The sequence below is a fragment of the Pseudomonas sp. MPDS genome (assembly GCF_013283895.1).
GTDB lineage: Bacteria > Pseudomonadota > Gammaproteobacteria > Pseudomonadales > Pseudomonadaceae > Aquipseudomonas > Aquipseudomonas rhizophila.
Map to the genome: position 1 here is coordinate 1,568,083 of NZ_CP054128.1, position 461,373 is coordinate 2,029,455.

The 461,373-nt window shown below is 60.2% G+C and carries 409 protein-coding genes, 9 tRNA genes, 1 pseudogene and 2 riboswitches (2 of these 421 cut by a window edge); of the genes and pseudogenes, 218 read left to right on the plus strand and 201 right to left on the minus strand.

Annotated features, from left to right (window positions below):
* Both HQ912_RS06810 and HQ912_RS06815 read right to left on the minus strand, forming a co-directional pair.
* Window positions 1–146, minus strand: partial view of a CS1 type fimbrial major subunit gene (locus tag HQ912_RS06810; RefSeq protein ID WP_047227118.1) — the 5' end (the start) only. Its footprint begins 352 nt before the window's first position; 146 of the gene's 498 nt are visible here — the first part of the coding sequence; its start codon is at window positions 144–146; the stop codon falls past the left edge of the window.
* 88 nt (window positions 147–234) lie between these two features.
* Window positions 235–990: a fimbrial protein TcfA gene (locus HQ912_RS06815; protein WP_076383662.1), complete on the minus strand. Its 756-nt coding sequence runs from the start codon at window positions 988–990 to the stop codon at window positions 235–237.
* A 334-nt stretch (window positions 991–1,324) separates the two neighbouring features.
* On the opposite strand from HQ912_RS06815, the gene HQ912_RS06820 reads away from it, so the two are divergent.
* Entirely contained in the window at window positions 1,325–1,654 is a 330-nt protein-coding gene (locus tag HQ912_RS06820; protein ID WP_155417167.1) for a hypothetical protein, read from the plus strand.
* Between the two features lie 118 nt (window positions 1,655–1,772).
* Here HQ912_RS06820 and HQ912_RS06825 read toward each other — a convergent pair whose 3' ends face one another.
* The 6 genes from HQ912_RS06825 to HQ912_RS06850 all read right to left on the minus strand — a co-directional run bounded on the left by HQ912_RS06825 (window position 1,773) and on the right by HQ912_RS06850 (window position 17,185).
* A complete protein-coding gene (locus HQ912_RS06825) occupies window positions 1,773–3,113 on the minus strand; it encodes a sigma-54-dependent transcriptional regulator (RefSeq protein WP_076383663.1) in 1,341 nt (446 codons plus the stop codon).
* Window positions 3,106–4,872, minus strand: a complete 1,767-nt coding sequence (locus HQ912_RS06830) for an ATP-binding protein (RefSeq protein WP_076383664.1) — start codon at window positions 4,870–4,872, stop codon at window positions 3,106–3,108. Before HQ912_RS06830 ends, HQ912_RS06825 begins: the two co-directional genes overlap by 8 nt.
* A gap of 77 nt (window positions 4,873–4,949) precedes the next feature.
* The gene (locus HQ912_RS06835; RefSeq protein WP_173406601.1) at window positions 4,950–7,763 is read right to left on the minus strand and encodes an RHS repeat-associated core domain-containing protein; all 2,814 of its coding nucleotides are present in this window, start codon (window positions 7,761–7,763) and stop codon (window positions 4,950–4,952) included.
* A 66-nt stretch (window positions 7,764–7,829) separates the two neighbouring features.
* Entirely contained in the window at window positions 7,830–10,637 is a 2,808-nt protein-coding gene (locus tag HQ912_RS06840; protein ID WP_173406602.1) for an RHS repeat domain-containing protein, read from the minus strand.
* A 3-nt stretch (window positions 10,638–10,640) separates the two neighbouring features.
* A complete protein-coding gene (locus tag HQ912_RS06845; RefSeq protein ID WP_173406603.1) occupies window positions 10,641–15,098 on the minus strand; it encodes a SpvB/TcaC N-terminal domain-containing protein in 4,458 nt (1,485 codons plus the stop codon).
* A 563-nt stretch (window positions 15,099–15,661) separates the two neighbouring features.
* The gene (locus HQ912_RS06850) at window positions 15,662–17,185 is read right to left on the minus strand and encodes a fumarate hydratase (RefSeq protein WP_047227110.1); all 1,524 of its coding nucleotides are present in this window, start codon (window positions 17,183–17,185) and stop codon (window positions 15,662–15,664) included.
* Window positions 17,186–17,652: 467 nt separating this feature from the next.
* On the opposite strand from HQ912_RS06850, the gene HQ912_RS06855 reads away from it, so the two are divergent.
* The 3 genes from HQ912_RS06855 to HQ912_RS06865 are packed head-to-tail and all read left to right on the plus strand — an operon-like array spanning window position 17,653 to window position 20,465.
* Window positions 17,653–18,759 carry a sensor domain-containing diguanylate cyclase gene (locus HQ912_RS06855; protein WP_047227128.1) on the plus strand — a complete coding sequence of 369 codons (1,107 nt, stop codon included), beginning with the start codon at window positions 17,653–17,655 and terminating at the stop codon, window positions 18,757–18,759.
* Window positions 18,752–19,687 (plus strand): iron-sulfur-binding ferredoxin reductase, encoded by a 936-nt coding sequence (locus tag HQ912_RS06860; RefSeq protein ID WP_173406604.1) that lies wholly within the window; start codon window positions 18,752–18,754, stop codon window positions 19,685–19,687. Before HQ912_RS06855 ends, HQ912_RS06860 begins: the two co-directional genes overlap by 8 nt.
* Before the next feature lie 28 nt (window positions 19,688–19,715).
* Window positions 19,716–20,465: an enoyl-CoA hydratase-related protein gene (locus HQ912_RS06865; protein ID WP_173406605.1), complete on the plus strand. Its 750-nt coding sequence runs from the start codon at window positions 19,716–19,718 to the stop codon at window positions 20,463–20,465.
* Window positions 20,466–20,676: 211 nt separating this feature from the next.
* Here the strand turns inward: HQ912_RS06865 and pyk (HQ912_RS06870) are convergent, their stop codons facing one another.
* Complete coding sequence (gene pyk / locus HQ912_RS06870; RefSeq protein WP_047227107.1) at window positions 20,677–22,128, minus strand: pyruvate kinase; 1,452 nt, start codon at window positions 22,126–22,128, stop codon at window positions 20,677–20,679.
* 355 nt (window positions 22,129–22,483) lie between these two features.
* On the opposite strand from pyk (HQ912_RS06870), the gene HQ912_RS06875 reads away from it, so the two are divergent.
* On the plus strand, window positions 22,484–22,858 hold the full coding sequence (locus HQ912_RS06875) for a tol-pal system YbgF family protein (RefSeq protein WP_173406606.1): 375 nt from the start codon (window positions 22,484–22,486) through the stop codon (window positions 22,856–22,858).
* Window positions 22,859–23,152: 294 nt separating this feature from the next.
* Window positions 23,153–23,512 (plus strand): PilZ domain-containing protein, encoded by a 360-nt coding sequence (locus HQ912_RS06880; protein ID WP_173406607.1) that lies wholly within the window; start codon window positions 23,153–23,155, stop codon window positions 23,510–23,512.
* A 233-nt stretch (window positions 23,513–23,745) separates the two neighbouring features.
* On the opposite strand, the gene HQ912_RS06885 is transcribed toward HQ912_RS06880, so the two are convergent.
* A complete protein-coding gene (locus HQ912_RS06885) occupies window positions 23,746–24,111 on the minus strand; it encodes a DUF6124 family protein (RefSeq protein ID WP_173406608.1) in 366 nt (121 codons plus the stop codon).
* A 383-nt stretch (window positions 24,112–24,494) separates the two neighbouring features.
* Here HQ912_RS06885 and HQ912_RS27725 point away from each other — a divergent pair, with 383 nt between their 5' ends.
* A complete protein-coding gene (locus HQ912_RS27725; RefSeq protein ID WP_260990066.1) occupies window positions 24,495–27,761 on the plus strand; it encodes a hypothetical protein in 3,267 nt (1,088 codons plus the stop codon).
* 52 nt (window positions 27,762–27,813) lie between these two features.
* Here the strand turns inward: HQ912_RS27725 and HQ912_RS27730 are convergent, their stop codons facing one another.
* The 3 genes from HQ912_RS27730 to HQ912_RS06900 all read right to left on the minus strand — a co-directional run bounded on the left by HQ912_RS27730 (window position 27,814) and on the right by HQ912_RS06900 (window position 29,665).
* Entirely contained in the window at window positions 27,814–28,167 is a 354-nt protein-coding gene (locus HQ912_RS27730; RefSeq protein WP_260990067.1) for a hypothetical protein, read from the minus strand.
* Window positions 28,131–29,000: a Fic family protein gene (locus HQ912_RS06895; protein ID WP_260990068.1), complete on the minus strand. Its 870-nt coding sequence runs from the start codon at window positions 28,998–29,000 to the stop codon at window positions 28,131–28,133. Before HQ912_RS06895 ends, HQ912_RS27730 begins: the two co-directional genes overlap by 37 nt.
* A 305-nt stretch (window positions 29,001–29,305) precedes the next feature.
* Window positions 29,306–29,665: a DUF6124 family protein gene (locus HQ912_RS06900; RefSeq protein WP_173406609.1), complete on the minus strand. Its 360-nt coding sequence runs from the start codon at window positions 29,663–29,665 to the stop codon at window positions 29,306–29,308.
* A 978-nt stretch (window positions 29,666–30,643) separates the two neighbouring features.
* On the opposite strand from HQ912_RS06900, the gene HQ912_RS06905 reads away from it, so the two are divergent.
* From HQ912_RS06905 to HQ912_RS06920, 4 genes are all read left to right on the plus strand, one after another.
* The gene (locus tag HQ912_RS06905; protein ID WP_260990069.1) at window positions 30,644–32,926 is read left to right on the plus strand and encodes a hypothetical protein; all 2,283 of its coding nucleotides are present in this window, start codon (window positions 30,644–30,646) and stop codon (window positions 32,924–32,926) included.
* A 132-nt stretch (window positions 32,927–33,058) separates the two neighbouring features.
* Entirely contained in the window at window positions 33,059–36,670 is a 3,612-nt protein-coding gene (locus tag HQ912_RS06910) for a Tc toxin subunit A (protein WP_173406611.1), read from the plus strand.
* Entirely contained in the window at window positions 36,667–40,752 is a 4,086-nt protein-coding gene (locus HQ912_RS06915) for a neuraminidase-like domain-containing protein (RefSeq protein ID WP_107321960.1), read from the plus strand. The genes HQ912_RS06910 and HQ912_RS06915 overlap by 4 nt, the downstream gene beginning before the upstream one ends.
* A complete protein-coding gene (locus tag HQ912_RS06920) occupies window positions 40,745–45,451 on the plus strand; it encodes an Ig-like domain-containing protein (RefSeq protein ID WP_173406612.1) in 4,707 nt (1,568 codons plus the stop codon). Before HQ912_RS06915 ends, HQ912_RS06920 begins: the two co-directional genes overlap by 8 nt.
* A gap of 16 nt (window positions 45,452–45,467) precedes the next feature.
* On the opposite strand, the gene HQ912_RS06925 is transcribed toward HQ912_RS06920, so the two are convergent.
* The 6 genes from HQ912_RS06925 to HQ912_RS06950 all read right to left on the minus strand — a co-directional run bounded on the left by HQ912_RS06925 (window position 45,468) and on the right by HQ912_RS06950 (window position 52,399).
* On the minus strand, window positions 45,468–46,799 hold the full coding sequence (locus HQ912_RS06925) for a DUF58 domain-containing protein (protein WP_173406613.1): 1,332 nt from the start codon (window positions 46,797–46,799) through the stop codon (window positions 45,468–45,470).
* 217 nt (window positions 46,800–47,016) lie between these two features.
* A complete protein-coding gene (locus HQ912_RS06930; RefSeq protein WP_047227100.1) occupies window positions 47,017–48,021 on the minus strand; it encodes an AAA family ATPase in 1,005 nt (334 codons plus the stop codon).
* Entirely contained in the window at window positions 48,018–49,181 is a 1,164-nt protein-coding gene (locus HQ912_RS06935) for a DUF4350 domain-containing protein (RefSeq protein ID WP_047227099.1), read from the minus strand. The genes HQ912_RS06930 and HQ912_RS06935 overlap by 4 nt, the downstream gene beginning before the upstream one ends.
* Entirely contained in the window at window positions 49,178–50,716 is a 1,539-nt protein-coding gene (locus HQ912_RS06940) for a DUF4129 domain-containing protein (RefSeq protein WP_173406614.1), read from the minus strand. The genes HQ912_RS06935 and HQ912_RS06940 overlap by 4 nt, the downstream gene beginning before the upstream one ends.
* A complete protein-coding gene (locus HQ912_RS06945) occupies window positions 50,703–51,677 on the minus strand; it encodes a stage II sporulation protein M (RefSeq protein ID WP_047227097.1) in 975 nt (324 codons plus the stop codon). Before HQ912_RS06945 ends, HQ912_RS06940 begins: the two co-directional genes overlap by 14 nt.
* The gene (locus tag HQ912_RS06950; protein WP_173406615.1) at window positions 51,674–52,399 is read right to left on the minus strand and encodes an RDD family protein; all 726 of its coding nucleotides are present in this window, start codon (window positions 52,397–52,399) and stop codon (window positions 51,674–51,676) included. The genes HQ912_RS06945 and HQ912_RS06950 overlap by 4 nt, the downstream gene beginning before the upstream one ends.
* 907 nt (window positions 52,400–53,306) lie before the next feature.
* Here HQ912_RS06950 and sbcB point away from each other — a divergent pair.
* Window positions 53,307–54,734 (plus strand): exodeoxyribonuclease I, encoded by a 1,428-nt coding sequence (gene sbcB / locus HQ912_RS06955; RefSeq protein ID WP_047227095.1) that lies wholly within the window; start codon window positions 53,307–53,309, stop codon window positions 54,732–54,734.
* A 93-nt stretch (window positions 54,735–54,827) separates the two neighbouring features.
* On the opposite strand, the gene mvaT is transcribed toward sbcB, so the two are convergent.
* Window positions 54,828–55,205 (minus strand): histone-like nucleoid-structuring protein MvaT, encoded by a 378-nt coding sequence (mvaT, locus tag HQ912_RS06960; protein ID WP_047227094.1) that lies wholly within the window; start codon window positions 55,203–55,205, stop codon window positions 54,828–54,830.
* Between the two features lie 303 nt (window positions 55,206–55,508).
* On the opposite strand from mvaT, the gene purU reads away from it, so the two are divergent.
* Both purU and HQ912_RS06970 read left to right on the plus strand, forming a co-directional pair.
* Complete coding sequence (purU, locus tag HQ912_RS06965) at window positions 55,509–56,357, plus strand: formyltetrahydrofolate deformylase (RefSeq protein WP_092393378.1); 849 nt, start codon at window positions 55,509–55,511, stop codon at window positions 56,355–56,357.
* Between the two features lie 58 nt (window positions 56,358–56,415).
* Window positions 56,416–56,607 (plus strand): hypothetical protein, encoded by a 192-nt coding sequence (locus HQ912_RS06970; protein WP_047227092.1) that lies wholly within the window; start codon window positions 56,416–56,418, stop codon window positions 56,605–56,607.
* Between the two features lie 7 nt (window positions 56,608–56,614).
* On the opposite strand, the gene HQ912_RS06975 is transcribed toward HQ912_RS06970, so the two are convergent.
* The 5 genes and pseudogenes from HQ912_RS06975 to HQ912_RS28065 form a co-directional block, all read right to left on the minus strand.
* A complete protein-coding gene (locus HQ912_RS06975) occupies window positions 56,615–57,610 on the minus strand; it encodes a lysylphosphatidylglycerol synthase transmembrane domain-containing protein (RefSeq protein WP_047227091.1) in 996 nt (331 codons plus the stop codon).
* Window positions 57,607–58,374, minus strand: coding sequence for a DUF2334 domain-containing protein (locus HQ912_RS06980; RefSeq protein WP_173407516.1), 768 nt, complete (start codon window positions 58,372–58,374; stop codon window positions 57,607–57,609). Before HQ912_RS06980 ends, HQ912_RS06975 begins: the two co-directional genes overlap by 4 nt.
* Before the next feature lie 16 nt (window positions 58,375–58,390).
* Complete coding sequence (locus HQ912_RS06985) at window positions 58,391–59,512, minus strand: glycosyltransferase family 4 protein (protein WP_047227089.1); 1,122 nt, start codon at window positions 59,510–59,512, stop codon at window positions 58,391–58,393.
* Between the two features lie 185 nt (window positions 59,513–59,697).
* Window positions 59,698–60,462, minus strand: a complete 765-nt coding sequence (locus HQ912_RS28060) for a methyl-accepting chemotaxis protein (RefSeq protein ID WP_370695207.1) — start codon at window positions 60,460–60,462, stop codon at window positions 59,698–59,700.
* Between the two features lie 93 nt (window positions 60,463–60,555).
* Window positions 60,556–61,587 (minus strand): annotated as a pseudogene (locus tag HQ912_RS28065) (cache and HAMP domain-containing protein); the annotation flags it as partial.
* A gap of 187 nt (window positions 61,588–61,774) precedes the next feature.
* On the opposite strand from HQ912_RS28065, the gene HQ912_RS06995 reads away from it, so the two are divergent.
* The gene (locus HQ912_RS06995; RefSeq protein ID WP_173406616.1) at window positions 61,775–63,262 is read left to right on the plus strand and encodes a helicase HerA-like domain-containing protein; all 1,488 of its coding nucleotides are present in this window, start codon (window positions 61,775–61,777) and stop codon (window positions 63,260–63,262) included.
* A 206-nt stretch (window positions 63,263–63,468) separates the two neighbouring features.
* On the opposite strand, the gene HQ912_RS07000 is transcribed toward HQ912_RS06995, so the two are convergent.
* Window positions 63,469–63,924: a DUF721 domain-containing protein gene (locus HQ912_RS07000; RefSeq protein WP_047227086.1), complete on the minus strand. Its 456-nt coding sequence runs from the start codon at window positions 63,922–63,924 to the stop codon at window positions 63,469–63,471.
* Window positions 63,925–64,231: 307 nt separating this feature from the next.
* Here HQ912_RS07000 and secA point away from each other — a divergent pair, with 307 nt between their 5' ends.
* The 4 genes from secA (at window position 64,232) to HQ912_RS07020 (ending at window position 70,040) form a co-directional block, all read left to right on the plus strand.
* On the plus strand, window positions 64,232–66,967 hold the full coding sequence (secA, locus tag HQ912_RS07005; protein ID WP_047227085.1) for a preprotein translocase subunit SecA: 2,736 nt from the start codon (window positions 64,232–64,234) through the stop codon (window positions 66,965–66,967).
* 121 nt (window positions 66,968–67,088) lie between these two features.
* Complete coding sequence (gene argJ, locus HQ912_RS07010; protein ID WP_047227084.1) at window positions 67,089–68,306, plus strand: bifunctional glutamate N-acetyltransferase/amino-acid acetyltransferase ArgJ; 1,218 nt, start codon at window positions 67,089–67,091, stop codon at window positions 68,304–68,306.
* A 160-nt stretch (window positions 68,307–68,466) separates the two neighbouring features.
* Window positions 68,467–69,099 carry a glutathione S-transferase family protein gene (locus tag HQ912_RS07015; protein ID WP_173406617.1) on the plus strand — a complete coding sequence of 211 codons (633 nt, stop codon included), beginning with the start codon at window positions 68,467–68,469 and terminating at the stop codon, window positions 69,097–69,099.
* The gene (locus HQ912_RS07020; RefSeq protein ID WP_047227082.1) at window positions 69,096–70,040 is read left to right on the plus strand and encodes a Nudix family hydrolase; all 945 of its coding nucleotides are present in this window, start codon (window positions 69,096–69,098) and stop codon (window positions 70,038–70,040) included. The genes HQ912_RS07015 and HQ912_RS07020 overlap by 4 nt, the downstream gene beginning before the upstream one ends.
* Before the next feature lie 136 nt (window positions 70,041–70,176).
* Here HQ912_RS07020 and HQ912_RS07025 read toward each other — a convergent pair whose 3' ends face one another.
* Genes HQ912_RS07025 through HQ912_RS07035 form a run of 3 tightly spaced genes read right to left on the minus strand, consistent with a single transcriptional unit; the run spans window position 70,177 to window position 73,761 of the window.
* Complete coding sequence (locus tag HQ912_RS07025; protein ID WP_047227081.1) at window positions 70,177–70,758, minus strand: cob(I)yrinic acid a,c-diamide adenosyltransferase; 582 nt, start codon at window positions 70,756–70,758, stop codon at window positions 70,177–70,179.
* A 2-nt stretch (window positions 70,759–70,760) separates the two neighbouring features.
* On the minus strand, window positions 70,761–72,797 hold the full coding sequence (locus HQ912_RS07030; protein WP_173406618.1) for a HAMP domain-containing sensor histidine kinase: 2,037 nt from the start codon (window positions 72,795–72,797) through the stop codon (window positions 70,761–70,763).
* 46 nt (window positions 72,798–72,843) lie between these two features.
* Entirely contained in the window at window positions 72,844–73,761 is a 918-nt protein-coding gene (locus tag HQ912_RS07035) for a putative 2-dehydropantoate 2-reductase (protein WP_173406619.1), read from the minus strand.
* Between the two features lie 142 nt (window positions 73,762–73,903).
* Here HQ912_RS07035 and HQ912_RS07040 point away from each other — a divergent pair, with 142 nt between their 5' ends.
* Window positions 73,904–74,389 carry a YajQ family cyclic di-GMP-binding protein gene (locus HQ912_RS07040; protein ID WP_003205057.1) on the plus strand — a complete coding sequence of 162 codons (486 nt, stop codon included), beginning with the start codon at window positions 73,904–73,906 and terminating at the stop codon, window positions 74,387–74,389.
* Window positions 74,390–74,485: 96 nt separating this feature from the next.
* Window positions 74,486–75,328: a mechanosensitive ion channel family protein gene (locus HQ912_RS07045; RefSeq protein ID WP_047227078.1), complete on the plus strand. Its 843-nt coding sequence runs from the start codon at window positions 74,486–74,488 to the stop codon at window positions 75,326–75,328.
* A 151-nt stretch (window positions 75,329–75,479) separates the two neighbouring features.
* On the opposite strand, the gene HQ912_RS07050 is transcribed toward HQ912_RS07045, so the two are convergent.
* Complete coding sequence (locus HQ912_RS07050) at window positions 75,480–76,733, minus strand: OprD family porin (protein WP_047227077.1); 1,254 nt, start codon at window positions 76,731–76,733, stop codon at window positions 75,480–75,482.
* An 855-nt stretch (window positions 76,734–77,588) separates the two neighbouring features.
* On the opposite strand from HQ912_RS07050, the gene HQ912_RS07055 reads away from it, so the two are divergent.
* Both HQ912_RS07055 and HQ912_RS07060 read left to right on the plus strand, forming a co-directional pair.
* On the plus strand, window positions 77,589–78,014 hold the full coding sequence (locus tag HQ912_RS07055) for an HIT family protein (RefSeq protein WP_076383691.1): 426 nt from the start codon (window positions 77,589–77,591) through the stop codon (window positions 78,012–78,014).
* Between the two features lie 4 nt (window positions 78,015–78,018).
* The gene (locus HQ912_RS07060; protein ID WP_047227075.1) at window positions 78,019–78,225 is read left to right on the plus strand and encodes a SlyX family protein; all 207 of its coding nucleotides are present in this window, start codon (window positions 78,019–78,021) and stop codon (window positions 78,223–78,225) included.
* A 70-nt stretch (window positions 78,226–78,295) separates the two neighbouring features.
* Here HQ912_RS07060 and HQ912_RS27995 read toward each other — a convergent pair whose 3' ends face one another.
* Window positions 78,296–78,901 carry a cold-shock protein gene (locus HQ912_RS27995; RefSeq protein WP_047227074.1) on the minus strand — a complete coding sequence of 202 codons (606 nt, stop codon included), beginning with the start codon at window positions 78,899–78,901 and terminating at the stop codon, window positions 78,296–78,298.
* A gap of 374 nt (window positions 78,902–79,275) precedes the next feature.
* Here HQ912_RS27995 and HQ912_RS07070 point away from each other — a divergent pair, with 374 nt between their 5' ends.
* The 18 genes from HQ912_RS07070 to HQ912_RS07155 all read left to right on the plus strand — a co-directional run bounded on the left by HQ912_RS07070 (window position 79,276) and on the right by HQ912_RS07155 (window position 93,008).
* Entirely contained in the window at window positions 79,276–79,749 is a 474-nt protein-coding gene (locus HQ912_RS07070) for a Dps family protein (RefSeq protein ID WP_047227073.1), read from the plus strand.
* A gap of 206 nt (window positions 79,750–79,955) precedes the next feature.
* Window positions 79,956–80,333 (plus strand): ribbon-helix-helix domain-containing protein, encoded by a 378-nt coding sequence (locus HQ912_RS07075; RefSeq protein ID WP_107321974.1) that lies wholly within the window; start codon window positions 79,956–79,958, stop codon window positions 80,331–80,333.
* Between the two features lie 123 nt (window positions 80,334–80,456).
* Window positions 80,457–80,678 carry an FmdB family zinc ribbon protein gene (locus tag HQ912_RS07080; protein ID WP_003178589.1) on the plus strand — a complete coding sequence of 74 codons (222 nt, stop codon included), beginning with the start codon at window positions 80,457–80,459 and terminating at the stop codon, window positions 80,676–80,678.
* A gap of 75 nt (window positions 80,679–80,753) precedes the next feature.
* Window positions 80,754–82,529, plus strand: coding sequence for an aspartate--tRNA ligase (gene aspS, locus HQ912_RS07085; protein WP_092393309.1), 1,776 nt, complete (start codon window positions 80,754–80,756; stop codon window positions 82,527–82,529).
* Between the two features lie 119 nt (window positions 82,530–82,648).
* Window positions 82,649–83,395: a YebC/PmpR family DNA-binding transcriptional regulator gene (locus HQ912_RS07090; RefSeq protein ID WP_076383693.1), complete on the plus strand. Its 747-nt coding sequence runs from the start codon at window positions 82,649–82,651 to the stop codon at window positions 83,393–83,395.
* 171 nt (window positions 83,396–83,566) lie between these two features.
* Window positions 83,567–84,091 carry a crossover junction endodeoxyribonuclease RuvC gene (gene ruvC, locus HQ912_RS07095; RefSeq protein WP_030140802.1) on the plus strand — a complete coding sequence of 175 codons (525 nt, stop codon included), beginning with the start codon at window positions 83,567–83,569 and terminating at the stop codon, window positions 84,089–84,091.
* Between the two features lie 114 nt (window positions 84,092–84,205).
* Window positions 84,206–84,814, plus strand: a complete 609-nt coding sequence (gene ruvA, locus HQ912_RS07100; RefSeq protein ID WP_058542614.1) for a Holliday junction branch migration protein RuvA — start codon at window positions 84,206–84,208, stop codon at window positions 84,812–84,814.
* A complete protein-coding gene (ruvB, locus tag HQ912_RS07105) occupies window positions 84,815–85,876 on the plus strand; it encodes a Holliday junction branch migration DNA helicase RuvB (protein WP_047227069.1) in 1,062 nt (353 codons plus the stop codon).
* 128 nt (window positions 85,877–86,004) lie between these two features.
* Complete coding sequence (gene ybgC, locus HQ912_RS07110; protein WP_047227068.1) at window positions 86,005–86,472, plus strand: tol-pal system-associated acyl-CoA thioesterase; 468 nt, start codon at window positions 86,005–86,007, stop codon at window positions 86,470–86,472.
* Window positions 86,462–87,157 (plus strand): protein TolQ, encoded by a 696-nt coding sequence (tolQ, locus tag HQ912_RS07115; protein WP_047227067.1) that lies wholly within the window; start codon window positions 86,462–86,464, stop codon window positions 87,155–87,157. Before ybgC ends, tolQ begins: the two co-directional genes overlap by 11 nt.
* A gap of 23 nt (window positions 87,158–87,180) precedes the next feature.
* Window positions 87,181–87,633, plus strand: coding sequence for a protein TolR (tolR, locus tag HQ912_RS07120; protein WP_160893274.1), 453 nt, complete (start codon window positions 87,181–87,183; stop codon window positions 87,631–87,633).
* Window positions 87,633–88,676 (plus strand): cell envelope integrity protein TolA, encoded by a 1,044-nt coding sequence (gene tolA, locus HQ912_RS07125; protein WP_173406620.1) that lies wholly within the window; start codon window positions 87,633–87,635, stop codon window positions 88,674–88,676. Before tolR ends, tolA begins: the two co-directional genes overlap by 1 nt.
* A complete protein-coding gene (gene tolB, locus HQ912_RS07130) occupies window positions 88,673–89,974 on the plus strand; it encodes a Tol-Pal system beta propeller repeat protein TolB (protein ID WP_076383695.1) in 1,302 nt (433 codons plus the stop codon). Before tolA ends, tolB begins: the two co-directional genes overlap by 4 nt.
* Window positions 89,975–90,026: 52 nt before the next feature.
* On the plus strand, window positions 90,027–90,524 hold the full coding sequence (gene pal / locus HQ912_RS07135; protein WP_047227063.1) for a peptidoglycan-associated lipoprotein Pal: 498 nt from the start codon (window positions 90,027–90,029) through the stop codon (window positions 90,522–90,524).
* A 6-nt stretch (window positions 90,525–90,530) separates the two neighbouring features.
* Window positions 90,531–91,361, plus strand: coding sequence for a tol-pal system protein YbgF (gene ybgF / locus HQ912_RS07140; protein ID WP_173406621.1), 831 nt, complete (start codon window positions 90,531–90,533; stop codon window positions 91,359–91,361).
* 166 nt (window positions 91,362–91,527) lie between these two features.
* Entirely contained in the window at window positions 91,528–92,175 is a 648-nt protein-coding gene (queE, locus tag HQ912_RS07145) for a 7-carboxy-7-deazaguanine synthase QueE (protein WP_047227061.1), read from the plus strand.
* Window positions 92,176–92,194: 19 nt separating this feature from the next.
* Entirely contained in the window at window positions 92,195–92,869 is a 675-nt protein-coding gene (gene queC, locus HQ912_RS07150; RefSeq protein WP_171061329.1) for a 7-cyano-7-deazaguanine synthase QueC, read from the plus strand.
* 63 nt (window positions 92,870–92,932) lie between these two features.
* Window positions 92,933–93,008 (plus strand) — tRNA-Lys (locus HQ912_RS07155).
* 126 nt (window positions 93,009–93,134) lie between these two features.
* On the opposite strand, the gene HQ912_RS07160 is transcribed toward HQ912_RS07155, so the two are convergent.
* Window positions 93,135–94,070, minus strand: coding sequence for a LysR family transcriptional regulator (locus HQ912_RS07160; protein WP_047227126.1), 936 nt, complete (start codon window positions 94,068–94,070; stop codon window positions 93,135–93,137).
* A 171-nt stretch (window positions 94,071–94,241) separates the two neighbouring features.
* Here HQ912_RS07160 and HQ912_RS07165 point away from each other — a divergent pair, with 171 nt between their 5' ends.
* The 6 genes from HQ912_RS07165 to HQ912_RS07190 are packed head-to-tail and all read left to right on the plus strand — an operon-like array spanning window position 94,242 to window position 101,149.
* Entirely contained in the window at window positions 94,242–94,859 is a 618-nt protein-coding gene (locus tag HQ912_RS07165) for a thermostable hemolysin (protein ID WP_047227059.1), read from the plus strand.
* Window positions 94,856–96,421 (plus strand): AMP-binding protein, encoded by a 1,566-nt coding sequence (locus HQ912_RS07170; RefSeq protein ID WP_173406622.1) that lies wholly within the window; start codon window positions 94,856–94,858, stop codon window positions 96,419–96,421. The genes HQ912_RS07165 and HQ912_RS07170 overlap by 4 nt, the downstream gene beginning before the upstream one ends.
* On the plus strand, window positions 96,396–97,277 hold the full coding sequence (locus tag HQ912_RS07175) for a TauD/TfdA family dioxygenase (protein WP_173406623.1): 882 nt from the start codon (window positions 96,396–96,398) through the stop codon (window positions 97,275–97,277). The genes HQ912_RS07170 and HQ912_RS07175 overlap by 26 nt, the downstream gene beginning before the upstream one ends.
* Before the next feature lie 8 nt (window positions 97,278–97,285).
* Complete coding sequence (locus HQ912_RS07180) at window positions 97,286–98,413, plus strand: aminotransferase class III-fold pyridoxal phosphate-dependent enzyme (protein ID WP_173406624.1); 1,128 nt, start codon at window positions 97,286–97,288, stop codon at window positions 98,411–98,413.
* Window positions 98,391–99,731, plus strand: coding sequence for an aspartate aminotransferase family protein (locus tag HQ912_RS07185; RefSeq protein WP_173406625.1), 1,341 nt, complete (start codon window positions 98,391–98,393; stop codon window positions 99,729–99,731). The genes HQ912_RS07180 and HQ912_RS07185 overlap by 23 nt, the downstream gene beginning before the upstream one ends.
* On the plus strand, window positions 99,728–101,149 hold the full coding sequence (locus HQ912_RS07190) for an amidase (protein WP_173406626.1): 1,422 nt from the start codon (window positions 99,728–99,730) through the stop codon (window positions 101,147–101,149). The genes HQ912_RS07185 and HQ912_RS07190 overlap by 4 nt, the downstream gene beginning before the upstream one ends.
* Before the next feature lie 6 nt (window positions 101,150–101,155).
* Here the strand turns inward: HQ912_RS07190 and HQ912_RS07195 are convergent, their stop codons facing one another.
* From HQ912_RS07195 to HQ912_RS07220, 6 genes are all read right to left on the minus strand, one after another.
* Entirely contained in the window at window positions 101,156–102,067 is a 912-nt protein-coding gene (locus tag HQ912_RS07195) for a DMT family transporter (RefSeq protein ID WP_047227054.1), read from the minus strand.
* A 112-nt stretch (window positions 102,068–102,179) separates the two neighbouring features.
* Complete coding sequence (locus HQ912_RS07200; protein ID WP_160893244.1) at window positions 102,180–103,367, minus strand: cyanate transporter; 1,188 nt, start codon at window positions 103,365–103,367, stop codon at window positions 102,180–102,182.
* A 126-nt stretch (window positions 103,368–103,493) separates the two neighbouring features.
* Window positions 103,494–104,420, minus strand: a complete 927-nt coding sequence (copD, locus tag HQ912_RS07205; protein ID WP_260990070.1) for a copper homeostasis membrane protein CopD — start codon at window positions 104,418–104,420, stop codon at window positions 103,494–103,496.
* A gap of 1 nt (window position 104,421) precedes the next feature.
* Window positions 104,422–104,808: a copper homeostasis periplasmic binding protein CopC gene (gene copC / locus HQ912_RS07210; RefSeq protein WP_047227052.1), complete on the minus strand. Its 387-nt coding sequence runs from the start codon at window positions 104,806–104,808 to the stop codon at window positions 104,422–104,424.
* Between the two features lie 59 nt (window positions 104,809–104,867).
* Complete coding sequence (locus HQ912_RS07215) at window positions 104,868–105,770, minus strand: copper resistance protein B (protein WP_173406627.1); 903 nt, start codon at window positions 105,768–105,770, stop codon at window positions 104,868–104,870.
* Between the two features lie 10 nt (window positions 105,771–105,780).
* Window positions 105,781–107,514: a copper resistance system multicopper oxidase gene (locus HQ912_RS07220; RefSeq protein WP_173406628.1), complete on the minus strand. Its 1,734-nt coding sequence runs from the start codon at window positions 107,512–107,514 to the stop codon at window positions 105,781–105,783.
* 393 nt (window positions 107,515–107,907) lie between these two features.
* On the opposite strand from HQ912_RS07220, the gene nadA reads away from it, so the two are divergent.
* The gene (gene nadA, locus HQ912_RS07225; RefSeq protein ID WP_047227049.1) at window positions 107,908–108,966 is read left to right on the plus strand and encodes a quinolinate synthase NadA; all 1,059 of its coding nucleotides are present in this window, start codon (window positions 107,908–107,910) and stop codon (window positions 108,964–108,966) included.
* Window positions 108,967–109,015: 49 nt separating this feature from the next.
* Here nadA and HQ912_RS07230 read toward each other — a convergent pair whose 3' ends face one another.
* From HQ912_RS07230 to HQ912_RS07265, 8 genes are all read right to left on the minus strand, one after another.
* Window positions 109,016–109,504 (minus strand): RDD family protein, encoded by a 489-nt coding sequence (locus HQ912_RS07230; RefSeq protein WP_047227123.1) that lies wholly within the window; start codon window positions 109,502–109,504, stop codon window positions 109,016–109,018.
* A 93-nt stretch (window positions 109,505–109,597) separates the two neighbouring features.
* Entirely contained in the window at window positions 109,598–109,810 is a 213-nt protein-coding gene (locus tag HQ912_RS07235; RefSeq protein WP_047227048.1) for a cold-shock protein, read from the minus strand.
* A gap of 394 nt (window positions 109,811–110,204) precedes the next feature.
* A complete protein-coding gene (gene gcvT, locus HQ912_RS07240) occupies window positions 110,205–111,329 on the minus strand; it encodes a glycine cleavage system aminomethyltransferase GcvT (RefSeq protein ID WP_173406629.1) in 1,125 nt (374 codons plus the stop codon).
* A 39-nt stretch (window positions 111,330–111,368) separates the two neighbouring features.
* Complete coding sequence (locus tag HQ912_RS07245; protein WP_107321979.1) at window positions 111,369–112,745, minus strand: L-serine ammonia-lyase; 1,377 nt, start codon at window positions 112,743–112,745, stop codon at window positions 111,369–111,371.
* A gap of 186 nt (window positions 112,746–112,931) precedes the next feature.
* Window positions 112,932–115,781, minus strand: coding sequence for an aminomethyl-transferring glycine dehydrogenase (gene gcvP / locus HQ912_RS07250; RefSeq protein ID WP_047227045.1), 2,850 nt, complete (start codon window positions 115,779–115,781; stop codon window positions 112,932–112,934).
* Between the two features lie 10 nt (window positions 115,782–115,791).
* Entirely contained in the window at window positions 115,792–116,175 is a 384-nt protein-coding gene (gcvH, locus tag HQ912_RS07255; RefSeq protein ID WP_047227044.1) for a glycine cleavage system protein GcvH, read from the minus strand.
* Window positions 116,176–116,606: 431 nt separating this feature from the next.
* On the minus strand, window positions 116,607–118,115 hold the full coding sequence (locus HQ912_RS07260) for a sigma-54-dependent transcriptional regulator (protein ID WP_047227043.1): 1,509 nt from the start codon (window positions 118,113–118,115) through the stop codon (window positions 116,607–116,609).
* A gap of 220 nt (window positions 118,116–118,335) precedes the next feature.
* A complete protein-coding gene (locus tag HQ912_RS07265; protein ID WP_107321983.1) occupies window positions 118,336–119,241 on the minus strand; it encodes a LysR family transcriptional regulator in 906 nt (301 codons plus the stop codon).
* 112 nt (window positions 119,242–119,353) lie between these two features.
* Between HQ912_RS07265 and HQ912_RS07270 the strand changes: the two genes are divergently transcribed.
* Both HQ912_RS07270 and HQ912_RS07275 read left to right on the plus strand, forming a co-directional pair.
* Entirely contained in the window at window positions 119,354–120,232 is an 879-nt protein-coding gene (locus HQ912_RS07270; RefSeq protein WP_107321984.1) for an MBL fold metallo-hydrolase, read from the plus strand.
* A 197-nt stretch (window positions 120,233–120,429) separates the two neighbouring features.
* The gene (locus HQ912_RS07275; protein ID WP_047227040.1) at window positions 120,430–121,044 is read left to right on the plus strand and encodes an NAD(P)-dependent oxidoreductase; all 615 of its coding nucleotides are present in this window, start codon (window positions 120,430–120,432) and stop codon (window positions 121,042–121,044) included.
* A gap of 31 nt (window positions 121,045–121,075) precedes the next feature.
* Here HQ912_RS07275 and HQ912_RS07280 read toward each other — a convergent pair whose 3' ends face one another.
* The 11 genes from HQ912_RS07280 to HQ912_RS07330 form a co-directional block, all read right to left on the minus strand.
* A complete protein-coding gene (locus tag HQ912_RS07280; RefSeq protein WP_173407518.1) occupies window positions 121,076–121,405 on the minus strand; it encodes a GlpM family protein in 330 nt (109 codons plus the stop codon).
* A gap of 26 nt (window positions 121,406–121,431) precedes the next feature.
* Complete coding sequence (locus HQ912_RS07285) at window positions 121,432–122,760, minus strand: sigma-54-dependent transcriptional regulator (RefSeq protein WP_047227038.1); 1,329 nt, start codon at window positions 122,758–122,760, stop codon at window positions 121,432–121,434.
* A complete protein-coding gene (locus HQ912_RS07290) occupies window positions 122,757–124,658 on the minus strand; it encodes a sensor histidine kinase (protein ID WP_047227037.1) in 1,902 nt (633 codons plus the stop codon). Before HQ912_RS07290 ends, HQ912_RS07285 begins: the two co-directional genes overlap by 4 nt.
* Before the next feature lie 160 nt (window positions 124,659–124,818).
* Window positions 124,819–125,553, minus strand: a complete 735-nt coding sequence (locus HQ912_RS07295; protein ID WP_047227036.1) for an amino acid ABC transporter ATP-binding protein — start codon at window positions 125,551–125,553, stop codon at window positions 124,819–124,821.
* Window positions 125,550–126,221, minus strand: a complete 672-nt coding sequence (locus HQ912_RS07300; protein WP_047227035.1) for an amino acid ABC transporter permease — start codon at window positions 126,219–126,221, stop codon at window positions 125,550–125,552. Before HQ912_RS07300 ends, HQ912_RS07295 begins: the two co-directional genes overlap by 4 nt.
* The gene (locus HQ912_RS07305) at window positions 126,221–126,967 is read right to left on the minus strand and encodes an amino acid ABC transporter permease (protein ID WP_047227034.1); all 747 of its coding nucleotides are present in this window, start codon (window positions 126,965–126,967) and stop codon (window positions 126,221–126,223) included. Before HQ912_RS07305 ends, HQ912_RS07300 begins: the two co-directional genes overlap by 1 nt.
* A gap of 193 nt (window positions 126,968–127,160) precedes the next feature.
* Window positions 127,161–128,075, minus strand: a complete 915-nt coding sequence (locus HQ912_RS07310) for a glutamate/aspartate ABC transporter substrate-binding protein (RefSeq protein ID WP_047227033.1) — start codon at window positions 128,073–128,075, stop codon at window positions 127,161–127,163.
* A 446-nt stretch (window positions 128,076–128,521) separates the two neighbouring features.
* Complete coding sequence (gene glpD, locus HQ912_RS07315; RefSeq protein WP_173406630.1) at window positions 128,522–130,060, minus strand: glycerol-3-phosphate dehydrogenase; 1,539 nt, start codon at window positions 130,058–130,060, stop codon at window positions 128,522–128,524.
* Between the two features lie 329 nt (window positions 130,061–130,389).
* Complete coding sequence (locus HQ912_RS07320) at window positions 130,390–131,145, minus strand: DeoR/GlpR family transcriptional regulator (protein ID WP_047227030.1); 756 nt, start codon at window positions 131,143–131,145, stop codon at window positions 130,390–130,392.
* A gap of 96 nt (window positions 131,146–131,241) precedes the next feature.
* Window positions 131,242–132,747: a glycerol kinase GlpK gene (gene glpK, locus HQ912_RS07325; RefSeq protein ID WP_047227029.1), complete on the minus strand. Its 1,506-nt coding sequence runs from the start codon at window positions 132,745–132,747 to the stop codon at window positions 131,242–131,244.
* Between the two features lie 75 nt (window positions 132,748–132,822).
* Window positions 132,823–133,674: an MIP/aquaporin family protein gene (locus tag HQ912_RS07330; protein ID WP_047227028.1), complete on the minus strand. Its 852-nt coding sequence runs from the start codon at window positions 133,672–133,674 to the stop codon at window positions 132,823–132,825.
* A gap of 320 nt (window positions 133,675–133,994) precedes the next feature.
* On the opposite strand from HQ912_RS07330, the gene ybaK reads away from it, so the two are divergent.
* Both ybaK and HQ912_RS07340 read left to right on the plus strand, forming a co-directional pair.
* Entirely contained in the window at window positions 133,995–134,465 is a 471-nt protein-coding gene (ybaK, locus tag HQ912_RS07335) for a Cys-tRNA(Pro) deacylase (protein WP_076383708.1), read from the plus strand.
* 171 nt (window positions 134,466–134,636) lie between these two features.
* A complete protein-coding gene (locus tag HQ912_RS07340; protein WP_047227026.1) occupies window positions 134,637–135,446 on the plus strand; it encodes a PhzF family phenazine biosynthesis protein in 810 nt (269 codons plus the stop codon).
* A 105-nt stretch (window positions 135,447–135,551) separates the two neighbouring features.
* On the opposite strand, the gene HQ912_RS07345 is transcribed toward HQ912_RS07340, so the two are convergent.
* Both HQ912_RS07345 and argF read right to left on the minus strand, forming a co-directional pair.
* Window positions 135,552–136,661: an ABC transporter ATP-binding protein gene (locus HQ912_RS07345; protein WP_047227025.1), complete on the minus strand. Its 1,110-nt coding sequence runs from the start codon at window positions 136,659–136,661 to the stop codon at window positions 135,552–135,554.
* The gene (gene argF, locus HQ912_RS07350; RefSeq protein ID WP_047227024.1) at window positions 136,658–137,578 is read right to left on the minus strand and encodes an ornithine carbamoyltransferase; all 921 of its coding nucleotides are present in this window, start codon (window positions 137,576–137,578) and stop codon (window positions 136,658–136,660) included. The genes HQ912_RS07345 and argF overlap by 4 nt, the downstream gene beginning before the upstream one ends.
* 194 nt (window positions 137,579–137,772) lie before the next feature.
* Here argF and HQ912_RS27740 point away from each other — a divergent pair, with 194 nt between their 5' ends.
* From HQ912_RS27740 to grxD, 4 genes are all read left to right on the plus strand, one after another.
* Window positions 137,773–137,898 (plus strand): hypothetical protein, encoded by a 126-nt coding sequence (locus tag HQ912_RS27740; protein ID WP_257220644.1) that lies wholly within the window; start codon window positions 137,773–137,775, stop codon window positions 137,896–137,898.
* A gap of 47 nt (window positions 137,899–137,945) precedes the next feature.
* The gene (locus tag HQ912_RS07355) at window positions 137,946–138,233 is read left to right on the plus strand and encodes a hypothetical protein (RefSeq protein ID WP_047227023.1); all 288 of its coding nucleotides are present in this window, start codon (window positions 137,946–137,948) and stop codon (window positions 138,231–138,233) included.
* 131 nt (window positions 138,234–138,364) lie between these two features.
* Window positions 138,365–140,473 carry a molybdopterin oxidoreductase family protein gene (locus tag HQ912_RS07360; protein ID WP_076383710.1) on the plus strand — a complete coding sequence of 703 codons (2,109 nt, stop codon included), beginning with the start codon at window positions 138,365–138,367 and terminating at the stop codon, window positions 140,471–140,473.
* Between the two features lie 99 nt (window positions 140,474–140,572).
* The gene (gene grxD / locus HQ912_RS07365; RefSeq protein WP_047227021.1) at window positions 140,573–140,914 is read left to right on the plus strand and encodes a Grx4 family monothiol glutaredoxin; all 342 of its coding nucleotides are present in this window, start codon (window positions 140,573–140,575) and stop codon (window positions 140,912–140,914) included.
* A gap of 196 nt (window positions 140,915–141,110) precedes the next feature.
* Here the strand turns inward: grxD and bfr are convergent, their stop codons facing one another.
* Together bfr and HQ912_RS07375 are read right to left on the minus strand one after the other, a co-directional pair.
* Window positions 141,111–141,584, minus strand: a complete 474-nt coding sequence (gene bfr / locus HQ912_RS07370) for a bacterioferritin (RefSeq protein ID WP_047227020.1) — start codon at window positions 141,582–141,584, stop codon at window positions 141,111–141,113.
* 199 nt (window positions 141,585–141,783) lie between these two features.
* The gene (locus tag HQ912_RS07375; protein ID WP_173406631.1) at window positions 141,784–142,002 is read right to left on the minus strand and encodes a bacterioferritin-associated ferredoxin; all 219 of its coding nucleotides are present in this window, start codon (window positions 142,000–142,002) and stop codon (window positions 141,784–141,786) included.
* A 303-nt stretch (window positions 142,003–142,305) separates the two neighbouring features.
* Here HQ912_RS07375 and HQ912_RS07380 point away from each other — a divergent pair, with 303 nt between their 5' ends.
* Window positions 142,306–142,908, plus strand: coding sequence for a peroxiredoxin (locus HQ912_RS07380; RefSeq protein WP_047227018.1), 603 nt, complete (start codon window positions 142,306–142,308; stop codon window positions 142,906–142,908).
* 202 nt (window positions 142,909–143,110) lie between these two features.
* Here HQ912_RS07380 and rnt read toward each other — a convergent pair whose 3' ends face one another.
* Window positions 143,111–143,788, minus strand: coding sequence for a ribonuclease T (gene rnt / locus HQ912_RS07385; RefSeq protein ID WP_047227017.1), 678 nt, complete (start codon window positions 143,786–143,788; stop codon window positions 143,111–143,113).
* On the minus strand, window positions 143,785–144,831 hold the full coding sequence (pyrC, locus tag HQ912_RS07390) for a dihydroorotase (protein WP_047227016.1): 1,047 nt from the start codon (window positions 144,829–144,831) through the stop codon (window positions 143,785–143,787). Before pyrC ends, rnt begins: the two co-directional genes overlap by 4 nt.
* 191 nt (window positions 144,832–145,022) lie before the next feature.
* Here pyrC and HQ912_RS07395 point away from each other — a divergent pair, with 191 nt between their 5' ends.
* Together HQ912_RS07395 and HQ912_RS07400 are read left to right on the plus strand one after the other, a co-directional pair.
* Window positions 145,023–145,985 carry a flagellar protein MotY gene (locus tag HQ912_RS07395; RefSeq protein ID WP_047227015.1) on the plus strand — a complete coding sequence of 321 codons (963 nt, stop codon included), beginning with the start codon at window positions 145,023–145,025 and terminating at the stop codon, window positions 145,983–145,985.
* Between the two features lie 127 nt (window positions 145,986–146,112).
* Complete coding sequence (locus HQ912_RS07400) at window positions 146,113–147,330, plus strand: argininosuccinate synthase (RefSeq protein ID WP_024779511.1); 1,218 nt, start codon at window positions 146,113–146,115, stop codon at window positions 147,328–147,330.
* Here HQ912_RS07400 and HQ912_RS27745 read toward each other — a convergent pair.
* Window positions 147,278–147,832 carry a hypothetical protein gene (locus HQ912_RS27745; protein WP_240539595.1) on the minus strand — a complete coding sequence of 185 codons (555 nt, stop codon included), beginning with the start codon at window positions 147,830–147,832 and terminating at the stop codon, window positions 147,278–147,280. The genes HQ912_RS07400 and HQ912_RS27745 overlap by 53 nt on opposite strands.
* A 469-nt stretch (window positions 147,833–148,301) precedes the next feature.
* Here HQ912_RS27745 and HQ912_RS07410 point away from each other — a divergent pair, with 469 nt between their 5' ends.
* Window positions 148,302–148,928, plus strand: a complete 627-nt coding sequence (locus HQ912_RS07410; RefSeq protein WP_047227014.1) for a response regulator transcription factor — start codon at window positions 148,302–148,304, stop codon at window positions 148,926–148,928.
* 56 nt (window positions 148,929–148,984) lie between these two features.
* On the opposite strand, the gene HQ912_RS07415 is transcribed toward HQ912_RS07410, so the two are convergent.
* From HQ912_RS07415 to metG, 8 genes are all read right to left on the minus strand, one after another.
* Window positions 148,985–149,167: a PA3496 family putative envelope integrity protein gene (locus tag HQ912_RS07415; protein WP_047227013.1), complete on the minus strand. Its 183-nt coding sequence runs from the start codon at window positions 149,165–149,167 to the stop codon at window positions 148,985–148,987.
* 107 nt (window positions 149,168–149,274) lie between these two features.
* Window positions 149,275–149,913, minus strand: coding sequence for an endonuclease III (nth, locus tag HQ912_RS07420; RefSeq protein WP_047227012.1), 639 nt, complete (start codon window positions 149,911–149,913; stop codon window positions 149,275–149,277).
* A complete protein-coding gene (locus HQ912_RS07425; protein ID WP_047227011.1) occupies window positions 149,910–150,443 on the minus strand; it encodes an Rnf-Nqr domain containing protein in 534 nt (177 codons plus the stop codon). Before HQ912_RS07425 ends, nth begins: the two co-directional genes overlap by 4 nt.
* Entirely contained in the window at window positions 150,436–151,047 is a 612-nt protein-coding gene (locus HQ912_RS07430; protein WP_173406632.1) for an RnfABCDGE type electron transport complex subunit G, read from the minus strand. Before HQ912_RS07430 ends, HQ912_RS07425 begins: the two co-directional genes overlap by 8 nt.
* Window positions 151,044–152,030, minus strand: coding sequence for an RnfABCDGE type electron transport complex subunit D (locus tag HQ912_RS07435; RefSeq protein ID WP_173406633.1), 987 nt, complete (start codon window positions 152,028–152,030; stop codon window positions 151,044–151,046). Before HQ912_RS07435 ends, HQ912_RS07430 begins: the two co-directional genes overlap by 4 nt.
* Window positions 152,017–153,024: an electron transport complex subunit RsxB gene (gene rsxB, locus HQ912_RS07440; protein ID WP_076383712.1), complete on the minus strand. Its 1,008-nt coding sequence runs from the start codon at window positions 153,022–153,024 to the stop codon at window positions 152,017–152,019. Before rsxB ends, HQ912_RS07435 begins: the two co-directional genes overlap by 14 nt.
* Complete coding sequence (locus HQ912_RS07445; RefSeq protein WP_076383713.1) at window positions 153,021–153,593, minus strand: Rnf-Nqr domain containing protein; 573 nt, start codon at window positions 153,591–153,593, stop codon at window positions 153,021–153,023. The genes rsxB and HQ912_RS07445 overlap by 4 nt, the downstream gene beginning before the upstream one ends.
* Window positions 153,594–153,722: 129 nt before the next feature.
* Window positions 153,723–155,768 (minus strand): methionine--tRNA ligase, encoded by a 2,046-nt coding sequence (gene metG / locus HQ912_RS07450; RefSeq protein WP_047227006.1) that lies wholly within the window; start codon window positions 155,766–155,768, stop codon window positions 153,723–153,725.
* A gap of 329 nt (window positions 155,769–156,097) precedes the next feature.
* Between metG and apbC the strand changes: the two genes are divergently transcribed.
* Window positions 156,098–157,192, plus strand: coding sequence for an iron-sulfur cluster carrier protein ApbC (gene apbC, locus HQ912_RS07455; protein ID WP_047227005.1), 1,095 nt, complete (start codon window positions 156,098–156,100; stop codon window positions 157,190–157,192).
* A gap of 128 nt (window positions 157,193–157,320) precedes the next feature.
* Here apbC and HQ912_RS07460 read toward each other — a convergent pair whose 3' ends face one another.
* A complete protein-coding gene (locus HQ912_RS07460) occupies window positions 157,321–158,079 on the minus strand; it encodes an SDR family oxidoreductase (protein ID WP_047227004.1) in 759 nt (252 codons plus the stop codon).
* Between the two features lie 163 nt (window positions 158,080–158,242).
* Here HQ912_RS07460 and HQ912_RS07465 point away from each other — a divergent pair, with 163 nt between their 5' ends.
* The 4 genes from HQ912_RS07465 (at window position 158,243) to groL (ending at window position 161,749) form a co-directional block, all read left to right on the plus strand.
* Window positions 158,243–158,974 (plus strand): HugZ family protein, encoded by a 732-nt coding sequence (locus HQ912_RS07465; RefSeq protein WP_047227003.1) that lies wholly within the window; start codon window positions 158,243–158,245, stop codon window positions 158,972–158,974.
* A 66-nt stretch (window positions 158,975–159,040) separates the two neighbouring features.
* The gene (locus HQ912_RS07470; RefSeq protein ID WP_047227002.1) at window positions 159,041–159,517 is read left to right on the plus strand and encodes an FxsA family protein; all 477 of its coding nucleotides are present in this window, start codon (window positions 159,041–159,043) and stop codon (window positions 159,515–159,517) included.
* Window positions 159,518–159,761: 244 nt separating this feature from the next.
* Window positions 159,762–160,055 (plus strand): co-chaperone GroES, encoded by a 294-nt coding sequence (locus HQ912_RS07475; protein ID WP_047227001.1) that lies wholly within the window; start codon window positions 159,762–159,764, stop codon window positions 160,053–160,055.
* 50 nt (window positions 160,056–160,105) lie between these two features.
* Entirely contained in the window at window positions 160,106–161,749 is a 1,644-nt protein-coding gene (gene groL / locus HQ912_RS07480; protein ID WP_047227000.1) for a chaperonin GroEL, read from the plus strand.
* A gap of 201 nt (window positions 161,750–161,950) precedes the next feature.
* On the opposite strand, the gene HQ912_RS07485 is transcribed toward groL, so the two are convergent.
* Window positions 161,951–162,691, minus strand: coding sequence for a phosphatase PAP2 family protein (locus tag HQ912_RS07485; RefSeq protein WP_173406634.1), 741 nt, complete (start codon window positions 162,689–162,691; stop codon window positions 161,951–161,953).
* Between the two features lie 238 nt (window positions 162,692–162,929).
* Between HQ912_RS07485 and colR the strand changes: the two genes are divergently transcribed.
* The 5 genes from colR to HQ912_RS07510 all read left to right on the plus strand — a co-directional run bounded on the left by colR (window position 162,930) and on the right by HQ912_RS07510 (window position 166,629).
* Window positions 162,930–163,613, plus strand: a complete 684-nt coding sequence (gene colR / locus HQ912_RS07490) for a two-component system response regulator ColR (protein WP_047226998.1) — start codon at window positions 162,930–162,932, stop codon at window positions 163,611–163,613.
* The gene (locus tag HQ912_RS07495) at window positions 163,603–164,880 is read left to right on the plus strand and encodes a sensor histidine kinase (protein ID WP_047226997.1); all 1,278 of its coding nucleotides are present in this window, start codon (window positions 163,603–163,605) and stop codon (window positions 164,878–164,880) included. The genes colR and HQ912_RS07495 overlap by 11 nt, the downstream gene beginning before the upstream one ends.
* 141 nt (window positions 164,881–165,021) lie before the next feature.
* Window positions 165,022–165,690: a class I SAM-dependent methyltransferase gene (locus HQ912_RS07500; protein WP_076383716.1), complete on the plus strand. Its 669-nt coding sequence runs from the start codon at window positions 165,022–165,024 to the stop codon at window positions 165,688–165,690.
* A 4-nt stretch (window positions 165,691–165,694) separates the two neighbouring features.
* Entirely contained in the window at window positions 165,695–166,399 is a 705-nt protein-coding gene (locus tag HQ912_RS07505) for a lipopolysaccharide kinase InaA family protein (protein WP_047226995.1), read from the plus strand.
* 2 nt (window positions 166,400–166,401) lie between these two features.
* On the plus strand, window positions 166,402–166,629 hold the full coding sequence (locus tag HQ912_RS07510) for a hypothetical protein (RefSeq protein ID WP_076383717.1): 228 nt from the start codon (window positions 166,402–166,404) through the stop codon (window positions 166,627–166,629).
* Window positions 166,630–166,724: 95 nt separating this feature from the next.
* On the opposite strand, the gene HQ912_RS07515 is transcribed toward HQ912_RS07510, so the two are convergent.
* From HQ912_RS07515 to HQ912_RS07535, 5 genes are all read right to left on the minus strand, one after another.
* On the minus strand, window positions 166,725–169,751 hold the full coding sequence (locus HQ912_RS07515) for a multidrug efflux RND transporter permease subunit (protein WP_047226993.1): 3,027 nt from the start codon (window positions 169,749–169,751) through the stop codon (window positions 166,725–166,727).
* Window positions 169,752–169,764: 13 nt separating this feature from the next.
* Window positions 169,765–170,913 (minus strand): efflux RND transporter periplasmic adaptor subunit, encoded by a 1,149-nt coding sequence (locus tag HQ912_RS07520; protein ID WP_173406635.1) that lies wholly within the window; start codon window positions 170,911–170,913, stop codon window positions 169,765–169,767.
* 133 nt (window positions 170,914–171,046) lie between these two features.
* Window positions 171,047–172,144 (minus strand): DUF1513 domain-containing protein, encoded by a 1,098-nt coding sequence (locus tag HQ912_RS07525; RefSeq protein ID WP_173406636.1) that lies wholly within the window; start codon window positions 172,142–172,144, stop codon window positions 171,047–171,049.
* Window positions 172,145–172,146: 2 nt separating this feature from the next.
* Window positions 172,147–173,211: an imelysin family protein gene (locus HQ912_RS07530; protein WP_047226990.1), complete on the minus strand. Its 1,065-nt coding sequence runs from the start codon at window positions 173,209–173,211 to the stop codon at window positions 172,147–172,149.
* A gap of 29 nt (window positions 173,212–173,240) precedes the next feature.
* On the minus strand, window positions 173,241–174,668 hold the full coding sequence (locus HQ912_RS07535; protein ID WP_047226989.1) for a di-heme oxidoredictase family protein: 1,428 nt from the start codon (window positions 174,666–174,668) through the stop codon (window positions 173,241–173,243).
* A gap of 277 nt (window positions 174,669–174,945) precedes the next feature.
* Here HQ912_RS07535 and HQ912_RS07540 point away from each other — a divergent pair, with 277 nt between their 5' ends.
* Window positions 174,946–176,550 carry a hypothetical protein gene (locus tag HQ912_RS07540; RefSeq protein ID WP_173406637.1) on the plus strand — a complete coding sequence of 535 codons (1,605 nt, stop codon included), beginning with the start codon at window positions 174,946–174,948 and terminating at the stop codon, window positions 176,548–176,550.
* 267 nt (window positions 176,551–176,817) lie between these two features.
* On the opposite strand, the gene HQ912_RS07545 is transcribed toward HQ912_RS07540, so the two are convergent.
* The 6 genes from HQ912_RS07545 to HQ912_RS07570 all read right to left on the minus strand — a co-directional run bounded on the left by HQ912_RS07545 (window position 176,818) and on the right by HQ912_RS07570 (window position 181,024).
* Window positions 176,818–178,158, minus strand: coding sequence for a sensor histidine kinase (locus tag HQ912_RS07545; RefSeq protein ID WP_047226987.1), 1,341 nt, complete (start codon window positions 178,156–178,158; stop codon window positions 176,818–176,820).
* Between the two features lie 66 nt (window positions 178,159–178,224).
* Window positions 178,225–178,671 carry a Spy/CpxP family protein refolding chaperone gene (locus HQ912_RS07550; protein WP_047226986.1) on the minus strand — a complete coding sequence of 149 codons (447 nt, stop codon included), beginning with the start codon at window positions 178,669–178,671 and terminating at the stop codon, window positions 178,225–178,227.
* Window positions 178,672–178,923: 252 nt separating this feature from the next.
* Window positions 178,924–179,601 (minus strand): response regulator transcription factor, encoded by a 678-nt coding sequence (locus HQ912_RS07555; protein ID WP_047226985.1) that lies wholly within the window; start codon window positions 179,599–179,601, stop codon window positions 178,924–178,926.
* Window positions 179,602–179,608: 7 nt separating this feature from the next.
* Window positions 179,609–180,019, minus strand: a complete 411-nt coding sequence (locus HQ912_RS07560; RefSeq protein ID WP_047226984.1) for a translation initiation factor 2 — start codon at window positions 180,017–180,019, stop codon at window positions 179,609–179,611.
* A 107-nt stretch (window positions 180,020–180,126) separates the two neighbouring features.
* Complete coding sequence (locus tag HQ912_RS07565) at window positions 180,127–180,426, minus strand: YciI family protein (protein ID WP_107321994.1); 300 nt, start codon at window positions 180,424–180,426, stop codon at window positions 180,127–180,129.
* 1 nt (window position 180,427) lies between these two features.
* Window positions 180,428–181,024, minus strand: coding sequence for a septation protein A (locus tag HQ912_RS07570; protein WP_076383722.1), 597 nt, complete (start codon window positions 181,022–181,024; stop codon window positions 180,428–180,430).
* A gap of 87 nt (window positions 181,025–181,111) precedes the next feature.
* Between HQ912_RS07570 and HQ912_RS07575 the strand changes: the two genes are divergently transcribed.
* The 6 genes from HQ912_RS07575 (at window position 181,112) to rluB (ending at window position 186,125) form a co-directional block, all read left to right on the plus strand.
* Complete coding sequence (locus HQ912_RS07575; protein WP_139049332.1) at window positions 181,112–181,975, plus strand: PHP domain-containing protein; 864 nt, start codon at window positions 181,112–181,114, stop codon at window positions 181,973–181,975.
* 13 nt (window positions 181,976–181,988) lie between these two features.
* Complete coding sequence (locus HQ912_RS07580; protein WP_160893213.1) at window positions 181,989–182,618, plus strand: L-threonylcarbamoyladenylate synthase; 630 nt, start codon at window positions 181,989–181,991, stop codon at window positions 182,616–182,618.
* A gap of 132 nt (window positions 182,619–182,750) precedes the next feature.
* Complete coding sequence (locus tag HQ912_RS07585; RefSeq protein ID WP_160893268.1) at window positions 182,751–183,449, plus strand: segregation and condensation protein A; 699 nt, start codon at window positions 182,751–182,753, stop codon at window positions 183,447–183,449.
* 11 nt (window positions 183,450–183,460) lie between these two features.
* Window positions 183,461–184,420 carry an SMC-Scp complex subunit ScpB gene (scpB, locus tag HQ912_RS07590; RefSeq protein ID WP_173406638.1) on the plus strand — a complete coding sequence of 320 codons (960 nt, stop codon included), beginning with the start codon at window positions 183,461–183,463 and terminating at the stop codon, window positions 184,418–184,420.
* A gap of 135 nt (window positions 184,421–184,555) precedes the next feature.
* Window positions 184,556–184,747 (plus strand): DUF1289 domain-containing protein, encoded by a 192-nt coding sequence (locus HQ912_RS07595; RefSeq protein ID WP_047226978.1) that lies wholly within the window; start codon window positions 184,556–184,558, stop codon window positions 184,745–184,747.
* 142 nt (window positions 184,748–184,889) lie between these two features.
* On the plus strand, window positions 184,890–186,125 hold the full coding sequence (gene rluB / locus HQ912_RS07600) for a 23S rRNA pseudouridine(2605) synthase RluB (RefSeq protein WP_173406639.1): 1,236 nt from the start codon (window positions 184,890–184,892) through the stop codon (window positions 186,123–186,125).
* A 398-nt stretch (window positions 186,126–186,523) separates the two neighbouring features.
* On the opposite strand, the gene HQ912_RS07605 is transcribed toward rluB, so the two are convergent.
* Together HQ912_RS07605 and HQ912_RS07610 are read right to left on the minus strand one after the other, a co-directional pair.
* Window positions 186,524–187,489 (minus strand): leucyl aminopeptidase, encoded by a 966-nt coding sequence (locus tag HQ912_RS07605; RefSeq protein WP_076383726.1) that lies wholly within the window; start codon window positions 187,487–187,489, stop codon window positions 186,524–186,526.
* Window positions 187,490–187,579: 90 nt separating this feature from the next.
* Window positions 187,580–187,717, minus strand: coding sequence for a hypothetical protein (locus tag HQ912_RS07610; RefSeq protein ID WP_003178782.1), 138 nt, complete (start codon window positions 187,715–187,717; stop codon window positions 187,580–187,582).
* Window positions 187,718–188,365: 648 nt separating this feature from the next.
* On the opposite strand from HQ912_RS07610, the gene HQ912_RS07615 reads away from it, so the two are divergent.
* Window positions 188,366–189,787: an amino acid permease gene (locus HQ912_RS07615; protein WP_047226975.1), complete on the plus strand. Its 1,422-nt coding sequence runs from the start codon at window positions 188,366–188,368 to the stop codon at window positions 189,785–189,787.
* 222 nt (window positions 189,788–190,009) lie between these two features.
* Window positions 190,010–190,423 carry an alternative ribosome rescue aminoacyl-tRNA hydrolase ArfB gene (gene arfB / locus HQ912_RS07620; protein ID WP_047226974.1) on the plus strand — a complete coding sequence of 138 codons (414 nt, stop codon included), beginning with the start codon at window positions 190,010–190,012 and terminating at the stop codon, window positions 190,421–190,423.
* Here the strand turns inward: arfB and HQ912_RS07625 are convergent.
* From HQ912_RS07625 to HQ912_RS07635, 3 genes are all read right to left on the minus strand, one after another.
* Window positions 190,420–191,619, minus strand: a complete 1,200-nt coding sequence (locus HQ912_RS07625) for an MFS transporter (RefSeq protein ID WP_047226973.1) — start codon at window positions 191,617–191,619, stop codon at window positions 190,420–190,422. The two genes, arfB and HQ912_RS07625, sit on opposite strands and share 4 nt — an antisense overlap.
* 83 nt (window positions 191,620–191,702) lie before the next feature.
* Window positions 191,703–191,948: a hypothetical protein gene (locus HQ912_RS07630; protein ID WP_076383727.1), complete on the minus strand. Its 246-nt coding sequence runs from the start codon at window positions 191,946–191,948 to the stop codon at window positions 191,703–191,705.
* A gap of 37 nt (window positions 191,949–191,985) precedes the next feature.
* The gene (locus HQ912_RS07635) at window positions 191,986–192,129 is read right to left on the minus strand and encodes a hypothetical protein (protein ID WP_172833788.1); all 144 of its coding nucleotides are present in this window, start codon (window positions 192,127–192,129) and stop codon (window positions 191,986–191,988) included.
* 315 nt (window positions 192,130–192,444) lie between these two features.
* Between HQ912_RS07635 and HQ912_RS07640 the strand changes: the two genes are divergently transcribed.
* Window positions 192,445–194,070 (plus strand): methyl-accepting chemotaxis protein, encoded by a 1,626-nt coding sequence (locus HQ912_RS07640; protein WP_173406640.1) that lies wholly within the window; start codon window positions 192,445–192,447, stop codon window positions 194,068–194,070.
* 85 nt (window positions 194,071–194,155) lie between these two features.
* On the opposite strand, the gene HQ912_RS07645 is transcribed toward HQ912_RS07640, so the two are convergent.
* Window positions 194,156–194,461 carry a PepSY domain-containing protein gene (locus HQ912_RS07645; RefSeq protein ID WP_047226970.1) on the minus strand — a complete coding sequence of 102 codons (306 nt, stop codon included), beginning with the start codon at window positions 194,459–194,461 and terminating at the stop codon, window positions 194,156–194,158.
* A gap of 81 nt (window positions 194,462–194,542) precedes the next feature.
* Window positions 194,543–195,670 (minus strand): glycerophosphodiester phosphodiesterase, encoded by a 1,128-nt coding sequence (locus tag HQ912_RS07650; RefSeq protein ID WP_047226969.1) that lies wholly within the window; start codon window positions 195,668–195,670, stop codon window positions 194,543–194,545.
* A 244-nt stretch (window positions 195,671–195,914) separates the two neighbouring features.
* Here HQ912_RS07650 and HQ912_RS07655 point away from each other — a divergent pair, with 244 nt between their 5' ends.
* Window positions 195,915–196,241 (plus strand): DUF2025 family protein, encoded by a 327-nt coding sequence (locus HQ912_RS07655; protein ID WP_076383729.1) that lies wholly within the window; start codon window positions 195,915–195,917, stop codon window positions 196,239–196,241.
* 943 nt (window positions 196,242–197,184) lie between these two features.
* Here HQ912_RS07655 and HQ912_RS07660 read toward each other — a convergent pair.
* Window positions 197,185–197,499: an antibiotic biosynthesis monooxygenase family protein gene (locus HQ912_RS07660; RefSeq protein ID WP_076383730.1), complete on the minus strand. Its 315-nt coding sequence runs from the start codon at window positions 197,497–197,499 to the stop codon at window positions 197,185–197,187.
* A complete protein-coding gene (locus HQ912_RS07665; protein WP_173406641.1) occupies window positions 197,496–198,206 on the minus strand; it encodes a CTP synthase in 711 nt (236 codons plus the stop codon). Before HQ912_RS07665 ends, HQ912_RS07660 begins: the two co-directional genes overlap by 4 nt.
* Before the next feature lie 14 nt (window positions 198,207–198,220).
* Between HQ912_RS07665 and HQ912_RS07670 the strand changes: the two genes are divergently transcribed.
* Both HQ912_RS07670 and HQ912_RS07675 read left to right on the plus strand, forming a co-directional pair.
* A complete protein-coding gene (locus HQ912_RS07670; RefSeq protein WP_173406642.1) occupies window positions 198,221–199,168 on the plus strand; it encodes a LysR family transcriptional regulator in 948 nt (315 codons plus the stop codon).
* A gap of 92 nt (window positions 199,169–199,260) precedes the next feature.
* On the plus strand, window positions 199,261–199,794 hold the full coding sequence (locus HQ912_RS07675; protein ID WP_047228806.1) for a DUF1003 domain-containing protein: 534 nt from the start codon (window positions 199,261–199,263) through the stop codon (window positions 199,792–199,794).
* Between the two features lie 25 nt (window positions 199,795–199,819).
* Here the strand turns inward: HQ912_RS07675 and HQ912_RS07680 are convergent, their stop codons facing one another.
* A complete protein-coding gene (locus HQ912_RS07680) occupies window positions 199,820–200,431 on the minus strand; it encodes a TetR/AcrR family transcriptional regulator (protein WP_047228799.1) in 612 nt (203 codons plus the stop codon).
* A 186-nt stretch (window positions 200,432–200,617) separates the two neighbouring features.
* On the opposite strand from HQ912_RS07680, the gene HQ912_RS07685 reads away from it, so the two are divergent.
* A complete protein-coding gene (locus HQ912_RS07685) occupies window positions 200,618–201,673 on the plus strand; it encodes an MBL fold metallo-hydrolase (RefSeq protein WP_139049342.1) in 1,056 nt (351 codons plus the stop codon).
* 15 nt (window positions 201,674–201,688) lie between these two features.
* On the opposite strand, the gene HQ912_RS07690 is transcribed toward HQ912_RS07685, so the two are convergent.
* Together HQ912_RS07690 and HQ912_RS07695 are read right to left on the minus strand one after the other, a co-directional pair.
* Window positions 201,689–202,006 (minus strand): helix-turn-helix domain-containing protein, encoded by a 318-nt coding sequence (locus HQ912_RS07690; protein WP_047228797.1) that lies wholly within the window; start codon window positions 202,004–202,006, stop codon window positions 201,689–201,691.
* 83 nt (window positions 202,007–202,089) lie between these two features.
* Window positions 202,090–202,866, minus strand: a complete 777-nt coding sequence (locus HQ912_RS07695; protein WP_047228796.1) for an AraC family transcriptional regulator — start codon at window positions 202,864–202,866, stop codon at window positions 202,090–202,092.
* Window positions 202,867–202,979: 113 nt separating this feature from the next.
* Here HQ912_RS07695 and HQ912_RS07700 point away from each other — a divergent pair, with 113 nt between their 5' ends.
* Window positions 202,980–203,792 carry a sulfite exporter TauE/SafE family protein gene (locus tag HQ912_RS07700; protein WP_107321998.1) on the plus strand — a complete coding sequence of 271 codons (813 nt, stop codon included), beginning with the start codon at window positions 202,980–202,982 and terminating at the stop codon, window positions 203,790–203,792.
* Window positions 203,793–203,797: 5 nt separating this feature from the next.
* Here the strand turns inward: HQ912_RS07700 and HQ912_RS07705 are convergent, their stop codons facing one another.
* The 4 genes from HQ912_RS07705 to HQ912_RS07720 all read right to left on the minus strand — a co-directional run bounded on the left by HQ912_RS07705 (window position 203,798) and on the right by HQ912_RS07720 (window position 207,491).
* Window positions 203,798–204,784, minus strand: a complete 987-nt coding sequence (locus tag HQ912_RS07705; RefSeq protein WP_173406643.1) for a hypothetical protein — start codon at window positions 204,782–204,784, stop codon at window positions 203,798–203,800.
* A gap of 460 nt (window positions 204,785–205,244) precedes the next feature.
* A complete protein-coding gene (locus HQ912_RS07710; protein ID WP_025215114.1) occupies window positions 205,245–206,492 on the minus strand; it encodes a ribonucleotide-diphosphate reductase subunit beta in 1,248 nt (415 codons plus the stop codon).
* Window positions 206,493–206,982: 490 nt separating this feature from the next.
* The gene (locus HQ912_RS07715) at window positions 206,983–207,198 is read right to left on the minus strand and encodes a hypothetical protein (protein WP_047228793.1); all 216 of its coding nucleotides are present in this window, start codon (window positions 207,196–207,198) and stop codon (window positions 206,983–206,985) included.
* A 29-nt stretch (window positions 207,199–207,227) separates the two neighbouring features.
* Window positions 207,228–207,491, minus strand: coding sequence for a DUF2790 domain-containing protein (locus tag HQ912_RS07720; protein ID WP_173406644.1), 264 nt, complete (start codon window positions 207,489–207,491; stop codon window positions 207,228–207,230).
* 565 nt (window positions 207,492–208,056) lie between these two features.
* On the opposite strand from HQ912_RS07720, the gene acs reads away from it, so the two are divergent.
* The 13 genes from acs (at window position 208,057) to astE (ending at window position 223,142) form a co-directional block, all read left to right on the plus strand.
* The gene (acs, locus tag HQ912_RS07725; RefSeq protein ID WP_047228791.1) at window positions 208,057–210,012 is read left to right on the plus strand and encodes an acetate--CoA ligase; all 1,956 of its coding nucleotides are present in this window, start codon (window positions 208,057–208,059) and stop codon (window positions 210,010–210,012) included.
* Between the two features lie 711 nt (window positions 210,013–210,723).
* On the plus strand, window positions 210,724–211,497 hold the full coding sequence (locus tag HQ912_RS07730; RefSeq protein WP_047228790.1) for an ABC transporter substrate-binding protein: 774 nt from the start codon (window positions 210,724–210,726) through the stop codon (window positions 211,495–211,497).
* Between the two features lie 90 nt (window positions 211,498–211,587).
* Window positions 211,588–212,277 carry an ABC transporter permease gene (locus HQ912_RS07735; RefSeq protein WP_047228789.1) on the plus strand — a complete coding sequence of 230 codons (690 nt, stop codon included), beginning with the start codon at window positions 211,588–211,590 and terminating at the stop codon, window positions 212,275–212,277.
* Window positions 212,274–212,972 (plus strand): ABC transporter permease, encoded by a 699-nt coding sequence (locus tag HQ912_RS07740; protein WP_047228788.1) that lies wholly within the window; start codon window positions 212,274–212,276, stop codon window positions 212,970–212,972. Before HQ912_RS07735 ends, HQ912_RS07740 begins: the two co-directional genes overlap by 4 nt.
* Before the next feature lie 56 nt (window positions 212,973–213,028).
* A complete protein-coding gene (locus tag HQ912_RS07745) occupies window positions 213,029–213,793 on the plus strand; it encodes an ABC transporter ATP-binding protein (protein ID WP_047228787.1) in 765 nt (254 codons plus the stop codon).
* Between the two features lie 113 nt (window positions 213,794–213,906).
* Window positions 213,907–214,887, plus strand: a complete 981-nt coding sequence (argR, locus tag HQ912_RS07750) for a transcriptional regulator ArgR (protein WP_173406645.1) — start codon at window positions 213,907–213,909, stop codon at window positions 214,885–214,887.
* Window positions 214,888–215,285: 398 nt separating this feature from the next.
* Window positions 215,286–216,506, plus strand: coding sequence for an aspartate aminotransferase family protein (locus tag HQ912_RS07755; RefSeq protein ID WP_047228785.1), 1,221 nt, complete (start codon window positions 215,286–215,288; stop codon window positions 216,504–216,506).
* A 217-nt stretch (window positions 216,507–216,723) separates the two neighbouring features.
* Window positions 216,724–217,743: an arginine/ornithine succinyltransferase subunit alpha gene (aruF, locus tag HQ912_RS07760; RefSeq protein WP_047228784.1), complete on the plus strand. Its 1,020-nt coding sequence runs from the start codon at window positions 216,724–216,726 to the stop codon at window positions 217,741–217,743.
* Between the two features lie 54 nt (window positions 217,744–217,797).
* Entirely contained in the window at window positions 217,798–218,823 is a 1,026-nt protein-coding gene (astA, locus tag HQ912_RS07765; protein WP_047228783.1) for an arginine N-succinyltransferase, read from the plus strand.
* Window positions 218,820–220,289 (plus strand): succinylglutamate-semialdehyde dehydrogenase, encoded by a 1,470-nt coding sequence (astD, locus tag HQ912_RS07770; protein WP_173407519.1) that lies wholly within the window; start codon window positions 218,820–218,822, stop codon window positions 220,287–220,289. Before astA ends, astD begins: the two co-directional genes overlap by 4 nt.
* Window positions 220,290–220,418: 129 nt before the next feature.
* A complete protein-coding gene (astB, locus tag HQ912_RS07775; RefSeq protein WP_076383739.1) occupies window positions 220,419–221,765 on the plus strand; it encodes an N-succinylarginine dihydrolase in 1,347 nt (448 codons plus the stop codon).
* Window positions 221,766–221,835: 70 nt separating this feature from the next.
* The gene (locus tag HQ912_RS07780; RefSeq protein WP_047228780.1) at window positions 221,836–222,123 is read left to right on the plus strand and encodes a hypothetical protein; all 288 of its coding nucleotides are present in this window, start codon (window positions 221,836–221,838) and stop codon (window positions 222,121–222,123) included.
* Window positions 222,124–222,134: 11 nt separating this feature from the next.
* A complete protein-coding gene (astE, locus tag HQ912_RS07785) occupies window positions 222,135–223,142 on the plus strand; it encodes a succinylglutamate desuccinylase (RefSeq protein WP_173406646.1) in 1,008 nt (335 codons plus the stop codon).
* Window positions 223,143–223,264: 122 nt separating this feature from the next.
* Here the strand turns inward: astE and HQ912_RS07790 are convergent, their stop codons facing one another.
* Complete coding sequence (locus tag HQ912_RS07790) at window positions 223,265–223,774, minus strand: 6,7-dimethyl-8-ribityllumazine synthase (protein WP_173406647.1); 510 nt, start codon at window positions 223,772–223,774, stop codon at window positions 223,265–223,267.
* Window positions 223,775–223,874: 100 nt separating this feature from the next.
* Window positions 223,875–224,042: riboswitch (FMN riboswitch) on the minus strand.
* A gap of 262 nt (window positions 224,043–224,304) precedes the next feature.
* Here HQ912_RS07790 and ltaE point away from each other — a divergent pair.
* From ltaE to HQ912_RS07825, 7 genes are all read left to right on the plus strand, one after another.
* Complete coding sequence (gene ltaE / locus HQ912_RS07795; protein WP_173406648.1) at window positions 224,305–225,309, plus strand: low-specificity L-threonine aldolase; 1,005 nt, start codon at window positions 224,305–224,307, stop codon at window positions 225,307–225,309.
* A 146-nt stretch (window positions 225,310–225,455) separates the two neighbouring features.
* Entirely contained in the window at window positions 225,456–228,080 is a 2,625-nt protein-coding gene (gene alaS, locus HQ912_RS07800) for an alanine--tRNA ligase (protein WP_173406649.1), read from the plus strand.
* Between the two features lie 89 nt (window positions 228,081–228,169).
* Window positions 228,170–229,411 carry an aspartate kinase gene (locus HQ912_RS07805; protein WP_047228775.1) on the plus strand — a complete coding sequence of 414 codons (1,242 nt, stop codon included), beginning with the start codon at window positions 228,170–228,172 and terminating at the stop codon, window positions 229,409–229,411.
* A gap of 182 nt (window positions 229,412–229,593) precedes the next feature.
* Entirely contained in the window at window positions 229,594–229,782 is a 189-nt protein-coding gene (csrA, locus tag HQ912_RS07810) for a carbon storage regulator CsrA (RefSeq protein ID WP_003178872.1), read from the plus strand.
* A gap of 62 nt (window positions 229,783–229,844) precedes the next feature.
* Window positions 229,845–229,935: transfer RNA gene (locus HQ912_RS07815), tRNA-Ser, on the plus strand.
* Window positions 229,936–230,043: 108 nt separating this feature from the next.
* Window positions 230,044–230,120: transfer RNA gene (locus tag HQ912_RS07820), tRNA-Arg, on the plus strand.
* 72 nt (window positions 230,121–230,192) lie between these two features.
* Window positions 230,193–230,269 (plus strand) — tRNA-Arg (locus HQ912_RS07825).
* Window positions 230,270–230,309: 40 nt separating this feature from the next.
* Here HQ912_RS07825 and HQ912_RS07830 read toward each other — a convergent pair.
* Window positions 230,310–230,813 carry a cell envelope protein SmpA gene (locus HQ912_RS07830; protein ID WP_107321726.1) on the minus strand — a complete coding sequence of 168 codons (504 nt, stop codon included), beginning with the start codon at window positions 230,811–230,813 and terminating at the stop codon, window positions 230,310–230,312.
* Window positions 230,814–231,135: 322 nt separating this feature from the next.
* On the opposite strand from HQ912_RS07830, the gene mgtE reads away from it, so the two are divergent.
* A complete protein-coding gene (gene mgtE, locus HQ912_RS07835) occupies window positions 231,136–232,578 on the plus strand; it encodes a magnesium transporter (RefSeq protein ID WP_047228773.1) in 1,443 nt (480 codons plus the stop codon).
* Window positions 232,579–232,699: 121 nt separating this feature from the next.
* Here mgtE and HQ912_RS07840 read toward each other — a convergent pair whose 3' ends face one another.
* Window positions 232,700–233,026: an Arc family DNA-binding protein gene (locus HQ912_RS07840; protein ID WP_047228772.1), complete on the minus strand. Its 327-nt coding sequence runs from the start codon at window positions 233,024–233,026 to the stop codon at window positions 232,700–232,702.
* Window positions 233,027–233,550: 524 nt separating this feature from the next.
* On the opposite strand from HQ912_RS07840, the gene HQ912_RS07845 reads away from it, so the two are divergent.
* From HQ912_RS07845 to HQ912_RS07860, 4 genes are all read left to right on the plus strand, one after another.
* A tRNA-Arg gene (locus HQ912_RS07845) sits at window positions 233,551–233,627 on the plus strand.
* 356 nt (window positions 233,628–233,983) lie between these two features.
* Window positions 233,984–235,690, plus strand: coding sequence for a ShlB/FhaC/HecB family hemolysin secretion/activation protein (locus tag HQ912_RS07850; protein WP_047228771.1), 1,707 nt, complete (start codon window positions 233,984–233,986; stop codon window positions 235,688–235,690).
* Window positions 235,691–235,729: 39 nt separating this feature from the next.
* On the plus strand, window positions 235,730–243,496 hold the full coding sequence (locus HQ912_RS07855; RefSeq protein WP_107321727.1) for a DUF637 domain-containing protein: 7,767 nt from the start codon (window positions 235,730–235,732) through the stop codon (window positions 243,494–243,496).
* Between the two features lie 8 nt (window positions 243,497–243,504).
* Window positions 243,505–244,143 (plus strand): hypothetical protein, encoded by a 639-nt coding sequence (locus HQ912_RS07860; RefSeq protein ID WP_047228770.1) that lies wholly within the window; start codon window positions 243,505–243,507, stop codon window positions 244,141–244,143.
* A gap of 155 nt (window positions 244,144–244,298) precedes the next feature.
* Here the strand turns inward: HQ912_RS07860 and HQ912_RS07865 are convergent, their stop codons facing one another.
* Window positions 244,299–244,736 (minus strand): hypothetical protein, encoded by a 438-nt coding sequence (locus HQ912_RS07865; protein ID WP_047228769.1) that lies wholly within the window; start codon window positions 244,734–244,736, stop codon window positions 244,299–244,301.
* Window positions 244,737–245,171: 435 nt separating this feature from the next.
* Here HQ912_RS07865 and HQ912_RS07870 point away from each other — a divergent pair, with 435 nt between their 5' ends.
* The 5 genes from HQ912_RS07870 to HQ912_RS07890 all read left to right on the plus strand — a co-directional run bounded on the left by HQ912_RS07870 (window position 245,172) and on the right by HQ912_RS07890 (window position 250,982).
* Complete coding sequence (locus tag HQ912_RS07870; protein WP_223194580.1) at window positions 245,172–245,381, plus strand: hypothetical protein; 210 nt, start codon at window positions 245,172–245,174, stop codon at window positions 245,379–245,381.
* A 284-nt stretch (window positions 245,382–245,665) separates the two neighbouring features.
* Window positions 245,666–247,273 (plus strand): tetratricopeptide repeat-containing response regulator, encoded by a 1,608-nt coding sequence (locus HQ912_RS07875; RefSeq protein WP_047228768.1) that lies wholly within the window; start codon window positions 245,666–245,668, stop codon window positions 247,271–247,273.
* The gene (locus HQ912_RS07880; RefSeq protein ID WP_047228767.1) at window positions 247,266–247,958 is read left to right on the plus strand and encodes a sensor histidine kinase; all 693 of its coding nucleotides are present in this window, start codon (window positions 247,266–247,268) and stop codon (window positions 247,956–247,958) included. The genes HQ912_RS07875 and HQ912_RS07880 overlap by 8 nt, the downstream gene beginning before the upstream one ends.
* 343 nt (window positions 247,959–248,301) lie before the next feature.
* On the plus strand, window positions 248,302–249,543 hold the full coding sequence (locus HQ912_RS07885) for a glutamine synthetase family protein (RefSeq protein WP_160893199.1): 1,242 nt from the start codon (window positions 248,302–248,304) through the stop codon (window positions 249,541–249,543).
* A gap of 68 nt (window positions 249,544–249,611) precedes the next feature.
* Window positions 249,612–250,982 (plus strand): MFS transporter, encoded by a 1,371-nt coding sequence (locus tag HQ912_RS07890; protein WP_173406650.1) that lies wholly within the window; start codon window positions 249,612–249,614, stop codon window positions 250,980–250,982.
* A 63-nt stretch (window positions 250,983–251,045) separates the two neighbouring features.
* Here the strand turns inward: HQ912_RS07890 and HQ912_RS07895 are convergent, their stop codons facing one another.
* From HQ912_RS07895 to flgA, 4 genes are all read right to left on the minus strand, one after another.
* Window positions 251,046–251,792: a flagellar brake protein gene (locus HQ912_RS07895; RefSeq protein WP_047228764.1), complete on the minus strand. Its 747-nt coding sequence runs from the start codon at window positions 251,790–251,792 to the stop codon at window positions 251,046–251,048.
* Window positions 251,793–251,881: 89 nt separating this feature from the next.
* A complete protein-coding gene (locus HQ912_RS07900; protein ID WP_047228763.1) occupies window positions 251,882–252,349 on the minus strand; it encodes a flagella synthesis protein FlgN in 468 nt (155 codons plus the stop codon).
* A gap of 48 nt (window positions 252,350–252,397) precedes the next feature.
* On the minus strand, window positions 252,398–252,712 hold the full coding sequence (flgM, locus tag HQ912_RS07905) for a flagellar biosynthesis anti-sigma factor FlgM (RefSeq protein ID WP_076383745.1): 315 nt from the start codon (window positions 252,710–252,712) through the stop codon (window positions 252,398–252,400).
* A gap of 173 nt (window positions 252,713–252,885) precedes the next feature.
* Window positions 252,886–253,650 (minus strand): flagellar basal body P-ring formation chaperone FlgA, encoded by a 765-nt coding sequence (flgA, locus tag HQ912_RS07910; protein WP_047228761.1) that lies wholly within the window; start codon window positions 253,648–253,650, stop codon window positions 252,886–252,888.
* 78 nt (window positions 253,651–253,728) lie between these two features.
* On the opposite strand from flgA, the gene HQ912_RS07915 reads away from it, so the two are divergent.
* From HQ912_RS07915 to flgE, 6 genes are all read left to right on the plus strand, one after another.
* Window positions 253,729–254,655: a chemotaxis protein CheV gene (locus HQ912_RS07915; RefSeq protein WP_047228760.1), complete on the plus strand. Its 927-nt coding sequence runs from the start codon at window positions 253,729–253,731 to the stop codon at window positions 254,653–254,655.
* A 53-nt stretch (window positions 254,656–254,708) separates the two neighbouring features.
* Window positions 254,709–255,536, plus strand: coding sequence for a protein-glutamate O-methyltransferase CheR (cheR, locus tag HQ912_RS07920; RefSeq protein WP_047228759.1), 828 nt, complete (start codon window positions 254,709–254,711; stop codon window positions 255,534–255,536).
* 355 nt (window positions 255,537–255,891) lie between these two features.
* On the plus strand, window positions 255,892–256,299 hold the full coding sequence (flgB, locus tag HQ912_RS07925) for a flagellar basal body rod protein FlgB (RefSeq protein ID WP_047228758.1): 408 nt from the start codon (window positions 255,892–255,894) through the stop codon (window positions 256,297–256,299).
* 3 nt (window positions 256,300–256,302) lie between these two features.
* Complete coding sequence (flgC, locus tag HQ912_RS07930; RefSeq protein WP_014339780.1) at window positions 256,303–256,746, plus strand: flagellar basal body rod protein FlgC; 444 nt, start codon at window positions 256,303–256,305, stop codon at window positions 256,744–256,746.
* Between the two features lie 15 nt (window positions 256,747–256,761).
* Window positions 256,762–257,484 carry a flagellar hook assembly protein FlgD gene (gene flgD, locus HQ912_RS07935; protein WP_047228757.1) on the plus strand — a complete coding sequence of 241 codons (723 nt, stop codon included), beginning with the start codon at window positions 256,762–256,764 and terminating at the stop codon, window positions 257,482–257,484.
* 30 nt (window positions 257,485–257,514) lie between these two features.
* Window positions 257,515–258,816, plus strand: coding sequence for a flagellar hook protein FlgE (flgE, locus tag HQ912_RS07940; RefSeq protein ID WP_047228756.1), 1,302 nt, complete (start codon window positions 257,515–257,517; stop codon window positions 258,814–258,816).
* 342 nt (window positions 258,817–259,158) lie between these two features.
* Here the strand turns inward: flgE and HQ912_RS07945 are convergent, their stop codons facing one another.
* Complete coding sequence (locus HQ912_RS07945) at window positions 259,159–262,050, minus strand: ribonucleoside-diphosphate reductase subunit alpha (protein WP_047228755.1); 2,892 nt, start codon at window positions 262,048–262,050, stop codon at window positions 259,159–259,161.
* 903 nt (window positions 262,051–262,953) lie between these two features.
* On the opposite strand from HQ912_RS07945, the gene HQ912_RS07950 reads away from it, so the two are divergent.
* Both HQ912_RS07950 and HQ912_RS07955 read left to right on the plus strand, forming a co-directional pair.
* On the plus strand, window positions 262,954–263,676 hold the full coding sequence (locus tag HQ912_RS07950; protein WP_173406651.1) for a response regulator: 723 nt from the start codon (window positions 262,954–262,956) through the stop codon (window positions 263,674–263,676).
* Complete coding sequence (locus HQ912_RS07955; RefSeq protein ID WP_047228753.1) at window positions 263,673–265,283, plus strand: ATP-binding protein; 1,611 nt, start codon at window positions 263,673–263,675, stop codon at window positions 265,281–265,283. Before HQ912_RS07950 ends, HQ912_RS07955 begins: the two co-directional genes overlap by 4 nt.
* A gap of 113 nt (window positions 265,284–265,396) precedes the next feature.
* On the opposite strand, the gene HQ912_RS07960 is transcribed toward HQ912_RS07955, so the two are convergent.
* Both HQ912_RS07960 and HQ912_RS07965 read right to left on the minus strand, forming a co-directional pair.
* Window positions 265,397–266,122, minus strand: coding sequence for a 4'-phosphopantetheinyl transferase (locus tag HQ912_RS07960; protein WP_222129871.1), 726 nt, complete (start codon window positions 266,120–266,122; stop codon window positions 265,397–265,399).
* A 126-nt stretch (window positions 266,123–266,248) separates the two neighbouring features.
* Entirely contained in the window at window positions 266,249–267,040 is a 792-nt protein-coding gene (locus HQ912_RS07965; RefSeq protein WP_047228751.1) for a dienelactone hydrolase family protein, read from the minus strand.
* Between the two features lie 152 nt (window positions 267,041–267,192).
* Between HQ912_RS07965 and HQ912_RS07970 the strand changes: the two genes are divergently transcribed.
* The 3 genes from HQ912_RS07970 (at window position 267,193) to HQ912_RS07980 (ending at window position 269,920) form a co-directional block, all read left to right on the plus strand.
* Window positions 267,193–267,792, plus strand: a complete 600-nt coding sequence (locus HQ912_RS07970) for a hypothetical protein (protein ID WP_160893171.1) — start codon at window positions 267,193–267,195, stop codon at window positions 267,790–267,792.
* A 107-nt stretch (window positions 267,793–267,899) separates the two neighbouring features.
* Window positions 267,900–268,577 carry a response regulator gene (locus tag HQ912_RS07975; RefSeq protein ID WP_047228749.1) on the plus strand — a complete coding sequence of 226 codons (678 nt, stop codon included), beginning with the start codon at window positions 267,900–267,902 and terminating at the stop codon, window positions 268,575–268,577.
* Complete coding sequence (locus HQ912_RS07980; RefSeq protein WP_047228748.1) at window positions 268,574–269,920, plus strand: ATP-binding protein; 1,347 nt, start codon at window positions 268,574–268,576, stop codon at window positions 269,918–269,920. Before HQ912_RS07975 ends, HQ912_RS07980 begins: the two co-directional genes overlap by 4 nt.
* Before the next feature lie 154 nt (window positions 269,921–270,074).
* Here HQ912_RS07980 and HQ912_RS07985 read toward each other — a convergent pair whose 3' ends face one another.
* Window positions 270,075–271,073: an AraC family transcriptional regulator gene (locus tag HQ912_RS07985; protein WP_047228747.1), complete on the minus strand. Its 999-nt coding sequence runs from the start codon at window positions 271,071–271,073 to the stop codon at window positions 270,075–270,077.
* 333 nt (window positions 271,074–271,406) lie between these two features.
* Between HQ912_RS07985 and HQ912_RS07990 the strand changes: the two genes are divergently transcribed.
* Together HQ912_RS07990 and HQ912_RS07995 are read left to right on the plus strand one after the other, a co-directional pair.
* The gene (locus HQ912_RS07990; protein ID WP_047228746.1) at window positions 271,407–272,741 is read left to right on the plus strand and encodes a dicarboxylate/amino acid:cation symporter; all 1,335 of its coding nucleotides are present in this window, start codon (window positions 271,407–271,409) and stop codon (window positions 272,739–272,741) included.
* Between the two features lie 169 nt (window positions 272,742–272,910).
* A complete protein-coding gene (locus HQ912_RS07995) occupies window positions 272,911–274,092 on the plus strand; it encodes a CaiB/BaiF CoA-transferase family protein (protein ID WP_173406652.1) in 1,182 nt (393 codons plus the stop codon).
* A gap of 120 nt (window positions 274,093–274,212) precedes the next feature.
* Here HQ912_RS07995 and HQ912_RS08000 read toward each other — a convergent pair whose 3' ends face one another.
* Together HQ912_RS08000 and HQ912_RS08005 are read right to left on the minus strand one after the other, a co-directional pair.
* Window positions 274,213–274,707, minus strand: a complete 495-nt coding sequence (locus tag HQ912_RS08000) for a SprT family zinc-dependent metalloprotease (RefSeq protein WP_047228744.1) — start codon at window positions 274,705–274,707, stop codon at window positions 274,213–274,215.
* Window positions 274,708–274,881: 174 nt separating this feature from the next.
* Window positions 274,882–275,484 carry a Yip1 family protein gene (locus tag HQ912_RS08005; RefSeq protein WP_047228743.1) on the minus strand — a complete coding sequence of 201 codons (603 nt, stop codon included), beginning with the start codon at window positions 275,482–275,484 and terminating at the stop codon, window positions 274,882–274,884.
* A gap of 429 nt (window positions 275,485–275,913) precedes the next feature.
* On the opposite strand from HQ912_RS08005, the gene ttcA reads away from it, so the two are divergent.
* Window positions 275,914–276,738, plus strand: coding sequence for a tRNA 2-thiocytidine(32) synthetase TtcA (gene ttcA / locus HQ912_RS08010; protein WP_076383752.1), 825 nt, complete (start codon window positions 275,914–275,916; stop codon window positions 276,736–276,738).
* 81 nt (window positions 276,739–276,819) lie between these two features.
* Entirely contained in the window at window positions 276,820–277,494 is a 675-nt protein-coding gene (locus HQ912_RS08015) for a DNA-3-methyladenine glycosylase I (protein WP_076383753.1), read from the plus strand.
* A 90-nt stretch (window positions 277,495–277,584) separates the two neighbouring features.
* Here HQ912_RS08015 and HQ912_RS08020 read toward each other — a convergent pair whose 3' ends face one another.
* From HQ912_RS08020 to arsC, 3 genes are read right to left on the minus strand one after another with little or no spacing between them, the layout of a single operon-like run.
* Complete coding sequence (locus HQ912_RS08020; protein WP_076383754.1) at window positions 277,585–278,010, minus strand: DUF2069 domain-containing protein; 426 nt, start codon at window positions 278,008–278,010, stop codon at window positions 277,585–277,587.
* On the minus strand, window positions 278,003–278,608 hold the full coding sequence (gene wrbA, locus HQ912_RS08025; RefSeq protein WP_047228739.1) for an NAD(P)H:quinone oxidoreductase: 606 nt from the start codon (window positions 278,606–278,608) through the stop codon (window positions 278,003–278,005). The genes HQ912_RS08020 and wrbA overlap by 8 nt, the downstream gene beginning before the upstream one ends.
* Window positions 278,605–278,958 carry an arsenate reductase (glutaredoxin) gene (arsC, locus tag HQ912_RS08030; RefSeq protein WP_107321733.1) on the minus strand — a complete coding sequence of 118 codons (354 nt, stop codon included), beginning with the start codon at window positions 278,956–278,958 and terminating at the stop codon, window positions 278,605–278,607. Before arsC ends, wrbA begins: the two co-directional genes overlap by 4 nt.
* Before the next feature lie 127 nt (window positions 278,959–279,085).
* Between arsC and HQ912_RS08035 the strand changes: the two genes are divergently transcribed.
* The gene (locus tag HQ912_RS08035) at window positions 279,086–279,553 is read left to right on the plus strand and encodes a TlpA family protein disulfide reductase (RefSeq protein WP_047228737.1); all 468 of its coding nucleotides are present in this window, start codon (window positions 279,086–279,088) and stop codon (window positions 279,551–279,553) included.
* Between the two features lie 198 nt (window positions 279,554–279,751).
* On the opposite strand, the gene HQ912_RS08040 is transcribed toward HQ912_RS08035, so the two are convergent.
* From HQ912_RS08040 to HQ912_RS08055, 4 genes are all read right to left on the minus strand, one after another.
* Window positions 279,752–280,156, minus strand: coding sequence for an META domain-containing protein (locus HQ912_RS08040; protein WP_047228736.1), 405 nt, complete (start codon window positions 280,154–280,156; stop codon window positions 279,752–279,754).
* Window positions 280,156–280,590 (minus strand): hypothetical protein, encoded by a 435-nt coding sequence (locus HQ912_RS08045; RefSeq protein WP_047228735.1) that lies wholly within the window; start codon window positions 280,588–280,590, stop codon window positions 280,156–280,158. Before HQ912_RS08045 ends, HQ912_RS08040 begins: the two co-directional genes overlap by 1 nt.
* Before the next feature lie 169 nt (window positions 280,591–280,759).
* On the minus strand, window positions 280,760–281,749 hold the full coding sequence (locus HQ912_RS08050; RefSeq protein ID WP_107321736.1) for a 2-hydroxyacid dehydrogenase: 990 nt from the start codon (window positions 281,747–281,749) through the stop codon (window positions 280,760–280,762).
* A gap of 79 nt (window positions 281,750–281,828) precedes the next feature.
* Window positions 281,829–284,579: a response regulator gene (locus tag HQ912_RS08055; protein WP_076386570.1), complete on the minus strand. Its 2,751-nt coding sequence runs from the start codon at window positions 284,577–284,579 to the stop codon at window positions 281,829–281,831.
* 295 nt (window positions 284,580–284,874) lie between these two features.
* On the opposite strand from HQ912_RS08055, the gene cysM reads away from it, so the two are divergent.
* From cysM to HQ912_RS08080, 5 genes are all read left to right on the plus strand, one after another.
* Entirely contained in the window at window positions 284,875–285,777 is a 903-nt protein-coding gene (gene cysM / locus HQ912_RS08060) for a cysteine synthase CysM (RefSeq protein ID WP_047228733.1), read from the plus strand.
* Window positions 285,777–287,147: a 23S rRNA (uracil(1939)-C(5))-methyltransferase RlmD gene (rlmD, locus tag HQ912_RS08065; protein WP_173406653.1), complete on the plus strand. Its 1,371-nt coding sequence runs from the start codon at window positions 285,777–285,779 to the stop codon at window positions 287,145–287,147. The genes cysM and rlmD overlap by 1 nt, the downstream gene beginning before the upstream one ends.
* A gap of 100 nt (window positions 287,148–287,247) precedes the next feature.
* A complete protein-coding gene (gene relA / locus HQ912_RS08070; RefSeq protein WP_047228731.1) occupies window positions 287,248–289,494 on the plus strand; it encodes a GTP diphosphokinase in 2,247 nt (748 codons plus the stop codon).
* A gap of 170 nt (window positions 289,495–289,664) precedes the next feature.
* Entirely contained in the window at window positions 289,665–290,498 is an 834-nt protein-coding gene (mazG, locus tag HQ912_RS08075; RefSeq protein ID WP_047228730.1) for a nucleoside triphosphate pyrophosphohydrolase, read from the plus strand.
* Window positions 290,499–290,524: 26 nt separating this feature from the next.
* Window positions 290,525–291,064, plus strand: coding sequence for a DUF2058 domain-containing protein (locus tag HQ912_RS08080; RefSeq protein WP_030142404.1), 540 nt, complete (start codon window positions 290,525–290,527; stop codon window positions 291,062–291,064).
* A gap of 123 nt (window positions 291,065–291,187) precedes the next feature.
* Here HQ912_RS08080 and HQ912_RS08085 read toward each other — a convergent pair whose 3' ends face one another.
* The 4 genes from HQ912_RS08085 to purM all read right to left on the minus strand — a co-directional run bounded on the left by HQ912_RS08085 (window position 291,188) and on the right by purM (window position 294,241).
* The gene (locus HQ912_RS08085; protein WP_047228729.1) at window positions 291,188–291,382 is read right to left on the minus strand and encodes a hypothetical protein; all 195 of its coding nucleotides are present in this window, start codon (window positions 291,380–291,382) and stop codon (window positions 291,188–291,190) included.
* A 416-nt stretch (window positions 291,383–291,798) separates the two neighbouring features.
* Complete coding sequence (locus tag HQ912_RS08090; protein ID WP_047228728.1) at window positions 291,799–292,512, minus strand: DUF3108 domain-containing protein; 714 nt, start codon at window positions 292,510–292,512, stop codon at window positions 291,799–291,801.
* Window positions 292,513–292,520: 8 nt separating this feature from the next.
* The gene (purN, locus tag HQ912_RS08095; RefSeq protein WP_173406654.1) at window positions 292,521–293,171 is read right to left on the minus strand and encodes a phosphoribosylglycinamide formyltransferase; all 651 of its coding nucleotides are present in this window, start codon (window positions 293,169–293,171) and stop codon (window positions 292,521–292,523) included.
* An 11-nt stretch (window positions 293,172–293,182) separates the two neighbouring features.
* A complete protein-coding gene (gene purM / locus HQ912_RS08100; RefSeq protein WP_173406655.1) occupies window positions 293,183–294,241 on the minus strand; it encodes a phosphoribosylformylglycinamidine cyclo-ligase in 1,059 nt (352 codons plus the stop codon).
* A 365-nt stretch (window positions 294,242–294,606) separates the two neighbouring features.
* Here purM and HQ912_RS08105 point away from each other — a divergent pair, with 365 nt between their 5' ends.
* The 5 genes from HQ912_RS08105 (at window position 294,607) to HQ912_RS08125 (ending at window position 299,193) form a co-directional block, all read left to right on the plus strand.
* Window positions 294,607–295,665: a DUF2066 domain-containing protein gene (locus tag HQ912_RS08105; protein ID WP_047228725.1), complete on the plus strand. Its 1,059-nt coding sequence runs from the start codon at window positions 294,607–294,609 to the stop codon at window positions 295,663–295,665.
* Between the two features lie 31 nt (window positions 295,666–295,696).
* Window positions 295,697–296,770 carry an AI-2E family transporter gene (locus HQ912_RS08110; RefSeq protein WP_047228724.1) on the plus strand — a complete coding sequence of 358 codons (1,074 nt, stop codon included), beginning with the start codon at window positions 295,697–295,699 and terminating at the stop codon, window positions 296,768–296,770.
* Window positions 296,771–296,951: 181 nt separating this feature from the next.
* Window positions 296,952–297,656 (plus strand): DnaA regulatory inactivator Hda, encoded by a 705-nt coding sequence (gene hda, locus HQ912_RS08115; protein WP_003178999.1) that lies wholly within the window; start codon window positions 296,952–296,954, stop codon window positions 297,654–297,656.
* A gap of 211 nt (window positions 297,657–297,867) precedes the next feature.
* A complete protein-coding gene (locus tag HQ912_RS08120; RefSeq protein WP_047228723.1) occupies window positions 297,868–298,494 on the plus strand; it encodes a C40 family peptidase in 627 nt (208 codons plus the stop codon).
* 165 nt (window positions 298,495–298,659) lie between these two features.
* Entirely contained in the window at window positions 298,660–299,193 is a 534-nt protein-coding gene (locus HQ912_RS08125) for a C40 family peptidase (protein ID WP_047228722.1), read from the plus strand.
* Between the two features lie 100 nt (window positions 299,194–299,293).
* Here HQ912_RS08125 and HQ912_RS08130 read toward each other — a convergent pair whose 3' ends face one another.
* Together HQ912_RS08130 and HQ912_RS08135 are read right to left on the minus strand one after the other, a co-directional pair.
* Window positions 299,294–300,604 (minus strand): PQQ-dependent sugar dehydrogenase, encoded by a 1,311-nt coding sequence (locus tag HQ912_RS08130; RefSeq protein ID WP_047228721.1) that lies wholly within the window; start codon window positions 300,602–300,604, stop codon window positions 299,294–299,296.
* Window positions 300,605–300,671: 67 nt separating this feature from the next.
* Entirely contained in the window at window positions 300,672–301,256 is a 585-nt protein-coding gene (locus HQ912_RS08135; RefSeq protein ID WP_047228720.1) for a hypothetical protein, read from the minus strand.
* A 159-nt stretch (window positions 301,257–301,415) separates the two neighbouring features.
* A riboswitch (cobalamin riboswitch) is annotated at window positions 301,416–301,653 on the plus strand.
* A 77-nt stretch (window positions 301,654–301,730) separates the two neighbouring features.
* On the opposite strand from HQ912_RS08135, the gene cobO reads away from it, so the two are divergent.
* From cobO to HQ912_RS08200, 13 genes are all read left to right on the plus strand, one after another.
* The gene (gene cobO, locus HQ912_RS08140) at window positions 301,731–302,342 is read left to right on the plus strand and encodes a cob(I)yrinic acid a,c-diamide adenosyltransferase (RefSeq protein WP_047228719.1); all 612 of its coding nucleotides are present in this window, start codon (window positions 301,731–301,733) and stop codon (window positions 302,340–302,342) included.
* Window positions 302,339–303,733 (plus strand): cobyrinate a,c-diamide synthase, encoded by a 1,395-nt coding sequence (locus tag HQ912_RS08145; protein WP_047228718.1) that lies wholly within the window; start codon window positions 302,339–302,341, stop codon window positions 303,731–303,733. Before cobO ends, HQ912_RS08145 begins: the two co-directional genes overlap by 4 nt.
* Window positions 303,730–304,380, plus strand: a complete 651-nt coding sequence (bluB, locus tag HQ912_RS08150) for a 5,6-dimethylbenzimidazole synthase (RefSeq protein WP_047228717.1) — start codon at window positions 303,730–303,732, stop codon at window positions 304,378–304,380. The genes HQ912_RS08145 and bluB overlap by 4 nt, the downstream gene beginning before the upstream one ends.
* On the plus strand, window positions 304,377–305,285 hold the full coding sequence (cbiB, locus tag HQ912_RS08155) for an adenosylcobinamide-phosphate synthase CbiB (RefSeq protein ID WP_076383759.1): 909 nt from the start codon (window positions 304,377–304,379) through the stop codon (window positions 305,283–305,285). Before bluB ends, cbiB begins: the two co-directional genes overlap by 4 nt.
* Window positions 305,278–306,270, plus strand: coding sequence for a threonine-phosphate decarboxylase CobD (gene cobD / locus HQ912_RS08160; protein ID WP_160894107.1), 993 nt, complete (start codon window positions 305,278–305,280; stop codon window positions 306,268–306,270). The genes cbiB and cobD overlap by 8 nt, the downstream gene beginning before the upstream one ends.
* Entirely contained in the window at window positions 306,267–307,718 is a 1,452-nt protein-coding gene (locus HQ912_RS08165) for a cobyric acid synthase (RefSeq protein WP_076383761.1), read from the plus strand. Before cobD ends, HQ912_RS08165 begins: the two co-directional genes overlap by 4 nt.
* Before the next feature lie 133 nt (window positions 307,719–307,851).
* On the plus strand, window positions 307,852–308,373 hold the full coding sequence (gene cobU / locus HQ912_RS08170) for a bifunctional adenosylcobinamide kinase/adenosylcobinamide-phosphate guanylyltransferase (RefSeq protein ID WP_047228713.1): 522 nt from the start codon (window positions 307,852–307,854) through the stop codon (window positions 308,371–308,373).
* Window positions 308,370–309,425: a nicotinate-nucleotide--dimethylbenzimidazole phosphoribosyltransferase gene (gene cobT / locus HQ912_RS08175; RefSeq protein ID WP_107321742.1), complete on the plus strand. Its 1,056-nt coding sequence runs from the start codon at window positions 308,370–308,372 to the stop codon at window positions 309,423–309,425. The genes cobU and cobT overlap by 4 nt, the downstream gene beginning before the upstream one ends.
* Window positions 309,422–309,997: an alpha-ribazole phosphatase family protein gene (gene cobC, locus HQ912_RS08180; RefSeq protein ID WP_173406656.1), complete on the plus strand. Its 576-nt coding sequence runs from the start codon at window positions 309,422–309,424 to the stop codon at window positions 309,995–309,997. Before cobT ends, cobC begins: the two co-directional genes overlap by 4 nt.
* Before the next feature lie 2 nt (window positions 309,998–309,999).
* Window positions 310,000–310,737 carry an adenosylcobinamide-GDP ribazoletransferase gene (locus HQ912_RS08185; protein ID WP_139049377.1) on the plus strand — a complete coding sequence of 246 codons (738 nt, stop codon included), beginning with the start codon at window positions 310,000–310,002 and terminating at the stop codon, window positions 310,735–310,737.
* 85 nt (window positions 310,738–310,822) lie between these two features.
* A complete protein-coding gene (locus HQ912_RS08190) occupies window positions 310,823–311,227 on the plus strand; it encodes a MarR family winged helix-turn-helix transcriptional regulator (protein ID WP_047228709.1) in 405 nt (134 codons plus the stop codon).
* 51 nt (window positions 311,228–311,278) lie between these two features.
* A complete protein-coding gene (locus HQ912_RS08195) occupies window positions 311,279–312,487 on the plus strand; it encodes an MFS transporter (protein WP_173406657.1) in 1,209 nt (402 codons plus the stop codon).
* A 183-nt stretch (window positions 312,488–312,670) separates the two neighbouring features.
* Complete coding sequence (locus HQ912_RS08200; protein WP_076383766.1) at window positions 312,671–313,222, plus strand: glutathione peroxidase; 552 nt, start codon at window positions 312,671–312,673, stop codon at window positions 313,220–313,222.
* Window positions 313,223–313,311: 89 nt separating this feature from the next.
* Here HQ912_RS08200 and HQ912_RS08205 read toward each other — a convergent pair whose 3' ends face one another.
* From HQ912_RS08205 to HQ912_RS08215, 3 genes are all read right to left on the minus strand, one after another.
* A complete protein-coding gene (locus HQ912_RS08205) occupies window positions 313,312–314,595 on the minus strand; it encodes an OmpP1/FadL family transporter (RefSeq protein ID WP_173406658.1) in 1,284 nt (427 codons plus the stop codon).
* A 144-nt stretch (window positions 314,596–314,739) separates the two neighbouring features.
* Window positions 314,740–315,222: a hypothetical protein gene (locus HQ912_RS08210; protein WP_173406659.1), complete on the minus strand. Its 483-nt coding sequence runs from the start codon at window positions 315,220–315,222 to the stop codon at window positions 314,740–314,742.
* 277 nt (window positions 315,223–315,499) lie between these two features.
* A complete protein-coding gene (locus tag HQ912_RS08215; protein WP_007898912.1) occupies window positions 315,500–315,724 on the minus strand; it encodes a hypothetical protein in 225 nt (74 codons plus the stop codon).
* Between the two features lie 966 nt (window positions 315,725–316,690).
* Here HQ912_RS08215 and HQ912_RS08220 point away from each other — a divergent pair.
* Together HQ912_RS08220 and rmuC are read left to right on the plus strand one after the other, a co-directional pair.
* Window positions 316,691–317,014, plus strand: coding sequence for a hypothetical protein (locus HQ912_RS08220; RefSeq protein WP_076383767.1), 324 nt, complete (start codon window positions 316,691–316,693; stop codon window positions 317,012–317,014).
* Window positions 317,015–317,192: 178 nt separating this feature from the next.
* The gene (gene rmuC, locus HQ912_RS08225) at window positions 317,193–318,575 is read left to right on the plus strand and encodes a DNA recombination protein RmuC (RefSeq protein ID WP_173407521.1); all 1,383 of its coding nucleotides are present in this window, start codon (window positions 317,193–317,195) and stop codon (window positions 318,573–318,575) included.
* A gap of 58 nt (window positions 318,576–318,633) precedes the next feature.
* Here the strand turns inward: rmuC and HQ912_RS08230 are convergent, their stop codons facing one another.
* Together HQ912_RS08230 and HQ912_RS08235 are read right to left on the minus strand one after the other, a co-directional pair.
* Window positions 318,634–322,104, minus strand: a complete 3,471-nt coding sequence (locus HQ912_RS08230; RefSeq protein ID WP_047228702.1) for a PAS domain-containing hybrid sensor histidine kinase/response regulator — start codon at window positions 322,102–322,104, stop codon at window positions 318,634–318,636.
* Window positions 322,105–322,356: 252 nt separating this feature from the next.
* Entirely contained in the window at window positions 322,357–322,896 is a 540-nt protein-coding gene (locus tag HQ912_RS08235; RefSeq protein WP_076383769.1) for a TetR/AcrR family transcriptional regulator, read from the minus strand.
* Window positions 322,897–322,999: 103 nt separating this feature from the next.
* Here HQ912_RS08235 and HQ912_RS08240 point away from each other — a divergent pair, with 103 nt between their 5' ends.
* The 4 genes from HQ912_RS08240 (at window position 323,000) to HQ912_RS08255 (ending at window position 327,740) form a co-directional block, all read left to right on the plus strand.
* Window positions 323,000–324,184, plus strand: a complete 1,185-nt coding sequence (locus tag HQ912_RS08240) for an MFS transporter (protein ID WP_047228700.1) — start codon at window positions 323,000–323,002, stop codon at window positions 324,182–324,184.
* Between the two features lie 37 nt (window positions 324,185–324,221).
* Complete coding sequence (locus HQ912_RS08245; protein ID WP_047228699.1) at window positions 324,222–324,533, plus strand: cupin domain-containing protein; 312 nt, start codon at window positions 324,222–324,224, stop codon at window positions 324,531–324,533.
* Between the two features lie 103 nt (window positions 324,534–324,636).
* Complete coding sequence (locus HQ912_RS08250; RefSeq protein WP_047228698.1) at window positions 324,637–325,785, plus strand: TDT family transporter; 1,149 nt, start codon at window positions 324,637–324,639, stop codon at window positions 325,783–325,785.
* Between the two features lie 80 nt (window positions 325,786–325,865).
* On the plus strand, window positions 325,866–327,740 hold the full coding sequence (locus tag HQ912_RS08255) for an MFS transporter (RefSeq protein WP_076383773.1): 1,875 nt from the start codon (window positions 325,866–325,868) through the stop codon (window positions 327,738–327,740).
* A gap of 145 nt (window positions 327,741–327,885) precedes the next feature.
* On the opposite strand, the gene sugE is transcribed toward HQ912_RS08255, so the two are convergent.
* From sugE to rdgC, 3 genes are all read right to left on the minus strand, one after another.
* The gene (gene sugE / locus HQ912_RS08260; protein ID WP_047228696.1) at window positions 327,886–328,200 is read right to left on the minus strand and encodes a quaternary ammonium compound efflux SMR transporter SugE; all 315 of its coding nucleotides are present in this window, start codon (window positions 328,198–328,200) and stop codon (window positions 327,886–327,888) included.
* A 118-nt stretch (window positions 328,201–328,318) separates the two neighbouring features.
* The gene (locus HQ912_RS08265) at window positions 328,319–329,284 is read right to left on the minus strand and encodes a bile acid:sodium symporter family protein (protein ID WP_047228695.1); all 966 of its coding nucleotides are present in this window, start codon (window positions 329,282–329,284) and stop codon (window positions 328,319–328,321) included.
* 145 nt (window positions 329,285–329,429) lie between these two features.
* The gene (gene rdgC / locus HQ912_RS08270) at window positions 329,430–330,350 is read right to left on the minus strand and encodes a recombination-associated protein RdgC (RefSeq protein ID WP_047228694.1); all 921 of its coding nucleotides are present in this window, start codon (window positions 330,348–330,350) and stop codon (window positions 329,430–329,432) included.
* A 160-nt stretch (window positions 330,351–330,510) separates the two neighbouring features.
* Between rdgC and HQ912_RS08275 the strand changes: the two genes are divergently transcribed.
* The 4 genes from HQ912_RS08275 to HQ912_RS08290 all read left to right on the plus strand — a co-directional run bounded on the left by HQ912_RS08275 (window position 330,511) and on the right by HQ912_RS08290 (window position 331,027).
* Window positions 330,511–330,586, plus strand: a tRNA-Val gene (locus tag HQ912_RS08275).
* A gap of 20 nt (window positions 330,587–330,606) precedes the next feature.
* Window positions 330,607–330,683: transfer RNA gene (locus tag HQ912_RS08280), tRNA-Asp, on the plus strand.
* Between the two features lie 174 nt (window positions 330,684–330,857).
* Window positions 330,858–330,933: transfer RNA gene (locus tag HQ912_RS08285), tRNA-Val, on the plus strand.
* A 17-nt stretch (window positions 330,934–330,950) separates the two neighbouring features.
* A tRNA-Asp gene (locus HQ912_RS08290) sits at window positions 330,951–331,027 on the plus strand.
* A 159-nt stretch (window positions 331,028–331,186) separates the two neighbouring features.
* Here HQ912_RS08290 and HQ912_RS08295 read toward each other — a convergent pair.
* On the minus strand, window positions 331,187–331,696 hold the full coding sequence (locus HQ912_RS08295; RefSeq protein ID WP_047230462.1) for an Lrp/AsnC family transcriptional regulator: 510 nt from the start codon (window positions 331,694–331,696) through the stop codon (window positions 331,187–331,189).
* Window positions 331,697–331,895: 199 nt separating this feature from the next.
* Between HQ912_RS08295 and HQ912_RS08300 the strand changes: the two genes are divergently transcribed.
* Window positions 331,896–332,912 carry a 1-aminocyclopropane-1-carboxylate deaminase gene (locus tag HQ912_RS08300; protein ID WP_047230463.1) on the plus strand — a complete coding sequence of 339 codons (1,017 nt, stop codon included), beginning with the start codon at window positions 331,896–331,898 and terminating at the stop codon, window positions 332,910–332,912.
* 117 nt (window positions 332,913–333,029) lie between these two features.
* Here the strand turns inward: HQ912_RS08300 and HQ912_RS08305 are convergent, their stop codons facing one another.
* The 8 genes from HQ912_RS08305 to HQ912_RS08340 all read right to left on the minus strand — a co-directional run bounded on the left by HQ912_RS08305 (window position 333,030) and on the right by HQ912_RS08340 (window position 341,580).
* Window positions 333,030–333,494, minus strand: a complete 465-nt coding sequence (locus HQ912_RS08305) for a transketolase (protein ID WP_076383774.1) — start codon at window positions 333,492–333,494, stop codon at window positions 333,030–333,032.
* Between the two features lie 36 nt (window positions 333,495–333,530).
* The gene (locus HQ912_RS08310) at window positions 333,531–334,685 is read right to left on the minus strand and encodes a M20 family metallopeptidase (protein ID WP_076383775.1); all 1,155 of its coding nucleotides are present in this window, start codon (window positions 334,683–334,685) and stop codon (window positions 333,531–333,533) included.
* A complete protein-coding gene (locus HQ912_RS08315; RefSeq protein WP_173406660.1) occupies window positions 334,682–336,106 on the minus strand; it encodes a M20 family metallopeptidase in 1,425 nt (474 codons plus the stop codon). Before HQ912_RS08315 ends, HQ912_RS08310 begins: the two co-directional genes overlap by 4 nt.
* Window positions 336,103–337,092 carry an ABC transporter ATP-binding protein gene (locus tag HQ912_RS08320; protein WP_076383777.1) on the minus strand — a complete coding sequence of 330 codons (990 nt, stop codon included), beginning with the start codon at window positions 337,090–337,092 and terminating at the stop codon, window positions 336,103–336,105. The genes HQ912_RS08315 and HQ912_RS08320 overlap by 4 nt, the downstream gene beginning before the upstream one ends.
* A complete protein-coding gene (locus HQ912_RS08325; RefSeq protein WP_107321749.1) occupies window positions 337,089–338,105 on the minus strand; it encodes an ABC transporter ATP-binding protein in 1,017 nt (338 codons plus the stop codon). The genes HQ912_RS08320 and HQ912_RS08325 overlap by 4 nt, the downstream gene beginning before the upstream one ends.
* A gap of 22 nt (window positions 338,106–338,127) precedes the next feature.
* Window positions 338,128–339,030, minus strand: a complete 903-nt coding sequence (locus tag HQ912_RS08330; RefSeq protein WP_047230469.1) for an ABC transporter permease — start codon at window positions 339,028–339,030, stop codon at window positions 338,128–338,130.
* A gap of 9 nt (window positions 339,031–339,039) precedes the next feature.
* Window positions 339,040–339,957 carry an ABC transporter permease gene (locus HQ912_RS08335; RefSeq protein WP_047230470.1) on the minus strand — a complete coding sequence of 306 codons (918 nt, stop codon included), beginning with the start codon at window positions 339,955–339,957 and terminating at the stop codon, window positions 339,040–339,042.
* A 102-nt stretch (window positions 339,958–340,059) separates the two neighbouring features.
* Window positions 340,060–341,580 (minus strand): ABC transporter substrate-binding protein, encoded by a 1,521-nt coding sequence (locus tag HQ912_RS08340; protein ID WP_173406661.1) that lies wholly within the window; start codon window positions 341,578–341,580, stop codon window positions 340,060–340,062.
* Window positions 341,581–341,767: 187 nt separating this feature from the next.
* On the opposite strand from HQ912_RS08340, the gene HQ912_RS08345 reads away from it, so the two are divergent.
* Window positions 341,768–342,685: a LysR substrate-binding domain-containing protein gene (locus tag HQ912_RS08345; RefSeq protein WP_173406662.1), complete on the plus strand. Its 918-nt coding sequence runs from the start codon at window positions 341,768–341,770 to the stop codon at window positions 342,683–342,685.
* 92 nt (window positions 342,686–342,777) lie between these two features.
* Here HQ912_RS08345 and HQ912_RS08350 read toward each other — a convergent pair whose 3' ends face one another.
* Both HQ912_RS08350 and HQ912_RS08355 read right to left on the minus strand, forming a co-directional pair.
* The gene (locus HQ912_RS08350; protein ID WP_173406663.1) at window positions 342,778–343,914 is read right to left on the minus strand and encodes a catalase family protein; all 1,137 of its coding nucleotides are present in this window, start codon (window positions 343,912–343,914) and stop codon (window positions 342,778–342,780) included.
* Between the two features lie 31 nt (window positions 343,915–343,945).
* On the minus strand, window positions 343,946–345,751 hold the full coding sequence (locus HQ912_RS08355; RefSeq protein ID WP_160894126.1) for a di-heme-cytochrome C peroxidase: 1,806 nt from the start codon (window positions 345,749–345,751) through the stop codon (window positions 343,946–343,948).
* A gap of 271 nt (window positions 345,752–346,022) precedes the next feature.
* Between HQ912_RS08355 and HQ912_RS08360 the strand changes: the two genes are divergently transcribed.
* From HQ912_RS08360 to HQ912_RS08390, 7 genes are all read left to right on the plus strand, one after another.
* Window positions 346,023–346,736: an FKBP-type peptidyl-prolyl cis-trans isomerase gene (locus HQ912_RS08360; protein ID WP_076383781.1), complete on the plus strand. Its 714-nt coding sequence runs from the start codon at window positions 346,023–346,025 to the stop codon at window positions 346,734–346,736.
* Window positions 346,737–347,028: 292 nt separating this feature from the next.
* Window positions 347,029–347,484 carry a YkvA family protein gene (locus tag HQ912_RS08365; RefSeq protein ID WP_076383782.1) on the plus strand — a complete coding sequence of 152 codons (456 nt, stop codon included), beginning with the start codon at window positions 347,029–347,031 and terminating at the stop codon, window positions 347,482–347,484.
* A gap of 113 nt (window positions 347,485–347,597) precedes the next feature.
* Window positions 347,598–347,939 (plus strand): helix-turn-helix domain-containing protein, encoded by a 342-nt coding sequence (locus tag HQ912_RS08370; protein ID WP_076386572.1) that lies wholly within the window; start codon window positions 347,598–347,600, stop codon window positions 347,937–347,939.
* Window positions 347,936–348,307, plus strand: coding sequence for a hypothetical protein (locus tag HQ912_RS08375; protein WP_003179080.1), 372 nt, complete (start codon window positions 347,936–347,938; stop codon window positions 348,305–348,307). Before HQ912_RS08370 ends, HQ912_RS08375 begins: the two co-directional genes overlap by 4 nt.
* Complete coding sequence (locus HQ912_RS08380) at window positions 348,308–348,709, plus strand: hypothetical protein (protein ID WP_047230478.1); 402 nt, start codon at window positions 348,308–348,310, stop codon at window positions 348,707–348,709. It begins immediately after the preceding gene.
* Between the two features lie 213 nt (window positions 348,710–348,922).
* Complete coding sequence (locus tag HQ912_RS08385) at window positions 348,923–353,722, plus strand: RHS repeat-associated core domain-containing protein (protein WP_173406664.1); 4,800 nt, start codon at window positions 348,923–348,925, stop codon at window positions 353,720–353,722.
* A complete protein-coding gene (locus HQ912_RS08390) occupies window positions 353,719–354,138 on the plus strand; it encodes a hypothetical protein (protein WP_173406665.1) in 420 nt (139 codons plus the stop codon). The genes HQ912_RS08385 and HQ912_RS08390 overlap by 4 nt, the downstream gene beginning before the upstream one ends.
* Before the next feature lie 50 nt (window positions 354,139–354,188).
* On the opposite strand, the gene HQ912_RS08395 is transcribed toward HQ912_RS08390, so the two are convergent.
* Window positions 354,189–355,970 (minus strand): bifunctional diguanylate cyclase/phosphodiesterase, encoded by a 1,782-nt coding sequence (locus HQ912_RS08395; RefSeq protein ID WP_076383785.1) that lies wholly within the window; start codon window positions 355,968–355,970, stop codon window positions 354,189–354,191.
* Between the two features lie 130 nt (window positions 355,971–356,100).
* Entirely contained in the window at window positions 356,101–358,179 is a 2,079-nt protein-coding gene (locus tag HQ912_RS08400; RefSeq protein ID WP_173407522.1) for a carboxy terminal-processing peptidase, read from the minus strand.
* 139 nt (window positions 358,180–358,318) lie between these two features.
* On the opposite strand from HQ912_RS08400, the gene HQ912_RS08405 reads away from it, so the two are divergent.
* Window positions 358,319–359,281, plus strand: coding sequence for a zinc-binding dehydrogenase (locus HQ912_RS08405; protein WP_173406666.1), 963 nt, complete (start codon window positions 358,319–358,321; stop codon window positions 359,279–359,281).
* A 72-nt stretch (window positions 359,282–359,353) separates the two neighbouring features.
* On the opposite strand, the gene HQ912_RS08410 is transcribed toward HQ912_RS08405, so the two are convergent.
* Complete coding sequence (locus tag HQ912_RS08410) at window positions 359,354–360,937, minus strand: hypothetical protein (protein ID WP_155417192.1); 1,584 nt, start codon at window positions 360,935–360,937, stop codon at window positions 359,354–359,356.
* A 487-nt stretch (window positions 360,938–361,424) separates the two neighbouring features.
* Here HQ912_RS08410 and HQ912_RS08415 point away from each other — a divergent pair, with 487 nt between their 5' ends.
* Together HQ912_RS08415 and HQ912_RS08420 are read left to right on the plus strand one after the other, a co-directional pair.
* The gene (locus HQ912_RS08415; RefSeq protein ID WP_047229653.1) at window positions 361,425–362,060 is read left to right on the plus strand and encodes a DUF1326 domain-containing protein; all 636 of its coding nucleotides are present in this window, start codon (window positions 361,425–361,427) and stop codon (window positions 362,058–362,060) included.
* 2 nt (window positions 362,061–362,062) lie between these two features.
* Window positions 362,063–362,851 (plus strand): DUF2182 domain-containing protein, encoded by a 789-nt coding sequence (locus HQ912_RS08420; protein ID WP_047229652.1) that lies wholly within the window; start codon window positions 362,063–362,065, stop codon window positions 362,849–362,851.
* 104 nt (window positions 362,852–362,955) lie between these two features.
* On the opposite strand, the gene HQ912_RS08425 is transcribed toward HQ912_RS08420, so the two are convergent.
* The 6 genes from HQ912_RS08425 to HQ912_RS08450 all read right to left on the minus strand — a co-directional run bounded on the left by HQ912_RS08425 (window position 362,956) and on the right by HQ912_RS08450 (window position 368,358).
* Window positions 362,956–363,609, minus strand: coding sequence for an HAD family hydrolase (locus tag HQ912_RS08425; protein WP_047229651.1), 654 nt, complete (start codon window positions 363,607–363,609; stop codon window positions 362,956–362,958).
* Window positions 363,610–363,655: 46 nt separating this feature from the next.
* Window positions 363,656–364,645 carry an ABC transporter ATP-binding protein gene (locus HQ912_RS08430; protein WP_076383788.1) on the minus strand — a complete coding sequence of 330 codons (990 nt, stop codon included), beginning with the start codon at window positions 364,643–364,645 and terminating at the stop codon, window positions 363,656–363,658.
* Entirely contained in the window at window positions 364,642–365,442 is an 801-nt protein-coding gene (locus HQ912_RS08435) for an ABC transporter permease (RefSeq protein WP_047229649.1), read from the minus strand. The genes HQ912_RS08430 and HQ912_RS08435 overlap by 4 nt, the downstream gene beginning before the upstream one ends.
* Window positions 365,429–366,265: an ABC transporter permease gene (locus HQ912_RS08440; protein ID WP_160893164.1), complete on the minus strand. Its 837-nt coding sequence runs from the start codon at window positions 366,263–366,265 to the stop codon at window positions 365,429–365,431. Before HQ912_RS08440 ends, HQ912_RS08435 begins: the two co-directional genes overlap by 14 nt.
* 5 nt (window positions 366,266–366,270) lie before the next feature.
* Complete coding sequence (locus HQ912_RS08445; protein ID WP_047229647.1) at window positions 366,271–367,077, minus strand: alkaline phosphatase family protein; 807 nt, start codon at window positions 367,075–367,077, stop codon at window positions 366,271–366,273.
* A 213-nt stretch (window positions 367,078–367,290) separates the two neighbouring features.
* Window positions 367,291–368,358, minus strand: a complete 1,068-nt coding sequence (locus HQ912_RS08450) for an ABC transporter substrate-binding protein (protein ID WP_173406667.1) — start codon at window positions 368,356–368,358, stop codon at window positions 367,291–367,293.
* Window positions 368,359–368,707: 349 nt separating this feature from the next.
* Between HQ912_RS08450 and HQ912_RS08455 the strand changes: the two genes are divergently transcribed.
* Window positions 368,708–369,439, plus strand: coding sequence for a UTRA domain-containing protein (locus HQ912_RS08455; RefSeq protein WP_107321758.1), 732 nt, complete (start codon window positions 368,708–368,710; stop codon window positions 369,437–369,439).
* 7 nt (window positions 369,440–369,446) lie between these two features.
* Here the strand turns inward: HQ912_RS08455 and HQ912_RS08460 are convergent, their stop codons facing one another.
* The 6 genes from HQ912_RS08460 to minC all read right to left on the minus strand — a co-directional run bounded on the left by HQ912_RS08460 (window position 369,447) and on the right by minC (window position 374,144).
* Window positions 369,447–369,629, minus strand: coding sequence for a hypothetical protein (locus HQ912_RS08460; RefSeq protein WP_047229644.1), 183 nt, complete (start codon window positions 369,627–369,629; stop codon window positions 369,447–369,449).
* Window positions 369,630–369,901: 272 nt separating this feature from the next.
* Window positions 369,902–371,191: a M18 family aminopeptidase gene (locus HQ912_RS08465; RefSeq protein ID WP_047229643.1), complete on the minus strand. Its 1,290-nt coding sequence runs from the start codon at window positions 371,189–371,191 to the stop codon at window positions 369,902–369,904.
* 207 nt (window positions 371,192–371,398) lie between these two features.
* On the minus strand, window positions 371,399–372,034 hold the full coding sequence (locus tag HQ912_RS08470; RefSeq protein ID WP_018612476.1) for an RluA family pseudouridine synthase: 636 nt from the start codon (window positions 372,032–372,034) through the stop codon (window positions 371,399–371,401).
* A 105-nt stretch (window positions 372,035–372,139) separates the two neighbouring features.
* On the minus strand, window positions 372,140–372,394 hold the full coding sequence (gene minE / locus HQ912_RS08475) for a cell division topological specificity factor MinE (RefSeq protein WP_003179111.1): 255 nt from the start codon (window positions 372,392–372,394) through the stop codon (window positions 372,140–372,142).
* Window positions 372,394–373,206 carry a septum site-determining protein MinD gene (gene minD / locus HQ912_RS08480; protein WP_042728954.1) on the minus strand — a complete coding sequence of 271 codons (813 nt, stop codon included), beginning with the start codon at window positions 373,204–373,206 and terminating at the stop codon, window positions 372,394–372,396. Before minD ends, minE begins: the two co-directional genes overlap by 1 nt.
* Before the next feature lie 200 nt (window positions 373,207–373,406).
* Window positions 373,407–374,144 carry a septum site-determining protein MinC gene (gene minC, locus HQ912_RS08485; RefSeq protein WP_047229642.1) on the minus strand — a complete coding sequence of 246 codons (738 nt, stop codon included), beginning with the start codon at window positions 374,142–374,144 and terminating at the stop codon, window positions 373,407–373,409.
* 118 nt (window positions 374,145–374,262) lie between these two features.
* Between minC and HQ912_RS08490 the strand changes: the two genes are divergently transcribed.
* On the plus strand, window positions 374,263–375,195 hold the full coding sequence (locus tag HQ912_RS08490; RefSeq protein ID WP_076383790.1) for a lipid A biosynthesis lauroyl acyltransferase: 933 nt from the start codon (window positions 374,263–374,265) through the stop codon (window positions 375,193–375,195).
* Window positions 375,196–375,230: 35 nt separating this feature from the next.
* Window positions 375,231–376,391: a patatin-like phospholipase family protein gene (locus tag HQ912_RS08495; RefSeq protein ID WP_173406668.1), complete on the plus strand. Its 1,161-nt coding sequence runs from the start codon at window positions 375,231–375,233 to the stop codon at window positions 376,389–376,391.
* A gap of 74 nt (window positions 376,392–376,465) precedes the next feature.
* Here HQ912_RS08495 and HQ912_RS08500 read toward each other — a convergent pair whose 3' ends face one another.
* The 6 genes from HQ912_RS08500 to puuE all read right to left on the minus strand — a co-directional run bounded on the left by HQ912_RS08500 (window position 376,466) and on the right by puuE (window position 382,253).
* Window positions 376,466–377,251: an outer membrane protein OmpK gene (locus HQ912_RS08500; protein ID WP_107321760.1), complete on the minus strand. Its 786-nt coding sequence runs from the start codon at window positions 377,249–377,251 to the stop codon at window positions 376,466–376,468.
* A 507-nt stretch (window positions 377,252–377,758) separates the two neighbouring features.
* A complete protein-coding gene (locus HQ912_RS08505) occupies window positions 377,759–379,060 on the minus strand; it encodes a urate hydroxylase PuuD (RefSeq protein ID WP_047229638.1) in 1,302 nt (433 codons plus the stop codon).
* Between the two features lie 52 nt (window positions 379,061–379,112).
* Window positions 379,113–379,616, minus strand: coding sequence for an ureidoglycolate lyase (locus HQ912_RS08510; protein WP_047229637.1), 504 nt, complete (start codon window positions 379,614–379,616; stop codon window positions 379,113–379,115).
* Between the two features lie 120 nt (window positions 379,617–379,736).
* A complete protein-coding gene (alc, locus tag HQ912_RS08515) occupies window positions 379,737–380,732 on the minus strand; it encodes an allantoicase (protein WP_047229636.1) in 996 nt (331 codons plus the stop codon).
* Window positions 380,733–380,799: 67 nt separating this feature from the next.
* Complete coding sequence (uraD, locus tag HQ912_RS08520) at window positions 380,800–381,315, minus strand: 2-oxo-4-hydroxy-4-carboxy-5-ureidoimidazoline decarboxylase (RefSeq protein ID WP_173406669.1); 516 nt, start codon at window positions 381,313–381,315, stop codon at window positions 380,800–380,802.
* Window positions 381,312–382,253, minus strand: coding sequence for an allantoinase PuuE (puuE, locus tag HQ912_RS08525; RefSeq protein ID WP_076383794.1), 942 nt, complete (start codon window positions 382,251–382,253; stop codon window positions 381,312–381,314). The genes uraD and puuE overlap by 4 nt, the downstream gene beginning before the upstream one ends.
* Window positions 382,254–382,665: 412 nt before the next feature.
* Here puuE and uraH point away from each other — a divergent pair, with 412 nt between their 5' ends.
* Window positions 382,666–383,019, plus strand: a complete 354-nt coding sequence (gene uraH, locus HQ912_RS08530) for a hydroxyisourate hydrolase (protein WP_047229633.1) — start codon at window positions 382,666–382,668, stop codon at window positions 383,017–383,019.
* A 97-nt stretch (window positions 383,020–383,116) separates the two neighbouring features.
* Here uraH and HQ912_RS08535 read toward each other — a convergent pair whose 3' ends face one another.
* From HQ912_RS08535 to HQ912_RS08555, 5 genes are all read right to left on the minus strand, one after another.
* Window positions 383,117–384,523, minus strand: a complete 1,407-nt coding sequence (locus HQ912_RS08535; protein WP_076383796.1) for a hypothetical protein — start codon at window positions 384,521–384,523, stop codon at window positions 383,117–383,119.
* A gap of 266 nt (window positions 384,524–384,789) precedes the next feature.
* The gene (locus tag HQ912_RS08540; protein ID WP_173406670.1) at window positions 384,790–388,506 is read right to left on the minus strand and encodes a calcium-binding protein; all 3,717 of its coding nucleotides are present in this window, start codon (window positions 388,504–388,506) and stop codon (window positions 384,790–384,792) included.
* A 138-nt stretch (window positions 388,507–388,644) separates the two neighbouring features.
* Window positions 388,645–389,274 (minus strand): LysE family translocator, encoded by a 630-nt coding sequence (locus tag HQ912_RS08545; protein WP_047229631.1) that lies wholly within the window; start codon window positions 389,272–389,274, stop codon window positions 388,645–388,647.
* 63 nt (window positions 389,275–389,337) lie between these two features.
* Window positions 389,338–390,687, minus strand: coding sequence for an NCS2 family permease (locus tag HQ912_RS08550; protein ID WP_047229630.1), 1,350 nt, complete (start codon window positions 390,685–390,687; stop codon window positions 389,338–389,340).
* A 342-nt stretch (window positions 390,688–391,029) separates the two neighbouring features.
* Window positions 391,030–391,470, minus strand: a complete 441-nt coding sequence (locus tag HQ912_RS08555) for a MarR family winged helix-turn-helix transcriptional regulator (protein WP_173406671.1) — start codon at window positions 391,468–391,470, stop codon at window positions 391,030–391,032.
* 82 nt (window positions 391,471–391,552) lie between these two features.
* Between HQ912_RS08555 and HQ912_RS08560 the strand changes: the two genes are divergently transcribed.
* Window positions 391,553–392,719: a PLP-dependent aminotransferase family protein gene (locus HQ912_RS08560; RefSeq protein ID WP_173406672.1), complete on the plus strand. Its 1,167-nt coding sequence runs from the start codon at window positions 391,553–391,555 to the stop codon at window positions 392,717–392,719.
* A gap of 143 nt (window positions 392,720–392,862) precedes the next feature.
* Here HQ912_RS08560 and HQ912_RS08565 read toward each other — a convergent pair whose 3' ends face one another.
* From HQ912_RS08565 to HQ912_RS08585, 5 genes are all read right to left on the minus strand, one after another.
* Window positions 392,863–393,234 (minus strand): glutathione S-transferase N-terminal domain-containing protein, encoded by a 372-nt coding sequence (locus HQ912_RS08565; protein ID WP_173407524.1) that lies wholly within the window; start codon window positions 393,232–393,234, stop codon window positions 392,863–392,865.
* A gap of 104 nt (window positions 393,235–393,338) precedes the next feature.
* Window positions 393,339–393,884 carry a GTP cyclohydrolase I FolE gene (gene folE, locus HQ912_RS08570; RefSeq protein ID WP_003204506.1) on the minus strand — a complete coding sequence of 182 codons (546 nt, stop codon included), beginning with the start codon at window positions 393,882–393,884 and terminating at the stop codon, window positions 393,339–393,341.
* A gap of 77 nt (window positions 393,885–393,961) precedes the next feature.
* Window positions 393,962–394,519 (minus strand): Smr/MutS family protein, encoded by a 558-nt coding sequence (locus HQ912_RS08575; protein WP_025214971.1) that lies wholly within the window; start codon window positions 394,517–394,519, stop codon window positions 393,962–393,964.
* A gap of 74 nt (window positions 394,520–394,593) precedes the next feature.
* Entirely contained in the window at window positions 394,594–394,914 is a 321-nt protein-coding gene (locus HQ912_RS08580) for a hypothetical protein (protein WP_047229627.1), read from the minus strand.
* Between the two features lie 131 nt (window positions 394,915–395,045).
* On the minus strand, window positions 395,046–395,636 hold the full coding sequence (locus tag HQ912_RS08585; protein ID WP_047229626.1) for a cysteine hydrolase family protein: 591 nt from the start codon (window positions 395,634–395,636) through the stop codon (window positions 395,046–395,048).
* Window positions 395,637–395,902: 266 nt separating this feature from the next.
* Here HQ912_RS08585 and prmB point away from each other — a divergent pair, with 266 nt between their 5' ends.
* The gene (gene prmB, locus HQ912_RS08590; protein ID WP_107321766.1) at window positions 395,903–396,811 is read left to right on the plus strand and encodes a 50S ribosomal protein L3 N(5)-glutamine methyltransferase; all 909 of its coding nucleotides are present in this window, start codon (window positions 395,903–395,905) and stop codon (window positions 396,809–396,811) included.
* 161 nt (window positions 396,812–396,972) lie between these two features.
* Here prmB and HQ912_RS08595 read toward each other — a convergent pair whose 3' ends face one another.
* Both HQ912_RS08595 and HQ912_RS08600 read right to left on the minus strand, forming a co-directional pair.
* On the minus strand, window positions 396,973–397,761 hold the full coding sequence (locus tag HQ912_RS08595) for a hypothetical protein (protein ID WP_173406673.1): 789 nt from the start codon (window positions 397,759–397,761) through the stop codon (window positions 396,973–396,975).
* A gap of 99 nt (window positions 397,762–397,860) precedes the next feature.
* On the minus strand, window positions 397,861–398,826 hold the full coding sequence (locus HQ912_RS08600; RefSeq protein WP_173407525.1) for an alpha/beta hydrolase: 966 nt from the start codon (window positions 398,824–398,826) through the stop codon (window positions 397,861–397,863).
* Window positions 398,827–398,969: 143 nt separating this feature from the next.
* On the opposite strand from HQ912_RS08600, the gene aroC reads away from it, so the two are divergent.
* Genes aroC through mtnC form a run of 5 tightly spaced genes read left to right on the plus strand, consistent with a single transcriptional unit; the run spans window position 398,970 to window position 403,110 of the window.
* Complete coding sequence (aroC, locus tag HQ912_RS08605) at window positions 398,970–400,061, plus strand: chorismate synthase (RefSeq protein WP_139049418.1); 1,092 nt, start codon at window positions 398,970–398,972, stop codon at window positions 400,059–400,061.
* Between the two features lie 34 nt (window positions 400,062–400,095).
* A complete protein-coding gene (locus HQ912_RS08610) occupies window positions 400,096–401,241 on the plus strand; it encodes an MFS transporter (protein ID WP_047229622.1) in 1,146 nt (381 codons plus the stop codon).
* Window positions 401,238–401,858: a methylthioribulose 1-phosphate dehydratase gene (locus tag HQ912_RS08615; RefSeq protein ID WP_173406674.1), complete on the plus strand. Its 621-nt coding sequence runs from the start codon at window positions 401,238–401,240 to the stop codon at window positions 401,856–401,858. Before HQ912_RS08610 ends, HQ912_RS08615 begins: the two co-directional genes overlap by 4 nt.
* Before the next feature lie 18 nt (window positions 401,859–401,876).
* Window positions 401,877–402,422: a 1,2-dihydroxy-3-keto-5-methylthiopentene dioxygenase gene (locus HQ912_RS08620; RefSeq protein ID WP_047229620.1), complete on the plus strand. Its 546-nt coding sequence runs from the start codon at window positions 401,877–401,879 to the stop codon at window positions 402,420–402,422.
* A gap of 4 nt (window positions 402,423–402,426) precedes the next feature.
* Window positions 402,427–403,110 (plus strand): acireductone synthase, encoded by a 684-nt coding sequence (gene mtnC, locus HQ912_RS08625; RefSeq protein WP_173406675.1) that lies wholly within the window; start codon window positions 402,427–402,429, stop codon window positions 403,108–403,110.
* Between the two features lie 42 nt (window positions 403,111–403,152).
* On the opposite strand, the gene HQ912_RS08630 is transcribed toward mtnC, so the two are convergent.
* Window positions 403,153–403,431, minus strand: coding sequence for a DUF3509 domain-containing protein (locus HQ912_RS08630; RefSeq protein ID WP_042732342.1), 279 nt, complete (start codon window positions 403,429–403,431; stop codon window positions 403,153–403,155).
* Between the two features lie 354 nt (window positions 403,432–403,785).
* On the opposite strand from HQ912_RS08630, the gene HQ912_RS08635 reads away from it, so the two are divergent.
* The 4 genes from HQ912_RS08635 (at window position 403,786) to HQ912_RS08650 (ending at window position 407,163) form a co-directional block, all read left to right on the plus strand.
* On the plus strand, window positions 403,786–405,612 hold the full coding sequence (locus HQ912_RS08635; protein WP_173406676.1) for a long-chain-acyl-CoA synthetase: 1,827 nt from the start codon (window positions 403,786–403,788) through the stop codon (window positions 405,610–405,612).
* 94 nt (window positions 405,613–405,706) lie between these two features.
* The gene (locus tag HQ912_RS08640; RefSeq protein ID WP_047229617.1) at window positions 405,707–406,225 is read left to right on the plus strand and encodes an ankyrin repeat domain-containing protein; all 519 of its coding nucleotides are present in this window, start codon (window positions 405,707–405,709) and stop codon (window positions 406,223–406,225) included.
* A gap of 144 nt (window positions 406,226–406,369) precedes the next feature.
* A complete protein-coding gene (locus tag HQ912_RS08645) occupies window positions 406,370–406,900 on the plus strand; it encodes a hypothetical protein (protein WP_076383801.1) in 531 nt (176 codons plus the stop codon).
* Window positions 406,901–406,971: 71 nt separating this feature from the next.
* Window positions 406,972–407,163: a PLDc N-terminal domain-containing protein gene (locus HQ912_RS08650; RefSeq protein ID WP_047229615.1), complete on the plus strand. Its 192-nt coding sequence runs from the start codon at window positions 406,972–406,974 to the stop codon at window positions 407,161–407,163.
* Between the two features lie 63 nt (window positions 407,164–407,226).
* Here the strand turns inward: HQ912_RS08650 and HQ912_RS08655 are convergent, their stop codons facing one another.
* From HQ912_RS08655 to gcl, 9 genes are all read right to left on the minus strand, one after another.
* Window positions 407,227–408,432 carry an MFS transporter gene (locus tag HQ912_RS08655; RefSeq protein ID WP_076383802.1) on the minus strand — a complete coding sequence of 402 codons (1,206 nt, stop codon included), beginning with the start codon at window positions 408,430–408,432 and terminating at the stop codon, window positions 407,227–407,229.
* Window positions 408,433–408,593: 161 nt separating this feature from the next.
* Window positions 408,594–409,592 (minus strand): sulfate ABC transporter substrate-binding protein, encoded by a 999-nt coding sequence (locus HQ912_RS08660; RefSeq protein WP_047229613.1) that lies wholly within the window; start codon window positions 409,590–409,592, stop codon window positions 408,594–408,596.
* 94 nt (window positions 409,593–409,686) lie between these two features.
* Window positions 409,687–410,508, minus strand: a complete 822-nt coding sequence (locus HQ912_RS08665; RefSeq protein WP_047229612.1) for an ion transporter — start codon at window positions 410,506–410,508, stop codon at window positions 409,687–409,689.
* Between the two features lie 21 nt (window positions 410,509–410,529).
* A complete protein-coding gene (locus HQ912_RS08670; protein ID WP_173406677.1) occupies window positions 410,530–411,432 on the minus strand; it encodes an urea transporter in 903 nt (300 codons plus the stop codon).
* A 123-nt stretch (window positions 411,433–411,555) separates the two neighbouring features.
* The gene (gene pyk / locus HQ912_RS08675; RefSeq protein ID WP_076383804.1) at window positions 411,556–412,971 is read right to left on the minus strand and encodes a pyruvate kinase; all 1,416 of its coding nucleotides are present in this window, start codon (window positions 412,969–412,971) and stop codon (window positions 411,556–411,558) included.
* Window positions 412,961–414,241 carry a glycerate kinase gene (locus tag HQ912_RS08680; protein WP_047229609.1) on the minus strand — a complete coding sequence of 427 codons (1,281 nt, stop codon included), beginning with the start codon at window positions 414,239–414,241 and terminating at the stop codon, window positions 412,961–412,963. The genes pyk (HQ912_RS08675) and HQ912_RS08680 overlap by 11 nt, the downstream gene beginning before the upstream one ends.
* 150 nt (window positions 414,242–414,391) lie before the next feature.
* Complete coding sequence (locus HQ912_RS08685; RefSeq protein ID WP_047229608.1) at window positions 414,392–415,282, minus strand: 2-hydroxy-3-oxopropionate reductase; 891 nt, start codon at window positions 415,280–415,282, stop codon at window positions 414,392–414,394.
* Window positions 415,283–415,437: 155 nt separating this feature from the next.
* Window positions 415,438–416,220, minus strand: coding sequence for a hydroxypyruvate isomerase (gene hyi / locus HQ912_RS08690; RefSeq protein ID WP_047229607.1), 783 nt, complete (start codon window positions 416,218–416,220; stop codon window positions 415,438–415,440).
* Between the two features lie 137 nt (window positions 416,221–416,357).
* On the minus strand, window positions 416,358–418,133 hold the full coding sequence (gene gcl, locus HQ912_RS08695) for a glyoxylate carboligase (RefSeq protein WP_047229606.1): 1,776 nt from the start codon (window positions 418,131–418,133) through the stop codon (window positions 416,358–416,360).
* A gap of 266 nt (window positions 418,134–418,399) precedes the next feature.
* Between gcl and HQ912_RS08700 the strand changes: the two genes are divergently transcribed.
* Together HQ912_RS08700 and HQ912_RS08705 are read left to right on the plus strand one after the other, a co-directional pair.
* Complete coding sequence (locus HQ912_RS08700; RefSeq protein ID WP_173406678.1) at window positions 418,400–418,837, plus strand: GlcG/HbpS family heme-binding protein; 438 nt, start codon at window positions 418,400–418,402, stop codon at window positions 418,835–418,837.
* A gap of 214 nt (window positions 418,838–419,051) precedes the next feature.
* Window positions 419,052–419,510 carry an REP-associated tyrosine transposase gene (locus HQ912_RS08705; RefSeq protein ID WP_047229658.1) on the plus strand — a complete coding sequence of 153 codons (459 nt, stop codon included), beginning with the start codon at window positions 419,052–419,054 and terminating at the stop codon, window positions 419,508–419,510.
* A gap of 215 nt (window positions 419,511–419,725) precedes the next feature.
* Here the strand turns inward: HQ912_RS08705 and HQ912_RS08710 are convergent, their stop codons facing one another.
* Complete coding sequence (locus HQ912_RS08710; protein WP_047229604.1) at window positions 419,726–420,334, minus strand: TetR/AcrR family transcriptional regulator; 609 nt, start codon at window positions 420,332–420,334, stop codon at window positions 419,726–419,728.
* A 131-nt stretch (window positions 420,335–420,465) separates the two neighbouring features.
* Here HQ912_RS08710 and HQ912_RS08715 point away from each other — a divergent pair, with 131 nt between their 5' ends.
* A complete protein-coding gene (locus tag HQ912_RS08715; RefSeq protein ID WP_047229603.1) occupies window positions 420,466–421,380 on the plus strand; it encodes a DUF808 domain-containing protein in 915 nt (304 codons plus the stop codon).
* Window positions 421,381–421,513: 133 nt separating this feature from the next.
* On the opposite strand, the gene HQ912_RS08720 is transcribed toward HQ912_RS08715, so the two are convergent.
* Together HQ912_RS08720 and HQ912_RS08725 are read right to left on the minus strand one after the other, a co-directional pair.
* The gene (locus tag HQ912_RS08720) at window positions 421,514–422,302 is read right to left on the minus strand and encodes a VacJ family lipoprotein (protein ID WP_076383809.1); all 789 of its coding nucleotides are present in this window, start codon (window positions 422,300–422,302) and stop codon (window positions 421,514–421,516) included.
* Window positions 422,295–423,593, minus strand: coding sequence for a serine/threonine protein kinase (locus HQ912_RS08725; RefSeq protein ID WP_160893106.1), 1,299 nt, complete (start codon window positions 423,591–423,593; stop codon window positions 422,295–422,297). Before HQ912_RS08725 ends, HQ912_RS08720 begins: the two co-directional genes overlap by 8 nt.
* A gap of 440 nt (window positions 423,594–424,033) precedes the next feature.
* On the opposite strand from HQ912_RS08725, the gene HQ912_RS08730 reads away from it, so the two are divergent.
* From HQ912_RS08730 to HQ912_RS08745, 4 genes are all read left to right on the plus strand, one after another.
* Window positions 424,034–424,888 carry a glycine betaine ABC transporter substrate-binding protein gene (locus HQ912_RS08730; RefSeq protein WP_076383810.1) on the plus strand — a complete coding sequence of 285 codons (855 nt, stop codon included), beginning with the start codon at window positions 424,034–424,036 and terminating at the stop codon, window positions 424,886–424,888.
* A 307-nt stretch (window positions 424,889–425,195) separates the two neighbouring features.
* The gene (locus tag HQ912_RS08735) at window positions 425,196–425,507 is read left to right on the plus strand and encodes a DUF485 domain-containing protein (protein ID WP_173406679.1); all 312 of its coding nucleotides are present in this window, start codon (window positions 425,196–425,198) and stop codon (window positions 425,505–425,507) included.
* The gene (locus HQ912_RS08740) at window positions 425,504–427,162 is read left to right on the plus strand and encodes a cation acetate symporter (protein ID WP_047229598.1); all 1,659 of its coding nucleotides are present in this window, start codon (window positions 425,504–425,506) and stop codon (window positions 427,160–427,162) included. Before HQ912_RS08735 ends, HQ912_RS08740 begins: the two co-directional genes overlap by 4 nt.
* Before the next feature lie 123 nt (window positions 427,163–427,285).
* Window positions 427,286–428,311 (plus strand): IS110 family transposase, encoded by a 1,026-nt coding sequence (locus HQ912_RS08745; protein WP_047230568.1) that lies wholly within the window; start codon window positions 427,286–427,288, stop codon window positions 428,309–428,311.
* A 473-nt stretch (window positions 428,312–428,784) separates the two neighbouring features.
* On the opposite strand, the gene gltA is transcribed toward HQ912_RS08745, so the two are convergent.
* Window positions 428,785–430,074 carry a citrate synthase gene (gltA, locus tag HQ912_RS08750; RefSeq protein WP_003204440.1) on the minus strand — a complete coding sequence of 430 codons (1,290 nt, stop codon included), beginning with the start codon at window positions 430,072–430,074 and terminating at the stop codon, window positions 428,785–428,787.
* Between the two features lie 364 nt (window positions 430,075–430,438).
* On the opposite strand from gltA, the gene sdhC reads away from it, so the two are divergent.
* The 12 genes from sdhC (at window position 430,439) to HQ912_RS08810 (ending at window position 445,760) form a co-directional block, all read left to right on the plus strand.
* A complete protein-coding gene (gene sdhC / locus HQ912_RS08755; protein WP_024780620.1) occupies window positions 430,439–430,813 on the plus strand; it encodes a succinate dehydrogenase, cytochrome b556 subunit in 375 nt (124 codons plus the stop codon).
* On the plus strand, window positions 430,807–431,175 hold the full coding sequence (gene sdhD, locus HQ912_RS08760) for a succinate dehydrogenase, hydrophobic membrane anchor protein (RefSeq protein WP_047230490.1): 369 nt from the start codon (window positions 430,807–430,809) through the stop codon (window positions 431,173–431,175). The genes sdhC and sdhD overlap by 7 nt, the downstream gene beginning before the upstream one ends.
* A gap of 3 nt (window positions 431,176–431,178) precedes the next feature.
* Window positions 431,179–432,951, plus strand: a complete 1,773-nt coding sequence (gene sdhA / locus HQ912_RS08765; RefSeq protein WP_047230489.1) for a succinate dehydrogenase flavoprotein subunit — start codon at window positions 431,179–431,181, stop codon at window positions 432,949–432,951.
* An 11-nt stretch (window positions 432,952–432,962) separates the two neighbouring features.
* Complete coding sequence (locus HQ912_RS08770) at window positions 432,963–433,667, plus strand: succinate dehydrogenase iron-sulfur subunit (protein WP_047230491.1); 705 nt, start codon at window positions 432,963–432,965, stop codon at window positions 433,665–433,667.
* Between the two features lie 262 nt (window positions 433,668–433,929).
* Entirely contained in the window at window positions 433,930–436,761 is a 2,832-nt protein-coding gene (locus tag HQ912_RS08775) for a 2-oxoglutarate dehydrogenase E1 component (protein WP_047230488.1), read from the plus strand.
* Between the two features lie 42 nt (window positions 436,762–436,803).
* Complete coding sequence (gene odhB / locus HQ912_RS08780; RefSeq protein ID WP_076383811.1) at window positions 436,804–438,027, plus strand: 2-oxoglutarate dehydrogenase complex dihydrolipoyllysine-residue succinyltransferase; 1,224 nt, start codon at window positions 436,804–436,806, stop codon at window positions 438,025–438,027.
* A 109-nt stretch (window positions 438,028–438,136) separates the two neighbouring features.
* The gene (gene lpdA / locus HQ912_RS08785; protein ID WP_047230486.1) at window positions 438,137–439,582 is read left to right on the plus strand and encodes a dihydrolipoyl dehydrogenase; all 1,446 of its coding nucleotides are present in this window, start codon (window positions 438,137–438,139) and stop codon (window positions 439,580–439,582) included.
* Window positions 439,583–439,778: 196 nt separating this feature from the next.
* Window positions 439,779–440,945 (plus strand): ADP-forming succinate--CoA ligase subunit beta, encoded by a 1,167-nt coding sequence (gene sucC, locus HQ912_RS08790; protein WP_003179235.1) that lies wholly within the window; start codon window positions 439,779–439,781, stop codon window positions 440,943–440,945.
* The gene (gene sucD, locus HQ912_RS08795) at window positions 440,945–441,829 is read left to right on the plus strand and encodes a succinate--CoA ligase subunit alpha (RefSeq protein WP_014339581.1); all 885 of its coding nucleotides are present in this window, start codon (window positions 440,945–440,947) and stop codon (window positions 441,827–441,829) included. The genes sucC and sucD overlap by 1 nt, the downstream gene beginning before the upstream one ends.
* Window positions 441,830–442,145: 316 nt before the next feature.
* Entirely contained in the window at window positions 442,146–443,459 is a 1,314-nt protein-coding gene (gene brnQ / locus HQ912_RS08800) for a branched-chain amino acid transport system II carrier protein (RefSeq protein WP_047230485.1), read from the plus strand.
* A gap of 145 nt (window positions 443,460–443,604) precedes the next feature.
* Window positions 443,605–444,630, plus strand: coding sequence for an IS110 family transposase (locus HQ912_RS08805; protein WP_047230568.1), 1,026 nt, complete (start codon window positions 443,605–443,607; stop codon window positions 444,628–444,630).
* A gap of 392 nt (window positions 444,631–445,022) precedes the next feature.
* Window positions 445,023–445,760 carry a DUF599 domain-containing protein gene (locus tag HQ912_RS08810; RefSeq protein ID WP_160893104.1) on the plus strand — a complete coding sequence of 246 codons (738 nt, stop codon included), beginning with the start codon at window positions 445,023–445,025 and terminating at the stop codon, window positions 445,758–445,760.
* Between the two features lie 74 nt (window positions 445,761–445,834).
* Here the strand turns inward: HQ912_RS08810 and HQ912_RS08815 are convergent, their stop codons facing one another.
* The gene (locus HQ912_RS08815) at window positions 445,835–446,098 is read right to left on the minus strand and encodes a hypothetical protein (protein WP_047230330.1); all 264 of its coding nucleotides are present in this window, start codon (window positions 446,096–446,098) and stop codon (window positions 445,835–445,837) included.
* 158 nt (window positions 446,099–446,256) lie between these two features.
* On the opposite strand from HQ912_RS08815, the gene HQ912_RS08820 reads away from it, so the two are divergent.
* The 4 genes from HQ912_RS08820 (at window position 446,257) to HQ912_RS08835 (ending at window position 449,982) form a co-directional block, all read left to right on the plus strand.
* Window positions 446,257–446,733, plus strand: coding sequence for a PaaI family thioesterase (locus HQ912_RS08820; protein ID WP_047230331.1), 477 nt, complete (start codon window positions 446,257–446,259; stop codon window positions 446,731–446,733).
* Window positions 446,730–447,191 (plus strand): PaaI family thioesterase, encoded by a 462-nt coding sequence (locus HQ912_RS08825; RefSeq protein WP_107322000.1) that lies wholly within the window; start codon window positions 446,730–446,732, stop codon window positions 447,189–447,191. The genes HQ912_RS08820 and HQ912_RS08825 overlap by 4 nt, the downstream gene beginning before the upstream one ends.
* An 87-nt stretch (window positions 447,192–447,278) precedes the next feature.
* Window positions 447,279–449,183, plus strand: a complete 1,905-nt coding sequence (htpG, locus tag HQ912_RS08830) for a molecular chaperone HtpG (RefSeq protein WP_047230356.1) — start codon at window positions 447,279–447,281, stop codon at window positions 449,181–449,183.
* Window positions 449,184–449,253: 70 nt separating this feature from the next.
* A complete protein-coding gene (locus tag HQ912_RS08835; protein WP_047230333.1) occupies window positions 449,254–449,982 on the plus strand; it encodes a dienelactone hydrolase family protein in 729 nt (242 codons plus the stop codon).
* A gap of 160 nt (window positions 449,983–450,142) precedes the next feature.
* Here HQ912_RS08835 and HQ912_RS08840 read toward each other — a convergent pair whose 3' ends face one another.
* Entirely contained in the window at window positions 450,143–451,003 is an 861-nt protein-coding gene (locus tag HQ912_RS08840; protein WP_047230334.1) for a pirin family protein, read from the minus strand.
* Window positions 451,004–451,136: 133 nt separating this feature from the next.
* Between HQ912_RS08840 and HQ912_RS08845 the strand changes: the two genes are divergently transcribed.
* Together HQ912_RS08845 and HQ912_RS08850 are read left to right on the plus strand one after the other, a co-directional pair.
* A complete protein-coding gene (locus tag HQ912_RS08845; RefSeq protein WP_047230335.1) occupies window positions 451,137–452,147 on the plus strand; it encodes an amidohydrolase family protein in 1,011 nt (336 codons plus the stop codon).
* A gap of 151 nt (window positions 452,148–452,298) precedes the next feature.
* Window positions 452,299–452,763 (plus strand): DUF3859 domain-containing protein, encoded by a 465-nt coding sequence (locus HQ912_RS08850; RefSeq protein ID WP_047230336.1) that lies wholly within the window; start codon window positions 452,299–452,301, stop codon window positions 452,761–452,763.
* Window positions 452,764–452,950: 187 nt separating this feature from the next.
* On the opposite strand, the gene fabB is transcribed toward HQ912_RS08850, so the two are convergent.
* From fabB to HQ912_RS08875, 5 genes are all read right to left on the minus strand, one after another.
* Window positions 452,951–454,171: a beta-ketoacyl-ACP synthase I gene (gene fabB, locus HQ912_RS08855; protein ID WP_047230337.1), complete on the minus strand. Its 1,221-nt coding sequence runs from the start codon at window positions 454,169–454,171 to the stop codon at window positions 452,951–452,953.
* Window positions 454,172–454,182: 11 nt separating this feature from the next.
* The gene (fabA, locus tag HQ912_RS08860) at window positions 454,183–454,698 is read right to left on the minus strand and encodes a 3-hydroxyacyl-[acyl-carrier-protein] dehydratase FabA (protein WP_047230338.1); all 516 of its coding nucleotides are present in this window, start codon (window positions 454,696–454,698) and stop codon (window positions 454,183–454,185) included.
* A 248-nt stretch (window positions 454,699–454,946) separates the two neighbouring features.
* Complete coding sequence (locus HQ912_RS08865) at window positions 454,947–456,854, minus strand: ATP-binding protein (protein WP_173406680.1); 1,908 nt, start codon at window positions 456,852–456,854, stop codon at window positions 454,947–454,949.
* Window positions 456,851–457,783 (minus strand): ABC transporter substrate-binding protein, encoded by a 933-nt coding sequence (locus HQ912_RS08870; RefSeq protein WP_047230340.1) that lies wholly within the window; start codon window positions 457,781–457,783, stop codon window positions 456,851–456,853. Before HQ912_RS08870 ends, HQ912_RS08865 begins: the two co-directional genes overlap by 4 nt.
* Window positions 457,784–459,943 carry a TonB-dependent receptor plug domain-containing protein gene (locus tag HQ912_RS08875; RefSeq protein ID WP_260990085.1) on the minus strand — a complete coding sequence of 720 codons (2,160 nt, stop codon included), beginning with the start codon at window positions 459,941–459,943 and terminating at the stop codon, window positions 457,784–457,786. It abuts the gene before it with no gap.
* Between the two features lie 164 nt (window positions 459,944–460,107).
* Between HQ912_RS08875 and HQ912_RS08880 the strand changes: the two genes are divergently transcribed.
* Complete coding sequence (locus HQ912_RS08880) at window positions 460,108–461,133, plus strand: NAD(P)H-dependent glycerol-3-phosphate dehydrogenase (RefSeq protein WP_047230341.1); 1,026 nt, start codon at window positions 460,108–460,110, stop codon at window positions 461,131–461,133.
* A 30-nt stretch (window positions 461,134–461,163) separates the two neighbouring features.
* Window positions 461,164–461,373, plus strand: the 5' portion of a protein-coding gene (locus HQ912_RS08885; RefSeq protein ID WP_047230342.1) for a DUF4389 domain-containing protein. Its footprint extends 138 nt past the window's final position; the window shows 210 of its 348 coding nt (coding positions 1–210); its start codon is at window positions 461,164–461,166; its stop codon lies beyond the right edge, outside the window.

The following is a 461,373-nucleotide window of genomic DNA, read 5'->3' on the forward strand; positions in this document are numbered from 1 at the left end:
GAGGGCGGCAGGGCACTGCCATCGGATTGGAGCAACTCCAGCGTCGGATCGACATCGGCATAGACCAGGATGCTTTTCTCAACCGCCAGGGCGGGCATCGAGACCAGTGCGGCCAGTGCCAACGGGGCGAATTTGAGCAGTTTCATGGGGTGTTTCCTCTTTTCTATGGGTGAACAGGAGCCCAGCCATGTGCAGGCACATGGCTCAGATTGAAAAATGTGAGGGGGGAGTGGGTTACGGCAGCACGGCCAAAGTGCGTGGCCGTTTGTCGTCGCTGGTCACAAAGCGCATGAGCAGGTTGCCGCTTGTGCCGGATGCCTGGACAGGGAGCGTGCTGCCCGGATACAAGCTGCGATTGACATCGTTCCAGAGGCAGTCTTTTTCGCCCTTGACGTCGGTGCAGCGTCCGACCTGCAATACACCGATGCGCACGTTGCCGTCATTGCGTAGCGCGTCACCGCTTTGTTGCAAGCCGACGCTCATTTGACGGTCATCGGGCAGCAGCCGCACCAGCGCGCCCCAGATCAGGTTTACGCCGATTCTGGGTTGCGTGCCTTGCGGGTCGTCGTCTTCTGCCGCCAGATCCTGTGGAGCGGCCACTGGCTCGAAATAAACCCGGTAGACGGTTTCCTCGCTGGGCATCGCCTGCGCGATAATCCGTACCGTGCGGCTGGCGCCGGGAGCGAGTACCGTGCGTTGTGGCGACACGACGATACCCTTCGTATCGGCCGCAGACACTGGGCTTTCGTGTTCATCCGGCGTGCCCGGGCGCTGGATCTGGACCACACTGACCTTGATGTACTGCACCTTGTCCGACTTGGAGTGCAGCTGGATCTGTCCAATGCCATCCTGCTCGGCGCCGATCGTGCTGGTCATCGGATAAACCACCAGATTGGCGGTCGCCGGCGACGATAAGCCGAACGCCAGCATCAAAAGCGCCAGCTTGCCCAAGGCAGCCCAACGGTGGGTAAACGTTTGATTCAAATCCATGTCAGACCTCAAGTAAAAAAGCTAAAAACTCAACGTTATTCAATGCGTCTGCTGAAGCGCTCTTGCCTTCGATGAAGGTCGGTGACGAGAGGGAAGAGTCTCACGACTAGAGGCGAGCTATATTTACGACACTTCCTTTTGTGCTACAGATGCTTCTCTGTTCCATGTAGGAAATTTCCAGAGTAGATTCCAGCCCTGACGCTCCGACACGCTTGCTCCCGTGATTTGAGGTTACTTCCCGGGTGTACAGCGTCGGTACGGGCCATGGTGGTGACTCCTGTGAGGCGAAGATGATTGCTGTTTGTCCGAATTATTTTGGTGGGATAGTTACACCATGTCAATAGATTTGGTGGGATATATCCACGTTCGTCTGCGCGAGGAGATTGACCGTTGTGGGTTGTCATTGGCCGCGGCATCCCGTGCCGCTGGTGAATCCAGCCCGCAGCGTTTGAAAGAAGTGGTATCGGGGCGGCAGAAATGCCCGGCCGATCTGGTGGCCAAACTGGTGGTTATCGGCGTGGACGCGCAGTACGTCCTGGTCGGTGAGCGCGCCCAAATCGCCAAACCGCCATTGACGCCTGATGAGGAAATGCTACTGGAGGCCTACCGGGCACTGGACGTGGCCGACCGGAAACGAATGCTCGCCGGCTTGATTTCGGGCTAGCGGGCAGCCTTATCGCGAGCAGGCTCGCTCCCACATTTCGACCTGTGTACACATCACTTCTGTGGGAGCGAGCCTGCTCGCGATGAGGCCAGTTCAGCCGCCACAAAAAACGCCAACCCTACAAAAACATCTCCCGACTCAACCCATGCCGCTGCATCTTTTCATTGAAGGTGCGACGCGGCAGCTGCAATTCCTCGAGCACTGCTTTCACATCGCCCTTGTGCCGCGTCAAGGCGGCGCGCAGGCATTGAGCTTCGAAGGCTTCCTGCTGGGCGGCTAGGGATTGGCCTGGCTCCGTGTCGAGGACGCGGGGTTGATCCAGTCCCAGCAGGTGACGCTCGGCGACGTTGGCCAGTTCACGCACATTGCCGGGCCAGTCGTGGCCGAGCAAATGGCTCAACTGCGCACCGCTCAAGGGCACGGCGGGGCGACCCAGGCGTTCGGCGGCGTTGTGGGTGAAATGATCGAACAACAAAGGAATGTCCTCGCGCCGTTCACGCAATGGCGGCAGGCGTAGCTCGGCGACGTTCAGGCGATAGGCCAGGTCTTCGCGAAAACGTCCGGCGCGGGCTTCGTCGAGCAGGTCGGGCTTGGTGGCGGCGATGATGCGCAGGTCCACATGGATGCTCTGGTTCGAGCCCAGGCGTTCGAGCTTCTGTTCCTGTAGCACCCGCAGCAACTTGACCTGTTGAGCCAGGGGCATGCTCTCGATTTCATCGAGAAACAGCGTGCCGCCGTCGGCGTATTCGAGCTTGCCGATGCGCTTGCCCTGGGCGCCAGTGAAGGCGCCGCTTTCATGGCCGAACAGTTCAGCCTCGAACAGCGGTTCGGGAATGGCCGCACAGTTCAATGCCACGAAGGGTTTGTCTGCCCTGGGACCGAAGTCGTGCAGGCAACGGGCGACCAGCTCCTTGCCGCTGCCGGTTTCGCCGCGGATCAACACGTTGACCGGCAGTGTCGCCAGGTCCAGCACCTGGCGACGCAGGTTTTGCAGCGCCCGTGAAACCCCAAGCAGTGTCCCATCGAGCTTGTCCTTGACGTCGGCCTGCTCGTGCAGACGACGGTTCTCCAATACCAGCGTGCGCTTGTCCAACGCCCGGCGCAGGCTGCCGAGCAGGGTTTCGGGCGTGAAGGGTTTCTCCAGGAAATCGTAGGCGCCGTCGCGCATGGCTTCCACGGCCATCGGCACGTCGCCGTGGCCGGTCAACAGGATCACCGGCAGGTCCGGGTCGCGTCGGCGCACTTCGGCCAGCAGCTCCAGGCCGCTGAGCCCGGGCATGCGCACATCGCTGACAATCACCCCCGGGAAATGTCCTGGCAATTGCGCCAGGCATTCTTCGGCGCGACTGAACAACTGCACTTCAAAACCCGACAGGCTCAACCATTGCTCCACGGCGCTGCGAATGCTGGCCTCGTCGTCGACGACGATGACCTTTTTCAATGTGCAAGGGTTAAGCATGCAACTGCGCCTCCTGATCGATCGGCAAGGTCACGCAGAACTGTGCGCCGTTTTCATGGTTGTCCGCCGTCAGTCGTCCACCCGATTCATGAATGATTGCAAAGGAAACCGCCAGGCCCAAACCCAGGCCGTCGCCCACTGCCTTGGTGGTGAAGAACGGATCGAACACCTGGCTCAGGTGTTCCTCGGCGATCCCGGTGCCGCTGTCACTGACCGTCAGGCGCCACAATTGCTCATCGGCTTCCAGGCGCACTTCCAGGCGTTTGAGCGGCTGGCCGGCCATGGCATCGAGCGCGTTGCGCAGCAGGTTGATCAGCACCTGTTCCAGACGGATTGCATCGCCACTCACCCACGCCGGGCGGGTCAGGTGCAGCACCGTACTGACCTGTTCGTCCCGCAGGCGTGTGTCCAGCAGTTGCAGTGCCTGATCCACCACCACCGCCAGGTCGAGGCGTTCGCGCAGGCCGCTGGGGCTTTTGCGGGCGAAGGTTTTCAGGTGGCCGGTGAGTGCAGCCATGCGGGTCAGCATGTCGTCCAGGGGTTTGATGGCTTTGTAGGCATCATCGACCCGGCCATGGTCCAGCAACAGGCGCAGGGTTGCCAGTTGCATGCGCTGGGCCGTCAGCGGCTGGTTGATTTCATGGGCCAGGGCCGCCGACATCTGTCCCAGGGCTGCGAGTTTGGCCGATTGCACCAGTCCGTCCTGGGCGGTGCGCAAATCCCGGGTACGTTCTTCTACCAGCCGTTCGAGTTCTTCACGACTGCGCTGGCGCAGCTTTGCCAGGCGCCAGCGCTGGTTGAGAAACAGCAACAGAAACACCAGGGCCAGCCATAGCCCGGCGGCGGCGAGCCCGGCGTTGCGACGGTCTTCGAAGGCGATCTGCGGGCGGCGCAGCAAGTGCAGCGTCCAGCCTTCGGTGGTCAATGGCAGGGACTCCCACAGGTAATCCACGGCACCGTCGGGGGCCTCGACCCGGGCCAGATGACTGTTGTCGTCAAAGCGTCGCAGCGGCTTGACGGCCAAGGGTTGCAGCGGTTGCTTGTCGTATTGGCGAGTGGCCTTGAGCTCGGCGTGGTCGCTGTCGGTCAACGGCTGCAAGTGGCGATAACGCCAGCCCTCTCGGTTGGCGATGAAAATGATGCCCCGGGCATCGCTGACCAGCAGGGTGTCGCTGCCCTGCCGCCATTCGCGTTCCAGCTCGGGAAACTCCAGCTTCACGACCATCGCCCCCAGGAACTCACCGTTGTCGTCGGTCACTGCGCTGGACAGGAAGTAGCCCGGAATGCCACTGGTCACACCCACCGCATAAAACCGTCCGGTGCCCTGGGTGCGGGTCTGGAGGAAATACGGCCGAAAGCCATAATTGTGTCCGACATAACTGCTGGGCAGACGCCAGTTGCTGGCCGCGACGGCCAGGCCGGTGTGGTCGAGCAATTCCAGTGTGGAAGACTTTGCGGCGCCGTTGATCTGTTCCAGTTTGCGATTCAGCGCGTCCTGTTGCGCGGTGCTGACCGGCCCCTTGAGGGCCGAGCGCAACTCGGGGTCCAGCGCCAGCACGGCGGGCAGGGCGCGGTAGCGCTCGATCAGGGTATGCAGGGAGTTGGCGTACAACGCCAGTTGCTGGTTCGCACGGCTGGCATCCTCTTCCAGTGCCTGGCGTTCGGCGTGCCGCACGGCCAGGGTTGCGGCAATGATGGCGCCGCTGAGGATCAGCAGGGTGTACAACGACAGACGCAAGGGACGAGGCATTGCCGGCATGTGACTGTTTCAAGGACTGGGCAGGGACAGGCACGATAGCATGCCGTCTGCCCGCGGTGATGCGCCTCGCTCCGGCGTTATCGGAGCATGCTTTGTGTCTTCCTCAAGCGGCCGATGGTTGCTTCCATCTCCCTTCTCAGGCTTTGAGGCGTGTCGCCACTGGACTGGCCGATTACTTTGCTGAGCGGTCGGTAGGTATTGACTGCGTCAAGTTCCGCCTCGGCAAACAGCGTCTCGATGTGGGCCATTTGTGCGTTCAATATTTCCACCATGCCGTTGATGTGCGCATCTGCCCGAGCGATTTTCTCCTCGGTCAGTTCATGGCTTGCGGCGCCAATTTCATGAATGATCTCAATGGTTCCCAAAACAATGCTGGTCACGGCTCCTATTTCGCTGGAGGCCACGGTTCCTGTCGCTTTCAGCGCGATCTTGGTGCCAGTGCTGGTCACTTCCTTTCCCGCTTTCAGGACGTTTTTCTGGGTGGGCGCGCTGACGGCGTGGGCCAGATCCCGGGCTTTTGCCTTGGCATAGTGAAAGAGGTCAAGATTCTTGTATTCGCCTTTCTTGACGATTTTTTCAGGGTCCAGTTTCCGGCTCTTGAAGTTGACCGCTGCGCTCAGGCTCAATCGTTCCAGCGCATAATCCAGGCCAACGCTCACCGCTTTGCTGGTGACGAACCCCAGCGCGGCGCCCATGACGATGCCGGGTGGTCCCGCCACGCTGCCCAGCGCCGCGGCGCCGAAGCCTACCGCGAGTCCCGTTCCGTAGCTGACAACCTGTGCACCGACGTGACTACCCACACGTACCGCAGAGGCCTGGGCGTGCGCTGTTGCCGAGCGATGGCTGGCCAGTTGAGTTTGCGCTTCGCTGGCTCTGCGTGAAGTCAGCTTCATGATGTCCGTGAACTTTTTGATCTCCCTGTCCAGCCGGTTATAGTTTTTCCAGCGTTGCCAATAGGCTGCGCTCTGCGCTTTTCTAGCGTCTCTCTGCGCCGGGGTCTCTAGTATCAACCCTTGGTAGTCGGTCAACGTCATCGGGTTATTGCCGACAAATCCATACAGATTCAACCCATCCACATCCCCCGCCGGGTCCGCACTGACCCAGCGCTGCAACCACGGGGCGTAGTAACGTGCGCCGTAGTAATACAGCCCGCTGCTGTCCATTTCCTTGCCTGAATAACGAAGGGTCTTGTAGTCGACTTCAATTCTGGAACGAGCGGCGTGCCAGGCGGTGCCGCCAAAGGGGTAGTAGTGCTCGAGGCTGATCAAGGCGCCGTGACGGTCCAGCTCCAAGGTGCTGGAACCCAAATGATCGTCGAGGGTGTAGCGCAATTGGTCGGCTTCGATGTCGCTTGGCTGGCCGGCTTCCCAATGCAGGCAACGAACACTGCCATGGGCCAATGCACAGGTGACCACGTGCAGTTGTTCGCCGTGGCTGCTGGTGCGGATTTCAAGGCCTGGCAAATATCGCGTTTCGTGGCGAGTGCTGGCGGTGGTGTGGGTCTTGCTGACCCGTTCGCCCTGGCTGTAGAGGCAGGTTTCGTCATCGTTCAGCAACCCGTTGTCGCGTTTGAGCAACGTGACTTTAGTGAGCTGGTCGCGGGCGTCCCACACCAGCGACTGCGTGCCGCGTTGCAGGTACAGCTGGTTGCCATGGGCATCGAACAGCGCGTCGAAATCCGGCTCCGGATCGCCTTCGGTCCACTGCACGCCTCGGTTGCTGTGAGGGTCGATGCGCAGTGTCCGGGTGTGATTGTTGCCGTCGCGAACATGGCGCAGTCGGGTCAGGTTGTGGCTGGTGTCGTAGTCATACAGCTGGGTGTAGTTGAAACGGTGGCCGGGGTCGATGGGGACGATCGGCTCGGGTAAGCCGGGATGCAGCTGAGGTGTCTCGCCCTCGAAACCGCTGGCGCTGATCAAACGGTAGAGCGAGTCGTAGGTGAAGTCGCGATGACCGTCTACGCGCTGGTTGGCAAAGTACAGGGGGGCGACGGTATGGTCTTCGATACGCAGCACATTACCCATGGGGTCATGGAAGTACGTCAGGTTCTGGAGCAGGGCTTGTCCGGGTTTTCCGGTCTTGAGGGTGCTCAGTTGATCGTTGGCCGGGTCATAGGTCCAGCGGCTGGTCAAGCCGTTGGCCGTATCCTGGCGCTCGATCTGGCCGGCGGCGTTGTAGCGGGCGTCCAGCAGAATGGGTTGTGGCGTGTCCTGGTCCCTGAGTTGCAGGTCCACCTGTTTGAGTTGCCCGCCGATGTCCAGCCGCAAGTAATGTCGGTGGCCAGCGGCGTCGGTCCTGCTCACGGGCGTGCCAAGGGCGTCGAGGGTCTGCTCGCAGATGTGGGGGATGGCATCGGCAAAACGGCGGACCTGGCGTAACGGCTCGCCCGTCAACCCGTAACTGTCCAGCTGCACGGTGCCGGAGGGATCGCTCTGCTCAATCAACTGCCCGCGCAGGTTGTAATCGGCATCGGCCGTGGCATCGGCGTAGGTGAAGGCGTCGACCTCGGCCCGGCCGTTTTCCTCCAGGGCTATCGGGCGCAACTGATGGTCATAAGTCACGCGCCAATGATGGGCGCGTTGATCCCAGCGCTCGCGGGACTCACCCGCCAGGCCCGGTAATATCAGGCGCCATCCGGCATCGACGCTGTCGGTATGCAGCGGCTGACCGGTGAGGCTATGCAGCGTTGTCAGGTTGGGTTTGGGCGCGTGACCGAAGAGGCGAGGGTCCCACTGCTCGACGATATGGCCGATGCTCTTGTGGTGCTTGCGCGATATCAGCGCGACGGCGGGGGGCGATGCCTGGTTGCGCAAGTAAGTGGTTTGCCGCACAGGCAAGCCACGGCCATCCACGGCAACGACGTCCGGAGTGCGCAAATGCACGGTACTCATGGGGCTCTGGCCTCCAGAGGGGTGTCAGTCTGAACCTTGATGCAACGAGGAACGGAGCTGCCTGGATCACGTGGTCATCCATTTCGGGCGGCCCTTGCCATGGCCGACAGGATGCGCATGCCAACTCGCCCACAAATTGTCCGTCGTGCCCATTTCCTTGTAAGCGGTGATTCCCTGCTGTGCGGCCTTGATGTTGGCCTGGGTGGCTTGGGTTCTTTTGCGCAAGGCGGCGCGACTGATCGGTGCCAGGGCTTCCTTGGACGTCATGAAGTTAACGTTGGGCAGCAGGTCTGCGGGGGAGATGACATCGGAGCCTAACGCATCGAAAGCATTTTCGGCCCAGGCAGCGCGTTGCTCCACAGCCGTTTTCCAGTCGGCGAGCAGCGTTTCGATTTTGCCGATCTTGACGGGGTCGAGGCGGTTTTTGATGTCTTCGCCCTCGATGGCCCGGGCGAACATATTGAGTGTGCCGCCGATGATCGGGATCCACGAACCCATCACCCGGTTCATCACAAAACTGGGGTTGAGGACTGAGTTGAGCGCCGGGTGGATCACCTCATCTTTCATCTGCCGCCAGTTCTTGATGTCTTTAACCGCACCCTCGATACCGAGTCTGCGATCGATCGCCTCAACGGATATTTTTGAGGTCTGTGGTATGAGCGCGCCCACCAACCCTGCGCTATTCACGAACGGATCGGCGATCTCGCCGGCCACATCGCCGCCGACGTTGCCACCGATCAGTCCACCCGTGGTGGTGTAGGGGGTTGTGAAAGGGGCATCAGGCAGCACCAGGTCGACCACCTCGCCGCCCAGCACGCCTGTCTCATAGCCGAAGACGCCTTTGACCAGCTCTCCCCCCAGATTCCCCATCAGGCTTCTAAACACGCCTTTTTGCTGGATGATGTTGTGAAGCTGCCCGAGCAGTTGGCTGGACTCTCCACTGAGTTCGGAGAGAAAGCCTGAATAAAGCACGATCACGCTCTCGGCTTTTGCCTGCCCGTCCGTATCCACATAACGCAGTGGATTGTTGGCCACGAACGCATACCTGTTCAGCCCGTCCACATCCCCTGCCGGGTCGGCACTGACCCAACGCTGCAGCCACGGCGCGTAGTAACGTGCGCCGTAGTAATACAGCCCGCTGATGTCCATTTCCTTGCCCGAATAGCGCACGGTCTTGTAACTGACCTCTACGCCGGGACGGGCTATCAGCCACGCCGTGGCGCCGAACGGGTAATAGCCTTCGTGACTGATCAGTTGCGCATGCTGATCGAGCTCCATCATGTTTGAGCCTGAGTGGTCCTCCAGGCTGTAGCGCAACTGATCGGTGTCGATATCTGCCGGCTTGCCCATTACCCAATGCAAGCAGCGGACGTTGATCAAGCCCGTGTCGAGGATGATGATGTGCAGTTCTTCGCCATTGTCCCGGGTGCGGATCTCCAGGCCCGGGAGATAGCGCACGTCCTGAAAATGGTCGCGCTTGGCGGTATGGGTTTCGTGACGTTTGTAGACCCGGGTCCCTTGGCTATAGCGGTAATGTTCCTGGTCATTGGCGGCGTTTTCGCGGTCGATCAGGGTGACCATTTCCAGTTGGTCCCGAGCGTTCCATTGCAGGTTCTGCCCAGGCTGCAATGCCAGGAGATTGCCATGGCGATCGAACAGTGTGTCGAATGACGGGGCAGGATCTCCAGGCTGGTATCGCACCCCTCGATTGCTGCCCGGGTCGATGAACATCTGCCGGGTGTAGCCGGCACCCTCACGCACATGGGTGAGCTTGGTCAGATTGCCGCCCTCGTCATATTCATAGGTTTGCAGGTAGTTGAGCCGGTTGTTGGGGTCGGTTGGCTGGGGCAGGCCAGGTATATCCGAGGGCGGGCCATCGTCGTAACCGCTGGCACTGGTCAACCGATAGAGCGAGTCGTAGCTGAAGGCACGATGGCCATCGACTCGTTGGTTGGCGAAATGGGTAGGCGTATAGGTATGGTCCAGAATGCGGGTGATGTTGCCCATCGGGTCGTGGACATATTCGAAGTCCACCAGTGCGGTGGCCGGGGCTTTTTGTGAACGTTGTCTGAGCAGGCGAGCGGTGGCCGGGTCATAGCTCCAGTGGCTGATGACGCTGTTGCCTGCGTGCTGTTCGATGATTTGCCCGGCGGCATTGTATTGGGCATCGTGCAACACCGTCTGCCAGTCGGTTTGCCCCTTGAGTCGCAACTGCACCTGCTTGAGCTGCCCGGCCAGATCGTAGCGCGACTGTTGCTGGTGTTCACCGGCATCGGTCTGCTCAAGCACAGCCCCCGAAGGCCCGAAGAGACGACGGCTGGTAAACGCCTTGCTGTCGTGAAAAATACGCGTCTCACAGAGCGGCAGGCCGACCAGGCTATAACTGTCCAGAAGCAACGTACCCGAGGGGTCGACCTGCTCGAGCAACCGACCGCGAAGGTTGTGATCGGCATCGGCCGTGGCATCGGCGTAGATGAAGGTATCGACTGCGACCTGACTGTTTTCCTCCAGAGCCACCGGACGCAGTTGGGGGTCATAGGCAATACGCCAATGACTGCCGCGTTCATCCCAGCGTTGCAAGGTTTCACCCGCCAGGCCCGGTAATGCCAGGCGCCATCCGCCATCGACGCTGCGGGTACGCAGCGGCTGACCGGTGAGGTTGTAGTCGTTGCGCAGGTTGGCCGTGTCCGTACCGTAGAAACGTGGGTCCCATCGGGCGATAAGGCGCCCGGCGACGTCATACGCCTGGGCCGTGACCAGAGTTTGGGTGTCGTCGTTCGGCGATCGGCGCCAGTAGTCCACTCGCCTGACCGAGCCTGCTCGTGCGTCAAGTACCGACAGGACCGGTGTACCGCCATGAGTTAGCCTGCTCACTCGTCAGCTTCCCGGGTCCGTGTCGTTGTAGTCGTGGTCGCACAAGTACCAGGGATGATGCACATGCCAGGCTTCATAGCCCTTGGCATTGATGACCTTGACCAGGCGTCCTGGTGGATCGTAGAACTGCTGGTCGTGGTAGCCGTGCAGACGCAGCGAGGCGTCGTTGATGTAGCGCCAGGCGTCGGCGAAATACGGCCGATAGACCCGCGTGACCAGACCCTTGTTGTTGTACTCGACCCGTTCGCTGACGCGCCAGCGCGGGTCGGCCAGGTGCTGCAACGGTTGCCCGTTCTGTAGCTCCAGCGAGCCGTCCTCGGCCACGGCATAGGCCTCCCCGGGTTCGACCCGCTGCTTGGTTTGCAAGGTGCGGCCGAATCCGTCGATGGCGCTGAGGGTGATGCGGACCTGTTGCAATGGATCGTCCGGGTAGCGATCGGCGCTCAGCACGACGCTGTGAACCGGCTCCCGGGCCGTGGCCTGGATCAGCGTCCACAACTGTTCTTCGGCGGCGCTGCGTTCGGCCAGCCGCGCCAGGTGAATGCGTGCCCTGGCGCGGACATGGCCGCTGGGCATCAAGTAGCGGGCGCTGATCCACTCGTTGCGCTGCGCAAGGGAGACTTGGGCGAGGTCAAGCGCGCCCATCCAGCTGAACTCGTCGGTGCGCACGGCACTGGCGATTCTGCCCAGGGTGGCTTCGGGGTGTTCGATGGCATAAGCCGGTGTCAGGTCGTCGGGCAGCTCGTAGGTGTCGATGGCATCGAAGCCTGCCGGCAGGCCATTTTCGCTGCCGAAAAACGTAATGCCCAAAGGCACGCCGTCGGGGCCATACAGCGCTTGCTGCACGTTGTCGTTGGCGTCGATGATGCTCTGCGGCAACAGCGAGTGATAGTCGTATTCGATCTGGGTCGTACAGCCGTCCGGCAGGGTAATGGCGGTGGTCATCAGGTGATAGGCATCGTACGTCAGGGTCGTAACACCATGACTCTGGGTTTCTTGCAGGGCGTGGATCTGGAAGAAGCCATCAAGCGAGTGGTAGGTGGCAAAACCGCTCTTTTTCGACCAGAGGTTTTCGGCGGTGTCTTCGTCCGGATCTTCAGGCAGAAACAGCGGCATGGGCTCAAAGCCGATTTCTTCCAGTTGCCCGCGGATGTCGAACGGCGGTGGCACGGCGTCGTAGGCGTCCAGTGCCTGCTTGTCGAACTCGGCCGTCTCCAGCGGGCCGAGCAACGCCTGGAAGGCAATATCGCCTTGGTCGTCACGCAGGTAGTTCTGTTCCTCAAGCGCAACCAATTGCCGTGCGGCTTGCCATTGCGGGGAGTCGTGATGTGCGAGGAAGGTTTCATAGCTGATCTGGCGAGGGTTGAGGCCTTGCGGCAGTTCGCCCTTGGGGCGTTGCAAAGCGTTGGCTCGACTGCGCCAGGGCAGGCCCAGGCGCTGACGCCACCCGGTTTCGTCGAACAGGTGCAGGTGCTCGGCCCGGCTCTCGGCAAGGTGGAACACCTGCTGCTGCTCATCATGGGCGTCGAGCCACCAGGTGTTCTCGTCTTCATCGTCGAAGGGGGGCGGATCGAGCGGCGTAAGGCGTCGGGCGTAATGGACGATGAAGCCGTGAACAAGCTGGCCGTAGAGATTCCATTTCAGATTGATGCCGTGCTGGCTTTGCGGGTCATTGGTAAAACCGTCGTATTGATGGCTGAGCGCCTCCAGTTCCAGTACCAGCAGGCTTTTGTGATGGGGATGGTGCTGGCGCAGCAGATAGCGTTGTTGCGTCACGGTGTAAGGCCGGGCCGTATCGCCCGATTCGGCGGGATGGGTTTCTGTGCGCAACACCTGGCCGCCCAAGGCATAAGCCATTTCCCGGGCGGTCTCGGGGTCGGGCACGATAATCTCGTCGGCCTCGTCGCCTTCATGAAAACAGCTCAACAGCGCCGGGCCAAGCGGCACGGCGTCATCGTCGCCGTCGAAACAGTCCTTCAGAGGCTGGTTGACGGTTCGGCCGGTGTGGAACCAGGTCTTGACCAGTACCGGCGCGGTAAAGCCGCTTTGCACTTCAGCGTCGGGCAACTCGCTGTCCACCTGGTACAACCGAGCGAAGCCCCGGAACTCACGGTGATAACCGTCGTAGTCGCCCTCGAAATAGGTGAAGCGCTGGGTCAGGCAATTGCCGGTGATTTCATCCAGCTGTTGCTGACGTGCCAACAACGGCAGGGCCATGGGCAGATAACAGGCCAATTGCTCGCCCTGCGCTCGGCGCTGTTGTTTTTCATCCAGCCAGTATTGCGCACTGCTGCGATAGGTCAGGGTGGTGCTACAGCCCATGTTGTTGTGGGTGGCGTTGAGCAGATAGGGCCGCGCCGTGACGAAGTCGTAACGCCAATGCTTGGGCTTCATATCGGGGGACATGTGAGGCACGCTCAGAATCAGGCTGGCGCAACCCAGCCCCTGCAGATCGGCCAGGCTGACCTGGCACAGATTGTCGTACCGCACGCCCTCCGGCCATGGCACCTTGACGGGTGTTTGCTCAAGGCCGTTGCCGCCGTGGTTGAGGTAGATATCGAAACAGTCGCTGTTAAGGTAGATCAGCGCGGGCGCTCCGGCGCCGTCCAGATCGGCGATCCGCACCCGGTCAGCGTCGAATTGGCCGTAGCTGAAGGGCAGGGCGCTCATGACAAAACCTTCGCCGAAACGCCCGTGACCCAGGTTCGGCCAGCACTTGATTTCATCGAAGCGAATCCGGCACAGCTCGGTGCTGTCGCTGCCCAGCAAATTGCCGAACAACACCAGCTCGCTGCGCGAGTCGCTGAACAATGGCAGGGGGCTGTCCGGTTCATGGGGCACATTCACCCCTGGGGCGAACCCCTGCTCGCGGAGATTGGGGTACAACCGAACGCTTTTGGGGCCGACCATGGCCAGTGAGCGTAAACCGTCGCCGGTCAAATCGCCCAGTTGCGCGGCGGGGTGCAGGAACTCCGTCGGAAAACGATCAAACGGGGTGAAGGTCGACCAGCTACGGTCCGGGTTGAGGGTATGGAAGCCGCTCATGCCGGGTTGGGCAATGACCCAATTGAGGCGGCCGCTGCCGGTCAGGTCAGTCAGCACCTGCATCACGGCCGGGTTTTGGCTGGCGACCGGGATACTGTCCAGGCGAGACCACGGGCCATAACCGATGGCATCGTCATCGGGCCCGGCGCGCTCAGGCTCGCGGTAGTACCAGGCATCGGTGTAACGGCACAGAAACCCCGGCAGACCTTCGCCATACAGGTCCACGCATTGGTACTGCCGGTTGCCTTCGAGGGCGGGCATTGTCTCCAGGTCGAAGAATTTTTCGGGTGTCAGGTTGAGGTCGAAATCGGTGTACTGCAATTCCACCGGAGGGCTGTAATTGACACCGCCTTCAGCGTCCCAGTCCTGATAGTGGGCGGCTGTCAGCAGGCTGTAACCTAGCGCAGTGGCGGTGTATTCCAGCACCAGTCGCCGGACCAGGGCAGGTTCAGTATCGGCCACGGCGGGGAAGTGGTGGAACATCAACACCTGATGACACAAGCGCCGGGTGCCGACCTCAAAACCGTATCGATAGGTGTGAAACGGGTCGCTGCGTAGCAGCCAGGGCGCCTCTTCGGGGGCTTGCCAGGAAGGTTGTTGCGCAAGATCGAGGGTGCGTTGCCCGTAGTCGAACAGCAGGTGAAAGTGCCAGTTGTGCTGGGCCGGGTCGGGCTCTTCGAAGCAGTACAGGGTGTCACTGGCGCTGGCGTTGCCATAGCACACCCGCCGCAGGTAGCGCTGGGCGCGATAGTCGTGGGGGCCGTCCAGCGCGCCGGGGTCGGCCTGGTACTCATAATAGATGTGCTCGCCTGCCGGGCTGACTTCTTCGAGCAACAACCATTCGGCGATGCGTGGTGGTTTTGGGGGATCGGGCTCGGGTTCGGCTTCAGGTTCGGCAATGCGCGACGCTTCGGTTTTACCGTAGCAATACACATGGCCGTTGCTGCCCTGGACACGCCAGAAGGGTGCCTGGCCGTCGGTGGGTGTCCACAGCTCATAAATATCGAAGCTGCTTTCAGTCCTGGGGTAATAACGCACCACCGAGCACGTTGCACTGCCGGGGCCCGCCAGGGGGCGAATGAGCGGTTCGGCGTTGAATTCGGGCCAGCGGTCAACCCCATCGGCGTCGACCATGACATCCTCATCAGCGTAGTGCGGCACACCTCTGCTGGTTTTGCGCGTGATGCTGGCGATGGAAAGCTGCATGCCGATGCCGAAGATGCCGTTGCCGCCCTGGCTGCTGTAATTCAAGGTCAGCGCCGGCGTCAGGTGGCGGGCGGCGGACAGGGGTAACGGCAGTTCAAAAGAACTTGCCCCTCGCGTACCGACAGGGCCGAGGCTGTTACCGAGGGTGGCGATAGAAGCACTGCCGGCGATGGTCGGGGTCACGATCTGGAGGGGCGCTTGTTCTGCCATCGGGATCATCTCTGTTAGCCGACGCCAGGGCGAATACCCGGCATGACTTCAGGATGCCAAGAGATGGTCATTGGGTAACCTGTCAGATCTGACAGGTCGACGGGCCTGCCGATGAACGGCTCTACTCACGCCCGGCGGGGAGCATTGTGTGGGAGGCTTGGCTGAACATAGGTCGGGGTCCACTGAAGATCCAGTGTGGGAGCAAAGCTTGCTCGCGATGACTGAGGCACATCCAACATGGATCAAGCTGACCCACCGCTATCGCGAGCAAGCTTTGCTCCCACAGAGGAGGCTTGGCTTGACATAGGCTTGGTCCCCCAATAGAGGCCTGGCTGAACATAGGTTTGGCCCCCCAGAAGAGGTTTGGCTGAACATAGGTTGGGGTCCACTGAAGATCCAGTGTGGGAGCAAAGCTTGCTCGCGATGACTGAGGCACATTCAACATGGATGCAAGCTGACCCACCGCCATCGCGAGCAGGCTCGCTCCCACAGGTTTTTTGCTGATAAAAAAAGGCCGGTGGGTTTGTCGCCCACCGGCCTTTTTTACGGCGTCAACGTGCGTGTTACTGTACTTCTACCGCCAGGCTGTCGCTGATTTTCTTCTGCCAGATCGCCGGGCCGGTGATGTGTACCGACTCGCCTTTGCTATCGACCGCAACGGTCACGGGCATGTCCTTGACCTCGAACTCGTAGATCGCTTCCATCCCCAGTTCGGCGAACGCCAGAACCTTGGACTTTTTGATCGCCTGAGCCACCAGGTAAGCGGCGCCGCCGACGGCCATCAGGTAGACCGCCTTGTTGTCCCTGATCGCTTCGATAGCGGTCGGGCCGCGTTCGGACTTGCCGATCATACCCAGCAGGCCGGTCTGCTCGAGGATCTGGCGGGTGAACTTGTCCATCCGCGTGGCGGTGGTCGGGCCGGCTGGGCCTACCACTTCGTCGCCTACCGGATCGACCGGGCCGACGTAGTAGATGAAGCGGCCCTTGAGGTCCACCGGCAAGGTTTCACCCTTGTTCAGCATCTCGACCATGCGCTTGTGCGCCGCGTCGCGACCGGTGAGCATCTTGCCGTTGAGCAGGACGGTTTCGCCCGGCTTCCAGCTCTGCACGTCTTCAGGTGTCAGGGTGTCGAGATTCACGCGGCGCGCCGACGGACCAGCTTCCCAGACGATTTCCGGGTAAGCGTCCAACGGTGGTGCCTCCAGCGACGCCGGGCCGGTGCCGTCCAGCACGAAGTGGGCGTGGCGGGTGGCGGCGCAGTTGGGGATCATGCACACCGGCAGGGACGCGGCGTGGGTCGGGTAGTCCATGATCTTCACGTCGAGCACGGTGGTCAGGCCACCCAGGCCCTGGGCGCCGATGCCCAGTTGGTTGACCTTCTCGAACAGCTCCAGGCGCATCTCTTCGATGCGGTTCTGCGGGCCGCGGGCCTTGAGTTCGTGAATGTCGATGGACTCCATCAACACTTCCTTGGCCATGACGGCGGCTTTTTCCGCAGTGCCGCCGATGCCGATACCCAGCATGCCCGGTGGGCACCAGCCGGCGCCCATGGTCGGTACGGTTTTCAGTACCCAGTCCACGATGGAGTCGGACGGGTTGAGCATGGCCATCTTGGACTTGTTCTCGGAACCGCCGCCCTTGGCCGCCACGTCCACTTCCACGGTGTTACCCGGAACGATGGAGTAGTGGATCACCGCAGGGGTGTTGTCCTTGGTGTTTTTACGCGCACCAGCCGGGTCGGCGAGGATCGACGCGCGCAGGACGTTTTCCGGCAGGTTGTAGGCGCGACGCACGCCCTCGTTGATCATGTCGTCCAGGCTCATGGTCGCGCCATCCCAACGCACGTCCATGCCCACGCGCACGAACACGGTCACGATGCCGGTGTCCTGGCAGATCGGCCGATGGCCGGTGGCGCACATGCGCGAGTTGATCAGGATCTGCGCCATGGAGTCACGGGCCGCTGGCGATTCTTCGCGCAGGTAGGCTTCGTGCATCGCCTGGATGAAATCCACGGGGTGGTAGTAGGAAATGAACTGCAGGGCGTCGGCAACGCTCTGAATCAGGTCATCTTGCTTGATCACGGTCATGAGTCGCGCTCCTCTCTAAAGACGGGAACATTCAATAAGGTGCCGTCCGTTTGGGTGCATCGGTCGACGGACGGCACCTCTTAAGGCACGCCGGGCATGCTGGCGCGACACTAAAAAGGCGCGGCAGTATATCGCAGGCGAGCACCCTGTGGGAGCGAGCTGCCTTTGTGGCGAGGGGATTTATCCCCGCTGGGCTGCGCAGCAGCCCTGAAAGTCAGTCACCTCGGTGTGTCAGGTTGTTTGCCTTCAGTCATTTTGGGGCTGCTTCGCAGCCCAACGGGGATAAATCCCCTCACCACAAGAGGACCAGCCAGTCTCGAACAACTGCGTCAATTTAGGCCATTGCTTTGACGCCATTTTTCTGCTCCAGAATTGAATGGTCATTTGCACTGCACGCCACTAAAGTGGCGTCTGGCCTGTAGCGTAGGACGCCTCCTGTCAGTTCCTTTCCCATGGTGAGTCAACGATTGACCCATAACGCCATTCAACGTCTTTTGCTGAAACGCTTCGCCTTGGCGGCCGCGACTTACGCGCTGGCACTGGTGTTGTTGTGGTTGGCATATTTCAGTGGTCATTACCTCGATTCGTTGCGCGATGTCATCATCGGCAGCGTGTTGGTGGTGTTGTGCCAGGCAGGGCTGTTCGCGCTGTTTATCACCGACCGCAATCTGCGGTTCGCCGACCCCAGTCTTACTGAAATACAGGTACTGATCGGCCTGGGCTGGCAGACCTGGATGATGGCGCATCTGGACCAGGCTCGGGGCGTGTTCCTGGTGTTCTATGTGCTGATCCTGCTGTTCGGGCTGTTCCACTTGTCCCGTCGGGCTTTCGTGCGCTGCGCGATGCTGGTGTTTTTCAGTTTCACCGCCATTACCCTCTGGGACGGTTACTTCTTCAGGCTTCCTGACCCCACGCTGGCCGCGTTACAGGTGTGCGTGCTATTTATCGTGCTGGTGTGGCTGGTGCTCTATGCCAGTTACGTACAGAACTCGCGCCAACGCATGCGTCAGCGGCGGTTTGCCTTGCAGGCACATCAGGACACCCTGCGCGGCATGATGCGTCAGCTCGAAGACCTGGTGGCCACGGATGAACTGACCGGCTTATTCAACCGCCGGCACTTCCTGCGCCTGGCGTCCCGTGAGCTCAACACACTCCGGCCCAATGTTGCCCATGGCCTGGCCCTGATCGACCTCGACCATTTCAAACGCATCAATGACCTGCACGGCCACGCCGCCGGTGATCAGGTGCTTCAGGCGTTCGCCAGCATCGCCACGGCCTGCCTGCGCGAAGGTGATGTGCTGGCCCGTTACGGTGGCGAAGAGTTCGTCATGCTGCTGCCGGCCTGCGACCCCTCGCGGCTGACGGCCTGTTGCGAGCGGCTGCGCCTGGCATTTACTGAAGTCGAGTTGATCGGCTTGCAGATCGGCTCCCTCAGCCTGTCGGTGGGCATGACGATGCTGGAGACCGGCGACGATCTGGACAACGCATTGCAGCGTGCCGACCAGGCCTTGTACCGTGCCAAGCGAGACGGCCGCAATCAGTGCGCCGCCGCCTGGGAGAACGTCGATGCCTGAAGTAAAAGTCGCCGACCGGCAGTGGACGGTGGCGGCGGGCAGCAATCTGCTGGACACGTTGAATCAGGGCGGCGTGGCCGTGCCCTACAGTTGTCGCGCCGGCAGCTGCCATGCGTGCCTGGTGCAGTGCGTGAGCGGTGACGTGCGCGACAGTCGGCCCGACGCCTTGAGCCCCGCGCAGCGCGAGCAAGGCTGGCGGCTGGCGTGTCAGTGCCAGGTGATCGAGGATGTGCAGATCCACACCTTTGACCCGCAACGCGACGGCCGTGCCGCCCAGGTGACCGCCGCGGATTGGCTGAGCCCCGACGTGCTGCGCTTGCGCATTATTCCTGAGCGGGCGCTGCGTTATCGGGCGGGCCAGCACCTGGTGTTGTGGGCCGGCGATGTCGCCCGTCCGTATTCCCTGGCGAGCCTGCCCGAAGAAGACCGCTTCCTGGAGTTTCACCTCGATTGCCGCGAGCCCGGCCAGTTCATCAATGCGGCGCGACAGATGAAAGCGGGCGACCCGATTTTTCTCGGTGAATTGCGCGGCGGCGCCCTGCATTACGATCCCGAGTGGCACGATAAGCCGCTGTGGCTACTGGCGGCCGGCACCGGCCTGGCACCGTTGTTCGGTCTTTTGCGCTCAGCCCTGCATCAGCATCACCAAGGCACGATTCGTCTTATTCACGTAGCCCATGATGCCGCCGGGCACTATCTGGCCAAACCCCTGGCAGCGCTGGCGGCCAAGCATCAACACCTCACCGTGGAGCTGCTGACCACGGCCGAGGCGCCGTCTGCGTTGGCGCAACTGCGGCTTGTTTCCCGGCAAACCCAGGCCTTACTCTGCGGCCATCCCGACCGGGTCGAGGCCTTTGCCAAGCGCCTCTACCTGGCTGGCCTGCCGCGTAATCAACTGCTGGCCGATGTCTTCCTGACCCGTGGTTGAGCGCTGATCTTCAGACGCGAGACCGACCATGACCGACACCCTGCTACTTGAGCGCGAACGCGGCCTGTTGACCCTGCGCCTCAATCGCCCGGAAAAGAAAAACGCCCTGACCCGGGCCATGTACAGCCAATTGGCCCAAGCCCTGGCGATGGCTGACGCCGACCCGCAGATCAGTGCGGTGCTGATCTGCGGGTCCCATGACTGCTTCACCGCCGGCAACGATATTGTCGACTTTCTCGAACAGCCGCCGGCCGATCTCGACAACCCGGTATTCGAATTCATGCTCAGCCTGCTCGATTGCCGCAAACCGGTGATCGCCGCCGTGGCCGGGCCGGCGGTAGGCATCGGCACCACGTTGCTGTTGCATTGCGACCTGGTCTACGTCAGCCGGGACGCGCGGCTGCGAACGCCGTTCGTCAACCTGGGGTTGTGCCCGGAATTCGGCTCCAGCTTGATTCTGCCGAGGCTGCTCGGCCAGGCCAGGGCTGCGCAGTTGCTGCTGTTGGGCGAGGGCTTGAGCGGCGAACAGGCGGCAGCCGGGGGCATCGCCACCGAGGCGCTGGACAGTGGCGAGGCGGCGTTGGCCAAGGCGCGGGACGTGGCACTGCGTTTCGAATCGCTGCCGGCTGAAGCGGTGCGCATCAGCAAACAACTGATGAAGGCCCCGGATCGGGAGCAACTGCGCGCCGTGATCGAAGAGGAGGGCAGGCTGTTCACCCAGCGACTGCGCTCGCCAGAGGCGGTGGCGGCGCTGTCGGGGTTTATCAACAGGCATTAGTTTTGTAGCGCATGGGCTGGCGCTATCGCGAGCAGGCTCGCTCCCACATGGAGTTTTGTGTTGGACGCATGATTCATTCACACCACCGATCCCCTGTGGGAGCGAGCTTGCTCGCGATAGCGTCAGCCCAGGCAACACCTTTTTCAGACGGCAAAAACCAAAAAGCCCCGCCATTCACATGGCGGGGCTTTTGTTTTCAGCAACCGGTCACTCAGACCATCGGGTCGCCAACGTGCAGGATTTTCATCCCGTTGGTGCCGCCGATGGTGTGGTAGCTGTCGCCCTTGGTCAGGATGACCCAGTCGCCGGTTTGCACCACGCCGCGCTTGACCAGTTCATCCACCGCCGCCTGGCTGACTTCGCCCGGTTGCAGGGCGGCCGGGTCGAATGGCACGGTGTAGACACCACGGAACATGGCCGCGCGAGCCTGGGTTTCGCGGTGCGGGGAGAACGCGTAGATCGGCACCGAGGAGCGGATGCGCGACATGATCAGCGGCGTGTAGCCACTTTCGGTCAGGGCGATGATCGCCTTCACGCCCGGGAAGTGGTTGGCGGTGTACATCGTCGCCAGGGCGATACTCTCGTCGCAGCGCTCGAAGGTCTTGCCGATGCGGTGGCTGGAGGTCTTGCTGGTGGGGTGCTTTTCAGCGCCGATGCAGATGCGTGCCATGGCCTGCACCGCTTCAAGCGGGTAGAGGCCGGCGGCGCTTTCGGCCGAGAGCATCACGGCGTCGGTGTAGTCGAGCACGGCGTTGGCTACGTCGGACACTTCGGCGCGGGTCGGCATCGGGTTCTGGATCATCGACTCCATCATCTGGGTCGCGACGATCACCGCTTTGTTGTGACGGCGTGCATGCAGAATGATCTTCTTCTGGATGCCCACCAGCTCCGCGTCACCGATTTCCACGCCCAGGTCGCCACGGGCCACCATCACGGCATCGGAAGCCTTGATCAGGCCGTCGAGGGTTTCGTCATCGGCCACGGCTTCGGCGCGTTCGATCTTGGCCACCAGCCAGGCGGTGCCGCCGGCTTCGTCGCGCAGTTGACGGGCGTATTCCATGTCAGCAGCGTCACGGGGGAAGGACACGGCCAGGTAGTCGACTTCCATTTCCGCGGCCAGCTTGATGTCGGCCTTGTCTTTTTCGGTCAGGGCCGGCGCCGTCAGGCCACCGCCACGACGGTTGATGCCTTTGTGGTCCGACAGCGGGCCGCCGATGGTCACGGTGCAGTTCAGTTCGGTGGCCGTGGCGGTGTCGACGCGCATCACCACGCGACCGTCGTCGAGCAGCAGCTCGTCGCCCACGCCGCAATCCTTGACCAGGTCCGGGTAGTCGATACCGACCACCTGCTGGTTGCCTTCGGTCAGCGGATGGCTGGTGGAGAAGGTGAAAGTGTCACCAATCTTCAACTCGATGCGCTTGTTGGCGAATTTGGCGATACGGATCTTCGGGCCTTGCAGGTCACCCAGCAGGGCGACAAAACGGCCATGCTTGGCAGCAAGGTCACGCACCAGCTTGGCACGAGCCTTGTGCTCGTCGGGGGTGCCGTGGGAGAAATTCAGACGGGCAACGTCCAGGCCAGCCAGAATCAGCTGTTCGAGAACTTCCGGCGAGTTACTGGCCGGGCCAAGGGTAGCGACGATTTTGGTGCGACGGACGGACATGCAAGACTCCTCAGGTTCAAGCGCCAGCGAAGGCTACTATGCTCTTTGGGTGTAGTCATTGTTCATATGCACTACTTTTTCGTTTCTTTTCGAAATGAACATTCCTGAAAATTTTTGCGCCTCTACGGCTTCACATTCCTTCTGTGGCGAGGGGATTTATCCCCGCTGGGCTGCGAAGCAGCCCCAAGATGGCAGATGCACATTAACCTGACACACCCAGGTGGCTGGCTTGGGGGCTGCTGCGCAGCCCAGCGGGGATAAATCCCCTCGCCACAAGAGCACTGCCAAGCTGCGTTTTCGGGTTGAAGATTTCCCCACCCAGGTCGATACAGAGCTCAAGACAGGAGAACCTCCCATGCGATTCGTGCTTTTTGTTGCCCTGGCCCTGAGCATCACGGGCTGCACCCGTTGGTCGATGAACCACCACATGAACCTGGCCTACAAGGCTTACGAGCGGGGCAATTGCGAGCAGGTGATGCTCGAGTTGTCCAAGGTCGACCGCGCCAGCCGTGCCCGGCGCTACATGCAGCCGGAAGTCTCGATGATGCGCGGCCAGTGCCTGGAACGACAGAAGCTGTTTGTCGATGCGGCGCAGACCTACCAGTTCATCATGACCCAATACCCTAACAGCGAATACGCCTTCCGCGCCCGGGCTCGGCTGGAAACCTTGCAGAGCCTGGGCCATTACCCGCTCCGCAGCGCCCCGGCGATCCGCCCCACCGCGCTCTGATACCGTCCGTCAATATCATGGCCAGGGGCAATGCCTGGCCACCTCCACCTTGTACGATTGCACAGGATGAAACTATCGCCCTTGGGCTGGCCGTCGCCAAACCTTGAGCTATATTTTGTACAAGAAGTGATTAGAGCCAGGTCTCTAATTCAAGAGGCACCTGTGACCGGCAGAAGTAGAGCCAAGGCGCTTGCAAGCGTCTGGCACCGGGATCGGGGAGAGCGGGCCTGTTCGTGCCCGTTCCGAAGTATCGATAGCCCCTGGTAGAGGGGCGTTCAAAAAGCGATACAGGACATGTACAAAAAGAGGCGAATAGAGCGGCATCAGCTGCCGTATTTCCTGCGCGTGTTCAACGGTATGAACGACAAGCCCATCGGCTTTCTGGGCAACGTCTCTGAGGATGGCCTGATGCTGATCAGCCATTTGCCGCTGATGGTCGGCGCGGACTTTAATCTGCACCTCAAGATCCCTAGCGATGACGGACCGCAGATGGACATCGAATTGAGGGCCAGTTGCCTGTGGTGCCACGAAGATGTGACGCCGCAGCATTTCGACGCCGGTTTCAGCCTCAAGTGGGCGCCGCCGGAGTACGGGCAATTGGTGAGTGCGTTGCAGCAGTATTTCAGTTTTCATCCGTTGCCGGAGTCGGCTTGAAACCGCCTCTGCAGGAATCGGCCTGACTTTTGCGGGGTTGCCTCAATCCAACTTGTGGGAGCGGGCTCGTTCACGAAAACGGTGGATCAGCTTGCATCAATGCTGAATGTGCCGACTGGCCCAGTGTGGGAGCGAGCCTGCTCGCGATAGCGATTTCAAGTACGCCATCGCGAGCAGGCTCGCTCCCACAGGTTCTTCATCGCATCTACGACATTATTCAGTCGGCTTAACCTTCAGCGTTGAACCTTCGCCTCGTTATCCAGCAACTTCTCCAGCAACAACACCCCCATCTCGCCCATCTGGTGAATCGCCAGGGCCAGGTTGCGCGGGGCGCCTTCCAGGTCTTCCGATAAATCCAGAATCAGTGTGCTCACCGAGCAGAAGGTTTCGTAGGTGTGGGCGAGCATGCCTTCGGGGTCGGCGTCGGGGGCGACGATGAAGTAGTCGAGTTGTCGTTCGGGTTTGTCCGGTTTGTCCGCGTTGGGCTTGAGGTAGTGGTCCAGGGCTTTTTGCGCGGCTTCGTCGAGCTTTTTGGTGTCGAGGGTTTTGTGAGCGGGTTGTGAATCGGTTTTTGGGGGATTGGGAGTTGGCTTGATCATATTCACTTCTCTTTGATAGCGCTGCCACCCGGTTCGCGACTAAACGATGGGTGGCGGCTGGACGCAGGTTAGTCGACCGGTGAGAAGTGAAACCGGCGCGCCCGAGAGCGCCCTGCGAACAGCCACCATCAAGTGCGGGGATAGGGGAGCCCGACTGGATGACGCTTGTGCACATCACTTCATTACCGGGCGACTAAACCCGATCGCTGGTTGTCAGCGACGCGAATCAAATTACGGGGCAAGGCCAAGGCGCACAAGCCGGCGGATTCTGGCGGATCTGTAGTCCGTTGCGCAAGGCGCTGTAGTCACCCGAATTTTCTTGCACCGGGGCCCCCGCCACTCGTCGGTACTGTCAGAACTAACAGGTGTTTAGGTAACCTGATTTGGCATTTACTGCGCTTAAGAAGGCTCTTGGCGTTTCTAACCAGTGCCTTTTTTTGCTTCAGTTAATAGTTGAGGAGTTAGTCATGGGCGCTGGCGACGACTTAGAAGAAAGCGAGCCAAAAGATGCTTCGCAGGGAGATGATAACGAGGGGGCGGTCAGTCACATTGACGATGCTCCTTATTCCGAGGATGTGTCATTTCCTGGTTCCTTAACGGGAGAAGTGTTTCTAGAGGCGATTGGTGGTTCTCTTTGGGCGAATTTTACTGCCTTGTATGCATGGTCGGCAGACGGCAGGTCTTTTCAATTGACGAGGCCGAAATACAGCGCGAAAGATAACGGTCGTAACAAGGGTAATGTTTACATCAAACTTAAGTCGGCAGCCGATACGGGTTGGCGCGAGCTAACTAGCGATAACGGGATTCAAGACGGGAAATGGCATGAAATAAACGCGACTTTAGAGGTGCAGGGAAATGCCCGTTTAGTAGAGGTATGGTTTGAGTACGTGTATGACATATACCTCGGGGACGATCCTCATATCTATGCTGATAAAACCTATAGGTTTGTGCCCAGCGCTCCTACCATCACAGGCCCGTCGGGTGAGATCGCCACGGCATCAATCACTGTTACAGGGTACGGTGGCATACATGGTGCCGGCTGGATCACTGTTCATAATGCTGACGGCGATGGTCTTTTGCGTGCTGCCGAAATCAAGATCGATGGTAGCTGGACCGCCATATTCGACATGCCGAGCGGGTTGGATACTCTGACCTATTACGCGATACAAAAAGTAGATACCGCGACATCCGCTAAATCGAATCAGAAGACCATTTACCGGGCCTCGACGACACTGACAGAGCCCGCAGCGAACGCCATCGTGCGCGCCGACGAGCTTGTCTTCAAGGGGCGAGGAGCTCCAGGCAATCAAATTTGGGCGGTTTTCCCTAACGCCGGCACTGAGCTGTCTGAAAGAGTCTCCGTCAACACCGAGAAAACGTGGGAGGCCCGGGGCAAGCTCCTGGCCAATGGACCCTGGTTAGCACAGGCTGCCTATCAGTCGGGGAGCGGACCCATTAGATATACCGAGGAACACCGTTCTTTCACTGTTTTGGGTAAACCGAGCATCACCCGGTCCACAGCCAATAAGGAGATGAGTTTCACGGTATATGGAAGAGATGGAATGGAGGGCGCCAGCGTCGAAGTGAGGCTCGATGTTATCGGTAGACCGGTCGGCCAAGGCACAGTAGCGTCGAATGGCTCCTGGAATGCCAGGGTTGAAGTACCGCCAGGGACGATTTCGTTGGTGGCGGAACAAACCTATCAAACCGTCCCGTCGGGACTGAGCACTGCCCAGGCGTTTAAAGTGCGCCCCCCCAAGTTGACCGACGTCACCGTCACCACGCCGACGGACACCTTGGTGAAGTTCGAAGGCAGCGGCTACACCGGTTCAACCGTCCAGATCACGGTCGTCAGCGGGCCCGATGCCCCTGCGCCGGGCCCTGTGCCGGTGAACGGAGGCAGCTGGAACACAACCGCAACAAATTGGCCATTTGGTTCTTACAGCGTGAAGGCTGTCCAGCGGTTTCCCGACGGTGACAATGGCTGGATTGACTCGCAGCCGTACACGTTCCCGGTCAACCTGAGACTTCCAGACCCGACCGATATCACCTACACACCGGTCTACCGGCCCGTGTTCTCGGGTAAAGGTTTCAACGGTGCGACGGTGAAGATTCTGAATCCCGACGACTCACCAGCGGCCCCCGAAAGGACGGTGTCCGGCGGTGTGTGGTCGAGCCCCGCCTCAGCGGAGTGGGGGCCGACGTTCGAGCGCCAGGTTAAAATCAGACAATTCAAGGATGGTCAGGAATCGCCAACCTGGCAGGAAATCGAGGTCACCATCCCACCGCTGGCACCGGTCATGCACGTGCCGGTGGAAAATGGTCTCTCGCCCAACCTCAGTGGCACCTGCTGGCCGGAGGCGGTGCTGACACTCACATTCAGTGACAGCGCCACCGAACACCCCGTCGAGAACAACAACGGCACCTGGAGTTTCCGGCGCACCGAGCCGTTTGCCCCCGAGGTCACCCACACCGCGACCCTGATCCAGACCGCCGCCCAGCAACCCTCACCGCCAGCGCAAAGGACCTTCACGGTTGCCACACCCATGCGCAAACCGGTGATCACGTATCCCGCTCCCAGTGCCGAGGTCGGTCGCGTGCTGACCGTCCGTGGGCGTGACGGTATGGCCGAGGCGTCGATGCAAGTGCGTGACGCGCAATTTCAAACGGAGCTGGGCGAACCCAAAGTGCTGACCGCCGACGGCGAATGGTCCGTCGAGCTGCCCGTGCTGGAGTTTCGTCCCTACACCATCGACGCGCAACAGACCCTGCGTGGGGAGCCGTCCGAGCGCAGTGAAACCCTGAGGTTCGAGGTGGTGGTGTTGCCACCGGAGTTTGACGTGCCGCAGCCGGGCGGCAACCTGCCGCGCAGCATGACGTTGTCTGGCAAAGGCATGCAGGGCGGTCGGGTTGATATCTGGCTCCAGGGCGCAAGTGAGCCGTTGATCGAAGATGTTTTTGTGGGCGCCGACGGCTGGAGCGCTGACGTGACCCTGCCGGTAGGCGAAACCACGATTGTGGCCCGGCAACGCTTCGAAGGTCGGCCCTCCAAGGACACTGCGCCGCTGACCTTCAACGTCGTGCCTGCAGCCCCGTTCATTGAAACCCCGGCCACCGACGAGCCCATCGGCCGGCGTGTGGTGGTGTCGGGTTTCGGTGTGCCGGGCGATACCGTGACGGTAAAACTGGGTGACGCCACGCATGCGGTGCTGGGCAGTAGCCCGGTGCTGGAGGATCGCACCTGGTCGGTGACGGTGGAGTTCGATCTACCCGGCGGCCTCTACGGCCTGATGGCCGTGGCGTCGAGCGAGGGTTTTGATTCCGCCGATTCGCCGGCGCGGTCGGTGGTGCTGGGCACCTATCAACCTTCCATCGACGTGCCCGTGACTGGAGGTTGGGTCGACAACCCGGTTCGCTTCGAAGGCGAGGGAAGACCGGGTGTTGGGCGAGTGGTGAGCTGGTTCAATCCGGATCAAGTCTGGGCTTCGGATCTCAACGTCGAAGCGGGTGGTTGGCAGGGAGGGGCATCGCAATCGCTGGCCGCTGGCGGCCACTGGTGCCGGTTCAGGCAGATCATCACCGACACGGCAGACGGCGCGACGGCCTCCGATTGGGTCGAGAGCGGGCGCTTTGAGGTTCGGCCTCATTAGTTGCCAGGCGGTCTCGTTATCCAGCAGCAACACATTGAGTCACCGCCACAACTCAACCCATTTGGAAATGCAGGTTCGCAAAGATCAATCCGGCGAAGCGTGCAGGCAGACCCACTTCTACCGTGCGGGATTTGGGGGTACTGCTGACCACTATCCCCGCTTCGATCAAGCGGCCCAGTTCTTCCGTTGCAAGCCGATCCTTCAAACCCGTGAACACCTTGAACTCTGCACGCGGCATCGCACCTTGGGTGAGAAGAGCCAACACCGCAGCTGCACTGGTGGGTCTGATACCGGCACGGCGAAGGTCGGGATCGGTTGAAAACACATGAACAACCTGCTCGCGCAGCCTGGCTGGGTTTAGCGACGTCGTCATGTATTCAATCTGGTCGTGGCAGACATCGAGCATGAACTCGATGAAGTTGAAGTAGTGACGCTGTGAGAGTTGTCCGCGCCCGTCATAGTCACCCTCGCGAGGGCGATCAGCCAAGGCCAGGAAGCGATAGTATCATCTTGCCGGCGAGCCAGGCCACGAGACAGTGACCAGAGGAAAGGTTTTAGCCCAAGGTGAACAAGTTGCAGATGGGTGAGCATCCGAATCACTCGACCATTACCATCAAGGAAGGGGTGGACAAGCGCCACTCGGTGATGGGCTGCCAGGGCAGCGATCAATTGGCGCCGCGGATCCTTTATTCGTCCGTAATGCTGTTGCAGATGCTCAAGCATGGGCAATACAGCTGCGGCAGCTGGAGCGACATGTGCGCCAACCTGGACTTGCTCATTCTCTTCTGCCCGCAATCTGCCTGCTTCCATCATACGACCATCGCCTAAGGTCAGTTCCTCGATTGAAGCGTCCTTGAACAGCCGACGATGGATGGTCGCGATCAACTTGGGATCGAACATAGCGCAGAAGCTATCTGTTGGGCGCATTCGAAGCACCCGCTCCATCACCTCCTGCTGCGTCATGTGTTGCACGGCAAGCTCTTTGAGCTCCTTTCTTTCTCGTTTCGGTATTGTGCGCGCAGCCTGCAGGTCAGCGATCTCAGTTCGATGCCCTTCGATCAGATTCGAGTAGTAGGTATTGGTGATGCGCAACAGGCCCGCCAATTGCTTCGATGTCTCATCGGCGAGCCGTCCGGCAAGAAATTCTGCCTTACGCGGCAACTGATCGGCGGCCTGAATGATCGAGTCGGGCAGGTTTTCTGGCAGTACTGGGTCAAGGTACGTTTTCGAGATAATCATTTTTTTTGCTTCCAGAGAACACAAACGGCTATTTGTTTGGTGATTTCTGCGGAAATTTCTGCGGAAAATAAAACGGCTGATAGCGCCCGTATTTGCTTGGTTTAGTGATGTCGTACGATAGATGATTTCCGGTGCTTTTGCGGATTTTTATGCGGAAACCCAAGATTGTTTAATCAGCACGTTCCCCAATTGGGACACTTGGAGCTGCCGAGTGCAACGAGGCTGCGATCTTTTTCCAGACGATTGAGTCCTGAACGAAAGATCGTCCGAACGCGGCCCGAGCCTTCGGCAGCTTCAGAGCTGCCTTAGCGCTGAACCTTCGTCTCGTTATCCAGCAACTTCTCCAGCAACAACACGCCCATCTCGCCCATCTGGTGAATCGCCAGGGCCAGGTTGCGTGGGGCGCCTTCCAGGTCTTCCGATAAATCCAGAATCAGCGTGCTTACCGAGCAGAAGGTTTCGTAGGTGTGGGCGAGCATGCCTTCGGGGTCGGCGTCGGGGGCGACGATGAAGTAGTCGAGTTGTCGTTCGGGTTTGTCCGGTTTGTCCGCGTTGGGCTTGAGGTAGTGGTCCAGGGCTTTTTGCGCGGCTTTGTCGAGCTTTTTGGTGTCGAGGGTTTTGTGGGCAGGATCGGTTTTCGGTGGGTTAGGTGTTGCCTTGAACATGCTCGTAATCCTCTGAATGGGCTGCCACCGACTCGCGACTAAACGAAGGGTGGCGGCTGAACGCAGGTTAGTCGACCGGGAGGAAAACGAAAAAAACCGGCGCGCCCGAGGGCGCCCTGCGCACAGCCACCATTAAGTACGGGGATAGGGATACCCGACTGGATGACGCTTGTGCGTTTCGTATTACCTCCGGGCGACTAAACCCGATCGCTGGTTATCAGCGACACGAATCAAATTACGGGGCAAGGCCAAGGCGCACAAGCCGGCGGATTCTGGCGGATCTGTAGTCCGTTGCGCAAGGCGCTGTAGTCACCCGAATTTTCCTGCACCGGGGCCCCCGCCACTCGTCGGCACTGTCAGAACTAACAGGTGTTTAGATTCGCGAGATGGATATTCAATGAGCCCATGACCGAACTAGTCATATCGCCAGCCTGTTAACCAGAAACTACGGAGTGCGTCATGGACACTGACGACGATACTGAAAACGACGAGTCTGGCGAAAACACACAGGACATGGAGACTCATGATCCTGCGTTTCAAATCTTGTCTCCGTCGGGTTATATCCCAGAATCAACATTTCTTGTTTCAGGTGTCGGCGCCAGACCCGGCATTGGCGTAATGATTCTGGATGCCAGCACGGCCGAGAGCCTGGGCGCGGGTTACGATGTCAATAGTGACGGTAGCTGGACGGTGCACGCCGCCATGCGAAACGAGTCGGACTTAAGGTACGTCGCCGCCCAAACTGCACATGGAATAACGCGGCCAAAGACCGTTGTCAGGCGTCCAACCACCCTAACCAAGCCCCAATCGGCCGGTTTTTTGAATCCCGCTCAGGTTGTTTTCGGAGGGGTTTGCTTTCCGGGTGAAACTCCGATTGATCCCGGCATGGGCATCAGAGTACTCGACGGCACAACTGAATTGGCTTCGATGACTGCCGTAGGGCCAGGGACAACATGGGAAGTCAGGCCATCGGTGCCATTGTCCAGTAAAACTTATACTGTGCGGGCCGAATACAAAGTGCAGAGCAGCCCGGTTCTCAGTTACACCAATTACTTATCTTTCGAAGTGATGGGGCCACCGGTCATCACCGCGTCCACCGCCATTCAAGAGATGGGTTTCACTGTATACGGAACACACGGGAGGCCGGGCGCCAGCGTCGAAGTACGGCTCGATGTCATCGGTGATCCGGTCGGTCCTCCAGGCAGGGTAGAGGCGAACGGTTCCTGGAATGTCGACGTGCAAATGCGGCCAGGGACGATTTCGTTGGTGGCGGAGCAAACCTATCAGACCATCCCGTCGGGACTGAGTACTGCCCAGGCGTTTAAAGTGCGCCCCCCCAAGTTGACCGACGTCACCGTCACCACGCCGACGGACACCTCGGTGAAGTTCGAAGGCAGCGGCTACACCGGTTCAACCGTCCAGATCACGGTCGTCAGCGGGCCCGATGCCCCTGCGCCGGGCCCTGTACCGGTGAATGGAGGCAGCTGGAACACAACCGCAACAAATTGGCCATTTGGTTCTTACAGCGTGAAGGCTGTCCAGCGGTTTCCCGACGGTGACAATGGCTGGATTGACTCGCAGCCGTACACGTTCCCGGTCAACCTGAGACTTCCAGACCCGACCGATATCACCTACACACCGGTCTACCGGCCCGTGTTCTCGGGTAAAGGTTTCAACGGTGCGACGGTAAAGATTCTGAATCCCGACGACTCACCAGCGGCCCCCGAAAGAACGGTGTCCGGCGGTGTGTGGTCGAGCCCCGCCTCAGCGGAGTGGGGGCCGACGTTCAAGCGCCAGGTTAAAATCAGACAATTCAAGGATGGTCAGGAATCGCCAACCTGGCAGGAAATCGAGGTCACCATCCCACCGCTGGCACCGGTCATGAACGTGCCCGTGGAAAATGGTCTCTCGCCCAACCTCAGTGGCACTTGCTGGCCGGAGGCGGTGCTGACACTCACATTCAGTGACAGCGCCACCGAACACCCCGTCGAGAACAACAATGGCACCTGGAGTTTCCGGCGCACCGAGCCGTTTGCCCCCGAGGTCACCCACACCGCGACCCTGATCCAGACCGCCGCCCAGCAACCCTCACCGCCAGCGCAAAGGACCTTCACGGTTGCCACACCCATGCGCAAACCGGTGATCACCTACCCCAGCCCCAGCGCCGAGGTCGGTCGCGTGCTGACCGTCCGTGGGCGTGACGGCATGGCCGAAGCGTTGATGCAAGTGCGTGACGCGCAATTTCAAACGGAGCTGGGCGAACCCAAAGTGCTGACCGCCGACGGCGAATGGTCCGTCGAGTTGCCCGTGCTGGAGTTTCGTCCCTACACCATCGACGCGCAACAGACCCTGCGTGGGGAGCCGTCCGAGCGCAGTGAAACCCTGAGGTTCGAGGTGGTGGTGTTGCCACCGGAGTTTGACGTGCCGCAGCCGGGCGGCAACCTGCCGCGCAGCATGACGTTGTCTGGCACAGGCATGCAGGGCGGGCGGGTTGATATCTGGCTCCAGGGCGCAAGTGAGCCGTTGATCGAAGATGTTTTTGTGGGCGCCGACGGCTGGAGCGCTGACGTGACCCTGCCGGTAGGCGAAACCACGATTGTGGCCCGGCAACGCTTCGAAGGTCGGCCCTCCAGGGACACTGCGCCGCTGACCTTCAACGTCGTGCCTGCTGCCCCGTTCATTGAAACCCCGGCCACCGACGAGCCCATCGGCCGGCGTGTGGTGGTGTCGGGTTTCGGTGTGCCGGGCGATACCGTGACGGTAAAACTGGGTGACGCCACGCATGCGGTGCTGGGCAGTAGCCCGGTGCTGGAGGATCGCACCTGGTCGGTGACGGTGGAGTTCGATCTACCCGGCGGCCTCTACGGCCTGATGGCCGTGGCGTCGAGCGAGGGTTTTGATTCCGCCGATTCGCCGGCGCGGTCGGTGGTGCTGGGCACCTATCAACCTTCCATCGACGTGCCCGTGACTGGAGGTTGGGTCGACAACCCGGTTCGCTTCGAAGGCGAGGGAAGACCGGGTGTTGGGCGAGTGGTGAGCTGGTTCAATCCGGATCAAGTCTGGGCTTCGGATCTCAACGTCGAAGCGGGTGGTTGGCAGGGAGGGGCGTCGCAATCGTTGGCCGCTGGCGGCCACTGGTGCCGGTTCAGGCAAACCATCACCGACACGGCGGACGGCGCGACGGCCTCCGATTGGGTTGAGAGCGGGCGCTTTGAAGTCCAGCCGCCCAGCAGCCCGACCCAGGCGCCCAACTCCCGATAGACGGTCATGGAACCTGTCGGTTCTGACAGTAGACGGCTTGGGCTCTCAAGCGCCAAATCACGTTAAGCAAACGCTCGGCCTGACGGCTTCGTCGGGCCGCTTCGGGCCGTTATCGAATTCGAGGACTCGTCCATGGCTGACTCCCGCCCCGCTTTACAGCTGCTAAATCAGGTGTTCAGTGACCAACAACTCACCCACTACGCAACGCTGCACACGTACCTCGAAGAGGGCGGTTCGATCTTTACGTTGGTGGAAAAGGGCGTGCAGGGATTGGTGAGGGACTTTGGCGTGAGCGCCGATGACGCTCGTCAGCTGTTACGGCGCCTCAACAGCATGGCCATTTACCTGCGGCGTCAGTTCATCGAGCACACCCTGTACGGTTCGGCAAAAGAGCAGCGGCGGGCAAGCAGTGGTTTGCTGTCGATGGTTCAAGGCCCCAGTTTCGAGCTCTTGTTCAATCCTCAGTTCGACAGCTTGTGCCCACCCCAGGCCCTGGAGTCTTTCGCATCACCCGTGGCGTATTTGATTGAGTTGATGCGGTGGATCGAGCAACGCATCGAAGCGGTTTCAAGCGACGCAAGCAAGTTGCCCTTGCATGACCGGCGCAAAGACCTGAAGCCGCTGAGCATCGATTTCAACGCAGTGCATCAATCGGTGTCGTCGGTGGACATCATCGTCCCGGTGCTGGAAAAGTTTATCGGTTTGCTTCCGGAGGAACTGGAACAGGCCATGATCGAGGCGCGTTATCCCAACGGGCTGCCGTACTTCCAACATTGGGTCACGGTGGACACCGTTGCCCGCCACCATGGCCTGTCGGTGGGCAGTTTTGCCCAAAGCGTGAGCCCGTCCTTTCCGTATTTTTTCCAGACCCAGGCCTGGTACAGCGATGTGGGCCCGGCCCTGGCCCATGCGTCGCGGCTGGGGCCTTATCAGCGGCGGTTGCTCACTGAACCGCCCGTTGCCAGCGCGAACCGCACAGCTTTTTATTTGGAGAACTTCGGGGCTGGGGAGGGGGCGTGGGACGACCTTGATCAGGTGCCTTTCTTCGGTGAGCGAACCAAGCTCGACACCCTGGGGCTTGAGGCGTTGTTGTCAGTACGGGGCTTTGCGCCTGCGCGTTCGGCCAATGTGACCTACCCGTCGCAAACGGTGCCTGAAGAACCGGAAAGCGGGCGCTCCGGTTCGGTTTATCTCAATGCCAATACCCACCCCGCTGTCCATATTACCGGTAGCGAAGAGGGCGATTCGTTTAGTCATGAACTCTCCGTGAGCCCAGGCGACGCCGTGGGGCTTGCGCGTTTCGACCGGATGAATCGCAAGTTGCGCCTGGATCAATGGCTGGCACTGCCCAGCGAACAGGTGGATGCGCTGCTGGTGGCGGCCATCAAGGCTGAAGTGCGCGGTGGTGCGCCGGCCGATAATTGGTGGATCACCGAACAGGTCGTGCATGCCCTCGGGCTGTTTCAGTCCTTGCGCGAGCGCTGTGAATGCCCGGTGAACGACTTTGCCGTGTTTATCGACGAGTTGTCGATTTACGGTCGCGGTGAAGCACTGTCCCAATTCGATCAGCTCTTCAATGGCCAGGGCGATTACCGTGACCCCTTGAAGCTCGACGGCGGAACGTTTCCGATCGTGCCGGCACCTGAGGTGCCCGACCTGACCGTCAGCCAATTGTGCAGCGCGTTGGGCATCGACCTGCAGACCTACAACTACCTGGCCCTGGCGATTGCCAATGCCCATGGCATCGACGGCGACAGTCTGCCGCGTAACCTGGCGATCGTGTCCAGTTTCTACCGCATGGTGAAGCTGCCCCGGCTGTTGGGCATTACCCCGGTCGAAGGCGTGTTGTTGCTGACGGTGTTGGGTGGGGAGCTTTGGCTCGACGGTTTGGCGGGTGTGCCCCGGATCAACTCCACCACAAGCGATAGCCCGGATGTGCTGAACCTCATCCAGGCCATGCAATTGTGTGTGGACTGGTGTGCCGATCACGACCTGCCGGTGCTTTGGATGGTGCAGCAGGTCTCGCCGCCTTCTGCGCTGGACGCTTCCCGGGACGCTGAGGGTCGGCTTTTTGAGCAGTTGCTCAATCTGTTGCCCGGCGCAATGCTCACCCACTCGGCGATCCTGATGGGCGGTGTGCCGGCGATGGCGGGCGCCAGTTGGCTGGAGCTGCTGGGGATGCAAACGACATTGGTCGAGTCCGATGGACTGGTGATGTCGCGCACGGGAACCGAGGCTCAATACCTGGACTTTGCGCGAAGAGAGCTTGATTACGCCGTGACCATCGGCCTCGGTGAACAATATGAACTGGAGCGCCCCGCCATCGTCGAGAGGCTGCTCGCGGTGGTGTTGGAGGCCAGGGACGCCCAGGTCTCGGTGGTCAAGGAATGCCTGGCGGTTTACACGGGTATCGGTTCCGAGCAAGCGCTCGAGGTGCTGGCGTGGGCCAATTCAACGGTGAGCCGGTTGCTGCGTCTGGTGCTCGAACGTGACCTTTCGCATCTTGAAGGCTCGGTGAAGCGACGCAACGCCTTGGCTGACCCATTGCTTGCGCTGCTGGCCGATGTGCGCCGTCGCAGTGCGGTGGTGGCGAAACTTGAGCTGAGCGCCGAGGTGTTGCGCGATTATCTGGATTACGGCCATAAAGCCTGGCTGGATCAGGACGACAAGCACGCGTTCACGGTGCGCACGCTTTATTACCTGACCACCCTCAACCGTGCGTTCGAGCTGAGCGACCAGCCGGCGCAGACGCTGCTCGACTACCTGCGCGAGGTCAATGCGCTGCCTTCTCCGATAGGGGGGCAAGCACTGCGTCTGGCCGAACAAGCGGCGTCCATCCGGCTGGCCGGTTTTTTTGACTGGAGTGTGCAGGAGGTGCGCGAGTGCGTCAGCCGCTTCCAATCTGCGCAAAAAATCCTGAAAAACCTGCCCCAGCTCGATCTGTTGATGCGGGTCAGGGTGCTGGCGGCGCGCACCAGCATGGATGCCTTGACGATTTTCCTGATGGGCGGGCTGCCAGAAGAGATCAACAAACCTGCCTACAAGGCGGCCGCCGAACATGCCTTGCTGAGCCTGTCCGAATCCGATAGGCCGTTGGTGACCTTCACCGGGGATCTGAAGCAGCTCGTTACTGTGACGTGCAATCCGGACAAGTCCACGGTGGTGGCTGGGACTGATGAAACAATCACCTTCACCGTCACCCTTATGGACAGCGACGGGAACCCGTTGAGCGGCGTCAACGTTTACTGGAGCGCTGAACTGGGGACCGTTGAAACCAAGGCTACGGAAACCGACGGCGTGGTTAAGGCCGAATACAAACCGGGCAAGGTGACGGGGTGGGACACGCCGCAATTCTGGCTCGATCTGTTTGAGCGCGAGTATGCCCCGACCGTCGAGGTCACTATCGATGCTGAACACATAGTCATCCCACTACGGTCCATGTCACCGGTACCTCTGGAAGCGGTACCTGCCGGTCAGGAAGTCGAACTCTACGCCACCATCAAGGACATCCATAGAAACATTGCGAAAAACCATCTGACGCGCTGGTTAAGCAAGGACATGAACGACGGGGGAGGCACGGTGGTTTATCGACCGGATCAGAGCTACACCAACCAGGAGGGCGTGGCCCGAACATTTGTTTCCAGCCCTACTGGCGGAAAGTTCCAGATCAGCGTTGCCCCTGAAGGTGGCGTGTTAGCTAATTTCCCGCCCATCATCTTTGAACGCGAGGAGCAAGTACCATGACTCTGAACACGTTGAGTGACTTGCTCGAAAAACGCCGGACCGCCCTGATCGAATACAGCCTCGGGCACGTTGAAAAAAGTGGTCAGAATCCTCCGTACAACTTCCTGCGGACCCCGGCGGACCTGTTCGAACTGCTGCGCCTGGATCCCCTGGACAGTTACCCGGTGCAAAGCTCCTGGGTCGCCGAAGCGACCAGTTGCGCCCAGCAGTTCATCCACGCCGCCTACCGCAAACTGGAACCCGGCTATGCCGACACCGAGTTCGACAAGCGGGACCTGGCCACCTGGGAGCTCTACAACAACTACCCGGATTGGTCGGCGCTGCAAATGATCGCGCTGTACCCGGAAAACTTCATCAACCCCTTCGTGCGGCAGCGCAAGACCAGCCTGTTCAAGACCCTTGAAAACAACCTCAACCAGGCACACTTGAACAGTGATTCGGTGCAGGTTGCCTTGCAGGAGTACCTGCAAACGTTCGAGCAAACCTGCAACCTGGACGTGCTCAGCAGCTACATGGACAGCGTCTCGCCGGCCCGGGCCGACTACTACTTTGTCGGTCGCCAGCGGGTGCCGCCTTACCAATACTTCTGGCGCAAGGCCGAGGTCGAGCTCTCTCCCACTTGCCCGGCCATCAACCCGGCGGCCTGGAGTGAATGGCTGCCGGTGGACACGCCCACGGGCGTGACGATACTGGATATCCGCCCGGTGTTCTGGAGCGGACGGCTGTGCCTGGTGTGGGCCGAATGGCAGTACAAGGTCGAAAGCGTGGACGAGGACGACGTAAGCCTGCCGCACCGGCTGGACATCAAAGTGGCGTTCATGGCCCAGAATGGCCGATGGTCGGCGCCGCTGAGCCTGCACAGCAGCGTGCATGACGACGACCTTTCCCAAGGCGCCCGGTTGATTGCGACGGTGTGGGCCGACCCCTACAACCCCAAGGGCAAGCTGGGCGTTTTTTTGACCAGCGCTGAGGACTCCCTCAAGGTGTTTGCGGTGCGTGACGTGCTGTTCCGCCCCGTGTCCTGGGACGATGGCGGCTGGCTGGAACACGCGGCGCTCAAGCGATTTGTCACGGCTGAGACGGTGCAACATCCGCTGATGAATCAGCCGACCATGGTCACCTCCGTGGAGAGGACGGGCAGTTTGACACCGTACCTGAGCCTGCAGGCGGTGGTGTTTCGCGACGCCAGCACCGACATGGACAAGCTGTTTGTGCAGGGCTATTGCAGGCCAACGGGTTTGACCGGAGAGGCCACCTTTGACCTGACGTTGCAAAATTCGGCCGACGACCCTCCACCCATTTCGGGAAGTTTTCCCTTGGCCGGTGGCTGGAGTACCGAATGGCAGGAGTTTCAGCGTGAGAGTGGCTCATGGCCGGAGCCAACAACGTTTTCGTTCGGGCATACCGCAACCACGGGTGGATATGGCCGAAATAAATTCGAACTGACCATCATCAACGTCACGAAGTTTGCCCCTGTCTCACTGCTCAAGAACAGCCTCGATGCAGCGCAGTTTCTCTCCCTCAACCAACCCGAGCTGACCCTTAAGTACGCCCGCCTGAATTCGCTGTTCGGCCCCGAGCTGGTGCAGCGCTCGAATATCTCCGTCGAGGCGGTGCTGGATTGGGACACGCAGTTTCTGCCGGAGCCGCCCCCGGAAAGCCAAACGATCAGCGAGCCGAACGGAGCCTTCGACGGCGCTAACGGTCTGTTTTTCTGGGAGCTGTTTTTCCACCTGCCGCATCTGGTGGCCACACGTTTGCGCACCGAGGACCGCTTCCTGGAAGCGCAGAAATGGTTGCATTACCTGTTCGACCCGCAAGCGCCGGCCGACCCGGCCAACGACCCTCAGTACCCGAATCCCAAACCGAAGTATTGGCGCTGCCGCCCTTTGAATAGCAACGGCAACCTGGGCTGTGAAACCCAGGCGCCCACCGACCCTGACGCCATCGGCTATTCGGCGCCCCGGCACTTTCAGATTCTGGTGTTCTCGGAGTACGTCAAGAACTTGCTGGCCTGGGGCGACTGGTATTACCGCCAGCTCACCCGTGACAGCCTGGTGGCGGCCAAGCTGTGTTACGTGCAGGCCGAATTTCTGATGGGCAAGGCACCGGCGGTGCGCACGGTCAACCGCTGGGAAACCGACACGGTAGACAGCTTGATGAACAAAAGCAGGTCGCGACCGGCACTTGAGCAGTTCGAGCAAAGCCTGGCGTTCAGCCTCGCGGATTTCCCCGCGGCCGCCGAAGCGCCGCCGCTGCTGGGGCTGTTGGCCAACGAGCCTTTCAAGGCTCCGATCAATGAGCAGTTGCTCGCGCTGTACGACTTGCCCGGCCAGCGCCTGCATAACCTGCGCAACAACCTCACCCTGGACGGCAAGCCACTGGACACACCGCTATTCAGCCCACCCACCGATCCCAACGCGTTGTTGCGCGACCTGGCGGCCGGTGGTGTCGGTGCGCCAAGGCCCATGGGCGGTCGGTTGGTGGTGGGGGCTTTCCGCTGGCGCACGACGTTCGAGGTGGCATTGCGCGCCGTGCAGGCGCTCCAGGATCACGGCGCCCAGGTGCTGCGTCTGCTTGAACAACGGGACCAGGCCGAGCAGCAGGAACTGCAACAGAACCATCTGGTGGAACTGGGCAGCTACGCCCAGACGGTGCAGGAACAGAACATCACTCAGCTCCAGGCGAGCAGGACTGCGCTGCAGCAAAGCCGGGCGGTGGCAGAGGAACGGGCAACCGCTTATGAGCATCTCTACAACGAAAACGTGTCGAAGGTCGAATACGAGGTCATGGAGAGCTTGCAGCTTTCCAAAATCCTGGCATTGACCTCGGCAAGCATCAAACCCGCGGGCGCCGTGATTGCCTCGATGCCCAATATTTTTGGTTTGGCCGCCGGTGGGCATCGTCTCGAGAAAATAGCCGACGCGGTTTGTTTCGGTCTGGATGTTGCTTCGTCGGTGTTGCAAATGGACGCGGACAAACAGGCCACCACCGAAAGTTACCGGCGTCGCCGTGAAGAATGGCTACTGCAACGTAATCAGGCGCAGGCGGAGGTGCGTGCGCTCGATGCGCAAATCACCGCTCAGACCCACGCGGTGAGCGCCGCTCAAACCACGCTGGATCAAACCCTGCTGGCCAACAACCAGGCCTTGACGGTGTACAACTTCATCAAAAAGCGCGCGTCCAATGCCGAGCTGTATGGCTGGCTGCTGGGTCAGTTCAAGGCGTTGCATTACCAGGCCTACGATGCCGTCGTCAGTCTGTGCCTCAGCGCCCAGGCCTCGCTGAGTGCCGAAACCGGTGACTATGATTCGCAGATCCCCTTGCCCCAGGTCTGGCTGGACAACCGCCACGGTCTGACGGCAGGCGAACACCTGCGCGGGCATTTGATGCGCATGGAGCGCGAGTACCTGCAACGCTTTGAACGGCGGTTGGAGCTGGTCAAGACCATTTCCTTGCGCCAGTTGTTCGATGATGCGAGCGACCCGCAGGCCCCCAACAGCAGTTGGGCGAGCGCCCTGGATCAGTTGCGCACCAAGGGAACGCTGGAGTTCAAACTCTCTCAATTGCTGTTCGACCGCGACCACCCGGGGCATTACTGCCGGCAAATCAGCTCGGTCGAGGTCGACCTGCCTGTGCTGATCGGGCCCTATGAACATGTACGTGCCACCTTGCTTCAGATCAGCAGCATGACGGCTACCAAGGCATCCCTTCCAGCGGTGAAGTACTTGCATGATCCCGTGGGTAACGTGGCGCCTTCCGATGTGCAGATCAACCTGCGCAGCGGTCAGCAGATCGCCTTGTCGATGGGGCTTGGCGACCACGGCATGGTGGCGATGAAACCCGATGACAGCATGCTCAACCCCTTCGAAAACACCGGGGTGGTTTCACGCTGGCTGTTGAGTTTTCCAAGGGCGGTCCATGAGCCGCAGAAGAGCACGCTGCTGTCGTTGACGGACATCATCGTGCGCATCCGTTACATGGCCAGGGCCGGCGAGCCACCGTTCGTGCGAGCCGTCGAAGATCAGATCAGCCTGACTCCCCCCTACTCAACCGCCGAAGGAGCAGCTCGCCATGAATAAGCCGATTATCCTGGCCAATGAAAATCTGGTGCTCAATGGCGACTTCGAAAACTGGATCGAGCACTGGACACGGGGACCGATTCCGGGCGACCTGGGCACTGGGAAGGAGTGGTATGAGGGGGAGGAGGAGTTCGTTAGTTTTCTGACCATCGGCGATGAGGCTTCGGTCAGTCAGGCGCTGACGGCGCCCAAGGATCCAGGCGCTCCAGCGCGCTACGTCCTCACCTTTCTGTGCGAGACGAGGCATACCGAACCGGGCAGGCTGGTCATTAGCAGCGATAAACATCCGCAGGAGCAGGAAATCCTGTTGCCGAGAGGAGCAGCCCGGGATGTGGAGGAGGATCAGGCACGGCTGAGGGACGGTCAGCCGCTGGATTACAGACCTATTGCCTACAACGTACCCTTGGACCTGCCGTTCAACGCTCAAGACACCCTCACGCTGAATATTCAAAGCCCGCGAAACGCCCCCGAAGACGACATCGGGGCCATCCGCATTACGCGCATCAACCTCCAAGTGTACCTTGAGCCAGTGCTGATGCAAGCGTTCAAGCTTGACGAGCAGACACTGCCGGCAACCGGGCCTTTGTACGTGTGCCTGGGGGCCTCGGGTGACTTGGCTCATCAGCTTGAATTCAGGCCCGATCCGGACAATGCATGGGCCGGCACCCAAGCTGCGTTGACCAGCGATGACAACCCCCAGGGCGCGGTGCTCGCGACCCCGGCCTGGGGTGTGGATCACCCGTTGGATTCGGCCTGGGCCCTGGACTGTCCGGCGATCGGTGAAGACGGTCCCTATCTGTTTTCGATGGACCTGGTTAACCAGTACGCCGCCGATGCTTATCCGGTGCAGGTGTCCCTGGGGCATCATCGGCTGGCCTTTCGTGGCGTGCTCGAGGCGGCGTATTACCCGGTGCTTGAATACGACCAAAGTGTGCGTTTGGGGGTGCAGGTCACTTCCTATTACACCGGGCAACCCTTGAGCGACCGCACCGTGAACTGGACCTCCACGACCGGGCAGGTCACCGGCGTTGCCGTCAGCCGAACTGACGGCTGGGCCTACTTCGATTTTCAACCGACGCAGGCCGGTGATGTCGAGATCCAGGCGTCGGTCGAGAGCCTGTACTACGCCTCTGGCACGCTGACTCAAACCCTGACGGTGCGGGTGCTGGCCACGGATCCGTGGAAGGATGTGCTGACGGTGGTCGAGGGGGTTGAGTCGCGTTGGGAGGAAAAAACCGGTTACCCCAACCGCGGCTCGGAGTATCCCCTCGACGTGAAACTGCCCGCCGCCAGCCCCTTGCAGGGGACGCAGCTGTCGTTGCATTGGAGTGGTGATTCCCACGAGCAACTGGGGGTGGCCGTCAGCCCGGCCCTTGAAGCTCCGGTGCCGGTCACCGGCGCCGAACTGGCCTGGACCTTGACCAGCGAAGATCGGTCTGACGGTCGGTTCGACCTGCAACTGACCTGCTCGAAACTGTTGCTGCCTTCACCGAAAAAAAACATGTCGCTGGCGCGCAATCTGGTTCGGGTGGGTGAAGTCCGAGAGGCCAACAAGTTTCCCGTGGTGGACGAAAACGAAAGCGTGCTGTTGCGGGTGCAGGTGGTGCACTTCGTGGCCAGCGGCGACGGCGATCCGGTCATCAATGCCCAGGTCGAATGGAAAACCGGGGGCGAGACGCTATCCACCGTTACCACCGGCATCGGCGGTTGGGCCAGTGTGTTGTACACGCCGCAGAGTGCGGGGGACAAAGTGGTCATCGCCAGTATCAAGGCCCATGGCGAGGCCGTGGCGGTGGAGCGCCCGTTTGAGGTGAAGGCGATTGCCACCAGCTCCTGGAAAAACGAGGTCAGTATTCTGCTCGATGGCGAGGTGGTCGAGCGCAATGCGCTCGGTGTGCTCTGCCGGCGCGGGCAGACGCACACACTCAAAGTGCTGCCCAATTCCGGCAGCTCGTGGATCGGTAAGAACATCAGTCTGCATTGGCGCGGGACGGCGCCGGATATCGGGCTGGTGCCCAGTGACCTTGGAACGCCCAAAGCGCTGGTGGCAGCCGGTACGGAGTGGAATCTCGCCTCACAAGCGAATACGAGCACCAGCAGCCTGTTTGAGCTGGAGTTGCGCCTGGAGAGCGTTTCAATCGTTCGCGAGCTGACGGGGCGATTGGTGTCTGAGAATCTGACGGAAGAAGTCAGCCTAAGACTCGACCAGATAGCCGCCGCACTGGACACCCAGGCGCTTTATCCGTGTCTGGGCGCGCTTCATCGCTTTAGCGTTTTACCCAATGCGCTGAGCCCGCTGGTGGGGTTGGAATCAACGTTGGCGTGGTCGGGGGCACCCGCCGAGGAACTGGGGGCAACGGTGCGCCCTGCGTTGAATCTTGCGCAACCGATCAACGACGGCGGCGCGATCTGGACGCTGGACTTTACCGCCAGTGAACAACCGGGCGAGTTTGCCCTGGCGTGGGCAGTGCCTGCGCTGGACTTCGTCGCCACGGCCAAGCCGATGACGCTGGCCCATAACAAAGTCAGGATCCAGGGCTGGCGCGAATCGCCGGTCGACCCAGTGGTCGGGCAGGATCCTGCGTGGCTGTGGGTCCAGGTGGTTTCCCACTTCACCGGGCGTGCCGTGGAGCAGGTGCCGGTGACCTGGACAGCGGGCAGTTCAAGCGCGCAACCCACCGACGCCGATGGTTGGTCGGGTTTTGCCTTGGCGCCGGCCGCCGCCGGCACCCAGGCGGTGAAGGCCTCGGTGAGCAGTCGTTACGACGGCTACGAAGAGGAGCGCAACTTTGAGGTCATGGCGCTGGCAAGTGATCCGTGGGCGGGGCTGACGGTCCGGTTTGATGGCGCGCCCGCGCGACCCTGGGGTGAAAAAACCTACTTTCCGCGCCGCAAGGGCGAACATGTTTTTGAGCTGATGGCCTCCGAGAACAGCCCTTTGTTCGAGCGTGAGCTGACGCTTGGCATGACCGGAACCGGGCCCACCGAACTGGGCATCAGCTTTTTGCCTGACCCCTTGGGAATGCCTCGCGAGTTTCCCAGCGAGGGCTTGCGTTTCACGCTCAAGGCCGGCGATCTGAAGGACGGCAGCTTTGCCTTGCGCCTGGCGTCCCAGCGTCTGGCCAGCCTGTCCCCGGCGAACGCGATGTCGTTGGGCGAGGGCGAGCAAGTGCTGGAGATCCGCTGGGACAGCGGGGTTCAGCAAATACTGGAGTGGGAGCAGGAACTGGTCGAACAGGTCACCGTGATCTCCTCCATCAGTGGCAGGCCGATTGCCGGGGTGATCGTGACCTGGCGCGGTGATGACCTGGGGGAAGTGACCACCGTGACCGATTATTACGGGGTGGCGCGCGTGCGTTATGTGCCCACCACGCCCGGCGCGGCACAGTTGACTGCGACGGTGGGGGAAGGGCCGTACGCGGCATCGGTGGCGCTGTCGTACTTCTTGCACCAGCCCCGGGAAATCCAGTCGCTCACCAGCGACCAAGCCAATGGTCATATCGGCGAGCTGGTTTCAGCGCTCGTGACCGTGGTGTCGGCCATGACCGGCGAGCCCTTGGAAGACGTCGAGGTGCGGTGGGAGTACCCCCACATCACGATTGCGCCGACCCGGACAAATGCCGACGGGCAAGCCCCGGTGCAGTTCAGGTTGCCTGGCGTGCGGAAGGGGGTGCTATACGCCATTGTCACGGGGGGCTATGCGGGATGGGAGGTGGCAGGTCTGACCTTTGAGCTGCTGCCCAATGACATGACCTGGCTTCAGGAATTCAACCCCTACATCAATGGCCAACCCGTAAGGTGGCCTGACGTGGAACTGAATCTGGTCCCCGGAGAGGTTTGCACGCTGACGCTGGATTATGAGTACAGCTGGTTGATCGGCGATCCTGATGCGCAAGTCCTTCTGGAATATAAGCCGGGCGAACAAGCACAGGGTTTGATATTCGATCCGCCGTTGGGGCAGTTGGTGGCGATGGAGGCGGGGAGTACTGCGTTGAGCTGGTCTATCTCCACCCAGGAGACCCAGATTGACCCGTTTGTACTGCAATTCGATATGCCGCTGATGAGCGGGATGCCGAAGTCTCCGCCATTGCCGGGGCAAATAAGTCAGCCGGAGTTTGAGAACACATTTGACGAAATTCCAGTGAGTTTCGGAGGCAGTGCCTATCCCTGCCATGGCGCAAGGCACACTTTTACCGTGCGACCACACTCCTCCAGCCAGTTTCTGAATAAAAATGTAAAACTGGTATGGAGCGGGGAGCCCGCCACAGATCTCGGTGTGGTGATCACCCCCCCATTGCACACTCCCCAGTTGCTGGGCCCGGAGGGCGTGACGTGGCAGTTGAATTTCTTGAATACGACCCAGGATGCGGACTTTTCCTTGCACATGGAAGCCGTGGAGTCAGGGGAGACGACTGAGGTATTGGCCATGTCATTGGGCAATAACCTGGTAAAGGTTGAACGTTGGACGACGAGACTGAATATGGACAGCTCAACGACGAGTCCGCCACCTGATCGTATAAAGAGCATTCGTGCCCGTTCTCGATATTCGAATAAAGTCGCCGCCGGGATTGAGGTACTCGTCAACGGCGGGCCTTCCGGCATTCGCACCGATGAACGCGGTGAGGCTTCAATAGACGAATTTGGAGACGATAATTTTCATTTGTCGATCCGTAACCGTTACGATGGAAGTACGGTCTGACAACGCTTCTGAGGGTCTACAAATTCCCCGCCTTCTTCCACCCCAGATACAACGTCACCAGCTCGGCCCCCAATTCGCTGGGCCGGGCTTGCAGCACCGCCACCCCATGGGCACTCAAGCGCTCATGCAGTTCGGCCCGGGCGTTCAAATAATCCACTGTCCCGCAATAGGTCAGGGCTTCGGGCAGGGTTTGCACCGGTGCCTGGCGTAAGCGGTCGAGTGCCTCTTCCCGCAGGCTCGCCACCAGAACCCGATGCTGTTGGCCCAGGCGTTTGACGGCGGCCAGCAGCTCCTCATCGTCTTCATCGCGAAGGTTGGTCACCAGCACCACCAGGGCTCGGCGCTTTTGCCGGGTCAGCAGTTGGGTGACGGCGGCCTGGTAGTCGGCCGGGCGTTGGCTGCTGTCCAGGTCATACACGGTGTTGAGCAACACGTTGAGTTGACCGGTGCCTTTGACCGGTGCGAGGTAGCGTGGCTGTTCGCTGGCGAAGGTGCTCAGGCCCACGGCGTCACCCTGGCGCAGCGCGGTGTAGCTGAGCAGCAGGCAGGCGTTGAGGGCGTGGTCGAAGTGCGCCAGCTCGCCGTCCTGGCTGCGCATGCGCCGGCCGCAATCGAGCATGAAGATGATCTGCTGGTCGCGCTCGTCTTCGTACTCCCGGGCAATCGGTGTGCGATGGCGGGCAGTGGCCTTCCAGTCGATCTGGCGCAGGCTGTCGCCTTCGCGAAATTCGCGCAGTTGATGAAACTCCTGCCCCTGGCCGCGCCGTTGGCGCTGGCGGATACCCAATTGGCTGAGCCAGTTGTCCACCGCCAGCAGTTGACCGTCGTAGAGCCTGGCGAAATCCGGGTAGACGCGAGTGTGGTCGAGGGCGTCCAGCAGACGTTTGCCGGCCCACAGGCCCAATGGGCTGGGCAGGCTGATTTCGCAGTGTTCAAAGCTGAAGTGACCGCGTTTGAGCGGGCGCAGGCGGTAGCCAACCTGGCTGTGTTGACCGGGGTGCAGCTCGACCGACAAGGGGAGGCATTCGAAGTCCAGGCCGTCGGGGACGTGATCGAAGACTTGAACATTCAGCGGCTGCGCAAAGTCATGGCTGATCTGTAGCCGCACTTCGCTCCAGCGACCCAGTGCCAGGCTGCCGGGCATCTGCCGTTGTACCTGGGGCGAGGGCAAGCGCTTGAGGCGTACGGCATCAAGTATTGCCAGGGCCAGCAGGGCCAGCAGCAACCCCCAGTGGATCGACAGCAACATCGATGGAACCGCAACGCCCAGCGCCCGCAACGCGCCCAGCACGATGCCGAGGGCCAGCAGAATGGCGAGCCAGGTCAGCAGTAGGCGCGCGGGTTTCATGGGGGCGTTCCCTTGGAGAAGGTATTTGCTTTGGTAAAAGAGTTTGCCGCCAAGAGGTTTCCTGTGGCGAGGGAGCTTGCTCCCGCTGGACGCGTAGCGTCCCCTTGCGGTGTGCCAGGCAAAACCAGGGGGCTGCTTCGCAGCCCCGCGGGAGCAAGCTCCCTCGCCACAGAAAGCGGTCTTGCCTCAAGAAGTGCTCTTGGCACAGGCCGCCTCCTCACAACCGCGGCGCCGGCACTTGATCGAGCAGTTGCCCCAGCACCTGATCCACCGAAAGCCCTTCGATGTCCAGCTCCGGTGCCAGCCGCACCCGGTGGCGCAGCACGGCCAGGGCGCAGCCCTTGATGTCATCCGGCACCACGAACTCGCCGCCGCGCAACAATGCCCTGGCCCGGGCGCAGCGCACCAGGGCAATCGAGGCACGCGGCCCGGCGCCCAAGGTCAGGCCCGGCCAACTGCGGGTGGTGCGGGCCAGGCGCACGGCGTAGTCGAGCACCTGATCGTCCATCGGCAGGTCACTGGCGATGCGTTGCAGCGCTTGCACGTCCTTGGCCTGCAACACCGTGCGCAACGGTTGTACATCGAGCATGTCGGCCCGGGTCGAACGGCTGACCTGACGGACCATGTTCAATTCCTGGTCGGCGTCGGGATAGTCCATGCGCACTTTGAGCATGAAACGGTCGAGCTCGGCTTCCGGCAGCGGGTAGGTGCCTTCCTGTTCGATCGGGTTCTGGGTGGCGAGCACCATGAACGGTTGGGCGATGGGCAAGGCGCGACCTTCGAGGGTGACCTGGCGTTCCTGCATGGCTTCGAGCAGCGCCGCCTGGGTCTTGGCCGGGGCGCGGTTGATTTCGTCGGCCAGCAGCAGGTTGGTAAACACCGGCCCCTTGCGCAGCTTGAACTGCTCGGTCTGCAAGTCGTACACCGCGTGCCCGGTGACGTCGCTGGGCATCAGATCGGGGGTGAACTGGATGCGCGCGAATTCGCCGCCGAAACAGCGGGCCAGGGCGCGCACCAGCAGCGTCTTGCCCAATCCTGGAACCCCTTCGAGCAAGACGTGCCCGCCAGCGATCAGGGCCGTGAGCACATCGTCGATCACCGCGGCCTGGCCGACCACCGCCTTGTGCAGCTCGGTGCGAATAGCCTGGGCCAGTTGACTGGCGCGCTGGCGCTGTTGGGCGGCGTGGGTCTGGCCGCCGGCAGGTTCGTTCTCTTCAGTCATAAGGCATTCCTGAGGGTTTGCAGATGGGCGACCTGACGGCAGAACTCAGCGCTGGACATGCGCTGTTGCGGTCGGGGGCTTAAGGCCTGGCTGATGGCCCGCGTGGGTTGGCGGGTCAGGCGGGCGAGCACTTGCCACTGTTCGGCCACGGCCAGTTGTTCGAAACCGGGATGCAGATGGCGTGCCCGGCGCAGCACGTCCTGTTGCAAGCTGTGCAGCAGATGCTGACGGCCATTGTGTCGTAGATGAAAACCGGCGCTGGCCTGCACATGCTCCTCCAACTGGCGCCGCGCCTTGGGAGCCGGTTGTTGCAGCGGGCCCTGACGCACCGCCGAACGCCAGAGCCAGAGGGCGATCAAGGCCAGCAGCGCCACCAAGGCCTGGGGGAAATAACGCAGCAACAGGGCCAGCAAGTTGTCGTGGTCGATGTCATACAGCAGCGTCACATGGGTGTCGGCGCTCAAATACCAGAGCAGCCAGGCGTTGTCGTATTGGTCGATGTGGTCGTTCTTCCACAGCTCGGCGTCGGTGAGCACGGTGATCGAGCCCAGGCCGTGGTTGAGCTGCATCATGTGGGTCGCCAACGCGCTGTTGGCCCAGGCCTGGGCGAGGTTTTGCGGGTCTTCGAGGTGGAAATCGGTGTCGAAGCCGACGTACGCGGGCGCTTCTTCGTCCTCCAGGTACAGCTTGGTCAGCTTGGGGTAGCGATCCTTGATGAGTTCGGGCTCCGGCGCCTTGAGGTCCTTGCTCAGGAATTGACGCAGGCGCACACGGTCCAGCAATAAGTCGCCGCTGCTGGCGGTACTGTTATCCCACAAGGCTTCGGCGACAAACAGCAATCGTCCACCGGCCTGGGCCCAGTTCATCAACTGGTCGACTTCCCGTGGGGTCATGTGGGTGCGTTCACCCAGCAACAGCAGGCTGCGCTGATCAGGCTCAAGGTTGGGCAGGATGTCCAGATTATTGGCGTGCTCGACGTTTATGCCCTGCCGGCGCAGGAAATGTTCGGCGGCCAGGTAGGGATTGGCCTGGGCCTCGGGGGAGGGGCCGTGATCGATGGTTTCCTGATAGGGCACGGCCTTCAGGAACAGATAGAGGGCCATGACGCAGAGCAGCGCGGCCACCCCGGCGCCGACCAACAACCCTGCGCGGCGATTCATCGAGACGCCTCCGACCCGAACAACCCGCGCCAGTCATCGCACAGTTGCTGTTGCAGATGGGGTGGCGGCGGGCGATGGCCGTATGCAATGTTTTGCCAGTGCTGAGTCAGGTGTTGGCTGAACGTCAGCAGGCGTTCATGCTCAAGCTGTTCGATGCGTTGCAGCACCTGGCCTTCGGTGTCGGCCGGTTTCAAGGGAAGCGCAAAGTCATGATGCAACCGGCTGAGCAAGGCCCGATACAGCAGCCCCAGGGCCTGGCGAGGGTCAGCGGCCCATAGTTGTTCCACGCTGGTGGCCACGTCGTCCGGCAGGCTTTCTTCGCGAATATCCAGACCGAACATCTGCGCCGGCACCGCTCGTGCCACGGGTGGGCGTTTTGTCGGTCGCAGATTCACCAAGGCCCTGAGCCTTTCCCGGTAGCGCCAGGCCAGCCAGGCAATCGCCGCCACCAGGCAGGCCCACAGTACGATCTGGATCAGTGCGGCGGCGATGTCGAAGCGTTGGCCGCTGATCCATTTGAACCATGCCTTGAGCCAGCCCGGCGCTTCGTCGGTCTCGGCCGATTCGGCGGTTTCTTCACCCAGGCGGTAGCGGGTGACCGTTTCCGGGTTCTTGAACGGCGGAGCCTGGAGGATCGCCTTGATGCTGTCCTTGGAGGCTTCGCTGGTAAGAGGTTGGTTGAGCAGCCGCGGGCTGTCGGGGCCGGTGTTGTCTTCGGCGGCCCAGGCCGGCGGTGCCAGCGGCACCAGCAGCAGTGCCAGCAGCATCAGCGCGGGGGCGGTGCTGCTCAGGCGTTGGCGCAGGCGCCGGAACACCAGCTCAATGTCCCAGGCTTCGAGTATCGTGCGCCGGTTCAGGTAGAGGCTGAAACCGCAGGCGACATACACCGGCTCCCAGACGATCAGCAGCAGGGGATACAACAAGTTGATCAGGTGTTCGAGCCACAACCAGTCGTGCTCGGCGACGGCGATCAGCGTCTGCCAGTTCCATTGCAGCTCTACCTGCTGCGGCACGAGCAGGTAGAACAGGGCCATGAGGCCGAACCACAAGGCGATCTCCAGGTGGACACCGATCACGGTCAGCCATTGCGCTGCGCCACGGTTGCGTTGCAGCAGCACCCGCAAGCGCTGTTCACGCGCCTCGCCGTCGAGTCCTTCGAGTTGCACCACGGGCATCAGGAAGCTGCGACTCAGGCTCAGCCGTCGCCAGGTCAGGCTTGCCAGCAACTGGGGCTTGAGCAGCGCGGGCCACTGGCGCAAGGCCTGTTTCAGCGTCGGTGTTTCGCCGAACAGCGCCTTGGACAAAATGTACAGGGGCAAACGGTCAAAGGCCGGTTTCAACCACCAGAACAGGAACATCGCCAGAGACGGCGAATCCCACAGCAGCAGGGACAACAGCGCAAACACCGGCAGCGTGATGACGGCCCAGCTGGTCATCAGCAAACGTCGATGCTGCTGGCTCATCAACACGCCCAGGTCCATGGCTTCCCAGGTGGTGCGCGGGCGGATGACCACGGTGGCATCACTCAGACGCATGGCGGGTCCGTCCGGCAAACACCAGATAACTGATCACCAGAAGCCACAACAAGGCGCCGACCGTGTATTTGGTCGCGGCTGTCACGGCGCTGGAGGACCAGTACGCTTCGATGAACGCGGCAATCAGCAGCAACAGCATCACGCCGCCGATCATCAGCACGCTTTTGCCGGCGGCGATCCGCAAGGCCTCGCCTCGGGTGAGGCGCCCCGGCGCGATCAACGCCCAGCCCAGTTGCAGGCCGGCGGCGCCGGCCAACGTGATGGCAGTGAGTTCGAAGGCGCCGTGGCCGATGACGAACGACCAGAACGTCCCACCCGAGCCGATCTGGGTCAGATGCCCGGCCACCGCACCAATGGTCAGGCCGTTGAAAAACAGGAAGAACGCGCTACCCAGGCCAAACATCAAGCCACTGGCGAATGTCTGAAAGGCGATGCCGATGTTGTGCATGATGTAGTAGCCGAACATGACCCAGTCCTGGCTGGCGGCCCGCTCGATCGAACGCCCCAGGTGCCCGCTGGCGGGGTCGTACATGCCACGTATCTGGCTGACTTCCTCGACGCTCAACAGGCTGTAGACCAGCTCGGGAAACAGATAGACCAGCAGCCCGATGCCGATCAGGCTGCCCATGAACATCGCTCCGGCGGCCAGTACGAAACGCCATTGTTCCCGCACGAGTCGGGGGAAACCGGCCAGGATGAAAGTCGAAAGGCTGGTCGATGGCCGGCTGCGATCCCGATAGAGTTGCTGGTGCCCACGCAACGCCAACTGCTGCAGCGTGTCGACCAGCAGGCTGCTGTAACCCCGTGCCTGGGCCAGCGCCAGATGCTGACAAAGCCTGCGGTAGGCAGGAGGAAAGTCACTGCTTTGGGGCACGTTACGGCTGCGCTCCAGTTGATCGAGTTGTCGGGACAGTCGGTCCCATTCGCCTTGGTGGCGGCTTTCGAACAGACTTTGTTTCATGTCGGCCCCAGCAGGCCACGGGCGATGCCATTGAGTTCGACCACGGCTCTGGGGGCCTGGACGTTCAGTGGCGCGGCCAGGATGCTCGCCAGTTCGTTGACCCGCGCTTCGGACAGTTCAGCCTGGCGTTCAGCGAAACCCAGCACGGCGCGTTGCTCGTTCAGGCTCAGGGTAAAGGGCGGTCGTATCGACTGCGCCAGGGGCAGCGCGGGACGTTTGACCGGTTGCTCGCGATACACCACCAGGGTGCCGGCGGCCAGGTCTCCCAGGCGTTTGAAGGCAGGATGTTGCAGGCAACTGATTGCCCCGAAGGTGTAGCCGAAGGGTAGCATGTCGACAAAACGCAGCAGGTTGCGGATCAGTGAAGCGGACCAGCCGATAGGCCTGCCGTCGTCCTGCACCACTCGCAACCCCATGATCTGCTTGCCGGGGGAGCGCCCCTGGTTCAGCACCTCGAACAGCACCATGTACCACCAACTGACAACGAACAGCAGGATGGAGCCCAGGCCAATGCCCAGCTCACCAAAAAACGCCAGGATGATGAACACCAGCCCTAGGACCAGCCCGCGTATGCCCAGGTCGATGGCAAAGGCCAGCGCACGAGGCATCAACCCCGCCGGGCGCAGCGGCAGGTCGATGCCTTCGGGCGTTTCAACCTGATACCGCGTATCGAGTGGCGGGGGCAGCTTCGCGTTCCTTTGCAGTGCTGGTCTCTCGAGCATGGGCAACCTGAGTGATGGGCCGGTTCGAACGTTCAGTCTCGGTCCCGATGCTAGCAGTCTTCGTGCGGGCAAACGACATAACTATGTATGTCATTTCATGGCTTGCCACAGGATTCAGGGCCCGAACACAAAAGCAGAACCCCTGTGGGAGCGAGCCTGCTCGCGATGACCGCGGCACATTCAGCATTGCCGTTTCAGGCAGACCGCTATCGCGAGCAGGCTCGCTCCCACAGTTTTGATTGACGGTGTTCACGCATTTTGCACCCGCCACACATCCCTTGTGGGAGCGAGCCTGCTCGCGATGACCGCGGCACATTCAGCATTGCCGTTTCAGGCAGACCGCTATCGCGAGCAGGCTCGCTCCCACAGTTCTGATTGACGGTGTTCACGCATTTTGCACCCGCCACACATCCCCTGTGGGAGCGAGCCTGCTCGCGATGACCACGGCACATTCAGCATTACCGCTTCAGGCAGACCGCTATCGCGAGCAGGCTCGTTCCCACAGTTCTGATTGACGATGTTCACGCATTTTGCACCCGCCACACATCCCCTGTGGGAGCGAGCCTGCTCGCGATGACCACGGCACATTCAGCATTGCCGCTTCAGGCAGACCGCTATCGCGAGCAGGCTCGTTCCCACAGTTCTGATTGACGATGTTCACGTATTTTGCACCCGCCACACATCCCCTGTGGGAGCGAGCCTGCTCGCGATGACCGCGGCACATTCAGCATTGCCGTTTCAGGCAGACCGCTATCGCGAGCAGGCTCGCTCCCACAGTTTTGATCGGGGTGTTCACTGATCCGGTGTCCGCCTCAGATCCCCCTTTGGATTTCAAAACTCAGGCAGCGCTGGCCGCAGGTGGGCTCGAAGGCCTAGACTTCGCCAGTCTTCAACCCAGGAACGCCCCGTGACTTCTATCTTCTGGTACGACTACGAAACCACCGGCATCAACCCGCGTTGTGACCGGCCCTTGCAAGTGGCGGGGATCCGTACCGATTTCGAACTCAATGAAATCGACGAGCCGGTGAACCTGTATTGCCAGCCCAGCGAGGACATCCTGCCGCATCCGGCGGCTTGTGCGATCACCGGCATTACCCCGCAATGCCTGGCCGACAAAGGCTTGACTGAAGCCGACTTCATGACCCGTATCCACGGGCAACTGGCCGCGCCCGGCACCTGTGGCGCCGGTTACAACACCCTGCGCTTCGACGACGAAATGACCCGCTATAGCCTCTATCGGAATTTTTTCGACCCGTACGCGCGCGAGTGGCAGGGCGGCAATAGCCGCTGGGACCTGATCGACCTGGTGCGCGCCGCCTATGCGCTGCGCCCCGAAGGCATTGTCTGGCCGCAAGAGGAGGGCCGCGTGACCCTCAAGCTGGAGCGCCTGACCGCCGCCAATGGTATTGACCACGGCCAGGCTCACGATGCGTTGTCGGACGTGCGCGCGACGATCGCCTTGGCCCGTCTGATCCGCCAGAAACAACCCAGGCTTTACGAGTGGCTGTTCCAACTGCGCAGCAAACAGAAAGTCATGGATCAGATCCGCCTGTTGCAGCCTATGGTGCATGTTTCCGGGCGTTTCTCGGCCGCGCGCAACTACATCGGGGTAGTTTTACCATTGGCCTGGCACCCGAAAAATCGCAATGCCCTGATTGTCTGTGACTTGCACCTGGACCCGCTGGGTTTGCTGGACCACGATGCTGAAACCCTGAGGCAACGTTTGTATACCCGCCGTGAAGAACTGCTCGAAGGCGAGTTGCCGGTGCCTCTCAAACTCATTCATATCAACAAGTGCCCGGTGGTCGCGCCGCTCTCGGTGCTGCGTGCCGAGGACCAGCAGCGGCTGCAACTGGACATGGACGTTTATCAGGAGCGTGCGCTGCGGCTAACTGACGCACAGCAAGTTTGGCAGGACAAACTTCAGGCCATTTATGGTCGCGAGGATTTCACGGCCAGTGAGGATCCCGAGCAGCAGTTATACGCAGGCTTCATCGGCGACCGCGATCGTCGATTGTGCGAGCAAGTCCGCATGGCTGACCCTGCTCAATTGGCTTCAGAACACTGGCCTTTTGATGATGAGCGTTTACCGGAGTTATTGTTCAGATATCGCGCGCGCAACTTCCCTGAGACCTTGACCGGCGAAGAGCAGGAGCGTTGGAGACTTTTCTGTCAGCAGCGTTTGTCCTCCCCGGAATGGGGGGCGCCTAATACCTTGCAAAGTTTTGATGAGGCGATGGAGGAATGGATGGCCGTTTCCACGCCATTGCAGCGCGAGGTACTCATAGAGTGGCAGGGCTACAGCCAGCAATTGCGTAAACGTTTAAGCCTTTGAGTGGCGATGAAGTGGGTAAATCGCAGGCATAAAAAAACGCCAGCAATCGCTGGCGTTATTCTGTTCGCATAAAGCGGCGCGAACCGGTGAGGCTTAGCCCAGCAGGGTTGCCCAACCTTCAACCACGTCACCGCCCCACTTGGCTTTCCACTCTTTCAGAGTCTTGTGGTTGCCACCTTTGGTTTCGATGACTTCGCCGTTGTGCGGGTTTTTGTATTGCTTAACTTTGCGAGCGCGTTTGGTGCCGGTAGTTTTTACGGCGCCACGGGTTGCCTTGCTCGATTTGGCTTCTGGATCCAGCATGGCAATGATGTCACGCAGCGATTTCTGGTATTCGCCCATCAGCGTGCGCAGTTTGCCTTCGAATTCCAGTTCTTTCTGCAGCTTGTCGTCTTTGGACAGAGCTTTCAGGCGTTCTTGCAGTTCTTTGATTGCTTCTTCGGTGCTGCGGTATTCATTGATCAAGGACATGAGGACTACCTTATGTAGGACGCGGGTGACAAGGAGACAGTGAGGCAATAGTAATCAGACAGTTTCATCAAGTAAACATTTAACCGATGTTTTATTTAATTAATTAGTGCAGCCTCGCAAAAACGGCGTTGCAGTTAAATACTGAAACACAGTCTTCACATCTGCTCACAAATATAGCGTGTTGCCAAAGGTCCGGCCCATTGCTGCCCGGGCAGACAAATGTGCGCGGCTTGTCATCGATACTGCAGTTTTGCCGCGCAATGGCTAGAATGGCCGCCTTTGTGAAGTTCTGGAGTTCCCCTAATGCGCACTTTTCGGCTGGTGATCGCTTGCCCGGACCGCGTCGGCATCGTTGCTAAGGTCAGTAATTTTCTGGCGTCCCATAATGGTTGGATCACTGAAGCGAGCCATCACTCGGACACTCACAGTGGCTGGTTTTTCATGCGTCACGAAATTCGTGCCGACTCGCTTCCCTTCGGCATCGAAGCCTTTCGTGAGGCATTCGCACCGATTGCCGAAGAGTTTTCGATGGACTGGCGAATCACCGATACCGCGCAAAAAAAACGCGTGGTGCTGATGGCCAGCAAAGAATCTCACTGCCTGGCAGATTTGCTGCACCGCTGGCACAGCGATGAGCTCGATTGCGACATTGCCTGTGTCATTTCCAACCATGACGCCTTGCGCAGCATGGTGGAGTGGCACGGTATCCCTTATTACCACGTTCCGGTCGACCCACAGGACAAGCAGCCGGCGTTTGCCGAAGTTTCGCGGCTGGTCAAACAGCACGACGCCGAGGTGGTGGTGCTGGCCCGCTACATGCAAATCCTGCCGCCTTCCTTGTGCAGCGAATACGCGCACAAGGTCATCAATATCCACCACAGCTTCCTGCCGTCGTTTGTCGGTGCCAAGCCGTATCACCAGGCCTCGATGCGGGGTGTGAAGCTGATTGGCGCCACCTGCCACTACGTGACCGAAGAGCTGGACGCAGGGCCGATCATCGAGCAGGACGTTGTGCGCGTCAGCCACAGCGACAGCATCGAAGACATGGTGCGTTTCGGCCGTGACGTGGAAAAAATGGTACTGGCGCGCGGCTTGCGTTATCACCTGGAAGACCGAGTGCTGGTGCACGGCAACAAGACCGTGGTGTTCTGACTACACTGCAAAGGGCCTGGGCGAGTGATCACCAGGCCCTTTTTTCATGAGGTTCGCCATGACCGATCCATTGGACAAAGCCACCTCCCGAGCCCCGGCGACCCTGGGCGAGGGGTGCCTGAGCCGTTACGATCCTGAAGCGTTGAGCCCGGAGGATGGCACGGAGTTTCCCGACGCTGCGCAACTGTGGAAACAAATGCACCCCGAGGACGAACCAGCGCCTGCAAAGCCTGAAAGCGGTGAAGTCTAAATAGGAGTCACGCCTGTCGCAGCTTGATCAGTTTCTTGATCAATGGTCGCCCGACCATCAAAAAGAACACGGGGCCACCGGCGACCAGATAAAAGTAATAGGTCACCGCCCGCCAGATCAGAATCGCCGCTGCGGCCGTGGATTTGCCCACCATGGGCGCCAGCAGCGCCGCCGAGGTCAACTCTGCCGCCCCGGCGCCACCGGGCAGCAGGCTGAACTGCCCTGCGCTCAAGGAGAGCATCTGGATCAGAAAGCTCCAGGCCCACTGCAAATCCGCCCCCAGTCCTCTCAACGCCAGATACAACACGCTGTAGCGCAGGGCCCAGTGAAGGCAGGTCAGGCCGAAGACCTGGAACAGGGTCTGACGGGGCAATTTCAGGGTGTCGGTAAATGCCGCCAGAAAGTGCAGGATCTTGCGTCCCCAGCGTTGGCGAGTGGCGGTCTTTACCCGCAGATGTCGCAATAACCGAGCGCCCAGCAGAATCAGTTTGCGGTGGTAGCGGGCCACCAGCACGCAGCCGAACAGTCCGCCAAACAACGAGAAGGCACTCAATGCCAGCATCCATTCGATGCTCTGGCTGAGGTTCTGGAACAAGGCATAAAACAGGATGCCGACCAAGGCGCAGAGGAAAAACAGCAGATCGCTCAACTGATCCATGGCAAACACCGCGCTGCCATGGGCCGGACGCACGCCGTTGCGCGCCAGCAACGCCATCAGCGTCAGCGGCCCGCCACTGCCGCCGGGCGTGGCACACATGGCGAACTCGGTAGACATGACGACGCCAATGCTTTTCAGCCGGCCGATGCGCCCGCGGTGTTCACCCAGCAGCAAACGCAGGCGCACGGAGTTCAAGCCCCAGCACAGGACAATCATGCCGAGCATGGTCAGCAGCAGTGACAAGGGAAAGCGCTGCACCCGCGACCACATCTCCCCGCCACCCATCAACCACGGCACCAGTAGCGCCAAGAGCAAGGCGGCGCCCAGCCATATCAGCCGTTTCATGCCGCGTCGCTGACCCGCAGGCCCTGGGTCGCCAGCCATTGGACCTTGGTCATCGGCACGCGGCCGTCGTTGAGCAGACGTTCGAGGGTGCGCAACCAATAATCCCGGGAGAACCCATGGCGCATGTCGACGGGATGCAGGCCAAGGCGAATGACTGGCGCCTGACGCCAGCGCTGTTCACGTTGATCATTGATGACTTTGGAAAGGCCACGGCGCCAGGCGCTGCGGGCGCTCCATACCAGTCCCGGAGCGTCGATCGGGGTGAAGTCCGGCAAGCGATAGAGATGCTGGGGATCGCTGGTGTAACTCAGTGGCAACTGGCGCAGTGCCTGGCGCGTGCCTTCGCTCATGAGCCAGGCCGGAGCGACGAAACCCTCCAGTGGCCACTGGTAGCGCTGGAAGGTTTCGACACCCGCACGCAGGCGGGCGAGGGCTGCCTCCTCGGACAGGCTGTAAAACTCGCCTTCGTGGGTATATACCCGGCGCATGAACCAGTCCTTGGGATGAGTCGCCGGCGGGCCATCGTCGCAATGGTAGTAGCCGTGCAGCACCAATTCGTCGCCGCGCTCGACCCGGTTGTCGAGCAGGCGCCGAAAACCTGGGTGATTCTCCAGCGCATTGGCGTGGTGGAAGTCCGGCACCACCAGCCAGGTCATTGGCACCTGGCCGAGGGCGTCGACAGCTTCGACGAAGGGCTGGTAGTCGGGCCAGGTTTGCGGCGCCACGTCATGCAGCACCAACAGTAGGCTGGGCGATTGATTCATCGACACGGACTTCACCTCAACCATTGGCCAACAGGGGCAGTTGTTCACCCAGGACGCTGTGGTAGTGGCCCAACAGGCTGTTGACCACCGAGTCCCAGGCGTAGTGACGCTCAACGTGCTGGCGCGCCAGCACACCGCGTCGCTGACAGCCTTCGGCAAACAGCTGCCGCACGGCGTTGGCCATGGCCTGTGGATTGTCGGGCGTGCATAGCAGGCCGCAGTCTTCGTGGACGATTTCGGTGAAGGCCCCGGCCGCCACCGCCACCACGGGGATACCGCTGGCCATGGCTTCGAGGATCACCAGGCCGAAGGTTTCCTGGTCACCGGCATGCACCAGGGCATCGGCGCTGGCCATGAGCCGGGCAACTTGCGGCGCCGGACAGAACTCATCGACCACCGTAACGTTGTCCGGCACCACGGCGGGCATGGACGAACCCACCAGCAGCAGGTGGTAACGTTCACCCAGGCGTTTCATGCACTTGAGCAGCACCGGCAGGTTTTTTTCCCTGGAACCGCGACCGGCGAAAATCAGCAGGCGCGTGTCTTCGGCAATTCCCAGTTCGGCACGCAGTTCAGGGTCGCGGGCGGCGGGGTTGAAGGTTTGCAGATCCACGCCCAAAGGCTGCACGTAGACGTTCTTGACCCCCAGCCCGATCAACTTGTCGGCCATGACCTGGCTCGGCGCCAGGACCCGGTCGAAATTGCCGTACAACTTGCTGACATAGGCTTCGATGTTGGGCGTGAACCAGTTGCCCATGCGGTTGCTGACCAGCAGCGGCAGGTCGGAGTGATAGAAACCGATCACCGGCACATCGAGCTGGCGCCGGGCATCCAGGGCAGCCCATGCGGTGAGGTAGGGATCGCCGACTTCAATCAGGTCCGGTTGTAAATCACGCAGGACATTGCGCCAGGGCGCCAGGCGAAGCGGGAAGCGGTAGCCCTTGCCGAAAGGCAGGGCGGGGGCCGGAACCTTATAGATCCCGTCGTGCTCGCTCAGATGCGCGCCAGGGATCAACAGACTGTGACGAATTCCGGGCCGATCACTCAGGCGCCGGTGCTTGGCATCCAGATAAGTGCGCACGCCGCCGCTGGCGGGGGCGTAGAACATGGTTATGTCCGCTATGTGCACGATGAACATCCCTCCGGTCTGTATTCTCCTTTGTTGACCTTTAGTAAGAATAGATGTTCGGTTGGGGTTGTGGGCGGCGGAATGTCTGTCAGCAGTGTGTCGTTTGAGAGGGGCCTATCGCGAGCAGGCTCGCTCCCACCATGGATCTGTGTTGTGCACAAAACCCCGTGGAAGCGAGCCTGCTGGCGATGACGTCAGATGCGGAAACTGCCCACCAGTTGCTTCAATCGCGCCGCTTGCTGCTCAAGGTCTGAGCAGGCGCGCAATGTCGATTGCAGGTTCTCCACGCCTTCCTGGTTCAGCGTGTTGATCTCGGTGATGTCCACGTTGATGGATTCCACCACGGCCGTCTGCTCCTCGGTGGCGGTGGCCACTGACTGGTTCATGCCATCGATTTCACCGATGCGCTGGGTCACGCTGTTCAGGCGCTCGCCGGCCAGGTTGGCGATTTCCACGCTTTCCTGGCTGTGGCGCTGGCTGTCGTTCATGGTCGTGACCGAATCCCGGGCGCCGACCTGCAACTCCTCGATCATGGTCTGCACCTGTTGCGCCGATTCCTGGGTGCGGTGGGCCAGGTTGCGCACTTCATCGGCCACCACGGCAAACCCGCGCCCGGCCTCCCCGGCCCGGGCTGCCTCAATTGCAGCATTGAGGGCCAGCAGGTTGGTTTGCTGGGAAATGCTGGTGATCACCTCCAGGATCTGGCCAATGTTCACGGTTTTGCTGTTCAGCGATTCAACGTTGCTGCTTGAGGCACTCAGCAAGTCGGACAAGCGATTCATCGCGGCAATGCTGCGATCCACCACTTGTTGACCATCCTCGGCCAGGCCACGGGCGTCGCTGGCCTGATGGGAAGCTTGCGCTGCATTGCGGGCGATTTCCTGAGCAGCGGCGCCTAATTGATTGATGGCCGCGGCCACGCTGTTGGTGCGGCTGGCCTGCTCGTCGGAATTGACCATCGAGGAGTTCGACGCGCTCACCACCCGCAAGGCGACTTCGTTGACGTGTTCGGTGGCGGAGGACACTTCGCGGATCGAATTATGGATACGCTCCACGAAACGGTTGAACGCCGTGCCCAGAATGCCGAACTCGTCCTGATTCTGGATCGTCAGACGTTTGGTCAGGTCGCCGTCGCCATCGGCAATGTCTTCCATCGCCCGGGTCATCACATGCAGCGGTTGGATCAGCAAGCGGATCAACATGCTCAGCAGTGCAATGATGAACGCCACGGCAATGACCGTCGCCACGACGGCCGAGGTGCGGAAATCGCTGAGCATCGAGTAGGCCTTGTCTTTATCCACCGACACGCCGACGTACCAGTTCACCGAGGGCAGGCCTTTGATCGGCGTGAAGGTCACGATGCGCGTTTGACCATCGACTTCGACTTCGCTGATCTGGTCGCTGATCTTCGGGGTGTTCGTCGGGTAGGCTTCGGCCAGGGTTTTCATGACCAGGGCTTTATCCGGGTGTACCAGGATCTTGCCGTCGGCGCTGATCAGGTAGGCATACCCCATGCCGTCGAAATTCACGGTCTTGAGGTTGTCCACAATGGTCTGCAGGCTCAGGTCGCCGCCCACGACACCGACATTTTGCGTGGCGTTTTTCGAGGCGCTGGCGATGGAAATGATCAGCCCGCCGCTGGCAGCGTCGATGTAGGGTTCGGTCAGGGTCGAGGTGCTGCTGCTTTGTGCGCCTTTGTACCAAGGACGTACACGCGGATCGAAACCGTCAGGCATCTTCGCATCGGGGCGAATGATGAAACTGCCCTGGGCATCGCCAAGGTAGGACGCCATGAAGGTCGAGGTCAGCGCTTTCTGTTCCAGCAGGTGGGTGACGCTGCTCGGGTCGGGGGTGACGGCGATGTTCTGGGCCAGGTTCTCGATAAGCAGGATGCGGCCGGTCAGCCAGGTCTGAATGTTATTTGCCGTGACAGCACCCATTTCATGCAGGTAGCTGTCCAGATCGTCACGGATGGCATTGCGTTGCAGGTAATCGTTGTAGGTCGTGAAGGAAGCGAAGGCTGCAATCACGATGAGCGCGGCGGCTATTAGAATTTTATGGCTAAAGCGCAGGTTTTTATTCATGGCAGGGGGTCCGCTAAGGTCTTGATACGCTAAGCGTGCTTATATATAAGCGCGCAAAAATGGCTTCATAGTGAAAAAAAGCTGATATTTCCTCCTCTCCTTAGGGAATTATCCGACCTTGTTTCAGTAGGGTCTGTCGCTTTAGATATCGGCCATGCAAGGCCATAGATTAACCACAGGTGACGAAATGCCTGACTCATCGCAACTTGTTATTGGCGCCGACCTTACCGGCCAACCCATCGCCCAGGCCATGTGCCTGGCCAACCGGCATGGTCTGGTGGCAGGTGCCACCGGCACCGGCAAGACCGTCACCTTGCAACGCCTGGCCGAGACGTTCAGCGATGCCGGCGTTGCGGTATTCGCCGCAGACATCAAGGGCGACCTGTGCGGCCTCGGCGCCGCCGGCAACCCCCAAGGCAAAGTCGCCGAGCGTATCGCCGGCATGTCCTGGCTCGGCCACAAACCCCAGGCTTATCCGGTGACCTTGTGGGACATTCACGGCAAATCCGGTCATCCGCTGCGCACCACCCTGAGTGAAATGGGCCCGCTGTTGCTCGGCAGCCTGTTGGAACTCACCGACAGTCAGCAATCGGCGCTGTACGCGGCCTTCAAGGTTGCCGACCGCGAAGGCCTGTTGCTGCTGGATCTCAAGGACTTGAAGGCACTGCTCAATCATCTCAGGGACAACCCTGAGCTGCTGGGGGACGACGCCGCTTTGATGACCACCGGTTCCAGCCAGGCTTTGCTGCGGCGCTTGGCCACATTGGAGCAACAAGGCGCGGATGCGCTGTTCGGTGAGCCGGCCTTGCAGCTTGAAGACATCCTGCAACCGGCCAGCGACGGCCGCGGCCCTATCCATTTGCTGGACGCCAGCCGTCTGGTGCATGAAGCACCAAAAGTCTACGCAACGTTCCTGCTCTGGCTGCTGGCCGAGTTGTTCGAGCAATTGCCCGAGCGCGGCGACGCGGACAAACCGCTGCTGGCGCTGTTCTTCGATGAGGCCCATCTGCTCTTTGCCGATACCCCCAAGGCGTTGCAAGAGCGGTTGGAGCAAGTGGTGCGGCTGATTCGCTCCAAGGGCGTGGGGGTGTACTTCGTGACCCAGTCGCCAGGAGACTTGCCGGACGACGTGCTGGCGCAGTTGGGCCTGCGCATCCAGCACGGCTTGCGGGCCTTCACCACCAAGGAGCAGAAATCCCTGCGGGCGGTGGCGGACGGTTTCCGGCCCAACCCGCAATTCGATGCGCTGACGGTGCTGACCGAGCTGGGTATTGGCGAAGCCTTGGTGGGCACTTTGCAGGAAAAGGGCACGCCGCAAATGGTCCAGCGTGTGCTCGTGGCGCCGCCACAATCGCGGATTGGGCCGTTGACCGACGCTGAACGCGCCGGGCTGATCGCCCGTTCCCCTTTGCAAGGGCGTTATGACAAACCCATTGATCGCGAGTCGGCCTATGAAGTGCTGATGGGGCGCAAGGGCTTGGAGCCGCAAGCCGAAGAGGCACAGGGCAAGGCGAGCGCTGAAGAACCGAGCTTCACCGACAAGGCCGGGGAATTTCTCGGTACGGCGGCCGGCCAGGCATTGAAATCGGCGATGCGCCAGGCCGCCAATCAGTTGGGACGGCAACTGGTACGTGGGTTGATGGGGTCGTTGCTGGGGAGCAAAAAGCGCCGGTAACCGGCTCGGCACAGTTCAACATTGTGGGAGTGAGCCTGCTCGCGATGGCGATTCAACGGGCGCCAAATGTACCGACTGATCTGCCGCTACCGCGAGCAGGCTCGCTCCCATAATTGATCTGTGTCGTACACAAAGTCTGTGTTCACTGAAGATCCCCTGTGGGAGCGAGCCTGCTCGCGATAGCGATTCAACTGGCGACCTGGATGTCAGTCCTTGGGCCGCGCATGTGCCGCCAACCGCTCCAGCGCCGCCCGCAGGTTGGGGTCGGTGATGCCATCGGCGGTGGCCTGGATGGTGGCGGCTGCGTCGGTGGACAAGTCCAGCGTGTGCCCCTTGACGGCGACTTGCACCGTGGGCGGTTGTACCTTGAACAGAATCCGCGTCAGGCCGGCAAATTCCTCGAACGCCTGCAATTGCCTCAGCAGGCGCTTTTGCTGATAGCGCAAGCGCGTGGCCCAGTGACCGTCCGTGACGATCAGCAGCAGGCTGCCTTCGCGCCAGGAGGCCACGTGGCAGTGCTCGCGAGCGGCGGGCTGTAGTTGGCTGTCCAGCAGGCGCTGCAAGTGACCCAGTCGTTTGGCGTGGCCGAAGATGGCTTTCAGCGGTTTGGCTTCGCGCAGCAGAACGGCGGGAACCTTGGCTGGAAGAGGGCGAAAGGCCATGAACGAATACCGCAAGTGACAGAGGCGCCATGGTAGCAGAAAGCGCCGAGTGCGCCGCGACCGCTCGCCGCGGGCGCCCTTGTCCGCGCAATCAATGAATAACTTCTCTCGTTTGTGGGTTGAAGTTCGCGCAAAAGCCCTTATTTTAGGGAGGCCCCGTCACAGCGCTGTGCCAGCATCGTGGAATAACGCCACTTTCCTCACCATCGTTTCCGGGTAGAATGCTCGTTCGCATGCGGCCATGAGGGCTGCACGGGCGACTCACGGGGCCGCCCTCCATCCCTTTAGTGTGGAAGATCCTGCCGATATGTTTGCGCCTTTGTTAAAGAAACTTTTTGGAAGCAAGAACGAGCGTGAAGTCAAACGCATGCTCAAGACGGTACAGATCGTCAATGCCTTCGAAGAGCAAATGGTGGCCCTTTCGGACGATCAGTTACGCGCCAAGACTGCCGAATTCAAGGACCGCATCGCCAAGGGGGAAACCCTTGACCAGCTCCTGCCCGAAGCCTTCGCGGTTGCCCGTGAAGCCGGCAAGCGGGTGATGGGCATGCGTCACTTCGACGTTCAGTTGATCGGCGGCATGACCTTGCACGAAGGCAAGATCGCTGAAATGCGTACCGGTGAGGGCAAGACCCTGGTGGCGACACTGGCGGTATACCTCAATGCACTGTCCGGCAAGGGCGTGCACGTGGTGACGGTCAACGACTACCTGGCCCGTCGTGATGCCAACTGGATGCGTCCGCTGTATGAATTCCTCGGCCTGACGGTCGGCGTGGTCACGCCGTTCCAGCCGCCGGAAGAAAAACGCACCGCCTACGCTTGCGATATCACCTACGGCACCAACAACGAATTCGGTTTCGATTACCTGCGCGACAACATGGCGTTCAGCATGGATGAAAAATTCCAGCGTGAACTCAACTTTGCCGTGATCGACGAAGTCGACTCCATTCTCATCGACGAAGCCCGTACCCCGCTGATCATTTCCGGTCAGGCCGAGGACAGCTCCAAGCTGTACATCGAGATCAACAAGTTGATCCCGCAGCTGGAACTTCACGTCGAAGAAGTCGAGGGTGAAGTGACCAAGGCCGGCCATTACACGGTCGACGAGAAGACCCGTCAGGTCGAGCTCAATGAAGCCGGTCACCAGTTCATCGAGGAAATGCTCACCCGCGTCGGCCTGCTGGCCGAGGGCGAGAGCCTGTACTCGGCCCATAACCTGGGCCTGCTGACCCACGTCTATGCCGGCCTGCGTGCGCACAAGCTGTTCCATCGCAACGTCGAGTACATCGTCCAGGACGGCCAGGTCGTGCTGGTGGATGAGCATACCGGCCGGACCATGCCGGGCCGTCGTCTGTCCGAAGGCCTGCACCAGGCCATCGAAGCCAAGGAAGGTCTGAACATCCAGGCCGAAAGCCAGACCCTGGCCTCGACCACTTTCCAGAACTACTTCCGCCTGTACAACAAGCTGTCCGGCATGACCGGTACCGCCGACACCGAAGCGTTCGAATTCCATCAGATCTACGGCCTGCAAGTGATGGTGATCCCGCCTAACAAGCCGCTGGCCCGTAAAGACTACAACGACCTGGTGTTCCTCACCGCCGATGAGAAATACGCGGCGATCATCGCCGACATCAAGGAATGCATGGCCCAGGGCCGTCCTATCCTGGTGGGTACCGCCACGATCGAAACCTCCGAGCACATGTCCGCATTGCTCACCAAGGAAGGTATCGAGCACAAGGTCCTCAACGCCAAGTTCCACGAAAAAGAAGCCGAGATCATCGCCCAGGCCGGTCGCCCGGGTGCCCTGACCATTGCCACCAACATGGCCGGCCGTGGTACCGACATCCTGTTGGGCGGCAACTGGGAAGTGGAAGTGGCCTCCCTGGAAAACCCGACGCCCGAGCAGATTGCGCAGATCAAGGCCGACTGGCAGAAGCGTCATCAACAGGTGCTCGAGTCCGGCGGTTTGCAGGTGATCGCTTCCGAGCGTCACGAATCGCGTCGTATCGACAACCAGCTGCGTGGCCGTGCCGGTCGCCAGGGCGATGCCGGTTCCAGCCGCTTCTATCTGTCGTTGGAAGACAGCCTGATGCGTATCTTCGCCTCTGATCGGGTGAAGAACTTCATGAAGGCCCTGGGCATGCAGCCGGGCGAAGCGATCGAACACCGGATGGTCACCAACGCCATCGAGAAAGCCCAGCGCAAGGTCGAGGGCCGCAACTTCGATATCCGCAAGCAATTGCTGGAGTTCGACGACGTTAACAACGAACAGCGTAAAGTGATTTATCACATGCGTAACAGTTTGTTGGCCGCCGACAACATTGGCGAAACCATCGCAGATTTCCGCCAGGACGTGCTCAACGCAACCGTCAGCGCCCACATTCCGCCGCAGTCGCTGCCTGAGCAGTGGGATGTCGCCGGTCTGGAAGCTGCCTTGCAGAGCGACTTCGGCGTGGCGTTGCCGATCCAGCAATGGCTGGACGAAGACGATCACCTGTACGAAGAAACCCTGCGCGAGAAGCTGCTGGCCGAACTGATCGCCGCGTACAACGAGAAAGAAGACCAGGCCGGCGAAGAAGCGCTGCGCTCCTTCGAGAAGCAGATCGTACTGCGGGTGCTGGACGACTTGTGGAAAGACCACCTGTCGACCATGGATCACTTGCGCCATGGTATCCACCTGCGTGGTTATGCCCAGAAGAACCCCAAGCAGGAGTACAAGCGCGAGTCGTTCACGCTGTTCTCCGAGTTGCTGGATTCGATCAAGCGCGACTCGATCCGCGTGTTGTCCCACGTTCAGGTTCGCCGCGAAGACCCGGCCGAAGAAGAAGCCCGTTTGCGTCAGGAAGCCGAAGCCTTGGCCGCGCGCATGCAGTTCGAGCACGCCCCGGCCCCAGGCCTGGAAGTTGCCCAGGAGGAGGGCGCCGAGGTGGATGTTGCCTTGGCGACCGCGCCGGTACGTAACGAGCAGAAGCTGGGCCGCAACGAGCTGTGCTATTGCGGTTCGGGCAAGAAATACAAGCATTGTCACGGGCAGATTCAGTAACACCCGTTTCAAGCGCTGAACGACCCGCGCCGCGACCGGCTTTCAGCCGTCGCGGCGTTTTGCCATTTTGATTCGCCGTCTCGATTAGGCGGTGTCGATTTATCTATTTAGGAGCGCATTCATGGCTGTTGGTCTTGGTCCGTTGCCAACGTTGCACCCGGTTGCCGGTTTTGAACTCGGTATCGCCTCGGCGGGCATCAAGCGCCCAGGGCGCAAGGATGTCGTGGTCATGCGTTGCGCCGAAGGCTCGACGGTTGCCGGCGTGTTCACCCTCAACGCCTTTTGCGCCGCGCCGGTCATCCTGGCCAAGCAACGCGTGCAGGGGCCGGTGCGTTACCTGCTGACCAACACCGGTAACGCCAACGCCGGCACCGGCGCGCCAGGCCTGGCCGCCGCCGAACGCACCTGCGCCAAGCTGGCCGAACTGACCGGCGTCGACGCCAGCCAGGTGCTGCCGTACTCCACCGGGGTGATCGGCGAACCGCTGCCGGTCGAGAAGATCGAAGGCGCGTTGCAGGCCGCTCTGGATGACCTGTCGGAAAACAACTGGGCCGCTGCCGCCACCGGCATCATGACCACCGACACGCTGCCCAAAGGGGCCAGTCGTCAATTCCAGCACGATGGCGTGACCGTGACCGTCACCGGCATCAGCAAAGGCGCCGGCATGATCCGCCCGAACATGGCGACCATGCTTGGCTACATCGCCACTGACGCCAAAGTCTCCCGGCAGGTGCTGCAAGACCTGATGCTCGACGGCGCCAACAAGTCGTTCAACCGCATCACCATCGACGGCGACACCTCCACCAACGACTGCTGCATGCTGATCGCCACCGGCAAGGCCGACCTGCCGGAAATTACCGAAGCCAGCGGTGCGCTGTTTGCCGCCCTGAAGCAGGCGGTATTCGAAGTCTGCATGGAAGTGGCCCAGGCCATCGTCCGTGACGGCGAAGGCGCGACCAAGTTCGTGACCGTGCAAGTCAACGGTGGCGGCAACCATCAGGAATGCCTGGATGTTGGCTACACCGTGGCGCACTCGCCGCTGATCAAGACCGCGCTGTTCGCCTCCGACCCGAACTGGGGCCGGATCCTCGCCGCCGTCGGCCGTGCCGGTGTGCCGGACCTGGACGTGAGCAAGATCGACGTGTTCCTCGGTGAAGTCTGCATCGCCAGCCAGGGCGCACGCGCCGCCACCTACACCGAAGCCCAGGGCGCGGCGGTGATGCAGCAGGAAGAAATCACCATTCGTATCGAGCTGGGACGTGGTGATTGCAGCGAAACGATCTGGACGACTGATTTGTCCCACGAGTATGTGAAAATTAACGCGGAATATCGGACTTAACAGTTCGGGACCGAGTTGCTGCCATTGCGAGCAGGCTCGCTCCCACAGGGATTGGTTGGGTGACCTGGACCTGTTCACACCACCGATCCACTGTGGGAGCGAGCCTGCTCGCGATGGCGCCAGTACAGCCTCCACAACACCCCAAGAAAGGATTCCAGACTTGAGCCTGCACCTGATCATCGGCGACAAACACCTTTCCTCCTGGTCCTTGCGCGGTGCGCTGGCCCTGGAGTTGACCGGCGCAAAGTACACCGAAGAGCTGGTCAGGCTCGACCAACCGGACACCCGTGAGAAACTGCTCAAGTATTCAGCCACCGCCAAAGTCCCGTTGCTCAAGACCGAATTCGGTGTGATCGCCGACTCCCTGGCGATTGCCGAATACCTGGCTGAACAGTTTCCCGATGCGGGCCTCTGGCCCAGGGACGTCGCGGCCCGGGCTCAGGCACGTTCGGCCTGTGCACAAATGCACAGCGGTTTTTTTGCTATCCGCAGCCACATGCCGTTTGACCTGCTGCGCGATGCGCCGCTAGTGCCCATGCCGGCGGAAGTTCAAGCGGAAATCCAGCGGATGCTGGCACTGTGGGCCGAATGCCGTGCGGCGGCTACTGAAGCCGGGCCCTACCTGTTTGGCCGCTTGAGCCTGGCCGATGTGTTCTTCGCGCCGGTGGCCGTGCGCTTGCGCACCTATCAGGTGGCGTTGCCCGAGGTCGATGCGGCCTATGTCGAAACTATCTATCAATGGCCGGCGTTCAAGGCGTGGCAACAGGCCGGCCTGGAGGAAACAGCGCGGTGAAACGAGTCCATGTAGCGGCGGCGGTCATTCGTGACGCTGCCGGCAAAATCCTGATCGCCCGACGGGCCGACACCCAGCACCAGGGTGGCCTTTGGGAGTTTCCCGGTGGCAAGGTTGAGGCGGATGAGTCCGTCGAAACCGCCCTGGCCCGCGAACTTCATGAGGAGCTGGGCATTGTCGTCGCCGCCGCCCGGCCGTTGATCAAGGTGCGTCACGATTACCCGGATAAACAGGTGTTGCTGGATGTCTGGGAAGTCTCGGCGTTCACCGGCGAGCCCCACGGTGCCGAAGGGCAGCCGTTGGCCTGGGTCACGGCCCGGGAGCTTTTGAACCATGAGTTCCCGGCGGCCAACCAGCCGATCATCGCGGCGGCTCGTTTGCCCGGCGAATATTTGATCACCCCTGAAGGCCTCGAAACGCCGCAGTTGCTGCGCGGCATGCAAAAGGCTATCGCCGGCGGGATCAAACTGGTCCAGCTGCGCGCGCCCAACGGCTACGACCCGAAGTACCGCGATCTGGCGGTGGATGCGGCAGGTTTGTGCGCCGGCAAGGCCCAGTTGATGCTCAAGGGGCCTTTCGAATGGCTGGGGGATTTCCCGTCCGCCGGCTGGCACATTACCGCCGCGCAATTGCGCAAGCATGCTGCGGCCGGTCGTCCTTTCGGCAAAGACCGTTGGCTGGCGGCGTCCTGCCACAACGCCGAGGAGCTGTCTCTGGCGCAGCAGATGGACGTGGACTTCGTGACGCTCTCGCCGGTGCAACCGACCCAGACCCATCCCGAGGCCCAACCGCTGGGGTGGGAAGAGGCTTCGCGGTTGATTGAGGGCTTCAACAGGCCGGTGTATCTGTTGGGCGGGGTGGGGCCTGACGAACGGCAGCAAGCCTGGGCCGCTGGGGCGCAGGGTGTGGCGGGGATTCGGGCGTTTTGGCCTGGGCCTTGATTGGTTGGGATGACTGATCGTTCCCACGCTCTGCGTGGGAACGCCTCAACGGACGCTCCGCGTTCGGCTCTGGAGGGACGCGGAGCGTCCCGGGCTGCGTTCCCACGCAGAGCGTGGGGAACGATCATGCAGGTCATCAACTCTCGGGCTTGGCAGCCGCCACCCACAACACCTCAGCCACCCCTTGCCGCCGGGCAATGACCCGCGCCGCGACGAATAACAGATCCGACAACCGATTGATATACGCCAGCCCCGGCCCGGCCAGTGGCTCCACGGCGTTCAACTGCTGACAACGGCGTTCGGCGCTACGGGCCAGGCTGCGGCAGACGTGGGCCTGGGCGATCAGTGTCGAGCCACCGGGCAGGATGAAGTTCTCCAACGGTCCCACTTCTTCGTTCCATGCATCGATGGCTGCTTCCAGGCGCTCGACTTCCAGCATGTTCAAGGCCTGATAAGCCGGCATCGCCAGTTCACCGCCCAGGTCGAACAGCCGATGCTGACAAGGCGCCAAGACCTCGATCAGCTCCTGTAGCGCCGGATATTCAGCAGCCTCTACCGCGAGGCTGGCGAGCAACAATCCCAACTGACTGTTGAGCGTGTCCACCTCGCCAATGGCCTCGACCCGTGGATGGTCCTTGGCTACACGGCGACCATCCCCCAACCCGGTCTCACCTTTGTCGCCGGTGCGGGTGTAAATCTTCGACAGGCGAAAACCCATGTTCAGCGCTCCAGTTGTTTGTGTTCCTGCGGCGCCATTGAGGTGCCGGTCAATGGCAGGCGCAAGGTGAAGCAGGTGCCCTGGCCCGGCGCCGACTGCACTTCCATCTGGCCCTTGTGATTATTGGTGATGATGAAATACGACACCGACAGCCCCAGCCCGGTCCCTTGGCCGATTTCCTTGGTGGTGAAGAACGGCTCGAAGGTGCGTTTGCGTACGTTCTCGCTCATGCCGATGCCGTTGTCCTCCACCTGGATCTCTGCCCACGGTGGGTTCAGCCGCGTGCGCAGGATAATGCGCCCGGGTTCGCTGTCGTCCTGGCGTTGATGGATCGCCTGGGCGGCGTTTTTCAGCAGGTTGAGCAGCACCTGCTCCAGCTCGTTGGCGGTGCCGGGCACCGGGCCCAGGTTGGGGTCGAACTGCCGGATGATCGCCTGGCCCTTGAAATCGAAACCGATTGCCAGGTCGAAGTCGTTGCCGGCGATCTCCACCGCCTGGTCGATCAGTGCCGGCAGGTCGCAGGGGGCCATCTGCCGGGTGCTGCGCCGGCTGAAGCTGAGCATGTGGGTGACGATTTTCGCCGCCCGGGCGCCGGCCTGCTGGATGCCGTCGAGCAACTGCGGGATTTCCCGGCTTTGCAGGTAAAGGTTCACCCTTTGCAGTTCGATATTCAGTTGTTCGGCCTGTTCGATGTTCTTCGGCAGCTCCGGCGACAGGCGTCGGCGGATGTTTTGCACGTTGTGCAGGATGGCTCCCAGCGGGTTGTTGATTTCATGGGCCATGCCCGCCGCAAGACCGCCGACCGAGAGCATCTTTTCTGATTGCACCATCATTTCTTCCAGCGACAGGCGTTGGGTGATGTCATCGATGCGGATCACCACGCCGCGTCCGGCGCCGCCCATCAGTGGATAGAAAGTGAGGGCGTAGTGCCGGGCCTCGTCGTCCTTGGTCCAGGTGACGCGTTCGATCTTCGCCACCGTGTGCTGTTCGACCGTTTGCTTGAGCTGCGGCAGGTAAGGCTTCAGCGGTTCGAAGGCGAGGAAGATCGGCTGGTTCAGCGCTTCGTCCAGGCGTGTGCCGGAGAGGGCGCTGGCTTCTTGGTTCCATTGGGTGACGTAGAGCTGTTCGTCGAGGGCGATCAGGGCCGAGGGCATGGAGTCGATAATGCTGTTGAGGTAGTTCTGGAAACCGGTGAGCTTTTTCTCGATCTTGCTGCGCACCTGGACTTCCAGCTCCAGTTTGCGATTGGTGTGGCGGGTTTCTTCCGCCAGGCCCTGGGCCTGGTCGTAGGCGGCCTGGGAGTCGTCACGCGCGCGCTTGAGTTGCTGCTCCCGGGCTTCGATCCGCGAGAGCATGGTGTTGAACGCCTCGGCCAGGCTGCCGATTTCGTCGTGGTTGCCGCGGGCGGCGCGCAGGGAATAGTTCTCCTCGCGGGTGACCTGGCGCGACAGTTCCTCGAGCTGATGAATCGGCTGGGTGATCAGGCGTTTGATCTGCTGGGCAATGACCAGCCAGAGCAACACGCTGAAAATCAGGATGCCGAGGCTGGCGGTCAGGGTGCCGGTGTAGAACGCCGTCGGCAGTTCGCTGCTGGCCACCAGCAACAGATGACCCGGCGCCGTCCCCGGGCGGGGCAGGGTGATGACCTGATTGCTGCGAAACTCACTGGCTTGCCACGCCTGCATGTGGCGGTAATGGTCCGGCAGCTTGAGCTTTTCGCCCTGTTGCAGTTGCGCCAGGCGTGCGCCCTCGCCGTCATACAACGCAGCGGCCCGCAACGGCGCGTAGCTGTTGAGTTCATCCAGCAGGCGCTGGGCGGTCTGGGGCGACTGCAGGGCATCGGCGATCAGGCTCGGGTTGGCCACCAGCCGACCGATGGTCTGCAGGGCCTGGGGCGCCATGCTTTCCTGGGAAATGTAATAGGCGGCGCTGATAAAGGTCAGGTTGGCCACCAGCAGGACGGTGGTCAACAACACCAGCAGGGCGGCCAGCAGTTTCTGGCCGACCGGGAGGTTTTCAAGGCGCTGGCGCAATGGCATCGGACTCTTCGTTTAAAAGGAACACGAGGGCCAGCGTAGCCGCTGCTCAGTCGCCGGGCAATCCGAGGTTGTTCAAGTGGGTAATCAGTCGCTGCCGCAATTGTTCCAGGTGTGGCACCGGTAACCGGTGGCGCTCGGCAACCTTGCAAGCGTGGCCGAGCAGGTAGCTGATTTCGGTGCGGCGGCCATGGGCGACGTCCTGGTACATCGAGGAGTAGTTGGCGGCGGTGGCCTGGATGACCCGTTCGACTTCCGGCTGCAAGTCTTCGGCCGCCATGGGCTGGCCGCAGCGTTCCAGCAGGTCCGTGAGTTCCGCGCAGAGGGTCGCCACTTCGCAGTGATGCGCCTGCAGGCCGCCGTTCTTGCAGTGGTGCAGGACGGTCAGAGGGTTGATGGCACAGTTGAGCGCCAGTTTGCGCCAGAGCCGGGTGAGGATGTCAGCCGTCCATTCGTGGGGTATGGCGGCGGCGGTGAGGTCGTCCAGCCAGATCGGTGCCACCGGGTGCGCGGGGTCACCCAGCCAGGTGTAGCCGTGGCCGGCAAACACCACGCGCCAGTCACCGTCGCGGAATGCCCCTTCGGTACTGGAGGCACTGATGCAACGGGCCAGGGGTATACGATTGGCGACCGCGTCCTGACTGCCCAGGCCGTTCTGCAGCAGGATCAGTTCCGCGTCGGCGCTCAGGCGATGGGCCACAGAAGCCACGGCCGCTTCGGCGTCATAGGCTTTGCAGGCCAGGAGCAGGCGTTTGATCGGCTCGGGGGCGTCGGCTGTTTGCCCGGGGACCGGGTAATGTTGGGCCTGGCCCTGTTCCACTAGCGTCAGACCGCCGGCGGCCCGATAGGCCTGCAAGCGTTGTTCATTGCGCAGTACCAGCCGAACCGGCAAACCGGCCCGGGCCAGGCGCGTCGCCCACAACGTACCGAGGCTGCCGGCCCCCAGGACATGCCAGGTAGTAGGCATCAGTTTTTTACTCGGTTTGGCGCAGGCATCTGGGGGCTCGCAGTGTCGACAGGAAAAGACCCGTTATAATGAGCCCGATTTTAACCACAAGCCAAGCACGCGCCTTTGTTACGGGCGCGTCTTTTTTATTGGAGAACACTACATGCCGTCATTCGACGTGGTATCCGAACTGGACAAACACGAAGTCACCAACGCCGTTGAAAACGCCGTCAAGGAACTCGACCGTCGTTATGACCTCAAGGGCAAGGGCAGTTTCGAGTTCAAGGAGAAGGACCTGACCGTCAACCTGACCGCCGAGGCCGACTTTCAGCTTGAGGCAATGATCGAGATCCTCAAGCTGGCCCTGGTCAAGCGCAAGATCGACGTTCAGTGCCTTGAGGTCAAGGATGCCTATGCCTCGGGCAAGCTGATGAAGCAGGAAGCCGTGCTCAAGGAAGGCATCGACAAGGAACTGGCGAAGAAAATCGTTGCTCATATCAAGGACGCCAAGCTCAAGGTGCAAGCCGCCATCCAGGGCGAGCAAGTACGCGTCACTGGCAAAAAGCGTGATGACTTGCAGGAAGCCATCGCGGCACTGCGGGGCAAGGAATTCGGCATGCCTTTGCAGTTCAATAACTTCCGCGACTGATACCCGGTGCACAGAGGCATTGTGGGGAGCGGGCAAACGCTCTTTCACAATGCTTCGCCCGGTCTTTCGTGGTTATGGCAATAGAAGGAGAGGTAGATGGACTTGAACGCTGAAGTGGACAACTTGATCAAGGCGTCCGAGGCCTGGATCCCCATGATCATGGAGTATGGCAGCCGGGTGCTGCTGGCGGTGGTGACGCTGGCCATTGGCTGGTGGCTGATCAACAAGGTAACCCGCAAACTCGGCGGGCTGTTGGCACTGCGCAATGCCGACCTGGCGCTGCAAGGGTTCATCAGCAATCTGGCGAACATCATCCTCAAGATCCTGCTGATCGTCAGCGTGGCGTCGATGATCGGCATTGAAACCACCTCGTTCATCGCGGCCATCGGTGCGGCAGGCCTGGCGATCGGCCTGGCATTGCAGGGCAGTCTGGCGAACTTCGCCGGTGGTGTGTTGATTCTGTTGTTCCGCCCGTTCCGCATCGGTGACTGGATCGAAGCTCAAGGCGTGGCTGGTACGGTCGACAGCATCCAGATCTTTCACACCGTGATTCGCACTGGTGACAACAAAACTGTCATCGTGCCCAACGGCAACCTGTCGAACGGCATCATCACCAACACCAATCGCCAGCCGACCCGCAAAGTCGTGTTCGATGTCGGCGTGGATTACCAGGCCGACCTGCAAAAGGCTCGCGAAGTATTGTTGGAGCTGGCCAAGGACGAGCGTGTACTGGCCGATCCAGCGCCTGAGGCGGTGATTTCCACCCTGGGCGACAGTTCGATCACGGTGTCGTTGCGGGTATGGGTCAAAACGGCCGATTACTGGAGCGTGATGTTCATGTTCAATGAACAGGCCCGGGATCGTTTGAAGGACGCGGGAATTGATATTCCGTTTCCGCAGCGGGTTATTCGTATGGTCCACGAAGGGGCTGCGCAGTAACGCTTTGAATGCATGAGCTGATTGTTAGTTAGCTTGCTAATTACGAAGTTGCTTTTAAGCTGACCTGTAATGGGCACAAAAAAACCGCTCACCTGAATCAGGTGAGCGGTTTTTTATTTGTTGCCGGTGTAACTATCGAATGACCGCTGAATTACAAGATGCTCAGAGGGTATTCGACGATGAAGCGGAAGTCGTTGTTGTCGTTGCCAACACCGGTGCTTCCACGATAGAACGCGCTACGAACGCGGAAAGACAGGTCTTTGGCTGGACCGCTTTGCATAACGTACTTGGTTTCGATGTCGAGCTCGTGTTCTTTTGCGTCATCGTTAGTGCCGGTGTCAATGTTGTCACCGGTGATGTAACGAGTCATGAAGCTCAGGCCAGGAACGCCGTAGGTTTTCATGTTCAGGTCGTAGCGAGCCTGCCAGGAGCGTTCGTCTTTATTGTTGAAGTCGGAGTACTGGACGGAGTTGGCGAGGAAAATAGTGCCGTTGCCGTCAGCGCCATATTTGTAGCCTGCGTCGCCGGTTGAGCGTTGGTGAGCGAGGGTGAATTTGTGGGCGCCAAGGCTGTAAGCCGCTGCGAGGGACCAGATGCGGTTGTCAGCCTCACCGGCGAGCTCTTGACCTTCGCCCTTCGTGTCGTAGCCGTTGAAGTCGAAGTTCAACGACTGATCTTCGTTGATTGGAAGGGTGTAGTTGAGGTTGAGGTATTTCTTTTTGTAGAAATCTTCAATATCGGAAGCAGCTACACCACCTACAAAATTGTCGGTGAACTGATAGGTTGCACCAGCAATGTTAGCGGATTTAAGGCCGGTGCCGTTGATGGTGTCGCGGCCCATGGCAGTCTGATCGCTCAGGGAGGTGAAGCGACCTGCGCTCAGTTCCAGGCCCTTGATTTCGTTGCTGGTGATCAAGGTGCCGGTGGCAACTTCCGGCAGCAGGCGGCTGTCGTCGGTGGCGAACACTGGGCTGCTGGTGAACTGGTTACCGTATTTCAGGACTGTGTCGGACAGACGGAATTTAACCGCGCCGCCAGCCTTCGATTGAGTCTTTTCCAGATTGTCACTGCTGTCCTGGGCGAACAAGCCGTTACCAGCACGACCAGTGCCGCCGTCGAAGCGGACGGAGCCCAATGCGAAAGCGTCAACGCCTACGCCGACGGTACCTTGGGTAAAGCCCGACTCGTAGATAGCGCGTACGCCGAGGCCGGCTTCTTCACGATAACTTTGTTCGTCGCTATCGTTGTTCTTCCAATCACGATTCATGTACAGCATACGGCTCAGAACGTTCAGGCTCTGATCTTCAAAAAAGCCCTTGGATTCTTCCTGGGAAGAGGCCATTGCGAACTGCGAGGTACTGGCCGAAACAGCCAGTGCGATCATGCTCCACTTCATCACGCGCATCGTGATTTGCTCCTTTGGTTTTTAGAAGAGTCTTGCCGTCCCACCTGTTTTTTTATCTGGGCGGCTCTTTCTTTTTGTGTCGGCGCGAACTTATATCACGACGACATTCATTGGCGATACTTGCCCATCCAATCTTTCAGCTTCTTTACGACCCTGTCGCCAATGGCTCGATCCATGTCGTATTTGGGCTGTTCCGGCGCAATCGGACTCACAACTCGAAGTTGCTTCTTTTTTTCCGGCGTCGGTGTAAAGAGTCCTTTGTTACTGCGCTTGAAGCTCCCTGTGGGCAACCTTGCCACTTTATTTATAGGCCCGCAGGTTTTCGCTTCCGGCGATGCCCTGCAGGCGATATGGGGATGAATGCAACAAGCATGCTCAAACCCGGATTTTGTTCACGTTTTTTTCACATTCTCCATTTTTGCATGGTGAAACCTCATGAAACCGGGCTCCAAAGGCCTTGTTTTAAATGAGGTTGACTGCTGTGGCGCTCTCGTGTTTAGAACCGCTAAACGCTGCGAGACAACCAAAAACGTTACCGGTTCACCCTCTCAGTGAGTAGATCACGGATGCTTCGTGCACTGAGCGTAGACGCGTTGTGCTGTTTTGGTGCAAAAAATCTCTACCTTGTACGAAAATTTTACAGGCTCAGTGCAAGAGGCAGTGCTCGCAGCGCCCGTCTCAGGCCTATGTGTTACCGGCCGCGCTGAGTTGGTGCGCGTACTGGAAAAAAAGCCTCGGACAGGGTCATGACAGTACGCAGTGAACCCTTCGACGTTCAAGGGTATGCTGCGGCTCTATGTCCCCCTCAGGCCCGCTGAGTCGGGCAAAATCGATAACCAGCGAGGAGTGCGCGCGGTGTTTGCTTTAGATCCACAACTGCAACAAGACACGTTAGTCATGGGTGACTTCCCGCTGTGCCGGTTGCTCTTGTCCAACGATTCCAATTACCCGTGGTTCATCCTCGTGCCGCGACGGGAAAATATCAGCGAATTGTTTCAATTGGATGACGCCGACCAGCGGCAGCTGTGGAAGGAAACCACGGCCCTGGCCGAAACCCTCAAGGACTCCTTCAATGCTGACAAGCTGAACGTTGCAACCTTGGGTAACGTCGTCAGTCAGTTGCACATGCACGTCATCGTGCGCAAGCGTGATGACGCGGCCTGGCCAGCGCCGGTCTGGGGCAAACACCCGGCCAGGTCGTATACTGCTGAACAGGTGAAGGTCATTCGCGACCGATTGCGAGCGGCCCTGACCGATGATTTCAAGTTTCTGGAGGGTTGAAACCATGAACCTTGAAGAGCGTGTAACGGATCTGGAAAGTCGCCTGGCGTTTCAGGATGACACTATCCAGGCATTAAATGACGTGCTGGTGGAGCAGCAGCGAGTGGTCGAGCGTCTGCAGCTGCAAATGGCCGCGTTGCTCAAGCGCCAGGAAGAGATGGCCGGGCAATTCGAAACCTTCGAAGAAGAAGCGCCTCCGCCTCACTACTGACCGACCGGAACGACAGGCAATAAAAAACCGCGAGCAGCCAGGCTGCATCGCGGTTTTTTTACGCTTGGGATCAGCGGCGCGGTAGCGCGGCGATCACATCTTCGGCCTGCAGGCCCTTGTCGCGGTTCATCACGGAGAACTCCACGCGCTGGCCTTCGACCAGAACGCGGTGGCCTTCACCACGAATGGCTCGGAAATGCACAAAGATGTCATCGCCGGAGTCGCGGGAGATGAAACCGAACCCCTTGGAAGTGTTGAACCACTTCACGGTGCCGGTATCGCGGTTGGACATGTCGTAGTTTTGCGGTGCGGCGGCCGGTGACGACTTCTTGTAGAAGCTGACAGCCAGGTGCAATGCCACGGCGAGCAGTGATGCGGCCAGGCTGAACAGCACGGCCGGTTGACCGGCGATTTGCGGCATGGGTGCCAGCAGGGTCAGGGTTTGCAGGGCAACGGCCAACACCAGCAAGGCGCTGACCAGGTTTTGCAGTTGATGACGTGGGCCTTTGTTCCAGTAGGGGATAACAGGTGCAAGGGTCAGGTTGAGCAGGCCGAAAAAGGCCAGGTAAAGCGCATCGGGATGTTGCAGGTAAGGCGTGGCTTCGGAACCCAGGCTAGGGATGAAGGACAGCAGCAGGGCAGCTGCGCCCATTAGCAAGTGGACGATTTTCAACATTTTGATTGACTCACGGTTAAGACGGATCACAAGGAAGAGCTGATCGGGGCGGTTCGCTTCGGAACAATAGAGAGGCGTTGGACACATTCCCGAATCAGCCTATGCGCCATGCCCGGAAAAATAGGCGTAGCGACACACTGCCTATTTAACAGCAAAGCCCCGACCTTCTCAAACCCGTTACGGGGGGCGGACCGCGCTGTTCGTCGGCGCAAGGTATCAGGCAAGGGCGTGAAATCTCCCGCCTCGTCGGAACCGTCCGGTGTTGCGGCTTGTCGGTTCAGGAGGGCTGGCGATTTGTCGCAGGCTGGCGGCGGTAACACCGGCTAGAGTGCAAGGGCCGCTGTCGAATTCATCACCGCAGGAGATCAACCAACATGGCAATTGATATCGGGATCAGTGAAGAAGATCGCAAATCCATCGTCGAGGGGCTTTCACGGCTGCTGTCGGACACTTACGTTCTGTACCTCAAGACCCATAATTTTCACTGGAACGTCACGGGGCCGATGTTTCGCACCCTGCACCTGATGTTCGAGGAGCAATACAACGAACTGGCGCTGGCGGTGGACCTGATTGCCGAACGCATTCGTGCCCTCGGCTTTCCTGCGCCGGGCGCTTACGCCGTGTATGCACGCTTGTCTTCTATCAAGGAAGAAGAAGGCGTGCCTGGCGCCGAAGACATGATCCGCCAGTTGGTCGAGGGGCAGGAAGCCGTGACGCGTACGGCCCGTAGCATCCTTCCTTTATCGGACAAGGTCAGTGACGAACCGACCACCGATCTGCTGACCCAGCGCATGCAGGTCCATGAAAAAACCGCATGGATGTTGCGCTCGCTGCTGGAAGACCGGTAAGCGCCGGGCCGGGCGATGACGGAGGGGCTGGCATTATCGCTGGCTCTTTGTGTAGGACGTCGTAATTCGTCGCCTGCCTGCTGCTGGCTTGTCCTACGCCGATGGTCATAAAGTCATCTGGATCTGGCGATGCCGTTGAGCTTCCATAGAGCCACAGATTGGTTGTTCCAATTGAGAGGTTCGTATGGCAAAGGAGTGTCAACGGTATGATTCAAGGAAAGGAACCCGGGGAGGGTGTGCATGGGCGCTTTCAGCCCATTACCATCGACCCGTTCGTCCGGGGGTTCGACATGCAACTGGCCCGGCCCCTGTCCCGATCGATCCGCCTGAACGGGTTCGCCACCTGTCTTCGGCTCGAGCAGGTCTATTGGGATATTCTCGGTGACATGGCCCAGCTCAACAGCTGTTCCATCAGTACTCTGCTGTCCCATGTGGACCGGGAAGTGCACCTGCGCCATGGCGGGGTACGCAACTTCAGCGGTTTAGTGCGCGTGGTTTGCGTGGTGCACAGTTTGAAAGAGGCTGGGACAGCGGTCGTGGGGCGACATTGGCGTGATGAATGCGTGGCGCCTGTCAGTGGCTGAGACCGACCGGTAACGGCCTGTGCCGTCTTACGGCTGCACAGGCCGCATTTAATGGATATAATCCCGCTCTTTGCCGCAAAGCCCAGCCTTTGCGCGAGTAACCTGATCGCCGAGACAACCCCCATGCCGATGTACGACTATCAATGTGCTTCCTGTGGTCATCAGATGGAAGCCATTCAAAAGATCAGCGCGGCACCGCTGGTCGACTGCCCTGCCTGTCAGGCGCCGGAACTGAAAAAGATGCTGTCCATGCCAGGTTTCCGCCTCGGTGGCACCGGCTGGTATGAAACCGACTTCAAGACCGGCGCCAAGAAGAACCTGGCCGGTGGCGACAAAGCTGACTGAGTTGAACACGCGCGAGCTCTTGCACGGGCAGGGCCTCCAACCGAATTTCGAATTACGAGAAGTGAAACCACTACCATGATGCGCAGCCATTATTGCGGCCAACTGAACGAAAGCCTGGAAGGTCAGGAAGTTACTCTTTGCGGATGGGTCCATCGTCGCCGTGACCATGGCGGGGTGATTTTCCTCGATATCCGTGATCGTGAAGGCCTGGCCCAAGTGGTGTTCGACCCGGACCGCGCTGAAACCTTCGCCGCCGCCGACCGCGTGCGCAGCGAATACGTGGTCAAGATCACCGGCAAGGTACGCCTGCGTCCGGCCGGTGCCGGCAACGCCAACATGGCCTCGGGCATGATCGAAGTGCTGGGCTACGAGCTGGAAGTGCTCAACGAAGCGGAAACCCCGCCGTTCCCGCTCAACGAATACTCCGACGTGGGCGAAGAAACCCGCCTGCGCTATCGCTTCATTGACCTGCGTCGCCCGGAAATGGCCGAGAAGCTGCGTCTGCGTTCGCGCATGACCACCAGCATCCGTCGTTACCTGGACGAGAACGGCTTCCTCGACGTCGAGACGCCGATCCTGACCCGTGCAACGCCGGAAGGTGCTCGCGACTACCTGGTGCCAAGCCGTACCCACCCCGGCAGCTTCTTCGCCTTGCCGCAATCGCCGCAGCTGTTCAAGCAACTGCTGATGGTGGCCGGCTTCGACCGCTACTACCAGATCGCCAAGTGCTTCCGCGACGAAGACCTGCGTGCCGACCGTCAGCCTGAGTTCACTCAGATCGACATCGAGACCAGCTTCCTCGACGAAAAAGACATCATGGGCCTGACCGAAGGCATGATCCGCAACCTGTTCAAGGAAGTGCTGGGTCTGGAATTCGGCGAGTTCCCGCACATGACCTTCGAAGAAGCCATGCGCCGCTACGGTTCCGACAAGCCGGACCTGCGCAACCCGCTGGAACTGGTGGACGTGGCCGATCAGCTCAAGGAAGTCGATTTCAAGGTGTTCAGCGGCCCGGCCAACGACCCGAAATGCCGGATCGCGGCCCTGCGTGTGCCAGGCGGGGCAAGCATGCCGCGCAAGCAGATCGACGACTACACCAAGTTCGTCGGCATCTACGGTGCCAAGGGGTTGGCGTACATCAAGGTCAACGAGCGCGCGGCGGGTGTTGACGGCCTGCAATCGCCGATCGTGAAAAACATCCCTGAAGCCAACCTGAACGTGATCCTCGATCGCGTGGGCGCGGTTGATGGCGACATCGTGTTCTTCGGCGCTGACAAGGCCAAGATCGTCAGCGAAGCCTTGGGCGCGCTGCGCATCAAGCTGGGTCACGATCTCAAGCTGCTGACCTGCGAATGGGCGCCGATGTGGGTCGTCGACTTCCCGATGTTCGAAGAGAACGACGACGGCAGTTTCTCCGCGCTGCACCACCCGTTCACCGCGCCGAAGTGCTCACCTGAGGAGTTGGAGGCCAACCCGGCCACCGCTCTGTCACGTGCTTACGACATGGTTTTGAACGGCACCGAGCTGGGTGGCGGTTCGATCCGTATCCATCGCAAGGAAATGCAACAGGCGGTCTTCCGTCTGCTGGGCATCAGTGAAGCGGAACAGGAAGAGAAATTCGGCTTCCTGCTCGATGCTCTGAAGTACGGTGCACCGCCCCACGGTGGCCTGGCCTTTGGCCTGGACCGCCTGGTGATGCTGATGACCGGCGCCCAGTCGATTCGTGAAGTGATCGCGTTCCCGAAAACCCAGAGCGCGGCCGATGTCATGACCCAGGCTCCGGGTGTAGTGGATGCCAAGGCACTGCGCGAGTTGCACATCCGTCTGCGTGAACAGCCAAAGGCTGAGTAAGGCCGACACCTGAAGGCGCATCTTCGGATGCGCCTTTTCATTGGGGTCGATATTTCTGGTTGCCGGCTACTGTGCGAGCGCAGGGCGGGCAATGTTGCAAAGAGAAACCGGAGCGAGTTATGGCAGGTCATTCCAAGTGGGCGAACATCAAGCACCGCAAAGAACGTCAGGATGCCAAGAGGGGCAAGATATTCACCAAGTGGATCCGTGAGCTGACGGTCGCTGCCCGCCAGGGTGGCGGTGATCCAGGTTCCAACCCGCGCTTGCGCCTGGCCCTGGACAAGGCGCTGGGGGCGAACATGAGTCGCGACATCATCGACCGCGCTATCGCCCGCGGCGCGGGTGCGACCGAAGCCGATAATGTGGAAGAGCTGACCTACGAGGGTTACGGCCCCGGTGGCGTAGCGGTGATGGTCGAGTGCATGACCGACAACCGCAACCGCACCGCCGCCGCCGTGCGTCACGCCTTCAGCAAATGCGGGGGTAACCTGGGCACCGACGGTTCGGTGGCGTACCTGTTCGAGCGCAAGGGGCAGATCAGCTTCGCGCCGGGCCTCGATGAAGATGCCCTGACGGAGGCGGCCCTGGAAGCCGACGCCGATGACGTGGTCAGTCATGAAGACGGTTCCTTCGACGTGTTCACCTCGTTCGCCAGCTTCTACGCCGTGCGCAATGCCCTGGAGGCTGCCGGTTTCAAGCCGGCCGACGCGGAAATCGTCATGCAGCCGACCACCAGCGCCGAACTGGACCTGGAGGGTGCCGAGAAGGTGCTCAAGCTGATCGACATGCTCGAAGACCTGGACGATGTGCAGAATGTCTACTCTAACGCGGACATTCCTGAAGCGGTCGCTGAACAGCTTGGCTGATAGCGTTGTTGGTACAGCGATCTTGTTCAGTTATGCGTAGGTGCTTTATGTGGGAGCGAGCCTGCTCGCGATAGCGAGGGTCCAGCTTGCAAAGATGTTGCAGTGATACCCCTATCGCGAGCAGGCTCGCTCCCACAGATTCAAACACTTCATCTCCAAACCGTAGGCGTTATGACTTTAATCCTTGGTATCGACCCCGGTTCGCGCATCACCGGCTACGGCGTGGTTCGTGATACCGGGCGCGGCTGCGTGTACGTCGCGTCAGGCTGTATCCGCACCGGTGCCGGTGAGTTGCACGAGCGCTTGCAGATCGTTTATCGCGGCGTGCGTGAAGTCATCCAGACCTACGGCCCGGTCACCATGGGCATTGAAAAGGTCTTCATGGCGCGTAACGCCGATTCTGCCCTGAAGCTGGGGCAGGCTCGTGGGGCGGCCATTGTGGCCGGTGCCGAGGAGAACCTGGAAATCGCCGAATACACCGCGACCCAGGTCAAGCAGGCAGTCGTTGGAACGGGTGCGGCGAACAAGGAACAGGTGCAAATGATGGTGATGCATCTGCTGAAACTGGTCAGCAAGCCGCAGATCGATGCCTCCGACGCCCTGGCCATCGCCATTTGCCATGCCCATACCCGTTCCAGCCTGTTGCCGCATGGCCTGGGAGCCGCACGCAGTCGTGGCGGGCGCCTGCGTCTCTGATAGCATCAGCGCAATCTTTCGTGAGCCCGAGCATTTTGCGCCTGTGTCGTCGGCCTCCATGCTCTGGCCGTTACTCGCCAGCCCACGGCTGGCCTACGCCCAAGGATCTGAAACGTGATTGGACGCTTGCGCGGCACCCTGGCTGAAAAACAGCCGCCGCACCTGATTCTGGATGTAAATGGCCTGGGTTATGAGCTGGAAGTGCCCATGACCACCTTGTATCGCTTGCCGTCGGTCGGTGAACCGCTGACGCTGCACACCCATTTGGTCGTGCGCGAGGATGCGCAGTTACTCTATGGTTTCGTCGGCAAGCGCGAGCGGGATTTTTTCCGCGAGCTGATTCGTCTCAACGGCGTCGGTCCGAAACTGGCCCTGGCCTTGATGTCGAGCCTGGAAGTCGACGAACTGGTGCGCTGCGTGCAGTCCCAGGACACTTCGGCCCTGACCAAGGTGCCAGGTGTCGGCAAGAAAACCGCCGAGCGCCTGTTGGTTGAGCTCAAGGACCGTTTCAAGGCCTGGGAAGCGGTGCCGGCCATGTTCGCGCTGGTGCCTAACCAGCCGGACGCGCCAGCGCCCGCCGTCAGCGCGGAAAACGATGCGGTCACCGCACTGATCTCCCTGGGTTACAAGCCGCAGGAGGCCAGCAAGGCGATTTCCGCTATCAAGGAAAAAGGCTTGAGCACCGAAGACATGATTCGTCGTGCCCTGAAGGGAATGATTTAAGTGATTGAAGCCGATCGTCTGATCGCCGCCACGGGTGCCCCCCGTGACCGTGAAGAAGTACAAGACCGTGCGATTCGTCCCGTCAGTCTGGCCGATTACATCGGTCAGCCGGCGGTTCGCGAGCAAATGGAACTGTTTATCCAGGCGGCCCGTGGGCGCAGCGAGTCCCTGGACCATACCTTGATCTTCGGCCCACCCGGTTTGGGCAAGACCACCCTGGCCAACATCATCGCCCAGGAGATGGGCGTGTCGATCAAGAGCACGTCCGGGCCGGTCCTCGAGCGTCCGGGTGACCTGGCGGCGCTGCTGACCAATCTTGAGCCCCATGATGTGCTGTTCATCGACGAAATCCACCGGCTATCGCCGATCGTCGAGGAAGTGCTGTACCCGGCGATGGAGGATTTCCAGCTCGACATCATGATTGGCGAGGGGCCGGCGGCCCGTTCCATCAAGCTCGATCTGCCGCCGTTCACCCTGGTGGGCGCCACGACCCGCGCCGGCATGTTGACCAACCCGCTGCGGGACCGCTTCGGGATCGTCCAGCGCCTGGAGTTCTACAACAACGCCGATCTGGCGACGATCGTCGGCCGCTCGGCCGGCATTCTCGGGTTGCCGCTGGACCCGGATGGCGCTTATGAGATCGCCCGGCGGGCGCGGGGTACACCGCGGATCGCCAACCGGCTGTTGCGTCGGGTCCGGGATTTTGCCGAAGTTCGCGCCAAGGGCCACATCACCAAACCGATTGCCGACCTGGCGTTGAACCTGCTGGACATCGACGAGCGTGGTTTCGACCACCAGGACCGGCGCCTGCTGCTGACCATGATCGAGAAGTTCGACGGCGGTCCGGTGGGCGTGGACAGCCTGGCGGCGGCCATCAGCGAAGAGCGCCATACCATCGAAGATGTGCTGGAACCGTACCTGATCCAGCAGGGCTACATCATGCGCACCCCTCGCGGGCGTGTGGTGACGCGTCACGCCTATCTGCATTTCGGCTTAAACATCCCGACACGAATGGGTGAGATGCCGGTGGTAGACGAATTCCTCGATGCCGTGGACGATTGAACGACCTCTGTGCAGCGACTTTTTTCAGGTTCGTGCTGTCCCAGACGACACCCGGAGCGTCATTGCATTTCGAGAATGAAAAAACAGTTGCCTGGCCGATTGGCAACCTGAGGAGTAAGCACTAGAGTATGCGCGCGCAAAACGGGCTGGAGTCGTTCGCACATCGCTGTCGCGTTTATTACGAGGACACCGATGCCGGCGGCATCGTTTACTACGTCAATTACCTCAAGTTTATGGAACGGGCTCGAACCGAACGGCTGCGGGAACTGGGTTTTGCCCAATCCGCGCTGGTGGGAGAGGACCTGTTATTCGTCGTGCATTCCAGCGAAGCGCGCTACCACGCGCCGGCGCGACTGGACGACGAGCTTCTGGTAAGTGCCGATGTCATCGAATTGAACCGTGTCAGCCTGCGCTTCAAGCAGCAGGTCAGGCGGGCTACGGATAATGCGCTGCTCTGTGAAGGGCAGTTTCTGGTGGCCTGTGTGCGCACCCATAGTTTGAAACCCCGGGCCATTCCCGAAGCTCTACGTGCGGCCTTTGCCGGCGTGAGCGGCGCCGGTACATACTCAGAGCAGGAGATAAAGCGTGGAAGCTAACGTCGTCGACCATTCCTCCATGTGGAGCCTGGTCAGCAATGCCAGCGTTGTGGTGCAGTTGGTAATGCTGATCCTGGTAGCCGCATCGGTGACCTCATGGATCATGATCTTTCAGCGCAGCAATATGCTGCGCGCCGGTCGTCGAGCCTTGGAGAGCTTCGAGGAGCGCTTCTGGTCCGGTATCGACCTGTCCAAACTCTACCGCCAGGCCGGCAGCAACCCGGATCCGGACTCGGGGGTCGAGCAGATCTTCCGTGCCGGCTTCAAGGAGTTCTCCCGTCTGCGCCAGCAACCAGGCGTGGACCCTGAGGCGGTGATGGAAGGCGTGGCCCGTGCCATGCGCGTCGCCATCTCCCGCGAGGAAGAAAAACTCGAGCAGGGCCTGCCATTCCTGGCCACCGTTGGTTCGGTCAGCCCGTATATCGGCCTGTTCGGTACCGTCTGGGGGATCATGAACTCCTTCCGTGGCCTGGCCACTGCCCAGCAAGCGACCCTGGCCACCGTGGCCCCGGGTATCGCCGAGGCACTGATTGCCACCGCCATCGGTCTGTTCGCGGCCATCCCGGCTGTTATCGCCTACAACCGCTTTGCTGCCCGCAGCGAAACGCTGACCAGCCGTTACTACACCTTCGCCGATGAATTCCAGGCGATCCTGCACCGCAAAGTGCACACCAGCGAAGAATAAGCAGGTATTTCCCAATGGCTTTAATCGCTCGAGCCCGAAAAAAGCGCAAGCCGGTTGCCGAGATGAACGTGGTGCCCTACATCGACGTGATGTTGGTGCTGCTGGTCATCTTCATGGTGACCGCGCCGATGCTCAATCAGGGCGTGAAGGTTGATCTGCCCAAGGTTTCCAGTGAAGCCTTGCCGCAGGACAACGACACCCAGGTCCTGACCATTTCGATCAAGGCTGACAAGACCTACTACTGGAACCTTGGCAGCGAAGTCGACACCGAGAAGCAGCAGGACCGGGCCATGACCTTGCCGCAGATGACCGATGCGGTGACCAAGATCATCAACGCCGGCAACAGCAACGGCAAACGCACCCAGGTCTTCATTCGCGGCGACAAGACCGTCGACTACGGTGCGGTGATGGGCGCCATGGGCGGCCTGCAGAAAGCCGGGGTCGGTAATGTTGGCTTAATCACTGAGGCGCCCTGATGCAGCAACAGCGAGAGCCGTCCGCCTCGGAAAGCTACTTCTGGCCTAGTGTCTGGGCAATTGGCCTGCATGTGCTGGTGTTTGGCATGCTGTTCGTCAGTTTTGCCATGACTCCGGAGCTGCCGCCGGCCAAGCCGATCGTGCAGGCGACCCTGTATCAGCTCAAGTCCAAGAGCCAGGCCACCACGCAGACCAACCAGAAGCTTGCCGGTGAGGCGAAGAAATCCGCCGCGCGCCAGACCGAAGTCGAGCAGATGGAGCAAAAGAAGGTCGAGCAGGAAGAGATAAAAGCTGCGGAACAAAAGAAAGAGCAAGCGGCTCAAAAGGCCGAAGAAGCCAAGAAGGCTGACGAAGCCAAGAAGGCCGACGAGGCGAAGAAAACCGCCGAGGCCAAAAAGGCCGAAGAAAAGAAACTGGCTGATATAGCCAAGAAAAAATCCGAAGAAGAAGCCAAGAAAGCCGCTGAAGAAGAGGCCAAGAAAGCGGCCGCTGAAGAAGCGAAGAAAAAGATTGTCGAGGACGCGAAGAAAAAAGCGGCCGAAGACGCCAAGAAGAAAGCTGAAGCTGACGAGGCGAAAAAGAAAATCGCCGAAGACGCGAAGAAGAAAGCCGCCGCCGACGCCGCCAAGAAAAAGGCTCAGGACGCAGCGCGTAAATCCGCCGAAGAGAAAAAGGCCCAGGCCTTGGCAGATTTGCTTTCCGACACGCCGCAGCGCCAGCAGGCATTGGCTGATGAGCAGGGCGATGAAGTCGCCGGCAGTTTCGATGATTTGATTCGCGCCCGAGCGGCAGAAGGCTGGGCTCGTCCACCTTCGGCACGCAAAGGCATGACTGTAGTATTGCAAATCGGCATGTTGCCCGACGGTACGGTTACCTCGGTCAGCGTGGCCAAGTCCAGCGGTGATGGCCCGTTCGACGCTTCGGCGGTCGCAGCGGTCAAGAACATTGGGCGATTGACGGAAATGCAAGGAATGAAACCGAGCGATTTTGCTCCCTATCGTTCATTCAAGATGACATTCACACCTGAGGATCTAGCCTTGTGAGAAACCTTCTTCGATCAATGCTGGTCGTTATCTGCTGCCTGGCAGGGATAGCGGTAGCAGAGGAAAAGAACATTCTGGTCACCAGCGGCAGCGATCGGGCGACCCCGATCGCCGTCGTACCGTTCGGCTGGCAGGGCGGTAGCGTCCTGCCGGACGACATGTCGGAAATCATCGGTAATGACCTGCGCAACTCGGGTTATTACGCGCCGATTCCGAAGCAGAACATGATCAGCCTGCCGACCCAGGCCAGCGAAGTCATCTATCGCGACTGGAAAGCTCTGGGCGCCCAGTACCTCATGGTCGGCAACATTGTGCCGGCCGGTGGTCGCCTGCAGGTGCAGTACACCCTGTTCAACGTCGCCACCGAGCAGCAAGTGCTGACCGGTAGTGTGTCGGGCAGCGTCGATCAACTGCGTGACATGGCGCACTACATCTCCGACCAATCGTTCGAGAAACTCACCGGCATCAAGGGTGCGTTCTCTACCCGCATGCTCTATGTGACGGCCGAACGCTTCTCTGAGAAAAACACCCGCTATACCTTGCAGCGTTCAGACTATGACGGTGCTCGTGCAGTGACCCTGCTGCAATCGCGCGAGCCGATCCTGTCGCCGCGTTTCGCCCCCGATGGCAAGCGCATCGCCTATGTTTCGTTCGAACAGAAGCGCCCGCGTATTTTCATGCAACACATTGACACCGGTCGCCGTGAGCAAATCACCAACTTCGAAGGCCTGAACGGTGCGCCAGCCTGGTCGCCGGACGGTACGCGCCTGGCATTCGTGCTGTCCAAGGACGGTAACCCGGACATCTATGTGATGAACCTGGCTTCGCGGGCGATTTCTCGCGTGACCAACGGTCCCGGCATCAACACCGAACCGTTCTGGGGCAAGGATGGCTCGACCATCTACTTCACCTCCGACCGTGGCGGCAAGCCGCAGATCTACAAGACCAGCGCCAGTGGTGGTGGTGCCGAACGCGTGACGTTCGTCGGTAACTACAACGCCAACCCTAAACTGTCGGCGGACGAAAAGACCCTGGTGATGATCCATCGCCAGGATGGCTTTACCAATTTCAAGGTGGCGGCTCAGGATCTGCAGCGCGGTAGTGTAAAGATCCTCACTGATAGCACTCTGGACGAGTCGCCTACTGTTGCGCCCAACGGCACCATGGTAATCTACGCCACCCGCCAGCAGGGCCGGGGAGTCTTGATGCTCGTGTCCATTAATGGACGCGTGAGGCTCCCGCTTCCTACCGCACAAGGCGAAGTCAGAGAACCGTCCTGGTCCCCTTACCTGAACTGACGCGGCGCAATACGTTTTACTTAACACACTGGGGTTCATTAGGAGTTTCACGATGGAAATGCTGAAGTTTGGTAAATTTGCTGCGCTGGCTCTGGCCATGGCTGTAGCTGTAGGTTGCTCGTCCAAAGGCGGCGACAACGCCGGTGAAGGCGCTGTTGATCCAAACGCTGGTTACGGCGCTAACACTGGTGCAGTTGACGGCTCCCTGAGCGAAGAAGCTGCTCTGCGCGCAATCACCACCTTCTACTTCGAATACGACAGCTCGGACCTGAAGCCAGAAGCCATGCGCGCTCTGGACGTTCACGCCAAAGACCTGAAGTCGAACGGTGCTCGCATCGTTCTGGAAGGCAACACCGACGAACGTGGTACTCGTGAGTACAACATGGCACTGGGCGAGCGTCGTGCGAAAGCCGTTCAACGCTACCTGGTACTGCAAGGTGTTTCCCCAGCTCAGCTGGAACTGGTTTCCTACGGCGAAGAGCGTCCAGTTGCTACCGGCAACGACGAGCAGTCCTGGGCTCAAAACCGTCGCGTCGAACTGCGTAAGTAATTCGTCATGCGAACGTGCCGCCGTGCTGTAACTGTTCTGGCTCTCAGCCTCGCGCCGCTTGCGGTGTGGGCTGCGGTTCCCGTGGTCGATAATGATTCCGGCTATAACAATAGCGCAAGCAATTATCCGCCTGCAGGTTACGGTACGAGCGGCGCCTATGCCGGGGGAGGGGTTTCGGCCCCTGTCTCGGCACAGGGCCAGCTGTTCAACCAACTGCAGCAAATGCAAGACCAGATTTCACGCCAGCAAGGCGCGATTGAAGTTCTGCAAAATGAAGTTTCGCGCATGAAGCAGGAAAGCCTGGAGCGATACCAGGATCTTGATCGGCGCATAGGAACCGGCGTTGCACCTGCCGCGACTCCTGAGAATTCTCCAGCCGGTGGCGACTTGAACGCCCCTGGCGCAGCCGCAGGCGCGGGAGCAACTGCTCCGGCACCTGCAGCCGGCGGTGAGCCGGCTGATCCGGCGAAGGAAAAGCTCTATTACGATGCGGCCTTCGATCTGATCAAAGCCAAGGATTTTGACAAGGCCAGCCTGGCCTTTGCCGCTTTCCTTCGCAAATACCCTAACAGCCAGTATGCGGGCAACGCCCAATATTGGCTGGGTGAAGTGAACCTGGCCAAGGGCGACCTGCAAGGTGCCGGTCAGGCCTTCGCCAAGGTCTCGCAGCTCTATCCCAAGCACGCCAAGGTGCCGGACTCGCTCTACAAGCTCGCTGACGTGGAGCGTCGCCTGGGCCACACCGACAAGGTCAAGGGCATTCTGGAGCAGGTGGTGGCCCAATACCCGGGTACCTCAGCTGCCCAATTGGCTCAGCGTGACTTGCAGCGTATGTGAGGCTGTTTGATCCGTTTCGAAGAAACCCGCGCTTGTCGCGGGTTTTTTCGTTAGAATTCACGCCCTTTTTATGAAACACGCTTCTTGGGATCTGCGCGTTGGCGGGGTTGCTGGAAGTGCCTGACGGAGGCGGACAGCCTGTTTAGCTGTTACGCCCGTGGCGACTATGCAAGACACATTGAGAATTACCGAAGTTTTTTACTCGTTGCAGGGTGAAACGCGAACGGCCGGGCTGCCCACAGTATTTGTGCGCCTCACCGGTTGCCCGTTGCGTTGCCAATACTGCGACAGTGCCTACGCCTTCAGTGGCGGCACCCTGCGCAGCCTCGACGACATCCTTGAGCAGGTGGCCGGTTTTCGCCCGCGCTACGTCTGCGTTACGGGCGGCGAACCACTGGCGCAACCCAACGCGATCCCCTTGCTCAAGCGGTTGTGCGATGCCGGTTACGAGGTATCGCTGGAAACCAGCGGCGCCTTGGACATCGCACCCGTTGATCCGCGAGTCAGCCGCGTCGTCGATCTGAAGACCCCAGGGTCCAAGGAAGCCCATCGCAATCGCTATGAGAACATCGAACTGTTGACGCCCAACGATCAGGTCAAGTTCGTTATCTGCTCGCGGGAAGATTATGACTGGGCCGTGTCCAAGCTGATTCAATACGGGCTCGACCAGCGGGCTGGCGAAGTGTTGTTTTCGCCAAGTCATCATGACTTGAACGCCCGGGAGCTGGCGGACTGGGTGGTGGCGGACAATTTGCCGGTGCGCCTGCAATTGCAGCTGCATAAATATCTTTGGAACGACGAGCCGGGGCGCTGATATGACTGAACACTCGAACATTGCAGAAAAACGTGCCGTCATCCTGTTGTCCGGCGGCCTCGATTCCGCGACGGTCGTGGCCATGGCGCGTGCCGAGGGCTACCGCTGCTACACCATGAGTTTCGATTACGGCCAGCGCCACCGCGCCGAACTGCACGCCGCCGAGCGGGTGGCCCGGGACCTGGGTGTCGTCGAACACAAGGTGATCGGCCTGAACCTCAATGGCATCGGCGGCTCGGCCTTGACCGACAGCTCCATCGACGTGCCTGAAACTCCCAGCGAAGGCATCCCGGTGACCTACGTGCCGGCACGCAACACGGTGTTCCTGTCCCTGGCCCTGGGCTGGGCGGAGGTGCTGGGTGCCCGTGATATCTTCATCGGCGTCAACGCCGTGGATTATTCCGGCTACCCGGACTGCCGTCCGGAGTTCGTCGAAGCGTTCGAGCGTATGGCCAACCTGGCGACCAAGGCCGGTGTAGAAGGGCAGGGCTTCCGTATTCAGGCACCACTGCAGAATCTCAGCAAGGCCGACATCGTTCGGGCGGGGGTGAAGCTTGGCGTGGACTACGGGCTCACCGTTTCCTGCTATCAGGCTGACGATCAGGGGCGTGCCTGCGGCAAATGCGACAGCTGTCGCCTGCGTGCCGAAGGCTTCGCGGCGGCGGGTGTGAGCGATCCAACCCCTTATTTTTGATTTATTTCAAATTAGGTGTTGAATAGTCCTTAGAAATCAGTATTATACGCGCCACCACACAGCGGGTCGTTAGCTCAGTTGGTAGAGCAGTTGGCTTTTAACCAATTGGTCGTAGGTTCGAATCCCACACGACCCACCATTTTTAGCAGTTTTAAAAGTCTGGAAGGCCCACGAAAGTGAGGATTTCCGGATTTTTTTTTGCCTGTAGAAAACTCGCCGCTTGAAAACCGGAACCACCCGACGATTCGAGTGGTTCCCTGGGTTGTTAAAGCAAGCCGTCCTCGGCGCATACCTTCACGATCTGTTCGCGAAACCAGATGTTGGCGTTGTCCTGGCCGGGTTTCTCGCTCCACATCATATCCAGCGTAAAGTTCGGTAAGCCCACTGGTGGCCTGCGATGGCTGTATTTGCCTTCATCGCAGGTCAACGCCTGGATACGCCGAGGCAACGTCAGGATGAAGTCGGTTCCCGGAATCATATTCAGTGCTGCCACGTAGCTGTTGGCCCGAGCGACAATCTGTCGGTTGTAGCCTTGCCGGGCGAGCCAGCCGTCCACCATGTTGGTGTCGGAGGTCCAGGGCGTCGGAAAAACATGCTGGCAGGCGACGAACGCCTCCAGATCAAATTCCTCCCTGGGCAGTGAAAAGTCTTTATCGACCACGCAGACCAGTTCATCTTCCAGTAATACTTGCGAGCGCAACCCCTTCGCGCCGCGATGAAAGTTGGGGCCAAAACAAACAACCAGGTCGAATCGACCCTCCATCAATTCGTCAACCGGAATGTCTTTGTGAAATTTCGTGATGTTAATGATGACGGGGAAACGGCTGCCAATGAATCGTTTCACTAGCTGGGGAAGTATAAGAAGTTCGAAATACTCCGGGGCGCAAATATTGAATGTTATTTCTTTCTGCGTGGGGTCGAATGTTTGAATGCCGGAGTGGCATATATTTATGGTCTTGAGGATGTTGAGTACATGGCTGTACATGGCCGTGGCTTTGTTCGTGGGCCGCATGCCACTACGGGTATTGATGAATAACTCATCTTCGAAACTTGTGCGCAGCTTCTTCAGGCAGTAGCTCACGGTTGACTGGCTCACACAAAGGGTCTCGGACACCTCGGTGACGCTGCTTTGCTCATACACCGCGACAAACACCATCAGGTCCTGCATGTCCAGCTTTCTAAGCAAATTACTATTGAGCATAAGATCCTTCTCGGCGCAATCCATCAGCTAGCGTCCCTTGTTTTTATGACAAAGGGGTTTATTTATATATTAGCGGAAGGCATTTATTTTTTAAATGGCTTGTGGGAATTTTCTTAAATATGCTCGCCTCGCTTTTTATAGAAATCCTGCACAAGGACGGAGGAGGACGATATGCAAATTCGCGTCGCAGAAACTAAGACACCGTTATGGGTGCAAGCCACTGAAGTAGTGAAAGAGAAATTTCGCCGTTCTTATTCGGCGTCGGTTGAACCGAATCCACAATACTTTGCGGTCACCCAGGATCCGTCAGACCGTATTCTTGCCTGTGCCGGTATTACATTCGCGGACCACCGCACACTGTTTTCCGAGCAATACCTGGCGCAACCGATAGAAGTGATTTTGTCCCAGCGCCTGGAGAAAACCATCGACCGCTCAAACATTGTCGAGATCGGCAACCTGATCTCCCATCACCTGACGGCCGGCATGATTCTGGTCAACATGATTCCCCTGTTGTCCTGGTGCATGGGTGGGCATTACTTGTTGTGTACGGTGACACCCCGCGTTCGGCAAATGATGGAAAGTTGCCAAATCGATTTCGAGCCGCTGCTGACAGCAGACCCTGCGCGCCTGGGCGAGGAGGGTGGCAAGAACTGGGGGACTTATTACTCCAAATTGCCTGTCACCGGGTTCATCCGGGTAGACCCGCAGCGCTCGCGTTTCGCGGCCATGACGCTCAATACCTCGTTCACCCAACTGCCTGGCGATTCACTGGCGAGGGCGCAGCCATGAGCGGCGGATTTATCCATCACTTGCAAAGCGCGTTGCAAGACAATCGCCAGGCTGTCTGCGCGGTGGATTGGTCGGCGTCGGGCGGCGAGCCGGTGGCATTGACCTATGGCGAGCTGGAACATCGTGCCCTCAATCTGGCCGCCGAACTGCAACGGCGTTTTCCCAGCCCGGCCCATGGCGATCATGTGGTTTTGGGAATTGCCACGCGTAACAGCAGCGACTGGCTGGTGGCCGATCTTGCTTGCCTGTTTGCCGGGATTACCGCGTTACCGTTGCCATTGGCTTTCAGCCAGGCTCAGGCGGAGCATCTGGCCGAGCGTTGCGACGGGTTTGTAGTGGATGCCGCCGGGCAGCGGACACTGGCGCAGCGATGGAAGTTGAATTTCCCTGAAAGCCGTTTGCGCCACATCAGCGAGCCGGTCATCGAACAGCCTTTGTTGCATACGCCCGACGGTGATGAAGACTGGATCTGCAAAATCATTCACACCTCGGGCACGACCAGTCGCCCGAAGGGCGTGCAGTTGAGTACCCAGGCGGTCGGCGCCGTGCTGGCATCGCTGCGTCAACGTATGCCCGCCGATGCTCATCGCCGTTACCTGTCGCTGGTGCCCTTGAGTTTGCTGCTCGAACAGGTGACTGCCGCCTATCTACCGTTGCTGGCGGGCGGAACCGTGCATTTCTTGCCACCGAACGAAGCATTGCTCGGCGAGCCTGGAGCTTCGCCACAGCGTCTGGTCGAGTGGATCCTGCAGGTCCAGCCAACGGCCCTGACAGTGCCGCCGGTGATGGTCAACCGCTTCCTGGAACAAATGGACGAGGGCGGCGAGCAGGGCGAGAGACTGGCGCGCTATCTGCAATCGGGTGCGCATATTACCTGTGGCGGTGCGGCGGTCAGCATCGATGTACTGCGCGGACTGGAAGAACGGGGCATTGCTGTGTACCAAGGCTACGGCCTGTCCGAGAACGCCTCGGTGGTCAGCATGAACACCTTCGAACAGCAGCGCCTGGGCAGCGTGGGCAAACCCTTGCCCCATGTCCAGGTGCGTATCGGCGCCGACCAGACCATTGAGGTCAAGAGCAGCTCACTGTTCAGCGGCTATTCCGGCACTGACCCCAGTGCCTGCTCCATGTCCGCCGATGGCTGGATGGACACTGGAGACCTGGGCATGCTGGACGACGATGGCTACCTCTATGTGCACGGGCGCAAGAAGAACGTGATCTGCCTGCCCAACGGGCGCAACGTCAGCCCCGAACAGGTTGAGCTGGAGTATCGCAAATACCCCGGCGTCAACGATGCAGCAGTGTTTTTCGATGAGCGCCATGGCCTGGTGGCGTTGCTGTGTGTCGAGTCGGCCCCCGCGCGCGATGAGCTGGTGGCCTGGTCCGCCCGGCGTTTTTCCGACATCGAAAGACCCAGCCGACTCTGGTTGTTGACCCAGGACGACCCGTTGATCGAGCAGCTTTACACCGTTACCGGCCGGCCAAAACGCGCCGACATCGCCACTGTTTTTTCCACTCTGCAAGGGATTGCATCCAATGACCACGCCTGCTTTTCACTTTGAAACCGCGGACATCTCCATCGTCGAGTCGCACCACTTCGCCAGCCTGGGCAAGAGCGAGCTGTATGAGCTGCTGGGCCATTACGGGGTCGTGCTGTTTCGTAACTGTATCCACAGCGCCGAAGATTTCAGCGCCTACGTCAAACAAAACAGTTCGCGGCTGAGCCTGGATCCGGCCCGCGTCATGGTGGGCGGCGCGGCACAGTTGGTGGACGCGGGACATCAGGCGGTTGGCCTGCACTGCGAAAACGGTAACTCGCCGTTCTGGCCGGACATGACCTGGTTCTATTGTCAGGAAGCACCACGCAAGGGGTCGCAAACGACGTTGTGTGACGGTGAGAAGGTGTTGGCGAAACTGTCTCCAGCCTGCCGCAGTTTTTTTGAACAAAACCCTATCCGCTACAGCCGTACCGTTGCGGGGGAAAAGTGGCGTCGTTTGGTTTGCCACTATTCGCCAGCGTTGTCGGACCCGGCGGCCGTCGAAATCGAGGACCTGTGGCAAATCATCGGGGAGGACCCGCAGACGGTTATTTCCTTCAACCCGGCCGATGACTCCATTCACTACGCCTTCAGCACCCCGGCGATCCTCACGTCCGCGTTCAGCCAGCGTCCGGCCTTTGCCAACAGCATCCTGGGACCTTCCTTCAACTACGAAGCTCCGGTGATCGACACCGTGGGGGGGCAGCCGATTCCTGCCGGGTTTCTGCGGGAAATTGCCGAAGTGTCCGCCCAGTACACCTACCCGGTTGGCTGGCGCGATCACGACGTGGTGATGATCGACAACCGTCGGGTCATGCACGGTCGTGAAACCATCGTCGACGAACGTCGACGCATCTTCAACGCCTTGAGCTATCGCTGAGACTCATCATGACGAACAACAACAAATACATTGTCAGCGGACAGTACGAGAGTTATCTCGATGGCGATGGCCGGCAGATTATCGACCTGAGCGGCGGGTTCGGTTTCCAGGTGCCGTCGGTGATCGAGGCGGTCAGTCGCCAAGCGGACATCATGGGGTTATCCAACCGGGTGCTGATGTCCCAACCGCTTATTGCCTTGTGCCGACGCCTGGCCGAGCTGCTGCCTGCGCCGCTCGTCAACTCTTATGTGTGCAGCTCCGGGGATGAGGCGTTCGAGGGCGCATTGAAGTTGTGCAAGGGCCTCAAGCCCAAGGGCAACACCATCGTGTTCATCCAGGGGGGGGATTATGGCGCGCTGACCTACGGACGTTGCCTCAGCGCCGCGCAAGATGATCTGGCCGTGCAGAGTTTTCTAGGGTTCAAGCGAGTGGCGATTCGGCATCTGGCTGACCTGGACACGGTGGACTGGAGCGATTGTTTCGCGGTGTGCCACAGCAACACCCGCGTGGATGCCAGCGGCCGATTGCAACTGCTCGATGCTGCACTGCTCGAGCAATTGCATGCCCGCGCAGCACAGGCTGGCGCGCCGGTCATCGCGGTCGACACCCACAGTTGCCTCGGTAGCCTGGGGACGCTGTTCGGTTTCCAGCGTTATCGTCCTGTCCCGGACATTGTCGTGCTTGGGGGCCCCTTGGGGGGCAGCGCGATTCCCATCGGCACCTATACCTGCAGCGAGCGCATGGCCTGGCAGGTCTATGGGCGCAGCAGTCCGGCCAAACACGGCAGCACCACCGCTGGTAATCCGATGGCGTGTGTAGCGGCCCTGGCAGCCCTGGATTATGTGCAGGCCCACGACTCGCCTCTGCATTGTCTGGAGAACGGTCAGCGGCTGGTGCAAACCCTGGCGCCATTCGGAGCGGTGGCCGTGGGTGGCTGGGTCAGCCTGCCGCTGGCCGATGATCTGCAGCCGTCCCTGCTGTGCGAAGCGCTTTACCAGCAAGGCGTTTATATCAGCCCACCCCGGGGCCGCGAATTGATCTTGCGCTGCCCGATCACTGCACGCCCCGAACAGATTCAATGTGCCGCCCACCTCATCAAGGAGACGCTAAGCCATGTCCTTACTCAGGCCGCATGAACAACTGCTGGATGATTGCCAGCGGCACTGGAGCGCCTCGGCGGCCAAGCTGTATCGCCTGGGCAAGACCAGCGTAGAACAGCAGACCGATGGCATCCATGTCACCGATCACACCGGCAAGCGCTTCATTGACTGCGCGTGCAGCTACGGGGTGTTTATCGTCGGGCATCGCAACCCGACGGTGCGTGAGCAGGTGCAGGCGCAATTGAATCAGTTGGCCTGGGTCCCGGAAGGCCGGCGCCATCCGCTTCAAGACAAGCTGTCCGAGCGGCTTTGCCAACTGGTGCCGGGAGAATGGGGCGACGTGCAATTCATGGTCTCGGGTGCCGAGGCCGTCGAGCAGAGTCTGCGTTATGTGCTGCGGATCCAGCCTCAGCGGCGCAGGATCGTCGTGATGAGCGGCTCTTATCATGGCAAGACTTTGGCGGCGATGAGCATTCTGGGCCAGCAACAGCACCACAGCAGTTATGGCATCGCTTGCCCCGAAGTGACCTGTGTCCCCTACGGCGATTTCGCCGCCCTGCAAAAGGCCGTGGGCGAGGGTGTCTGTGCGGTGTACGTCGAGCCGATTCTGGGCGGCGCTCATCTGCAGGTGCCCCCGGTGGGCTACATGGCCAACCTTCGAGCCTTGTGCGACGCCACGGGCACGCTGCTGGTGGCGGATGAAATCCAGACCGGTTTCGGCCGTTGCGGCAAATGGTTCGCCGTGCAATATGACGACGTGGTGCCTGACATCATGATCCTCTCCAAGGGCCTGACCGGCGGCTACACCTCGTTCGCTTGCGCCATGTACAGCCGGCGCCTGGCCACCCAGTATCCACTCAGCGAAATCGAGCCCGACACGCGAACCAATGGCGGGCATCCGCTAGCGTGTGCCTCGGCGCTCGCGGCCATCGACTACATCGAGCAACACAAACTGGTGGAGCTGTCGCGGGTCAACGGTGGGTTGCTGCGCCACGGTCTGCAACGACTGGCCTTGCGTTATCCGCACATCATCGAGGATGTGCCGGGCGTCGGCCTGATGACGGGCCTGCGCCTGCGTGGTTCGGTCTATGAGGCGCTGATGAGCATGGAGCTGGGCAAGCGTGGCGTCCACGCCGGGCATTCCATGAATGAAAAGGCCGAACGCCCGGTGTTGCGTTTCTATCCGCCGCTGAATATCACGCCCGAAGCCTTGCAGCATGTCCTGGCGATGATCGAAGAGTCCCTGCAAGCCATCGATCGGCGCCCGGCGCTGGCGGTGAAAGCGTTTTCCCTGGTGGTGCGCAACATGTATCTGTTGCCCAACAAGTGGCTGCGCAGCAAGGAGGCGTCATGAGCCTGTTCAACCCCGATACGCTGACCCTGCGGGAAATGGCCGGTCTGCTGCGCCGTGGCGTGCTGACCAGTGTCACGTTGCTGGAGTTTTACCTGCAACGCATCGCTGAGCGTAACCGGCACATCAACGCACTGATCCAGCTGGCGCCAGTCGAGGAACTGCGGCGCCAGGCTCGCGAGGCTGACGAGATGGCGCGCGTTGGCCAGATCAGTGGCCCGCTGCATGGCATTCCCATCACCATCAAGGATGTCCTGCATGTGCGTGGTTTCAAGATGTCCCGAGGGCTGGGGGAGCTGTTGGGCGAACCCAGCGAGCAGGACGCAACGGCCGTTGCCCGGCTTCGACAGGCCGGGGCGATCATTCTGGGCATCAGCAATGTGCCTGAGCTGTGCATGGCCTTCGAAACCGAAAACCTGGTCTACGGCCGGACCCTGAACCCCCACGACTTGCAACGCTCCGCCGGCGGCAGCAGCGGCGGTGAGGCAGCGGCGATCGCTGCCGGGTGTTCCCCGGCCGGGCTGGCGTCCGATGCATGTGGCAGTGTGCGGATACCGGCGCACTTCAATGGCATCTGCGGCTTGAAACTGACCCAGGGGCGGGTGCCGCTGACCGGCCAGTTTCCCAATGACCGTTCCGGGCTGTTCCACATGACCTCGGCCTTTGGCGTGATGGGCCGCTATGTCGATGACCTGGCGCTGCTCGGCCAATTGATCAGCGGTGCCGACGGGCAGGATCCGGACACCGTCGATGTACCGTTCACCGCCAGCGAGCCGCTGGCCAACCTGCGGGTGGCGCTGTTCTCGGCGTCGAGCCGCCCGCCGGTCAGCGCGGCGGTGAGCCAGGTATTGCAGCACGTCGAACGATGCCTGGGGCCGGTGGTGGCCGAGGTGAGCACGGTCGCGCCGCCGATGCTCGATGAGGCCTGTGATGTGCTGTGGCGGGTGTTCATCACCGGCGCTGACGCCGGTCGCGGTTGGCGGCAATTGTTCGAGTCCATGAACAAGCGACGTTTTACCCCGGCCATCGCTCAATTGCTGGACATGAGCGAGGCGGTGGAGTTGACCGTGGATGAGGTCAAACGCGACTGGATCATGATCGATACGTTTCGCTATGAGTTGGCGAAATTCTTCAAGCAGCATGACCTGTTCATCTGCCCGGTATTTCCGGACGTGGCGTTCCGTCACGGGGAGTCCCTGGAGGATCGCGACCGGTATGCCTTCGTGTTCCCGTTCAGCCTCAGCGGTTCCCCGGCAGTAGTGATCCGCGCCGGAACGGACCCGGCTACCGGGATGCCCATCGGCATCCAGATTGTCGGGCCTCATTGGCAGGAAGAACGGTTGTTGGCGGTGGCTGCTTTTCTGGAGCGTGAGCTGGAGCGCTGGAGTCCGGTTACGCCCCGTCCGGCATCGACGTACTGACCGCCCTCAAGCCGTGACGGTTCTGGTGTTTCGGCTGCTGAGCACCAGTGCCAGCATGCCGATACCCACCAGGGCAGCACCGAGGATCTCGATCATCAGCGGTTGCTGCCTGAGCCAGAACCAGTGCAGTACGGTCACGAACAGGGTGCTGAGGTAGACATAGGAAACCACCGTGGACGGCGCGATTACCCCAATTGCCCGGTGCAACAGCCAGAAAGTGGCGAGGGTGCCGAACACGGCCAGGTACATCAGCCAGCCGATGTCCAGCGTCGACAACTGCAGAGCGCTGCGCCAGCCGCCGCTGAACAGGCAAAACACCAGCAGAAACAGCGCCCCGAACAGCATGTTCCAGAACGTCATCGTCACCGGGTCGCGGCCTTTCAGCGCGCGGACCTTGAACCGTTGGCTGAGGGGGGAATACAGCGCCATCGCCAGGCAACCGGCGCCGAAAACCAGCACGGGATAGAGCGCCGGCAATTGTCCCGGAGCCGACCCCTTGAGGGTCAGCAACACTGCGCCGATCGCTGCGGTCGACATCGGCAGCAGGCGGGTCTTGAGGCTTGGGTTGGGCAGCAGAAATACCTCGAACAACAAGGTCATCAACGGCACCAGCGTGTACAGCGTCGCGGTATTGACCGCCGAGGTGTAGCGCAACGCTTCGAACAACGAACCGAAGTACGTTGCCAGCAACAGGCCAAGTACGGCATGGGCCAGCAGGCCTTTGCCGGAGACCGGCGAGGTGTTTTTCAGCAGTAACAGCGGCAGGAACATCAGGGCGGAAAACAGCAGTCGCAAGCCGGTGAGCAGGATCGGATCGATTGACTGACTGACCTGCGCCGCGGCAAAGAACGACGCTGCGATCAGGATTGCCCAGATGAGCATGCCCCAGTGAGCGGCTGCGAAACCGACGTTTTTCATCAAGGTTCTATTCCTGCTTTCAAATACCGGAACGTCATGAGGGACAAATCGGCCGGCTGTCATGGTGAGTGTGAAAAACAGGGCCGCAGTCAACTGCAGCCCTTTGACGCCACTAGCTGATGTGTCGCGCGTAGTGTTTGGGATTGAAGCGCAGGACCATCACGATCATCAGCGCCATGACCGCGGTGAGCGACCACCAGGCCCATTCGAAGCTGCCCAACTGATCGCGGATCATCCCGGCAATCAACGGCGAGAGGCCGGCGATCAGGTAGCCGATACCTTGCACGAACGCCGTCAGACCACCGGCCCGACGTGGGTTGTCCAAGTGATCGAGGGACACGATCAGGCTCATTGGGAACAGACCGCCAATGCCCAGCCCCAGCAGGCAAGGCCACAACAGGCTGAAGCGGTCCGGGCTGAGGATCAGGCCGCAGAACCCCGCGATGATCAGGGCCAGCAAAACCGCCAGGACCAGGCGCTTATCCTGGCTGCGGTTGGCAATCGCCGGGGTGACGAGGCCGGACAATACTTCCATCGCGGTGAGGAACCCCAGCAGCAGGCCGGCGTGCTGTTCGCTCCAGCCTTTCTCCACGTAATACGGCGCCAGCCACGCCAGCACGCAGGTGTAGGAGGCGGTGCCGAGGCCGAAGAAGATCGCCAGCAGCCAGGCCCGCGAATTGCTGAAAAACGATTCCTGGCGCTGCGCCGGGGCTGCGGGCAAAGGCGTGACGGCCGCGCGCTGGGCGTACCAGCAGCCCAGGGCGATCAGCGCCAGCAGTGCCCAGATCGCCAGGCCGATACGCCAGCTGCCGGTCTGCGCCAGGACGAACGGTGAAAACGACGCCGCAAGCGCCGCGCCGCCCATGATGGACGTGACGTACAGGCCCATGAACAACGAGACATTGTCGGCGAAGCGCGATTTGATCAGCGCCGGCATCACGGCCTGGATCAGGGCGATACCGATCCCCGCCAGCACCGCGCTGATAATCAGCTCGACGGCGCTGTCCAGGTACAGGCGCGATGCCGTGGCGATGCCGATGATCAGCAGCGACAGCACGATGGTGCGGTGCTCACCGATGCGCAGGGCAATGCGCATGCCCAAGAACATCGCCAGACCCATGGCCATGACCGGCAACATGGTCAGTAACGAAGCGGTGCTGAAACTCAGCGGCACCTCGCCGCGAATGGCTGATAACAATGGCCCGACAGCCGCCATAGAGGGGCGCAGGTTCAGTGCCACCAACACCACGCTGACCATCAGCCAGACGGCGTGGGTGCTTGAAGTTCGAACGTTTTCCATAACAGAGCCTTGCTGGATAAAGCTCCATTTAGGCTGGGATGTGAGGGGTGGGGCAAACTGAAATCTGGTGGGGGGTATTTAAAAATCAGGTGCACTCCAAACCCCTGTTCAGTGGAGTCAGTCGTGCTATTCCATCGCCGGACTCAACGTCCCGAGCCATGCCACCAACGCCAGTATTACCACCGCCACGGACAACTCCAGAGCCATGCTGCGCCGCAGGGCATTGACCGCCACGCTGTGCTCCCCGGTCTGCCGAGCCTGTTCCAGCAACGGGCTCAGATGAAAACGATTCAGCGCGGCAAACACCAGCATCGCCGCGAACAACACGACTTTAAGCGCCAGCAATTGACCATAGGTGCTATCCAGCAGCCCGTCGACGCGAGGACCGACGATGAACAGATAGTTCACCACCCCTGTCACACTGATCACCACCACAATCACCGCCCCGGCTGTTTCAAACCCGGTCAGGGTTCGCGCCAGGATCGGCAGCCGGTGTTCAGCACGGCGAAGTAGCAGGGCAAACGCAGTCAGGGCGCCCACCCAGCCGCCCGCCGCCCACAGGTGCAGAAAATCGGTGATGAAGTGCCAGTTACGGCGCAGGCCTTCGTCCATGGCGCCATGCCCGGCCCAGGCCAGTGTCGCCAGGGCCACGGCACCGCTGAGGGTGACCAGCCACAAGCTGACGGTCGGAGCCGTGTGGTTCAGGGCCACCGCTATTGCCGCCAGCAACAGCGCCGCGATCCGAACACTCCAGCTCACACCCACGTCGGTCTCGAACACCATCATTTCAATGTGCGGCAACAGCTCGTTCCAGTCGGTGACGCCGCTCATGGCCCAGGCCATGCACAGCATGGCGGCCACCGACAACAGCACGCCAAACAGCGCTGTGGTCAGCACAAGTGCTTTGAAATGCACCACCACGCCCGAGATCCGCTCTGGGCCGCGCAAGCTATACAGACCGAACGCGGCCAGGCCGAACAACACCATCAGATCCAGGTACAGGGCCAAGCGCAGAACAATGTTGAGCAGGTCAATGTTGATCGAGGCGCTCAAGTCACTTCACCTTGAACGTGACATTGCCGGTGATCGGGTGAGTATCGGACGACACCGCGCGCCACTGGACCTGGTAGGTGCCGGTGGTGAGCGGAGCGTTCGGGGTAATGACCATGGTTTTGGGGTCATCGCTGCCGGAGACCTTGGCCTTCATGGGCATGGGCGAGTGCGCCGACATGCCGGGCATCCCGGTCATGACCAGCTTGGCGCCGGAGAACTTGGTCATCAGGTTCTCGGAAAAATGCAGTTCGATCTTTGCCGGCGCCGCACCTTCAGCACCTTCGGCGGGCGTGGAGGAAAGCAGCTTTGGGTGCGCTTGGGCCAGGCCACTGATTAACAGGCCTGTGGACAGCGCGACGGTGACTACAGCGGTTCTGATAAATGACATGCAAGGACTCCTACAGCTCAGGTTTCTAGTTTTTTAGTTGACTGCGATTACAAACACCCTCAGAACCACATGCGCACGCCCAGCACCAGGCGTGCCTCGCTGCGGTCTTCGTTCTCTTCCCGGGCGTAGTCGGCAGTGTTGCCGTAGACGCGGTTCCAGGTGACGCCGATATAAGGGGCGAACTCACGGCGGATTTCGTAGCGCAGCCGCACACCCACTTCAGTGTCCGACAGCCCGGAGCCGACACCGCGATCGGGATCGTTCTTGCCGTAAAAGTTGGCTTCGGCGGTGGGTTGCAAGATCAGACGATTGGTCAGCAGGATGTCGTAGTCGCCTTCCAGGCGCACCGCACTCTGACCGCCTTCGCCGATGAACGCGGTGGCCTCGGCTTCAAAGTTATACAGCGCCATGCCCTGTACACCGAAGGCGGCCCAGGTTTGCGGGTCGCCCGGCTTGAAATCCTGGCGCACGCCGGCGACCACGTCCCACCAGGGGCTGACGGCATGCCCCCACAGGGCCTGGAGTTCGGCTTCCTCGGTCTTGCCGTTGGTGCGTTCGCCTTCGGAGCGCAGCCACAAGCGATCGATGTCGCCGCCGATCCAGCCCGAGGCGTCCCAGCTCAGGGCACTGCCCTCATCGGCGTCTTGCCATTCCAATTGGTCGATGAGCAAGAATGAATGGATGGCGCTGTCATGCACGGCATGGCCGCCATGGTCTTCGTAGACGGCGGCGCGGTCGGCGTCGGTCAGCTCGGGAATCGGCGTGCGGCTGCTGGTGGGGGCCGATTGCATCGGTTCCATACCCTGCATCGAGTCCATGCCTTGCATCTGGCTATGGTCCATCCCCTGCATCTGACTGTGATCCATGCCTTGCATGGCATCGCTCGCGGCCCAGGCCGAGCCAGTGGCGCCCAGGGTGAGGCTCGCAAAAAGTGCCAGGGGGTAGTGAAAAATAGTGGTCATGGTCGGCTCCTCATTCCTGCACCCGAACTTCACGGAACATCCCCATCTCCATGTGGAACAGCAAGTGGCAGTGATATGCCCAGCGTCCGAGGGCGTCGGCGGTGACCCGGTAACTGCGTTTGGAGCCCGGCGGCACATCAATGGTGTGTTTACGCACCATGAACTGGCCATTCTCGTCCTCCAGATCGCTCCACATACCGTGCAGGTGGATGGGGTGAGTCATCATGGTGTCGTTGATCAGCACGATGCGCAGGCGCTCGCCGTACTTGAGCAGCAGCGGTGCGGCATCGGAGAACTTCACGCCGTTGAACGACCAGCTGAATTTCTCCATTTGGCCGGTCAGGTGCAGTTCGAGGGTGCGGCCCGGTTCACGCCCGTCGGGGTCGGGGAACGTGCTGCGCAGGTCCGAGTAGGTGAGGACCTTGCGACCGTTGTTGCGCAGGCCCATGCCCGGGTCGTCGAGCTTGGGGCTGACGCTCATGGCCTGCATGTCCACCAGCGGATTGTCTTTTTCGGAGTCTGGATGGGACAGCCCGGCGTCCATGCCTTGCATGGAACCGTGGTCCATCCCCGCCATCTGGCTGTGATCCATGCCCGCCATGCCTTGCATCGATCCGTGATCCATACCACCCATGCCCATGTCGTCCATGGTGACCAGTGGCCGTGGATCCAGCGGCGGCACCGTTGCCGAAAGACCGGAACGGGTCGCCAGGGTGCCGCAGGCGTAGCCGGTACGATCCATCGATTGGGCAAACAGCGTATAGGCTTCTTCGCTTGGCTCGACGATAACGTCATAGGTTTCGGCCACGGCGATGCGCAGCTCATCAACGCTCACCGGTTTGACGTACTGTCCGTCGGACGCCACCACGGTCATTTTCAGGCCGGGGATGCGCACGTCGAAATAGGTCATGGAGGAGCCATTGATCAAGCGCAGGCGAAGGCGTTCGCCGGGTTTGAACAGACCGGTCCAGTTCATGTCCGGCGTCTGGCCGTTCATGAGGTAGGTGTAGGTGGCGCCACTGACGTCGGCCAGGTCGGTGGGGTTCATCTTCATTTCGGCCCACATCTTGCGATCGGCCACGGTGGCGGCCCAGCCGTTCTTGCCCACATCGTCAATGAAATCACCGACGGTGCGTTTGTTGTAGTTGTAGTAGTCCGATTGCTTCTTGAGCTTGCGGATGACATCGGCGGGGTCTTCGTCGGTCCAGTCGGTGAGCATCACCACGTAGTCGCGCTCGTACTGGAAGGGCTCGGGCTCCTTGGCGTCGATCACCAGTGGGCCGTAGACCCCGGACTGTTCCTGGAAGCCGGAATGACTGTGGTACCAGTAAGTACCGTTTTGCCGGACCTTGAATTGATAGACGTACATGCCATCGGGCTCGATGCCCTTGAAGCTCAACCCCGGCACGCCGTCCATGTTGGCCGGCAGCAGAATGCCGTGCCAGTGGATGGAGGTTGGATCTTTCAAACGGTTGCGCACCCGCAGAGTCACGATGTCACCCTCACGCCAGCGCAGCAGCGGGCCGGGGATGCCGCCGTTGATGGTCTGGGCGGTGCGCGGATTGCCGGTGAAGTTGACCGGGCTTTCGCCGATGAACAGGTCGAACTCGGTGCCCGTCAGTACATTGGGTTGGCCGGGGCTGGTGACCGCCCAGACGGGCGCGCGCCACAAGCCCAGGCCAGCCAGGATGCCGCCGGCAGTCAGGCCTTTTACGAAGGTTCGCCGGGAAGTATTTGATTGCATGCCGTTTGAAGTCCGTCAGTCGATTTGCAGCGAGCACAGGGGCGTCCGTGTGCAGGGTTGAAAGAAAGATGACACAGGCGGGAACGCGAAGTGATTACATTTCAGTCAGGTTGACGCGGCTGTGAGAGCAAGGCTTGCTCGCGATGAAGGCCATGCGGTTTTTCAGAAATCGAGGCGCCAGCTTCGCGGGCAAGCCTTGCTCCCACAGATAGAGCGCTGGCCACAGGGCACAGGTCAGAATGATCTTTTGCAACGGCGGGTTATTCTGTAGCCTTGCCGGCTTCACGCTATACCGTGCCTGATTGATACCCACTTTCCCGGCGGTACCCGAGTGGTCCGGAGCCGGGTGTATACTCGACTTTCGCGCAAAACGCGCCTGCAGGTCTTGCGAACATGACGCAAATTTCCGAACGCCTTCTGGTTCAAGCCCATCTCGACGCCAAACAGCCCAAGCCGCTGACCGCCGAGCAAGAGGCCTGGTACCGCGCCGCCATCGCCGCCGAGCTCAAGGCTCAGGATGCGGTGCTGGTCGCGCACTTCTACTGTGACCCGATCATCCAGGCCCTGGCCGAAGAGACCGGGGGCTGTGTGTCCGACTCCCTGGAAATGGCCCGCTTCGGTAACGCCCATCCGGCCAAGACCGTGGTGGTGGCCGGGGTCAAGTTCATGGGCGAGACCGCCAAGATCCTCAACCCCGAAAAACGCGTATTGATGCCGACCCTGGAAGCCACGTGCTCCCTGGACCTGGGTTGCCCGGTGGAGGAGTTCTCGGCGTTCTGCGACCAGCATCCGGAACGCACCGTGGTGGTGTACGCCAACACGTCGGCAGCGGTCAAAGCCCGGGCCGACTGGGTGGTGACGTCCAGTTGCGCACTGGAAATCGTCGAGAGCCTGATGGACAACGGCGAGACGATCATCTGGGGCCCCGACAAGCACCTGGGCACTTATATCCAGCGCAAGACCGGCGCCGACATGCTGCTCTGGGACGGCGCCTGCATCGTTCACGAAGAGTTCAAGTCCAAGCAGTTGGAGGACATGAAGGCGCTGTACCCGGACGCCGCAATCCTCGTGCACCCCGAGTCGCCAACTTCGGTGATTGAACTGGCCGATGCGGTGGGCTCCACCAGCCAGTTGATCGCCGCGGCCCAAAGCCTGCCGAACAAAACGCTGATTGTCGCCACTGACCGTGGCATCTTCTACAAGATGCAGCAGTTGTGCCCCGACAAGGTCTTCATCGAAGCCCCCACCGCCGGCAACGGCGCGGCATGCCGCAGTTGCGCGCACTGCCCGTGGATGGCGATGAACACCCTGGAGCGCACGCTCAAGAGCCTGCAGGAAGGCACCAACGAGATATTCGTCGACCCGGCGCTGATCCCCCAGGCCATTCGCCCGCTCAAGCGCATGCTGGACTTCACTCAGGCGGCGCGGATGAAGCTGGCGGGCAATGCCTGAAGGTAGCTTCAAGTTGCAAGCTGCAAGTCCAAAGCTTGCAGCTTGCGACCTATTTCTTTTTCTTGGGAATTCGCACCAGTTGCGTATCCGAGTAGATGTCATGCCAGGTGCGCTTGCGCTTGTCGAACAGCGACCAGATGAAGCCCAGTCCCACCAGCAGCAATGAGGCGATCGACACGACAAATCGCAACAGGGCCTGCCACAGGCTGATCGCCGTGCCATCGGCGTTCTGCACGCGAATGCACCACACCTGCATGCCCAGGGTCTGGCCGTTATGGGTCCAGAACTTGGCGAAGAAGCCGAACAGCACGAAAAGCAGCACGGTGGACAGTAGCGGGTCGCCGTCCAGTGCGCCGGCGTCGGTGAGGGCGCGCATTTTTTCTTCGCCGATGATCGCCATCTGAATCATCTTGTAGACGCCGCCAGTGACGATCAGTAGGGCCGTGCACAGTAAAAAGTCATAGAACATCGCGGCCAGGCGACGGCCCAGGGTGGCGGGAGGGAACTCGCCTTGAGGGATGAGCAGGTGTTTGGGCATGACGGCCTCGGACGAAAAAGAGGCCATTTTACGGATTTACGCCCATAAAAAAGCCCCTGATATCAATCAGGGGCTTTTTTGTTTCTCGAAAGCTTAGCCTTCGGCTTGAACCTCGTCAGCCTGCATGCCTTTCTGGCCTTGCACAGCAACGAAAGTGACTTTCTGGCCTTCTTTCAGGCTCTTGAAGCCGCTGCCCTGAATGGCGCGGAAATGCACGAACAGATCCGGACCGCTGTCAGGAGTGATAAAACCAAAACCTTTCTCGTCGTTGAACCACTTGACGATACCGTTCTGACGCTCAGCCATTTTCTTATTTCCTTTGATGCTAAATTAATGACAGCCTCTTCCACATGAAAGAGTACTGGGGCTGGGTTGCAGGAAAGTAAGAGACGTCGAGCGGGATGTAGCGAACTTCATAAGCTACTGCCCAGGTCACGGTTCCAAGCGACCCATGCAAACACAGTGATCAAACTCTACGCCAACTATGAACAAAAAAACAACCCCCTCTGAAGGCCCCGTATTTACTCAGCATTCTCGCATTTACAGGGGCTGCGGGCTGGGGCTTATTCGATAGGCTAGTTCAATTGTTTTCAACGTTATAGGTGCAATTTCAATATCGAGTAGATGCACCTTTTTATGGCGGTTGCGTTACACATTAGTGCACGTATAACGCAACCGCGTTACGTATAGAAACAGTCAATCAACCGCGGTAGTAGCGTTGTGGAACAAATGGCATTTTGCTTACAAGCAAAGGCACTTTTTTCCCACGCACGATGGCCCAGACTGGCGTATCCAGTGCGACATAGGTGCTGTCCAGGTAACCCATCGCCAACGGAGCGCCCAGGGTCGGGCCGAAACCGCCGCTGCACACCGTACCGATAATCTCGCCCGCTTCGTCGACGATCTCTGCACCTTCGCGCACGGGTGTGCGTTCCTGGGGCAGCAGGCCGACGCGTTTGCGCTTCACGCCGCCCTGTTGCTGGGCGAACACGGTTTCAGCGCCCGGGAAACCACCGGCCCTGACGCCATCGGCGCGGCGGGCTTTAGAGATCGCCCACAGCAGGCTGGCTTCGATCGGGGTCGTTTCGGTGTTCATGTCGTGGCCATAAAGGCACAGGCCGGCTTCCAGGCGCAGGGAGTCGCGAGCGCCCAGACCGATGGCGGCCACTTCCGGCTCTGCCAGTAGGGCGCGGGCCAGCTTTTCGGCCTCGGCGGCGGGCACCGAGATCTCGAAACCGTCTTCACCGGTGTAGCCCGAACGGCTGACAAAGCAGTCCATGCCCAGCAGCGTGACGCGCTGGAACTGCATGAAGGTCATCTTTGCCACGTCTGGCGCCAGTCGTGCAAGCACGGTGACGGCGGCCGGGCCTTGCAGGGCGAGCAGGGCGCGGGCTTCGAACAGTGGCTCGATGCTGCACTGGTCGCCGATATGGGCGCGCAGGTGGGCCAGGTCCTGCTCCTTGCAGGCCGCGTTGACCACCAGGAACAGCTCGTCGTTGCCCAGGTTGGCGACCATCAGATCGTCGAGGATGCCGCCGTTTTCGTTGGTGAACATGGCATAGCGCTGCATGCCCACCGGCAGGTCGATGATGTCCACCGGCACCAGGGTTTCCAAGGCTTTGGCGGCGTTTGCGCCGCTCAGGCGGATCTGGCCCATGTGGGACACGTCGAACAGCCCGGCCTGATCGCGGGTGTGCTGATGTTCTTTCATCACGCCCAATGGGTATTGCACCGGCATGTCATAGCCGGCGAACGGCACCATGCGGGCGCCGAGTTCGAGGTGCAGGGCGTGCAACGGGGTCTTCAGCAATGGTTCGGTGGACATATCAGCTCCTGGGAAAAATGTAGAAGTGAGGCAAGCGCATCAGCATTCGATGATGTTGACCGCCAGACCGCCGCGGGCGGTCTCCTTGTATTTGCTTTTCATGTCGGCGCCGGTCTGGCGCATGGTGCGGATGACTTTGTCGAGGGAAACGAAGTGATGCCCGTCGCCGCGCATGGCCATGCGCACCGCATTGATGGCTTTCACGGAGCCCATGGCGTTGCGCTCGATGCACGGCACTTGCACCAGGCCGCCGATGGGGTCGCAGGTCAGGCCGAGGTTGTGTTCCATGCCGATCTCGGCGGCGTTTTCCACTTGCTGCACGGTGCCGCCGAGCACTTCGCACAGGGCGCCGGCGGCCATGGAACAGGCCACGCCGACTTCACCCTGGCAACCGACTTCGGCGCCGGAGATGGAGGCGTTTTCCTTGTACAGGATGCCGATGGCGGCGGCGGTCAGCAGGAACCGCACGACGCCGTCTTCATTGGCCCCAGGGATGAAGCGCATGTAGTAATGCAGCACGGCCGGGATGATTCCCGCCGCACCGTTGGTCGGCGCGGTGACGACGCGGCCACCGTAGGCGTTTTCTTCGTTGACGGCCAGGGCATACAGGTTGACCCAGTCCAGCACCGACAGCGGGTCGCGCAGGGCAGCCTCCGGGTTCTTGCACAACTGACGGTGCAGCGCCGCCGCCCGGCGCTTGACCTTCAGCCCGCCCGGCAGGATGCCTTCGTTGCGGCAGCCGGCCGCCACGCAATCCTGCATCACCTGCCAGATCTTCAGCAGGCCGGCGCGGGTTTCGGCTTCGGGGCGCCAGGCACTTTCGTTGGTCAGCATCACCTGGCTGATGGACAAGCCATAGGTGGTGCAGTGGCTCAACAAGTCCTTGGCGCTTTTGAACGGGAAGGTCAGGGGGGTGGCATCTTCGACGATACGGTCGGCGCCGGCAGCGCTTTCGTCGACGACAAAACCACCGCCTACCGAGTAATACTCGCGGCTGCGCACCTGCAGGCCCGCCGCATCAAAAGCGCGGAAGATCATGCCGTTGGGATGAAAAGGCAGCGGCTTGCGAATCATCGCCAGGTGCAGTTTTTCGTTGAATTCAATGCAGTGTTCACCCAGCAGGTTCAGGCGCCCGTTGCTGCGAATCTCTCGCAAGCGGGCGTCGACCGTTTCAGTGTCCACGGTATCCGGGTGTTCGCCTTCCAGACCCAGCAGCACGGCCTTGTCACTGCCGTGGCCTTTGCCGGTGGCGCCGAGTGAGCCGTAGAGCTCGACCTTGACGCTGGCGGTGGTGTTGAGCAGGTCATCACGACGCAGCCCTTCGACGAAACGGGCAGCGGCACGCATCGGGCCGACCGTGTGGGAACTGGAGGGGCCGATGCCGATTTTGAACAGGTCGAACACGCTTAACGACATGGTGTTTCTCCGGTTTCTTTTTATGAGGATCGACGGTTTAAGGTCTGGCATAGATCCTTGTGGGAGCGAGCCTGCTCGCGATAGCGGAGTGTCAGGCAACATCTCTATTGGCTGTTACGCCGCTATCGCGAGCAGGCTCGCTCCCACAGAGGATGCGGAGGGCTGGTAGATCGCCCTCCGCTCAGGTCAAGCGTAGCTTTCGATCGACGGGCAGGCGCAGACCAGGTTGCGGTCGCCGAACACGTTGTCGACCCGGCCCACCGGCGGCCAGTATTTGCCGTCGATCAACGACGCCACCGGGTACACCGCTTGTTCGCGGCTATAGGGGTGGGTCCACTCGCCGACGATTTCCGCGGCGGTGTGTGGGGCGTTTTTCAGCGGGTTGTCGTCTTTGTCCAGGCTGCCGTTTTCCACCGCACGGATTTCTTCGCGGATGCAGATCATGGCGTCGCAGAAGCGGTCCAGTTCTTCCTTGGATTCGCTTTCGGTCGGCTCGATCATCAGCGTACCGGCCACTGGGAACGACATGGTCGGGGCGTGGAAGCCGAAGTCGATCAGGCGCTTGGCCACGTCATCGACGCTGATGCCGCTGCTGTCCTTGAGCGGGCGCAGGTCGAGGATGCATTCGTGGGCCACCAGGCCGTTGCTGCCGGAGTAGAGCACTGGGTAGTGTTCTTCCAGACGGCGGGCAATGTAGTTGGCGTTGAGGATTGCCAACTGCGAGGCACGCTTGAGGCCCGCACCGCCCATCATGCGGATGTACATCCAGGTGATCGGCAGGATGCTTGCGCTGCCAAATGGCGCCGCGCACACCGCGCCTTCCTTGCGCGCCATGTTGGCGTGGCCCGGCAGGAACGGTGCCAGGTGGGACTTGACGCCGATCGGGCCGACACCCGGGCCGCCACCGCCGTGAGGAATGCAAAAGGTCTTGTGCAGGTTCAGGTGCGACACGTCGCCACCGAACTTGCCCGGGGCGCAGAGGCCGACCATGGCGTTCATGTTGGCGCCGTCGATGTACACCTGGCCGCCGTTGTCATGAATGATCCCGCAGATTTCGCGGATGCCTTCCTCGAACACACCGTGGGTGGACGGGTAGGTGATCATCAGCGCCGCGAGGTGTTCGCGGTGCTCGGTGGCCTTGGCCCGCAGGTCTTCGATGTCGACGTTGCCGCGAGCATCGCAGGCGGTCACGACCACACGCATGCCGGCCATGTTGGCGGTGGCCGGGTTGGTGCCGTGGGCCGACGATGGGATCAGGCAGATATCGCGACGGTCTTCGCCACGGCTCTGGTGATAGGCGCGGATCGCCAGCAGACCGGCGTATTCACCCTGGGAACCGGCGTTTGGTTGCAACGACACCGCGTCGTAACCGGTGGCAGCGCAGAGCATGGCTTCCAGTTCGTCGGTCAGTTGCTGGTAGCCGGCGCTCTGTTCGGCGGGGGCGAATGGGTGCAGGGCGCCGAACTCGGCCCAGGTCACCGGGATCATTTCGCTGGCGGCGTTGAGTTTCATGGTGCAGGAACCCAGCGGGATCATGGTGCGATCCAGGGCCAAGTCCTTGTCGGCGAGCTTGCGCAGGTAGCGCATCAGCTCGGTTTCGGAGTGATAGCGGTTGAACACCGGGTGGCTGAGGACCGCCGACTGGCGCACCAGCTCGGCCGGGATACGGCTTTGCACGGTGGCGGCCAGGGCGGCGAAGTCCGGCAGGGCCTTGCCGTCGGCCAACAGGCTCCACAACGTTTCGACGTCAGCCTGGCAGGTGGTTTCGTCCAGGGACAGGCCCAGGCGTTCAGCGTCCACCACGCGCAGGTTGATGCGCTGGGCACGCGCCTTGTCGTGCAGGGCGGTGGTTTGCGCGCCGGTGTGCAGGGTCAGGGTGTCGAAAAAGCTGTCCTGCTCGACAGCCAGGCCCAACGCGCCCAGGCCCTTGGCGAGGATCGCGGTGAGGTGGTGGATGCGGTTGGCGATTTGAGTCAGGCCTTTAGGGCCGTGATACACGGCGTACATGCTGGCGATGTTGGCCAGCAAGACCTGGGCGGTGCAAATGTTGCTCGTGGCTTTCTCGCGACGGATGTGTTGTTCGCGGGTCTGCATCGCCAGGCGCAAGGCCGGCTTGCCGAAACGGTCCACGGAAACACCCACAAGGCGGCCCGGCATATCGCGCTTGAAGGCATCCTTGGTAGAGAAATACGCCGCGTGTGGGCCGCCAAAGCCCAATGGCACGCCGAAGCGCTGGGCGCTGCCGATGGCCACGTCGGCGCCGAACTCACCCGGTGCCGTCAGCAGGGTCAGGGCCAGCAGGTCTGCGGCGACAGCGACCAGGGCGTTGGCGGCATGGAAGCGTTCGGTCAGTTCACGGTAATCGAACAGGTCACCGTTGCTGGCTGGGTATTGCAACAGCGCGCCGAAGAAACTGCCGACATCGGTCAGTTCGCGTTCGTCGCCCACGACCACGTCGATGCCCAAGGGCTCGGCACGGGTGCGCAGCACATCAAGGGTTTGCGGGTGGCAATGGCGGGAAGCGAAGAAGGCATTGCTGCCCTTGTTCTTGCTCAGGCGCTTGCAGAAGGTCATGGCCTCCGCGGCGGCGGTGGCTTCGTCCAGCAAGGATGCGTTGGCGATCGGCAGGCCGGTCAGGTCGCTGATCAAGGTCTGGAAGTTCAGCAGTGCCTCGAGACGGCCCTGGGAAATTTCCGGCTGGTAAGGGGTGTAGGCGGTGTACCAGGCCGGGTTTTCCAGCAGGTTGCGCAGGATCGGCGCTGGCGTGTGGCAGTTGTAGTAGCCCTGGCCGATGTAGGTCTTGAACAGTTGGTTCTTGCCAGCGATGGCCTTGATCGAGGCCAGTGCATCGGCTTCGCTCTGGCCGTCGCCCATGTCCAGCACGCTGGTGCCCTTGATGCTTTCCGGAATGACGCTGGCGCTCAACGCTTCCAGGGAGTCGTAGCCCAGGCGCTCGAGCATGGCTTGCTCGTCGCTGGCTCGCGGGCCGATGTGGCGGGCGATGAATTCGTTGGCGGTGCCGAGATTAACGGTCATGTTGCGCTCCTCAGGCTTCGGCGTTGGCTTTGATCAGGCGGTCATAGGCGTCCTGATTCAGCAGTTGGTCAACTTGGGTGGCGTCGGCGGGCTTGAATCGGAAAAACCAGCCTTCGCCCAGCGGATCTTCGTTGACCAGTTCCGGATTGCTTTCCAGGGCCGGGTTCACTTCCAGCACTTCTCCGTCCAGCGGCATGTACACACCGCTGGCGGCTTTCACCGATTCCACGGTAGAGGCTTCGTCACCCTTGGCGTAGCTTTGCAGTTCCGGTAACTGAACATAGACCACATCGCCCAAGGCGTTCTGGGCAAACGCGGTAATACCGACGGTAACGCTGCCGTCGGCTTCAGTGCGCAGCCATTCGTGATCTTCAGTGAAACGCAACTCGCTCATGGAAACTCCTGGGGCCAGATTCGTCTGGTGGACGCGAAGAAAGGCGCGGGGCTTGGCCCGGCCGAATGGTTATATCCTTAGCAAGAATGCGGCCAATGATAATAAATACTTATATATCAATGGCTTACTTGGTTCTGTCGAGCGCAGGTTGTATTGAGCTGTAGCGAAATCGCTACAGCTATACGCCTGGAAAAAATCGTTGTGGGATCAAAGCCTTGCGCGGCGCAGCTTAGCGCCAGGTGTATCGATATCGTTCCGCTGTAGCGCTTTCAGTACAGGTGGAGGTCGTTTTTGAGCCAGGTTCCAGGTACGCCGCAGGTCCCAATGTGGGAGCGAGCCTGCTCGCGATAGCGGTGGGTCAGCCAGCACGGATATTGACTGATACATCGCTATCGCGAGCAGGCTCGCTCCCACAGAGGGCAGCAGCGTGCTTACGGCTTGCCGGAAATCCCGTATTTACGCAACCGATGGGCAATCGCTGTATGGGAGGTTTGCAGGCGGCTGGCGAGCTGGCGGGTCGAGGGGTAGTTGACGTAGAGGCTTTCGAGCAGATGTTTTTCGAAGGCTTCCACCGCTTGCTCAAGGCTTTCGACTTCCACGTCACCCTGGCGCGCCACAGACGTGCCGGCAATGTCCAGGTCGCCAATGTCCACCAGGCTGCTTTCACAGATGGCCGCGGCGCGGAAGATCACGTTCTGCAATTGCCGCACATTGCCCGGCCAGCGGTTGCCCAGCAGCGCCGGGTAGGTGCCGGGGGCCAAGCGGCAGACCGGGCGCTGGATTTGCGCACAGGCCTGCTGCATGAAGTAGCGCGCCAGCAGCAAGATGTCCTGGCCGCGTTCACGTAGCGGCGGCACTTCGACGTTGAGCACGTTCAGGCGATAGAACAGGTCTTCGCGGAACGAACCTTCGCTGACCATTTTTTCCAGGTTGCGGTGGGTCGCGCTGAGGATTCGCACGTTGACCTTGATTTCCCGGTCGCCGCCGACCCGACGGAAGCTGCCATCGTTCAAGAACCGCAGCAGCTTGGCTTGCAGGTAGGGCGACATCTCGCCGATTTCATCGAGAAATACCGTGCCCTGGTTCGCCAGTTCCATCAGCCCCGGCTTGCCACCCCGTTGCGCGCCGGTGAAGGCGCCGGGGGCGTAGCCGAACAGTTCACTTTCGGCCAGATTCTCCGGCAGCGCCGCACAGTTCAGGGCCAGGAACGGCGCGCCGTGGCGGGCACTGATGGCATGGCAGGCCCGGGCCACCAGCTCTTTGCCCGTGCCGGTTTCGCCCTGGATCAGCAACGGTGCATCCAACGCCGCTACCCGCTGGGCCCGGGCCTTGAGGGTGCGGATCGCCGGGGATTCGCCCAGCAACGCGTCAAACCCTTCGGCGTGGTCGTGGTGCAGCGCCGATAGGCGTTCGCCGATGCGGTTTGGCTGATAGAGGGTCAGCAACGCACCGGCGTTTGTAATGGGCGTGGCGTCCAGCAGTAAGGTCTGGCCGTTGAGGGTGATTTCCCGAAGCGGCAGGCGGAAACCATTCTCCAGCAGAGCGACCAACAGGGCTTCGTCACCGAACAGCTCGGCAACGCTTTCCCCGGCCGGTTCACGCCCGTACAGGGCGATCAACGCCGGGTTGGCCAGCAATACGTGGCCGGCGCTGTCGAGGGCCAGTACCGGGTCGGTCATGGCCGCGAGCAGGGCGTCGAGCTGCAAATGCCGACGCTGGCCGGGCAGGATGTCCACCACGGTGACCGCCTGCACGCCCCGCACGCTGAACAGCGCCTCGCGTAATTCGTCCAGCACCTGCGGGCTGAGGGTCGGGGCATCGATGTAGACGTTGGGCGGCACCATCTCCACCGCATCCAGATTGAGATTGCGCCCACCGAGCAGCGCCAGGACTTCCTGGGTAATGCCGACGCGGTCGATGAAACTGACGTGGATACGCATGGGGCGGTTCTGGGTTCTGGAATACGGAGGGTGGCAAGTATGCCTTGGGGCGGGCTATTGGTGAAATCCTGGTGCAGGGTCAAGGATATACACCGATCTCTATTGTGGGAGCGAGCCTGCTCGCGATAGCGCAGGGTCAGTCCACATCTCCATTGGCTGTTGCACCGCTATCGCGAGCAGGCTCGCTCCCACAGGAGGTTGGCGGTGGGGCGGCTATCGTTTACAACCCAATATCCCACTCCGGCCTCTCGGGAAACTTCAGCACCAAAAAATCCAGCAGGCTGCGCAGCGCCGACGGCATGTGTTTGCGTGAGGCATACACCGCGTACATGTTCATCCGGCGGGGTTCGGCGTGGGGCAACAGGCGGATCAGTTCGCCGTTCTTGATGTGCGTGCCGGCCTGGTAGCTGGGCAGCATCGCCACGCCCGCACCGGCTATCGTGGCCTGCAGCAATGTGCTGGCCTCGTTGGCGCTGATGTTGCCCTGCACCGGCACCGAGACCTGCTCGCCGTCCTGCTCGAAATGCCACAGGCTCTTGCCGACGTAGGAGTGGGTCAGGCAGTTGTGCCGGCTCAAATCCTCGACCCGTTGGGGCGTTGGGTGTTCACGCAGGTAGCCGGGCGAGGCGCAGATCACCGAGCGACAGACTGTGAGGCGCCGGGCGATCAGGTTCGGGTCCAGGTCGTTGCTCATGCGGATCGCCAGGTCGATGCGCTCGTCCACCAGGTTCACGGTGCGGTCGAGCATTTGCAGGTCGACGCTGACCCCTGGGTAGCGCACGACGAACTCGGTCATGGCTGCCGCCAATTGGGCTTGGCCGAACGAGGTGCTGGCGCTGATGCGCAGCATACCCCGTGGCGCATCGTCCGACGTACTGACGGCGGCCTGCATGTCGCCGGACAGATCCAGCATCTGCCGACAGCGCGGCAGGATCTCCAAACCCGCGGCCGTCAGGCTCAATTTGCGAGTGGTGCGGTGCATCAGTCGGGCACCAACCCAGTCTTCCAGTTCCGCCAGATACCGTGACACCACCGGTCGTGACAGGTCCAGGTGTTCGGCTGCTGCCGACTGACTGCCCAGTTCCACCACGGCGACGAACACTTGCATTGCTTGTAGACGATCCATGATTTGCCCGATTTCAGAAACAAACTATGTCCAAGCATCGCATTTTTTGAAACGAGTCAGGTCCCTAAGCTGCGCTCATTCCCAATCGGGCTTATGCACAACGGAGCACAACATGACCGGATCCACCTTATTCAAGCGTCTGCTGCTGACCAGCGCTTCGATGATTTTTGCGGCCAACACCTGGGCAGCCGACCTTGCCCTGGAGGTCTACAACCCTGGCGCGACGGCCGTTTTCCCGGTGACCTCGGTATTGGTCAGTGGGGAAAAAGAAGTGGTGTTGGTGGACGCCCAGTTCGGCAAGTCCCAGGCCGAACAGGTGGTGCAGAAAATCCGCGCCAGCGGCAAGCAATTGACCACGATCTACATCAGCCACGGCGATCCCGACTACTATTTTGGTCTGGAGACCCTGACCGCCGCGTTCCCGGATGCCAAGGTGCTGGCCTCTGCGCCGACCGTCGAACACATCAAGCACACCATGGACGGCAAGTTGAAATATTGGGGGCCGATCCTCAAGGGCGATGCGCCGAGCAAAGCGATCGTACCCCAGGTACTCAAGGGAGACAGCCTGACCCTGGAGGGCAAGCGCTTGCAGATCATCGGTCTTGATGGCCCGCAACCGGACCGTAGCTTCGTGTGGATCCCGTCGATCAAGGCGGTGGTCGGCGGCGTCGTGGTGGCCGAGAACATTCACGTCTGGATGGCCGACACGCAGACGCCGCAGTCCCACAAGGATTGGCTGGCGACGCTGGAGGGCATTGAAAAACTGCAACCGAACACTGTGATTCCCGGCCATTACCTGGGTGATAGTGCCCGGTCCCTGGCTCCGGTGAAATTTACCGCCGAGTACATCAAGGCCTTCGACGAAGAAACCGCCAAAGCCAAGGACTCCGCCGCCCTGATCGCCGCCATGAAGCAGCGCTACCCCGATCTGGGGGAAGACAGCTCCCTGGAGCTCAGTGCCAAGGTGGCCAAGGGTGAGATGAAGTGGTGAATACCGATCTTTGATCAGAGCACCGTTGTGGCGAGGGGATTTATCCCCGCTGGGTTGCGCAGCAACCCCAAAACAGGCGAAGCGCTCCGTCTGATAAACCTCAATGTCAGCTATAGGGCTGCTACGCAGCCCAGCGGGGATAAATCCCCTCGCCACAAGAGCCTGTATTTCAACATCGCTAACCAATGGAGAACATCATGAGCAAAATCGCAATCATCGGCGCCACCGGTCGGGCCGGCAGCCAGTTGTTGGAAGAAGCCCTGCGTCGTGGCCACAGCGTGACGGCCATTGCCCGTAACACGGCCAAGATCGGTAAGAGGGCCGGTGTGGTCAGCCAGCAGTTGGATGTATTGGACAGCGAGGCCTTAATCGCAGCGGTAGCCGGTCATGATGTGGTGATCTGCGCCGCCCATTTCGCCACCGTGCCGGCCGACAAGGTCATCGCCCCAATCAAGGCTGCCGGGGTCAAGCGCTTGCTGGTGGTGGGCGGGGCCGGTTCGTTGCTGCTGCCGGACAATAGCCGTGTGATCGACAGCGAAGGCTTCCCTGAGGAATACCTCGCCGAAGCCAGCGCCGGAGCATTATTCCTGGACGTGCTGCTCAAGGAACAGGACCTGGACTGGACCTTCCTCTCGCCCTCGGCGGAGTTCGTCGAGACCGAGCGCACCGGTCAGTTCCGTATCGGCAAGGATCACCTGCTGTTCGACGCCGCCGGGCGCAGTTGGATCAGCTTTGCCGATTACGCCATTGCAATGATCGATGAAGTGGAGACGCCGCAGTTTTCGCGGCAGCGCTTTACCGTCGGTTATTGAACCACTGGTTTGGACAGGCGCTCCTGCGGGGTCAGCTGTGGAGTCTCATCCACACGCTGACCAGCACCGTCGCCGCCATCAGCCAAGCCACCGCCGCCACGGCCAGAGAAGCCTCCAGACGCATCCGGTCGACCATCACATACAGCGTCGCCAGGTAGACGAAGTAGGGGATGATCGACCACATGCCAAACACGATGGTGGTTTTCAGATCGTCCACCGAGCGGCCCTTGCCAACAATGTAGTGGGCGATCAGGGCGAAGGTGGGAAACAGTGGCACCAGCCCGGCGATGTAATAGTTCTTGGTCTTGGCGAGCATCGCCAGGATGACCACCACGGCGGCACCGAGCGCTGCTTTGAAAATCAGGTCCACAGGTTTACTGCCCCAGGTTAATGGCTCAGGCCATATTTTTTGACTTTGTCGAACAGCGTGGTCTTGGCCATGCCCAGTTCGAGACTGGCCTGGGTCAGATTGCCACCGCTGCGTTGCAGAGCGTCCACCAGCAGGTTGCGTTCGAAGGCTTCCACCGCTTCGGCGAAGGCCAGGCCCTGGCTGGCGCCGCTGGCCCCCGACTTCTTGAAGGCCGGCAGGCCGAGTGCATAGCGCTCGGCGACGTTGCGCAGTTCCCGCACGTTGCCCGGCCAGTCGTGGCTCATCAGGTTGGAAAGCGTCTGGTTGTCCAGCTCCGGCACCGTGCGGTCGAAGCGCAGGGACGACTGCTGCAGAAAATGCTCGAACAGTTGCAGAATGTCTTCGCGGCGCTCGCGCAGGGGCGGCAGTTCCAGGGTCACCACGTTGAGGCGGTAATACAAGTCGCTGCGAAACTGCCCGGCCCGGCCCAGTTCGTCCAGGTCGGACTTGGTGGCGGCGATGACCCGGCAATCCACGGCCACACTCTGGTTCGAACCCAGCCGCTCGAGGGTGCGTTCCTGCAACACCCGCAGCAACTTGATCTGCAAGGGCAGGGGCATGCTTTCCACTTCATCGAGAAACAGCGTGCCGCCGTCGGCGTGCTCGATCTTGCCGATCCGTCGTTTACCGGCGCCGGTAAAGGCGTTGGCTTCGTGGCCGAAAATCTCGCTTTCGAACAGGTTCTCCGGCAGGCCGCCGCAGTTGAGCGCGACGAATTGTTTGCTGTGACGTCGGCTGAAATCGTGCAGGCAGCGCGCGACCAGTTCCTTGCCGGTGCCGGTTTCACCCTCGATCAGCACGTTGGCCGAGGTGTCGGCTACGTTGGCGATCAGTTCTCGCAGGTGCTGCATGGCCGGTGAACGGCCGATGATCCGGCCTTCCAGGGAGTCGCGTTCGGCCAGTTGCCGGCGCAGCGATGAAACCTCCCGGGCCAGGCTGCGTTGCTCCAGGGCGCGGCGGGCGACGTCCACCAGGCGTTCGGGGGAGAAGGGTTTCTCCATGAAGTCATAGGCGCCTTTTTGCATGGCGCCGACGGCCATGGAGATGTCGCCGTGGCCGGTGATCAGCACCACCGGCAGGCTGCGGTCCCGGGCCTTGAGGCGGGTCAGCAGCTCCAGGCCATCGATGCCCGGCAGGCGAATGTCGCTGATGACGATGCCGGCAAAGTCATCGCCGACCCGCTCCAGGGCCTCTTCGGCGCTGCCCACGCCGATGCAGGGAATGTCTTCCAGGGACAGGGCCTGCTGGCAACCCAGCAGGACATGGGGGTCGTCTTCGACGATCAGTACGCTCAGGTCGTTATTCATGGCTGCTCGGCAGGTAAAGGGCTTACCAACGGTAAACTGAGGGCAAACGTGGTTCCACCTTCGGCCGGGTGTTCGACCTCCAGATGCCCGCCCGCGGCGGCGGCCAGGCTCGCCGAAAGAGTCAGGCCCAGGCCCAGGCCCTGTTCGCCGGGTTTGGTGGTGAAGAAGGGTTCGAACAAATGCTTGCGCGCCTCGGGATCGATGCCATGGCCGTTGTCCCGCACCCGCAGGCGATATTTGCCATCCGAGGCAGTGCCTTCAAGCCACAGCCGCGGCTCGGGTTGGCTCTGCATGGCGTCCAGGGCGTTGCCGATCAGGTTCACCAGGATTTGTTCAAGACGCGTCTGGTCGATCTGTACCTGCACGTCATCGTAACCGGCATGCACCTGGATCTTCAGGCTTTCGAGGCGGCCGCCCAGCAGTTGCAGCGCGGCTTCGACCGCCTTGCCGAGGCTGGCCCGGCCCTGATCGTCCCCGCGCCGGGCGAAGGAGCGCAGGCTGGCGGTGATCCGGCCCATGCGGTCGATCAGGTCGTTGATGGTCTTGAGGTTGGCGCTGGCGATATCCAACTGGCCCCGCTCAAGAAAGCGTACGGTGTTGCCGGACAGGGTACGCAGCGCGGCCAGCGGCTGGTTGAGTTCATGGGCGATGCTGGTGGACATCTGGCCAATGGCGGCGAGTTTGCCAGCCTGCACCAGTTCGTCCTGGGCCCGGCGCAACGTCTCTTCGGCCTGCCGCCGTTCGCGGATCTGGCCCTTGAGCCGTTCATTGCTGGCCCGCAGGTCGGTGGTGCGTTCGGTAATCCGACGTTCGAGCTGGTTGTTGGCTTCCTGCAAGGCCTCCCGGGCAGCGAGGCGAGTGGCGATGACCTTGCGCCGCTCGTTCCAGGCGATCAGCAGGAAAGCCACCAGGGCGAAGGCCACGGCCACCAGGATGCCCTGGTTGATTGCCTGGCGACGCAGGTCTTCAAGTGGCGTCAGCAGGGTGAAATTCCAGGGTGTGTCGCTCAGGGGACGGGTCTGTGACAGATAGCTGATGGGCCGCTCGTCGGACACCAGTTCGGCGTTGGCCGGGAAGGTCAGTTTTTCCATGCCTTCGGCCAGGCGTTCCCGAGCCAGGGGAACCAGCTCGTTCAGTGGGAACCAGTAATACTGCAGGCTGCGGGCCAGGCGCTCTTTGGTTTCGTCGCTCAGCGGTCGCACGGACTTGAGCCGCCGCGCCGGATCGCTGGACAAAATGATGATGCCATTCTCGTCGCTGACGAAGGCTTCCAGGCGCGCGCGCTGCCAGCGCTCTTCCATGGCTTCCAGGCGCACTTTGACCACCGCCACGCCGATGATCTTGCCCTGCTGTTCCAGACCATGGGCCAGGTAATAACCAGGCTCGCCGCTGGTGCTACCGATGCCATAGAAGCGCCCGGGCTGACCGCGTACGGCGTTCTGGAAATAGGCGCGAAAGGACAGGTCTTCACCCAGGTAACTGTCGACGTCGCGCCAGTTGCTGGTCGCCATGACCCGGCCTGTGGTGTCCATCACATAAATGGCCCGACTGCGGCTGCGCCGGTTCAGGCCTTCGAGGTATTCGTTGACGGTCTTGCGATGCTCGGGCGTGGGGTCGTCGAGCAGTTGCGATACGCTGGATTCAAGCTCCAGCAGGCTGGGCAGGTAGGTGTATTTGCTGATCTCGCTCTCGACCGCACGGGCGTGCAGCTCCAACTGGCGCTCGCCGTTCTCGCCCAGGCTGCGAATGCCGTAGTGCTCACTGATCCAGAAGCCGAGGTAACCCAGGCCGATCATCAGGGCAATGATCAGCGGCGGCAGGAACAGATGGCGAATCAGACGAGGCTTCACGGCGAGTGATGGCGGCGCGGCGCGATAGAGAGTGGGGTCGCATTTCATCACAGAAGCCTTGGGTCAACCACAACACAAATCGACAAACCAACACTGCTCCCTTGTGGGAGCGAGCTTGCTCGCGATGACTGCTGATCAGTCGACAATAAGGTGACTGGCAGTCCGCTATCGCGAGCAAGCTCGCTCCCACAGTGGGGAGCGGTGTTGTTTAGTGCTGCAGGATTTTCTCAAGGAAATGCTGCGCACGTTCGGAGCGGGCGCTGATGTCGCCGAAGAACTCTTCCTTCTCGCAGTCTTCGATGATCTGGCCCTGGTCCATGAAGATCACCCGGTTCGCCACTTTGCGGGCGAAGCCCATTTCGTGGGTCACGCACATCATGGTCATGCCTTCGTGGGCCAGTTGCACCATCACGTCGAGCACTTCGTTGACCATTTCCGGGTCAAGGGCCGAGGTCGGTTCGTCGAACAGCATCACGATCGGGTCCATCGCCAGGGCACGGGCAATCGCCACGCGCTGCTGTTGGCCGCCGGAGAGCTGGCCCGGGTGCTTGTGGGCATGGGCCGACAGGCCGACCCGCTCAAGCAGTTGCAGGCCTTTCTGGGTGGCTTCTTCCTTGCTGCGGCCCAGCACCTTGATCTGGGCGATGGTCAGGTTTTCGGTGATGGTCAGGTGCGGGAACAGCTCGAAGTGCTGGAACACCATGCCAACGCGCGAGCGCAGTTTCGGCAGGTTGGTCTTCGGGTCGGCGATGGACGTACCGTCGACCACGATGTCGCCTTTCTGGAACGGCTCCAGGGCGTTCACGCATTTGATCAACGTGGACTTGCCCGAACCCGACGGGCCGCACACCACCACAACTTCTCCCTTGCTGACCTCGGTGCTGCAATTGGTCAGTACCTGGAAGTCCCCATACCACTTGTTGATGTTCTTGATAGAGATCATACGGCGAACCTTTTTTGCAGACGCTTGACCAGCAGCGAGGCGGCAAAGCTGATTGTGAAGTACACGAGACCTGCGATGATCAGGAACTCATGGGAGCGGCCGATGATGTCGCCATTGGCCCGCGAAGCATTGAGGAAATCCACCAGACCGACGGTGTAGACCAGCGAGGTGTCCTGAAACAGGATGATGCTTTGTTGCAACAACAGCGGGGTCATCTTGCGAAACGCCTGGGGCAGGATGATCAGGCGCATGGTCTGGCCATAATTCATGCCCAGCGCCTGGGCGGCGCCCATCTGACCCTTGGGGATCGACTGCACGCCGGCCCGCACGATTTCGCAGAAGTAGGCCGCCTCGAACATCATGAACGCCACGACGCAGGAGCCAAACGCACCGATAGGGGTGTCTTCGCCGGTGATCCAGCGCAGAACGAACGGCACCGCCAGGTAGAACCAGGTGATGACCAGCAGCAGCGGGATCGAGCGGAAATAGTTGACGTAGGCGCCGGCAATGCTGGAGATCAGCTTGTTGTGGGACAGGCGCATCAGCGCCAGGATAGTCCCCAGGATGATCCCGCCAACGACGCCCAGGGCCATCAGCTTGAGCGTCATCACCATGCCGTTCCACAAACCGGGAATGGCCGGGATGATGCCAGTGAAGTCGAGTTCCATTATTTACCCCCCACGGAAATCAGGCCGGGCACCGCGACTTTCTTCTCGACCATGCGCATGAGCAGCATCAGGCTCATGTTCAGGGTGAAGTAGATCAGTGTCGCCAGGGTGAAGGCTTCGAACAGGTTGGCGGAGAACTCGGCGGTCTGTTTGGTCTGTGCAAGCAATTCCATCAGACCGATCAGCGAGGCCACGGAGGAGTTCTTGAAGACGTTCAAGAATTCCGAGGTAAGCGGCGGAATGATGATCCGGTAGGCCTGGGGCAGCAGGACGTTCCAGTAGATTTGCGGCAGCTTGAAGCCCATGGCCCGTGCGGCGGATTCCTGGCCGCGCGGCAGCGCCTGAATACCAGTACGAACTTGTTCGCAGACCCGCGCGGCGGTAAACAGGCCCAGGCACACGACGACGCTCAGATAGGCCGAGGTCGTGGGGTTCAGGTCCTGCTTGTACCACTCCTGCAGGTCCGCAGGCAGCAAGTCGGGCACCAGGAAGTACCAGATGAACAGCTGAACCAGCAGCGGTACGTTACGAAAGAGCTCCACGTAGCCGGTGGCGATACCCGACACCAGCCGGTTCGGCACGGTGCGCATCACGCCCAGAACCGAACCCAGCAGTAGGGCGATGATCCAGGCCGCGACGGCGATGGCGATGGTCCAGCCCAGGCCGGCCACGTACCAGTCGAGATAAATCTCGCTGCCGATGCCGGTGGACTTGAAGAACACGCCCCAGTCCCAGTTGTAATTCATTAGGGTCTCCCCTCAGATCGATCGATATGCAAATACCCGCCTGGGGAAGCTCCATTCCCACCTGACCCTTGAAGGGCAGGCACACACGATCGGCTCGACAGCCACCGGTTCGAGTGTTTCCAGATATGCCAGCAGGGAGTGACCATCCCCTGAAAGCGCAAAAGCACTTCCAGGGGACAAGGTTAGTCAGGAATCAGGATTTCTTTTCGTCGGCCGCTTTGTCGGTCGGTTCGGCGATCAGTTTCTTGAGCTCTTCGCTCATCGGGAAGTTCAGGTTCAGGCCTTTTGGCGGAATTGGCTGCATGAACCATTTTTCGTAGATCTTGTTGATTTCGCCAGAAGCGTAGGTGGCCTTGATGGCGTCATCGACGGCTTTTTTGAACGGCTCGTCGCCCTTGCGCATCATGCAACCGTAGATTTCGAAGGACTGCGGGGTACCGGTCACGGCCCAGTCGCCTGGTTTCTTGGCCTTGGCCATTTCACCGGCCAGCAAGGCGTCGTCCATCATGAAGGCAACGGCACGACCGCCTTCGAGCATGTTGAACGATTCGCCGTGGTCCTTGGCCGAGATCACGTTCATGCCCATCTGCTTGTCGGCATTCATGGACTTGAGGATGCGCTCGGACGTGGTGCCGGCGGTGGTCACGACGTTTTTGCCCTTGAGGTCGTCGAAGTCCTTGTACTTGGAGTCCTTCTTGGACAGCAGCTTGGTGCCGATCTCGAAGATGCCAACGGAGAAATCAACCTGCTGTTGACGCTCGACGTTGTTGGTGGTGGAGCCGCATTCCAGGTCGACGGTGCCGTTTTGCACCAGTGGGATACGGGTTTGCGAGGTCACCAGGTTGTACTTGACCTGCAGGTTCGGCACGTCCAGTTCTTTTTTCAGGGCTTCGACGACTTTCAGCTGAATGTCGTGGGAATAGCCGACCGGTTTGCCGGAGGCGTCCGCGATATAGGAAAACGGAATGGAAGCGTCGCGATGCCCGAGCGTGATGACGCCGGACTCTTTGATCTTTTTCAGCGTACCGGTCAGTTCGGCAGCGAAAACCGGGGTGCTGATCAGAGCGGCAGCAATGGCTGCGCCCAGGAGATGGGGAACGATGCGCATCGATATTTCCTCGACATTGTTTTTCTTATTCAGCCGGTTCGTCGGCCCTGAGTGCTTCGAAGTACCTGGCAGCTCCTGTTGTGTTGGCATGCAGGCATTCGTCTCGAAGGAGTGTAGAGCATGAGTCGTGCCAGACCAGTTGGCTAACATTAACTATTTGTTTTTAAACGTAATTAATCTTTTTTCTGATTTTTTCCACAGGCTGTTTATCCGGTTGGCCGAATTGACTGGTGAGTCTTGTTCGGAAAACCGAATGCATTCCGGCCTCTCCATGTCTTGTGAGAGCGAGCCTGCTCGCGATAGCGGTCTGCCTGGCGAGACTTATGTTGAAGTTGATGGCCTCATCGCGAGCAGGCTCGCTCCCACAGAGGGCGGCGGTGTATGCCAGATAGCAAAAAGCCCCTGAATCGCCAGATTCAGGGGCTTTCGTATAAGCGGTTAACCGATCAGGCCGCTTCGATCTTGCGACGGTTGTGCTCCACCTTGTCCAGGTATTGCTGCAGCTTCTGCTGTTCGGCCGCGGTGGTGAACAAGCCAAGTTTGCTGCGGCGCCACAGGATATCGTGGGCATCGATGGCCCATTCATCGCTGCACAGGTAGTCGACTTCCCGGGTGTAGAGGCCCGCTCCGATGTATTCGCCCATGTCACCGAGGTTGTGCACGCCTTCAAGCATGCGCCAGGTGCGGCTGCCATAGGTGGTGGCCCAGCGACGGGCAAGCTCGGTCGGCACCCAGTCGAATTTGTCACGAATCGCCGAGCACAGCGCTTGCGGGGTGGTCATGTTTTCGCCGCCGGGGAGGGTAGCTACGGCAGTCCAGCTGGGGCGCATCTGGGTAAAATACGGGGCCAACTGCGCCATGGCCGATTCGGCCAGTTTGCGGTAGGTGGTCAGCTTGCCGCCGAACACCGACAGCAGCGGGGCTTCGTCCGCACTGCCCGACAGCGCCAGGGTGTAGTCCCGGGTGACGGCCGATGGGTTGTCGGATTCATCGTTGCACAACGGCCGAACACCGGAATAGCTGTGCAGGATATCGTCGCGGCTGATCTGCTTCTTGAAGTGCGCGTTGACCACTTTGAGCAAATAATCGGTTTCGCCCTCGGTGATCGCCACTTTGGCCGGGTCGCCGGTGTATTCGCGGTCGGTCGTGCCGATCAAGGTGAACTGGTTCAGATACGGAATGGTGAAGACGATGCGCTGGTCTTCGTTCTGAAGAATGTGCGCGTGCTCGCCTTCGTAGAGTTTCGGCACGATCAGGTGGCTGCCCTGGATCAGACGAATGCCGTAAGGCGACTCCAGCTTCAGGTCGTCGCGAATGAACTTGGCAACCCAAGGACCGGCCGCGTTGACCAGCGCCTTGGCGCGGATCGAAAACAGGCTGCCGTCGGCGCGTTCCAGATGCAAATGCCACAAACCTTTACTGCGACGGGCGTTCACGCAACGTGTGCGAGTGTGGACATGGGCGCCTTTTTCCCGGGCGGCCATGGCGTTGAGCACCACCAGGCGCGCATCGTCGACCCAGCAGTCGGAGTATTCAAAGCCTTTGGTAATCTCGCTTTTCAGCGCGCTGTCGGCGCCGAATTTCAGGCTTTTGGAACCGGCAAGTTGTTCGCGCTTGCCCAGGTGATCGTAGAGGAACAGGCCGGCGCGAATCATCCAGGCGGGGCGCAAGTGCGGACGATGGGGCAAGACGAAGCGCATCTGCTTGACGATGTGCGGAGCCTTGGTCAACAGCACTTCGCGCTCGGCCAGCGCTTCGCGCACCAGACGGAATTCGTAATGTTCGAGGTAGCGCAGGCCGCCATGGATCAGCTTGCTGCTGGCCGAGGAGGTGTGGCTGGCCAGGTCGTCCTTTTCGCAAAGGAACACCGAGAGGCCGCGACCCGCTGCGTCTGCGGCAATCCCCACGCCGTTGATCCCGCCGCCAATGACGGCGACGTCGTAAACCTCAGCGAGAGGGGGCGTAGGCAAGGTAGAAGTGGGCATCGGCTGGCCTCGGGCTTTTTTTCGAAATATTTGAATTCGAACATTAATGTTCATTTGCGAAAATACTAGCCCATAAACTCGGCAACAGCCAGCAGACTTCGATTGAAAATACTGATCAAAGGAAGCTGAAAGGAAAATTTTCGAACATGAAGCGGGTCGCTGATATGGTCGGAGATGCTTTTGTGGCGAGGGGATTTATCCCCGCTGGGCTCACAGCAGCCCTAAAGCCAGGCGACTCGGTATATGAGGCAAATTGAGTTGACTGTATTGGGGCCGCTGCGCAGCCCAAGCGGGGATAAATCCCCTCGCCACAGGGTTTCGGGGGGGGCTCAGACCACTTCCAACCGAATCTTGTGCTGGCTCAGCAATTGCGCCAGGGCCGGCACGGGTTGCTGATCGGTCACCAGGCAGTCGATCAGGCTGATCGGTCCCAGCCTGACCATGGCGTTGCGCCCGAATTTGCTGGAGTCCGCCGCCAGCAGCACCTGCCGGGCGTTGGCGATGATCGCCTGGGAGACCCGCACTTCCTGGTAGTCAAAATCCAGCAGGCTGCCGTCTTCATCGATCCCGCTGATGCCCACCAGGGCGAAGTCGACCTTGAACTGGTTGATGAAGTCGACGCTGGCCTGGCCTACCACGCCTCCGTCGCGTCTGACATTTCCACCTGCGATCAGGACTTCGAAGTCGTCCTTGGCGCTGAGGATCGAAGCTACGTGCAGATTGTTGGTGATGACCTTCAGGTGGTTGTGATTGAGCAGCGCCCGGGCGATGGATTCGGTGGTGGTGCCGATGTTGATGAACAGCGAGGCATGGTCAGGGATCTGGGCGGCAATGGCTTCGGCGATGCGTTGCTTCTCGTCGCGCATCTGATCGGCGCGCATGGCGTAGGCGGTGTTCTCAACGCTCGAATCATAGGCCGCGCCGCCGTGGTAGCGACGCAGCAGGTTCAATTCCGCCAATTGATTGATGTCGCGGCGGATGGTCTGCGGGGTGACAACGAATAGCTGCGCCATTTCCTCGATGCTGACGTAGCCGCGTTCGCGGACCAGTTCGAGGATTTGCTGCTGACGGGGAGGCAGATTCATGGGGCTTCCTTTGGGCTGCCATACAAAATTTGCCCATGATGCCGCAGGAATCCCCTCCCGACCAGTTTCACGACCCTCGTCGTACCCAGCTTCGGCTTATTCAGCGTCTTCGTGAGGTTCCCAGTCGCGGGTGCGGCTGACCGCTTTCTGCCAGCCGGCGTAGAGTTTTTCCTTGGCCTGCTCGTCCAGTTGCGGTTCGAATTCGCGCTCGATCACGGCCTTGCCGCGCAGTTCTTCCAGGCTGCCCCAGAAACCACACGCCAGGCCGGCCAGATACGCGGCGCCCAAAGCCGTGGTTTCCCGCATTTTAGGGCGTTCGACCCGGGTGCCGAGAATGTCCGCCTGGAACTGCATCAGGAAGTTGTTCGCTACCGCGCCGCCGTCCACGCGCAGGGCCTTGAGGCGTTCGCCCGAATCCTGTTGCATGGCGTCGAGTACGTCGCGGGTCTGGTAGGCAATCGACTCCAGCGCTGCACGAATGATGTGGTCGACCCGCACGCCGCGGGTCAGGCCGAACAGCGCGCCACGGGCATAGGGGTCCCAGTAGGGGGCGCCCAGGCCGGTGAAGGCCGGTACCAGGTACACGCCGTTGCTGTCCTTGACCTTGTTGGCGAAGTATTCGGTGTCGAGGGCGTCATTGATGATTTTCAACTCATCGCGCAGCCACTGCACGGTGGAGCCGCCGTTGAATACCGCGCCTTCCAGGGCATAGGCCACTTCGCCGCGAGGACCGCAGGCGATGGTGGTGAGCATGCCATGATTGGATTTGACGGCTTTGTCGCCGGTGTTCATCAACAGGAAGCAGCCGGTGCCATAGGTGTTTTTCGCCTGACCTGGCTCCACGCACATCTGGCCGAACAGGGCGGCCTGCTGGTCGCCGGCGATGCCACCGATGGCGATGCCGCTCTTGGTGCGGCCATAGACTTCCGAGGACGACTTCACTTGCGGCAACATTTCGCGAGGGATGTCGAGAATCTCGAGCATCTTCGCGTCCCACTCCAGCGAGTGAATATTGAAGAGCATGGTGCGCGAGGCGTTGGTGTAATCGGTGACGTGGACTTTGCCGCCGGTAAATTTCCAGATCAGCCAGCTGTCCACGGTGCCAAACAGCAGTTCGCCGTTACGTGCGCGTTCGCGGCTGCCCTCGACGTTGTCCAGGATCCACTTGAGCTTGGTGCCGGAGAAATACGGGTCGGTGACCAGGCCGGTGGTTTCGCTGATGTACGGTTCGTGGCCGTCACGCTTGAGTTGCTGGCAGATCTCGGTGCTACGTCGGCACTGCCAGACAATGGCGTTATAGATCGGCCGGCCGGTGGTCTTGTCCCAGACCACGGTGGTTTCGCGCTGGTTGGTGATGCCGATCGCGGCGACCTGGTCATGATGCAGGCCAGCCTGGGCCAAGGCTTCGACCATCACCGCGCTCTGGGTGGCGAAGATTTCCATCGGGTCGTGTTCGACCCAGCCGGCCTGGGGGTAATGCTGGGCGAATTCGCGCTGGGCGGTGCAGACCACATTGGCGTCGCGGTCGAAAATGATCGCCCGCGAGCTGGTCGTACCCTGGTCGAGGGCAATGATGTAGTTCTTGTTCTGAATGTCGGTCATGTCGATTGCCTTGGGACGTGAATAAGGGGTGAGGCCTGGCGCACGCTTGAGCGGGCAGAGTGTGCGCCGATTGTTTCAGGATGTTCTGGGTTTGCCGTCAATGGCCGGTTTTGCATCCTTTGTAACAGCCACGGCGCTGGGCAGATGGCGGGCAATCAACCCGCGATAGGCCGCAGCGCCCAGGCATGCACCCACGATCGGTGCAAAAATCGGAACCAGGAAGTACGGGATGTCGCGTCCACCCGTGAGGGAAATTTCACCCCACCCGGTGAAGAAAGTCATTAGTTTAGGGCCGAAGTCTCGCGCCGGATTCATCGCGAAGCCCGTCAGCGGTCCCATCGAGCTGCCAATTACCGCGATCAGCAGGCCGATCAGCAGTGGCGCCAGCGGGCCGCGGGGCAGGCCATTGTTGTCATCGGTCAGGGACATGATCACGCCCATCAGAATGGCGGTGATGATCACCTCCACCAGAAACGCCTGGCCAGTGGACAGCGCCGGGTGTGGATAAGTGGAGAACACCGAGGCCAGTTCAAGGCTGGCTTCTGAGCCACGAATCATTTGCCGGGACTGTTCGAAATCGAAGAATAGATTGCTGTACAGCGTGTAGACCAGCAGCGCGCCACAAAAGGCGCCGGCCACCTGGCAAATAATGTAGAAGGGCAACTTACGCTTTTCAAAGTCGGTGAAAATACACAGCGCGATGCTGACGGCGGGGTTCAGGTGTGCGCCGGAAACGCCGGCACTGAGGTAGATCGCCATGCTGACACCGACACCCCAGATGATACTGATTTCCCACAGACCGAAACTCGCACCCGCGACCTTGAGCGCTGCAACGCAGCCAGTGCCGAAGAAAATCAGCAGGGCAGTCCCCAGGAATTCGGCCAGGCATTGGCTGGAAAGGGGTGGCTGTTGTAAAGCAATTGTCATTCGAACCTCGGTTTTTGTTGTTGTCTGGCGCGTCCGGTAAAGCCCGATCGCGCGTTCAGCGCCGAGGCAGGATCCTCATCCTGAACTCGGGGTGTTGGTTGAGACCTGAATTTCTGTTTTCAGTTTCGAAAAAATATAGACAAGAAACGCTGGTGTCAAAGGTCGAAAGTGAACCATTGGTCACATTTAAACTATTCGTGGTGTGAATGACTGTTTCGCTCACGCTAAGTCACTGGGGTTGGCAGCCCAGTTCCAGCGCCTTTTGGCCGACGATGACTTAGAATCCGGCCACGCTTATTCGAATTTCCTCAGGAGCGATCATGACCCCGGCATTGGATCTGCTTAAAAAGGTGCGCGCCGAGCATCGCATTCACAGTTATGAACACGATCCCAAGGCAGCCTCCTATGGTTTGGAAGCGGCAGAAAAGCTTGGACTGGATCCGGCGCAGGTCTTCAAGACGTTGTTGGCAGCCAGCGAAAAACACGAGTTGTTGGTGGCGGTGGTGCCCGTGGTCGGCAGCCTGGATTTGAAAGCCCTGGCCCATGCCGCCGGCGTAAAGAAAGTCGAGATGGCCGACCCCGCGGCCGCCCAGCGTTCGACCGGTTATCTGCTCGGTGGTATCAGTCCATTGGGGCAGAAAAAACGTCTTCGCACTTTTATCGACAGTTCTGCCCAGCCGTTCGCCAGCATCTTTGTCAGTGCCGGAAGGCGCGGGCTGGAGGTAGAGCTGGCGCCTGCGGTACTGGCCGAGCATACCGGGGCGGCGTTTGCGGATATCGGGCGTGCTTGAAACCGGCGCAGGGCGTGAGCAAGTACCGTTGTCATAATGGTGTCGGGCTTAGGCTTGGGTGGCTGCCGGGGCCTTCGTCCTGGGCTGTAGGGTGAAAATTCGTCGGATCTGTCACTGGAAAAGCAGTAGCTGGGCACTCATGCTCATGCATCAATAACAAGGAGAAGTGCCATGCAGCTTGCGTTTCATCAAGTCGATGCGTTCAGTGATCGGCCGTTTGGCGGCAATCCGGCGATGGTCTATCGGCTCGACGCCTGGCTGGCCGATGACTTGATGCAAAGGATCGCCGCCGAACATAACCTGGCTGAAACGGCCTTTCTGGTGCGTGAAGGCCAGCATTGGCATATCCGCTGGTTCACGCCCACCACCGAGGTACCGTTGTGCGGGCATGCCACCTTGGCCAGCGCCCATGTGCTGTTCGAGGTCTATCACGAAACCGTCGAGCGACTGGACTTCATCTGTCGATCCGGGGCGTTGAGCGTCACTCGCGAAGGTGATCGGCTATGGCTGGATTTTCCAGCCATCGTCCCCAGCGAGTTGGGTGCATCCCTGGTGGTCCAGGCTGCCCTGGGCGTGGAAGCGGTGGACGTGTTGAGCTCCAACGAACTGTTCGTCGTGCTGGAGTCGGAGCAGGCGGTGCTCGATTGCAAGCCGGACATGGCGGCCCTGGCGAAGCTGCCGTGGCCGGGCGCAATCGTGACTGCGCCGGGAAGCCGGCATGATTTTGTCTCGCGTTATTTCGCCCCGGCGATTGGCATCAATGAAGATCCGGTCACGGGCTCGACCCATTGCAGCCTGATTCCTTACTGGTCTCGGCGCTTGGGCAAGCTGGGGCTGACGGCTTATCAGTGCTCGGCCAGGGGCGGCGAACTGTTCTGCCGACTTGAGGGAGAGCGGGTGAAGATTGGCGGGAATGCGACGTTGGTGGCCAGTGGGACGTTGATGTTGGGGGGAGCCGGTAACCTCATCTCAAATCTCTGAGGTCAAAATGTGGGAGCGAGCCTGCTCGCGATAGCGTTGGTTCAGCTTGCATCGATGCTGAATATGCCTACGCCATCGCGAGCAGGCTCGCTCCCACAATTGCTTCTAGCTGGCAGTACTGTAGCGCCGCACACCGCTTTCCACGGGGGGTATATGGGCCGCCGTGCTCCCTGACGCCTGGAACAACACCAAGTGTTCAGCCGCTACGCGGATGCCGACGTTGTCCCCCACCAGATGGTCGGCATGGCTCGGGAAAATGGATTCCAGCTGCGCTCCGGTCGGCAATTGCAGGCGATACAGGGTTGAAGCCCCCAGGAACGTCTTGCCGACAATCCTGCCTGTGAGCGGACTGTCCGGTGCGTAGACGATATCGTCCGGGCGCAGCAGCACATCCACCGCACCACCGATGGGCCAGGTGTAGGCCCGATTGCCGCGCAGGATACCCAGCTCGGTTTGCACCGATTCCGGGCTGTCGAGCTGGCCGCGAATGAAGTAACCCTGGCCAATGAAGCTGGCGACAAATGGCGTCAGCGGTTCATGGTACAGATTGTAGGGCGTATCCCACTGTTCCAGCCGACCCTCCTTGAATACCCCGACATGGTCGCTCACCGCGAAGGCTTCTTCCTGATCGTGGGTTACCAGAATCGCGCTGGTGCCGCGGACCTTGAGAATGTCCCGCACTTCATGGCTGAGCTTGCGTCTGAGCTCACCATCGAGATTGGAGAACGGTTCGTCGAGCAGCAGCAATTGCGGTTCCGGCGCCAGGGCGCGAGCCAGGGCCACACGTTGTTGCTGACCCCCGGACAGTTCATGGGGAAAGCGCTTGCCCAGGCTCTTCAGGTTGACCAGCTCCAGCAGTTCCTCGACCACGCGGTCCTTGTCCGGATGCTTGCGAATGCCAAACGCAATGTTCTCCGCCACGCTCAGGTGAGGGAACAGCGCATAGTCCTGAAATACCATGCCGATGCGGCGTTTTTCCGGGGCGAGGGTGAAACCGGCGCGGGAGATGGTTTCCCCCGCCAGCTGGATCTCACCTTCCTGTACCGGTTCGAAACCGGCGATGGCTCGCAGCGTCGTGGTCTTGCCACACCCGGACGAGCCGAGCAGGCAACCGATATCCCCGGCATTGAGGTGCAGGTTGAGGTTCTGGACGACGCGCTGGTTTTGATAACCGCAAGTCAGGTTCTGCAGGTTCAGTAGCAGGGTATGGCTCATGCGTGGTGGTACGCCGGCTCGACCAGAAACTCGAGCAAGGCCTTTTGTGCGTGAAGGCGATTTTCTGCCTGATCCCATGCCACGGAGCGTGGATCGTCCAGCAGGTCGACGCTGATCTCCTCGCCGCGATGGGCCGGCAGGCAGTGCATGAACAGCACGTCAGCGTCCGCCAGGTCGAGCAGGGCGCGGTTGACCTGAAGTGGCGCGAACAGTTTCAGACGCTTGGCGGTTTCTTCTTCCTGGCCCATGGAGGTCCAGACATCAGTGCTCACCAGGTGCGCGCCGGCCACGGCCTGTTTCGGATCACGGACGATGGTCACCCGGCTCCCGGCCTTGGCCACCAGTTCGGCACTGGGGTCGTAGCCTTCCGGGCAGGCGATGCGCAGCTGGAAGTCGAACTGGATCGCGGCTTCTATATAGCTGTTGCACATGTTGTTGCCATCGCCGACCCAGGCCACGGTCTTGCCCTGGATCGAGCCGCGGTGTTCGAGGAACGTCTGCATGTCGGCCAGCAACTGGCAGGGGTGCAAGTCATCGGACAGACCATTGATCACCGGTACGCGCGAGTGCGCCGCAAACTCAGTCAGCGTGCTGTGGGCGAAGGTACGGATCATCACCGCATCAAGCATGCTCGACATGACGATGGCGCAGTCGCCGATCGGTTCGCCCCGGCCCAGCTGGGTGTCGCGGGGCGACAGGAAGATTGCCTGGCCGCCGAGCTGGATCATGCCGGCTTCGAAAGAAATACGGGTGCGGGTCGATGACTTCTCGAAGATCATCCCCAGCACACGGTTTTTCAGGGGCTCGAACAGTACGCCGCGATTACGCAGGTCCTTGAGCTCCACGCCTCGACGGATCACGCCGAGCAACTCGTCGGGCGTGAAATCCATCAGGGAGAGAAAGTGCCTTGCGCTCATGATTGACTACCTTTTGTCACTGATCGCAGATGCTCAAAGCCTTGTTTCATGAAAAAACGGGCGAGACCTGCGGCAAAAGCCGCACGGGGCGACGAAATAGGGGAAGGCGCGATCTTATAAGGAAATGTCGCGTCTTACCAATAGGGCTACAGTTTTAGGGGATTTCAGCGAGGTCATAGCAGGTTGGCGAAGACATGTATGAAGCCGGTTTCCTGACAGCAGCCACCCATTTGTACACCGGCCTTGCGCAGCTTGGCAATCAAACCGGGGCGTTATTGAATGATTTGGCCGGCCTGTTCCTGGGCGTGAATATTTCCTAATGCCAGGGCCTGGGTTATAAATGAACCTCAGACGCAGGAGCCCCGAAATGGATTCGAAAGAGCAACAACTGATGGAACTACTGGGGCTGACAGCGCGCTCCCTGACTCACCTGACCGCCTCGGTGACGTCCATGTCATTCGAGTTGCTGCGCAGCGATGACGAGGTGACCAAGGCAGCAGGCCGACGCATGATCGATCGCATGGCCACCATCAGCAGCGGGCTCGACGAGCATTGGCGATTGATCGGAGAGTTGACGGGCGTGCCCATTGCTCACGAGCAAGTGGAAACCATCGAGGAAATCCAGTTGCTGGCGCCGCCTTCCGAGCAGCCTTGAGCTCACTGCATCGGCGGGCCTGATGCACGGCAATTCACAGGACGAACGTCGCTGGCGCAGGGGGGGATCACGCGCCATAGTTTTGTTCCCGCGGCCGAAAGCGCCCGTTACGAATAAAATAGAGGCTGGCCATGACCAAGACTCTCCACCACCGTGCGTGCCATCTGTGCGAAGCCATCTGTGGCTTGACCCTTGAAACCACCGAGACCGAAGGCCAGGGCCTGGCGATCACCTCGATCAAGGGCGATCCACTGGACAGCTTCAGTCGCGGCCACATCTGCCCCAAGGCGGTAGCGCTGCAGGATATTCAGAACGATCCGGATCGCCTGCGCCAGCCCATGCGGCGGGTCGGTAGCGAGTGGCAGCCTATTGCGTGGGACGATGCCTTCGCGCTGGTGGCCGAACGTCTGGCGGGCATCCAGGAACGCCACGGTCAGAACGCGGTAGCGGTCTACCAGGGCAATCCCAGTGTGCATAACTATGGGCTGATGACCCACAGCAACTATTTTTTGGGCCTGCTGAAGACGCGCAGCCGATTTTCGGCGACTTCGGTGGACCAACTGCCTCACCACCTGACCAGTCACCTGATGTACGGTCACGGCCTGTTGTTGCCGATACCGGACATCGATCACACCGACTTCATGTTGATCCTGGGCGGCAACCCGCTGGCCTCCAATGGCAGCATCATGACCGTGCCGGACGTGGAAAAACGCCTCAAGGCGATCCAGGCCCGTGGCGGTAAAGTGGTGGTGGTCGATCCGCGTCGCAGCGAAACGGCGGCTATTGCCGACCAGCATGTGTTCGTGCGCCCGGGTGGCGATGCCGCTTTGCTGTCTGGTGTGCTCAATACCCTGTTCAGCGAGGGTTTGACCCGTGACAGTCACCTGCCGGTGGATGGCCTGGAAGACGTGCGCCAGGCCGTCGCGACCTTCACGGCTGAAGCGATGAGCCCGCTCTGTGCTGTGCCAGCTACGCAGATTCGGCAGTTGGCCCGGGACTTCGCTGCCGCGCCTTCAGCGGTCTGTTATGGGCGGATGGGCGTCTCGACCCAGGCGTTCGGCACGCTGTGCCACTGGCTGATTCAGCTGATCAACCTGGTGACCGGCAATCTTGACCGGGTCGGTGGGGCCCTGTGTACCGAGCCTGCGGTGGACCTGGTTGCGACCACCTCGGGAGGGCATTTCAATCGCTGGCAAAGCCGGGTGTCCGGGCGTCCCGAGTACGCGGGCGAGTTGCCGGTTTCGGCTCTGGCCGAGGAAATGCTCACCGAGGGCGAAGGCCAGATTCGTGCGCTGGTCACCGTGGCGGGCAACCCGGTGCTGTCCACTCCCAACGGACGGCAACTGGAGCAGGCGCTGGACGGGTTGGAGTTCATGGTCAGCGTCGATCTGTACATCAACGAAACCACGCGCTACGCCGACCTGATCCTGCCATCCACCTCGGCCCTGGAAAACGACCATTACGACACCACGTTCAACCTGTTCGCGGTGCGCAACGTGACCCGTTTCAACCGAGCGATCCTGCCCAAGCCCGAAGGGGCGCTGCACGACTGGGAAATTTTCGTCGGTCTGGCCAAGGCTTTCGCTGCCCGAACCGGCAAGGAACTCAAACCGACCATGCCGCCGGCGCAAATGATCGATTTCGGCCTTCGTGCCGGCGCCTATGGCGACGCCTCGCCGCATAAGCTGTCCCTGGCGACCTTGTTCGACCATCCCCATGGCATCGACCTGGGCGCCCTCAAGCCCAACCTGGCGCCACGCTTGAAAACCGAAAACCAGCGAGTGCAGGCTGCACCGGCGGTCATTCTTGCCGACCTCACGCGCTTTGCCGGGTTGCAGGCACCACAGGCGGATGAGTTGCTGATGATTGGCCGACGTCATGTGCGCAGCAATAACTCCTGGATGCACAATTTCCACCGCCTGGTGAAGGGCAAGCCGCGTCATCAATTGCTGATGCACCCGGAGGATCTGAGCAGTCGCGGGTTGAGCGACGGGCAGCGGGTGAAAGTCAGTTCGCGGGTGGGTATGCTTGAAGTCGAGGTGCAGGGTAGCCTGGACATGATGAAAGGCGTGGTCAGCCTGCCCCACGGTTGGGGCCATGCCCGGCCGGGCGTGCAGATGACCATTGCCAGCGCCCAGCCCGGTTCGAGCGCCAATGACCTGACCGATGACTGTCAGCTGGATGAGTTGTCTGGCAATGCAGCGCTCAATGGGGTTCCGGTGAAGGTGGTGGCTGCGTGAATTTGTCTCTCGGGGAGACCGAGCAGCGTGCTCGGCTTTCCGTTACAATGCGCCACCGTGTCGACAACTGAAGTCGCAAAGTTTAAGCCGAGGTGCTCCGTGGATATCATCGAAACGATTAAAGACCAGATTGCCAACAACACCATCCTGCTTTACATGAAAGGCTCGCCGAATGCGCCACAGTGCGGCTTCTCGGCCAAGGCTGCTCAGGCTGTGATGGCGTGTGGCGAGAAGTTTGCCTACGTGGACATCCTGCAGAACCCGGAAATCCGCGCCAACCTGCCCAAGTACGCCAACTGGCCAACTTTCCCGCAACTGTGGGTGGCCGGTGAGCTGATCGGCGGTAGCGATATCATGACCGAGATGGCGGCCGACGGCTCTTTGCAGGCCACGATCAAGGCTGCTGCCGAAAAAGCGGCTGCGAACAAGACAGAAGCCTGATTCACGGACAAACAATGTGGGAGCGAGCCTGCTCGCGATGAGGGCGTGTCAGTCAACGTGTTGTGACTGATAGACCGCTATCGCGAGCAGGCTCGCTCCCACAAAGGTTTTGCGCTGTGGCCTGGAAATCCAGGCAGTAAAAAGCCCCGCCTCTGGAAAGAGGGCGGGGCTTTTTATTGGCTTGCTTTTGGGGAAGTTACTCTTCGCCCATCTGCGATTGCAGGTAGTTCTCAAGACCCACTTTGTCGATCAGGCCCAGTTGGGTTTCCAGCCAGTCGATGTGTTCTTCCTCGGACTCGAGGATGTCTTCAAGCAGTTCGCGGCTGCCGAAGTCGCCAACGCTCTCGCAATGGGCGATGGCGACTTTCAGGTCGGCGTGGCCGGCACGCTCGATCGTCAGATCGCACTTGAGCATTTCTTGAGTGTGTTCGCCGATGTGCAGCTTGCCCAGGTCCTGGACGTTCGGTAGACCTTCGAGGAACAGGATGCGCTTGATCAGCTTGTCCGCGTGTTTCATCTCGTCGATGGACTCGTGGTACTCGTGCTTGCCCAGCTTGTTCAGGCCCCAATCCTCATACATGCGCGCATGCAGGAAGTATTGGTTGATCGCGACCAGCTCATTGGCGAGGATCTTGTTGAGATGCTGGATGACTGTAACGTCGCCTTTCATGGTGAGGGCCTGCCCTGTAATAGCTGTGTATAGGGCTGAGTTTGAGCCGCGCACTGACGAGTGTCAAACCTAAGTTATTGAATAATAAATGAAAATTAATCGGAATAAGAATGTTTGTGTTCCGCGTCTAGAGGCTAAGCGCTTGATTTAAAGGCATAAAAAAACCGGACATTGAGCCCGGTTCTTCAAGAAGCTGGATTTAAGCGGCAGTAAATTCTACCGGATAGGGAATCGAGGTCTGGGCCGTTTGCATTTTGGCAAGGGTTTCGCGAACCACTTCCTTGGCCAGGCACGCACATTTGCCGCATTGGCTGGCTACGCCGGTGGCTTGGCGGACTTCGCGGTAGCTGCAGCAGCCTTCATAGATCGCTTCGCGGATTTGTCCGTCGGTGACGCCAGTGCAGAGGCAAACATACATAAGTAAGAACCGTCGCTGGTTGTGACTCAATTGAGACGGATCTTAATGTTAACGAGAATGATTGTCAAAGTGGTTTCTGAAACCCTTGGGCCAGAGCTGACGAACGGTTTTTTATCCGGGGCCAATGAGGGGGCATGCCAAGGGAAAGGATTTTTGGACTCGCCGAAAAACCGTTGAAGACAGTCCAAATTCGCGGTGTATGATGATCGGCCCTTGCAAGCGGGTTCGTGTCACAGGGCTGTCGCCTGAGGGTGGCAGGCTGGCCCGGACCTTGTTTTCACGTTATTCACCAGGAGATATCCAATGAGCGTACTCGTAGGCAAACAAGCCCCTGACTTCACCGTCCCGGCCGTGCTCGGCAACGGCGAAATCGTCGACAGCTTCACCCTGTCCTCGGCCATCAAAGGCAAATACGGCCTGGTGTTCTTCTACCCGCTGGACTTCACCTTCGTCTGCCCATCCGAGCTGATCGCGCTGGATCACCGCATGGACGACTTCAAGGCCCGCAACGTTGAAGTGGTTGCCGTTTCGATCGACTCGCACTTCACCCACAACGCCTGGCGCAACACGGCTATCAACGCTGGTGGTATCGGCCAGGTGAAATACACCATGGCTGCCGACATGAAGCACGAAATCGCCAAGGCCTATGACGTTGAGTCCGAAGGCGGCGTGGCCTTCCGTGGCGCGTTCCTGATCGACGACAAGGGCGTTGTCCGTTCGCAGATCATCAACGACCTGCCACTGGGCCGTAACATGGAAGAGCTGATCCGTCTGGTCGACGCGCTGCAATTCCACGAAGAGCACGGCGAAGTGTGCCCAGCCAACTGGAAAAAAGGCGACAAGGGCATGACCGCATCCCCTGAAGGCGTTGCCGCCTACCTGGGCGAGCACAGCGACAAGCTGTAAGCGCAACAGGCACAAAAAAACCGGCCCTCGATGGGCCGGTTTTTTTATGGGGAAGGATTTATCCCAATTGTTTAAAAACACCAGAAACAGCTGTGGGAGCAAAGCTTGCTCGCGATACAGGCGCCTCGGTATCTCTGGGATACCGTGTCGTTTTCATCGCGGGCAAGCCTTGCTCGCACCGTCCTGATGCTTACTCAGCACATCAGTCGTCGAAATCCTGCCAGCCACCCATTTCTTTCCAGCGATTGACGATGCCGCAGAACAGCTCGGCCGTCTTCTCGGTGTCGTAGCGGGCCGAGTGGGCTTCACGGCCATCAAAGTCGATATCGGCTGCCTGGCAGGCCTTGGCCAACACGGTCTGGCCGTATGCCAGGCCGGCAAGCGTCGCGGTGTCGAAGCTGGAAAACGGATGGAACGGGTTGCGCTTCATGTCCAGGCGCGCCACCGCCGCATTGAGAAAGCCCAGGTCGAAGCTGCTGTTGTGGCCGACCAGGATCGCCCGTTTGCAGCCGTTGGCCTTCAAAGCCTTGCGCACGCCTCGGAAAATGTCCGTCAGGGCCGTCTCTTCACTCACCGCCATGCGCAATGGGTGATCAAGCTTGATCCCGGTGAACTCCAGGGCTGCCGCCTCGATGTTGGCGCCTTCGAACGGTTCGACGCGGAAGAAATAGGTGTGATCAGGGAACACAAAACCTTTTTCGTCCATGCCAATGGTGGTCGCAGCGATTTCCAGCAGCGCATCGGTGGCAGAGTTGAAACCGCCGGTTTCTACGTCGACCACGACCGGCAGGTAGCCCCGGAAGCGGGCTGCCATGGGGTGACGGGCAGCGCCCGAACCACCGTTGCCGTCCAGCTCGTCGTCGAAATGATCTTCACTCACACACTTTCCTCCAGCAGGCGCCAGCGCAGTTTTTCACCGGCGCGCAGCGGGATAACAGTCAGCTCGCCAAAAGGCAGGCTGGCGGGGGCGGTCCACTCGTCGCGAACCAGGGTAATACGATCGGTGTTCACCGGCAGGCCATAGAAGCGCGGGCCGTGGAGGCTGGCGAAGCCTTCGAGTTTGTCCAGCGCATTGCGCTGCTCGAACGCCTCGGCATACATCTCGATGGCGGCATAGGCGGTGTAGCAGCCAGCGCAACCGCAGGCCGCTTCCTTGGCGTGCCGGGCATGGGGCGCCGAGTCCGTGCCGAGGAAGAACTTGGCGCTGCCGCTGGTGGCAGCGTCGAGCAAGGCTTCTTGATGGGTGTTGCGCTTGAGGATCGGCAGGCAATAGAAGTGCGGCCGGATCCCGCCCACCAGCATATGGTTGCGGTTGTACAGCAGGTGATGCGCGGTAATGGTCGCGCCAACGTTCGCCGGGGCTTCGTTGACGAACTGCACGGCATCACCGGTGGTGATGTGTTCGAACACCACCTTGAGCGTCGGGAAGCGCTCCACGACACGACGCATGTGCTCATCGATGAAGATTTTTTCGCGGTCGAACACGTCGACGTCGCCACGAGTGACTTCACCGTGGATCAGCAACGGCATCCCGACTTCGGCCATGGCCTCCAGCGCCGGGAAAATCTTGTCGATGCTGGTGACGCCGGAGTCCGAGTTGGTGGTGGCGCCGGCGGGGTACAGCTTGGCGGCATGGACGAAGCCGCTGGCCTTGGCCTCGCGTATTTCTTCGGGCTGCGTACGGTCGGTGAGGTAAAGCACCATCAGCGGTTCGAAACGGCTGCCGGCCGGGCGTGCGGCCAGGATTCGCTGGCGATAGCCGTCGGCCTCGATGGCGTTGCGCACTGGCGGAACCAGGTTCGGCATGATGATTGCGCGCCCGAAGGTGCGCGCGACATCGGCGACGGTATGGGTCAACACAGCACCATCGCGAAGATGAATATGCCAGTCGTCGGGACGCAGCAGGGTCAGGCGGTCGGACATTGGGGGGCTTCCAGGCGGGTCAAACTCTGGGGAATGCTACCGGAAAAGACCGATTCAGGCACCCGCTATCAAGTTCTGGCGCAAGTTACCGATAGCTCCTACAGGTGTGCCACGAATCCGTAAGGCGCCCCGGACAGGCGTCATACTCTCAACGTGTGTCGATCTTTGTATAAAAGCCATTGGAGCCGCCCGTGCGCCAGCGTTATTTAGCCTTGCTCAGTGTGTTTGCCAGCCTTCCCGCCATGGCGCTCACTTTCCAGACCCGTCTGGAGAGCATTGAGTGGACGGTCGAAGGCGACAAGTTCGAGTGCCGGCTGAGTCAGCCGGTCACCGATTTCGGCAGCGGCGAATTCGTGCGCCGGGCCGGCGAGCAGGCGATCTTCCGGCTCAAGTCCCATAACCCGATGCTCGGTGGTGGTTCGGCCATCCTGCTGGCGGCCGCCGCGCCTTGGCAGCCGGGACGGGGCGACATCAACCTGGGCTCGGTCAGGCTCGGCAGCGGCGATGTGCTCTTCAACAGCTCTCAGGTCCAGGCGGGCCGCTTGATCAGCGGGCTGATGGAAGGGCGCAGCCCAGTGGTACGGCGTAACACGGGGGACGGGCGGGTTTCGGAAGTCCGGCTGCTGCCCGTGCGCTTCAACAAGGCCTTCAGTGATTACCAGGGCTGCGTGGCAAAACTGTTGCCGAAGAATTTCGAGCAGGTGAAGCAATCTCAGATCGGCTTTCCCGGCGAAGGCGTTGAGCTCGATGCCCGGGCCAAGGCTCAGTTGCAGGTGATGATCGACTTCATCAAAGCCGACCCGACCGTCAACCATGTCGAACTCGACGGTCACTCCGACAATAGCGGCAATCGATTGACCAATCGTGAGCTGTCTCGTCGCCGTGCCCTGGCGGTCCAGGACTTCTTCAAGGCCAACGGCTTTCAAGAGTCGCAGATCACCGTGCGGTTCCACGGCGAACGTTACCCCCTGGTGCCCAACACCAGTGCCGCCAATCGCGCCAAGAACCGTCGTGTGGCCGTGCGCCTGGAGCGTGTGGCGGTGCCTGAAGCGCCGGCACCGCAGGCTACACCCGCCGCGCCCCCTGCCAAGGCTCCGACGCCGACCGCGACACCGGCCCAGCCCACTGCAGCCACCGCCGCGCGGACATCCTGACCCGTGAGGATCGTCGCGCGCTCCACATAATCTGTCGCTTCGTCGTCATAAGCTGTCGCGCCCCTGTAAATTATCCGCGCTGGACGTTAAACTTCCCGGCTTTCCGTACAACCCGTGGAGTGATGGCATGGCGGACGTAAACAAGGTCGTTCTGGCGTATTCCGGCGGCCTGGACACTTCGGTGATCCTCAAGTGGCTGCAGGACACTTATAACTGTGAAGTGGTGACCTTCACCGCTGACCTGGGGCAGGGCGAAGAAGTCGAGCCTGCACGCGCCAAGGCTCAGGCCATGGGCGTCAAAGAGATCTACATCGATGACCTGCGCGAAGAGTTCGTCCGTGACTTCGTGTTCCCGATGTTCCGCGCCAACACTGTTTACGAAGGCGAGTACCTGCTGGGTACCTCCATCGCCCGTCCGTTGATCGCCAAGCGCCTGATCGAAATCGCCAACGAAACCGGTGCCGACGCCATTTCCCACGGTGCCACCGGCAAGGGCAACGATCAGGTGCGTTTCGAACTCGGTGCCTATGCCCTCAAGCCCGGCGTGAAAGTCATCGCGCCGTGGCGCGAGTGGGACTTGCTGTCCCGTGAAAAGCTGATGGACTACGCCGAGAAGCACGCCATCCCGATCGAACGCCACGGTAAGAAGAAATCCCCGTACTCGATGGATGCCAACCTGCTGCACATCTCCTATGAAGGCGGCGTGCTGGAAGACACCTGGACCGAGCACGAAGAAGACATGTGGCGCTGGACCGTCTCCCCGGAGAAGGCTCCTGACACCCCGCAATACCTGGAGCTGACCTATCGCAACGGCGATATCGTCGCGCTGGACGGCGTGGAAATGAGCCCGGCCACCGTGCTGGCGACCCTGAACCGTATCGGTGGCGAACACGGCATCGGTCGTCTGGACATCGTCGAGAACCGTTATGTCGGCATGAAGTCCCGCGGCTGCTACGAGACCCCGGGCGGCACCATCATGCTGCGTGCTCACCGCGCGATCGAGTCGATCACCCTGGACCGCGAAGTGGCTCACCTCAAAGACGAGTTGATGCCCAAGTACGCCAGCCTGATCTACACCGGTTACTGGTGGAGTCCGGAGCGCCTGATGCTGCAACAGATGATCGATGCCTCCCAGGTCAACGTGAATGGCGTCGTGCGCCTGAAACTGTACAAGGGCAATGTCATCGTCACTGGGCGCAAGTCTGACGACTCCCTGTTCGATGCCAACATCGCGACTTTCGAAGAGGACGGCGGCGCTTACAACCAGGCCGACGCTGCTGGCTTCATCAAGCTCAACGCCCTGCGCATGCGCATCGCGGCGAACAAGGGTCGCAAGCTGTTCTGATCCTGGCTCCATGAAAACGGCCTGCCATGTGCAGGCCGTTTTTTTTGGGGGACCCTTTCCCCTGTGCTGCTCGTTCGTTGTGGCGCTGTTTTGCGCGTTTGGATCGATCGGCCTCGGCCAGGCCTTCCGGTGCCCGGGGGATAACCAAAATGAACAGTCGTCGCTGTTTTTTCTGTGGATGAACAGTGATCAGCCATCCTTTGCCCTTGGGCGCCCGGCGGGAAAACCGTGCGCGCCGACAGCTCGAATCATCCATGATTTTCATGAAGTGTTTGCTCTTGCGAAAATCCGAGGGCGAATATAACGAGCGATAGTTAAAGTTCAGGGTGATAAAAAAAAGAAATAATAGATAGAACGGAAAGCTGATCAGAAACCAAAGATAGTATTCACGGTCCTGATCGTCGAGGAAAGGCAGGGAGATGGCTGCCGAAGTCTCGGACAAAGTTGCGAATATAGCGATTAGCGTCATGGGGTTGGTGATGATTTTCGAAGGTTTGTTCATGGTGGATGCTCATAACATATTCAGGCTCGGTGATTGCATTAGGAAGGTGTGAGTAATTGATGAGTTCGCGGTTAAGGTATTGATCGTGGTGTTTCCTCATGAATAGGATTGAATAAATTTCGCTTATTCCTTATGTGAATTCAATTTTATTTAAATAAAACCTTTGTGGTTGTGTTGGTAAATAATTCAGTTACTTTTTATGAGGCGAGTGTTTTTTTGCTATTGGGGGACGGGGTGGATGCAGAAAAAAGCGCTTGTTTAGAGGGGCGCGGATCCCCTGATGCATCCATTTGCCTCTGTAAACAAATTTATGGCGCATTATTTCCAAGGGGATTTGTAGGATTTTTCTGTATCGCTTGTAGGTTGCGTCTCTCGGTGCGAGCGGTCAGGGGGGGCGGCATGCCAAGGTAGAATTGACTAGGCTATTGTGCGTGCTCTAAAAATTCGAACAGCGAAGTTGGATTTGCCCATGAATAAAGTGCTGATCGTGGATGATCATCCCGTCATTCGTCTTGCTGTACGTTTGCTAATGGAGCGTCATGGATATGAAGTTATTGCCGAAACCGATAATGGCGTCGATGCGTTGCAACTTTCCCGTGAACTTATGCCTGATATCGTTATTCTGGATATCGGCATTCCGAAACTGGATGGACTGGAGGTCATCGCACGCCTGACCGCCAACCCTTCACCTTTGAAAGTTCTGGTGCTGACTTCCCAGGCACCTGGGCATTTTTCGATGCGCTGCATGCAGACGGGGGCAGCCGGTTATGTGTGCAAGCAGCAGGACCTCACCGAGTTACTCAGTGCAATCAAGGCGGTGCTGTCGGGGTACAGTTATTTCCCCAATCAGGCGCTGCATACGGTGCGTTCGAGTCTGGGTAACGCAAGCGAGTCCGATATGGTCGATCGACTGTCCGGGCGAGAGATGATGGTCTTGCAGCAACTGGCTCGCGGAAAGACCAACAAGGAAATTGCCGATGGGATGTTCTTGAGCAACAAGACCGTCAGTACATACAAGACACGCTTGTTGTTGAAGCTCAATGCCCGCTCGCTGGTTGATCTGATCGAACTGGCGCAGCGTAACGGGTTAGTGTGAGTTTTTCCGGCCGCGCGTACTCAGTAAAAAGCCTCCATTCGGGAGGCTTTTACGTGTCAGAGGTCAAAGTCGTAATCGGCCAGTTGTTTCTGCAAGCGGCGCTCTTCCAGCAGATTATCAATCGTGCGACGTTTGCTCAGATTGGTTTTCGCTGTTTCGACGACCACAGGTTCCACATCGTCGGCCTCAACGGCGATGAAATCGTCTTCTACATCCAGTTGTTCTTTGTCAGCACTCATGGGATCGACTCCAGGCTTAAACTGCCATTGGCGCTCCTTATATCGATAAACCACGGGCGGGTAAAAAAGATTTTTTCAATCGACAAATCAATAAAAGCAATAGCGCCTCAATCGTCGGAGGTCTTGTGCTTGTATTCGCATAAGTCCTCGATCCGGCAGCTGCCACAGCGGGGCTTGCGCGCCAGGCAGACGTAACGTCCGTGAAGGATGAGCCAGTGATGGGAATCGAGTAGAAATTCCTTGGGTACGAATTTCATCAGCTTTTTCTCCACCTCCACCACGTTTTTGCCCGGCGCCAGCCCGGTGCGGTTGCTGACGCGGAAAATGTGAGTGTCGACGGCCATGGTCAGTTGGCGAAATGCGGTGTTGAGCACCACATTGGCGGTTTTGCGACCGACCCCTGGAAGCGCTTCCAGCGCTTCGCGAGTCTGTGGGACTTCGCCGTTGTGGCGCTCGATCAGCAGGCGGCATGTCTCGATCACGTTTTTTGCCTTGCTGTTGAACAGGCCGATGGTCTTGATGTACTCGGACAGCCCTTCGACACCCAGCGCGTGAATCGCCTGCGGCGTGTTGGCCACCGGGAACAGCTTGGCCGTGGCCTTGTTGACGCCGACGTCGGTGGATTGGGCCGACAGAATCACCGCGATCAACAGTTCGAACGGCGAGCTGTAGGCCAGTTCGGTCTTCGGTTCCGGGTTGTCTTCGTGCAAGCGACGGAATATTTCCAGGCGTTTTGCGGCGTTCATGGGCGCGGCGTTTCCTCGATCGTTGAAGGGGGGCTGGCGCCCGTCCAGGCCTGGTGCGCTGCCAGCAACAGACCGAGCAGAATAAACCCGCCAGGGGCGAGCAAGGCCAGTGATATTGCGTTGCCAATCAGCTCGCGCAGGGCGCCCAAGCCGATCATCAGCAGGCCGAACACGCCTGCCAGCCTGAGATGTTCGGGCAGGCGTGAGCCGACGAAGATGTCGTCATGCTCCAGCGCCACGCAGCTCAAAGCGATCCAGCCAATGTAAAGGCTCAGCGGCTGATACATTTCCAGCATCCAGGCCTGCGCCACCAGGCCTGCGCAAGCCGTCAGGGTGGCGGCCAGCACAATGGAGGCGAGCAGTCGCTGAGGCGCTGTCAGGTGGGACCGTACCAGCCCCATGGCCAAGCCATGGCCGGCACTGATCAGTACCCAGGCCAGCCATAAGCCCAGCGCGTTTGCCAGCGAATCGCTGGCGCCGACCAAGGGCACGAGCAGCAGGCCGCGGGTCAGGAGCAATGGCTTATTCATCAATGATCACTCCGGTCAGTTGAGCCTGATGCTCGTCGAAGTAACGCAGTGCATCGTGAACAGCCTGCAGGACTGATCGGGACGTGACGGTCGCGCCGGCCAGTTGATCGAACTGCCCCTGATCCTTTTTCAACGCCCAGCCGCTGTCGGTGGGAGCCTGGAGCGACTTACCGTTGAAGGATTGCAGCCAGGGATTTGGCCAGTCAGCGATGGCCGCGCCCAGGCCGGGCGTTTCCGACTGGCGCAGGGTTTTCACGCCCAGCAACCGCCCTTGCGGGTCGATAGCGACCAGCAGTTGGATGCTGCCTTCATAGCCCAGGGCCTGACTGCGTAACAACACTGCGCTGGGCAGGCCGGCGCGAGTGGCCAGGTATCCGCCCAGCAGCGTGCTATGGGCCAAGGTCACCGGGGTCGTTACGACAGGTTGTGCCAACGGCTGATTGTCGTATCGGTCGGTCGGCAGCACGTCGAGCAAGGTTCGGTTCGCAAGGTCTTGTTGCTGACCCTTGATGCGCCCTGCGGTGCTGAGCTGAGTCAGGTAAGTGGCCCCAATGCCGAGACCGATCAGCAAAGCCAGGATGGCAACGCCACGGTAGTTTTTCATAGGGGCTGCGGCCTGTGTCGCGCCTCGGCGAAGCGCTCCAGTGCGGGCACGCCGAGGTTCATCAGCAGCACCGCAAACGCCACGCCGTCCGGGTAACCACCCCAAGTCCGGATCAGGTAAGTCAGCAGTCCCACGCCTGCGCCAAACAGCAGGCGAGCGAGGGGCGCTTTGGCGCCCGAGACCGGTTCGGTCACGATAAAAAACGCACCGAGCAGGGTCGCACCCGTGAGCAGATGAAACAACGGCGAGCCATTGGAGTCGGAGCCCGATCCGTTCCAGCACAACAAGCTGATGATGAACAGGCCGGCGAGCATGCCCACCGGCGCGTGCCAGCTGAACACCCGTTGGTGCAGCAGGAACAGTCCTCCGGCCAGAAACGCCAGGTTGACCCACTCGACGCCGCGCCCACCCCAGCGTCCGAACGCCGGGTTGGCGGCGAACAGCTCATCGATGGTCAGGCTTTTGTTGATTCGCAGGCTGTCCAGGGCCGTTGCTGCTGCCCATCCATCAGGCCCAGGGTGAACCGCGAACACCTGTTGCAGGCCGTCGGACAGGCTCATGCCGTGAAGTGCCGGCCATTGATTGAGTTGCTGGGGAAACGCGATCAGCACCAGGGCGTAGCCGAGCATCGCCGGGTTGAACGGGTTATTGCCGACGCCGCCCCACAGGTGCTTGCCGAACAGCAAGGCGCAAGCCGTGGCTGTGACGGTCAGCCACCAGGGGCAATAGGCCGGCAAGGCCAGCGCCAACAGCGTGGCGCTTACCAGCGCGCTGCCATCGTTGAGTGCCGGTTTGAGCGGTCGGCGCCGTAAGCGCAGCGCCAGTGCTTCGACGGCCAGTGCGCTAAGGCCCGCCAGCAACAGGTTGAACACCACGCCCCAGCCATAAAACCACGTCAACGCCAGAATGCCGGGCAGTGTCGCCAGTAGCACCCGCAGCATCGCCTGCCGCAGCCGTTCGTCCATGGGCTCAGGGAGCGACATGAGCATCCACCTGGCGTTCGGCGTCTTTCACCGCTTGCTCCAGGGGCTCTATTTGTTCATCCGACGCCCCTGCGGCCCTGGCCTTGCTGAGTTCGGCGCGACGCATGGCCAATTGGATCTTGGCCCGTTTCAGCTCGGCACTTTGAGGGGGGGCGGGGGTTGAAACAGTGGGCTGGACCGTCCCTTCCAATTGCGTCAAGGTTTGTTGCGCCGCTTCGAACTGGCGCTGTAGCACGATCAATTGCGACTGTTGTTCGAAGGTCGGCGGGTGGCCGAATGCTTTCAAGGATTTGTTCAACTGCGCCCGGCTCATGGCCAGGTCGACCTTGGCTTTTTTCAAGGCCGCATCGGCGTTGGCGGCTTTTTGCGCCCGTACCCGCTCCAGTGCCGCTTGCACGGGGTCGACGGACTGGGTTTGGGGCTGTGAGGCGCGCTGTGTACGGGCCAGACGCTCGGCGAGACGCTGCTCCTCTTCGCGGCGCAGACGTGCGTTGCGCTGTTCGAAGCGCCGCCGGGCATGGTCGCGCTTGGCGGTGCGCGCTTGCTGCTCTTCGACGCTGAAGGCCAAGCCACCGACCACCGGCACCACGGTTGCCGTGGGCAATGGGTGCATTTCGATGCAGTCGACCGGGCAGGGCGCCACGCATAGATCGCAGCCTGTGCATTCGTCGACCAGGACGGTGTGCATCAACTTCGCCGCACCGACAATCGCGTCTACCGGGCAGGCCTGGATGCACTTGGTGCAGCCGATGCATTCGGCTTCGCGAATAAAGGCGATCTGCGCCGGGGCTGAACCACGGCTGGTATCGAGCTCAAGCACAGGCACTTTCATCAGCTCGGCCAAGGCGGCGATGGTTTCACGGCCACCGGGCGGACACTTGTTGATCGGTTCGCCCTGGGCGATGCCTTCGGCGTAGGGCTTGCACCCGGGGTGGCCGCACTTGCCGCATTGGGTCTGCGGCAGCAGGGCGTCGATACGTTGAATCAGACTCATGCTTTGACCAGCCCGCGCAATCCAAGAAATGCCACCGCCATGAGCCCTGCGCCGATCAACTGGATCGGCAGACCACGAAAGGGTCTGGGGATATCGTTATCGAAGGTGCGCTGACGCAAATCATCGAACAGGCTCAACACCAGCCAGAAACCCAGGCCGGCGCCCAGGCTCGCGGCGACGGTGAGGCCCAGGCCGTGGTCATTCCGGCTGTTGATCAGCGTGATGCCCAGTATGCCGGCATTGCCCAGCAGCAGTGGCCACAAACCATCGAACGGCAGCGTCGGCAGCCAGCGCCCCAGCCAGTGCAGCAACGGTGCAATCAGCAACACACTCAAGGACAGCCATGCCAACAGGCGCAGCGAGGTCAGATTGGCCGGAACCAGCAGCCAGCGATCGATCAGATAACCCAAGGTGCCGACCATCAGCATCAGGCATGTCGTCGCCAGGCCCAGGGCGTGGACTTGCCTTCTTCCATTGGCCGCCAGCAGCGGATTGACGCCCAGCGGCCAATGCAACACAAGGTTGTTGATCAGGGCGGCGCTGAACAGTGTAAGAACGATTTCGGTCATGGGCGTGCTGGAACGAGAACCTGTCGTTAGAGGTTAGGCATTATCCGGCACACCGTCAGGGTGGGCCAGATATGAAAATCCCACAGTCGCCTGCCGGCGACTGTGGGATCGGTACCGCGCGTGGTCGCGTTATTTGATCCGCTGACCCGGCTTGGCGCCGCTATCGGGGCTCAGCAGGTAGATTTCTTCACCGCCGGGACCTGCCGCCATCACCATGCCTTCGGAGATGCCGAAACGCATTTTGCGCGGCTTGAGGTTGGCGATCATCATCGTCAGCCGGCCTTCGAGCTTGGCCGGGTCCGGATAGGCGCTCTTGATGCCGGAGAACACGTTGCGCTGCTCATCACCGATGTCCAGCGTCAGGCGCAGTAGCTTGTCGGCGCCTTCCACGGCTTCAGCCTTGACGATCAGGGCTACGCGCAGGTCGATGGCGGCAAAGGCGTCGAAATCGATCTCCGGCGACAACGGGTCCTTGGTCAGCTCGCCATTGCCGGCCGGGGCACCGGTGTCGGTCTGGCTGGCGGCCAGGTCTTCTTTCGAGGCGTCGGTCATGGCTTGCACCTTGGTGGCGTCGATGCGAGTCATCAGCGGCTTGAACTCGTTCAGTTGATGGTTGCTCAGCAGCGTCTGGTGATCGTCCCAGGTCAGCGGTGCGACGTTCAGGAAAGCTTCGGCATCGGCGGCCAGCAACGGCAGCACCGGCTTGAGGAAGATCACCAGTTGGCGGAACAGATTGATACCCAGGGCGCAGATCGCCTGGACTTCGTCCTGCTTGCCTTCCTGTTTGTTCAGTGACCACGGCGCCTTGTCGGCGATCCAGGCATTGGCGCGGTCGGCCAGGGCCATGATCTCGCGCATCGCCCGGGCAAAGTCACGGGCCTCGTAGGCTTCGGCGATGCTCGGGGCCGCCGCCAGAAAGGCCTCGGTCAGCTCCGGCGCGGCGTTACCGGCTACCAGTACACCGGCGTTGCCTTTGTGGATGAAGCCGGCGCAACGGCTGGCGATGTTGACTACCTTGCCCACCAGGTCGGAGTTGACCTTCTGCACGAAGTCTTCAAGGTTCAGGTCCAGGTCGTCCACGCCACGGCCGAGCTTGGCCGCGTAGTAGTAGCGCAGGTATTCCGGCGACAGATGGTCCAGGTAGGTCCGGGCCTTGATGAAGGTGCCGCGGGACTTGGACATTTTCTGTCCGTTGACGGTCAGGTAGCCGTGGACGTTGATACCGGTCGGTTTACGGAAACCGGCGCCTTCGAGCATGGCGGGCCAGAACAGCGCGTGGAAGTTCACGATGTCCTTGCCGATGAAGTGATACACCTCGGCCGTGGAGTCCTTGCCCCAGAACGCGTCGAAGTCCAGCTCCGGCGTGCGGTCGCAAAGGTTCTTGAAACTCGCCATGTAGCCGATGGGCGCGTCCAGCCATACGTAGAAATACTTGCCGGGCTCGCCGGGGATTTCGAAGCCGAAGTACGGCGCATCGCGGGAAATGTCCCACTCTTGCAGGCCGGAGTCGAGCCATTCGGCGAGCTTATTGGCCACCGCGTCGTGCAACGTGCCGCTGCGGGTCCAGGTTTGCAGCATCTCTTGGAAGTCCGGCAGCTTGAAGAAGAAGTGCTGGGAGTCCTTGAGCACTGGCGTCGCCCCGGAAATCGCCGATTTCGGGTCCTTCAGGTCGGTCGGTGCGTAGGTGGCGCCGCATTTTTCGCAGTTATCGCCGTACTGGTCCTCGGTGCCACATTTCGGGCAAGTGCCTTTGATGAAGCGGTCGGCCAGGAACATTTTCTTTTCCGGGTCGAAATACTGGGTGATCGAACGGGTCGCGATGTGCCCGGCGTCACGCAGCTTCAGGTAGATCTGGCTCGACAGCTCACGGTTTTCTTCGGCGTGAGTGGAGTGGAAGTTGTCGAAGTCCACCAGGAAATCGGCAAAGTCGGCGCTGTGTTCGGCCTGGACGTTGGCGATCAGTTGCTCCGGGGTGATGCCTTCCTTTTCCGCGCGCAGCATGATGGCCGAACCGTGGGCGTCGTCGGCGCAGACATAGATGCACTGGTTGCCGCGATGTTTCTGGAAGCGCGTCCACATATCGGTCTGGATGTATTCCAGCATATGGCCGAGGTGAATCGAACCATTGGCATAGGGCAGGGCGCTGGTGACGAGGATCTTGCGTGGCTCGGACATGGGGCTCGGCTACTTGATGAAACGGAGGTCGGCCACTATAAAGCGCTGGGAAATATATTTCACCCCACTGGCCTGTTTCCGGATGCATTGCTGGGGGCGGTATGGACACAACCTGTGGCGAGGGGATTTATCCCCGCTGGACTGCGCAGCAGTCCAAAATAGAGCACTCTGACACACTGTAGCAGCAGGTTTTAGGGCCGCTGCGCGCCCTAACGGGGATAAATCCCCTCGCCACAAAGGTGTTCGCGCGACAGTAATCAAGTCGCCACGCGGCAGCGTGGGGCGTAGGATAGCGGCCTGTTTTTCAAGTCTTGCTATCGGAGTTGCCCATGAGCGCCGTCAATCGCGCAGCGGTGGAAGCCGTTCTTCGCCAGTACACCGACCCTTACCTGAATCAGGACCCGGTCAGCGCCGGATGCGTGCGCACCATCGACATCCAGGGCGATCGCGTCAGCGTCCAGCTGGAAATCGGCTACGCCGCCGATCTGTTCAAGAGCGGTTGGGCGCAAATGCTGCAAATGGCGATCGAGTCCCTGGACGGTGTAGCCAGCGCCAAAGTCGACGTCACCAGCGTGATCGCTGCCCACAAGGCCCAGGCGCAAGTGCCGGGGCTGGCGAACGTCAAGAACGTGATCGCCGTGGCCTCGGGCAAGGGCGGCGTGGGTAAGTCCACCACCGCCGCCAACCTGGCCCTGGCCCTGGCCCGTGAAGGCGCGAAGGTCGGGATTCTCGACGCGGACATATACGGCCCGAGTCAGGGCATCATGTTCGGCGTTGCCGAGGGCACCCGGCCGCAGGTCAAGGACCAGAAATGGTTCGTTCCGATCCAGTCCCATGGCGTGGAAGTCATGTCCATGGCCTTCCTGACCGATGACAACACGCCGATGGTCTGGCGCGGGCCGATGGTTTCCGGCGCCTTGCTGCAACTGGTGACGCAGACCGCCTGGGGCGATCTGGATTACCTGGTGATCGACATGCCGCCAGGCACCGGGGATATCCAACTGACCCTGGCGCAGAAAGTCCCGGTGGCCGGTGCGGTGATCGTCACCACGCCGCAGGATCTGGCCCTGCTGGACGCCCGCAAGGGTGTGGAGATGTTCCGCAAAGTGAACATCCCGGTACTGGGTGTGGTGGAAAACATGGCCGTGCACATCTGCTCGAACTGCGGACATGCCGAGCATCTGTTCGGTGAAGGCGGCGGAGAAAAACTGGCGAGCCAGTACGGCGTCGAACTGCTGGCCTCGCTGCCGCTGTCGATGCTGATTCGCGAGCAGGCTGACGGCGGCAAACCCACGGTCATTGCCGAGCCGGACAGCCAGATCGCCATGGTCTATCAGGAACTGGCTCGCCACGTCGGCGCGCGGATCGTGCTGCAAGAGGCTGCGTCACCGGCGATGCCGAACATCACCATGAGCGACGATTGAATAAGCCGTAACACAATCCATTGTGGGAGCGAGCCTGCTCGCGATAGCGGTGTATCAGTCACATCAAAGTTGACTGACCCGGCGCCATCGCGAGCAGGCTCGCTCCCACAGTGGTTGTGTGCAGGTTTTTAGATCCGCAACCCGCCATCCATCTCCAGGATCCGGCCGGTGTAATAGTCGTTCTCGAAGATGTACGCCGCCGAATGGGCGATCTCCTCGGGTTTGCCCATGCGCTTGAGCGGGATGCCAGAGGTCATTTTTTCCAGGGCTTCGGGTTTCATGCCCAGGGTCATTTCGGTTTCGATGAAGCCCGGCGCGATGCCGGCGACACGGATACCGTAGCGTGCCAGCTCTTTGGCCCAGGTCACGGTGGCGGCCGCCACGCCGGCCTTGGCCGCCGAATAGTTGGTCTGGCCGACGTTGCCGGCGCGCGAGATCGACGAAATGTTGATGATCGCGCCGCTGTTCTTCAGCTCGACCATTTTCGCTGCCACTTCGCGGGTACACAGGAAGACACCCGTTAGGTTGACGTCAATCACCGCCTGCCACTGGGCCAGGCTCATTTTGCTCATTTCGCCGTCCTTGACCTTGAGCAGCAAGCCGTCGCGCAGGATCCCGGCGTTGTTGATCAAGCCGTGGATCGCGCCGAAGTCCTCGGCGACCCGGGCGACCATGTCGCTCACTTGCTCCTCATTGGCGACGTTGCACAGATAAGCCCGGGCCTCGACACCCTTGGCCACGCAGGCGGCAACCGCCTGGTCGAGTTTTTCCTGATTGAGGTCCACCAGGGCGAGCTTGGCGCCTTTGCCGGCGAAATACTCGGCCATGGAGCGGCCCAGACCCTGGCAACCGCCGGTGATAATGATTACTTTGTCGGTGAGTTGCATTGGCATGTCCAGATTGCAGAGCGGTTGGAGGATGTCCTTTTACTGGCCTCTCGATCTGCGACGGCGTAGCCCGGTTGCACACGAGAACTGCCTAAAGGCGCGCTGGTACTTTGCTCCAGTCGCCTGACCGTTTCCAGACGGATTTGATCAAAGGAGTCATAAATTGAGCGTTGAAGCTGCCAAGCATGCACGAGAATTGCTGCTCAAGGAATACCGTGGAGTGCTCTCCACCCATTCCAAATCCATGCCCGGTTTCCCGTTCGGCTCCGTGGTGCCATATTGCCTGGACGACCAAGGCCGTCCACTGATCCTGATCAGCCGTATCGCCCAACACACCCACAACCTGCAAAAAGACCCCAAGTGTTCAATGCTCGTAGGTGAGCGGGGGGCCGAGGATGTGCAGGCCGTAGGGCGCCTGACTTATCTGGCCGAGGCGCGCAAGCTGGAAGACAACCTCGCCATCGACGCCGCCGCTGAGCGTTACTACCGTTATTTCCCGGAGTCGCAGAACTACCACAAGGCCCATGACTTCGATTTCTGGGTGCTCAACCCGGTGCGTCATCGTTACATCGGTGGCTTTGGGGCCATTCACTGGATCGACCAGATCACCCTGGCCAACCCCTTCGCCGGCAAGGCCGAAGCCAGCATGATCGACCACATGAATGCCGACCATGCCAAGGCCATCGCGCATTACGTCGAGCTGGCCGGTCTGCCCGCCACCGAACCTGCGCAACTGGCCGGTATCGACAGCGAAGGCATGCACTTGCGGATCGGTCAGGCCCTTTACTGGCTGGCGTTTCCAGCGCCTTGCAATACGCCGACACAAGTGCGCGAAGCCTTGGTTTATCTGGCTCAAGCCGAGCAATGGCCAAAAAATGCTGAGGCTGACGCTTGAATTCACGAAAGGGCGACGTCATTTAGGGTTTGATAGCAAGGCATTCTTGCGTTGAGGAACCTTTTGATGCGCCCTTTTTTGTTGCTCTTTCTGCTGTTCCCGGTGTTGGAGCTGTTCGTATTCGTCAAGGTCAGCGGGGCGATCGGGTTTTTCCCGGCGCTGCTGCTGGTCATTCTCGGCTCGATGCTCGGCGTGTTCGTGCTGCGCATCGCCGGCCTCGCCACGGCTCTGCGTGCCCGTGAAAGCCTGAACCGTGGCGAGCTGCCTGCCCAGACCATGCTCGAAGGCCTGATGCTGGCCTTGGGTGGCGGTCTGTTGATCCTGCCTGGCTTCATCAGCGATGTGCTGGGCCTGGTCATGCTGCTGCCGTTCACCCGTCGGTTGCTGGCCAATAAAATGCGCCAGCGTGCCGAAGAACAGGCGATTCGCCAGCGAGCCTTCGCCGACGACCTTCAGCCCCGTGGCGGGCCGCCTCCACGAGAACCTGTGGGCCGCGAACCGGATGTGATCGAAGGCGAGTTCGAGCACCGCGATACCAAGTAAAACCAGCGACACGGCACCTTCGGGTGCCGTGTTCGTTTTCGGCTTCGTGAAGTAAAAAATTTTCTACCCGACCCTTGAAATCGGCTTGTACGCCCTTATGTATGGGTCACCGCAAGGTTTCCGGTGGCGACACTGGACAGACTTCCGCGGTTCGCTTGACGAACCGCATCCGGCTCCGCCGGCTTTTGTTAAACCCGCCGGGACTACACCGGCCGATGAAAACCAAAATTAGGAGAGATCGACAATGAAGCTTCGTCCTCTGCATGACCGCGTCGTCATCCGTCGCAGCGAAGAAGAGAAGAAAACCGCTGGCGGTATCGTCCTGCCAGGTTCGGCTGCTGAAAAAGCCAACCACGGTGAAGTTCTCGCTGTAGGCCCAGGCAAGGCTCTGGAAAACGGTGAAGTACGTGCGCTGGCCGTGAAAGTGGGTGACAAGGTTGTGTTCGGCCCTTACTCCGGCAGCAACACAGTGAAAGTCGACGGCGAAGACCTGCTGGTGATGAGCGAGAACGAAATCCTCGCTGTCCTGGAAGACTGATTCCCCCGCTCATTTTCCCGTTACTACAAAGTATTTAAGGAATATCGATCATGGCTGCTAAAGAAGTTAAATTCGGCGATTCCGCCCGCAAGAAAATGCTCGCCGGTGTCAACGTCCTGGCTGACGCAGTAAAAGCGACCCTGGGCCCTAAAGGCCGTAACGTGATCATCGAGAAGAGCTTCGGCGCTCCGACCATCACCAAGGACGGCGTTTCCGTAGCCAAGGAAATCGAGCTCAAAGACCGCTTTGAAAACATGGGCGCGCAACTGGTCAAAGACGTTGCCTCCCGTGCCAACGATGATGCTGGTGACGGCACCACCACCGCGACCGTACTGGCTCAATCGATCGTCAACGAAGGCCTCAAGGCTGTCGCTGCCGGCATGAACCCGATGGACCTCAAGCGCGGCATCGACAAGGCGACCATCGCCATCGTCAAAGAGCTTAAAGCCCTGTCCAAGCCATGCGCTGATACCAAGGCTATCGCTCAGGTCGGCACCATCTCGGCCAACTCCGACAACTCCATCGGCGACATCATTGCCGAAGCCATGGAAAAAGTCGGTAAAGAAGGCGTGATCACCGTTGAAGAAGGCTCGGGCCTGGAAAACGAACTGTCGGTTGTTGAAGGCATGCAGTTCGACCGTGGCTACCTGTCGCCGTACTTCGTCAACAAGCCGGACACCATGGTTGCCGAGCTTGAGAGCCCGCTGATCCTGCTGGTCGACAAGAAAATCTCCAACATCCGCGAAATGCTGCCTGTGCTGGAAGCCGTTGCCAAAGCCGGCCGCCCACTGCTGATCGTGGCTGAAGACGTTGAAGGCGAAGCCCTGGCGACTCTGGTTGTGAACAACATGCGCGGTATCGTTAAAGTCGCTGCCGTCAAGGCACCTGGCTTCGGCGACCGTCGCAAGGCCATGCTGCAGGACATCGCCGTACTGACCGGCGGTACCGTTATCTCCGAAGAGATCGGCCTGAGCCTGGAAAGCACCACCCTGGAGCACCTGGGTAACGCCAAGCGCGTGATCCTGTCCAAGGAAAACACCACCGTGATCGACGGTGCTGGCGTCGAGGCTGATATCCAGGCTCGCGTTACTCAGATCCGCGCACAAGTGGCCGACACTTCGTCCGACTACGACCGTGAAAAACTGCAAGAGCGTCTGGCCAAGCTGTCGGGCGGCGTTGCAGTGATCAAGGTTGGCGCCGGTTCCGAAGTTGAAATGAAAGAGAAGAAAGCCCGCGTTGAAGACGCCCTGCACGCAACCCGCGCAGCCGTCGAAGAAGGCGTGGTACCTGGCGGCGGCGTGGCACTGGTTCGTGCCCTGCAGGCCATCAGCGAGCTCAAAGGCGACAACGATGACCAGAACGTGGGCATCCAGTTGCTGCGTCGCGCTGTTGAAGCACCGCTGCGCCAGATCGTTGCCAACTCCGGCGACGAGCCAAGCGTTGTGGTCGACAAGGTCAAGCAGGGTTCGGGTAACTACGGTTACAACGCTGCGACCGGCGAATACGGCGACATGATCGAAATGGGTATCCTGGACCCAGCCAAAGTGACTCGTTCGGCTCTGCAAGCGGCTTCGTCGATTGCCAGCCTGATGATCACCACCGAGGCGATGATCGCTGAAATCAAGGAAGACGCTCCAGCTGGCGGCGGTATGCCAGACATGGGCGGCATGGGTGGCATGGGCGGCATGATGTAAGCCAGCCTTACCCCTGTACTGAAAAACCCCGTCTGCGAAAGCAGGCGGGGTTTTTTAATGCCTCGGGTTTACCCCGCTCATTGAATTTGCACCAATCCCTGTGGGAGCGAGCCTGCTCGCGATAGCGGTGTAACAGTCACCCTCAATGTTGCTGATCCGACGCTATCGCGAGCAGGCTCGCTCCCACATTCAGATTGGTGTTCAAGCATTGACGGGTTGGGTTGTCGCCGCTCTCTTCACTGTAGAGACCGGCCGGTACAGCACGTAGTAATAACACCCCAGGCAAATCAGCCAACAGAACACCGCTGTCCACGCATTGTGGGAAAAGAAATGCGCCCCTTGCATCATGCGGCTCACGGAGAACAGCGTTCCCAGGGAGGCAGCGAATATGAAGGCCAGGCGGGCCAGGCGAGGGCGGCGGTCGCGCAGTACGAAGAACAACGCGAACAGCGTAAACCCGGTGGCAGCGTGACCACCGGGCCAGCATCGGCCGGGTTTGTCAGTTGCCGGGCGTGGGCTCAGCAGTTCGCTGTAGGTTTGCTTGCCTCCGAACTCCTTCAGGCTCCAGGGGCATTGCACTGCCGTTACGGCTTTCATCGGCGTGACGAATGAAGTAGCCAGCGCCAGGGAGAGCACCAGGCAGCCCAGTTCGCGTTTGAACGGTTTGAGTCGGGTGAGGAAGAACGTGCAGATGAACCCGAGAATCGACAGCAAAGAAAACGCGATGACCACCTGTTTGGCCCGGTCATGCAGAATGTCTTCCAGAAAAAAACTGTGCCGACCGATAAACCCGTCGACTGGGTCGTAGAACAGCCTGGCCAGATCCATGTCCAGCGTGGTCAGTTCCAGCAGCACCAGGATCACCGCGATTGCAGCGGGCAGGCCCAGGGCGACCCGGAAATTCAACGGCCTGGAGACGGGACGGGTGGTGGTGGAAACCATGGCAGTACCTTTGGTGGAGTGTTCTTGAGCAGCGCGTTGCGCGCAGTCTGGCCCGGGCAGCGTGGGCGAGGCGTGAATGCCGGGTGAAAAACTCGTCAATGTCCGGGCAATCCACGCGCGACCCTTGCGGGAGCGGGCTTGCTCGCTACGACCGCCGATACAACCCTAGCCGTGATTCACACTTGGCCTTAAGCTGCGCGGGCCACGATGACCGTCCACGTGCGCAGAGGAGATGCCCATGCGAATTCTGTTGGTTGAAGACAACCGTGACATCCTGGCCAATCTGGCCGATTACCTGGGGCTCAAAGGCTATACCGTCGATTGTGCCCAGGATGGTTTGTCGGGGTTACACCTGGCCGCGACCGAGCACTATGACCTGATCGTGCTCGACATCATGCTGCCGGGCATCGACGGCTACACCTTGTGCAAGCGCCTGCGCGAGGACGCCCGACGTGATACACCGGTGATCATGCTCACCGCCCGGGATCAACTGGACGATCGCCTGCAAGGGTTCAAGTCCGGCGCCGATGATTATCTGGTCAAACCTTTTGCCTTGTCGGAGCTGGCGGCGCGGATCGAAGCGGTCATGCGTCGGGCCCAGGGCGGCGGGCGGCGCGCTTTGCAGGTCGGTGACCTGAGTTACGACCTCGATACCCTGGAAGTCACCCGCGAAGGCAAACTGCTGAAGCTCAACCCTGTAGGCCTGAAGCTGCTGGCGGTCTTGATGCAGAAAAGCCCCCACGTGCTGCGCCGGGAAATCCTCGAAGAAGCCTTGTGGGGCGATGATTGCCCGGACAGCGACAGTCTGCGCAGCCATGTTCACCAATTACGTCAGGTGATCGACAAACCGTTCGACAAACCGCTGTTGCACACCGTGCATGGCGTGGGTTATCGCCTGGCCGAGGGCCGAGATGGAGTTTAAGCAGAGCCTTGCCCAACGGATCATCATCGCCTTTGCGCTGATGAGCGCGTTGGTCGCCGGTGCATTCGCCATGGGCATCGTGGCGACGGTTCACTTGGTGGAAGAAAGGCTGATTTCCGCCGGGCTTGGGGGGGACCTGCAACGCCTGCTGCTGATGGACAGCGTTTCGGACTGGAGTCATCGTCCGGAACCCGACCAGTTGTTCTATTTCAGTGGCGGCCCGGGTGACTTCGATTTGCCCAAGGATCTGCGTCACCTGGATCGCGGTTTCCACGAGGTCTTTCGCGCGCAATTGTCGTATCACGCCATGGTCGAGATTGTTGACGGTCGACACTACGTGCTACTGCAGGACCAGAGCGATTTCGAAGAGCGCGAACGGGTGCTGTTCGCCGTGGTGCTGGTGGGCTTCGTGCTCAGCCTGGCGCTGGCGGTGTTCCTGGGTTGGGTCCTGGCTCGCCGGGTGATGGCGCCGGTCGTGCGTCTGGCCCGGCAAGTGCGCCATCGCGACCAGCTCCTCGGGCTGGCCCCGCCGCTGGCCCCTGACTATGCCGCCGATGAAGTGGGTGAGCTGGCCGTGGCGTTCGACGCTACGCTGGGGCGACTGCGCCAGGCCCTGACGCGTGAGCGGTTGTTCACCAGCGACGTAAGCCATGAGTTACGCACGCCGTTGATGGTCCTGGCCAGCTCCTGTGAGCTGTTGCTGGAGAACCCGGCCCTGGATCAGCGCGGTCGCAAACAGGTCGAGCGGATCAGTCGGGCCAGTGAAGAAATGCGCGAGCTGGTGCAAACCTTCCTGATGCTCGCCAGGACCCAGCGCGAAGACAGCGGCATGTCGCCCCGGTTGACGCTAGGGCAGGTGGCCGAGGACCTCGTTGGGCTGTGGCGTGCGCCGATCGAAGCCAAGGGCCTGACCCTGATCTTCGAGCCGGGGCAAACCGCCGACACCCCGTATAACGCCACGTTCCTGACCGCCGTCATGGGTAACTTGCTGCGCAACGCCTTGCACTACACCGATCAGGGCTTCATTCGCCTCACGCTGTCCGCGACCGGCTTCGTGGTCGAGGACAGTGGCGTGGGCATTCCCGAAGAAAAACGCGAGGCGATGTTCGAACCGTTCGTGCGAGGTAACGAAAAGCGCGGCGAAGGGCTTGGGTTGGGGCTTTCATTGGTCCAGCGGATTTGCGAGAACCAGGGCTGGACCGTGAGCCTCAGCACCATGGAGCCCAATGGCTGTCATTTTGAGGTTGAATTGCATCCTCGTAGCTGAGCGCTCTGCTCAAGATTGCCTGTTGGAAATATCCTGAAAACCCTCGAGTGCCTGCATGATGAAGTTTTCACAAAGGGATGACTTGGCGTGCACATGTCCATCCCTAACGTGGGAGCCATTACCTCATGGAGGCTCTCGCCAATGTCCAACCCTATCAAGCTCGACTTTTCCGAAAAATATGACGAACAGCACGCTCATCAATACCTGAATAAACATCAGGCTGGCCTGAGTCGGCGTCTTTCCCACCGCCGTGATGAACAACTGGCACGCATGGCTTTGGCGTTGGCAGGTGATCCTGGCCTGGTGCTGGACTTGCCGTGTGGTGCCGGGCGTTTATGGTCTGTTCTGGCCGAAAAACCGAACCGGGTGATCATCGGTGCGGACAATTCCGAAGCCATGCTCAAGACTGCGTTGAACGCTCAACCCGCCGATGTCGTAAAACGGGTACAACCCTTGCACGCTTCTGCGTTCGACATTGCCTTGCCTGATAACGCCGTCGACAGCATTTTTTGCATGCGCCTGCTCCACCACATCGGTGAACCTGCGCATCGACTGGCGATTCTGCGGGAATTCGAACGTGTCACTCGTGATAGCGTGATCGTTTCATTGTGGGTCGATGGAAATTTCAAGGCCTGGAGACGTAAGCGTCTGGAGCACACGCGTGGGCAGAAAGGCTACCAGAATCGATTTGTGTTACCGGCCGCTACAGTCGAGGGTGAATTTCGGCAGGCTGGTTTCCGCATTCAGGAACGACTGGACTTCCTGCCGCTCTATGCCATGTGGCGAGTTTATGTATTACGCAAGAGGTAACAGCATGGTTGTGGCAGTAGAGACAACAGCGGTCCCCCGCTGCGGCTTCGAACACTTCTGGAATCAGCAGGGTGAATGGGTGGAACAACCCAATGTGCGTCGTGGTGGTGAAAGCGGAGTGCAGCGGATCAACAACGGCGGCGATCTGCTCTATGCCAAGCGTCAGACAGGGCATATTTACCGTAGCTTGTTGCATCCGTTCGGCCGCCCAACCGTGTTACGTGAGCAAGATGCCCTGCTGGCATTGAGCCGACTCGACGTCAGCGTTCCAAAAGTCATCTTCTGTGGCGCACAGCGGGACCCGATTCACAAGTGGCGTGCGCTGCTGGTGACTCATGCGCTGGACGGTTTCGTGGAGTTGGATCACTGGTATGCCACAGGCGGGCGCGAGCGTCATGGCGAAGCGGGACATGACCGAATTCTCCAGGCATTGGCAGAGAACCTGGCTCGCATGCATAAGGGGCGTTGGCAGCATGGCTGCCTCTATACCAAGCATGTATTTGTGCGCGTGACCGGAGAGGGTGAGTCCGCTCGAGCCGAAGTGGCCCTGCTGGATTTGGAAAAGTCCCGTCAACGCCTGACTTCCCGGACCGCAGCGTCCCATGACATGAAGCAACTGCGACGCCATTCGTCGTTCAGCGATTCAGAATGGGAAAAACTCGTCTACTTTTACAAAGCGGCGTTTGGCAGCGCTATCAAAGGTTTATAGCGATGAAATTAGAAATTGCTAGAGGTTTGTTTCTCGTAGGAGCCCTGGCAGTTACCTCTATGGCGGTGGCGGTATGGGAGCAGCCCCGTTCGCAGATCCTCAGTGCTTCCCACCCGGACGCGCACTGCCCTTTGCCACGTGTGGCCAAGGCCAGCGAGGCGATCCGGCCGGACGACGATCTGTTGCTGTTCATGTTCAGTCTTTCCCAAGGCATGAGGCCCCAGAGTTGATGGACAGGAAGCCAAAATAAAGGCCTCGCGTATGCGAGGCCTTTATTTTTTGGATCGCAGCCTTCGACAGCACCTACAGGGCCAGTGGTCGCACGTTAGGGTTTGTCCGGCTTGGCCAGCAACGTATACACGCAGGGCAATACGAACAGTGTGAACAGCGTGCCAATCGACATCCCGGTGGCGATCACCAAGCCGATGTCGAAGCGGCTCACCGCCCCGGCCCCGGTAGCGAGGATCAATGGCACCATGCCAAATACCGTCGCCGCGGTGGTCATCAGTACGGGACGCAAGCGAATCGATGCGGCTTGCTCCACGGCCTCCCGTGGGGTTAGCCCCTGTTCCCTGCGCAGCTGGTTGGTGAACTCAACGATCAGGATCCCGTGCTTGCTGATCAGGCCGATCAGCGTCACCAGTCCTACCTGGGTGTAAATGTTCATGCTCGACCAGCCGAGGAATAGCGGAATCAAGGCGCCGCAAATCGACAGCGGTACCGTCACCAGAATCACCAGCGGGTCCCGGAAGCTTTCGAACTGGGCGGCCAACACCAGGAAGATGATCGCCAGCGCCAGGGCAAAGGTGACCCACAGCGCGCTACCTTCCTGGACGAACTGTCGCGACGCCCCTGCGTAGTCGAAAGCGAACCCTACCGGAGCCTCTTCTTGGGCAATCTGGCGGACCGTCTCGATGGCCTCGCCCATACTCACGATGGGAAAACCCGAAATCGTCACCGCGTTGAGTTGCTGGAACTGATTCAACTGCCGTGGTCGCGCCCGATCGCTGACTTTGATCAGCGTCGACAGCGGCAGCAATTCACCCTGGGTATTTTTTACGTAGTAGTTGTTCAACCAGTCCGGATTGTCCCGGAACGGTCGTTCGACCTGGGCGATGACCTTGTAGCTGCGCCCTTCGATGGTAAAACGGTTGATCTCGGCTTCACCCAGCAGGGTGGCGAGTGTGCCGCCCAGGTCTTGCATCGAGACGCCCATCTGGGCGGCCTTGGCACGATCGATGTCCACGACGACTTCGGGTTTGTCGAAAGCCAGGTCAACGTCCATGAAAGCGAACTTGCCGGATTCCAGTGCGCGCTTTTTGACCCGCTCGGCGATCTGCAACAGCGTTGCGTAGTCCTTGGGCGAGTTGATGACGAACGCAAATGGCAAGCCTTCGCCGGTGCCAGGCAGGGAGGGCAGGTTGAAACCGAATATTTGCAGGCCGGGGATGTTCTCCAGCTTGGCCTGGACTTCAGGCAGGATTTCCATCTGGGTGCGGCTGCGTTCGTTCCAGGGTTTGAGCAGGAAGCCGCCGATGCCCGATTGCACGCCGTTGTATCCGTTGATCTGGAACGAGGAGTAGTACTCCGGGAACTCCTTGAAGATGGTGATGAAATGATCGGTGTAGGTGTTCAGGTAGTCGAGGTTGGTCGGCTGCGGGGCATTGGCCATCATGAAGATGATGCCCTGGTCTTCATCGGGGGCCAGCTCGGACTTGGTGAACATGATCAGCACCGGAATCAGCAGCAGCACGATCACCGCGAACACCAGCACCACAGGCCGGGTATTGAGCATGCCGTGAAGCATGCGCTGGTAGCGGTTTTTAAGACGTTCGAAAACCACGTCCAGTCTATGCGCCAGTCCCGAGGGGTTCTCTTCGTGACGCAACAGCAAGGCGCACATCATGGGCGAGAGGGTCAGTGCGACGATCCCGGAAATGACCACCGCGCCGGCGAGCGTCAGCGCGAACTCCTTGAACAGCGCCCCCGTGAGCCCCTCCAACAGACCGATCGGCGCGTACACCGCCGCCAGCGTGATGGTCATCGAGATCACCGGCATAGCGATCTCCCGGGCACCTTCAATTGCAGCGTCGAATGGGCTTTTGCCTTCCTCGATGTGCCGGTGGATGTTTTCCACCACCACGATCGCGTCGTCCACCACCAGACCAATTGCCAGCACCATGGCGAGCAGGGTCAGCAGATTCATCGAGTAGCCCATCAACTGCATGAAGAACATCACGCCAATCATCGACAGTGGGATGGTCACCACCGGGATGGCCACCGAACGCAGGGCGCCCAAGAACAGGAACACCACGACGATGACAATCAGCACCGCCTCGAAGAGGGTTTTGACCACCTCGTCGATGGAAGCCTGGATGAACAGGGTGGCGTCGTAGGCGATCTCGGCCTTGAGGTTGGCCGGCAGTTGGGCCTCCAGATCCGGCATGATCCTGCGCACTTCCTTGATCACGTCCAGCGGGTTCGCGCCGGGGGTGGCCTTGATGCCGATGTACACCGAGGGCGTGCCACCGAAGGAACTGATGGTGTCGTAGTTCTCGGCGCCCATCTCCACCCGGGCCACATCGCGCAACAGCACGCGGCTGTCGCCATCGGTCTTGAGCGGAATCGCCGCGAAGGCCTCGGCGGACTTGAGTTCGGTGTTGGCGTTGATACTGGTGACTACGTATTCGCCTTTCACCTCACCAGCGGCCGAGAGGAAGTTGTACTGGCGCACGGCATCGGTCACGTCGGCGGCGGTGAGGCCGAAACCGGCAAGCTTGACTGGATCCAGCCACAGGCGCATGGCGAAGACCTGGTTGCCGAGGATCTCCGCTTCGGCCATGCCCGGCAATGTCGCCAGCTTGGGCTGGACCACCCGTGACAGGTAGTCGGTGATCTGCGGGTTGTTCAGTTCCTTACTGAAAAAACTGATGTACATCAGTGCCGAGGCATCGGCGGCCTCGCGGCTGAGCACCGGGTCTTCAGCATCTTGGGGTAGCTGGTTTTTGACTTCGTTGGCCTTGGCCAGCAGCTCGGTAAAAAGTCGGTCGCTGTTGGAGCCGATGCGGGCGTAGACCGATATCACCGAGAAATTCTGACGGCTGACCGAGGTCATGTAGTCGATGCCCTCGGCGCTGGCCAGACTCTGTTGCATCGGCTGGGTGATATAGCCCTGGATGGTCTCGGCGTTGGCCCCGGGGTAGGCGGTGGTCACCGTGATCAGGGCGTTCTCCATCTGCGGGTACTGGCGCAGGGGCAGCTTGCTCCAGGCTTGGAAACCCAGCAGCACGATCAACAGGCTGACCACGGTGGCGAGCACCGGACGGCGGATGAACGGATCAGTAAAAGCCATGAGGGTTCCTTGATCAGTCCGCAGGGGGCGGGCTGTTCTGTTCGGTCAGGGTCTTGTCGTCGCTGATGGCGATGGGCGTGCCGTTATCCAGTTTGATCTGGCCGGCGATCACGACCTGTTCGCTGCTCTGCACGCCTTTGGAAACCAGCACGAGCCCGTCGCGTCGCTCACCGGTTTCGACGAATCGCCGTTCGGCGATGAGGATCGGCTGGCCCTTGTCATCTTTCTCGACGGTGCCGTCGTCGGCTTTCTTCTGTGTCACGACGTACATGGAGTTGCCGTAGAGGGTGTAGGTCACGGCGCTTTCCGGCACGACGATGGCGTTGGCCTTGTCCGGCAAGATCACCTGCAGGCTGGCGAACATGCCGGGCAACAGCCTGCCGTCGGGGTTGCCCAGGGTAGCGCGTACCAGCACGTTGCGAGTGCTGTCTTCGATCTTGGGGTTGATCGCGCTGATGGCGCCGACGAAGGTCTGGCCGGGATAGGCCGAGACACTGACGTTGACTGCCTGGCCGACCGCGAGCTTGGGTACCGCTTGCTCGGGGAGGTAGAAATCCACATACAGGCTGCTCAGGTCCTGCAGGGTGGCGATCACCGTGCCGCTGGCCAGATAGTCGCCGACGTCCACCTGGCGAATGCCGATGGTGCCGCTGAACGGCGCAACGATGTGTTTCTTGGCCAGCGAAGCCTTGAGCTGGTTGACCGTGGCCTGGTTCTTTTTCAACTGCGCCGCGAGCCGGTCGAATTCGCCCTTGGAGATCGCCTGGCTGCCCACCAGTTGCCGACCCCGGCCAAAATCCAGTTGCGACAGGTTAAGGTCGGCCACGGCGGTTTCCAGCAGCGCGCTTTCGACGTCACTGTCCAGTTGCACCAGTGGCTGGCCGGCCTTGACCTTTTGCCCCGACTGGAACTGCACCTTCTGCACCGTCCCGGCAATTTCCAGGCTCAGGTCTACGCCTTGCAGTGCGGTGAGGCTGCCGACGGTGGGCAGGCGGGTTTGCCAAGGCTGCTCGACAGCCGTGGCCACGGCGACGCTGACCGGCGGTTTGGGGGCTGAAAACATCTGGATCTGCTGGTAAACGGAGAAACCCTTGTAGCCGGCCAGTAGCAATACCACCAGCAGGACAACACCCAACATGATCAGCATGCGGCGTCGCAGCATGTTCCACTTCCTTGGAAATAAGCCGAGAGAAAATACAGACAGGCGGGCACATTACTCCGAGTACGCGACCGATTCAAAACGATGTTCATCGGTAATGTGTAAGGATTTTTCCTGAAGGCCCGCCGCCCGCTTGTCAGATCAAATGCAAATGGTTGTCCCAGAGCCCTGCGGGCAGATCCAGTGGTTTTGCAACCAGTTGTGCCTGCCGGCAATCGTAAAAGCGGCAACGGCCCTGACCCGATGTCACGACGAAACCGTCGGCCACCGCACCCACACCGGCGCAGTCTGGCAGAGGCGCGTCCAGGCGTACTTCGCCGCTGTCCAGGTCCCAGATAAAAAAACGGTTGCCACGGGGCGCTGTCAGGGCCACCAGGCGCAGGTCGCTGTGTACGGCAACGCTGGCGGTGTAATGACCCATGGCCTGCAATTGATGCTCGGCCACCGGGAATGCCTGGAACGGCTGGCCCGGACGCTTGATTGCCAGCAGCTCGGAGGATTCGTGGGCATCGCCCATGAATTGCTGGCCGCAAACGATGGTGCCGTCGCTGGCGATGCCCATGTGGCGCACGCTGTTCATCGATTGGGCGAGGGTTTCCTTGCTCAGCAGTGTGCCATCGCGCTGCATCAGTACCAGGCTCGGCTCCATGGCATTGAGGTTCATCTCGACGCGGCTTTCGGCCTCGGTGCGGATGCCGCCGTTGGCGACCACCAGCGTTTCGCCGTCGGGCATCCACGACACTTGATGAGGGCCGATGCCGTGAGTCGACAGTTCGCCGCTGTGCTCCAACCGTTCGCCTTCAAAACGGTACACGCCTAGCAGGCCGCGGCCTGGATCGGTCGTGTCGTTCTCGGTGGCGTACAGCCATTCGCCGCTTTTATGAATCACCGCGTGCCCATAGAAATGCCGGTTCGGCAACGAGGTGAGGGTCTGCAGCAGCGAACCGTCGCGCAGGTCGATCAGGTAGCTTTCGGTGCCTGGGCGACGAGCGACGAACAGCGCAATCGGTTTTGTCGGATGGTCAATGATGTCGTGGCAGCGCTGCTTGACCTGGGTGGCGAACACCCTGCTGCCGTCCAGTCGATAGCCCACGGCGTAGTGCTTGCCGTCACTATCGTCCCGTGCCGAAAGCAGGAGCGGATGCTTGTCCTGTTGCTTGAACAGCGTCCAGCCGCCCAGGGTAACGGCGCCGAGCAGCAGGCTGCCCAGTGCCAGAGCCTGACGTCGAAACATGATCAGTCACCGTCGTTGGCATTGAAGCCCAATTGAATGCCCAGCGCCTTGGCCAATTCGCCTTCGTGCAGGCGATGGACAACGTTGAGGCTGTCGTACAGTTCGTTGAGTTGCTGGCGTCCGGCGTCGTCAGCGAGCATTTCGACCAGCGAGCGCTGGCTGTCGGCGAACAGTTTCAACGAGGTGTCGTAGGCCGCGTCGATCTTGTCGGCCAAGGGTTTCTGCTCGCTTGGCAACAGGCTGCGCAGGCCCTTGTTGTCCACGCCGACCCAGACGGTCCTGGCCGCGCTCAGACTGGCTTGCAGGCCTTGCAGCGACGACTGGCTGCGCCAGGCATCGGCCTGGAACGGTTGTGGTACGCCCTTGCTCTGGCGGCCCATCGGCGTGCCAAGTTTCTTCTTCAAGGTGTCCAGGGCAGTGACCTGGACCCGCAGCAAATCGGCGATCGCTTCGTGGGAATCAGCGTAGCGCTCGTTCGGAAACTTGCTCATCTGGGCGAGCATGCCGTCGTTGGTATTCCAGCGCGACAGGATATCTTCGGCCAATTGCTTCTGACGTTCGCCAATGGCGATCAGCAGCGGGCAGTACTTGGCTTTTTGCGCGCTGTCGGCCATGTCGATCCTGGCGTCGAACAGCAGGTACTCATAGGCGGAGAGGCCTTGCACCACAACGCTGGACTTGGCCAGACCGGCAACGTCGATCTGCGGCTGGTTATTGACCAGTTGCTCGACCTGACGGCCCACCAGGTTTTTCTTGTCCGGCCAGAACTGCACCTGCCAGGCGCGATTGCCCTCGGCCAACGGGCCGATCAGCAGTGGTTGCAACTCGGCCCAGGCTTTTTGTGCCTTGAGAAAGTCGGCGCGGGCGGTCTCCAGGTTTTCCTTGCCCTGGCAGAAGGCCAGGGCGCTGGTTGCCAGTTGCCGGTCAGCCTCGACCCAGCGGCTGTAGGTGGGCAGGATCACTTGCTTGGCGATGGCCGCTGAGGTGACCGCTTGCGGATCCTGGGGCGAGCACGCGCCGAGGACGATGGCGGCGAGGCTGGTAAACAACAGCTTGGGACGGAACATGTCGGGCTCCCGTTTTTCGGAGAATGCGATTAAAGGGAATTCAGGAACGCCAGCAACGCAGCGCGTTGCTCGGCATTGAACGCTAGAACTTGTCGCTGCGCCGCTTGCGCTTCGCCGCCATGCCATAGCACGGCTTCGAGCAGGTTGCGCGCGCGACCGTCGTGCAAGAACTGGGTGTGACCACCGACGGCTTCGGTCAGACCGATGCCCCACAGCGGTGGGGTCCGCCAGTCGCGGCCGCTGGCCTTGAATTCGCTGCGGTTGTCGGCCAGGCCTTCGCCCATGTCGTGCAACAGCAGATCGGTGTAGGGGCGAATGACCTGATTCGCCAGTTCCGGTTCGGCAGCGTTGGCGGACGTGGTGTACTTCGGGGTGTGGCACGACTGGCAGCCGGCCTGGAAAAACAGATTCTTGCCGGCCAGCACCTGAGGCGAGTTCACATCGCGACGGGCCGGTACGGCGAGGTTGCGGCTGTAGAACAGCACCAGGCGCAGAATGTTGTCGCTGACTTCCGGCTCGCCATCGGCGCCGTTGCCGTTCGGGGCGCGCTTGCAGTCGACCTGGGCCTGGGTGCAATCGTCGAAGGGGCGCAGGCTTGTCGTCAGGCCCATGTCACCGGAGAAGGCGTGGACGTTCTGCTGATTGAGGTTCGGCTGGCCGGCCTTCCAGCCGAAACGCCCCAATACGGTCTTGTGCTGGACATCGTCCCAGACCTGGTTCGGCCGGCCGACGATACCGTTGTTCTCCCGTGCCTGGGCTTGGGCATTGGCCAGGATAGCTTCATCGGGAATGGCTTCGAGCAGCCCCAGGCCGATCATCGGCGGTGCGACGCGGGCCGAAAAGCGTGTGTCGGGGTGCATCGGGCCATAGCCCAGTTGGGTGATCTGCAGTTGCGGCTTGCGCAGTTCTACGACGGTGCCGTCGTCGAAGCGCACCGGGACTGGCGTGTAATCGACCCGCACCTTGCCTTCGGGGACAACGCCGGGCACGGACATGTCCTGCAATTGCCCGCCATAGGTCGGCTCCGGCACCACCCCCAGTTGTTCAATGACCTTGGCGTAGGCCGGGGCATCGGGAATCGACAGGCGCACCAGCATCGACACCGCGCTGGCCGCGTCCGGTGCCGGCGGATGGCCGCGACCGTCCTTGACGTGACAGTTCTGGCAGGCGTTGGTATTGAACAATGGCCCCAGACCGTCCCGTGCGGTGGTGGTCGAGGGCGCGATCACCCAGGGGCTGCGGAAAAAACTGTTGCCCACGGCGAAGTCCACGCGTCGCGAAGGTGGCAGGTTGGCCGAGGGCAGGGAAAAGGCGTTCTGATCACTCTTGCGTACCGTCGCAGCGCCACCGGACCGGGCTTCGCCGGGTTCGGCCTGGGTAAAACGCGGGGCGTCATCGCAGGCACTCAGGCCCAGGGCCATGAACAGAGCGCATAAGCGAAGAGGCAACGACGGCATCGGACTTCCTGGAAGAGGAGTGAAACGAGGGCGCAAAGTCTAACAGGGCGGGGCGGTTTGAATAAGAGGGATTATCGTTTGGTTTTTGAGCATCACTTTATCCAGATTACCTGGCTGCTTTTCTAAGGCTTGGCTCCAGCGTCCAGTCGTTTTCTCCCGCCGTTCGTCGGCAATCTGCTCTGACCTGTCAATCCTGACAGTAGCCGATCTTCCTTGGCTGGAGTTTGATGGCCCAACGCCGAAAAGCCACGCTACCCTCACTCGCCAGGAAAACATGATGGATACCGAATCGTCTGTCTTGAACCATCCGTTCGAACTATTCCCTGTTTACATCCCGGGATGGAAGACGCCGGTGCTTCCGGAAGGCCTTGCGCACGGCGGCATCCCACAAAGCATTTATGACGGTCGGCCCGAGGGATTGCAATGCGTGATCTATGCATGGACCGAGCTCAAGAGCGGCTCCTGGACAATGGCGGTCCTTGATCGAGTTGACTTGTATGTCAATGGCGAGCTCTCGGGGGCAGGCTTTACCGTCCAGCCGGGAGAGGAAAGTAAGGAGTACTTTCTCCTGGACCTTCCCCAGGGAAAACTGAGAGAAGGGGTCAACAGGCTGCATTACACAATAACCCGTCTCAGCGAAAATCCCGGTATTTCCAATGATTTGAATGTGCTGTACAACTTGCGGGCCCCCGGTGAGCCGGCGCCTCAGGGCCTGGATCTGGTGATCCCGCCGGATGTGCTCGGTGATGGGGTCAGCGCCGAGCGGGCGGCGCAGGGTGTGGCGTTTGGTTTTACCTATTCCTATCCGCGAGATTACGACAGCATCAGATTTTTAGTGGGCAATGTGACCGTTCCTGTTGACGGATTTGATGCCGCCAGACCGGTGACGCATACCCTGTTTACCGACACATTCAGACAGGCAGGGGACAACCCCAATACAGCGCTCCAGTTCACGGTGACTGACCAGTTGGGCAACTCCAACCGGTCGTTGATCAAGTACTTGGATATCCATTTGGACCGCGTGCTGATTGCTCCTACTCTTATCCATGTAAAAAATTCCGCCGGTGAGGAGATTCCCGACAAAGGCGAAACAACCAGCACCACCTTGGTGCTGTCGGGTGAGGCAAGCCATGGCAAGGAGATCGAGGTCTACGATGGCAGCGGTGCTGGTGCCGTCCCCAAGGGCACAGCAACTGCCGATGCGACAACCGGCCTATGGACCAAAGAAATTACCGTCGACGTCGGCGCTCGCCGCCTGTATGCAAAGTCGCTCTACCACCCTACGAACGTCTATTCGAACGTACGTATCCTGACTGTGATACCTGAACCCCTAAGCATCGATACCAGCGACGCGATTCTCGACCAGTTAATGTTTAGAGCCGATAAGTTTCCTGAACGTCCGCCAGTAGGGGCGTTCGTAGAGCGGATACCGTCGGGAGGTGTGCCTCCCTATATCTATACTTCCAGCGACCCAGAGGTGGCAGAGCTTTTTTCATCATCGCAACCACGGGTTGTATCGAAGCACTCAGGGACCGCTACGATAACCGTCCGAGATCAAATGGGTGCAAGCGTGTCTTACCAAGTCATTACTTCCAAGGTTTGGTTGCTGTTTGACTTAGGTAAAGACAATGAGTGGCAGACGTATTGGAATTGCTGGGGGGCTGCGTGGAACGCCGGGGGGACGATCCCTGACCTGGTGACTTGGGGAGCGCTTCGAACCATCCATGACGGCGACCCAGGTTTGGGGGACTTGCGTGCATGGTCTGCAGACCAGGGTCCCGGTGAAAGGACTGTGTATACAATCAACCCCACAACAGGAGTCCGAGAGCTACTGTCCCAGGATAGCGACTATGCAAGGGGATGGATGATCAAAGAGGTATGACCTTCCCTTGGCATTGATGCGACGAGACTGGCGACGCTGTTCATTTCAGGTCTGGGGCCTGTGGCAAGGGAGCTTGCTCCCGCTGGGCTGCGTAGCAGCCCTAATAAAGCAGTGAGCTCAATCCTCCTGGCCGAGTTGGCTGGTTTTGGGGGCCGCTTCGCAGCCCAACGGGGATAAATCCCCTCGCCACAGAGCCAAGTTCACTGCGCGACAGCGCAGCGTCGAAGACGCGGCGGGCACTCTCTTGCCACAAGTTACTGTTTGATTTTAGGGTTGCACCACGGCCCCCGGTACCAATGGCAGTTCCAGCGTCGCGATAAATCCGCCATCGGAATGGTTGGCCAACACCAGCGCGCCGCCATGACGCTCGGCGGCGCGGCGGGCGATGGCCAGGCCCAGGCCATGACCTGCAGTGGTCTGGCCGGGGGCGCGGTAGAACGGTTCGCCCAACTGGCCCAGGTGTTCGGCCTCCACCCCCGGTCCGTGATCGCGCACGCTGACCATGATCCGCTCTCCTTGGCGCAGCGCGCGGACTTCGATCGGTTGACCGACCGGATTGAAGCGCTGGGCGTTGCGCAGCAGGTTATCCAGGGCCCGTTCAATCATGGTCGGCCAACCTTTGAGGGTCAGGTTCGGTTCAACGTCCAATTGCACGCTTTGTTCTGGAGAGGCCAGCTGTGTGTCTTTTTGCAGGGTAACCAGCAGATCGTTGAGGTCCACCTCTTCAGCGCTGGCGTTGTCGGCATCGACCCGGGCCAACACCAGGATTTCGCTGATCAGCGCTTCCAGACGATCACATTCGCGGGTCAGGCGCGGCCAGAGTTTTTCACGCTCCTCGGGGCTGGCTCGTTCAGCCAATGCCAGGGCAATGCGCAGCCGGGCCAGGGGCGAGCGCAGTTCGTGGGATACATCGCGCAGCAGTTGGCGCTGGCTGGCGATCAGGCTTTGCAGGCGCGCGCCCATGCGGTTGAAGTCGGTGGCCAGCACACCAAATTCATCCCGGCGATTGGCCAGTTTGGCGAGGCTGTTTTGCTGGTAGGTGGTCTGCCCCAAATCATGCACTGCACCGCGCAGGCGGCTCAACGGACGGGTAATGGACAGGGTCACCAACAGGCTGAACAACGTCAGCACCACCAACGCGATCCCCAGCGCACTCAGAGGCCAGAGCAGGCTGCCGCGGTGCCAGGCATCCAGTTCGGGGTGGGGTATGCGGTAGATGAACAGGTAAGTGTCGCCGGTTTTGGCGCTGGTGAACTCGTCGGTCAAGCGCCGCCAGGGCAGGCGTCGGTCGTTGTTGTTCTGTCGCGCCTCGAAGGCCTGCGCCCGACGCGGGAAAGTGCCGCGTACCACCGGGTCACCGCTCTCGTTAAGCACCTGGACGTTGATGTGATACTGATGCTTGCGTTGTTGCAGGATCTGCTCGGCGGCGTCTTCGCCCTGGCTTTCGAAGGTTTGTGTCCACTCTTCGGCCAGGGTGTTGAGGCCCGGATGGCGGCTGAGGATCCAGGCGTCCTGGTTCAGCATGTGGCCCAGCAGAATCGAAAGCCCTGCAACCAGGGCGATGGCCAGCCAGAAACTGGCCAGGATGCGCCAAAACAGTGAACGCACGATCAATCCTCGAAAACAAAGAAAGCCCAACGGCGATTGGCCGTTGGGCTGGGGTGCTTCAGCGCATTATTGCGCCTTTTGCGGTTGCTGCGCTTTCCAGGCCTTGAACTCGGCCCACTCGGCCCGACGCTCGGCCTGTTTCTTCTGAATGGCGTCAAACTCTTTTTGCTGCTCTGGCTTCAACAACCCACGGATCTGGGCGTCGACTTTTTCGTGCCGGGCGGCCATTTCATCTTTCATGGCTTTCTGATCGGCTGGCGACAGTTTGGCCAGGTACTTTTCTACCAGTTCGCGGCGCTCGTGGCGCTGTTCGCCCATGATCTTGCGGATCTGCTGGCGTTGTTCGCGGCTCAGGTCCAATTGGCTGTACGGACCTTTGTCGTGCATCTGGCCGCCATGACGCGGGCCATCCATCGGGCCCATTGGTCCCATCGGGCCGGCGCCTTCAGGCATGGCCATCGCGACGGTAGGCAGGGCAGCAGCGAACATCAGAGCGATGAGGGTCTTGCGCATGGTGTATCTCCTTGTCTCGTTCCCGGTCAGTTCCGGATGAGTTCAGGTTACGCAGATCAAGGTCAGCGGCGGTCAGGGGTGGGTAAAGCTTGGGTAAAGACGTTTTGGCGCAGGCCTGACAAATCTGCAGGACCGAGCACAAAGCCCTGTGGGAGCAAGGCTTGCCCGCCATGAAGATAACGCGGTCTCTAAAGGAACCGAGGCGCCTGCATCGCGAGCGAGCTTTGCGCCCACAGCCCAGCGGCGCAGCGCTTAAAGGCTGTAGTAATAACCCCGGCTACGCAGAGCCACGATGCGTGGGCGACCGTCGGCGTGCGGGCCGATTTTCTTGCGCAGGTTGCTTACGTGCATATCGAGGCTACGGTCGTACAGGGTCAGCTTGCGTCCCAGGGCGATCTGCGCCAGTTCCTGCTTGTCCAGTGGCTCGCCCGGCTGCTTGAGCAGCGCTTCGAGCAGGCGGCTTTCGGAAACAGTGAGGGTCTGCTCCTGCTCATCGATGCTGACCACGCCTCGCACCGGGCTGAAGGTCAGGTCGCCCAGTTCGATCTGGCTGGACACCGCCGTCGGATGACTGCGGCGCAAGACCGCGCGCAGGCGGGCGGTCAGTTCCCGTGGATCGCAGGGTTTTGCCAGGTAATCGTCGGCCCCCAGTTCCAGGCCCAGGATGCGATCCAGCGGTTCGCCACGGGCCGAGAGCATCAGCACCGGCAGCTCCGGATGATCGTTGCGCAACTGCTTGAGCAGTTCCAGGCCGCTGCCGTCGGGCAGCATCACATCCAGCACCACCGCCGCCGGGGCGGTTTCGGCCAAGGCCTTGCGGGCGCTATGGCCATCGTGGCAGGCCCGGACCAGAAAACCTTCCTGACCCAGCCAACTGCCGAGGAGCTCACACAGCTCCTGGTCATCATCAATCAGTAACAGCTCGCTCATGACTCACTCAATTTAGCCATTGCCGACGTTGTCTACGTCCACCGCTGGCAAAGATACCGCAGAGCAGGGCCAATAGCGCTACCCCGGCACCAATGACGAACCACTGCTGCTGATCGGTCAGCAGGCGTGGCAGGGGGCTGGCCTGAGCTTCCTTGAGTTGCAGCTTCAGACGCTGGTTCTCCTGGCGCAATCGACTCACCAGCGCGCTCTCGCGTTCGCTGTTGGCGTTTTGCAGTTGCTGGGTCAGTTCCTCGCGCATGCGTTCGCTGTTTTTCAAGCGTTGCTGCAATTCGGTGATCTGACTGCCTGCGCTCAAGGACAAGGGCGTCGAATGACTGCCGTCGGTGCTTTCTTCCCCATGGGCGGGAGCCCCGATCACCAACATGACCCCTAACAGGCACAGCGGACCTTTGCGCATTGCAACTCCTGAATTCCAATCGAGATTAGACAGGTTGTCGGCAGGTAAACGAGAACAATGAGCGATTGAGCGCAATGAGCCGCGAAGGCTCATCACGCATCGGGTTGTTAAGGCAGGACTTGCTTGAACGGCTTGACCACGACATTGGCGTAGACACCGGCGGCCACGAACGGATCGGCTTCGGCCCAGGCTTGCGCCGCGGCCAGGGAATCGAACTCGGCGACGATCAGGCTGCCGGAGAAACCCGCCGCGCCGGGGTCGTTGCTGTCCACTGCCGGGTGCGGGCCCGCCAGCACGATTCGGCCTTGGGCCTTGAGCTGTTGCAGGCGCTCAAGGTGTTCAGGGCGGGCGGCCAGGCGTTTTTCCAGGGAATTGGCGACGTCGGTGGCAATGATTGCGTAGAGCATGTCAGTCCTCGGTTTTTGGCGTGGTGGTGTCGGCATCGTGCAGATGACGGGACAGGTAGATGCCTTGGGCGATCAGGAACAACAGCGTCATGCCCAGGCTGCCGAAGACCTTGAAGTCGACCCAGTAGCTCTGGAAGGTGAACGCGACGAACAGGTTGGCGGCGCCGCAGAACAGGAAAAAGCCGATCCAGGCGATGTTGAGCCGGGTCCAGATGACGTCCGGCAGGTTCAAGGCGTGGCCCATGATGCGCTTGATCAGCAGGCGATCGCCGACGAAGTGACTGCCGATAAACGCCAGGGCGAACAGCCAGTTGACCACCGGGGCTTTCCACTTAAGGAAAGTTTCGCTGTGGAAGGCCAGGGTCAGGCTGCCGAAGACGAGGCAGGCGATCAGGGTCAGCCACTGGCTTTTCTCCAGCTTGCGTTGGGCCACGAACAGGGCGCCATAGACCACCAGCGAACTGATGATCAGCATCGCGGTGGCGCTGTAGATACCGCCCACAGTCAAGGAGTGACCGGCAATGTCGACGGTCCGTGGGTCAAGTTTGTAGACGATGAAAAACAGCAGAAGCGGGATGAAGTCGATGAATTGTTTCACAGTGGCAGCCAGAAGCAGGATGTGGCGGCATAATAACAAACATCCTTGGCCGCGATAGGGCCAGCTGATTTGAGGTAACAAACTCTCGTGAATGTTGATTTGCACTGCCATAGCACGGCCTCCGATGGCGCCCTGGCGCCTGCGGTTCTGGTGGCGCGGGCGTTCGAGCACGGCGTGCGAGTCCTGGCCCTGACCGATCATGACACCCTCGAAGGCCTCGACGAGGCCCGTAGCGCGGCTACGACGCTGGGCATGCAACTGGTCAACGGGGTCGAGTTGTCCTGCACCTGGGGCGGCGCGACTATTCACGTGCTGGGTTACGGTTTTGATGTAAATGCGCCGTCACTGGTCCAGGCCATTGCGCAACTGCACGACGGCCGCTGGCTGCGTGCCGAAGAGATCAGCCGCAAGCTTGCGCTAAAGGGCATGCCTGGTGCGCTTGAGGGCGCCCGGCAGATCCAGCAGGAACTGGGCGACAGTGGCAACGCCCCGGCCCGTCCGCACTTCGCGGACTGGATGGTGCGCGAAGGTTTCGTCAAGGACCGCGCCGAAGCGTTTCGCAAATGGCTGGGGGCCGGCAAGCTCGGGGACGTCAAGCAACACTGGCCGACCCTGGAAGAGACCGTCCAAACCCTGCGATCCGCCGGAGCCTGGGTCAGCCTGGCGCATCCGTGGCACTATGATTTCACCCGCAGCAAGCGCCGCCGCCTGGTGGCCGACTATATTCAAGCAGGGGGCCACGCCATCGAGGTGGTCAATGGCCATCAGCCTGCCGAGCAGGTCGGCAGCCTGGCGATTCTGGCCCGTGAGTTCGGCCTGCTGGTGACCGCCGGCAGTGATTTTCATGGCCCTGGAGGCTGGTCCGAGATAGGCGAATATCGCCCGTTGCCGGAAGATCTGCCACCACTATGGTGTAGATTCAAACATGATCCCGTTACCGCCACCGTCTGAACAGGTAGAACACGTGAGTCAATTTTTCCAGATTCATCCGGAAAACCCGCAAGCGCGCCTGATCAAACAGGCGGTGGAAATCATTCGGAGCGGTGGTGTGGTGGTCTATCCCACCGATTCTTCCTACGCCATCGGCTGTCAGATCGGCGACAAGAACGCTGTAGAGCGGGTAAGACGCCTGCGTCAGCTGGATGACAAGCACAACTTTGCGCTGATCTGCAGCGACCTGTCGCAGTTGGGCCTGTTCGCCAAGATCGACACCGGCACCTTCCGCCTGCTCAAAGCCCACCTCCCTGGGCCTTACACCTTTATTCTCAACGCCACCCGGGAAGTCCCGCGGCTGTTGCTGCACCCGAAAAAACGCACCATCGGCCTGCGGGTGCCCAGCCACCCCATTGCCCTGGCGTTGCTGGCCGAGCTGGGTGAACCGCTGATGAGCGTGACCTTGATCATGCCCGGCGAGACGGAGCCGATGAATGACCCTTACGAGATGCGCCAATTGCTCGAGCATCAGGTCGACCTGATCATCGACGGCGGTTTCGGCGGGATGAAGGCGTCCACGGTGATCAACCTGGCCGATGGCGAGCCGCAAGTGGTGCGTATCGGTTGCGGCGATCCAGCCCCGTTCCTGGTCGAGGCCTGAGTGTCCGCAGTGGAAACCGCCGTTGAGAGCGCCGACAGCCAGGCCGGCGCTCAGCAAGAGCTGCCGTTCGCCATGGTCTATGGCCAGGCGGTCATGGAAATGCCCCTGGACCTGTACATTCCGCCGGATGCGCTGGAGGTATTCCTTGAAGCCTTCGAAGGCCCGCTGGACCTGCTGCTGTACCTGATCCGCAAACAGAACATCAACATCCTCGACATCCCCGTGGCGGAAATCACCCGCCAGTACATGGGCTACGTCGAGCTGATGCAGTCGGTGCGACTGGAACTGGCGGCCGAATACCTGGTAATGGCGGCCATGCTCGCCGAGATCAAGTCGCGAATGCTGCTGCCACGCTCGGCAGAGATCGAGGAGGAGGAAGACGATCCGCGCGCCGAACTGATCCGCCGCCTGCAGGAATACGAACGCTTCAAGGTGGCGGCCGAAGGCATCGATGGCTTGAGCCGGGTCGGGCGCGATGTGGTGGTGCCCAAGCTCGATGCACCCGAGGCGCGAGCACGTAAATTGCTCCCGGATGTCAGCCTCGAAGAGTTGCTGATGTCCATGGCCGAGGTGCTGCGCCGGGGCGACATGTTTGAAAGTCACCAGGTCAGCCGCGAAGCCCTGTCCACCCGCGAGCGCATGAGCGATGTGCTGGAGCGGCTCAAGGGCGGCGGCTTTGTGCCCTTCGTCGAGCTGTTCACCGCCGAGGAAGGGCGGCTGGGCGTGGTGGTGACGTTTATGGCGGTCCTGGAATTGGTCAAGGAATCCTTGGTCGAGCTGGTGCAGAATGAGCCGTTCGCAGCGATCCACGTGCGGGCACGAGCCGAATAACGAGCAAATCAATGAATCTGACTGAACCCCGCGAGCTGGCGCCGTTGCTTGAAGCTTTCCTGTTGGCCTCGGGAAAACCGCAATCGATGGAGCGCTTGTTCGAACTCTTCGAAGAAGGCGAGCGGCCCGAGCCGGCCGTGTTCAAGAAAGCCCTGGCGCTGCTGGGTAAGTCCTGCGAGGGGCGGGCGTTCGAACTCAAGGAGGTGGCTTCCGGCTACCGCCTGCAGATCCGCGAGAAGTTTTCGCCCTGGGTCGGGCGTTTGTGGGAAGAACGGCCTCAGCGCTATTCCCGTGCCATGCTCGAAACCATGGCATTGATCGCTTATCGCCAACCGATCACCCGGGGTGAAATCGAAGATGTGCGGGGCGTGGCGGTCAACAGCCACATCGTCAAGACGCTGCTTGAGCGCGAGTGGATCCGGGTCGTCGGCTATCGCGACGTGCCGGGTAAACCGGCGATGTTTGCCACCACCAAGGCCTTTCTCGATCACTTCAACCTCAAGAACCTCGACGACCTGCCGCCGCTGGCCGAACTGCGGGAGCTGGAACCCGAGCCGATGCTGGAGTTCGACGACGCCCCGGTGCCCCAAAGCTTGCAGGAGCTGGCCGACGCCAGCGCCGAGCCGGAGGAACCCAAGGAAGAAACCAGTTTCCATTCGTTGTTGCTGGAACTGGACACCATGGAGGAGGGGCTCAAGACCGATTTCGACGATCTGCTGCGTGAGGGGCCGGGGTCTGAAGGCGAAATGGATGAACCCGCGCAACCGGGCAGCGAATTTGAACTTCAGGCCGAACCTGACCCCGAACCGGAAGAAGACATTCTTGGCGTAGCCGCGGCCCGGGAAAAACTGCTGGCCGCCGTCGCCGCCCTCGAACCACGCGAACCCGAGCCTGAGCTCAGCGATGAAGAAGCCGAAGCCCGCGCCCTGGCCGAAGCGATTGAAAACGAACGACGCCAGTTCGACGATTGATCACGGCTGACACAGCGCCGCCCCATTGTGGGAGCGAGCCTGCTCGCGATGGCGGTCTGTCAGCCAACATCATTTTTGAAGGTGAAATCGCTATCGCGAGCAGGCTCGCTCCCACATTAAGTCATGCGGTGCACCATGAGTTCCACCAAAGACCCCTGCATCAGCCTCTGCAAGTTCGACGACGACATCTGCATCGGCTGTGGCCGCAGCAAGCGCGAGATCAAGGCCTGGAAGAAACTCGACAAGGATGACAAGCGCACGGTGTTGGCCGAAGCGGCCCTGCGCCTGATCAAACTGGGCGCCACCGGTCGGCGGAAAAAGCGCTGAAGGTTCGTCGATCAGCTAGTCTCTGATGCGCAAATGCCTTAACGAGCGTATGATTCGCGACCCTTTGGCGATCCCTTCGTCATAGACCCGTTTTCAAAGTGTCAGGCCACGCCTGACCCGACCACACCGGGAGGTGCCCAGAATGAAAGACCAAGACCAGAACGACAGCCAGGAAATCGGCCCAGCAGGCGAGAAACTGCAAAAAGTCCTCGCCCGTATCGGCGTCGGCTCGCGCCGCGACGTGGAAACCTGGATCACCCAGGGCCGGATCAAGGTCAACGGCAAAGATGCCACCTTGGGCCTGCGTGTCGACATGCATGACGCCATCACCATCGATGGCAAGGTGATCAAGCGCGAAGAGGCCGCCGAAACGGTGCGCCGCGTGATCATGTACAACAAACCCGACGGCGAGATCTGCACCCGTGACGACCCGGAAGGCCGTCCGACCGTGTTCGACAAAATGCCGCGTCCGAAAGAAGGCCGCTGGATCAACATCGGTCGCCTGGACATCAACACCACCGGTTTGCTGATGTTCACCACCGACGGTGAGCTGGCCAACCGCTTGATGCACCCGTCCTACGAGATGGACCGCGAATACGCCGTGCGTGTACGTGGTGAAGTCGACGACGAAATGATCGAGCGCCTGAAGGCCGGCGTTGTGCTGGAAGACGGCCCGGCGCGTTTCACCGACATCAAGCAGGCTCCGGGCGGCGAAGGCTTCAACCATTGGTACCACTGCGTGGTGATGGAAGGCCGCAACCGTGAAGTACGGCGCCTGTGGGAATCCCAGGGGCTGGTGGTCAGCCGCCTCAAGCGCGTGCGTTTCGGTCCGGTGTTCCTCAACTCCGACCTGCCGATGGGCCGCTGGCGCGAAATGAGCCAGTACGAAGTCGACATTCTGGCCGCCGAAGTCGGCCTCAAGCCGGTGGCGATGCCGCAGATGACCGCCAAGAGCAAGGACAAGCTGGAGCGCATGCAGCGTAAATCCTCGCGTCCGATGGGCAAGACCGAGCGCGTGCGTACGCTGCGTCCTGCCGCTGATGGCCCGGCCGCAGGTCCGCGTCCGTCCCGCGAGCCGCAGATCGAAGGCGAACGCCCGGCCCGCAAGCCTGCGCCACGTCAGGACGGCGAACGCGGCCCGCGCACGCCACGTCCGGCCAACGGTCGTACCGAGCGCGGCGAAGGTCGCGGTGCTCCGGCCGGTCGTGGTACGCCGGTGGCGGATCGCCCGGCCGACACCAAGCGTCCGGCCAAACCCGCAGCGAAAAAGCGCCCGGGCATCGTCCTGGTCGACCGCGACACGCCATCGGGCAAACGTCGCGGTGCCCCAGCGGCTTCGGGGCAGCGTCCGGGGTTTGGGCGTCGTAAGCCGGAGTGAGGCAGTTGTGAGTTTCTAGCTGCAAGAAAAAACGCCAACCGTTGGGTTGGCGTTTTTTTTGTCTGGCTTTAGTGATGCAGTGCTGGTGAGTCCGTCATCGCGAGCAGGCTCGCTCCCACACTGGGACGGTGTCGACCACAAATTGTCTATTCACCAAAGATCAACTGTGGGAGCGAGCCTGCTCGCGATGGGGCCAGCAGCCCCACTACCATCCCAAGGTCGCCCGTCATCGCGAGCAGGCTCGCTCCCACACTGGGACGGTGTCGACCACAAATTGTCTATTCACCAAAGATCAACTGTGGGAGCGAGCCTGCTCGCGATGGGGCCAGCAGCCCCATTACCATCCCAAGGTCGCCCGCCTTTTCTTGCCGCTTGAAGCTTGCCGCTTGAAGCTGCCCCTAAAGCACAAACCGCCCATCAAACATCGGCTCGTTATCCAACGCCAACACACCGCTCTCGAAAATCAGATCCAGATGATGGCTGCCCTTGGCCCCGCCACCCAGCCCCAGGTGCAGGCCGCAATGGCGCTCCTCGAAACCGGCATTGCGGGCATAGAGGCTCTTGACCCCTTCGTTGGTGCCGATGCCCAGTTCCTCGATACGCCGGTTGGACGGGTTGGCGTCCAGGTATTTATTGAAGTCGTGTTCCAGGCCTGGCACATCGCTGGCGATTTTCTGAATGGTGGAGTCTTCGATCCACAACTCCAGCGGCGATTGCAGTACGCCGTATTTGCGGGCGAACGGGATGGTGCTCAGGAAAGTGCCGACGAACTTCACCTGACCGTTAATGGTGTCGCTGTGGGTAGCGATTTCGCCGGGTGCCAGGTCGTAGTTGCCAACACCGTTGATGTCGGTCCATTTCTTGACGCTGTTGAGGGCCGTATCGAAATACGAACCGTGGTCATCCTGAAAACTCAACGTCGTTGCTTGGGACATGCGCCGGATCAGGTGACTGTTGAGCCCGGCGATGCGCTGAGGAATCACGCTGAAGGTGTCGTAGAAATAATCGCCGTAGTCCTTGAACAGCAGCGATTTCTTCCAGTTGTCCGCCATCACGCCTTGCAACGCGCGAACAAAGTCCGGGCCGTCGGGGCGTGGGTTGGGCAGGGTGGAAGAGTCGTAGAAGAAAATGTACAGATCGCTGTCGGCAATCGCCTTGGACAGTCGCTCCGTGGGTTCAAGGTCCAGGCGCATGGTGCTGAACCGGAAGGGTGAACCGCTGCCAGCCTGTTCGGCAATAGCCCCGGTCAGTGCTTCGTAGTCGGCGGTATGGCCGAGCAACACCTTGGCTGGCTGGATGCCGGCCAGGGCGGGATGATGTTCAAGGTAGTAAAGGAAATGTGAGATGGCTCGTTGTGTGTCCATGCTTATTCTTCCCTGACAGTGGTGTTTGGCTTCCCTGAAATCTGCAAAGTGGCGGAGCCGACCGGCCGGATCGCCTCCGCCGGGCGATGCTTACAGAGGCCACATCGCCGTGCCGAACGGAACAACGGCGTCGGCTTGCATCATTTCAACTGCGGCTTCGTGGGTCGGTGCTTCAAACCATTCGTCCAGTTGCAGTTCGGTTTCCAAGTCTTTGTCCAGTGCTTGCATAGTGAATCTCCTAGATGACTTTTACGGAAAATTGCGAAGTCGATTCCGCGATGGAGAACTGACCGGAAGCGGCTGCGCAAAACCTGCCGGCACGACGCCTTGGCAAGTCGCTGAAAACCTAGTCGAGGGTTTTTTGGAATGCAAAAAAATAATTTATTTTTTTTCGTTTGAACTTTTTATTCCATTTTTACCGAAGAAATTAGTTATTCAAAAACAGTTGGCTGTGTAGTTTTTTGCTTAGGTAGCTAGCTACCGTCAATTTGCAGTCAGCTTACAGAAAATTCCCACACGGAAAGTTTGCGTTACGGTTTGTAAAGAAATGCTGACGATTTTTGCCTATCAAATCGGTCTATACCGGCGTTTGGCTGCGCTGTAAGAAAAAACTGCCGAGAAGGTCGGTTTGACGGGGTTTCCGACACTTTGCAGCGCTTGTTTCAAACCGGCGGGACGGGTCAGATGCGCGGCAGACCTGAAGTACGGGGTGCGCGGGTGTCTGGTCGCAGTGGGGCAGCGGTGTACAATGCGCCGCGTTTTACTGTGACCCTTCGCGTACCCACGCATTTTCAAGGTTATCCGCCTTGTTCACTCCGCCACGCCACGAGCGTGTCGGGTTCGATTTCGTCACAGATAAAAACAAATAGGTGACGCATGACCGTTGTAGAAAATACGCATTCAGGCGAGCTGAAACGCGGCCTGAAAAATCGACACATTCAACTGATCGCCCTCGGCGGCGCGATCGGTACAGGCCTGTTCCTCGGCTCGGCGGGGGTGCTGAAGTCAGCCGGCCCGTCGATGATCCTCGGTTACGCCATTTGCGGCTTCATTGCCTTCATGATCATGCGCCAGTTGGGCGAGATGATTGTCGAGGAGCCAGTGGCCGGCTCCTTCAGTCACTTTGCCCACAAGTACTGGGGCGGTTTCGCCGGCTTCCTGTCGGGCTGGAACTGCTGGATTCTCTACATCCTGGTGGGCATGTCGGAACTGACCGCGGTCGGCAAGTACATCCACTACTGGGCGCCGGACATCCCGACCTGGGCTTCGGCGGCAGCATTCTTCGTCCTGATCAACGTCATCAACCTGGCCAACGTCAAAGTCTTTGGCGAGGCCGAGTTCTGGTTCGCGATCATCAAGGTCGTGGCAATTGTCGGCATGATTGCCCTGGGCAGCTATCTGCTGGTCAGCGGTCACGGTGGCCCACAAGCTTCGGTGACCAACCTGTGGGCCCACGGGGGATTCTTCCCCAACGGCGTGAGCGGTCTGGTGATGGCGATGGCGATCATCATGTTCTCCTTCGGTGGCCTGGAAATGCTCGGCTTCACCGCTGCCGAGGCGGACAAACCGAAAACCGTGATCCCCAAGGCCATCAACCAGGTGATCTACCGGATCCTGATTTTCTACATCGGTGCCCTGGTGGTGCTGTTGTCCCTGACCCCATGGGACAGCCTGCTGAACACACTCAATGCCTCCGGCGATGCCTACAGCGGCAGCCCGTTCGTGCAGGTGTTCTCGATGCTGGGTAGTAATACGGCGGCGCACATCCTCAACTTCGTAGTGCTGACCGCCGCGCTGTCGGTGTACAACAGCGGCACCTACTGCAACAGCCGCATGCTGCTGGGCATGGCCGAACAGGGCGATGCGCCCAAGGCCCTGGCCAAGATCGACAAGCGTGGCGTGCCGGTGCGTTCGATCCTGGCTTCTGCTGCGGTCACGCTGGTGGCGGTGCTGCTTAACTACCTGATCCCGCAGCATGCGCTGGAGTTGTTGATGTCGCTGGTGGTCGCGACCCTGGTGATCAACTGGGCGATGATCAGCTATTCGCACTTCAAGTTCCGTCAGCACATGAACCAGACCCGCCAGACACCGCTGTTCAAGGCGCTGTGGTATCCGTACGGCAACTATGTCTGCCTGGCGTTCGTGGTGTTCATTCTTGGGGTAATGCTGCTGATTCCCGGCATCCAGATATCGGTCTACGCGATTCCGGTGTGGGTGGTGTTCATGTGGGTGTGCTACCTGATCAAGAACAAGCGCAGTGCCCGGCAGGACATGGCTGTGGCCGCTGCCGCCAAGTAAGCGTCCTTGAAATACAACAAACCCGGCACTTGGCCGGGTTTGTTGTATTCAGACTCATGCTGATCCCTGTGGGAGCGAGCCTGCTCGCGATGGCGCCAGCACATTCAGCATTGATGCAAGCTGACCCACCGCTATCGCGAGCAGGCTCGCTCCCACAAGGGTTGGTCGCTGTCTTGGGGATTCGCGGTATTCTGTGGGTCCTGATACCGGACCTCTTTTTCCATGCTGGCAATTTCCAACACTGTGCACATCCCGGACGCCGAGATCGAACTGACGGCCATCCGTGCCCAAGGCGCCGGCGGGCAGAACGTCAACAAGGTGTCCAGCGCCGTGCACTTGCGCTTCGACATTGCGGCCTCGTCCTTGCCTGATTTCTACAAGGAGCGGTTGCTGGCGCTGCGCGACAGTCGCATCACCAGCGACGGCGTGTTGATCATCAAGGCCCAGCAATACCGCACCCAGGAACAGAATCGGGCCGATGCCCTGGAACGCCTGACCGAACTGATCCTCAACGCCACCAAGGTCGAAAAGAAGCGCCGTCCGACCAAGCCGACCCTGGGCTCGAAGAAACGTCGCCTGGAATCCAAGACCAAGCGCGGTTCGATCAAAGCCGGGCGCGGCAAGGTGGACTTCTAGTTTTTCTCCCGCTCCTGGCGATACTTCGGCGCCTGGCGGTACAGGTAGAGACTCAGCAACAACCCGCCCAAGGCCGCCAGCGCGGCGAACAAAAAGATCGAAGCAAAACCGAAACCTGCGGCAATCGCACCGGCCAACGGCCCGGTAATCCCCAGGGACAAGTCAATAAACAACGAATAGGCGCCCACCGCCGCGCCACGGCTGGAGGCGGGTACCAGGTTGACCGCTTCCACCCCCAGCGCCGGGAACACCAGGGAAAAACCGAAGCCGCTCAATGCCGCGCCGGCCAAGGCCCAATGCGCATCCGGCGCCAGCCAGAGCAACAACAAACCGAGGGTTTCCACCGACAGGCAGGCAATCGCTACCCGGAAGCCGCCCAGGCGGTTGATCAAATTACCGAACAGCAAGCGCGCGCCGATGAAGCTGGCGCCGAACAGGCTCAGGCACAGCACTGCGTTGTCCCACTGCTGCGTGGCGTAATACAGGGTGATGAACGTGGCGATGGTGCCAAAACCGATGGAGCCCAGGGCCAGGCCGCAGCCATGGGGCAGGACGCGTCCGAGAACATGCATGAAAGGCAGCCGTTCGCCAGTGACAATGGGCGCCGCCGTTTTCGGCCAGGCCAGCGCCAGCCCCAGCAACGCCAGCAAAATAATGCTGACGCCCATGCTCCACAGCCCCAGGGATTTCACCAGCCACACCCCCAACGGCGCGCCAATCGCCAGCGCGCCGTAGCTGGCGATACCGTTCCAGGAAATCACCTTGGCGGTATTCGCCGCGCCGACCCGGCCAATGCCCCAGCCAATCGATCCCGATCCTACCAGGCTTTCGGCGCTGCCCAGCACCAGGCGGCCGATCAGCAGGCTGATCAGGCTCAGCGTCGGTAGGTTTGACGTCCAGGCAGACGCTAGCATGAACACACCGCTCAGCCCGCAACCGGCGAGGCCGAACATGACCGCGCGCTTGCTCCCCAGGTTGTCGATGATCCGTCCGGCATAAGGACGACTGAGGAGGGTGGCCAGGTACTGGACGCTGATTACCAACCCGGCGATCACCGCGCCAAAACCCAGTTCGCCGTGGACGAACCCGGGCAACACGGCGAGGGGAATGCCGATATTCAGGTAGCCAATGAAAGTGAACAGAACGATGGAAACGACTTGCAGCGTGACCGCCAAGGGGCGCTGGGTATCTGGCATGGGTAAAGAGTCCACGGAGCAGCAGGATAGATAGGCTGCTTATGATAGCGGTGCCTGCGACCGTGAAGCGTGGAAAAGTAAAACTATTTGCCGGATGGCGCTGGGGTGTCGTCTTGTCCAGCCACCAGGTGCGTGGTGACCAATGCAGCGAGGGCGTTTTCTTCAGTGCCAAATCGTGCCAGCAGGGCGGCTTGTTTCTCTGGGGAAAGGCGCGTCCAGATATCGACCATCTTTTCGGCGGTGCCGATCAGGACGCTGGCTTGGGCTTCGCTGAAGGTAGGGTCATCGGTCATGGGGGGCTCAGGATTCAGGCAGTGTGGAAAGCGCATCTTAGCGCTTTCCACACGGTCTGGTCGTGCGGGTGAATCAGTCTTCGCTGTCGGCTTGGCGGCGTTCAGTGGCTTCTTTGGGCTCGGGTTGCTGGGCGTCTGGTTGCCCCCCGGCTTGTAGCGTGGTCGTCTGCTCAGTTTCGTGCAGGCTAGGGAAGGGGAGATTAGGAATCTCGTGCATATCGCGCTCCTCGCAAAGTCTGTTGGTAGATCTGGTAGATCCGCGCTTTTAAAAAGCTTGGGCAGGATACAGCAGAAGAAATGACAAAAAGACTTTTAAGTTCCGTTGCGGCGACAAAAGGGCTTGTCTGGACAGGACATGTCCAATCATCAAACGCCTGCTACCGGTCGTCGCGAAGGCTCAAGAATACGCCCGGCGGGTCGATGGTTTGTACATATCCCGCATTCGGTTGCGACACTGCAAACCACGAACATGGAGGTCGGGACGTGTCGTCCGTGAGCTTGGCTCTTTCTTCTTTTCAAGAGATTTCCCTCCATGTTTCTACAAAAATCCCTGAGAGCGCAGATTCTCGCCTTGCTCAGTGGCAGCCTGCTGGCGATGTTGCTGATTGCCCTGGCGTCTTTCCATTTCCTCTCCAACGGCGTCCAGAACTATCGCAACCTGATCGATGGCCCGTTGCGTGCGTCGCAGTTGATCGATGAGGCCAACCTGCAATTCAAGGTGCAGGTCCAGGAATGGAAAAACGTTCTGCTGCGCGGCAAGCAGCCGGCAGACCTGGCTAAATACTGGAAGCAGTTCGAAGATCGCCAGCATGATGTCCAGGGTATTCTTGGCCAGTTGATCGCCCTTGAAGGGGTTGCGACACCCATCAAGACTCGGATTGAGGGGTTGCGAGACGAACACCGTCAATTGGGTGCGGCCTACCAGAAGGGCCGTGATGCGTTTGTGACGGCGGGCGGCGATGCGGCGGCGGGTGATGCGGCGGTCAAAGGTGTGGACCGCGCGGCCAGCGAGCAAATGAGTGCGCTGGTGGTGGAGTTGCGCAAACTTGCCAGCGAACAATCGGCGCAGATCAGTGCCGGTGCCGATCGCACGATTATGCTGGGCACCGTGATCATGCTGGTTTCCGGCCTGCTGATCGGGCTGTTCAGCCTGTGGCTGGTCAATCGCAACCTGGTGCAGCCGATCCGCAACCTGATCGAATACGTGACCCAACTGAGTCGCGGCCGTTTCGCCGAGCGGGTAGTCAGCAACCGGCAGGACGAATTGGGTGACCTGGCGCTGGCCGCCAATACCCTGCGCGACTTTCTCGCCGAAACCTTCTCGCGTCTGCAGCGCAGTGCCACGGAACTGGACAGTGCCAGCGGCGAGCTTAATGCCATCGCCAGCCTGATGAGCCAAGGCACCAGCGAGCAATTCGAACGCACCGACCAGGTGGCGACGGCGATGAACGAAATGTCCGCCACCGCCCAGGAAGTCGCTCGCCATGCCGCCGACGCGGCACAGGCCGCCGATGACGCCGATCACTCGGCGCAGCAGGGCGAGAAGGTCATGCAAGGGACCATTCATACCATCACCCGCATGCGCGGTGAAATCGCCAACACGGCCACGGTTATCCGCCAGTTGGAAACCGATAGCGGGCGCATTGGCAAGGTGCTGGAAGTCATCCGCGGTATCGCCGAGCAGACCAATCTGTTGGCCCTCAACGCTGCCATCGAAGCGGCCCGGGCTGGCGAGGCTGGACGCGGTTTCGCGGTGGTTGCCGATGAGGTGCGCAGTCTGGCCCAGCGCACCGCCTCGTCCATCATCGAGATCAACCAGATTATCCAGACCGTGCAAACCGGTGCGGTGGACGCAGCCCAGGCCATCGAGAGCGGTCAGTCGCGCAGTGAAGAAAGTGTGGAGCAGGTGACTCAGGCCGGTGTGATGCTCGAACGCATTACCCAGGCCGTGGAAGCGATTCGCGACATGAATCGTCAGATCGCCACTGCCGCAGAAGAGCAGACCTCGGTGGCTGAAGACATCTCGCGCAACCTGACCGAAATCACCTGCATCGCCAGCACTAACCTGGACAATGTACAGCGCACCGAAGCCGCGAGTCGGAACCTGCACGGTTTGTCAGGGCAGTTGAATGAAGTGACGGCGCGGTTGAGTGCCTGACGGTCGACGGTCGTTAGCGGTAGTTGTCGATAGATGCAAAAAAGCCGCGCAACCCTGAGGTTGCGCGGCTCATTTTAGTGACCAATTAACGGTCTTGCTTGTCGCTCAGGACTTTGCCGGTAGTTGCGTCAAAGTCTACATCCCACTCTGTGCCATCGGCCATTCTCAGTTCAACTTCATATTCATAACCGTTGAAGTGGTTATCCAGGTCGGTGTCGGTGATGGTTGCGCCTGGGTGCAACTTCAGGGCTGCTTGGTTCATCTCTTCCAGCGGCTTGATTTTTCCGCTCTTGACCAACTCAGGAATCTGGTCGACTCGAACATCAGCCTGGGCCAGGCCGGCGGTGAGGGTCAGGGCTGCGGCGGTGAACAGGGCAGTCAAAGTTTTCATGTGTTCTTTCCTTGCTGTGATTAAGGGGTGTGTCGTTTAAGTGGGTTCAGATTAACTGTGGCAACTTAATTCACCCTTAATTCAGTAACCGTTGTTCTCCAGCACCTGCGCCACGCTGCCTGTTTCGGGACGCTTCAAGTATTTGAGCAGTTCGCTGGCGCGGTTGGTAAAGATGCCATCCACTCCGGCCTCCAGCACTTTTCTGAAGTCCACCGCTTCATCCACCGTATAAACGTGCACCAACAAACCCTGGTCATGGGTGTATTGGTTCATCCACGGCTGCACCAAGTCCGAATAACTCTGGCTGCCGCCTTGAGTCAACGCGGCGGACGGCCCGGTGCCGATAGCGCCTTGTGCCTTGGCGAATTGAACCCATTGTTCAAACTCGGCGTTGTCCTTGGGCTGCTGTTTGGCGTAATAGGCCGCCTTGTCCGTTTCGCCGGACTCGGCAAACGTCACCTTCGACTTGGCCTCGATGTAGCCATCGCCCACCCACAACAGCAGGACTTTTGGCACGTTCGGCATTTCTTTTTGCAGCAGTTCGAGGCTGCTCTTTTCGAAGGTTTGCAACACCACCTTGCCTTTGCCCTGACCTACACCGGTGGCGCGTTTGGCGAGCTTGGAGCCCGACGGGCTCAACCAGCCGCGGTCATGCAGTTTATCCTTCAAGTCGCGCTCGATGCCGGGGAACAGCTTCGGCTCCTTGGTTTCGATGTACAGCCCCGGTTTGTGCAGCGGGTTGCCTTCGGCGATGTTGATGACTTCATCGAGGGTCAGAATCTTCAGGCCCACGAACGACGGGCGGGCGCGGTCCGGGTAGGCGGTGTTGAACCAACTGCCGGCATCGAGGGTTTTGAGTTCCGCCATGGTGAATTCGTTGGCGGTGCTGTCCTTGCGCTCGGGGAATTTGGTCGCGACATCGGTGGTGCGCAGCAGGCTGTCGTCGTGCAGCACGAACAGTACGCCGTCCTTGCTGCGTTGCAGGTCCAGTTCCAAGTAGTCGGCGCCCAGGTCGCGGGCCAGTTTGTAGGCCGCGGCGGTGGTTTCCGGCGCGTCAAACGAGGCGCCGCGGTGGGCGATCACCGCTGGGTGAGGAATGCCCTGAAGGGCCGCGAGGGACTTTGGGGGCGCGGCTTCGCCGGCCTGTGTCTGGCCGAAGCCAAGCAGCAGGCTCAGCATCAGGGCACTACGGGTGAAGGTGACAGGCATGCTCGAGATCCTTTCGTGGGTTTCGCAAAGACCTATCTTTTAACAACTGAACGTTCCTGGCGCTATCGCTATACCGACATAAAAATGCGCAAAGCAGATTTTTCCCACGCTTTTTCAGGCTGCTTTGCAGTACGCTTGGCCGCACCAGTTTCCCCGGCAGAGGGAAACCCGAAGACAGCATCCACTTGCCCTGCGTGTAAACCATCGATCAGACGTCCTGCGGGACGCATCCATGAGGTTTACCATGCGCACCACTTCGACATTCATCTGCCAGGCCGCCGACCAGCTCAAGGGTTTTGTCGGCCTGAACCGCAAAACCGGCCAGTACATCGTGCGCTTCAGCGAAGATGCCTTTGGCATGGACGTGGCCGACGACGGCATCATCCCCACCTGCGAATTTGTCTGGACTCCGGTGGCAGACGGCACCATGGCCCTGAGTCGCCAGCGCATCCAGTTGCTGCTGGACCAGAACATCGACGACCGGATCAACCTCACCGAACCGTTGCGGGTTTACATGGCCCGTAGCGACCTGCCGGAGATTGTTGCAGTGCGTCAGTTGGTGGAAGGCTAAAGCCACGCCGACTATGAATGGGCTGAAAAAAAACTGTGGGAGAAAGGCTTGCCCGCGATGGCGGCGGCACATTCAGCACTGATGCAAGCTGACCCAGCGCTATCGCGAGCAGGCTCGCTCCCACAAGGGATTTGCGGTGCGCACCGAATCGGTTAGCCCTGAAAAACCACTGTGGGAGAAAGGCTTGCCCGCGATGGCGGCGGCACATTCAGCACTGATGCAAGCTGACCCAGCGCTATCGCGAGCAGGCTCGCTCCCACAAGGGATTTGCGGTGGACACCGAATCGGTTAGCCCTGAAAAACCACTGTGGGAGCAAGGCTTGCCCGCGATGGCGGCGGCACATTCAGCATGGATGCAAGCTGACCCAGCGCTTTCGCGAGCAAGCCCGCTTCCACGAGGGATTTGAAGTGAACACCGAATCGGTTAGCCCTGAAAAACCACTGTGGGAGCAAGGCTTGCCCGCGATGGCGGCGGCACATTCAACACTGATGCAAGCTGATCTGCCGCAATCGCGAGCAGGCTCGCTCCCACAAGGGGTCTGAGGTGGACACCGAATCGGTTAACCCTGAAAAACCACTGTGGGAGCAAGGCTTGCCCGCGATGGCGGCAGCACATTCAACACTGATGCAAGCTGATCTGCCGCAATCGCGAGCAGGCTCGCTCCCACAAGGGATTTGCGGTGAACACCGAATTGGATAGCCCTGAAAAACCACTGTGGGAGCAAGGCTTGCCCGCGATGGCGGCGGCACATTCAGCATGGATGCAAGCTGACCCAGCGCTTTCGCGAGCAAGCCCGCTTCCACAAGGGATTTGAGGTGGACACCGAATCGGGTAGCCCTGAAAAACTAATGTGGGAGCGAGCCTGCTCGCGATGACGGCGGCACATTCAGCATGGATGCAAGCTGGCCCAGCGCTTTCGCGAGCAGGTTTTGTAGGCTGGCATCAGGTTTGGCGCTGGAAGGCATAGTCCCGTTCGACCTTGCACACCCGCGTGTGGCAATGGGCGTACCAGGTCGAGCGACCGCGTTCGCGGATTGCGCGGTGTTCGGGGTGCTGTTTCCAGGCCAGGATCGCCGCTTCGCTGCTCCAGTAGGACACGGTGATGCCCAAGCCGTCTGCGCCACGGGCCGACTCGACGCCGAGGAAGCCCGGCTGCTCTTGAACCAGAGTCAGCATGCGCTCAGCGGCTTGGGCGTAACCCTGGTCCCCCTCAGTGCGCAGGGAGGTGAAAATCACCGCGTAATACGGGGCGCTCATGATGCTGTCCTCCGGCAAGCCTCGACAAACGCACTGACCAGCGGCGGCACACGTCCTTTCAACGCTGCGCGCTCAGGCTGGAACAGGGTCGCGACAAAAAAAGGATGATCAGCCAGCTCCACGGCCCGTAAATCGCCAGCCGAATCCCGGGCCACGGCGTGCAAGCGGTCACTCAGCAAGTCCCGCTCAAACTGTGGATTGACCCCAAAGCTGCACCGATATCCTTCGAAAACCTTAAGGCGACCATAGGCCTTGGCAATCAACGAATCGGCGTCAAGCTCAAGACAGTCGATGGTTTCGATCAGCGCACAGCTTAACGGCGTCAGCAGTGCCCGTTCAGCCTCGGGAGCTGTTTCGCCATGAGCTGCGTCGGCCCAGCCCATCACATTGCGCGCGTATTCCAGCACGGCATGCTGAAAACCGCCGCAGGTGCCGAGGAAAGGGCGACGCTGTTCGCGGGCAAAACGAATGGCTTGCAGCGCGCCATTTTCGTTTCGGTAAGGGCTGCCGGGCACGCACCAGACCCCGTCGAAACCATTCAGGACGGCGCTGTCGGTGATGAGGTCGGTGCCCAGCCATTGAAATCCAATGTGATGACCGGTTTGCTTGCTGGCCAGTTCGAGTGCGATGGGGATGGCCCGATGGGCCGTTATTTGAGGGTCATAGTCGCCGACCAGGGCGATGTGCAAAGAACGCTGGTTTTCCATGAGAGGCTCGCCGCTTGTTGATTCCTGGTCGCCACTATAGATTGGCGTTCACGCAATCAATATTGGTGTTTGCCCAAGTGATCAATGCATCGACGCACTATCGTCTGGACTATCCCGATCTGTCCCTGATCCTGGCGCTGGTCCGTGGCGGTTCGCTGGCCCGAGCCGCGCGCTTGCTGCACGTGGATGTGTCCACGGTCTTCCGCTCGGTACGGCGGCTGGAGGCCGCCCTGGGCCAACCCTTGTTCGAAAAAAGCCGTGCAGGGTATTTGCCCACGAGCCTGGCCCAGGCGCTGGCTGAGCAGGCCGAGCGCGCCGAACAAGCGTTGGAGGCGGCGCGTGTCGGGGTGGAGCAGGGCGGTGAGGTCGTCAGCGGCACGGTGCGCCTGACCTGCACTGACTCGGTCCTGCAAGCATTGTTGCTGCCGGCTCTGGCGCGGTTCATGCCTGCTTACCCCGCGCTGTCCCTTGAGCTGAGCACCTCGAACGACTTTGCCAACCTGAGCCGCCGCGACGCCGACATCGCCTTGCGACTGACCCGTACGCCGCCGGAACATCTAGTCGGGCGGCATCTGGGTAATGTGGTTTATCGGGTATGTGCCGACACCCGCTATCTGCGTTCGGTAAATACGGATGATCTGGCCGCCATGACCTGGATCGCGCCGGATGACTTTCTCCCCGATCACCCCACTGTGGCTTGGCGCCGTCAGCATCTTCCTGGCGTGGTGCCGGCCTATCGCTGCAACAGCATGCTTTCGGTCACCGAGTTGGTTCGAGCCGGGCTGGGCGTGGCGGCGTTGCCGGACTTTCTAATCGGCGAAAACAAGGGCCTTACGCCCATTGGCGAACCGCTGGCGGGGTATGACACGGCCCTTTGGCTGCTGACCCGGCCGGACTGTCGCGCCTTGCGCTCAGTGGTGACATTGTTCGATGAACTCAGGTGCAATCTGCGCTTGCACTGACTTTTGTCCAACAGGGCGTTGATGGCTCAATCGAGGATGATCTCCCGGCGGTATAGTGACTTGAGCCCCAGCCTCAGGCAGAGAACATCATGATGACAGAATCGTCGCAGCCCACTTCCACAGCACCTGTTGATCACTTGCGTTTTCATCGTCCCCACGCGCATTTGGGGCCGACCTTTGGTAATGACCGCTTTGCGCTACGCGCGGAGGCATTCGCGCGTTTTTTCGGGACACCCATGTTCCTGGGGGCGCAGACCTTGATCGTGTTGATCTGGATAAGCCTGAACATGTTGGGTGTGGTTCATTTCGATGCTTACCCGTTCATCTTGCTGAATCTGGCGTTCAGCCTACAGTCGGCCTACGCCGCCCCGCTGATCCTGCTGGCGCAGACACGCCAGGCCGCGCGGGACAAGGCCCAAGCCGAAGCGGATGCTCAACATCGCGAAGCACTGGCCATTGCCAACAGTGAGCGCCAGGCCCAGGCAGCACAGAACACGGCGCAATTGCTCGAGTTGTTGGAGCAGAACACCCGCCTGACGGAAATGACCAAGGCATTGACCGAGCGCATCGACTGCCTGACTACCGAGATGCACGAGAAATTCGTGAGCAAGCCATCGATGCCGTAATCCGTTTCTGCGGTGGTAGCGACACTCAGACCTGATAGCGGGCCAGGAACATGTCGAGGGCCGATTCAACCACCTGAGTCTGTTCATCCTGGGTCAGGCACGGCTGGCCCATGGAAATTTGAGGCCAGAAGGCGAACGTCTTGATCAGCCCGTGCATCTGTTGCGCCGCAAACGCCGGCTCCACGGCTTTCAACCGACCGTCGGCCTGGGCCTGGCGAATCCACACGGTCAAACCTTCTTCGCGCTGACCCATGCGCGCAACCATATCCTGGGCTCGCTCGGGCGAATGAATCGTCGCGGCAATGGCGATGCGCGCCAGATCGAGAAAATTATCGTCTGCCAGCATGTGCAATTTGGCTTGCAGCAGCTTTCGAAGCTGCTCACGCAGGGGCTGCTCCGGGCTGTAGGCCATGTCCTGTTCGGCGGTAATGCTGTTCCACAATCGATTCAGAATTTCCGCAAACAACTCCTCTTTGCTGGGGAAGTGGTTATACACCGTGCGCTTTGACACACCCGCCGTCGCCGCGATCTTGTCCATGCTGGTGATCTCGAAACCGCTGCTACGGAATTCGGCAATCGCGGCCTGGAGGATGGATTCGCGTTTTCGCTCGGTGAGGCGCTGCGGCGGTACGGTCATGGTTAATCATCATCTGGAGAAGGGAAGTTACACTTGGCAGTTTACTTGCTCTCGGGATTGCTGCAATCTACAAACTACACCGAGTAGTGTAGTTTTCAATCAGGCGGCTGAGCGTGCATGCAACGGCCATTAGCGTCCCACAACGGCGAAGCGCAATTGCGACGACGTCCTTGGAGTTTTCGCATCATGACCATTTTTTCTTCGACTGACAGCCCTGCGGTGCTTCCTTCATCCCAGCAGGAGCAAGGAAAGTACCGTAACCACGCCCCTACACCGCGCCAAGGGCTCGGCCAGATGCTACGCATCATGTGGAACATGATCTTCCACAAACCGCGCAACACCCGTCCTGCGGGCACCATCGAGGTACAACCGCTGACGCGCGCCGACCTGCTGGCCGCGCCGAACAACAGTGTTTTCCGCCTCGGGCATTCCACGGTGCTGCTCAAGCTGCGAGACAAGTTCTGGCTGACCGACCCGGTTTTTTCCGAGCGCGCTTCCCCCCTGCAATGGGCTGGCCCCAAGCGCTTCCATCAGCCGCCCATCAGCCTGGAAGAGCTGCCGCCAATTGAAGCGGTGATTCTTTCCCATGATCACTACGACCATCTCGATCATCAGGCCATCCTCCAACTTGCCGCCAAGACACGGCATTTCCTGGCCCCTCTCGGGGTAGGCGACACCCTGATCAAATGGGGCATCGACGCCAGCAAGGTGCGTCAACTGGACTGGTGGCAGAGCACCGAAGTGGACGGCATTGAATTCATCGCCACACCCTCCCAGCACTTTTCCGGTCGCGGGCTGTTCGACGGCAACAGTACGTTATGGGCCTCGTGGGTGATGATCGATGGCGCCACCCGAATCTTCTTCAGCGGCGACACGGGCTATTTCGACGGTTTCAAACGCATCGGCCAGCAATACGGCCCATTCGACCTGACGCTGATGGAAACCGGCGCCTACAACGTCGAATGGCCGCACATCCACATGCAACCGGAGCAAACCCTGCAGGCGCATATCGACCTCAAGGGCCGCTGGTTGCTGCCGATCCACAACGGCACGTTCGATTTGTCGATGCATGCCTGGTACGAACCCTTCGATCGCATCCTGGCCCTGGCCTGGGAGCGCAACGTCTGCATTGCCACCCCGCAAATGGGTGAAGCCTTCAGCCTCGCGCAACCGCAACGTGGCCGCGCCTGGTGGCTGGACGTGGAACCCTCGGCTTATCAAGACCAGCCCGACATGGCCTGACCCTCGACGCATCGATCATTCGATCATTGCGTAGTCTGGCCGCCCCATCGGATCCGGCGTGGCGCCTTTGATATTCATGCCGCGCCCAGGCGCAAAGCCCGGGAAGAACACCAGGCCTTCGGCTTCCAGCCGAAAGGCCAGGGCCAGGCGGGTGACATCAAGTAGCTCGCCCCCCGCTTCGAAGCGCCGGATGGCCTGGGTCGAGACTCCAGACTGCCGTGACAATTCCTCGACACTCCAGCCCAGCATGGCTCGAGCCTGCGCGCTGTGGGCAGGGGTGAATTGATAGACAGCGATGCGTTCCAGGGTGGTTTTGATTGCGAGCGAGGCCATGGGAGTTCTCCAAAGCTGTGGATTCAAAAAATACTGTGTTTTTGTACAGTTGTTTTGAATCCTGATCAATCTCATTTTTTTGATCAATGACCGGTGGTCTTTTCCAGCCAGGCACTCGGTGCGTGACCCAGAACCCGGCGGAACATGGTGGAGAACGCTGCGGGGCTGTCGTAGCCCAGATCCAGGGCAATACGGGTTACCGAATCGCCTACGACCAATCGAGACAGCGCCGACATCACACAGGCCTGTTGTCGCCATTGGCTGAAACTCAACCCGGTTTCCCGGCTGAACAGCCGATTGAACGAGCGCAGGCTGATAGGCAACTGCGCCACCCATTGCACAGGTGAGACGTGGGCGTTGGGGCGTTTCAGAAACTCCTGGCACAGGCCGAGCAGGCGTGGGTCCTTGGGCAGTGGCAGGTGCAACGGCAAATGAGTGCTGCGCAACAGTTCGTGCAGCAACAGATTGATCAGCGCGCCGTCGCGTCCGGCCTCGTCGTATTCCGGCGCAAGCTCCACGGCTTCCAGCAGCAACTGGCGCATCAGGGGCGACACGCTGATGACTTGGCAACGGGCGTCCATGGCCGTCACCGCGGCCGGTTCGATGTACACGCTGCGCGTGCTGACCCCCAGCATCAGCACCTCATGGGCAACCCCGGGCGGGATCCATACCGCCCGTTGCGGCGGCACCACCCAATTACCGTCTTCGGTGCGGACGTGCATCACACCAGTGGCGCCATACAGCAACTGCGCCCGGCGATGATGGTGCGAGGGCAGTAAATGTCCGTGGGGGTAGTCGGTGCCAATGGCGACGACAGCCCTGGGGATCGCATCCAATAAATCGATCGAAGTGTTGCGCATCGAGGGGCTACTCATCATTGGCGTAAACGCAAACATTATTGGCCTGTTTTCTAGAGCGGGCCAAGCTTCGCTTATCTAACGTGGGGCGCCTCCCATTTCACGGATTCGCCTCGATGTTCTATGTATTGCTTGCGTGCTTCGGCTGCCTGAGTGGCGTAACGGCGGTGTTGTTCGGCTTTGGCGGCGGTTTCGTCGTGGTGCCTTTGATGTATCGCATGCTGATGGCCCATCACTCGGGTGACGCCATCGGTGAATCGGCCATGCACATTGCCGTCGCCACCTCGACCTGCGTCATGATCGTCAACGCCCTGGTCGCCACCGGAAAACACCAGCGTGCCGGTCAACTGATTCGTCATTACCTGTGGCCGTTCGGCGGTTTCATTGCGCTGGGGGCGGTCTTCGGCGCAGCGGCCGCCACTTGGCTCAATGGCGAGATTATCCGCTACGCCTTCATGGCTTACCTGGGCCTGACCATCCTGGACTGCCTGCTGCGGCGAGGTTTTCTGACACGCCCCAGCGATGCCGTCCTACGCCCTTTGGCGCCAATGGAGACCGCATTGGGCGGTACAACCATCGGAATCATCGCCACAATGCTGGGCGTCGGCGGCAGCGTCATGACCGTGCCACTGCTGCGCCGTTGTGGCCTGAGCATGTCCCAGGCCACGTCGATGGCCAATCCACTGAGCGTGCCCGTCGCGTTGGCCGGCACCGTCACCTACATGGCCTTAGCCAGCTTCACCGGGACAGACTTCGGCCCGTGGTTTGTCGGTTACGTAGACTTGCTGGCCTTTGTTGTGCTCACACTCGGCGCGCTACTGGGCATCCGTCTGGCAACACCATGGATCGGGCGGATACCGGATCGGCTGCATGCGCGGGTGTATGTAGGGTTGTTGATGTTTGTGATGGTTGGGATGTGGCTGGGGTAGGGTAGCTATTGACCAGCCAACCCCGGTGCTTCCCGAATAATGAAGTGATCCAGGTTCTCGATATTGGCGCTGAACACCCCGAACGTCTGCTCGGGGTTTTTCTTGCTCGGCACCTGTTTCAGCTCCGGCGTCACGCCATAAAAGAAGCAATACAACGGCGCGTCACTATCGATGGCGTGCTTGATCTCTTCCAGAAACGCTTTGCGTTTGCGGTAGTTGTCGATCAGCTTCTTGCTCAGGTAAACGTTCACCGAGTAAGGCTTCTTCTTCGCCTCGTCCGGTTGCTTGAACCAGACCTTTGCTTCGAAGTCGATGCGAAAGCTCTGGGTGTAATCCTTGATCTCCTTGATCTTGCCCCAGTAAATCAACCCCTTGTTGTCCAGCAGGTATTCGATCTTCTTGAAGAACGATCCATAGGGCGCCGTGTGCTCGCCAATCTTCAGCGGCATGCGCTTGAGCAGTTCCCTGTCCGCGAAGTTCGACACAAAACACTCCACCGGATGGGCGAAGACGCTGGTCTTGTCCGGCGCTGAATCACGGCTCGGGTGCTCGACATGACTGGCGGCTGAAGGCTCTCGCTCATCGCGCAGAACGTCCGCCACCACCGTCGGGCTGGATGGCTTGCGCACATACTCACGCCGAGTCAGCAATAATTCCGACGGAAAATGCTCCTCCGGACCGTCATCCGTTTCCCCGCCCTCCGTCTCCAGGCCTGATGCCGGAGTCTTCAGGCTGACATAAGGACAACCCTCGATATGCCGCGTGCTGGGGATGTTCTTGAAGTGCGGCGTGCGCACGTAATTCACGTTCTTGGCGTTGAACGTCCCCAACACATTCGCCGCATCAAACGCCGCCCGACAGGCATCGTTGGGGCATTGAAACTGTTCCTTCGCGGAATCGAATGCCACCGTCTCGTCAAAATTCAAATCGCGCACGTCATAGATCGACAGCTTGTCGTCGAGGCTGAGGCAGTAGGCGAGGTCGAATTTCATCGGGGCTCGGGTCCATGAGGGGGAAATGTATTAATAGCGAAGGGCAGGGCCGGTTGCACTCAAAGTTTCAGCACACCACCAAAAACTGTGGGAGCGAGCCTGCTCGCGATGCCCAAAATTCCCCGGCCATCAAGCCTGCCGATAACCTGTGACCTGACACCAACCCGTGGCGAGGGAGCTTGCTCCCGCTGGCTGCGTAGCAGCCCCAATTCCATATCACCAACAAAAAACCGCCGCCTGAACAACGGACAACGGACGACGGCTTCTGATGGAATCTCAAAACCCTCGCAAAATCCGAGAAGCTTTCCGCCACCAATGCGCAACGATTCTGAGTTTTTCCTAGGGCAAAGGTTGCTTGGCTGCCCTGAGTTAAACTCGATATCGGCTCTTATAGAAAACAAAAAACCCCGTTTTCACGGGGTTTTTATTTAAGCGTGCAGCCTAAGATTTTTCTTTCGAATCAATCCCAGCTCAAAGCCCCACCCGTCTGATACTCAATCACCCGAGTCTCAAAGAAGTTCTTCTCTTTCTTCAAGTCCATGATCTCGCTCATCCAAGGGAACGGGTTCGTCGTCCCTGGATACTCTTCCTTCAGACCAATCTGCGACAGGCGACGGTTAGCGATGAACTTGAGGTAGTCCTCCATCATCGCCGCGTTCATGCCCAGCACGCCGCGAGGCATGGTGTCGCGCGCGTATTCGATCTCCAGCTGAGTCCCTTGCAGGATCATCTGGGTCGCTTCTTCCTTCATCTCGGCATCCCACAAGTGCGGGTTTTCGATTTTGATCTGGTTGATCACGTCGATGCCGAAGTTCAGGTGCATGGATTCGTCGCGCAGGATGTATTGGAACTGCTCGGCGACGCCGGTCATTTTGTTGCGGCGGCCCATGGAGAGGATCTGGGTGAAGCCGCAGTAGAAGAAGATGCCTTCCAGAACGCAGTAGTAGGCGATCAGGTTGCGCAGCAATTCCTTGTCGGTGTCCGGGGTGCCGGTTTCGAACTTCGGATCGGAGATCGAACGGGTGTATTTCAGGCCCCAGGCGGCTTTTTTCGCGACCGATGGGATCTCGTGGTACATGTTGAAGATTTCGCCTTCATCCATGGCCAGCGATTCGATGCAGTACTGGTAGGCGTGGGTGTGGATCGCCTCTTCGAACGCCTGGCGCAGGATGTACTGGCGGCATTCGGGGTTGGTGATCAGGCGGTACACGGCCAAGACCAGGTTGTTGGCAACCAGGGAGTCGGCGGTGGAGAAGAAGCCCAGGTTGCGCATCACGATGCGGCGCTCGTCGTCGGTCAGGCCTTCCGGGGTTTTCCAGAGGGCGATGTCGGCGGTCATGTTGACTTCTTGCGGCATCCAGTGGTTTGCGCAGCCGTCCAGGTACTTCTGCCAGGCCCAGTCGTATTTGAATGGCACGAGCTGGTTGAGGTCGGCGCGGCAGTTGATCATGCGCTTTTCATCGACGGCGACACGGGCGGAGGCGCCTTCGAGTTCGGCGAGGCCTTCGGCGACGTCGAGTTTGTCGAGGGCGGCCTTGGCGCGAATGATCGCGGCCGAGTCGCTGGCCGTCACGGCCCGGGCTTCGAGGGCGGCGGCACCGCCGGCGCTGTCGAGGCGGTCCATGTTGGCTTCAGAAGCGTGGCCGGCGTTGGCGCCTTTTACAGCGACTTCGCCGTCTTCTTTGTCGAATTCGTCCCAGCTCAGCATGACGTGTTGTCTCCTGCGTGAGGGCCAGATGCCCGTTGAAGGCCTACTGGCCGCGGTGGATCTTGGAAAATCGTTTGTTGCAGCAGCTGACGCAGGCAATAAACAGAAAAATGTACGGGTCGTTCTGAAGCGGCTGTGAGCGCGAGGAGGCAATGGGCCTCTGCGTGGGCTTCAGGCTGGTTTGACTCCCTGTAAGGGAATATTGCAGGCCCGTTTAAGGCGGCATTATAAGGACTTTTTTGCCTACGTGCTGCGGCGAAATAGCCCACGGAGGAGGTCGCGGGCGGTATATCCGCGTGGGAGCAAGGGTTTACAAGGCTTTGGCCGCTGAAGATTTTTTTTGCATGGGTCGGGTGACGGTATTTTTTGATCAAAAAAACGAGCGTTTTTTGAGGTTTTGCACTACATGTTGTGTTTGCAAGGGCTTTTTGATGGTTACAGACACAACCAAGCCCGATCAAAATCGGGCTATGGAAAATGCCATTTATGATCAACCGATATGTGCCGAACCGGTGTGGTCATAGCCATCTTCAGCGACAGTAGCGGAGCCGGTGCGGTCGTAGCCATCCTCGGCAACGGTGGCCGAACCGGTTCGGTCGTAACCGTCTTCAGCGACAGCGGAGCCGGTGCGGTCATAACCGTCGGCGGCAAAGGTCTGGGCGGCCAGGACGGACAGGGTCAAGGCAAGGATCAGTTTGGTTTTCATGGAGGTTGCTCCTGGTTCGTTTAAGTTGATCAGCCGTTGGAGCAGCCGGTGCCCATGACGCTGTAGCGCAGGATGTGGCGCTGGCCTTTGGAGTCGTCGTATTCCATCTTGGCCGGGACCACTTCGCAGACGTTCGGGATGTCGTTCATGGAGATGACTTTGGCGATGTCCAGGTGGGTGGAGTAGGTGTACTCCTCAATGGCTGGTTTTTGCTGTGCAACGTCGGTCGGGGCCTCATCTGCCATCGCGGTGACGCTAAGGCCAGCGAGGACCAGAACCCATAAAGCTTTCATCTGTTTCACCTTTTTTGAGGTCGAGTGGGGTCACGCAACCTTTTTGGGGCTGCGTGTGGAACAGGTTTTGGGAGTTGGATTAACGGCCTTCGTGGGGGCTGTGTTGCGTTAATCGTGTTTGCCGGTTGGCGAGGTGGATTTTAGGGGGTGGGGGTAATCGCAAAAAGACCGGGTTTTGATAAACACTGTTGGTTGATCTGGTAATAATCGTTGCAGAGTCCGGTGGCTGTCTGTGCCATCGATGTTGGATGTGCCGCCGCTATCGCGAGCAGGCTCGCTCCCACAGGGGAGCGGCGTTGGACACAAAGCAAGCGTTCAGTGGAGATCAATTGTGGGAGTGAGCCTGCTCGCGATGGCGGTGTGTCAGTCAATATCAATGCAAACTGATCCACCACCCTCAGGAGCAAGCCCACTCCCACACAGGAAAAGGCCTGCTGGCAGGGGGTTGCACGTTAGTACCGACATTTTGTAGGGACTTGTTACTACCATCGTCGAATGGTTCTATAGGCTCGCCCCGGCTACAACGGGTACATACAAAAACAACTATGTCACCGAGGTAAGAAAGATGAGTGCGGCTTCTCTGTATCCCGTTCGTCCCGAGGTAGCGGCTAACACGCTGACTGACGAGGCGACCTACAAGGCCATGTACCAGCAGTCGGTGGTCAACCCGGATGGTTTCTGGCGCGAGCAGGCCAAGCGCCTCGACTGGATCAAGCCTTTCACCACGGTGAAGCAGACGTCCTTCGACGATCACCATGTCGACATCAAGTGGTTTGCCGATGGCACCTTGAACGTTTCCTACAACTGCCTCGACCGTCATCTGGCCGAGCGCGGCGATCAGATTGCGATCATCTGGGAGGGCGATGACCCTGCCGAGAGCCGCAATATCACCTATCGCGAGCTGCATGAAGAAGTCTGCAAGTTCGCCAACGCCCTGCGCGGCCAGGACGTGCATCGCGGCGACGTGGTGACGATCTATATGCCGATGATCCCCGAAGCCGTGGTCGCCATGCTGGCCTGCACCCGGATCGGCGCGATTCACTCGGTAGTGTTTGGCGGTTTCTCGCCGGAAGCACTGGCCGGTCGGATTATCGACTGCAAATCCAAAGTGGTGATCACTGCTGACGAAGGTATTCGTGCAGGCAAGAAGATCCCGCTCAAGGCCAACGTCGATGATGCGTTGACCAACCCGGAAACCAGCAGCATCCAGAAAGTCATCGTGTGCAAGCGCACGGCTGGCAACATCAAGTGGAACCAGCACCGTGACATCTGGTACGAAGACCTGATGAAAGTGGCCGGTACCGTTTGTGCGCCGAAGGAAATGGGCGCTGAAGAGGCGCTGTTCATCCTCTACACCTCCGGTTCCACCGGTAAGCCAAAGGGCGTGCAGCACACCACCGCCGGTTACCTGCTCTATGCGGCCCTGACCCATGAGCGCGTGTTCGACTACAAGCCGGGCGAAGTCTACTGGTGCACCGCCGACGTCGGCTGGGTCACCGGCCACAGCTACATCGTCTACGGCCCGTTGGCCAATGGCGCGACCACGCTGTTGTTCGAAGGCGTGCCGAACTACCCGGACATCACCCGGGTGGCCCAGGTCATCGACAAGCACAAGGTCAATATTCTCTACACCGCGCCGACCGCCATCCGCGCGATGATGGCCTCGGGCACCGCCGCTGTCGAAGGTGCCGATGGCAGCAGCCTGCGCCTGCTGGGTTCGGTGGGCGAGCCGATCAACCCGGAAGCCTGGGACTGGTACTACAAGAATGTCGGCAAGGAGCGTTGCCCGATCGTCGACACCTGGTGGCAGACCGAAACCGGTGGCGTGCTGATCAGCCCATTGCCGGGTGCCACGGCGTTGAAGCCGGGTTCGGCCACGCGTCCGTTCTTCGGCGTGGTGCCAGCGCTGGTGGATAACCTTGGCAACCTGGTGGAAGGCGCGGCCGAAGGCAATCTGGTGATCCTCGATTCGTGGCCAGGCCAGGCGCGCACGCTGTACGGCGACCACGACCGCTTTGTCGACACCTACTTCAAGACCTTCAGCGGCATGTACTTCACCGGCGACGGTGCGCGTCGTGACGAGGACGGCTACTACTGGATCACCGGTCGGGTGGATGACGTGCTCAACGTGTCCGGCCACCGCATGGGCACGGCCGAAATCGAAAGCGCCATGGTTGCCCACCCGAAAGTCGCCGAAGCGGCGGTGGTGGGTGTGCCGCACGACATCAAGGGGCAGGGCATTTATGTCTACGTGACCCTCAATGCCGGCGAAGAAACCAGCGAGGCCTTGCGTCTGGAACTGAAGAACTGGGTGCGCAAGGAGATCGGTCCGATTGCCTCGCCAGACGTGATCCAGTGGGCCCCGGGCCTGCCGAAGACCCGTTCCGGCAAGATCATGCGCCGCATCCTGCGCAAGATCGCCACGGCGGAATACGATGGGCTGGGTGATATCTCCACCTTGGCTGATCCGGGTGTGGTGGCGCATCTGATCGAGACGCACAAGACCATGAACGTCGCCTGACGGTAACCCGTAACACCGAAAAGCCCCGCCCGGTTTTGCCGAGCGGGGTTTTTTTATGGTCGCTAACGCCAGGAGAGTTTGACGTGTGGTGCCTTTGTGGCGAGGGAGCTTGCTCCCGCTCGGCTGCGCAGCAGTCGTAAACCGGCCAATGCGGTATGACTGAACGACCGCTGTGCCTGGCTTTGGGGCTGCTGCGCAGCCCAGCGGGAGCAAGCTCCCTCGCCACGGGTTCGATGGATGAATAAATATCGGCGTTTAAAGTAGGAGGGGGCTGAACGTTACCGGTGTTTCGGAATGTGTAACCAAAGGCGCCACAACGGGGCGATGTGAAACGCGAAGCCCCGTTATAGGGCGGATCCAGGCGTCTTGGAAAACAAGGCGACACGCTGTGCTTGCCGGATTAGAAGGGTTTGCGAATAATGGGCCCGCAATTTGCAGCATAGATCGGTTTCCTTTCTTTTGCTCTTGCATGAATTTGCGGGGCTGTCAATGCGCTCAGGTCGCGTTTTCTGTGCTTCTGTAATTTGTTGTCGCATTGAAGAAATATCGGCTTCGGGCCTGTCGTTAGAATGCCGATCACTCGCTCGTCGTGAGCTGCGTTGAATTGACGCACGCTTTCTTAGGACGCAGCACTAAAGTTCGTTCCACCCATTCGCATATTGGGCTGTTGCTCACTCTGCCGTTTTTGCCCTTTCCCGATGGAGTCCCAAGATGAAGAAACTTGTGCTGCTTGGCGCCCTGGCACTGTCCGTGCTGTCCCTGTCGACATTCGCCGCAGAAAAGCCCCTGAAAATCGGTATCGAAGCGGCTTACCCTCCGTTCGCCTCGAAGGCCCCGGACGGCAGTATCGTCGGTTTCGACTACGACATCGGCAATGCACTGTGCGAAGAGATGAAGGTCAAGTGCGTGTGGGTCGAGCAGGAATTCGACGGCCTGATCCCGGCGCTCAAGGTGCGCAAGATCGACGCGATCCTGTCTTCCATGTCCATCACTGAAGATCGCAAGAAGTCTGTTGATTTCACCAACAAGTATTACAACACCCCGGCTCGTCTGGTGATGAAGGCCGGCACTCAGATCAGCGAGGGCCTGACCGAGCTCAAGGGCAAGAACGTCGGCGTGCAGCGCGGTTCGATCCACGAGCGCTTCGCCCGTGAAGTCCTGGCCCCGCTGGGTGCCGAGATCAAGCCGTACGGTTCGCAGAATGAAATCTACCTGGACCTGTCCGCCGGCCGTCTCGACGGCACCGTGGCAGACGCTACCCTGTTGGATGACGGTTTCCTCAAGACCGACGCCGGCAAGGGCTTTGCGTTCGTGGGCCCGGCCTTCACCGACGTCAAATACTTCGGTGACGGCGTAGGCATCGCGGTTCGCAAGGGTGATGCCCTCAAGGACAAGATCAACGGCGCGATTGCCGCCATTCGCGAGAACGGCAAATACAAGCAAATCCAGGACAAGTACTTCGCCTTCGATATCTACGGCCAGTAACAACGTCCCGCCACTCGTGCGAAATGGCGCAAGCAACAGGATCTCTGCGGTTTGCGCCATTTTTTCATCCCACTCTCGAGGATCTGAATCATGTTGAAAGGCTACGGGGCTGTCATCCTCGATGGCGCATGGTTGACGCTTGAGCTCGCCTTGTCGTCCATGGCCCTGGCCATTGTCCTGGGGCTGATCGGCGTCGCGTTGCGCCTCTCGCCAGTGCGCTGGCTGGCGTGGCTGGGTGACCTGTATTCCACGGTCATTCGCGGCATTCCCGACCTTGTGCTGATCCTGCTGATTTTCTATGGCGGCCAGGACCTGCTCAATCGCGTGGCGCCGATGCTCGGTTATGACGATTACATCGACCTGAACCCGCTGGCGGCCGGCATCGGTACCCTGGGGTTCATCTTCGGTGCGTACCTGTCGGAAACCTTTCGCGGTGCATTCATGGCCATCCCCAAAGGGCAGGCCGAAGCGGGCATGGCGTATGGCATGAGTGGGTTCCAGGTGTTTTTCCGGGTGATGGTGCCGCAGATGATTCGCCTGGCGATTCCGGGGTTCACCAACAACTGGCTGGTGTTGACCAAGGCCACGGCGCTGATTTCGGTGGTGGGCCTGCAAGACATGATGTTCAAGGCCAAGCAGGCGGCGGATGCCACCCGCGAGCCTTTCACCTTCTTCCTGGCAGTGGCGGCAATGTACCTGGTGATTACCAGTGTCTCGTTGCTGGCATTGCGTCAACTCGAGAAGCGCTACTCGGTAGGCATAAGGGCGGCTGATCTATGATCTTCGACTACAACGTCATCTACGAAGCCTTGCCGCTGTACTTCAGCGGCCTGCTGACCACCTTGAAGCTGCTGGCCCTGTCGCTGTTCTTCGGTCTGCTGGCGGCGTTGCCCCTGGGGCTGATGCGGGTGTCCAAGCAGCCGGTCATCAACATGACCGCCTGGCTCTATACCTATGTGATTCGCGGCACGCCGATGCTGGTGCAGCTGTTTTTGATCTACTACGGATTGGCGCAGTTCGAAGCCGTACGCGAGAGCTTCCTCTGGCCGTGGCTGTCCAGCGCGACCTTCTGTGCCTGCCTGGCCTTTGCCATCAATACCAGCGCCTACACCGCCGAAATCATCGCCGGCAGCCTGCGCGCCACGCCTAACGGTGAGATCGAGGCGGCCAAGGCCATGGGCATGTCACGCTACAAGTTGTATCGCCGGATCCTGCTGCCATCGGCCCTGCGCCGGGCGCTGCCGCAGTACAGCAACGAAGTGATCATGATGTTGCAGACCACCAGCCTGGCCTCCATCGTGACCCTGATCGACATCACCGGTGCCGCGCGCACGGTGAATGCGCAGTACTACTTGCCGTTCGAGGCTTACATCACGGCCGGCGTTTTCTACCTGTGCCTGACTTTTATCCTGGTGCGCCTGTTCAAGCTGGCCGAGCGCCGCTGGCTGGGTTACCTGGCCCCGCGCAAGCACTGATAACGCATCGATCCGATCGACTGCTCAACGACTGACGTTTTGTGAGAACCGACCGCATGTACAAGCTCGAAGTCCAAGACCTGCATAAACGCTATGGCAGTCACGAAGTGCTCAAGGGTGTGTCCCTCAAGGCCGCCGCCGGCGATGTGATCAGCATCATCGGCTCCAGTGGTTCGGGCAAAAGTACCTTCCTGCGTTGCATCAACCTGCTTGAGCAACCCCATGCCGGCAAGATTCTGCTCAACAACGAAGAGCTGAAACTGGTGGCTGGCAAGGACGGCGCCTTGAAGGCCGCCGACCCCAAGCAACTGCAGCGCATGCGTTCGCGGCTGTCGATGGTGTTCCAGCATTTCAACCTGTGGTCCCACATGACCGCGCTGGAAAACATCATGGAAGCGCCGGTGCATGTGCTGGGCGTAGCCAAGGCCGAGGCGCGCGAAAAGGCCGAGCACTACCTGAACAAGGTCGGCGTGGCGCATCGCAAGGACGCCTACCCGGGCCATATGTCCGGCGGTGAACAGCAGCGCGTGGCGATTGCCCGGGCGCTGGCGATGGAACCGGAAGTCATGCTGTTCGACGAGCCGACTTCGGCCCTTGATCCGGAACTGGTGGGCGATGTGCTCAAAGTGATGCAGGCCCTGGCGCTGGAAGGCCGGACCATGGTGGTGGTGACCCACGAAATGGGCTTTGCCCGGGAAGTGTCGAACCAACTGATCTTCCTGCACAAAGGCATCGTTGAAGAAAGCGGCAACCCGCGCGAAGTGCTGGTCAATCCGCAATCGGAGCGGCTGCAACAATTTCTTTCGGGCAGCCTCAAGTAATCGCTCCCGTTACGCACCTGATTCAGGTCATGCTGCGCATCGCGCGCCAGATGGTCTAATTTGGTTGCAGCCGCTTTTGGCTTTAACACTGTTTTCGCTTCGGATTGCCCACCATGACTGCCCATCGAATTGGTTTCCTGATTTGGCCCAGCACTAAAGCCTTGACGCTGGCGCTGGCCGAGGAGGCCTTGCGTGTTGCTCAGCGGGTGCATCCGGATGTCGTCTACGAATTGTCGTTTTTGCAGGCCGAGCCGCAGACCGAAGGCGCCTGGCAGCTACCGGGCGAACCCTGGGCCGGCAAGCTTGAAGGTTTCCAGAAGCTGTTTCTGCTGGCTGACGAACCCCCGGCCGCTCTTGCGCCACCCCTGAGCAGCGCGCTCAAACAGCTGGTGCGTGCCGGTTGTGTGATTGGCGGTTTGTCCGCCGGTGTCTACCCGTTGGCCCAACTGGGTCTTCTCGATGGTTTCCGCGCCGCCGTGCATTGGCGCTGGCAGGACGACTTTTCCGAGCGTTTCCCCAAGGTCATTGCCACCAGCCATCTGTTTGACTGGGACCGCGATCGCCTGACCGCTTGCGGTGGCATGTCGGTGCTCGATCTGCTGCTGGCTGTGTTGGCGCGCGATCACGGCGCGGAACTGGCCGGCGCGGTCTCGGAAGAACTGGTGGTCGAGCGCATCCGCGAAGGGGGCGAGCGCCAGCGTATCCCGTTGCAGAACCGTCTGGGCTCCAGCCATCCGAAGCTCACCCAGGCCGTGCTGTTGATGGAAGCCAACATCGAAGAACCGCTGACCACCGACGAAATTGCCCAGCATGTGTGCGTGTCCCGTCGCCAGTTGGAGCGGATTTTCAAGCAATACCTCAATCGCGTGCCGAGCCAGTACTACCTGGAACTGCGTCTGAACAAGGCGCGGCAGATGCTGATGCAGACCAGCAAATCGATCATTCAGATCGGCCTGTCCTGCGGCTTCTCCTCGGGGCCACATTTTTCCAGCGCCTATCGCAACTTCTTCGGCGCCACGCCTCGGGAAGACCGCAACCAGCGGCGCAGCAGCAGCCCATTCGAATTGTCGTCGGTGCCATCCGAGCGCGGCTAGGGCCGGCGCCTCCTCTGTAAGGGCGGGGGTATGTAACCCTGTGGCGAGGGGATTTATCCCCGTTGGGTTGCGAAGCAACCCCAAGACAGTCAACCCAATCTATCTGGCACACCGAATTGCCTGCTTTAGGGTTGCTTCGCAACCCAGCGGGGATAAATCCCCTCGCCACAAGGTTTTGCATGGCCAGGGAAATGTAGAAGCCAACGCCTAAAATCCCGCGACAACGTTTAAACTGCGCCTTTGCGACGCTATTTGTCGCATTGCCATAAACCCGCTAAAAACGGGGGTTGGCGCTATAAGAAGTTGTCGCTTGGCGACAAGGCCGGGCTGAAAACTGTCCTTACAATCCCCTCATCGCTCGCCAGTTCCAGGCGGGTGTTCCTCTTCAGGAGACTCCGATGTCCGTTGAGCAAGCCGCCGTACAACGCGCCGATTTCGATCAGGTTATGGTCCCCAACTATGCGCCTGCTGCTTTCATCCCTGTGCGTGGCGCCGGTTCCCACGTGTGGGACCAGTCCGGTCGCGAACTGATCGACTTCGCCGGCGGTATCGCGGTCAACGTATTGGGACACGCCCATCCGAAACTGGTCGCCGCCCTGACCGAACAAGCGAACAAGCTGTGGCATGTGTCCAACGTCTTTACCAATGAGCCGGCCCTGCGCCTGGCCCATAAACTGGTCAATGCAACCTTTGCCGAGCGGGCTTTCTTCTGCAACTCCGGCGCCGAAGCCAACGAGGCCGCCTTCAAGCTGGCCCGTCGCGTCGCGTTCGATCGTTTCGGGAGCGAGAAGTACGAAATCATTGCCGCGCTCAACAGCTTCCACGGCCGTACGCTGTTCACCGTGAACGTGGGCGGGCAATCGAAGTATTCCGACGGTTTCGGTCCTAAAATCACCGGTATTACCCACGTCCCTTACAACGACCTGGCGGCTTTGAAAGCGGCCATTTCGGATAAGACGTGCGCCGTGGTGCTGGAGCCGATCCAGGGCGAGGGCGGCGTATTGCCGGCCGAGCTGGGTTACCTGCAAGGTGCCCGTGACTTGTGCGATGCCCACGACGCGCTGCTGGTATTCGACGAAGTGCAGACCGGCATGGGCCGTAGCGGCCACCTGTTCGCCTACATGCATTACGGCGTGGTCCCGGACATCCTCACCAGCGCCAAGAGCCTGGGCGGTGGTTTCCCGATCGCGGCAATGCTCACCACTGAAGCGTTGGCCAAGCATCTGGTAGTCGGCACCCACGGCACCACTTACGGCGGCAACCCGCTGGCGTGTGCGGTGGCCGAAGCGGTGATCGATACCGTCAATACGCCTGAAGTGCTCGAAGGCGTGAAAGCCAAGCACCGCAAGTTCAAGACCCGCTTGGAGCAGATCGGCGAGAAATACGGCCTGTTCACCCAGGTGCGTGGTTTGGGGCTGCTGATCGGCTGTGTGCTGAACGACGCCTGGAAAGGCAAGGCCAAGGACATTTTCAACGCCGCCGAACAGGAAGGCCTGATGATCCTGCAGGCAGGTCCGGACGTGATTCGTTTCGCGCCGAGCCTGGTGGTCGAAGATGCCGACATCGATGCCGGCCTGGACCGCTTCGAGCGGGCCGCGGCGAAGCTGACGCAAGCCTGATTTTTAAAGGCCGGACCTGATCCATTGTGGGAGCGAGCCTGCTCGCGATGCAGGCGACTCGATCTGCCTGATGGGCCGAGGCGATCCTGATCGCGAGCAGGCTCGCTCCCACAGCAAGACCGTTTTACACGTGCGTTGAAGCGCTTGCCGGTCCGGTATTTTTTCTTTGTGTCGACCAATGGGTCGAACCATTTATTTCAAGTAAAGGAGTGACACCATGCTGGTGATGCGCCCCGCACAAATGGCGGATCTGGGCGAGGTACAGCGTCTGGCTGCGGACAGTCCGATCGGTGTCACTTCCTTGCCGGATGACGTGGAACGCCTGAGCGACAAGATCGCCGCGAGCGAAGCCTCGTTTGCCGCCGAAGTCAGCTTCAACGGTGAAGAAAGCTATTTCTTCGTCCTTGAAGACACCGCGACCGGCAAGCTGGCGGGCTGTTCGGCCATCGTTGCCTCGGCCGGTTATTCCGAGCCGTTCTACAGTTTCCGCAACGAAACGTTCGTTCACGCCTCCCGTGAGCTGAAGATCCACAACAAGATCCACGTGCTTTCCCAGTGCCACGACCTGACCGGCAACAGCTTGCTGACCAGCTTCTATGTGGTGCCGGAATTGGTCGGTTCGCCCTGGTCGGAGCTCAATTCGCGTGGGCGCCTGCTGTTCGTCGCCAGCCATCCGGAGCGCTTTGCCGATTCGGTGGTGACCGAGATCGTCGGCTACAGCGATGAAAATGGCGACTCGCCGTTCTGGGACGCCATCGGTCGCAACTTTTTCGACCTCAACTACGCTGCCGCCGAGCGCCTGTGCGGGCTGAAGAGCCGCACCTTCCTCGCCGAGCTGATGCCGCATTACCCGATCTACGTGCCGCTGTTGCCGGACGCCGCCCAGGAAGCCATGGGCCAGGTCCATCCGCGTGCGCAGATCACTTTCGACATCCTCATGCGCGAGGGTTTCGAGACCGATCATTACATCGACATCTTTGACGGTGGCCCGACTCTGCATGCCCGTGTCTCGGGGATCCGCTCGATTGCCCAGAGCCGCGTGGTGCCGGTCAAGCTCGGCGAGCCCGTCAAGGGCGCCGGCCGGCAATACCTGGTGGCCAACGCCCAGTTGCAGGATTACCGCGCCGTTCTGTTGGAGCTTGACTACGCGCCCGGCAAACCGGTGACCCTGGATATGGAAGCGGCCGAAGCCTTGGGCGTCGGTGAGGGTGCCAGCGTGCGCCTGGTGGCGGTTTAACGCCTTACAGCGAAGTTTCGCGGGTGGCGCAAGCGGCCCGTTTGAGGAGATAGCATGATCGTTCGTCCCGTACGCAGCAGCGATTTACCCGCTCTGATTGCCCTGGCCCGCAGCACCGGCACCGGCCTGACCACCTTGCCGGCCAACGAGGAGCGCCTGGCTCATCGGGTCGGCTGGGCCGAGAAGACTTTTCGCGGCGAAGCCGGACGTGGCGATGCGGACTACCTGTTCGTGCTCGAAGACGACGACGGTCGTGTGGTGGGCATCTCAGCCGTCGCCGGGGCCGTTGGGCTGCGCGAGCCCTGGTACAACTTCCGGGTCGGCCTGACGGTCAGCGCCTCCCAGGAGCTGAACATCTATCGGGAAATCCCGACGCTGTTTTTGGCCAACGACCTGACCGGCAACTCCGAGCTGTGTTCGCTGTTCCTGCATGCCGACTACCGCACTGGCCTCAATGGCCGCATGTTGGCCAAGGCGCGGCTGCTGTTCATCGCCGAATTCCCGAACCTGTTTGGCAACAAGATCATCGCCGAGATGCGTGGCATGTCCGATGACCGAGGCCGCTCGCCGTTCTGGGAAAGCCTGGGGCGACACTTTTTCAAGATGGAGTTCAGCCAGGCCGACTACCTGACCGGCGTGGGCAACAAGGCCTTCATCGCTGAGCTGATGCCCAAGTTCCCGCTGTACACCTGTTTCCTGTCGGAGGATGCCCGGGCGGTGATCGGCCAGGTTCATCCCGACACGGAGCCGGCGCTGTCGATGCTCAAGAGCGAAGGTTTCAGTTACCAGGGTTACGTCGACATCTTCGACGCCGGCCCGGCCGTTGAATGTGAAACCGGCAAGATCCGCGCGATCCGCGACAGCCAGGCACTGGTATTGGCCATCGGCACGCCGGGCGACGACGCCACGCCGTTCATCATGCATAACCGCAAACGCGAAGACTGCCGCATCACTGCTGCACCGGCGCGCTTGGCCGCGGGCACCCTGGTGGTTGATCCGCTGACTGCCAAACGTCTTCAACTCAACGCCGGCGATCAGGTGCGCGCCGTTGCGTTGTCCGCTGCTCGGGAGTCGAAATAATGAAGTCGCTGTACATTGCTGGAAGCTGGCTGGAAGGTCAGGGTGATCTCTTTGAGTCGTTGAACCCGGTGACCCAGCAAGTGCTGTGGTCTGGCAATGGCGCCACGGCGGCGCAGGTGGAGTCGGCGGTGCAGGCCGCGCGTCAGGCCTTCCCGGACTGGGCCCGCCGTTCGCTGGATGAGCGTATCCAGGTGCTGGAAGCGTTTGCCGCTGCCTTGAAGAGCCACGCCGATGAACTGGCCCACTGCATCGGTGAAGAAACCGGCAAGCCGTTGTGGGAAGCGACCACCGAAGTCACCAGCATGGTCAACAAGGTCGCCATTTCGATTCAGAGCTACCGCGAGCGGACCGGCGAAAAAAGCGGCCCCCTGGGTGACGCCATCGCTGTGCTGCGGCACAAGCCCCACGGTGTGGTGGCAGTGTTCGGCCCTTACAACTTCCCCGGCCATTTGCCCAACGGTCACATCGTACCGGCCTTGTTGGCGGGCAACACCGTGTTGTTCAAACCCAGCGAACTGACCCCGAAGGTCGCTGAGCTGACGGTCAAGTGCTGGGTCGAGGCCGGCCTGCCGGCGGGCGTGCTGAACCTGCTGCAAGGTGCGCGGGAAACCGGTATCGCCCTGGCGGCCAATCCGGGCATCGACGGGTTGTTTTTCACCGGCTCCAGCCGCACCGGCAACCTTTTGCATCAACAGTTTTCCGGGCGCCCGGATAAGATCCTGGCGCTGGAAATGGGCGGTAATAATCCGCTGGTGGTGGATGAGGTGGCGGACGTCGACGCGGCGGTCTACACCATCATTCAGTCGGCCTTCATTTCTGCCGGGCAGCGCTGTACCTGCGCGCGCCGCCTGTTGGTGCCCGAAGGGGCGTGGGGCGATGCCTTGCTGGCGCGCCTGGTGGCGGTCAGCTCGACGCTGGAAGTCGGCGCCTTTGATCAGCAACCGGCGCCATTCATGGGCTCGGTGATTTCCCTGGCCGCAGCGAAGGCGCTGATGGATGCGCAGAACCATTTGCTGGGCCTGGGCGCCGTGCCGCTGTTGACCATGATCCAACCGCAAGCCCAGGCGGCGTTGCTGACACCGGGCATCCTGGATGTGACGACGGTAGCCGAGCGTCCTGATGAAGAACTGTTCGGGCCGTTGTTGCAGGTGATTCGCTACGCGGATTTCGCTGCGGCAATCACCGAGGCCAACAACACCCAATATGGCTTGGCTGCGGGTCTGCTGTCGGATTCCCAGGAGCGCTACCAGCAGTTTTGGCTGCAGAGCCGTGCCGGCATCGTCAACTGGAACAAACAACTGACGGGAGCGGCCAGCAGCGCGCCGTTCGGCGGTGTTGGGGCCTCGGGCAACCACCGCGCCAGTGCCTACTACGCGGCCGATTATTGTGCGTATCCGGTGGCTTCCCTGGAGACACCAAGCCTTGTCATGCCGGCTGCCCTTACTCCCGGCGTGAGAATGGCGTAGCCCCAATCGCGAGCAGGCTCGCTCCCACAAGGACCATGCAAGACCCTGTGGGAGCGAGCCTGCTCGCGAAGGCCGCGCTGCGGTCTTTACTGATGCCTATAAAAAACAGATTCTCGTGGAGCCTCGCTGATGAAATCCTATGAAGTCAACTTTGACGGTCTAGTGGGGCCGACCCACAACTACGGCGGACTCTCGTACGGCAACGTCGCGTCCCAGAGCAATAGCCAGCAGTCTTCCAACCCCAAGGAAGCGGCGTTGCAGGGCCTGGCGAAAATGAAAGCGCTGATGGACATGGGCTTCCAGCAAGGTGTGCTGGCGCCACAGGAACGTCCCGACGTAGCGGCCCTGCGTCGGTTGGGTTTTGCCGGCAGCGATGCCCAGGTCATTCAGCAGGCTGCCAAAGAAGCGATGCCGCTGCTGGTCGCCAGTTGCTCGGCCTCCAGCATGTGGGTGGCCAACGCCGCCACTGTCAGCCCAAGCGCCGACACGGCTGACGGCCGCGTGCATTTCACTGCCGCCAACCTGAACTGCAAATACCACCGCAGCATTGAACACCCGACCACCAGTCGCGTACTGGGGGCGATGTTTGCCGATCAGCAGCACTTCGCCCACCACGCCGCGCTGCCGGCGGTGGCGCAGTTCGGCGACGAAGGCGCGGCCAACCACACGCGTTTCTGCCGGACCTACGGCGAGGCCGGTGTTGAATTCTTCGTGTTCGGCCGCAGCGCCTTCGATACCCGTTTTCCCGCGCCGCAGAAGTACCCGGCGCGCCAGACCCTGGAAGCTTCTCAAGCGGTCGCTCGTCTGCATGGTCTGAGGGAGGAGGGCGTGGTCTACGCCCAACAGAACCCATCGGTGATCGACCAGGGCGTGTTCCACAATGATGTGATCGCGGTGGGCAACGGCGAAGTGTTGTTCTATCACGAGGATGCGTTTCTCGAGACCGACCGGATGCTGGCCGAGCTGAGCAGCAAACTCGCCAAGGTCGGTGGGAAATTTCAGTCGGTATGCGTGCCGCGTTCGGCGGTTACCGTCGATGACGCGGTACGTTCCTACCTGTTCAATAGCCAGTTGCTGTCGCGTCCCGACGGCTCGATGCTGTTGATCGTGCCGGAGGAGTGCCGCGGCAACGAACGCGTCTGGCAGTACCTGCAAGGCCTGACGGGCTCTGGCGGGGTGATCGGCGAAGTGAAGGTCTTCGACCTCAAGCAAAGCATGCAGAACGGCGGTGGCCCGGCTTGCCTGAGGCTGCGCGTGGCACTCAATGAAACCGAACTGGCCGCCGTCAACCCAGGGGTTATCATGACCGCGCCGTTGTACGATTCGCTGACCCAATGGGTCGAGCGTCACTACCGCGATCGCATGACCGAAAACGACCTGGCAGACCCGCAGTTGCTGCTCGAATGCCGGGCGGCACTGGATGAGCTGACACAAATCCTTAAACTTGGCGCGGTTTATCCTTTCCAGATCAATTGAAAGCGCGCGCGACCTGACTACAGTCAAAGCAGGGCGCGATGCCTTTTTCCCCCGACGAGAACGTAAAAACATGAGCGATACCTTGCAACTGATCCTTGAAGACACCGACGGCACCCAACTGGAAACCTCCTGCACCCGCGTTGCGGTCATGTGGCAGGGCAAAGAGCTGTGGATCCAGCAGGACGGCCGCGGTCAGTTGCTGATCGGCGTCGATGTCGAAGAAGGCGATGAGGAATACGCCAACCTGTTGTTGCGCCCATTGGCGACCAACCTGGTGAGCCTGCAACTGGAAATGGAACCGGCCGACATGGGCGACGATGATCATGTCCATGGCCCGGATTGCGGCCACGACCATTAAGGAGCCGCGCTATGCTCGCCCTCGGCAAATTGCTTGAACTGACCCTCGCCGGCCGTGAACCGGCGGAGAAGACTCAACTGACTGTCGAGGGCGTACGGATGCGCTGGCTGAGCGAGGGCGCGCTGGAGGTCAAGCCGCCCCAGGCCCGGGACAATGGCCAGGACCTGTTGCTGTCAGCCGGTATCCACGGCAACGAAACCGCACCGATCGAATTGCTTGATCGGTTGCTGCACGACATCGCCCGTGGGGATCTCAAGCCACGGGCACGCATTCTGTTTCTGTTCGGCAATCCCGAGGCCATTCGTCGCGGAGAGCGTTTTGTCGAGCAGGACGTCAATCGGTTGTTCAATGGTCGCCATGAGTTGAGCGGCGGCGCCGAGGCGTTGCGGGCGTGCGAATTGGAGCGGTTGGCCGCCAGTTTCTTCAGCGTGCCGGACCGCAGTCGCTTGCATTACGACCTGCACACCGCCATCCGGGGTTCGAAGATCGAGCAATTTGCCTTGTATCCGTGGAAGGAAGGTCGCCAGCATTCACGCCGTGAACTGGCGCGGCTGCGCGCCGCCGGCATGGAAGCGGTGCTGCTGCAGAACAAACCGTCCATTGTGTTCAGCGCCTACACCTATGACCAGTTGGGTGCCGAGTCTTTCACCCTGGAACTGGGCAAGGCCCGGCCGTTCGGGGAAAACGACGGTGTCAACGTCAGCCTGCTGGAAACCCGTCTGCAACAGATCATCGAAGGCACCGAACCCGAATCGGACGAAAGTCTGGACGGCCTGCAACTGTTTAGCGTCGCGCGGGAAATCATCAAGCACAGCGACAGTTTCCGCCTGAACCTGCCGGCGGACATCGAGAACTTCTCGGAGCTTGGAAAAGGTTATGTGCTGGCCGAAGACATTGCCCAGACCCGCTGGGTGATCGAAGAAGAGGGCGCCCGGATCATCTTCCCCAACCCCAAGGTGAAGAATGGTTTGCGGGCCGGGATCCTGATCGTGCCGGCGACGGACGAAAACCTGATCTGAAGTCCCCACAAAACCAATGTGGGAGCGAGCTTGCTCGCGATAGCGGTGTTTCAGTCAATCCTGAAAGTGACTGACACTCGGCTATCGCGAGCAAGCTCGCTCCCACAGTTTTTTTGCAGCTTTTAAACCGCTACCGCCCGCTGCTCACTGCGCCGCAACGCCCGGGTCTTGTGCAGGGTATCGGCACAGGTCTTCGCCGCTTCCTGGCCCTTGTGCACGAAATGCTCAAAGAAGAACTTCTGATGTTCTTCCCCAGCGTGGAAGTGATGGGGAGTGAGTACGACCGAGAACACCGGCACCTCGGTTTCCAGCTGAACCTGCATCAGGCCGCTGATCACCGATTGGGCGACGAATTCGTGACGGTAGATGCCGCCGTCCACCACCAGGCCAGCGGCGACGATGCCGGCGTAGCGGCCAGACTTGGCCAGCAGTTTGGCGTGCAGCGGGATCTCGAAGGCGCCGCCGACTTCGAAGAAGTCGATATCGCTTTCCTGATAACCCTGACTGATCATTTCGGCGACGAAGCCTTTGCGGCTCTGGTCGACGATTTCCTTGTGCCAGCAGGCCTGGATGAACGCGACGCGCTCGCCCGGATGATGTTTGCTTTTGCTGTCGATTGCGGTGGGTTGCATGTTCTGGTTCCTGTTTGTGTAAAAAACAGGGCGTCATGAATCGAAGGGGATTCGAGGGTGCGTCGCGCGCAGACAGTCGCAGACGGCCCTTGGGTGCCGATCCCGTTCTCTCTTCATCCGGACTATGACCGTCGGCCCCGGAATCACACCGGGTCTGCTGACCTTGACGCTACACCGCAAAAGCCGTGTATCGCCAAGCGCTCGCGGGCTATGCACCTTGCGTGCAATTACCGCCGGTGGGGAATTGCACCCCGCCCTGAGAACGTTTCGCCGCCATGGTTTTTGGCGGCGCAGGATTTTTAACACATAACCCCTGTGGGAGCGAGCTTGCTCGCGATAGCGGTGGTTCAGATTGCATTGATGTTGGATGCGCTGCCGCCATCGCGAGCAAGCTCGCACCCACAGGTGTTCTGAGTGATCTTCAGGTGCAGGTGATCTTTTCCTTCGACTGGTCTTGATTAATCGTCGCCATGACCGCAGTAATTGACCTTCGAAAGGGAATTCCCCCACCCGCACCCGAGGCCAGATTCATGAGCGTTATCGATCTTCGCAGCGACACCGTCACCCAACCTTCCGCCGCCATGCTCGACGCCATGGCCAGCGCGCCGACCGGCGACGATGTGTACGGCGAAGATCCGACCGTCAATCGCCTCGAAGCCGAACTGGCTGGGCGTCTGGGGTTCGCGACGGCGCTGTTCGTGCCCACGGGTACCATGAGTAACCTGTTGGGGTTGATGGCCCATTGCGAGCGTGGTGATGAATACATCGTTGGCCAGCAGGCTCACACCTATAAATACGAAGGCGGCGGTGCGGCGGTACTGGGTTCAATCCAGCCGCAACCCCTTGAGGTACAAGCGGACGGCTCTCTGGACCTGGAGCAAGTCGCCGCCGCGATCAAACCCGATGACTTCCACTTCGCCCGTACTCGCCTGCTGGCGCTGGAAAACACCATGCAAGGCAAGGTCCTGCCGCTGGAGTATCTGGCCCGGGCCCGGCGTTTCACGCGCGAGCACGGCCTGGCGTTGCACCTTGACGGCGCGCGGCTGTACAACGCCGCAGTCAAGTTGAACGTCGATGTCCGGGAGATCACCCAACATTTCGATTCGGTGTCGGTGTGCCTGTCCAAGGGCCTTGGCGCTCCCGTTGGCTCGGTCCTCTGCGGCAGCGCCGAACTGATCGGCAAGGCGCGCCGGCTGCGCAAGATGGTGGGCGGGGGTATGCGCCAGGCCGGGATCCTGGCTGCGGCGGGGTTGTATGCCCTGGATCATCAGGTCCAGCGCCTGGCCGATGACCACGCCAATGCCCAGCGGCTTGCCGAGGGCTTGAGTGGGGCGGGTTACGAGGTCGAGCCGGTGCAGACCAACATGGTGTACGTGCAGATGGGCGAGCGGGCCGAGGCCATCAGGGCGTTTGCCGCCGAGCGTGGTATCAAGCTCAGCGCCGCGCCGCGCCTGCGAATGGTGACCCACATGGATGTTAGCGCCGCGCAAATCGACGAAGTGATCCGCTCTTTCGTCGACTTTTCCCGTAACTGACCCGCCAAGCGGCCCAATTGACAGTTTCTATCGCATAAACACGCTGTACCCCACGCGAAGGGCCGATATAATGCGGCCCTTTGCCGTTGCTTCGTCTGTTGACGTTTTGCACAGGCCTTTGGCCGCAGCCTCCGTGGAAGAACCTAATGAAAAGCGCAGAAATCCGTGAAGCCTTCCTTCGCTTCTTCGAAGAGCAAGGCCACACCCGAGTAGCCTCCAGCTCTTTGATTCCGGGCAACGACCCGACCCTGCTGTTCACCAACGCGGGGATGAACCAGTTCAAGGACTGCTTCCTGGGCCAGGAAAAACGTGCCTACACCCGTGCCGTCAGCAGCCAGAAATGCGTGCGCGCCGGCGGCAAGCACAACGACCTGGAAAACGTCGGCTATACCGCTCGTCACCATACCTTCTTCGAAATGCTGGGTAACTTCAGCTTCGGTGATTATTTCAAGCGCGACGCCATCACCTTTGCCTGGACCTTCCTGACCTCCGACAAGTGGCTGAACCTGCCCAAGGAGAAGCTCTGGGTAACGGTCTACGCCAGCGATGACGAGGCTTATGACATCTGGACCAAAGAGGTCGGTGTCCCGGCTGAACGCATGGTGCGCATTGGCGACAACAAGGGCGCGCCATACGCTTCCGATAACTTCTGGACCATGGGCGACACCGGCCCGTGCGGCCCTTGCACCGAGATTTTCTACGATCACGGCGCCGACATCTGGGGCGGCCCACCCGGCTCGCCGGAAGAAGATGGCGACCGCTACATCGAGATCTGGAACAACGTCTTCATGCAGTTCAACCGCACCGCCGATGGCGTGTTGCATCCGTTGCCAGCGCCGTCGGTCGACACCGGCATGGGCCTGGAGCGGATCAGTGCGGTGTTGCAGCACGTTCACTCCAACTACGAAATCGACCTGTTCCAGAGCCTGTTGAGTGCTTCGGCCAAGGCCATCGGTTGCAGTAACGACAACCAGGCTTCGCTCAAAGTGGTGGCCGACCATATCCGTTCCTGCGGCTTCCTGATTGCCGATGGTGTGTTGCCGTCCAACGAAGGCCGCGGCTATGTGTTGCGTCGGATCATTCGTCGCGCCTGCCGTCACGGTAACAAGCTGGGCGCCAAGGGCAGCTTCTTCTATCAGATCGTCGCGGCCCTGGTGGCCGAAATGGGCGAGGCCTTCCCGGAACTCAAATCCCAGCAGGCCCACATCGAGCGCGTGCTCAAGGGTGAGGAAGAGCAGTTCGCCAAAACCCTGGAGCAGGGGTTGAAGATCCTCGAGCAGGATTTGGCCGAGCTCAAGGGCAACGTGGTACCGGGCGATGTCGTGTTCAAGTTGTACGACACGTACGGTTTCCCGATGGACCTGACGGGCGACATCGCCCGCGAACGCAACCTGACCCTCGACGAGGAAGGTTTCGAGCGCGAGATGGAAGCCCAGCGAGTGCGCGCGCGCTCCGCCAGCTCCTTCGGCATGGACTACAACAGCCTGGTCAAGGTTGACGTGGCCACCGAATTCACCGGCTACGCCGCCACGACCGGTTCGGCCAAGATCGTGGCTATCTATAAGGACGGGCAGTCGGTCGACATCCTGAGCGAAGGCCAGGAAGGGGTGATCGTGCTAGACCAGACGCCGTTCTACGCCGAATCCGGCGGACAGATCGGTGACAGCGGTTACCTGCAGGCCGGCAACTCGCGTTTCGATGTGCGTGACACCACCAAGACCGGCGGCGCATTCCTGCACCACGGCGTATTGGCCTCGGGCAGCCTGATGATTGCCGCTCCGGTAGCCGCGCATGTCGACGCCGAGGTTCGTCACGCCACCTCGCTGAACCACTCGGCTACGCACTTGCTGCATGCCGCGTTGCGTCAGGTACTGGGCGAGCATGTTCAGCAGAAAGGCTCTTTGGTGGACAGTCAGCGCTTGCGCTTTGACTTCAGCCATTTCGAGGCTATCAAGCCTGAGCAACTCAAGGCGCTGGAAGACATCGTCAACGCCGAGATCCGCAAGAACTCACCGGTCGAGACCGAAGAAACCGACATCGAGACCGCCAAGCGCAAGGGCGCCATGGCGCTGTTTGGCGAGAAGTACGGCGACAGCGTCCGTGTGCTGAGCATGGGCGGTGATTTCTCCGTGGAGCTGTGCGGTGGTATCCATGCCAACCGGACCGGTGACATCGGCCTGCTGAAGATCATTAGCGAAGGCGGTGTGGCTTCCGGTGTGCGTCGTATCGAAGCGGTCACCGGCGCGGCGGCCCTGGCGTACCTCAACGCTGCTGAAGAACAACTCAAGGAAGCGGCGAACCTGATCAAGGGCAGCCGTGACAACCTGATCGACAAGCTCTCGGCTGTGCTGGAGCGCAACCGTCAGCTGGAAAAGCAACTCGAGCAGTTGCAGGCCAAGGCTGCCAGCGCCGCGGGCGACGATCTGTCGGCCCAGGCCGTGGACCTCAAGGGCGTGAAAGTGCTGGCCGCGCGCCTGGATGGCCAGGACGGCAAGGCACTGTTGGCGCTGGTCGATCAACTGAAAAACAAACTCGGCCGCGCAGTGATCCTGCTCGGCAGTGTCCATGAGGAAAAGGTCGTTCTCGTCGCAGGCGTGACCAAAGACCTGACTGGCCAACTCAAAGCCGGTGATTTGATGAAGCAGGCCGCTGCGGCAGTGGGCGGCAAGGGCGGTGGTCGTCCGGACATGGCGCAAGGCGGCGGCACCGACGCCGGCGCGCTGGACGCAGCACTGGCCCAAACCGTTGCATTTGTAGAGCAGGGTATTTAAGGCAGTGCTCCGGGGTCGTCGTCTAGTGACGACTCCGGTCGCTGTTGAGTGATTATTGGGCGCCCTTCATGGGCAGAGGCGGCTTTGAAATGGCTTTGATCGTACAGAAATTTGGAGGCACCTCGGTCGGTACTGTCGAGAGAATCGAACAAGTCGCCGACAAGGTTAAGAAATTCCGTGAAGCGGGCGATGACCTGGTGGTTGTGCTGTCGGCAATGAGCGGCGAGACCAACCGTCTGATCGATCTGGCCAAGCAAATCAGCGGCGACCAACAGCCGGTTCCGCGCGAACTGGATGTGATCGTTTCCACTGGCGAGCAGGTGACCATCGCCTTGCTGGCCATGGCGCTGATCAAGCGGGGTGTGCCGGCGGTGTCCTACACCGGCAACCAGGTTCGTATCCTGACGGACAGCGCGCACAATAAAGCGCGTATTCTGCAGATCGACGATCAGAAAATTCGCGGCGACCTGAAGGCCGGTCGCGTCGTGGTGGTCGCCGGTTTCCAGGGTGTGGACGAGCACGGCAATATCACCACTCTCGGCCGTGGCGGTTCCGATACCACGGGCGTGGCGCTGGCGGCGGCACTCAAGGCTGACGAATGCCAGATCTACACCGATGTGGATGGTGTCTACACCACCGACCCACGGGTGGTGCCTGTGGCTCAGCGCCTGGACAAGATCACCTTCGAAGAGATGCTGGAAATGGCCAGCCTCGGTTCCAAGGTGCTGCAGATCCGGGCCGTCGAATTCGCCGGCAAGTACAACGTTCCGCTGCGCGTTCTGCACAGCTTCAAAGAGGGTCCGGGCACCCTCATTACTATTGATGAAGAGGAATCCATGGAACAGCCGATCATTTCCGGCATCGCTTTCAACCGCGATGAAGCCAAGCTGACCATCCGTGGCGTGCCAGACACCCCCGGCGTGGCGTTCAAGATTCTCGGCCCGATCAGTGCCGCGAACATCGAAGTCGACATGATCGTGCAGAACGTCGCGCACGATAACACCACCGACTTCACCTTCACCGTGCACCGCAACGACTACCAGGCCGCTGAAGCGGTGCTGAAAAAGACTGCTGATGAGATTGGTGCCCGGGAAGTGGTGGGTGATACCAAGATCGCCAAGGTCTCGATCGTCGGTGTCGGCATGCGCTCTCACGCAGGCGTGGCCAGCCGTATGTTCGAATCCCTGGCCAAGGAAAGCATCAACATCCAGATGATCTCTACTTCGGAAATCAAGGTTTCCGTGGTCATCGAAGAGAAGTACCTGGAGCTGGCCGTGCGCGCCCTGCACACGGCTTTCGAACTCGACGCTGCTGCCCGACAGGGCGAGTAAGGCGTTGTCTTGGGGCGCGGTTTACCGCGCCCTTTGTTTTTCTGAAAGGCGCGCTCCAAAACTGTTCTTTTGCTCGCGCTGGTCAATACTAGGCTTGTAGGCTGCGACCGTTTCGGTTCGTAGGGCCTACGCCTTTTTTTGCAGACTGTTGTCCCTGAACTGAATTGCGTGAGGAGAAAGGTATGCTGATTCTGACTCGTCGGTGCGCAGAGAGCCTGATTATTGGCGATGGCGAAATCACCGTGACCGTGCTCGGCGTCAAAGGAAACCAAGTGCGGATTGGCGTCAACGCCCCGAAAGAGGTCGCGGTGCACCGAGAGGAAATTTACCTGCGTATCAAGAAAGAGAAGGACGACGAACCAAGCCATTAATTTTTATCGTTTTTTATGTTTGCAAACGGGGATGAAGGTGGTTAATATACGCCCCGTGTTGCGGAGAGCTGGCCGAGTGGCCGAAGGCGCTCCCCTGCTAAGGGAGTACACCTCAAAAGGGTGTCGGGGGTTCGAATCCCCCGTTCTCCGCCATTATTTATTTAGTGCGACGTAATCTGGCTTTATCGGTAAGTTATTGAAATTACTGAAAAAAAGCGCTTTACAAAAAGATTCGGCGACCTATAATGCGCGGCAACAAATGCACTCGTAGCTCAGCTGGATAGAGTACTCGGCTACGAACCGAGCGGTCACAGGTTCGAATCCTGTCGAGTGCACCATTTAAGAGTTTTTTGCAGTGATGCAAATAACTTGGCTTCAACCAGTTGTGATCTGGTATAAAACCACAACTTGCACTCGTAGCTCAGCTGGATAGAGTACTCGGCTACGAACCGAGCGGTCACAGGTTCGAATCCTGTCGAGTGCACCAAACACCAAAAAGCCCGCGTTTAACGCGGGCTTTTTGCTGTCTACGATTTGCCTTTCACGCACCCTTTCTCATCGAACACGATCTCTGCGCTGCGACCTTTTTTCGCTTTGTAGGTATATCGCGTGCTCGAATTCCTGATTTTGACCGAGTCGGGTCTGCCCAGGGCGCTTTCCACGTCCTGCTGGCTCATGCCACTGACGACTCGCTGGTTCATGATCGCTTCGCGGCGTTGCCTGGCATTGAGCAGGTTGCCACAGCGGTCTTCGAGTTGGCCGACAACAGTCGGTTCCTTGCGGTTGGCTTTGTTGCCGAATGTTTGCCGAAACTCTGCTTCGGGCAGCATGGCCTCTGTCATTGGCTCGGCCCTGCCCGGGCTGGTCGGATGGATCTGCTGAAGTGACAGGGTTTCTTCCTGTCGGCAACTCAGGGTGGTAAAGGTCACGTGCCCGGCGGTATTTTCGCAGCGATGCACGCTTTGCCCGGCAGCCCCCAAAGGCAGGCAGGGCAGGGCAGCGAGTAAAAACAGGTAGCGACTGACGAGCATCCTGACGTCCTCCTTGACGGTGAAGAAAAGAAGGTTAGCCGCTACATTTTTACCGGGGCGTGTGTTTTCTTTTCAGGATAAGTCGTCGTAGGCATAGAGGTTCAATCTGCGTTCAGGTATGTCTCGCAAGCGCTTGTTCTTGCCATGATTTTTTAACGTTTTAAAGCGTCAAGCGGTGTATGATTGCGCCCGTCAGCCCCGCCGGGGCTTGTGGAATATCCCATGGACTTACCCAGTAGTTACTCAATATCTCGTTTTACCAATCATGAACTGACTGATTGATCCTTCCGGCGTGCTCCACTGCTGGGAGTGGAGTTCGCCTATGACCGAAATAGAAGTAAAGAAAACGCAGGAAAGCCTTCAGGATCGCCTTGCTCAAGTCGTTGAGCTGCTGCATCGCCAGCGGGTGGTCGAAGACCTGACGCATCGCCAGGAAGGCCCGCATCACGACCTGGTCGAGAACCTGGTCCACCGGCAGAATCTCGTCGAGCTGCAACGCAAGCTCGATGACCTGCACTCCGCCGACGTCGCCTACATCCTTGAAGCCTTGCCGCTGGAAGAGCGTCTGACGGTCTGGCAGTTGGTCCAGGCGGATCGTGACGGTGACATCCTGCTTGAAGTGTCCGACTCGGTTCGTGAAACCCTGATCGCTGACATGGATGATCACGAGCTGCTGGCGGCGGCCAAGGAAATGGACGCCGACGAACTTGCCGACCTTGCGCCCGAACTGCCACGGGACGTTATCCACGAACTGATGGAAACCCTCGACGGCCAACAGCGCGAGCGCGTGCGTTCGGCGTTGTCCTATGACGAGGAGCAGGTCGGTGCGCTGATGGACTTCGAGATGGTGACCATCCGTGAGGATGTCAGTCTTGAAGTGGTATTGCGTTATCTGCGCCGTCTCAAGGAGTTGCCGGGGCATACCGACAAGCTCTTTGTGGTGGACTACGACGGTGTGCTTAAGGGCGTGCTGCCTATCAAGCGATTGCTCGTCAATGATCCGGAAAAGCAGGTAGCCGAGGTCATGGCCAGTGATCCGGTGAGTTTTCATCCGGACGAAGATGCCTACGATGCGGCCCAGGCGTTCGAACGTTACGATTTGATTTCTGCGCCCGTTGTCGACAAGAACGGCAAGTTGATCGGCCGTCTGACCATCGACGAAATGGTCGACCTGATTCGTGAGGAGAGCGAAAGCGAAGTCCTCAATATGGCCGGTCTGCGCGAAGAGGAAGACATCTTCGCCTCGGTCTGGAAGTCCCTGCGTAACCGTTGGGCCTGGCTGGCGGTCAATTTGATCACGGCTTTCATCGCGTCCCGGGTGATCGGCTTGTTCGAAGGCTCCATCGAAAAACTGGTGGCCCTTGCGGCGCTGATGCCTATCGTTGCGGGGATTGGCGGTAACTCCGGCAACCAGACCATTACCATGATCGTCCGCGCCATGGCGCTGGACCAGGTCAGTACCGGCAATACATCGCGATTGATGCGCAAGGAACTGGCCGTGGGCTTGATCAACGGTCTGGTTTGGGGTGGTGTGATCGGCGTGGTGGCATACCTGCTGTATGGCAGTTGGTCGCTCGGAGTGGTGATGACCGCCGCGATGACGCTCAACTTGTTGTTGGCGGCCTTGATGGGGGTATTGATTCCCATGACCCTGGCTCGAATGGGGCGTGACCCCGCCATGGGGGCCAGCGTGATGATTACCGCCATGACCGACAGCGGCGGATTTTTCATCTTCCTGGGGTTGGCGACGATTTTCCTGCTCTGATTCGCGCTTCAAGAAAGCCCGCCAATTTGGCGGGCTTTTTCGTGGGCGCCGGAAATCTCTGTCACCAAATGCCAGGCAAAAAAAAGCCAGCACAAGGCTGGCTTCAATATCTTGGATGCTATCAGGACGCGTCTGCGGTCATTTCTACGTCATGGGCAATCAGCGAAACTAGAGCGTTTTGCTGGCGATGAGAGAGTTGTCGGAATCGTTGAAGCAGCTCGCGTTCATGCAGTGACAGCTCTGGGCTGTCCAGTCGCATGCTGAGCTCTTCACCCAACGCACCTTCCTGAATAAGGCTTTGCTCAAGGCGCGCGATGATTTCGGAGTTCATGCTGCGGTGATGATTGCGAGCCACCTCGGCAATGCGTTCCCGCATTCCGTCTGGCAGACGTACGACGAACTTGTCAGCCGTACGGCTGGAATAAATTGCCTGTTTCATTGGGCGCATATATTTAACCGGTTAGTTCAGGGGAGCGGTTCTCGGGATTGGCCGCAGGATGTCGATAGGACAAGCCCCTTAGCCAAATGTTCAACCTGAATTGTTAAGAGGCCCGCATCATGCCTCAAAATTGCCAGATCATTGGCGCCAATTCTGTGACAAATATTGATCCGCGTAAAGGCGTTATGCCAGTACCCTTCGTCAAAAATGCGGACTGGTTGGAAAAAATTCCAGGTCCGCATCTTGTGACCACTGCATCGTGTCGATGTGCCATACCGTCTGGCGGATAACCATGACGCAGGCGGCGGCGCGATGCTGTCCTTGTATTGTATAGGATAGTGGCGATTTGCCGATTTACTAGAATGAGCAGGGTGGGCCAGATGAGCGGCGGTCCGGTCCAGGCTCTTCGATGGGAGACTTGGCGAACGGTACATTTGCCTACACTTAAAAAGCCATGGACGACATGACAAACGCCAGGCTGACCGTTAACATGCACGCCGTCCAACGCACCGCGTTTCTCGTGGTCGACTTGTGTCTCAGTAGCTCAATTGGATAGAGCATCCCCCTCCTAAGGGGAAGGTTGGCAGTTCGAACCTGCCCTGGGACACCATCATTCTCCAGCCCTCCAGTGGTTTGCCTCTCTTGCGCCAAATCCCCTTGGTCGGTACGGGCGTCGATTCCTTCATCGCGAAAAAATCCACCCCGTACAGGTCCGACCAGACGATTTCTGTCGGTGCTTTCTAATGCGTCCTGTGAGACACGTCTCTTTTTTGAGCAGAAAGTTTCCCCTCCTTTGAACCGAAGGCGATATGCCGGGTCTGGTGTGCGCGTAGTTTTGCGCATTAGTAGCGTGAGTATTTTCGGAGTCAGCCTGGACTTTCCGGCGTTCCCCGAAATGAGAAGACCGATTTCCGGTGCTTTGTCTGCTCGCCAGTTTGCTGCCATTTCCGTATCGAGGGATCGAACATGTTCTCACCCGCCCATTGGGCGAGGTCGTGCCTGGCTTTGCTGTGCCTTTCTCCGCTAACACTTGCCTACGCTGCGCCGACACCCGGCGACACGGACCTGATCCGCGAACGCCAGGATCGCTTGCTCGAAGAGCAGCGTCGACGCCTGGAAGAACTCAAGGAATTGCCTGGCAAGGCGGCGAAGCCGACTCAGCCAACTGCGCCTGTGGACACCCGTTGCTTCCCCATCAAGACCATCGAAATCAAGGGCGCCGACAGTCTTTCGGCCAGTGAGCGCGAACAACTGCTCAAGCCCTATATCAACCAATGCCTGGGCGTGCCACAGCTTAACGAGCTGCTCAAGGTCATCACCGATTACTACCTGGAAAAAGGCCTGGTCACCAGTCGTGCCTATTTGCCGCAACAGGACCTGTCCAGCGGTCACCTGCAAGTGCTGGTCGTTGAGGGCCGGCTGGAAGGGCTGAAGGGTGCCGAGGGCAGTGGCCTGTCCGAGCGGGAACTGGCCATGAGCTTTCCCGGCAAGGCGGGCGATTTGCTCAATCTGCGGGACATCGAACAGATGGTCGACCAACTGAACCGTTTGCCATCCAATCGCGTGCAGATGGAGTTGGCGCCGGGACAGGATCTCGGTGGCAGTGATGTGCTGGTCAAAAACACCCCGCAAAAGCCTTGGCGCGTTGGCCTGGCGCGGCATAACGATGGCCAGAAGAGCACCGGCGAACAGCAATGGGGCACCTCCTTCGACTGGGACAGCCCGCTGGGCCTGGCCGATCAACTGGCCTTGCGCGGCGGCCACGATGCCGTCAGCGATCACCAGAAAACCTCGCGCAATGCCATGCTCTATTACAACCTGCCATTTGGCTGGTGGAACCTGAACTACAGCTACAGTCAGAGCGAGTACCGCGCCCTGGGCCAGGCCAACGGCTTCAATTTCAAGCAGAGCGGTGACAGTCAGAGCCATCAGGTGCGCCTGGAGCGGGTGGTCCATCGCGACGCGGTGAGCAAGACTTCGCTCAACACCGGCTTGGCGTACCTGCGCACTAACAACTTCGTCAACGACAGCAAGCTCGGTAACAGCAGCAATCGCATCAGCGAGGCGCAGTTCGGCATCAACCATGGACGACGGGTCGGCAATGCATTCGTCAACCTGGACCTGGGTGTACAGCAAGGCATCGGCGCTTTCGATGCCCAGGGCGACGACGATCCGGGCCCCGGGCAGGCCGACGCCCGCTATCGCAAATACACCGCCACCGTCAGTTACCTGCAGCCCTTCATGCTGGGCGGTGAATCCTTCAGTTTCAGCAGCTTGATGACCGGTCAGCGCAGTGAAGATGCGCTGTTCAGTCCGCAGCGCATGAGCCTGGGCGGACTGGCGTCGGTCCGAGGCTACAAGGACCAGACGCTGTCCGGCGACAGTGGTGGTTACTGGCGCAACGACCTGCGCTGGAGCCGCCCGGTGACGCTGGAGTGGCTGCGCCCGGTGTTCGCCGAGTACGGCACCAGCCTTGGTTATGACGTGGGGGTGATTCGCGGTAATCGCTACAACGGCGACCAGCACGGGCGCATGTCGAGCAATTCGGTGGAGTTGTTCGCCCGCGGTGAGCACCTGACGGCCAGCGTGACCTTTGCCCACTCCTTGGAACGCCCGGATGCCCTGACCGAGCGCGAAGCGCCGATCTATTTCCGCGTGGATTCCTTTTTCTAAATACAGCCTTTTTAAAAACTGCTGCAACGAGACTTGATCATGGACGACCGTCAATACGCCTTCCTGGCCCGCCAGCCTTCTGCTGCCGTGCAAACCCGCGAGCACTTCTGGGGCATGCCCAAGCGCGGCCTGGCGTTCCTGTTGGCCAACGTCATGTTCTGGCAGCCGATGTGGGCCCAGGCGGGCGGCATCGTGGTCAGCGCCCCGGGCACCAGCCTCGGCCAGGCCGGCAATGGCGTGCCGGTGGTCAACATCGCCAAGCCCAACGGCAGCGGCCTGTCCCACAACCAGTTCAAGGATTACAGCGTCGGCAGCAACGGCGTGATCCTCAACAACGCCACCAACGCCGCCCAGTCCACGCAACTGGGCGGGATCATCCTCGGCAACCCGAACCTCAAGGGCACGGCCGCCAAAGTCATCCTCAACGAAGTCAACGGCGGCAACCCGAGCCAGCTGCGTGGCTACACCGAAGTGGCGGGGCAGTCGGCCCATGTCATTGTCGCCAACCCTTATGGCATCACCTGTAATGGTTGCGGGTTTATCAATACCCCGAAGGCGACCCTGACCACCGGCAAACCGATTATCGAAAACGGTCAGTTGAGTCGCTATCAGGTCGACCAGGGCAGCGTTGCGATCGAAGGCGCAGGCCTCAACGCCAACAACGTCGACCGTTTCGAAATCATCACCCGCAGCGCGAAGATCAATGCCGAGATCCAGGCAAAGAATCTGACAATTATTGCCGGTCGTAACGACGTCAACGCCGATACCCTCAATGCCACCGTCCGTGCCGACGACGGCAGCGCCAAACCGCAACTGGCCATCGACTCCTCGGCCTTGGGTGGCATGTACGCTGGCACCATCAAACTGGTGGGCACCGAGGCCGGGGTCGGGGTCAAGCTCGACGGCAAGATGGTCGCCAGTGGCGGTGATATCCAGCTTGATGCCAATGGTCATTTGAGCTTGGCGCAAACCACGGCGGCAGGCGCCGTCGAGATCAAGGCTCAAAGCCTGGACGCCCAAGGGACGATGTATGCCGGCAGCCATGTTCAGGTGACAACCAAGGGCGCTCTCAGCAACCAGCGCGCTATCGCGGCGCGCGAGAAGGTCACGCTGACCACCGACGGCCAGCTCAACAACCTTGGCATCATCGAAGCAGGCGTCAACGTCGATAACACCCGCAACCAGATTGGCGATGTCGTGCTGACCGCGGCGAACATCGACAATCGCGGGCAGAACGTGATCGCCAGTCGCGACTTGAAAGCCACGACCACGCAGACCCTCGACAATCGCGGCGGCACTTTTTCCGCCGGCAAGAGCCTGACGCTCGACAGCAAAGACATCGACAACCGCGCCGGCACGCTGGTCAGCCAAGACAACATTCAAGCAGTGGCCACTGGAGCCTTGGATAACCGCGATAAAGGGATCATCGTCAGCGACGGCGAGCAGACTCTGATCGCCGGGACGCTAAAGAACAGCGCAGGCGTTATCAGCAGCCACAACTTCCTGAAGCTCGAAGCGAAAACCCTGGATAACAGCGGCGGCAAAATTGCGTCCGACGCCGCACTGACCCTTGGGGGTGGTAGCGCTGAAAATAGCGCAGGACAAATCACCAGCCAGGGTGATCTCGTTGCCACGCTGAAAAGCTTCAACCAGCAGGACGGCAAGGTGGTCAGCCAGGGGAAACTTACCCTGACCGCAGACCGCATCAACAACAGCGACGATGGCTATATCGCCTCGGTCAAGGCCATGAGCCTGACCGCTCACCAGCAACTGTTCAATAACAATGAGGCGATCATCAGCACCGAACAGGGGCTGACGATCAACGGCGGTGGTCTCGATAACACCAAAGGTAGCCTGCTCAGCCAGGGTGACCTGAAGGTCGATATCACCGGGGATTTCGTCAACCGGGATGGCAGCGCCATTACCCAGGCCGGGAACGTGGATGTCGAGGCGAACAGTCTCGATAACCGTGGCGGTGTTCTTGCCAGTGTTGGCGGTTGGCTGAAAGCTGAGTTGAACAAGGTGTTGGATAACGGCGAGTCGCTCACCTCCGCTGGCGAGGCCGGGTTGATCCAGGCGCAGTCCGTCAATCTCGATGCGAAACAAGCGGTGCTCAACAATGGTGGGCAAATCTCGGCCTTGTCCGGGAGCGCCGAGCTCACTACCGCTACGTTCGAGAACCGCAACGGTGCAGTGCTCGCCAAACAGGCCCTGACGGTGCGTGCCCAGGATCTGGACAACAGCGACGGACGCGCCGCGGCAAACACCGTTGATTTCGGGTTGACCGGGGCGCTGAACAACCAGCTCGGTCTGGTCGAAGGTTCCAACGGCCTGCTGATCACGGCCGTATCGATTGATAACCAGGGCGGTAAGTTGCGCTCAGTGGGCAAGCTGGGGACCGCGACGCTAACGGTTGATCAACTGCTGGACAACCAGGGCGGCGTCATTGAAGCGGCTACCCAGGACCTGTCCTTGCAGATGGCAGGCTTCAAGAATGCTGACGGCAATGTTCGTCATGTGGGCACCGGCATGTTAGGCGTGGACCTGGCCAGGTTCAGTAACATCGGCGGCAGCCTGATGACCTCAGGCACCCTGACCGTCGACGCGGCGCGTTGGGACAACAGCTCGGATATCCAGGCCAATGTCCTGAACCTGAAGGTGGACCAGCTCAATCAGACCAGCAGCGGCAAGTTGGTCGCGGTGCAAAGCCTGCTGGCCACGGGCGGCACCTGGAATAACGCGGGCACCATCAGCAGCGACGTTGATTTGGATCTGAAGCTGACCGGCGCTTATGTCGGTACCGAAAACAGCCGCCTCAGCAGTGTCGATCAATTCGATCTGAGCGCCGCCAGTATCGATCTCTCCAGCGGCTCGCGCCTGGCTGGCGGTGGCACCACCACCGTCACCAGTCTCGGTGCATTGAACAATGCCGGACGGATCACCGGCGGCGGCAAATTCTCCCTGGCCGCCACGAGCCTGGTCAATACAGGCACACTGGGCGGCGCCGACACCGTCGAACTGGTTGCCAACGAGGCGCTCAACGATCGCGGTCTGATCTTCAGTGGCGCGGACATGGCCCTGCGTTTCAACCGCTTCACCAACTATCGTGCGGACGTCTACAGCCTGGGGGCGTTGAATGTCGCGGCACGAGATGGCGTCGCTCGCAGCACGTTGCTGGAGAACATCTCCGGCACCCTTGAATCGGCCAAGGACATGTCGCTGCGCAGCGACACCTTGATCAATCGCAAGGACGTTTTCTCCACCACCGATGAGCTGGTGTCGGGCTCCATCAGTGTCAAATGTTATGACTGCGGTGGTGACCACCACAACGTCGACTATATAGCCCGGGAGACCTACCAAAGCGCAGTGCTTGAAGACTCGGCCAGTGCCACCCTGATGAGTGGGGCGAAACTGACCGTTGATGGCTCTGCGGTGACCAACCAATACAGCGTGATGGCCTCGGCCGCCGACCTGCTGATTACCGCAGACAACTTCGCCAACGTTGGCGCCGTTTCCGGGACCAGCGTCAGAACGCGGACCTGGAATACCGGCCGGGTCACCGATGGCACCGATGAGCGTTTCCGCGCCAGGATCATCGTCCCTTACAACGCCCAGGCCAATCCGAAACAAGTGCCGGTAGATGCGCTCAACTCCTTCCGTCAGATAGGCGACATCACCACCGTGACGCCTGGGGAGTCGCTGGCGCCCGCGGTTGTTCAATCGGGCGGCGACATCAGCATCCAGGCTACCCAGCGGCTGGAGAACAGCAGCATCGTGCAGTTCCAGGCGCCGCAGGCCGGAGCGACCAAGTCAGCGGCCACCGATGTGGCCGACGCCGCACAGCCAGCAGTCGTGGTGCTCAACCCGCAGCTACCGCCTGATCTGGCCCAACAACAAGTCAACCCGACCACCATGCCCGGGTTCACCTTGCCGACTGGCGAGAATGGCTTGTTTCGTGTCGTCGACAGCGCGGCCGCAGCGCAAAACAGTCATGACCAAAGCCAGGCCACTGTCCAGGGTTCGGCCGCCAGCCGGGTCATCATCGGCCCGAAATACCTGATTGAAACCAACCCCGCGCTGACCGACCTCAAGCAGTTCATGAGCTCGGACTACCTGTTGGGCAACCTGGGTTATGACCCCGACACCAGTTGGAAGCGCCTGGGCGATGGCTTGTACGAGCAACGCCTGATCCAGCAAGCCGTGATCGCCCGCACCGGCCAACGCTTTCTCGATGGCCAGACCTCCGACGAAGGCATGTTCAAGTACCTGATGAACAACGCCATCGCCAGCAAGGAACAACTGAACCTGGCCGTTGGCGTGACCCTGACTTCGCAACAAGTCGCCGCGCTGACCCACGACATCGTCTGGATGGAAGACCAGGTCGTCAATGGTCAACATGTCCTGGTGCCGGTGCTTTACCTGGCCCAGGCCAACAACCGGCTGATGGCCGATGGCGCGTTGATCCAAGGCAAGAACCTCACCCTGATTGCAGGCACCGACCTGAAGAACGCCGGGACGCTGCGTGCCAGCGAGAACCTCTCGGCGGCGGCCGGGAACAATCTGGTCAACACGCGCCTGGCCGAGGCTGGTGAGCGGCTCAAGTTGGTCGCGGGCAAAGACCTGGTCAACATGCAAGGCGGCATCCTCAAGGGCAAGGACGTCGAGCTGTCGACCTTGACCGGCGACATCCGCAACGACCGGACCATTAGCACCATCGAAAACAGCGGCAAGGGCTTCAGTTCGAAGACCTCCGTTGTCGACAATGCTGCGCGTATCGAGGCCGGTAACAATCTCACCATGCGTGCAGCGGGCGATTTGCTCAACGTGGGCGGCGCGATTACCGCGGGCAACAACGCGGACTTGAGCGCGGGCAACGACGTTGTCATCTCCGCGGCTCGCGAAGAAAGCGGCTCGATGCGCCAGGACAAACGCCACTTCTGGGAGCAAAGCCAGACCGTTCAGCACGCCAGTGAGGTCAAGGCGGGTGGCAACCTGAACGTCACCGCCGGCAACAACCTCACTGTTGTCGCCAGCCATCTCCAAGCCAAAGGCGATATCAACCTGAGCGGCAACGATGTCGCCCTGATCTCGGCGGCGAACGAGGAGTCCAGCGAATACCGCTACAAGCGCAGCGGCAAGAAGATCAACAAGGAAGAGGACCATGTCTCGCAGCAGGCGACCACCCTCGATGCTGGGGGGGATGTAAGGGTTGCTGCGCACAATGATCTGTTGATGGTCGCGAGCAAGATTGCGGCGGGTAACGCGGCCTATTTGGTGGCGGGGAAGCAGCTGAGTCTGTTGGCTGAGCAGAATCGTGATTACTCGCTGTATGACATGAAGAAAAAAGGCGGTTGGGGCAGCTTGAAGATGCGGCGCGATGAGGTGACACAAATCACCCATATCGGCAGCCAGATCCAGACGGGAGGCGACCTGACGCTCAAGAGTGGCGATGACCAGCGCTACCAAGTCGCCAAGCTGCAAAGCGGGAAGGACCTGATACTGGAAAGTGGCGGCGCCATCGTCTTCGAAGGCGTGAAGGATCTGCACGACGAAAGCCATACGAAGACCAATAACAATGCGTTCTGGAACTCCGCTAAGGGCAAGGGTAATACTGACGAAACCCTGCGCCAGACGCAGATGGCGGCGGCGGGCAATATCACCATCAAGGCAGTCGAAGGTCTGAAGATCGACATCAAGCATGTCGATCAGAAAACGGTCAGCCAGACCATTGATGCGATGATAAAAGCCGATCCGCAACTGGCCTGGATCAAGGAAGCCGAGCAGCGCGGTGACGTGGACTGGCGGCAAGTAAAGGAGATCCATGAGTCCTTCAAATACAACACGTCGGGCTTGGGGCCGGCTTCACAACTGATCATCGCCATTGCCCTCGCGGCCGTTATGGGGCCGATGATGGCTGGCATGAATACCATGGTTCAGGCCGGAGCAATCAGCGTCGCGACCAAGGCGACGGTCAGTACCATCGACAACCGAGGAAACCTCGGCGCGATTGCCAAGGACGTTACTTCCAAGGAGAGCCTGAAAGGGTATGCCGTCTCGATAGCTACGGCAGGGGTTGCCCAAGGGCTTGGCTATGACGCTAGCACGGTTGGCTTCAATGCCGAGAGCGTAAAGACAGTCGCTATGAAAGTGGCTGCGGATGCTGCGATTAAAACAGCGGTGTACGGAGGCAGTTACCAAGACAACTTAGCAACTTCGTTGGCTGGAACGGCGGCCAGCATTGGTGGAGCGTATGGCGCCGGAAAAATCGGCGACTTCGGTCTGGCCGAAGGCAGCTTGGAAGCGATTCTGCTTCATTCGGCCTTGGGCGGATTGATGGCGGAAGTCATGGGAGGAGACTTCCGTACAGGAGCAATAGCGGGCGGGGCAAACGAGGTTCTTATCGGTTTGCTGGGGGATACGCTCCTGCCCTCGCATCTGGAGCCCGGTACACCTGAATACACTCGGGCCCAAGAGAATCTGGTCGCACTTTCAAAAGTTGTCGGCGTACTAGGCGCTGCGGCATCCAATGGAGATCTGGACGTTGCCGCGCAAGTGGCGGAAAACGGCACGCGTTACAACTTCCTCGGAGACCACTCCCAAGCGGAGCGAGACAGAGCTCTCAAGGAGTATGAAGAAACCAAGAGCCTGGACGCCGCCAAAAAGATGATGGTGCTCCAAGGCTCGGACCAGCGTAGCGATGCGTTGTTGGAGCGTTTTCACACCGATCCCGCGTCGCTTTCTCCGGCAGAGAAAACAGAGCTGGGCGCTTATCTTCAGGTCTACGGCTACGAGCAAAGCCAGGAACACGGGGTGGAGGCTGCTCGCACGAGCATCAATAATCTGCTTAAAAACGGACCGGATCCATACCGAGACTACCCGTATGCGGGCGGTACTACCCAGGAGCGAATTGCCTACGCCGACGACCTGAGAGCTCGGGACGGCGTGTCGGTGGCCAACATCTTTTGGTCCAGGGACCAGAGCGCTAGCGAAATGCTGTACCGCGATGCTGAGGGTTACCTGCGCATCAATCGTGAAATGCAGGCGATGAGTGACGTGGGGTCACCTGCTCTGTATTTCCTGACCGGAAATCTCGGCACTACGATTCGGGTCGCAGCTGCGGCGAATGGTGCACTCCAAGCAGGACACGGTGCGGGCCAGGTCTACGATGGTGATACGTGGAATGGCATCGGCAACATTGTGGTCGGCGCTATGAATGCGGCGAGTCTTGGGGTGCCGAGGATTGGGGCATCTGGACGGGGTAGTGCGAGTCAAGGTGCTAAAGACTCTGGCAGTTCCAGTGTGCCTAAAGTTCCAGCCGACCCTGTAGTAGTGCGCAGCGACAATGATTTTTCTTTATCTGTGGGGGGAAATGGAAAGCCAAAGGCCTACATTAAAGAGAATGGCGATTTGGTACCCCCTAATCTTGAGGGGACAGGCAGCATTCAGACACATGTGCGCGGAGGCGGTTCTGAAAATTCTCCGTACATTTCTGTGACCGACCCGAGAGTGTCATCCAATCCTAAAGATTACGGCTCTCAAAAAATAGAAATCGACGTCAAGCGATTGCAGCAGGATATAGATTCTGGTGTATTACCAGACACAAAGTTTTTGAGCAATCGTGAGGTCGTTGCTGAGCTTCAGGCTAGGGTAAATGCCGCGCGGAATAAATACACAAGCAACCCCAGCCCAAAAAATGAGACTTCATTGAGCAGGGCGGAGTCAGACCTGGTGAACGTGATGCGTGATGGTGAGTGCTTGATCAAGGGTTGTGTACCGGCCGGCTATATTAAATTCATTCAGAAATAGGGTTCATTGTGGATCGGAAAACCTACGACCTACTCCACGGCATACCGGATCATGCTGATTATGCCGCCGAGGCAGGTGAGCTGGATGCCGAAGATATACCGCAGGAAAGAATGACTGCAGTGTTGGATTTGCTTCGCAATTCAGATGATGATGTTGTGCGCTTCGAAGCTGCAAAATTGTTGACTAGCTGGGGGATTTTCGAGGGGTTGGTTGCATTAAGCGAAAGCATGGAAAAGCCGGAACTTATCAAAAATACCTACCCCCACAGGTTGCATGGATACGATGATACTTATCGCCAGATCCTCATGGCTGTAACCATGTACTTCGCAAATATGGTCGACAGGGGACAAAGGGAAGTCGCTAGGGCTCAAGTTTTTTTACCACTGTCTACTATCATCGAGTTGGCAGGAACGGAACCCTTTGAAATATCTGACGCTTTCGCCTTCTTAAAGCGTGAGCGGTATCCGGAGTACATCCCGTTTGTTAAACAGCACCTCAGCTCGATAATAGATCGCCCCGAAATACATCAATGGAAAATCTACGACGCTATGGAGTTTCTGATGGGGGTCGAGCCAGAATTCGTTATGTCTCTGCTGCAACTGAGAAACAAGAGCATCGAAGATTTTATGCCGCGGCAACGTAGCTGATTTAAGCGAGGCGTTGATGGCAGTAGAGGGGGCAGCTTGTTTGATAAGCGAAGGGGGGCGTGACATACCTATAGCGGCGCGAGGACTGCTTGCGCAGCCCTGCGGGAGCAAGCTCCCTTGCCACGAGAGCCAGTTGATTAATCAATTGGTGGAGGTTATAGCGGGCACCACGGGTCTTCCCCGTTTGCGCTTTCCAGGATCTTCGGAAAGTTTCGCGCGAATCCCCAGCCTGAAGCCACGGCGGTCATGGTGGTTTTGCAGGCGGGGTTCTTTTCCGAGACGATCAGGTTCATATAGAACTGGCTTCCGTAAATTGTTGGCGCCCACAGCACCATGTCACTTCTTTCGGCGTTCCGGTCGACTTTCAATTGAATGGTGTTGACGAGTCTTGCGCCGGTGTTGAGCTCGGTTACTTGGGGGTGGAAGCAGTGGTTCAGGTAGCCTTGCACGCGTTCTTCCACCACCGCCCGCTCTTGCGTCAGGCAATACTCGGGGCTGGTTGTGCCGGTGTTCAACAGCTCATCCTTGGAATATGGATGCAGCGAGCAGCCGCCCAGTAACAGAAAAACGACTCCTGTAAATCCCTTGTACAAATTCAAGCTCCTTCTAGAAACGGCGGTTTACCAAAGCGGATTGCGGCAAGGCGGCGGGCGGGACTATACGCAATTTTTTCGGCCTGGAACGACTAAACCAGCTCGCCGTAGGAACCGACGGAAAGAATATTCCCCATTGACTTGTAGGACATTTCCTAGAAAATTCCAGTCCCTTGCGCCTGCTGATTCCGGTGCCTAGTCTTTGTCCACCGCTGCCAATTAGCGGTCGGGTTTAGCAGCTCGGAATCACGTTAGGCGCATGGCAACTGCCTTCAATGCGGGCATTTTTGTTGCCCGAATTCTTATGGCAGCTATGCGCAGGGCATCCTCGGGTGCGCCGGTTTCCTAACGTACCGGTCTGCTAACCTGCGCACGGCTGCCACCCACTCGTTTAGCAGCGGACGTGGCGGCTCCCACTTACGTTAGGGGTATTCCATGGACAAACTCATACCAGACCCTCCCGTTCCCCCGCTGCATCTGGACATCGCAGCCGACGCCAACGCCGAGCGTGTCATCGATTCCTATCTGAACCCCAAGCCCGCCCAGCCTGACAAGAAGCCATCCCCCGACCAGCTATTCACTGTCGTGGAGGGCATTGATGCTGAGAGCCTACAGTCCCTAACCCAAGAGCTGGCCTTTTGTTAAGGGCTGAACCGCCCAACCAAGCTGTTCAAGGTCACGGCCAGGCAGAGGTTAACCATGTCCCCGGTCCACCTGTTCCATGCCCGGCAGGTAGCCGATGGGTCCCGGAACCACCTCACACAATCTCTTAACGGAACGCCATTTCCTGCCGATACCCTGATGAGCCCTGTTTTCTATCGCGTTTCGGCGCGCGAAAACGGCTAGCAATGCGCGCCACACCGGGCGGTGACACGGCGTTTCGTTGTTTTGCCATTGGGTGCATCTTTTTACTTGCCTGGACATCCTCGATGCTGGCGTACCACCAAAAAAGTTTTCTGATCGTCGATGATTTCTCGGATTTCCGCAGTTCCGTCCGGTCCATGTTGCGTGAGCTGGGCGTCAAGGACGTGGACACCGCTGACACCGGTGAAGTGGCGCTGCGCATGTGCTCGCAGAAGCGCTATGACTTTATTTTGCAGGATTATCACCTGGGCGACGGCCGCAAGAACGGTCAGCAGGTGCTGGAAGACCTGATGGTCGAGAAGCTGATCAGCCATGAAAGTGTGTTTCTCATGGTGACGGCTGAAAGCAGTCAGGCGATGGTGCTCAGTGCGCTGGAGCATGAGCCGGATGCGTACCTGACCAAACCGTTCAATCGCTCGGGGCTGGCTCAGCGGCTGGAACGGCTGGAGCAGCGCAAGACCCTGCTCAAGCCGATCCTGCAAGCCTTGGATCGTGGCAAGCCGATGGAGGTGCTCAATGCCTGTATCGCCCTGTGCAAGCAGGATCCGCGCTACGGGCCGTTGTGTCTGCGTTATCGGGCTGATGCGCTGCGGGACCTGAACCAGAACGAAGCCCTTGAGCGGTTGTACAACACCATCCTGGCTGACCGTCCTTTGCCGTGGGCTTATGCGGGGCTGGGGAAGTTGTTGTTCAAGCGTGGCCAGGTGGGGCAGGCCAAGGATGTTTATGAGAAGGCCTTGAAAGTATTCCCGATGATGCCGGCGTTGTATGACGGGATGGCTGAAGTGTTGGTGGCCGAAGGCGATACGAAGCAGGCGCAACACGTGCTGGAAGAGGCGGTTCGTCTATCGCCACTGGCGGTGCGACGGCAGTCGCTGCTGGGCAAGCTGGCAATGACCAACGAAGATTTCGAGACCGCGTCCAAGGCCTATCGCCAAGCGGTGGGGCAGGGCGCACAGTCGCGCTTCAAGGACCCGGAAAGCAACCTGGGCCTGGCTCATGCACTGATCAGCAAGGGCAGCGAAAAAGGCCTGGATACCCGCACTCGGCTGGAAATCAACACCACCCTCAGCGCCGTGGCCAAGGAAAATCTCAACGATCCTGGGTTGCAGGTGCGTGCGCGGTTGATGAAGGCCACGAGCCTGTTGCTCAACGATGCCGAAACCGCCGAAAAGCTCACCGAGCAGGCCTTGCAGCGCCTCGACGGCATGGAGCAGTTCATGAGCGCCGAGGCCGCGTTGCTGGTGGCCAAGCAGTTGCAGATGCTCGGCCAAACCAGCGCCGGCGAGTCGATGCTCAAGAACTGCGCGGAGATCTATGGCGATGATCCGACGGTGATGCAAGGCATCGCCAAGTTGACCGACGATCCGAATATCCTCAATCAAGGCAATGCCGCCGCCGAGCTGAACCGTGAAGGTGTGCGCGTCTACAAGACCGGCGCGTTGCCCGAGGCGCGAGAGCTGTTCCGTCGAGCCCTGAAGATGCAACCGAAGAACATCAGTATTGCTTTGAACATGGCGCAGTCACTGTTGCATGGCACCGATACCAGCGTGGAATCGGAGCTGCTGCAGGAGTGCCGCGCCTGCCTGAAACTGGTGGGCATGATGCCCGACACCGATGCGCGTTTTGCGCGTTATCAGAAACTGCGAAGCAAGGCATTTGGCGATGAATGACAGCGAACAGGCTCTCGATTTTTCCACGGTGATCGCGTCTACCGTGCACGACATGAAAAACTCCCTGACCTTGCTCATGCAGGCTCATACCCAGTGGCTTGAGCGTTTGCCCGAATCCGAGCGGCAGACCTCGGAGCAGGGCGTCATGGAGTTCGAGTTCGCCCACCTCAATGGCCTGCTGGTGCAGTTGCTGGGGTTGTACAAGCTGGGGGTCAACCAGTTGCCGCTGCATCCGGCCTATCACGAGCTGGATGACTTTATCGAGGCGCAACTGGCCGGTCATCAGGATGTGTTCCGCAGTCGCGGGATCATGGTCACCTACGAGGTCGACCCGCTGAGCCCCCTGGGTTTTTTCGATCGTGAGCTGATTGCGTCGGTGCTCGATAACAGCATCAACAATGCCATCCGCCACGCGCGCCAGGCGTTGCTGATCAGTGCGAGCGACGAGGCCGGGCAACTGGTGCTGACCATCAATGACGACGGCGAAGGCTACCCGGCCGAGATGATCGAGCGTCAGGCCGAGTATGTGCAGGGCATCAATCACAGCAGCGGCAGCACCGGACTGGGCTTGTACTTCGCCGCGCGGATTGCCGGGTTGCATCAGCGTGGCGGCCTGTGCGGGCGTACCGAGATTGCCAATGGCGGCGCGTTGGGCGGGGGCGTGTTCCGGATTTATCTGCCCTGAGCCTGCCCGGCACTCATAAATCTGTCGACACAACCCCCCCTGTGGGAGCGAGCCTGCTCGCGATAGCGGTGTATTAGTCAACTCAGCATTGGCTGACCCGACGCCATCGCGAGCAGGCTCGCTCCCACCCAGTATTCCAGGGCTTGTTGTTTATTGTCTTGGGCCGCTTGATATTCCGAACACCCGAAGCCTATTTTGTACGGGTTGCCGTTAGCGGCTCGCACATAACAAGGATTGCGTCATGACGACCGATGGCCAGTGTTCACTCGCGCAGCGACTGACGGGCATTGATGAGATTGAGTGTGTCACCCCGGATTTGAATGGCGTGCCACGAGGCAAGGTGATGACTGCCGAGGGCTTCCTCGAGGGTCGACGGTTGCAGATGGCGCGGGGTGTGCTGTTGCAATGCATCATGGGCGGTTATCCGCCGTCGCGTTTTTATGGCAGCGACGACGGCGACCTGGCGCTGGTGGCCGACCCGAAACACATTCATCGCTTGCCCTGGAGCGAACAGCCGCGAGCCTTGGCGATTTGCGACGCTGATGAGCTGACTGGTGAAAGCTCCCGGCTCTCCACGCGCGGTCAGCTCAAACAGGTTATTGCTCGTTATGCCGCCCTCGGCCTGGCGCCCGTGGTGGCGACCGAGCTGGAATTTTTCGTGTTCGCCCCCAACCCGGACCCGACCCAGCCGTTCCAGCCGCCTATGGGCCTGGACGGACGGCGTGAAGACGGTCACTCGGCGTTCAGCATCAGTTCCAATAATGGCCTGCGACCGTTCTTTAAAGAGGTCTATGCATGCATGGCGGCGCTGGGCTTGCCCCGCGACACCTTCATGCATGAAATGGGCGTGAGCCAGTTCGAGATCAATCTGCTTCACGGCGATCCTCTGTTGCTGGCCGACCAGACGTTCCTGTTCAAGCACCTGCTCAAGGAAGTTGCCCTCAAGCACGGCCTGACCGTGGTCTGCATGGCCAAGCCCCTGGCCCATACGCCGGGCAGTTCGATGCATATTCATCAGAGCGTCGTCGAGCTGGACAGCGGCCGCAATGTGTTCAGCGATGAAGCGGGCGAGCCGACGGCGGCGTTCCGGCATTTCATCGGCGGGCAACAGGCTGGCATGGCGGATTTCACTGCGCTGTTCGCGCCGAACGTGAATTCCTACCAGCGCCTGTGTCACCCGTTTGCGTCACCGAACAATGCCTGTTGGTCCCATGACAATCGTTCGGCCGGGTTGCGGATTCCCGCCAGTTCGCCAGCGGCCCGTCGGGTCGAGAATCGCTTGCCGGGTGCCGATGCCAACCCCTATCTGGCGATTGCCGCCAGTCTGGCTGCGGGGCTTTATGGCATCGAAAATCGCCTGGAGCCGAGTGCCGCGATCCAGGGCGAATTCCAAGTGCCGGACAATCTTTCGCTGCCATGTACCTTGCATGCAGCCCTGGAACGTCTGAAGCGTAGTCATCTGGCGAAGGAACTGTTCGGTACGGAGTTCATCGAAGGCTACATCGCTTCGAAGACCATGGAGCTGACCAGCTTCTTTGATGAAATTACTCCCTGGGAGCGGCGTGTTCTAGCGGCCCAGGCATAACCAAACGTCGCATTCGGGCTATCTTCTAAATAGCCCGTACTCATCTCAAGGAGCCGCTCGGAACGCCGATGCGCCAAATCTGGAAACCTTTTCGAGCGCTGTATTTCGCCTCGCTGATGATGTTGATCGGCTCGGGCCTGCTGAGTACCTACCTGGCCTTGCGCCTGGCTGCCGACAATGTCGACAGCCTGTGGGTCGGTGCGCTGATGGCAGCCAACTATTTCGGCCTGGTGCTGGGGGGCAAGATCGGCCACCGGCTGATCGCCCGCGTCGGGCACATCCGGGCTTATTCGGCCTGCGCCGGGATTGTCGGTGCGGCGGTGCTGGGCCACGGCCTGGTGGATTGGCTGCCGGCCTGGATCGTGCTGCGGGTAATTGTCGGCCTGGGCATGATGTGCCAGTACATGGTGATCGAGAGCTGGCTCAACGAGCAGGCCGATGCCAAGCAGCGTGGCGTGGTATTCAGTGGTTACATGATCGCTTCCTACCTGGGCCTGGTGCTGGGTCAGTTGATTCTGGTCATGCACCCGGCCTTGGGGCTTGAGTTGCTGATGCTGGTGGCGCTGTGCTTCGCCTTGTGCCTGGTGCCGGTGACACTCACCCGGCGGATTCACCCGGCGGCGCTGCACCCGGCGCCCATGGAGCCGCGCTTTTTCATCAAGCGAGTGCCGCAGTCATTGAGTACGGTGCTGGGCTCGGGGCTGATCGTCGGTTCGTTCTATGGCCTGGCGCCGCTGTACGCTTCTCAGCAGGGGCTGTCGACCGAGCAGGTTGGTCTGTTCATGGGTAGCTGCATCTTTGCCGGATTGCTGGTTCAGTGGCCCCTGGGCTGGCTCTCCGATCGATATGACCGGGCGCTGCTGATCCGCTGCTTTGCGCTGGTGCTGACAGTCTGTGCGCTGCCGTTGGCGATATTGCCGACGGTGCCGTTGGAGGTGCTGTTCGTCGCGGGGTTCTTCTGTTCGCTGGTGCAGTTCTGCCTGTATCCGTTGGCGGTGGCGTTTTCCAACGACCACGTCGAAGCTGATCGAAGGGTATCCCTGACGGCCATGCTGCTGGTGACCTATGGGGTTGGCGCCAGTATCGGGCCGCTGGTAGCGGGGGTGCTGATGAAGATGTTCGGCAGCCAGATGCTCTATGCCTTTTTTGCCTTCTTCGCCCTGGTGCTGGTGTGGCGAATCCGGCCGAAGGCGGTGACCAACCTGCATCAGGTTGACGACGCACCGCTGCATCACGTGGCGATGCCGGACAGCATGTCGAGTTCGCCTCTGGTGGCGTGCCTCGATCCCCGGGTCGACGAACAAGTGGTGCAGGAGCAGATGCACGTCGATCCTGTGCCGACGGAAGAACCGGCCGAAGAGCCCGTCATGGAGGAAGTTGTCGCCGAAGAGGCCAGCGACGAGCCGTCGAGCCCCGATTTCACTCAGGCCAGGCCTTGAGCCAGTCATAAAAAAAACGGGCAGTCACCGCAAGGGACTGCCCGTTTTTTTACGTGTCGAAAATCAGAGGTCGTCTTTGTCGAAACGACGGGCTTCGCGCTGTAGCTGATACACGAAACGCTCAACCTGCCGTTGCACCAGGCCGCTGATGTTGTGGAAACGTACGCCGGCGAAGGTGGTGTTGATCCTTTCTTCGAAATGCAGATAGCGCAGTTCGACCGGTGCGGTCATGTTGCCGAAGGGCAATGCCGCGATAAAGCGCTCGTAGACCTGGCCCAATTGCAGGCGTGCGGTAATGTCACCTTCGAAGCGCAACTTGCAGCCTGTGGCGGAAATATCCAGCAGCTTGCCGTCAACCGGTGACTTGAGTTTGTCACCGCCCAGCTCGACGCTTACCAGTTGCGCCAGCTTGAGGGCGGCGCGGAAGGCGTTGCGGCGTTGGTGGTAAACCACTTCGTCAGGCAAGGCGCCGCGATAGCAGCGGCCGTCGCTGGACTCATCGATGGTCAAAGGGCCGTTGCTTTCCCACGCGATGCGCACGCCATCATGGAAACCCTCGACACGAAACGGCTCGCCCGCCAACAGGAAGCGTTCGCCGTCCCGGGGGATCATTTCATCCAGGGCTAGGGCGTTACGCTCCCGGTCGACATCGACCAGATAGCTCTGGAAGCGCTGGCTGCGTTCGTGGAAGGTGATGATCAGCGGGTCATGGCTATCTTGCAGCATCCGCAGGTTGCCGGAAATTTCCAGGGGCGTGGCGAGGACCTTGGGCGGCTGCGGAGCATCATCCGCGTTTGAGGCATTGAACACGGTGGGTCAATCTCCAGGCAAAATACGACGAGTAGCCAGCATTTTGCCAGCATGTGTCGCGCGTTGATAGAGCGCCGGCACTGTTCGTTTCATGCCTGGCTGAGCGGGCGGTGCTTGACCATCTTGGCGGTCGAACCGCGAGCGTCATAGAGCGTCGGGATTTCACCGCCGTTGAGAATGCGCAACTGGTTGGCGGTGGCGGCTTGCTGAACCTGGATCGACTGTCCGTTGCGAATGTTGGCGGCCTGGCATTGAGCGAGCAGGTCGTTGAGCACTTCACTTTGGGACAACAGTTGATCGCCCACCGACGACTGGCTGGCCAGCTGCTCAAGGCCATCGCGATTGGCGGGCAGGTTGAGGCTGGCGAGGATCTCGCTGCGCTTGCGGCCATGCTGATCGAGCAGAATGATCAATGCCTGTTTCTGCGCCAGGATATTCTCCAGCGACGGCATGTCGCGACCGTGCAATGCCAGGGACTCGGCCTGCAATAGCTCCAGCAATTGTTGCGCCGGGGCAAAGTCGTCGGTGATCAGTTGCAACAAATTAGTGTCGTGCATGGCTGGCCTTAGGTCTTAAGCGTCCAAAAGCCTGGCGCAGGCGTTGGCCTAGCGCTGGGCTTCGAAGTTGAGCAGTTTGCTGGCTACACGGTTGCTGTCGACTTTATAGCTGCCATCGGCGATTGCTGCTTTCAACTCGGCCACACGGGCGTTGTCGACGACAGGTTGATCGCGCAGCTTGTCAGTGACCTTCTGCAACTGCTGAGCCTCATTGCTGAGGTGTACCGACTCCCCGTTGCTGACAGTGGCGGCTTGTTCGGCCGGCACGGATTTGTCGGTTTCGACGGTTTCCTTGCTGGCGTTAGGGCGCGTAGTGCCTGTTAGCGGTGAAGAGCTGTTTAAACGATTGAAATCGATGACCATGGTAAAAAACCTCTGGGTATTTGGACGCTTGCCATGTTTTCGGCCATCCCCAAAAAAACTTTAGGCTCATTTATTCAATGAACGTGCGCACGTCTGCGCTTGCCTTTGCGTAAGGCACAGTCTAGGGAACACCGTGGGCAAGCGCCAGCTCTCTACCCATTTCCACCCGATCTCTACATAGCCACTTCCACATGGCCTGGGGCCATTACCTGCGCCTTGATAACGCGTTGGGAATTAAGGTTTTTCACCCGAATCTGTTCTCGCATGCCGCCGTTGGACAAAGCCTCGCCCGGCATCCGCACGGCCAGGGTCCCGCTGCGGGCGGTGATGACCACCTGATCGCCCTTGCGCACCACTTCGGCTTGTTCCAGGTGGACCAGGGTAATGACCTGGTCGGCGACCATTGGTCGGACAAGTTTCTGACCGATGGCCTGATCGACGGAGGTGAGGAAACCCTGGTTGATCTGGCTGACATCCCGTTCACGCAGTGTCACGTCCTGAGGCTCGACGATCCCGGCCCGCTTGAGCGGACGGGTGGTGGTGACGATTTCGCGAAACAGGCGCACTTGAGCGGGCACGAACACCGTCCAGGGCGCGGCGCTGTCGCACCGCAGCTTTACCGTGACCCGGCCCAGTGGTCTGGCCGGGCTCTCCAGAGACGCAGTCAATTCCTTGTCACACATGGGCATGCGCAGGCGCGGGTCGAGCTGGTTGACTTCGATTTCGTAGCGACCTTCGGTTTGACTGGTTGCCAGGTAGTCTTCTACGGTGAATTCAAGAAAGCCCTGAGTGACGCCGATAAGGAGATCAGGCAAGGTAACCGGAACAGCACCAAAGGCAGGGCCGCCCAAAGCGAGCAGGCAGGCAGCCAACAGTGCACCGAGCCAGTGGCGGCAGTGAGTGGTCAGGCGTCGAAAAAATGTCGTTTGTGCGTTCATGCCGGTTCAATAGCAAGCCCCGTGCCGTTTAGTGATGAATGCGCGTCGGACACATTAGCGTTAGGTAGGAGTCAGGGCATGGCGGGAGTAATGGATTCGGTAAACCAGCGCACTCAGCTGGTCGGTCAGAATCGCCTGGAGCTGTTGTTGTTCCGTCTCGACGGCCAACAGATGTACGGGATCAACGTATTCAAGGTCCGCGAGGTGCTCCAGTGCCCGAAGCTGACCCTGATGCCCAAGTCCAGCCCCGTCGTGTGCGGTGTGGCCAATATCCGCGGAGCGACCATCCCGATTCTCGATCTGGCGATGGCGACCGGTTCGGGGCGGCTTCTGGATCAGAGCAATCCGTTCGTGATCATCACCGAGTACAACACCAAGACCCAGGGCTTCCTGGTGCGCTCGGTGGAGCGCATCGTCAACATGAACTGGGAAGAGATCCATCCGCCGCCCAAGGGCACCGGTCGCGATCACTACCTCACGGCGGTGACCCGGGTCGATAACCAGTTGGTGGAAATCATCGACGTGGAGAAAATCCTCGCCGAAGTGGCACCGACCCCGGAAACGATTTCCGTGGGGGTGGTCGACGCCGAAACCCAGCACAAGGCGATTTCGCTGCGGGTCCTGACGGTTGATGATTCTTCGGTGGCACGTAAGCAGGTGACCCGTTGTCTACAAACGGTCGGTGTCGAAGTGGTAGCGTTGAACGACGGACGCCAGGCCCTGGATTACCTGCGCAAGCTGGTGGAAGAGGGCAAGAAGCCGGAAGAGGAGTTTCTGATGATGATCTCCGACATTGAAATGCCGGAGATGGACGGGTACACCCTGACGTCGGAAATCCGCAACGACCCGCGCATGCAAAAGCTGCATATTGTCTTGCACACCTCGTTGTCCGGTGTTTTCAACCAGGCGATGGTCAAGAAGGTGGGGGCCGATGATTTCCTGGCCAAGTTCCGGCCCGATGACCTGGCTTCCCGGGTAGTCGAGCGCATCAAGGCTGCAGAATAAAGGTCGGGCGCGTTGTGCGCCCGGCAAGTCAATACGATGAAAGAGGCGGTATTTTGTCTACGGGTAATTTGGATTTCGAACAGTTCCGGGTCTTCCTGGAAAAAGCCTGTGGCATTTTGCTTGGTGAAAACAAGCAATACCTGGTGTCGAGCCGTCTCAATAAGTTGATGGAGCAACAGGGCCTGAAATCGTTGGGCGAACTGGTCCAGCGCATCCAGACCCAGCCGCGCAGTGGGTTGCGCGAGATGGTGGTGGATGCCATGACCACCAACGAAACCCTGTGGTTTCGCGACACCTATCCGTTCGAGGTGTTGAAGAACAGGGTGCTGCCGGCGGCCATCAAGGCCAGTCCGGGGCAACGCTTGCGGATCTGGTCGGCGGCCTGTTCGTCGGGACAGGAACCCTATTCGCTGTCGATGTCCATCGATGAGTTCGAGCGGACCAATATCGGCCAGCTGAAAATGGGCGTGCAAATCGTCGCCACCGATTTGTCCGGGACGATGCTCAATAACTGCAAGACCGGCGAATACGACAGCCTGGCCATCGGCCGCGGCCTGTCGCCTGATCGCCTGCAACGCTACTTCGACCCCAAAGGGCCGGGTAAATGGGTGGTCAAGGCGCCGATCAAGAGCCGCGTGGAGTTCCGTTCGTTCAACCTGCTGGACAGCTACGCCAGCCTGGGCAAGTTCGACATCGTGTTCTGCCGCAACGTGCTGATCTACTTCTCTGCCGAAGTGAAAAAAGACATCCTGCTGCGCATCCATAGCACGCTCAAACCGGGCGGCTACCTGTTCCTCGGCGCCTCCGAGGCATTGAACGGTTTGCCGGACCACTACCAAATGGTGCAGTGCAGTCCAGGGATCATCTATCAGGCGAAGTGATTTGCTTGGGTTGGCAAAAAAACGGGAGTCCGCAAAGGCTCCCGTTTTTTTTGCCTGCTGATTTTTCCCTGTCACCCCTATCCCCTTGTGGGAGCGAGCCTGCTCGCGATAGCGGTATCACAGGCGATATCCATGGTGACTGACCCACCGTTATCGCGAGCAGGCTCGCTCCCACAAGGTCGTCGGTGTCGCAGAAGCGGCAGAAAAGCGGCAGCCAGCGGAAACCGATTGCCGCTTTTCTGGCATTGCCGCTTTGCCGATGCCCGCAAAGCCCCGGTTTATGGGCTTTTTGAAAGTGGCACGACGCTTGCTATGTCCATCGTACGTAAATTCTGGTCACCCGAAGGTTTCCAACATGAGCATCAGTTTCGATAAAGCGCTCGGCATCCACGAAAAGGCCCTGAGCTTCCGCGCCCAGCGTGCCGAAGTCCTGGCCAACAACATCGCCAACGCCGACACCCCGAACTTCAAGGCTCGGGACCTGGACTTCTCCAAAGTGCTCGCCGAGCAGAACGAGAAAGCCAAGAACGGCCACTTCGCCCTGAACATGACCAACAGCCGTCACATCGAAGCCGAAGGCCTGGGCAATGCCGATGAGTCGCTGATGTACCGCACGCCGATGCAGCCTTCGATCGACCAGAACACCGTGGACGCTCAACTGGAACAGTCCAACTACACGGAAAACTCCGTGAACTTCCAGGCCAGCTTCACCCTGCTCAATAGCAAATTCAAAGGGCTGGTATCGGCCCTGCGCGGAGAGTAAGTCATGTCGATTGCGAGCGTATTCAACATTGCCGGCAGCGCCATGAGTGCCCAGACCACGCGTCTGAACACCGTTGCCAGTAACATCGCCAACGCCGAGACCGTGTCGTCGAGCATCGACCAGACCTACCGTGCCCGTCACCCGGTGTTCGCCACCATGTTCCAGGGCGGCCAATCCGGCGGCAGCGACTCGCTGTTCCAGGAGCAGGACGCCGCAGGGCAGGGTGTGCAGGTGCTCGGCGTGGTCGAAGACCAGAGCAACCTCGACGCACGCTACGAGCCGAACCACCCGGCCGCCGACGCCAAGGGCTACGTCTATTACCCGAACGTGAACGTCGTTGAAGAAATGGCCGACATGATTTCCGCCAGTCGTTCGTTCCAGACCAACGTCGAAATGATGAACACCGCCAAAACCATGATGCAGAAGGTCCTGACCCTCGGTCAGTGATAAGGGGCGAGTCACATGAGCGTCACCAACACCACCAGTGGTTTGAGCCTCAACGAGATTCTGGCCAACTCCTCGGTCAAGACCAACACCACCACCGATGGCCTGGCCTCGGCGACGAATGCGGCTACCGGTTCCAAGGAACTGGGCAAGGATGCGTTCCTGCAATTGCTGGTCACCCAGCTGAAAAACCAGAACCCGCTGGAGCCGCAGGATAACGGCGAGTTCGTTGCCCAGTTGGCGCAATTCAGCAGCCTGGAAGGCATCACCACACTCAACGAAACCGTGAGCGGTATTGCCGGCAACTACAACTCGTCCCAGGCCCTGCAAGCCTCGTCACTGGTGGGCCGTTCGGTCATAGCCCCGGGTAACAAGGCTGTGGTCGATACCTCCAAGAGCCTCAACGGCACGGTGGTGGTACCAGCCTCGGTGTCCTCGCTCGCGATCAAGATCGCGGACAAGGACGGCAAGACCGTTCGTACGATCGAGCTGGGCAGCCAGAATGCCGGTAATTCGGCCTTCATCTGGGATGGCAAGAACGATGCGGGCACCACCCTTGAGTCGGGTACTTACACCTTCACCGCTTCGACCACTATCGACGATAAGCCCGTGTCGCTGATCACCAACCTGCCGGCGACCGTCAGCAGCGTGACGATCAGCCAGACGGGCGGTGAGCTGATGCTCAACCTGGCCGGGCTGGGCAGCATCGCCCTGTCCAAAGTACAAACTATTGGTATGTAGAGCCGACTAAACCGGCAAAAGGAGTGCAACATGTCTTTCAACATCGGCCTTAGCGGTCTCTATGCAGCCAACAAGCACCTGGACGTGACCGGCAACAACATCGCCAACGTGGCGACCACCGGTTTCAAATCGTCCCGTGCGGAATTCGAAGACGTCTACTCGGCCACCAGGCTGGGCAGCGGCACCAAGACCGTCGGTAACGGCGTGCGCCTGGCCAACGTCTCCCAGCAGTTCAGCCAGGGTGACGTCAACAACACCGGCAACGTGCTGGACATGGGCATCCAGGGTTCGGGCTTCTTTGTCCTGAGCAACGACGGTTCCCTGAGCTACACCCGTGCCGGTACGTTCAAGACCGACAAAGAAGGTTTCATCACCAACAGCGATGGCACTGCGCGTTTGCAGGGCTATGGCGTGGATGCCAATGGCAACATCCTCAACGGTATTCTGACCGACCTGCGTATCGACACTTCCAACCTGCCGCCGCAAGCGACCAGCCTGGTTTCGTCGACGATTAACCTGAATTCGACGGCAACGCCGATTTCCCAGGCGGCTCCCTACGTATTCGATCCAACCGATACCGCCACGTTCACCAAGCAATTCACCACACCTGTCTACGATACCCAGGGCAACCAGCACTCGATGGACCAGTACATGGTCAAGACTGGCGCCAACACGTGGGATGTCTACACCCTGATCGATGGCCGTAACCTCAATGGCAGTGCGCCGGTTGCGCCGAACGCCCCCGTTCCTTCGACGATGACCTTTGACTCGAATGGCAAGTTGGTCCAGGTCAGCACCCCGCCTGCGACCATCAACAACGATCTGGTACTCACTGGCTGGGTGCCTGGCACCGTGACCAACGGTGTGTGGACCGCCAACGGCGCCGGTTCGTCGACTATCACCGTCTCCATGGCCAACACCACCCAGTTCAACGCCGACACCGCGCGTTCGATTCCTGCCCAGAACGGCTACGCCACTGGCCAGATCACCAACCTGACCATCGACGGTAGCGGTGTACTGCTGGCCAACTTCAGCAACAACCAGACCAAGCCGATCGGTCAGCTCGCCCTTGCCAGCTTCACCAACGAGCAAGGCCTGCAACCGGTAGGCGGCAGCGGCTGGAAAGAAACCTTCGCCTCGGGTATCCCGGGCTACGATGCTCCGGAAACCGGCACCCTGGGTTCGATCGTCTCCAACTCCCTGGAAGAGTCCAACGTCAACCTGACCAATGAACTGGTCGAGCTGATCAAGGCCCAGAGCAACTACCAGGCGAACGCCAAGACCATCTCCACCCAGAGCACCATCATGCAGACCATCATTCAGATGGCCTGATATCGATGGTTGCCTGAACGCTGCACAAGAAGCCCCTCGCAAGAGGGGCTTTTTTGTGGGTGGGTGTTTTCGGGGTGGCTGTCCCGGCCTCATCGCGAGCAGGCTCGCTCCCACAGGTGGACGCATTCCAATGTGGTCACTGGCTGAACCAAAGCCGCTCCCACAGGGATTTTCAGTGAGCGCAAATCTTGCGAACGAACCGGAACATATGTGGGAGCGAGCCTGCTCGCGATGGGGTCAGCCCAGTCGCTACTTTTCTCAAGGCAAAAGAAAACCCCCGATAAACCAGCGGTCTATCGGGGGCTTCTTTAGCAAGCGCCTTGCAGCGCCCACCCACTCAGCTTATTGGCAAGCTTCGCAATCCGGCTCATCGATCGCGCAGGCCTTTGGCACGGGTGCCGGGCCGGCTGGAGCCGCCAGGACCGAATCGTCACCGTGGTTGCCGCCGCTGGAAACAGCGTTCAGCTTGCCGGTGTTGATGGTCGACTTCTCGGTGCTGGTGGCGGCCAGGGCACGGAGGTAGTAGGTGGTTTTCAGACCACGGTACCAGGCCATGCGGTAGGTCACGTCCAGCTTCTTGCCCGAGGCACCGGCGATGTACAGGTTCAGCGACTGAGCCTGGTCGATCCACTTCTGGCGACGGCTGGCCGCGTCGACGATCCACTTGGTGTCCACTTCGAACGCGGTGGCGTAGAGCTCCTTGAGCTCCTGCGGGATGCGCTCAATCTGCTGCACCGAACCATCGTAGTACTTCAGGTCGTTGATCATGACCGAGTCCCACAGGCCGCGGGCCTTGAGGTCGCGAACCAGGTACGGGTTGATCACGGTGAACTCGCCCGACAGGTTCGATTTCACATACAGGTTCTGGTAGGTCGGTTCGATCGACTGCGACACGCCAGTGATGTTGGCGATGGTGGCGGTCGGAGCGATGGCCATGATGTTGGAGTTACGGATGCCTTTCTGTACACGGGCGCGAACCGGTGCCCAGTCCAGGGATTCGTTCAGGTCAACGTCGATGTATTTCTGGCCACGCTGCTCGATCAGGATCTGTTGCGAGTCCAGTGGCAGCACGCCCTTGGACCACAGCGAACCCTGGAACGTCTCGTACGAGCCGCGCTCGTCGGCCAGGTCGCAGGAAGCCTGGATCGCGTAGTAGCTGACCGCTTCCATGGACTTGTCGGCGAACTCGACCGCAGCGTCCGAACCGTACGGGATGTGCTGCAGGTACAAGGCGTCCTGGAAGCCCATGATGCCCAGGCCGACCGGACGGTGCTTGAAGTTGGAGTTCTTCGCCTGCGGCACCGAGTAGTAGTTGATGTCGATCACGTTGTCGAGCATGCGCACGGCGGTGTTCACGGTGCGTTGCAGCTTGGCGGTGTCCAGCTTGCCATCGACGATGTGGTTCGGCAGGTTGATCGAGCCCAGGTTGCAGACGGCGATCTCGTCCTTGTTGGTGTTCAAGGTGATCTCGGTGCACAGGTTCGAGCTGTGGACCACGCCCACGTGCTGCTGCGGGCTGCGCAGGTTGCACGGGTCCTTGAAGGTCAGCCATGGGTGGCCGGTTTCGAACAGCATCGACAGCATCTTGCGCCACAGGTCTTTGGCCTGGACGACTTTGAACAGCTTGATCTTGTTGTACTCGGTCAGGGCTTCGTAGTACTCGTAGCGCTCTTCGAAAGCCTTGCCGGTCAGGTCATGCAGGTCTGGAACTTCGGATGGCGAGAACAGGGTCCACTTGCCGTCGTCGAAGACGCGCTTCATGAACAGGTCAGGGATCCAGTTGGCGGTGTTCATGTCGTGGGTACGACGACGGTCATCACCGGTGTTCTTGCGCAGCTCGATGAACTCTTCGATGTCCATGTGCCAGGTTTCCAGGTAGGCACACACCGCGCCCTTGCGCTTGCCGCCCTGGTTGACCGCGACCGCGGTGTCGTTGACCACTTTGAGGAACGGCACGACGCCCTGGGATTTGCCGTTGGTGCCCTTGATGTACGAGCCCAATGCGCGAACCGGGGTCCAGTCGTTGCCCAGGCCGCCGGCAAATTTGGACAGCATGGCGTTGTCGTGGATGGCGCCGTAGATGCCCGACAGGTCGTCCGGTACGGTGGTCAGGTAGCAGCTCGACAGTTGTGGACGCAGGGTGCCGGCGTTGAACAGCGTCGGGGTCGAGGCCATGTAGTCGAAGGACGACAACAGGTTGTAGAACTCGATGGCACGGTCTTCACGCTGCTTCTCTTCGATCGCCAGGCCCATGGCCACGCGCATGAAGAAAATCTGCGGCAGTTCGAAACGGATACCGTCCTTGTGGATGAAGTAACGGTCGTACAGGGTTTGCAGACCCAGGTAAGTGAACTGCTGGTCGCGCTCGTGGTTGATCGCCTTGCCGAGCTTTTCCAGGTCGAACTCGGCCAGTACCGGGTTCAGCAATTCGAATTCGATACCCTTGGCGACGTAGGCCGGCAAGGCCTTGGCGTACAGGTCGACCATCTCGTGGTGGGTCGCGCTCTCGGCGACTTCCAGAAAGCTCAGGCCTTCGGCACGCAGGGTGTCCATCAGCAGGCGGGCGGTCACGAAGGAGTAGTTCGGCTCGCGTTCCACCAGGGTCCGCGCGGTCATCACCAGCGCGGTGTTGACGTCCTTGAGTGCGACGCCGTCATAGAGGTTTTTCAGGGTTTCGCGCTGGATCAGGTCGCCGTCGACTTCTTCCAGGCCTTCGCAGGCTTCGGTGACGATGGTGTTCAGGCGACCCATGTCCAGCGGCGCGAGGCTGCCGTCGGCGCGTGCGATGCGGATCGAAGGGTGGGCCTGGACCGGTGCGTCGGCCGGGGAGCGGGTGGCACGTTCCTTGGCGCGCGAATCACGGTAGATCACATAGTCGCGGGCCACTTTCTGCTCGCCGGCACGCATCAGGGCCAGTTCGACCTGGTCCTGGATTTCTTCGATGTGGATGGTGCCACCCGACGGCATGCGACGCTTGAAGGTTGCGGTGACTTGCTCGGTCAGGCGGGCCACGGTGTCGTGGATGCGCGACGAAGCGGCGGCGGTGCCGCCCTCAACTGCGAGAAACGCTTTGGTGATGGCGACGGTGATCTTGTCATCGGTGTAAGGAACGACAGTGCCGTTACGCTTGATCACACGCAGCTGGCCAGGCGCGGTAGCGGCCAGATCCGAGTTCGAATCAGCGGCCAGCGGCGCGGTGCCCTGCGGGTTCTCGCGAGTTGTGTCGGTGTGCATGGGTGTCTCCACATTCTCTATGTTTGTTTGGGCACCATCACGGTGCCCACCGTTCCGTCCTGAAGCACTACAACCGACTGGCGCCGGGTATAACAACTTCGGGACAGTAGGAAGCAGGCCTGAATACCGCTTCCTTCCGAAGTTCTGGGCTTCGAGCCTGGGCTCGAAACCGGATTGCAGAGGTGCCTGCAATGGACTGCAACACCCGTACCGTTCTGGTCGTTTTGACCTTGAAACGATGGCCATCCGCGAGGGGCGGTCTGGTCTTGGGGAAATGCGGTGTTTCAGTCGGACAAAGGCAAGAAAAGCGCTTGAATTATCTGTCCGACTTGTGTTTGGTTTTTGGTCGAAAACCCTACATGTAGGGTTTTTTACGCGACGGGCTACAAGATAATGCGTTTTGGGGGATGAATGCAACGTGCTACCTGTGGATAAGCCTGTGCGTAATTTGTGTGCGAAACGTGGAACAGCTCTGTAGGCCGCGACCTTGCTGGAGTGGACCTTTTTTCATCGTTTTAACGATCCGAAAACAGCCCGATGGTTTTTGCGGGCGCGGACGTTACCACACAAGTCCCGCGCGACCGAACGCATTTGTCCGCTTGTTTTATGCAGGGCCGGCGTTTATACAATCGGCCCGTGCATGGGCATGCTTATCCTCCTTTAACATGACAAAAAGATGGGGGAGGTGCATTCGAAGTGGGTACCACCCTGTGGCGAGGGGATTTATCCCCGCTGGGCTGCGGAGTAGCCCTGAAACGGGCGGCTATGGTGTGTCAGACGGAATGCAGGGGCCGCTTCGCGACCCAGCGGGGATAAATCCCCTCGCCACAGGTAAGTGCTCATCTGATAGTGCCCATCTAGATGCCGATCCCTCCTTATTCTCACAACAAGACGAGGCCCCCCGTGGAACAAGAAGCCTGGCAGGTATTGATCGTCGAGGATGACCAGCGGCTGGCCGAGCTGACTCGCGAGTACCTGGAAAGCAACGGCCTGCGCGTGGCCATTGAAGGCAACGGTGCGGTGGCGGCGGCGCGGATCATTGCCGAGCAACCGGACCTGGTGATCCTCGACCTGATGCTGCCCGGCGAGGACGGCCTGAGCATCTGCCGCAAGGTACGCGAGCATTACGACGGGCCGATCCTGATGCTCACCGCCCGCACCGACGACACCGATCAGATCCAGGGCCTGGACCTGGGCGCCGACGATTACGTCTGCAAACCGGTGCGGCCACGCCTGCTCTTGGCCCGCGTCCAGGCCCTGTTGCGACGCAGCGAACCGGAACCGGCCACGCCGCAAAAACCACGGCGTCTGCAATTCGGCCCGCTGGTGGTGGATAACGCCTTGCGCGAAGCCTGGCTGCAAGACAACGGCATCGAGCTGACCAGTGCCGAGTTCGATCTGTTGTGGCTGCTGGTATCCAATGCCGGGCGCATCCTGTCCCGGGAAGAAATCTTCACTGCCCTGCGCGGCATCGGTTATGACGGCCAGGACCGCTCCATCGACGTGCGCATCTCGCGCATCCGTCCCAAGATCGGCGACGACCCGGACCATCCACGGCTGATCAAGACCATCCGCAGCAAGGGTTATCTGTTCGTTCCTGAAGCTTGCGTAGACCCGACGCCGTGAACTCGATCTTCCTGCGCATTTACGGCGGCATGTGCGCGGCCCTGGTGCTGGTGGCGGTACTCGGCGTGCTGGCCCTGCATTTGCTCAACCAGACTCGCAGTGAGCAGTACCGCGAGCGTCTGGCCCACGGCACGTTTTCCTTGATGGCCGATAATCTGCGGCCCATGAACGACACCGAGCGACGCCGGGCCCTGGCGGTGTGGGAACGCCTGCTGGGCATTCCCCTGGCGTTGCAGACTTACGCCCAGACCGATCTGGATCTCGGCCAGCGCACCCGTGTCATGCGCGGCCAGGCCCTGGTGGAGCAGACCGGGCCCCATGCGGCGAAAGTTTATCGGCTGGTCAGCGACGCTGAAAAACTGATGCTGGTCGGGGAGGTCCGTCAGATCAGCGAGCAACTGGCCCGGGCAACTATCTACCTGCTGGCCGATGAGTTGGTGCGTTACCCGGTGGCCGAGCAGCCTGAACGCCTGGCGCAACTCAAGCAGGAAAAAGGCTTCGGGTTTGACCTGCGGCTGATGCCCATTACGCAGGCGGACATGGACGAAGACCAGCGTCGGCGCGTGGCCGAGGGCGACACGGTCATGGCGCTGGGCAAGGGCGGTGACTCGATCCGGGTGTTCGCCGGCATGGTCGGTACGCCGTGGGTGCTGGAAATCGGCCCGTTGTACCAGATGAACCCTTATCCGCCTGAGTGGCTGGTGCTGATCGCGGCGCTGGGGTTGAGCCTGATCGGGCTGATCGTTTACCTGTTGGTGCGCCAGTTGGAGCGGCGTCTGCGTGGTCTGGAATCGGCCGCCACCCAGATCGCCCAGGGCAGCCTGGAAACCCGGGTGCCGGCTCGCGGTGCTGACTCGGTAGGGCGATTGGCCGCCGCGTTCAACGGCATGGCCGAACACTTGCAGCAGTTGTTGGCGATTCAGCGGGAGCTGGTGCGTGCGGTGTCCCATGAGTTGCGCACCCCGGTGGCGCGCCTGCGTTTTGGCCTGGAGATGATCGGCAGCGCTACCACGCCCCAGGCCCGGGACAAATACCTGGCGGGCATGGATCACGACATCGAAGACCTGGATCGGCTGGTGGACGAGATGCTGACCTATGCGCGACTGGAGCAGGGATCGCCGGCCCTGAACTTCCAGCGCGTGGATCTGGATGCGCTGGTCAATCAGGTCATTGAAGAGTTGGGACCGCTTCGGGCCGGGATTACGGTCGAGCGCGGCCTGTGCCTGTCTGCCGCTGATTGCGATGGCGCCTGGGTCGAGGCCGAGCCGCGCTTCCTGCATCGGGCCCTGCAGAACCTGGTGAGCAATGCGATGCGTCACGCCAGCTCCCGGGTGACGGTCAGTTACCAGGTGGGTCAGTTGCGTTGTCGGGTGGACGTCGAGGACGACGGGCCCGGCGTGCCGGAGGCGGCGTGGGAGCGGATCTTCAAGCCCTTCCTGCGCCTGGACGACAGCCGTGCCCGTGCTTCAGGTGGTCATGGGTTGGGGTTGTCGATCGTGCGGCGGATCATCCACTGGCACGATGGCCGGGCGTTGATCGGCAAGAGCAAGAGTCTGGGTGGGGCCTGCTTCAGCTTGAGCTGGCCGCGGCATCAGGACAGGTCTTGAAGGTGTGGCGCCTGTGCGGGCCTTATCGCGAGCAGGCTCGCTCCCACATTGAAATGCAGTCTCCTGTGGGAGCGAGCCTGCTCGCGATAAGGGCCTGAAAAACGCGACAAATCTCAGGCCTTGATCCCCACCAGACTCAACAACTGCCCATCCTTCACACCAAACTGCGCCGACAGTTCACTGCCATGACGCCACTCGGCCGACAGGTCGGTGAGCAACTGCAGCCGAACCTGTCCGCTATGGGTCCATTCCAGCACTTGGGCATGTTCGAAATAAAAGCGCTGCCTGACGATCGGGTACAGCGCCTTGAACAGGCTTTCCTTCACGGAAAAGGTCAGGGTCACCAGCAAGGCTCGGTCATCTTGCGCGGTCGCGGCCATGCGCAGCAGTTCCGGCGGGGTGAGGATTTCACCGGCCAGGCGCTCGGCCCGCTCGGGATCGAGCAGGTTTTCCAGGTCCATGCCCAGCCCTTGCCAGTGGTGTTTTCTGGCGACGATGGCCGCGGCCCGGCCGGTGCTGTGGGTGATCGAGCCACTGACATGGGCCGGCCATACCGGGGCGCGGTCGTCACCGATGGCCGGCACGCACGTCAGGCCGTCCAACTGATGAAGGGCCGCTCGGGCGCAGATCCGCCCGGCAAGAAATTCCGCCTGACGCTTGGCCACCGAACGCTGGATGCTCGCGGGCGGCTCGATGGCACTGTTCGGAAAATCATCAGCGCTTAGCAACAACGGATCGAAGCGGGTGCTCAGCAGCAGGGTATCGGGCAGGACTTGAGGCAACAGCCATTGATCGTCCAGGGGCGTGCAGCAGGCGGGCAGGGCGGGGAGAACATTCATGCCCGGCATTTTGCCGGGTTGGCTTGAGGCTGGGTAGTGGGGCATAAAGATTGTGAGCGGGTGAGGCTTTTGTGGCGAGGGAGCTTGCTCCCTCGCCACAGGGGGGGGTCAGCTGAAGGATGGGGTTCAGCCAAAAATCTTCTTGAAGAACTTCTGCATGTCCGCCCAGGACTTTTCATCGGCTTGCTTGTTGTAGCCAATATCCGGCCCGCCATGTTCGCCGTGACCCAGGCGGTCGGCGTCGGGGTTGCTGAAGCCGTGCTTGGCGCCTTCAAGGTTGACGAAGGTGTAGTCGGCACCGGCCTTGTCCATTTCGCTCTTGAACGCGGTGACGTTGTCCGGGGTGACCATACTGTCCAGCGCGCCATGTTCGACCAGGACCTTGGCCTTGACGCTGCCCGGTGTTGCCGGGGTATTGGTGACCAGCGCGCCGTGGAAACTCACCACGCCGGCCAGTGGAACACCCTGGCGCGCCGCATCCAGCACCACTTTGCCGCCGAAGCAGTAACCGATGGCGGCGATTTTGTCCGGGTCGGTATGGGGTTGTTTCTTCAGCAGGTCGAGCCCGGCCTGGAACCGCGCACTGGCCGCCTTGCCGTCCTTGAGAGCCGCCTGCATGAACGCCATGGCGTCCTTGGGGTGCTCGGTGTTCTTGCCGTCGCCGTACATGTCGATGGCCAGCGCGCTGTAGCCCAGGCCCGCGAGGTCACGGGCGCGGCGCTTGGAATAATCGTTCAGCCCCCACCATTCATGTACCACCACCACGCCCGGGCGCGGGCCTTTGACCGCGTCGTCATAAGCGTAGTAACCCATCAGTTTGGTGCCATCGGCACTGGTGTAGGGGATCTCCTGGGTCTGGATGGCGGCGTGGCTCGCAGCGCTAAAGGCCAGAAGTACAACAGCAAGCAACCTGTGCATGACGGATCTCCTTGATAAATGCAGGGGTGAGACAGAACACTCTAACCGATTCATTCAGCGCAGGTTCAGAGAACGTTCAAGGGCCATTCAGGGACGGTTGGTTAACGTGGCTGTGACTTCACAAACCACCCACGTTGCACAGGAGCTTGAACATGACTCACATGAAAACTCTGCTGTTGGCTTTCACGGTGCTGGGCGCCAGCGCCATGGCCCACGCCGATGACAACTTCGCCAGCCTGACCCTCGGCCAGACCAGCGACAAGGTCAAGAAGTCCGACGCGCTGAACGCTAACCTCAATCACCCGAACGCCGACGGTATCATCGGCAAGGACACCACCTATGGCGTCCGACTGGGCCGGCAAAACGACCAGGGTCGCTACTACGCCACGTACGACAACGTTTCGGGCACTCACAATGGCATTAAATTGCGCCAGGAAAACCTGCTGGGCAGTTACGATATGTTCTATCCGGTCACCGGCACCACCAAGCTGTTCGGCGGCGGTACGGCGGGCCTGACCAAACTGACCCAGGACTCCCCCGGCTATAGCCGTGACAGCGATATCGGCTACGCCGTGGGCTTGCAGGCCGGCATCCTGCAGAAGGTTTCACAAAACACCTCGCTGGAACTGGGTTACCGTTACCTGCGCAGCAACGCCAGCACCGAGATGAGCCCCCACGCAGGTGGCAAGGTTGGATCGCTGGACCTGACCAGCAGTGCCCAGACTTATCTCTCGGCCAACTACACGTTCTAAGGCTGGAAGGTGAGCGTGGTCAGCCGGATCGGCCCAAGACGATCCGGCGCCGCTTCTCGTAAACCGATGTGCATGACTGGACTGTTCGATTTGCCTGGGAGAGCCCCATGAAATTACTGGTCGTCGAAGACGAAGCCTTGCTGCGCCATCACCTGCAGACCCGTCTGACCGACAGCGGCCATGTGGTGCAGGCCGTGGCCAATGCCGAGGAGGCCTTGTATCAGGTCGCGCAATTCAATCACGACCTGGCGGTGATCGACCTGGGCTTGCCGGGCATCAGCGGGCTGGAGCTGATCCGCCGGTTGCGCTCCCAGGACAAGACCTTCCCGATCCTGATCCTTACTGCCCGCGGCAACTGGCAGGACAAGGTCGAAGGTCTGGCCGCCGGTGCCGACGACTACGTGGTCAAGCCGTTTCAGTTCGAAGAGCTGGAGGCCCGCCTGAACGCGTTGTTGCGCCGTTCCAGTGGTTTCACCCAGTCGACCATCGTGGCCGGTCCGTTGCTGTTGGACCTCAATCGCAAGCAAGCGTCCCTGGGTGAGGAAGCGTTGGCGCTGACGGCCTATGAATACCGCATCCTTGAATACCTGATGCGCCATCATCAGCAGGTGGTCGCCAAGGACCGCTTGATGGAGCAGCTTTACCCGGATGACGACGAGCGTGACCCCAATGTCATCGAAGTGCTGGTGGGGCGTCTGCGGCGCAAACTGGAAGCCCCGGCCGGCTTCAAACCGATCGAAACCGTGCGTGGCCTGGGTTACCTGTTCAACGAGCGTTGCCAGTGATTCGTTCGCTACGGTTGCGGTTGATGCTGGCCGCCATGACCCTGGCGGTGTTGTTCATGCTGGCACTGCTGCCGGCCATGCAAGGCGCGTTCAGCCTGGCCCTGCAGGAGTCCATCGAACAACGCCTGGCGTCGGACGTGACCACGCTCATTTCCGCTGCCCGTGTGGAAAACAACCGCTTGAAGATGCCGGCGCAATTGCCCGATGAGCGCTTTAACCTCGCCGACGCCCGTCTGCTGGGCTACATCTATGATCGCGACGGGCGCCTGGTGTGGCGGTCCAAGGCCACTCGGGAGGAGAACATCAATTACACGCCGCGCTACGACGGCCAGGGCAATCAGTTCGCGCGTATCCGCGAAGACAACGGCCAGGAGTTTTTCGTCTACGACGTCGAAGTCAAACTGCTCGGTGGCCAGAGCGCGGCGTTCAGTTTCGTCACCCTGCAACCGGTGCGCGATTACGAAGTGACGCTCGACGGCCTGCGGGAAAATCTCTACTTGGGCTTCGGTGCTGCGCTGGCAGTGTTGTTGGCCCTGTTGTGGATTGGCCTGAGCTGGGGACTTCGCGCGTTGAGGCGCCTGAGCCAGGAACTGGACGAAATCGAAAGCGGCAGCCGGGAAAGTCTCAGCACCGAGCACCCCCGGGAGCTGCTGCGCTTGACCGGTTCCCTCAACCGCCTGTTGCATGGCGAGCGGGAGCAGCGCAGCCGCTATCGTGACTCCCTCGATGACCTGGCCCATAGCCTGAAAACCCCGCTGGCGGTGCTGCAAGGCGTGAGTGAAGACATGGCCCGGCGCACCGAAGATCGTGGACAGGCCTGGGTGCTGCAAAGCCAGATCGAGCGCATGAGCCAGCAGATCGGCTATCAGTTGCAGCGCGCGAGCCTGCGCAAAAGTGGCCTGGTGCGCCATCAGGTGCGCTTGCGCCCGGTGCTGCAAAGCCTGTGCGATACGCTGGACAAGGTCTATCGCGACAAGCGCGTCCACGTCAGCTTCGATCTGCCGGAGCAGTGCCATGTGCCGATCGAGCAGGGCGCCTTGCTGGAAATGCTCGGCAATCTGTTGGAAAACGCCTATCGGCTGTGCCTGGGCGAGGTGCGCATCAGCGTGCATCAGACCCTCGGCGGTATTGAATTGTGTGTCGAGGATGACGGGCCAGGTGTGCCGCCGGATCAACGCGCGCGGATTCTGCAGCGTGGTGAGCGGCTGGATCGCCAGCATCCGGGGCAGGGCATTGGGCTGGCGGTGGTCAAAGACATCATCGAAAGCTACGGCGCCCGGTTGACCCTGGGGGATTCAGAGTTGGGCGGGGCGGCATTTCGGATTCATTTTCCGGTGCTTTGACTGCTAACGGATACCTGCTGGAATCAGACCTGTGGGAGCATGACTTGCCCGCGATGGCGGTCTCAAGGGCGCCATCGCGGGCAAGCCAAGCTCCCACATTTTGATCTGAGGGGCGCGCGGGTTGTGTGTCCACTGAAAATCTGCAGCCCCTCCATCAACTCTCCTGCTCCCGATAAGCCCCCGGCGTCACCCCCGTCCATTTCTTGAATGCCCGGTGAAACGCCGACGGTTCAGAGAATCCCAGCTGTTCGGCAATCTGCTGCAACGACAGGTCCGCGCGTCCCAGATGGTAGATGGCGATATCCCGCCGCAGCTGATCCTTGAGTTCCTGGAAGCTGGTGCCTTCCTCCCGCAGATGCCGGCGCAACGTCTGCGGACTGATGTGTAGATGGGCGGCGACGGTGTCCAGATCCGGCCAGCGTGCGGCGTCGCGGCTGAGCAGGCGGCGTAGCTGGCTGCTCAGGCTGTTGCCATCGTCAGGGCGTGACAGCAGGTCGGCGGGGGAATGTTCGAGAAAGTGTTTGAGGGTTCGTTCGTCCTGCAGCAACGGCATATTCAGGTAACGACTGTGGAACAACAGGCTGCAACGTTGCGCCTGGAACACCAGCGGGCAGGGGAACAACAGATCGTACTCGGCCCCATGGGCGGGCTTGGCATAGCTGAATGTCGCCTGTTCCAGACCGATCCGCTGGCCGATCAGCCAACTGCCGAGGCGATGCCAGATCACCAGCAGGCTTTCGGCCAGGAAATGGTCGGGGTCGCGCAGTGTCGTTTCATCCAGGTTCAAACGCACCCGTTCCCCTTCGGCCTCAAGCGTCAGGCTCGGGGCGTCCGGGAAGAGGCTGTAGAACAACAACCCGCGCTGAAGTGCCTTGCCCAGGGTCCGGCAGTGGATCAACGCGTGACACATCATGGCAAACGTCCCGGGTTTACTGGGGGCCCGACCAAACCCCAGATACTCGTCCCCCAGTGCCAGCCGCAGGGCCTGCAACAGGCTGGCGAACTGCGCTGGTGCTATGCGTGCTCGCGGCTCGTCCAACAGCTCGGGGCTGATGCCCAGCTGTTGCAACAAGGGAACGTAATCGAAACCTTGCCGGCGCGCACCACCCAGGGCGGCGCGGGCGAAGTGGCTGGCGATGGTGCGTTGGCGCATGGCAGGAATCCGTTTATTGAGCTGCCGATGGTAGCAGGGGCCTTGCGCTCGACAAGGCGGATATCCGCCAAATCCCGGAGCGAGAACGGCCTTGTGGGCGGGAATCCGCCATCTGCGTCTGGCTGTTCAGGTCTGTTTACCCGCGTGTAGCCCTTGTAGCTCAGGGGTTGTAGGCATTTTCCGGAAAATGGCATGGGCCTTGCGATAGGCATCCGCAGGTCTGCCGCCGTGCAGCCGCCAAAACAAATCCCTCCAGTGCAGGAGGGTTCGCAATTGAGGTTTCGTGGACGACAGGTGGATGTTGTCACACGGGACGCTTGAGGAAGGTTTGCCATGACGACTCGTCAGCCACTGTACAAATCCCTGTATTTCCAGGTGATCGTAGCCATTGCCATCGGCATTTTGCTCGGCCACTTCTATCCGCAGACCGGCGTTGCCCTCAAACCGCTGGGTGACGGATTCATCAAACTGATCAAAATGGTCATCGCTCCCATCATCTTCTGTACCGTTGTCAGCGGTATTGCCGGCATGCAGAACATGAAGTCGGTGGGCAAGACCGGTGGCTACGCGCTGCTGTACTTCGAAATCGTCTCCACGATCGCCCTGTTGATCGGTCTGGTCGTGGTCAACGTCGTGCAACCGGGCGCCGGCATGCACATCGATGTGACGACCCTGGACACCAGCAAGATCGCCGGTTACATCTCGGCTGGTAAAGACCAGAGCATCGTGGCCTTCATCCTCAACGTGATCCCGAACACCATCGTCGGCGCGTTCGCCAATGGCGATATCCTGCAAGTGCTGATGTTCTCGGTGATCTTCGGTTTCGCCCTGCATCGCCTGGGTGCCTACGGCAAGCCGGTGCTGGACTTCATCGACCGCTTCGCCCACGTGATGTTCAACATCATCAACATGATCATGAAACTGGCGCCCGTCGGTGCGTTCGGTGCCATGGCGTTCACCATCGGCGCCTACGGTGTCGGTTCGCTGGTGCAATTGGGCCAGTTGATGATCTGCTTCTACATCACCTGTGTGGTGTTCGTCCTGGTGGTGCTGGGCGCCATCTGCCGGGCCCACGGCTTCAGTGTCGTCAAGCTGATCCGTTACATCCGTGAAGAACTGCTGATCGTGCTGGGTACTTCCTCGTCGGAATCGGCCCTGCCACGCATGCTGATCAAGATGGAGCGTCTGGGCGCGCAGAAATCCGTAGTGGGTCTGGTGATCCCGACCGGCTACTCGTTCAACCTCGACGGCACTTCGATCTACCTGACCATGGCTGCGGTGTTCATCGCCCAGGCCACTGACACGCCGATGGACCTGACTCACCAGATCACCCTGTTGCTGGTGCTGCTGCTGTCGTCCAAAGGTGCTGCCGGCGTGACCGGTAGCGGCTTCATCGTGCTGGCGGCCACCCTGTCGGCTGTGGGTCATCTGCCGGTAGCTGGCTTGGCGCTGATTCTGGGTATCGATCGCTTCATGTCCGAAGCCCGCGCCCTGACCAACCTGGTGGGCAATGCTGTGGCCACCATCGTGGTTGCCAAGTGGGTCAAGGAACTGGACGTAGACCAGTTGCAGAGCGAACTGGCTTCCGGCGGTCGCGGCATCTCCGACACCCGTGAAGAAGACGACCTGGGCGTGGCCGAAGGCCCAACCCCTGCTGCTGTGAAGTAACCTTTCGCTGCAATAAAAAACCCGCTTCGGCGGGTTTTTTTATTTGAGGGATTTTTCAGTCGAGGATGCTGTTGCTGAGCGCAATGGTCAGCCAGACTGACACCTGCGGTAATTGCTCCACCGCCAACCCCTGCCTAGTCTTGAGGGCATCACCTCGCGGAGATCGCCCATGCAAGGCCCACTGGCATCGCTCAAGGTTCTGGACTTCTCGACCCTGCTGCCCGGCCCGTTCGCCTCATTGTTGCTGGCGGACATGGGGGCCGAGGTGTTGCGCATCGAGTCGCCGACCCGCCCGGATCTGTTACGGATACTGCCGCCCCATGATCAGGGCGTCTCGGCCAGCCATGCCTACCTCAACCGCAACAAGCGCAGCCTGGCCCTGGACCTCAAGCAGCCGGCGGCGCTGGAGGTGATCAAGCAGTTGCTGGGCGACCACGACATCCTGCTGGAACAGTTCCGCCCCGGTGTGATGGAGCGGCTGGGCCTGGGGTACGAAGCCTTGAAGGCGATCAATCCCCGATTGATCTACGTGTCCATCACCGGCTATGGCCAGACCGGTCCCTACAAGGATCGCGCCGGCCACGACATCAACTACCTGGCCCTGGCGGGACTGGCCAGCCACACTGGGCGTGCCGACGCCGGGCCATTGCCGCTGGGCATCCAGGCGGCGGACATCGCCGGTGGTTCCCTGCACGGGGTGATCGGGCTGTTGGCGGCGGTGATCGCCCGTCAGCAGACCGGGCAGGGCCAGCATCTGGACGTGAGCATGACCGACTGCGTGTTCAGCCTCAACGCTTTGGCCGGTGCCGGTTATCTGGCCTGCGGCGTGGCACCTGAGTGGGAAAACCAGATGCTCAACGGTGGCAGCTTCTATGACTATTACCGCACCCGGGATGGCCGTTGGATGTCGGTGGGCAGCCTGGAGCCGGTCTTCATGCAGGCGTTGTGCGAGACCCTGGGACGGTCGGAGCTGGCGGCCCAGGGGCTGTCGCCCCATCCAGATCAGCAACGGCAGCTAAAGCAGCAATTGCAGGCTGAATTCCAGAAGCATGATTTCGCTGAGCTGTGCCGGTTGTTTGCAGGGGTTGATGCTTGCGTCGAACCGGTGCTGAGCCTGGAAGAAACACTCAGGCATCCCCAGTTAGCGGCCCGGGACGTCGTGACCCAGGTGCCTCGTGGCGATGGCTCGAGCCAGACGCAGATGGCCTGTCCGTTGAAGTTCTCGCAGGGCTTGCCCGAGCCTCGGCATATTGGCGCGGGGCTGGGAGCGCACACGGATCAGGTGTTGGGGGAGTTGGGGTTCAGTGTTGAGCGGATTGCGCAACTGCGCGATGCCGGGGTGGTTTTGTAGCGTTCTTTCGGGCCTCATCGCGAGCAAGCTCGCTCCCACACTGGATCTATAGCACTCACAGAATTCCTGTGGGAGCGAGCCTGCTCGCGATGGGGCCAGCCCAGACGCCACAAAAACCTGCTACTCCACCCGAGTCTCGCCACTGAACACCAAGGTATTGCGGCAACTGCGGCACAAATAGCGGCGCCCCTGACGTACCAGGCTGTGACGCTGGGCCGAGAAGGGGAAGTCGCTGCCGTCGCAGGGGCATTTGTAGATGTAGCGGGTCACGCTGCGGCGCTTGATCTCGTAGGTATGGCAGCGGTTGGGCGGCAGTTCGTACACGCCGCGCATGATCAGTTGCCACTCTTCACCATGAGGCTGAATGCGTTCGCCGAATAGCTGATGGGCAATCAGGTGCGCAACCTCGTGGGCGACGGTCTGCTTGAGAAAGTCTTCGGCGTTTTCCCGGTACAACTGTGGATTGAAGCGCAGCAGATTCTCATGCAGGTGCGCGACACCGGCCTTCTGGCCACGCAATTTGAAGCTGACCACGGGACGTTTGAAAGGACGTTTGAAAAAGGTTTCGGCTTGTTGGTAACACTCTTCGACGCGGGTATTGAGTTGCTCAAGCATGCTGTACGGGTCTCCAGAGGCTTGAGTATGCCGCAAGCGCCGGCCGTTGCGAATCGCCCAGACGCCCAGTGGTCGTTTCGCCAGCGCCAAACACAGGAAGGCCGCCTTGCGGCGGCCTGTATTGGCAGATATTGCTTTGTTTTCAGAAGGGAACCCTGAGCGGGTTCGAACCCTTCAGTTGGTATACACCGGACCGACGCCCAGCCCCCAGACAATCACCGTAAACGCCATGATAGCCACCAGCACCACCAGACCCACGGCGAGCACCGAACTGGAAAACAGAAAACCCTCGTCCTGAGGAATATTCATGAAAGTGGGCAGGCCCACATACAGCAGGTAGACGGTGTAGCAGATCGCTGCCGTACCGACGATCATCCCCAGCCACATGTGCGGATAGAGCGCCGCCAGGCCGCCGATGAACAAGGGGGTCGCGGTGTAAGTGGCGAATGCGACGCAGCGCGCCAGGCTCGGGTTGGCGTCATAGGTACGGGCCATCCAGTGCACGAAGGCGCCCATCACCGCCACACCGCCCAACATGGCGAGGTACGACATGATGGTCATCCACAGCGCACTTTCCTGAGTCAGCATCACCGGAGGCCGATTACCGATGACCCATCCCACCTGCGTGGTGCCGATAAACGCCGATACCGCGGGAATGGCCGCCAGGATCAGCGTGTGGGTGAGGTACATGTGGCTGATGCTTTCCTCCTGATCGCCACGGATTTCTTTCCATTCTTGATCAGGGTGGGTAAAGAGCCCCACGACATGATGGATCATAGTCAGTCACTCCTTTGTTATTGCCATCGCCCCCCAACGGAGCGCCTACGGGCCAAACGGCCGAGTAAGTACAGGTCTGTAAGTGTGTGCGACCTTATGTCGCAGTATAGAAAGGAGTTCTCGCCAGGGGGATGGGGGGCTTAGAGCAAATCGCGCTGTAGGCGACGGTGTTAATCGCCGATGGGTCTGTCTACATCGTCTTTGACGAACACACTGGCGTTGTGGCGAGGGGATTTATCCCCGCTGGGCTGCGCAGCAGCCCTCTGAGTCGGTCTGATGCCCCGCAGTAGTCTTTGGATAATGGGGCTGCTTCGCAGCCCAGCGGGGATAAATCCCCTCGCCACAAAAGGGCATGTCATCAGCCTTCGCCGACGGCGGATTTTTTGCGTAAAATGCCGGCCTTTCGTCACACCTCACGGATTTCGCGTCATGGGCACTCTTACGGTCAACCAGAACAAACTGCAAAAGCGCCTGCGCCGCCAGGCCGGTGAGGCGGTCGCTGATTTCAATATGATTGAAGACGGCGACAAGGTCATGGTTTGCCTGTCCGGCGGCAAGGACAGCTACACCTTGCTCGATGTGCTGATGCATTTGCAGAAGGTTGCGCCGATCAAGTTCGACATTGTCGCGGTGAACATGGACCAGAAGCAGCCCGGTTTCCCCGAGCATGTGTTGCCGGCCTACCTTCAATCGCTGGGCGTGGAATATCACATCGTCGAGAAGGACACCTATTCGGTGGTCAAGGAGCTGATCCCGGAAGGCAAGACCACTTGCTCGCTGTGCTCACGCCTGCGACGCGGCACGCTCTACACCTTTGCCGACCAGATCGGCGCGACAAAGATGGCCCTGGGGCACCACCGCGACGACATCGTCGAGACCTTTTTCCTCAACATGTTCTACAACGGCTCGCTCAAAGCCATGCCGCCCAAGCTGCGCGCCGATGACGGGCGCAACGTGGTGATCCGCCCGCTGGCCTACTGCAGCGAGAAAGACATCCAGGCCTATTCAGACTTCAAGCAGTTCCCGATCATCCCTTGCAACCTGTGCGGCTCCCAGGAAAACCTGCAACGCCAGGTGGTCAAGGAGATGCTGCAGGAGTGGGAGCGCAAGACCCCGGGCCGTACCGAGAGCATTTTCCGCGGCTTGCAGAACGTCGTTCCGTCGCAACTGGCGGACCGTAACCTGTTCGACTTCACCAACCTGCGCATCGACGAAAGCGCCACGCCGCGATTCGTCAACGTGGTGAACCTCTGACGAACTCAGCGGCTCCTATTCACGGCGCTCGTGGCCAGGCCACTTAGAGCGCCGTTTTCATTTCCGACCCCAGGAGAGGGCATGCGCGATTACAAGTGGCTGCACGAGTATTGTCTGAACCGCTTCGGTTCGGCGGCTGAACTGGAAGCCCACCTGCCTGTTCCCAAGACCCCGGCCCAACTACGCAAGATCAGCGACGACCGCTACCTTTCGACCATGGCGCTGCGGGTGTTTCGCGCCGGGCTCAAGCACAGCCTGGTGGACGCCAAGTGGCCGGCGTTCGAGGAAGTGTTTTTCAAGTTCGACCCGGAAAAAGTCGTGCTGATGAGCGCCGAGCACCTGGAGCGGCTGATGCAGGACGCGCGGATCATCCGTCACTTGGGCAAGCTCAAGAGCGTGCCGCGCAACGCGCAATTGATACTGGACGTGGCCCATGAAAAAGGCAGCTTTGGCGCGCTGATCGCCGACTGGCCGGTGACCGACATCGTAGGCCTGTGGACCTACCTGAAAAAGCACGGCCATCAACTGGGCGGTCTGTCGGCTCCGCGTTTCCTGCGGATGATGGGCAAGGACACTTTTGTGCCCAGTTATGACGTGGTGGCGGCGCTCAATGCGCAGGACATCATCGACAAAGTTCCCACCAGCCTGCGGGATCTGGCGACGGTGCAGCAGGCCTTCAACCAGTGGCATGAAGAGAGTGGTGGAAGGCCCATGAGCCAGATTTCGATGATGCTGGCGTATACCGTCAATCATTGAGGCCGCATCGCGAGCAGGCTCGCTCCCACAGGGGATCTGTGAACGCCACAAATCTCATGTGGGAGCGAGCCTGCTCGCGATAGCCATCTATCAGGCGACGGAAATCTCGCCTTCTCCAGCCAACCGCCGGTTCAACTGAAACCGCCAGCGCACATACAGCAGCGCCGAGCAGAACACCGCCACGCTCGCCGCCATTTCCAGCAAACCGAACACCTGTCGGTTCGGGTCATAGGCCGCCAGCGCGCCTTTGATGAAGTACAGGTTTACCACAAAGCACATCCACGAATGCCCGCGGGGGCTGCCGCTGATCATGCCTGGCGCCAGTATCAGCAGCGGCACCAGCTCGATCAGCAGAATCACCCAGGGGCGCGCGCCGTGCAGGTCGGCGATCAGCAGGTAATACACACAGAGCAACCCCACCAGCCCGAAAAAGCACAGCAGGCTCAGGACCCGGGCGATGCGTACCCGCGGTTCCAGCCACTGAATGGGCGGCAGGATTTTCGGCTTCTTAGCCACGGCCGTTCTCCAGCAGTAGGGCGGTTTTTGCCAGGCGCAAGCCCAGTGCCCGGCACAGCGCCACTTCATGTTCGTTCAAGCCGCTTTTACCGTCGGCCCCGGCGTGATGGCTCGGGCCGTACGGCGTGCCTCCGCCCTCGGTTTCGATCAAGGCTGACTCGCTGTAGGGCAGGCCGGTGATCAGCATGCCGTGGTGCAACAGCGGCAGCATCATCGACAGCAAAGTGGTTTCCTGGCCGCCATGCAGGCTCGCGGTGGAAGTGAACACACCGGCCGGCTTGCCCACGAGGGCGCCGGTCAGCCACAGGTTGCTGGTGCCATCGAGAAAGTATTTTAGCGGCGCGGCCATGTTGCCGAAACGGGTCGGACTGCCCAGGGCCAGGCCGGCGCAGTTTTTCAGGTCATCGAGGCTGGCGTACAGCGGGCCTTGTTCGGGAATGTCCGGCGATACCGCTTCGCACTCGGCGGAAATCGCCGGCACCGTGCGCAACCGCGCTTCCAGCCCGGCCTGCTCGATGCCCCGGGCGATCTGCCGGGCCATTTCGTTGGTCGAGCCACTGCGGCTGTAATACAACACCAGAATGTACGGTGTGCTCACGGCAGGATCTCCAGGATCTTCTCTGGCGGGCGGCCGATCACGGCCTTGTCAGCGGTTTCCAGAATCGGTCGTTCCATGAGTTTGGGGTGAGCGGCGATGGCGGCGATCAGTTGGGACTGGCTCAGGTTTTCATCGGCCAGGTTCAGGGTCTTGTATTCGTCCTCACCGGTGCGCAGCAGTTGCCGGGCAGTGATGCCGAGCTTGGCCAACAGGCGTTCCAACTGCGCTTCGTCGAGCGGGGTTTCCAGGTAGCGGACCACGGTGGGCGTCAGGCCACGGGCCTCCAACAGTTCCAGCGCACCGCGGGATTTGGAGCAGCGCGGGTTGTGATATAGCGTCAGATCGGTCATGAGCGGGTCGCATCTTGCGTAAGGTGGCGGCTATTCTACTGTGTCGCGAGGTACCAGGCACCTGAGACGGGCGCGTTCGAAAACGGTGGGCCGCGCCGACGTTCACATTCAATACAAGGATTGGCACATGGCAAGGCGATTGACGACGGCACTGGCATTCATGGGGATTTTATTGCTCGCCGGCTGCGGGAATGACTACGGAGTTGACCAGAACGGCCAGGCTATCGCCTCAAAACGGCTGGACAAACAGTGGGTGGTGCTCAACTACTGGGCCGAGTGGTGCGCACCGTGCCGTACCGAAATCCCCGAGTTCAATGCCCTGGCCGAACAGCTCAAGGGCCGTAACGTGGGGGTGTTCGGGGTCAATTTTGATCAGGTGCAAGGTGAGGAGCTCAAGAGCGCCAGCGAGAAAATGGGCATCGGCTTCACCGTGCTGGCCCGTGACCCGGCCGACTTTTTTGATATCCCGCGCAGCGAAGGGTTACCGGTGACTTACATCATCGACAACCAGGGCAAGGTGCGCGAGCAGATGCTGGGGGAACAGACGGCGGCGGGGGTGATGGCCAAGCTTGAGGCGTTGCAGGCGTTCAAGTAACCCCTCTTTGTGGCAATGAGCAAGGAGGCAAGGAGGCTTTTGTGGCGAGGGAGCTTGCTCCCGCTGGGCTGCGAAGCAGCCCCAAAAGTGACCTGCCACCCGCGCAATCTCAGATAGAACAGAGGGGGCCGCTGCGCAGCCCAGCGGGAGCAAGCTCCCTCGCCACGGGTGCAACCTATGTCTGTGTTTTAACGGGTCTCAACCTTCCTCCAGCCACCACCGCAGGGGCTTGCCTTGGGCCGGCCAGAAGCGCATTTGCTCGATGGGCGAGATGTCCCAGCGTTCGACCTTTTCCAGGGCCTGCAAAAAGCGCGTCTCCTGCTCCATCAGCGCCGGGGCGCAGAGTTTGCGGGTGCTGCCGATCTTGCCGAAGCTCAATCGGTGGCCTTCCAGGGTGTAGGGCGCGAACCAGTGGTTACAGCCGCCGTTGCCGTAGGCCCGACCGTCGTCCCCGAGGGTGATGGTCAGGTTGCTGTAGTCCATCAAGGGCCGTTCGCCAATCCATTCCAGGATGTAGCTGCGGTTTTGCTGCAATTGCACCGGCTCGGCGGCGCAACCCATCAGGCCGGCGCCGATCAGCGCGGTCAGGGCCAGGCGTTTCATCAGGCGGCTTCCTGGCAGGTCGGGCACAGGTGTTTTTCACCGACGGTGGTCCAGCCCAGCTCGGCAATGCGCGCGGTGGCGGCCGGCTTCTGCGCCTTGACGCCGAGCTTGGCGTCGACGGCAAATTCAAAGCTCAGTTGCTTGGCGCAGCGGTCGCAGTTGACCTGCCAGGTGTGGATCGCCAGCTCCCCGAACACCGGGCCGGTGGTCATGGCGGTCCATTGACCCATGGGCTTGAGCAAGTGCCGAACGGTGTCCACGGTCAGGCGCATGGACAAGTCCTTGCTGCCTTTGAGGGTGACGAGCAGTACATCGTTGGCCTGAATCGAACCGCCGTTGCCGGTGACCTGATAACGGCCCGGCGCCAGGGCGCGGACCTCGGTCAGGGTGTGTTGCGGGTTCATCAGGGTGTAGCGGAAATCGTGTTCGGCCATGGGTCCTCCAGATAGGCGCGATATGCTAGCACGGGCCATGGGTTGGGATGATCCAGGCGACGAAATCCCCTGTGGGAGCGAGCCTGCTCGCGATAGCGGGGCGTCAGTCGACGCCATGCTGACAGGCCCATCGTAATCGCGAGCAGGCTCGCTCCCACAAGGGTAATGCTCAGCTGTCCACCAGGTTTTGTGGGGTGCCGGCGGCCCAGGCGCCGATGTTGTCCAGGGTTGTCGCGGCGATGGCGGCCAACGCTTCATGGGTCAGGAAGGCCTGATGCGCGGTGACCACCACGTTGGGGAACGTCAGCAACCGAGCCAGCACATCATCCTGCAAGGGCAGGTCGGAGCGGTCCTCGAAGAACAGTTGCGCTTCTTCCTCATAGACATCCAGCCCCAAATAGCCCAACTGACCGCTTTTCAACGCCTCGATCAAGGCGGGTGTGTCCACCAGGCCGCCGCGTCCGGTGTTGATCAGCATCGCGCCACGTTGCATGGCAGCCAATGAATCGGCGTTGATCAAATGTCGGCTCTGCTCGTTGAGCGGGCAATGCAGGCTGATGATCTGTGCTTGCGCCAGCAGATCGGCCAAGGGCAGGTAGCGAGCGCCCAGGGCTTGGACCTGCGGGTTGGGGGACGGATCGTAGGCCAATAACCGGCAGCCGAAGCCGGCCATGATCCGCGCGAACGTCGCGCCGATCTGCCCGGTGCCGATCACGCCGACCGTCTTGCCCACCAGATCGAAACCGGTCAGCCCATGGAGGCTGAAATTGCCGTCCCGGGTGCGGTTGTAAGCGCGATGCAAGCAGCGATTGAGGGCCATGATCAGCGCCACGGCATGCTCGGCCACGGCATGGGGCGAATACGCCGGCACCCGGACGATACTCAACCCCAGCCGTTTGGCAGCGGCCAGGTCGACATGGTTATAGCCGGCCGAGCGCAGGGCGATCAGCCGCGTGCCGCCCTGTGCCAGCCGCTCCAGCACCGGGGCACTCAGGTCGTCGTTGATGAAGGCACACACCACTTCATGGTGTTCGGCCAGGGCCACGGTGTCGAGGTTCAGGCGTGCCGGCTGAAACTGCAGTTCAAGGCCAGCGGGCGCCGGGGTTTTGCTGAAACTGTCGCGGTCGTAGGTCTGGCTGCTGAAAAGAATCGCGCGCATGGCGGCCTCCTGGCACAAAAGATAAGCCTCTAGGCGTTTAGATTTTCCTTGATCCCGGGTTTTGGGCAATTGCCCTGGATCAGGCGCTGATGCGTGCCTCGTTAGCCAGGCGGTCGATGGCACGCTCCAGTTCCTGCAGAGCGGCCTCGGCCTTGGGGTCCTGTTGTTTGAGCAGGGTCTCGCTGCGCTGGCAGGCGGCGCGCAATTGCGGTACGCCGCAGTAGCGAGTGGCGCCATGCAGGCGGTGGACCCGTTCGATCAGGGCGTTGTGATCATTGGCCTCGCTGGCCTGGCGAATCGCTTCGCGGTCGGCTTCCAGGGACGCCAGCAGCATTGCCAGCATGTCCGCCGCCAGATCGGCCTTGCCGGCGGCCAGGCGCAGGCCTTCTTCATGATCGAGCACCAGCAGTTCGCTGCCGCCCTGAGCGTCGGTGCTCCGGTCCGGCGCCTGGTTACGCAGGGCCAGGCCGGTCCATTTAAGCACCACCTGGGCCAGTTGCCGTTCGCTGATGGGCTTGGTCAGGTAGTCATCCATGCCACTTTGCAGCAGGGCGCGTTTTTCGTTGGCCATGGCGTGGGCGGTGAGGGCGACGATTGGCAGCGGCGTGCAATGACGCTCGCTTTCCCATTGGCGGATCGCCTCGGTGCTCTGGCGACCGTCCATGCCGGGCATCTGGACATCCATCAGCACCAGGTCGAAGGTTTCCTTTTGCACGGCCTTGACCGCCGCATAACCGCTTTCCACCGCCAGCACCTTGGCGCCCATGTCTTCGAGCAGCGTTTGCACCAACAGCAGGTTGGCCGGGTTGTCGTCCACGCACAGCACTTTGGGCGCGCGGCTGCCCACCGGTTCGTTGGGTTCGTTGCGGGGCGGGCGCGGGTTGACCAGGTCGGAAAGCGAGCGGCGCAACTTGCGCGTGCAGGCCGGCTTGGCCTGCAACTGGCTGTGGGGGTTGGGCACGGAGAGGTGGTACAGCGTCTGTTCAGTGGTGGGGCACAGCACCAGTACCTTGCAGCCCAGATGCTCAAGATCCCAGATGTGCTGGCTGAGGCGTTCCGGCGGCATGTCGTTGCTGGTGATGCCCAGCACCGCCAGGTCGATCGCCTGATCGGTCTGGTGGGCGACGGTCACGCCGTTGGTCAGGTTTTCCAGGGTGTTGAAGGGTGTCACCACCAGACCGCAGTCCTCGAGCTGGTGTTGCAGGGCCTGACGGGCCAGTTCATGGTTTTCCAGCACCGCTACGCGCCGACCCAGTAGCGGCGGGCCAGGCAAATCTTCGGCGTCGTCACGGGTCTTGGGCAGGCGCAGGCTGATCCAGAACTCCGAGCCTTCGCCCGGCGTGCTGTCCACGCCGATTTCGCCACCCATCTGCTCCACCAGGCGCTTGGAAATCACCAGGCCCAAGCCGGTGCCACCCGGTTGCCGGGACAAGGAATTGTCGGCCTGGCTGAACGCCTGGAACAGGGCCCGCACGTCCTGGTTCGACAGGCCGATACCGGTGTCCTGAATGCTGATGCGCAGTTGCACGCTGTCTTCGTGTTCGTCTTCCATCATGGCGCGGGCGATGATGGTGCCTTCGCGGGTGAACTTGATGGCATTGCTCACCAGGTTGGTCAGGATCTGCTTGAGGCGCAGCGGATCGCCCACCAGCGACAGGGGCGTGTCCCTGTAGACCAGGCTCACCAGCTCCAGTTGTTTGGCGTGGGCGGCGGGGGCGAGGATGGTCAGGGTGTCCTGCAACAAGTCCCGCAGGTTGAACGGAATGTTGTCCAGCACCAGTTTGCCGGCCTCGATCTTCGAGAAGTCGAGGATCTCGTTGATGATGCCCAGCAGGCTGTCGGCGGATTTTTCAATGGTGCCCAGGTAATCGAGCTGACGCGGGGTCAATTCGCTTTTCTGCAGCAGATGGGTGAAGCCGAGGATGCCGTTGAGCGGCGTACGGATTTCATGGCTCATGTTCGCCAGGAATTCGGACTTGATCCGGCTCGCTTCCAGGGCTTCCTTACGGGCCAGGTCCAGCTCGATGTTCTGGATCTCGATGGTCTCCAGATTCTGGCGCACGTCTTCAGTGGCCTGGTCGATGCTGTGCTGCAACTCTTCCTGGGCATTCTGCAAGGTGCTGGCCATGCGATTGATGCCCGACGCCAGCTCATCCAGTTCCTGGCTGCCCAGAGGCGGCAGACGGGTTTCCAGGTGACCGTCCTTGAGTTGCGCCACGGCTTGCTTGATCTGGCTCAGGGGTCGGTTGATCGTGCGACCCATACGCAACGCCAGCAGTGCGGTCAGGCACAGGCCGGCGCTGATCAACAGCAGGCTGGCGAACAGGCTGCGATAGCCGCGCAGCAACATGCCACTGTGGGACAACTCTAGTTCGACCCAACCCAGCAGCCGATCGGCCTCTTCGGGAATCAGCTCGCCGGCCAGGTTGCGGTGCTTGCCGAATACTGGCAGCAGGTAACGCGTGGCATCGTTGCCGGTGCGTTGCAGCAATTGGGCACTGTTGCCCTCCGGGGCTCGGTTGAGCATCGTCGGGCCGGCGTGGGCCAGCGATGTGCGATCGGGAGCCAGGAAGGTCACGGCGCGCACATCCGCTTGCTCGAGGGACTGGGTGGCGATCCGCTCCAGCAGATCGGTGTCCTGGTGGCTCATGGCCGGGGCGACCAGCGGCGCCAGCTGTTCGGCGATCATCTCGCCACGCTGCAGCAACTGGGCATGCAAGTCCGATTGCTGCATCCAGGTGAAGTAGCCGCCCAGGACCAGCGCCATCAGGCTGGTCGGCAACAGGGTCAGCAACAGCACGCGGCCTTTGATTCCCAGTTTCTTGAGCACACTTTTCTCCTGCATCCAGCGGTCTGTTTGAGCTTTGCGCGCATCCGGCACGCAATACCTGCGCAGTGTAGCGACTTGCGGGCAGGCAATCTTCGTAAAATTGATGTCGCCGTGCATCGGTCTCGCCGGTTGCCGTGCCTCGGCGATCCCTTCAATCAGGATTTCTGAGTGGCAGCTTGCAGCCCACTTTCGTTGCTTATTCCCATAAGCCATAACCACCACACTTTGCGTGATATGGCCTGGCAAGGTTTGCCGGTATGATAGGCGCCCCCGCAGTCCGGATTGCGAATACGCCATGACCGTGCAGTACCCCACTATCGCCGATTGCGTCGGCAACACTCCGCTGGTTCGTTTGCAGCGCCTGCCTGGCGTGACCAGCAACACGCTTTTGCTCAAGCTCGAAGGGAATAACCCGGCGGGTTCGGTCAAGGACCGGCCGGCGCTGTCGATGCTCACCCGTGGCGAATTGCGCGGGCAGATCCGCCCCGGCGATACGCTGATCGAGGCGACTTCCGGTAACACCGGCATCGCCCTGGCCATGGCGGCGGCGATCAAGGGCTACAAGATGATCCTGATCATGCCCGACAACTCCAGTGCCGAGCGCAAGGCCGCAATGACCGCCTATGGCGCCGAATTGATCCTGGTGAGCAAAGACGAAGGCATGGAGGGCGCCCGGGACCTGGCCGAGCGGATGCAGGCCGAGGGTCGCGGCAAGGTGCTCGACCAGTTCGCCAATGGTGACAACCCCGAAGCCCACTACACCACCACTGGCCCTGAGATCTGGCGCCAGACCGATGGCACCATCACCCATTTCGTCAGCTCGATGGGCACCACCGGCACCATCATGGGCACCTCGCGCTATTTGAAAGAACAGAACCCGAACGTGCAGATCATCGGCCTGCAACCGATGGAAGGCTCGGCCATCCCCGGCATCCGTCGCTGGCCCGAGGAGTATCTGCCGAAAATCTACCAGGCCGACCGCGTGGACCGCATTATCGACATGGCCCAGAGCGAGGCGGAGGACATCACCCGTCGTCTGGCCCGTGAAGAAGGCATCTTTTGCGGCGTGTCTTCGGGCGGTGCCGTGGCGGGCATGCTGCGCTTGTCCCAGGAAGTCGAAAACGCGGTCATTGTCGCGATCATCTGCGACCGCGGCGACCGCTACTTGTCGACCGGCATTTTCGACGCGCCCAACTGATGGCCAAGCAAGAAAGAGGTCTGCGCTTCCAGCCCAGCGGCGGAAGCCGGGCCCCGCAGGTGCCCATCGGAAAGAAGCAGCGCTTGACCATCGAACGCTTGGCCAACGATGGCCGGGGCATTGCCTTTCTGGACGGGCGCACCTGGTTCGTGATCGGCGCCCTGGCCGGCGAAGAGGTCGAGGCGCGGGTGCTGGGGGCCCATGGCAAAGTGGTCGAGGTCCGCACTGAGCGAGTGTTCCTGTCCAGTGAACTGCGCCGTGCGGCGCCGTGCGTGCATGCCGGTCGCTGCGGCGGTTGCAGCGTCCAGCATTTGCCCCACAACGAACAGCTCGCCCTGAAACAGCGCATGCTCGCCGAGCAGTTGTCGCGGGTCGCCGGCGTGCAGCCGGATGAATGGGCTGCGCCATTGAGCGGGCCGGAACTGGGTTACCGGCGTCGTGCCCGCGTGGCGGTGCGCTGGGATCAGAAGGCAAAAAAACTCGAAGTGGGTTTTCGTGCCGTCGGCAGCCAGGACATCGTGGCCATCGGCGATTGCCCGGTACTGGTACAACCCTTGCAGCCGATCATGAGTCGCTTGCCGGACATGCTCCGTCGCCTGAGCAAGCCCCAGGCGCTGGGACATGTGGAATTGTTCGCTGGCTCGTCCCTGGCGGTGTTGCTGCGGCACGTGTCGCCACTGTCGGCGCCTGACCTGACGATTCTCAAGGATTTCTGCGCCGCCCACCAAGCCCAGTTGTGGCTGCAGGGTGAGGGCGAGCCGCAACCGGTCGAACCGGGACAGACGCTGGGTTATCGCCTTGAGGCCTGGGACCTGGAGCTGGCTTACCGGCCGGGGGATTTCATCCAGGTCAATGCCGGGGTCAACGAGGCGATGGTGGCCCAAGCCCTGGAGTGGCTCGCGCCCCGAGCCGAGGAGCGGGTGCTGGACTTGTTCTGCGGCCTGGGCAACTTTGCCTTGCCCCTGGCCAAGGCGGTGCGCCAAGTGGTGGCGGTGGAAGGTGTACAGGCCATGGTTGACCGCGCGGCGGCCAATGCCGTCAGCAACAATTTGAATAACACTGCCTTTTTTCAGGCCGATTTATCCCAGCCGTTGTCGGCTGCCGAGTGGGTCGGCGAAGGCTTTTCTGCGGTACTCTTGGACCCTCCCCGCGACGGTGCTTTCGAGGTGGTGCGCAAACTGGCATCCCTGGGCGCCAGGCGGTTGGTATATGTATCGTGCAACCCGGCAACTTTGGCCCGGGACACGGTCGAATTGATCAAGCAGGGCTACCGGTTAAAACGTGCCGGGATTCTCGATATGTTTCCTCAGACGGCACATGTCGAGGCCATGGCGTTATTTGAAGCGAGCCAGGATGGCTTGTCCGACTGACCCGTTCGTGCCAACCGCCATAGCCCTGGGCGGGGACACGGGCAACGAAGGTCAGCGTTATTGACGCATTGAATCTGCGTCATAGGGAAGGTATGTAAAGATGGTACAGGTGAGAGCACACCAGCCGATCAACACCGACGGCAGTATCAATCTCGAGGCTTGGCTCGATCACGCGGTCAGTATCGACACGGCACTGGATCGCGAAGCCTTGAAAGAAGCCTGCGAGTTCGCGCGTGAAGCGGAACAGCAGCACAACGCGGCGAAGAACCTCTGGTCCGAAGGCACCTCGAGTTTTCAGACGGGCCTTGAGATCGCCGAAATCCTTGCTGACCTCAAGCTCGACCAGGACTCCCTGGTGGCTGCGGTGCTATACCGCGGTGTGCGTGAAGGGCAGATCCAATTGCCGGTCGTCAGCCAGCGCTTCGGTACGGTGGTCGCCAAGCTGATCGACGGCGTGCTGCGGATGGCGGCGATCAGTGCCAGTCTCAGTCCGCGCCAGTCCATGGTCCTGGGCACCCAGGGCCAGGTGGAGAACCTGCGCAAGATGCTGGTGGCCATGGTCGACGACGTGCGCGTTGCACTGATCAAACTGGCCGAACGCACCTGCGCGATCCGCGCGGTGAAATCCGCAGACGACGAAAAGCGCAACCGCGTCGCCCGGGAAGTGTTCGACATCTACGCCCCCCTGGCCCATCGCCTTGGCATCGGCCATATCAAGTGGGAGCTGGAGGACCTGTCCTTCCGCTACCTGGAGCCCGACCAGTACAAGCAGATCGCCAAGTTGCTGCATGAGCGGCGCCTGGATCGCGAGCGCTTCATCACGGATGTGATGACCCAGCTGAGGGAAGAATTGCAGGCCACGGGCGTGGAGGCCGACATCAGCGGCCGAGCCAAGCACATCTATTCGATCTGGCGCAAAATGCAGCGCAAAGGCCTGGAATTCAGCCAGATCTACGACGTTCGCGCCGTTCGCGTACTGGTCCCGGAAATGCGCGACTGCTACACCGCGCTGGGTATCGTGCACACCTTGTGGCGGCACATTCCCAAGGAGTTCGACGACTACATCGCCAACCCGAAGGAAAACGGCTATCGCTCGCTGCACACGGCGGTGATCGGTCCGGAGGGCAAGGTGCTGGAAGTGCAGATTCGCACCCACGCCATGCACGAGGAAGCCGAGCTGGGGGTTTGCGCCCATTGGAAATACAAGGGCACCGACGTCAAGTCGGGCTCCAACCACTACGAAGAGAAAATCTCCTGGCTGCGTCAGGTGCTCGAGTGGCATGAAGAGCTCGGTGATATCGGCGGTCTCGCCGAACAATTGCGGGTCGATATCGAGCCGGATCGGGTCTACATCTTCACCCCCGACGGCCACGCCATCGACCTGCCCAAGGGCGCCACGCCGCTGGACTTTGCCTATCGCGTCCACACCGAGATCGGCCACAACTGCCGTGGCGCCAAGATCAACGGGCGGATCGTGCCGCTCAACTACAGCCTGCAAACCGGTGAGCAGGTCGAGATCATCACCAGTAAACACGGCACGCCGAGCCGCGACTGGCTGAACCCGAACCTGGGCTACATCACCACATCGCGAGCGCGGGCGAAAATCGTTCACTGGTTCAAATTGCAGGCCCGCGACCAGAACGTCGCCGCCGGCAAGACTTTGCTCGAGCGCGAACTCAGTCGCCTGGGCCTGCCGCAGGTGGATTTCGACAAGCTGGCCGAAAAGGCCAACATGAAGACCGCCGAAGACATGTTCGCCGCCCTCGGTGCCGGCGACTTGCGCCTGGCGCAACTGGTCAACCTGGCCCAGCAACTGGTGGAGCCGGAACGCGGCAACGAGCAGTTGGAGCTGATCCCGCGCAAAGCCACCGGCTACAAACCGGGCAAGCGCGGCGACATCCAGATCCAGGGCGTGGGCAACCTGATGACCCAGATGGCCGGCTGCTGCCAGCCGTTGCCTGGGGATGCGATCGTCGGCTACATCACCCAGGGCCGTGGGGTGAGCATCCACCGCCAGGACTGTGCTTCGGTGCTGCAACTGGCCGGCCGTGAGCCGGAGCGGATCATCCAGGTCAGTTGGGGCCCGGTGCCGGTGCTCACCTACCCGGTGGACATCATCATCCGCGCCTACGACCGTTCCGGCCTGCTGCGTGACGTGTCCCAGGTGTTGTTGAACGAGCGGATCAACGTGTTGGCGGTCAACACCCGTTCGAACAAGGAAGACAACACGGCGCTGATGTCCCTGACCATCGAGATTCCGGGATTGGATGCGCTGGGGCGGTTGCTGGGGCGGATTTCCCAACTGCCGAACATCATCGAGACCCGGCGTAATCGCACGCCGGGTTAAGCGCGGTCCAAATGTGGGAGCGAGCCTGTGGGAGCAAAGCTTGCTCGCGATAGCGGTGGATCAGTTCCGACATACGTTGGGGCCACCACCTCAATCGCGAGCAAGCTGCTCCCACAGGCATACTCCCAGTGGATTATTTCCCACAGGGTGATTTGTGATGAGTTGGATTGATGTACAGCCTTGAAGACCTGCTCCATCTGATGAACCGTCTGCGCGACCCGCAGTACGGGTGTCCGTGGGACATCAAGCAGACCTACGCGACCATCGTCCCCCATACCCTGGAAGAAGCCTACGAAGTGGCCGATGCCATTGAGCGTGGCGACTTCGATCACTTGCAGGGTGAGCTGGGCGACCTGTTGTTTCAGGTGGTGTATTACAGCCAGTTGGCGCGGGAGGAAAACCGCTTCGAATTCGCCGGCGTGGTCGATAGCATCACCCGCAAGCTGATCCGCCGCCATCCCCATGTATTTCCTACCGGTGACCTCTACGCGCCCGTGGACATCCCGCGCCTGAGCGAAGAACAGGTCAAGCAGCGCTGGGAAGAAATCAAGGCCGAGGAGCGGGCCGAGAAGGCCTCGGCACCGGAGCAGCTGTCGTTGCTTGACGATGTACCCGTTGCCTTGCCGGCGTTGTCCCGCTCGGCGAAGTTGCAAAAACGTGCGGCTCAGGTCGGTTTCGACTGGCCAGGCCCGTTGCCGGTGCTCGACAAGGTCCGGGAGGAGCTGGACGAAGTCCTCGAAGCGATGGCTGACAACGATTCGGTGGCCATCAGCGATGAGATCGGCGACCTGCTGTTCAGCGTAGTGAACCTGGCCCGGCACCTGAAAATCGACCCGGAAACGGCCCTGCGTGACGCCAATGGGAAATTCGAGCGACGTTTCCGATTTATCGAACAGGCATTGCGCGACACCCACCGTCCCATGGAAGATTGCACCCTCGAAGAGTTGGACGCCTTATGGGGCGAAGCCAAACGTCAGGAAAAGAATTTGCCCAGCTGTGGCTGAGGCTGTTGCCTAAGTGAGTAAGCACCATGAGCCTTTCCCTTCGCGACCAGTTGCTCAAAGCAGGGCTGGTCAACCAAAAGCAGGCCAAGCAGGTCGGCAAAGAGAAACAGAAACAGCAGCGCCTGGCCCACAAGGGCCAGATCGAACTGGATGACTCCCAGCAGCGCGCCGCCCAAGAGGCCATGGCCGAGAAGGTCAAGCGCGATCAGGAACTCAACCGTCAGCAGCAGGAAAAAGCCGAGCAGAAAGCCCGGGCCGCGCAGATCAAGCAATTGATCGAAGTCTCGCGTTTGCCGAAGCTGACCACTGAGGATTATTACAACTTTGTCGACGACAAGAAGGTCAAGCGCATCTCGGTCAACACGCTGATGCGCAACAAGTTGAGCAGCGGCTCGCTGGCGATCGTCCATCATGCCGGCGGCTACGAAGTGATCCCGCGCGAAGCGGCCCTGAAGATCCAAGAGCGCGATCCCAAGCGCATCGTGCAGCTCAATACCCAGACCGAAGAAGTGGATGCTGATGATCCGTATGCGGCGTATCAGATCCCTGATGATTTGATGTGGTAAGGATGAACTGAACACTAAACTGTGGGAGCGAGCCTGCTCGCGATGGCGGTCTGTCAGCCAACATTGATGTCGCTGATCCACCGCTATCGCGAGCAGGCTCGCTCCCACAGAGATTCTTATCGTTCAGGATTCTGTCATTTCAGCCGAGCGCTGCCTTTCCTGGCATTCCAGCTCGGCTTTGTAGTTATGGGCATCCGTCTCGGAGTGGAACATCCCCACCAGCAGGTCCTGTTGGTGTACATCCCAGATGCGGATACCGGCGGCAATACCTTCGTGGGACATGTGAGCGTCATCGCGTTCAGTTACTTTCACAGTCATCTTGCAAGCTCCAATCTCTGTTATCTGCAGCAAGGCGTGTGCAGGACTTTGTTATAGATTTGGGTAGCCGGCTAAGTAAATGCCTGGGCCTGTTAAGAAAATTTCATGAAAAACTCAGCGATCCCGCAGGTCAGGCAATGCGCGGCATTCGGTCGCAGGGTGTTTTTCATGAAGAAGTTTTCATGTTTCGGGGGGGTGAAATGTCGGGCAGTCACCTTGTGGGAGCGAGCCTGCTCGCGATAACGGTGTATCAGTCAATACCGATGCCGGCTGACCTAGCGCTATCGCGAGCAGGCTCGCTCCCACCGATTCATCTTCCACAGCCTGACTTTGCGCGGGTGCAGTTTTAGTGTTCAGGAAATCCGCGCATAAAAAAGCCCCGCACTGGGCGGGGCTTCTCTTGATATCGGTGTGGATCAGCTGCCTTTGACAGCCTTGCCGTTGACCGTACCGTCCTGGAGCATGATGTTGTACTCCTTGCCGTCGGTCTCGACCTGTTGCAGGCGTACCAGCAGGTAATCCCAATCCTTGGCGAACCAGAGCACCGTGATGCGTTTGCTTTTTGTCGGGTCGCGCACGCGCTCGACCTTGATCGCGTCGATCTGGCCGGCTTTGGTATCGACCTTCTCCGGGCCCAGTACGCGGAAGTCGTAGGTGTCGATCTCGCCATCATCGACAACCTGATAACTCATGCTTTTCTTGCCGGCCGCCACGTCGTGCTGCAGGGCCAACTGATAAGTGGATTTATCGACCATGCCACGGTTGAGTGGCAGTTTGACCGGATCGCCGCGATCGGTGCCGGTGACCATCTTCGTGTTCCAGTCGAAATCCAGGTCGGCTTTCTTGGCCTTGCCCAAGCCGCCACGTTCAAAGTGGTAGGACTGTGGCAGCAGTGTGTCCTTGTCCAGGGTCAGGGTGCTTTCTTCCGTCAGGCTGGCGATCATCATCGAAGCCTTGAAGCTCAGCTTCCAGGTGCCGTTGGCCTCTTTGGTCAGGCTGCGCTCGGCGGTGCCGCTCATGGGCAGCTGTTTCCAGTCGGCGGTGTAGCTGGCGGAGAACGGTTGAAGGTCTGCGGCCTGTGCCAGGGGCAGGGCAAGCAGAGCGCAAGCGAAGAGCAGGGCGCGACGCATAAAATCTCCTAGTATCGAATCAAATGGCCGCTGGCGGCGAGCAACTGGCCGTCCAGTGAGGCACCGCGATCGTCGAGGGTCAGCCGGCCTTCGGCAAACCAACGCACGGCCATCGGGTAGATCTGGTGTTCCCGGGCGTGAACCCGTTGGGCCAGGCTTTGCGGCGTGTCGTGCAACTCTACCGGTATTACTGCCTGTACGACCAGTGGTCCGCCATCGAGTTCCTCGGTGACGAAGTGCACCGAGCAGCCATGCTCCGTGTCTCCGGCCTCCAGCGCGCGCTGGTGAGTGTGTAACCCTTTGTATTTGGGCAGCAGCGATGGATGGATATTGAACAGGCGGCCCTGGTAGTGACGCACGAAGCCGGCGCTGAGGATGCGCATGAAGCCGGCCAGGACCACCAGTTGCGGATTGAACGTGTCGATCTGTTCGATCAGCGCGGCATCGAAGGCTTCGCGGCCATCGAACGCTTTGTGATCCAGGACGCGGGTGTCGATACCCGCATCCCTGGCGCGTTGCAGGCCGTAGGCATCGGCGCGGTTGGAAATCACCGCGCGGATGCGGACCGGGCTATCGCCGGTCCGCGTGCTGTCGATCAGGGCCTGCAAGTTGCTGCCGGTGCCGGACAACAGCACCACGACATCACAGGTTGCAGACATCTGTTCTTGCATCAGTGAGCCTTAAGGTTTTTCAGCTCGACCTGGGCAGCGCCTTCGGCGGCGGTACTGATCTGGCCGATGACCCAAGGTTGCTCGCCGGCTTCACGCAGTACATTCAAGGCCGTTTCAACGTGCTCCTGGGCCACGCAGATCACCATGCCTACGCCGCAGTTCAGCACGCGGTGCATTTCGGTTTCATCGACGTTGCCTTTCTCTTGCAGCCAGTCGAACACGGCCGGACGGGTCCAGCTCGCCACGTCAACCACCGCCTGGGCGCCTTTTGGCAGTACGCGCGGGATGTTGTCCAGCAGGCCGCCACCGGTGATGTGGGCCATGGCCTTGACGGCGCCGGTGTCCTTGATCAGCTTGAGCAGCGGCTTGACGTAGATGCGGGTCGGGGCCATCAGCAGGTCGGCCAGTGGCTTGCCGTCGAGATGGGTGTTCTCGATGTCGGCACCCGAGACTTCGATGATCTTGCGGATCAGCGAGTAACCGTTGGAGTGCGGGCCGGACGATGGCAGGGCGAGCAGGGCATCGCCAGTGGCGACTTTCGAACCGTCGATGATTTCGGATTTTTCCACGACACCGACGCAGAAGCCGGCCAGGTCGTAGTCTTCGCCTTCGTACATGCCTGGCATTTCAGCGGTTTCGCCGCCGACCAGGGAGCAGCCGGACAGCTCGCAGCCGGCGCCAATGCCGGTTACCACCTGGGCGGCGGTGTCGACGTTCAGTTTGCCGGTGGCGTAGTAGTCGAGGAAGAACAGCGGCTCGGCGCCGCACACCACCAGGTCGTTCACGCACATGGCCACCAGGTCGATGCCGATGCTGTCGTGCTTGTTCAGGTTCAGGGCCAGACGCAGCTTGGTGCCGACGCCGTCAGTGCCCGAAACCAGCACCGGTTGCTTGTAGCCGGCCGGGATCTCGCAGAGGGCGCCGAAACCGCCCAGGCCGCCCATGACTTCCGGGCGCGCAGTGCGCTTGGCGACGCTCTTGATGCGTTCGACCAATGCTTCACCGGCGTCGATGTCTACACCGGCGTCCTTGTAGCTCAGGGAGGGTTGCTTGCTCATGATCCAGGCCTTTAGGGGGGATTTCTGGGTAACGACCGACCGCCGGGGCCATTGAATAACCGTTGTACGAATTATTCCGGGTGCCCAGCCATTGCCGGTCTGCGAAGGCGCGCGATTTTATCAGGCTTGAGGGGCAGCGGCCATCCTCGCGCCGACGGGCAGGGACATATCCTTGGAAAAAAACCGATATTTCTCCTATTGGTGCTGCGCGATGCGTCTGTATAAGGTGTAGCGGTAACCGGCTATGGTTATGACAGTGCGAAACTTCCAGCGGGTGTGTGAATGTTTTGCCAGGTGCTGTGGTCACAGCCATGCTCAATTTTCTTCACACGGCCTGTTCCAGCCGTTATGTCCGGGAATCTTCCATGCGTTTTTTCAAACTCTTGTCTGTGGGCTGCCTGTCGTTGATCAGCGTGGCGAGCCATGCCGAAAACCTCAATAGCCTCTATCAGGTGCTCGAGCCGGTCAGCAGCCAGGCCCCGCAAGAGCGTGACCAGGCGACTTTGCGCGCCCTCGACACGCTGGTGCTGCGCCTGACCGGCGATGCCAAGGCCGCGCAGAATCCCGGTCTGGCGGCGATCCGCAAGGATCCCCAGCAGATCATTCTTCAATATGGTTACGACGCCGGGCCGCCGGAAAGCCTCAAGGTGGATTTCGATCCAGCGAGCACTGACCGGGCCTTGCGCTCGGCGGGCTTGTCGCTGTGGGGCGCGAATCGGCCTGCGATCCTGGGCTGGTGGCTGAACGACTCGGCTGAAGGTTCCAACCTGGTAGGCGATGGCCAGGGCAGTGCCGAGCCACTGCGCCGCGCCGCCCAGCACCGCGGCCTGCCGCTGCACCTGCCCCTGGCGGATTTGAGCGAGCAGATCGTTGCTACCGCACCAAACCTGGAAGGCAGTGATCCGGCCCCGCTGCGCGAGGCATCGCAGCGTTATGGTGCAGACGCCTTGCTGGCGGTCCATGCCAAGGAAGAGGGCGGCCAATGGCAGGCGACCTGGCGCTTGTGGCAGGGTGACCAGCGCGAGCAGGGCAATGCCCAGGGCGCCGACCCTGCCGCCCTGGCTGATGCGGTGATGCTGGCGGTGAGTCAACGCCTGGCGCCGCGTTTCGTTACCAAGCCGGGCGTGGCCACCGAGCAGCTGCTGGAAGTGCAGGGCATGAACCTGGAGCGTTATGCGGCGCTTGGGCGTTTGCTCGAGCCGTTCGGTGGGCAGTTGCAGCGGGTTGAAGGGGACCGGATCATTTATCGGGTCAACGGCAGCGCCGAACAGTTGAAAGCGCAATTGGCCCTGGCGAAACTGCAGGAAATTCCTGCCGGCGAAGCCGTCGCGCCAGTGCCTATGGCCCAGCCAGCCGCTGATGGCTCCATTCCGGCCGCCGCGCCAGCGCCAGCGCCGACCGCCAACCTGCGGTTTCGCTGGTAGTTTTTCTTTCTTATATAGCTAGGAGTGGTTCATGGGCGATACGCGGCGTTGGTTCTGGTTGGGTGGGGTCGCCCTGCTGTTTGTGTTCATCTATTTGCTGCATCCGATCCTCACGCCGTTCCTGGTTGCGTTGCTCCTGGCCTATCTGTTCGACCCACTGGTAGATCGCCTGGAAAAACTCGGCCTGTCCAGGACCTGGGGCGTGGTGTCGGTGTTTGGGCTGATCATCTTGATTGTCATTGCTCTGATGCTGGTGCTGATACCGATGCTGGCCAAGCAACTGATGCGCCTGTACGAGCTGGCGCCGCAGATGCTCGACTGGTTACAGCACACTGCCGTGCCGTGGGTGCAGTCGAGGCTGGGGTTGGCTGAAGGCTTCTGGAAGTTCGACAAGGTCAAGGCGGCCATCAGCGAGCATATGGGCCAGACCTCTGACATCGTCGGTGTGGTGTTGAGCCAGGCCACAGCCTCGGGGCTGGCGTTGATCGGTTGGCTGGCGAACCTGGTGTTGATTCCGGTGGTGGCTTTTTATCTGCTGCGCGACTGGGACTTGATGATGGCCAAGATTCGCAGCCTGCTGCCACGCCATCGTGAAGAACGCATCATGACCCTGACCGGCGAATGCCATGAAGTGTTGGGGGCGTTTGTGCGAGGGCAATTGTTGGTGATGGTGGCGCTGGGCTTCATCTATGCGGCGGGATTGATGCTGGTGGGCCTGGAGCTGGGGCTATTGATCGGCTTGATCGCCGGGCTGGCGGCCATCGTGCCCTACATGGGCTTCGTCATCGGTATCGGCGCGGCGTTGATTGCCGGCTTGTTCCAGTTTGGCGGTGATCTGTACCCGATGGTCGGCATCGTGGCGGTGTTCATGGTCGGGCAAGCGCTGGAAGGCATGGTGCTGACACCGTTGCTGGTGGGTGATCGCATCGGCCTGCATCCAGTGGCGGTGATCTTTGCGATCCTGGCAGGGGGTGAGTTGTTCGGTTTTACCGGGGTCCTGCTGGCGCTGCCGGTGGCGGCGGTGATCATGGTGCTGGTGCGTCATATGCACGATCTGTACAAGGATTCAGACATCTACAGTGGCGTCGAAGACCCCGAGCTATAGCGCCAATGGCGGGCGCGGCGGTTGTCCCAGCGTCAGGGAAACCGTCGCTCCATCGTTCTGTCGCTGCAAACCTTTGATTTTGCTCGTGGTCCGGCGCATTGTGCGGTCCGCGTCACGGGTATAAACTTTGCGCACTTTACACAGAGGCCACTAACGGTTCTTTTGGAACTGTTCAGTCAGCATGAAACCGATTCAGCTGCCCCTAGGTGTGCGTCTGCGTGATGACGCCACCTTTATCAACTACTACCCAGGCGCCAATGCCGCTGCACTCGGCTATGTCGAGCGGCTTTGCGAAGCCGACGCCGGCTGGACCGAGAGCCTGATTTATCTGTGGGGCAAGGACGGGGTGGGGCGCACGCATCTGTTGCAGGCCGCTTGCCTGCGGTTCGAGCAATTGGGTGAGCCGGCGGTGTATCTGCCATTGGCCGAGTTGCTGGATCGCGGCGTGGAGATCCTCGACAACCTTGAACAGTACGAACTGGTCTGCCTGGATGATCTTCAGGCGGTGGCCGGCAAGGCTGATTGGGAAGAAGCGCTGTTTCACCTGTTCAACCGGTTACGCGACAGCGGCCGGCGTTTGCTGATTGCTGCATCGACATCGCCGCGGGAGCTGCCGGTGAAGCTGGCCGATCTCAAGTCCCGTCTCACCCTGGCGCTGATTTTCCAGATGCGCCCGCTCTCCGATGAAGACAAGCTCCGTGCATTGCAGTTGCGCGCTTCCCGGCGTGGCCTGCACCTGACCGATGAGGTCGGGCACTTCATCCTTACCCGCGGCACCCGCAGCATGAGCGCGTTGTTCGAACTGCTCGAACGTCTCGACCAGGCGTCGCTTCAGGCCCAGCGCAAGCTGACCATCCCTTTTTTGAAAGAAACCCTTGGCTGGTAGAAGTCGCAGCAATAGTGGCTTATAGCCTGTTTCTACCACGGCACAGCCCGCGTCCCTTCTGGGCTGCAGGCTGCAGAGGGTTGAAAACGGTTGGGGCGCTTAGATGTAAACCTAAAACCGAGAAGTCACATTTGCATCGATTGAATTTGCAAATGAGCTTGATAGTGGGCATAGTCTCGCCATCTTTACAACTTCAGCCACGGTCGTGCCCATGCTAAGTCGCTTCGCACCCCTGGTGCCTCTCGCACTCGTTACCCTGTTGTTCGGTTGTGCTGCCCACTCTCCAGTGTCCCAGCAAGCGCAACAACCACAGGTTCAAAATTCCGTTACTGCCCAGTCTTCCTCTGTTGCACTTGAGGAAGAAATGGCCACCGACAAAGAGCTGGCAGACTTCGCCGGCAGCAAGCCTTATCAGCTTCCGGTGCTGGCTGACAGCATCCTGGAGCGGGGCATGTCCTTGATCGGTACCCGCTATCGTTTTGGCGGTTCCTCCGAGGCCGGCTTCGATTGCAGCGGTTTCATCGGGTATCTGTTTCGCGAAGAGGCTGGCATGAGCCTGCCGCGCTCCACTCGCGAAATGATCAACGTGAAGGCCCCGCTGGTTGCTCGTAACGAGCTTGAGCCGGGCGACCTGCTGTTCTTCGCTACCAACGGTCGTCGTGGTCGCGTCAGTCACGCCGGTATCTACCTGGGTGACAACCAGTTCATCCATTCCAGCAGCCGTCGCAGCGGTGGCGTGCGAATCGACAGCCTGGGCGACAGCTACTGGAGCAAGACCTTCATCGAAGCCAAGCGCGCACTCGCGATGGCACCGACCGTGGTCACTGCTCGCAAGTAAGCTCACAGTTTGTAAGGCAAACTTAAAGTCTTACTTGAAGTTTGCCTCATAGCCGCTAGAATCCATGATCATTGATTGATGGCAATCCGCCTGCGTACTCCGCAGGCGGCTTTGTTTTCATGCCCACGGCAGAAAAGCCGCATCCAGATCAGGATTGTTCTGCATATGTCGACGTCGGCCCGCCTCGCTCTCATGCTCCTTGCCGCGCTGCTCAGCGCTTGCGCCAGCCGTACTCCGCCACCTGCGCCCGTGCGGGCTCCGGTGGTATTCGCACCCGCGCAAAGCTTTTCCCCGGTTGCCGAAGACGTGCTGTTCCGGGCGCTGGGGTTGGTGGGGACACCCTATCGTTGGGGCGGTAATACGCCGGATTCAGGCTTTGATTGCAGTGGCCTGATTGGCTATGTGTATCGCGATGCGGCCGGTATCTCCCTGCCGCGCTCCACCCGCGAGATGATTGGTATGCGCGCCCCGAGTGTCGGTAAGGAGGCGTTGCAGACCGGTGATTTGATTTTCTTCGCCACCAACGGTGGCTCTCAGGTCAGCCATGCCGGGATCTATGTCGGGGAGGGGCGTTTCGTCCACGCGCCAGCGACCGGGGGTACGGTCAAGCTCGATAGCCTGTCTAAGGCTTATTGGCAGAAAGCCTATCTCAGTGCCAAGCGTGTGCTGCAACCGGCGCATCTGGCGCGTAATCCCTGACGATTCAAGTTCGCTTTTTGCGCCGGCTCAGCAGAGCTCTTGTGGCGAGAGAACAATCCCTCGCCACAGGTTCCAGTGTTCAGGTCAGCTTCTTCAGCGGTTATTTAGCCCAAACCCGCCAAATCTTGTTCCCCACATCATCTGCCACCAACAGCCCGCCCTGTTTGTCGATCACCACACCCACTGGTCGGCCTTGGGCTTTTTCATCTGCATTCAGGAAACCGGTCAGCACATCCACCGGTTGCCCCACCGGCTTGCCGGCGTTGAAGGGTACGAAAATCACTTTATAGCCGCTGTGGGGTTTACGGTTCCATGAGCCGTGCTGCCCGATGAAAGCCCCTTCGGTAAACGGCGCTGGCAAGGTGCTGCCTTCGGCGAATGTCAGCCCCAGTGACGCGGTGTGTGGGCCGACGGCGTAATCCGGGGCGATGGCCTTGGCCACCAGTTCCGGTTTTTGTGGCTCGACCCGCTTATCGACGTGCTGCCCGTAATAGCTATAGGGCCAACCATAGAAGGCGCCGTCCTTGACTGAGGTGATGTAGTCCGGGACCAGGTCGCTGCCGATCTCATCGCGCTCATTCACCGCGGTCCATAGCGCGCCACTGCGCGGCTCCCAGGCCAGGCCGTTGGGGTTGCGCAGGCCCGAGGCGAAGATGCGGTGATTGCCGCTGGCACGGTCCACTTCCCAGATGGCCGCGCGGCCTTCCTCGGCCTCCATGCCGTTTTCCCCGACATTGCTGTTCGAACCGGTAGTGACGTACAGCTTGCTGCCGTCCTGGCTGGCGATCACGTTTTTGGTCCAGTGGTGATTGAGCGTGCCACCCGGCAGGTCGACGACCTTGGTCGGCTGCGCCTTGATTTGCGTATCGCCCTCTTTATAAGGGAAGCGAATCAGTCGGTCGGTGTCGGCCACGTACAGATCATTGCCCACCAGTGTCATGCCGAACGGTGAATTGAGGTTTTCCAGAAAGACCGTACGGGTTTCGGCGATGCCGTCATGATTGGCATCACGCAACAGGGTAATGCGATTGGGGCTGGGCACCCCCGCGCCGGCGCGGCCCATGACTTTCTCCATGACCCAGCCACGAATGCCTTTGGAGTCGTCCGGTTTGGGCGGCGCGTTGGTTTCTGCCACCAGCACGTCACCGTTGGGTAGCACGTAGAGCCAGCGTGGATGATCCAGCCCTTCGGCGAATGCGCCCACTTGCAGGCCCTGGGCCGGGGTAGGTTTGGCGCCATCCGGCCAGCCGATAGCCTCGGCAATGTTGACGGTGGGGATCAGGGTCTTGTTCGGTTCCGGCAGTTTTGGCGAGGGGCCAGTGCCGTCGGAAACCTGCAGTGTGGAGGACTCGCCGCAAGCAACAAGCCCTGCGGCCAATGCGACGATCAGAAGGTGTGGTGGCTTGAGCATGCGGGCTTCCCTATGAGTGCATGGTGGTTATTCATAGAGAAGCTTAGACCCGCGATGGTTCAACCGGTCAGCCGTGGGCCTGCTTGAACAGCACGGCGATGCCCGGATGATACTGCCCGGCCTCATTGCGCAACTTGCGATAGGCATAAGGGAAGTACCAGGCCACGGCGCAGGTATTTTCCTTCTGCAGTTCATCGATCATGTCCTGCAGTTCTTCCGGCGTGGCGCTCTGCTGGGCCTTTTGTGGTGCGACGAACAGGCAGCCCAATCGCAGGTCACTGGAATAGCTGATACGTTTGGCATCGCTGGTGATGTCGAGCAGCGGCTGGGTGAGATTGAGGTTCTTGACCTTCGGCCAGCGTTGAGTGGCCTGGATGAACGCGCGCTCCTCGGTGCCGGCGATGAACAGATCGGCGCTGACGTTGCGTTCGCCTTCTTCATTCTGTTTGCGAGTGGGGGTGTTCTGCAGCGTGACCATCTCGGCCATCCAGGCTGCGGCCGAGAGCAAGCCAAGATTGGCTTTTTCATCGAACCAGTAAGGTGTGTCGTTATCGCCGCGCACGGCGTTGTAACGGTCGATACAGTCAAACCAGCGTTCCAGCACCGGGCGCAGGAATTCCAGTTTTGGATTGCTGATGATCATGCCTTGCATGCTTTTGCCCTCTTGTTATTGTGATATCGGGTCGTGATGCCTATTTGATATCACTTGCCGCAGCATGGCACAAGATTGGCGTCATTTTATTGATCAGGGCCAATGTCCGCTGTTGAACCTGTGCCGGCTTTAATTGACGCTCCACCCCCAACCCTCTAACCTTCGCGGCTTGTTTCAGGTGCTCTGTGACCGGGCGATCGTTGGGTCGACAGAGTGAAACAGGGAAGCCGGTGAGTGCATACGAACCCGGCGCTGCCCCCGCAACGGTAAATGAGTCAACGCTGCGCCTGGCACTACACAGGCCACCAGCCACTGTGTCCGTAGACATGGGAAGGCGCGCAGCCCGGCATCACGCCGCTCATGAGCCCGGAGACCGGCCTGATTCATCCAACGGCATCACGGTGGGCGATGCCAGGCTTGTTGCCGTCTTTTTTGTGCCCGCCCGCCGTTATCCAATCCCAACGGAGAGCTCCCATGACCCACACCCCCGATCGCGACGAACGCCACCTGGCGCGCATGCTGCGCAAGAAAGCCGTGATCGACGAGCGCATCGCCAACTCGCCCAACGAATGTGGCCTGCTGCTGGTGCTGACCGGCAACGGCAAGGGTAAGAGCAGTTCTGCGTTCGGCATGCTGGCCCGGTCCATGGGCCATGGCATGCAATGCGGCGTGGTGCAATTCATCAAGGGGCGTAACAGCACCGGTGAAGAGCTGTTTTTCCGTCGCTTCCCGGAGCAGGTGCGCTTTCATGTCATGGGCGAAGGCTTCACTTGGGAAACCCAGGATCGCCAGCGCGACATCGCCGCGGCTGAAGCGGCCTGGGCAGTTTCGCGTCAATTGCTGAGCGACCCGTCCATAGGCCTGGTGGTGCTCGATGAACTCAACATTGCCCTCAAGCACGGTTATCTTGACCTGGACCAGGTGCTGAGCGACTTGCAGGCCCGTCCGCCGATGCAGCATGTGGTGGTGACCGGTCGCGGCGCCAAGCCGGAATTGATTGAACTGGCCGACACCGTCACCGAAATGGGCATGATCAAGCACGCGTTCCAGGCGGGTATCAAGGCGCAGAAGGGCGTCGAACTGTGAGCGATGTTCCCTTGGCGAGTCGTCACTGCCCGGCGGTGCTGATCGCCGCTCCTGCTTCCGGGCAGGGCAAAACCACGGTCACCGCCGCCCTGGCCCGCTTGCACCGCAAGCAGGGCCGTAGGGTGCGGGTCTTCAAGTGCGGACCTGATTTCCTCGACCCGATGATCCTGGAGCGGGCCAGCGGCGCGCCGGTCTACCAACTGGACATGTGGATGGTCGGCGAGCAGGAGAGTCGTCGATTGTTGTGGGAAGCTGCTGCCGAAGCCGACTTGATTCTGATCGAAGGGGTGATGGGGCTGTTCGATGGCACGCCATCGAGTGCCGATCTGGCCCGGCACTTCGGCGTGCCGGTGCTGGCGGTGATCGATGGCACGGCCATGGCCCAGACCTTCGGTGCCCTGGCCCTGGGCCTGGCGCGGTATCAGCCGGACTTGCCTTTCGCCGGGGTACTGGCCAATCGGGTCGGCACCTTGCGTCATGCGCAGTTGCTCGAAGGCAGCCTGACCGAAGGCCTGCGCTGGTACGGCGCCCTGTCACGGGAAACCGGTATCGAGCTGCCAAGTCGCCACCTTGGGTTGGTCCAGGCCAGTGAATTGAATGATCTGGACCTGCGCCTCGACGCCGCCGCCGATGCCTTGGCTGGCAGTTGTGAAGTGGCGTTGCCGCCGGCTGTGGAGTTCGTCGCGCCAGCGGTGATTGCCGCGCAGCCGTGGCTGGAAGGTGTGCACATCGCCGTGGCCCGGGACGAAGCGTTCGCCTTCACCTATGGCGCCAGCCTTGATTTGTTGCGAGCCATGGGCGCGCAACTGAGCTTCTTTTCACCTATTCATGACAGCGAACTGCCGGCGGCGGACAGCCTGTATCTGCCCGGTGGCTATCCGGAATTGCACCATGTTGCGCTGGCGCAAAACGCGCCGATGCTGGCGGCGATCCGCGCGCACCATCAAGCAGGCAAACCCTTGCTGGCTGAATGCGGCGGCATGCTTTATCTGTTGGACTCGTTGACGGATGTGGACGGCACCCGCGCCGAGCTGCTTGGGTTGCTGGCCGGTGACGCGCAGATGCAAAAGCGTCTGGCGGCCCTGGCGCTGCAATCGGTGGAGTTGCCGGAGGGCACTTTGCGCGGGCATACCTATCATCATTCCCTCACCAGCACCGGGCTGGAGCCGATTGCCCGAGGCCATAGCCCCAATGGCGGGCGTGGCGCGGAGGCGGTTTTCCGGCAGGGTCGGATGACGGCTTCCTATGTGCACTTCTATTTTCCGTCGAATCCAAGGGCGATTGCCGCGCTGTTTGCGCCTGATCCTGAGGCCGCTATCGCCAACAGGCTCGCCCCCACCTCTGATCACCTGACCCCTGTGGGAGCGAGCCTGCTCGCGAAGCGGTCATGACAGACAACTCCTTCTCCCAGGCCGAACGCGATGCCGTCTACCGGGCCATCGCCGAACGCCGCGACATGCGCCACTTCACCGGCGGCACCGTTGAGCCAGCGTTGCTGCGCCGCCTGCTGGAAGCCGCGCATCAAGCCCCCAGTGTGGGTCTGATGCAGCCGTGGCGGTTCATTCGCATCAGCGACCGCGCCTTGCGTGGGCAACTCCGTCAACTGGTGGAACAGGAACGCATCCGCACCGCCGAGGCCCTGGGCGAGCGCAGCGATGAATTCATGAAGCTCAAGGTCGAAGGCCTCAACGACTGCGCCGAAGTGCTGGTGGCGGCGTTGATGGATGATCGCGAGCGCTATGTCTTCGGTCGACGAACCCTGCCGGAAATGGACCTGGCCTCGCTGTCTTGCGCGATTCAGAATCTGTGGCTGGCTTCTCGCGCCGAAGGGCTGGGGATGGGCTGGGTTTCTCTGTTCGAGCCCCAGGCCCTGGCCGAGCTGTTGGGCCTGCCCGCCGGCGCCAAACCGCTGGCAATATTGTGCCTGGGGCCGGTCGAGGGGTTTTACCCGGCACCGATGCTCGCTCTGGAAGGCTGGGCGCAGCCGCGTGCGCTGGATGAATTGCTCTACGAAAACCATTGGGGAGTAAGCCCATGAGTGTGGCGTTGCTCAGTGCTGCCGCGGTGGCGCTGGATGCGCTGTTGGGCGAACCCCGACGCTGGCATCCGCTGGTGGCGTTCGGTCGCTTTGCCGATCGTATCGAACAACGTTTCAACTCCGGCGGGCGTGGCTGGCGCAGCCATGGCGTGACGGCGTGGATCATCGCCGTGGTGCCGTTGACCCTGCTCGCGACGGCGCTGTCCTGGGCGCCGTTGGTGGGCTGGCTGGTGGAAATCCTGGCGCTGTACCTCGCCCTTGGCCTGCGCAGTCTCGGGGAGCATGTCGAGCCAGTGGCCCGGGCTCTGCGCGGCGGGGATCTGGATGAAGCGCGCCGGCGGGTCGGCTATCTGGTCAGTCGCGAAACCGCCGAACTGGATGAGACTGCCGTTGCCCGTGCCGCCACTGAGTCGGTGCTGGAGAACGGCAGCGACGCGGTGTTCGCCGCGCTGTTCTGGTTCGCCGTCGCGGGCGCGCCTGGTGTGGTGTTATACCGCCTGAGCAATACCCTCGACGCCATGTGGGGCTATCGCAACGAGCGCTTTGAGCGTTTCGGTTGGGCAGCGGCCAAGATCGATGATGGGCTCAACTACATTCCGGCGCGCCTGGTGGCGCTGACTTACGCCGTGCTTGGAAAAACCCGCCTGGCGCTCAAGTGCTGGCGCACTCAGGGCCCGACCTGGGACAGTCCCAATGCCGGGCCCGTGATGGCCGCCGGCGCGGGTGCGCTGGGGGTCGAACTGGGTGGCGCGGCGGTGTATCACGGCCAATTGCATCAACGTCCGCCCTTGGGCGAAGGCGCGCCGGCGAACGCCGACGCCATTGATCGCGGCTGGCAACTGGTCCAGCGTGGCGTATGGTTGTGGTTGCTGATTCTCTGCCTGGGAGCTGAGTTTTATGCTTGAGCACGGTGGGCGCCTGCGCAACGCGGCCCGGCAATACGCGATTGCCGAGGCGCACTGGCTGGATCTGTCCAGCGGCCTGGCGCCCTGGCCGTTCGACGTGCCGGCGATTGCACCGCGGGCTTGGGCACGCCTGCCTGAGACCGATGACGGGTTGGAACAGGCCGCCTGCGATTATTACGGCGCCAAGCATGTGCTGCCGGTGGCGGGCTCGCAGATGGCCATCCAACTCTTGCCGCGCCTGCGTCGGGCCGGCAAGGTCGGCGTCCTCTCACCCTGTTACGCCGAACACGCCGAAGCCTGGCGCCGCAGTGGTTACATCGTGCGTGAAGTGCTGGAGCCGGAGGTGGACTTCTTCCTCGACAGCCTTGACGTGCTGGTGGTGGTCAACCCCAACAACCCCACGGGCTTGCTGTTGAGCCCCGAGCGCTTGCTGGACTGGCATGCCCGATTGGCCCAGCGCGGTGGCTGGCTGGTGGTGGATGAGGCGTTCATGGATGTCACGCCACAACTGAGCCTGGCCGCCCATGCCCATCAGGTCGGATTGATCGTGCTGCGTTCGTTCGGCAAGTTTTTTGGCCTGGCCGGGGCTCGCCTGGGATTTGTATTGGCCGAGCGCCACTTGCTCAAGTTGCTCGCCGAACAAGTCGGGCCGTGGGCCGTCAGCGGGCCGACCCGGGTGGTGGGCCAGGCGTGCCTGCTGGACACCGACGCCCAGGCCCGCCAGCGCCAACGCTGCGAAGACACCAGTCAGCGCCTGGCGCTGACGCTCGAACGCCACGGCTTCAAGCCTCAGGGCGGCTGCGGGTTGTTCCAATGGCTGGTCACTGAGCACGCCCAGGCACTTTACGATTTCATGGCCCAGCGCGGCATTCTTCTGCGGTTGTTTACCCATACCAGCAGCCTGCGCTTCGGGTTGCCGGCCGATGACGGTGAATTCCTGCGCCTGGAACAAGCTTTCGAGGCCTACGCCAAGGACATCCAATGACCACTGTAATGGTGCAGGGCACCACGTCCGATGCCGGCAAAAGCACTCTCGTCACGGCGTTGTGCCGCTGGGTCAGGCGTCAGGGGGTGAGCGTGGTGCCGTTCAAACCACAGAACATGGCACTCAACAGCGCGGTAACGGCCGATGGCGGTGAAATCGGCCGTGCCCAGGCCGTGCAGGCCCAGGCGGCCGGTCTCCAACCGCATACCGACATGAACCCGGTGCTGCTCAAGCCCAACAGCGACACCGGCGCCCAGGTCATTATCCATGGCCGCGCCGTCACCACCATGAATGCCGTGGCCTATCACGATTACAAAGCCATCGCGATGCAAGCGGTGCTGGCCTCCCACGAACGTTTGAGCGCGGCGTATCCGGTGGTGATGGTGGAGGGCGCGGGTTCCCCGGCGGAGATCAATCTGCGCGCCGGTGACATTGCCAACATGGGCTTTGCCGAGGCGGTGGACTGTCCGGTGCTGCTGATTGCCGATATCAATCGCGGCGGCGTCTTCGCCCACCTTGTGGGTACCCTGGAGCTGCTTTCGCCCAGCGAACAGGCGCGGGTCAAGGGCTTCATCATCAACCGTTTTCGCGGCGACATCGCCCTGCTGCAACCGGGCCTGGACTGGCTTGAGGCGCGCACCGGCAAACCGGTGATTGGCGTGTTGCCGTACGTGATGGACCTGCATCTGGAAGCCGAGGACGGTCTCGATCAACGGCAGGCCGACAAGGCCGAGCAGGTGCTCAAGGTAGTGGTGCCGGTATTGCCGCGCATCAGCAACCACACCGATTTCGATCCGCTGCGCCTGCATCCGCAGGTCGATCTGCAATTCATCGGCCCAGGCCAGCCCATTCCCGCGGCTGACTTGATCATCCTGCCGGGTTCAAAGAGCGTGCGCAGTGACTTGGCCTACCTGCGCGCCAACGGTTGGGAGACGGCCATCCATCGTCACCTGCGTTATGGAGGCAAGTTGCTAGGCATCTGCGGCGGTTTGCAGATGCTCGGCCAGCAGGTCCACGATCCGCTGGGGCTGGAAGGGGCCGCGGGCTCCAGCACCGGGCTGGGCTTGCTGGCTTTCGAAACGACCCTGGAACACGAGAAGCAGTTGCGCAATGTGCGCGGTCGACTGGCCCTGGAAGAGGCCGAGGTCAGCGGGTATGAAATCCATGCCGGTGTAACCTCAGGCCCGGCATTGGAAAACCCGGCGGTGCAGTTGGATGACGGGCGTTGTGATGGCGCCCAGAGTCTGGATGGACAGATTTTCGGCACCTATCTGCATGGGCTGTTCGAGTCACCGGCGGCCAGCAGCGCCTTGTTGCGTTGGGCCGGGTTGCAGAATGTGCAGGCGGTGGACTACCACGGGTTGCGCGAGCGGGACATCGAGCGGTTGGCGGATCTGGTGGAGCGGCATTTGGATACCGGGCTGTTGCGTGAGCTGTGTGGGATCTAGGGTGGCTGCACTGGCCTCATCGCGAGCAGGCTCGCTCCCACAAGGGACTTGTGTGCATCGCACAACCACTGTGGGAGCGAGCCTGCTCGCGATGAAGCCGGCAGCAACACGGCCAATTTGAAAGGTAAAAAACATGCTGCAACTGATCCTCGGCGGCGCCCGCTCCGGTAAGAGTCGCCTGGCCGAAAAGCTCGCCACAGACAGCCGATTGCCCGTTACCTACATCGCCACCAGCCAACCTCTGGATGGCGAGATGAACGAACGGGTCGCCCAACACCGCGCTCGCCGTCCGGCCGAATGGGCGCTGGTGGAGGAGCCGTTGGCCCTGGCGCGGGTGCTGCGCGATAACGCCGGTTCAGGGCAATGCCTGTTGGTGGATTGCCTGACCCTGTGGCTGACCAATCTGCTGATGCTCGACAACCTCGAGCAGTTGAACGCCGAGCGTGACGCTCTACTGGAGTGCGTTGGCGCGCTGCCGGGCGAAATCATTTTTGTCAGCAACGAGACCGGAATGGGTGTCGTGCCGCTGGGCGAGTTGACTCGCCGTTATGTCGATGAAGCCGGTTGGCTGCATCAAGCTTTGGCCGAACGTTGCCAGCGCGTCGTGCTGACCGTTGCCGGCTTGCCCCTGACTCTCAAAGGTACTGCGTTATGAATCATCGCTGGTGGCTGGACCCGTGCAAGCCCCTCGACACCCAGGCCCTGGAGCAGGCTGCGGTCCGTCAGCAACAACTGACCAAGCCGGCCGGCTCCCTGGGGCGACTCGAGGCAGTGGCGGTGCAACTGGCGGGTTTGCAAGGGCAGGTCAAGCCGAGCCTGGATCAACTCTGGATCGCAATTTTCGCAGGTGATCACGGTGTGGTGGCCGAAGGCGTATCGGCCTATCCCCAGGAAGTCACCGGGCAGATGCTCCTCAACTTCGTCAGCGGTGGCGCGGCGATCAGTGTATTGGCGCGGCAACTGGGCGCCTCGTTGGAAGTGGTTGACCTGGGCACTGTGACGCCTTCGCTGGCGCTACCCGGTGTGCGGCATCTGAACGTGGGGCCAGGTACCGCGAATTTCGTGCAGGGGCCGGCGATGACCGTGACCCAAGGCGAGCAGGCATTGCTGGCCGGACGTGACAGTGTGTTGCGTGCTGTCGCCGCCGGAACGCAGCTGTTCATCGGCGGCGAAATGGGCATTGGCAACACCACGGCGGCCAGTGCCCTGGCCTGTGCCTTGCTTGACTGCCCGGTGACTCACCTGGTCGGGCCGGGCACCGGGCTGGACGCCGCGGGTGTCAGCCGCAAGGCTCAAGTCATCGAGCGCGCCCTGGCGTTGCACGGTGCACAGCGTAACGATCCACTGCAAACACTGTTCAACCTGGGCGGGTTTGAAATCGCAGCGTTGGCTGGCGCGTATCTGGCCTGCGCCCAGCAGGGCGTTGCGGTGCTGGTGGATGGTTTCATCTGCAGCGTCGCAGCACTGGTGGCGGTGCGTCTCAATCCTCAATGCAGGCAATGGCTGTTGTTCGGCCATCGCGGTGCCGAGCCGGGGCATCGGCACGTTCTGGAAACACTCGGCGCTGAGCCGCTCATGGACCTGGGCCTGCGCCTGGGTGAGGGCAGTGGTGCGGCGTTGGCGGTGCCGCTGTTGCGCCTGGCGTGTGATCTTCACGGGCAGATGGCGACGTTTGCCGAAGCGGCTGTGGCGGATCGCCCGGCATGACTTTGCACCTGGACCTGCTGCGCCACGGCGAGACCGAACTGGGCGGCGGGCTGCGTGGCAGCCTCGACGATGCCTTGACGGACAGGGGCTGGGAGCAGATGCGCGAGGCGGTCGCGGCGGGCGGGCCCTGGGATCGGCTGGTGAGTTCGCCGTTGCAGCGTTGCGCCCGTTTCACTGAGCAACTCGGCGTCCAGCTCGATGTGCCGGTGCACCTGGACAAGGATCTGCAGGAGCTGCATTTCGGCGCCTGGGAAGGCTGCAGCGCGGCGGCGTTGATGGACACCGACGCCGAGGCGCTGGGCCGCTTTTGGGCCGATCCCTACGCATTCACTCCGCCAGACGGCGAGCCGGTGCTGGAGTTTTCGAAGCGAGTCCTGGCGGCGGTTGAACGCCTGAGGACCGCGTATGCAGGGCAGCGCGTATTGCTGGTCAGCCATGGCGGGGTGATGCGCTTGCTGCTGGCGCGAGCCCGCGGTCTGCCTCGGGAGCAGTTGCTCAATGTAGAAGTGGCTCATGGCGCGCTGTTTTCTCTTCGGGTGTCGCCTGGTTCGGTGTTGAAGGAAGAGGGCTGAAGATGCTGGCGTTCTGGATCGCCTTGCAGTTCCTGAGCAGCCTGCCGGTTCGCTTGCCGGGCATGCCTGAGCCTGCGCAGTTGGGGCGTTCGTTGCTGTTTTATCCGCTGGTAGGTCTGTTGTTCGGAGGCTTGTTGTGGGGGCTTGATGCCCTGTTGCTTGGCACGCCGCTGCTGCTCCATGGAGCCCTGTTGCTCACCGCTTGGGTGCTGCTTAGCGGCGGCCTGCACCTGGACGGGCTGGCCGACAGCGCGGATGCCTGGCTCGGCGGTTTTGGCGATCGCGAGCGTACGCTGCTGATCATGAAAGACCCTCGCAGCGGGCCGATTGCGGTGATTACGCTGGTGTTGGTGCTGCTGCTCAAATTCGCCGCATTGCTGGCCCTGATCGAGCAGCGACAAACCCTGGCATTGATCATCGTGCCGGTGTTGGGGCGTGGCGCGTTGCTGGGGTTATTCCTGACCACCCCATACGTGCGTGCCGGCGGGTTAGGGCAGGCGCTCGCCGACCATCTGCCGCGCCACAGCGGCTGGCAGGTATTGCTGGCCTGTGCGCTGGGGGGCGTGCTGGTGGCGGGCTGGGTCGGGGTATCGGCGCTGGTCATCGCTCTAACGGTATTTATCGGGTTGCGCCAGATGATGTTGCGCAGGCTGGGAGGGTGTACCGGGGATACGGCAGGCGCCTTGCTGGAGCTGCTTGAAATGGTGGTGTTGGTGGGGCTGGTGCTGATCTGGAATTGAGCGCTACCTGTCTGGCTGGGGATTCAGTTTGAAATTTCCTGAATTAAAATTTGCATTCACTTAATCGCGGGTATATACACGCACTATGCTTGCCTCCCAATGTTTGTGCATCAACCTGCGTCGCGCTGCTCGGGGCGTCAGCAGGTATTACGACGGCGCCCTCGACGGCTTCGGGATCAACGTCGCCCAGTATTCCTTGCTGAGCAACCTGGCGCGCCTGGACCAACCGAGTATCTCTTCCCTGGCCGAGGCCATGGGCCTGGACCGCAGCACCCTGGGGCGCAACCTGCGGGTACTGGAAGGTGAGGGGCTGGTGGCGCTGGCCGAAGGTGAAGACTTGCGCAATCGCATTGTCGAACTCACTGAAGCCGGGCATGCCCGGCTGGCGGCGGCGTTGCCGGCCTGGGAAGCGGCGCAACAACGATTGATCGATAAGCTGGGCGCCGAAAAGCGCGCAACGTTGCTGGCCTTGCTGGATGAACTGGCGTGAAGCCGGTTCGTTCGATGATAAGCGGGTATATACCCGTGACCGGAGAATAAAATGACATCGATGTGGCGTACCTGTGGTTGGGTTCTGGTGGGCGGCGCGCTGATCCTGGCGTTGTCCCTGGGTGTACGGCATGGCTTCGGGCTGTTTCTGGCGCCGATGAGTGCCGAGTTTGGCTGGGGTCGTGAGGTGTTTGCCTTCGCCATTGCCTTGCAGAACTTGATCTGGGGCTTGGCGCAACCTTTTACCGGGGCGCTGGCCGACCGCTTCGGTGCCGCGAAAGTCGTGTTCATCGGTGGCGTGCTGTATGCCCTCGGTCTGGTCTTCATGGGCATGGCCGACTCGCCATGGTCGCTTTCATTGAGCGCGGGTCTGTTGATTGGTATCGGTCTGTCCGGCACGTCGTTTTCGGTGATCCTCGGCGTGGTCGGGCGTGCTGTGCCGCCGGAAAAACGCAGCATGGGCATGGGGATCGCCAGCGCTGCCGGCTCCTTCGGCCAATTCGCCATGTTGCCGGGCACGCTGGGGCTGATTGGCTGGCTCGGCTGGTCTGCCGCGCTGTTGGCGCTGGGGCTGCTGGTGGCGCTGATCGTGCCGCTGGTGAGCATGCTCAAGGACACCCCTGCGCCGCTGACCGGTCATGAGCAAACCTTGTCCGAAGCGCTGCGCGAGGCCTGCAGCCACTCCGGCTTCTGGCTGCTGGCGGTTGGCTTTTTTGTCTGTGGGTTCCAAGTGGTATTCATTGGCGTGCATTTGCCGGCCTATCTGGTGGACCAGCACCTGGCGGCCAGCGTCGGCACGACCGTGCTGGCCCTGGTCGGCCTGTTCAATATCTTCGGCACCTACACCGCAGGCTGGTTGGGCGGTCGGATGTCCAAGCCGCGCTTGCTGACCGGGTTGTACCTGTTGCGGGCGGTGGTGATTGGCTTGTTCCTGTGGTTGCCGGTGACGACTACCACGGCTTACCTGTTCGGGATGGCGATGGGCTTTTTGTGGCTGTCGACGGTGCCTTTGACCAACGGCACGGTAGCGACGTTGTTTGGTGTACGAAATCTCTCAATGTTGGGTGGGATCGTGTTCCTGTTCCACCAGTTAGGTTCGTTCCTGGGGGGCTGGCTGGGTGGGGTGGTATACGACCGAACCGGCAGTTATGACTTGATCTGGCAGGTGTCGATCCTGCTCAGTCTGCTGGCGGCGGCGTTGAACTGGCCGGTGCGTGAGCGTCCGGTGGCGCGGCTGCAAGTTCAGGCAGGTGCGGCATGAGCCGCGTAGGCCCGTGGTTGATTGCTGCCGGTGCCGGCCTGCTGCTGGTGGTCGCCTGGTGGGGGTGGCATCAGGGCGGGCTGGCGTTGATGCAACTGGGTATGGGCACCTGCTGAGCGGTGGACGGCGCCGGGCAGGGGGGAGTAACGTCGGGGTCTGACGTGCTTTCAAGGAGATTGCGACATGCTGATGCGCAGGTTTGCTGTACCCGCTCTGCTGCTGGCTTTGACCGGGCACGTATGGGCCGCTGACTGCCCACCCATGCTGGAGGGCTCGCTGCCCAAGTTGCGGGCCAAGGAAAACATCGATCTGTGCCAGCGTTTCGCCGGCCAGCCGCTGGTGGTGGTCAACACTGCCAGCTTCTGCGGTTTCGCCCCGCAGTTCAAAGGTCTGGAGGCACTCAACCAGCGCTATAAAGGTGACGGTCTGCAAGTGCTGGGGGTACCGTCCAATGACTTCAAACAGGAATCCAAGGACGGCGAAGAGACGGCCAAGGTCTGCTACGTCAATTATGGCGTGACCTTCACCATGACCGAGCCCCAACCGGTACGCGGCGCGGACGCCATCCCGTTGTTCAGGCATCTGGCCGAACAGTCCGGGGCACCGAAATGGAATTTCTACAAGTATGTCGTGGACCGCCAGGGTAAAGTCGTCGCCAGTTTCTCCAGTCGGACCAAACCCGACGATCCTGAATTCATCCAGGCGGTAGAAGCGGCCATCGCCTCTCGCCCCTGATCGCCAGTCACGAAAAAGCCCCGCCTCTTTGCAGAGTGCGGGGCTTTTTTCGCTTCAGATGGCGAGGGGTTCAGGCTCGCCGTGAATCATCAGAAGCGGTAGGTTGCACCGACACCGAAGCCATTTGCGCTGTTTTCGTATTCAGCGTTGTAGGACTGGCCCAGAGCGTTGCTGTGATTGACGCTGACTTTCTCTTCCTTGAGATAGGAATACGCCACGTCGATGGTCAGGTCTTCGGTCGGGCTCCAACCTGCACCCAGGCTGAAGATGGTCCGGTCGCCGGTAGGGATGCGTGGCGAGCGGTCGATGTTGTTGGTAGGTGACTGGTCGAAAGTCAGGCCGGTACGCAGCACCCACTGTTTGTTCAACTGGTAGGACGTACCGATGGCGTAGGCCCAGGTGTCATGCCAGTTCTGTTCCTCGGTAATGGTGCCAAGGAACGCAGGGGCCAGTGCACCACCGTTTGCAGGCGTGACGCCTTGGTTGTCCACGGTGATTTCTTTCAAGCGGCTCCAGCGAGTCCAGGTGCTGCCGGCATAAAGGGTCCAGGCATCGTTGAGCTGCTGGGTGACCGAAAAGTCCACCGATTCAGGTGTCGTGATGTCCAGCGAAGCGTCATAACGCGCCCCGCTCAGGAACCCGGCGGGAGTGCCGGCACCCGGGCTTACCTTGGTGTGGCCTTCAAGCTTGTACTTGACCTTGGAGTGGTAGGTCAGGCCAACACGAGTGGTGTCGGTCGCCTGGACCAGCACGCCGATATTGTAGCCATAGCCAATGTCGTCGCCCTTGATCTTCACTTCGCCATCGTTCGGTGAAAGCGGCGTGGTCAGGGTCGATTCCAGTGCGCCGGAAATGTGGTTGATGGTCGGGCCGAAACCGATCGACACCTTGTCGTTGAAGGCGTAGCTGACGGTGGGCTGGAAGGCGACGACTTTCACTTCGCTCTTGCTGCCGAAGTTGCGACCCTGGAAGCTGCTTTCGTAATCGGTGATCAGGCCGAACGGTGCGTATACACCCAGGCCGAAAGCCCATTGATCATCGATAGGCTTGACGTAATAACCCATCGGAACGGCAGTGAACGGCACCATGTCGCCCTTGTTGGTGCCCGATTGGCTACCGCTGGCGTCGTTGATGTCGGTGGACGCGTCGATAGCGGCCATACCGCCCGTAACTTGCTGGCGCTTGAGGCGCGACATGCCGGCCGGGTTGCCAAACACAGTGCTTGCATCATCGGCAGAGGAAGAACGCCCAGCGAAACCGGTGCCCATGCCACTGATGCTTTGTTCGTTCAAGGCAAAGCCACTGGCGAAAATCTGCGTGGATGCCAAGGTAACGGCAAGGCCAAGGGTGGTTTTGAGCATCATTTTTTTCATTGTTAGAACTCCAGGTGATCACCGGGGCGAAAATTACCAACATTTTCGTTTAAGCGCTATAGGCTGTATGGCTTGATTTAGAGCGGTTTTGTAGGACAATCAGACCAAATTCGCGGCTGTTGTAGGAACTTTCCAGATCTGACCTTAGCAGGCGACCTGATTCAGCGGCGAAACACAACTTTGCCAGGCGCAGGTGAAATCCCGCAGGCGCCCTTGAGGGTGAAATGTCTGGCGCCAGATCCGGGCCATGCCTAACAGGTCATCGGCGTCAGGAAGCGCGAGGTTCTGTTCCTCCACCAAAAGCCAGGCAATGGCGGTGGCGTAACGCAGATTGACGGTCAATTCCAGGTGCGGGCCGCTGAGAAAGGCGTGCTGGCTGGCCAGGCCCCGAACCAGGCTGGCTCGTTCCGGATCCAGAGCCAGGTAATGGTCCCAGAGCGCCCGGTGGCGGGGTTCGGGAATGCGGTACAGGCCGTGCCCGCGACGGTCATGCAGGGCTGATCCCAGGGCGGACTGGCTGGCGGCAATCCCCAGCAACAAGGATTCCGCCGTTGCACTGTGGCGCTCCAGGTACAGGAGCGTCGGGCGGATCACATATCGACACAGTTCGCTGGCAGCGATACCCATAAAACCCTCGAAACGTGAAAGGGGCAGAGCCTGAAATGGGTGTGGGCTTGGCAGCAGTGGTTCGGTTCAGGCTCCGCCGGAAGCGGATCATGCCGCTTGACTTGAAGTGTAGTGTCATATTCCCGCTGTAAAGGACTGTTTTTAAAACATCTTCGCCGAACGGTTATAACCGTTATATCCCCCGGTGCTTAAGCCGTTGCGCTTTATCGAGAAATTCTGGGCAATAAAAAACCCCGCTTTTGGGGCGGGGCCTTAGGGTTTCAGCCTTTGCGGCGTATCAGGCAACCAGTGCCTGACGGGTACGCTCGATCACGGCCTGCAGCGGTTCTGCGCTGGAGTACTGATCGGGGTACAGGCGTTCGCTGTGACGGGCGATGCCATGTTCGTTGACCAGCGTGAAGCTGAAGCAGCCTTTGCGAGCGGCCATGATCAGGCAGTTCATTGGGGCAAAAGCGTTGGTTAGGGTGCGGATGGCATCCTGTGTATGGATTTGAGTCGACATGTTATGGGTGTTCCTACAAATGACACGGTTAAGAACCGTGCAACGTTAAAACGTTCCAGTAACGTCGACCACCATTGGTCGAACGAAGAACCCGACTGGAACAAAGCAGCCAGTTTGAGCGCTATATAAAGTGCGCGCTTGGGCTGGCAGGTAGGTACTTAGGAGGGCAGGCAACACATCAAGGGCAAAGGTTCTGGGCCCGGGGTGAAGATCCTGATCAATTTTGCAGGCTGGTTCGGTCAGAGTAACGAGTCTGGCAACATCCTTTGCAATCGATCAAAGGCAGTGTTGACGCAAGAATTACCTGGAAACCATCGAGGGGGTCGGTCTCTTTTTGTCGGTGAGGCTTCTCTTGAAGAAGGCTGACCGTGGAGATGTATTCGACCCGGAATTGACTTTCAGCTTGGTACTAACGCCGCGGATAGTAACGGATCGAGTGGTCGAAGGGAAGGACGATGGGAAAAAAAGATCCTGCCTGGTTGCCGACTGATCGTTTGTTTGCCCATCGGTGATCGGCCATAGCACAGGAACCGATCAATGGTTTTGCGCTTAGCCGACGGACAACGGCCCGCACGTCGTCAGGTTATCCCCAGGTTTTACCGCGCAAATGAGCCAAAACGGCGCAACCATATAACCATTTCACGTGTTACTTGTGCACACTCGATGCGGTGGTTGTCACCGTATTGTCATGTGGAAACAATCTGGGGTGGGTGCCTGTATCCAAAATTTAAGTCAATGAAAAACATCGCTTTTTTTTACTGGTGAAAAAATCGTCAGTTTGAGCGCAGGCCCCGTTCCACAGGGCTTACGGCGACTTCAGGGGGGGTTGTCCACTGAGTTATCCACAGCTTCTGTGGATTGTCCCAAGCGCTTGCTCTAGCACGGGCGTGCCGGATTTTTTCGACTTTACCCGTGCGAAAAAAGGAGTAGAGTGGCGCGCCTTCCTGATCTGTCCCACAGTGCTTTATGAAGTTTCGCTCAGTATCAAATCCTGTTACCTCCACACCCGCCGGTGTTACCCCACCCAAACGCATTTCGATGCGCGTGGCCGAATGGCTGCTCGACAGCCCGCGCCTTGGGGAAAACACCAGTGTCAAACACTTGGCCGGCCGTTTACTCAAGCAACCAGCCCGGGAAGGCGTGGTAGCTGCGCAAAGTCGCCTCGGTCAGCTGATGTGCCGTGAATGCGGGAACGCGCGCGATCGCCGTATCGGCCAGGATCTGCTGCGTCAGGCTGCCAGGGCCGGGGATCATCGTGCGCGCCAGGCGCTGGGTGAAATCGAAGACTGAGCTGGGCATCCCCTGGCCGCTTGGTTAACCTGCGGGCTTTATTTCATCGGCGGGAATTGTCATGGCTATGGATTTGACCAGCCTGTTGTTTGGCCTGGCGGGTGCTGCGGTGCCGTTGCTCGCCCTGGCCTGGCACCTGCAACGCCAGGCCAGTGCCGCGCAAACCGAACTCGCATTAATGGAGGAGCGTCTGGCCACCGCCCACATGGCCCACGACGGCTTGAACGCCCAGCTCGATGCGTGCCGCGATGAAATCAGCGACCTGGGCCAGGCCAACGCCGCCCGGCAAGCCGAGCTTGCCGCCGCTTGTCGCGAAGTCGAGTTATTGCAGATCGAACGCGACAACGCCCGAGACGCGGCCCACGCCTGGAACTTGGAGCGCGCCGCAAAAGAAGCGGAATTGCGGCGTCTTGATGCCCAGGCGGCTTCGTTGCATGCCGAACTGCGTGAGCAACAGGAAAGTCATCAGCAACGTCTGGACGACCTGCAAGGTTCGCGAGACGAGTTGCGGGCACAGTTCGCCGAGCTGGCAGGAAAAATCTTCGATGAACGTGAGCAACGCTTCGCGGAAACCAGTCAGCAGCGCTTGGGGCAGTTGCTCGACCCGCTGAAGGAGCGCATCCAATCCTTTGAAAAACGTGTCGAGGAAAGCTATCAAGCCGAGGCGCGGGAACGCTTCTCCTTGGGCAAGGAGTTGGAACGGCTGCAACAGCTGAACCTGCGCCTGAGCGATGAAGCGACCAATCTGACCCGTGCCCTCAAAGGCCAGAAGACCCAGGGTAACTGGGGTGAGCTGATTCTGGAGCGGGTGCTTGAACACGCCGGCCTGGAGAAGGGCCGCGAGTATCAGACCCAGGTCAGCCTCAAGGGCCCGGACGGCGAACGGTTCCAGCCGGACGTGCTGATTTACCTGCCCGGCGACAAGCAGGTGGTGGTGGATTCCAAGGTCAGTCTTACGGCCTATCAACAATATGTGGCCGCCGAGGACGACAGCATCGGCCAACTCGCTCTCAAGCAGCACGTGGTGTCTTTGCGGGCCCACGTCAAAGGTCTGGCCGGCAAGGATTACAAGCGCCTGGATGGTTTGCACAGCCTGGATTTCGTGTTGTTGTTCGTACCGATCGAGGCCGCGTTTTCTGCCGCGCTGCAAGCCGAACCGAACCTGTTCCAGGAAGCCTTCGACCGCAACATCGTGATCGTCAGCCCGACGACGCTATTGGCGACGTTGCGGGTGATCGACAGCTTGTGGAAACAGGAGCGCCAGAGTCAGAACGCCCGGGAAATCGCCGAGCGGGCAGGGTGGCTGTACGACAAGTTCGTACTGTTCATTCAGGACCTGGACGAAATAGGCAGCCGTTTGCAGCAACTGGACAAAGCCTACAGTGCGGCGCGCAACAAACTCACAGAAGGGCGTGGCAATCTGATCAGCCGCAGCGAACAACTCAAATTGCTCGGCGCCCGGGCCAGCAAAAGCCTGCCAGCCGAACTGCTCGAACGGGCAATGACCGATGTCGATGGGCTGCCCGAACTGCCTGAAGAGACCGAAAAGCCTCAGGCTTGATGTAAAAACCTGGGCTTGATGCCAGGCAGTGTGTGCCTGACAGTGGGAAATCGATTCTCTACAACGGCAAATGCCGACTCAACAACGCCCTCAATGCGGCCGGTTTCACCGGTTTGGCCAAGTAGTCCAGACCCGCCGCATGCACCTGCGCCACCGTCTCGGGGCGGCCATCGGCGCTGATCACCACGCCTGGTATAGGTTCACCCATACGGCTGCGTAACCAGGCCATCAGCTCGGTTCCGGTTTCTCCATTGTCCAGGTGAAAATCCACCAGGGCCAGTTGCGGTCGGCCTCCCTCGCTGAGCAAACGCTCGCACTCCTGGCGGTTGCGCGCCGTCCACACCTGGCAGCCCCAGCGAGTGAGCAGGCTGTTCATGCCGATCAGAATGCTGTCTTCGTTATCGACACACAGCACCTGGGCGCCTTTTGGTAAATGACCGTTGAGTTCGGCTGCGGGCTTGGGCAAGGCAGTCTGCGCCTGGGCCAGCGGTACGCTGACGCTGAAGACACTGCCGCGCCCCGGCCAGGAACGCACCCGCAAGGTGTGACCCAGCACGCGGCACAGCCCGTCGGCGATCGCCAGGCCCAGGCCCAGGCCTTTTTCCGCACGAGTCTGATGGCTGTCGAGACGTTTGAACTCTTCGAAAATGACCTGCAGTTTGTCTTCGGCGATGCCCGGGCCGCGATCCCACACCTCCAGGCACAATTCGCCATTGCGACGGCGAACGCCCAGCAGTACCGGGCCTTTGGCATAGCGGAAGGCATTGGTGAGGAAGTTCTGCAACACACGACGTAGCAACTTGATGTCGCTGTCGACCCGTAGTCGTGAGCCCCGCACCCGGAATTTGAGGCCTTGTTCCTGGGCCAGTACCTTGAACTCGGCGCCCAGGGTATCGAACAGTTCGTTGAGGGCAAATGGATTGCGGTCAGGGTTGATCTTGCCGTTTTCCAGGCGGGAAATGTCCAGCAGATCGGTGATCAGGTCTTCGGCCGAGCGCAGCGAACTGTCCAGGTGGTGTACCAGTTGCCGGGCCTCGCTCGGCAAGGCGTCGTGCTGATGGGACAGCGCTGCGGAGAACAGGCGTGCGGCGTTGAGCGGCTGCATCAGGTCATGACTGACTGCTGCCAGGAACCGGGTCTTGGATTGGTAGGCCGACTCGGCGGTGCCTTTGGCTTCGGTCAGGGCCATGTTCAGTTGCGACAGTTCCCGGGTGCGTTCCGCCACCCGTTGTTCCAATCCTTCATTGGCTTCCGTCAGGGCCTGTTCGGCTTCGCGGAAAGCGGTGATGTCGGTAAAACTCATGACAAAACCGCCGCCGGGCATGGGGTTGCCGATCAGCTCGATCACCCGGCCATTGGGAAACAGCCGTTCAGAGGTGTGTGCACGGCCCTGGCGCATCCAGTGCAGGCGTCGAGCGACATGGACCTCTGCTTCGCCCGGGCCACAAAGGCCGCGCTCGGCGTTGTAGCGGATGATGTCGGCGATGGGCCGACCCACACTGATCAAACCGTCCGGATAGTTGAACAGCTCCAGGTATCGGCGGTTCCAGGCCACCAGCCTGAGGGACTGATCGACCACGCTGATGCCTTGGGTGATGTTTTCGATGGCACCTTGCAGCAGTGCACGGTTGAATTGCAGTACTTCCGAGGCTTCATCCGCAATTCGGACCACATCCTCCAACTGCATCTCCCGACCTTCAATCGCGGCTTTTACTACTGCGCGCGTCGACGAAGCCCCCAGCACACCCGCCAGGAGCCGTTCGGTGTGGGCGATCCATTCGCTGTCGGCATTCTGGTTCGGGTTGAAGCCTTTGCCCTGGCGGTAGGCAAAGCGAATGAAACTCTGGCGCGCCCGTTCTTCGCCAACGAAGCGCGCGGCCAGTTGCAACAGGTCATCTATGTGCACCGCCAGCATCGAGCGGGGGTTGGGGCGGGCGCTGATTTCCTGGCCGATGAAGCGTCCGGCCTGCCAGTGTTCCGACACGCGGGTGCGCGACAGCACGGAGATCCAGGCAAACAGGGTGAAGTTACCGGCCAGGGATAACACGACCCCTTGGGTCAGCGGTGAAATTGGCAGGTTCAAGGGGTTGCCATGCAGCCACGCAAGCCCCGGGAAACTGTTCAGCGACCAGCCCAGGCTGTGGGCCGCGATCGGCAACACCAAGGTGTAGAACCACAGGAAAATCCCCATGGCGAGGCCGGCGAACACCCCGCGACGGTTGGCCTGTTTCCAGTACAGCGCGCCGAGCATGGCAGGCGCCAGTTGGGTCACGGCGGCGAAGGCTATCTGGCCGATGGTCGCCAGGCTCGCCGTCGAGCCCAGCAGGCGGTAGCTGACATAGGCCAGCAGCAGGATCACCACAATGCTCACCCGGCGAACCGACAGCATCCACTGGCGAAACACTTCAAAGGGCCGCTCGGCGTTGTTGCGGCGCAACAGCCAAGGCAGCAGCATGTCGTTGGACACCATGGTGGAGAGCGCGACACTCGCCACGATGACCATGCCGGTGGCCGCCGAGGCGCCGCCAATGAACGCAAGCACCGCCAGCGCCGGGTGGGCCTGGGCCAACGGCAGGCTGATGACGAATGAATCCGGCAGCACCGAGTCGGGCAGCATCATTTGCCCGGCGAGGGCGATGGGCACCACGAACAACGCCGCCAGGGCCAGGTAGGCGGGGAACACCCACTTGGCCAGGCGCAGGTCCTGAGGCTCGATGTTCTCGACCACGGTCACGTGAAACTGCCGCGGCAAGCAGATGATCGCCATCATCGCCACCCCGGTCTGCACCACCATGGACGGCCAGTTGATGGTTTCTTTCCAGTATTGCTCCAGCCGCGGCGCGAGCATCGCCTGGTTGAACAGATCGTCGAATCCGTCGTAGAGCCCGTACGTGACAAAGGCGCCAACGGCAAGGAAGGCGAACAGCTTGACCAGCGATTCAAAGGCAATGGCCAATACCATGCCTCGGTGGTGCTCGGTGGCGTCCAGGTTGCGGGTGCCGAACACGATGGTGAACAGCGCGAGGATCAGTGAAACGATCAGCGCCGTGTCCTGGGCGCGGGTGCCCGTGGTGTCGGCCCCGGCGCCGATGAGCAGGTTCACCCCGAGCACGATGCCCTTGAGCTGCAAGGCAATGTACGGCAACACACCCACCAGGCAAATCAGGGCAATCACAATCGCCAGGGACTGGGATTTGCCATAGCGGGCGGCGATGAAGTCAGCGATGGAGGTGATGTTTTCCTGCTTGCTGATCATCACCATTTTCTGCAAGACCCACGGGGCCAGCACCAGCAACAGGATCGGCCCGAGGTAAATCGGCAGGAATGACCAGAGTTGTTCGGCAGCCTGGCCCACCGCGCCAAAAAATGTCCAGCTGGTGCAGTACACCGCCAGCGACAGGCTGTAGACCCACGCCCGCACCCGAGGGGGTAAGGGTGTGCTGCGCCGGTCGCCGTAGAAGGCGATGGCGAACAGGATGGCCATATAGGCCAGGGCAACAACGGCAATCAGCCCGCTGGACAACGACATGGAAGCTCCTGAACGAAAGACCCCGGGGGCAGTGCCCGGCAGAACAGTCTCGCATGCCCGCTCGGGTTCGTCAGTGTCGACCAAGGTCGAGGCGTGTCGAGGTATCGCCGGTTGCGCTCAGCAATGGGGCATGGGGTGTGCTGGTCGGCCTCATCGCGAGCAGGCTCGCTCCCACACTGGATCTTCGGCGAAGATGGATTTTGTATTCACAACTGCTCAAATGTGTGAGCGAGCCTGCTCGCGATGGCGGTATTACTGGGCCAACGCGATATCCACCAACCGATACAACTCCTCAACCGCCAACGGCGCGGTGGCAAAGAGGATGCGAAACACCGTCGGCGCGACCACCACATTGATCAGTCGCTCGACCCCGGGGTTTGGCTCGTCAGGATAGCGATCCAGGATGGTCTGCAACTGGCCGCTGATGATTCCCACGCAATAGCCCGGCGTGGCGCAGGCCTGAATGTCGCGCATCATGTTGCGACCGGGCTCGGAGCTCATTTCGTCCAGGTACTGTTCGGCCCAGGCGCGAAGATCCCCGCGCAGGCTGCCGGTGTCCAGCGGTGCGCAGTCCGGGCGCATGCGGGCAATCGCGACGTCGCCCAGCAATGCCGGCAGGTCGCCCCAGCGCCGGTAAATGGTGGACGGGGTTACGCCTGCGCGGGCCGCGATTTGCGGTACGGTCAGGGTGGCGCGGTCCTGCTCCTGGAGCAGGCTGCGAACCGCCGAATGAATCGACTCTTGTACCCGGGCGCTTCTGCCGCCGGGACGTAAACCTTCTTTAATAGCCATGGATCGGACCTTAACACAAAGAATTTGCTTTAAGCGCGCGTCGATAGCACACTCCGCAAAAGCAAAAAATTAGCTTTTGTGGATCGCCTTGTGGAGTGTGCCCATGTCCCGTCCAGCTTCGACCCGTGCCAGTCTGATATTCCTGGCGATCACCCTGCTCGGTTTCCTCGCAGCGTCCAGTGCGCCAACCCCGCTGTATCACCTCTACCAGGAACAAATGCAATTTTCCCCTGGGGTCCTGACGCTGATTTTCGGTGTCTACGCGTTCAGTCTGTTAGCGGCGTTGCTGACCGTGGGTTCGTTGTCGGATTATCTGGGACGCAAACCGGTGATTTTCGTAGCGCTGTTGCTCAACATGCTGGCAATGCTGCTGTTTATCAACGCCGACAGTATCGCCTGGTTGATCGGTGCGCGGTTGATTCAGGGCTTCGCGACGGGCATGGCCACCAGTGTGCTTGGCGCTGCCTTGCTGGACTTCGATCGTCGGCAAGGTCCGCTGATCACCAGCGTCGCGCCCTTGCTGGGCATGGCTTGCGGAGCATTTGGTTGCGGGATGTTGGCCGAGTTCGCGCCGTTGCCCCTGCAACTGACGTACTGGATTCTGCTGGGATTGTTCCTGATCCAGGCCATTTACCTCTGGTTTCTGGCCGAGAGCGTCAGCCCGCAGCCGGGTGCCTGGCGATCTTTGCGCCCCACCTTGCATGTGCCGATCCAGGCACGGCGCGCCTTGTGGCTGATACTGCCCTTGAACCTGGTGGCCTGGGCGGTGGGCGGCTTCTACTTATCACTGGCGCCGTCATTGGTGCGGGCCGCAACCGGCACCACCTCCAACCTGATTGGCGGCGCGCTGGTGGCGGTGCTGACGCTCACCGGAGCGTTGAGTATCTACACGCTGCGCAACCAGATGGCCGACAAAATGCTGCGCCTGGCCGCCAGCCTGTTGATGGTCGGTCTGGTGCTGGTATTGCTCGCAGTGCACGCTGCTAGCTTGCCGTTGTTCTTCGTCGGCACGCTGGTCACTGGCAGCGGTTTCGGCGCGGGCTTTCTGGGAGCATTGCGCAGCATCATGCCGTTGGCCTTGCCCCATGAACGGGCCGGGTTGATGTCAGCGTTTTATGTCCTCAGCTATCTGGCTTTCAGCCTGCCGTCGCTGCTGGCGGGAAGCCTGACCCGGGTCTTTGGGCTGATCCCGACCACCGATGGCTATGGCGCGGTGTTGATTGTGCTGTCGACCGTCGCCTTGCTCGGGCTGTCGCGTCAGGCGCGGCCAGCGCCTGGTTTGGGTTAACCTTGGCGCCTGTGTGTTTTCTTTGGGGCGATCTGGGTTGAACATCATCCGCAGCAAATCCTTCACCGGCGACCGCGCCTGGGCGGCGTTGGATATCGCCGACATGAACGGCATTACCACGCGTCTGCACTGGACCGATCAGCCCTACAAATGGCACATCAATGAAGGTCAGGAAGTCTTCGTGGTGCTCGATGGGCAAGTGCAGATGTGCTATCGGGAAGACGGTATCGAAAAAGATACCTTGCTGAGTGCGGGGGATATTTTCTATGCATCGGTGGGCACCGAACATCTGGCCAAGCCATTGGGAGAGGCGAGAATTCTGGTGATCGAGACCAAGGGCACTATCTGATCACTATTTGCATAATCGATAATATATAGAGATATTACCCGTTATATAGATATTCGATTTGAATCTAGCATGGCTCTATCTCGTCCCAGAGCAGGAGTTCGCCATGCCATGCTGTGCTGCAACCAACCGTTTGTGCCCACTCAGTCATTTGCCCAGGCCATTGGAAGCCATTCGCCAGTTCACACCTAACTGGTTTGCTGTCGTCATGGGCACCGGTGTATTGGCCCTGGCCCTGGCGCAATGGCCGGGGGATGTCCCAGGCCTGCGCGGCCTGGCCGAAGGGGTATGGTTGTTCAATGTCCTGTTGTTCGTGTTGTTCACTGGGCTGTACACCGCCCGTTGGGTGTTGTTCTTCGACGAGGCCCGGCGGATTTTCGGTCATTCAACGGTTTCGATGTTCTTCGGCACCATCCCCATGGGGCTGGCGACCCTCATCAATGGCTTGTTGGTATTCGGTTTGCCACGGTGGGGCGAGGGCGTGGTGCCGCTGGCGGAAACGTTGTGGTGGATCGACGTGGCGATGTCCTTGGCCTGCGGCGTGCTGATTCCGTTTTTGATGTTCACCCGCCAGGAACACCGGATCGATCAGATGACCGCCGTGTGGCTATTGCCCGTGGTGGCCGCTGAAGTCGCCGCCGCCAGTGGCGGGTTGTTGGCACCGCACTTGGCAGACGCTCATTCGCAACTGGTGATGCTGGTCACCAGCTACATCCTCTGGGCATTTTCCCTACCCGTAGCGTTCAGCATCCTGACGATTCTGCTGCTGCGCATGGCCCTGCACAAACTACCCCACGAAAACATGGCCGCCTCGAGCTGGCTGGCCCTCGGCCCGATCGGGACCGGTGCTCTGGGCATGTTGTTGCTGGGAGGCGATGCGCCGCTGATTTTTGCCGCCAATGGCTTGCCGGGCTTAGGTGAAGTCGCCGCCGGCGTGGGCGTGGTGGCCGGTATCACCCTGTGGGGCTTCGGGTTCTGGTGGATGCTGATGGCGCTGCTGATCACCGCACGGTATTTGCGCACTGGCATCCCGTTCAACCTCGGGTGGTGGGGCTTTACCTTCCCCTTGGGCGTGTATGCGCTGGCAACGCTGAAGCTGGCGAGCTTGCTGAGCCTGGGTTTTTTTACTGTGTTCGGTTGTGTACTGGTGGCGATGCTGGCGGTGATGTGGCTGATCGTCGGCCGCCGCACGGTGCTCGGCGCCTGGCACGGTGAGCTATTCGTGTCGCCATGCATTGCGGGGCTGGCGAAATAATCGTTAAAGACAGGTAATGTGTGGCCTGGATCAAAAAACCTCATTCCAATAAGCGACCACGCCACTCAGGAACATGGAAGATGAGTCACCCCTCGCAGTTCACCTTGCTCCGCACGCGGCGTTTCCTGCCGTTTTTCATCACACAGTCCCTTGGCGCGTTCAACGACAACGTGTTCAAGCAGTCGTTGATCCTGGCGATTCTCTATCGGCTGACCATCGAGGGCGACCGCTCGATCTGGGTCAATCTGTGTGCGCTGCTGTTTATCTTGCCGTTCTTCTTGTTCTCGGCACTGGCAGGGCAGTTCGGGGAAAAATTCGCCAAGGATGCGTTGATTCGTCTGATCAAGTTCGGCGAAATCGCCATCATGGCGATCGGCGCGGTGGGTTTCCTGTTCGATCACTTGTGGTTGATGCTGGCGGCGCTGTTCGCCATGGGTACCCAGTCGGCGCTGTTCGGGCCGGTGAAATATTCGATCCTGCCGCAAGCGCTGCGCGAGGACGAACTGGTCGGCGGCAATGGCCTAGTGGAGATGGGCACATTCCTGGCGATCCTCTTGGGCACTATCGGCGCTGGGATCATGATGTCCTCGGCGCATTACGCGCCGGTGGTGGCGACGTCGATTGTCGTTATCGCCGTAGCCGGTTACCTGGCGAGTCGCGGCATTCCGCGGGCGGCGGCAGCTTCACCGCAGATGCGCCTGAACTGGAACATTTTCAGCCAGTCCTGGGCCACGCTTAAACTGGGCCTGGGACAAACCCCTGCGGTGTCCCGCTCCATTGTCGGCAACTCGTGGTTCTGGTTTGTCGGGGCGATTTATCTGACCCAGATCCCGGCCTACGCCAAGGACTGGATGCACGGTGATGAAACCGTGGTGACCTTGATCCTGACGGTGTTCTCGGTGGGGATCGCCGTGGGTTCGATGCTGTGCGAGAAGCTGTCCGGGCGTAAAGTCGAGATCGGCCTGGTGCCCTTCGGCTCGTTCGGCCTGACTGTGTTCGGGCTGCTGTTGTGGTGGCATTCCGGCGGAATTCCTGGCAGCACCGAGGGCTACGGCTGGCTCGAAGTGCTCGGTTTCGGCCACGCCTGGCTGGTGCTGATCGACATCCTCGGGCTCGGTGTCTTTGGTGGTTTCTACATCGTGCCGCTGTACGCACTGATCCAGTCGCGCACCGCCGAGAATGAGCGGGCGCGGGTCATCGCCGCCAACAACATTCTCAACGCGCTGTTCATGGTGGTCTCGGCGATTGTCTCCATTGTCCTGCTGGGCCTGCTGGAACTGTCGATTCCCCAGCTGTTTCTGGTGGTGTCACTGCTGAACATTGGCGTGAACACCTACATCTTCAAAATCGTCCCTGAGTTCAGCATGCGTTTCATGATCTGGCTGCTGAGCCATTCCATGTACCGCGTGGAACATCGCAACCTGGATGCGATTCCCGATGAAGGCGCCGCGCTGCTGGTCTGCAATCACGTGTCCTTCGTTGACGCGTTGCTGATCGGTGGCGCGGTGCGTCGGCCGATTCGCTTCGTGATGTACTACAAGATCTACAACCTGCCAGTGCTCAATTTCATCTTTCGCACCGCCGGGACGATTCCGATTGCCGGGCGCCAGGAAGACATTCATATCTACGAAAGCGCTTTTACACGCATCGCTCAATACCTGCAGAACGGCGAGTTGGTGTGCATCTTCCCCGAAGGAAAATTGACGGCCGATGGTGAGATCAATGAGTTCAAGGGCGGACTGACGCGCATTCTTCAGGAAACACCTGTGCCGGTGATTCCCCTGGCGTTGCAGGGATTGTGGGGCAGTTTCTTCAGTCGTGACCCGAACAAGGGGCTGTTTCGCCGGTTGTGGTCGCGGGTGACGTTAGTGGCGGGGCCGGCGGTCGCCGTTGAGGTGGCGGAACCGGCGAAGTTGCAGGCGTTGGTGGGGGAGTTGCGCGGGGCTGTCAGATAACGAGAGACGCCTTGTGAAAGTAGGTATGTGAGAGCAAAGCTTGCTCGCGATAGCGTCCTTGAGACCGCCTCGCGGGCAAGCCTTGCTCCCACAGGTCCAGCCCTACAAGCCTCTGTGTCTACAGAGATTGTTCCTGTAGGTGAGTTCAGGCGCTGGCCTTAAGTCCGATCAACCCGGCAACGATCAACGCCACACTGGCTAGCCGAACCAGCGCCATGGATTCACCAAACAGAATGATTCCGGCAATCACCGTGCCCACGGCACCGACACCGGTCCAGATGGCATAGGCCGTGCCCAGGGGCAACTCCTTCATCGCAAGGCCCAGCAGGCCAAGGCTGATAGCCATGGCCGCAACGGTCAATACGGTAGGGAGCGGGCGGCTGAAACCGTCGGTGTACTTCAGGCCGACAGCCCAACCGACTTCGAACAGGCCGGCAAAAAACAGAATGATCCAGGACATCACACACCTCCATCGATGGATGGGGTCGTCCCCGGATTTAGGTCGATCGAGTGGCGGGGTCGTCCCCGCGATGGGCATATAGATTGCCCATTATTGACCACTCGATCAAGTCTGTCTTTCAGTCCGCCGCTTGGCGGGCGAGCAGTTCACGGTCCTGCTTTTCGCTCATACGGCGGAAATACGTCGAGAGCAGCGCCCCGGAAATATTGTGCCAGACGCTGAACAGCGCGCTGGGCACCGCCGCCAGCGGCGAGAAATGCGCACTGGCCAGGGCTGCGCCCAGACCGGAGTTTTGCATGCCCACCTCCAGCGACAAGGTCTTGCGCTGGGCCAGTGGCAACCCGAACAGGCGAGCGGTGAAGTAACCCAACAGGTAACCGAAGCTGTTATGCAGCATCACGATCGCCATGATCAGCAGGCCGGACTCGGCGATCTTCGCCTGACTGGCCGCCACTACCGCAGCAACAATGATCACGATGCTCACTACCGAGATCAGCGGTAGCACTTCCACCGCGTGACGAACCCGCTCTCCCAACAGGCGTTGAGCAACGATGCCCAGCACGATAGGCAGCAGTACGATCTGCAGGATCGACCAGAAAAGCGCCGAGAACGACACCGGCAACCAGGCGGAAGCCAGCAGCCAGATCAGCGCCGGGGTCAGCAAAGGCGCGAGCAGGGTGGTAATGGCCGAAAGCGACACGGCCAAAGCCAGGTCGCCGCGGGCCAACCAGGTCATGACATTGGAGGAGGTGCCGCTCGGACAGCAACCCACCAGAATCACCCCGACGGCAATCTCCGGTGGCAGGCTGAATACTTGGCAGAGCAGCCACGCCACGCCGGGCATGATGACAAATTGTGCAATCACCCCCAGGACCACCCGCCCTGGATGACGGCCCACTTCGGCAAAGTCCTCCAGCTTGAGCGCCAGGCCCATGCCGAACATCACCAGCCCCAGCAAGGGGACGATGGCGACTTTCAGGTCGACGAACCATTGCGGTAGCAAGAATGCCAGCACGGCAAAAAACAGCACCCAGTAAGCGAAGGTATTGCCGACAAAACGACTCAATGCAACCAGTGCGCGCATGACCTGATCCTTATTATTAAGTAGCACCACAAAAACACTGTGGGAGCGAGCCTGCTCGCGATAGCGGAGTATCAGGCAACCTGTCGGTAACTGTCACTCTGCCATCGCGAGCAGGCTCGCTCCCACAAGGGTAATCATTTGGCTGTCAGATCCCCTGAGGCATCTCTTCACCACCCAACGCTTCTACCAGCGCCGGCAGGAACTCGCCAAACGTCAACATCATCAGCGTGAAGCTGGCGTCCAGTTGGCCGAGGGCCTCGTCGCCGCCGTCCTGTTCCGCCTGATCCTGCAGCAAGTCTTCGAATTTCAGGCGCTTGACCACCATTTTGTCGTCGAGCACGAAAGACAGCTTGTCCTGCCAGGCCAGCGACAGTTGGGTCACCACCTTGCCGGTGTTCAAGTGCAACTGGATTTCGTCGCTGGTCAGGTCCTGACGCTTGCAACGCACAATGCCGCCATCTTCATGAGTGTCGCGCAGCTCGCATTCATCCAGCACGAAGAAATCGTCGGCGGCTTTCTGGGTCTTGACCCAGTCGGTCATGATGGCGGTGGGTGCGGTTTTCACGGTCAGTGGGCGTACCGGCAGCGAGCCGAGGACTTCGCGCAGGGTGGAGAGCAGGTCTTCGGCGCGTTTCGGGCTGGCGGAGTTGACCAGGATCAGACCCTGTTTCGGTGCGATGGCGGCGAAGGTGGACGAGCGACGAATGAACGCGCGAGGCAGAAACGCCTGGATGATTTCATCCTTGAGCTGGTCCCGTTCCTTTTTATAGACCTTGCGCATTTGTTCGGCTTCGATCTCTTCGACCTTTTCTTTCAGGGCATCGCGTACGACGCTGCCTGGCAGGATGCGTTCTTCCTTGCGTGCGGCGATCAGCAGGAAATCCTGGCTGATGTGCACCAGAGGTGCGTCTTCGCCTTTACCGAACGGCGCGACGAAACCGTAAGTGGTCAACTCCTGGCTTGCACATGGACGCGCCAGTTTGCTGGCCAGTGCAGTTTCCAACGCCTCGGCATCAAAAGGCAGATCTTGGGTCAGGCGATAGATAAGCAGGTTTTTGAACCACATGGGGTGAGTCTCTCCTTTATACAAAGGGGGGCATTATTCTCTTCGCGGCGCCATAGGCCAACCCTTCGCTAAGCCTTTGGAAGGCCTGAAAAAATTAAATTAAAAAGTGCTTGCCAGCTTTGAGGACGCTCCGTAGAATGCGCGCCACACCGAAAGCGAAGGGTGATTAGCTCAGCTGGGAGAGCGTCTGCCTTACAAGCAGAATGTCGGCGGTTCGATCCCGTCATCACCCACCATTCGCTCCAAAGTGTTACGCGCAGCGGTAGTTCAGTCGGTTAGAATACCGGCCTGTCACGCCGGGGGTCGCGGGTTCGAGTCCCGTCCGCTGCGCCATATTCGGTAATCTGGAACACTGAACGCCAGATCACCACAGAAAGCCCGCTAACGCGGGCTTTTTGCTGTTTGCAGTTCCTGCGGTGCACGTTAATCACATTTTTTGCTGAATAGTTAATTAAATCAGCACGTTACGAAAATTTGTGAGAGAATGCGCCCCGCATCGAAAGTGAAGGGTGATTAGCTCAGCTGGGAGAGCGTCTGCCTTACAAGCAGAATGTCGGCGGTTCGATCCCGTCATCACCCACCAAGCTTTCAATGTTACGCGCAGCGGTAGTTCAGTCGGTTAGAATACCGGCCTGTCACGCCGGGGGTCGCGGGTTCGAGTCCCGTCCGCTGCGCCATATTCGCTTCCACTTAGGCCCACTGAACGCCTGGAAGCTACCGAATAAGCGGCCTTTGGCCGCTTTTTTCGTTTATGGCGTTTCATCACAATCCATCAGCAGCCCAGCAAACGGCACGGCCGTGATATAGCAGGTGCTGCCCCTCGGCGGATATGAGCATCAAATGGGTATGTGGGTCGTCGACAAGACCTGGCGCAACCCCATGAACGAGCGGATCTGCCGAACACCGGGCAGGTAAAGCAACTGTTCGGCATGCAGTCGATTGAAGCTGTGGCTGTCCTTGGTTCGCAGCAACATGAAATAGTCGAATTCTCCCGTCACCACATGGCATTCCATACAGCCGGATACCTTTTGTGCGGCCGCCTCGAAATCTGCAAAGGATTGCGGTGTGGAGCGGTCCAGTACCACGCCGATCAACACCACCATTCCCGCGTCCAGCGCCTCACTGTCCAGCAATGCGACGATGCCCTTGATCAGGCCGGCCTGCTTGAGCCGTTCGACGCGCCTGAGGCAAGCCGGCGCGCTCAGTTTCACCTTCTCTGCAAGCGCCACATTGGAGATGGAGGCATCGCGCTGCAGGGTCTTGAGAATCGCTCGGTCGGTTCGATCAAGCGGTTGCGGCGCCGCAGCTGTTTCTTCAGGCTTCTTGTGATTATTTGTTGCGCTCATCTCTCTTCCCGAACAACTAAAGTATGTTCTGTAATTGTTTGCGTAAATAATAGTTCTTTAAGTACCTTAAACTTGCAACACATATTTTTCATATTCTTCTTAATATTGAACTCATCGAAGCCCCCCCTGAAATAGCCTGGAAGGCAGCCTTTGTCTTTCGGCCTGGTGCTTGGATATTCAATACACAAGGAGCAGAGTCATGAACCTGAATCGTTTCGAACGTTATCCGCTGACCTTTGGTCCCTCTCCCATCACCCCCTTGAAGCGTCTCAGCGAACATTTGGGCGGCAAGGTGCAGTTGTATGCCAAGCGTGAAGACTGCAACAGTGGCCTGGCTTTCGGCGGGAACAAAACCCGCAAGCTTGAATACCTGATTCCTGAAGCGCTTGAGCAAGGCTGCGATACCCTGGTTTCCATCGGCGGAATCCAGTCGAACCAGACCCGCCAGGTAGCCGCCGTCGCTGCTCACCTGGGCATGAAGTGCGTACTGGTGCAGGAAAACTGGGTGAACTACTCCGATGCGGTGTATGACCGGGTAGGCAATATCGAGATGTCCCGGATCATGGGTGCAGAGGTACGTCTGGACGCCGCCGGGTTTGACATCGGCATTCGTCCCAGCTGGGAGAAGGCCATGAGCGATGTGGTCGAGCGAGGCGGCAAGCCATTCCCGATCCCGGCGGGGTGTTCCGAGCATCCCTACGGCGGCCTCGGGTTCGTGGGTTTCGCCGAAGAGGTACGGCAACAGGAAAAAGAATTGGGCTTCAAGTTTGACTACATCGTGGTCTGCTCGGTGACCGGTAGTACCCAGGCCGGCATGGTGGTCGGTTTCGCTGCTGACGGTCGCTCGAAGAACGTCATCGGTATCGACGCCTCGGCCAAACCGGAGCAGACCAAGGCACAGATTCTGCGCATTGCCCGGCACACCGCCGAGCTGGTGGAGCTGGGTCGGGAGATCACTGAAGAGGACGTGGTCCTCGATACGCGCTTCGCCTACCCGGAATATGGCTTGCCCAACGACGGCACGCTGGAAGCTATCCGACTGTGCGCGAGCCTTGAGGGCGTACTGACAGACCCGGTGTATGAAGGTAAATCCATGCACGGGATGATTGATATGGTGCGTCGTGGTGAGTTCCCTGAAGGCTCGAAAGTGCTTTATGCGCATTTGGGCGGGGTTCCCGCGCTGAACGCCTATAGCTTCCTGTTCCGCAACGGATGATTGCGCTTCAAGTCCGTAAAGCGTTGACGCTAGCGGTGAGTAAGTTGTGGCGGGGAGCAAACTCCCTTGCCACAGGTTCAATGTCGCACTTGCTGAGCAGCGCGGGACCCGGCCCCATCAGGCGCTATAGCGCTCTTGCAAGACACTTTTTGCCAGGTCCCTGGCCACCGACAAGATCTCCTCCACCTGCTTATCCATCGCAGCATCGGTTAACTCGACCTTACCCAGTTTAACGAAGCGCAATGTGTGGCCGCAGACAGATCCCAGCCAAGTCAGGCTAGGCAGCGGGCTGACTTCGACATCAAGCAGGTAGCAGCCTTTCGATACTGAGCGCAGCAATTGGCTGGCATGACACAGGCTGGATGGATTCGATTCCGATGCCTCAGACCCGGCTCTGAGCCAGTCGAGCATGAACTCATGCGACTGCTTGACGACCAGATAGGCCACCTGGTCCCAGTCCTTGATCGCCACCTGCAACGCGTCGATGAGGTATTTGGGCAGCTCGGCACTGGTCACAATAACGACACCCACATCCGTTAATGGCGCTTTTATCCAGACTGCGGATTGCGAAATCGTATGCATGAAAGTACTCCCGGTGATGGGTAGAGGCTCATTGCCTCAACGGTTCTCGCCGACGGCCAGAATGGTTGCCACCAAGGCCTGGGCGCGTGGAACCAGCGTGTCCAGTTCCAGGTATTCACGATCGGTGTGGACTTTGCCACCCACCGGCCCGAGGCCACACAGGGTTGGAATGCCCAAGCTGGCGGTGAACCCGGAATCGGCGCAGCCGCCGGTGAATTCGCCCTCGACACTGAAGCCTAGCGCCAGTGCTTGTTGTTGATAGATGTGCAGCAGTTGCTCGCTGTGCCGTGCTTCCATCGGCAGGAAGGTCGTCGCTTCCTTGAGGATGGCGCTCGTGCCGGGCAGTTCCTCTTCAGCGACGATGCCTTGGATGGCGGCGAATATCTGCTTCCAGTGTTGCGACTCGATAAACCGTACATCCAGCTTGGCCGAGGCGTTGGGCGCGACAGTGTTGCTGGAGGTGCCGCCGGCGATCAGCCCGATATTGGTGGTGATGCCTGCGGGGTAATCGGTCAGGGCATGCAGTTTGACGATCTTTCGGGCCAGCGCCTCGATGGCGCTGGCCCCGTCGGCATGGTTGACGCCGGCGTGCGCAGCGCGGCCACTGACTTCGATGACCAGTGTGGCCCCGCCTTTACGGGCGCTGACCACATTGCCGCTGGCCCGTCCCGGCTCGGTATTGAGTACGGCGCGGGCTGATTTGGCGGTGCTTTCGATATGGCTGCGGGCGCTGCCAGAGCCGATTTCTTCGTCACCGGTATAGAGCACCTGCACCGGGCAGGGCAAAGGACCGGCGCGCTTGAGTGCCTTGAGGGCGAAGCAGTTGAGCACCAACCCACCTTTCATGTCGGCTACGCCGGGGCCGTAGGCGAGGTCGCCATCGCGGCTGAAGCCACGGGTGGTGGTCGTGCCCTTGGGGAATACCGTGTCGCGATGGCCCAGCAACAGCACCGGCTTGCCAGCCTCGCCGGGCACTTGGGCAAGCAGTACGTCGCCAAAACCTTCGACCGGCATCCGCTTGAGCTCGATACCGTCGGCCTCCAGTTCCGCTGCGAGCAATGCGCCTACGGCATCGACCCCCGCCTTGTCATAGCTGTTGGAGTCGGTATCGACCAGACGCTGCAACAACGACTCCATGGCGGGGCGCTGGCCGGCGAGCCAGTCCAGTGCCTGTTGGTGGGTCTCGCTCATTGCGCACGCTCCCGTGCCCGATGCTCCTCGCTCAGACGTGCCGCATCGTTACCCAGGTCCCAGAACAGCCCGGCCATGATCTGCAGACTTTCTTTGACCACCGGTGCCAGCAAGTGCTCGTTGGGCGCATGTTGTGAACAGGCCGGGTACGAATGCGGCACCCACAAGGTCGGCAGGCCGAGCACGTCGGCAAACACGTCGTTGGGCAAGGAGCCGCCAAGGTTGGGCAGCAGCGCCGGTTTCTTTCCGGTGGTTTGCGTCAACGAGTCGAGGGCCCAGTTGACCCATGGGCTTTGCGGGTCCAGCCGGGTGGCGTGCATGACATCGATGCGGCTTTGCTTGACCTCGACATTGTTGAAACCATGGGCATCCAGGTGAGCGCGCACGGCGGGGATAAAGGTCGTGTAATCGCTGTTTACCACAAAGCGGATATGGCAGTGAGCGTTGGCCTTGCCGGGGATTGCATGCACCGGGGCGTCTGGATTGCCAGTCTTGAAGGCAATGACATCGAGGGTGTTCCAGCCAAAGACTTTCTCGCTCAGCGACAGATCCGGGTGGCCCCAGTTGGCGTCGATTTGCGGATCATCCGGCCCGCCACCGACTTCGATGTCGGCCAGCGCCTGTCGCACCGAATCCGGCAGTGCGCTGGGCTGCAAGCCCTCGACTTTTACCCGGCCATGTTCGTCGATCATGCTGGCGATGGCGTTGGCCAGGATGATGCCGGGATTGGCCAGCAGCCCGCCCCAATTACCGGAGTGGTGTGCGCCTTCGCGCAGATTGACCGCCAGCTCGAAGTTGAACACCCCGCGTGAGCCTAGAAAAATGGTAGGCCGTGTTGCGGCCAGACGCGGGCCGTCCGAGGCGATGAAGATATCCGCCGCCAGCTCCTTGCGGTGGGCGGCACAGAACGCATTGAGGCCGGGGGAACCTTCTTCTTCGCCCATTTCCAGCAGCAGTTTGACGTTGAAGCCGAGCTTGCCTTCGCGGGCCTTGAGGGTCTGCTCCAGCGCGGTGATGTTGATCAGGTGCTGGCCTTTGTTATCGGCGGTGCCGCGCCCGTACCAGCGATCACCTTCGACGGTGACTTGCCACGGTGACAAGCCTTCACGCCATTGCGCCGCATAGCCGCGCACCACATCACCATGACCATAGCTGAGTACGGTGGGCAGCCCCGGGTGTTCAATGCGCGTGGCGATCATGAATGGTCCGCGTTCCGCTACCGGGTTGTCGTAGATTTTTACGCTGAAACCCAGCGCCTCGACATGCGGAGTGATGAACTCGTTGAGGTAGCGATACAACTCAGGTTGGCTGTCTTGCGCCTGGCTTTCGGTGGGCAGGGCGACACTACGTTCGAGCAGGTTGAAAAAAGCACCGTTGTCGAACTGTTCGAGGGTGTTGCTGATGGCCTGGGAACGACTCATGAGTGGACAAGCTCCAGTGTTTGGGTGGGACTGTCGTGCAGGTGGCAACGTACGTTGCCGCCGATAATTGGATCGTTGGCCGGATAGGCCGTTTTGCAACGGTCCATGCAGTTCGGGCAGCGCGGGTGAAAGGTGCAGCCGGTTGGCGGGGACATCGGGTTGGGGAAGGCGCCGTGCAGGCCGATGTCTGGAATGCCCAAGCGCGGATCGGGGGTCAGCACCGAATCGAGCAATGCGCGGGTATACGGATGGCCGGGTTCGGCGAACAGCGACTGGCGGGTGCGTTCTTCGACAATACGCCCCAGATACATCACGGCCACCCGGTCGGCGAGGTGCTCGATAACCGCCAGGTTGTGGCTGATCAGCAAATAGGTCAGGCCGAATTCGCGCTTGAGGTCTTGCAACAGATTGAGGATCTGCGCCTGCACTGACACGTCCAGCGCCGAAGTCGGCTCGTCGCAGATCAACACATCAGGACGCATGACCAGCGCCCTGGCAATCGCCACGCGCTGGCGCTGGCCGCCGGATAACTGGGCTGGATAGCTATCGATCACGCGCTTGGGAAGGCCGACTACATCCAGCATTTGTTCGGTTTTCTTGCGGCGCTCGGTGGCCGTGCCGATGTCGTGGACGATCAACGGCAGGGTGATGATTTCGCGCAGGGTCTTGCGGGGGTTCAGCGATGAATACGGATCCTGGAAGATCGGCTGGATACGCCGGGACATCTCCTTGCGATCTGTCGCTGCCAGATGTTTGCCATTGACCAGCACGTCGCCTTGAGTGGGCTGTAGCAGGCCGAGCAGGATCTTGGCCAGGGTGCTTTTGCCGCAACCGGACTCACCCACCAGACCGAGGGTTTCACCGCGCATCAGGCGCAGTGATACGCCATCAACCGCTTTCAGTGTGGCGGCAGGTTTGAAAAAGCCTTTGCTGATACGGAACTCGCGACGGATATCGCACAGCTCCAGAGCGATGTCTTTTTTCATGAGCGGGCACTCTCTTTAACCAGCATCGGTTTCAGGCCGGAAGCCGCCAGCAGGCAGCGCGCCATATGTCCGTCCTGGTGCACTTCGGGCACATCCCGGGCACACGCCTGGACGGTGTGCGCGCAACGATTGCGAAAGGCACACCCGTGTTGTTCACCCACCAGGCTCGGCACCAGACCGGGAATCGAGCCCAGCGCTTCGCCCGGTTTGGTCCGCCCTGGAATCGGGATGCTGGCCAGCAGGCCACGGGTGTACGGATGCCGCGGGTTCTCGAAGAGTTGTCGGGCGGGAGCGCTTTCGACGATTTCCCCGGCATACATCACGGCCACCCGGTCGGCGATGCGGGCCACCAGGCCAAGGTCGTGGGTGATAAAGATCACCGCCAGCCCCAGTTCTTTCTGAATATCGCGGATCAGGCGCAGGATTTGCGCCTGAATGGTCACGTCCAGTGCGGTGGTCGGCTCGTCAGCGATGATCAGGTCGGGCTCGCACATCAACGCCATGGCGATAATCACCCGCTGGCGCAACCCCCCGGAGAGTTGATGCGGGTACTGACGCAGACGCTCGCCGGCATTGCTGATGCCGACCTTTTCCAGCATTTGCGCGGCGCGGGCCAGCGCATCCTTGCGCGACACCTTGCGGTGCCGGGTCAGCACTTCACTGAGCTGGTCGCCAATGCTGTAGGCCGGGTTCAGCGCGGTCATGGGCTCCTGGAAGATCATCGCCAGACGGTTGCCGCGCAGGTCGCACATGCTTCGCTCGCTCTGGCCGAGCAGGTCGATGCCGTCCAGTGTCAGTCGGCTGGCGGTGCGCTTGGCCTTGCGGGGCAGCAGGTCCATGAGTGCCAGCGAGGTCAGGGATTTGCCGCAGCCGGACTCTCCGACAATGCACAGCATCTCGCCGCGCTCGACCTGAAAATCCAGGCCGCGCACCGCATGCAGCATGTCATCCGCTGTCGGGTTATGGCCCATGGGAATGTCCACCCGCAGGTTTTCAACATGGAGTAGTGCCATGTCCGGTACTCCTCTATCAGTCTCAGTTGCGGCCATCGGGCAGGATCAGATCGCGCAGGCCGTCGCCGACCAGATTGATGCCCAGCACCAGAATCATCAGGGCGATACCTGGGATGGCGATGACCCACGGGGAGAAGAACATGTAGGGTTTGCCCTCTGCGATCATCAGTCCCCAGGACGGCGTCGGCGGTTGTACGCCCACCCCGAGGAACGACAGCGCTGACTCCAGCAGGATCGCGTGGGCCATTTCCAGGGTCGCGACCACGATCAGCGCGCCAACCAGATTGGGCAGGATTTCACTGACCAGAATGCGCAGGGTCGAACAGCCCAGGGCTTGTGCCGAGGCAACATATTCGGCATCGCGAATTTGTTGCACCGAGGCCCGAACCACCACGGCGAAGCGGTCCCAGAGCAGGCAACCGAGCAGAATGATCACCACCTTCAGCGAGCCGCCCATCAACGAGGCAGAGGCCAGGGCCACCATGACCACAGGCAGCGCCAGCCGAGTGGTGATCAGGTAGCTGATAAACGCATCCACCTTGCCACCGTAGTAACCGGCCAGCAGACCCATGACGGTGCCGATGACGCCGGAAATCAGCGCCGCCGCAACGCCGATAAACAGTGAAATACGGGCGCCGTAGAGCAACCGTGAGAGGTAATCGCGGCCCAGCTTGTCGGTGCCCAAGACATATTCCCAAGTGCCGTTAGCCATCCAGACCGGAGGCTTCATGCGCAACATCACGTCTTGCGCATAAGGGTCATAAGGCGCCAGCCATGGCGCGAACAGCGCACCAGCAAAAATGATCAGCAGCAACGCACTGCCGATGGCGAAGCCGCGGTGGCGAAAGCTTTTGCCAAGCACCCGGCTCAGGCTACTTGGTGGGGGCAGGTAGTCGTTGATCGCGAGGGTAACGGGGGTACTCATGAAGGGCTCCTAGCGCACGCGAATGCGCGGGTCGAGCAGTGCGTTGAGCACATCGGCCAGCAAGGTGAGGATGATGTAGATCACCGCAATCAACAGGACCACGGCCTGGACTACCGGGAAGTCGTCACGGGCGATGGCGTCCCAGGCGAGTTGTCCGATGCCTTGCAGGGAAAACACGGTTTCGATCACCACCGAACCGCCGAGCATGAAGCCGAACTCCACCGCTGCCAGTGCGACGACCGGAATCAATGCATTGCGCAATGCATGCTTGAACAACACCTGCGCAGGGCGCAGCCCCTTGGCGCGAGCGGTGCGGATGTAATCGCAACTGAGCACATCCAGCATGCCTGCGCGGGTCAGGCGCATGATGGCCGGCGTTGCGTAGTACCCCAAGGCAATGGCCGGCATGACGAAATGCAGCATGCTTGAGTTGCCGGAGACTGGCAGCCACTTGAGCGTCACCGCAAACACTACGATCAGCATCAGCGCAAACCAGAAACTGGGCATTGCCTGGCCCAGTACCGCGATGCTCAAGGCCAGTCGATCAACCCAGGTGTCGCGTTTGATCGCGGCCAGTACGCCCAGGGGAATCGCCACCAGCAAGGCGATACCCAGCGCCATGGCACCTAACCCGAGGGTGATCGGCAAACGGCTGGCGACGAGGTTATAGACCGACTCCTGAAAGAAAAAGGAGTTGCCCAGGTCCAGCCGCAGCAAACCGCCCAGCCAGTTGACGTACTGGGTGGGAAGCGGTTTGTTCAAGCCGTATTGCACACGGATCTGTTCGATCTGTTCGCTGGTGGCTTCCGGCCCGCCAATGGCCGTGGCCAGGTCGCCGGACAGATGCAACAGAGAGAAGCTGATCACCGACACGGTAATGGCGACGCAAAAAGCGATGCCCAGACGGCGTAGAAGGAACCCAAGCATGGCAAGTTTCCTCATGTTCAATGGATGACAGGTGGAGGACGTGGCCGTGGGGGGCTGGCCCACGCGCCACGGAATCGCTCGCTCAATCCGCCCGGTTGCGGATTACTTCCAACTGGACTGAACGAAACGCGGCAGTTCATCCGGATACGGCGTGAATGCCAGTTCGGAGGTGTAGGCGTAGTTCATCGAGTAGTTGAACAGCGGGGCCCAGTACGCCTGTTCGCTGATGCGCTGCAACGCCTTGCGGTAGTTGTCCTTGCGCACTTGCGGATCGAGGGCGTTATCGGCGCTCTGCAACCAGTTTTGGACTTGCGGGTCTTTGATGTTGTCGTCCGGATTGCCCTTGAACCAGGTGCCGGCCGACGCCGAGGTGTCGAGGATCGAGAACGAGCCCCAGGCCTGGAACGACATGGGCACCTTACCGCCACGTTGCTGATCTCGCAGGGCGGCGTACTTCAAGTAGCGCAGCTTGGCGTTGATGCCCACCGCGCGCAGGTTACCGATGATGGCTTCGACGTAATCACGGTCGCGATAAGCGAATATTTCCGTCTCGAAGCCATTTGGGTAACCGGCCTCGGCGAGCAGCGCGCGGGCTTTGGCCGGGTCAAAGTTGTAGACAGTGGCCGCAGAGGTATCGCAACCGAACTGGCGTGGATAACACGCAACCTGTAAGGGCTTGGCTTCGCCACCCACCAACTGCGTCGCCAGTGCCTCGCGGTTGATTGCATGGTTGATCGCTTGACGCACCTTGAGGTTTTTCATTGGCGAGTTTTCGCTGGAGGTGCCTCGAGCATCAAGAATCAGGAAACCGATGCGCATGGTTTCGGCGCTGGTCACGGTGAGGTTCGGTATACCTTTGAGGTCGATTGCCTGATCCGAGGTGACGCGCCAGATCCAGTCGACACCGCCGGTCATCAACTCCGCCAGGCGAGTTTCTGCATCCGGGATTACCCGAAACTTGAGGTGAGCGATATGTGGCTTGCCTTGTGGGCTGTCCGCAAAGTAGTCCTTGTTGATCGCCATGCTCACGCCTTCGCCGGCCACCACCGACAGGGCTTTATACGGTCCGGTGCCCACTGGCTTGCGACTGAATTCGGCCAGGCCGACCTTCTCGAAGTATTGCTTGGGGAACATCGGAACGGCGTTGGACAGGTATTCCAGCGCAGGAGGGAAAGGCTTCTTCAAATACAGGCGGATACTGTAGTCACCGGTTTTTTCGGCGCTCTTGATCCAGTCTACGTTTTGCACGGTCACGACTTTCGCTTCGGGCGACACCACGTAGTTGAGGGTGAACACCACGTCGTCGGCGGTGAAGGGGTCGCCGTTGTGGAATTTGACGCCTTTGCGTAGCTCAAGGTCGATGGTGGTGTCGTCGACCTGTTTCCAGCCGGTGGCCAGCATGGGCTTGTATTCGCCGCTGGTGGGATCGCGGTAGATCAGGTTGTCCCAGATCAGCCGGCCGAGAATCACTCCTTCGCGGAGATCGTTGTGATAGGGGCTGACGTTTTCAGGTTCGCTGTCGGAAGCGTAAACCAGGGTGTCGTTGGCTTTGTCGGCATGAGCCGCAAAGCTGTTGATCAAACCCATCAGCGCGATACTGCAGGCGAAACCTTTGATGCCCATGCCGTCGTCTCCGTTGGCGAGAGTGGTTGAATCAAAGGGCAGCGAATCGCAAATGCGGTAAATGAGGAGGAGAAGCTCAGGCGATGTTTTTTTTGGTCTGGACACGAATGTAGGGAAAGGCTATCAATGCCACAAGTACAATCTTTCGATACTTTCTTTGCCAAAAAGGCAATGCTCGGAGGTTCCGATGCAGCTGTATGGCGTGCAGTCCACGGCATTGCGCTATTTCCTGGAAGTGGCCAGGTGCGGATCGATCAGTGAAGCTTCGCTGCGGCTCAATGTTGCGGCGTCAGCGGTGAGCCGACAGATTTCCAAGCTTGAGTTGGCTCTGGATGCCAGCCTGTTTGAGCGTCGTGCCCGAGGCATGGTGCTCAGCGAGGCCGGGACGCGATTGGCGGCTTATGCGCGCAAGTCGCAACTTGAGGCTGAGCAGGTGGTGCTGGAAATTACCGAGCTGCATGGCTTGCAACGGGGGCATGTGCATGTCGCCTGCTCGGAAGGTTTTGCCCTGGAATACATGCCTAGGAGCATCAGCGCATTCAGGCGTGAGTACCAGGGCATCCATTTCACATTGGAGGTTTGCGCGCCTGCGCAAGCGACTGAAAAAGTACGTTCCGGCGAAGCCGATCTGGCGATGACCTTCAGCCTGTCGCCGCAGAAGGAAATCAAGGTCGAACATGTCTTGAGCGGGGCGATTTTTGCAGTGGTTTCCAATTCCCACCCCTTGGCCGGGCGTGAAGCGGTCAGCCTCGCCGAGTTGCAACCCTGGCCCATTGCGTTGCCCAAGGCCGATACCACGATACGGCAACTGTTCGACATTTGTTGTGGTGTACAGGGGTTGTTGTTCGATCCGGTACTGACCACCAATTACGTGGCCGCGCTTTACAGCTTCGTCCGCGAGGAAGGCGTCATTAGCCTGGCCAGCGAGATGACCTTGCACAAACAGGTGGCGGACAAGCAGTTGCAGTGCCTGCCAATCCTGGATGAAGGGATGCAGGCACGGCGCATCGAACTGCAAAGCATGGCTGGACGCAATTTGCCGGCGGCGGTTTCTGCGTTCAAGGATTTTCTGATTGCAGAACTGGTGAACACCAAGCACGGTTGAAGTCGCGAGGCAACGGCGCAAGGCTGTTCGCTTATCCCCGATGGGCTGCGCAGCAGCCCCCAAAAAAATGACTGAACCCCACGCCCCGTTATTTACTGCTCGGCATTACGCCGATGACGGTAATCGCTGACCGCCTCATACACCGCTTTACGCAAACGGTTGATGCCGCCGATGGGGCGATGGGCCTCAATGCCGAACCACGGGTTGAAGGACTGGTTGTCGCAGGCCAGGTTCAGCTTGGGTGTATCGAAATCCTGGGCCGGCACGGTGATTCGCGCCACTGTCTCGAACGGTGCGTCACTTTCTCGCCATTCAATACTGGTGTCTTCGATCGGCATGAACTTGCTCGGGTCCTGGCGCTGGATCTGCAGGACAAAACACGCCGGTATCCGGTCTGTGGATAACTGTTGCGTCAGTGCACTTCGCAAGAAATTCGGCAGTGCCTGGTTTTGTGCGGGCAGGGTGTAGCTCGGGCAGTTATCCGGGTCGGGCGCTACGCGAAATTTCGCGTTGGCCTCGCCAAACTTGTAGGGCGATACCGAAAAATACGTGGTCTGGGTCGGGCTGTCAGGGGCCGGTGAAAGTGTCTCCAGGGCGATGAACAGGTGGCGGATCTGCCAGCTCCGGGGATCCAGGCTCGGAAAGAACGCCATCGCCTTTTTTCCATCGGCCTGGGCGGCTACATTTTGACGATATTCGGCGACATCGCTGACGAAGAAGTTCGGATGATTGAACATCACAAAATCCTGTTCACCTTGTGACTGTCGGTCCCCCAGCAATTGTTTGCCCGGCACGCCCAGCAGCTTGATCGCCATCCCTCGCGCATCGCGCAGGCTGTCGAACTGTGGGTAGGCGTTGCCGTTGGACAAGCGAATCGTCGCTTGCCAGACCTTCCCCGGCTCGGCAAATACACCCTGGCGCAACGGTGCTGGCAGATTGTCCGGCACCTGCACTTGCGCCATGACGCAGCCGTGGGCTTTGGCATGGGCATCGCGCAGGTAGCGCGTGCCTTCGCGGTGCTGATCGACGATACGGATGGCGGTCTGGATGATGTCCTGGGTCATGGCCGCTTCGCCGGGTGGAATCTGCTCTTTATCCGAGACCGGCCCGCTGTGTTGCCAGGCGAACCAGGCCGTGGCCAGCGCCCAGCCGAGCAGCCCGATGCCCAGCAACCACAGGAGCGTCTTGCCCAAAAAGGCGCCGAGGCGCAGCCAGAGCGTAATCAGCATGGGTCAATCCTTTTGCCTGAGGGGTTCATCATCACAGTTGCGACTCCAGCGGCCCGCCCAGTACCTTGAGGTACTCCAGCAATGCCCAGCGTTCCTGTGGCTGCAGCAGCCGACCGATCACGCCGTTACCCCGCTCACCAGCGCGAAACTCATGACCACTGTTGTGGTTGCCGGTAATCCGGGTGTCGAACAGAAAGCCATTCGTGAAGGCTTCTGTGCGATAGCCCAGGTGCCGTGGGTCGTATTCGAAGCTGCCTTTATAGAAGGTGATCGCCCGTTCGTCCTGGGGAGACAGCAATTGATAGATCGTCGGCACCGAGCCGTTATGCAGGAAGGGCGGCGTGGCCCAGACGCCAGCCAGGGGCCGGGCTTTGTAGGCGCGTAGTTCACGTACGCCGATGGGCAGGCCAAAACCGTCCAGCGCCGGGCGCTCCAGCGGTGTGACGCCCGCGTCACGGTAAGCCCGCTCTTCCACGAACGCGGTAACGTAGGCCAAGCCTTTGGCGACCGAAACCTGGCTCAAATCCAGCGGCGTCGTCGGGGTCGGATGCAGTTGTACGTCCAGTTTGGCCAGTTCGGCCGGATTCCATTGCAGGCTGGTCAGATCGAAACGGTGGTCGGCAATGTTGTTAGCGGTACCCGGATCGGTGCCGATCACCTTCACCGGCAACATGTTCAGGTGCTGGACGGGCCTGTCAGGACCTTGAACCACGTTGGGGACATGGCAGCCGGCACAGTTTTCGACGAACAGCGCCCGGCCTTGTGCGGCCAACGGCATATCGATAGGGCCAAGCAGTTCCTGAGGCCACTCCGGGGCCTTGAGCAACTGCAGGGTTTCTTCAATCTTGTGCAGATCGCGAACGCGCACGCTGGAGGGGTATCGCGCATCACCTTGTAATGGTTTGCCCTGGGCGTCGAAAAAATTCAACGTGGCGCCAACACCCAGTGCTTCGCCGACGTTGCGGGCCATCGGTTGCTGGGCCGAACCGTTCCACTGCACCCAGTCGAATGTCCATATGTCCCATAACTGCGGGTAATCCACAGGTGCGTTGGCGACCCGGTAATTCTTGTCGGAGATGGCATCGCCGAAGCTGGCATTGGCAATCCGTCCAAAGGCATCTGTACGGCCAGGTCCTTCTTCGGTGGGGTAGAGGCCGCGATGAGTGTCGTTCCAGGCCACGCGCAAGAATGTATCCAGAGAGGCTTTGAATGATTTGCGCAACTGTTCATGGCGGGCGTCGTAGTCCTGCCCCAGGACCTGGCGGGCAAAGCGTTCGAATTTCCAGGGGTTGTAGTAGGTCGAGGCCAGGCTGGCGACCAATGCTTGTCCGAAACTGCCACCGCGTAATGTAGGAACGCTGGAAGGCAGGACGTGCTGGGCCGAGCCCCCGTCGATCCGTATCGCCTGGCCCTTGAAGCGCAGCTCACCGGTGTGACAGGCGGCGCAGGTGATATCCAGGAACTGGTCGGCGCTGCCCGGATTCTGGTGGCGGGTGAAACCTACGGGCAGATTGCCGGGATTGTCCGCCGAGGGTTTCTGCGCCGGGTCCACCAGAAAGCCGAATCGAGCCAGGTATTCAGGCGAAGCGAAGCGCTGTTGCGAGAACGGCAATTCGAGGGCGGTGAACCAGTCGTAGCGCAGGCCTTTGACTTGAGTGCCCTGAGGGGTGAAATAGTACGTCTGGCGTTCGGCGGCGCTCCATTGATCCAGATAATGCACCTGTTCCACCGGTGTATAGGTCGGCAGACGAGGATTGGCAACGTAATAGAGCACCACGGCCACGGCGATGACGAGCAGCGCAAGGAGCAACAAGAGAAGGCGAGATAGCAGGCGCACAGTAACGTCCTTGTTTTTTTTGATATGCCCTTATGCCTCAGTGCCGCGTGGCCGGCAAGTGGCCATTACCGATGGGGCTGCGGGGGAGTGGCAATTTGTCCCTGTACGTAATAGATGACAGATGCTTCATCCGCCCAGGATTAAAAAGCGTTTGGGACCGTGAACTTATCAGTGCTTTGCTGCTCACATGCCGGTAGCCATTGGTCGTGGCCGCCTGATAAGCTCGCGGCTTTACTCGATTGCCCTTTTGGCGCATGAACAAGGAAATAGCATGAAACAGCATCGGTTGGCGGCGGCGGTGGCCCTGGTTGGCCTGGTACTCGCGGGTTGTGACTCGCAGACCAGCGTAGAGCTGAAAACCCCGGCGCAGAAAGCTTCCTACGGCATTGGCCTGAACATGGGCAAAAGCCTGGCTCAGGAAGGTATGGATGACCTGGATTCCAAAGCAGTGGCCCAGGGCATCGAAGATGCCGTCGGCAAGAAAGAACAGAAGCTGAAAGACGAAGAACTGGTCGAAGCCTTTGCCGCACTGCAAAAGCGTGCCGAAGAGCGTATGGCCAAGATGAGCGAAGAGTCGGCAGCCGCCGGCAAAAAATTCCTCGAGGAAAACGGCAAGAAGGAAGGTGTTACCACCACCGCTTCCGGCCTGCAGTACGAAGTGGTCAAGAAAGCCGACGGCCCTCAGCCTAAGCCGACTGATGTCGTGACTGTTCACTACACCGGTAAGTTGACTGACGGTAAGGTGTTCGACAGCTCCGTGGAGCGTGGCAGCCCGATTGACCTGCCGGTCAGCGGTGTGATCCCGGGTTGGGTCGAAGGCCTGCAACTGATGCATGTCGGCGAGAAGTACAAACTGTACATCCCGAGCGAACTGGCCTACGGCGCCCAAAGCCCGAGCCCGGCCATCCCCGCCAATTCGGTTCTGGTGTTTGACCTGGAACTGCTGGGGATCAAGGATCCGGCAAAAGAAGACGCAGCCAAGTAACCGCGGCTGCTATAACGACAACGCCTCGCTTATGCGGGGCGTTGTCGTATCCGGGCGTTGGTAAACGGCAAAAAACCGAACGCTCGGCGCGGGTTATAGTCATAGGCAATACAGACGCTGTGCTAGACCCAGTCGGGCCGTCAAGTCAATGAAATATTGGGTTTTTTTATGTGAGTAAAAAACGCCCGATCTGACTGGGGGCCTTATTTGACGGGGGCTTCAGCGCGTAAATGCAGCTCTGTTCACAAGGTTATCCACAATTTGTGTGGATAACATTTCAGTGGGAGAAAACATGAAGGCTCCGTGGAATTTTGCGCGTTTTCTGCCGCTGGCAGGACGACTGCTGGCCCGCGGTCGATTGCCGACGTTGTTGTTTGCCGTCGCCAGCAAAGGCGCCCGAGAGGGCGGTCGGTTAGGCAAGCTCAAGGAGGATCTGCGTTTGCTGCAGGCCCTGTGCCTGGCCTACTGGCGTGGCGAATATCGGGCCGTCAGCGCCAAGTCGCTGCTGTCGATCGTGGCCGGGCTGATGTACTTCCTCAGCCCCCTGGACGCGATTCCGGATTTCCTGCCCATGTTCGGCATGTTTGACGATATCGCCGTACTGGCGTGGATCATGAAGACCCTCGACAGTGAACTCGAAGCCTTCCGCGCCTGGCGCTATCGGCAATCCCCCGAAAAGCTCGCTCAAGTCGAGCGGCTTCCCGACACCCCGGAACAGCTCCAGCTCCAAGGGCAGAAAAAGCACTGATCCGGTTCTGTTTGCCTTATGAGATTGATCGCCCCGCGACCTTAGCCGCTATTAGGATTACACTTCCAAGGAAAAAGCTGACTCGCTAAGTGTTGTTGTCCTACGGGGTAGACATGGATATTCAAATAATCACACGCGACGGAGAGCCCGAATACGCGGTTTTACCGTGGGATCAGTACCAGTCGCTATTGAAGGCAGCCGGCATCAATCAAGCTCCGCCGCAGGAAGCCACAGTCCGTCACGCGGCGGCACCCGGCCAGGTTCTTCCTGGTCTGGATCAACTACGCAGTTTGCGCGAAGGGAAGGGCATCGCCATTGAGGCGTTGGCCCGCACAGTAGGTATAAGCCCGTCTTATCTGGCCATGATCGAAAGTGGCGAGCGTCAGCCCGATGCCGCGATTCGGCGCAGTTTGGCCTGGGAGTTGACGGTGCCGGGTTGGAGGGATCAATCGTGAGTGTTCGTATCAGTCGGCAGCATTGGGATGGGTTGTTGGGTGAACTGGATCAGGCGCGCCGCCAGCGCCATTTGTTGACGTACCGGGCCTTGCTGGAGCGTTTGCAGCTTCCCAGCCCGGCCATGCAGACCTTGACTGCGGCCCTTGAACACTTGGCAGCACTGGATGCCCGGGCTGAACAGCCGCTGCGAAGTTCGTTGGTCATCAGCCAGGGGGCAAGCCGGTTGCCGCGTACCGGCTTCTTCGAGTGCGTTGAGCGTCTTGGGCGCTTTTCCGGGCCTTCCGATGGTGTCGCGGCCGCTTCCTGGCACGCCTCGGAAGTGGTCCGGGTATTCGAATACGAGTACCCCGAATCAGCGGAGGCCTGAATGCTCTGGCGCATCAAGGCGCGGGCCGGTTACTGGCTGGCGCGTCGATTGTTTCATTGGTCCTGGTTTGTTCGACAGCCCCGTGGCTGGTCCTGGCTGGAAGGTCAATTTGCCCGCATGGCGAACCTGGGGGACGTCGGCGCGCAAAGTTTCTATGGGCATATCCTGACGTTCCGCGGCCAGGGCTTGGGTGCCCGGGAAGAAGGTGTTCGCCTGTTGCGCCTGGCGGCGCTGGCCGGTGATGGCAAGGCTGCCTATCAAGTCGGTGTGATCAGCCTGGCCGGTTCCGCCAGCAAGGCGCCGGATCCGATAGAAGCGGCGCGCTGGTGGGGTTTGGCGGCAAAAGCCGGCCATCCGTTGGCGGAGGTCAAGCTCAAGGCGCTCGAAGGCTACGACCAGTAGTTTTATCCACAGGCATTTTTGAACCCTTCTTTCCTTTCGGCGGTTCGTTTGTCGAGTGGGGCTATTTAGCGAATCGCCCTACATTCACCGCCTCCTTACCTGACTTATTTCCCCAGGCATCCCCGGCAAAGTCTCGCGCTCCCTGAGTGCTGCGAGACGTCTGCCCATGTTCGATCGTTTTTCCCTGCCGGCCCCTGATCGAGCCGTGTCCTGATGGATCAGGTGCACCGTATCGAGCAGGAACTCGACAGCTTCAAAGACACCCTGACGCTCTACCGCGAGCAGCTCGACCGCTGGTACAGCCAGACGGCGGACCGCGCCAGCCATGCGGCCGACCTGCCTTCGCTGATGGGCATGGAGCGGCTGATTCGTTTCGGTGACAGCAGCTCCGCTGTCAGCATCGGCGACGATGATTTCCTCTCCACCGTTGTCCAGTGCCCCTCGGCCGGGCCGGTGACCATCGAGAGCAAACTGGAGTCGGTGTACGACATTCCGCTGGGCGGCATCGTGGTGGATGTGGTGGCCGTGGACAGCGGCGAGGTCACGCCCGTCACCCTGAATGCCGAGGGCCTGGGGACTTTCCAGGGGACGGCGGGTAAGTCCTATCGGGTTCACGTCCAGGACAAAGTATCCCCCCAGACAATCGCCGACCTGTTTTCTTCCTACGACGGCCTGAACAACGATCTGACGCAGTGGCTGCGCGGGCAGTGGCAGGGCTTCAAGCCGCAGTGGGCGCAGCAATCATTGGCGACTTCGGCGGCCGCGGTGGGCAATGGTTTGCTCGCAGGCAGTTGGGCGGCGATTGAGGGGGTGTGGGACAGCATCAGTCTGCTGTCGGACATCCTCAAGAACCCTGGCAAGTTTGTAGACCGGCTGGGCGAAAGTGCGGATCAGCTAAGCGCCATGGCGGAAAAAACGCCGTTGCTCATGGCCAGGCTGCAATTGCTGGCCAGCGACGAAGCGGCGTTGTGCCTGCTGGTGCGCACCGCCAGCCTCTGGCTGGAGATGCTGCCGCCCAGTGAGGTTGCCGGTGAAACCGCTGAAGCGCTCGCTACGGCGGTGGTGCAACTGGTGATCGACTTGCTGATCGGCGTCGTCCTGACCTTCGCCGGGGCGGGGACCGGTGTTGCTTACTTGGCCATGCGTCTAGGCCAGTTTGGCGGGCGTCTGCTGAGCGCCGCGCAGCGATTCATCAACGCGATCTTCGCGGTGGTCAACGGTTTCATGACCTATGTGGACCGCTACAAAACCGTGGCGGCGCGGGGGATCGCGGCTGGAGTGAAGAAGGGCCGGATGCAACTGCGCTGGGACGCGCAGCGCAATACCACGCTGAAAAAGGACGAATCCTACGACGACGCCCCCAACCAATCGAAAAACCCCAACGGTGACAGCGCCGACACCGCGGCCCTGACCCAGACCAGCGGCTGCCCGGTGTCGATGGTCACCGGCGAAGAACTGCTGACCCTGGACGACGGCACCCTCGATGGCCGGCTGCCGTTTGTCTTCACCCGCTTGTACCGCACCAGCGCGGTGGACCTGGACATCGGCCTGGGTCGCGGCTGGAGTCATGCTCTGGCGCATCGCCTGTTGCTTGAGGGCGAGCAGGTCATCTGGATCGACCAGGAAAACCGCCGTACGACGTTTCCGCTGCCCAGCGAGCAACGCCCGACGATCCACAACAGCCTGGCCCGCGCGGCGATTTACCTCGGAGTGGAACCGGACGAACTGATCATCGCCCAGCCGGGCGAAGACGCGCCTTTCCTACACTTTCGAGACGGCCATCTGACCGCCCTCAGCGACCGCTACGCCAACCGCCTGACGATCAAGCGCAACATCCATGGCGACATCAGCCGCCTGGACAACGGCGCCGGGCGCGCCCTGCGCTTGCGTTATGAGCAACGTCACCTGGTTGCCATCGACTACCAGAGCTTTCACCCGGCCCTGACCCTGGACGACGCCTGGCGCACCGAACAGACCCTGGTGGCTTACCGCTACGACGCCCGCTGGCGACTGATCGAGGCGACCAACGCCGCCGGTGAAAGCGAACGCTACGACTACGACGACCAGCACGTCATCCTGCAACGGCAACTGGCCGGCGGTGCGAGTTTCTTCTGGGAGTGGCAAGGGGCAGGCCGCGCAGCCCGCTGCGTGCGGCACTGGGCCTCGTTTGCGCAGATGGACAGCCGCTACACCTGGGGCGAGGACGGGCAGGTCACGGTCCAGCACCTTGATGGCAGCCAGGAGGTGTACGTCCACGACGAGCGGGCACGGCTGGTGCGCAAGGTCGAGCCCGATGGCGGCGAGCACCTCAAGGCCTATGACCCCCAGGGCCGGCTGATCGCCGAACAGGACCCGCTGGGCGCCGTCACCGAATACCGCTACGACGAAGCCGGACGGCTGGTGGCGCTGATTCCGCCGGACGAGGAACCGACGTCCTACGAATACCGCCACGGTTTCCTGCGTGCCCGTTCGCGCGGCAAGGCCGTGTGGCAATACCGGCGCAACGCCCAGGGCGATGTGATCGAGGCCATCGATCCGCACGGCCAGAGCACCGGCTATGACTACGATGCCCAGGGGCAGTTGCTGGCGATCCGTTACCCCGACGGTAGCGAGCATCGGTTTACCCGCAATCAACTGGGCCAACTGACCGAAGAAACCCTGCCTGACACGGGGCGCCGGTGTTTTTCCTACGACGCCCTGGGGCGTTTGCTGACCCGCCAGGACGAACACGGCGCCCTCACGCACTACCAGTGGGACGCGGTGGGCCGCCTGCTCGAAACCACCTTGCCAGGTGGTACGACCCGCGCCTGGCGCTACAACGCCTACGGCAAGGTCACCGCCGAGCGCGATGAGCTGGGGCGGACCACCCGCTATGAATACGCCGACGACCTGCACCTGATCAGCCGTCGGCTCAACCCCGACGGCAGCGAACTGAAGTATCGCTACGACTCGGCGCGGCTGTTGCTGACTGAAATCGAAAACGAATCCGGCGAAAAATATCAGCTGGACTACACGCCTAACGGATTGATCCGACAGCAGATCGGCTTTGACGGCCAACGCACCGCCTACGCCTACGACCTCAATGGCCACCTGCTGGAGAAAACCGAGCACGGCGCGGACGGCGCCCAATGGGTCACCCGCTACCAGCGCGACGGGGCCGGGCGGCTGCTGGTCAAGACCTTGCCCGACGGCCAGGCCATCGAATACCGCTACGACGGGCTGGGCCGGCTGGTCCACGTCAACGATGGCACCGATCACCCGCTGGCCTTCGAATACGACGCCCAGGACCGGCTGATCAGCGAACACCAGGGCTGGGGCACCCTGCGTTATCGCTACGACGCCTGCGGACGCCTCAACCACCTGCGTCTGCCGGACAACAGCCAGCTCGACTACCACCACGCCCGGGGCGGCGCGCTGACGGCCATCGACCTGAACGGCTCACGCCTCACCGAACACCAGCTCAGCGGCGGGCGCGAACGCCAGCGCCGCCAAGGCCTGCTGCTCAGCCAGTACGACTACGACGAACAAGGCCGGCTCAAGGCCCAGACGGTGTGGCAGAACCAGCAGCAACTGTTCTGGCGCGATTATGCCTACAGCGCCAATGGCAACCTGCAGTCCATTTCCGACAAGCGCAACCGCCGCCATTACCAATACGACCCGCTGGATCGCCTGATCGGCATCGACTATTCCCACAGCGAGCCGCCGGAACACTTCGCCCACGACCCGGCCGGCAACCTGCTGATGCAGGACCGCCCCGGCCCCACCCGCCTCAAGGGCAACCGCCTGCTGATGGAGGGCGACCGCCACTACGACTACGACGCCTTCGGCAACCTGATCCGCGAACGGCGCGGCAAGGCCCAGTGCCTCGTCAGCGAATACCGCTACGACAGCCAACACCGGCTGATCGGCGTCACCACGGCGCACGGGCGCGAAACGTCCTACCGCTACGACGCTTTCGGCCGACGCATCAGCAAGACCGTGGACGGCCTGACCACGGAATTTTTCTGGCAGGGCGACCAGGTCGTCGCCGAAAGCAGCCCGCGCCACCACCGCAGCTACGTCTACGAACCGGGCACCTTCCGCCCCCTGGCCCTGCTCGACGGCAAAGGCCCGAACGCCTGCCCGTTCTACTACCACCTCGACCACCTGGGCACGCCCCAGGAGCTGACCAACTACGGCGGCACCATCGTCTGGTCGGCACGCTACAGCGGCTACGGCAAAACCACCGAACTGGTCCACGGCGGCGGCGAACAGCTGGAACAACCGTTGCGTTTCCAGGGCCAATACTTCGACCCCGAAAGCGGCCTGCACTACAACCGGCACCGCTACTACAATCCGGAAACCGGCCGCTACCTGACGCCTGACCCGAGCAAACTGGCGGGTGGCCTCAACGGGTATCGCTACACCCTGAACCCGACGGGGTGGGTGGATCCGTTGGGGTTGGTGGATTGTCCGGGGAAGGGTGGGTGCCGGTCGGCGGTTGGTAGTCAGGATCCGGCGGCTAAGGTTGGGGTGGATGAGGGTGAGCCGGCGCTGCCGATGACGGCGGAGCAGCGGCGGGCGCGGATTGACGCGTTTGGGGAGGCAAATGCTAAGAGACGGGTGGTTGCTATGGAAGAAAAATACCGTATGCATACTGTTGAAAAACACAGTTCGGAAATATCAGACGTAGCGCTAAAACAGCGTGCCATTAACGGTGCGAATCCGCACACGGGTGAAGTTCCCAAGGGAGCTAATGGAAGCCTAAGCTCCCAATTCAGCAACTGGCGAATTCATTTGAATGCGCTAAATAAAGCTATGACAAGAGAAAAGCTTGGACTGGATCCGTTTACTGGCGTGGACCACAAAAACGATAGAGTTGTCAGGCAGGAGTTGTCGGGAGCAGGTCGTGGCTACAAACCAAATAAAAAAGATAAGCAAAATCCTAAGTTGAACGAGGATTTAAATTGGTTTGAAGTGAAGTTTAATAAAGATGGCGTACCTTACACTGGATTTCCTACGGAGAAAAAATGATGCTGATGCACCCTTTTATAAATGAGGAGTTTGTTCCTGATCTGACGTGGTTTATTGGTCAATTTGATGTGTATGACCGTGAAGAAACACTCGGGGCAATACTGGAAGTCTACAATCCTGAGAATAAGCGTGACAGATCAGAGTTGATTGTTAAATATGGCCTGAATTTAGAGTGCCTGTCCTATAGGCATAAATATGTATTGGTGAGGTTTTTGGGTGACAAGCTTAATGATCCGGATTTTGACTTTAAAAGTTTGTTTGAGATAGACGAAGATTGCGCGGGTAGCTGGCCTCGAGGGGAATGGTACAACTTACAAAGTCCTAAAGAATTTCTTCAGGATGTTTATGTGTTGGCAAAAGAAACTTGGAAAGAAGATCTCAAAAAAGCCGCTCTTGAAGATCCATCTACGTGGTAGGCCACAGGGTTAACGCCAAGCGTTCGGGCCGTGGTGAATGGGGAGTCCGCTCACACCGACAACCCCACCACAACCTCCCGCCCAGCCAAACCATCAACCAAGTACACGCTCCCCCCCAAAATCTCTTTGGCATGATGCTTGGCCTGCGAAGCCAGTTCCGCCAACTGGCTGGCATCCAGTTCCCCACAGGCTTCAGCCCGCAAATGCACCACCCCAATCGACAGCGACAGCAAGGCAAATTCCTGTCGAACGCCCTGCCGATTCAGCGCGGTGAAGCAGCCGGCTTCCAGATGCTCGGGGCGGTAGAAGCGGCGGCAGTGGGTCTGGAAGTCGCTCAGTAATTGATTCAGGCGTTTGCGCCAGTCTTCCGGACCGAGGACCAGCAGGAAGTCGTCGCCGCCGATGTGACCGACGAAGTCGCGGCTGGGATCGATGCGTTCGTTCAGGCATTGGGCCAGGCACAGCAGGACTTCGTCGCCGCGACCGTAGCCGTAGATGTCGTTGAAGGGTTTGAAGCTGTCGATGTCCACGTAGCAGATCACTGATTCCTGTCGTTGTTGCAGCAGGCGTGTCAGGCATTGTTGGATCGGCACGTTACCCGGCAGCAGGGTCAGCGGGTTGGCGTAGCGGGCCTGTTGGATTTTCAGTTCGGTGATGAGCTTGAGCACGTCGATCACCCGGCCCAGGCCCAGGTAACTACCGTTGAGGGTGATGATGAAGTCTTCTTCTATGCGTTGTCGGGCGCGGCTGGTGATGAGGCGGCTGACTTGTTGCAGCGACTGGTTCAGTTCCACCGCCAGGAAGTCATCGCTCATCAGGCGGCTGATGGGTTTGCGGGCGAACAGATCGGTGGCGAAGGGTTTGAGCAAGGCATCCGAAAGGGAGTGACGATGGACGATGCCGCAGGGTTGTTCCTGATCGTCCAGTACCGCCAGGGAGTTGAGGTTGGCCTGGCGCCGAAACGCCTCAAGCACGGTGGCCGTCGGCGTATCGTGGGCCACCGCCGGTTGTTCGTTGAGCAGCGCCCCGAGGTCGTTGACTTCGTCGGTCAATGCCACCGCGCCGGCGTCCTGCCGGGGCATCAGCGCCCTGGCGTCACGGGAGGGCTGCTCCTGTGGGCGAGCGAGCAGATAACCCTGAACCAGATCGACGCCCATCTCTATCAATACCGCCAGTTCTTCCGGCAGTTCGATTCCCTCGGCAATCACCTGGGCGCGGGAAGCCCGGGCGATTTTCAGGATCGAGCCGACAAATTCGCGCTTGAGGGCGTCCTGGTGAATACCGTCGATGAAGTGCCGGTCGATCTTCACATAATCGGGGCGCAATTCGGACCACAGCCGCAGGCTCGAATACCCGGCGCCCAGATCGTCCAGGGCGATGGAGAAACCCATGGCCCGATAATGATGCAGGGCGGTTTGCAGGAGTTGGAAGTCGTCGATCGGTGTTTGTTCGGTCAGTTCGATCACCACCTGGCTGGGCGGGATGCCGAAATCTTGCAGCAGTTGCAAGGTGCGTCCGGTCTGGTGGGCGGCTTCGAGCAGGGATTCGGGCGAGACGTTGAGGAACAGCTTGCCCGGCAGTTTCTGCTCATTGAAACGTTGGCAGGCGCTGCGTCGGCAGGCCAGTTCCAGCTCACTGAGGCGTCCGGCCTGGCGGGCCACCGAAAGTAGGGCGATGGGCGAGTGCAGCGGGCTGTTGGACGGGCCCCGGGTCAGGGCTTCATAACCGACGATGCGCCGTTCGGAAAGGCAAATGATGGGTTGGAACAGGCTGTGTAAACCGCTTTGAGCCAGGATCGAACTCAAGGCACTCAGCTGTTCTGTCGTGGTCATGGCAATCTCTGGCGATAAAAAAAGGACTGGGCGCCACCCGTTCAAGGGAGCGCCCGGTCCTGTATTTCACGACAGAATGATGTCAGTTTGATGACGCTCCGGGGAGCGTCAGCATTAAATGGCCATCATGTCAGTGCTTGGCAATCGCCGTGTTGAGTTTCAGGTAATCGATGAGGATACGACCGGTCTCGCTCAGGTAGGCATCGTCTTCCGGTTTGGTTTTTTCCGGCTCGGCGATCAGGTCTTCATCCTCTTTCTTCAGTTCCTTGAGCGGCTCTTCACCCTTGGCCTTGCGTCGCAGGTTTTCCATGGTCAGTTGCTTGGCTTCGATGTCGGCATGCTGTGCGCGACGCTCGGCTTCGTTGAGGGTGACGGTTTTCTCCAGCATCAACTTCTGCGCCAAAGCCAGCTTGTCGCGAATGAAGACAAACTCCGCGTCCTGGGACGTGCGAGCGTCATGATCGGACTTGAGTTGCGCCAGGAATGGCTTGAACGGATCCACCGCCGGCTTGATCGCAGGCCGGATGGTGTCCCACGGCATGGCCTCGGGTAGGGCGCTTTCACCGATTTCCTTGGTGTCGATGATCGACGGGTAATCGATGTCCGGCAGTACACCCTGGTGCTGGGTGCTCTGGCCGGAAACCCGGTAGAACTTGGCCAGGGTCAGCTTCAGTTCGCCATGGTTGAGCGGCTGGATGGTCTGCACGGTGCCTTTGCCGAAGGTCTGGCCGCCGATGATCAGTGCCCGGTGATAGTCCTGCATGGCGCCGGCGAAGATCTCCGAGGCCGATGCTGACAGACGGTTGACCAGCAAGGCCATCGGGCCCTTGTAGAATGCCCCCGGATTTTCATCCTCGAGCACATCCACGCGGCCATCGGCGTTACGCACGAGCACGGTCGGGCCCTTGTCGATGAACAGGCTGGTCAGTTCCGTAGCTTCCTGGAGGGAGCCGCCGCCGTTGTTGCGCAAGTCGATGACGACACCGTCGACTTTTTCTTTTTGCAACTCGGTCAGCAGCTTCTTCACATCGCGCGTGGTGCTCTTGTAGTTCGGATCACCGGCGCGGAAGGCCTTGAAGTCCAGGTAGAAGGCCGGGATCTCGATCACACCGAGCTTGTAGTCCTTGCCGTCCTGTTTCAGTTTGAGGACGGATTTTTTTGCAGCCTGCTCTTCCAGCTTCACTGCTTCACGGGTGATGGCCACGACTTTGCTGGTCTGGTCGTTCGGCGCATTGCTGGCCGGGATGACTTCCAGGCGCACCACCGAGCCTTTCGGGCCGCGGATCAGCTTGACCACTTCGTCCAGGCGCCAGCCGACCACGTCGACCATTTCCTTGTTGCCCTGGGCGACACCAATGATCTTGTCCGCCGGGCCGACCTGTTTAGTCTTGTCGGCAGGTCCTGCCGGCACCAGGCGCACGATCTTCACTTGATCGTTGTCGCTCTGCAGCACCGCGCCGATGCCTTCCAGGGACAGGCTCATGTTGATGTCGAAGTTTTCCGCATTATCGGGCGACAGATAATTGGTGTGCGGGTCGTAGGACATGGCGAAGGTATTGATGTACGCCTGGAAGATATCTTCGGCGCGAGTCTGGTCCAGACGGGCCAATTGGTTCTTGTAGCGTTTGGTCAGGGTTTCCTGGATCTGCTTGGAGTCCTTGCCGGCGATCTTCATGCGCAACACTTCGTCCTTGACGCGTTTGCGCCACAGGTCGTCAAGTTCAGCGGTGCTTCTGAGCCAGGCGGCGTCCTTGCGATCCACCTGCAAGGTTTCTTTGGTATTGAAGTCGATCTTGTCGACGCCTTTGTTCAACTCGGCAAGGGTGTAATCCAGACGCGCCTTCACGCGATCCAGGTAGCGCTTGTAGATGATGAACCCGGCGTTCAGGTCGCCGCTCTTGAGGAAATCGTCGAACTGGGTTTTCCACTTGTCGAATTCAGCGATGTCGCTGGCCAAGAAATAGCTGCGCGAGGGATCAAGCAGCTTCAGGTAGCTGTCGTAGATGATGACCGAGCGCGCGTCATCGAGCGGCGGCTTGCTGTAATGATGGCGCTTGAGCAATTCAACGACGTTGAGGCTGGCAATCACCTCGTCGCGATCGGGCTGAAGCTTGTCCCAGCTATTGGCTGCGAACGTATCGCTCGACAGCGGCAACAGACCGAGGCCAATGACAAGCGCGAGGGCGGTGCTGGGGAACAGGTGCTTCATGCTGATTCGACGCAGGGACAATTGATAACGCATATTAGGCCGTCTTTGAAGTCGCCGGTTCCATGTGGCCCGGGCGCATAATGCAAGAAAGCCCGGCGTTACAGCAGCGGGCCCAGTCGAGACTCACTATGGAGGCACCGTGAAAGCATTGCAAGGCGTTGAAGGCCAAGTGGTATGGGCAGATGAGCCAAGTCCGACGTGTGATGTAGGGCAAGTCCGCATCCGTGTGGCGGCCGCCGGTCTGAATCGAGCCGATTTGTTACAAAAGGCCGGACATTATCCGCCGCCGCCCGGTGCCAGTCAGGTGCTGGGCCTGGAGTGCGCCGGGGTGATCAGCGAGGTCGGAGCGGGCTCCTCGTGGCAGATTGGCGATCGCGTTTGCGCCCTGCTGGCCGGCGGCGGGATGGCCGAAGAGGTGGTGGTCGATGGCCGGCATGTCCTGCCGGTGCCCGAAGGGTTATCCCTGGCTGAGGCGGCCGCGCTGCCTGAGGTTTACAGCACCGCGTGGCTCAATCTGTTTCAGCTGGCTGCACTCAAACCGGGGGAAAAAGTGCTGTTGCACGCCGGTGCCAGTGGTGTCGGTTCGGCCGCGATCCAGTTGTGCAAAGCCTTCGGCAACCCGTGCTGGGTCAGCGTCGGTTCGGCTGATCGTCTGAGTTATTGCGAGGCGCTGGGGGCCCAGGGCGGCGTGATACGCACCGATGGCCTCGAGAGCCTGAACGACTTCGCCCCCTTCGATGTGATCCTCGATCCGGTGGGCGCGAACTACGCTGCGTTGAACGTGAAACTTTTGTCAGTTGACGGCCGTTGGGTGTTGATCGGCCTGATGGGCGGGCGCTCGACCGAACTCGATCTGGCGCAGGTACTGGGCAAGCGTATCCAATTGCTCGGCTCGACCTTGCGCAGTCGTGACGATCAGTTCAAGGCCGACCTGATCAGTGAGCTGGGGCACCAGGTGTGGCCGCTGTTCACCGACAAACGCCTGAGCCCGCAACTGGCCAGGACCTTTGCGATCAAGGATGCCGAAGCGGCGTTTGCCGAGCTGGCGAGCAACAAGGTGTCAGGAAAGTTGGTGTTGGTGATCGATGAAAGCCTGGGCTGATTCCGGGGAGTCGAACCCAGGCTTTGCGGTGCCGCCTGAATGTGGAAAACCACGTGCTGCTAAAGGGTTGACCTAGAGGTTAACCCTTAGGACCTGAGAGAACATCCGTTGCTCGTTGCTGTTTTTACGGACAATCGAGTAGTTGATCAGGACGGTTTTTCCGCTGTTTTCGGATACCCAGGCACTGGGAATGTCAAAAACGTTGGCTTGGCCGGACGTCACATCCTGGTTTTCAGTATCGTGGGTGGTGACACCGGCCCAACGAACCCTGACGGTGTAGCCTGTCTCACCGCCGTAGTTCACGCTAACCTTCAAGTTGGAATAACTCGGTGCCGGTAATGGATCCACCGCTTGCGGGTCGATATGCAGCGTCAACCTGTCTGACTCTATCGTCTCGCCAATCCCTTTTTCCTTGACGGAATAGCCGACCACGACAGATCGACCGATATTGTCGACGACTTCCAGACGAGGAATCGGGATCAGTCTTTTCCCGGGGGGATCACCCACTTCGATAATTGGACTGTTGTAGTTGACCCGACCCTGCCAGCGCGCCCGGATGGTATCGGTAGCATGCATACCGGTGTAGTGAGGTACTTCAACATCCACATACGTGTCGGTGTAGATATCACTCATTTTCAGATGGTCGCCCGCTGCGTTATAGGCTTTGGGAACCTTGGGTTTGAGTTTCCCCGGGGTGATGGGAAGGACAGCCTGGTCCGCGGCGTTATAGACAAACGTGGCATCTGCAGACGGGGTGCCGGGTATGGTCAGACGAATGATGGGGACCACCATGCCCCCGGTGCGGTCGTAATATTTCTGTTGGTCGATTTGGGCATTCGCCAGCCCTGTGTCGATGTAGAAGAAGGCCTGAATTGGCAATACTCCGGGCTCATTTTCAGGCCAGGCTTTGATGCGCAGCTCGTTGTGATCGGCAAAAGCCTCATCGGGGATCAATGAACGAACCCGAATGGCCTGGTTGAAGCCTTGGACTGCTTCTGCATCCAGGCTGCTCGTTACCATAAAGGCGCAGGAGTGCGCGGTTCTATATTGAGAGACCTTTCGATAATGGGCCACCCATTGTTCCGCGGTGGTAATGTTTTGTTCTCGACAAGGCGTGCTGTCAGCAAATACTCGCGGAGGCACGATACTGTCTCTGCATCCATACTGCCCCGCGGCATCGCGATAAAACGTAGCGCCGTCGAGTGGAAAGTAACAGATAACTTCGGGTTTTATTTTTCCGGCGGGGGCGTTGAGATAAGGATAGAAAATCAAGCCATTGACACCATACCAGGGGGTGCGAACAAACTTTGTATCGGCTCTCAAATAAGAAAATGAGACTGCGTCGGTTTTTCTTGAGAAGTCGCTATGATCCCATGGATCGTAATTATTGCTGGTTTTAGTGATGCGTAGCGTTACCCCTGAGCAGAGAAAGGCTGGTGTGGTGGGCGTGCCGCAGTTGGCGGCGGTATTGTGATACGCCGTGGTCAGCTTTCGGGCTGTTTCCTCACCGGAGCGTTCATAACTACTGGAAGACTGAATGTCGGGTGGTGGCGACGGCAGTTGAGTTGCGCAACCAAATAATACGGCGAGCGCGAGGGCCGTAAGTGCCTTTATGCTGGTGTGGGTAAAAATCCACTGTTCAAGGTACTTGTTCATGAGGGCTCCCGTCGCGGGGCGACTGTCTAGTAAAAACAGGGCGTGGAGTTATTAACCTGCGGATACAGCCATGCGTCTACTGTTAGAAATAACAGGTCAAAGGAAGAACACGCGCCATCTGTCGGTTAGTCTGAGCGACCTGTAAAGTCTGACAGTAGACATCGCATAAAAAACGCTTTAGAGAAGTTTCGAGAGTAATAGATGTCTCTCTGATTAGTGTCCTGACAGAAGAGATGTTGTGATGACTGCAAAGTGACTCCGCATGATCCATGAACATATTGGCTCAGTAAAAAACGCATGCCCCAGCAGGCTTGAATGGCACCCTCATGCCTATCGCCGGAGGCTTCCACCTCTGACCGGCGAACCCAGGCAAACCGACCTTTGGTCGGCAGCCCATAGCCGATGCGCGCACCCTGCTAGCGTTAACTAATGGAGGGATGGGGGTAACCGCAGCTTTCATTTCACCCGCCAGGTGAAGAGGTTGATCATGACCATCGCCGAATGGCGCATGCAGGGCGTCGAATTCATTGCCTGCAACTGCAATTGGGGCTGTCCCTGTCAATTCGACGCGCCACCGACCCATGGCCACTGCCACGCGGTGGCGTCGATGCGAGTGGAACGCGGGTATTTCAATCAAGTGGCGTTGGGAGGCTTGTGTTGGGCCGCCACCTTCGCTTGGCCGGGCGCCATCCATGAGGGCAACGGCAGTTGTCAGGTGTTCATCGATGAACGCGCCGACGAGGCGCAACGCCAGGCTCTGTTGACCATCCTCTCTGGCCTGGAGAGCGACCCCGGGGCCAACGTGTTTCAGGTGTTCAGCAGCACCATGAGTGAAATGTTCGAACCGCAGTTCGTGCCCATCACCTTGTCCATCGATGTCGATCAGCGTTTGGCGCACCTGGACATTCCCGGCGTATTGCAGGCCAGCGGCGAGCCGATCCGCAGCCCGATCGACGGTTCACCTCATCGAGTCCGCCTGTCCCTGCCCAACGGCTTCGAGTTCCTTGAGGCTGAAGTGGCCAGTGGCAGCTACCAGACGCATTCAGCGCTCAAGCTTCAATCCCAGGACAGCCATAGCCATCTCGCCCACGTGCATTTCACCGGTCATGGCATAGAGCCGTAAAGATGGCAGAACCCCAGGCGGCGGCGCAGAGCAAGCGACTGACAGGCGAGCAGTTGTTGTTCCTGCTCTGCCTGCTCGCGCTGACCGCCTTGGCCTGGCTGATACTGCTGCAGATGGCCCGTGACATGAGTGCGCCGGGCGGCATGGCCGATGCGGCAATGGCCGGTATGCTCATGCCCTGGAGCCTGGGCGATGCGCTGCTGATGTTCGCCATGTGGGCAGTGATGATGATCGGCATGATGTTGCCCAGCGCCTTGCCCATGCTGCTGATCTACCAGCAGATGCTGCGCAAGCGCATGCCGGCACCGCAGCGACACCTGGCCCTGCTGCTGTTCTGCAGCGCCTATGGCCTGGTCTGGGTTGGTTTCGCCCTGGGCGCCACGGCGCTGCAATGGGCGCTCGAGCGGCTGGCCTTGCTCAGTCCGGGGATGCGCAGCAGCAGTACCGCGCTGGGCGCTGGCCTGCTGCTGGTCGCAGGCATCTATCAGTGGTCGCCAAGCAAGGCGGTCTGCCTTGAGCATTGTCGCGGGCCGCTGCATTTTCTTCTCGGCTACTGGCGCCCCGGCGTGCTCGGCGGCTGGCGCATGGGGCTGGCCCATGGCGCTTACTGCCTGGGCTGCTGCTGGGCCCTGATGGGCCTGCTGTTCGTGGTCGGCGTAATGAACCTGCTCTGGGTGGCAGTGATCGGTGCCTTCATCCTGCTGGAGAAGAACCTGCGGCAGGGACTCTGGCTCAGTCGTATCTGCGGTGTGTTGTTGCTCGGCTGGAGCCTGTGGCTGCTGCTGGGCTAGGCTAAACCTGTGTGGGAGCGAGCCTGCTCGCGATTGCGATGGATCAGCAGGCATTGATTTAACTGACACACCGCAATCGCGAGCAGGCTCGCTCCCACAGGGGCTTATTTCCAGGTATGAATCGGCCACCCGGCCGATTCGGCATGGGCCTTCAACACCGCATCCGGGTTTACCACATGAGGGAAGTCCACCCGCTGTAGCAACGGCAGGTCGTTGCGCGAGTCGGAATAGAAACTTGCGCCCTCAAGGTTTTCTTCCTCGGCATCCAGCCAGTCCAGCAGCCGTGCGATCTTGCCTTCGCGATAGGTCAGGGTGCCGACGGTCTTGCCGCTGTACACCCCATGACTCACCTCAAGCTCAATCGCCAGGATCTCATCGATGCCCAGCCGTTCGGCAATCGGCTTGACCAGGTGCGTGCCGGAGGCGGAGATCACCAGGATCCGGTCACCGGCCTTGCGGTGTTCGGCGATGGTTTTGGTGGCGTCGCTGAAGATGATCGGTTCGATGAAGTCTTCCACCCACGGCGTCACCAGGTGTTCGATTTCTTCCGGGGTGCGGCCGATCATCGGTTCCAGGCTGAAGTCCATGTATTCTTCCATGCGCAGCTTGCCGTGGCTGTAGGCGTCCATCAGCTCATTGTTGCGACGCATGAACGACTCTGGATCGACCCAGCCCAGGCGCCCCATCTGCTCGCTCCAGAGGGTGGCGCAATCGCCGTGGATCAGGGTTTCGTCCAGATCAAAAATTGCCAGGGCCATCAGCGCATTTCCCTTTTCAAAATCAACTTCAAAATCAATAAAGCCATCAGGCTACCTCACACAGCGCCGTCGAATCGATGGAAAGTGACAGTCGTGTGCCATCGGGGTGCAAATCGGCGGCGGAACGATTGAGCACGTCGACCACCAGCTCTACGCCGCGAGCCTCGACCCGGTAGCGGATCACGTTGCCCAGCAGGCTGTGGCTGCGGATCAGGGCATCGGGCTCGCCGCTGCGGCTCAGTTCAATGGCCTCCGGGCGAATGGCGATGCGACCGGTCACTGGCCGTTGCAGCAGTTTGCTGGCGCTGTCGGCGTCCAGCAGGTTGTAGTTGCCGATGAAGCCGGCGGCAAAGACATCGACCGGCGCAGTGTAAAGGGTTTCGGCATCGCCGCTTTGTACGATCTTTCCCTGGTTCATCAGGAAAATCCGGTCGGACATGGTCAGCGCTTCTTCCTGATCGTGTGTGACGAAGATCGTGGTCAGGCCCAGTTCGCGTTGTATCTGTCGGATCTGCTCGCGCAAATGTTTGCGAATCCGCGCATCCAGGGCCGACAGCGGCTCGTCCAGCAGCAACAGGCGCGGGCGGGTCACCAGGGAGCGGGCCAGGGCCACGCGCTGGCATTGGCCGCCGGAAAGTTGATGGGGGTAGCGAGCGGCGAAGTCGTGCAGCTCCACCAGCCGCAAAATATCCAGTACCCGTTGGCGGCTGTCCTCGGTCGCAACCTTTTGCATGCGCAGGCCGAAGGCGACGTTCTGTTCCACGGTCATGTTGGGAAACAAGGCGTAGCTCTGGAACACCATGCCGATCCCGCGCTTCTGCGGGCTCAGCGGGACGATGTCCTGTCCGTCCAAAAGGATCTGTCCGGCATCCACCGCGGTCAGGCCGGCAATGCAGCGCAGCAGTGTGGACTTGCCGCAGCCGGAAGGGCCGAGGAGGGTGACGAACTCGCCCTTGTGGATTTCGCAATTTATGTCGCTGAACACCGGTGTGCCGGCATAGCTTTTTTGCAGGTGTTGGACGCTGACGTAGCTCATTGGCTTTTGTCCTTGTTCAAGATGTTGGCCGCCCAGGTCAGGACCAGTACGAAGAAGAAGTAGGAAATCACCAGCGCACTGGTGAAGTGACCGCTGCTGTTGCGCATGTTGTTCAGGTACACCTGCAGGGTTTCATAGCGAGTGCCGACGAGAATGTTGGCAAACACGAACTCACCGAACAGAAACGAGAAAGACAGCAGCAACGCCACCATCAAGCCCTTGCGCAAGTTCGGCAGTACCACCAGCAAAGCCGCCTGGAACGTGCTGGCGCCTAGCAGTTGGGCGGCGTCCATGAGGTCGCGCAGGTTGATGGCTTGCAGGTTGTTGGTGATCGCCCGATACATGAATGGCAGGGCAACGGTGAAGTAGCAACCGATCAGGATCCACGGCGTGCCCACCATCGCCAGCGGCCCGGAACCGTAGAGTTGCAACAGCCCCACTGAAGACACCACCGGCGGCACCGCGAAGGGCAGCAGGATGAGGATGTTCATCAGTGCGTCGAGCTTTGGAAAGTGGTAATGCACCACAAACAGCAGGGGCAGGATCAACACCACGGACAGCACCAGCGCCCCGACGCAGACGATCAGCGATTGGCCGAAGGCGTTGAGAAAGCGCGGATCGCTCCACAGCTGCACGTACCACTTGAAGGTGAAACCGCTGGGCAGCACGGTGGCCGACCAACTGCTGGCGATGGAGTAGATCAGCGTGCCGGCCAGGGGCAACAGCAGGATGGCGAACAGCAAATACACCACCAGCCGATGATAGAGCCCGGCAGAGCTCGATTCAGCGCGAGACATGGTAGCTCCTCTTGAGCAGCAACTGATGGACGACGGTCACCAGGGTCATCAGCGCCACCAGCACCACGGCCAGGGCGCTGGCCATGTTCGGGTCAAGGGAGATGTCCCCGGAGACCATGGCGGCGATGCGAATCGGCAGGACGTTGAAGTTACCGGTGGTTAGCGCATACACCGTGGCGTAGGCACCGAGCGCATTGGCCAGCAGGATCACGAACGTGCCCAGCAGCGCCGGGGTCAGCACCGGCAAGCCGATGTGCCGCCAGAACTGCCAGCCGTTGGCGCCCAGCAGCGCAGCGGATTCGCGCCAGTCCTCGCGCAGCGCGTCGAAGGCCGGGTAGAGCAGCAGTACGCCCAGGGGAATCTGGAAGTAGGTGTAGAGGATGATCAGCCCGGTTTTCGAGTACAGGTTGAAATCTTCAATGATCCCCGCCTGTTTGAGCATGATCGTGATGCTGCCGTTGAACCCCAGCAAAATGATGAAGGCGAAGGCCAGGGGCACGCCGGCGAAGTTGCTGGTCATGTTGGCGAAGGCGTTGACGAAGTTGCGCAGGCGCGAATCGACCCGACGCAGGGAATAGCTGCCGAGCACGGCGATGATGATGCCGAACACGCTGGACCAGAAACTGATTTCCAGGCTGTGCTGGATCGCTTGGCGGTAGAACTTCGAACTGAAAATCTTGCTGAAATTGGCCAGGCCCCAGCCGAACTCTTCCGATTCCAGGCTGTTGACCAGCACCCAAAGCAGCGGCGCGATCTGGAACACGATGAAGAAAATCGCGAAGGGCACCAGGCACAACGCTGCCAGCCATTTGCCGCGCGTCATGGCATTCACTTGAGCAACTCCTGGCAATAGGGTTTGTCGTGGGCAACGCCGAGCAACTGGCAAATGGTGCCGCACAGTTCGGTCTGTCGGGGTGCGGCGTCGGGGTTGAGGCTGAAGCCGTTGCCCAGCACAAACAGTGGCACTTCCCGTTCTTCAGCCAGCAGGCCGTTGTGGGAGCGGTCGTTGTTCATGCCGTGGTCGGATGTCACCAGCACCTGGTATCCGGCGTCGAGCCAGGCTTGCAGGTAAACCGCCAGGTTGATGTCGGCCGAGCGGGCGCTGTTGCGGTATTGCGGGGTGTCGAGGCCGTGCTTGTGGCCGGCATCGTCGATGTTCATGGGGTGCACCAGCAAAAAATTCGGCAGGTAGCGCTGACGCAGGTGTTCGGCGTCGGCAAACAGATGAGAGTCGGGGTAGTGGTCATTCCAGTAGAAATGCCCGTATTGAATCGGTAGCTCGGGGTTGTCGGTATGACGATCGCGACCGGCCACGAACGGCGAAGCGTTGTAGAGCTCGCTGACCCAGTGATAGGCCGCGGCTGCCGTACTCAAGCCGCCTGCGGTGGCGTAGTGGAAGATACTGCGCTGGTTCGACAGGCGCGAGACATTGTTGTGCACGATCCCGCTGTCGAGGGGCACGACGCCGGTCAGAATGCATTCATAGAGCGGACGGGACAGGGCGGGCAGTTCACATTCCAGTGTGTAGAGCGCCGCGCGTCCTGCGCCGACATAGGCCTGCAAATGCCCCATGGCATGCCGGGCGACCTCGTAGTTGAGGCCGTCGAGCACCACCAGGATGACGTTGTGCTTCATGGGTAGCGGGACTCCGGACAGATACCAGGAAACTCGGATTCACCAGGGACCTGATGTGGAAGCCAGCTTCTGTGGGAGCCGAGCTTGCTCGCGATGAAGGCGACACGGTTCAACTGCAAGACCGTGTCATCGTTCATCGCGAGCAAGCTTTGCTCCCACAGTGCTCGCTCCCACAATTGGATCTCCAGTGGATTTCCAGCGGGAGCTATTGCCTCACTCCATATTGATGATCACTTCTTCCTGCCACTTCTGCGGCAGTGTCTTGGAGGTTTTTTCCCACGCATCCGCATCCTTGATCGGGGTCACGCCTTTGTACTGTTCGTTGGGCAGCAACTTAGCCTTGACCTCTTCAGGCAAGGTCAGGTGCTCGGCGCGGATCGGACGGGCGTTGCCCTTGGCCAGGTTGATCTGACCGGCGTCGCTGAAGATGTATTCGCGAGCCAGTTTGGCGGCGTTCGGGTGCTTGGCGTATTTGTTGATGATGGTGGTGTAGCCGGAGATGACCGAGCCGTCGGATGGAATCAGTACGACGTAATCATCCGGGTTGGCCATCTTGGCCTTGTAGCTCAGGCCGTTGAAGTCCCAGACCACGCCGACCTCGACTTCACCTTTCTCCATGGTGGCGATGGTCGGGTTGGCCATGGACAGACGCCCTTGCTTGGCGATCTCGGCGAACATCAACAAGGCCGGTTGAACGTTTTTCTCGTTGCCGCCATTGGCCAGGGCCGCTGCCAGCACACCGTTGGCGGCTTGGGCGGCGGTGCTCACGTCACCAATGGAAACCTTGTATTTGCCGGTTTTCAGGTCAGCCCATTTGGTTGGCACTTCGGAGCCGTGCAACAGCTTCTTGTTAACGATGAAAGCAATGGTGCCGGTGTAGGCCAGGGCCCAGTTGCCGTCCTTGTCCTTGGCCCAGTCCGGAACCTGTTCCCAGGTACTCGGTTTGTAGGGTTGAACCACACCCTGCTTGACCGCGATCGGGCCGAAAGCTGCGCCGACGTCACCGATATCGGCGCTGGCGTTGTCTTTCTCGGCGGCGAACTTGGCGATTTCCTGGGCCGAGCTCATGTCGGTGTCGATGTGTTTCAAGCCATAGATTTTGGCCAGGTCATCCCAGGTGCCTTTCCAGTTCGCCCAGTCATCGGGCATGCCGACGCTGTTCACGGTGCCTTCCGCTTTCGCAGCGGCTTCCAGTGTTTTCAAATCGGTGTCAGCGGCCATGGCAACAGTGCACATGGCAATGGTCGAGCCTAACAGTGATGCCAGGAAAAACTGTTTCATCCGAAGCTCCTATGGGCGTTTTCAACGCTGCGATTGCGGTTGTGTTGGTCTAGGTCAGCAATACCTGAGCCAATGTAGGCGAGCCCTGTGACATTTTGATGTCGGTGCAGGAGATGCCGGCATGCGCCAGGTGGGGGCAAAGTGGCTGCCAACTAAGCGTAGACCATGGTTAACCGGCTGATCTGCAAGGAGTTGGCCGCTAACTTGCAGGGATGGCAATGAACCGTTCGGCGGTTCTGTCATCTACCAGTCATGTGCAGTGCCTAGGCTTGCAAGCATGAGAAACGGATGGATGCTCCATCGATTTCGCCCCGAAAGAGTGCTGGTCTAGTCCAGATAGGTAACGTTGATGCGCATCGAGACAACCAAAGCGGTGACAACCATCGGGCAAGTCCTGCAGGAGCAGCTCGACCATGGCTTGCTGCCGCCCGGTAGCAAGTTGCCGGCCGAGCGCAAGCTCAGTGAATTGTTCGGCACCACACGCATCACCGTGCGCGAAGCGCTGTTGCAGCTCGAAGCCCAGGGGCAGATCTATCGCGAGGAGCGCCGTGGCTGGTTCGTCTCGCCGCCACGCCTGGCCTATAACCTGATGCAGCGCAGCCATTTCCACGCCATGGTGACTGCCCAGGGGCGAGTGCCTTCCACTCAAGTGATCTCGGCCCGTCTGCAGCCGGCTTCGGCAGCAGTGTGTGCCTGGTTGCAATTGCCGGCACTGTCCAGTGTGATCCAGATCTGCCGCGTGCGGCGTATCGATGAGCGGCTGGTGCTGTATGTCGAGCACTACCTGAACCCGCAGTACTTCCCGGACATCCTCGAATTCGACCTCAATCAGTCCATCACCGAGTTGTACGCCCGTCATTACGACTTGCACTACGGCCGGGTGAAGTTCGAGATTGTGCCCACCTCGCTACAGCCTGAAGCGGCGGCGGCGTTGAAAGTCTCGGTTGGCAGCCCTGGCTTGCGGATTGCCCGGGTCAATTATGACCAGCATCAGCGGTTGATCGATTGTGACCTGGAGTTCTGGCGTCACGATGCGATTCACGTGGGGGTGGACGTGCCGGAACAACCGTCGGCTGCCTGAGGTGAGGTCAGATCGACTCGTTGAGTTTGGCCAGGATCCTGAACACCACCGTGGCGAGGATCAACAACATGCCGATCCACATGGCAAACACCCCGACGTTCTTGTCTCGGAAGTTGAAGCCGATGGCCAGCAGGATCATGCCGGCGATGATGGGCACCAGCATGGCATTGAACGCAGACATCGGAATCATGGCGACGGCCTTGTCGGAGGGGATAAGGTCAGTCTAGTTGGGGTTTTGCCGGGGTGTGATGATGTATGTCATGGCTCCCCCCAATCCGGAGGCGAGCACTGTTGTGGCGAGGGGATTTATCCCCGCTCGGCTGCGCAGCAGACGCACTTGGGCCGTTACTGACATGTGAAGTATTGCGGTGACTGGGCAAAGGGCTGCTCTGCAGCCCTACGGGGATAAATCCCCTCGCCACAGGGGTAAGCATTTCCCGGTTCAAACAGGTGCTGCTGTGGTTACGGCAACTCACGACAGGCATAAAACGCGCTCAACACCTTCACCAGGTGCGCCAGGTCATGACTGCCGCACAGCTCGCGGATCGAGTGCATGGCGAAGGTCGGCAAACCGATGTCCACCGTGCGTACACCCAACTGACTGGCGGTGATCGGGCCGATGGTCGAGCCGCAGCCCATGTCGCTGCGCACCACGAAGCTCTGCACCGGTACTTCCTCGGCCATGCATAGGTGACGGAAGAACCCGGCGGTTTCGCTGTTGGTGGCGTAGCGCTGGTTGGTGTTGACCTTGATCACGGGCCCGGCATTGAGTTTCGGGCCGTGGTTGGCGTCGTGTTTGTCGGCGTAGTTGGGGTGCACGCCGTGGGCGTTGTCCGCGGAAACCAGCAGGGATTTCTGGATGGTCCGTACGAACTCTTCACCTTCAGGCAGCAAACGACGCAGGGTTTGTTCCAGCATCGGACCGTCGGCGCCACAGGCCGAGCAAGAGCCGACTTCCTCGTGGTCGTTGCACACCAGCACGCAGGTCTCTTCGGTGTCGGCGTTCAACAAGGCTTGCAGGCCGGCGTAGCACGACAGCAGATTGTCCAGGCGCGCGCCGGCAATGAAATCACCATGCAGGCCGATGAGCGCGGCGCTTTGGGTGTCGTAGAAACTCAGCTCGTAATCGAGCACCACGTCCGCATTCAGGCCGTGTTCGCGGGCCAGTTGATCGGTGAGCACGGCGCGGAAGTCGACGCGCTCGTCACCGGCGAACTGGGCGAGAATCGGCGGCAGCTCATTCTGTGGGTTGATCGCCCAGCCCTGGTTGGCTTCGCGATTGAGGTGGATGGCCAGGTTCGGAATCGTGGCGATCGGCGCCTTGAAATCGATCAGCTGGCTTTCGACCTTGCCATCGCGGCGGAAGGTCACGCGCCCGGCCAGGGACAAATCGCGGTCAAACCACGGCGCCAGCAGCGCGCCGCCATAAACTTCCACGCCCAGTTGCCAGAACCCGTGGCGTTGCAGTTCCGGCTGGGGCTTGACCCGCAGGCAGGGGCTGTCGGTGTGGGCGCCAACCAGGCGGATGCCGTCGTGCAGCGGTGAGTTGCGCCCCAGTTTGAAAGCGATGATTGAAGAGTCGTTGCGCGTGACGTAGTAACGACCGTTGGCCTCGGTGGCCCAGGTCTCGCGTTCGTCAAGACGCTGATAACCCTCTGCCTCCAGACGTTGGGCAAGGCTGGCGGTGGCGTGGAACGGGGTGGGGGAGGCCTTGAGAAAGTCGATCAGGCCTTGGTTCAACTCTTCGCGCATAAATAACTCCAGACAGCAATGCGCGGGAGTTTACCGTATTGGGGGGCGATGAGGAGGGTGGCCAGTGATTGATATACGCGTTGAATGTGCCGTCCCCTTCGCGAGCAGGCTCGCTCCCACAGGGGGCTCAGGGTGAACACAAAACTTGTGTACGCCTGTAATCCAATGTGGGAGCGAGCCTGCTCGCGATGGGGGCGACGCGATGTCTCAGAACGGCGCCGGGCACTCGAAGCGTAGGCGTTCGCCGCTTTGCGGGTGGGTGAAGCTGAGCATGCTGGCGTGCAGGCACAGCCGTGGCCACGCAGCGAGGGCCTGGGGGTGGGCGTAGAGGCCGTCGCCCAGGAGCGGATGACCAATGGACAGCATGTGCACGCGCAACTGGTGCGAGCGTCCGGTAATCGGCGTCAGTTCGACCCGGCACCAGTCGCCGCAACGCTCCAGCACGCGCCAGAAGGTCAGGGCGTGCTTGCCCTGCTCATGATCCACCACGTGGCGCGGTTTGGTCGGCGGGTCGTAGCGCAGGGGCAGGTCGATGCTGCCGCTGTCCAGCTCCGGTTGGCCCCAGCACAATGCTGTGTAGGCCTTTTCGGTTTCCCGGTCATGAAACTGCCGAGACAGTTCGCGATGGGTGTCCGGATCCCGGGCCAGCAGGATGATGCCAGAGGTTTCCCAGTCCAGCCGGTGCACGATTCGCGCTTCCGGATAGCCGTTTTCCTGCAGGCGGGTGATCAGGCAGTCTTTGTTGTCGTCGGCCCGGCCGGGCACGGACAGCAGCAGGGTCGGCTTGTCGACCACCAGGACGGCGGCGTCCTGATGGATGATGCGGATGTTGGACAGGGGCATTCAAACAGTCTCGTAACAAACGCCAACGGCGGCTCGGGCCCTTTTTCCTAACCCTGTGGGAAGGACTTTGGGACCCGGAGCCGCCGTGGGCACCTGCAGGATCGATCAGCGATCCGGCAGGGTGATATTGAGTTCCAGAATCGAGCAACTGCCCTGGCTTTCCAGCGCCACATGCACATCATCGGACCCGATGTTGACGTACTTGCGGATCACTTCCACCAGTTCTTTCTGCAAGGCTGGCAGATAATCAGGGGTACTGCGCTGGCCGCGCTCGTGCGCCACGATGATCTGTAGACGCTCTTTCGCGACCGAGGCGGTACTTGGCTTTTTGTTGGCACGAAAGAAGTCAAAAAGATTCATTACCTACCTCCAAACAGGCGCTCGAAGAAACCTTTCTTCGTTACATCGAGGAATCGATGCTCTACGGTTTTGCCCAGCAGGCGATCGACCGCATCGCTGTACGCCTGACCGGCGTCGCTCTGATCGTCGAGAATCACCGGCACACCCGAGTTGGAGGCCTTGAGTACCGCTTGGGATTCAGGAATCACACCCAGCAGGGTAACAGCGAGGATTTCCTTGACGTCTTCGACGCCCAGCATTTCGCCATCGCTGACCCGTTGCGGGTTGTAGCGGGTCAGCAGCAGGTGCTCCTTGATCGGCTCTTCGCCGTTCTCGGCGCGACGGGATTTGCTCGCCAGCAGGCCGAGCATGCGATCGGAGTCGCGTACCGACGAGACTTCCGGGTTGGTCACGACGATCGCTTCGTCAGCGAAGTACATCGCCAGGTGGGCACCTTTCTCGATACCGGCCGGGGAGTCGCACACCACGAACTCAAAGTCTTCCTTGAGCTGCATCAGCACTTTTTCCACGCCTTCCTGGGTCAGCGCGTCTTTGTCGCGGGTCTGGCTGGCGGCCAGCACGTACAGATTCTCAAGGCGCTTGTCCTTGATCAGGGCTTGCTGCAGGTTCGCTTCACCGTTGACCACGTTGACGAAGTCATAGACCACGCGACGCTCGCAACCCATGATCAGGTCCAGGTTACGCAGGCCGACGTCGAAGTCGACGATGACTGTTTTGTGGCCGCGCAGAGCGAGGCCGGTACCGATAGCGGCGCTGGTGGTGGTCTTACCCACACCACCCTTGCCGGATGTAACCACGAGAATCTTGGCCAAGGTGTTTCACCCCTAAGGAAAAAGGACTTTTTCAGCCCCTGAAAAACATCTCTTGAAACTGCTGCAATTGGACAGGCTTGGCTGGAATCGGATGCGGGACGGGGTCTACCTCCGGTAAACACTGCCTTATCCTTTTTCCTACGTCGTTTAAGCCGTTTTCGCTACGTTTTAGAGATGCTTGGAAAATGCGGCAGTATCCGTTAAAGCCGAATGATGTTCAACACGTCGCCCGACAGGCTGACCTGGACACCGGCCCCCCACAGCGGGTCGCGACGCAGATCCTCGGAAACCTTGTACTGCCCGGCGATAGAGACCAGTTCAGCGCTCAACTGCTGACAGAAAATCCTGGCTTTCGTATCGCCCTTGACACCGGCCAGGGCACGGCCACGCATCGGGCCGTATACATGGATGTTGCCATCGGCCAGAAGTTCCGCGCCCGGGCTGACCGAGGACACCACGACCAGATCGCCACCCTGGGCATAGATCTGCTGCCCGCCACGTACCGGAGAGGTGATGACTCGGGTCGGCTTGATGGTCGGTTCTGGTGGCTTTTCCGGCTTTTTCCTGGTCTCGACCGGGCTCAGTTCCAGCACCCGTTCCCGGGCGCCGGAGGGCGGCAGCACCGGAATGTCCACGGCGATGGCGGCGGCGATGTCTTCGATACGGCTGGCCCGGATCGCCAGGGTGCGCAGGCCGTGCTGGCGACAAACCCGCATCAGGCCCGGCAGATCCACGGCACCTTCGCCGGCCGGCAGTTTGTCCAGCGCCAGCACCAACGGGGCATTGCTGAAGAAATTCGGGGCCTGGGCGACTTTTGCCGCCAACTGCCGGTCAAGGCTCTCCAGGTCGTTGCGGGCCAGCTCCAGCACCGTAATGGCGAGCATGCTGCCCTTCAGCTGGAACACGGGATCTTGGTCTAGCGATTCGGTTTGGCTCATGGTCGGCGTACAACGGCTTGTCACTAAAAGTGCCGAGACTTATAACGAGATCGTCCCCGGGCCGCAAGCCGGGTCGAACGATGTAGAATGCGCGGCCCATGTCTTTATGGAAGCTGTAATGGATCGCCCGCGTTTTCGAGCTGCATTTTTTCATCCGCGTTTCTGGCTGCTGTGGTGCGGTCTGGGGCTGTTGTGGCTGATCGTTCAGCTGCCCTATCCGCTGCTGCTGCGCGCCGGTCGTGTATTGGGTGCGCTGATGTATCGTGTGGCCGGCGACAGACGGCGCATCGCCCAGCGCAATCTGGAACTGTGTTTTCCTGAAAAGTCCGCTGCCGAGCGCAAGCGCCTGCTCAAGGAAAATTTTGCCTCCACCGGTATCGCCTTCTTCGAAATGGCCATGAGTTGGTGGTGGTCGCGCTCGCGCTTGGCGAAGCTGGCCCATGTCGAAGGGCTGGAGCATCTCAAGCAGGCCCAGCGCGAGGGCAAAGGGGTGATCCTGATGGCGCTGCACTTCACCACGCTGGAAATCGGCGCGGCATTGCTCGGCCAGCAGCACACCATCGACGGCATGTACCGCGAGCACAAGAACCCGCTGTTTGACTACATCCAGCGTCGCGGGCGCGAGCGGCACAATCTTGATTCCCTGGCGGTGGAACGCGACGACGTGCGTGGCATGCTCAAGCTGCTACGGGCGGGGCGGGCGATCTGGTATGCGCCGGACCAGGACTACGGCGCCAAGCAAAGCGTCTTCGTGCCACTGTTCGGCATCCAGGCCGCGACGGTCACGGCCACCAGCAAGTTCGCTCGCCTGGGCAAGGCACGGGTGGTGCCATTCATCCAGGAACGCCTGGCTGATGGCAGGGGTTACCGTTTGGTGATCCAGGCGCCGCTGGAAGATTTTCCAGGGGAGACCGAAGAGGCCGATTGCATCCGTATCAATCGATGGGTGGAGCAGTCGGTCAGCAGATGCCCCGAGCAATACCTCTGGGCTCACCGGCGCTTCAAGAGTCGTCCGCCGGGCGAGCCGAAGCTGTATGACAAACGCGGTTAAGCCTGTAGTCCACTTAATGAACACGGAGCGTTGCGATGACCCCACTTGAACCGGTGACAGGTTTGATTCTTTCCGGCGGCGGGGCTCGGGCAGCGTATCAAGTGGGGGTATTGGCCGCGATTGCCGAACTGTTGCCGGACGGGGCGGATAACCCGTTCCCGGTGATTGTCGGCACCTCGGCCGGGGCAATCAACGCGGTCAGCCTGGCCAGCGGGGCGATGGACTTCAAAACGGCCATCGAGCGCCTGACTGCCTTCTGGCAAGCGGTGCGCAGCCATCAGGTGATGCGCAGCGACTGGTGGGGCGTGATTGCCCAGGCGACACGTTTTATCAGCCACAGCCTGCTAGGCCTGGGCGCCCGGTTACCAGTGGCGCTGATCGACAGTTCCCCGTTGCGTGAACTTCTCCAGTCTCAATTCCACGCCTCGGGCATCGAACAGGCGATCGCGCAGCAGCAACTGCGGGCCGTGGCGGTGACTGCGTTCGGTTATGAGTCCGGCCAGGCCGTGACCTTCTACCAGGGCCGCGGCACCATCGAATCCTGGCTGCGGCACCGGCGCATCGGCGTGCCGACCCAGTTGTCGGTGGAACACCTGCTCGCCAGTTCGGCGATCCCCCTGCTATTCGCGCCGGTCAGGATCGGCCCGGAATATTTCGGCGACGGCGCGGTGCGTCAATCGGCTCCCATCAGCCCGGCCCTGCACCTGGGGGCCAATCGCGTGCTGGTCATCGGGGTCAGCGGCAATCCGCGTGGCCTTGGTTCGCCAGAGCCGTTGCAGCGCAGTTACACCGGCCAGCAACCGACCCTGGCGCAGATCGGTGGTCACATGCTCAACAGTACGTTCATTGACAGCCTGGAAAGCGACATCGAGTTGTTGGAGCGTCTGAATGGCTTCAGTCATCTGCTGCCCGATGACGTGCCGGCTCATGCGCTGGGCGCGGCGCCGGTGGAGGTGTTGGTGATTTCGCCGAGCCAGCCGATCGACGAAATCGCCGCCCGCCATCGCCTGGAATTGCCCCGCGCGCTGCGCATGTTCCTGCGCGGGCCGGGCGCGACCAAGACCAGCGGCGCCGGGGTACTGAGTTATCTGCTGTTCGAAGCGGGCTATTGCAGTGAACTGATCGAGCTGGGACGCCAGGATGCGTTGGCCCAGCGCGAGGAGTTAAGCCGGTTCTTGCGGGTGACGGCGGCGTGATGCAGTAGTCTCCAGCGCCATCGCGAGCAGGCTCGCTCCCACAAGATTCCCTGAGCATCGAGGATCGATGTGGATCAGAAATGATACTTCAGCAAGAAGCTGGTATTGCTCTGATTGGTCTTGAAGCCTTCGCTGTCTTCGATCCCGTATTTGTTCTTCCAGTAGTCGTATTCCACACCCACATACAACTGTTTGGCGCCCAGCTTCAGTGCCTTGCCCAAGTCATACTTGATCTGCGGGTTGATGTGCAGGTTGGCGTGGTAGGTGCCTTTGGAGTTGCTGTCGTTGTCCACCACCCAGTCGATGAAGCCGTCGATCAGGATGTCGGATGAGCCCACCGGGAGGGTGTAGGCCCAGGTCGGTGTAATCTGCCAGACGTTGTCGCCAGCGCGCGGACCTTCGGTCTGGCGGTTGTAGAAATTCAACTGGAAGTAATCGAAACCGGGAATCGCCAGGTCGAAGCCCGGACCGATCAGGTATGACTCGTTGTCACCTTCACCGAACTCATAGGTCATGGCCAGCAACACATCTTTGATCGGACCCAGTTCCAGCTTCTGGTCGAAGATTTTGCCGAACGACAGGCGTGGGCTGAACTCACCGTAGTAGGTGTTCGGGCCGGAATTGCTGTCGTCCTGGCCGTTGTAGAAAATCCGGTCGAGGAAGAAGAAGTTGTCGCCGTATTTCCAGGCATCGGCGTGCTCGAAGGTCACGGTTTGCTGGATGCGCGGGTTGACCTGGAAGTCCTTGCCATAGAGGTAGGTCAGGCTGTTGTTCTGCCATTGGAACAGCTCGTCGGCCATCGCTTGGCCAGCGGTCAGCAAAGATCCCGCAAGTATCAGGCTGGTGCACGTATGTTTCATTCGGTTTGCTCCCAAAGGTAAGTGGTACTGCATTTTTTTTAAGATCAGCGCTCTGGTGTGGCGCTTTTTTCTACGGAAAAACCATCCGTTCGGTCAGCTTTTTGTTTGTGGCAAGCGCTGACAGCAAGAGCTGAGCCAAGACCGGGATAAATCGGAAAAATGGCTTGTTCAGTGGTTTGAAACGCTCGAAAAAGTGTGTTCAGCGCAAGCCGATATCTGCCAACACTGCAATAGTTGGCGTATCGGTCAGGATCTGCTGGTTTTACGCGGCACCGGACTCAAACGGCCGCGCAGGATACGGCCCTGCATTCATGGGCTCAAGTGCCCTGCAACGGCGCATTCGTGGCGAATTTGGGGCGTGATGGCGGGGCTGGGTCATCTGGTGCTTTCCTCTTGTTTTTATTGTTGAGGCGCAGGCAGTCGCTGACGGGCGACCGGTCGTGTGCCGGTCTGCCTGTCAGCGGTATTACGTGTAGCGGGTGATGTCAGGTTTGATGTCGGCGGGACTCAGTTGGTCCGCGCCCCCTGGCTGATCCACGCGCCGATCAGGTCGCGTTCCTGTTGGGTCATCTGGGTGATATTGCCCAGGGGCATGATCTGCGTGGCCACGGCCTGGGCCTGGATGCGCGCGGCTTGTTGCTGGATCTGCTGCGGGGTATCGAACATCACCCCGCCCGGCGCGGCGCTGAACAACGGGCTGGTGGGTTTGGCCGAATGACAGACCGAGCAGCGCTCCTGAATCACGCTGTGGACCTTCTCGAACGAAGGGCCTTGGGCATTGGCGGTCTGGGCCGGCGTCGATGCCGGTGCGGCCGCTGCCGTCGCCGGTTTTGCGCCGCCGCCCACCGCCGTTTCCGGCAACGGTTGGTACTCGATCACACCAGGGGTTTTGGCGACTTCCGGCGCTGTGGTCATGGGTTTTGGACCCGTGACATAAGCCAGGCAGATCATCGCCAGAGCGCCGACCGGCAGCGTCCAGGCATACTTGTTGCTGTCGTGGCGGGTATTGAAATAGTGCCGCACCAACACCGCCGCCACGGCGATCCCGGCCAGGATCAACCAGTTGTACTGGCTGCCATAGGTGCTCGGGAAATGGTTGCTGATCATGATGAACAGCACCGGCAGGGTGAAGTAGTTGTTGTGGCGCGAGCGCAGCAGGCCCTTGGCCGGCAGCGCCGGATCCGGCGTGCGGTTCTCGGCAATGGCCGCCACCAGCGCGCGTTGGGCCGGCATGATGATGCGGAACACGTTGCCGACCATGATCGTCCCGATGACCGCCCCGACATGCAGGTAGGCACCGCGACCGCTGAACACCTTGCTGAACCCGTAGGCCGCGGCGATCAGCAGCACGAACAGGATCAGGCCGAGCAGGGCAGGACGTTTGCCCAGGGCCGAGTCGCAGAGAAAGGAATACACGAACCAGCCGACGAACAACGAGCCGATGCCCAGGGCGACGCCTTCGAGCCCGCTCAGGCTGCTGCCCGGTGCCAACAGGTACAGAGTCGGGTTCCAATAGAACACCAGGCACAGCAGGGCGACGCCCGACATCCAGGTGAAGTAGGCTTCCCATTTGAACCAGTGCAGGTTGTCCGGCATGGACGGCGGCGCGAGTTTGTATTTTTCCAGGTGGTAGATGCCACCACCGTGGATGGCCCACAAATCACCGGCCAGACCGCTTTTGGGGTTGACGCGATTGAGGTTGTTTTCCAGCCAGACGAAGTAGAACGACGCGCCGATCCAGGCCACGCCAGTGATCATATGAACCCAGCGCACGCTCAGGTTCAGCCATTCCAGCATATGTGCTTCCACAGTCTTTACCTCTCGCCCGTCACGCTTGTTTTCGCGTGATCGGACGCTTCTCTTATTGGTGGGGGGCGAGGATCAACAACTCATCCTCTTTGAAAAAATGCTCATCGCAGTTATTGCCTGTGCCACTGCGATCAACCACCAGGAAGTCATCCCGCTTTTCGATCGTCAGCACCGGGTGGTGCCAGACGCCGCGATGGTAATTAATGCCCTGCCTGCCGTTGGTGACGAAGGCGCGGACCAAGCCTGATACAGGTACATCGCCAAGTGGCGCGACCACGATCAGAAAGGGGTTGCCGAGCAGCCCGATGAAAGCCTGGCTGCCCAGCGGATGGCGCTCCAGCATGCGTACGGTCAACGGCATCTCCAGCGCCTCGGCGCGGAAGATGCTGATGATCGCCTTGTCGTCCGGCTCGGCGGTTTCAACCGTCGCCAGGCGATGGAAGCGCATGGTCGAACCATTGTTGATCATGAAGTGATCGCTGCCGTCGGTTTCGATCACGTCACCGAACGGGGCGAAGGCTTCTTTGGTCAACGGTTCGATCTTGAGTGTGCGCATGCTGGTCTTCTTACCTTGAATTCGTTGTTGTCTGTTCTATTGCTATCGCGAGCAGGCTCGCTCCCACATTCGACCTCGTACCCCTGTGGGAGCGAGCCTGCTCGCGATTGGCCTCACCGCTTATTTAGCGACCTTGCCAAGCACCCGCAGGCGACTCACCCCACCATCTGGAAACACATTCAGACGGATGTGGGTGATCGGCCCCAACGCCTTGATCTGCTCGGCGAAGGTGTGTTCGGCGTGCATTTCCAGTTTCTGGCTGGGCAGTAATTCGCGCCAGAACAGCGACTGGGTTTCGATCTGGCTGTCGGTGCCGCCCTTGACGAACGCGCCCTGGATCGAGCAGCTGTCCGGGTAGTTGCCCTTGAAGTGCAGGGTGTCGACGATGACTTTCTCGACCTCGCCGGCATGGCCCAGGGCGACAATCACCCAGTCATTGCCCGGGGTGCGACGTCGGGCGGTTTCCCAGCCGTCGCCCATGTTCACCCCGCGACCGGGGTTGAGGATGTTGCTCATGCGACCGAAGTGTTCGTCGGAACAGGCCAGGGCGCGACCGCCATTGAGGGCCGCGGCGAGGTCGATCTGTTCGTTGTCGCCCACAGCCGACCAGTCGCGGTACGGAATGCCGTAGACCCGCAGGCGGGCCACGCCACCATCGGGGTAGATGTTGAAGCGCAGGTGGCTGAAGGCCTGGTCATTGCTGATTTCATGGTAGTGGTGGCTGTTGCCTTGCAGCTCCACGGCCGACAGCACTTCAGTCCATTGGGTATGTTCGTCTGGCTCGCCGGAGGTCAGGAAGCAGGCTTCCAGGGACGCCGACGGCGGGTAGTTACCGGTGAAGAATGAAGTGTCGATGTCCACGCCTTTGATCGAACCCGGCACGCCCAGGCGGATCACCGCGCTGTCGTAGCCTTCGAAGCGCTTGCGGCGCGACTCCCAGCCGTCCATCCACTTGCCGTTGTCATCGAACACGCCCTCCTTCCATACGGCCGGAGTCGGCTGGAACAGACGGTTGGCGTCAGCGAACCAGTCATCGGTGACCGAAATGATCTTGGTGCCCAGGCGGGCGTCGGCCAGGTTGACGAACTTCTCGAAGGGTACGGCGTAAGCTTTCATTCTTCTTGTCTGCCTTTAATAAGTTGGCTGGGGATGCTTGCAGGGGCCTGGGCCTCAGGGCTGCTTGCTAAAGAGTCAGTAATCGGAACAACGCGATCTTGTTGATCTCTGCCAGCGCGCATTTGAACTCGGTATCTGCCGAGTGGTGAATGCGCGTTTCGAACGCCGCGAGGATCTGATGCCGGTTGCTGCCTTTTACCGCCATGATGAAGGGAAACTTGAACTTGGCTTTGTAGGCCTCGTTCAGCTCGGTGAAGCGTTGGAACTCATCGCTCGAGCATTGGTGAATACCGGCGCCAACCTGTTCGTTGGTGCTGGCCTCGGTCAGTTGGCCCTGGACGGCGGCTTTACCGGCCAGGTCCGGGTGTGCGTTGATCAGCGCCAGTTGGCTGGTGTGATCGGCGCACAGCAGGATGTCGCTCATGCGCTGGTGCAGGGTTTCGATCTGGTCGATCGATGGGTCCTGGCCCAGGTCGAAAGCCTTTTCGGCCACCCACGGCGAATGTTCGTAGATGTCGGCGAAGGCTTTGACGAACGCTTCGCGGCTCAAGGTCGAAGGCTTGAGGGTCTGGAATGCGGTCATTTCGAAGCCCCTGATTTCAAAGCGCCCGGATGTGGGTGGGTCTGCTGCCAGTGGCGGGCGATGTCGACGCGACGGCTGAACCAGACCTGCTCATGACCCTTGGCGTATTCAAGAAACCGCTTGAGGGCCGCGAGACGGGCAGGCCGGCCGATCAGGCGGCAGTGCAGGCCGATGGAAAGCATCTTCGGCGCCTCGCTGCCTTCGGCATACAGCACGTCGAAGGCATCCTTGAGATATTGGAAAAAATCGTCGCCCTTGTTGAAACCCTGGACCTGGGTGAAGCGCATGTCGTTGGTGTCCAGGGTGTACGGAATCACCAGGTGCGGCTTGCCGGTGGGGGTGTTCGGTTCCCAGTAGGGCAGGTCGTCGTCGTAGGTGTCGCTGTCATAGAGAAAACCGCCTTCTTCCATGACCAGCCGGCGGGTGTTGGGGCCTGTGCGGCCGGTGTACCAGCCCAACGGACGTTCGCCGGTGATTTCGGTGAGGATACGGATCGCTTCGAGCATGTGCTCGCGTTCCTGGGCTTCATCCATGTATTGATAGTCGATCCAGCGATAGCCATGGCTGCAGATCTCGTGACCGGCGGCGACCATGGCACGGATCACATCCGGGTGGCGCTGGGCAGCCATGGCCACCGCGAAGATCGTCAGCGGAATATCGAATTCCTTGAACAGCTTGAGGATCCGCCAGACACCGGCGCGGCTGCCATATTCGTAGAGCGATTCCATGCTCATGTTGCGCTCGCCCTGCAGCGGTTGCGCCGAAACCATTTCCGAGAGAAACGCTTCGGACTCCTTGTCGCCATGCAGCACGTTACGCTCGCCGCCTTCCTCGTAGTTGAGCACGAAGGACAGGGCGATGCGGGCGTTGCCCGGCCACTGAGGGTGGGGAGGGTTACTGCCGTAACCGATCAGGTCGCGTGGGTAGTCAGCGCTCACTGCAGTTTTCCTTCTTGTTCGAACCATGTAGGTGGCGCCTGGGCGATGAATCACAGGCTGGCGTCACAGCGATGGGTTGATTGTATACAACTTTATGCGCACTTTGTAAGCCTGATTTTTTGCATTTTTCACTGCTGCCTCTGGCGTGTCTACACTGCAAGAAACCTGCCCATTTGGTCAGCTAAGGTATGACAATCCTGTGTGTCTGTTGGTTTTATTACTGATCGGGTCTGAACCCTTCTCGAATATGGCAGGCGATAAATTTCTGTTTTTTATTGTGTACAATTTTCATTTAAAGTGTCTTAATTCGCTCATCGCCGCAGCGTTTCGTGCTCCGAAACGGTGCGGCCTGTCTTTCAACTGATTCAGGAGGCGTCGGGCCGAACTGCTTGCAGCGAGGCGCGCACAATCAATGGGACGTTTGACTACTCACGTTTTGGATGCCGCGCACGGCTGCCCGGGCAGCTCGATCAAGGTCGAGCTGTACCGCGTCGAAGGTACGCAACTGCAATTGCTCGCCAGCGCGCTGACCAACAGCGACGGCCGTTGCGATGCACCGTTGTTGCAAGGGGATGACTACCGTAGCGGCGTCTATCAGATTCAATTCCATGCCGGCGATTACTACCGTGCCCGTGGCGTCCAGCTGTCCGAGCCGGCGTTCCTGGATGTGGTGGTGCTGCGCTTCGGCATTTCGGCCGAGCAGGAGCATTATCACGTGCCCCTGCTGATTTCGCCCTACGCTTACTCAACGTATCGAGGCAGCTGATCCCCCAAGCAGTTGCCTTGTCCTGGAAGCGACTGCGCATGTAGCTTCTTTGGTTTTTCGCCCGCTCACACTGCGGGCTTTTTTTTGGGCCATGTATTTACAGCCTGGAATTGTCATCCCGGATGATAAAAATCGTGTCTGCAACGCCGGGACGGATTTCAGTACCGCCCTTGAGCCAGATGATTTTATTGGCACTGTGGGCATCGTTGACGGCTTTCGCAGCGACTCCGCCAACCTGGGTTTCCAGGCGCAGCTCGGCTGTCTTGGGATCCATATACATGGGTAGGGAAATCTTCGGAATTCTGGTGCGGTGCAGGCTCATGAAAAATACATAGTCATGCCCTGTGCGGCGAAATACCAAAGCGGGAAAACTGTTGAAAGAGTTGGGCTCAATGACTGTATAGCCATTACGCGTCAGAAGGGCGGCCATAAAGCGTTTGAATTCCACTGGCGAGTACGACGTCAGATAAAGAAGCCACTGTCGCTGGAACCGCAGGGGATCAAAATCCAACCGATTCAATATTCCTGTAGAGGAGGGGTTAGGCAAGGCTATCGAGCGGGCAGCGCCTCGGGACGCCGAAGAGGTTGGAAGAATCGGAAGCATCAACAGTGGATCGGACCATTGCGGATGTGGCGAGAAGGTCGCGTTTTCCCAACTGCTGTAAATCTGCCGGAGTGCGGTCAAACCCGCAGAGTCGGCGAACGGCGAGTCATTGCTGAGTTCAAATTGCCTTCTTGCGATATTTTCCAGGGTGATGGTCGTGACTTCTGGAAAAAAATCCCTGACGTAGGCCGTCAGTGGTTTTTCAAAGGGTAACCTGGCGTCAATTTCCCAATGGTTGTCCGGCGGAACTTGTATTGCGCCTCGGGGTTGCTCGTCAGGCATATGCCTGAGGGTGGCTTCCAACAGGTCAAAATCATAGATGGGATGAGCGGGTGACTGAATGTAGGTGATCGGGGATTCTCGCGCGTCGGTACGTGTCACCACCTTATAGTGAACATTGTTTATGGTGATCAATTCGGACAGCGTGAATCTTGGGTCAACCCCCCAGTTTTTCCTGAATGCCCGTGTAGGTGGGAGATTGGAATCACTGTGGTGCGTCACGTCGCGGTGCGCAGTTGGACGCCATAGAAGGCTGCCCTCCACTTGTTCCAGGCGTGGTCCGGAGGCAACAAGTTCAGTGCCTGATCGGGCTCTGTAGTTCTGTTCGGAGTCGCGACCAAGCAGCACCGTCCCTCCCTCTGCAAGCTCAACGTAGGTGCGTGTCTTGAACGTGCGGATCCCAGAGGTTGCGTCTGGCTCCGATAACAGGGGGACCAGCTCAGGGGAAAGGTAATAATTGTCCAGCGATACCGACAGGGAGCCATCACTGATGGCTGTCGCGGATGCGATTTCGGATACCTGAACGGTCGGGCGCTGCGATTCAGTCGCTTCAGTTTGTCGTCCGGTTGGCGAGCCGGACGCCTGATCGGTTTCTGCGCCTCTCAGGGGATTGCCGAGCATTGTGTCCAGTGACGTATCGCGACTGGAGTGAGGCGTATCAGGGGACGACTTTGTAAGCGTGGGTCGGGTGTTTCGTCTTGGACTCATTGAAAATGTCTGCTCTTGAGTTTGAATATTGATGATTCAAGTAGGTATCAAGCTAATGGCCTGTCGTAGAGCCGGAGGCTGACAGGCCCTGGGTTCCAGGATGTTCGTGGAAAACCAGCAGACAGGTGCACTACATATGTATGGCGTGTGAAAGAAACCGTCGAAGACGTTCTTCAAGGTCAGGTAGGTTCGGGAGACGCCTCAGCCAATGAGAGGAACCAGCTCAATTGCGAGAGCCTTATGCCGAAGACTGCGCTCAGCGCTAACGCCCGCGCAAACATCACTGAGTTGTCCAAAGTGAAGCCTTCTATCAGCTCCACGCATTTTTCCCGCAACAGACGAAGTGTGTCATCACCCAGGGGCGGTGTCTGATTGAGCCCCTCGCGGGCCAGATCCTGATAGATCTTGAGGGCGTGGTCACACAGGTCTGTTTTTCTCAGGTTCGCCGCCTCAATGACTCGGGACTTATCGGTGTCAAGGATCCATTTACGGGTTCTGAGGTTGTAGCTCAGTGTGCCGGGAGACCCATCTTTGACAGCAACGTGAAGAACCTTCAGTTCTTCGGATGTCAGGCTCGACAGTTCGCTGGGCAATGGGATGTTGGGGTCAGTGAGCGGGGCAAAATACCGGCCATCAAGCGCTTCTACATAAACCCGCTCAAACAGGCTGTCGACAGCATGAACAACGCCTTGTGCAGTGATGACTCGTATCGGGTCGACAAGGTCATCAGCTTCATAGACGGGAAGATGGATGGTCGTTCCACCTATTTGCAGCAGGTTGGAGGACAGTTTTATCTCGACTTGGCCCAGGCGCGTGGCATCCAACTCCCATAGGGAGGCACGGGGTAACCGAGGATTGGCGCCGGCCAATGCACCTGGCGTGGACAGGCGTAACGTCATGTTCGGGCTCAGGTGAACCAGGTAGGTGGCGCCTTCGCCAATCAGGACTTCGATACCCGTTTGTTCCGTGGGCGATGTCAGCAGGGCGCAGGTTGCCCAACTGCGCATGTAATAAGGTTTTTTGTCCAAGGGTTGTAGATAGGCGTACTTCTTTTTGGTAGGCGTCAATGGCAATGGAACGTCTGTTTTCCATTCCACCGGATCTTTCCCTATGAATGTTTCGTCCAGCAACAGGCCATAGTCGGGCGAGGGTTGGACCATACGGTACGACGAGCCGTCGTTCAGGGTGAGGATAAAAGTATGATGCGAACCGAGGGCGGAAAATGCACGCCGACCGGTCTTCGCGTTTTGCGCGCTATAGCGCTCATCGGAACTTGCCAGATTTTTCAATACGACTTGGCGAACACCAAAGTGCAAGGTCAGGCCACATTCGCCATATTTGATGCTGTCCCCTTCATCTTTCTGAGTGACATGAGCCTTGTAGTAGGCCTCGATACGGGTCAGCTCGGCGTTGGCGTAGTTAAGATGAAGGGTGGTGGAAAATTCGCTTTTTTGTTTGACCTTGAGTGTGGTCAGTTCATTGAGATGTGAAACATAGTAGCTGGTGTCTTTGTCATGGCTGATCGGCTGCTCGCTTCGATCAGGCAGGATAGCCGGGTTGCGGGGTGTGCCTGGCTGCACCACAACTGTTTCAATGTCGAGCGGGCTGCTGGATTCGATCGTATCGGGCAGGTCGGGTACCAAATGGTAGCCATCCTGGGTGATGAACGTCAGTCTGTTGTTTTGTAAGGCTCTTGGAAAAGCAGAGTCTTCATAGACTTCCCTGATGGTGACTTTGCGAAACTCCCGGTCGCTTGCATCAAAGCATGAAGTAATGACCAGATGACCGTCTTCAATTCGCCAGCTTTCAATCAGGTCAGCTCTCCAGTCCAGTGCGATGACGCTATTGTCCACACCATTTTCGGTGATGGAAACGTGGCCGGGTTTATGAGCGATGGCATAGATATCCTCACCCGGTCCGCCGTCTGCGTTGCGGTTATTTCCATTGAGAATGAAAATTCGGTCATCTCCCGCGCCGGCGTCGATTGAATCGTTGCCGCGGGACCTGATGATGTTTGGGCCGGCTGTCCCCTTGATGATGTTGGCACCACCCTCGGGAATTTCTACGTTTTCAATGCTTTCAAGGTCCGCATGGCGATGAGGCTTGCTCTGCGTGTCATGACTTTTTTGAGTGATGATGGACACTTGCCCGGCGTCCAGGTCGACCTGGTAACCCAGACGCGGCTCCTGATGACTGCTGCTACGGCCCGACAACACCAGGGTGTCGTTGCCCAAGCCACCTACCAGGTTATTTGCTGACGTTTCACTGAGGGTTTCCGTGGAGCCTTCAAAGATAAACACGTCGTCTTTTGTGCCCCCGGTCAGTTTTTTAACGCCCGCCCCGTAGTGAAAGACGTTTGGCTTGTTTTCGACGCCTTCCACGGTGTCGTTGCCGCCGCCGATGTACCAGTGGATAGCTTTATGTTCGGCCGACGTTTCAATGACTGCGCCGGGCGTCTGAGCCGTAACGCCTTTACGCGCATCGATCCGGTCGTCGTTGTCTTTGATCTTCGGACGGACTGTCGTCGCCCGGTACCTGGCACCGGTCCACCAGTTCCAGGTGTTGTAAGGCACCGGTTCGAGTTCCACGCTGAATGTGCCGTTTACGATTGCCTCAGTGCTGTCTTTCAGTGGGCCTTTGAGCAAGTGCGAGGCATTGGCCTGCAGCAGCTTTGTATGTTCGGCGGTAGCCTTGGCGATGGTGTAGCGATCCTGGATATCTTTGTCAGGGCCCATCGCCCAGAAGGCCAACCAACCGGTGCGCAGACGCTCGTGCACGGTGAGTTCTATATAGTCGTCGATGTCATCGACTTGACGAACCGCGCCCCAGATTTGTGAGCCAACCACCAGGATAAGTCCGGCGGCAAGGCCCACTGGACCGGCTGAACCAAATCCCGCCAGCGCCGCTATGCCAATGGTTAAGGTCATCGCGGCGCTGGTGACGCTCAAGGCTGCGCTGACATAGTGATCGGTGGCTTCTTTGCCAGTGGCGTGGGCAGCCGCCTTGAAAGAATCGACCGCGGCGATGATATCGAAAGGAAGTGTCAGGACGCTGGCAATCAGCCCACTTCCACGGGCGAGACGCGTGGCAAAGGTCGTTTTGGCAAAGCCCTCGAGGGAGCGTTGGCCGGCCCTGATCATCTGAGAGGCTTGTCTGGTCACCGCAGCTTCGACACCGATTGAAGCGACTTCGGCGGCCACGCTGGTCCCATTGAAAATGGTCTGGTAGGAGTCCTTGTTACGGATGGCGTCTTGCAGGCCGCGCAGACCGCTATAGATTCCGAAGGCCTGAAGTCCAAGCCCTGTAGGGATGAGGATATTGCTCTTGGTTGTATTTGCCCAACTGAATGCTCCATGGCTAAGCCCTTGTATATCGAGCCTTTGGGCCGATTTCAGGAGTTTTTCCAGTGTTCTCCGATGGCTGGCGGGTTCGGCTTGTGTTTCAGGCGTTTGCCTCAATAATGGGGGCGCGGCGGGTGAGCGCTGGCTCGCCATTTCAAACAGCAACGTGGGCAGCCGATAGTCGTTGGCGTCGGCGGTCAGTTTGAGCCGTGTTTCAATATTGTTTGCGTTGAACTGTAACGAGTTCACGAAAAAACGATTGGGGCTGCGGGAAAAAGTATTGTCGCCGTTCAGCGGCTGTCCATCGGTGGTTGCGCCTAACGCATCCAGGGCTGAACGGGTGACAGTCACGGAACCGATGTGCAGCGGGCCGTAAAGTTTATCGACGATTTCGAGTTGGGCTTGTCTATGTTTGTGCTCCGAACTCAGCTGCGTCCCATCGGCAGTCTTGAAATCGAGTGTTTCGATGGTGTGCTTATTTGTAGGCACGCCTAAGTCGGTAATGACTACGGCATAGTCGTCGGGCACCGGGCCGGGCTGGAGAATCTGGGCCATTGTGAACGTCCTTGTTCAACGATGATTGAGTGGCCCTATATGTAAGATGCTTCCTGGCGGGGTGTATATCGATGGGTTGTTTCTACGTTTTGCGAAAGCCTCGAGTAAAAGATGAGGCTGTTTCGCAAAGTCAGGGACTCAGTGAGTGGACATCAAAGAGGCCGCGCCCGCACCGCCAAAGAGTCCTGCGCTGATGCGGTTGAACCAACTCTGGCCTTTACCCGTTCGCAGATACCGCGCCGCGCCGTGGGCGCCGAGGCCGTAAGCCAGCTTGCAGAGCAGGTCAAGAACGGTCCAGGTGGCGATCATGATCAGCAGTTGCGGCAGGAACGGTTGTTCGGCGCTCAAGAACTGCGGCAGGAAAGCGGCGAAGAACAGAATGTCCTTGGGGTTGCTGGCACCCAGCACGAATGCCCGGCCGAACAGGGCGCGAAAGCGCGGGATGGCGGCGGCTTGGGGCACTTCGGCACCCTGGGACGGTTGGCGCGATTGCTGCCAGCTCTGCCAGGCCAGGTAAAACAGATACAACGCGCCGACCATCTTCAGGGCGCTGAACAGTTGCTCTGACGCCAACAACAGTGCGCCGAGGCCCAGCGCCGATGCGCTCAGCAGGCAAATCGAGGCGATCACGCCACCCAGAAACGCCGGATACGAACGGCGCAGGCCATAGTTCAGGCTGTTGCCGATCATCAGCAACGACAGTGGGCCGGGGATGAGGATCACCACCAGAGCGGCGCCGCTGAACAACAGCCAGGTTTCCAGATTCATTGCTTTGCTCCTGATGCAAGAACGCCTCACCCGACGGGGTGAGGCTGATGAATAATCCCGTGCCTACAAGAAGATGAACTTGGCGATGAAGATCGCGCAGAGCACCCACAGACTGACAGAAATTTCCTTGTGTTTACCCGTGCCGGCCTTAAGCACCACATAGGTGATGAAGCCCAGCGCAATACCGTCGGCGACCGAAAAGGTCAGGGGCATCATGATGGCCGTGACGATGGCCGGGATGCTGTCGGTCGCTTCGTCCCATTCGATGTGGGCCATGCCCCCCATCATCAGCATGGCGACATAGATCAAAGCCCCCGCGGTAGCGTAGGCGGGGATCATCCCGGCCAGGGGTGCGAAGAACATCGCGGCAATAAATAGCACACCAACCGTCACGGCGGTAAGCCCTGTGCGGCCACCCGCCGCGACACCGGCGGCGCTTTCCACGTAGCTGGTTACCGGCGGCACGCCGACCATGGCGCCGAACACGCTGGAGGCGCTGTCGGCTTTCAACGCCTTGGACAGGTTCTCGATCTTGCCATCAGGTTTGACCAACCCGGCACGCTGGGCAACGCCCATCAGGGTGCCGGCGGTGTCGAACATGTGCACGAACAGGAAGGCCAGCACTACGCTGATCATGCTGACGTTGAATACGCCGAGCACATCCATCGCCATCCAGGTGGGCGCCAGGCTCGGAGGCGTCGACATGACCCCGTTGTATTGCACCAGTCCCAGGCCCCAACCGGCCAGGGTCACGGCGATGATGCTGATCAGGATCGCGCCGAACACGCGGTGATAGCTGAGCACGGCGATCATCAGGAAACACACCGCAGCCAGTAACGGGCCGGGCTCGTGCAGGGAGCCGAGCTTGATCAGGGTAGCGGGGCTGTCCACGACGATGCCGGCGGTCTTCAGGCCGATCAGTCCAAGGAACAACCCGACTCCCGCACCCATGGCATAACGCAGGCTCACCGGAATGCTGTTGAGCAGCCACTCACGCACCCGCGACAGGGTCAGGAACATGAACAGCACCCCGGAAACAAACACCGCGCCCAATGCGGTTTCCCAGTTGTAGCCCATGGTGCCGACCACGGTGTAGGTGAAAAACGCGTTCAGGCCCATGCCCGGTGCCAGGCCCACCGGCCAGTTGGCGTACAGGCCCATCAACAGGCAACCCAGGGCGGCGGCGATGCAGGTCGCGACGAATGCGGCGCCGTGATCGATGCCGGCGTCGGCCATGATGTTGGGGTTGACGAAGATGATGTAGGCCATGGTGATGAAGGTCGTCAGACCGGCAATCAGCTCGGTCTTCACCGTGGTGCCATGCAAGCTGAGTTTGAAGATGCGCTCCAGCCAGCCAGTGCGTAGTGGCGGCGAGAGGTCCAGCGTCCGGGCTTCGGGTTTGCGGCTTTCCACAGCGAGTACTCCTCAAGAGTTTTATTGTTATTTCCAGCACGCCCGCCCCCTGAGGGTGGCGGCGTTGCTTTGAGGCAGGTAAGGCCGGCGAGGTTTTTTGACCTTATGGTCAAGAACTCGCACGAAGCGAATTATGCTTTTGTATACAAATAAAGCAAATAATGTTTTCTATGTTGTCGACGAAATGTCTGGCGATAGGGATATATCGCCCATGCGGGCGCTATCGCGAGCAAGCTCGCTCCCACAGGGGAGCTGCGTCGTTCACAAAATTTGTGCGCATGGGGGATCCATTGTGGGAGCGAGCCTGCTCGCGATGGCGCCGGTTCTGACGCTACAAATCCCTCAGCTCGCCGAACCCTTGCCCAATCCCAGGTTCACCGCCAACCACCCATTCACTGCCGTCTCCCCAGCCTCGGCAAACACCCGCTCGAGCAATTTCACCTGCTCACGCCGCAACGCCTGCTCGAACCGCTCGCCCTCGGCGGTCAGTTCCAACAGCCGCTTACGCTTGTCGGTCTCGGACGCGACGCTGTTCACCAGATGCATTTCCATCAACTGCCGCAACGGCATGTTCAACGCCTGTTTGCTCACGCCAAGCAGCGTCAGCAATTCCTTCACGCTCAGGGATGGGTAGCGGGCGATAAAAAAAAAGATGCGCTGATGCACCCGGCTCAGCCCGCGACGCTCAAGCATTTCATCGGCCTTGGCGGTAAACGCCTGGTAACCGAAGAAGAACGCTTCCATGGCCATTTGCTGGGAGGCCGGGTTTTTAAGGTCAAGCATGTTGACGTATCCAGAGAGGTCGGAGTAATTTCGGTCAACCAGTTTGACTCATTTTTCCAGTGACCCGCTACAGGTGACCCCCATGGCTTTTTCCGAACGTGTCTCGCGCCTCAAAAGTTCTTTGATTCGAGAAATCCTCGCCGCCGCGCAGCGTCCTGAAGTGATGTCGTTCGCCGGTGGCCTGCCGGCCGAAGCCATGCTGCCGAAAGTCGAATGGGCGGCCATGCCGGTGTCCATGGGCCAATACGGCATGAGCGAAGGTGAACCGGCCTTGCGCGAAGCCCTGGCGGCACAGGCGCGGTCATTGGGCCTGGCGTGTGAAGCCAGTCAGGTGCTGGTGGTCAGCGGCTCCCAGCAAACCCTCGACCTGGCGGCCAAGCTGCACATCGATGTCGGCACTCAAGTCATGCTGGAAGCGCCGACCTACCTGGCCGCGTTGCAGATTTTCCAGCTGTTTGGCGCCGACTGCATCACGGTGCCCCTGGAGGCCGATGGGCCTGATCTGAAACAGTTGCGAGCCCGGCTGGAACAGCATCGACCCGCGTTCATCTACCTGATTCCCACCTTCCAGAACCCTTCGGCGGTGCGCTACAGCGAAGCCAAGCGCGATGCCGTGGCGGCGCTGCTGGATGAGTTCGGCGTGACCCTGGTGGAAGACGAGCCCTACCGCGAGCTGACCTTCGACGGCGGCAGCGCCACGCCGATTGTCAGTCGCTTGAAGAAAGCCAGCTGGATCTACACCGGCACTGTGTCGAAAACCCTATTGCCCGGGCTACGTGTGGGTTACCTGATCGCCAGCCCGGATCTGTTCCCACACCTGCTGCGGCTCAAGCAGTCGGCGGACCTGCACACCAATCGCATCGGTCAGTGGCAGGCATTGCAATGGATCGGCACCGAGCAGTACCAAAGCCATTTGAGCGAGTTGAGGGATTTTTACCGGGATCGTCGGGACCTGTTCCAGGCGGCGCTGCAAACACATTTTTCCGATATCGCGCATTGGAACGTGCCTCAGGGCGGGCTGTTTTTCTGGCTGACCCTCAAGCAACCGCTGGACACCCGCACCTTGCTCGACGCCGCGCTGGCTGCCGACGTCGCGTTCATGCCGGGAGAGCCGTTCTTTCCCGAGCCGGACAAGCATCCGGGGCACCTGCGGTTGAACTTCAGCCACATCGACCCGGCGCGGCTGGATGAGGGGCTTAAGCGGTTGGCGGGGGTGGTGCGGGAGGCTTTGGCGGTAAAAGCAGCCTGACTTATGTGGTGACTGGACTGGCCCCATCGCGAGCAGGCTCGCTCCCACAGGGTTCAGAGTCGATCACAAAACCCAGTTATCCACAGTTCCATTGTGGGAGCGAGCCTGCTCGCGATAGGGCCCGCAAATACACCATAAAACTATCAGACTGCCGCAAACCGCTTATCCAGATAATCAATGATCACCTTGGACTCATACATCCAGGTGGTCTCGCCGTCCTCTTCGATGCGCAGGCACGGTACTTTGATCTTGCCGCCTTGCTCCAGCAGCGTCTGGCGATCCTGCTCGTTGTTTTTTGCATCCCGCAAGGCCACCGGCACGTTGAGGCGGTGCAGGGTGCGGCGGGTCTTCACGCAGAACGGGCAGGCGTGGAACTGATAGAGCGTCAGGCTGCGGGCGGCCTGATTGACTTGCGCCTGGGCTTCGGCCGGACGTTGCTTCTTGCCGGGGCGGGTGATGAAGTCGATGAAAATAATCAGCTGGCCCAGGCCAACTCGCAGCGCTTTGACGATCACGGTATTAAGCCTCACGACAGGGAAGAAGAGGGCGCGCAGCTTACCTGATTTTTCACGGGCGAAAAAAAACCGGCGATCAATGCCGGTTTTTTTCATGCGGGGGGTTACTTGATCAGGCTGAGGAACTCGCTGCGGGTCGCGGCGTTTTCGCGGAACTCGCCAAGCATCACCGAGGTGATCATCGAAGAGTTCTGCTTTTCCACACCGCGCATCATCATGCACATGTGCTTGGCTTCGATCACCACCGCCACGCCCAGGGCACCGGTCACCTGCTGGACCGCGTCGGCGATCTGGCGGCTGAGGTTTTCCTGGATCTGCAGGCGACGTGCGTACATGTCGACGATGCGTGCGACTTTCGAAAGCCCCAGCACCTTGCCACTCGGAATGTAGGCCACATGGGCCTTGCCGATGAAGGGCAGCAAATGGTGCTCGCACAGCGAGTACAACTCGATGTCCTTGACCAGCACCATTTCGCTGTTGTCGGAGCTGAACAAGGCACCGTTGGTGACTTCTTCGAGGGTCTGTTCGTAACCGCGGCAGAGGTACTGCATGGCCTTGGCAGCGCGCTTGGGCGTGTCGAGCAGGCCCTCGCGGGAAACGTCCTCGCCCAGTTGGCCGAGAATCGCGGTGTAATTCTGTTCCAGAGACATGAAACTACCTGTGGGATTTTACGCAAAGGGCAAGGGTACGGTGGCGGACACGGCGCTGCAAGCTCGGCAATCGGGTGCTACTCGTCGCGGCCTTCCATCATGGTGCGCTTGAGCATCACGTACACCGCCCCGGCGCCACCGTGTTTCGCCTGGCAGGAGGTGAAGCCCAGCACTTGCGGGTGCTGGCGCAGCCAGGTGTTGACATGGCTCTTGATCATCGGCCGCTTGCCGTCCAGCCGCACGGCCTTGCCGTGGGTGACGCGCACGCAGCGGATTTCGAATTTGGTGGCTTCGGCCAAGAAGGCCCAGAGGGTTTCCCGGGCCTTTTCCACGGTCATGCCGTGCAGGTCGAGGCTGCCTTCGAAGGGAATCTGGCCAACCTTCAGCTTGCGCATCTGGCTTTCCTGAACGCCGTCGCGAGCCCACATCAGCTCGTCTTCAGGACCTACGTCGATCACGAACTGGTCGGACAAGCCATCCACGGTGGTGGCGTCGGTGCGCACCGTGGCGGCCTGGCGCAGCTTGGCGATTTGTGCGCGATCCGCCTTGGGTTTGCCGGTTTCGGCACGGTCGTGCTTGATCGGTTTAACACCCTGGATCGCACTTTTGAACAGGGAAAAGTCGTCGTCTTGCATGTCAGCCTCCGCGAAGGCCGGCCAGTTTACCCAACTCCTGCGGGATCCGGCGCGACAAAACGTCGGGCGGCGGGTCAGTCGTGCTTTTTCATCAAGTGAGGAGCCATGGCCAGCTCCAGGGATTGGCGGGCCCGACGGCGGCAAAGGCGCCACAGCCACACGCCCAACAGCAGTACCAGCAAGCCGATCACCAGAATGATCGTGGAGCCGAGCGGGGTTGCGTTCAACTCGCCCAGGGCGGGCGGGCGACCCAGCAGGCTGGCGGCGCCGGCCATCGACAGCAGTACACCGAGCGTTGCCAGGAGCGCCGCGAGCGCGGCACCGAAACGCAAGCGCCAGTTGCTCGGGCCTTTGGGCCGCAAGCGACGTGCGTCAAAACCATCGGATAACTTCATTCCGACCTTCCTCAATGGGTATCGGCCCTTCGACCGGAAGATGTTCGGGTTGTTCCTGACACTACGGCAATTGCGGCAAATGAGAGGCTTTTGCGGATAAGCGGCGCAACGGGCCGCTTATCGAAGGGGTGTCAGATGAAATCGCGGGTCAGGGCCAGGGTGGCGAAGTTGTCCGCCATGATCGCCATTTCGGTCTGGTGCACGTGTTCGGCGCTCAGGACTCCGCCCTTGTGCGGCAGATCGCGAGTGGCGCAGGCGTCTTCGACCAGAGTGCAACGAAAGCCCAGGTTCTTGGCGGCACGCACGGTGGTGCTGACGCTGGAATGGCTCATGAAACCACAAACGATCAGGTCCAGGGGGCCGAGGTCCTCCAGGCGCTTTTTCAGTTCGGTGCCGTGAAACGCGCTGGGCAGCAGTTTTTCCACCACGGTTTCGTCGCCCTGGGGTTCCAGGCCGCTAATGAACTCCCCGCGTTCGCCCTGTGGGTCGAATAGCCCGCCATGGGTGCCCAGGTGACGCACATGCACGATCGGCCGGCCGGCAGCACGGGCCGCGCCGAGCAATTGCTTGATGTTCGCGACCGCCGCATCCATGCCACTCAACGCCAGGGGGCCGGCGAGGTATTCTTTCTGGGCATCGATGATGATCAGCGTCGCTTGACTCAGATTGGCCGCCGCGTAACCGCGACCGCTGAGTTGAAACATCGTTTTTGGAACGGACATTCTGGGGCTCCTTCGAGTGGGGCTTTTGCGACATTCTCCTCTGGCTGAGCGGTTCTGTGAATCGCTTCCATCGCAAGGGCCGTCGTTGCTGGCCTACAGCCTTGTCAAGATGTCTGTCTTGTTCAATAGTCAGCGCGAAAAACGGATAAATCCTACATCTGCCCCGTCCTTTTTCGTGCGTGTTTGAGGTGTGTTTGAGGCGTGCTTTGGTGAGGGGAGTGTTTGGCTGGTAGACTCGCCAGTCGTTTTTTCTGGAGTTTGCCGCCGTGATCACTTCCCGTCTCCGTACCCTGCGCGACCATATACGTTGGGCCGTCAGTCGTTTCCATGGAGAGGATCTGTTTTTCGGCCATGGCACCGACAATGCGTGGGATGAAGCCCGGCAACTGGTGTTGGGCGCGTTGCATCTGCCGTGGGAGATTGCCGATAGCTACCTGGACTGCCGTCTCGAAGATGAAGAGCTGGTCCATGTGCAACGCCTGCTGCGCCGACGCATCGCCGAACGCATCCCGGCGGCCTACCTGCTGGGTGAAGCCTGGTTCTGCGGAATGTCTTTCATCGTCGACGAGCGCGTGCTCATTCCACGCTCGCCCATTGGTGAACTGATCGAAAACCGTTTTGCGCCCTGGCTGGGTCAGGAGCCGGTACGGATTCTCGACCTCTGCACCGGTTCCGGCTGCATCGGCATCGCGTGTGCTTTCGAATTCCCGGAGGCGGAGGTGGTGCTGGCTGACCTGTCGTTCGAAGCGTTGGAAGTGGCCAACCAGAACATCGAGCGTCACGGCGTCGACGAGCGCGTGTTCACTGTCCAGGGGGATGGTTTCGAGGGCTTGCCGGGCCAGCGTTTCGACCTGATCGTGTCGAACCCGCCCTATGTCGATGCCGAAGATTTCGCCGACATGCCCCAGGAGTATCAGCACGAGCCGGAGCTGGGCCTGGCCTGTGGCGATGATGGCTTGAACCTGGTACGCCGGATGCTGGCCGAGGCCGCCGACCATCTGACCGAGAAGGGTTTGTTGATTGTCGAGGTGGGCAACAGCCAGGTCCACGTCGAGGCGTTGTATCCGGAAGTCGATTTTGCCTGGCTGGACTTCGAACGCGGCGGGCATGGTGTGTTCATGCTCAGTGCCGAACAGTGCCGTCAGCATCAGGCGTTGTTTGCTTCGCGGGTTTGACGACAATTGATCTGACGGGCGCGCCCGGGTCTGTCACCGAGGATGCAAACCTGTGGGAGCGAGCCTGCTCGCGATGAGGGGGTGTCAGTCAGTTTGAAGACTGCTGACACGGCGCCATCGCGAGCAGGCTCGCTCCCACAGGGGTTAGTCGGTGTTCAGTCTTAGCTACGCGTCGCAATCCAGATCAACAACCCGGCCTGGAACATGGCAAATGCCACCAGGCAGGTGATGGTGAAACGCAGGCCGTTGTCTTCGCGTTTGAACTTGGCGACCTTTTCTTCCTGCTGCTTGAGTTTGACTTCCTGCTCCGCCAGGTTCTGCTCGGCTTGCTGGAGCATTTGCGCGGCTTCGAGAATTTCCACGAACTGCAGTTTTTCGGTGTTCCAGTCCCCCAGCAGATTGCCAACCTCGGCTGGCTTGACGCTGCCTTTGAGGTGCTGGGCGTCGGCGTAGACCACTTCGAAACCATGGGCTTTCAGGAAGTGGTCGCGGCGCAGGCGGGTGTCTTCGTTCAGCGCGTCCTTGTTATTCAGGTCGCTGCCATCGACCCGGTAGCTCGACCAGCGCTTCTTGGCCCAGGTAATGCCCTGTGCGGCGAGGAAGCGGCCAATGCCACGGTTCAGCGGCTCGACCTGCAAGTTGTCCGGGGAAAAATACAGGCGTTTTTCGACGTGATCGGCCCAGACGTCCAGGTGATTCTGTTCCTTGCGCACCCGCTGGCCCGGCAACTGGATGCTCATGCGCAGCAAACTGCGCTCCTTGCTGTGGCGCTCGGCATAGCTGAATTCGACAAACCGCAGCGGCCGCGCACCCGTGGCACGGTCGGTCTTGAGCGGTGCCAGCCGGAGCATTTTATGGTGCTCGGCCTGCACATCCGCCCAAGGCAGCTCCGCCACTGGAGCGGCGGGCGTTTCGGCGGGGGTGTCGGGTGAAGTTTGAGTGTCAGTCATAACGGCAAAATCCTGTCCAGGCCGGCCCGTCGGCAGCCATGGCGCTGTCCGACACCGGTCTATCGGCCGTTTTTGCCAGGACTGGAGGGGAAAAACCGCTTATCGAGCGGGTAATGAGCTAATAAAACCCAGAATGTGTGTGCCCAGTTCGGCCGCCAGGGGCAGGGTTGGATTTTTGTAGGAGGCCAATTGCCGCTCCATGTCGTTGGGGACGATGCGCATGACATGGTTCATGCCCTTGATCAGCGCCAGCTCGGCGTCGGGTTTGGCGGCTTGCAACTGCCTGGCGTCATCGACGCTGACTTGAATGTCATGGCTGCCCTGGATAATCAACGCTGGCATCTTCAGCGCCGCGAAAGCCTGGGCCGGCGCCTGGCGGAACAGCGAGATCAGGTAGGGCTGCACGCTAGGGCGAAAGATGACCTGCAGTTGCGGCGGCACGTTCGGGTCGAGCCGACCGGCCTTGAGGCTGTCCAGCAGCTCATTGGCGCGCACCATCAGGGGGGGAGGGAGGCGGCTGCTCAGTTGTTGACGCAGCACCTGGTCGATCGGCCGGGCACTGCCGGACAGCGAGATGACCGCAGCTGCATTGGCCTGGGGCGCGGCGAGACTGGCGATCAACGCGCCTTCGCTATGACCCAACAGGATCAACGGACCCATTCGCGGATCGGCAGCCAGTTTGCGGCTCCAGGCCACGGCGTCGGCCACGTAGGCTTCGACGCTCAGGTTGCGTTCGTCCGGGGTCGCCGCAAGGCTGGCGGCCACCCCGCGTTTGTCATAGCGCACGCTGGCGATGTTGTGCTTGGCCAGCACCCAGGCCAGGCGCTTGAGGCTATCGTTGCGCCCGCCGTCGGGGTTGTTTCCGTCACGGTCGGTAGGACCCGACCCGGATATGATCAGGACAACCGGCACCGGTGCGTCGGATTTGGGTAACAGCAGCGAGCCGAAAAGCTCGCCGTTGCCGGTGTCGAGGCTGATCGGTCGTTGCAGGACGGTGGCCTGGGCCAGGCTGGAAAGCAGGCCGGTCAACAGGGCAAGGCTCAAGGCAAGCAGTTTTAACATCATCACGCCATTAGTTACGAAGGTGCCGGTTGGACTGACAGGCATCGATAAGGTTCGAGGATGAACTCGTCGGGGAGCCTGCGTATACTGGCGCCCACTACGAATCCAAGGTTGAGTCTCTCAGCGTTTTTCACGGAGCACCCTGCATGTCCGGCAATACCTACGGCAAGCTGTTCACCGTTACCACCGCGGGCGAAAGCCATGGCCCGGCGTTGGTCGCCATTGTCGACGGCTGTCCGCCGGGCCTGGAGATTACCCTGGACGATCTGCAGCGTGACCTGGACCGGCGCAAGCCGGGCACCAGCCGCCACACCACCCAGCGCCAGGAAGCCGATGAAGTCGAAATCCTCTCCGGCGTGTTCGAAGGACGCACCACCGGCTGCGCCATTGGCCTGCTGATCCGCAACACCGACCAGAAGTCCAAGGACTACTCGGCCATCAAGGATCTGTTCCGCCCGGCCCACGCCGACTACACCTACCACCATAAATACGGCGAGCGCGACTACCGTGGCGGCGGCCGCAGTTCGGCCCGGGAAACCGCCATGCGCGTGGCGGCCGGCGCGATTGCCAAGAAGTACCTGGCCAGCCAGGGCATCGTGATTCGTGGCTATATGAGCCAGTTGGGTCCCATCGAAATCCCGTTCAAGACCTGGGATTCGGTGGAACAGAATGCCTTCTTCTGCCCCGACCCGGACAAGGTGCCGGCCCTTGAGGCCTACATGGACCAATTGCGTCGCGACCAGGATTCGGTCGGCGCGAAGATCACCGTGGTGGCCGAAGGTGTGATGCCGGGCCTGGGCGAGCCGATCTTCGACCGGCTCGACGCCGAACTGGCCCACGCGCTGATGAGCATCAACGCGGTGAAGGGTGTGGAAATCGGCGCGGGTTTCGCTTGTGTCGCCCAGCGTGGCACCGAGCACCGCGACGAGCTGACCCCGCAAGGTTTCCTCAGCAACAATGCTGGCGGCATCCTCGGTGGCATTTCCTCGGGCCAGCCGATCGTGGCGCACCTGGCATTGAAGCCAACCTCCAGCATCACCACGCCGGGGCGCTCCATCGACATCCATGGCAACCCGGTGGACGTCATCACCAAGGGCCGTCATGACCCGTGCGTCGGCATCCGCGCCACGCCAATCGCCGAGGCGATGATGGCGATCGTGCTGATGGACCACCTGCTGCGTCATCGCGGCCAGAACGCCGATGTGCGAGTCAGCACCCCGGTGCTGGGCCAGCTTTGATGGCTGACCTGCCGACCGCCGTGGCCTGACGACCATGGCGGCTCTGCCGTACTGGCGGCTCTCCAGTTTCTATCTGTTCTATTTCGCGCTGCTTGGTTCGACGGCGCCGTTTTTGGCGTTGTATTTCGATCACCTGGGGTTCAACGCGGCGCGCATCGGCGAGCTGGTGGCGATCCCCATGCTGATGCGCTGCGTGGCACCGAATATCTGGGGCTGGCTGGGGGATTACACCGGTCAGCGCCTGGCGATCGTGCGTTTTGGCGCCATTTGCACGCTGCTGACGTTCTCGCTGATCTTCATCGATCAGAGCTACGCCTGGCTGGCGCTGGTCATGGCGCTGCACGCGTTCTTCTGGCACGCGGTGTTGCCGCAGTTCGAAGTCATTACCCTGGCCCACTTGAGCGGGCAAACTTCGCGCTACAGCCAGATCCGCCTGTGGGGCTCCATCGGCTTCATCATTACCGTGGTTGCGCTTGGCCGGCTGTTCGAATGGCTGAGCCTGGACATTTACCCGGTGGCGCTGGTGCTGATCATGGGCGGCATCGTGCTCGCCAGCTTCTGGGTCCCCAATGCCCAGCCGACACAGGGGCCGCGAGTCGCGGGGGAAGGTTTTCTGCGGCAACTGCGCAACCCTGGGGTGCTGGCGTTCTATGGGTGCGTGGGGCTGATGCAGGTCAGCCACGGGCCGTATTACACCTTTCTGACGCTGCACCTGGAAGGCCTGGGTTACAGCCGCGGGTTGATCGGTATGCTCTGGGCCATTGGCGTGGTCGCGGAAGTCTTGATCTTCCTGCTGATGAGCCGGATCCTGGCGCGGTTTTCCGTGCGTCGGGTGCTGCTGGTGAGTTTCCTGCTGGCGGCGTTGCGTTGGCTGCTGCTGGGCTCACTGGCCGAATTTCTCTGGGTCCTGTTGTTTGCCCAGGTGCTGCACGCGGCGACCTTCGGCAGTTTTCACGCCGCTGCCATCCATTTCGTGCAACGTAGCTTCGGCCCACGCCAGCAAGGCCAGGGCCAGGCGTTGTACGCCGCCCTGGCCGGCATGGGCGGGGCGTTGGGCGCGTTGTATTCCGGCTACAGCTGGAACGCCCTGGGTGCCAGTTGGACTTTCAGCATCGCCAGCCTCGCAGCCTTCGCTGCAGCCGTTATCATTGCCACACGTATGCAAGAGGACAGGCCATGAGCCTTACCCGTGAACAGCTCGCCCGGGAAATCATCGACGCCGGGCGTTTTTTGTATGGCCGCGGCTGGTCCCCGGCCACCAGCAGCAATTATTCGACCCGGCTTGCCCCTGACCAGGCCTTGCTCACCGTGTCCGGCAAGCACAAGGGGCAACTGGGCCTGGATGATGTGCTCGCCACCGACCTGGACGGCAACAGCCTGGAGCGCGGCAAGACACCCTCCGCCGAAACCCTGCTGCACACCCAGCTGTATCGCTGGCGCCCGGAGATCGGCGCGGTGCTGCATACCCATTCGGTGAATGCCACGGTGTTGTCGCGCCTGACCCACCAGGCTTTCATCGACTTTGAAGACTACGAACTGCAAAAAGCCTTCAGCGGTGTGTCGACCCACGAATCCTGTGTCCGCGTGCCGATTTTCGACAACGACCAGGACATCGCGCGCCTGGCCGGCCAGGTGCAGCCGTGGCTCGAGGCTCACCCCGATTGCGTCGGCTACCTGATTCGCGGGCATGGCCTGTATACCTGGGGGCCGAGCATGAACGATGCCCTGCGCCAGATCGAAGCGTTCGAGTTCCTGTTTGAGTGTGAGCTCAAGACCCGCACACTCCTGAACCGTTAATTTGCTGGAGCCCTAACCATGAGCAGCCTGTCCGTCTATCACGTCTCAAGCCCCGACATTCCGAACAAGGTGCTGACCCATTTCGAAGACATCGCCGCGACCCTGGCCGATAAAGGTGTTCGCTTCGACCGCTGGGAAGCGGCGACGAAAATCCAGCCAGGCGCCGGCCAGGACGAAGTAATTGCCGCCTACAAGACCCAGATCGACCGGTTGATGACCGAGCGCGGCTACGTCACGGTCGACGTCATCAGCCTCAACAGCGATCACCCGCAAAAAGCCGAACTGCGGGCCAAATTCCTCGATGAACATCGCCATGCTGAAGACGAAGTACGATTTTTCGTCGCCGGTCGTGGCCTGTTTACCCTGCACATCGACGATTACGTCTACGCCGTACTGTGCGAAAAGAATGACCTGATCTCGGTGCCTGCGGGCACGCCGCACTGGTTCGACATGGGCGAGCATCCACATTTCGTTGCCATTCGCCTGTTCAACAACCCGGAAGGTTGGGTCGCGAAGTTCACTGGCGACGACATCGCCAGCCGTTTCCCGCGCCTGGAGGACTGAGCCTGTGTTGATCAAAGCCATTCTCACGGACATCGAGGGCACCACCAGTGCGGTGAGTTTCGTGTTCGATGTGTTGTTTCCCTATGCCGCCAGACATCTTCCGGATTTCGTTCGTCAGCATGCCAACCGCGCCGACGTCGCCGAGCAATTGCTAGCGGTGCGTCAGGACAATGGTGAGCCGGGGGCTGACATCGAGCGCGTCATCGCGATCCTGCTGGAGTGGATCGCCGAAGACCGCAAGGCCACGCCGCTCAAGGCGTTGCAGGGCATGGTCTGGGAGCAGGGGTATCAGGCGGGGCAGTTGAAAGGGCACGTTTACCCGGACGCGGTGCAGGCACTGCAGCGCTGGCATCAGCAAGGTTTACGGCTGTTCGTTTATTCCTCGGGCTCGATCCAGGCACAGAAGCTGATTTTCGGCTGTTCCGAGGCTGGCGATCTGTCGCCGTTGTTCAGTGGTTATTTCGACACCACATCGGGACCCAAGCGGGAAGTCCAGTCCTACCAGCGCATCAGCGCGGCGGTGGGCGTAGCCCCGGAGGAGATTCTGTTTCTGTCGGACATCGTCCAGGAACTGGATGCGGCCCGTGATGCCGGCATGGCTACGTGCGGAGTGGCGCGCGAGGGCGGTGAGCTGCAAGGGCATGTCACGGTGGACAGTTTTGCCCGGATCGATCCTGCGCGTTTTTGATAGAAGACGGTGGGAGCGAGCAAGCTCGCTCCCACAGCACGATCAGGCGCTGTGATAGGTCGGCAGCGCAAAACGATGCTGGCTTTGCAGCATGGCGATCTGCGGCAACTCGCTGGCCTGTTCCGCCAGGTCGCGACGGATTGCGCTGATTGCCCAGGACAGTTGGTCCCCGGCGTGCAACTGGGCGTAGGAAATTGTGCGTTTAAACAGTTTGCCTTCGCTGTTGCGCAAGGTCAGCAGGATACCGCCATCCGGGCGGGCCTGAGTGGTCACTTCGTAGTTGGAGAAGAGGGACGCAAACTTTTCTTGAATCATGTTCATATTTGACTGCTCCATGGTGGTGGCAAACCGTGGAGAGGTAGTTGCAGTGTCTGTGCCAGCGTTGGGCTTGATTAAAAAGCGTTATAAAACAATCAGTTAACAATTCCCCCTATTTTTGCTTTCGTGCAACTTGCATGAATGGCCATCGTGCATCCTGCATTTTGCGTGGTCGGCTGATCTTTTGTTGAACCAAATGGATTTCTGGCGCTCATGGTCCGCCTGTCCGGAACGGTGGATACAAAACATTGCAAAAACCGCATGTACAGCGCCGGAATCGCTGGCGTAATTTCGAGCGCAATTGAGCTCCAGCCCGACAACAAGAACCCAGACCCACGAGGTCGAACGGGAGTGACCATGAGTCGTACATCCAGCGACGCCATTACCTGGGGCAAGATGCTGCGCAAGCTACCCACTATTGCCAGAGCCATTCCCCGTATCGTCAAAGGCATGAAGCTCGCCAACGTCCAGGACCCGACCCAGCCTTGCGGCCTGGGCTGGTGTTTCGAACAGGCCACCCAGCGCAATCCCCAAGGGCCGGCGTTGTTGTGTGGCGACACGGTATTGAGTTACGCGCAGGCCAACGAACAGGCCAATCGCATCGCTCATTACCTGTTGGCACAGGGCATCGGCAAGGGCGACTGCGTGGCGATTTTCATCGAGAATCGGCCAGAGATGCTGGTGACGGTGCTGGCGGTGGCGAAGGTCGGTGCGGTCAGCGCCATGGTCAACACCTCGCAGACCGGGGACGCGCTGGTGCACAGCCTGGCGTTGGTCACGCCTGTCGCGGTGGTGGTCGGGGCAGAACGGGTCGCGGCCTTCAACGACGTGCGAGCCCGCACCTCACTGTCCGGCCACCGAACCTGGTGGGTCGCCGACCAGGACAGCTCCGTCGTTCCTTCCGGTTTTGTCGATCTGATAAGTAGCAGCGCCAGCCATCCAGGTGACAACCCGGCCAGCAGTCAGCAGGTTTTTTTCAACGACCCATGTTTTTATCTCTACACCTCGGGCACTACCGGGCTGCCCAAGGCCGGGGTGTTTCGCCACGGGCGCTGGATGCGCACTTCCACCAGTTTCGGCCTGATCGCCCTGGACATGCAGCCCGCGGATGTCTTGTATTGCACGCTGCCGCTGTACCACGCCACGGGCCTGTGCGTGTGCTGGGGAGCGGCGATCTGCGGCGCCTCGGGGTTTGCGATCCGGCGCAAGTTCAGCGCCAGCCAGTTCTGGAGTGACGTTCGCCGTTACCGGGCCACCACCCTGGGCTATGTCGGTGAATTGTGTCGCTACCTGGTCGACCAGCCCGCCAGTGCCGAGGACCGGCGGCACGAGGTCCGGAAGATGATCGGCAACGGCTTGCGCCCCGGGGCATGGTCGGCCTTCAAGACGCGTTTTGGTGTCGACCATATCTGCGAGCTGTACGCGGCCAGCGACGGCAATATCGGCTTCACCAATGTGCTGAATTTCGACAACACCGTCGGATTTTCCCTGATGGGCTGGGAACTGGTGCAGTACGACCATGACAGCGGGGCGCCGTTGCGCAACCTGCAAGGCCGGATGCAGAAAGTACCCAAGGGAGAACCGGGCCTGCTGATGGCGCGCATTGACGACAAGGCGCCGCTGGACGGTTACACCGATCCGGCCAAGACCGAAAAAACCATCTTCAAGGATGTCTTCGTTCCTGGTGACCGTTACTTCAATACCGGTGACCTGCTGCGCAACATCGGCTTCGGCCATGGGCAGTTCGTTGATCGCCTCGGTGATACCTATCGCTGGAAGGGCGAGAACGTCTCCACCACGGAAGTTGAAAACGTATTGCTACAGCACGCGCAAATCGCCGAGGCGGTGGCTTATGGCGTCGAAATCAATGGCACCAATGGCCGCGCCGGCATGGCGGCGATTACTCCGTCCGAATCCCTGGCTACCCTGGATTTTGCTGAGCTGTTGCAATTTTTGCAGTGCAAGTTGCCGGCCTATGCGGTGCCGTTGTTCTTGCGCATCAAGGTAAAAATGGACACCACCGGCACCTTCAAATACCAGAAAAACCGCCTCAAGAGCGAAGCCTTCGACCCGTGCGCCACGGACGATGAGCCGGTCTACGCCTGGCTGCCCGGCACCGCGACCTACGTGCGGGTCGACCGGCAACTGGCGGCGCAGATTCAGCAGGGACAGTACCGTTATTGATTCTGACTATGCACGGTGCAGAGAAAAAAGGGATGACAGGCCTGGAGTCCCTCGGGAAACTAGCCGCTTTGCGAAGACTTAAGTGGAGTTTCCCATGTCCGATACAAGCCGCCAGATGACCCCGGAAGAGGCTGCGGAGTTTGCCGAACAGGTGTTCAATGTCGCACGCCAGGGTGACGCCGCCATGATGGCCGCCTTGCTGAGCAAAGGTTTGCCCCCCAACCTGCGCAATCACAAGGGTGACACCTTGCTGATGCTGGCCGCTTACCACGGGCATGTGGAGACGGTGAAGGTATTGCTGGAAAACAAGGCTGATCCGGAAATCCGCAATGACAATGGCCAGAGCCCGATTGCCGGTGCGGCGTTCAAGGGCGACCTGGCCGTGGTCACCGCGCTGGTAGACGGCGGGGCGCAGGTGGAAGGCTCGTCCTTCGATGGTCGCACCGCGTTGATGATGGCGGCGATGTTCAATCGTGTGGAGATCGTCGATTACCTGATCAGCAAAGGCGCCGACCCCAAGGCCAAGGATGCAAACGGCGTCTCGGCGCTGGATGCAGCCAGGACCATGGGCGCGGTGGATACCACGGCGCAGTTGGAGAAGTTGTTGGGTTGATCCCTATCTTTTAGGGCTGCTTTGCAGCCCAGCGGGGATAAATCCCCTCGCCACAAAAGCTCCCAGGCCACAGCTTTCTGACTCAATCAATGTGATGCGCTATCCTGCGCGCCCTCAAAACCCAATCGCCACAGGATTTTCCCCATGAAAGCCGCACTCGTCGAACTCATCAGCAAAATAAGCTCCGGCTGCCTGGGCGATGCGGACGTTGCGAAAATCGCTGACGAAGCGGCCCAGGCCTACGCCGACCCGGCGGCTTTTCTGGCGGCCAACCCGGACATCAACTACGACGACAGCTTTCCGATTCCACTGGGCGAGTGGGTGGTGGTGGGGAGTCTGCCGGACACCGTGTTGTTTCAGGCCGACACTTATGTAGAGCTGTTCGAACAGATCGTTGCCTCGTTCGGGCCCGGTGTGGCCTTCAACCTCAAGCCCAAGCAACTGGCGAAAACCGAAGCCCTGACGGCGCTCAATCGCATCCAGATCCAGATGAGCAGTCTGAACAAGGAAAACGGCGGTTATGTGCTGATGAATTTCAGCCAGTTGCTCGACGATGAACTGCAAATGGTTCTGGTGTATGGCAACGACGTGCCACGCGTGCTGGAGCTGTGCGCCGAAGTCGGCATCGCCGCCGCGCCGGCCCTGGAAGCGTTGAAGGTTGCGATCCACGTCTGACGCAATAAAACGGAACCCTCGCCGGGCCCCCGCTATCCTAAGTGGGCATATCACCATCTGGGAGCGACACCATGGGTTCCACCTTCAACGGCCTGATTGGCCTGATCATCCTGGCGCTCGATATTTGGGCGATCATCAATGTGCTCAAGAGTGGCGCGGGAACGGGGGCAAAAGTCCTGTGGGTGCTGTTGATCCTTCTGTTGCCGGTGCTGGGCCTGATCATCTGGGCGATTGCCGGGCCGCGAGGCAACGTGCGGATCTGATCGCTTTTTGATGTTGCCCGGCAGGCCTCGGCCGCCGGGCATTGCGACCCTGTCGCGACGGTATCAGGCCGTCGCCAGTGCGTGTTTTTTCGAGGTCTTCAGGAAACTCAGCAAGGCCAGCAGCGGGAAGCCGCTGCCGACGATCACCACCCATAACCAGCCGCCGTGCTCGTACACCGCGCTGGCAATCGATGAACCAAACGCGCCGCCGACGAAGATGCTGGTCATGTACAGCGCATTGAGACGACTGCGGCTTTTGGCGTCGAGGGCATAGATGGTGCGCTGGCCCAGGACCATGTTCATCTGCACACAGAAATCCAGCACCACGCCCGTAACCGCCAGGCCGATGACGCTGTAGAGCGGATGGATGAACGCTGGCAGAAAACTCAGGCTGGCCAACAGCATTGCCAGCAACGAAGCGATGCGGGTATGACCGGCATCCGCCAGGCGACCGGCAATGGGCGCGGCGATGGCGCCAATGGCACCGACCAAGGCGAACAGGGCGATTTCAGTTTGCGACAGGCCATGATTGCGCGACAGTTCCAGCGGCACGGCGGTCCAGAACAGGCTGAAGGTGGCGAACATGCAGGCCTGGTAAAAGGCTCGTTGGCGCAACAATGGCTGCTGGCGCAACAGGGTGCCGAGCGAGCCCAGCAGCTGGCCATAAGAGGCGCTGTGGTCGGGTTGGCGCTTTGGCACGGTCAATGCGAGGACGATGCTGATCGCCGCCATCAAGGCGGCGGCGATCATGAACATCGCCCGCCAGCCGAAGTGATCGGCCACCACGCTTGAGATCGGCCGCGCCAGCAGGATCCCCAGCAGCAGGCCGCCCATGATCCCGCCCACGACCCGCCCTCTGGACTCTTCCGGGGCCAAGTGCGCGGCCAGCGGGATCAGCACCTGCACCGACACCGAACTGAAACCCACCAGCAGCGAGACCAGCAGGAACACGTTCGGCTGGTCGGTGAACGCTGCCGCCAACAGACTGGCAATCGCCACAACGGTGGTGAGGATCATCAGGCGACGGTTTTCCAGCAGGTCCCCCAGTGGCACCAGGAAAAACAGGCCCAGGGCATAACCGATCTGAGTCAGCGAGACGATCAGGCTGGCCATGGTGCTGCTCAGGCCGACGTCGGGTGCGATCAGTTCGATAATGGGCTGGGCGTAGTAGATGTTGGCGACAATGGCGCCGCAGCAGAAGGCGAAGAGCAGGACCATGCCGCGAGTCAGGCTTGTACCGGCGGGCACGGAGGAGGGATGGGCACTCATGGCAATCTCATTAGTAGCTTGAAAGGATGGCGTGAGGCTAAAGAGTTAGCGGGCTCTGGAACAGGCTTTGTGGCTGATATCGGACATGCTTGCTATTGATGATGAAACAGGCCTGATCGTTCCCACGCAGAGCCTGGGAACGATCAAATGTGGATAGGACGTTATTGCCCGCTGTAGATCTGGTCGAAAACCCCACCGTCATTGAAGTGAGTCTTCTGCACCGTGCGCCAGTCGCCGAAGGTTTTTTCCACGGACAGGAAGTCCACTTTCGGGAAACGGTCGGTGTATTTGGCGAGTACCGCAGGGTCCCGTGGGCGCAGGTAGTTGGCGGCGGCGATTTCCTGGCCTTCGGGCGACCACAGGTACTTGAGGTAGGCCTCGGCGGCCTCGCGAGAACCTTTCTTCTCAACCACCTTATCGACCACGCTCACCGGTGGCTCGGCTTCGGCAGAAACGCTCGGGTAGATCACCTCGAACTGGTCGCGGCCAAATTCGCGGGCGATCATCTCGGCTTCGTTTTCAAAGGTCACCAGCACGTCGCCGATCTGGTTGGTCATGAAAGTGGTCGTCGCGGCACGGCCACCGGTATCCAGTACCGGCGCCTGCTTGAACAGTTTGCCGACGAAGGCTTTGGCCTTGTTCTCGTCACCGCCATTCTTGAGCACATACCCCCAGGCCGACAGGTAGGTGTAGCGACCGTTGCCGGAGGTCTTCGGGTTGGGCACGATCACCTGCACGCCGTCCTTGAGCAGGTCGGGCCAATCTTTCAGCGCTTTCGGGTTGCCCTTGCGCACGATGAATACGGTGGCTGAGGTGAACGGGGCACTGTTGTTCGGTAAGCGGGTGACCCAGTTTTCGGGCACCAGTTTGCCGTTATCCGCCAGGGCATTGATGTCGGTGGCCATATTCATGGTGATGACGTCAGCTGGCAGCCCGTCGATCACCGAGCGTGCCTGCTTGCTGGAACCGCCGAAAGACATCTGCACGATGATGTTTTCGTTGTGCTCGGCCTGCCAGTGTTTCTGGAAAGCCGTGTTGTAGTCCTTGTAGAAATCACGCATCACGTCATAGGAAACGTTGAGCAGGGGCGGGGCGGCGTGGGCCAGGCTGCCAAAGGTCAGGCCAGCGGCGAGAAGGGAGGCACCAAAGAAGTTCTTCACTGCGAATTCCTTTTTATTTGAAAGGGGTTCCGGGCAATTAGCCGGCACACTAGCGGCAAGCCAATAGGCCATCAAGCATTAAAAAGTGCTTTGCTTATTCCAATTTCTTAAACAGCGCATTGCCGCAACGGGAGCAGAAAGCAGCTCCATGATCGTGGTTGTTTTTGCTGCAGACCGGACAATCATGCTTGAGCTGGTCACCGCGCATGGCCGTGGCCAGTTCAGCGGTGAAAATGCCCGTCGGCACGGCGATGATCGAGTAACCGGTGATCATCACCAGGGACGAAACCACCTGGCCCAATGCCGTCTTGGGCACGATATCGCCAAAGCCCACGGTGGTCAGTGTGACGATGGCCCAATAGATGCCCTTGGGAATGCTGGTGAAACCGTTCTCGGGGCCTTCAATGACGTACATCAAGGTGCCGAACACGGTCACCAGGGTCGAGACGCTAACCAGGAACACGATGATTTTCTGCTTGCTCCCCCGCAGCGCCGCCAGTAGGTAGTTGGCTTGCTTGAGGTAAGGGCTGAGCTTGAGCACGCGGAATATCCGCAGCATGCGAATGATCCGAACGATCAGCAGATACTGGGCGTCGCTGTAGTACAGCGCCAGGATCCCAGGCACGATCGCCAGCAAGTCCACCAGGCCGTAGAAGCTGAACGCATAGCGCAGGGGCTTGGGCGAGCAGTACAGGCGCAGGCCATATTCGACGATGAAGATGAAGGTGAACCCCCATTCGATGGCGGCCAGCAGGGAGGCGTAGTTCTGGTGCACGCTGTCGATGCTGTCGAGCATCACGATCACCAGGCTGGCGAGGATGATCAACAGCAGTGTGCTGTCGAAGCGCCGGCCGGCCACGGTGTCGGTCTGGAAAATGATCACGTAGAGGCGTTCACGCCAGTTGCTGCTATCCATAACCTTCGCCTGAACCAATAGTCAGCGAAGCCTAGGGTGATTGCCCCGCAAAGCGCAAGGCGCAGTGTCCCGACTGGCCTGTTGCCACACTCGGTGGGTGGCATGAACCAGCCAGCAGGCCAGGATGAAGGGCGCGGTCAGCGGCGCCAGACCGAGGGCAAGAAAGCCCGGTGTGAGCATGACCGCCAGCACAATACCCGCCAGCGGCAACCATCGCTGGCGGCGTTGTTGGCTGAGGGCCAGCGCCACCAGGGCCGGGTTATAACCGCCGAGCCCCGACAGGGCTTGGGTCGTGTCGTGATGCAGCAGGGAGAACCCCAGGCCTGCGGCTGAACCCAGCATCGCCCACCCGGCGGCGCGTGGATTGGCAATCAACAATCCCACAGCGATCAGCGCACCGGCGAATGGCTGGTCGAGAAACATGACCTGACCGAGTCCGCTCCAACAAGCGGCCAGCAAATTGGCCATCGTCAGTTCAACTGAAATGGGTGACGGCTGTGCCGGGGCAAAACTCAGCAGCAACCAGCCCAGCGCCACGAACGGCGCGGTGTAGGCGGGCAGGCACTGAGGGCCACGGCTGCGCTTGAGCCATTGCTCGGTCAACATCGCGCTGAGGCCGCCGCTGGCAATAATCAATGGCGGCAACACGGCTGACCAGGGTAACGCGAGGCTCAATAGCAAGCCCAGCAGGATGCCGTTGTAACTGAACAGTCCGGCCTGTCGATCAACCTTGGCATAACCGCGTCGCTGGGCGGTGAGCAACCCGGCCACGCCGCCGAGTAACGCACCGCCAAACAAGGCGGGTGCGGTGAAGAGAATCGCCAGCAGGCACAGCAGACCGCACAGCGGATGACGCTGGAGGAAAATCTGGCTAAAGCCGTTGAGCAGGGCGGTGGCCCAGTCGGGGCAGTGGGTGTTGGGCATGGCTAGGCGTGTCTGAGGGACCGAGTGGGTTTCATCGCGAGCAGGCTCGCTCCCACACAGGATCTGTGGTGTTCACAAACCCCTGTGGGAGCGAGCCTGCTCGCGATGAGGCCGATACAGGCGCTAAATCAACGTCTCAATGCGCAACGAATTGGTCGACCCCGGCTGCCCGAACGGCACGCCGGCTGTGATCAGTAGGGTGTCGCCCCGCTGGGCCATGCCCTGGGCCTGGGCGATTTCCAGGGCGGTGGAACACACCTCGTCCACCTGGCGCAGCCGATCGTTGACCACCGAATGCACGCCCCAGGCCACGGTCAGACGGCGGGCTGCTTGCAGGTTGGGCGTGAGGTTGAGGATCGGCACCGTCGGCCGCTCCCGCGCCGCCCGCAGGCTGGAGCTGCCCGATTCGCTGTAGTTCACCAGCACCGCTACCGGCAGTACATTGCTGATACGCCGGATTGCGCAACTGATGGCGTCCGACGCCGTGGCTTCGGCCTTCGGCCGGCTGACATCCAACTGCGCCTGGTAATCCGGGCCGTTCTCCACCTGGCGGATGATCTTGCTCATGATCTGCACGGCTTCGAGGGGGTAATCGCCCGACGCGGTTTCCGCCGACAGCATCACTGCATCGGCCCCTTCAGCCACGGCGTTGGCCACATCGGTGACTTCGGCTCGGGTGGGTGCGGGAGAAAAACGCATGGATTCGAGCATCTGCGTGGCCACCACCACCGGTTTACCAAGGGCGCGGCAGGTGCCGATGATGTTCTTCTGGATCTGCGGCACGCTTTCGGCCGGCACTTCGACACCCAAGTCACCCCGGGCAACCATGATCGCGTCGCTCAGTTCGGCGATCTCCCGAAGCTGGGTCACCGCCGACGGTTTCTCGATCTTGGCCATTAGGAATGCCTTGTCGCCAATCAACGCACGCGCCTCGCGGATGTCCTCGGGGCGCTGCACGAACGACAGCGCCACCCAGTCCACGCCCAGCTCCAGGCCAAAGCTCAAGTCGCGACGGTCCTTGGTGGTCAGCGGGCTCATGTCGAGCACGGCCTGGGGCACATTCACGCCTTTGCGGTCTGACAGTTCGCCGCCGTTGAGCACTTGGGTGTCGATGGCATCGGCGTGTTTGGTGGTCACACGCAGGCGCAGCTTGCCGTCGTCCAGCAGCAGGTCCATGCCCGGCTCCAGGGCCGCGATGATCTGTGGGTGGGGCAGGTTGACCCGCTGTTCATCGCCGGGCGTGGCGTCCAGATCCAGGCGCAGGGCCTGGCCGCGTTGCAGCAGCACTTTGCCGTCGGCGAATGTGCCCACGCGAAGTTTCGGGCCCTGCAAGTCCATCAGAATGCCCAGTGGGTAGTTGAGCTGCTGCTCGACGTCACGAATCCACTGGTAGCGCTGGGCGTGGTCGGCATGCTCGCCGTGGCTGAAGTTCAGGCGGAAAATATTCACACCGGCCTGCACCAGTTCACGGATGTCATCGATCCCACGGGTTGCGGGGCCAAGGGTCGCGAGGATCTTGACCTTTTTATCAGGCGTCATGTTTAGGGTTCTCAAGAATCAGGATGGCGCGAAAGTCGTTGACGTTGGTACGCGTGGGCTCGGTGACGATCAACGCCTCCAGCGCGGCGAAGTAGCCGTAGCCATTGTTATTGTCCAGCTCGTCGCTGGCGCTCAGGCCCAGTTCGGCGGCTCGGCGATAGCTGTCTGGGGTCATGATGGCGCCGGCGTTGTCTTCGGAACCGTCGATGCCGTCCGTGTCACCGGCCAGTGCGTAAATGCCGGGATGGCCCTTGAGGCTGTCGGTCAGGCTGAGCAGGAATTCTGCGTTGCGTCCGCCCCGGCCATTGCCGTGCACGGTGACTGTGGTTTCGCCGCCGGAGAGGATCACGCATGGCGCCGCCAGAGGCTGGCCGTGCAGGGCGATTTGCCGGGCGATACCGGCGTGGACTTTGGCCACTTCCCGGGATTCGCCTTCCAGGTCGCCGAGGATCAACGGGCTGAAACCGGCCTGGCGGGCTTTCACCGCCGCCGCTTCCAGTGATTGTTGGGGACGGGCGATCAATTGGAAGTGACTGCGGGCCAGGCGCGGGTCGCCGGGTTTGACGGTTTCCGATTCCGGGCTTTGCAACCAGTTGCGCACCGAGGCCGGTACTTCAATGTTGTAGCGCTTGAGGATCGCCAAGGCTTCGGCCGACGTACTGGGGTCGGCCACGGTGGGGCCGGAGGCGATGACCGTGGCGAGGTCGCCGGGCACATCGGAAATCGCGTAGGTGTAGACCGTCGCCGGCCAGCAGGCCTTGCCCAGGCGCCCGCCCTTGATTGCCGAGAGATGTTTGCGCACGCAATTCATCTCGCCGATGGTGGCACCGGACTTGAGCAAAGCCTTGTTGATCGATTGCTTGTCGGCCAGGGTGATGCCAGCTGCCGGCAGCGCCAGCAACGCCGAGCCGCCGCCGGACAGCAGGAAAATCACCCGGTCGTCTTCGTTGAGGTTGCTGACCAGCTCCAGCACCCGTTGGGCCACCGCCAGGCCCGCCGCATCAGGCACCGGGTGAGCGGCTTCCACTACTTCGATCTTCTGGCAAGGCGCGCCATGGCCGTAGCGGGTCACCACCAAACCGGTGACGTCGCCCTGCCAGCAGCGCTCGACCACCTGCGCCATCGCCGCGGCGGCCTTGCCGGCGCCGATGACGATCACCCGGCCGCTGCGATCGCTGGGCAGATACTGTTCAAGGACATGCTGCGGATGGGCCGCATCGATGGCTGTGGCAAACAGCTCGCGCAGCAATTGTTGCGGATCGACCGACATGGCGGACTCCCGATTTTTATTATTGGATGAAGCGACTCGATTCCCTGTGGGAGCGAGCCTGCTCGCGATGGCGTTAATCCAGTCACTTTATGTGTTGAATGTAAGACCGCTATCGCGAGCAGGCTCGCTCCCACAGGGGTTAGTGCAGGTTTACTTGTCGCGAATCGAGAAATTCGCCATGTGCTCCAACCCCTTGATCAACGCCGAGTGATCCCAGTTGCTGCCGCCGATGGCCGCGCAGGTGCTGAAAACTTGCTGGGCGTTGGCGGTGTTGGGCAGGTTGATGTTCAGCTCCTTGGCGCCTTGCAGGGCCAGGTTCAGGTCCTTCTGGTGCAGGCTGATGCGGAAGCCCGGATCGAAGGTGCCCTTGATCATGCGCTCGCCGTGTACTTCCAGGATCTTCGAAGAGGCAAAACCGCCCATCAACGCTTCGCGAACCTTGGCCGGATCGGCGCCGTTTTTCGCGGCGAACAGCAGGGCTTCGGCCACGGCCTGGATGTTCAGCGCGACGATGATCTGGTTCGCCACTTTCGCGGTCTGGCCGTCGCCGTTGCCACCCACCAGGGTGATGTTCTTGCCCATGGCCTGGAACAGCGGCAGGGCGCGCTCGAAAGCGCCGCTGTCGCCGCCGACCATGATGCTCAGTGTGGCGGCCTTGGCGCCGACTTCACCACCGGACACGGGGGCATCGAGGTATTGCGCACCTTTTTCATTGATCCTGGCCGCGAACGCCTTGGTGGCGGTGGGGGAGATCGAGCTCATGTCGATGACCACCTTGCCCGTGCCCACGCCCGCCGCGACGCCATCGGCGCGAAACAGCACGTCATCGACCTGCGGGGTGTCCGGGACCATGACGATGATGAACTCGGCTTCCTGGGCGACTTCCTTCGGGTTGGCCAGCGCCACCGCGCCGCCGGCCAGCAGATCGGCGGGGGCCGGGTCGTGGTGCTGGCTCAGGAACAGACTGTGCCCGGCCTTTTGCAGGTTCATTGCCATGGGGTGGCCCATGATGCCGGTGCCGATGAATCCGATTTTAGCCATGAGAAAATCCTCTTGTTTTTATTACTGCTTCAGCAAATGAGACTGCTTTCCTGTGGGAGCGAGCCTGCTCGCGATGTCGGTTTCACATTCAACGAATAGGTTGGCTGGACTACAGCTATCGCGAGCAGGCTCGCTCCCACAGGGGATTTTTTGGGTCAGACTGCGTTATGGCTTTTCAGCCACCCCAGACCCGCTTCCGTGCTGGTCAGCGGCTTGTATTCGCAGCCGACCCAGCCCTGGTAACCGATGCGGTCCAAGTGTTCGAACAGGAAGCGGTAGTTGATCTCGCCGGTTCCCGGCTCGTTGCGTCCCGGGTTGTCCGCCAGTTGCACATGGTTGATCTGACCCAGGTGCGCCGACAGGGTCCGGGCCAGGTCGCCTTCCATGATTTGCATGTGGTAGATGTCGTATTGCAGGAACAGGTTGGCGCTGCCCACCTGCTCGCGGATCGACAGGGCCTGGGCGGTGTTGTTCAAGTAGAAACCGGGAATGTCGCGGGTGTTGATGGCTTCCATCACCAGCTTGATGCCTTTGGCCTGCAGCTTCTCGGCAGCGTATTTCAGGTTGGCGACGAAGGTTTTCTCCACCAGGGCCTTGTCGCAGTTCTGCGGACAAATGCCGGCCAGGCAGTTGACCTGGGTGTTGCCCAGCACCTGGGCATAAGCGATCGCCAGGTCAACGCCCGAGCGGAACTCTTCAACCCGGTCCGGCAGACAGGCAATGCCGCGCTCGCCCTTGGCCCAGTCGCCGGCCGGCAGGTTGAACAACACCTGGGTCAGGCCATTGGCCTGGAGCAGCGCCTTGAGCTCGGCGGAGCTGTAGTCATAAGGGAACAGGTATTCGACACCCGTGAAACCGGCCTTGGCGGCCGCTTCGAAACGGGCGAGGAAATCCTGCTCGGTGAACAGCATGGACAGGTTGGCTGCAAAACGCGGCATGGTGGTCTCCTATAAATAGTTGGCAGGCCCCCTGTGGGAGCGAGCTTGCTCGCGATAGCGGTGTGTCTGCTTGCATCCATGTTGAATGTAGCGCCGTCATCGCGAGCAAGCTCGCTCCCACAGGAGTGCGTCGGCATTCAATCGAGCAACGAAATCGCTGTCGGCGCATCGTTGCCCACCAGCGCCAGGTCTTCGAATTCGTTGACTGCGTTGATCTCGGTGCCCATGGAAATGTTGGTCACCCGTTCCAGGATGATCTCGACGATCACCGGCACCTTGAACTCCTCGATCAACTCCTGGGCCTTGCGCAGCGCCGGCTGGATGCCGGACGGTTCGAACACCCGCAGCGCCTTGCAACCCAGGCCCTCGGCCACGGCGACGTGGTCCACGCCATAACCGTTGAGTTCCGGGGCGTTGAGGTTGTCGAAGGACAGTTGCACGCAATAGTCCATGTCGAACCCGCGCTGGGCCTGGCGGATCAACCCCAGGTAGGAGTTGTTCACCACCACGTGGATGTACGGCAGCTTGAACTGCGCGCCTACCGCCAGCTCTTCGATCATGAACTGGAAGTCATAGTCGCCCGACAGCGCCACGACCTTGCGGCTCGGGTCGGCCTTGACCACCCCCAGTGCCGCCGGAATGGTCCAGCCCAACGGGCCGGCCTGGCCGCAGTTGATCCAGTGGCGCGGTTTGTAGACGTGCAGGAACTGCGCCCCGGCGATCTGCGACAGCCCGATGGTGCTGACGTAGCAGGTGTCCTTGCCGAAGACCTGGTTCATTTCTTCGTACACACGCTGGGGTTTGACCGGCACGTTGTCGAAGTGGGTCTTGCGCTGCAGGCTGGCCTTGCGCTGCTGGCAGTCCTGCAGCCAGGCGCTGCGGTTTTTCAGTTTGCCGGCGGCTTGCCATTCGCGGGCGACTTCGATGAACGCCGTCAGTGCCGAAGCGGCGTCGGACACGATGCCCAGGTCGGGGGTAAACACACGGCCGATCTGGGTCGGCTCGATGTCCACATGAATGAAGGTGCGGCCTTCGGTGTAGACATCCACCGAACCGGTGTGGCGGTTAGCCCAGCGGTTGCCGATACCCAGCACCACGTCCGATTTGAGCAGCGTCGCATTGCCATAGCGGTGGGAGGTTTGCAGGCCGACCATGCCGACCATCAGCGGGTGATCGTCAGGGATGGTGCCCCAGCCCATCAAGGTAGGGATGACTGGGATGCCGGTCAGTTCAGCGAACTCCACCAGCAGCTCGCTGGCATCGGCGTTGATGATCCCGCCGCCGGCCACCAGCAAGGGGCGCTCGGCCTGATCGAGCATGGCCAGGGCCTTTTCGATCTGTACGCGGTTGGCGGCGGGTTTGGCCAGGGGCAGCGGTTGGTAGGCGTCGATGTCGAATTCGATCTCGGCCATCTGCACGTCGAACGGCAGGTCGATCAACACCGGGCCCGGGCGACCGGAGCGCATCTCAAAGAAGGCTTTCTGGAAAGCGTACGGCACCTGGCCCGGTTCCAGAACGGTGGTGGCCCACTTGGTCACCGGTTTGACGATGCTGGTGATATCCACAGCCTGGAAATCTTCCTTGTGCAGGCGGGCGCGGGGCGCTTGGCCGGTGATGCACAGGATCGGGATCGAGTCGGCCGAAGCGCTGTAGAGCCCCGTCACCATGTCGGTCCCCGCCGGCCCCGAGGTGCCGATGCACACGCCAATGTTACCGGCCTTGGTGCGGGTGTAGCCCTCGGCCATGTGGGAGGCGCCTTCAACGTGGCGAGCGAGGACATGATCGATGCCACCCACCTTTTGCAGGGCAGAGTACAGCGGGTTGATCGCGGCACCCGGGATGCCGAAGGCGGTGTCCACGCCTTCACGGCGCATCACCAGAACGGCGGCTTCGATTGCTCTCATTTTGCTCATTGTTTTGTGCCTCTTACGTTTTGTAATTGTATACAAGTGGCTTTGCGCTGAGTGTATTCACGGCGGACGGCGCAGGTCAATCCATTTCCTCAAGCACCTGTTTCATTCGTCGGAAGGCCGTAAATGCTGTGGCTTTTCGTCGATAAGGTTACGTTGTTGGATTTATTGTATACAAAAAATATTATCATTGTGTTCTATTGTTTGCATCTGGTTTTGCCAAAGGCAATGCCAGGAACGTTTCCCACAACAAAAAAAGGACAGCACCCATGAGCGCTTTAACCTTGAAAGTCGCCGTCAGCCTGACGGGGCAAGCCCTTGCCGCAGGCCGTGAAATCAGCGCTGCACCGCTGACCATTGCGGTCCTGGACAGCGGCGGCCATCTGATTGCCTTGCAACGCGAAGACGGCGCGAGCCTGCTTCGCCCTCAGATCGCTTTCGGTAAGGCTTGGGGCGCCATCGCCCTGGGCAAGGGCTCACGCTTGCTCGCCCAGGACGCCCAACAACGCCCGGCGTTCTTTGCCGCTTTGAATGGGTTGGGCCAAGGCAACGTCGTACCGGCCCCGGGTGGGGTGTTGATCAGGGATCAGGAGGGGAGGGTGCTGGGCGCCATTGGCATCAGTGGCGATACCTCGGATGTTGATGAGCAGGTTGCGATCAGGGCCGTGGAGGGAGTGGGGTTGATGGCGGATGCGGGGGTGGCTTGATTTTGTATTGACTGACCTATTGCTATCGCGAGCAGGCTCGCTCCCACAGGTGGACTTGGGCGGACACAATATGTATGGGCACCGCAAATCCCCTGTGGGAGCGAGCCTGCTCGCGATAGCCATCCAGCAGACACATCCAGCTAAAAGTTTGCCTCCTATCCAGGCATGCACAGATCTAGCCTTCTTCATGAGTCAATCATCAAAGGGGCAAGGAATGCCTGGTTCACCTGCTTCACATAGACTGCGCCTCGGTCGCTACGCCGAATCCAGTCGGGTCTATTTACTGACCACCAACACATTTGGCCGCATACCAATTTTTAAGGACGTTATCCTGGGTAGATTGGTCGTTGAGCAATTTCGAAAAGCTCAGGAGCAAGGCTGGGCCGACTCATTGGCTTGGGTGGTCATGCCTGATCATTTCCATTGGTTGATCGAGTTGCGAAGGGGATCTTTGAGTGAGTTGATGCAAAGGATCAAATCATTGAGTACCAAAGCTGTAAATCTGCGCCTGGGTAATAAAGTCAGCCTTTGGCAGCAAGGATTTCATGACCGCGCACTGCGGCGGGAAGACGAGTTGATCATAATGGCGCGCTATGTCGTCGCTAACCCGTTGCGGGCAGGTCTCGTGAAGCGGCTTGGCGATTATCCGCTGTGGGATGCCATTTGGCTTTGACTCGAAATCGAGTTGCCGCTATCGCGAGCAGGCTCGCTCCCACAAGGGATTTAGGTTGCTCGCAGAATCTACATTCACAGCAGAACCCTGTGGGGCGAGTCTGCGCGAGAAAGCCCGTTCCCACAGGGTTTATGTGATGGACACAAAATGTCTGAACACAGAAAATCCCCTGTGGGAGCGAGCCTGCTCGCGATGGCCGCGGCACGGTTCTGAGCCTAGCGATCCACCTCACACCCCTTCAACACCAACCGAATAATCGTCTGCGCCGCCGCTTCGTAATCCGCCTCATCCAGCTTCGCCTTGCCGGTCACGGCGCTGATCTGCCAGTCGAAATCGGCATAGGTCTGGGTGGCGGCCCAGATGCTGAACATCAGGTGGTTGGGGTCGATGGGGGCGATCTGGCCGCGGTCGATCCAGGTCTGGATGCAGTCGATGTTGTGCCGGGCCTGGGCGTTGAGTTGTTCCACCAGGTCGGCGCTCAGGTGCGGGGCGCCGTGCATGATTTCACTGGCGAAGACTTTTGAGGCGAAGGGCAGGTCGCGGGAGATGCGGATCTTGGAGCGGATGTAGTGGCTCAGCACTTCGCCGGGCACGCCGTCGGCGTTGAACGGGGTCGAGGCCTGGAGGATTGGCTCGATGATACTTTCCAGCACCTCGCGGTAGAGGTTTTCCTTGGATTTGAAATAGTAGTAGACGTTGGGTTTTGGCAGGCCCGCCTTGGCCGCGATATCGCTGGTTTTGGTCGCCGCGAAGCCCTTGTCGGCAAACTCTTCGCTGGCGGCACGCAGGATCAGTTCTTTGTTGCGCTCGCGGATAGTGCTCATAAACCCAGGGGTTCCTTGCCTGTTCTGGCGGTTGCGCATGGTAGCACCGGCCTCGCGAAGCGCTCAAGAATGCCCCGCGGCCACGTCGGGCGCGCTATGCTGCGCAGCATTATTGTTCAAGGAGTTCCTCCATGGCCGGAAGCAGTTTGCTGTTACTGATCGACGATATCGCCACAGTGCTCGACGATGTTGCATTGATGACCAAGATGGCCGCCAAGAAAACCGCCGGCGTGCTCGGCGATGACCTGGCGCTCAATGCCCAGCAGGTGTCAGGCGTGCGTGCCGAGCGGGAAATACCGGTGGTCTGGGCGGTGGCCAAGGGGTCGTTCATCAACAAACTGATCCTGGTGCCGTCGGCGTTGGCCATCAGCGCTTTCGTGCCCTGGCTGGTGACGCCACTGCTGATGGTGGGGGGCGCCTACCTGTGCTTCGAAGGGTTCGAGAAACTGGCCCACAAGTTCCTTCACAGCAAGGCGCAAGACCAGGCCGAGCATGCGCAACTGGTCGAGGCCGTGGCCAATCCGGCGGTCGATCTGGTGGCCTTCGAAAAGGACAAGATCAAAGGTGCGATACGCACCGACTTCATCCTCTCGGCGGAAATCATCGCCATCACCCTCGGCACCGTCGCTGATGCACCGCTGACCCAGCAGGTGATCGTGCTGTCGGGTATCGCCATCGTCATGACCGTCGGCGTCTATGGTTTGGTGGCCGGGATCGTCAAGCTCGATGACCTGGGGTTGTGGCTGACGCAGAAGCCGGGGCAACTGGCCAAGAGCGTCGGTGGCGCCATCCTGCGCGCCGCGCCCTACATGATGAAAGGCCTGTCGGTGATCGGCACGGCGGCGATGTTCCTGGTGGGCGGCGGCATCCTGACCCATGGCGTGCCGGTGGTGCATCACTGGATCGAAGGTGTGACGGCCAGTGCTGGCGGCGCCGGGTTCATCGTGCCGTTGCTGCTTAATGCGGTGGCCGGGATTGTGGCGGGGGCGCTGGTGTTGGCGGGAGTGATGGTGGTGGGCAAGGTCTGGAAAGCGCTGAAAAGCTGAATCTGACAACACATGACAACTGTGGGAGCGAGCCTGCTCGCGATAGCGGTCTACCAGCCAACATAAATGTTGAATGGCAGGCCCTCATCGCGAGCAGGCTCGCTCCCACAGTGGGTTTTGGGGTGGCCGGGAGTTACTCGGCAATCTGCAACTTGCGCGACTCGGTATACACGTAACGCACCTTCTCATATTCGAATGGCGAGTTCAGTTGGCCATAGCGGAAGCTGGTCTGGTGGCGCTTGTCCACGGCGCGCAGGAGCAGCAGTTCCGGGTGGTTGCCGCTGACTTCTGAAACGTTGAGGAAGTTGATCGCCGATTCAGCCGTGTAGTCCACCAGCAATCCCGAGGTGTCGCGAAGGTTCGAAGGGCCGAAGATCGGCAGTACGAAATACGCACCGCCGGGCACGCCATAGAAGCCCAGGGTCTGACCGAAGTCTTCGCTCTGGCGCGGCAGGCCCATGGCGGTGGCCGGGTCCCACAGGCCGGCGATGCCGACGGTGGTGTTGAGCAGCAGGCGTGCCGTGGTTTCCATCGAACGCTTGCCCTTGAATTGCAGCAGGCTGTTCATCAGGTTCGGCACGTCTCCCAGGTTATTGAAGAAGTTGCTCACCCCGGTGCGCAGGAAGCCTGGCGTGATGTAACGGTAACCATCGACGACTGGCAGGAAGACCCACTGATCGAATCGATAATTGAAGTGGTAAACGCGGCGGTTCCAGGACTCCAGCGGGTCATAGACGTTCAGGGCGTTGAGGGTCGAGCGTTCGAACTCGCGCTGGTCCAGCCCGGGGTTGAACTTGAGCTTGCTCAACGGTTCCTTGAAACCGTCGGAGTCCACCACCACAGGCGCGTTGGCCTTGCTGTTATCGGCGTGGACCATGCCAGCACTCATTAACGCGGCGATAAGCAGGAGATATTTAGCCACGGAAGAACTCCAGCATGGCGTCGCTGTTGACGCGGTAGTTTAGGTTGCCGCAGTGGCCGCCCAATGGGTAAACCGTCAGGCGGTCGCCAAAGGTCTTGCGCAAGAAGCCCAGATCGCCCGGGCCGAGGATGACGTCGTCGGCGTTGTGCATGACGGCAATCTTCGGACTGTCGTGCAGGTAATCCTTGAGCGCATAAAGGCTGACCTGATCGATCAGTTGCAACAGGCTGCCGCCGTCGGTGCGCGCGCGCCACATCGGAATCACCTGCTCGGTGAGATAGCAGTCGAAATCGCATTGCAACGCGCGCTTGAGGAACGGCGTCAGGCTGGTGCTTTCGGTAATCGGGAATTTGGGCGGGATGATCAGGCCGCGACGGTTGATCAGGTCCGAGGTGAATGCAATGTCGGCCGCCGAGAAGCGGAACGAAGTGCCGATCAGCATCGCCATCTGCTCGTTGGTCAGGTGCTGCTTGGACTGCTGGAAATCATAGAGCAGGGCATCGTTGAGATCGATGTAGCCTTTTTGCTGAAAGTAACGAGTCAGCTTGTTGAGCACCAATTCATAAAAAGTGGTGGTGTTGTTGATGCCCTTGACCTCGGTCTGGACCAGTTTGTCCAGGTTGGTGATCGAGGTGTAGAGGTTGACCGGCGGGTTGAGCAGCAGCACTTTCTTGAAGTTGAAGCTGCGTCGGGTTTCATCCAGATGCGCGACGAAAGCCGCGTCCAGGGCGCCGAGGCTGTAGCCGGTGAGGTAATACTCGGTCACGGGCAACTTGGGGTTTTGCGCCCGCACGGCCTGCATCACCCGGTACATGTCTTCGGCGTCTTCCTTGGTGATGCCGGGTGTGGCGAAGCGCGAAGCGGCACTCATGAAGTCAAAGCTGGTGGGCGACGACAGCTGCACCACGTGGTAACCCGCCTTGTAATAGAGGCGCTTGAGGTATTCGTTGAGGCTGCTGTCGTATCGCGCGCCGGTGCCGGCGATCAGGAAGATCAGCGGCGCGGGCTTGTCCTGGGTCGCCATGCGGTAGGTGAGGCTTTTCACCGGCCAGAAATTGTCTGGCAGGATGAACTCGCGTTCCGGGCGCAGGGTCAGGCTGTGGTCCGCCTGGTCGATATCTTCGATCGGGGGCAGTTCCGGGCGCAGGTCCGGTGGCGTAGTGGCGATGGTCGCCTCGAACGGGTTGGTCAAGGGGTAGCCATAGCTGGCGGCATCGATGTCCACCGCCAGCGCGGACGCACTCAGAATAAGGCCGCCGGCGAGGGCAGCGAAGCGCAAGGAATGGAGCATGACTGGATCCCTTAAAGGAAGATGCCGATTGAAGTTCGCAGGCTATGACCGCCGAAGTGAAGCCAAGTGCCATGATTGGCATAAAACAAGCACAAAACAGGCACAAACGGGGCGCGATAGTAGCGCGAAGATACACGTTCACGCGTGGTAGCGGCTAGTTATCTGGCGGTTTGCCGAATTCGGGCGTGACCGGCAGGAGAGCATTTTTGTTGGCCCGAATGGCGCAGGCAGGTAGCTGGCGTTCTGATGTCGTTTCTCGTTGCTTCAACGTCGCAGGCAGAGCAGGTTCCAGATCGGCGCAGGTTGATGATCAACGAGTCAGTACTCCACTGACGTTCGAACCGGTTTTGCAGGCGAGCGTGATGGGGGCGCTGTGCACCATAACAATACGTTGACGCCGCTCGGCATCCGTCGGGCGCAGCACTTTCGGGGAAGTAACGATGAGAATGCGACGACTCTTGGGCGCAGGTGCCGCACTGGTACTGGCGATCAGCTCCACACTGGCCAGCGCCGAAACCAAAACCCTGAGCATCGGTTATGTCGATGGCTGGTCCGACAGCGTCGCGACCACCCATGTGGCGGCCGAAGTCATCAAGCAGAAACTGGGCTATGACGTGAAGCTGCAAGCGGTTGCGACCGGGATCATGTGGCAAGGCGTAGCCACTGGCAAACTCGACGCGATGCTCTCGGCCTGGCTGCCGGTGACCCATGGCGACTACTGGACCAAGAACAAGGATCAGGTGGTCGACTACGGTCCGAACTTCAAGGATGCAAAAATCGGCCTGATCGTGCCGGAGTACGTCAAGGCCCAGTCCGTGGCCGACCTCAAGACCGATGACAGCTTCAAGAACCGCATTGTCGGTATCGACGCCGGTTCAGGTGTCATGATCAAGACCGAGCAGGCCATCAAGGATTACGACCTGACCGGGTATCAACTCAAGGCCAGTTCCGGCGCCGGCATGATTGCCGAGCTGACCCGTGCCGAGAAGAAAAAAGAATCCATCGCCGTCACCGGTTGGGTGCCGCACTGGATGTTCGCCAAGTGGAAACTGCGCTTCCTGGAAGACCCGAAAGGCGTTTACGGCGCGGCTGAAACCGTGAACAGCATCGGCAGCAAGGAGCTGGACACCAAGGCGCCGGAAGTGGTCGCGTTTCTGAAGAAGTTCCAGTGGAACTCGAAAGACGAAATCGGCGAGGTCATGCTGGCGATTCAGGAAGGCGCCAAGCCGGACGCCGCTGCCAAGGATTGGGTTGCCAAACACCCGGACCGCGTGAAGGAGTGGACCGGCAAGTAATCCGCCCGGTTTAACATCCTCGAAACCGCATGACGTGGCGTCATGCGGTTTTTTTATGCCTGCGTTTTTTAGCCTCGCCCACGTCCTTGTGGGAGCGAGCCTGCTCGCGATGACGACGGTACATTCGACAGGTGCACCCATAGACCCACCGCTATCGCGAGCAGGCTCGCTCCCACAAGGGGTAACGGTGCTCGTCATCAATCGATAAACGTCATGTCGTTCTAATACTAAGGTCGTCTGGAACCTGGCCTTCAGCCGCATAGAGTAGAGCTGTTCCAATTAAATCTGTGCTGCGAGGATAAAAACAATGAACGACAGCATTTACCTCTCGATTCAAAACAGCCCGCGCTTCAAGGAGCTGGTGAGAAAAAGAGAAAAGTTCGCCTGGATTCTCTCGGCGATCATGCTTGGGTTGTATTCAGGCTTCATTCTTCTGATTGCCTACGGGCCGCATGTTCTCGGGGCCAAGATTTCGCCCGAGTCCACCATTACCTGGGGTATCCCCATAGGTGTCGGCCTGATCGTCTCGGCCTTCGTCCTGACCGGCATCTACGTGCGACGCGCCAACGGTGAGTTCGACGATCTGAACAATGCGATTCTCAAGGAGGCTCAGCAATGATCCGGCGTCTAATGGCTCTGTTGAGCATCGCAGCTTTCGCACCGGGGGCCTGGGCGGCTGAAGCCCTGACCGGTGCCGTGCAGAAACAACCGCTTAACGTTTCGGCCATTGTCATGTTCGTGGCTTTCGTTGGCGCGACCTTGTGCATTACCTACTGGGCGTCCAAGCGCAACAACTCGGCAGCCGACTACTATGCTGCGGGCGGGCGGATCACCGGTTTCCAGAACGGCCTGGCGATTGCCGGTGACTACATGTCGGCCGCGTCCTTCCTGGGGATTTCCGCGCTGGTGTTCACGTCTGGCTACGACGGTCTGATCTACTCCATCGGCTTTTTGGTCGGCTGGCCGATCATTCTGTTCCTGATCGCCGAGCGCCTGCGTAACCTGGGTAAATACACCTTTGCCGACGTGGCGTCCTACCGCCTGGGGCAAACCCAGATCCGCACCTTGTCTGCCAGCGGCTCGCTGGTCGTGGTGGCGTTCTACCTGATCGCGCAGATGGTGGGTGCCGGTAAGCTGATCCAGCTGCTGTTCGGCCTGGATTATCACGTTGCGGTGATTCTGGTCGGTATCCTGATGTGCCTCTACGTGCTGTTCGGCGGCATGCTGGCCACTACCTGGGTACAGATCATCAAGGCGGTGCTGTTGCTGTCGGGCGCTTCGTTCATGGCGCTGATGGTCATGAAGCACGTCAACTTCGACTTCAACATGCTGTTCTCCGAGGCGGTCAAGGTTCACGCCAAGGGTGAAGCGATCATGAGCCCTGGTGGCCTGGTCAAGGATCCGATCTCGGCGTTCTCCCTGGGTCTGGCGCTGATGTTCGGTACCGCTGGCCTGCCGCACATTCTGATGCGCTTCTTCACCGTGAGTGACGCCAAGGAAGCTCGCAAGAGCGTGCTGTACGCCACTGGCTTCATCGGTTACTTCTACATCCTGACCTTCATCATCGGCTTCGGCGCGATCCTGCTGGTCAGCACCAACCCGGCCTTCAAGGACGCGGCAGGTGCCTTGCTGGGTGGCAACAACATGGCGGCGGTGCACCTGGCTGACGCGGTGGGTGGCAGCATCTTCCTGGGCTTCATCTCGGCCGTAGCCTTTGCCACCATCCTGGCGGTAGTGGCGGGTCTGACCCTGGCCGGTGCCTCGGCGGTGTCCCATGACCTGTATGCCAGTGTCGTCAAGAAAGGCAAAGCCAACGAGAAGGATGAGATCCGCGTGTCGAAGATCACCACCATCGCCCTGGCGGTGCTGGCGATCGGCCTGGGCATCCTGTTCGAGAAGCAGAACATCGCGTTCATGGTGGGCCTGGCGTTCTCCATCGCGGCAAGCTGCAACTTCCCGGTACTGCTGCTTTCGATGTACTGGAAGAAGCTGACCACCCGTGGCGCCATGATCGGCGGCTGGCTGGGCCTGGTCAGTGCGGTGGGCCTGATGGTGCTCGGTCCGACCATCTGGGTGCAGATCCTGGGTCACGAGAAGGCGATCTTCCCGTATGAATACCCTGCGCTGTTCTCGATGGCCATTGCCTTCGTCGGCATCTGGTTCTTCTCCGTCACCGACAAGTCGGCTGAAGGCGTGAACGAGCGTGCACTGTTCTTCCCGCAGTTTGTGCGTTCGCAGACTGGTCTGGGGGCGAGTGGGGCGGTTAACCATTGATGTAGCGAGAAGTGCTTGAAGAAATACCCCGGTCGAGAGGCTGGGGTATTAATGAGATGGTCACCCCCACACCTTGCGAGGGCTACGCTTTCGCAGGGTGTTTTGTTTTCGGAGGCCATCATTATGAGCGAGTCAGCGCTGATCGGGATCGATCTCGGTAAACACAGTTTCCACCTGCACGGCCAAGACAAATTGGGCCGAGAGGTGTTTCGCAAGAAGTTCTCGCGTCAACAGATGATGACGCTCTTCGGCAATCTGCCGGCCTGTACCGTGGTGATGGAAGCTTGTGCCGGGGCGCATTTCGTCGCTCGCCAGCTGATGGCCATGGGGCATGAAGCCAAACTGATTTCCCCGCAATTCGTCCGCCCCTTCGTCAAAGGCAACAAAAATGACTTCGTGGATGCCGAAGCCATTTGCGAGGCGGCTTCGCGTCCATCGATGCGCTTCGTTTCGCCTAAAACCGAGGCACAGCAGACGCTTTCCGTTCTGCATCGCCTGCGCGAGTCGCTGGTACGCGATCGCACCAAAACCGCCAATCAAATGCATGGTTTCCTACTGGAGTTCGGCATCAGCCTGCCCAAGGGCCTGGCGATCATGAAGCGGTTGGCGAGTATTTTGGCTGAGCATGAGTTGCCCGTTCGGTTGACAGTGCTGTTACAGCGCTTGCATGAGCATTTCTGTTATCTGGATGAACAGATCAAGGCGCTGGATAAAGAGCTGGCAAGCCAACTGGCCGACGATGATCTCGGCAGCCGCTTGCTGAGCTTGCCGTGTGTCGGGCCGATCACCGCCAGCCTGCTGGCTGTAGAGATGGGGGACGGCAGGCAGTACCGATGCAGCCGTGACTTCGCCGCCTCCGTGGGCTTGGTACCCAGGCAGTACAGCACCGGCGGCAGGGCTAATTTGCTGGGTATCAGCAAGCGCGGCGACAAGCACCTCAGGCAGTTGCTGGTTCAATGTGCTCGGGTCTATATGCAGAGGCTAGAACACCAGAAAGGGGCTCTGGCCGACTGGGTGCGCTCATTGCTTGGGCGACGACACTCGAACGTGGTGGCCTGCGCCCTGGCTAACAAGCTGGCGCGGATCGCGTGGGCGCTAGCGGCTCACCATACGCAATATGAAGCAGGGCCAGACGCGCTGAACGCCTGACCCTGCGGTTGTTGCAGTACCACGAATCACCCTTCAGGTTTTGCGATAGCTGAACAACGGATGACGTGAACGGCCCACCGGCCTGACGAAGAACCTGACATAAAAATCGGCTTCAGAAGCCGCGGCATTTTTCAGGATCGTCAGGCGCGACTCTCATCGTGGCGCGGGGCATGCCCTGGATCGACGCCGGATAGATTTAAGCAAGCCAACCACTTCACCCATTAATCAGTATTGCAAAAATGGGGGTGACCATAGATTTTTTGTGTTGGGTTTAAGGGGCGGCAGGCCGGCCGCCAATCGCGAGCAGGCTCGCTCCCACAGGGGAGTGCATTTCCATGTGGGAGCGAGCCTGCTCGCGATGGCGCCGGACCGGGCGAAGAAGATGGGGAGGGGCACAAACAAAACGGCCCCCGCTCTTATATAAGAAGCGGGGGCCGTTTCGGTGCAGCTTGGGACCTATCGCAAGGCAGGTCTTACTTGCGGTCTTCCAGCTGGGTGATGTCACGCGACTCGTAGCCGGTGTACAACTGGCGCGGGCGGCCGATCTTGTACGGGCTGGAGAGCATTTCTTTCCAGTGGGAGATCCAGCCCACGGTCCGCGCCAGGGCGAAGATCACGGTGAACATGCTGGTTGGAATGCCGATCGCCTTGAGGATGATCCCCGAGTAGAAGTCGACGTTCGGGTACAGCGAGCGCTCGATGAAGTACGGGTCGGTCAGGGCGATCTCTTCCAGGCGCATGGCCAGTTCGAGTTGCGGATCGTTCTTGATCCCCAGTTCCTTGAGCACTTCGTCGCAGGTCTGCTTCATGACGGTGGCGCGCGGGTCGCGGTTCTTGTAGACCCGGTGACCGAAGCCCATCAGCTTGAACGGATCGTTCTTGTCCTTGGCCTTGGCGATGAACTTGTCGATGTTCGAGACATCGCCGATTTCATCGAGCATGGTCAATACCGCTTCGTTGGCACCGCCGTGGGCTGGGCCCCAGAGTGCGGCGATACCGGCGGCGATACAGGCGAACGGGTTGGCACCCGAGGAGCCGGCCAGGCGCACGGTGGACGTGGAGGCGTTCTGCTCGTGGTCGGCGTGGAGGATGAAGATCCGGTCCATGGCCTTGGCGAGCACCGGGCTGATCGGTTTGATCTCGCACGGGGTGTTGAACATCATATGCAGGAAGTTTTCTGCATAAGTCAGGTCATTGCGCGGGTACATCATGGGCTGGCCCATGGAGTACTTGTAGACCATGGCTGCCAGGGTCGGCATCTTTGCCACCAGGCGGATCGCGGAGATTTCGCGATGCTGGGGGTTATTGATGTCCAGGGAGTCGTGGTAGAAGGCCGAGAGGGCGCCGACAACGCCGCACATGACGGCCATCGGGTGGGCATCGCGACGGAAGCCGTTGAAGAAGGTCTTCAACTGTTCGTGAACCATGGTGTGGTTCTTCACGGTGCTGACGAACTGGGCCTTTTGCTCTGCGGTTGGCAGCTCGCCGTTGAGCAGCAGGTAGCAGGTTTCCAGGTAGTCCGACTTTTCAGCCAGTTGTTCGATCGGGTAGCCGCGGTGCAGCAGGATGCCGTTGTCGCCGTCGATATAGGTGATTTTCGACTCGCACGAAGCGGTCGACATGAAACCCGGGTCAAAGGTGAAACGGCCCGTGGCCGTCAGGCCCCGTACGTCGATTACATCGGGACCAACGGTGCCGGTTAAAATGGGCAGCTCGACGGGGGCTGCGCCCTCGATGATCAACTGCGCTTTTTTGTCAGCCATGTGGCCTCCTATTAATGCTTGGAATCATCAGACAGACCCCCCACGCAGGGCCCGCACCACTATAGTGAGATAAATTCGAATGTCAATTTGCCTAAAGTCTTGCTCCAGAAGGCTTTAACCGGACTTTTTCCGCGAAATTGCCTGCCGTTTACGCCTTTTGCTTCATATGTGCAATGCGCTATTAGGGGAAGGTGAACGCGTTGTCATTAGTAGCCTAACTGTCTATACTCGGCCACCGACCGCCAGGGGCTTTTGGGCCTGCTTTCTTGGGGGTCGTCACTCCCTGGGTGGTGAGTACCTGACCAGTGCGCGCCCCAACAACTTTGCCCTGATTGTTAGGGGCTCTTCAGTGTGAAAAAAAGCCGTGAAAAGCCAACGACCTGTAAACCTAGACCTAAGGACCATCAAACTCCCAGTCACTGCTTACACGTCCATTCTTCACCGTATCTCCGGTGTCATTCTCTTCGTCAGCCTGGCCATCATGCTTTATGCATTGGACAAGTCGCTCGACTCGGAAGAAGGCTTCGGTCAGGTGAAAGCGTGTCTGACCAGTCCGCTAGCCAAGCTAGTGATTTGGGGCATCCTGTCCGCCTTGCTGTATCACTTGGTTGCCGGTGTGCGCCACTTGATCATGGACATGGGCATCGGTGAGACGCTGGAAGGCGGCAAGCTGGGCTCGAAAATCGTTATCGCCGTTTCCGTGGTGGTAATCGTTCTGGCAGGAGTCTGGATATGGTAACCAACGTCACGAACCTTTCCCGTTCGGGCCTCTATGACTGGATGGCGCAGCGTGTGTCTGCGGTCGTTCTCGCGGCTTACTTCATTTTCCTGATCGGATATGTCGTAGCAAACCCTGGCCTTGGCTATGCCCAATGGCACGAACTGTTCGCAAACAACTGGATGCGTATCTTCAGTCTGCTGTCGCTTGTCGCACTGGGCGCTCACGCCTGGGTCGGCATGTGGACCATCGCGACCGACTACCTGACGCCGATGGCGTTCGGCAAGTCGGCGACTGCCGTACGTTTCCTCTTCCAGGCAGTATGCGGCGTCGCGATGTTTGCGTACTTCGTCTGGGGTGTGCAGATTCTTTGGGGTATCTGATTCATGGCTAACATTCCTACGATTTCTTTCGACGCCATCATTATTGGTGGCGGCGGTGCCGGCATGCGCGCTGCGCTGCAACTGGCACAGGGCGGTCACAAGACTGCCGTGATCACCAAGGTTTTTCCGACCCGTTCGCACACTGTTTCCGCCCAGGGCGGCATCACCTGTGCCATCGCTTCGGCTGACCCGAACGATGACTGGCGCTGGCACATGTACGATACCGTCAAGGGTTCCGACTACATCGGTGACCAGGACGCTATCGAATACATGTGTCAGGAAGGTCCGGCTGCGGTTTTCGAATTGGACCACATGGGCCTGCCGTTCTCGCGTACCGAAACCGGCCGTATCTACCAGCGTCCGTTCGGCGGTCAGTCCAAGGACTACGGCAAGGGCGGCCAGGCTGCGCGTACTTGCGCGGCGTCCGACCGTACCGGTCACGCACTGTTGCACACCCTTTATCAGGGCAACCTGAAAGCCGGTACCACGTTCCTGAACGAGTACTACGCCGTTGACCTGGTGAAAAACCAGGATGGCGCTTTCGTCGGTGTGATCGCGATCTGCATCGAAACCGGCGAAACCACCTACATCCGCGCCAAGGCTACCGTGTTGGCGACTGGCGGTGCCGGCCGTATCTACGCGTCCACCACCAACGCCCTGATCAACACCGGTGACGGTGTCGGCATGGCGCTGCGTGCTGGCGTGCCGGTACAAGACATCGAAATGTGGCAGTTCCACCCGACCGGCATCGCCGGCGCCGGTGTACTGGTCACCGAAGGTTGCCGCGGTGAAGGCGGTTACCTGATCAACAAGCACGGCGAGCGTTTCATGGAGCGTTATGCTCCGAACGCCAAAGACCTTGCCGGTCGCGACGTAGTTGCCCGTTCGATGGTGAAAGAAATCATCGCCGGCAACGGTTGCGGTCCGAATGGCGACCACGTGATGCTCAAGCTCGACCACCTGGGCGAGGAAGTGCTGCACAGCCGTCTGCCAGGCATTTGCGAACTGTCGAAGACCTTCGCTCACGTCGACCCTGTCGTTGCGCCGGTTCCAGTAGTTCCAACCTGCCACTATATGATGGGCGGCGTTGCCACCAACATTCACGGCCAGGCGATCACCCAGAACGCCGAAGGCGTGGACGAAATCATCCCTGGCCTGTTCGCAGTGGGTGAAGTGGCTTGCGTATCGGTTCACGGTGCCAACCGTCTGGGCGGCAACTCGCTGCTCGACCTGGTGGTATTCGGTCGCGCTGCCGGCCTGCACCTGGAAAAAGCGCTGACCGAGGGTATCGAGTATGACGATGCCACCGACGCCAACATCGAAGCCGCCCTGGCGCGTCTGTCCGCTCTGAATGAGCGTACCGAAGGCGAAGACGTGGCGACCCTGCGTCGCGAGCTGCAAAACTGCATGCAAAACTACTTCGGTGTGTTCCGTACCGGCGAGTACATGCAGAAGGGTATCGCTCAGCTGGCTCAATTGCGTGAACGAATCGCCAACGTGAAGATCAACGATAAGTCGCAGGCGTTTAACACTGCACGTATCGAAGCGCTGGAACTGCAGAACCTGCTGGAAGTGGCCGAAGCCACCGCCATCGCGGCAGAAGTGCGCAAAGAGTCCCGTGGTGCCCATGCCCGCGAAGACTTTGAAGACCGTGATGACGAAAACTGGTTGTGCCACACCTTGTTCTTCCCGGGTGAAAAACGTGTCGCCAAGCGTGCGGTGAACTTCTCGCCGAAGACCGTTCCGACGTTTGAACCCAAGATCCGGACTTACTAAGGGTGGCCGCCATGTTGCAAGTCAGTGTTTATCGCTACAACCCTGATCAGGACGCCGCGCCGTTCATGCAGGATTTCCAGGTCGATACCGGTGGTAAAGACCTGATGGTGCTGGACGTGCTGGCCCTGATCAAAGAGCAGGACGAAGGTTTTTCCTACCGTCGTTCCTGCCGCGAGGGCGTTTGCGGCTCCGACGGCATGAACATCAACGGCAAGAACGGCCTGGCGTGCATCACGCCGCTGTCCGCCGTGGTCAAGGGCAACAAGCTGATCGTTCGTCCGCTGCCAGGTTTGCCGGTTATTCGTGACCTGGTCGTCGATATGAGCATCTTCTACAAGCAATACGAGAAGGTGAAGCCATTCCTGCAGAACGATTCGCCGGCTCCGGCCATCGAACGTCTGCAGTCCCCGGAAGAGCGTGAAAAGCTCGACGGTCTGTACGAGTGCATCCTGTGCGCCTGCTGCTCGACCTCGTGCCCATCCTTCTGGTGGAACCCGGACAAATTCCTGGGCCCGGCCGCTCTGCTGCAAGCGTATCGCTTCCTGGCAGACAGCCGCGACACCAAGACGTCCGAGCGTCTGGCTGCACTGGATGACCCGTTCAGCGTATTCCGCTGCCGCGGGATCATGAACTGCGTCAACGTCTGCCCGAAAGGCCTGAACCCGACTAAGGCCATCGGTCACGTACGTAACATGCTGCTGCAAAGCGGCGTGTGATTCAGCTGCTGTACCCGTAGAACCGCTGTACCCGTACAGGTCGGGGCGTGGGCTTCAACCCGCGTCCTGGCTATAACCAGAACCGCCGCTCACAAAGCGGCAGTTCTTATTTTGAAGAAATGAGACAAGCAGGGGCATCCGGGCTGGTACCCGGACTATCAGCGTGATCCTAAGTGGCTTGTTTTGGTCGCTGCATTCGGACTTCTGCAAGTTTGCTCGGTGTTTTCGCCGATGGTGTTCCCCAAATCGAGGGTGACCAAGCATGCAAGAAAGCGTGATGCAGCGCATGTGGAACAGTGCCCACCTCTCCGGTGGTAACGCTGCCTATGTGGAAGAGCTCTACGAGCTCTACCTGCACGACCCTAACGCTGTGCCAGAAGAGTGGCGCACCTACTTTCAGAAGTTGCCGGCTGACGGTAACTCTGCCACTGATGTTTCGCACTCGACAATTCGCGATCATTTCGTGCTGCTGGCAAAGAACCAGCGCCGCGCTCAACCGGTGTCTGCCGGCAGCGTGAGCAGTGAGCACGAGAAGAAGCAAGTTGAAGTGCTGCGACTGATCCAGGCCTACCGGATGCGCGGCCACCAGGCAGCCCAGCTGGACCCGCTGGGGCTGTGGCAGCGTCCTGCACCTGCAGACCTGTCGATCACTCATTACGGCTTGACCAATGCCGATCTTGATACGACCTTCCGTGCCGGCGACCTGTTCATCGGCAAAGAGGAAGCGAGCCTACGCGAAATTCACGAAGCGTTGCAGCAGACATATTGCCGCACCATCGGTGCCGAATTTACGCACATCGTCGATTCCGAGCAGCGCCAGTGGTTCCAGCAGCGTCTGGAAAGCGTTCGTGGCCGTCCGACCTTCTCCGCTGACGTCAAGAGCCACTTGCTCGAGCGCGTCACTGCCGCCGAAGGCCTGGAAAAGTACCTGGGCACCAAATACCCGGGCACCAAGCGTTTCGGCCTGGAAGGTGGCGAAAGCCTGATCCCGCTGCTGGACGAACTGATCCAGCGCTCCGGTTCCTACGGCACCAAGGAAGTCGTCATCGGCATGGCCCACCGCGGCCGTCTGAACGTGCTGGTCAACACCTTCGGCAAGAACCCGCGCGAGCTGTTCGACGAGTTCGAAGGCAAGAAGAAGGTCGAGCTGGGCTCCGGTGACGTCAAGTATCACCAGGGTTTCTCGTCCAACGTGATGACCACCGGTGGCGAAGTTCACCTGGCGATGGCCTTCAACCCGTCCCACCTGGAAATCGTTTCTCCGGTGGTCGAGGGTTCGGTCCGTGCCCGTCAGGATCGTCGCAACGACCCGACTGGCGAAAAAGTCCTGCCGATTTCCATCCACGGTGACGCTGCATTCGCAGGTCAGGGCGTGGTCATGGAAACCTTCCAGATGTCGCAGACTCGCGGCTTCAAGACCGGCGGTACCATTCACCTGGTGATCAACAACCAGGTCGGCTTCACCATCAGCAACCCGGAAGACTCGCGTTCCACCGAGTACTGCACCGACGTTGCGAAGATGATCCAGGCACCGATTCTCCATGTGAATGGCGATGACCCGGAAGCCGTGCTGTTCGTGACCCAGTTGGCCATTGACTACCGCATGCAGTACAAGCGTGACGTGGTGATCGACCTGGTCTGCTACCGTCGTCGCGGCCACAACGAGGCCGACGAGCCAAGCGGCACCCAGCCTCTGATGTACCAGCAGATCGCCAAGCAGCGCACCACCCGTGAGCTGTATGCCGAGCGCCTGACCCAGAGCGGTGTGCTGGACGCTGAGCGCGTCCAGGAAAAAGTCGATGAATATCGCAATGCCCTGGACAATGGCCTGCATGTTGTAAAAAGCCTGGTCAAAGAGCCGAACAAAGAGCTGTTCGTGGACTGGCGCCCGTACCTGGGTCATGCCTGGACCGCTCGTCACGACACCCGTTTTGATCTCAAGACCTTGCAGGAACTGTCCGCCAAGCTGCTGGAAATTCCGGAAGGCTTCGTGGTCCAGCGTCAGGTCGCGAAAATCTACGAAGACCGGCAGAAGATGCAAGCCGGCGGCCTGCCGATCAACTGGGGTTATGCCGAAACCATGGCATACGCGACCCTGGCGTTCGAAGGTCACCCTGTGCGCATCACCGGCCAGGACGTAGGCCGCGGCACTTTCTCGCACCGTCACGCGGCGCTGCACAACCAGAAAGACGCCAGCACCTACATCCCGCTGCAACACCTGTACAAAGGCCAGCCACGTTTCGACCTGTACGACTCGCTGCTGTCCGAAGAAGCCGTCCTGGCGTTCGAATATGGCTACTCCACCACCGAGCCGAATGCGCTGGTGATCTGGGAAGCCCAGTTCGGCGACTTCGCCAACGGTGCCCAGGTGGTTGTCGACCAGTTCATCACCAGCGGCGAGCACAAGTGGGGCCGTCTCTGCGGTCTGACCATGCTGTTGCCACACGGTTATGAAGGGCAGGGGCCGGAGCACTCTTCGGCACGTCTGGAGCGTTACCTGCAGCTGTGCGCCGAGCACAACATCCAGGTGTGCGTACCGACGACCCCGGCTCAGATCTACCACTTGCTGCGCCGTCAGGTGATTCGCCCGCTGCGCAAGCCGCTTGTAGTGCTGACACCGAAGTCATTGCTGCGTCACAAGCTGGCGATCTCGACTCTGGAAGATCTGGCCGAAGGCTCGTTCCAGACCGTTATCCCGGAAATCGACGCTCAGGATCCGGCCAACGTCGGTCGCGTGGTTCTGTGCAGCGGCAAGGTCTATTACGACTTGCTGGAAAAACGCCGTGCCGAAGGCCGTGACGATATCGCCATCGTGCGTCTCGAGCAGCTGTACCCGTTCCCGGAGGACGACCTGGTCGAAATCCTGGCTCCGTACAAAAACCTGAAGCACATCGTCTGGTGCCAGGAAGAGCCGATGAACCAGGGTGCGTGGTACTGCAGTCAACATCACATGCGCCGCATCATCAGCGCTCACGACAAGTCGCTCGTACTTGAGTACGCCGGCCGTGACGCTTCTGCTGCACCTGCTTGTGGTTATGCATCGATGCACGCCGAGCAGCAGGAACAACTGCTGCAAGATGCCTTTACCGTTTAATGCCTTCGCGCACCTGAAACCGAATTTAAGGAACCACAGATAATGGCTATCGAGATCAAAGCCCCCACTTTCCCGGAATCGGTTGCCGATGGCACGATTGCCACCTGGCACAAAAAACCGGGCGACGCGGTCAAGCGCGACGAACTGATCGTCGACATCGAAACCGACAAAGTTGTCCTGGAAGTGTTGGCCGAAGCTGACGGCGTCCTGGGCGCCATCGTCAAGAACGAAGGCGACACCGTTCTGTCGGCCGAAGTGCTGGGCTCCATCGAAGCGGGCGGCGCTGCTGCCGCTGCTCCGGCTGCTGCTGCCGCACCGGCCGCCGCTCAGGCTGCTGCTCCTGCCGCTGGCGGCGAAGACGATCCAGTCGCCGCTCCCGCTGCTCGCAAGCTGGCTGAAGAGAATGGCATCAACATCGCTTCCGTTGCCGGCACCGGCAAGGGTGGTCGTGTGACCAAGGAAGACGTGGTTGCCGCGGTTGCCGCCAAGAAAGCCGCTCCGACCGCTGCGCCAGCCAAGGCTGCCGCGCCTGCCGCTGCCGCTCCGGTGTTCGCTGCCGGTGATCGCGTTGAAAAACGCGTTCCGATGACCCGCCTGCGTGCCAAGGTTGCCGAGCGTCTGGTTGAAGCCCAGTCGAACATGGCGATGCTGACCACCTTCAACGAAGTCGACATGACCGAAGTCATGGCCCTGCGTTCGAAGTACAAGGACCTGTTCGAGAAGAGCCACAACGGCGTACGCCTGGGCTTCATGTCGTTCTTCGTCAAGGCTGCCACTGAAGCACTCAAGCGCTTCCCGGCCGTCAACGCGTCGATCGACGGTTCCGACATCGTTTACCACGGTTACGCCGACATCGGTGTTGCGGTCTCCAGCGACCGTGGCCTGGTGGTTCCGGTCCTGCGTAACGCCGAACTGATGAGCCTGGCTGAAATCGAAGGCGGCATCGCCACCTTCGGCAAGAAAGCCCGTGACGGCAAGCTGTCCATCGAAGAGATGACCGGCGGTACGTTCACCATCACCAACGGTGGTACATTCGGTTCGATGATGTCGACCCCGATCGTCAACCCGCCACAAGCGGCGATCCTGGGCATGCACAACATCCTGCAACGCCCGATGGCGATCAATGGTCAGGTCGTGATTCGTCCGATGATGTACCTGGCATTGTCCTACGATCACCGTCTGATCGACGGTAAAGAAGCCGTGACTTTCCTGGTAACCATCAAGAACCTGCTTGAAGATCCGGCTCGTCTGCTGCTGGATATCTGATTCGCCGCAAGGGCCGGTCGGTTGACCGGCCTCTTGCTGAAATAACCGGTTTCGTCCCACGACGGTCTCCACAAGTGACCGTCCGGTTTGATTCGAGAAGGAATGACTCATGACTCAGAAATTCGACGTGGTAGTGATTGGTGCGGGCCCTGGCGGCTACGTAGCGGCCATCAAGGCTGCGCAACTGGGCCTCACCACTGCCTGCATCGAGAAATACACCGACAAGGAGGGCAAACTGGCCCTCGGCGGTACTTGCCTGAACGTCGGTTGCATTCCGTCCAAGGCGCTGCTGGACAGCTCCTGGAAGTTCCATGAAGCGCAGGATGGCTTGGCCATCCACGGCATTGGCGGTGTCAACCGCGAAAACGTCACCATTGACGTACCTGCCATGGTTGGCCGCAAGGCCAACATCGTCAAAGGCCTGACCTCTGGCGTTGCCACCCTGTTCAAGGCCAATGGCGTGACCTCGATCCAGGGCCACGGCAAGCTGCTGATGGGCAAGAAGGTCGAAGTGACCAAGCCAGACGGCTCGGTTGAAGTGATCGAAGCCGAGAACGTCATCCTGGCACCGGGCTCGCGTCCGATCGACATTCCGCCGGCTCCGGTGGACCAGAACGTGATCGTCGATTCGACCGGCGCTCTGGAGTTCCAATCCGTACCAAAACGCCTGGGCGTGATCGGCGCGGGTGTTATCGGTCTGGAGCTGGGTTCGGTCTGGTCGCGCCTGGGCGCGCAAGTAACCGTCCTCGAAGCACTGGACACCTTCCTGATGGCCGCCGACACCGCGGTTTCCAAGGAAGCGCTGAAAACCCTGACCAAGCAAGGCCTGGACATCAAGCTGGGCGCTCGCGTGACCGGCTCCAAGGTCAACGGCGAAGAAGTCGTGGTGAACTACACCGACGCCAACGGCGAACAGACCATCACTTTCGACAAACTGATCGTTGCGGTTGGCCGTCGCCCAGTGACCACTGACCTGCTGTCCGCCGATTGCGGCGTGACCCTCGATGAGCGCGGCTTCATCGCGGTTGACGAGCAATGCGCAACCGACGTTCCGGGTGTCTACGCCATCGGTGACGTGGTACGCGGCATGATGCTGGCGCACAAAGCGTCCGAGGAAGGCATCATGGTGGTCGAGCGCATCAAGGGCCACAAAGCCCAGATCAACTACGACCTGATCCCGTCGGTTATCTACACCCACCCGGAAATCGCATGGGTCGGCAAGACCGAGCAAACCTTGAAAAACGAAGGTGTTGAAGTTAACGTCGGCACCTTCCCGTTCGCAGCCTCCGGCCGTGCCATGGCAGCCAACGATACCGGTGGTTTCGTGAAAGTCATCGCTGATGCCAAGACGGATCGCGTATTGGGCGTTCACGTGATTGGCCCAAGCGCTGCCGAGCTGGTACAGCAAGGCGCGATCGGCATGGAATTCGGCACCAGCGCTGAAGATCTGGGCATGATGGTCTTCTCCCATCCGACCCTGTCCGAAGCCTTGCACGAAGCGGCCCTGGCCGTAAATGGCGGTGCCATCCACGTGGCCAACCGCAAAAAGCGTTAATAGACAATAAGAAACCACGGCGGTATGGCCCGTCGTGAGCCTTGCGAGCAAGACTCACCGCGGAATATCCGCTGGACGCAGCCTTGCGTAGCGGCACCGGTCAACCGGAACGCTACGCAAGCAGCAGTCACAGGTGGTGCGGCACCATAACGGTGCAGCACCGAATGCGCAGTACCTAACGAAGACGGTAATAAGCATGAATCTTCACGAGTATCAGGGTAAGCAGCTGTTCGCTGAGTACGGCCTGCCAGTATCCACCGGCTACGCGGTAGACACCCCGGAAGCGGCAGCAGAAGCTTGCGACAAAATCGGCGGCAGCGAATGGGTTGTCAAAGCCCAGGTTCACGCCGGTGGTCGCGGTAAAGCGGGCGGCGTCAAGCTGGTTCGCAGCAAAGAAGACGCCAAAGCCTTCGCACAGCAGTGGCTGGGCAAGCGTCTGGTGACCTACCAGACTGACGCCAACGGTCAGCCAGTCACCAAGATCCTGGTTGAATCGTGCACTGATATCGCTAAAGAGCTGTACCTGGGCGCTGTCGTTGACCGTTCGAGCCGCCGTATCGTGTTCATGGCTTCCACCGAAGGTGGCGTGGACATCGAGAAAATCGCTCACGATACCCCTGAGAAAATCCTCAAGGCCACCATCGATCCACTGGTTGGCGCCCAGCCATTCCAGGGTCGCGAGCTGGCATTCCAGCTGGGCCTGGAAGGCAAGCAGGTCACTCAGTTCGCCAAGATCTTCGTAGGCCTGGCCAAGCTGTTCCAGGACCACGACCTGGCGCTGCTGGAAGTGAACCCGCTGGTGATCAAGGCCGACGGCGATCTGCACTGCCTCGATGCCAAGATCAACATCGACGCCAACGCCATGTACCGTCAGCCTAAGCTGAAGACTTTCCACGATCCGTCGCAAGACGATCCGCGCGAAGCGCACGCTGCCAAGTTCGAACTGAACTACGTGGCCCTGGAAGGCAACATCGGCTGCATGGTCAACGGTGCTGGCCTGGCCATGGGTACCATGGACATCGTCAACCTGCATGGCGGCAAGCCAGCCAACTTCCTCGACGTGGGCGGTGGTGCTACCAAGGAACGCGTAACCGAAGCGTTCAAGATCATCCTGTCCGACACTAACGTCGCTGCAGTACTGGTCAACATCTTCGGCGGCATCGTTCGTTGCGACATGATTGCCGAAGGCATCATCGGCGCCGTGAAAGAAGTCGGCGTGAAAATCCCGGTTGTTGTTCGCCTCGAAGGCAACAACGCTGAGCTGGGCGCTAAAGTACTGGCAGAAAGCGGTTTGAACATCATCGCTGCTACCAGCCTGACCGACGCTGCTCAACAAGTCGTTAAAGCTGCGGAGGGCAAATAATGAGCGTCCTGATCAATAAAGACACCAAGGTTATCTGCCAGGGTATTACCGGTTCGCAAGGTAGTTTCCACACCCAGCAAGCTCTGGAATACGGCACCAAGATGGTTGGTGGCGTAACGCCGGGCAAAGGCGGCACCGAACACCTGGGCCTGCCTGTCTTCAACACCGTCAAAGACGCTGTTGCTGCCACTGGCGCCACCGCCAGCGTGATCTACGTTCCAGCTCCTTTCTGCAAGGATTCCATCCTTGAAGCAGCGTTCGGCGGCATCAAGCTGATCGTCTGCATCACCGAAGGCATCCCGACCATCGACATGCTGGAAGCCAAGGTCAAGTGCGACGAGCTGGGTATCACCCTGATCGGTCCTAACTGCCCAGGCGTGATCACTCCAGGCGAATGCAAGATCGGCATCATGCCAGGTCACATTCACTTGCCAGGCAAGGTCGGTATCGTTTCCCGTTCCGGCACCCTGACTTACGAAGCCGTCAAGCAGACCACTGACGCCGGTTTCGGTCAGTCGACTTGCGTCGGCATCGGCGGTGACCCGATCCCGGGCTCCAACTTCATCGACATCCTGAAGCTGTTCCAGGAAGACCCGAAGACCGAAGCGATCGTCATGATCGGTGAGATCGGCGGTTCGGCTGAAGAAGAAGCGGCTGCCTACATCAAGGCTAACGTGACCAAGCCGGTTGTTTCCTACATCGCGGGTGTGACTGCTCCTCCGGGCAAGCGCATGGGCCATGCTGGCGCAATCATCTCTGGCGGCAAAGGCACTGCGGACGAGAAATTCGCCGCTCTGCAAGACGCAGGCGTGAAAACCGTGCGTTCGCTGGCAGACATCGGCAAGGCCCTGGCCGAGCTGACTGGCTGGGAAATGAAGAAGTAAGCTTCGGCTGACTTTTTTGTTCCAGCAACAAAGGCCACCTTCGGGTGGCCTTTGTCGTTTTCGGATGAGGGAATTGCAATCAGCAACCCATTTAGATGCAAAAACGCGACACGGAAATGTCGTGTATCGGATAGTTCGCCCTGTAACAGTGCGTTATTCGCACTAATTCGTTAGGCTAGCCGCCATTTTTGCGACTGTGGCTCACAAGGACGCGGTGCGCTAAACGGGTTGGTCTTATACGGATCGGCAGCATTTCCCTCCACCCTCAAGGGAAGTCCCTCTCTAAATTCCGATTCAGCAGTGTGGTTTCCTTAAAATGAAAGTGTTGAAAGGCCAGGACATCCTGGCGCTTGGTTTCATGACCTTTGCCCTGTTCGTCGGGGCTGGCAACATCATCTTCCCGCCGATTGTCGGTTTGCAGTCCGGGCCCCATGTCTGGATGGCGGCGCTGGGCTTTCTGGTCACGGCGGTCGGGCTACCGGTCATCACCGTCGTTGCGCTGGCCAAGGTCGGTGGGGCGATGGATGCCTTGAGCAGTCCTATCGGCAAGGTGGCCGGTGGCCTGCTGGCGGCTGTGTGCTACCTGGCCGTCGGGCCGCTGTTCGCCACTCCGCGCACCGCCACAGTCTCCTTCGAAGTCGGGCTGGCGCCGTTGACCGGTGAAAGCCCGCTGGCGCTGTTTCTCTACAGTGCGGTGTATTTCCTGCTGGTGTTCTTCATCTCGCTCTATCCCGGTCGCTTGCTGGACACCGTCGGGCGATTCCTTGCCCCGCTGAAAATCATCGCCCTGGCCGTGCTGGGCATTGCCGCGTTTGCCTTGCCCGCCGGCGATATCGGCGTGGCGACACCGCAATACGTGGCCGCGCCATTCTCCCAAGGGTTCATCAACGGTTACCTGACCATGGATACTCTGGGCGCATTGGTGTTTGGCATCGTCATCGTCAATGCGATCCGTTCCCGGGGCGTTGAATCGCCTGCCTTGATCACCCGCTACGCCATCATCGCCGGGCTGATCGCCGGGGTCGGGCTGGCGCTGGTCTATGTCAGTCTGTTCCGCCTGGGGTCTGGCAGCCATGAAGTGGCTGCGGGCGCGACAAACGGCGCGGCTGTGCTGCATGCCTATGTGCAACACACGTTCGGCAGCCTGGGCAGCGGTTTCCTCGCAGTGCTGATTTCCCTGGCGTGCCTGGTCACTGCAGTTGGCCTGACGTGTGCCTGTGCAGAGTACTTCAGCCGTGTCTTGCCGCTGTCGTACAAAACATTGGTGGTCATCCTGGCGGCGTTTTCGCTGCTGGTGTCGAACCTCGGACTGACCAAGCTGATCGCTTTCTCGATCCCGGTCCTGACCGCGATTTACCCACCGTGCATTGCCTTGGTGGCCCTGAGCTTCTGCAAGGACTTCTGGCATGAGCAGGGGCGTATTGTCGGCCCGGTCATGCTGGTGTCGTTCCTGTTCGGCCTGATCGATGCGCTTAAAGGCGCCGGACTGGCGGATTGGATGCCGACGCAAATGGCCCACCTGCCATTGAGCGAGCAGGGCCTGGCCTGGCTCGTGCCGTCGGTGATGACCCTGGCGGTTGCGTTGGTGTGTGATCGTCTGCTGGGCAAGCGCAGCGAAGCCTTGGCCTGAGTTGCCGCGGCCTGCCACGAGTGGGCCCACCGGTAAAAAACCAATGCCCCGTATCCATCGATACGGGGCATTAATGAGATGGTCACCCCCACACCCTGCGAGGGCTACGCTTTCGCAGGGTGTTTTGTTTTCGGAGGCCATCATTATGAGCGAGTCAGCGCTGATCGGGATCGATCTCGGTAAACACAGTTTCCACCTGCACGGCCAAGACAAATTGGGCCGAGAGGTGTTTCGCAAGAAGTTCTCGCGTCAACAGATGATGACGCTCTTCGGCAATCTGCCGGCCTGTACCGTGGTGATGGAAGCTTGTGCCGGGGCGCATTTCGTCGCTCGCCAGCTGATGGCCATGGGGCATGAAGCCAAACTGATTTCCCCGCAATTCGTCCGCCCCTTCGTCAAAGGCAACAAAAATGACTTCGTGGATGCCGAAGCCATTTGCGAGGCGGCTTCGCGTCCATCGATGCGCTTCGTTTCGCCTAAAACCGAGGCACAGCAGACGCTTTCCGTTCTGCATCGCCTGCGCGAGTCGCTGGTACGCGATCGCACCAAAACCGCCAATCAAATGCATGGTTTCCTACTGGAGTTCGGCATCAGCCTGCCCAAGGGCCTGGCGATCATGAAGCGGTTGGCGAGTATTTTGGCTGAGCATGAGTTGCCCGTTCGGTTGACAGTGCTGTTACAGCGCTTGCATGAGCATTTCTGTTATCTGGATGAACAGATCAAGGCGCTGGATAAAGAGCTGGCAAGCCAACTGGCCGACGATGATCTCGGCAGCCGCTTGCTGAGCTTGCCGTGTGTCGGGCCGATCACCGCCAGCCTGCTGGCTGTAGAGATGGGGGACGGCAGGCAGTACCGATGCAGCCGTGACTTCGCCGCCTCCGTGGGCTTGGTACCCAGGCAGTACAGCACCGGCGGCAGGGCTAATTTGCTGGGTATCAGCAAGCGCGGCGACAAGCACCTCAGGCAGTTGCTGGTTCAATGTGCTCGGGTCTATATGCAGAGGCTAGAACACCAGAAAGGGGCTCTGGCCGACTGGGTGCGCTCATTGCTTGGGCGACGACACTCGAACGTGGTGGCCTGCGCCCTGGCTAACAAGCTGGCGCGGATCGCGTGGGCGCTAGCGGCTCACCATACGCAATATGAAGCAGGGCCAGACGCGCTGAACGCCTGACCCTGCGGTTGTTGCAGTACCACGAATCACCCTTCAGGTTTTGCGATAGCTGAACAACGGATGACGTGAACGGCCCACCGGCCTGACGAAGAACCTGACATAAAAATCGGCTTCAGAAGCCGCGGCATTTTTCAGGATCGTCAGGCGCGACTCTCATCGTGGCGCGGGGCATGCCCTGGATCGACGCCGGATAGATTTAAGCAAGCCAACCACTTCACCCATTAATCAGTATTGCAAAAATGGGGGTGACCATAGATTTTTATGGCGCGGGTGCAGTGTCTTTTTCCTTGGACTAACGTCGAAGCATTGTCTTGAAAGGCTTGTGCCGGCCCTGTGGACTGAGCAAGGTCAATCACAAGCTGCTCCATGTTCTTCGTCAGATAAGGAATTACATGTCATTCATCCAAGCCAATCTGATCCATCTTCTGGCCGCTGTCTGGTTCGTCGTCTGCTGGGGCGGCTACACCCGTTATGCGTCGTTGAAAGCTCGCGATACGGCCTGTCTGGCCAGCGTCATGCACTTGTATCGCGAAGACTGGATGCGCCGCATGTTGCTGCGCGAAAACCGTATCGCCGACGCCAGCGTGATCGGCAACCTGGAGCGCAACGCGTCCTTCTTCGCCTCCAGCACGCTGATCATCCTGGCGGGCATCCTGACGGTGCTTGGGGCGTCCGATCGTGCGGTGTCGTTGTTGGCCGATTTGCCGATGGTGCAGCAGGCGTCCCAAGGCATGTCCGAGGCCAAGTTGCTGTGCCTGGCGCTGGTGTTTGTGTATGCCTTCTTCACCTTTAGCTGGTGCATGCGCCAATACAACTTCGCGGCGGTTCTGGTGGGATCGGCGCCAATGATCGGCGAGCGACATGTATCGGCGCAGGAACGCAAGGCCTTCGCGCTCAGGGCGGCGCGGGTGATCTCCATGGCGGCTAACCAGTTCAATTTTGGCCTGCGCGCTTATTATTTCGGCATGACCATGTTGGCGTGGTTCGTCAGCCCCTGGTTGTTCATGTTGATGAGTGCAGGCGTGGTGTTGGTGCTGTACCGTCGGGAGTTTCACTCCGACGTGCTGCAGGTCATGGTTTACACCCCCACCGAGGCGCCATTGCCTGATGTAGGCAAGGACCCGGCCTGACAGAACGGTCACTACCAAATCGCAGACAAAAGAAAACCCGCGCTAGGCGGGTTTCTTTATATGCCCAAACCGTATTAGTTGGTTGCCGGTGCGGTGGCGGGCGCTGTTGCAGGTGCTTGTTCCTGTGTAGCAGCTTCGTTCGATTCGGCCTGATCTTTGGCGGCTTCGGCGTTTTCTTTCGCTGCGTCGTTCACTTTATCCTGTGCTTCGCTCATTTTTTCCTGAGCTTGCTCAGCGTGTTCGTTGGCATCTTGAGCTTTGTCCTCGGATTTTTTATCGCAGGCAGCGAGACCGAGGGAGGCGGCCAACATCAAGGCAATAGCTAAAGTCTTACGCATGGGGTGTTTCTCCTTATGGAAATAACTACTGGCCTTTTGAACGCCCCCCCTTGGATTAAGTTCCTCTTTTGCTACAGATATATAACTTTGTATGGGAACGGAACTTTACAGGGCATGCTTGTTACCGCGACTGCTCATTAATAAAGGCGTTAAATCCAATGGCGCAAGACCCCGTTTTTGAGCGTGCGACACGCTTTCTGTCCGCACTGCGACATTGTCAGGTGCTGGGCTTGAAGTTGCACAGTGCCAGTCCCGAGGGGCTGACTGTGATCCTGCCTTACAGCCCCCAGATCGTCGGCAACCCCCTTACGGGCATCATCCATGGTGGCGCGTTGACGTCGTTGATGGACACGGCGTGTGGCATGTCGACGTTGTGTGTGTTGCCGCAGTTCGAGGTCTGTCCGACTTTGGACCTGCGCATCGACTACATGCACGCCGCTGAACCGAACAAGGATGTCTATGGCTTTGCCCAATGCTATCGGGTCACTCAGGACGTGATCTTCAGCCGTGGATTTGCCTATCAGGACGACCCCGAACAACCCATCGCCCATGTGGTGGGCACCTTCATGCGCCTGGGCCAGCACGCCAAGGGAATCAAAAGGGGTGGCCCGCTGGCTGCCGTAGACAAACCATGAGCGATATCACTCAGGAACAACTGCGCCAAGCCTGCGAGCGGGGCGACTACGCGCTGCTGCTGGCCTCGATTCCTTATGCGCGGTTGATCGGCGTGGAATGCTCGCGTCAGGGCGAGGAGCTGCTGTTTCGCCTGCCGGCCAACAAGGACAACATTGGTAACCCTTTATTGCCGGCCATTCACGGCGGCGTCATCGCCGGTTTCATGGAGTTGTCGGCCGCGGTGTATCTGTTGATTGCCACCCGTGCGACGGGCGTGCCGAAAATCATCGATTTCTCCCTGGATTACCTGCGCGCCGGGCAGTTTCGCGACACTTTCGCCAGATGTCAGGTCTGGCGGCAGGGGCGCCGGGTAGCCAATGTTGCGATCACCGCCTGGCAGGATCTCGAGGCCGAACCCATTGCCACCGCCCGGGCGCATTTCAAGATTCAGGAGTCTTCAAAAGCGCATAGCCCTTGAAATCATCAGCGTTGCCCCCACCTTGAGGACATCCCGCCGCCAATCTCAGCGAGGCGGACACCACCATCCACTTGGAGTTTGATGACCATGAGCGTGGAAACTCAAAAGGAAACCCTGGGCTTCCAGACCGAGGTGAAGCAACTGCTGCACCTGATGATTCACTCGCTGTATTCGAATAAGGAAATTTTCCTTCGCGAGCTGATTTCGAACGCCTCTGACGCTGTCGACAAATTACGTTTCGAAGCCCTGTCCAAGCCAGAGTTGCTGGAAGGCGGCGCCGAACTGAAAATCCGCGTGAGCTTCGACAAGGACGCCAAGACCGTCACCCTCGAAGACAACGGCATCGGCATGAGCCGCGAAGAGGTGATCACTCACCTGGGCACCATCGCCAAGTCCGGCACCGCCGATTTCATGAAGAACCTCTCCGGCGACCAGAAAAAAGACTCCCACCTCATCGGCCAGTTCGGTGTCGGTTTCTATTCCGCGTTCATCGTCGCTGATCAGGTCGAAGTGTTCAGCCGCCGTGCCGGCCTCGCTGCGAGCGAAGGTGTGCATTGGTCGTCCAAGGGCGAGGGCGAGTTTGAAGTCGCCACCGTCGACAAGGCTGATCGCGGTACCCGCATTGTGCTGCACCTCAAGTCCGGTGAAGACGAGTTCGCCGATGGCTGGCGCCTGCGCAACATCATCAAGAAGTACTCCGACCATATCGCGTTGCCGATCGAGCTGCCGAAGGAAGTCGCCGCTGCCGAAGGCGAAGAAAAGCCCGAAGTGGAATGGGAAACCGTCAACCGCGCCAGTGCCCTGTGGACCCGTCCGCGCACTGAGGTGAAGGACGAGGAATACCAGGAGTTCTACAAGCACGTTGCACATGATTACGAGAACCCGCTGAGCTGGAGCCACAACAAGGTCGAAGGCAAGCTGGAGTACAACTCACTGTTGTACGTGCCGGCCCGTGCGCCGTTCGACCTGTACCAGCGCGAAGCACCACGCGGCTTGAAGCTGTACGTGCAGCGTGTATTCGTGATGGACCAGGCCGAATCGTTCCTGCCGCTGTACCTGCGTTTCATCAAGGGCGTGGTCGATTCCAATGACCTGTCCCTGAACGTTTCGCGGGAAATCCTGCAGAAAGACCCGATCATTGACTCCATGAAGTCGGCGCTGACCAAGCGTGTTCTGGACATGCTGGAAAAACTGGCGAAAAACGAGCCCGAGCAGTACAAGAGCTTCTGGAAGAACTTCGGCCAGGTGATGAAGGAAGGCCCTGCCGAGGACTTCGCGAACAAAGAAAAAATCGCTGGCCTGCTGCGCTTTGCTTCGACCCAGGGTGATGATGGCGAACAGATCGTTGGCCTGGCGGATTACCTGGCCCGCGCCAAGGAAGGTCAGGACAAGATCTACTACCTGACCGGTGAAACTTATGCACAGGTCAAGAACAGTCCGCACCTGGAAGTCTTCCGCAAGAAAGGCATCGAAGTGCTGCTGCTGACCGACCGCATCGACGAATGGCTGATGAGCTACCTCAGCGAGTTCGACGGCAAGAGCTTTGTCGACGTGGCCCGTGGTGATCTGGACCTGGGTAACCTGGACTCGGAAGAAGACAAGAAAGCCGCCGAAGAAGTCGCCAAGAGCAAGGAAGGCCTGGTTGAGCGGATCAAGACTGCCCTGGGCGATGCCGTCAGCGAAGTGCGGGTTTCTCACCGCCTGACGGACTCCCCGGCGATCCTGGCCATCGGTGAACAGGACCTGGGCCTGCAGATGCGGCAGATCCTTGAAGCCAGCGGTCAGAAAGTCCCGGACTCCAAGCCGATCTTCGAATTCAACCCGGCTCACCCGCTGGTGGATAAGCTCGACAACGAGCAGAGCGAAGAGCGTTTCGGCGACCTGTCGCACATCCTGTTCGATCAGGCCGCCCTGGCGGCGGGTGACAGCCTGAAGGACCCGGCGGCCTATGTGCGCCGCCTGAACAAGCTGTTGGTTGAACTGTCAGCTTAATCAAGTGCAGGAAAAACCCGCTTCGGCGGGTTTTTTCATTTCTGGTGTTCCGTTTCAAGAGGAGTCCGTCATGAGTCAGGTTACGGTTAGTTCGCTGGAGTATCAGATCGATGGTCGAACCTATGAGGGCCGCCTGGCTTTCGACGTTAGCCAGCAGGGCTCGCGCCCGGGTTTGCTGATGGCGCCCAATTGGATGGGCGTAGGGGCGGGGGCCGAGGAAATCGCCAGGTCGGTGGCGGCCAACGGCTATGTTGTGTTGATCGCCGATCTTTACGGCCAGGACGTGCGCCCGACCAATGCCGATGAAGCCGGGGCTGCGATGATGCCGCTCAAGAATGATCGTGCCTTGTTGCGCAAGCGCATGCAGGCGGCATTCGAGCAACTGCAAAGTCAGGGTGAGGCGCAGGTCGATGCGTCGAGACTTGCTACGTTCGGTTTCTGCTTCGGCGGCTGCTGCTCCCTGGAGCTAGCACGCACAGGCGCACCGTTGAAGGCCGCTATTTCGTTCCATGGCACCCTGGACACACCCAATCCGGCGGATGCGCAGAACATCAAGGGGGCGGTGCTGGTCATGCATGGCGCCTCGGACCCATTGGTGCCCAAGGAGCAACTGCCGGCTTTCGAAGACGAAATGAACGCAGCCGGGGTGGATTGGCAACTGCTGAGCTACGGTGGTGCGGTGCATTCGTTCACCGATCCACAGGCCAATGTCCCGGGCAAGATGATGTACGACGCCAAGGTTGCCGCACGGGCGTTCCGGTCGATGCATAATTTGCTGGATGAAGTGCTCAGGGGCTGAGATCGGGCCTGGTGCTGAATAGGCTGTCGCCTGCCAGACTGCTATCGCGAGCAGGCTCGCTCCCACATTTGACCGAGGTGTTCGCGCCATTTGCGAATGGCAACGGTCCAGTGTGGGAGCGAGCCTGCTCGCGATGGCGGCCTGTCAGACACCGCTGAATTCAGGGCAATTCGATCCGCTCACTTTCCCCCGGCACGGTCGGCCAGTCCCCGGCCGCCCAACGCCGGCGGGCTTCGTCTATTCGCGCCGGATCACTGGAGACGAAATTCCAGTTGATCCGACGTGGCCCATCCAGCGGCGCGCCGCCGAACAGCACCGCATGGCAGTCGCTGTCGGCGAACAGTGTCATTTGTTCCCCGGCCGGGAGCACCACCAACGAGTGGGGCTCCAGCGGTTCACCGTCCAGCTGCGCCTCGCCGCTGAGCACATACAGTGCCCGCTCTTCATGCTCGGTGGGAATCAGCAGGGTCGTTGCGGTTTGCAGGTTCAGTTCGGCGTACAGGGTCGGGGACAGCGTCGGCACCGGTGATTCCAGGCAAAAACCCGACCCGGCGATCATCCGGATCTTTACCCCCAGGTTATCGCTGACCGGCAGGGTGTGCGCCGGATGATGGCTGTAGTGTCCAGGCCCCTGTTCGTGGGATTGGGGCGAGGCCAACCAGACTTGCAAGCCGTGCATGACGAAGTCGCTGCCCAGCAGTGATTCGGGCGTGCGCTCGACATGGGCGATGGCGCTGCCCGCGGTCATCCAGCTGACGTCCCCGGCGTCCACCACTTGATCGGAGCCAAGGCTGTCCTTGTGCTGGAGCTGCCCTTCGAACAGATAGGTGAGGGTCGACAACCCGATATGGGGATGCTGACGAATGTTCATGCCTTGACCGGCCTTGTAGGAGGTTTGCAGCATGTGGTCGAAAAAAACGAACGGTCCGACGCTGCGACACTTGGCGGACGGCAGCGGGCGAAGAATCGGCTGGCCTTCCACATCTTCTGCGCGTGGGCGAATGGTCAGGGGCGTGATCATGATGTCTTCCAGGTTGAGCAACGGATGGGCAAAGCATAACCCGCCGTGACAACTGACGGCACATGCGCCGTGAACCCGGACGCGACGGTCGGGGTCTATCCTGTTCATAACTTTCTGGAGTCCGCCCGTGCCCATGACCCGTCTGATCTTCGCCTGGCTGCTGGCCGTTTCGAGCAGTGGCGTCATGGCCCGCGAATATGCCTACAGCGATGCACACCTGCATTACGTCGATTTCTTTCAGGAAACCGCCGGCATGCCCGAGTTACTGAAGGCGATGGCCGACAATCGCATCGAGCATGTGATGATTTCAGGCATACCGGTGGCCAAGAAATGGCATGAGGATGAGCCCAAGCGCCCGCGTTACTACGCCGGTGACGATGCGGACGCCTATTGGTACAGCGCCACCGATGTGATTGTCGCGGCGGCGGTGAGCAAGTTGACCGCTGAACAGCGCCAGCACTTTCATCCTTTTTTGTCCGGTTTCAACCCCAACGACAAAAACTCCGCCATGCACATCCAGCGCATGCTCGATCTGTATCCGGGTTTGTGGCAAGGCATTGGTGAGGTGTTCACCCGCCATGACGACCTGACGGCACTGACGTCGGGGGACACCCCGCGGGCCAACAACGAGGCCATGACGCGGATCTATCACCTGGCGGCGGAGAACGATCTGCCGGTGCTGCTGCACTCCAACATCACCTCCAAGCGTGAGAAAAACGCGCTGTATTTGCCGGAAATTGAAGAGCCGTTGCGCAACCATCCTCACACGCGGTTCATTTGGGCGCATGCCGGCACCAGCATGGAGATCCATCGTCACCAGACGCGGCTGGATTTTCTGTTGCCGACACTGACCCGGATGCTGGAGACCTATCCGAACCTGTACATCGACCTGTCCTGGAGCGTGCTCACGCCTTACCTGCTGGACGAGGCGGGCAAACCCCGCGAGGCGTGGCTCAAGCTGGTGGAGCGCTTCCCGGAGCGTTTTATGTTGGGGTCGGATGTAGTGGGGCGTTTCGACAATGTCGGTAAGGAATTACGCAGCTTCGATCCGTTCCTGGATGCGTTGCCGGAAGAGGTGGCGAAGAACGTAGCTCGGGATAATTTCCTGGCGGTGTTGTGTGGGAGCAAGGCTTGCCCGCAATGAAGGTATTGCAATTTCGCAATTGAGGGCGCCTGCAGCACGAGCAAGCTTTGCTCCCACAGAAGCTCTCAGTGCACAAGGTGACCATCGCCTTGTCATCAGCCTGTCACCGCCGCGTCATACCCTCGCGCTCATCACAATCAAGGAGCGCACTATGCACCTCACCCGTTCAAGCGCACTGGTCGCGCTGTTGTCGGTCTGCGGCCTGGCCCAGGCGGAAGTCCGTGTCGAAGGCCCGGTGGAGTACGGTATCTTCGAAGGGCCCCAAGCCGAACTGCAATCAGGGGAGCGGGTTCTGCGCCGCAGCAACGAGCAGATCCGGCAGACTGAAAGTGTACCGGCCAAGCTGGGCACCAAGTTCGGTCTGCGCTACCGCTTGGCGGACAAGGTGGCTGACGACCAGCCATTGACCTTGTTGTATTTCACCCCAGGCATTCGCACCCCCGATGGCGTGCGCCACGATAAATTCGAAGTCACCCAGAAACTGGTGCCCGGTGCACCGCAGGATGTGATGGCCTACGAGTTCACCGAAAGCCACGAAGTGGTGCCGGGGGAGTGGCGGTTCATGGTGTTCCAGGGCGATCGATTGCTGGCGCAGCAACGGTTTGTCGTGCGCTGAATCTGTGAGAGCGAGCCTGCTCGCGATAGCAATCTGTCAGCCAACATAGATGTTGAATGTCAGGGCCTCATCGCGAGCAGGCTCGCTCCCACAAGGGAATTATCCACAGGGAATGTGGTGTGCAGAGCAGACAAAAAAACGCCCCGAACCAGTCGGGGCGTTTTTGTGTGTGGCGTTGCGGCGGGGCTTACTTGCCCTGCCAGCGCTTCAATACCAGGGTGGCGTTGGTGCCGCCGAAGCCGAAGCTGTTGCTCATCACTGTGTCGATCTTGGCGTCTTCGCGAGTCTTGGTCAGGATCGGCAGGTCGGCCACTTCCGGGTCCAGTTCGTCGATGTTGGCCGAGCCGGCGATGAAGTTGCCTTCCATCATCAACATGCAGTAGATCGCTTCGTGAACGCCCGCGGCGCCCAGGGAGTGACCCGACAGGCTCTTGGTGGAGCTGATGGCCGGGGCGTTGGCACCGAACACTTCGCGCACGCCTTTCATTTCCGCAACGTCACCGACCGGGGTCGAAGTGCCGTGGGTGTTCAGGTAGTCGATGGGCGTGTCGACGGTGGACATGGCCATCTGCATGCAGCGGATGGCGCCTTCGCCGCTTGGGGCGACCATGTCATAGCCATCGGAAGTGGCGCCGTAGCCGACGATTTCCGCGTAGATTTTCGCGCCACGGGCCAGAGCGTGTTCCAGCTCCTCGACCACCACCATGCCGCCGCCGCCAGCGATGACGAAGCCGTCACGGTCGGCATCGTAGGCGCGGGAAGCTTTTTCCGGGGTGTCGTTGCGCTTGCTGGACAGGGCGCCCATGGCGTCGAACAGGAACGACTGGCTCCAGTGTTCTTCTTCACCACCGCCGGCGAACACGACGTCCTGCTTGCCCATCTGGATTTGCTCCATGGCGTTGCCGATGCAGTGCGCACTGGTGGCGCAGGCAGAGGCGATGGAGTAGTTCAGGCCCTTGATCTTGAACGGCGTGGCCAGGCAGGCGGAAACGGTGCTGCTCATGGTCCGAGTGACGCGGTACGGGCCGACGCGCTTGACGCCTTTTTCGCGCAGGATGTCCAGCGCTTCCATCTGGTTCAAGGTCGAGGCACCACCGGAACCGGCGATCAGGCCGGTGCGCGGGTTGGACACCTGCTCTTCGGTCAGGCCGGAGTCAGCGATGGCGTCCTTCATGGCCAGGTAGGCGTAAGCCGCCGCATGGCCGACGAAACGGTAGATCTTGCGATCGATCAGCTCTTCGAGGGGAAGGTCAATGGAGCCGGAAACCTGGCTACGCAGACCCATTTCGGCATATTCCGGATTGAACCGGATGCCAGGGCGACTTGCACGCAGGTTAGCGGAGACGGTCTCTTTGTCATTGCCCAGGCACGAAACGATGCCCAGACCAGTGATAACGACGCGGCGCATGCGGATAACCCTTAGAAGTTGTCAGTGGAGGTGAAAACGCCGACCCGAAGGCCTTCGGCGGTGTAGATCTCGCGACCATCCACAGCCACTGAACCATCGGCAATGGCCATGTTCAGCTTGCCCTTGAGGACGCGTTTGATATGAATGTTATAGGTAATCTTCTTCGCGCTCGGCAGAACCTGACCGAAGAACTTCACTTCGCCCGAACCCAGGGCGCGACCGCGGCCCGGCAGGCCTTGCCAACCGAGGAAGAAACCGACCAATTGCCACATGGCATCCAGGCCCAGGCAGCCCGGCATCACCGGATCACCTTCGAAGTGGCAGGCGAAAAACCACAGGTCAGGAGTGATGTCCAGCTCGGCGACCAATTCACCTTTGCCGTACTTGCCACCCTCTTCGCTGATATGGGTGATGCGATCCACCATCAGCATGTTCGGGGCGGGCAGTTGCGCGTTACCTGGGCCGAACAGCTCACCGCGACTGCAGCGCAGCAGGTCTTCCCGAGTAAAGGCGTTTTGTTTGGTCATGCGAGCTCCTCAATAGTCCCATGCGGCAGGGTGGGGCAAATCTTCCCGGCCGATTGAAGCGTTCATGCCTCGAATCGACAGCCTACTCATAGACTATTGCGTTGTAGTGAAAGTCACAGCACACGGGAAATGAATGTACACCTGTGCACTGAAATTTTTATTCAAGCCCCAATCGGGACTTGTTCGGGTGGTTAAGACTGCCGCACTTTCGCCTTTCACGCCAGTCGCAGATGGTCGAAACGCCTGCACTAACGCACCCAGCGCTGCAGAATTTGCTGCAGGTCAGCTCTTTTGAACGGTTTGGCCAGGTAATCGTTCATGCCCGCCGCGAGACAGGCTTCGCGATCGCCCTGTAGCGCATTGGCCGTCAGGGCGATGATGGGCACCTCGCCGCAGCCGGGTAACTGGCGGATCTGTCGCGTGGCTTCGTAGCCATCGATGATGGGCAACCGGCAATCCATCAGAATCGCCTCGAAAATCAGACTTTCGGCACTGCGGATGGCTTGGGCGCCGTCGGCGGCGATGCTGACGGTGAAGCCCAGGCTGCGCAGCATGGCTTCGATCACGGTCTGGTTCACCGGATTGTCTTCTACCAGCAGCACGTTGCGGCCCTCGCCATGACCGCTGCCGATGCCGTCGGGGAGCTTTGGCGCCAGGGCTATCGGTGCCTTTTTCGACAGGGCCAGAGGGATCTCCAGGGTAAACACCGAGCCCTGGCCTTCTTCGCTCTGGGCGCGCAATGTGCCCCCCATGCGCTCAGCCAGGGTGCGGGCAATCGGCAGCCCCAGGCCGGTGCCACCGTAGCGCCGGGAAATCGAACTGTCGGCTTGCTGGAAGGCATCGAACATGCGCTCCAGGCTTTCGGTCGCGATCCCGATGCCACTGTCGCGCACCGTGCAGGTAAACCACAGGAGTTCGTGATCCAGTGCCTGCCACTGGCATTGCACGGTGACGCGGCCTTGTTCGGTGAATTTCAGGGCATTGCCGATCAGGTTGACCAGGATCTGCCGGATCCGCGTCGGGTCGCCTTGCACCTGCAAGGGCTGCATGTCATCAGGGATCAGCAGGTCCAGGCCCAGCTTGCGTTGCGCGGCGCTGTGCTGGAACGACTGGGCGCAACTGGCGACCAGCTCCGCCAGATTGAACGGGATGTGTTCCAGCTCCAGGGCCGAGCGTTCGATGCGCGAGAAGTCGAGGATGTCGTTGATGACTTTCAGCAGGTGCTCGGTGGATTCGCTGGCCAGCGCCGTGTACTCGAATTGCTCCTCCGTCATTTCGGTGGTTTCCAGCAGTTGCAGCATGCCCAGTACACCGTTCATGGGGGTGCGCAGTTCATGGCTCATCATCGCCAGGAATTCGGACTTGGCGCTGTTGGCCTTCTCCGCTTCTTCCCGGGTTTTGATCAGTTGCGCCATGGCCTGGTGCTGTTCACGGCTGGCTTGCTCGAGACCGTCGGCCAGATTGTTGATATGCCGCGACAAGGCCCCCAGTTCGGCATCGTCGACGATGGGCAGCGGCGTGCCGTAGTCGCCTTGCTGGATCGCCATGACTGCGTTGCCGATGTCGCGGATCGGCCGGGACAGGTTGGACGCCAGGCGACGCGCCACCAGGAAGGTGAACAGCAGGGCGAACAGCGCCAGGATCGCGGCCTTGAGGAGGATTTCCTGCTGCCGCTGGCTGAAGGCGTCACTGGACATGCCGACGATCACCCGGCCCAGGTAATCCTCATCGGGCGCCTCGATGGTCATGCTGTTGCCTTGCAGGAAATCATTGTTCAAGGCAATGCGCTGCAGGTGAACCGGCGCCTGGAAAACTTCGATCTGCTGGGAATGCTTGCGGCCTTGCGCGGGCTGCTCGACATACACCACAACCCGGTCCGTGCTGTCTTGAACCTCCAGAAAACGCACATGAGGCGTGGCCAGGGTGGCGGTGAGCAGATTTTCCAGCACCTCGTTATTGCCCGATATCACCCCATATTCCGTGGCCGGGGCCAGCTGGTTGGCGATCAACTGCCCGGTGTGGTTGAGTTCCTGGCGCAGGTCCTGGATTCGCACGAAGGTAAAGAAGCTGATCAACAGCACCGTCAGCAGCAAGGCCGGGCCGAGGGCGATAAGCTGGGTGCGGGTATTGATGTCCCAGCGGCGACGCAAGGTCATGGGCGTTGTTCTCCTTCGGCCAGCTGTGCAGCGACGGATTCGGCGTCAATCGGCTCGATCCCCAGTGAGCGGGCGACCTGCTGGTTGCTCAGGACTTTGAAGCGGGCCGGATACAGGGTGCGGGGCCAGGTGGCGGCGGGGCGGTCCAGCAAATCGTCGAGAATTGCCAGCCAGTCCTCCTGGTCGCTGTAGGTGCTGGCCAGGCTGCCGGCCTTGACGAAAGCGGCGTTGGGCCCGATCAGCGCACGTTGCCGGGCGTAGCTGCTGAGCAACAGATTCTTTACCGTCTTGGGGTTGTACAGATCGGGGTCGTCGAGCCCCAGCAGCACATCGCTGCGGCCCAACAGCTTTTGCAGAGGGCGACTGTCACTGGTGTCGTCCCAGCGTTCACTCACGATCTCCAGCCCCAACGGCGTCGCTGCCTGGCGGATTTCCTTGAGCAGGAACTCGCTGTGCCCGTCGAACAGCACGCCGACCCTGCGCATTTGCGGAAGGATCGCGCTAATCAGGCGCAATTGCCGCGTCAGCGGCGGATCGCTCCACAACAAGCTCAGGTGATCGGGTGTTGTCTCGCCCAGGCGATCCCTGGCTTGTTGGCGGCTGATTCGCAGTACCAGGGTGGCGGGCCCGTGGGTTTCCTGCAGGCGCCAGTCAAGGCTGGGCAGGTCAAGCAAGATCAGGCGGACATTGCGGGGCAGTTTGCCGGGCGCCGGCAGGCTGGCCAGCGGAGTAAACCTGACGTTATCCTCGGGGCGCAGGGCCTTCAGGGCCTGGGTGAATGACTGAGCGCCAGGGCTGTTATGGGCACCGGTCAATAGAATGTCGGCGGCGCGGGCCTCGATCGTTGCCAGCCAGCCTGCAAACACCAGGCACAGCGCCAGCGGCAGGCGGCCACGAAAGGGCGTCTTGCGCGATTGACCCCGGAACATCTAGAACGACAACTCCGCAGTGAAATACAGGACGTGACGGGAGTCGTAGTGGTTGTCGACAAACGTAGTGGGCTGGTTGTCGAGACGCTGCTGCAGGATGCCCGCCAGTTCCAGGTTGGCCTTGCCCAAAGAAATGCGTTTGGCCAGGCGGGTGTCGACTCGTTCAAAGCGATAGCCGTTAAGGTCGTCGGCGCCATAATAGAACACCGCACTGTTCCAGCCTCGGCCCCAGTCCCGCAGCCAGCCGGCCGAACCGCTATTGCGGGCGGTCGGCTGTTCGTCGAGAGCATTGCTGGCCAGCGCATCGACGTAGGCATAGGTCAGGCGCAGGCGGTCGGCGCTGGTGATGCGCCAGTCGAACTGGGTTTCGGCCCCGGAAAACTGTGATTCATTGGCGTTGCTGGCAATGTACTGATTGTTGCGCAGGGGTTCGCTGATCATGCCGGTGATTTCGTCATGGAACAGCTTCACATCGACGCTCAGCCCCAGGTTCATGAAATAACCGTTGTAGCCCAGTTCCCGGGAGCGCATGTGCTCCTGGTCCAGGTTTCCCGGCCCTCGGGTCTGGACAAAATAACGGGCACTGCTCTGGCCGAAGGCGGTGGGCTTGAGGTTGGTGACCTGATAACTCCAATTGACATTGTTCTCGAACATGTCCGGCGAGCGCACCGCCTCGGAGTACACCGCCCGCAGGCCATGGCGTGGTGTGATCAGGTAGTTGACCGCCACCCGCGGCGTCAGCGAGCTGCCGGTCAGGTGGGTGTCTTCGAACATCGCACCGCCCTGTACCAGCCAATGTTCGCTGGCCCGCCACTCCAGTTGGCCGAACAGGCGCCAAGTGGTGTCGTCCAGCGTGCCGTTGAAGTACGTCTCGGAGTCGGCCCGGTCGTAGCGATAGTTTGCCCCGGTGACCAGTCGCAGGCTGTCGGACAGGCTCAGGGTGTCCTGGATTTCCAGGTCGTAGCGCGACTCACGGGCGCTCTGGTCGATATCGCCGCACAAGGTTTGCGAGGCGCCGTTGCGCCATTGATCGAGCACCTGATTGGCCAGCGCCTGTTCTTGCGGGGTGCCGGGCGGCGCACCGGTGCCGGTGAAGCTGGGAATATTGCGCGCCAGCTTCTCGGCGTAGTTAGGGTTGAGCAACCACAGATCGGTCAACTGCGGGCTGAAGGAGACCTCGGCATCGCAGGCGCGCCAGGTCTGCTGGCGATCCCAATGCTGGAGCGAGCCTTGTACATAAAGGCTGTGGTTGGGGTTCAGGTCCAGGTTCCAGCGCAGCGAACCGGCGTAGTCCTTGGCGACGACATCGGAGTTATCCCCGGCGGCCGTAATCCCGGCGAACACTGGATGGTAGGTATAAGGCCGCTGATTGGTCCCGTCTTTGGCGTTCAGTTGCCAGTCGATGCTCTGCTGTTCGTTCAGGGTCTGGCTGACGGACAGGTTGAAACGGTTCAAGCGTCGACTGTCGCGGTAATCGGCGCCGGTGCGGTTGCTGTCAAAGCCGTCGTCTTCCTGGCCGGACAGTGACAGCCGCAGGTCACCGCTCTCCCAACCGCTGCCCTGGCTGGCGTACCAGTCGCTGATGCCACGCTGGCCTCGGGTGATTTTCAGGCGGGTGCCGTGGCTGTCGGCCGGAGCGCGGGTGATGATATTGACCACCGCCATCAGTGCATTGGCGCCGTAGCTGACGGTGTTGGGGCCGCGGAAAACTTCGATCCGCTCGATGTCTTCCATGGCCACTGGAATATCGCTCCAGTCCACCGTGGCCAGGCCGGCGCGATACACCGAACGGCCATCGATCAGCACCTGCATGCGCCGCGCTTCGGTGGCGTTGGTGCCGTGGTAGTTCACGGCGGCCTGGTTCCCGCTGATATTGCCGACCATCATGCCCGGCACCAGGCGCAGCAGTTCGCTGATGTCCCGGGCGCCACTGGCCTTGATCAATTCGCTGTCCAGCACGGTCATGCTGCCGGGGACCGCCGCCGGCGATTGTTTCAGGCGCGTGGCCGTCAACACTTGGGGCAGGGGCTGACTGTCGACGAACAAGTCGTCGGCCAGCACTGGCGGGCTGATGAACAGCGCCAATACGAGCGACGAACCTGAACGGGAAGGGCCAACGAACACGGCACAGCCTTTGATTAGGGAAAGGATGGCCGGCATGTTAACCGAGGTGAGTGACTTTTCCATTCACGTTGACAGCATTTTCCTAGGAATTGATGGTCAGCTTCCTACAACTGCCGGTAATTGTAGTCGGGGCTGGTCGCGGTGTGGCCGCTCCGTATAATGCCCGGCATTGCCACTTGGTATGGATGAACGGATTGCATATGACTGAACAGCGCCCGATTGCGGTCCTGGGGGGCGGGAGTTTCGGTACCGCCGTGGCCAATCTGCTGGCCGAGAACGGCCACCCGGTGCGCCAATGGATGCGTGACCCGGAGCAGGCCGAGGCCATCCGGGTCAATCGCGAGAACCCGCGTTACCTCAAGGGCATCAAGATCCGCCCTGAAGTTGAACCGGTGACTGACTTGCAGGCCACCTTGCAGGACTGTGACCTGTTTTTCGTCGCCTTGCCGTCCAGCGCCCTGCGCTCGGTCCTGGCGCCCCATGCCGAACGCTTGAGCGGCAAATTGCTGGTGAGCCTGACCAAGGGGATCGAAGCCCAGACCTTCAAGCTGATGAGCGAGATTCTCGAAGAAATCGCCCCAAAGGCTCGAATCGGTGTGATTTCCGGGCCGAACCTGGCGCGCGAGATCGCCGAGCATGCGCTGACCGCCACCGTAGTCGCCAGTGAAGACGAAGAACTGTGCCAGCGGGTCCAGGCCGCGCTGCATGGGCGAACCTTCCGGGTCTACGCCAGTGCCGACCGTTTCGGTGTGGAACTGGGCGGGGCGCTGAAGAACGTCTATGCCATCATCGCCGGCATGGCGGTGGCGCTGGGCATGGGGGAGAACACCAAAAGCATGCTGATCACCCGAGCGCTGGCGGAAATGACCCGTTTTGCCGTCAGCCAGGGTGCCAATCCGATGACCTTCCTGGGGTTGGCCGGGGTCGGCGATTTGATCGTCACCTGTTCCTCGCCTAAAAGCCGCAATTACCAGGTCGGCTTCGCGCTCGGTCAGGGATTGAGCCTGGACGAGGCTGTGTCGCGCCTGGGTGAAGTGGCCGAAGGAGTGAATACGCTCAAGGTGCTCAAGGCCAAGTCTCAAGAGTCCGGGGTCTACATGCCACTGGTCGCGGGGCTGCATGCGATTCTGTTCGAAGGGCGCACGCTGGAGCAGGTGATCGAACTGTTGATGCGTGGCGAGCCCAAGACCGATGTCGATTTCATTTCCACCAGTGGCTTCAACTGAGCCTCTATTGATCAGAAGCGGGAGCAAACCATGAGCGATCCAAAAGAGCAGGCCCGATACGAGTCCATCCTGCTGCGTGTGTTGTGGATGGTGATTTACCTGCTGGTCTGGCAGGTGGCGCAGTTCATCCTGGGCGCGGTGGTATTGGTGCAACTGATCTACCGGCTGATCTATGGCGCGCCCAGTGCCAGCCTGATGAACTTTGGTGACAGCCTGAGCCAGTTCCTGGCGCAGATCGGC

Coding starts and splice junctions, on each gene's coding strand:
- HQ912_RS06815 (WP_076383662.1), bottom strand. CDS start 990: ATGGATTTGAATCAAACGTTTACCCACCGTTGGGCTGCCTTGGGCAAG.
- HQ912_RS06820 (WP_155417167.1), top strand. CDS start 1,325: ATGTCAATAGATTTGGTGGGATATATCCACGTTCGTCTGCGCGAGGAG.
- HQ912_RS06825 (WP_076383663.1), bottom strand. CDS start 3,113: ATGCTTAACCCTTGCACATTGAAAAAGGTCATCGTCGTCGACGACGAG.
- HQ912_RS06830 (WP_076383664.1), bottom strand. CDS start 4,872: ATGCCGGCAATGCCTCGTCCCTTGCGTCTGTCGTTGTACACCCTGCTG.
- HQ912_RS06835 (WP_173406601.1), bottom strand. CDS start 7,763: ATGAGTACCGTGCATTTGCGCACTCCGGACGTCGTTGCCGTGGATGGC.
- HQ912_RS06845 (WP_173406603.1), bottom strand. CDS start 15,098: ATGGCAGAACAAGCGCCCCTCCAGATCGTGACCCCGACCATCGCCGGC.
- HQ912_RS06850 (WP_047227110.1), bottom strand. CDS start 17,185: ATGACCGTGATCAAGCAAGATGACCTGATTCAGAGCGTTGCCGACGCC.
- HQ912_RS06860 (WP_173406604.1), top strand. CDS start 18,752: ATGCCTGAAGTAAAAGTCGCCGACCGGCAGTGGACGGTGGCGGCGGGC.
- HQ912_RS06865 (WP_173406605.1), top strand. CDS start 19,716: ATGACCGACACCCTGCTACTTGAGCGCGAACGCGGCCTGTTGACCCTG.
- pyk (WP_047227107.1), bottom strand. CDS start 22,128: ATGTCCGTCCGTCGCACCAAAATCGTCGCTACCCTTGGCCCGGCCAGT.
- HQ912_RS06875 (WP_173406606.1), top strand. CDS start 22,484: ATGCGATTCGTGCTTTTTGTTGCCCTGGCCCTGAGCATCACGGGCTGC.
- HQ912_RS06880 (WP_173406607.1), top strand. CDS start 23,153: ATGTACAAAAAGAGGCGAATAGAGCGGCATCAGCTGCCGTATTTCCTG.
- HQ912_RS06885 (WP_173406608.1), bottom strand. CDS start 24,111: ATGATCAAGCCAACTCCCAATCCCCCAAAAACCGATTCACAACCCGCT.
- HQ912_RS27730 (WP_260990067.1), bottom strand. CDS start 28,167: ATGCTCGATGTCTGCCACGACCAGATTGAATACATGACGACGTCGCTA.
- HQ912_RS06895 (WP_260990068.1), bottom strand. CDS start 29,000: ATGATTATCTCGAAAACGTACCTTGACCCAGTACTGCCAGAAAACCTG.
- HQ912_RS06900 (WP_173406609.1), bottom strand. CDS start 29,665: ATGTTCAAGGCAACACCTAACCCACCGAAAACCGATCCTGCCCACAAA.
- HQ912_RS06910 (WP_173406611.1), top strand. CDS start 33,059: ATGGCTGACTCCCGCCCCGCTTTACAGCTGCTAAATCAGGTGTTCAGT.
- HQ912_RS06915 (WP_107321960.1), top strand. CDS start 36,667: ATGACTCTGAACACGTTGAGTGACTTGCTCGAAAAACGCCGGACCGCC.
- HQ912_RS06920 (WP_173406612.1), top strand. CDS start 40,745: ATGAATAAGCCGATTATCCTGGCCAATGAAAATCTGGTGCTCAATGGC.
- HQ912_RS06925 (WP_173406613.1), bottom strand. CDS start 46,799: ATGAAACCCGCGCGCCTACTGCTGACCTGGCTCGCCATTCTGCTGGCC.
- HQ912_RS06930 (WP_047227100.1), bottom strand. CDS start 48,021: ATGACTGAAGAGAACGAACCTGCCGGCGGCCAGACCCACGCCGCCCAA.
- HQ912_RS06935 (WP_047227099.1), bottom strand. CDS start 49,181: ATGAATCGCCGCGCAGGGTTGTTGGTCGGCGCCGGGGTGGCCGCGCTG.
- HQ912_RS06940 (WP_173406614.1), bottom strand. CDS start 50,716: ATGCGTCTGAGTGATGCCACCGTGGTCATCCGCCCGCGCACCACCTGG.
- HQ912_RS06945 (WP_047227097.1), bottom strand. CDS start 51,677: ATGAAACAAAGTCTGTTCGAAAGCCGCCACCAAGGCGAATGGGACCGA.
- HQ912_RS06950 (WP_173406615.1), bottom strand. CDS start 52,399: ATGCTCGAGAGACCAGCACTGCAAAGGAACGCGAAGCTGCCCCCGCCA.
- mvaT (WP_047227094.1), bottom strand. CDS start 55,205: ATGTCCTTGATCAATGAATACCGCAGCACCGAAGAAGCAATCAAAGAA.
- purU (WP_092393378.1), top strand. CDS start 55,509: ATGCGCACTTTTCGGCTGGTGATCGCTTGCCCGGACCGCGTCGGCATC.
- HQ912_RS06970 (WP_047227092.1), top strand. CDS start 56,416: ATGACCGATCCATTGGACAAAGCCACCTCCCGAGCCCCGGCGACCCTG.
- HQ912_RS06975 (WP_047227091.1), bottom strand. CDS start 57,610: ATGAAACGGCTGATATGGCTGGGCGCCGCCTTGCTCTTGGCGCTACTG.
- HQ912_RS06980 (WP_173407516.1), bottom strand. CDS start 58,374: ATGAATCAATCGCCCAGCCTACTGTTGGTGCTGCATGACGTGGCGCCG.
- HQ912_RS06985 (WP_047227089.1), bottom strand. CDS start 59,512: ATGTTCATCGTGCACATAGCGGACATAACCATGTTCTACGCCCCCGCC.
- HQ912_RS28060 (WP_370695207.1), bottom strand. CDS start 60,462: ATGGTCAATTCCGACGAGCAGGCCAGCCGCACCAACAGCGTGGCCGCG.
- HQ912_RS06995 (WP_173406616.1), top strand. CDS start 61,775: ATGCCTGACTCATCGCAACTTGTTATTGGCGCCGACCTTACCGGCCAA.
- HQ912_RS07000 (WP_047227086.1), bottom strand. CDS start 63,924: ATGGCCTTTCGCCCTCTTCCAGCCAAGGTTCCCGCCGTTCTGCTGCGC.
- secA (WP_047227085.1), top strand. CDS start 64,232: ATGTTTGCGCCTTTGTTAAAGAAACTTTTTGGAAGCAAGAACGAGCGT.
- argJ (WP_047227084.1), top strand. CDS start 67,089: ATGGCTGTTGGTCTTGGTCCGTTGCCAACGTTGCACCCGGTTGCCGGT.
- HQ912_RS07025 (WP_047227081.1), bottom strand. CDS start 70,758: ATGGGTTTTCGCCTGTCGAAGATTTACACCCGCACCGGCGACAAAGGT.
- HQ912_RS07030 (WP_173406618.1), bottom strand. CDS start 72,797: ATGCCATTGCGCCAGCGCCTTGAAAACCTCCCGGTCGGCCAGAAACTG.
- HQ912_RS07035 (WP_173406619.1), bottom strand. CDS start 73,761: ATGCCTACTACCTGGCATGTCCTGGGGGCCGGCAGCCTCGGTACGTTG.
- HQ912_RS07040 (WP_003205057.1), top strand. CDS start 73,904: ATGCCGTCATTCGACGTGGTATCCGAACTGGACAAACACGAAGTCACC.
- HQ912_RS07045 (WP_047227078.1), top strand. CDS start 74,486: ATGGACTTGAACGCTGAAGTGGACAACTTGATCAAGGCGTCCGAGGCC.
- HQ912_RS07050 (WP_047227077.1), bottom strand. CDS start 76,733: ATGCGCGTGATGAAGTGGAGCATGATCGCACTGGCTGTTTCGGCCAGT.
- HQ912_RS07060 (WP_047227075.1), top strand. CDS start 78,019: ATGAACCTTGAAGAGCGTGTAACGGATCTGGAAAGTCGCCTGGCGTTT.
- HQ912_RS27995 (WP_047227074.1), bottom strand. CDS start 78,901: ATGTTGAAAATCGTCCACTTGCTAATGGGCGCAGCTGCCCTGCTGCTG.
- HQ912_RS07070 (WP_047227073.1), top strand. CDS start 79,276: ATGGCAATTGATATCGGGATCAGTGAAGAAGATCGCAAATCCATCGTC.
- HQ912_RS07075 (WP_107321974.1), top strand. CDS start 79,956: ATGATTCAAGGAAAGGAACCCGGGGAGGGTGTGCATGGGCGCTTTCAG.
- HQ912_RS07080 (WP_003178589.1), top strand. CDS start 80,457: ATGCCGATGTACGACTATCAATGTGCTTCCTGTGGTCATCAGATGGAA.
- aspS (WP_092393309.1), top strand. CDS start 80,754: ATGATGCGCAGCCATTATTGCGGCCAACTGAACGAAAGCCTGGAAGGT.
- HQ912_RS07090 (WP_076383693.1), top strand. CDS start 82,649: ATGGCAGGTCATTCCAAGTGGGCGAACATCAAGCACCGCAAAGAACGT.
- ruvC (WP_030140802.1), top strand. CDS start 83,567: ATGACTTTAATCCTTGGTATCGACCCCGGTTCGCGCATCACCGGCTAC.
- ybgC (WP_047227068.1), top strand. CDS start 86,005: ATGCGCGCGCAAAACGGGCTGGAGTCGTTCGCACATCGCTGTCGCGTT.
- tolA (WP_173406620.1), top strand. CDS start 87,633: ATGCAGCAACAGCGAGAGCCGTCCGCCTCGGAAAGCTACTTCTGGCCT.
- pal (WP_047227063.1), top strand. CDS start 90,027: ATGGAAATGCTGAAGTTTGGTAAATTTGCTGCGCTGGCTCTGGCCATG.
- ybgF (WP_173406621.1), top strand. CDS start 90,531: ATGCGAACGTGCCGCCGTGCTGTAACTGTTCTGGCTCTCAGCCTCGCG.
- queE (WP_047227061.1), top strand. CDS start 91,528: ATGCAAGACACATTGAGAATTACCGAAGTTTTTTACTCGTTGCAGGGT.
- HQ912_RS07160 (WP_047227126.1), bottom strand. CDS start 94,070: ATGCTCAATAGTAATTTGCTTAGAAAGCTGGACATGCAGGACCTGATG.
- HQ912_RS07165 (WP_047227059.1), top strand. CDS start 94,242: ATGCAAATTCGCGTCGCAGAAACTAAGACACCGTTATGGGTGCAAGCC.
- HQ912_RS07170 (WP_173406622.1), top strand. CDS start 94,856: ATGAGCGGCGGATTTATCCATCACTTGCAAAGCGCGTTGCAAGACAAT.
- HQ912_RS07175 (WP_173406623.1), top strand. CDS start 96,396: ATGACCACGCCTGCTTTTCACTTTGAAACCGCGGACATCTCCATCGTC.
- HQ912_RS07180 (WP_173406624.1), top strand. CDS start 97,286: ATGACGAACAACAACAAATACATTGTCAGCGGACAGTACGAGAGTTAT.
- HQ912_RS07185 (WP_173406625.1), top strand. CDS start 98,391: ATGTCCTTACTCAGGCCGCATGAACAACTGCTGGATGATTGCCAGCGG.
- HQ912_RS07190 (WP_173406626.1), top strand. CDS start 99,728: ATGAGCCTGTTCAACCCCGATACGCTGACCCTGCGGGAAATGGCCGGT.
- HQ912_RS07195 (WP_047227054.1), bottom strand. CDS start 102,067: ATGAAAAACGTCGGTTTCGCAGCCGCTCACTGGGGCATGCTCATCTGG.
- HQ912_RS07200 (WP_160893244.1), bottom strand. CDS start 103,367: ATGGAAAACGTTCGAACTTCAAGCACCCACGCCGTCTGGCTGATGGTC.
- copC (WP_047227052.1), bottom strand. CDS start 104,808: ATGTCATTTATCAGAACCGCTGTAGTCACCGTCGCGCTGTCCACAGGC.
- HQ912_RS07215 (WP_173406627.1), bottom strand. CDS start 105,770: ATGACCACTATTTTTCACTACCCCCTGGCACTTTTTGCGAGCCTCACC.
- HQ912_RS07220 (WP_173406628.1), bottom strand. CDS start 107,514: ATGCAATCAAATACTTCCCGGCGAACCTTCGTAAAAGGCCTGACTGCC.
- nadA (WP_047227049.1), top strand. CDS start 107,908: ATGACGCAAATTTCCGAACGCCTTCTGGTTCAAGCCCATCTCGACGCC.
- HQ912_RS07230 (WP_047227123.1), bottom strand. CDS start 109,504: ATGCCCAAACACCTGCTCATCCCTCAAGGCGAGTTCCCTCCCGCCACC.
- HQ912_RS07235 (WP_047227048.1), bottom strand. CDS start 109,810: ATGGCTGAGCGTCAGAACGGTATCGTCAAGTGGTTCAACGACGAGAAA.
- gcvT (WP_173406629.1), bottom strand. CDS start 111,329: ATGTCCACCGAACCATTGCTGAAGACCCCGTTGCACGCCCTGCACCTC.
- HQ912_RS07245 (WP_107321979.1), bottom strand. CDS start 112,745: ATGTCGTTAAGCGTGTTCGACCTGTTCAAAATCGGCATCGGCCCCTCC.
- gcvP (WP_047227045.1), bottom strand. CDS start 115,781: ATGACCGTTAATCTCGGCACCGCCAACGAATTCATCGCCCGCCACATC.
- gcvH (WP_047227044.1), bottom strand. CDS start 116,175: ATGAGCGAGTTGCGTTTCACTGAAGATCACGAATGGCTGCGCACTGAA.
- HQ912_RS07260 (WP_047227043.1), bottom strand. CDS start 118,115: ATGCGTATCCACGTCAGTTTCATCGACCGCGTCGGCATTACCCAGGAA.
- HQ912_RS07265 (WP_107321983.1), bottom strand. CDS start 119,241: ATGGATCGTCTACAAGCAATGCAAGTGTTCGTCGCCGTGGTGGAACTG.
- HQ912_RS07270 (WP_107321984.1), top strand. CDS start 119,354: ATGACCGGATCCACCTTATTCAAGCGTCTGCTGCTGACCAGCGCTTCG.
- HQ912_RS07275 (WP_047227040.1), top strand. CDS start 120,430: ATGAGCAAAATCGCAATCATCGGCGCCACCGGTCGGGCCGGCAGCCAG.
- HQ912_RS07285 (WP_047227038.1), bottom strand. CDS start 122,760: ATGAATAACGACCTGAGCGTACTGATCGTCGAAGACGACCCCCATGTC.
- HQ912_RS07290 (WP_047227037.1), bottom strand. CDS start 124,658: ATGAAATGCGACCCCACTCTCTATCGCGCCGCGCCGCCATCACTCGCC.
- HQ912_RS07295 (WP_047227036.1), bottom strand. CDS start 125,553: ATGATCTCTATCAAGAACATCAACAAGTGGTATGGGGACTTCCAGGTA.
- HQ912_RS07300 (WP_047227035.1), bottom strand. CDS start 126,221: ATGGAACTCGACTTCACTGGCATCATCCCGGCCATTCCCGGTTTGTGG.
- HQ912_RS07305 (WP_047227034.1), bottom strand. CDS start 126,967: ATGAATTACAACTGGGACTGGGGCGTGTTCTTCAAGTCCACCGGCATC.
- HQ912_RS07310 (WP_047227033.1), bottom strand. CDS start 128,075: ATGCGCATCGTTCCCCATCTCCTGGGCGCAGCCATTGCTGCCGCTCTG.
- glpD (WP_173406630.1), bottom strand. CDS start 130,060: ATGCCCACTTCTACCTTGCCTACGCCCCCTCTCGCTGAGGTTTACGAC.
- HQ912_RS07320 (WP_047227030.1), bottom strand. CDS start 131,145: ATGAATCTGCCTCCCCGTCAGCAGCAAATCCTCGAACTGGTCCGCGAA.
- glpK (WP_047227029.1), bottom strand. CDS start 132,747: ATGACCGACATTCAGAACAAGAACTACATCATTGCCCTCGACCAGGGT.
- HQ912_RS07330 (WP_047227028.1), bottom strand. CDS start 133,674: ATGACAATTGCTTTACAACAGCCACCCCTTTCCAGCCAATGCCTGGCC.
- ybaK (WP_076383708.1), top strand. CDS start 133,995: ATGACCCCGGCATTGGATCTGCTTAAAAAGGTGCGCGCCGAGCATCGC.
- HQ912_RS07340 (WP_047227026.1), top strand. CDS start 134,637: ATGCAGCTTGCGTTTCATCAAGTCGATGCGTTCAGTGATCGGCCGTTT.
- HQ912_RS07345 (WP_047227025.1), bottom strand. CDS start 136,661: ATGAGCCATACCCTGCTACTGAACCTGCAGAACCTGACTTGCGGTTAT.
- argF (WP_047227024.1), bottom strand. CDS start 137,578: ATGAGCGCAAGGCACTTTCTCTCCCTGATGGATTTCACGCCCGACGAG.
- HQ912_RS27740 (WP_257220644.1), top strand. CDS start 137,773: ATGTATGAAGCCGGTTTCCTGACAGCAGCCACCCATTTGTACACCGGC.
- HQ912_RS07355 (WP_047227023.1), top strand. CDS start 137,946: ATGGATTCGAAAGAGCAACAACTGATGGAACTACTGGGGCTGACAGCG.
- HQ912_RS07360 (WP_076383710.1), top strand. CDS start 138,365: ATGACCAAGACTCTCCACCACCGTGCGTGCCATCTGTGCGAAGCCATC.
- bfr (WP_047227020.1), bottom strand. CDS start 141,584: ATGAAAGGCGACGTTACAGTCATCCAGCATCTCAACAAGATCCTCGCC.
- HQ912_RS07375 (WP_173406631.1), bottom strand. CDS start 142,002: ATGTATGTTTGCCTCTGCACTGGCGTCACCGACGGACAAATCCGCGAA.
- HQ912_RS07380 (WP_047227018.1), top strand. CDS start 142,306: ATGAGCGTACTCGTAGGCAAACAAGCCCCTGACTTCACCGTCCCGGCC.
- pyrC (WP_047227016.1), bottom strand. CDS start 144,831: ATGTCCGACCGCCTGACCCTGCTGCGTCCCGACGACTGGCATATTCAT.
- HQ912_RS07400 (WP_024779511.1), top strand. CDS start 146,113: ATGGCGGACGTAAACAAGGTCGTTCTGGCGTATTCCGGCGGCCTGGAC.
- HQ912_RS27745 (WP_240539595.1), bottom strand. CDS start 147,832: ATGAACAAACCTTCGAAAATCATCACCAACCCCATGACGCTAATCGCT.
- HQ912_RS07410 (WP_047227014.1), top strand. CDS start 148,302: ATGAATAAAGTGCTGATCGTGGATGATCATCCCGTCATTCGTCTTGCT.
- HQ912_RS07415 (WP_047227013.1), bottom strand. CDS start 149,167: ATGAGTGCTGACAAAGAACAACTGGATGTAGAAGACGATTTCATCGCC.
- nth (WP_047227012.1), bottom strand. CDS start 149,913: ATGAACGCCGCAAAACGCCTGGAAATATTCCGTCGCTTGCACGAAGAC.
- HQ912_RS07425 (WP_047227011.1), bottom strand. CDS start 150,443: ATGAATAAGCCATTGCTCCTGACCCGCGGCCTGCTGCTCGTGCCCTTG.
- HQ912_RS07430 (WP_173406632.1), bottom strand. CDS start 151,047: ATGAAAAACTACCGTGGCGTTGCCATCCTGGCTTTGCTGATCGGTCTC.
- HQ912_RS07435 (WP_173406633.1), bottom strand. CDS start 152,030: ATGTCGCTCCCTGAGCCCATGGACGAACGGCTGCGGCAGGCGATGCTG.
- rsxB (WP_076383712.1), bottom strand. CDS start 153,024: ATGAGTCTGATTCAACGTATCGACGCCCTGCTGCCGCAGACCCAATGC.
- HQ912_RS07445 (WP_076383713.1), bottom strand. CDS start 153,593: ATGACCGAAATCGTTCTTACACTGTTCAGCGCCGCCCTGATCAACAAC.
- metG (WP_047227006.1), bottom strand. CDS start 155,768: ATGTCCGAGCCACGCAAGATCCTCGTCACCAGCGCCCTGCCCTATGCC.
- apbC (WP_047227005.1), top strand. CDS start 156,098: ATGAGCGCCGTCAATCGCGCAGCGGTGGAAGCCGTTCTTCGCCAGTAC.
- HQ912_RS07460 (WP_047227004.1), bottom strand. CDS start 158,079: ATGCAACTCACCGACAAAGTAATCATTATCACCGGCGGTTGCCAGGGT.
- HQ912_RS07470 (WP_047227002.1), top strand. CDS start 159,041: ATGCGCCCTTTTTTGTTGCTCTTTCTGCTGTTCCCGGTGTTGGAGCTG.
- HQ912_RS07475 (WP_047227001.1), top strand. CDS start 159,762: ATGAAGCTTCGTCCTCTGCATGACCGCGTCGTCATCCGTCGCAGCGAA.
- groL (WP_047227000.1), top strand. CDS start 160,106: ATGGCTGCTAAAGAAGTTAAATTCGGCGATTCCGCCCGCAAGAAAATG.
- HQ912_RS07485 (WP_173406634.1), bottom strand. CDS start 162,691: ATGGTTTCCACCACCACCCGTCCCGTCTCCAGGCCGTTGAATTTCCGG.
- colR (WP_047226998.1), top strand. CDS start 162,930: ATGCGAATTCTGTTGGTTGAAGACAACCGTGACATCCTGGCCAATCTG.
- HQ912_RS07495 (WP_047226997.1), top strand. CDS start 163,603: ATGGAGTTTAAGCAGAGCCTTGCCCAACGGATCATCATCGCCTTTGCG.
- HQ912_RS07500 (WP_076383716.1), top strand. CDS start 165,022: ATGTCCAACCCTATCAAGCTCGACTTTTCCGAAAAATATGACGAACAG.
- HQ912_RS07505 (WP_047226995.1), top strand. CDS start 165,695: ATGGTTGTGGCAGTAGAGACAACAGCGGTCCCCCGCTGCGGCTTCGAA.
- HQ912_RS07510 (WP_076383717.1), top strand. CDS start 166,402: ATGAAATTAGAAATTGCTAGAGGTTTGTTTCTCGTAGGAGCCCTGGCA.
- HQ912_RS07515 (WP_047226993.1), bottom strand. CDS start 169,751: ATGGCTTTTACTGATCCGTTCATCCGCCGTCCGGTGCTCGCCACCGTG.
- HQ912_RS07520 (WP_173406635.1), bottom strand. CDS start 170,913: ATGCTGCGACGCCGCATGCTGATCATGTTGGGTGTTGTCCTGCTGGTG.
- HQ912_RS07525 (WP_173406636.1), bottom strand. CDS start 172,144: ATGTTTCGACGTCAGGCTCTGGCACTGGGCAGCCTGCTGCTCGGCGCC.
- HQ912_RS07530 (WP_047226990.1), bottom strand. CDS start 173,211: ATGTTCCGTCCCAAGCTGTTGTTTACCAGCCTCGCCGCCATCGTCCTC.
- HQ912_RS07535 (WP_047226989.1), bottom strand. CDS start 174,668: ATGCCGTCGTTGCCTCTTCGCTTATGCGCTCTGTTCATGGCCCTGGGC.
- HQ912_RS07540 (WP_173406637.1), top strand. CDS start 174,946: ATGGATACCGAATCGTCTGTCTTGAACCATCCGTTCGAACTATTCCCT.
- HQ912_RS07550 (WP_047226986.1), bottom strand. CDS start 178,671: ATGCGCAAGACCCTCATCGCTCTGATGTTCGCTGCTGCCCTGCCTACC.
- HQ912_RS07555 (WP_047226985.1), bottom strand. CDS start 179,601: ATGAGCGAGCTGTTACTGATTGATGATGACCAGGAGCTGTGTGAGCTC.
- HQ912_RS07560 (WP_047226984.1), bottom strand. CDS start 180,019: ATGCGCAAAGGTCCGCTGTGCCTGTTAGGGGTCATGTTGGTGATCGGG.
- HQ912_RS07565 (WP_107321994.1), bottom strand. CDS start 180,426: ATGCTCTACGCAATCATTGCCACCGACGTCGCCAATTCCCTGGAAAAA.
- scpB (WP_173406638.1), top strand. CDS start 183,461: ATGAATCTGACTGAACCCCGCGAGCTGGCGCCGTTGCTTGAAGCTTTC.
- HQ912_RS07595 (WP_047226978.1), top strand. CDS start 184,556: ATGAGTTCCACCAAAGACCCCTGCATCAGCCTCTGCAAGTTCGACGAC.
- rluB (WP_173406639.1), top strand. CDS start 184,890: ATGAAAGACCAAGACCAGAACGACAGCCAGGAAATCGGCCCAGCAGGC.
- HQ912_RS07605 (WP_076383726.1), bottom strand. CDS start 187,489: ATGGACACACAACGAGCCATCTCACATTTCCTTTACTACCTTGAACAT.
- HQ912_RS07610 (WP_003178782.1), bottom strand. CDS start 187,717: ATGCAAGCACTGGACAAAGACTTGGAAACCGAACTGCAACTGGACGAA.
- HQ912_RS07615 (WP_047226975.1), top strand. CDS start 188,366: ATGACCGTTGTAGAAAATACGCATTCAGGCGAGCTGAAACGCGGCCTG.
- arfB (WP_047226974.1), top strand. CDS start 190,010: ATGCTGGCAATTTCCAACACTGTGCACATCCCGGACGCCGAGATCGAA.
- HQ912_RS07625 (WP_047226973.1), bottom strand. CDS start 191,619: ATGCCAGATACCCAGCGCCCCTTGGCGGTCACGCTGCAAGTCGTTTCC.
- HQ912_RS07630 (WP_076383727.1), bottom strand. CDS start 191,948: ATGCGCTTTCCACACTGCCTGAATCCTGAGCCCCCCATGACCGATGAC.
- HQ912_RS07635 (WP_172833788.1), bottom strand. CDS start 192,129: ATGCACGAGATTCCTAATCTCCCCTTCCCTAGCCTGCACGAAACTGAG.
- HQ912_RS07640 (WP_173406640.1), top strand. CDS start 192,445: ATGTTTCTACAAAAATCCCTGAGAGCGCAGATTCTCGCCTTGCTCAGT.
- HQ912_RS07645 (WP_047226970.1), bottom strand. CDS start 194,461: ATGAAAACTTTGACTGCCCTGTTCACCGCCGCAGCCCTGACCCTCACC.
- HQ912_RS07650 (WP_047226969.1), bottom strand. CDS start 195,670: ATGCCTGTCACCTTCACCCGTAGTGCCCTGATGCTGAGCCTGCTGCTT.
- HQ912_RS07655 (WP_076383729.1), top strand. CDS start 195,915: ATGCGCACCACTTCGACATTCATCTGCCAGGCCGCCGACCAGCTCAAG.
- HQ912_RS07660 (WP_076383730.1), bottom strand. CDS start 197,499: ATGAGCGCCCCGTATTACGCGGTGATTTTCACCTCCCTGCGCACTGAG.
- HQ912_RS07665 (WP_173406641.1), bottom strand. CDS start 198,206: ATGGAAAACCAGCGTTCTTTGCACATCGCCCTGGTCGGCGACTATGAC.
- HQ912_RS07675 (WP_047228806.1), top strand. CDS start 199,261: ATGACAGAATCGTCGCAGCCCACTTCCACAGCACCTGTTGATCACTTG.
- HQ912_RS07680 (WP_047228799.1), bottom strand. CDS start 200,431: ATGACCGTACCGCCGCAGCGCCTCACCGAGCGAAAACGCGAATCCATC.
- HQ912_RS07685 (WP_139049342.1), top strand. CDS start 200,618: ATGACCATTTTTTCTTCGACTGACAGCCCTGCGGTGCTTCCTTCATCC.
- HQ912_RS07690 (WP_047228797.1), bottom strand. CDS start 202,006: ATGGCCTCGCTCGCAATCAAAACCACCCTGGAACGCATCGCTGTCTAT.
- HQ912_RS07695 (WP_047228796.1), bottom strand. CDS start 202,866: ATGCGCAACACTTCGATCGATTTATTGGATGCGATCCCCAGGGCTGTC.
- HQ912_RS07700 (WP_107321998.1), top strand. CDS start 202,980: ATGTTCTATGTATTGCTTGCGTGCTTCGGCTGCCTGAGTGGCGTAACG.
- HQ912_RS07705 (WP_173406643.1), bottom strand. CDS start 204,784: ATGAAATTCGACCTCGCCTACTGCCTCAGCCTCGACGACAAGCTGTCG.
- HQ912_RS07710 (WP_025215114.1), bottom strand. CDS start 206,492: ATGCTGAGCTGGGACGAATTCGACAAAGAAGACGGCGAAGTCGCTGTA.
- HQ912_RS07715 (WP_047228793.1), bottom strand. CDS start 207,198: ATGAAAACCAAACTGATCCTTGCCTTGACCCTGTCCGTCCTGGCCGCC.
- HQ912_RS07720 (WP_173406644.1), bottom strand. CDS start 207,491: ATGAAAGCTTTATGGGTTCTGGTCCTCGCTGGCCTTAGCGTCACCGCG.
- acs (WP_047228791.1), top strand. CDS start 208,057: ATGAGTGCGGCTTCTCTGTATCCCGTTCGTCCCGAGGTAGCGGCTAAC.
- HQ912_RS07730 (WP_047228790.1), top strand. CDS start 210,724: ATGAAGAAACTTGTGCTGCTTGGCGCCCTGGCACTGTCCGTGCTGTCC.
- HQ912_RS07735 (WP_047228789.1), top strand. CDS start 211,588: ATGTTGAAAGGCTACGGGGCTGTCATCCTCGATGGCGCATGGTTGACG.
- HQ912_RS07740 (WP_047228788.1), top strand. CDS start 212,274: ATGATCTTCGACTACAACGTCATCTACGAAGCCTTGCCGCTGTACTTC.
- HQ912_RS07745 (WP_047228787.1), top strand. CDS start 213,029: ATGTACAAGCTCGAAGTCCAAGACCTGCATAAACGCTATGGCAGTCAC.
- argR (WP_173406645.1), top strand. CDS start 213,907: ATGACTGCCCATCGAATTGGTTTCCTGATTTGGCCCAGCACTAAAGCC.
- HQ912_RS07755 (WP_047228785.1), top strand. CDS start 215,286: ATGTCCGTTGAGCAAGCCGCCGTACAACGCGCCGATTTCGATCAGGTT.
- aruF (WP_047228784.1), top strand. CDS start 216,724: ATGCTGGTGATGCGCCCCGCACAAATGGCGGATCTGGGCGAGGTACAG.
- astA (WP_047228783.1), top strand. CDS start 217,798: ATGATCGTTCGTCCCGTACGCAGCAGCGATTTACCCGCTCTGATTGCC.
- astB (WP_076383739.1), top strand. CDS start 220,419: ATGAAATCCTATGAAGTCAACTTTGACGGTCTAGTGGGGCCGACCCAC.
- HQ912_RS07780 (WP_047228780.1), top strand. CDS start 221,836: ATGAGCGATACCTTGCAACTGATCCTTGAAGACACCGACGGCACCCAA.
- astE (WP_173406646.1), top strand. CDS start 222,135: ATGCTCGCCCTCGGCAAATTGCTTGAACTGACCCTCGCCGGCCGTGAA.
- HQ912_RS07790 (WP_173406647.1), bottom strand. CDS start 223,774: ATGCAACCCACCGCAATCGACAGCAAAAGCAAACATCATCCGGGCGAG.
- ltaE (WP_173406648.1), top strand. CDS start 224,305: ATGAGCGTTATCGATCTTCGCAGCGACACCGTCACCCAACCTTCCGCC.
- alaS (WP_173406649.1), top strand. CDS start 225,456: ATGAAAAGCGCAGAAATCCGTGAAGCCTTCCTTCGCTTCTTCGAAGAG.
- HQ912_RS07805 (WP_047228775.1), top strand. CDS start 228,170: ATGGCTTTGATCGTACAGAAATTTGGAGGCACCTCGGTCGGTACTGTC.
- csrA (WP_003178872.1), top strand. CDS start 229,594: ATGCTGATTCTGACTCGTCGGTGCGCAGAGAGCCTGATTATTGGCGAT.
- HQ912_RS07830 (WP_107321726.1), bottom strand. CDS start 230,813: ATGCTCGTCAGTCGCTACCTGTTTTTACTCGCTGCCCTGCCCTGCCTG.
- mgtE (WP_047228773.1), top strand. CDS start 231,136: ATGACCGAAATAGAAGTAAAGAAAACGCAGGAAAGCCTTCAGGATCGC.
- HQ912_RS07840 (WP_047228772.1), bottom strand. CDS start 233,026: ATGCGCCCAATGAAACAGGCAATTTATTCCAGCCGTACGGCTGACAAG.
- HQ912_RS07850 (WP_047228771.1), top strand. CDS start 233,984: ATGTTCTCACCCGCCCATTGGGCGAGGTCGTGCCTGGCTTTGCTGTGC.
- HQ912_RS07855 (WP_107321727.1), top strand. CDS start 235,730: ATGGACGACCGTCAATACGCCTTCCTGGCCCGCCAGCCTTCTGCTGCC.
- HQ912_RS07870 (WP_223194580.1), top strand. CDS start 245,172: ATGGACAAACTCATACCAGACCCTCCCGTTCCCCCGCTGCATCTGGAC.
- HQ912_RS07875 (WP_047228768.1), top strand. CDS start 245,666: ATGCTGGCGTACCACCAAAAAAGTTTTCTGATCGTCGATGATTTCTCG.
- HQ912_RS07880 (WP_047228767.1), top strand. CDS start 247,266: ATGAATGACAGCGAACAGGCTCTCGATTTTTCCACGGTGATCGCGTCT.
- HQ912_RS07885 (WP_160893199.1), top strand. CDS start 248,302: ATGACTGCCGAGGGCTTCCTCGAGGGTCGACGGTTGCAGATGGCGCGG.
- HQ912_RS07890 (WP_173406650.1), top strand. CDS start 249,612: ATGCGCCAAATCTGGAAACCTTTTCGAGCGCTGTATTTCGCCTCGCTG.
- HQ912_RS07900 (WP_047228763.1), bottom strand. CDS start 252,349: ATGCACGACACTAATTTGTTGCAACTGATCACCGACGACTTTGCCCCG.
- flgM (WP_076383745.1), bottom strand. CDS start 252,712: ATGGTCATCGATTTCAATCGTTTAAACAGCTCTTCACCGCTAACAGGC.
- flgA (WP_047228761.1), bottom strand. CDS start 253,650: ATGAACGCACAAACGACATTTTTTCGACGCCTGACCACTCACTGCCGC.
- HQ912_RS07915 (WP_047228760.1), top strand. CDS start 253,729: ATGGCGGGAGTAATGGATTCGGTAAACCAGCGCACTCAGCTGGTCGGT.
- flgB (WP_047228758.1), top strand. CDS start 255,892: ATGAGCATCAGTTTCGATAAAGCGCTCGGCATCCACGAAAAGGCCCTG.
- flgC (WP_014339780.1), top strand. CDS start 256,303: ATGTCGATTGCGAGCGTATTCAACATTGCCGGCAGCGCCATGAGTGCC.
- flgD (WP_047228757.1), top strand. CDS start 256,762: ATGAGCGTCACCAACACCACCAGTGGTTTGAGCCTCAACGAGATTCTG.
- flgE (WP_047228756.1), top strand. CDS start 257,515: ATGTCTTTCAACATCGGCCTTAGCGGTCTCTATGCAGCCAACAAGCAC.
- HQ912_RS07945 (WP_047228755.1), bottom strand. CDS start 262,050: ATGCACACCGACACAACTCGCGAGAACCCGCAGGGCACCGCGCCGCTG.
- HQ912_RS07960 (WP_222129871.1), bottom strand. CDS start 266,122: ATGAATGTTCTCCCCGCCCTGCCCGCCTGCTGCACGCCCCTGGACGAT.
- HQ912_RS07965 (WP_047228751.1), bottom strand. CDS start 267,040: ATGCACAGGTTGCTTGCTGTTGTACTTCTGGCCTTTAGCGCTGCGAGC.
- HQ912_RS07970 (WP_160893171.1), top strand. CDS start 267,193: ATGACTCACATGAAAACTCTGCTGTTGGCTTTCACGGTGCTGGGCGCC.
- HQ912_RS07975 (WP_047228749.1), top strand. CDS start 267,900: ATGAAATTACTGGTCGTCGAAGACGAAGCCTTGCTGCGCCATCACCTG.
- HQ912_RS07985 (WP_047228747.1), bottom strand. CDS start 271,073: ATGCGCCAACGCACCATCGCCAGCCACTTCGCCCGCGCCGCCCTGGGT.
- HQ912_RS07990 (WP_047228746.1), top strand. CDS start 271,407: ATGACGACTCGTCAGCCACTGTACAAATCCCTGTATTTCCAGGTGATC.
- HQ912_RS07995 (WP_173406652.1), top strand. CDS start 272,911: ATGCAAGGCCCACTGGCATCGCTCAAGGTTCTGGACTTCTCGACCCTG.
- HQ912_RS08000 (WP_047228744.1), bottom strand. CDS start 274,707: ATGCTTGAGCAACTCAATACCCGCGTCGAAGAGTGTTACCAACAAGCC.
- HQ912_RS08005 (WP_047228743.1), bottom strand. CDS start 275,484: ATGATCCATCATGTCGTGGGGCTCTTTACCCACCCTGATCAAGAATGG.
- ttcA (WP_076383752.1), top strand. CDS start 275,914: ATGGGCACTCTTACGGTCAACCAGAACAAACTGCAAAAGCGCCTGCGC.
- HQ912_RS08015 (WP_076383753.1), top strand. CDS start 276,820: ATGCGCGATTACAAGTGGCTGCACGAGTATTGTCTGAACCGCTTCGGT.
- arsC (WP_107321733.1), bottom strand. CDS start 278,958: ATGACCGATCTGACGCTATATCACAACCCGCGCTGCTCCAAATCCCGC.
- HQ912_RS08035 (WP_047228737.1), top strand. CDS start 279,086: ATGGCAAGGCGATTGACGACGGCACTGGCATTCATGGGGATTTTATTG.
- HQ912_RS08040 (WP_047228736.1), bottom strand. CDS start 280,156: ATGAAACGCCTGGCCCTGACCGCGCTGATCGGCGCCGGCCTGATGGGT.
- HQ912_RS08045 (WP_047228735.1), bottom strand. CDS start 280,590: ATGGCCGAACACGATTTCCGCTACACCCTGATGAACCCGCAACACACC.
- HQ912_RS08050 (WP_107321736.1), bottom strand. CDS start 281,749: ATGCGCGCGATTCTTTTCAGCAGCCAGACCTACGACCGCGACAGTTTC.
- cysM (WP_047228733.1), top strand. CDS start 284,875: ATGACCGTGCAGTACCCCACTATCGCCGATTGCGTCGGCAACACTCCG.
- rlmD (WP_173406653.1), top strand. CDS start 285,777: ATGGCCAAGCAAGAAAGAGGTCTGCGCTTCCAGCCCAGCGGCGGAAGC.
- relA (WP_047228731.1), top strand. CDS start 287,248: ATGGTACAGGTGAGAGCACACCAGCCGATCAACACCGACGGCAGTATC.
- mazG (WP_047228730.1), top strand. CDS start 289,665: ATGTACAGCCTTGAAGACCTGCTCCATCTGATGAACCGTCTGCGCGAC.
- HQ912_RS08080 (WP_030142404.1), top strand. CDS start 290,525: ATGAGCCTTTCCCTTCGCGACCAGTTGCTCAAAGCAGGGCTGGTCAAC.
- HQ912_RS08085 (WP_047228729.1), bottom strand. CDS start 291,382: ATGACTGTGAAAGTAACTGAACGCGATGACGCTCACATGTCCCACGAA.
- HQ912_RS08090 (WP_047228728.1), bottom strand. CDS start 292,512: ATGCGTCGCGCCCTGCTCTTCGCTTGCGCTCTGCTTGCCCTGCCCCTG.
- purN (WP_173406654.1), bottom strand. CDS start 293,171: ATGTCTGCAACCTGTGATGTCGTGGTGCTGTTGTCCGGCACCGGCAGC.
- purM (WP_173406655.1), bottom strand. CDS start 294,241: ATGAGCAAGCAACCCTCCCTGAGCTACAAGGACGCCGGTGTAGACATC.
- HQ912_RS08105 (WP_047228725.1), top strand. CDS start 294,607: ATGCGTTTTTTCAAACTCTTGTCTGTGGGCTGCCTGTCGTTGATCAGC.
- HQ912_RS08110 (WP_047228724.1), top strand. CDS start 295,697: ATGGGCGATACGCGGCGTTGGTTCTGGTTGGGTGGGGTCGCCCTGCTG.
- hda (WP_003178999.1), top strand. CDS start 296,952: ATGAAACCGATTCAGCTGCCCCTAGGTGTGCGTCTGCGTGATGACGCC.
- HQ912_RS08120 (WP_047228723.1), top strand. CDS start 297,868: ATGCTAAGTCGCTTCGCACCCCTGGTGCCTCTCGCACTCGTTACCCTG.
- HQ912_RS08125 (WP_047228722.1), top strand. CDS start 298,660: ATGTCGACGTCGGCCCGCCTCGCTCTCATGCTCCTTGCCGCGCTGCTC.
- HQ912_RS08130 (WP_047228721.1), bottom strand. CDS start 300,604: ATGCTCAAGCCACCACACCTTCTGATCGTCGCATTGGCCGCAGGGCTT.
- HQ912_RS08135 (WP_047228720.1), bottom strand. CDS start 301,256: ATGCAAGGCATGATCATCAGCAATCCAAAACTGGAATTCCTGCGCCCG.
- cobO (WP_047228719.1), top strand. CDS start 301,731: ATGACCCACACCCCCGATCGCGACGAACGCCACCTGGCGCGCATGCTG.
- bluB (WP_047228717.1), top strand. CDS start 303,730: ATGACAGACAACTCCTTCTCCCAGGCCGAACGCGATGCCGTCTACCGG.
- cbiB (WP_076383759.1), top strand. CDS start 304,377: ATGAGTGTGGCGTTGCTCAGTGCTGCCGCGGTGGCGCTGGATGCGCTG.
- cobD (WP_160894107.1), top strand. CDS start 305,278: ATGCTTGAGCACGGTGGGCGCCTGCGCAACGCGGCCCGGCAATACGCG.
- HQ912_RS08165 (WP_076383761.1), top strand. CDS start 306,267: ATGACCACTGTAATGGTGCAGGGCACCACGTCCGATGCCGGCAAAAGC.
- cobU (WP_047228713.1), top strand. CDS start 307,852: ATGCTGCAACTGATCCTCGGCGGCGCCCGCTCCGGTAAGAGTCGCCTG.
- cobT (WP_107321742.1), top strand. CDS start 308,370: ATGAATCATCGCTGGTGGCTGGACCCGTGCAAGCCCCTCGACACCCAG.
- cobC (WP_173406656.1), top strand. CDS start 309,422: ATGACTTTGCACCTGGACCTGCTGCGCCACGGCGAGACCGAACTGGGC.
- HQ912_RS08185 (WP_139049377.1), top strand. CDS start 310,000: ATGCTGGCGTTCTGGATCGCCTTGCAGTTCCTGAGCAGCCTGCCGGTT.
- HQ912_RS08190 (WP_047228709.1), top strand. CDS start 310,823: ATGCTTGCCTCCCAATGTTTGTGCATCAACCTGCGTCGCGCTGCTCGG.
- HQ912_RS08195 (WP_173406657.1), top strand. CDS start 311,279: ATGACATCGATGTGGCGTACCTGTGGTTGGGTTCTGGTGGGCGGCGCG.
- HQ912_RS08200 (WP_076383766.1), top strand. CDS start 312,671: ATGCTGATGCGCAGGTTTGCTGTACCCGCTCTGCTGCTGGCTTTGACC.
- HQ912_RS08205 (WP_173406658.1), bottom strand. CDS start 314,595: ATGAAAAAAATGATGCTCAAAACCACCCTTGGCCTTGCCGTTACCTTG.
- HQ912_RS08210 (WP_173406659.1), bottom strand. CDS start 315,222: ATGGGTATCGCTGCCAGCGAACTGTGTCGATATGTGATCCGCCCGACG.
- HQ912_RS08215 (WP_007898912.1), bottom strand. CDS start 315,724: ATGTCGACTCAAATCCATACACAGGATGCCATCCGCACCCTAACCAAC.
- HQ912_RS08220 (WP_076383767.1), top strand. CDS start 316,691: ATGAAGTTTCGCTCAGTATCAAATCCTGTTACCTCCACACCCGCCGGT.
- rmuC (WP_173407521.1), top strand. CDS start 317,193: ATGGAGGAGCGTCTGGCCACCGCCCACATGGCCCACGACGGCTTGAAC.
- HQ912_RS08230 (WP_047228702.1), bottom strand. CDS start 322,104: ATGTCGTTGTCCAGCGGGCTGATTGCCGTTGTTGCCCTGGCCTATATG.
- HQ912_RS08235 (WP_076383769.1), bottom strand. CDS start 322,896: ATGGCTATTAAAGAAGGTTTACGTCCCGGCGGCAGAAGCGCCCGGGTA.
- HQ912_RS08240 (WP_047228700.1), top strand. CDS start 323,000: ATGTCCCGTCCAGCTTCGACCCGTGCCAGTCTGATATTCCTGGCGATC.
- HQ912_RS08250 (WP_047228698.1), top strand. CDS start 324,637: ATGCCATGCTGTGCTGCAACCAACCGTTTGTGCCCACTCAGTCATTTG.
- HQ912_RS08255 (WP_076383773.1), top strand. CDS start 325,866: ATGAGTCACCCCTCGCAGTTCACCTTGCTCCGCACGCGGCGTTTCCTG.
- sugE (WP_047228696.1), bottom strand. CDS start 328,200: ATGTCCTGGATCATTCTGTTTTTTGCCGGCCTGTTCGAAGTCGGTTGG.
- HQ912_RS08265 (WP_047228695.1), bottom strand. CDS start 329,284: ATGCGCGCACTGGTTGCATTGAGTCGTTTTGTCGGCAATACCTTCGCT.
- rdgC (WP_047228694.1), bottom strand. CDS start 330,350: ATGTGGTTCAAAAACCTGCTTATCTATCGCCTGACCCAAGATCTGCCT.
- HQ912_RS08295 (WP_047230462.1), bottom strand. CDS start 331,696: ATGAGCGCAACAAATAATCACAAGAAGCCTGAAGAAACAGCTGCGGCG.
- HQ912_RS08300 (WP_047230463.1), top strand. CDS start 331,896: ATGAACCTGAATCGTTTCGAACGTTATCCGCTGACCTTTGGTCCCTCT.
- HQ912_RS08305 (WP_076383774.1), bottom strand. CDS start 333,494: ATGCATACGATTTCGCAATCCGCAGTCTGGATAAAAGCGCCATTAACG.
- HQ912_RS08310 (WP_076383775.1), bottom strand. CDS start 334,685: ATGAGCGAGACCCACCAACAGGCACTGGACTGGCTCGCCGGCCAGCGC.
- HQ912_RS08315 (WP_173406660.1), bottom strand. CDS start 336,106: ATGAGTCGTTCCCAGGCCATCAGCAACACCCTCGAACAGTTCGACAAC.
- HQ912_RS08320 (WP_076383777.1), bottom strand. CDS start 337,092: ATGAAAAAAGACATCGCTCTGGAGCTGTGCGATATCCGTCGCGAGTTC.
- HQ912_RS08325 (WP_107321749.1), bottom strand. CDS start 338,105: ATGGCACTACTCCATGTTGAAAACCTGCGGGTGGACATTCCCATGGGC.
- HQ912_RS08330 (WP_047230469.1), bottom strand. CDS start 339,030: ATGAGTACCCCCGTTACCCTCGCGATCAACGACTACCTGCCCCCACCA.
- HQ912_RS08335 (WP_047230470.1), bottom strand. CDS start 339,957: ATGCTTGGGTTCCTTCTACGCCGTCTGGGCATCGCTTTTTGCGTCGCC.
- HQ912_RS08340 (WP_173406661.1), bottom strand. CDS start 341,580: ATGGGCATCAAAGGTTTCGCCTGCAGTATCGCGCTGATGGGTTTGATC.
- HQ912_RS08345 (WP_173406662.1), top strand. CDS start 341,768: ATGCAGCTGTATGGCGTGCAGTCCACGGCATTGCGCTATTTCCTGGAA.
- HQ912_RS08350 (WP_173406663.1), bottom strand. CDS start 343,914: ATGCTGATTACGCTCTGGCTGCGCCTCGGCGCCTTTTTGGGCAAGACG.
- HQ912_RS08360 (WP_076383781.1), top strand. CDS start 346,023: ATGAAACAGCATCGGTTGGCGGCGGCGGTGGCCCTGGTTGGCCTGGTA.
- HQ912_RS08365 (WP_076383782.1), top strand. CDS start 347,029: ATGAAGGCTCCGTGGAATTTTGCGCGTTTTCTGCCGCTGGCAGGACGA.
- HQ912_RS08370 (WP_076386572.1), top strand. CDS start 347,598: ATGGATATTCAAATAATCACACGCGACGGAGAGCCCGAATACGCGGTT.
- HQ912_RS08380 (WP_047230478.1), top strand. CDS start 348,308: ATGCTCTGGCGCATCAAGGCGCGGGCCGGTTACTGGCTGGCGCGTCGA.
- HQ912_RS08385 (WP_173406664.1), top strand. CDS start 348,923: ATGGATCAGGTGCACCGTATCGAGCAGGAACTCGACAGCTTCAAAGAC.
- HQ912_RS08390 (WP_173406665.1), top strand. CDS start 353,719: ATGATGCTGATGCACCCTTTTATAAATGAGGAGTTTGTTCCTGATCTG.
- HQ912_RS08395 (WP_076383785.1), bottom strand. CDS start 355,970: ATGACCACGACAGAACAGCTGAGTGCCTTGAGTTCGATCCTGGCTCAA.
- HQ912_RS08400 (WP_173407522.1), bottom strand. CDS start 358,179: ATGAAGCACCTGTTCCCCAGCACCGCCCTCGCGCTTGTCATTGGCCTC.
- HQ912_RS08410 (WP_155417192.1), bottom strand. CDS start 360,937: ATGAACAAGTACCTTGAACAGTGGATTTTTACCCACACCAGCATAAAG.
- HQ912_RS08415 (WP_047229653.1), top strand. CDS start 361,425: ATGACCATCGCCGAATGGCGCATGCAGGGCGTCGAATTCATTGCCTGC.
- HQ912_RS08420 (WP_047229652.1), top strand. CDS start 362,063: ATGGCAGAACCCCAGGCGGCGGCGCAGAGCAAGCGACTGACAGGCGAG.
- HQ912_RS08425 (WP_047229651.1), bottom strand. CDS start 363,609: ATGGCCCTGGCAATTTTTGATCTGGACGAAACCCTGATCCACGGCGAT.
- HQ912_RS08430 (WP_076383788.1), bottom strand. CDS start 364,645: ATGAGCTACGTCAGCGTCCAACACCTGCAAAAAAGCTATGCCGGCACA.
- HQ912_RS08435 (WP_047229649.1), bottom strand. CDS start 365,442: ATGTCTCGCGCTGAATCGAGCTCTGCCGGGCTCTATCATCGGCTGGTG.
- HQ912_RS08440 (WP_160893164.1), bottom strand. CDS start 366,265: ATGACGCGCGGCAAATGGCTGGCAGCGTTGTGCCTGGTGCCCTTCGCG.
- HQ912_RS08445 (WP_047229647.1), bottom strand. CDS start 367,077: ATGAAGCACAACGTCATCCTGGTGGTGCTCGACGGCCTCAACTACGAG.
- HQ912_RS08450 (WP_173406667.1), bottom strand. CDS start 368,358: ATGAAACAGTTTTTCCTGGCATCACTGTTAGGCTCGACCATTGCCATG.
- HQ912_RS08455 (WP_107321758.1), top strand. CDS start 368,708: ATGCGCATCGAGACAACCAAAGCGGTGACAACCATCGGGCAAGTCCTG.
- HQ912_RS08460 (WP_047229644.1), bottom strand. CDS start 369,629: ATGATTCCGATGTCTGCGTTCAATGCCATGCTGGTGCCCATCATCGCC.
- HQ912_RS08465 (WP_047229643.1), bottom strand. CDS start 371,191: ATGCGCGAAGAGTTGAACCAAGGCCTGATCGACTTTCTCAAGGCCTCC.
- HQ912_RS08470 (WP_018612476.1), bottom strand. CDS start 372,034: ATGCCCCTGTCCAACATCCGCATCATCCATCAGGACGCCGCCGTCCTG.
- minE (WP_003179111.1), bottom strand. CDS start 372,394: ATGAATCTTTTTGACTTCTTTCGTGCCAACAAAAAGCCAAGTACCGCC.
- minC (WP_047229642.1), bottom strand. CDS start 374,144: ATGAGCCAAACCGAATCGCTAGACCAAGATCCCGTGTTCCAGCTGAAG.
- HQ912_RS08490 (WP_076383790.1), top strand. CDS start 374,263: ATGGATCGCCCGCGTTTTCGAGCTGCATTTTTTCATCCGCGTTTCTGG.
- HQ912_RS08495 (WP_173406668.1), top strand. CDS start 375,231: ATGACCCCACTTGAACCGGTGACAGGTTTGATTCTTTCCGGCGGCGGG.
- HQ912_RS08500 (WP_107321760.1), bottom strand. CDS start 377,251: ATGAAACATACGTGCACCAGCCTGATACTTGCGGGATCTTTGCTGACC.
- HQ912_RS08510 (WP_047229637.1), bottom strand. CDS start 379,616: ATGCGCACACTCAAGATCGAACCGTTGACCAAAGAAGCCTTCGCCCCG.
- alc (WP_047229636.1), bottom strand. CDS start 380,732: ATGAAAGCTTACGCCGTACCCTTCGAGAAGTTCGTCAACCTGGCCGAC.
- uraD (WP_173406669.1), bottom strand. CDS start 381,315: ATGACCGCATTCCAGACCCTCAAGCCTTCGACCTTGAGCCGCGAAGCG.
- uraH (WP_047229633.1), top strand. CDS start 382,666: ATGGGACGTTTGACTACTCACGTTTTGGATGCCGCGCACGGCTGCCCG.
- HQ912_RS08535 (WP_076383796.1), bottom strand. CDS start 384,523: ATGCTCGGCAATCCCCTGAGAGGCGCAGAAACCGATCAGGCGTCCGGC.
- HQ912_RS08540 (WP_173406670.1), bottom strand. CDS start 388,506: ATGGCCCAGATTCTCCAGCCCGGCCCGGTGCCCGACGACTATGCCGTA.
- HQ912_RS08545 (WP_047229631.1), bottom strand. CDS start 389,274: ATGAATCTGGAAACCTGGCTGTTGTTCAGCGGCGCCGCTCTGGTGGTG.
- HQ912_RS08555 (WP_173406671.1), bottom strand. CDS start 391,470: ATGCTTGACCTTAAAAACCCGGCCTCCCAGCAAATGGCCATGGAAGCG.
- HQ912_RS08560 (WP_173406672.1), top strand. CDS start 391,553: ATGGCTTTTTCCGAACGTGTCTCGCGCCTCAAAAGTTCTTTGATTCGA.
- folE (WP_003204506.1), bottom strand. CDS start 393,884: ATGTCTCTGGAACAGAATTACACCGCGATTCTCGGCCAACTGGGCGAG.
- HQ912_RS08575 (WP_025214971.1), bottom strand. CDS start 394,519: ATGCAAGACGACGACTTTTCCCTGTTCAAAAGTGCGATCCAGGGTGTT.
- HQ912_RS08580 (WP_047229627.1), bottom strand. CDS start 394,914: ATGAAGTTATCCGATGGTTTTGACGCACGTCGCTTGCGGCCCAAAGGC.
- HQ912_RS08585 (WP_047229626.1), bottom strand. CDS start 395,636: ATGTCCGTTCCAAAAACGATGTTTCAACTCAGCGGTCGCGGTTACGCG.
- HQ912_RS08595 (WP_173406673.1), bottom strand. CDS start 397,761: ATGACTGACACTCAAACTTCACCCGACACCCCCGCCGAAACGCCCGCC.
- HQ912_RS08600 (WP_173407525.1), bottom strand. CDS start 398,826: ATGATGTTAAAACTGCTTGCCTTGAGCCTTGCCCTGTTGACCGGCCTG.
- aroC (WP_139049418.1), top strand. CDS start 398,970: ATGTCCGGCAATACCTACGGCAAGCTGTTCACCGTTACCACCGCGGGC.
- HQ912_RS08610 (WP_047229622.1), top strand. CDS start 400,096: ATGGCGGCTCTGCCGTACTGGCGGCTCTCCAGTTTCTATCTGTTCTAT.
- HQ912_RS08615 (WP_173406674.1), top strand. CDS start 401,238: ATGAGCCTTACCCGTGAACAGCTCGCCCGGGAAATCATCGACGCCGGG.
- HQ912_RS08620 (WP_047229620.1), top strand. CDS start 401,877: ATGAGCAGCCTGTCCGTCTATCACGTCTCAAGCCCCGACATTCCGAAC.
- HQ912_RS08630 (WP_042732342.1), bottom strand. CDS start 403,431: ATGAACATGATTCAAGAAAAGTTTGCGTCCCTCTTCTCCAACTACGAA.
- HQ912_RS08635 (WP_173406676.1), top strand. CDS start 403,786: ATGAGTCGTACATCCAGCGACGCCATTACCTGGGGCAAGATGCTGCGC.
- HQ912_RS08640 (WP_047229617.1), top strand. CDS start 405,707: ATGTCCGATACAAGCCGCCAGATGACCCCGGAAGAGGCTGCGGAGTTT.
- HQ912_RS08645 (WP_076383801.1), top strand. CDS start 406,370: ATGAAAGCCGCACTCGTCGAACTCATCAGCAAAATAAGCTCCGGCTGC.
- HQ912_RS08650 (WP_047229615.1), top strand. CDS start 406,972: ATGGGTTCCACCTTCAACGGCCTGATTGGCCTGATCATCCTGGCGCTC.
- HQ912_RS08655 (WP_076383802.1), bottom strand. CDS start 408,432: ATGAGTGCCCATCCCTCCTCCGTGCCCGCCGGTACAAGCCTGACTCGC.
- HQ912_RS08665 (WP_047229612.1), bottom strand. CDS start 410,508: ATGGATAGCAGCAACTGGCGTGAACGCCTCTACGTGATCATTTTCCAG.
- HQ912_RS08670 (WP_173406677.1), bottom strand. CDS start 411,432: ATGCCCAACACCCACTGCCCCGACTGGGCCACCGCCCTGCTCAACGGC.
- pyk (WP_076383804.1), bottom strand. CDS start 412,971: ATGACGCCTGATAAAAAGGTCAAGATCCTCGCGACCCTTGGCCCCGCA.
- HQ912_RS08680 (WP_047229609.1), bottom strand. CDS start 414,241: ATGTCGGTCGATCCGCAACAATTGCTGCGCGAGCTGTTTGCCACAGCC.
- HQ912_RS08685 (WP_047229608.1), bottom strand. CDS start 415,282: ATGGCTAAAATCGGATTCATCGGCACCGGCATCATGGGCCACCCCATG.
- hyi (WP_047229607.1), bottom strand. CDS start 416,220: ATGCCGCGTTTTGCAGCCAACCTGTCCATGCTGTTCACCGAGCAGGAT.
- gcl (WP_047229606.1), bottom strand. CDS start 418,133: ATGAGCAAAATGAGAGCAATCGAAGCCGCCGTTCTGGTGATGCGCCGT.
- HQ912_RS08700 (WP_173406678.1), top strand. CDS start 418,400: ATGAGCGCTTTAACCTTGAAAGTCGCCGTCAGCCTGACGGGGCAAGCC.
- HQ912_RS08705 (WP_047229658.1), top strand. CDS start 419,052: ATGCCTGGTTCACCTGCTTCACATAGACTGCGCCTCGGTCGCTACGCC.
- HQ912_RS08710 (WP_047229604.1), bottom strand. CDS start 420,334: ATGAGCACTATCCGCGAGCGCAACAAAGAACTGATCCTGCGTGCCGCC.
- HQ912_RS08715 (WP_047229603.1), top strand. CDS start 420,466: ATGGCCGGAAGCAGTTTGCTGTTACTGATCGACGATATCGCCACAGTG.
- HQ912_RS08725 (WP_160893106.1), bottom strand. CDS start 423,593: ATGCTCCATTCCTTGCGCTTCGCTGCCCTCGCCGGCGGCCTTATTCTG.
- HQ912_RS08730 (WP_076383810.1), top strand. CDS start 424,034: ATGAGAATGCGACGACTCTTGGGCGCAGGTGCCGCACTGGTACTGGCG.
- HQ912_RS08735 (WP_173406679.1), top strand. CDS start 425,196: ATGAACGACAGCATTTACCTCTCGATTCAAAACAGCCCGCGCTTCAAG.
- HQ912_RS08740 (WP_047229598.1), top strand. CDS start 425,504: ATGATCCGGCGTCTAATGGCTCTGTTGAGCATCGCAGCTTTCGCACCG.
- HQ912_RS08745 (WP_047230568.1), top strand. CDS start 427,286: ATGAGCGAGTCAGCGCTGATCGGGATCGATCTCGGTAAACACAGTTTC.
- gltA (WP_003204440.1), bottom strand. CDS start 430,074: ATGGCTGACAAAAAAGCGCAGTTGATCATCGAGGGCGCAGCCCCCGTC.
- sdhD (WP_047230490.1), top strand. CDS start 430,807: ATGGTAACCAACGTCACGAACCTTTCCCGTTCGGGCCTCTATGACTGG.
- sdhA (WP_047230489.1), top strand. CDS start 431,179: ATGGCTAACATTCCTACGATTTCTTTCGACGCCATCATTATTGGTGGC.
- HQ912_RS08770 (WP_047230491.1), top strand. CDS start 432,963: ATGTTGCAAGTCAGTGTTTATCGCTACAACCCTGATCAGGACGCCGCG.
- HQ912_RS08775 (WP_047230488.1), top strand. CDS start 433,930: ATGCAAGAAAGCGTGATGCAGCGCATGTGGAACAGTGCCCACCTCTCC.
- odhB (WP_076383811.1), top strand. CDS start 436,804: ATGGCTATCGAGATCAAAGCCCCCACTTTCCCGGAATCGGTTGCCGAT.
- lpdA (WP_047230486.1), top strand. CDS start 438,137: ATGACTCAGAAATTCGACGTGGTAGTGATTGGTGCGGGCCCTGGCGGC.
- sucC (WP_003179235.1), top strand. CDS start 439,779: ATGAATCTTCACGAGTATCAGGGTAAGCAGCTGTTCGCTGAGTACGGC.
- sucD (WP_014339581.1), top strand. CDS start 440,945: ATGAGCGTCCTGATCAATAAAGACACCAAGGTTATCTGCCAGGGTATT.
- brnQ (WP_047230485.1), top strand. CDS start 442,146: ATGAAAGTGTTGAAAGGCCAGGACATCCTGGCGCTTGGTTTCATGACC.
- HQ912_RS08805 (WP_047230568.1), top strand. CDS start 443,605: ATGAGCGAGTCAGCGCTGATCGGGATCGATCTCGGTAAACACAGTTTC.
- HQ912_RS08810 (WP_160893104.1), top strand. CDS start 445,023: ATGTCATTCATCCAAGCCAATCTGATCCATCTTCTGGCCGCTGTCTGG.
- HQ912_RS08815 (WP_047230330.1), bottom strand. CDS start 446,098: ATGCGTAAGACTTTAGCTATTGCCTTGATGTTGGCCGCCTCCCTCGGT.
- HQ912_RS08820 (WP_047230331.1), top strand. CDS start 446,257: ATGGCGCAAGACCCCGTTTTTGAGCGTGCGACACGCTTTCTGTCCGCA.
- HQ912_RS08825 (WP_107322000.1), top strand. CDS start 446,730: ATGAGCGATATCACTCAGGAACAACTGCGCCAAGCCTGCGAGCGGGGC.
- htpG (WP_047230356.1), top strand. CDS start 447,279: ATGAGCGTGGAAACTCAAAAGGAAACCCTGGGCTTCCAGACCGAGGTG.
- HQ912_RS08835 (WP_047230333.1), top strand. CDS start 449,254: ATGAGTCAGGTTACGGTTAGTTCGCTGGAGTATCAGATCGATGGTCGA.
- HQ912_RS08840 (WP_047230334.1), bottom strand. CDS start 451,003: ATGATCACGCCCCTGACCATTCGCCCACGCGCAGAAGATGTGGAAGGC.
- HQ912_RS08845 (WP_047230335.1), top strand. CDS start 451,137: ATGACCCGTCTGATCTTCGCCTGGCTGCTGGCCGTTTCGAGCAGTGGC.
- HQ912_RS08850 (WP_047230336.1), top strand. CDS start 452,299: ATGCACCTCACCCGTTCAAGCGCACTGGTCGCGCTGTTGTCGGTCTGC.
- fabB (WP_047230337.1), bottom strand. CDS start 454,171: ATGCGCCGCGTCGTTATCACTGGTCTGGGCATCGTTTCGTGCCTGGGC.
- fabA (WP_047230338.1), bottom strand. CDS start 454,698: ATGACCAAACAAAACGCCTTTACTCGGGAAGACCTGCTGCGCTGCAGT.
- HQ912_RS08865 (WP_173406680.1), bottom strand. CDS start 456,854: ATGACCTTGCGTCGCCGCTGGGACATCAATACCCGCACCCAGCTTATC.
- HQ912_RS08870 (WP_047230340.1), bottom strand. CDS start 457,783: ATGTTCCGGGGTCAATCGCGCAAGACGCCCTTTCGTGGCCGCCTGCCG.
- HQ912_RS08875 (WP_260990085.1), bottom strand. CDS start 459,943: ATGCCGGCCATCCTTTCCCTAATCAAAGGCTGTGCCGTGTTCGTTGGC.
- HQ912_RS08880 (WP_047230341.1), top strand. CDS start 460,108: ATGACTGAACAGCGCCCGATTGCGGTCCTGGGGGGCGGGAGTTTCGGT.